This window comes from Massilia aerilata, assembly GCF_042656905.1.
In the GTDB taxonomy this organism is placed as follows: domain Bacteria; phylum Pseudomonadota; class Gammaproteobacteria; order Burkholderiales; family Burkholderiaceae_D; genus Telluria; species Telluria aerilata.
The window spans coordinates 279,207-673,823 of the sequence record NZ_JBHSMZ010000004.1 but is presented as its reverse complement, the minus strand read 5'-3'; the positions used below and the strand labels follow the sequence as shown (position 1 = coordinate 673,823).

Sequence of the window (394,617 nt, the reverse complement as noted above, 5' to 3'; positions counted from 1 at the left end):
TAAAATGACGACCAGGTAGTGTTACCCATGTCTCTAGACATGTGTTACCTATGTCTCTGTGCTATACAGAGAGCCCACCCTACGGCCGGCGTCGCAAGAGATGCCGGATCCGCGCGCTGAGCGCGTCCGGATGGTAGGGCTTCTGCAGCAAATTGACGTTCGCCTCCATCTTCCCCTCGTGCGCCAGCACGCCTTCCGCATAGCCCGAGGTGTACAGGATCTGCGCCCGCGGCAGTAGCGCGCGCACCGTTTCTCCCAGCTGCAGGCTGCTGACCGGTCCCGGCATGATGACATCGCTGAAGACCAGGTCGATCTGCTCGCCGCTTTCGACGATTCCCTTCGCCACCGCCGCATCCGGCGCTTCCAGCACGCGGTAGCCGAGCGCCGACAGGATGCCGCAGGTGGCGCCGCGCACGTCTTCCTCGTCCTCGACCACCAGGATGGTCTCCGGCCCGCCCAGCAGCGGCGCCGCGGCCACGTCCTCGGCCTGGGCCGGTTCGCCCTCGCTGCGCGGCAGATAGATGCGCACGCTGGTGCCCTTGCCCGCCTCGCTCTTCAGGACGATCTCGCCGCCCGACTGCTTCACGAAGCCATAGGCCATCGACAGGCCCAGGCCCGTCCCCTGCCCGGTCGGCTTGGTGGTGAAGAAGGGCTCAAAGGCGCGCTCGAGCACCTCGGGCGGCATGCCGTGGCCGGTGTCCGCGACCTCGATCATCACGTAGCGGCCGGCCGGCAGCGAGGGCGGCAGCAGCGCGCCGTCCGGCCCGACGTTGGCGGCGCGGATGTTCAGCGTGCCGCTGCCGGCCATGGCGTCGCGCGCATTGATGGCCAGGTTCAGCAGCACGTTGTTCAGCTGGTTCGGATCGACCAGGGTGCTGCCCAGGCGGTGTTCGATCTCGGTGACGACGCGGGCGCGCGGGCCGAGCACGCGGCGCATCATGTCGTCCATCTCGCGCAGCAGGTGGCCGGGATTGATCACCACCGCCTGCAGCGGCTGACGGCGGGCGAAGGCCAGCAGGTGCGAGGACAGCTTGGCGCCGCGCTCGACCCCGGACAGGGCGACGTCGACGCGGGCGCGGCCGGCATCGTTCAAGCCGCCGACCAGCTTCAGGAGCTGCAGGTTGCCGCCGATGATCTGCAGGACGTTGTTGAAGTCGTGGGCCACGCCGCCGGTCAGTTGGCCGATCGCTTCCATCTTCTGGGCCTGGAACAGGGCCGACTGGCTGGCCGCCAGCTGCTCCTGGCTGAGACGCAGCGAGACGAAGGCGTCGTCGCGCTGGCGCCGCGCGATGAAGGCGTCGCTGTGGTAGCGCACGCGCGCCACCAGCTCGCGCGGATCCGGCCACTTCACCAGGTAGTCGTTGGCGCCGACGGCGAAGGCCTTGGCCTTGATGTCGGGGTCGTCCTCGGACGACAGGACGATCACGGGGATGTGCTCGGTGTCCTTGTCGGCGCGCAGGCGGCGCGTCACTTCCAGGCCGTCGATTTCCGGCATGCGCATGTCCACCAGCACCACCGTGGCGCCGATGTCCTTCGCCAGTTCGACCGCCATCGCCGGATCGCTGGCATAGCGCAGCGTATGCGGGGCACAGGCTTTCAGGCCATGCGTGATGATGTCTTCGGCAAAGGACTCGTCGTCGATGAGGAGAACGGAACAGCGGCTGGAATAGTCTTGGGTCATTGCAAAGCGGTGAGATGGAGGGGGCGAACCGAATTGCAAAATTGGAAGACTTAATTTTACACCCAAGAATAATCGCCAGGCATCAATTCTTACAAGGAAGCGCTGATTTTTTGACGATTTTGCGTGATCGTCGGCGAAAAGATTGTAAATACCTCTCTTCAGCGCCGCTTCTTTTTGTTTGACGTGAAAGTACGAGTGTAAAATCCCGGCGCTTTGCCGGCGACCCAGGCAATGAAGGCGCGGATGTCTTCATGGCCCTGCAGGGCTTCCCAGGTATGATAGGCGCGCAGCAGCTCTTTTTCCGACAGGGTCGCGTGGATCTTCCGGTGGCAGACCTTGTGGATCGCGAACTGTTCCCTGCCCTTGAGCGATTGGGGGACCAGGTGGTGGCGGTCGATGTTTTCGAGGCCCAGCGGGCGGCCGCACAAGGGGCACGGCGCGTCTTCGGTGGAGGCCGTGGACGGCTCGGGAGGATCGGGGATGCGGGAGCGGCGCGCCATCCTCCGCATATCGAGGCGGGCGCCGCGGTTTAAAGATGGATTTCAGGCGCAGCCACCGCCAGCCGCGAAAAACTCGCAATGCTGGCCACCGCCGCAAACGCCGCCGCAATCGCGATCGCGTACCAGGTGCCGCGCAGGTGGAACATGGTCAGGCAGAAGGCCACCAGCGCCGCCCCGGTCGACTGCCCGATCAGGCGCGCGGTCGCCACCATGCCGCTGGCGCTGCCGCTGCGCGAGGCCGGCGCGCTGCCCATGATCGCCTTGACGTTGGGCGCCTGGAAGAAGCCGAAGCCGAGGCCGCACACCGCCATGCGCCAGCCGATATCGAAGGCCGAGGGATTGCCCGGCATGCCCAGCAGCAGGGCCAGCCCGGCCGCCAGGATCATCAGCCCCACGCCGCCCAGCAGGCCGGGCGAATAACGGTCGCTGAGGCGCCCCGCCACCGGCGCCATGACGCCGACCATGACCGGCCAGGGCGTCAGCAGGAAGCCGGTCTCCACCGCCGAGCGGCCCAGTTGGCTCTCGAAGTAGAACGGCAGCGCGACGAAGGCCAGCGCCTGCGCCGCGAAGGTGCAGATCGCGGTCAGCGTCGACAGGGTGAACAGCGGCAGCCGGAACAGGTCCACCGGCAGCAGCGGCGCCGGGTGGCCCTTCTGGCGGCGGATGAGCAGGAAAAAGAAGAACAGCGCAATCACGGCTTCCGGCAGCAGCGTGCGCATGCCGACGCGGTGCGCGGCGTCGCCCAGCGCCAGGATCGCCATGCCGAAGGCGGCCACGTTGTACAGCCCGGCCACGCCGTCGACCTTGTGGCTGGCGCGTCCCGTCTCCGGCAGCGCCTTGCGGGCCACGAAGAAGCCGAGGATGCCGGGGATGACGTTGATCCCGAACAGCCACTCCCACGACGAGACGCTCAGGATGATCGAGGCCAGGCTCGGTCCGAGCGCAAAGCCGATCGCCACCACCAGCGCGTTGTTGCCGAAGCCGCGCCCGTGCATCCGGGTCGGATACACGCTGCGGATCAGGGCCGAGTTCACGCCCATCAGCGCGCTCGCGCCCAGGCCCTGGAACAGGCGCCCGACGATCAGCACCGGCAGCGACCACGCCAGCGCACAGGCCAGCGAAGCCGCGGTGAAGATGGCCATCCCGGTGATGTACACGCGCTTGTAGCCGATGGTCTCGCCCAGCGCCGCGATCGGCAGCAGGGTCGCGACCATCGCGAGCTGGTAGGCGTTGACGATCCAGACCGAATCCGCCGGGCTGGCGTGCAGTTGCCGGGCCATGGCCGGCAGCGCGGTGTTGGCGATGGCGGTGTCGAGGGCGGACATGCCGACGCCAAGCGAAAGGGCGAGCACGGCCCAGATCAGCTGGCTGCCTGAGAGTCCATCCAGCAAGGTCGCAGGCTTCTCGTAAGTACTTGTATTGACTGGGGATTGCATGCTCGGCCTGCGACAAAAGACCGATTATAGGAGGCTTTGCCGAGGTCTGCCGGGCGAGCCCCGATTACTTAGGGCGCAGATGCTGCCGGCTGCCCGGACCGGTTTTGGCGGCGCCTGGCCGGCTCCTGGAAGATGCGTATTGCGAAATCGCGCGGAAGGGGCCGCTCGGCAAGCTCCTCTGCCGCGTGCGAGCGGACTTCAGCGGACGGGGAGTAGCACACGGCGTGGATCAGCAAGGCAGTCTTGTAGTCGCGGCGTCTGTTCATGATGTGCTCCCGAATGATTTTTCTTACTGCTGAGTATATGCATTCGCGCCTGGAGTGGCGCACTCATGGGTTAGCCGGATTCGGGTCATGCGGTATGGATGAAAAACAAAAAGGCCACTTCGATGAAGTGGCCTTTTCTGTATTCTGGCTCCCCGACCTGGACTCGAACCAGGGACCTGCGGATTAACAGTCGCCGGGATGGAAATTATTTATTAATCAATGACTTGCAACGCTTACCAAAGGCGATAACCAGTCATAGCCAAGTGGAGGAATTTTAACTTATCAGGAGTCACGTCACAAGTACGTCACATGCTGATTCTGGTGAACGCTGGCGTGACTACTCCTGGCCTGTAATGATGGCGTTACATATCGACTGCCGGCGGGGCAACTACTTGCCTGTTCGATCTTCACCTTCACTCTTACCGAGCGAAACGGCATGGTCCATCATTTGCCCGAACATAACAAGTCCTTCGTTCAAGGCTGTTGCCTCTTGTTCCAAAGGCACTCCTTCGGCCGCAATATTCTTCAGATTGCGCACGTACCTCGTCTTGAGTGCGGCAAACCCGGCTTCATCCAGCTGTCCTCCAGCGTTAATATGTCGAATGATCTGAGTGACCAAATCTTTCATGCTGAGGGCCGCACTTCCCAAGATCAAGGCATTCGTTTCGAGCCCGGTGACGTATTCTTTAACGGACATGGCATTACCTCTGCATGGCTTTCAACCGACCGTCGCCGGCAAGCTGCCGATCAGCTTGCAGCCACATTCCGTTGTGCATCCCTCGACCGCCACAGGCACGCCGTTGACAGTAAGTGAACTGTGGCCCGTAGTGATCTTATTTACTCCATGAGGTTTGCCGCCAGGATAGGACTGCGGGCAGTCGACCTGATCCCCGATTCGAGCGATGGCTTTCCCTCTAATGTCGTGACTGGGCGAGCCGCTGATGACGGTTCCACCGTGATCAGTTTTGTCTCCGACTGTAATGATTTTCAATGACATTTGGCTCTCCGTTGGAGTCGATGACGTCAGTAGGTCGGCGGGCCGTCTGGTTCGGGCTCGATTACGTCCTGCACTCCCTGCCATGCCGGCAGCTCCGCTGGAGGCAGCGGCAGCACTTGGTCGAGGCGAGTCAGTTTCAGATCGGGATTGAGGTCCAGTGCGTCCGAGATTTGGTCGTACCGGCTCTTGCGCTCAGGGTCAGGCAGGATATTTAGTTGTTTAAGCGCATTCTGGTCTTGCTTGTCGAGCGAACCCCAGGCTTTACGGTCGAAGAAAAACATCATCACTACTGCGGAGAGCTTGTGGCCAAATTTCACCCCTGCTTGGTAGTACTCTAGTGCTGCAGCGAAGTTCTTGCGAAGTTTGGCAGTCATTCCAAGATCGTAGGCCGCTGGACCGTGCCCCTGTCTATACGCGCACATCACCATTTCTTGCTCGGCATCGCGGCGCTCAACCTTCAGATAGGCGCTCGCCAAGGCCATCTGCGCGTCCGGACTGCCGAGCTCCGCCGCCTTCCGGTAATACGCCCATGCAATCTGTTCATCCTGCGCAGCGCCGCCATAGCCGTGCTCGTGGGCGACGCCGAGATCGTAGTAGCCCCAGGCCTGGCCAACGGCGACAGCTTCTCGCAGGATCGCGACCAATTTATCCGCGTCGGGATCGAGCACGTGGTTCTTGTCGAGCGGACCGAGGCCGTGCCGGTAGAAGTAGGCCATTAATGCGCGCGCACCCCAGTCTCCCTGGTTCGCTGCGGTCTGGACGTCGTGAAAAATACTGATGAGTTCTTCGCGCGTGAACTGCCATTCGATCTTGCTGCGCCACAGCTTGCGGGCATTGATGTAGAGCCGGTAGGCCGCCGGGTCGCGGGTTTTCGGCATCGTGTCCTTCCAGCGTCCGCAAGTCGGAACCGGCCCGTTGACGTCGAAGGCCTGCAAGCCAGGGGGCATTGTGTGCATCTTCACATACTCCAGATGTTGTTGTAAGAAGTAGGTGCCGGTCGCGATCGCGACCACCGCACCAGCTATCAAGATCCAGCGGGGTATTGGGCGCCGCATGTCAGATCACCGGCGAGCCGGGTTGCCTATCAACGTGGAACGTGGCGATCTGGCCTATCAGGGGTTCGCGATTCGCCATTGCTTTCGTGTTGTCTTGCATCAGCGTCAACCATTGATTAAATGTCTCTTTCATGTCGGCAAACTGCGCCGGCCCCTCATCATTGGTGCATTGCTTGAATAGCTTCCTGCGCAATTCAAATGCCACATCCTTGGCCTGGCTGAGCAGGTTCAGCTCGCTGTCCAAAGCCATGCTGCGCACGTTCAGGTTGGCGGACCCGACCGTGAACGCCGCATCGTCGACGATCGCCACCTTGGCGTGGATATACGTCTCTTCGTAGTCGTTCGCAGACTTCGGCTGCGGGGAGCCAGTCCACATCGACGCCATGAGCGCCCTGATGCCGCGCCTTTCCAGCTCCGACGCCGTGATCGGCATCTTCGCCTTGCCGCGCCTGGCCTTTGCTGCCGCTTCCTCATGCTCGACCTTCATGGTTTCGCTGTTGCCGAGCTGGATGGCAACGTCATAAGTCGCGAGGTCCATGCCATCGGTCTCGGGCGTCGAGGTCAGGATGAACACGTAGATGGGTTTCGTGAAGCCCGCGTCGCGCAGCTTCTCCGCGCACTTCATCAGGTGCTCGGCCCAGTCCTCGTACTGGATGTACTGGTTCTGGATGAAGATGTATTTCTGGGCGAGGCGCGTCAGGTTGGCATAGCATTCCTTGATCGATTTTTCCTTGTACGCCGGGTAGGTGCGCATCAGTTGCGCGCTGTGCTGGCCGTCGCGCAGGATGAAGTCGGCAGCTTTGAGGTGCTGCCTGCTTTGCACAAGAGCGGGCGCTTTCTCCGGCGTCTTGTCGATCGCTTTGGCCACGGCGAGTGCCGCCTTCACCACCAGGCCCGGCGGCGTCATCCAGAGCGCGTTGAACAAGGTCGAGGTAGCCTGCTCGGACTCGGCCCATCCATAACAGAAATTGTGGTTCATGTCGTACAGAACCGGGCCGCGCACGCGCAGCGAGACGTCTTGATAGGGTTTCGCAGTAAAGGCGTATTTCTTCACGAATTCAGCGATGCGCTGAGCCCTTCGTTGCGACGGCCGCTCGGGCAGGCCCGAGAACGCTTGTACTTGTCGGTCGTACAAGTCCGCCGCTTCGTCCCAAGCGGTATCTGCCTGGCTGACCGCATTGGCCGGATTTTTCTTGTAGAGCGTTTCACGGCGCGAGCACTGGAAGCGATGCCCGACTGTGTCCCAGAAGTCTGTCGTCGAATTGTGCCCCATCACGTAGCCGACAGCGCGGTCCGGCGTTTCGTAATCGATCAGGATCATCTTTTGATGATGGGTGGGGTAGATGGCCCCGACTTTTCCTTTGGCGCCAGTCTTGTAGTTCTCACCCGCGAGCGCCGGCAACACAAGCCCGAGCGCGACTTCACGCGTATGCAGCACGATATTCGGCACCTTCCCCGCCAGGACTTCATCGAACCATTCGCGGTTGTATTGGTCGTGCGTTTCGCCGAAATAGCCGGCGTACCCGCCAATCGTCGGAATACGGCAGCCATACAATCCCGGATTGTTTTTTTGCAGGGCATAGGACGCCGCATTGTCATGCCAAAGCAGCAGGCGGACAGTGACCGGGTTATCCTTCCGGGTTGCGATTTGCTTGAGCAGGTCGCCGTAACGAATGCCGTCGTCGGGCCTGCTGTTACGGACCAGCGCCATGCCTGGATCGAAGCCCCAGGTGATGATGTCCACGCTGTGCTGAGCCTTGACGAGATCGTCCTGGATGCTGCCGAATACCGCCTCGCCACAAACGAGGGGCTTGATCTCGCAGGCGTGACGCGGCGGGTAGGTGCCATGCTTGCTCGTCCTGACCCACCAGGGCTCGGACAGGCATTGGTAGGGGCCGACTTCCTTGTTGTAGCAGAGCTTCTGGTGGTAGAGCCCTGCATTCTCGTCCATACTCATGTGCGTCCTTTGCAGTCAGGTCCGGTCACTGGACCGTGGGTTGGCATCGATCCGGTCCTGGTCCAGGGATACCGCGTCCTCGGACAGGAATCCTCCCGGATTCTCGTAGCCGTGGTAGCCCACGCCCGCGTTGATCTCGTGCTGTTCGGCGTAGTTGCTCGGCGCGATGTCGAAAGACTGGCCGGTCGGGAATTCGACTTTGTAGCCCGCCGCAGCGTCGAGCTCGTGCGCGAACCGGATGTTTCCCTTGTCGTCGACTTGGCCTTGCTCGACCAACGCACCATCCTTGAACAGTTTGAAGGGCAAGCCGGCGCTGATCCGTCCAGCGGCCTCGGCGTGGCTGCCGATGTACAGCGCAGCGCGGCCCTTGCGCATTACCTCGGTCACAGGCGGCATGGCGATGGCCATCTCCATGTTCTTCGCGTCGACCAGGCTGTGGTGCGCGGCGTGCGAGACGAAGGTGCCATTGGTGCCGTGCTCGATGCCACCGGCAGTAAATTTGGCATAGCTGCCGCCGCCATTGATCACGACTTCCTCTTTGGCGCTGATCGTGATCCGGTTGGCGGTGTGCGTGATTTCCAGCTTCGCCAGCAGCTTGATGCTGTCGGACAGTGCTTGTACGTCGATGTCGCCGGCTGCGGCCACCATCTTCATGCCAGCCTTCTGGACGAACAGCCGGAAGGCCTGGCGGACGCTGGCAAAGAAATTCATGCCGGCGGCTAGGGAAAGGCTTTTTCCAGTTGTGACGGCCGTGTGGCGGTCGCTGGCAATGTGCGTGTCGCCTGCGGTCGTTGTCGCGATGCCGGCGGGACTTGCCATGACCAGATGCGGTTTCCCGAGCTCGGGGAAGCTGCCGGCTTTCGACGCTACGCCCCCGATCGCGTCGTTCTGTGCCTGCAAGACGGAAGCGACGTCATCCTGGTTGTCGCCTGCCTCCTGCGCACCATTCTTTTGCGCGATCTCCGCCAGCAGTTGATGCTGTTCCGTGGCGAGCGCCAGGCGACGCGCCGTCTCGTCCAGATCCTTGACCGGGCCGCGTGCTGCTTGTCTCGCCTCGGTCGTGATCAACATACCTTGGGCGGCGCGTGCAACTCCATGGCCATCAGTGCGCAGCTCCCATCCTTCGCCGCGCTCATCCCTACGCCCACTAGTGTCCTCAATGCGAGTGATGCGCCCAAGCGACAACTGGCTGCACTGATGATCGCTCTTCAGCTGCGCCTGGATCTTCCCCGGCGTATCGTCCAGTACCAGATGATTGCCGCGCCCGCTCGCTTCGCCCGCCTGCAGCTCCCGGCTGCGCAGACCGCTCAGGGCCTGCTGCTCCGGCAACTGCCACGGGGGCATGTGCGTGTAGTTGTACAGCACACCAAGAATCAGCGGATGGTCGATGTTCCCGTTGACGAAGACTACCCCCACTTCCTCGCCCACCCGTGGCAGGCGGATATTCCCGAACTCGACGCCGGCACCGGGCGACATCACGCGCACCCAGGCCGAGCTGTTCTCGTCGCGCTTGCCCAGCCGGTCCCAGTGGAACTGGATCTTGACCCGCCCATAGCCGTCGGTATGGATCTCGGCGCCGGCCGGCCCGACCACGATGGCGGTCTGGATGCCGTGACAGGTGCAGGGCTGGCTGTTGTAGTGCCGTCCCGGGCGCCACTGGATGTCCCGGCGCACGCAGCGGAAGCTGTTCTCGTAGTGCGATGGCGCGCCCGGCCCGGCCTGGTAGTTATTGCTGGCTTCGTGGTCGACGGAGAGGATCAAGTAGTCGCGGTTGCGGATGCTGGGCTTGGCCGGCTCGCCGCGCTTGGGTACGCGCAGCTCGGCGCTGAAGTGGTCGGCAAGCTTGAAGCACCGGCCCGGCTGGGCGGTGCGGTCGTTGCCGCGCGCTTCGAAAGTCTGCGTGTTCGCATCAAGCTCGCCCATGCGCTGCTGCGCGAGGCGTTCGCCGTTGTCGTGCGTGCGGAAACCGTAGGCGCCCGTGTCTTCGTAGATTTCGTAAGGGTAGACGTCGCCCTGCTTGTTGAGCGACTCGGCGGTCGAGCGCTGCGCGACCGGGTTCTTGTAGTCGAAGCTGACCAGGGTCGTCTGGCCGGAGCCGAGGCGGCGCATCGGAATCCATTCGCGGATGCCGTCGTCTTCGAGCGAGCCGGCCTTGTCGCGGAACGGGATCTCTCCGGAATCGTCAATGCCGGTCGAGTCGATGGGCTGGGCGAGCGTGCTCCTGTCCCTGAGAAAGAGCGTGTGCCCGTCGGCCCGGTGCTCGTAGTAATAGTGCAGCCCGAGCTCTTCCCAGCGCCGGTGCAAGTGGTTGTAGTCGGTCTCGTCGTACTGGTTGGCGCAGGTCAGCCGGGGATACTCTTCGACGATGACTGGATGCCAGTCGTTCTGGCGGTAATGGGCAAAGGTGAGCTCGGTGATGTCGATGACACTCTTGCCAAGGAACGAACGGTTGTCCTTGCGCAGCTTGGTGAAGGCTAGCCAGGGCTCAAGCACCATGTGGTAGAACGCGAAGCCGCCATCAGCGCGCAGGAAACGGAATTCGGTGACGTAGCCGTTGAAGTAGCGCAGCGAGCCGTCTTCGCGCACGAGCGAGATCGTGACCATCCTGGCCATCATCGCCTTCAGGGGAATCTGCGTGTCATCCGACAGCACTTCCAGCAGGATTTTGAAGCATCGAGACACTGCCTCGGTTACTTTCAGCTTGTTCGGCAAGAGGATGGCGTCCGGGCCATCCTTGCGTGGAAAGTCGAGCCGCATCAGGCGCTTGTGCTGCGATTCGCCGCTGAATGCGGACCGCGCGGCACCCGCCGCGATTGCCTGGCTTTCACCCATTAATGCCTCCGTCGGCCCTTGGCCTTAGCACATGTGGAAAAAATGTCCAGCGGACACGTTACCCGGAGGCTGCCATGCCGAATTTGAACAGAATCAATATGTTTCTCTGCGCTATCTCTAGAGTCGTCATGGAAGCAGGTTCATGAGAACAATTGAATGGGTAGAACAGCCAATGGCGAACAACCTGAAAAGGCGTGGGGAAACGACTGCCGACAGCACGGCGGCACGGATGCCGGGCTGGCAGCCGCTGTCGTCGGAAAAGAACGTTAACGACGTCACCGCGGCCGTGGACTGCAGCGATGTGACGGCGCTGTTCGGCAGGCCGTTTCCAGTCCAGTTTCGTCACCAGGGCGCAATCGCCGCCTGGACACGCGCGCTCGATGGCAGCGAGCTCTGGCGTCACTGGCAAGATCCGGGCACGCTCTGCCGGGATATCAGGCAAGCGGTTTCCCGGCAGGTGGAACTCATCTACCCCTCGTTTATGGTCCGGCAAGAAGAAAGCCAGAGGGCGGCGCAGACCCGGCGGATACTTGAGGCCGTCGTCAGCACGAACCTGAAATACCATTTGAACAAGGGAACGGTGATCGAGGCCACGCCGGCGCTGGAAACGCTGCTGACGAATTCGGACGTGGACCTTGGCCTGCCGATGAGCTTCGTGGCGCCGCCGTATCAGACCCAGTACCTGCGCTTCGGAGAAGCGGCGATGCGCTACCTGAAGGTGCCGGGCGTGGACGTCCCCGACTGTGTCTTCGACGGCGTCTTTTGCTTCTTCAGCCCGGACGCCGCATGTAGCACCGAGGGGCAACCACTCTGGATGCTGGAACTTTTCTTCATTGTCAAACGCCAGGACATCCATAAGGCTCACATCGAACTGGCAGGCGAGACCGACAGGGGAAACGTGACGCTCGGCGAATGGTTGGACAAGGGGCTGGCCGAGGGTGCTGGACCATCCTTCGCTGCCTACCGTCGAGAGGTGAACGCGGCCGTCAGCTATGTGGTGAAGGTGTTCCTGTACATGACGCTGAAGCAGGCGCGCGTGATGGAATATCCTGCATACGACGCAGCGCTGCGCCGCGCCGCCGGCCTGGGTGAACGCAAACGCGCCAAGCTGCTGCAGAGAGCCGCGACCCTGTACAACAGTATCGTTGTCGGCCCAGACACCTTGCCGCCGAGCCCCACGGTTGATGGCGCGGGAAGCGGCATGGCGCCACACTGGCGGCGCGGGCATTTCAGGATGCAGCCGTTTGGCACCGGCAATCAGCAGCGCAAACACATCTTCGTCGCGCCCGCCCTGATTCACGCGGAGCAGTTGCAAGGCGAGGTGCCGGCGCCGAAACCGTATCGGGCCGGTCCGCCTGCGGTAATTGAAGGTCAGCGTTAAGGATCTGACACACGCGCTGCGCCGAAAATGAAAAAGGAGCTCATATCGCTATGAGCTCCTCCTCGTATTCTGGCTCCCCGACCTGGACTCGAACCAGGGACCTGCGGATTAACAGTCCGTCGCTCTACCGACTGAGCTATCAGGGAATTGAGACTCGAATTATAACGGCTCAGTTGCAGTTTGACCAGAGCACGCGAATGGCAGCAGCAAGGCGTGCTGCGAGGCCGTGTGGAAGTCGCGCCAGACGCGGTTGACCGGACTGTCCTCGCGCGCCGCGTACAGGCCGCAGTAGGGGTACAACGCATCGACGGCGCGGCGTGATGCGTTCACCCATTCCATGGCCAGCGCCTGCATCTGCGCGGCGTCTTCCTCGCTGACCGCTGCGCCTTCGGCCACCTGCGCCCAGGTCGCATCCAGTCGCGCATAAAAGCGCTCGCGCACGCCGGCCAGCGCCGAACGTGCGCCGTCGAGCGCCGCACGCACGGCCGGCACCTCGATCAGCGGCTCACCCTGCCCGCCGAAGCGATTCCGCCGATGTCCGATGCATTCCTCCGCCAGCGCGACGAAGTGATGCGCCATCCCCGCCACGTTGGCCGCCAGCGTCACGAAGGCAAACGCCAGGAAAGGAAAGCGGTACAGCGGACCGTCCGAGCAAGCCCGCGCCGGATCGATCTCGAAACCATGGTCCGCGTGCACCCATTTCCCGGACACGCGGTAGGCATGCGAGGCCGTCGCGCGCAGGCCGATGCTGCGCCAGCGCGGCACGATCTCCACCAGCGCGGCCGGCACCACGAAGGCCTGGATGCGCGGCTCGCCCGCAGCATCCAGCAGGGGCTGGCCATTCTCGCGCAGCATCGCGTTGAAGGTGAAGTGCGTGGCCATCGGTGCGCCGCTGGCGTAGTCCCACAGGCCATCGATGCGCCAGCCCTCTCCTTCGCGGTCGGCGTAGCCGGTCGGTGCGCCGCTGCCGGCCAGGCAGACCTTCGGCGTCGCCAGGATCTCGCGCGCGAGCCGCGGCGCCAGGAAGCCGCCGAACCAGCCGGCGCCGGCGCACAGGGTCACGGTCCAGCCCATGCTGCCGTCGACGCGGGCGATGGACTCTTCGAGCCGCACGACTTCCGGCAGCGGCAGTTCGAAGCCGCCGACGGCGCGCGGGGCCAGCATGCGCAGCCAGCCGCGGTCAATGATCAGGGCTTGCTGCGCCGGATGCAGCCAGCCTTCCAGATCAGCGTCAAACGCATGGTCGGCGATCAGTGCGGCGTCATTCGAGGAGAGCATAGGCATGGTCTGGAATAGCAAAAGGCCGCTTCGATGAAGCGGCCTTTCTTGATTCTGGCTCCCCGACCTGGACTCGAACCAGGGACCTGCGGATTAACAGTCCGTCGCTCTACCGACTGAGCTATCAGGGAATTGAGGCTCGCATTATAACCGCTGGGAGCGATCCGGCAAGTTTTTTTTGGGTTTGCTATAGTCGCAAGTCTCCCAGCACGCTAATCAAGCTTCCCCCATGACCACTGCACCCATCCTCGGCACGCCCCTTTCCCCTTCCGCCACCAAAGTCATGCTGCTCGGCTCCGGTGAACTCGGCAAGGAAGTGATCATCTCGCTGCAGCGCCTCGGCATCGAAGTGATCGCCGTCGACCGCTACGCCAACGCGCCCGGCCACCAGGTCGCGCACCGCGCCCACGTGATCGACATGACCGATGGCGAGGCCCTGGCCGCGCTGATCGAGCGCGAGCAGCCGGACCTGGTCGTGCCCGAGATCGAGGCGATCGCCACCGACAAGCTGGCCGAGCTGGAAGCGGCCGGCAAGATCACCTGCATCCCGACCGCGCGCGCGGCCCAGCTGACGATGAACCGCGAGGGCATCCGCCGCCTGGCCGCCGAAGAGCTGGGCCTGGCGACGTCGCCCTACCGCTTCGCCAGCAGCCTCGAAGAACTGAAGCAGGCCTGCGCCGAGATCGGCTTTCCTAACGTTGTGAAGCCGGTGATGTCGTCTTCGGGCAAGGGCCAGTCGAAGCTGGACAGCCCGGATGACGTCGAAAACGCCTGGGATTACGCGGCCAGCGGCGCGCGCGCGAATGCCGGCCGCGTGATCGTCGAGGGCTTCATCGACTTCGATTACGAGATCACGCTGCTGACCGTGCGCGCAACGAATGGCGACGGCGAGATCGCGACCGGGTTCTGCGAGCCGATCGGCCACAAGCAGGTGCACGGCGACTACGTCGAGTCCTGGCAGCCGCAGGCCATGAGCCCGCGCGCGCTGGAGAGTGCACGCGAGATCGCCAGCAAGGTCACCGCCAGCCTGGGCGGCCGCGGCGTGTTCGGCGTCGAGCTGTTCGTGAAGGGCGACATGGTCTGGTTCTCGGAAGTCAGCCCGCGTCCGCACGACACCGGCATGGTGACCATGGCGACCCAGGTCCAGAGCGAATTCGAGCTGCACGCGAAAGCCATCCTCGGCCTGCCGGTGAACCCGGAGCTGCGCTCGCCGGGCGCTTCCGCCGTCATCTACGGCCAGCTGGAGCAAGGCGGCATCGCCTTCGAAGGCGTGCTCGATGCGCTGCGCGTGCCGGGATCGGACATCCGCCTGTTCGGCAAGCCGGAATCCTTCGCACGCCGCCGCATGGGCGTGGCGCTGGCGACGGCGCCGGATGTCGACACCGCGCGCCAGCGTGCGCTGGAGGCCGCGGGCAAGGTCAAGCCGGTGCCGGGCAAAGCCTGAGATGGACCACACCGCGATTGCGTCGAGCTACGATGAGATTGCCGAGCGCTGGCTGGACGCGCAGTTCAGCCAGAGCAACGGCATCCGCCAGCACGCGCAGGCGCTGCGCTTTCTCGAAGACGGCGCCGATGGCTGGGCGCTGAACGCCGGCTGCGGCTGCAATACCCGCTTCAACGACCTGCTGCGCGGCCGCGGCCTGCGCATCGAAGGCGTCGACATCTCCAGGCGCATGCTCGACCTGGCCGGCGACGCCGACCCGGCCGCCCTGCTCCACCACGCCGACATCTGCGAATGGCAGCCGCCGCGCCGCTACCGCTTCATCTCGGCCTGGGACAGCATCTGGCACGTCAGGCTGGAACAGCAGCGCGCCCTGATGCTGAAGCTGATGCATGCGCTTGACACCGGCGGCGTGTTCATCTTCACCGCCGGCGGCCTGGATGCCGCGGACAGCCACGTCGATGCGACGATGGGGCCGGAAGTTTATTACAGCACGCTCGGGATCCCGGGCCTGCTGGCGGTCATCGAGGAGGCCGGATGCATCTGCCGGCACCTCGAATTCGACCAGCTGCCGCACAAGCATCTGTTCATCATCGTCCAGCGCATCAGCGCATCAGCGCTTAGTTGAGCGCATCAGGCGCGGATCGTAGGTCCACTTCCTGCGCTTGTGCGCGACGATCCGCGCGCTGTCAGGATGCAGCGGGTTGATGAGCACATTCTTTTCTTCGCTCACGATTACGGATGGCACCACCAGCAGCGCACTGGTGCTGGCCTTGAGCCAGCGGTCGCCTTCATCGAGGCTGGTCTTGCCCGCCGGGATGGCGTCCCAGCCGACCGCGGGCGGCAGCAGCGCGTTCGCCCGCGCCCACACGTCGTCGGGAATCGCCAGCTCGACCAGGTAGCGGTTCAGCGGCAGGCCGCCGGCTTTCAGGTGGACGAAGGTTTCGAGCACGGCCAGCGAGATATTGCTGGCGCAGTAGAGCATGGCGTTGCCGGGCCGGTTCCAGCGGCCGCCGGAGAGCTTGGCGCCGGCGCCGCTCAGGTCGTCCGCGGTATAGCCCGGCGCATCGGTGGCGATACGCCAGACGCTGATCAAGCGTAGGCCCCGGTCTGCATCGTCGCGAGCAGGCGCGAGATCATTTCCTGGCCTTCGATGGTGTCCATGTAGTCGGCAGGAGAGGCGCCGCCGAGCGCCGGAATCGGCTCTTCCATCCAGTGGGTGAGCCAGCGCGCGGCGTCGAAGTCCTGCATGCGTTCGGGATCGCCGGATTCCTCGAGCATCGCTTCGACCTGGCCGATGAGCTTGGCCATGCCGACGATTTTTTCGCTGTCTTCGCGCGACAGCGATTCGTTGCGGCTGGCCTTGCGATTGACGGTGGCGGTGGCGATGTCCAGCATCGTGAACACTTTTTCTTGCTGGATATCGAGGCGGCTGACGAAAGTCTTGAAGTCGGCGGCGCTCACGCCGCTGCGGATGAGGTCAATGCGATCGACTGGGGTGGTGTGATAGAGCGCGCGGAAATTGAGCCAGCGGCTCTTGCCTTCATCATCGGATTCCGGAAGAACTTGCTGCGCAGCCGTCGTCATGATTTTTGCTCCTTTGAGCAGAAATTTTAGATCAAATGAGCAGAACGCACAAGCGGCGGCGGCAAACGAAAAAGGCCGCTTGCGGAACAAGCGGCCTTCTCTAAATTCTGGCTCCCCGACCTGGACTCGAACCAGGGACCTGCGGATTAACAGTCCGTCGCTCTACCGACTGAGCTATCAGGGAATGGATGTTGCTATTATAGCTTCCCCATCGCGACTTGCACAGGGCAGTTTCCAACCGTGCATGCCTCGCCGAGGCTTGAAACTTTGGCTCCCCGACCTGGACTCGAACCAGGGACCTGCGGATTAACAGTCCGTCGCTCTACCGACTGAGCTATCAGGGAATTGCCTACTTGCTCTTCCGATTCATGCAAGCCGAATCGGAAGAGCCAAGAGTTTAGAGAACTTTTGCGATGGCGTCAACGACCCGATCGATGTTCTTCGAATTCATCGCGGCAACACAGATGCGGCCGGTGTCCACGGCGTAGATCGATTCCTCGCGCAGCTTGCCGACCTGCTCCTTGGTAAGACCGGAGTACGAGAACATGCCGACCTGCTTGCGCACGAAGTCGAAATCGCGGCCCGGGGCTTTCTCGGCCAGCTTTTTCACCAGTTCCTCGCGCATCGCCTTGATGCGCACGCGCATGCCGGCCAGTTCCTCTTCCCACAGCTGGCGCAGTTCCGGGGTCGCCAGCACGGTGGCGACGACCTTGCCGCCGTGCACCGGCGGATTCGAGTAGTTGGTGCGCACCACGCGCTTCAGCTGCGACATGATGCGGGCCGCCTCTTCCGCGGACGACAGCACGACGGACAGCGCGCCGACGCGCTCGCCGTACAGCGAGAAGGACTTCGAGAACGAGTTCGAGACCAGCAGCGGGCCGCCGGCGTCGACGAAACGGCGCACCACGGCGCCATCTTCGGCGATGCCCGAGCCGAAGCCCTGGTAAGCCATGTCCAGGAAGGGGATCAGGCCGTTTTCGCGCACCGCAGCAATTACCTCGCCCCACTGGTCGGCCGTCAGGTCGGCGCCGGTCGGGTTATGGCAGCAGGCGTGCAGCACGACGATCGCGCCTTCCGGCATGTTGCGCAGGTCGGCCAGCATACCGTCGAAGTTCACGCCATGGGTGGCCGGATCGTAGTAGGTGTAGTTGTTGACATTGAAACCGGCGCTTTCGAACAGCGCGCGGTGGTTTTCCCAGCTCGGGTCGCTGATATAAACGTCCGAGCCCGGCGAGAAACGCTTCAGGAAATCGGCGCCGATCTTCAGCGCGCCGGTGCCGCCGATCGCTTGCACAGTCACTGCACGCTTCTCTTGAATTACGGCGCTGTCGGCCCCAAATACCAGTTCTTGTACAGCCTTGTCATACGTACCCAGGCCTTCGATCGGCAGGTAGGTACGTGGCGCCGGTTGTTCCATCAGCATCGCTTCCGCCTTGCGCACGCATTCCAGCAGAGGCACCTTTCCGTTGTCATCGTAGTAGACGCCCACGCCCAAGTTGATCTTGGCCGGATTGGTATCTGCATTGAAGGCTTCGGTAATGCCCAGGATAGGGTCGCGGGGGGCCATGGCAATGGCGCCGAAGATGCTGGCAGGAGCTGTGGAATTCATCGTGATAAACTCTGGTTTGTCGGCTGGGTTCGCAGCGGTTGTATAGACAGCGGCTTCAATGTTGCAGTGCCGCAGGCGGAGTCCCATTCTAGCAAAGGTCTGAATTCATGGCAGAACTATCGGTCGTAAACACCCCCGAGCCCACCGTCATCACTTACCCGAATTCGCCGTTCAAGCTGCACCAGCCCTTCCCTCCCGCCGGCGACCAGCCTACCGCGATCGAGGGGTTGATCGAAGGCATCGACGACGGCTTGATGTACCAGACGCTGCTGGGCGTAACGGGTTCCGGCAAGACCTACACGATGGCCAACGTGATTGCCCGCGCGGGCCGTCCGGCGATCATCTTCGCGCCGAACAAAACCCTGGCGGCCCAGCTGTACGCGGAGTTCCGCGAGTTCTTCCCGCAAAACGCGGTCGAGTACTTCGTCTCCTACTACGACTACTACCAGCCGGAAGCCTATGTGCCGCAGCGCGACCTGTTCATCGAAAAGGACTCGTCGATCAACGAGCACATCGAACAGATGCGCCTGTCGTGCACCAAGTCGCTGATGGAGCGCCGCGACGTCGTCATCGTCGCGACGGTCTCGGCCATCTACGGTATCGGTAATCCGAACGAATACCACAAGATGATCCTGACCCTGCGCGCCGGCGATAAAGTCGCGCAGCGCGACGTCATCGCGCGCCTGATCCAGATGCAGTACACGCGCAACGAGATGGACTTCTCGCGCGGCGCCTTCCGCGTGCGCGGCGACACCATCGACATCTTCCCGGCGGAGCACGCGGAACTCGCGATCCGTGTCGAGATGTTCGACGACGAGATCGAATCGCTGCAGCTGTTCGATCCCTTGACCGGCAAGGTGCGCCAGAAGATCCCGCGCTTCACGGTCTATCCCGGCTCGCACTACGTGACCCCGCGTTCGACCGTGCTGCGCGCCGTCGACTCGATCAAGGCCGAGCTGCGCGACCGCCTCGAACAGTTCCGTGAACAGGGCAAGCTGCTGGAAGAACAGCGCCTCGAACAGCGCACCCGCTTCGACCTCGAGATGCTGGCCGAAGTCGGCTTCACCAAGGGCATCGAGAACTACTCGCGCCACCTGTCCGGCGCCATGCCGGGCGAGCCGCCGCCGACGCTGATCGACTACCTGCCGAAAGACGCGCTGATGTTCATGGACGAGTCGCACGTGATGGTCGGCCAGCTCAACGCGATGTACAACGGCGACCGTTCGCGCAAGACCAACCTGGTCGACTATGGCTTCCGCCTGCCGTCGGCGCTGGACAACCGGCCGCTGAAGTTCCAGGAATTCGAGAGCAAGATGCGCCAGTGTATTTTCGTCTCGGCGACGCCCGCCGATTACGAAAAGGAAAAGGCCGACAACGTGGTCGAGCAGGTGGTGCGTCCGACCGGCCTGGTCGACCCGCAGGTGATCGTGCGCCCTGCCCGTTCGCAGGTCGACGACCTGATGGGCGAGATCAACGACCGCATCGCCAAGGACGAGCGGGTGCTGGTGACCACGCTGACCAAGCGCATGGCCGAGCAGCTGACCGAATACCTGAGCGACCACGGCATCAAGGTGCGCTACCTGCACAGCGACATCGACACGGTGGAACGCGTCGAGATCCTGCGCGATCTGCGCCTGGGCACCTTCGACGTCGTGGTCGGCATCAACCTGCTGCGCGAGGGCCTGGACTTGCCGGAGGTCTCGCTGGTGGCCGTGCTGGACGCCGACAAGGAAGGCTTCCTGCGCTCCGAACGCTCGCTGATCCAGACCATCGGCCGCGCGGCGCGTAACCTGAACGGCGTGGCGATCCTGTACGCCGACCAGATGACGGACTCGATGAAGAAAGCCATCGACGAGACCGAACGCCGCCGCGCCAAGCAGATCGCCTTCAACGAAGCCAACGGCATCGTGCCGAAGGGCGTGAACAAGAAGATCAAGGACATGATCGACGGCGTCTACAGCGCTGCCGCGGCAAAGAACATGTCCCAGGCCGAAGAGACCGCGAAGATCGAGGGTATGAGCGAGAAGCAGATTTCGAAAGAGATCAAGCGCCTCGAGAAACTCATGGTCGACCACGCCAAGAACCTCGAGTTCGAGAAGGCGGCCCAGGTGCGCGACCAGCTGCATGTGCTGAAGCAGCAGGCGTTCGGGGCGCCTGGGGCGGATAATGTGGTGTCGATTCTGGGTAAGTAAGAACAGACGTCGTTCCCGCGCAGGCGGGAACCCAAGTTGTACGCGCTAACAAAACGCACGCAAGCTTGGAGGGAATAATGCTGGGAGCATTATTCCCGCCTTCGCGGGAATGACGTGGATTGCTGCTTACTGCTTGCGACGGCGGCGCAGCCCGCCCAGCAAGCCACCGCCCAGTGCCAGCAGCGCCAGGCTGCCCGGTTCCGGCACGAAGGTGATGTTGCCGCCGGTGGCTTCGCGCAGGTAGTCGGTATAGCTGCCCAGCACGATGCCGCCGAAGTAGGTGCCGAAGGCGCCGTCGACGTCGCCGTCATTCCAGATGCCGCCGAAGGTGTTGTTCGCGACCAGCATCAGCTCGCCGTTGCGCATGATGAAGGACGGACCGCCGGAATCGCCGCCACCGATGTTGCCTTCCTTGTCATTCGCCAGCTGCGGGGTGCAGATGCCGAACTGCTCGCAGAACAGGTCCTTGCCGGCGCCGTCGAAGTCGGCGTAGTAGACCTCCTGATTGCCGGCAGCGAAGCCGTGCTCGTCGTCGAGGTCGAACAGGTCGACGTAGTTTTCGCCGGTGCGCTTGATGAAGAAGTTCGGGTCGATGTAATAACCTCTGGTGCCGTCGCCCGAGGTGCCGTAGCCGGCCATGATGATGTGCGTGCCTTCGCCAATCGGCGAGTTCGACACCTTGTAGATCTTGGCGCTGGCCGGCGCATCGCGGCCCAGGGTAATGACCGAGATGTCGTCGTTCACGCAGAACGAGGTGACGCCCGCAGGGCATACGCCGAAGCCCTGGTAGTCAGGATTCATCGAGACCTTGGTGGCGGTGATCAGCTCGTACTTGCTGCCGTTGTTGTTGAAGATGACGCGCACGTCGTTGCCCGGGCGGTTGATGTCGATCAGGGCGCCATTGCCGTTGGTATCGACACAGTGGCCCGCCGAAATCACCTGGCGCTTGCCCACCAGCGCACCCGAGCAGATATAGGACTCAGGCTCGCCGGCGGCGTTGTTGTAACGGATGTTAATGCTGACCACGCCAGAAAACGGCGACGACGCCACGTTCGGATCAATGCGGTTGTCCGGCGTGTCCGGCAGCGCGCCGGAAACGATCAGCGGCTTCACCGAGCCGGTCGTTCCGATGACGGCTGCCTGCGCCTGGGTGCCGGCGGCCATCGCGGTAAGGATGAAGGCGGCAGCGCCAAACAGTTTCTGGTAGATGGTTTTCCGTGTCGGCATTTCGTTTCCTTTTATAAGACCTCAGTTGTGTGCGGCAACGTACGCCGGAACTGATGAGCAGGAAGCGTGCCAGAAATAAAATTCCCCTAGGAATCAGTTAGTTATTGAAAATAGTAAAGTATTTACAGGATTAAATTGTAAAATTTCTCGACGTTTATTGTTTTCCAATAAGACATAATTGTTATGCAAAGAAAATACCGAAGTCAATTGCGCACGGTATGCTTCAGCGCTTTGATCAGGGCATCGGCCAAGGCGGCGATCGCGCAAGGCTTGCGCACGAACTGGACTTTCAAGCCCTGCAAACGTTCCGGTTCGAGCACGTAACCGCTGGTCAGGACCACCGGCAAACGCGGATGATGCGCCGACAGCCAGCGCGCCAGGCCGATACCATCCAGCTCTCCCGGCATCATGACATCCGACAGGACGGCATCGACTTCCGACAGATCGAGACGCACCGCGGCGTCCGCGCTGTCGGCCCTTGTCACGCTGGCGCCGAGCGATTCCAGCATGATGGCCGTGACTTCGGCCACGTCCGGATCGTCTTCGACATACAGCACATGCAGGCCGTCGATGCCGTGCGCAGTCCGTGCCGGTCGCGCTGCCGGCGCATGCAGCACTTCTTCGCTGCGTGGCAGGAGGATGCCGACCGTGGTACCGGAGTCCTCGCGCCGGATGAAAGCCAGGCCCTTGCTCTGGACGGCAAAGCCATACACCTGGGACAGCCCGAGTCCGGTTCCCTGGCCGAATGGCTTGGTCGTGAAAAAGGGCTCGAATGCGCTCTGCGCGGTCTCGGCCGACATGCCGTGACCGTTATCGGTCACGCAGATTTCGACGAACTCGCCGGCCAGATGCGCGCCTTCCGGCAGCGCCGCATCGGGCAGCACACGGTTGCGCGCTGCCAGCACCAGCCTGCCCGGATGCGGCATCGCATCGCGCGCGTTGCCGGCGAGATTCAACAGCGCCGCGTCGAGTTGGGAGGGGTCGGCCAGCACCGGCCACAGCCCGGGCGCGATGTGCAGATGCAGTTGCACCTCGGGCCCCAGCATGTGCCGCATCATGTCGGACACCGCGTGCAGTTGCCTGCGCAAGTCCAGCGCCACGTTCGCCAGCGGCTGGCGCCGCGCGTAGGCCAGCAGCTGCTGGGTCAGCGATGCGCCCTGGTCGGCGGCCCGGCGAATGCTTTGCAGCGCACGCAGCACGCGCTGGTCCGGCAAAGGGTTCAACAGCATGCGCAGCAGGGTCTCGCTGCCGGTCACGACCTGCAGGATATTGTTGAAGTCATGCGCTATTCCCCCGGTCAGCTGCCCCAGGGATTCCAGGCGCCTGGCTTCGGCCAGGCTCTGCTCCGCGCGGCGGCGCTCGGCCACCTCCGCCTGCAATTCGCGGGTGCGCTCGGCCACGGTCGACGCCAACTGCGCCGCATGATTGGCGAGCTCGGCCAATTGGTCGCGAACGGCAAACTGGAGCTGGCGCGCCCGGCGCGCAGAGCGCAGCGCCATGACGAGGCTCAGGCGCGCGACCGGCCGCGTCAACAGCGTGACGTTGCCGATCTCGGCCAGGTTGACGAAGCGGTTGTTGTCGATCCGCCGGTGATCGGCATCGGCCAGCACCAGCAGCGGCATGTCGGACCACGGCGGCTGCCTGCGCAGGATGCCGCTCAGATCTTCCAGCGAACAGCGCGCCACGCCCTCTTCCGTCATCACCGCGAACAGGGGCGTCCCGGCCAGCGCGTCGTAGAACGACGCCGCATCGGCGCAGGTTTCCGCGCGCAAGCCGTCCTCCCCGATCACCTGGCCAAGCGTGGCGGCATCGCGCTGTACCGGCGCGAACACGACGACGGCGGGCACGGTCTCAGGGCTCAAGTGTCGCTGCTCCCAGGTGCTCGTCGCAGTTCCTGACGCGGCCGCCGACGCGTATGCCCTCATCGGTGAGGGTCAGGACCCGGATGTCGTGCTCGTGCCGTCCCTGGCGCTTCTTCAGCACGCAAATGGCCTTGCACACCACATTGTCGTGTTCGTAGTAGCGCAAGGAGATGATGTTATCGGTAATCAGGCTCAGCGCATCGGGCTCTTTCGACGTATCCAGCCTTGCCGAATTCGCGCCGACGATGATCGACATGACGTTCATGTTGCTGAGGTAGGAAAACAGCTCATGCATTTGCCGCAGCAGCGACTTTTCCTCGCGGATGACGTCCAGGTAGGAATTGATGCTGTCGATAATCACAAGCCGGACATCGAGATCTTCGATCATGCGGCGGACGTTCCAGATGAATTCGCCAGGCGAGATACGCGACGGATTGACGCGGCGCAGGTGAAAGCGGCGCGTCGCATCGTTTTCGCCGGCGCCGGGTCCGGCATTGGCTTCGTCGCTGTCTTCGCCCATGCTGGCCACCAGGCGCGACCTGAGCGTGGTTTCGGATTCGTCGAAATTGAAGTAGGCGACATGGTGGCCATTCTTCACGGCCGACAAGGCATATTGCAGGGCCACCGTGGTCTTGCCGACGCCCGACGGGCCCAGCACCATGGTCGAGCTCCCTTCCGTCAGCGGTCCGCAGAACAGGGCGTCGAAGCTTTCGATGCCGCTGAACAGTTCGATGCCATCGGCGGCGCGATGGTGCTCCTGCGCGATCAGGCTTGGAAACACCAGGAATTCGCCGGTGCGGATACTGTAGTCGTGCCAACCGCTCTGGAAGTTCCCGCCGCGCAGCTTGACCACGCGCAGCCGCCGCCGCGCCGCGCCGAAAGCGTGTTCGATCTGCTCCAGCGTGATGACGCCATGCACGGCGCTTTGCAGCTCGAACTCCTGGCCGTCCGAGGTCAGGTCGTCCAGCAGCAGGACGGTCACGCCACGCCTGCTCAGGCGCTGGCGCAGGGCGATGATCTGGCGGCGGTAATGGCTGCTGTCGTGCGCCAGCAGCCTGATCTCGACCATCGAGTCGATCACGATGCGGGTTGCCGTGCTGCTCTCGACCCGTTCGGCAATCTGCTCGATCAGGCTCGACAGTTCCTTTTCCGTCGGCAGCAGGATCGTCTGGCTGGCGGCGCCGCCGTCCGGCACCGGAATCATCTCGACGATTTCGATGCCGTCCAGGGACCAGCCGTGATTGGCCGCTGACTCCTGCAACTCGTCCAGGGATTCGGACAGGCTCAAGTACAGGCACGACTGGCCCATCTTGAGTCCCTCGATCAGGTAGCGCAACCCGAGGGTGGTCTTGCCCGTTCCCGGCCGGCCTTCGATCAGGTGGATTCGGCTCGGCAGCAAGCCGCCATGCAGGACCGCATCGAGTTCAGGAATTCCGGTCGGAACCTTGATGGCCTTGGCGTTGTTCATCGATTCCGCGCTCCAGGAAAAAATTGAGTAAATACCAATTTAGCATGGGCGATGCCCGGCGCTTGGTACGTTCCCCAACAGAGCGCGGCCTGAATCAGCGGACCTCGAGCAACTCCACGTCGAAGATCAGGTTGGCGTTCGGCGGGATCGGACCGGCGCCCTGCGCGCCATAGCCCAGCGCGGCAGGAATGATCAGGGTGCGCTTGCCGCCCACCTTCATGCCCTGCACGCCCTGGTCCCAGCCCGGGATGACCTGGCCGGCGCCGAGATTGAAGCTGAAGGGTTCGCGTCCGACCGAGGAATCGAACTGGGCGCCATGCTGCTTCTCCGCGGTCGGCGTGTACAGCCAGCCGGTGTAGTGGACGGTGACGGTGGCGCCGGCCGTCGCTTCCTTGCCGGTGCCGGTCACGGTATCGATCTTTTTCAGTTCGGCCGACGAGGCCTCAGCCGGGCTGGCGGCCGGGGCCGCGCCCTGGCCCTGGGCTGGCGCTTCGCTGCGCTTGCAGGCGCTCAGGGTGAAGGAAAGGGCCAGGCCGAGGGTGCAGACGGACAGCAGTTTTTTCATGTTCTTCTTTCGTGGAGTTTGCGGTTTACTTCAAGGTCTGGACGAAGGAACGCACCCCGCCCAGCAGCATCTCGATCGACATCGCCGTCAGGATCAGACCCATCAGGCGCTCGAAGGCGGTCATGACCTGGGCGCCGAGCGCCTTCTGCAGGCGCTCCGCCGCCAGGAACACGGCCAGCCAGACCACGCCGACGGCCGCCAGCGCGGCCACATGCACCATCACCTCTTGCGTCGTCTGCGAACTGAACAGCAGCACGGTGGCCAGCGCCGACGGACCGGCCAGCGCGGGAATCGCCAGCGGCACGATGAAGGGCTCGCCGCCTTCGCTGCGGCCCAGCACGCCGTCCGGATGCGGGAAGATCATGCGGATCGCGATGATCAGGAGGATCACGCTGCCGCCGATGCGCAAGGAGATGTCGGTGAGCTGCAGCGCCGCCAGGAAGTGGCGGCCGAAGAACATGAAAAGCAGAAGCAGCAGGAACGCGATCGCGCACTCGCGCAGTACGATGCGCGGCCGGCGTTCCGGGGCGACGTCCTTGAGGGCGGTGACGAACAGGGGCACGTTGCCGAAGGGGTCGGTCACGAGCAGGAGCAGGATGAAGGTCTGGAAGAAGCTTTGGGTCATGGGGCGGCCAGGGTAATTCCTGCAATCTTAACCGATCGGCACGCCATGCCCTAATACGTCGTTCCCGCGCAGGCGGGAACCCAAGTTTGCCAGCATGCCTTCGGCTTCAAACCCTAGCGTTACACGACGAACTGGGATCCCCGCCTTCGCGGGGACGACAGGCTAATTGCGGGTCACGTGCACCAGACTCGTCATCGCATCCACATACAGGGTCTTGTCGTCCGCGTGGAGCGGCAGCAGCGGCGTCACCGACACCTGGTTCAGTTTGGTCTTGCGGATCTGCTGCGTCCGCGGGTCCTTGAACACGGCGTAGGGCACGTCCTGGATCACGTAGGGCTCGCCCTTCACCTGGCCGATGATCATCAGCACGTGGCCCGGCACCACGATCAAGTCGCCCACCTGGGCCTCGGCCAGCGCCTTCACACGGTCCGCGTGGCTGTCCTTGTCCGTGAAGGTCCGGTGCTGGAAAGCGGTACTGCTGCCTTGCAGGCCAGAGAACGGTGGCAGCAGCACACCCATGCTGCGATAGACCTCGCCGGTCAGGCCGCTGCAATCGCGCGCATTGAACTGGTGGCCCCAGCCATAGCGCTCGCCGAGCAGCTTGAAGGCCTGGCGGATGATGTTGGCGCGCGTGACGGGCAGGTAGCCGGGCGCGCTGTCCGCACTGCGGCGCAGCAGGGCCGGCTTGAAGGCGAGCTTGCCGCCCTCCCCGCGCACCGGCAGCAGCAGCGGCCAGGAGGCATAGGGGCTGGCGCCGTTCACCGGTTCGCCCGGCGGCACCTCGGCCAGCGGCAGGGCCGCGCCCATGTCCAGCAGCAGCTCCGAGACTTCGGGCGCTTCCGGCGTGAACGCGGTGCGCACCTGGTCGCCGGTGACGACGCGGCCCGGCGCGCGCGTGGCATACGCGAACACCTCGTCGCGCCCGCCTTCGGCGACGTCGCTGGCGCGCACCCAGGCCGGCCCTTGCGTCGACATCACCAGCAGCCACTTGCCATCCGCGCTGGCATGCGCGATGACGACCGGTTCGCCGGGGAACAGGATGCCGGCCTGCAAGCTCTCGTAGTCGCGCTGGTCGGCTGCCGCGTAGAAGCTGCGTTCGGTGGGCAGCGAGCGCAGTTGGGCGCGGCGTACGCTCAGGCCGTAGCGGGCCGGCGTGCTTGCCGCGATGCGCTCGGCGGCGGCGTTCTTGTTGATCGACGCGAGCAGCCCTGCGCCCACCGGCTTGCCGTTTTCGTCGACGCCGATGGCGACCGGCGTCTGCCTGGCCTGTTCGGTCCATGCCGTCACTTGCGCGCGGTCCAAGGTGGCGGGGAGGTGCTGCAGGTCGATGAAGCCGCCGTTCGGTGCGTAGACCTGGGTGCGCTTGGCGGCGGCCTGGCGCGGGTCGAGCAGCACGGCGTTCGGCTCCAGCAGGCGGCCGATCCAGAAGTCGGGGCTGAGCATCTCTTCGCTGAAGGCGGGGATGCCGGAGGGGGAGACGGCGGGGAGTGGCGGATCGGCGGCGAGTGCGGGATGAGCGGTGCAGGCGATTGCCAGGGCGAGGATCAGGGTGCGCAGCTGGGTGCTCTTCTTCATCGTTCGGCTCCGGATTGGGTTGCCGAAGTGTACATGAAGCAGGCATGAAAAAACCGGGGCGCGTGGCCCCGGTTTTAACTTGGGTCCCCGCCTTCGCGGGGACGACATGCTTGAGCGGACTTAGTTCTTCTCGAACTTCTTCATCCACGCCGACAGCTGGTGCGGACGCAGGCCATCGTAATCCTCGAACGGCTGGTGGATCCACGGATTGTGCGGCAGGTCTTCCAGGTGGTAGTCCGGCTTGTAGGCCGAGGTGCCCTTGACCCACAGGACCGCCGAGCGCACTTCGGTCACTTCCGGGTAGTGCGCCTTGAGGTGGTCGCTGACCTTCATCAGGGTCACGCCCGAATCGGCCAGGTCGTCGACCAGCAGGATCTTGCCGGCCAGCGGGCCCTTGGTCATCGTCATGTACTTGGCGATGTCCAGGTTGCCCTGCTTGGTACCGGCTTCTTCGCGGTAGGAGCTGGTCGACAGGATCGCCAGCGGCACGTCGAAGATGCGGGAGATGACGTCACCCGGGCGCACGCCGCCGCGCGCCAGGCACAGCACCATGTCGAACTTCCAGTTCGATTCGTAGACTTGCAGCGCCAGGCGCTCGACCAGGCGGTTGTACTCGTCCCAGGAGACCCACAGGTCCTTGTCAGTCGATGCAGGAGTATTCACTTTCAACTTTCCTTTTTGCCGGGCTCCGTAAACCTGCTGCGCGTTGCACTGTCGGCTTGCGATGCTCGCTGTACTACTCGTACAGCTGCGCTTCTCAGCCAACATTGCCGCCGCTCGCGACGGTTTCCGAAGCCCTTTCTTATTAAAATTAGGCGGCGAACGGGTGACGCAGCACGATGGTTTCCACGCGGTCCGGACCGGTCGACACCATGTCGACAGGCACACCGACCAGCTCTTCGATGCGCTTGATGTAAGCGCGGGCAGCGGCCGGCAGTTCGTCCATGGACTTGGCGCCGACGGTGCTTTCCTTCCAGCCTGGCATCTCTTCGTAGACCGGCACGCAGGCTGCCGCCTCTTCCGCGCCGACCGGGAAGATGTCGACCTCACGGCCGTCGATCCTGTAACCGGTGCAGAGTTTAAGCGACTCGATACCATCCAGGACGTCCAGCTTGGTCAGGCACATGCCCGACACGCCGTTGATCTGGACCGAGCGGCGCAGCAGCGCGGCGTCGAACCAGCCGCAGCGGCGCGCACGGCCGGTCACGGTGCCGAACTCGTGGCCCACGCGCGACAGGTGCTCGCCGACGCCGGCGTCGGTCGGCAGTTCGGACGGGAACGGGCCCGAACCCACGCGGGTCGTGTAGGCCTTGGTGATGCCCATGATGTAGTGCAACATGCCCGGGCCCACGCCCGAACCGGCGGCGGCGTTGCCGGCCACGCAGTTGGACGAGGTCACGAACGGATAGGTGCCGTGGTCGACGTCCAGCAGCGAGCCTTGCGCGCCTTCGAACAGCAGGCTGCCGCCGGCCTTGTGCGCGGCGTACAGCGCCGAGGAGACGTCGCCGACCATCGGGCGCAACCGGGCTACCTGTGCCATCGCGTCGTCGAAGGTCTTCTGGAAGTCGATCGCCTGGGCCTTCAGGTAACCGGTCAGCACGAAGTTGTGGTAGTCCAGGTTCTCGCGCAGCTTCTCGGCGAAGCGGGTCTCGTTCAGCATGTCGGCGATGCGGATCGCGCGGCGCGCCACCTTGTCTTCGTAGGCCGGGCCGATGCCCTTGCCGGTGGTGCCGATCTTGTTCACGCCGCGTGCAGCTTCGCGGGCGACGTCGATGGCGACGTGGTAAGGCAGGATGACCGGGCAGGCTTCCGAGATCTTCAGGCGCGATGCGACTTCGACACCGGCAGCTTCCAGCTTGTCGATCTCGCGCATCACGTCCGGCACCGAGACCACCACGCCGTTGCCGATGTAGCAGGCCACGCCTTCGCGCATGATGCCCGACGGGATCAGTTGGAGTGCCGTCTTCTGGCCCTTGATCACCAGCGTGTGGCCGGCGTTGTGGCCGCCCTGGAAACGCACTACGCCAGCGGCGTGGTCGGTCAGCCAGTCGACGATCTTACCTTTGCCTTCATCGCCCCATTGGGTGCCGATGACAACGACGTTCTTAGCAGTATTTGACATCACTTAACCTAAGTTTTTGAGAATCCAATTTCCTTGTTCGAGCACGAGCACGCGGTCGCACTCGAACTCGTCCTGTACATTCTCGTGACCCGGCATGGACTGGATCACGATTTCACCACTATTCCGCAGTTCGGCGATTTTTTCGCGCAGCTCGGGCGCGTTGCCCCACGGCGCACGGATGGCGTGCTTGCGGTCGGCCATCGGCAGCAGGCGCGCCAGCTCGCGCAGGTCGAGCGAGAAGCCGGTGGCCGGACGCGCGCGTCCGAAGGCTTCGCCCACATGGTCGTAGCGGCCGCCGCGCGCGACGGCGTTCGGCAGGCCCGGCACGTAGAGCGCGAACATGGCGCCGCTCTCGTACTGGTAGCCGCGCAGGTCGGCCAGGTCGATCGCCACTTGCGCGCGGCCGATGGCGCAGCCGGCCAGCGCGGCCAGTTCGCCCAGCGCGCGCGTGATGCCCGGCAGCGCCGGCAGCAGTTCTTTTGCGCGCGAAAGCACGTCGACGTCGCCATACAGGTTCGGCAGCGCCATCAGGGCCGCGCGGGTCGCGCTTGCGTAATGCTGGGTCGCTTCGTCCAGGCCCGGCATGTCCTTGGCTTTCAGCAGGCCGTGCAGCTGCTGCTCGTCGCGTTTCGCGGCCGGGTCTTCGGCCAGGATCGCGCGCAGCACGCCGGCGTGCGACAGGTCCAGGCGCGGCTGCTCGAAGCCGGCCAGCGCCAGCGAGGCCAGCGCCAGTTCCTGGATCTCGGCGTCGGCTTCGAGGCCGGCGTGGCCGTAGATCTCGGCGCCGATCTGCAGCTGCTCGCGGGTGGCGTGCAGGCCGGATGGGCGGGTGTGCAGCACGGTGCCGGCGTAGCACAGGCGGGTGACGGTATCGCGGTTCAGCAGGTGCGCGTCGATGCGGGCGACCTGGGTGGTCATGTCGGCGCGCAGGCCGAGCAGGCGGCCGCTCATCGAGTCGACCAGCTTGAAGGTCTTGGAGTCGGTGTCCTGCCCTGCACCGGCCAGCAGCGATTCGACGTACTCGAGCATCGGCGGCATCACCAGCTCGTATCCGTAGGTGCGGAAGGTGTCGAGCATCAGGCGGCGCAGCTCCTCGATCTTGCGTGCTTCGGACGGCAAGACGTCAGCTATATTCTCAGGCAATAGCCAGGTAGGCATGGGCAAAGCGATTGGGTTTGTTAAAGATTGGGCAACAGAACGCGCGGCTTTGCACGCGTATTCTGCGCCGAATCGACGATTTTAACCGAAAACCCGACTGGATAGGCGGGGAAGATGCCTGGATCGATTGCTAACGTTGCTTCGTGGGCACGGTGTGCCCACCCTACATTTACGACGACCGTAGGGTGGGGTCTTGAGGCTGGGGGCCTCAAGACGAATGTGCCCACGCGCTCATTTACCGCTACCCGGACCCCGGAAATACTTGAAAAACTCCGAATTCGCATCCAGCACCAGCACGTCGCTGCGGCTCTTGAAGGTCGCCCGGTAGGCTTCCAGGGAGCGGTAGAAACGGTAGAACTCCGGATTCTTGCCGAAGGACTGGGCGTAGATCTGCGAGGCTTTGGCATCGCCCTCGCCCTTGATGGTCTCGGCGTCGCGCACGGCTTCGGCCAGGATCACGCTGCGCTGGCGCTCGGCGTCGGCGCGGATCTCCTCGGCTTCGGCCTGGCCCGTCGAGCGGGTTTCGTTGGCGGCGCGGATGCGTTCGGCCTTCATGCGCTCGTACACGGCATTGTTCACCTGCGGCGTGAAGTCGACGCGCTTCAGGCGCACGTCGACGATCTCGACGCCCAGCTGGCTGCTGTTCGCGGCCACGCGTTCGCGCAGCGCGGCGCCCAGCTGCTCGCGCTGGCCGGAAACCACGTCGCCGACCTTGCGGGTCGCAAGTTCGGCGTTCAGCGCCACCTGCACAAGCTGGGCCACGCGCTCCGCGCCGCGCTCGGCACTGCTTTCGCTATTCCTGCCGCCGATCGCGGTCAGGTACTGGCGCGGGTCGACGATGCGCCATTTGACGAAGGCATCGACCAGCAGGTCCTTCTTCTCCGCGGTCAGGAAGCGTTCGCCGTCGGCGGTGTCGAGAGTCTGCAGGCGCTTGTCGAGGTAGACCACGTTCTGGAAAGGCGCAGGCAGCTTGACGTGCAGGCCCGGCGTCCCGATCACTTCACGCAGCTCGCCGAGGGCGTAGACCACGGCGTAGCGGTGCTGGTCGACCACGAACACGCTGGAGGCCAGCAGGGTCAGGACGATGGCGGCGCCGATGGCGATGGAAATCAGGCGGCTCATCAGCGGGTCTCCCTGTCACGCGATGCTTCTCGGCTGCGCGGATCGATCTTTTGGGCAGCATCGGCCGCCCGCACGCCCTGGGCCGGCGGCGTCGCCTGGGCCTGGGCTTGTGGCTGCGCCTGGGTTGGCGCCTGTGCCTGCGGCTGCGCCGAGCTGCCGTTCACGGTCACGGTGCCGCTGGCCGGCGGCGCCGGCTGGCTGGGCGCGCCCTGCTGGACGGGCGCCACCGGCGGCATCACCGGGCCGGAGCGGCTGCCCATCGACGCTTCGTTGGCGACCGAGCGGGTCAGCATCTGGTCGAGCGGCAGGTTGATCGTCGCCGCGGTCTTTGCGTCGATCATGACCTTGCTGGTGCTGGAGAAAATCTGCTGCATGGTGTCGAGGTACATGCGGTCGCGGGTGACGCCCGGCGCTTTCGCGTACTCGGCCACGACCTGGTTGAAGCGCGCGGCATTGCCTTCCGCGGTGTTCACCGTGGTGGCGCGTTCTGCTTCGGCGTCCTGCTTCATGCGCGCGGCCTTGCCTTTCGCTTGCGGGATGATGTCGTCGGCATAGGCCTGCGCTTCGCTGCGGGCGCGCGCACGGTCCTCCTGCGCCTTGACGGTTTCCTCGAAGGCGGCGGCCACCTGCTCCGGGACCGTCAGCGACTGCACGGTCACGCCGGTGACGTCGGCGCCCATCTTGTAACTCGCGAGCATCTGCTGGACCATGCGCTGGGCCTCGGCGGCCAGCTTGTCGCGGCCTTCGAACAGCAGCGCATCCATCTTGCGGCGTCCGACCAGTTCGCGCATGGCGGTTTCGGCGGCGTCGCGCACGGTCTCGACCTGGTCGCGGTTATTGAATACCCAGGCGACCGGGTCGGCGACCTTGTACTGCACCGAGAACTGGACGTCGACGATGCTCTCGTCCGCGGTCAGCATCAGCGCCTCGTTCGGCTGCTTGTTGCGCACGTTGGCGCGGTAGCCGAGTTCGACGGTCTGGACCTGGGCCACGTTGACGGTTTCATGGGCCTGGAACGGGGCCGGCCAGCGCCAGTTGAAGCCGGCGCCGGTCTTGTGCGAGAGTTCGCCGAAGGTGGTGACCAGGCCGACCTGCCCTTCCGGCACGATGAAGGCGCCGCTGGCGAGCCAGATCAGGAGCAGGATCGCACCGGCCACCGAAGCGGTGAGGCCGACGCCGCGGGCATCGGGGCGGTAACCGCCGCCGCCGTCACCGCCGCGCTTGGCGAACAGGCGGTTCAGGCGCTGGTTGAAGTCGCGCCAGAGCTGGTCGAGGTCGGGTGGGCCGTCGTTGCCCGGGCCCTTGCCCTGCTGGGCCTTTGGGTCGTTAGGTTTATGTCCCCAGCGGGGATCGTGCAATGACATAGGCTAGTGTGGACCCACTTGGGGTGTTCGGAATATGGTCGGCGTCGGCGAGCGCGATACCAGGGTCGGCAGCTTCGACAGGCTCGGTCCGGGCCGCTTCGACGATGGCGTCGCGGAGCAGATCGAGGCCCGCACCGCTGTGGGCGCTGATAAAAACGCGGCTGATTTTATCATATTCATCACGTTCCACCCCGGGCTCCAGCCCGGCCGCATCGATCTTGTTCCAGACCAGGATCTGCGGGATGTGGTCTGCGCCGATTTCGCGCAGCACTTCGTTGACCTGCTCGATCTGTTCCATGCGCACCGGCGAGGAACCGTCGACCACGTGCAGCAGCAGGTCGGCATGGATGGTTTCTTCCAGCGTGGCGCGGAAAGCGGCCACCAGTTGGTGCGGCAGTTCGCGCACGAAACCGACCGTGTCGGAGATCACCACGTTGCCGGTTTCCTCACCGAGGTAAAGCCGGCGGCTGGTGGTGTCCAGGGTCGCGAACAGCTGGTTCGCGACGTACACCCCGGCCTTGGTCAGGGTGTTGAACAGGGTCGACTTGCCGGCGTTGGTATAGCCGACCAGCGACACCGAGAATGTCTGGTTGCGGCCGCGCGAGCGGCGCTGGGTTTCATGCTGCTTGCGCAGCTTGGCCAGGCGGGTGCGCAGCATCTTGACGCGCTCGCCGATCAGGCGGCGGTCGGTCTCGAGCTGGGTTTCACCCGGACCGCGCAGGCCGATACCGCCCTTCTGGCGTTCCAGGTGGGTCCAGCCGCGGATCAGGCGCGTGGCCAGGTGCTGGAGCTGGGCCAGTTCCACCTGCAGCTTGCCCTCGTGGCTCTGGGCGCGCTGGGCGAAGATGTCGAGGATCAGGCTGGTACGGTCGAGCACCCTGACGTTCAGGCGCTTTTCCAGGTTGCGCTGCTGGGCGGGCGACAGCGCGTGGTTGAAGATGACGATCTCGATCCGCTCGGCCAGGCAGGCCTGGCCGATCTCGTCGGCCTTGCCGCTGCCGACGAAATACGCGGGATCGGGACTACTGCGTTTTGCGGTGATGGTCGTGATCGGCTCGGCTCCGGCGGAGCGCGCCAGCAGTGCCAGTTCTTCCAGGCTGGCCGTGAAATCGCCACGGCCAAAGTCGATGCCGACCAATGCTGCGCGCATGGTATTACCGGAAACGTCAGCCATCGACCTTACTCGGCGTCCTGTTCGAGGTTGAGGTTGACGGCGCGAGCGGGTACGACGGTGGAAATGGCGTGCTTGTAGACCATCTGGGTGACGGTATTACGGAGCAGAACCACGTACTGGTCGAAGGACTCGATGTGTCCCTGGAGCTTGATCCCGTTGACCAGATAGATCGAGACGGGGACGTGCTCCTTACGCAATGCGTTCAGGAATGGGTCTTGTAACAGTTGCCCTTTATTGCTCATAACAGCTCCGTATGTTGTTGTCGTATAAAAATTGAGGCGCAATGCCGGTTTTCAAGTGCTCGGGCCAACATTCTCAGTTTGTGAATGATGTCCCGAAGCTACTGTAACCTGTTTTAGCGTTTTTTGTCGTACCGCTAAGGTTAAATCCGGCTTAAAACGTCATCGTTGCGAACCCGCCGACGTCATCGTTGCGAACCCGTCGACGTCATCGTTGCGAACCCGTCGACGTCATCCCCGCGAAGGCGGGGATAGTGCCACTGGCACTATCCCCTCCAAGTTTCCATGCGTGTCGATTACTTGCGTAACTTGGGTTCCCGCCTTTGCGGGAAGTCGTTTCCGGCAGTGCCGGGAAGTCGTTTCCGGCACTGCCGGGAAGTCGTTTCCGGCAGTGCCGGGAAGTCGTTTCCGGCAGTGCCGGGAAGTCGTTTCCGGCAGTGCCGGGAAGTCGTTTCCGGCAGTGCCGGGAACGACGGCTTAGGACTCTTTTGCAAACGGGTTTTTACCGCTGCGCAGTTCGATCCGGAGCGGGGTGCCGATCAGGTCGAAGGTGTCGCGGAAATGCTTTTCCAGGTAACGCTTGTACGGTTCCGTGATGCCATCCAGCGCGTTGCCGTGGATGACGATGATCGGCGGGTTCTGGCCGCCCTGGTGCGCATAGCGCATCTTGGGACGGGTGCTGCCCTTGCGCTTCGGTTCCTGCTTCTCGACCGCTTCCTGCAGTGCGCGGGTCAGGCGCGGCGTCGACAGCTTGGCGGTGGCGGCGGCATAGGCGGTATCGATCGCCTTCATCAGGTGATTGATGCCGGTGCCCTTCAGCGCCGAGATGAACTTGGTCTCGGCGAAGGACAGGAAATCGAGCTTGCGGTCGATGTCGTTCTTGACCTGGTCGCGCTGGTCCGAGGTCAGGCCGTCCCACTTGTTGACGGCCACCACCAGTGCGCGCCCGGATTCCAGGATGAAGCCGGCGATGTGGGCGTCCGACTCGGCGATGTCCGCCTGGGCATCCAGCATCAGCACGACCACGTTGGCTTCCGAGATCGACTGCAGGGTCTTCACCACCGAGAACTTCTCGACGGCCTCGAACACCTTGCCGCGGCGGCGGATGCCGGCGGTATCGATCAGCGTGTAGTGCTTGCCGCCCTTCTCGAAGGGCACCTCGATCGAATCGCGGGTGGTGCCCGGCATGTCGAAGGCGATCACGCGCTGTTCGCCGACCAGGGTGTTGATCAGCGTGGACTTGCCGACGTTCGGACGGCCGATCAGGGCGATCTTGACGCCGTAGTCGGCCGGGTCGAATTCCGCCTCTTCCTGCGGACGCAGGGTCGAGGCTTCGTCGATCGCCTCGTTGACGAGGTCGAGCACGCCGTCGCCGTGGGCCGCCGAGATCACGTAGGGATCGCCCATGCCGAGCTCATAGAACTCGGCGGTGACACTGGTGTACTTCATGCCCTCGCTCTTGTTCACGACCAGCATGACCTTGCGGCCCGACTTGCGCAGGAAATCGGTGATGGTCTTGTCGTGCGGCGTCAGGCCCTGGCGGCCGTCGACGATGAACATCACGACGTCGGCTTCGGCCACGGCCTGCTTCGTCTGCAGCGCCATCTCGTGCATGATGCCTTCCTTGGCGACCGGCTCGAAACCGCCGGTATCGATCACCAGGAAGGGGCGTTCGCCCATGCGGCCCTCGCCGTAGTGACGGTCGCGCGTCAGGCCTGGCAGGTCCGCCACGAGCGCATCGCGCGAGCGCGTCATGCGGTTGAATAGGGTGGACTTCCCGACGTTGGGACGTCCTACGAGTGCAATTACCGGCTTCATGTAAGTATCTTATTCCACCGCGATCGCTGTCACGGTTCCGTTTTGTGTTTGAAAAATCAGGTTCGAGCCCGCAACCAGCGGAGTCGAGCTGATCGCACTGCCGTCGGTGGCGGCGCGGGCCAGGAAGGCGCCGTCCTCACGCGACAGGAAGTGCACATAGCCCTGGTAGTCGCCGACCGCGACCGTACGGCCATAGGAGACCGGGGTCGACAGGCGGCGGAAGGCCAATTTATCGTTCTTCCACGCGCTGGTGCCGCTTTCGCGGTTGTAGGCGTAGACGGCGCCCTTGTCGTCGCTGGCGAACAGGAAGCGCTGGTCGATCGCCACGCCGGCTTCCGACGAGAGGTCGCGGGTCCAGCGCGGGCTGCCGGTCATCACGTCCCAGCAGCCGGCGCGGCCCTGGTAGGAGATGGCGCAGACGTCGCCTTCGAAGACCACCGGGTAGCCGCCGATGTCGGTCACGCGTTCCAGCTCGGTGGCGCCGCGCGCCACACCCACTTCCACTTCCCAGCGCGGCGCGCCGGTCGCCAGGACCAGCGACAGCAGCTTGCCGCCCGGCTGGGCGATGATCACGTCCTTGTCATGCACGACCATGCCCGGCGCCACGCGCAGGGTCAAGGGCGGCGCGGCGCGCTGCACGGTCCATTTCTGCTGGCCGGTGGCGGCGTCGATGCCGACGATGCGGTTGTTCACGCTGCGCGCCACCACGATGCCCTGCCCCACCACCGGCGAGCTCAGGATTTCGCTCGACAGCTGGGTCTTCCACAGCTGCTTGCCGTCCATGTCGAAGGCCAGCAGCATGCCTTTGTCGCCGCCGACCACGATCAGGTTGCCGTCGGTGCCGACGCCCGCGGTCAGCTCCATGCCGGCCTTGACGCGCCACAGCTGGCGGCCGCTGGCGGCTTCCGCGCGCACCAGGGTGCCGTCGCCGCCGGCGGCGATGATGGTATTCCCGGCGACCGCGGGGGTGAACTGGTAGTTGCGGGACTTGCCGACTTCCAGCTTCCACGCGGTGCGCACGGCCATCGACCCTTTCAGGTCGACCAGCGGCGCCGGCAGGTTGCCCTTCGGCTTGGATGCGAACGGGTTCAGCGAACTAATCGTCGAGCAGCCCGTCATCAGGGCGAGGACACCGACACCAACGAGCTTCCGGGTAATACGCATATTCTTTTGCCTTGTTCTTTGAGAATACAGACGTCGTTCTATACAAACGTCGTTCCCGCGAAGGCGGGAATCCAGGTTCTGCGTGCGTTGTGGTCACGCGAACAAACCTGGGTTCCCGCCTGCGCGGAAACGACGGTTACGCAGCGGCCTTTTCTGCCGGCACCGTACCGCCAATCGCCTCCAGCTTGATCTGCACGATCTGGCGGCCCGGGTTGCGCTTGTCCATCTTGTCCAGCGCGGCCTGGTAGGCGGTGCGGGCTTCGGCCAGCTTGTTCTGCGCCACCAGCACGTCGCCCTTGCGGTCCTGGACTTCGGCGGCGAACTGCGGCAGGAAGTCGCCGTTCAGCAGCGCCAGCGCCTGGTCGTAGGCTTTCTCGTCGAGCAGCACGCCGGACAGGCGCAGGCGCGCGATCGACTTGTACTCGTCGTTGCCGTGATCAATTGCCCACTGCAGCTGGGCCTTGGTGGTTTTCAGGTCATTCGCGTCGAAGGCGGTCTTGGCGGCGGCCAGGGCAGCCATCGCGCCGTAGGCGGTGCCGTCGAACTTGCTTTCGACGTCGGCGGCCATGCGCTGCACCTTGGCGTTGTCGTTGGCGGCCGCGGCTTCGGTCAGCTGGTCGTACAGCGCGGCGGCTTCCGCGGACTTGGTGCGCTTGTGCGAGTTCCAGAAGTTATAGCCGGCGTAGCTGCCCAGCGCGATGATCAGCACCCAGCTGATCAGGTTGCCAAAGCGCGCCCAGAAAGCTTTGAAATTGGCTATCTGTTCCTGTTCTTCGAGATCGTATGCCATGGATTTTTTCTTCTAGCTGGTTAGTGATTAGTGATGATGGTGGTGCTCGTCGCAGTCCGGACCGCAGTCGCCGCCGCCGATGACCTGGTCGACGATGTAGTCGACCGCCTCGTCGAAGGCGACGCTGGCCTGCTGGGCCGCACCTTCGGCGCCGCGCAGCGACTTGACCGCGACCACCTCGTTCCTGACCTCGTCCTCGCCGATGATCACGGCGAAGGCGGCGCCCGAACCGTCGGCCTTCTTCATCTGGCTCTTGAAGCTGCCGGCGCCTTGCGGGGTCGCGCAGTGCAGGACCACGTCCAGGCCGGCGTCGCGGATGCGCTCGGCCAGGATGAAGGCTTTCATCTGCGCTTCCTCGCCCTGGTGGACCATGTAGACGTCGCACTGGCTCGGCGCGGCCGGCTCGCCCTGGCCCTTCATCAGCTCGATCAGGCGCTCGATGCCCATTGCAAAGCCGATGCCCGGGGTCGGCTTGCCGCCGAAGGTCTCGATCAGCGGGTCGTAGCGGCCGCCGGCGCACACGGTGCCCTGCGCGCCCAGTTCGTCGGTGACCCACTCGAACACGGTGCGGTTGTAGTAATCCAGGCCGCGCACCAGGCGCGGGTTGACGGTGTACTGGACGTTGTTGGCGTCGAGGATCTTCTTCAGGCCCTCGAAGTGGGCCAGCGATTCGCCGCCCAGGTAGCTCAGCAACTGCGGCGCCTGGTTGACCATGTCCTGCATCGCCGGGTTCTTGGTGTCCAGGATGCGCAGCGGATTCGCGTGCAGGCGGCGCTTGGCTTCGGCGTCGAGCACGGCTTCGTTGGCTTCGAAGTAAGCGATCAGGTCGGCGCGGTGGCGCTGGCGCTCCTCGGCGTTACCGATGGAATTGAGCTCGAGGCGGATGTTGTCCAGGCCCAGGTCGTCCCACAGGCGGCGGCACAGCATGATCAGCTCGGCGTCGATGTCCGGGCCGGCAAAGCCGATCGCTTCGGCGCCGAACTGGAAGAACTGGCGGTAGCGGCCGCGCTGCGGACGCTCGTGGCGGAACATCGGTCCCTTGTACCACAGGCGCTTCGGGCCGTCGTAGGCCATGTTGTGCTCGACCACGGCGCGCACCACGCCGGCCGTGCCTTCGGGGCGCAGGGTCAGCTGGTCGCCGTTCATCGAGTCCTCGAAGGAGTACATCTCCTTCTCGACGATGTCGGTGACGGCGCCGATGGCGCGCGCGAACAGGCCGGTTTCCTCGACGATCGGGGTGACGATCTTCTGGTAGCCGTAGCTCTTCAGCACGGACTCGGCGGTATTTTCGAACAGCTCCCACAGCGGCGCATCGGCCGGGAGGATGTCGTTCATGCCTTTGATGGCACTGAATTTCTCTTTTTTGTCGGACATTCTATTTCTCGCGTTACCGTCATTCCCGCAAAGGCGCAAATGATGCCCCCGGCATCATTTGCTCCAAGTTTGCATGAGTAGTCGAAACGCATACAAACTTGGGTTCCCGCCTTCGCGGGAACGACGTTAAATGGTTTCAGCCTGCTTCGAATAATTCTTCTGCACGTAATCCAGTACGATCGTCTTGAACTCATCCACGATCCGCTCGCCCCGCAGTGTAGCGACCTTTTGGCCATCCACAAAGACCGGCGCCGCCGGCGATTCGCCGGTGCCCGGCAGCGAGATGCCGATGTTCGCGTGCTTCGATTCGCCCGGGCCGTTGACGATGCAGCCCATCACGGCCACATTCATCGCTTCCACGCCCGGGTGGGTCTTCTTCCATTCCGGCATGGCCTCGCGCAGGAAGGTCTGGATGTTGTCGGCCAGTTCCTGGAACACGGTCGAGGTCGTGCGGCCGCAGCCCGGGCAGGCGATCACCATCGGGGTGAACTTGCGCAGGCCCATGGTCTGCAGGATTTCCTGGCCGACCACGACTTCCTTCGTGCGGTCGCCGCCCGGTTCCGGGGTCAGCGAGATGCGGATGGTGTCGCCGATGCCTTCCTGCAGCAGCACCGACAAGGCCGCGGTCGAGGCGACGATGCCCTTGCTGCCCATGCCGGCCTCGGTCAGGCCCAGGTGCAGCGGGTAGTCGCAGCGCTTGCCGAGTTCGCGGTAGACGGCGATCAGGTCCTGCACGCCCGACACCTTGCACGACAGGATGATCTTGTCGCGAGCCAGGCCGATTTCCTCGGCGCGCACGGCGTTCTCGATCGCCGAGGTGATCAGGGCTTCATACATCACGGCCTGGGCCGACCACGGCTGCGCGCGTCCGGCATTCTCGTCCATGATGCGGGCCAGCAGCGACTGGTCCAGGCTGCCCCAGTTGACGCCGATGCGCACCGGCTTGTCGTACTTGACGGCGATCTCGATCATCTGGGCGAACTGGGCGTCGCGCTTGGCGCCCTGCCCGACGTTGCCCGGGTTGATGCGGTACTTCGACAGCGCCTGCGCGCATTCCGGATAGTCGCGCAGCAGCAGGTGGCCGTTGTAGTGGAAGTCGCCGACCAGCGGCACGTCCACTTCCATCCGGTCCAGCTGCTCGCGGATGGCCGGCACGGCGGCCGCCGCTTCCGGCGTGTTGACCGTGATGCGCACGACTTCGGAACCGGCGCGCGCCAGCTCCTTGACCTGGATCGCGGTGCCGATCACGTCGGCGGTGTCGGTGTTGGTCATCGACTGCACGAGGACGGGGGCGTCGCCGCCCACCCAGACCTTGCGCTCGCCGTTCTGGATCAGCACGCGGCGGCTGGCGCGGCGCGCCAGGGGGCCGGTCGGGATCGGCGAGTTCATCGTATTCATGTCTGTCATCTTGCTGTTAGCTTCAGTATTTTTTGCACGCTTATTGCACGCTTATTGCACGTTTACCAGCGAGTAGGTCTTGCCCGGCGCCAGCGGCAGCGCCACCGGGGCGCCGCGCAGCCTGGCCGAGACGGCGCCCGGGTTGCCGACGACGATGCGCACCGGCTGGTCGATGTTCACGGTTTCGGTGCTGCCGGCGCGGACCAGGCGCTTGATCATCTCTTTACCGCCCTTGGCCGGCCTGACTTCGATCCAGGAATCCTCGCGCACGGTGAAGACCAGGGCGCCGGCCTGCGCCGCGGCGGGCGTGGCGGCGGCCTGCGCCGGCGATTGCGCCGTCACCGGATTCGCGGGCGCTGCCGGCGCCGTGGTCGGCGGCGCGCCGGTGGCGGTGGTGCCCGGCACGTTCACGACGGGGCCGGCGGCCGGCGCAGCCGGGGCACTCGCGGCGCCCGGCGCCTCGGCCTGCGCGCTGGCCGGGCCAGGCACGGAAATCAGCGGCACCGACGGATTCTGCAGGGTCTCGGTCGCGCTGCCGTGGGCGTCCGCCGCAGCGGGTGCGGTGGCTGCCGGCGCGGCGACAGTCGTCGATTCGGCGCGCTGGCCGAGCGGGACCAGGCCGAAATGCCAGGCGCCGGCGGCAACGGCCGCCACGGCCACGGCGGCGGCGATCCAGCCCAGCGGCAGCGCGGAACGCTTGCCGTGCGAGGGGAATTTCGCCTGCGAGAAGGAGGCCGGGCTCGGACGGCGGATCGCCGCCGGGTTGGCTTCCGCCTGGCCCGGCGATTCGATCGCGATCTTCGCCACCAGTGGCGCCGGGTCGACCCGCACCAGCTTGGCATAGGCGCGCACGAAACCGCGCGTCACGGCGGGGCTCGGCAGGGCCGCGTAATCGCCTGCTTCCAGCGCCACCACCTGGCGCACGGCCAGCTTCAGCTGGTCGGCCACCTGCTCCACCGTCCAGCCCATCGCTTCACGCTGGGCGGCCAGCACCTGGCCCGGATGTCCACCCTGGTTGTCGGGCGTCGTCGGCTCTTCTGCACGCTCGGAACTCATCGTCGTCGTCTCACTCGTTAAATGCACCGCGCTCGAACGCCGCGTATTCGGGCGAGCCGGGGAAGCGCTTGCGGAGCTGGGCCGCGAGGGTGGCCTCGAGCGCCCGGTCGCCCAGCATGCGCTTGACCCGCAGGGCCAGCCACAGCACGTCGGCCGACAACGACTCGAGTTTCGTTGTCTCCGTCAGGCGGTTGATGAAAAACCCGGCGCGGGTGTAGTCGCGCCGCTCGAAATAGACCCGCGCCAGGCTGGCCTGGATGGCCGGCAGCTCGGGTTCGTAACGCAGGGCGTCGAGCAGATAGCGCTCGGCCGCGTCGGTATTCTTCTGCTTCAGGCTGCAGTTGCCGGCATTCGTCAGGGCCTTGGCCGGCGACGCGTAAGTGCGGCTCTTCAGCGCGGACTCGAAGTACTTCATCGCCTCGGCAGGCTTGCCGCCGGCGTCGCACAGGAACATGCCGTAGTTGTTGGCGATGTCCGGGTTGCGCGGCGCCAGGCGCAGCGCGTGGCGGTAGTTCTCGTCGGCCAGCTCGTTCTCGCCCATCGCGGTGTAGATCAGGGCGCGGAAGCCGTAGGCCTCGGCATACTCGGGCGAAATCGCGATCGCCTGCTTGACCTCGTCGAGGGCGATCTCGTACTTGCGGTCCTGGTAGTAGCCCACCGCCAGCTGCAGGCGGATCTGGGCGCGCTTCTCGGAAGCGGTCTGGTCGGAAGCGGTCTTGAGTTCGCGCGGCGCATCGCCGCCGGCCGTACCGGCACAGCCGGACAACAGGCCCAGGGCAAACAGGCAGGCGGCGCTTGCGGCCAGGACCGGCTTCAAGAAGGGATCTCCACGATCTTGCCGAAGTTCGGGCCGAACTTCTGCTGGTACTCGGCCATCTTGCTCATCCGCTCATTCACGCGGGTGCGGTCCTGGACCTCGCCGGCCAGCTGGCCGCAGGCGGCGTCGATATCGTCGCCGCGGGTCTTGCGCACGGTGGTGACGATGCCGGCATCCATCAGGACCTGGGCGAAGGCCTTGATGCGCGGATTCTTCGAACGCAGCAGGCCAGATTCCGGGAACGGGTTGAACGGAATCAGGTTGAACTTGCAGTTCACGCCTACTTCCGGGTCGTTGACCAGGGCAATCAGTTCGCGCGCATGCTCGTCGCTGTCGTTGACGCCGTCCAGCATGCAGTATTCGAAGGTGATGAAATCGCGCGGCGCGAACGCCAGGTAACGCTTGCAGGCCGCCATCAGCTCGCGCAGCGGGTACTTCTTGTTCAGCGGGACCAGGCCGTCGCGCAGCGGATCGTTCGAGGCGTGCACCGACACGGCCAGCGCCACCGGGACTTCCTGGCTCAGCTTGTCCATCATCGGCACCACGCCCGAGGTCGACAGGGTCACGCGGCGGCGCGACAGGCCGTAGGCGTTATCGTCCAGCATCAGCTTGAGCGCGGTGACGGTCGGCTCGAAGTTCAGCAGCGGTTCGCCCATGCCCATCATGACCACGTTGGTAATCTGGCGCTCGCCTTTCGGCCCGCCTTCGATGCCCTTGGTCTTGCGCAGCTCGAACTCGGCCATCCACAGCTGGCCGATGATCTCGGCCACGGTGAGGTTGCGGTTGAAGCCCTGCTTGCCGGTCGAGCAGAAGCGGCAGTTGACGGCGCAGCCGGCCTGGGTCGAGATGCACAGCGTGCCGCGGTTTTCTTCCGGGATGAACACGGTTTCGACCGCGTTGCCGTTGCCGACGTCGACCAGCCATTTGCGGGTGCCGTCGCTGGACGTGTGGTCGCTGATGATGCCCGGCGCACGGACTTCGGCGCGGCCCTTCAGCTTTTCGCGCAGCGACTTGGCGAGGTCGGTCATGTCGTCGAAATTCGACACGCCGAACTGGTGGATCCAGCGCTGCAGCTGCTTGGCGCGGAATGGCTTCTCCCCCAACTCGGCGCAGTAAGCGACAAGCTGCGCGGGATCGAAGTCCAGCAGGTTGGTGAGAGTTGCCATCTTTAAAATCCTGTATCTTCTAAATGAATCCCGCCCGCCGGGCTCTCGAGCATGGGCGAGCGGGGTATTACGCCGGTATGCAGCTTAACGCAGCAGGCCGGCCAAGCGCGAAAAAATTTCGCGCTCTTACCATTAACGCGAGTAGACGTTCAGCGCCGGGAAGTAGTAGGCGATTTCGACGGCGGCGGTTTCGGCAGCGTCCGAACCGTGCACGGCGTTGGCGTCGATCGAATCGGCGAAGTCGGCGCGGATGGTGCCCTTCTCGGCCTTCTTCGGATCGGTTGCGCCCATCAGGTCGCGGTGCGCGGCAATCGCGTTTTCGCCTTCCAGCACCTGGATCATGACCGGGCCCGAGATCATGAAGTTGACCAGATCCTTGAAGAACGGACGTGCAGCGTGCACGGCGTAGAAGCCTTCGGCTTCGGCTTGCGACAGCTGGGTCATGCGCGCAGCGACGATCTTCAGGCCAGCGCCTTCGAAGCGGCTATAGATTTGGCCGATGACGTTTTTTGCAACTGCGTCGGGCTTGATGATCGACAGGGTGCGTTCGATTGCCATTTAAAAACTCCAATAAAAAGAAAGGTTTAAATCGAGAACTTCGGAACTCAATCAACCTTCGATTTTACCATATATCCGCCCGGTGGCCGAGATTGCGAGGGGGATGCCCCAAGTGTTACAGTGCTGGTAATACATGCCCGTGCCTGCCCGGCTGCTTAACACAGCCTTAAAGGGTCTTTGATGGACGGGCGCCGTCCCCATATTGGACTACGATGGAAGTTCACCACCCGGAGGAAACATGATCCCCAATCTGCAGAAAACCTACGACGTCCCGGCCAACCGCGCCGTCCGCCACCAAGTGCTGCGCAACACCTACTGGCTGCTCGCACTGTCGATGATCCCGACCGTGTTCGGCGCTTACGTCGGCCTGACGACCCACATGCCCTTCATGGGCGGCGGCCTCGGCGCCCTGCTCTTCCTGGCGGTCGCCTTCGGCTTCATCTTCGCGATCGAGAAGACCAAGAACTCGGCGGCCGGCGTGCCGGTGCTGCTGGGCTTCACCTTCTTCATGGGCCTGATGCTGACCCCGCTGCTGCGCTACACCCTGGGCTTCGGCAACGGCGGCGCGCTGATCATGGGCGCGGTCGGCGGCACCGCGGTCATCTTCGCGGCCATGGCGACCATCGCCACCGTCTCCAAGCGCGATTTCTCCGGCATGGGCAGCTGGCTGTTCGCCGGCACCATCGTGCTGATCCTGGCCTCCATCGCCAACATCTTCCTGCAGCTGAGCGCGCTGCAGCTGGTGACCCTGGTGATGGCCATGGGTATCTTCTCGGCCTGGATGATCTATGACGTGCAGCGCGTGGTGAACGGCGGCGAGACCAACTACATCTCGGCCACGCTGTCGATCTACCTGGATCTGTACAACGTATTTACCGCCCTGCTGCGTCTCCTCGGCATCGGCTTCGGCAGCCGGGACTGAGCCCGCACCGTGGGCACAGGGGTGCCCACCCCACCGCTTAGCGTGATCGGAAAGCCGGCCTTCGGGCCGGTTTTTTTATGTACAATAGCTGGATGTCACGTAGCCTGGTCCATGTACTCCTGTCGCTGCTGCTGCTCGTTTCGCAGCAGCTGTCGCTGGGCCACGCCTACTCGCACTGGACCGACGTCCGCGAATCGCTGGCCCAGCAGGCGGATGACAACGGCGGCAAGCCGTCCAAGCCGGTCCTGCACGAGCAGTGCGGCCAGTGCGCCGCCAGCGCCCAGGTCGCCTTCGCCCTGCCGGCCACGGTCCGGCAATTCATCCCCGCCGAGCTCGCGTACGCCGTCCCTACCCTGGCAGCGACGCCCGGCATCTGCCTGCTGGCGGCCTGCCCCTTCCAGCAGCGCGGCCCACCTCTGGCCTGATAACGACTTTCGCTTTACCCGCCGCGCCGGTATCCGCCTGGATCCGGCCGCGCGGACCGTTATCCATTCGCTCGAGGTTTTAAACAATGAAAAAGATTCAACCGACGCTGCTCGCCAGCGCGATCCTGCTCGCCTACGCCCCTGCTTTCGCCGCGCCTGCACCCGACCTTCCGCCTGACGCCGATCAAACCGTCAACAATGGCAAAATCCAGCAGGTGGTCGTCACCGCCAATCCGCTGAGGAGCAGCGAAGGCGACCAGATCCTGGCCCCGGCCAAGGTGCTGGCCGGCGACGAACTGCGCGACAAGGTCGGCAGCTCGCTGGGCGAGACCCTGCAGAATGAGCTCGGCGTGTCGGCCTCGGCCTTCGGCGCCGGCGCCTCGCGTCCCATCATCCGCGGCATGGAAGGCTCGCGCGTGAAGATGCTGGAAAACGGCATGGCGACCTCGGACGTGTCCGGCCTGTCGAACGACCACGCGGTCGCCTCCGAAGGCGCGGTGGCGCGCCAGATCGAGATCCTGCGCGGCCCCGCCGCCCTGCTCTACGGCTCCGGCGCGATCGGCGGCCTGGTCAACGTGGTCAACGAACGCATCCCGACCGCGCTCGAAGACAAGCCCACCGGCCAGGTCGAGACCCGCTACAGCACGGTCGACAACGGCCGCAACGTCTCCGGCTCGCTGGACGGCGCGGCCGGCCACGTCGCCATGCACATCGACGGCAACTGGCGCGACACCAACGACTACAAGATTCCCGGCAGCCGCCTGCTGAACGACCCGTCCTCGGGCGGCGGCCGCCTGCCGGACAGCGATACCAGCGAGCGCAGCATCGGCGCCGGCGCTTCCTACGTCCGCGACTGGGGTTATGTGGGCGTATCGGCGAATCACTTGTCGAACAATTACGGCATCCCCAGCGAAGAAGGCTCGCGCATCGACCAGCGCCAGAACCGCTACGACCTCGACAGCCTGGTGCACGCACCCCTGAATGGCTTCGAGACCGCGCGCTTCAAGGCCGGCTTCACCGACTATCGCCACGCCGAGCTGGGCGAGGACCTGCAGCCCGAAGTCATCTTCAGCAACCGCTCCTTCGAATCGCGCCTCGAGCTGACCCACAAGCCGCTGAGCGGTTTCCACGGCACCTTCGGCGTGCAGACCGAGAACACCCATTTCTCGGCGCTGTCGGCGGCGGGCGGGCCGGACACCGTGCCGGTCACCCACTCGACCTCCGGCGCCGCTTTCCTGGTCGAGGAAACGCATGTCGGCCCGGTGGCCGTGAACGCCGGCCTGCGCTACGAAAACGTGCGCCGCGAACCGGTCGGGAACGTCGAGCGCAGCTTCAACCTGGGCTCCGGCTCGGTCGGCGCCCTCTGGCCCTTCCTGCGCGGCTACAGCGCCGGCGCCACCCTGTCCTACGCCCAGCGCGCGCCGTCCACCGACGAGCTGTACTCGGGCGGCCCGCACGACGCCACCCTCACCTTCGACACCGGCGATGCGAACCTGAAGAAGGAAATCTCGCGCAACATCGAGCTGTCGGTGCAGAAGACCAGCGGCCTGCTACGCTGGAAGGCGAACCTGTTCCGCAATAACGTGTCCGACTTCATCTATGGCCACATCACCGGCGTCGAACTCGACGAGGACGGCAATCCGGCGGCCGGCAACGGCTTCCGCCAGCGCCTGTTCCAGCAGGCCCCGGCCCACATCCAGGGCGTGGAAGCCGAGCTGACCTGGAACCAGACGGGCATGGGCTGGAACGGCCGACTGTTCGCCGACGGTTCGCGCGGCAAGCTCGACATCGGCGAGAACCTGCCGCTGCAGCCGGCCGACCGCGTCGGCGCCAGCCTCGGCTACCGCCAGGCCGACTGGCGCGCCGGCCTGTCCTGGACCCACGCGCGCGGCCAGGACCGTCTTGCCGCCTTCGAAAGCACGCCCACGCCGGGCTATAACCTGGTCGATGCCAACCTCTCGTATACGCAAAAGCTCGAGAAGATGGACCTGACCTGGTTCCTGCTGGCGAAGAACCTGCTGAACAAGGATATTCGGCTGTCGACTTCGCTGCTGAAGGACATTTCGCCGCTGCCGGGACGCAATCTGGCCTTCGGCGTGCGTGCGCACTTCTAAGAGGAACTCTCTCCTTTTTAGGGAGAAATTTCTCTTTTCAGAGAGAAAATCTATTTTTTCTCAGCCGCGATCCAGCCTATGCATTTGCGCATAGAATGACCACTTTCGGACTCGAAGGCGATCAGTATGGAAGCGGCCACGCGCGACTTTCATCTCCTCGACACATCCGGCGCCGTGCGCGCCGGATACCATCTTCATAACTGGTCGGGTTCGCCCCTCGGTTCGCCCGACCAATGGGATCCTGCACTGCGCAACGCGGTCAGCGTGATCCTCGAATCCGAGTTCCCGATGTATATCGCCTGGGGTCCCAGGCTGATCATGCTGTACAACGCCGCCTACATCTCCCTGCTGGACGGACGGCATCCGTCCACGCTGGGCGCACCCATCACCGAGGTCTGGCCCGAGCAATGGCCGGGCATGAAGCCGCTGGTCGACCGCGCCCTGGGCGGCCATTCCACCTACGGCGAAGACGTGCCGCACACGATACGGCGCGCCGGCCAGCCCTACCACGGCTGGTTCACCCTGGCCTATTCGCCGGTGCGCGACGGCGCCGGCGCGGTGCGCGGCGTGCTGTGCGTGATCAGCGAAACCACCCCGCGCGTGCAGCTGGAACGCCGCCACGCGGTGCAGCTGCAGGTGGTCGACAGCCTGCGCCGCCTGCACCACCCCTCCGACATCGTCGAGTGCGCCTGCACGATGCTCGGCAGGCACCTCGAGCTCGACCACGCCTGCTACGTCGAAGGCGACGGCACCGGGGCCGGCTTCGAAGTGGTGCACGACTGGGCCCGCGACGGCGCCGCCGCGCTGGCCGGGCGCCGCGCCCGCATCAAGGATTTCGGCCCGGCCGCGCTGGCCCTGCTGCGCACCGGCGCGCCCCTGGCGATCCGCGACACCACTACCGACCCGCGCCTGCCCGAGCGCGGCGAACGCTACGCCGCCGCCGGCGCGCGCGCGATCCTGGCACTGCCGCGCCTGCGCCGCGGCCAGCTGCAGGCCGCCCTGGTCGGCTATGCCACCAGCGCGCGCGGCTGGGACGAGGAAGAATGCAAGCTGGCCGCCGACATCGCCGAGCGCAGCTGGGACGCGCTGGACCGGATGTCGGCCGAGCAGGCGCTGCGCAACGCGGTGGCGCGCCAGACCACGCTGCTGGACATGAACGAATTCCGGCTCGAGCTGGCCGACCTGCTGCGCCGCCTCGACGACCCGGCCCAGATCTTCGTCCAGACCAGCGCCATGCTGGGCCGCTTCCTGCAGGCCAGCCGCGTGCTGTACGGCGACTACGACGCCGACCGCCAGCTGCTCACCTTCCATTCGAACTACACCGACGGCATCGTCGCCGACCTGAACGGCACCTTCCCGGCCCACCTGTTCGGCGCCGCCAACTTCAGCGCGCTGACCCAGGGCACGACCTGGGTCGCCAGCGACGTCCAGCGCGATCCGCGCACCGGCGGGCCGGACACCTGGCCGACCTATGCTTCGCTGCAGATCCGCTCCTGCGTGGTGGTGCCGGTGCACCGCAACGGCGCCCTGACGACCTGCATGTTCATCCACGACAACCTGCCGCGCGTGTGGAGCGCCGACATCGTGCGCCTGATGGAAGACGTGGCCGAGCGCTCCTGGAGCGCGCTGGAGCGCGTGCGCGCCGAGGAAGCGCTGCGCCTGGCCGACCGCCGCAAGGACGAGTTCCTGGCGATGCTGGCGCACGAGCTGCGCAACCCGCTGGCGCCCATTTCCGCCGCCGCCCAGCTGCTCAACATGGGGCCGCCGGACAGCGCCCGCGTCGAGCGCACCAGCGCCATCATCGCGCGCCAGGTGGCGCATATGACCGGCCTGATCGACGACCTGCTGGACGTCTCGCGCGTGACCCGCGGCCTGGTGGTGCTGGCGCGCGACCAGGTCGACCTGCGCCATGTGATCGACGACGCGGTCGAGCAGGTGCGCCCGCTGATCGAAGCGCGCCGCCACCGGCTGACGCTGCAGCTGGCGCCGGAGATCGGCCCCGCCTTCGTCCAGGGCGACCCCAAGCGCCTGATCCAGGTGATCGCCAACCTGCTGAACAACGCCGCCAAGTACACGCACGAAGGCGGCAAGCTGGCCGTGTGGATGGGCGCCACGCCCGACCACGTGCTGGTCAGCGTGAAGGACGACGGCATCGGCATCGCCGCCGACCTGCTGCCGACCGTGTTCGACCTGTTCTCGCAAGCCGAGCGCACCCCCGACCGCTCGCAGGGCGGGCTGGGCCTGGGCCTGGCGCTGGTGAAGAGCCTGGTCGAGCTGCATGGCGGGATGGTGACGGCGTCCAGCGAGGGCCGCAACATGGGCACCGAATTCACGGTGCGCCTGCCGCGCCTGCAGGCCTCAGGCACCGCGGCGGGCGCCGCCCTGCCCCCGCCGGCCGCCGCATCCGGCGGCGCGCTGGGCCTGAAGCTGATGCTGGTGGACGACAACGAAGACGCCGCCATGACCCTGGGCCTGCTGCTGGAGTCCTGCGGCCACGCGGTGACGGTGGTGCACGATCCGCTCGAAGCCCTGGTCCGCGCCGGCGACGAGCATTTCGACGCGTTCCTGCTGGATATCGGACTACCGGGGATGAGCGGCGTGGAACTGGCGCGCCGCCTGCGCAAGCTGCCGGGCCAGGATGGCGCGGTGCTGATGGCGATTTCGGGCTACGGCCAGCGCTCCGACCGGGTGGATGCCGAGGAGGCGGGGTTTGACCGCTACTTCGTCAAGCCGGTGGATGCGGATGAGTTGATGCAGGCGCTGGGTGGCGTGACGGCGCGCGGCTGACTGCGATTGCTAACTCGTCGTTCCCGCCTGCGCGGGAACGACGGTCTTTATTCAGGCTTCCGGCGCCGCCGCCACTTCCTTCACCTCGAACTGCCGCGGCACGAAATCCTCCAGCAGATCGAACACCCCGATCGACTCCACGTGCGAGGTATGCGGGAACATGTTCGCAATGCCCGCCTTGCTCATCTTGTAGCCTGCGCGGTGGGTCAGGATGCCGGCGTCGCGGGCCAGGGTCGACGGGCTGCAGGACACGTAGACGATGCGCTTCGGCAGCAGTTCCGGATTCGTCAGGCGCAGCTCGGCCAGGGCCACCGCCAGCGCCACCGCGCCGTCGCGCGGCGGGTCGACCAGCATGCGGTCGAACTTGCCCAGCGCGATCAGGTCGTCCCTGGTGATCTCGAACAGGTTGCGCGTCGAGAAGCTGGTCTTGCCGGACAGGCCGTTGGCGCGCGCATTCTCCAGCGCGCGCGTGGTCAGCGCGGTGCTGCCCTCGATGCCCACCACCTCTTTCGCCTGGGTCGCCAGCGGCAGCGTGAAGTTGCCGAGGCCGCAGAACAGGTCGGCCACGCGGTCGTCCTTCTCGACCTGCAGCAGGCCCAGCGCCTTGTGCACCAGCAGGCGGTTGATCTGGTGGTTCACCTGGGTGAAATCGGTCGGCTTGAAGGGCATGCGGATGCCGAATTCCGGCAGCGTGTAGTACAGCTCTTTTTTGTTCGGGTAGTAGGGATAGGCGGTATCCGGGCCCTTCGGCTGCAGCCACCACTCGATGTTCCACTGGTCGGCGAAAGCCTTGACCAGCACTTCGTCGGCGGCGCTCAGCGGCGCCATGATGCGCAGCACCAGCACCGTGCTTTCCTCGCCGACCGCCATCTCGATCTGCGGCAACTGCTGGTAGATCGAGAGCGAGCTGATCAGCTCGCGCAGCGGCACCAGCATCCTGGCCACGTGCGGCGGCACGATGTGGCAGTTGGTCATGTCGGCCACGTAGCTGGAATGGCGTTCGTGGAAGCCGACCAGCATGCCGCCCTTCTTGGCCACGTGGCGCACCGACAGGCGCGCGCGGTAGCGGTAGCCCCAGGTCGGGCCGTACATCGGGCGCATGATGTGCTCGGCCCTGGTCTTGCCGATGTGCCAGAGGTTATCTTCCAGCACGCGCTGCTTCATCGCGACCTGGGCCGAGGGCTCCAGGTGCTGCATCGAGCAGCCGCCGCAATGCCAGAAGTGCTCGCATTTCGGCTCGACGCGCATGGACGAGGCCTTCTTCAGCGTGAGCATGCGGCCCGATTCCCAGTTCTTCTTCTTGCGCAGGGTTTCGAAGCTGACCGTCTCGCCCGGCAGCGCGCCTTCGACGAAAATCACCTTGCCCGGCGAGCCGTCCTCGTTCTCCAGGTGGCCGACGCCGCGCGCGTCCATGTCGAGGGATTTGATGTGGATGAAGGTTTCTTGCATGACTTGAAGAAGATGGGAATGAGGACACGTACTCAAGCACGTCGTCCCCCGCGAAGGCGGGGCCCCAAGTTGTGTTGGACAGTACGAAGGCTTGGCTTTGCGCCGAACTTGGGTTCCCGCCTGCGCGGGAACGACGCAGATTAGCCGAACATCATAGCAAGGAATCGCGCACGACGCCACGGGCCGCCATCGCCCGCTTCAGCTTGACCAGCGCTTCCTGCTGGATCTGGCGCACCCGTTCGCGGGTCACGCCCATCTCTTCGGCCAGGGTTTCGAGGGTGGCGGGGTCGTCGTTGTCGAGACCGAAGCGGCGCATCACCACCACGCGCTGCTTGTCCGGCAGCTTTTGCAGCCAGTCGCGCACCAGCAGGGTCATCTCGTGGTGCTCGGCGCGCGCGTCGGGGCTGACGTCGCCTTCGTCGGGCAGCATGTCCATCAGGCTGGTCTGCGGGTCGTTGTCGAGCGGGGCGTCGAGCGAGGCCGCGTGCTCGGACAGGGCCAGGATGTCCTGCACTTCTTCCACCGGGCGCCCGACCAGGCTGGCGATGTCCTCGGCGCTGGCTTCCTTGCCGTCGTGGTGCTGAGCCTCCAGGTGGTACTTGGCGCGCAGCACCTGGTTCAGCTCGCGCACCATGTGCACAGGCAGGCGCACGGTGCGGGCCTGGTTCATGATGGCGCGCTCGATGCTCTGGCGGATCCACCAGGTGGCGTAGGTCGAAAAACGGAAACCGCGCTCAGGCTCGAACTTGTCGATCGCGCGCATCAGGCCGATATTGCCCTCCTCGATCAGGTCGAGCAGGACCACGCCGCGGTTGATGTAGTGCTTGGCGATCGAGACGACCAGGCGCAGGTTGTGCTCGATCATTTTTTGCCGGGCGGCAAAATCTCCAGCCTTGGCCAGGGTCGCGTAATGCACTTCCTGCTCGGCCGTGAGCAGGGGCTTGGCGCCGATCCGGTTCAGGTAGTACTGGGTGGTGTCGGTGGAGAGCTCGGCCTGCAGCACGCTCTTGAGCTCGTCGACGCCCTCGGCCGGCGCCGCCGGCCCCTCAGGCAGCATTTCCGCGCGCTCGCTGCCGTCCGCGCCGAACTCGCCGTCGCCCAGCGCTTCATCCGGTACATCGTCCGGCGCGTCGTCCGGCATGTCCTGGTCCAACGGGTCGGGCGGCAGCGTCATTGGTCCTCGCTAACGACTGGGCAGGAACTTCGACGGGTCGACCGGCTTGCCCTGCTGGCGTATCTCGAAATGCAGTTTGACCGTGTCGGCATCGGAATCGCCCATCTCCGCGATCGCCTGGCCCTTGGCCACGCTATCGCCTTCCTTGACGAGGATCGCGCGGTTGTGCGCATATGCCGACAGCAGGCTGTTGCTGTGCTTAACAATCACGAGATTACCATATCCGCGGATGCCGCTCCCTGCGTACATCACCTTTCCGGGACCGGCGGCCATCACCTGCTGACCGAGCCTGCCTGCGATATCGATGCCCTTGTTCTTGCCTTCGTCAAAAGTGGCGAGGATTTTGCCGTTGGACGGCCACATCCAGCTCAGCTTTTCGTCGTCGTTGGCGGTCACGGTGCTACCGGCGGCAAGCGCGCCGGACGGGCGCTCGGCGGCTTTCGGGTTGACGGTCGGGTTGTCGTCTTTCTGGGAATCCGCCAGGTTGCCTTCCGAATAGGCCTTCTTGTCGCCGCGCGGCGCGGTTTTCTTCGGCGGGACGGCCGGTTTCTCGGCGCCGGGCATGGCGACCGGATTGGTGCCGGCCAGGCCGTTGTTGTTGCCGCGGTCGGGCGTCACGCGCAGCACCTGGCCGACCTTGATGTCGTCCGGGTCGGCGAGATTATTCCAGGCGACGATGTCGCGATAATTCTGGCCGAAGTCGAGCGCAATCTTCAGCAGGGTATCGCCCTTGCGCACGGTATAGCTGCCGCGCGCGTCGGCTTTCGGTTCGTCGTTGACCGGGGCCGGGGCCGGCGCCGGGTGCGGCACGCGCGCGCCCTTGTTGGCGGCCGGCGGGGCCGGACGGTCGATCACGGGCGCCTGGCGGGTTTCGGTGCTGCAGGCGCTCAGCACGATACTGATGGTCAGCAGGGCTAGGCGGGGTGTTGGTTTCATTCTCATCTAATTCTGTTACGACTTTCTGGCACTCTCAGACGGTGCCTGGCCGCAGCGGGACAAAATGGCAGGCTTCCAGCGTTTCGCTGGTCCATTCCGATTTGCCGGTGCGGGTGATGCGTTGCAGGTGCTGGACCTGTGCGCCGACGGGCGCCACCAGCCGGGCGCCGATGGCCAGCTGCTCGAGCAGTGCCCGCGGCACCTCGAGACCGGCCGCCGCAAGGATGATGCCGTCGAAGGGCGCCACTTGCGGCAGCCCAAGCATACCATCTCCGTATTGCAAGCGTAGATTTGCAATGCGCAAGGGTCTCAGGTTGGCCTTGGCCAGCTCGTGCAGCGGCTTGATCCGCTCGATCGAGTATACCTCCTGCGCCACGCAGGAGAGCACCGCGGCCTGGTAGCCGCAGCCGGTGCCGATCTCGAGCACGCGCATGAGCCGCCCTCCTTGCGGCTGGCCGCCTTCCCGGAGCAACTCGATCATCCGCGCCACGATATACGGCTGCGAAATCGTCTGGTTATGGCCGATCGGCAGCGAGACGTCGGCATAGGCCTGGCTCGACAGGGCCGGTTCGATGAACATATGGCGCGGCATGCTTTCCAGCGCGGCCAGCACCTGTCCGTCCTTGACGCCCTGGCGCGCAACATGGGCCGCCATGGCCCGGCGCGGCGCCTCGGTGGCGGCCAGGTCGGAGCGTTGCATGGTCTGCTGGGGCTGGGCTGGCTGCGGCGCGCCCGATGCGGCGGGACGCGGACCCGGGCCCGGCGGCGGAAGCTGCCGGGTCTGGGCCTGGCTGGTGCGCGCGTTCTGGGTCGCTGTCTGGGGTGTCGCCACCGGCGCCGGCGCAGCAGGTTTTCGGGTGCTCGCGCCGGTCACGGACGACAGCGGCAAGGGAAAGGTGCTGCGCTTTTCAGTCATTTCAACCAGCCTCGCAACGATTCCAGCTGTTCACGGTGGGTCAGGTCCACCTGCAGCGGCGTGATCGACACGCGTCCCTGGCTGGTGGCATGAAAATCGGTGCCCTCGCCGGCGTCGCGGCAGGCGCCCGGTGCGCCGATCCAGAAAATCTCCCTGCCGCGCGGGTCCTGGGCGCGGATCACCGGCTCGGCCTGGTGGCGGCGCCCCAGCCGGGTCGCGGTAAGCGGCCCCATCTGGTCATACGGCAGGTTCGGGATATTTACGTTCAGCAGGAAAGGCGATTCCAGGGTCTCGAAGTGGCGCAGCACGATGTCGCGGGCCACGCGCGCCGCCGATTCGACCTCGCTCCAGCCGCTGTGGACCTGCGAGAAGGCGATCGCCGGGATCCCAAACAGGTAAGCCTCGGTCGCCGCCGCCACCGTGCCCGAGTACAGGGTGTCGTCGCCCATGTTCTGGCCGTTGTTGACGCCGGAAACGACCAGGTCGGGCCGGACATCCAGCATCCCGGTCAGGGCGATGTGCACGCAGTCGGTCGGCGTGCCGTTGACGAAATAGAAACCGTTTGCAGCTTTCGACACCGACAGCGGCCGGTCCAGCGACAGCGAGTTGGAAGCGCCCGAACGATTGCTGTCGGGAGCCACCACCACGATGTCGGCGACCGCGGCAAGCGCGTCGGCCAGCGCCTGGATACCAGGCGCGAGATAGCCGTCGTCGTTACTGATAAGGATACGCATGCGTGCGATTTTACCTGAAGCAACGGCTGTATCGACGCTTAGGGCTGCACATTTATTGCTCATCGGGACGAAGCGCGCACTGCGCCGGCCCTTCCGCCCGCGCCCGTCGCCGCATGGCCGCGGCCAGCCGTCGCGCATGCGCCACACCTGCGCCCGGCCCAGTCGGGGCGCGGCCAGATCTCAGTTGCGGATCACGCGCCTGCCCTCTTCCATCGCGTGCAGCCCCTCTTCCAGCGCAATCACATGCCGTTCGAGGCGGCGTGCGGCCTCCAGCTCGTCGCCCTGCTGGCCCAGGTAGAGCTGCCCCAGCCGCGCCAGCTCGCGCGCCAGCGGCGCGTCGCCGGCGCGCTCGCGCAGCGCCGCCACGGCCTGCACCAGGCGCACCTCGGCCAGCGGCCGCCAAGGAAAATGGCCGGGTTCCATCCACTCGAGCAAGGTCTCGATGCTGCGCGCCGGGCCCAGCCGGTCGCGCTCGGCGCCGCGGGGCGCCGGCAGGACGGCCTCGGCGATGCCGGCCTGCAGCAACTGGACTTCGTCGAGATAACTGTCGAGCCCGACGCCGTCCAGGCCGTAGCATTCCCCCAACAGGGCTTCGAGCACCGGCTGGTAGCCCGGCTGGCCGCGGCCTTCGCGGCCGTGGCGCCAGCCGATCCGCCCTTCGGCGGCGCCGTCCGGCGGGCTGGGCAGCGGGTAGACCAGCAGCGGCCGCTGCTCGTCCTCGTGGCTGCAGCGGTAGTCGAGCGCGCGCCGCACCACGCCGCCGAGGCCGTCCAGGCTGCGCGGCTCGGGCGTGAACAATCCGACCATCTTGTCCGGCAATAAAGCCGTGCAGACGCTGGTGGCGGCCGAGCGGCCGCTGCGGCAATCGACCAGCACATGGGCGAAGCGCCGCGTCAGGTGGGCCGCAAAGCTGCGGAACAGGGCCGGGCAGGCGCAGAACAGCGCATCCCAGTCGAGCCGGTCGACCCGTTCGCCGTAGCTGTCGTCGAAGCGGCCGGCGCGCATCAGGTAGAGAGGACGGGTATCGTCGACCCGTTCGAGGTAGTCGTCCCAGGCGATGGTCTGCAGCACCTCGTCGGCCAGCTCGCGCACTTCGTCGGCGGGCGCACGCCCGAGCGCGTGCAGGCGCTCGCGGCAGGCTTCGAACAGCTCGAGGACGCCCGCACGTTCAGCTTGCGCGTGCTGGCCCGGAAAATAATGGTGGAGACCCGGCCCTTCGAGGTCCCAGTCGATCATCAGTACCGGCGTTTTCGCGTTTTTGCGTCCAGACAATAGCCATGCGGCATGAACAAGCGCGCGACTGCGCGCACCCGCGCCATCGTACGCGTAAAACGTCGTCACCTCGCCGGCAAGCGCCGGCGCGGAGGTGATGCGATTCGTATCCATATTGCTCCTCATTTTTTGGGAAAGGTGGTATCCGTTATTTCGCGCCACGGGGGTGGGACATCGGGGAGCTCGAATTGGTTGCAGTCGTGCCCCGGCGGCATGTATTTTTTCAGGCACTGGTAATGCGTGACGATGCGCCTGACCATCTTGTCGATGTCGGGCAGGAATTCGGGATTCGATTTCAGGTCGGCGGTCGCCATCGTGAAGCGGGAGAAGTCGACATAGAAGCTGGACTCGGTGATCTGCGGCGGCAGCTGCTCCGGATGCTGGGTCATGATCACGGGGATGATCAGGTGGCTGGGCAGCGCATACCATTTGCTGCGCTCGATTTCCAGCTGGCGCATGGCCGCGTACTCGCGCCGCGTGTAGGCGTGGGCTTCGTACTTGGGCGTGTAAATCAGGATCATGCAGACGCTCTCGCACATCGCGCGCGCGATCTTGTGATCGAGGTCGTCGCCGCCGCCGAGCTGTTCGACGTCGACGAACAATTCGTCTTCGTTGTCGAAGTAGGGCTCGAGGTAGCAGCGCAGGGCGTCGGCCAGGGTGGCCTTGAAGCGCTGCATGAGCTCATGCCGCCCATGGGCATAGCTGAAGAAACAGCCGTAACGGATCCCCATTGCGTTCCCCTAGTTCACTGCCCCTTGGCAGCCACTATCACTGCCACCGGCAGCGGACCAGCTGACTCTACCAACGCATGCATGATGCATGTTGTGACAGCACAAGCGACCCTGCCGGACTCGGCGGAGCTGCCATCGGGCATAATTCCATCTTTCAGAAGGAGAGCGATATGAAGGCGGTCGTTTGCAAGGCCTGGGGACCACCGGACAGCCTGGTGGTGGAAGACGTCGCGGATCTGGTTCCGGGCGCGGGCCAGGTGGTGGTCGACGTGAAGGCGGCCGGGGTCAATTTCCCGGACGTGCTGACCGTGCAGGGCAAGTACCAGGTGAAACCCGAACTGCCCTTCACGCCGGGCAACGAGTTCGCCGGCATCGTGCGCGCGGTGGGCGACGGCGTCACCGCTTACAAGACCGGCGACCGCGTGATCGGCTTCACCCGCACCGGCGCCTTCGCCGAGCAGGCCCTGGCCCCGGTCGAAGCCCTGGTACCCATGCCGCCCGGGATGGACTTCGAGGTCGCCGCCGCCATCACCCTCACCTACGGCACCTCGCACCACGCGATCGTCGACCGCGGCGCGCTGCAGCCCGGCGAGACCATGCTGGTGCTGGGCGCGGCCGGCGGCGTCGGCCTGGCGGCCATCGAGATCGGCAAGGCGCTCGGCGCGCGCGTGATCGCGGCCGCGTCGAGCCCGGAAAAGCTGACGGTGTGCAAGGCCCACGGCGCCGACGTGCTGATCGACTACACCAGGGAAGACCTGCGCGAGGCGCTCAAGGCGGCCACCGGCGGCCGCGGCCCGGATGTGATCTACGACCCGGTCGGCGGCGTCTACAGCGAGCCGGCGCTGCGGGCTATCGCCTGGCGCGGCCGGCACCTGGTGGTCGGCTTCGCCAACGGCGAGATCCCGAAGCTGCCGTGGAACCTGATGCTGCTGAAAGGCGCCTCGGTGGTGGGCGTGTTCTGGGGCGACTTCGTGCGCCGCGAGCCGCAGGCGAACCTGGCGGCGATGCGCCAGATGCTGGGCTGGATGGCGGAAGGCAGATTGCGGCCGCTGGTGTCGCGGCGCTATGCATTGAAGGATAGCGCGCAGGCGCTGAACGACATGGCCGAGCGCAAGGTAACGGGCAAGGTGGTGATCGTACCGGGAGCGACGGCATGAGCGAGGAACGACTGAACCAGGACAGCCTGGCCGCCCTGCGCGCCCGCTTCGAGCAGCAATCGCGCAAGGCCCAGGCCTATTACACCGTCATGCACGCGGTGCGCGCGGTGCTGGGCAGCGACGATGCCGCCAGCGCCTGGATGGAGACGCCGCTGGCGGCCTTCGGCAACCACGCGCCGGCGCAGCTGGTGGGCGAGGGCCGCGTGGACGAGGTGCTGGCCCATGCGCGCACCTTGAAAGGCAGCTGACACCATGTGCGTCAACTACCGCCCTCCCCTCCCCGAGCAGCTGGACATGGTCCTCGGCACCCTGGTCGACCTGTATAAAGACTGGGACTGGCCCACCGAGACCTGGAAGGACTACCTCGCGCCCATCGTGCGCACGGACGCCAACAACCAGCGCATGCTGAGCCTGGCCAGCTACGGCATGGTCCCGCGCCGCCACATCCCGGCCGGCGTGAAGGTCTTCGACACGATGAATGCGCGCGCCGAGTCGATCGCCGAGAAGCGTTCGTTTGCGCCGGCCTGGCACCGCACCCAGCTGTGCGCGGTGCCGATGACCTGCTTCTACGAACCGAATTACGAGAGCGGGAAGGCCGAGCGCTTCGGCATCGGCATGGAGGACGACGCGCCCTTCTTCGTCGCGGGCCTGTGGCGCGAGTGGCGCGAGGCGGACGGCAATCCGGGCACCTCCTTCACCCAGATCACCATCAACGCCGATGAGCATCCGCTGATGAAGCGCTTCCACAAGCCGGGCGACGAAAAGCGCGCGCTGGTGGTGCTGCCGCCGGAAGACGTGGATGCCTGGCTCAGCTGCCGCCATCCCGACCTCGCGCGCGAGTTCCTGCGGCATTACCCGGCCGAGCGGATGAAGGCGTGGGCAGCGCCGGCGGCGCCGCGGGCGAAAAAGGTGGCGGTGGTGCCGGAGACGGGTTCGTTGTTTTAATGGTGGCGTGGGCAAATGCCCACGCACCTTGGGTCCCCGCCAAGGCGGCCGGCTAGGTCGGGGACGACGTGGGTCATGCGTCCGTTTCCGGCTTCTGCTGATAAAAATCGATGACGTCCGCCTGCACCCGCGTACGCCGGAACGGCGGCAAACTCTGCCAGATGCGCCGCCCATACGGCTTGCTGATCACGCGCGGGTCGCACAGCATCAGCACGCCGCGGTCGTCGACGTCGCGGATCAGGCGGCCGGCGCCCTGTTTCAGGTTGATGATCGCTTCCGGCAGCGTGTGGTGGACGAAGCCGTTCATGCCCTTCTTTTCCATCACTTCGATGCGCGCCGCCAGCACCGGATCGTCCGGCGGGGCGAAAGGCAGCTTGTCGATGATGACCAGGGACAGCGCCTCGCCGCGCACGTCCACGCCTTCCCAGAAGCTCTGGCTGCCCACCAGCACGGCGTTGCCGGCGGTGCGGAAGGAATCCAGCAGCTCGGTGCGGCCGCGCTCGCCTTGAACGAACAAGGGGAACGCCAGCCCGCGCGCCGCGAACTCTTCGCGCAGGCGCTCGGCCACGCGGTTCACCGCGCGGATCGTCGTGCACAGGAAGAAGGTGCGCCCGCCCGCCGCTTCGATGACCGGCAGCGCCGCGTCCACCACGGCGTCGGTGTAGCCCATCGTGTTCGGTTCCGGCAGCCCAGTCGGCACGTAGAGGATGCCCTGCTCCTGGTAATCGAAGGGGCTGGGCCAGGTGCGCGCCGGCTCGCCGGTCATGCCCATCTGCGAGGTGAAGTGCTTGAAGTCGCTCTTCACCGCCAGCGTCGCCGAGGTGAAGATCCAGCTGCGCGGCGTGCCGGCGCGCTGGCCGGCGAAGATCGGCGCGATCGACAGCGGCGTCTTGTGCAGCTGCAGCGAGGACGAGAAAGCCTCGACCCACAGCACCGCCTCGGCGCCGGCGAACTGGCTGTAGTCCTTTTCCTTCGGGTCCTTCTTGACCGGCGCCTGCTTCCAGTCCTTGAAGCTCTCCAGCATTTCCACCGCGCGCACGCGGCACTGTTCCAGGGTCTCGGCGCGCTCGGCGTTTTCCTCGAGCACGTCGACCATGCCTTCCAGTTCTTCCTTCAGCTTTTCCAGCGCCGGGAAGAAGTCCGAGCTCGGCGGAATCTGCGGCAGCGACAGGCGGGTGCCACCTTCCGGGAATGTCAGGCGCAGGTCGCGCGCGGCCTTCTCGACCACCATCACGGTCTTGGCCCAGTCCGGGCCGCCGCGCGCATGCGCCAGGCCTTCGGCCAGCACGTCGCGGCACAATTCCAGCACTTGCGAGGTCGAGACCGTGGTGCCGAAGAACAGGGTCGCCACTTCCGGCAGCTGGTGCGCCTCGTCGAAGACGATGGTGTTGGCGGACGGCAGCAGCTCGGCCATGCCGCCCTCCTTCAGGGCGACGTCGGCGAAGAACAGGTGGTGGTTGACCACGACCACGTCGGCCTGCTGGGCCTCGCGGCGCGCCTTCATCACGAAGCAGTCCTGGTAGTACTGGCATTCCTGGCCCACGCAGTTTTCGCGGGTCGAGGTCACCAGGTTCCATACCGACGCGGTTTCGGGCACTTTCGCCAGCTCGGCCTTGTCGCCCGAGTTGCTCATCTTGATGAAGCGCGAGATTTCGCGCAGGTGGCCGACGTCGTCGCGCGAGGTCAGGCGCCCGTTCTGCAGCGTACGTTCCAGGTTGTAATGGCAGACGTAGTTGGCGCGGCCTTTCAGCAGCGCCACCGAGACCGGCGCGCGCAGCGCCTGGCGCACGTTCGGGATGTCGCGCGAGAACAGCTGGTCCTGCAGGTTCTTGGTGCCGGTCGAAATGATGGTCTTGCCGCCCCACAGCAGCGCCGGAACCAGATACGCGAAGGTCTTGCCCGTGCCCGTGCCGGCCTCGGCGATGAGCGTGCCCTGCTTGCCGATGGCGTCGGCGATCGCCTTGGCCATCTCGGTTTGCGACTGGCGCGGCTTGAAGCTGCCGACGGCGGGCGCGAGCGGGCCGTTTGGGCCGAAGATGCGGTCGACTTCGGCATCGTATTTACCCGGCGCAGCGGATTCGGCCGCGTCGGGCGCGGCGGCATCGGCATTGTCGGCAGTGTTCGCAGTGTCCGCAGGAACGGGCTCGCCGGCAAGGCCGGACAGGGGCAGGTGATCGGTCAAAATAGGAATCTGGCGGTGAAAGACTGACAGCTTACGCTGGCACGTCCGGCACCAACTGCATTTTCAGCAAAGTGATGTGGTCCTTCAGCTGCAGCTTGCGCTTCTTCAGACGGCGCAGCTGTAACTGGTCGGAATGGCCGTCCCGCGTCAGCATGTCGATGACAGCGTCGAGGTCGCGGTGTTCCACGTCGAGTTCAACAATACGGCGGTGGATCTCCTGGACGTCGATCATGTTGGCATTTCCGAACTTAAGAGCTGTTGCTGGGGTGGGAGGACGCGATTCTTCGTTACGGCTTGCAACTGTAGTACAAACCAGTGCATAGTTTAATCTACGCCGACGTTGCCGCCAACAAAGTTCGGCAAGCCGGTATCGGAAAGCCACGTTTATGAGTTCATACAAGTTAGAAGCGGGAACCGCGCAGCACATCGGCAACCGCCCGCAGCAGAACGACCGGGTCGCATTGATGACGGGGACGCGCGCGCCCGGCTACGTGCTGGCGGTGCTGTCCGACGGCATCGCCGGCGCGGCGGCCTCGGAGCAGGTCCTGCACACGGCCAAGCAGGTGTTCGACCTGTTCAAGCCCGGCGACCATCCGGCCCTCGAACGCCTGGAGCAACTGCTGCGCGACATCGTGCAGGAGACGCACATGGTCATCAAGATGAACGCGCTGGCCGCCCAGGCCGAGGCCCATGCCAGCTTCGTCGGCTTGCTGCTCTCGCCGCATGGCGAGGCCGTGTGGGCGCACGTGGGCGATTCGCGCCTCTACCACTTCCAGAACGGCGCCTGCCTGGCGCGCAGCGGCGACCTTGAATACGTCGAGCACCTGGTCGCGACCGACCGCCTGCCGCCCGAGGCCGCGAAGAACCACCGCAAGTCCAAGCTGCTGGTGAATGTGCTGGGCAATAGCCGGAAGGATCCCTACGTCACGATCGGCCACCACACCGGCCTGGGCGCCGGCGACGTGTTCCTGCTCGCCTCCGACGGGCTGTGGCACTTCTTCACCGACGCCGAACTGGGCGCCGCCACCTCGCGCGCGACGCCGCGCCAGGCATCGGAGATGCTGATCAGCAAGGCTGGCGAGCGTTCGCAGGGCAAGGGTGGGAATTGCACGATGGCGATCCTGAAGCTGGTGCGGCCGCCGCAGGATGCGGGGAATTACACGGTGCAGAAGTTAAGGCGCGCGGTGTGACGCGGGCGTGGGCACGTGATTGATGCCCCCGGCATCAATCACCCCACCCTGCATTTACTTGGCCGCTGGGCTTGCCGCCTTTGCCGCGCTGGCTGCTTCTTCCTCGGCCTTCTTCGCCAACTTCGCCGCCCGCTCCGCCTTCCTGCGCGCCACATCGCGCTGGCGCTCTTCCACTTCGGCCTTGCGGCGCTCGAAATCGCGCACGTTCTGGGCGCGCTTCGGCGCGTCGGCCGCTTCCCTGGCCTGGGCCGCCTTCAGTTTCGCATTGCGCCCGGCCACGCGGCCCGGCACGGTCGGGGCGCGCGGCGCCGGCGCTTCCTGGACTTCCCGGCTCGGCTGCGGCGGCTGGGCGGCCAGCGCCGCCTCTTCCTCGCGGTATTTCTTCTCGGCTTCGGCCAGTTTGCGGTCGCGCTCGTCGACCACGGCCTGGCGCTTGAAGCGCTCGGCCTGCACCTCGATCGCGCGCTGGGCCGCCAGCGCACTGCGGCGGCGCTCCTTGGCTTCGTCGAGGCAGCGGTTGACGAAGAACTTGTCGTAGCAGACCCGTTCGCGCTCGGCGAAGCGGGCTTCGATGCCGGCGCGTTCGCGCGCCACCGCGGCCAGTTGCTGGTCGGCTTGCGCCACGGAAGTCACCGGCGGCGGCGGCGCTTCGCGCGGGGCCGGACGGTTGGTGCCGCAGGCGGCCAGCAGCAGGGACAGCATGGCGGGCAGCAGGCGGCGCTTGAACGTTTCGGCTTTCATCGTGTTCTTGTTTTCCTTTTCGATGGGACGGTCACGCGAGCGCGTCGGCGGCGCCGCGGCGCTCGGCCAGCATGTACTCGCGCGATTGCATCTCAATGATACGCGACACCGTGCGATGGAACTCGTTCGACATCGCGCCCTGCGTGTACAGCTCCTCGGGCGCAACCTCGGCCGACATGATCAGCTTGACCTTGTGGTCGTAGAACACGTCGATCAGCCAGGTGAAGCGGCGCGCCTCCGAAGACATCGAGGCCGACATGCGCGGCACGGCGGACAGGATCACGGTGTGGAAGCGGCTCGCCAGCTCCAGGTAGTCGTTCTGCGAGCGCGGGCCGCCGCACAGGGTGGCGAAATCGAACCAGATCGCGCCGCCGGCATGGCGCAGGGCGCGGATCTCGCGCTGCTCGATGTGCACGATCGGATTCTCGTCGGCGGTGTCGGCGACCTTGCCCCAGGTGTCGCGCAGCATGTGGTCGCTGGCCGCGTTCAGCGGCGTGTAATAGGCCTGCACCTGCTCCAGCGCGCGGTGGCGGTAGTCGATGCCGGCGTCGACGTTCATCACGTCCAGCTTCGCCTTCAGCAGCGCGATGGTCGGCAGCATGCGGTCGCGGTGCAGGCCGTCCGGATACAGCTTGTCCGGATCGTAGTTCGAGGTCATCACGAAGGAGACGCCGAGCTCGAACAGGCTTGAGAGCAGGTTGTACATGATCATCGCGTCGGCGACGTCGCTGACGTGGAATTCGTCGAAGCAGATCAGGCGGTATTTTTTTGCGATGCGCCTGGCGACTTCCTTGAGCGGATCTTCGACGCCCTTCAGCTCGTCGAGCTGGCGGTGCACGGCGCGCATGAATTCGTGGAAGTGCAGGCGCGTCTTGCGCACCACCGGCACCACCGAATAGAAGCTGTCCATCAGGAAGGACTTGCCGCGCCCCACCCCGCCCCACATGTAGATGCCCTGCGGCACGTCGGGACGGTTGATGAGGCGCTTGAAAGCGGACGACCGCTGGGCCTTGTAACGGACCCAGTCGTCGTACGCCTGCTGGAGACGGTCCACCGCGCGCTGCTGGGCCGCATCGGACTTGAAGCCGCGCTCGGTGAGGGCGTGCTGGTAATACTCTTGGACGTTCATGGAATACCGGTGTTTTGAATGGGGCGTGGGCACGGGGTGCCCACCCTACGTATCGTGTATCCGGTATCCGTGGGCGACCCGGCGGACACCATGGATTCGATCCGTAGGGTGGGCACCCCGTGCCCACGTCACGTGTGTTACTTAGAAGTTCAGCGAACGCTTGTCGACGGCGAGCGCGGCTTCCTTGGTCGCTTCGGACAGGGTCGGATGCGCGTGGCAGATGCGTGCGATGTCTTCGCTTGATGCCTTGAATTCCATCGCCACCACGGCTTCCGAGATCAGCTCGGAAGCGACCGGGCCCACGATGTGCACGCCCAGGATCTCGTCGGTGGCCGCGTCGGCGATCACCTTGACCATGCCGGTGGTGTCGCCCAGCGCGCGCGCACGGCCGTTGGCCATGAACGGGAAGGTGCCGGCCTTGTACGCGACGCCGTCCTTCTTCAGCTGCTCTTCGGTGCGGCCGACCCACGCGATTTCCGGCGAGGTGTAGATCACCCACGGAATCGTGTTGAAGTTGACGTGGCCGTGCTGGCCGGCGATGCGCTCGGCAACCGCGACGCCCTCTTCTTCCGCCTTGTGCGCCAGCATCGGGCCGCGCACGACGTCGCCCACTGCCCAGATGCCCGGGACGGCGGTGCGGCACTCGTCGTCGACGGCGATGAAGCCGCGCTCGTCGAGCTGCAGGCCGACGGACTCGAAGCCCAGGCCGATGGTGTTCGGCACGCGGCCGATCGAGACGATCAGGCGGTCGAAGACGGCGGTCTGTGCGGCGCCGGTCGAATCCGCGTATTCCACGGTGACGCTGTTGTCGCCCTTGACGATGTTACCGATCTTCACGCCCAGGTGGATCTCCAGGCCCTGCTTGGTGAAGGCCTTCTGCGCTTCCTTGGCGATCTGCTGGTCGACCGCGCCCAGGAAGGCCGGCAGGCCTTCCAGCACGGTGACCTTGGCGCCCACGCGGCGCCAGACCGAGCCCATTTCCAGGCCGATCACGCCGGCGCCGATCACGCCGAGTTTACCCGGCACGGCATCGATGGCCAGCGCGCCAGTGTTCGACAGGACGATCTTCTCGTCGAACGGGGTGCCCGGCAGTTCGCGCGGGTTCGAGCCGGTGGCGACGATCACGTTCTTGGCCGTCAGGGTGTCCGTGGTCGGACCCGAGACGTTGACGGTGAAGCCCTCGCCAGCCTTGCCGGCGAGCGTGCCGCGGCCGTGGAAGAAGCTGACCTTGTTCTTCTTGAACAGGTAGACGATGCCGTCGTTGTTGGCCTTGACCACGCTGTCTTTACGCTTCAGCATCTGCGGCAGGTTCAGGGACAGGCCGGCGACGTCGATGCCGTGCTCCTTGAACGCATGGCCGGCGTGCTCGAAGTGTTCCGACGATTGCAGCAGCGCCTTCGACGGAATGCAGCCGACGTTGGTGCAGGTGCCGCCCAGGGCCGGACCGCCCTTGGCATTGGTCGCCTCGTCGATGCAGGCCACCTTGAAGCCCAGCTGGGCAGCGCGGATGGCGGCCACATAGCCGCCGGGACCGCCGCCGATCACGACGACGTCAAATTGTTGTTCGCTCATTATTCATTCCTTATTCGTTCCCGTTGCCGTCGTTCCCGCGGAGGCGGGAACCCAAGTTCTGCTGGCGCTGACGAAATGCCTGCAAACCTGGGTCCCCGCCTGCGCGGGGACGACGTTAACTATGTGCGGGTACGACGGTTAAATTATTCTTCCGGTACGAAGATCCACAGCAGCAAATAAATCACCGCCCCGAATCCGAACGTGAGGGTGAACAGTGTGAAGACCAGCCGCCACACCCACGAATCCACGCCCGAGACCTGGGCCAGGCCGCCGCACACGCCGCTGATCCAGCGGTCGGTGCGCGAGCGGCGCAGCGTGTTCAGCTCGGAGGCGAAGCTCCCATCCGAGGCCGTCGACCTTCCCTTGTTCAGGTTCACGGTCGACGAGGACAGGATCTTCGCCTTGGCCTGTTCGAATTCGGCGTCGGTCAGGGCGCCGGCCTGGTGCAGTTCGTGCAAACGCTTGAGTTCATCAGCAATCATGGCAGGCCCCCTTCCCGAGGAGAGATTTACAGGTCCAGCAGCAGGCGCGCCGGATCTTCCAGCGCGTCCTTCATGGCCACCAGGCCCAGCACGGCTTCGCGGCCGTCGATGATGCGGTGGTCGTAGGACATCGCCAGGTAGTTCATCGGGCGGATCACGATCTGGCCGTTTTCGACGACAGCGCGGTCCTTGGTCGCGTGCACGCCCAGGATGGCCGACTGCGGCGGGTTGATGATCGGGGTCGACAGCATCGAGCCGAAGGTGCCGCCGTTCGAGATCGAGAAGGTGCCGCCGGTCAGGTCTTCCAGGGTCAGCTTGCCTTCCTTGGCTTTCTGGCCGAATTCACCGATCTTCTTCTCGATGTCGGCGATCGACATCTGGTCGGCGTTGCGCAGGATCGGCACCACCAGGCCACGCGGCGAACCGACAGCGATACCGATGTCGAAGTAGCCGTGATAGATGATGTCGTTGCCGTCGACCGAAGCGTTCAGGATCGGGTACTTCTTCAGCGCGTGCACGGCGGCCTTGACGAAGAAGGACATGAAGCCCAGCTTGACGCCGTGCTGCTTCTCGAAGTTGTCCTTGTACTTGGCGCGCAGGTCCATGACCGGCTTCATGTTGACTTCGTTGAAGGTGGTCAGGATCGCGTTGGTCGACTGCGACTGCAGCAGGCGCTCGGCGATACGGGCGCGCAGGCGGCTCATCGGCACGCGCTCTTCCGGACGGTCGCCCAGGTTGGCCGGGGCCGGTGCGGCGACCTGCTGCAGGGCCGGTTTGGCGGCCGGTGCGGCCAGCGGGGCCGGTGCGGCCGGGGCAACGCTGCCTTTGTTGGCGACGGCGGCCAGGGCGTCGCCCTTGGTCACGCGGCCGTCACGGCCGGTGCCGGTGGCGTCGGCGGTGCTCAGGTTGTTGTCGGCCAGGATCTTGGCGGCCGCCGGCATGGCGACGTCGCCCTTGCTGCCGGTCGATGCCGAGGCTTGCGGCGCCGGCGCTGCTGCCGGTGCGTTGGCGACCGGGGCGGCGGTGATGCCGATCGGGCTGGTCTGCGCCGATGCTTCGGTATCGATGATGGCGATGACTTCGCCGGCGACGACGGTCGCGCCGTCGGCCTTGATCAGCTGCACGATCACGCCGGCGCTCGGGGCCGGCAGTTCCAGGACCACCTTGTCGGTCTCGATGTCGATCATGTTCTCGTCGCGCGAAACGGATTCGCCGACTTTCTTGTGCCACGACAGCAGGGTCGCTTCAGCAACCGATTCCGACAGTTGGGGAACCTTGACTTCGATTTGTGCCATTTAAAAACTCCAATAATTATTCTGTGCAAAAGCCCCGTGCCGCTTTGAGCATGAATGCTGCACGGGGCGCTCCTGGGCTATGTCTTTACTTCGTAAGGATGAAGCCCTTGAGCTTCGAGAATGCGGTTTCCAGCAGTTCCTTCTGCTGCGCCACGTGCTTGTCGGCGTAACCGACGGCCGGCGACGCGGAAGCCGGACGGCCGGCGTACGACAGGCGCTGGCCCGATTCCATGCTTTCGAACAGGTTGTGCTGGATCTGGAACCACGGACCCTGGTTCTGCGGCTCGTCCTGCACCCATACCACTTCGGTCGCGTTCGGGAACTTCTTCAGTTCGGCGACGAAAGCCTTGTGCGGGAACGGATACAGCTGCTCGATACGCACGATCGCGGTGTCGTTCGCATTGCGGGTCTTGCGGGTGTTGACCAGGTCATAGTAGACCTTGCCCGAGCAGACCAGCACGCGCTTGACCTTGTTGGCGTCGATCTTGTCGTCCAGTTCCGGGATCACGGTCTGGAAGCCGCCCTTGGCCAGGTCGGTCAGCGGCGAGCCGGCGTCCTTGTTACGCAGCAGCGACTTCGGCGTGAAGATCACCAGCGGCTTGCGGAACTGGCGCACCATCTGGCGGCGCAGCAGGTGGAAGATCTGGGCGGCGGTGGTCGGCTGCACGACTTGCATGTTGTGGTCTGCGCACAGCTGCAGGAAGCGCTCGATACGCGCCGACGAGTGCTCCGGACCCTGGCCTTCGTAACCGTGCGGCAGCATCAGCACCAGGCCCGAGGCGCGGCCCCACTTGACTTCGCCGGAGGCGATGAACTGGTCGATGACGACCTGGGCGCCGTTGACGAAGTCGCCGAACTGGCCTTCCCAGATGGTCAGCGTGTTCGGTTCGGCGGTCGAGTAGCCGTATTCGAAGCCCAGCACCGCTTCTTCCGACAGCACGGAGTCGATGACGGTGAAGTTGGCCTGGTTGTCCGACACGTTCGCCAGCGGCAGGTAGATGCCCTGGTCCCAGCGCTCGCGGTTCTGGTCGTGCAGCACGGCGTGGCGGTGCACGAAGGTGCCGCGGCCGGCGTCCTGGCCCGACAGGCGGACGGCGTAGCCGGACGACAGCAGCGAGGCGTAGGCCAGGTGTTCGCCCATGCCCCAGTCGAGGTTCAGCTCGCCCTTGCCCATGTTCGAGCGGTCGTTCAGGACCTTCTCGACCAGCGAGTGCAGCTTGAAGTTTTCCGGCACGGTGGTGATGCGCTGCGCCAGGCGTTTCAGCTCGGTCAGCGGCACCGCGGTGTCGGCGGCGTCGGTCCACTTCTTGTTCAGGAACGGCGCCCAGTCGACGGCGTACTTGTTCTTGAAGTCGGTCAGGACCGGGTCGATGGTGTGCTTGCCGGCGTCCATGGCGTTGCGGTACTCGGCCACCATCTGGTCGCCGCCGTCGGCGGCGATGGTGCCCTGCGCAGCCAGCTTGTCCGCGTACATCTTGCGGGTGCCCGGGTGCTTGGCGATCTTCTTGTACATCAGCGGCTGGGTCAGGGCCGGGGTGTCCTGCTCGTTGTGGCCCAGCTTGCGGTAGCAGACGATGTCGACGACCACGTCTTTATGGAACTCGGTGCGGTAGTCCATCGCGATCTGGGTCGCCAGCACGACGGCTTCCGGATCGTCGGCGTTCACGTGCAGCACCGGCGCTTCGATCATCTTCACCACGTCGGTGCAATAGATGGTCGAACGGGCGTCGCGCGGATCCGAAGTGGTGAAACCGATCTGGTTGTTGATGACGATGTGGACCGTACCGCCGGTGCCGTAGCCGCGGGTCTGGGCCAGGTTCAGGGTTTCCATGACCACGCCCTGGCCGGCGAAGGCGGCGTCGCCGTGCACCAGGATCGGCAGGACTTCCTTGCCCTGGCGGTCGCCGCGGCGTTCCATGCGCGCCTTGACCGAACCCTCGACCACCGGGTTCACGATTTCCAGGTGCGACGGATTGAACGCCAGCGACAGGTGGACCGCGCCGCCCGGGGTCGAGATATCGCTCGAGAAGCCCTGGTGGTATTTGACGTCGCCGGCCGGCAGGTCGTCGGCGTGCTTGCCTTCGAATTCCTCGAACAGCTCGGACGGGGCCTTGCCCAGGGTGTTGACCAGGACGTTCAGGCGGCCGCGGTGGGCCATGCCGATCACGATTTCCTGGACGCCCTGCTCACCGGCGCGCTGGATCACTTCGTCCATCGAGGCGATGAAGGACTCGCCGCCTTCCAGCGAGAAGCGCTTGGCGCCGACGTACTTGGTGTGGAGGTAGCGTTCCAGGCCTTCGGCCGCGGTCAGGCGCTCGAGGATGTGCTTTTTCTTTTCTGCGGTGAAGGCCGGGGTCGAGCGGATCGATTCCAGCTTTTCCTGCAGCCAGCGCTTTTCGGTCGGGTCGCTGACGTACATGAACTCGGCGCCCACCGAACGGCAGTAGGTATCGCGCAACATGTTCAGCAGGTCGCGCAGCGATGCGGTCTCCTGGCCGAAGTAGGTGTTGCTGATGTTGAATTTGGTGTCGAGGTCGGCTTCGGTGAAACCGTAGAAGGCCGGATCCAGTTCCGGGATCGGCGGGCGCTCCTGGCGCTGCAGCGGGTCCAGGTTGGCCCAGCGCGAGCCGAGGTAGCGGTAAGCGGCGATCAGCTGGGTGACGGAGACGCGCTTGCGGCCCAGTTCAGCATCCGGCGAGGCGGTGACGGTACGGATCGGACCCTGCTTGGCGCGCTCGGCGAAGGAGGCGATGACCGAGGAGTGGTCCACGTCCGGCTTGGCGGTGCCATCGACGGCAGGCATGTGCTGCATTGCGTCGAAATAGGCGCGCCAGTTGTCCGGCACCGAACCCGGGTTGTTCAGGTAGGCTTCATACAACTCTTCCACGTACGGCGCATTACCGCCGAACAGGTACGAGTTGGCTTCGTATTGTTGCATCATTCTTGCTCACCTTTCTTCGCGCTTCGCGATTTTAGGGCGGGTTAATCTAACCTTCCGCGACACGGCCTGACCGGTTAGCGGATCGCACTACTACTCAAGTTGTGGGGGAAGGACTCTACAGCGGACAAAGCGTGCTAGCCATTTAGCGCAGCCAGCGTGGCCCGCGGTATTGTAACGCAAGGCGTCGAGCACGACAGGCGACGGAGTTGTTTTTATTTGTTACCGTGTAGCATCTAAACTGCTGAGTTGACCGGCTAAATGATAATCGTTATCATTTGCTGTATGCAGCCGACCAGTTCAACATCCTCGACCCCACAAGCCGCCCTGCCCGGAGCCCGCCGCGCCGTCTGGCTGCGTCAATTGCATCAATGGCACTGGATCAGCTCCGCGATCTGCCTGATGGCGATGCTGCTATTCAGTATCACCGGCTTCACGCTGAACCACGCCTCGCAGATCGAGGCCAGGCCGGCCGTGACGCGCCAGAAGGCCCAGCTGCCCGCCCCGCTGCGCGACCGGCTGGCCGCCTTCGCCGGGAGCCACGCCGACGCCAGGCTGGCCTTGCCGGACGAGCTGGCGCGCTGGGCAAACAAGACCTTCCCGGTCGACGTGCTCGGCGTCAGCGCCGAGTGGAGCGAGGACGACGCCTACGTGGCCCTGCCCCGCCCCGGCGGCGACGCCTGGCTGCGCATCGGCGTCGACGGCCAGGCCGAGTACGAGAAGACCGACCGCGGCTGGATCTCCTGGCTCAACGACATGCACAAGGGCCGCAACGCCGGCGCCGTGTGGAGCTGGTTCATCGACATCTTCGCCGGCGCCTGCCTGGTGTTCTGCATCACCGGTTTCCTGATCCTGAAATACCACGCCGCCAACCGGCCCTCGACCTGGCCGGTGATCGGCTTCGGGATCGTGCTGCCCATCGTGCTGGCCTTGCTGTTCGTCCATTAATCCACCCTGAAAGCTTGCTCATGAAACTGTCCCACTCGCTCGCGCTGGCGCTCCCGCTGGTCGCCAATGGCGCCCTGGCCGCCGACCTGACCGTCAAGTTCGAACTGCCGCAGCTGAACGTGGCCGAGTACCACAAGCCCTATGTCGCGATCTGGATCGAGCGCGCCGACCAGAGCGTGGCCTCGACCCTGGCTGTGCTGTACGACGTCAAGAAGAAGGACAATGCCGGCGCCAAGTGGGTCAAGGACCTGCGCACCTGGTGGAGAAAAGCCGGCCGCGACGTCGAGCTGCCGATGGATGGCGTGAGCGGCGCAACCCGTCCGGCAGGCGTGCAGACCCTGAACTTCGCCGGCGCCAGGGCGGGCCTCGACAAGCTGCCGGCCGGCGACTACAAGCTGGTCATCGAAGCGGCGCGCGAAGCCGGCGGCCGCGAACTGGTGCGGGTGCCCTTCACCTGGCCGGCCAAGGGCAAGCTGGCCGCGTCAAGCGCCGGCAAGGAAGAGCTGGGCGCGGTGTCGATTTCGGTCCAATAACAGGAGCTCCCCCATGCAAACCAGATTCATGAAGCAGTTCGCCATCGCCCTCGCCCTGGCCGGCATCGCCTGCGCCGCCCAGGCCCACCGTCCATGGATGCTCCCGACCAGCACCTTCATCGAGACCGAGCGCGAAGCCTGGGTCACGATCGACGGCGCCGTCTCCGAAGGCCTGTTCGACGTCGACCACATGCCGCTGCGCATGGACGGCCTGACCGTCACCGACCCGGACGGCCAGACCACGCTGGCGCCGGCCGCCACGGTCGGCAAGTTCCGCTCCAGCGTCGACCTCAAGTTGCCCAAGGACGGCACCTACCGCGTGACCCTGGCCGCGACCAATGTCATGGGCAGCTACAAGCTGAACGGCGAGATGAAGCGCTTCCGCGCCACCGAGCAGACAGCGGACAAGGAAATCCCGGCCGGCGCCAGCGAAGTCAAGCGCACCACCATGGTCCAGCGCCAGGACACCTTCGTCACCCTGAACAAGCCGAGTAGCGGCGCCCTCAAGCCGCTGAACACCGGCCTCGAACTGGTGCCGGTCACCCACCCGACCGAACTGCGCGCCGGCGAAAAAGCCACCTTCCGCTTCCAGCTGGACGGCAAGCCGCTGGCCAACTTCCCGTTCAGCCTGATCCCCGGCGGCGTCAAGTACCGCGGCACCATCAACGAAGTGCGCCTCACCACCGATGCCAGGGGAGAAGCGACGTTCACCCTGCCGGCGCCGAACATGTACTGGCTGAGCGCCGCGTATCCGGCCAACGCACCGAAAGGTCCCAGCGCCGACGGTCCGGCCGACGCCAGGCGCTACAGCTACTCGGCCACGCTCGAGATCCTGCCGGAGTAAATGCTTGACGATGCGCGCCGTCCTGGTTCCACTCGAGATCGACCCTGCCCCGCCCGTCCCCGGCTGCCGTTTGCACAGCCTGGGTGGCGCCTCGATGGGCACCGACTGGTCGGCCCGCATGATGCTGCCGCCCGAGTGGCAGGGCGAGCTGCAGCCGGCGCTGCAGCAGGAACTGGACGAGATCGTCGCGCAGATGAGCCACTGGGACGGCAGCTCCCTGCTGTCGCGCTACAACCGCGCACCGGCCGGCAGCTGGCACAAGCTGCCGCCGCAGTTCTACGAAGTGATGGACTACGCGCTGGCAGTACGCGAAGACACGGGAGGCGCCTACGACCCGGCCGCCGGCAGCCTGGTGAACCTGTGGGGTTTCGGACCGACCGGCCGCTACGACCAGGCCGGCTTTTATGCGCCGGCCCCCGAAGTGGTGGCCGCCGTGCTGGCCGAGCGCCAGGGCCGCCGTCCGCGGCTCGACCGCGCACAGCGCTGCCTCTACCAGCCGGGCGGCGCCATCCTCGACCTGTCCTCGGTCGCGAAAGGCTATGCGGTCGACTGCCTGGCGCGGCGCCTGGAAGCGCTGGGCGTGCGGCACTACCTGGTCGAAGTCGGCGGCGAGCTGCGCGGCGCCGGCGTCAAGCCCGATGGCCAGCCCTGGTGGGTGGAACTGGAAGGCGTGCCCGATGCGGCCGCTGGAATGGCAACCGAGCCGGTCCCGCAATCGGTGGTCGCTCTTCACGGACTGGCGGTGGCCACCTCGGGCGACTACCGCCGCTTTTACCAGCTTTCGATGACTCACCAGGCCCGCCAGCGAGCCTCGCACACGCTGGATCCGCGCACCGGCTATCCCGTCGCCAACAAGGTCGCCTCGGTGACGGTGCTGGCCCCGACCTGCATGGCCGCCGACGCCCTCTCCACGGCCTTGACCGTGATGGGCGTGGAAGCCGGCCTGCCCTTTGCCACCCGGCGCGGCATCGCGGCGCGGTATCTGCTGCGGTCGGACGACGGCCTGCGGGAAGTCGATACCCCCGCCTGGCGCGAGCTGCTGCAATGATGATGACGATCGAACCGCTGCGCTGGGGCAGCGCCCTGCTGCTGTCCGGCGCCTGGCTGGCGATGTGCGCGAACTACCTGCGTGCGGCGCGTTCGAAGTCGGGCGCTTCGAGCGCGCCGGCCGACTGGCTGGTCGTCTACGCAAGCCAGACCGGCAGCGCCGAATACCTGGCCCAACGCAGCGCCGGTTTGCTCGCCACCGGCGGCCTGGCGGCGCGCGCGGCCTGCATCTCCAGCCTCGACGACGCCAGCCTGCGCGGTGCGTCGCGCATCCTGTTCATTGCCAGCACCTATGGCGAAGGCGACGCACCCGACACGGCCGCGCGCTTCGCCGAGCGCCTGATGGCGGACGGCGCCGGCATGGCCCACCTCCACTACGCCGTGCTGGCGCTGGGCGACCGCAGCTACGCCAACTTCTGCGGCTTCGGCCGCGCGCTGGACGCCTGGCTCTCGAGGGCCGGCGCCACGCCGCTGTTCGAACGCATCGACGTCGACCGCGGCGATGCCGCGGCCCTCGAACATTGGCAGCACCATCTTGCCCGCCTGGCCGGCACGATTGACGCGCCCGACTGGGAAGCGCCGGCCTATGCCGACTGGCGTATCGCCGAGCGCGAGCTGCTGAATCCAGGCAGCGCGGGCAGCCCCCTGTACCGCCTGGCGCTGGCGCCGGTCGATACCGTACTGCCCGAATGGGAAGCCGGCGACCTGGCCCAGGTCAGCGCGCCCGCGGACCCGGCGCACCCGCGCGAATATTCGATCGCTTCGATCCCCTCCGACGGGCGGCTGGAACTGCTGGTGCGTTTGCAGCGGCACGAGGACGGCAGCCCCGGCGCGGCCTCCGGCTGGCTGTGCGAAGGCGCTGCTTCCGCCGATGCCGTGCGCCTGCGCATCCGCGCACACCAGCGCTTCCGCCTCGGCGACAACGCGCACCGGCCCCTGCTCTTGATCGGCAACGGCAGCGGCCTGGCCGGCCTGCGCGGCCTGCTGCGCGCGCGCGTCCAGCTGGGCGTGCGCGAGAACTGGCTGCTGTTCGGCGAACGCAACGCCGCCCACGACTTCCTGCTGCGCGCGGAGCTGGAAGGCTGGCAGGCGGCCGGCTGGCTGGAAAAGCTGGACCTGGCGTTTTCGCGCGACCAGGACCAGAGACGGTATGTGCAGGATGTGCTGCGGGCGCAGGCCGTGCTGGTGAGGCAGTGGGTGGAGCACGGCGCCGCGATTTATGTGTGCGGCAGTTTGCAGGGCATGGCGGGCGGGGTGCACGCGGTGCTGCAGGAGATTCTTGGCGGCGGGGTGGTGGAGCGGCTGGCTGCCGAGGGGCGTTACCGGCGCGATGTGTACTGAGTAGCCCCGCCCGTCATCAGCCTGCCACGATCGAACGCTGGCCTGGCTTCAATCTCTTGTGCACCTCCGGCTCCGGAGGCGCATGCATCCGCCGCCGATCAGAACTTCATCTCGATATTCGCCGCCACCCGCCGGTACTGCGGATTGAAGCTCGTCTCGCGCGAAGTGCCCGCGGCATCCCGGTAGATGCGGTCCGAGTTCATGTCCTGTCCCAGCAGGTTGTAGGCGGACACGCGCAGCTGGTAGCGCGGGTTGAATTTATAAAGCAGGTAGACGTCGAGGTCGCGCCGGGACTGCTGGAACTGGCTCTCCGCTTCCGACACCTTCACCCAGCCGCCATGCTGCCAGTTCATGCTGCCGCCCAGGGTGAGATCGCCCTTGCGGTAGTCGATGCCGGCGGTGGCCGACATCGGCGTCTGGCCGTCGAGGCGGTTGCCGGGACCGGGCACGGACGACACCCGCGACCAGTTGCGGCTGAAGCTGGCGCGCAGGTCGAAGGCGCCGAGCGCGGGCGACAGCGCCTTGCCGGGCGCCTTGGCTTCCAGCTGCAGCGTGCGCACCAGCGCGTCGCCGTCGTTCAGCGGGCGGTAGACCCAGCGCCCGTTCTCGTCGACGTCGAGGGTGGTGCGGATGTAGTCCGAGATCGCGCGGCGCGACACGCTGGCCGAGACCATCGCGCCGCTTTTCAGGAACTGCTCGAAAGTGACGTCGATGCCGTTCGCCAGTTCCGGACGCAGGTTCGGATTGCCGCCGGAGTCGGCGGCGAAGCGCGTGTTGACCGCGGTTTCATAGCGGCGCGCCGTCAGCTGGTCGACGGTGGGCGCCTTGTAGGTGCGGGTGTAGGCCAGCCGCAGCTGGCGGCCGCTGCCGTCGGGGAATTTGTACAGGGTCTGGGCCACGGGGCTGAGCACGTGATTGCGCGAGCTGGTCGAGAAGTGTCCCACCGGTCCGCTGTCGGCCTCGCTGTCGGTCTGCACGCCTTCCCAGCGCGCGCCCAGGTACACCGAGAACTGCTTGTCGACGCTCCACTCGTCCTGCAGGTAGCCGGCCAGGCGCGAGATCTTCGGCGCGAAAGTCTCGATCAGGCGGGTTGGCGCGTCCTGGTTCAACTGGTCGTGGCGGTCGCGGGTCTGCTCGCTTTCCTGCACGCTGCCTTCCAGCCCGGTCGACAGGTTATGGCCGTCGAACAGCGAGCGCGTGTACTTGCCGCGCAGGGTGGCGCGGTGGCCGCGGTTGACGCTGTCCCAGTCGCGCAGCAGGCGCTGGCCGCGGCCCGCGGTGAACATCTCGTTGAACTGCTCGTCGCCATTGCGGTTGCGGTCCCCCGACAGCTTCAGATCGAGCTTGCCGCCCGCGAGCTTGGCGATCCAGCCGATTTCGCCGGCGGCCATCGTCATGCTGTTCGGCGAGCGATAGGTGTAATCGACGTAGTCGGGGCTGGCGAAGCTGCCGACCAGGTTGGCGTTGTGCGTCGTGCCGTCCCAGCCGTTGCGGCTGGACTGCAGCATGCTCGATGCGCTCAATTCATCGCCGTTGTCGAACTTCCATGACAGGCGCGGGAACAGCATGGCGCCGCGGTAGCTGCCGCTGCCCTCGGACCGCGTCGTGCGCAGCTGCGTCACCTCGCCGGACGGCAGGGTCAGGCTTGCGCCGCCGGTCGACACGTTGCTGTTGTCGCCGCCGTACAGGAAGGCGCTCACAAAATAGGACAGCTTGCCGGCCTTGTCGCCCCAGGTGCCGCTCACGCTGTAGTTATGGTTCGTGGGCGCGTTGGCGTAGGCCAGGCGCAGGTCGCGCTGCGGCTTCGCTATCACCTTCTTCAGCACGATGTTGATGGTGCCGGCGATCGCCTGCATCGAGTATTCGGCGCTGGCGGCGCGGATGATCTCGATGCGCTCGATCTGGTCGGGCGTCAGCGTGTCCATGTTGAAGCCTGGCGGCGGGCGGTCGCCGTTGACGAGGATCTGCGTGTAGCCATTGCCCAGGCCGTTCATGCGCAGGGTCTTGCCGGCCACGATGACGCCCGGCGCGCGCTTGAGGACGTCGTAGACGTTGGTGTCGCCAAACTTGCGGATCTCGTCCGCGTTCATGACGGTCTTGCTGGCGGTGTCGTCGCGGCGCGGGTCGTAGCTGCCGGCCGCGCCCTTCACTTCGACGGTGGCGATGGCGTCTTTTTTCGCCGGCTTGGCGGAAACGGCTTCGGCCGGGGCGGCCGGGGCGGCCGGGGCGGTCTGCGCCAGCGCGGCGGCTGGCAGCGTCAACAGGGCGAGCTGGACGGCGGCTGCGATACGGTGCTGCTTGAGGATCATGACGGACTGCTTGCGGGGTTGCTGAACAGGCCGTCACCATACCAAATGCATGAGCACCGAAATTGCGTCAATTGTCACATTGCAATATTTTTTTGCCTGGCCCGCTCAGCGCACGCAGCTGACGTAGGCATTCGCCGTGTCCGCGCGTTCGACGACCGTGCCGTCGGACAGATTCACTGCCAGATGGCTGGCATTGTCTGTCGTGGTGCCCATTGCCGACGACCAGGTGTTCCCCAGCGTCCAGTTCTGGCCGTCGAGTGCGCCGCTGGCCTGCAGCGCCTTCAGCTCGTCCACGCTGGGCTGGCGCCATTTGTCTCGTCCGTCGATCGTGATGCTGCTGCAGTAGGCGCTGGCCTTGGTCCAGTTGTCCGCAAAGCTCACGCCCGACCAGGCCAGGAAATTGGCCGTGACCAGGTTCGCATTGCTGGCCGGCGGCACGCACTGGTTATTGACCAGGGTCGCGGGCGCCACGCAAGCAGGTACCGCCACGCACTGGCCGTTGACGCGCACCCCGCCGTTATCGCAGGGCACGGCGGTGACGGTCAGCGTGGTCGAAGCCGAGGTCGGCCCCCAGCCGCCGGTGCCGGCCTGGGCGGCGGTGATGGTGCTGACGCCCGGGCCCTTGATGGTGACCAGGCTGCCGACGATGGTCGCCACCGCTGCATTGCTGCTGGTGTAGGTGAAGGGCGCCGGGCTCTTGGACGTAGGGCCATCGATGTTGAAGGGCTTGTCCGTTTCGGTCTTCGTGATGGCGGCGAACGGACCCAGCGGCGGTCCCTGGTCGGGATCGCTGCACGCAGCAAGCAAACACATCATCAATAGCCAGGCACCGATCTGCTTCATGAAAGTCCTCGTCAACGTCATATTTAACATTTGCAACAATATCAAAAAGCGGCGCAAGAAAATGCGTACTTTCTCACGCGTGCGCAGGCAGGCAGGACCTCAATGGCGTGCGGCCTGTGCCGCGTCAATCTCCCTTCCCCAAGGATCTTTCACCGCAACTGGCTCGCCGGTGGCGGCGAAATCCATGATGGCGTCGCTGGCGCGCGCGTAACGCGACCAGGCCGGCAGGCCCTTGCCGTTCGGGTCGCCGCGCATGGCGAAGTTGACGAGGTAGCTGCTCATCGCCTTGCCCATCGCCCGGTCGCGCGCCGTGGTCTTGCCGGCGTACTTGATGGCGGCGGTGTCCATGAAGAAGGGGATGTCGCTGGCGTGCTGGGCGCCCTGCTCGTTCAGCGATTCGGCCACGTAGGAGAAGCGGTAGGCGTAGACCGGCACGCCCTGCCCGGAAAGCAGGCCCGCCATGCTGCGCGCGCCGGCGACCATGAAGCCGGTCTTGCCGCCGATGTCGGCGCCGGTGGCGCCGATCATCACCGGCACCCTGGCGAAGCGGCCCTCGGCAAAGGCGGCGTTCGGATCGAGCGCCAGCTTGCCGTCTACGAACGGACCAAGGTAGGTGGACGGATTGGCGGGTGCGCGGTTGGCCAGGTTCATGCCATCGACGACATCTTCCGCGGACAGCGCGCGCAATTTGGCCAGCGCCTGCGGATCGTCCGCCGCGATGCCTTTCTCGAGCCCGAAGTTGACGCCGACCTGCTCGGCGTAAGCGATCGGCGCCTTCGCCGCGCCGCCATCGCCGCCGGACAGGATCACCGCCTTCGCGAACAGGCCCTGCGCCATCGGTGAGGCCAGCAGGGTGACGACCGACATGCCGCCCGCGGACTCGCCGAAGATCGTGACCTGGGACGGATCGCCGCCGAAGGCCGCCACGTTGCGCTTGACCCACTGCAGGGCCGCGACCTGGTCCATGAAGCCGTAGTTGCCGGCCGGGCCGTCGGCGCCTTCGCGGCGCAGGCCGGGATGGGCGAAGAAGCCGAAGCGCCCGAGACGGTAATTGAAGCTGACCACCACCACGCCCTGTTTCGCCAGATGCGCGCCCGTATAGGTCGGCGGCGAGCTGCCACCGTTGACGAAGCCGCCGCCGTAGATCCAGACGATGACCGGCAGCTTGCCGCCCGCTTTCGCGCCGATCGGCTTCCAGACGTTGGCGTACAGGCAGTCTTCCGCCGGCGGCGTGCCGAGCGGCGCGGCATCGCTGGCGAAGGGCAGCTGCATGCAATCGTGGCCGTATTCGGTGGCCTGGCGGATGCCGCTCCAGGAAGCGGCCGGCTGCGGCGCGCGCCAGCGCAGTGCGCCCACCGGCGGCGCGGCGAAGGGAATGCCCTTCCAGCTTGCCACCCCATCCTCGACTGCACCCGCCAGCTTGCCGGTGTCGATGGCGGCGACCGGCGCGGCTTTGGTGGCGGCGTGGGCCGGCGCGACGAGCGCGAGGGCGGCGGCGATGAGGATGCTGCGCGGCATGGGCGGATCTCCGATGGATGAACCCGGCTGATGCTAATCATGGCTTGTTGGACCGTCAATCGAAACTTGCCCTAGAATGGCTCGCCGCTCACTTTTTATACCGCCTTGAAAATCTCCATCGGTCACCGCCTGTTCATCTCGGTCCTGCTCGCGATCCTCGCGGTGGCGGCGGGCGCCGTCTATCTGCTGCGCCAGAACGTGCTGGCCGGTTTTGGCGACTATGCCGTCGGGATCGAGCTGGACCGCCTGGAAGAACTGTCGGTATCGCTGGCGCGCCAGTACCGCGGACACGGCGGCTGGGGCTTCCTGCCCGAGGGCGACGGCCGGCGGCGCTGGATCGCGCGCGAGCTGGAACGCCTGCAGCGCGAGCGCGAGGACGAAGCCCTGCCCGTGTCCGCAACCCCGCCTGCGCCTTCGGCGGCAGCCGTCAAGGCGTTGTCGCGCGCCGCCGCGGTGCCGGTTCCCGACCTGCCGCCCGCCCCGGCCACGAATACGCAGCTTACGCAGGCGGCCCCGGTGGCGCCCGCGCCGCCGGCCGCGCCGGTCCAGCCGCCGGCCCCGCCCCAGCCGCCCGCGCCGGCGCTGCCGCCGCTGCCCGAGCGGCGCGTCGATGCCCGCGCCGGCATCGGCAATGCTCCCGAAGCCGGCGCCGATGCCTCCCTGCCCCAGCGCATCACCCTGCTGGATCCGGCGGGCCGTTACCTGGCCGGGCGCAGGCCGGACGCGATCCCGCTGGCGCGCCGGCCGATCGAGGTAAATGGCCGCACCGTCGGCTACCTCGGCGTGGCGCGCAGCCCGCGGCCGAGCGACGCCATGGCGCTGGCCTTCCTCGAGCAGCTGCGCGCCAGCCTGTGGTGGATCCTGGCCTTTGCGGTGGCCTTCTCGGCGCTGGCCGCGACCCTGCTGGCGCGCCACTTCCGCCGGCCGATCCAGGCGCTGGCGGGCGGCGCCGGCATGCTGGCCGAGGGCCGCTTCGACGTGCGCCTGCCCGCCTCGCGCAGCGACGAACTGGGTGAGCTGGCGCGCCACTTCAACACCCTGGCCCAGCGCCTCGGCAGCGCGGAGAGCGCGCGCCGCCAGTGGGTGGCCGACACCTCGCACGAGCTGCGCACCCCGCTGGCCGTGCTGCGCGCCCAGCTCGAGGCGATCCAGGATGGCGTGCGCAGCGCCGGCCCGGACACGGTCGACGCCATGCTGCGCCAGGTGCTGGCCCTGAACAAGCTGATCGACGAGCTGTACGCGCTGGCGCGGGCCGACGTCGGCGCCCTCGACGTCAAGCCGGAACGCCTCGACCTGTGGCAGCTGGCCAGCAAGCAGGCCCGCGCCTTCGAAGCGCGCCTGCAGGCGGCGGGCCTCCAGCTCGACATCGGCCCCGCCCCGCCGCGTTCGACGGTCATGGCCGATCCGGACCGCATGCGCCAGGTGCTCGACAACCTGCTCGAGAACAGCCTGCGTTATACCTCGGCCGGCGGCCGGGTTGTTCTCGGTGCGGCGCTGGAAGGCGCTGCGCTGCATCTGCACCTGGACGACAGCGCGCCCGGCGTGCCGGACGACGCGCTCGAGCGCCTGGCGCAGCGTTTCTACCGCGTCGACACCTCGCGCAGCCGCGCGCATGGCGGCGCCGGCCTGGGGCTCGCCCTGTGCCGCCGCCTGCTCGAGGCGCAAGGCGCGTCGTTGAACTTCGCGCATTCGCCGCTCGGCGGCCTGCGCGCCACCATTTCGATCCCGTCAAGCGAACGCGCATGAGCACCGAGATCTTCATCGTCGAGGATGAACCCGAACTGGCCGCGCTGGTGGCCGACTATGCCCGCGCCGCCGGCTACCACGCCACCGTGTTCGGCGACGGCGCCCTGGCCCTGGACGCGATCCGGCGCCAGCCGCCGGCGCTGGTGGTGCTGGACCTGATGCTGCCCGGGCTGGACGGTTTGTCGGTATGCCGCGCAGCCCGCCAGTTTTCGCAAGTGCCGGTCGTGATGGTGACCGCCCGCGTCGAGGAGATCGACCGCCTGCTCGGCCTCGAAGCCGGGGCCGACGACTACCTGTGCAAGCCCTTCAGCCCGCGCGAGCTGATGGCGCGCATCAAGGCGATTCTGCGGCGCGCGGGACAGGGGTCCATGCCCGCCGCGCCGCGCATCGAGGTCGACGCCGCCGCGCGCCGGGTGCGCATCCACGGCCGTCCGCTGGAGCTGACGCCGACCGAATACGGCATCCTCGCGGCACTGGCGCGCCGGCCCGGCCAGGTGTTTTCGCGCGCCCAGCTGCTCGACGCCGCGCGCGAGGGCAACGCCAACCTCGAGGTGGCGGACCGCGCCATCGACAGCCACGTGAAGAACCTGCGGCGCAAGCTGGATGCGGTGCTGCCGGGCGTGGAGGCCATCCATTCGATCTACGGCCTGGGCTACAGATTCGACCTGTGATGCGCGATTTGTGACTGGCGCGCACAAATCTTCATTTTTTCTCCACATTCGGGCGACATCATGTGTCCATCCAACCCGAGGAGAACACGATGAAAACCAGCGCCGCCATCCTGATGTTTGCCCTGCTGTCGAGCGCCGCCGGCGCCAGCCTGGCCGACGTCCACGTCTACGTCGACTGCAGCGACAAGGACGCCAGGTGCCCGCCGCCGCCCAAGCCGCCGAAGCCGCCGCGTCCACCCGCACCGCCGGCCCCGCCCGCGCCGCCGGCACCGCCCGCACCCGACGGCGCGACGGCTTACTCGGCGGCCGAAGCCCCGATGCCCGCCATGCCCGCCATGCCTGCCATGCCGGACATCCCGGCGCCGCCGGCCCCGCCGCCGCCGCCGAAAGTGCCACCGGTGCCGGACAGCGCCCACGCCGACTGCGCCGCCAGGAAGCCGGGCACGCGCATGATGTTCACCCTGCGTCCGGGCGAAACCATGAGCGGCGTCTGCCGGAAACAGGGCGGCAAAATGGTGTTCGCGCTGCGCGAGTACCAGCTGACGGAGTGACATTCCAGGCGGGAGACGGTATGCTGCAACGCATGCCGCATCCCGCTTCTCCCCCCAAACCGACCCCGTCCGAACTGGAGCTGCTGCGCGTCCTGTGGCAGCTCGGCGCCGCCACCGCCAGGCAGGTGCACGAGGCGGTGGCAGGCGACCGTCCCGACCTGACGGCGGCCACCGTGCTGCGCCTGCTGCAGCTGATGCATGCCAAGGGCCTGCTGCTGCGCGACGAGTCCCAGCGCGCCCACGTCTACGCGCCGGCCCAGCCGCAGGACGCCCTGCAAACGAGCCTGGTCAGCGAACTGATTACCAAGGCTTTTTCCGGCTCCGGCAAGGCGCTGGTGCTGGCCGCCCTGCGCGGCCACGTCAGCAAGAAGGAGCGCGAGGAGATCCAGGCCATCCTGAATGACAGGAAAGACCCGTGAGCGAGCCGATCGCGCCCGCGGACCCCGATCCGCGTCCGCTGCCGCCCAGGGAACCGGAACTCGAGGACTGCTGCGGCACCGGCTGCGTGATGTGCGTGTTCGACGCCTACCAGATCGCGCGGGAGAACTACGAAACGGCGCTGGCCGCCTGGCTGGCGCGCCATCCCGGGGAAGAGGCTTGAGCATGGCCCCCCTGCTCGACAACATCTTCTGGAACACGCTGAACGGCACGCACGCGCACCTGGCGACCGGCACGGATGCCGCACGGCGCTACGCCCCCGGCTTCTCGCCCATCGTCGGCTTTCCCGACCCGCAGCGGCCCGACTTCGCGGCCCTGCTGCCCTTCTGCGAACCCGGCGAGCGCTTTTACTGCGACGCCTGGTCCGGCCCCGCGCCGGCCGGCTGGCGCATCGAAGCCGAATCGACCATGGTCCGGATGATCTGGGATGGCCTCATGCCCGAACGCGACGAAGCGCCCGACGCGATCCAGCTCGACGCAAGCCATGCCGGGCAGGCCCTGGCGCTGGCCCTGCTGACCAGGCCCGGACCCTTCGGGCCGCGCACCATCGAACTGGGCGAATACTTCGGCTATTTCGAGGGCGACCGGCTGGTCGCGATGGCCGGCGAGCGCATGGCCGCACCCGGGCTGCACGAGATCAGCGGCGTCTGCACGCATCCGGACCACCAGGGCCGCGGCTACGCGCGCCGCCTGATGCTGAAGCTGATCCGGCGCCAGCTGCTGCGCGGCGAGACGCCCTTCCTGCACGTGATGCGGGCGAACGAGGCGGCGCATGGACTTTATTTGCGCATGGGCTTCCGGGATTATTGCGAGACGGTGGTGCGGGTGGTGACGCCTGACGCCCGCTACGTTCCCTAGCGAACAATCAAACCCGCCCGCTGTCACTACAATCCTCTCATCCGTAAGCACTCCACGAGAGGCCATCATGTTCGATATGGATCTTCCCTGGTGGGAATTCATGGCCCGCGGCGCGATGATCTATCTTGCGCTGCTGGTCATGGTGCGCCTGTCGGGCCGGCGTACGATCAGCCAGCTGACGCCGTTCGACTTATTGGTCGTCATGCTGCTCTCGGAATCGGTATCGAACGGCCTATCCGGCGGCGACAATTCCGTCAGCGGCGGCCTGATCATCGCGGGGACGCTGATCGTGCTGAACGGCGGCATCGGCTTGCTGTCGGCGCGCAGCCGCAAGGTGGAAGCGATGGTCGAGGGCGAACCCGTGCTGATCGGACGCGACGGCGTCTTCTTCGACAAGGTCGTCCGCCGCAACCGCATCGGCCAGATCGACCTCGAGCAGGCCTTGCGCGAATCCGGCTGCGCGCGCCACGAAATGCAGTGCGCCTTCCTCGAAGCCGATGGCGGCATCACGATCATGAAGCGGCCCAGGGCGGGCGACTGAGCGAAGCCGCCAGGACGCGCTAGAAGGCGACGCCGGCGCCGAGCATGAACACGTCCGAATCGCGCTCGTAGCTGGTGATCACCCGGCTCCAGGTGAGCTGGGCGCGCAGGCTGTCGCTGATCCGGTAGCGCATGCCGATCGAGGCGATCGGCGCGACGTGGTTTTCGCGTTCGGCCTTGGGATCCTTGCGGTCGAGCTGGTCGCGCATGGCGTAGGCGCCGAAGCCCATTTCCAGCACGGTGCGTTCGGTGAAGGGGCGCAGCAGCCAGACCTGGCCGCTGACGCCCTTGCGCTCGGCCGCATCGACCTTCCCTTCGCTCATCAGGATCACGCTCCACTCGACGTTCGGATTCACCGTGCGGCGGTATTCGAGACCGTAGGAGGCCGCGGTCTCGGAGGCCAGGCTGTTCACGATCGAGCGGCCGGCCAGCAGCATGAGCAGCTTGTCGCCCCGCTCCGCGTTCTGCAGGCGGATCCCGCGCGGCAGATTGCGCAGCTCGTAGCCGGCGCCGAACAGCAGCATGGTGGTGTCGTGGCTGGTGATGCCGTGGGTGTGCGACAGGCGTGTCTCGAGGTAGGCGCTCGAGGCCAGGTGGTACTTGAGGCTCACGCTCATCAGCTGGCCCCAGCCGTGGTCGTTGCGGTAGTCGGCCAGGGTGCCGTTGCCGGTGTTGGTGTCGAAGTAATAGTAGGGGCCGAAACCGGCCGCGACCGACCAGCCGCGCGTGGGGAAGGCCGTGTGGAGCCAGAGCTGGGACCCGAGGCCGTCGCGGTGGTGCTGCCTTGGGTGGCCTTCGTTCAGGTAGTCGGCGCTGACCGAGACGTATTTGTTGATGTGGTGGGTATAGCCGAGCGCCACGGCGAACGAAGTGTCGTCCTTGTCCTGGTCGAGCCGCATGCCGCCCGCCAGCAGGGACGCATCCTGGGCCTGGGCCAGACATGATACGAAAACGAGCGGCAGGGCTAGAAATTTGTATCGTGTATTTACTGAATCACGGGTCATTTGGATATTATGCCAATCTTTCCAAAAGTTAGTCGCTCATAGGCACTATCTCAGCCGTACGGTGCGAGTCCGGCCTGGCTGCCGGTGCTAAGTTTTTGTCAGCACCCAGGACGGGTGCGTTGCAGAGACTCTGTTCAACAGGAGGTATTCCATGAAACAAGTTCTGTCCGTTCTAGCACTGGCAGCGGCGGCGGGCCTGGCCAGCCCGGCCTTCGCCCAGACCTACCGGGCCATCGCCAGCGGCCCGGCCGAAAGCCCGCCCAACGGCTCGCCGGGTTCCGGCATGGCGGCGATCGAGCTCAGGTTCGATCCCGGCACCAGCAACATGACGGTCGACATGCCCTTCACCGACCTGGTGGGCACCTCGCTTGAAGCCCACATCCACTGCTGCACCACCGACGCCTTCACCGGCACCTCGGGCGTCGCGATCCCCTTCGCCGACTTCCCGACCGGCGTGAAGTCCGGCACCTTCTCGGCGACCCTGCCGCTGTACGAGGAAGCCACCTATGACCCGGCCTTCCTGGCGGCCAACGGCGGCACGGTGAAGGGCGCGGCCTCGGCCTTCGTGAGCGGCCTCAATGCCAACGAGGCCTACGTCAACATCCATACCAGTGCTTATCCGGAAGGCGAGATCCGCGGCTTCATCGTGGCCGCGCCGATCCCGGAACCGTCCGAGTGGGCGATGCTGGCGGGCGGCCTGGGCGCGCTGTGGTGGGTAGGCCGGCGGCGGCGCTGGGAGGCCAGCTGGCAGCGCTAGTCCGGGAGCCTTAGCTGGGCGCCGCGTTCGGCGAGCAGGCTGGCCCAGGCCGGGACCGCCTCCTGCCAGAACGCGGCCAGCGAGCGGATGGACGGGGCCGGCGAGGCCAGCCGCAGTCCCAGGAAACCAGCCGCCTGTTGCAGGGCCGCGACGGCGGCCTCTTCATCGCGTCCTTGCGGACCGGGCGAGATGGCCAGCGCCCCGGTCTGCTTGGACAGCTTTTCGCCGTTGGCGTTGCGCACCACCGGCACGTGCAGGTAGCGCGGCGTCGGCACGCCGAGCAGGCGCTGCAGGTAGATCTGGCGCGGGGTCGAATCGAGCAGGTCGGCGCCGCGCACGACGTCGGTGACGCCCTGCTCCGCATCGTCGACGACCACCGCCAGCTGGTAGGCCCAGTAGCCGTCCGCCCGCTTGAGCACGAAATCGCCCGATTCCAGCGCCAGCCGCTGTTCCTGCCAACCCGCGAAACGGTCGGTGAAGCCGACCGCGTCGTCGCCCGATTCCGGCACCCGCAGGCGCAGGCTGCGCGCCTCGCGTCCCGGCGCCAGGCCATGGCGGCAGGTGCCCGGATAGATGGCCGCGCCGTCCGGCCCCACGCCCAGGCGCGAATCGGCGATCTCCCGGCGGTTGCAGCCGCATCCGTAGACCCAGTCGGCGATGCGCTCGCGCGCGGCCTGGTAAAGGTCCTTGCGCCGGCTCTGCCAGACGATCTCGCCGTCCGAATGCATGCCCAGCCAGTCCAGCTGCTCGAGGATGGTGCCGGCGGCGCCCGGCACGGCGCGGCCCTCGTCGATGTCTTCGATGCGGATCAGCCAGGCGCCGCCGTTGGCGCGCGCGTCCAGGTAGCTGGCCAGGGCCGCCACCAGCGAGCCGGCGTGCAGCGGGCCGGTCGGGGATGGGGCGAAGCGGCCGACATAGGAGGCGGCCGGGGTCGGTATGGGGGCGGAAAAGCTGCTCACTGCGCGCTGCGGAAACTCGGTTGATGGGGGAAGGCGCCACCTTAGCATACCGCGTCTCCCAAGGGCGACAGTCGAAACTTTGTCCAGGACAAATAAGCATTGTTTCCAAAAAGTAATATACAATCGCGCTTTGTCCTAGACAAAACTATGGTTCAATTGCATACAAAGATAAAAGGAGCACCATGCTGTCTACCCTCAACGTAATCGCCTTCGGCAAGGACGACATCGACAACAAGCTGTCACAGCTGTCGGGCAAGCAGATCGACGAACTGGCTTTCGGCGCCATCCAGCTCGATGGCCAGGGCAAGGTCCTGCGCTACAATCAGGCCGAAGCCGACATCACCGGCCGCCACGCCGGCGCCGTGATCGGCACCAACTTCTTCCGCGACGTCGCGCCCTGCACCAACACCGCGCGCTTCAAGGGCGTGTTCGACGCCGGCGTGCGCGCGAGTAACCTGAACACGATGTTCGAGTACGTGTTCGACTACAAAATGACCCCGACAAAAGTAAAAATCCACATGAAGAAGGCCATCAGCGACGGCACCTACTGGATTTTCGTGAAGCGCCTGTAAGCCCATGCAAGCACCGAGCGCACTTCTTGCCCCGTGGTGGGCCGACCGCAGCGCCCTGCTGCGCTTCGTCGCCGATCTGGTGGCGGGCGAGCTGGCGGCGCTGCGCCACGACCCGCTGCTGCTGCCGGACGGCTGGAAGCCCTCGCTGTCGCTGCAACAGGACCTGGGCGTCGATTCGCTCGAGCTGCTGCAGCTGGCGGGCGCGCTGGCCGAGGCCCTGCAGCTGCAGCACAGCGGCGTCGAAGACTACCTGCTGGCGCGCCGCACCCTCGGCGACTGGCTCGACATCGCCACCGCGGGCCTGCAGCACCGCGATGCCGAACTGACTTTCCGCACTTCCGGCAGCACCGGCGAACCGAAACGCTGCGCGCACGCCCTCGCCACGCTGGAGCAGGAAGCGGCCAGCCTGGCCACGCTGTTCAGCGGGCGCCGGCGCCTGCTGCTGGCGGTGCCGGCGCATCACATCTACGGTTTCCTGTTCGGCGTGCTGCTGCCGCGCCATCTCGGACTCGAAGCGGACCAGGTGCTGAGCGTGCGCGCGCGCCTGCCGTCGCAGCTGGCCCGCCACCTGCTGCCCGGCGACCTGGCGATCGGCCATCCGCAGTTCTGGCAGGCGGCGCTGGGCGCGGACCAGGACTTCCCCAATGACGTGACCGGCGTCAGTTCGACTGCGCCCTGCCCCGATGCGGTGGCCGAACGCGCCGAAGCCGCGGGCCTGGCGCTGGTCCAGGTGTATGGCGCTTCCGAGACCGGCGGCCTGGGTTGGCGCGCCTCGCACCGCGATCCTTACCGCCTGCTGCCGCACATCGAACGGGCCGGCGATGCGCTGCTGCGCCGCGGCCCCGATGGCGAAGCACAGGCCCTGCACCCGCAGGACAGCCTGGCCTGGTGCGGCGACGACCGGTTTACGCTCGGTCCGCGCCGCGACAGCGCGGTGCAGGTGGGCGGCGTCAACGTCTTCCCGGAGCGCGTGCGCCAGGTCCTGCTCGAGCACCCGCTGGTCGAGGACGCCGCCGTGCGCCTGATGCGCCCCGACGAAGGCCAGCGCCTGAAAGCCTTCATCGTGCCGCGCGCCGGCGCCGGCGAAGGCTTTATCCAGGAACTGCGCGCCTGGACCGACGCCAGACTGGCCGCGCCGGAGCGCCCGAAGGCGATCACGCTGGGCGAACGCATCCCGCGCGGCATGCTGGGCAAGCCCGCCGACTGGAGCATCGCCCCATGATCATGCAGATCGACCTCCCGGCCGGCGGCCTGCCCGCCGTGGTGTTTGGCGCCGGCCCGGTCACCGTGGACGAAATCGAGGCCCTGGCCGCGGGCCGCGCCCGGCCGGTACTGTCCGGCGACCCGGCCTTTGCCGACCGCATCGAGGCCGGCGCCGCGCGGCTCAAGCGCCTGGCCGGCGATGGCGATGCGCCGCAGCGGCTCTTCAGCTGGCACGGCGCCGGCCTGGACACGCCTTTCACGCCGGAGCAGACCCGCGCGATCCTCGCGGTGCGCCTGGCTTCGCTGTGCCAGGGCGGGTCCGGCGCCGGCATGGACGCGCTGCGGCGGCTGGCCGCCCTGCTCGAGGACGACGCGCCGCCGGCGCTGGCCGCCGAGGACCAGGCACTGATCGACCGCGACGCCGCCATGACCGGCCTGGCCTGCCTGGCGGCGGTGCGCGCGCGAAGCCTGTGCAGGCTGGCCGGCCGCATCGCGGCGCTGGCCGCCGTCGCCCTGGACGCCAACGCCGCCCACTTCGACCAGGCCCTGTTCGCGGCCCGGCCCTACCCCGGCACGCTGCGCGCGGCCGGCTGGATCCGCGACGACCTCGGCCAGGCGACGGGCGCCGTGCGGCCGCACGACCTGGCGCCGCTGCGCTGCGCGCCGCAGGTGATCGGGGTCCTGGCGGACGCCCTGCCCTGGATGATCGGCCACATCGAACTGGAACTGAACAGCGCCGGCGGCGATCCGCTTTTCCAGGACCACGCCGGCCACCTGAGGTTCGCGATGGAAGGCATGAAGAATGCGGTGACCAAGCTCGCCGACCTGTTCGAACAGCAGATGGCGCTGGTGGCCGACGCTTGCGCCGGCAAGGGCCTGCCGCCCGGCCTGCGCAGCGCGGCCGGCGGCCACGGCCTGAAGGCGCTGCAGGCCAGCGTTTCTGCCTGGACCGCGGAGGCGCTCAGGCTGACGCCGGACGCGGTGGTCCACAAGGCCGGCACCGGCATGATCGCGGCGCGCGATTGCCTGCGCGCGGTCGAACTGACGGAACAGGTGGCGGCGGCGCTGCTGGTGGCGGTGCGCCAGGCCTGCGCCCTGCGCCACCCGGACGGCCTGCCGCGCCGGCTCGGGGCCGGCCTGCTCGACTGCATGGCGCGCATCGCCGAACTGGTGCCCTTGGCCGGCGCCGAGCGGCGCCTCGACCAGGACCTGCGGCGCCTGCTGGCCGTGATCCGCTACGATGGCGCGGCCCTGCTCTGCCGCGCTAGAATGGCTGTTCCATGAACGCCACCATCACATCGCCCACTTTCAGCATCGCCGCCGTCGAGCGCGAGACGCGCCTGTCCAAGGACGTGCTGCGGGTCTGGGAACGCCGCTACGGCTTCCCGCAGCCGGTGCGCGACGCGAACGGCGAACGCTGCTACCCGGGCGAGCAGGTCGAACGCCTGCGCCTGATGAAGCGCTTGATGGACCAGGGCCACCGGCCCGGCGCGCTGGCCGCGCTGGAGCATGGCGAACTGGCCGCGCTGGCGGCGCCGCAGCGCGCCGCGGACGACGAGGGCCAGAACGGCGCCATCGCCCGCCTGCTGGAAACGATCCGCGCGCGCGACCCGGCCGTGTTCCGCCACGCGCTGCGCCAGTCGCTGGCGCGCCAGGGCCTGGAGCGCTTCGTCGAGCACACCATGGCGCCGCTGACCACGGCCGTCGGCGCGTGCTGGGAAGACGGCAGCTTCGACGTCTTCGACGAACATTTCTATACCGAGTCGGCCCAGCAGCAGCTGCGCCAGGCGATCGCCGACCTGCCCGCCGCGCGCCAGGGCCCGCGCATCCTGATGACCACCGTCCCCGGCGAAGGGCACGGCCTCGGCCTCCTGATGGCCGAGGCCCTGTTCTCGCTCGAAGGCGCCAACTGCATCTCGCTCGGCCTCGAAACGCCGCTGCTCGACATCGCGCGCGCGGCAAGCGCGTACGGCGCCGGCATCGTGGCCCTGTCCTTCTCGGCAGCTTATTCGCGGCGCCAGGTGGGGCCCGTGCTGGCCCAGCTGCGCCAGGCCTTGCCGCCGGAGGTCGAGCTGTGGGCCGGCGGCGCCGGCGTGGCGCGCCTCGAGGGCGTGGCCGGCGTGCGCCTGCTGCCGACGCTGGACGCCGGCCGCCAGGCCCTGGCCGCCGTCAGGACCTGAACGGCTACGCCGCCCTGGCGCGCCAGGAGCGCATCTGCGTCATGAACTCTTCCAGCGGCGCCGGGCGCGAGAACAGGAAGCCCTGCATGGCCGGCTTGCGGTTGGCGGCCAGGAAGCTGGCCTGCTGGTCGGTCTCGACGCCTTCCGCCACCACGCGCAGGCCCAGGTGGTCGGCCATCGCCAGGATCGACTGCACGATCGCGGTGCCGTTGACGTCGCCGGGGGTGTCGCGGATGAAGCTCTTGTCGATCTTCAGTTCGTACAGCGGCATCTTCTTCAGGTAGGCCAGGTTCGAATAGCCGGTGCCGAAATCGTCGATCGAGAAGCGGATGCCCATCTGCGCCAGTTCGTGCATGCGCGCGATGGTCTCGTTCAGGTCGCTCACCAGCAGGCCCTCGGTCACTTCGAAGATCAGCTGGCTGGCCGGGGCGCCGGTTTCGACCAGGACCGCGCAGACCTGCTCGACGAACTCCGGCTGGCGGAACTGCAGCGGGCTGACGTTGATCGACAGCGGCACCGCCAGGCCGGCGCGGTCCAGGCGCAGCCAGTATTCGCAGGCCTGGCGCAGCACCCACTGGCCGAGCGGATAAATCAGGCCGCTCGATTCGGCGGCCGGGATGAAGACGTCCGGCGGCACGAAGCTGCCGTCCGGGCGCTGCCAGCGCATCAGCAGCTCGGCGCCCACCGGCATGCGCAGGTGATCGATCTGCAGTTGCAGGTACATCGACAGTTCGCCGTTTTCCATCGCGGCGGCGAAGTCGCGTTCCAGCGTCAGCTTGCGCTCCGCCTCGGCCAGCATGCCGGCTTCGAACAGGGTCACGCCGTTGCGGCCCGCCACCTTGGCGTGGTACATCGCGGTATCGGCCTCGCGCAGCAGATCGTGGCCGGTCTGGCCACTGCGCAGCGGCAGCGCGATGCCGATGCTGGCCGAGGCGTGATACAGCTGGCCGCCGATCTCGACCTGCTCGGCCAGCGCGCCGCGGATCTTCTCCGCCACCACCTGCGCCGCGCAGGTCGCGCGCTGCGCGTCCGGGCCCAGGTTCTCGAGCACCACCACGAATTCGTCGCCGCCCAGGCGCGCCACCGTGTCGCCCTGGCGCAGCGCGGCCGCCACGCGCTGCGCCGCGTGCTTGAGCATGTTGTCGCCGATGGCGTGGCCGCGCGCATCGTTGATGGTCTTGAAGTTGTCGAGATCGATGAACAGCACCGCGCCCAGTCCGGCCGCCGCGTGCGCGCGCGCGACCATGGCGTCCAGGCGTTCGATCAGCAGGCGCCGGTTCGGCAGTCCGGTGAGGACGTCGTAGAACGCGAGGCGGTGGATGGCGTCGGCGGCGTTGCGGCGCTCGGTGATGTCGCGCCCGACCACCACCCAGTGCGTGTTGCGGCCGCCTTCGTCGGCGAAGGGCACCAGCTCCATCTCGACCCAGTATTTTTCGCCGCGCCGGGTGTAGTTCACCAGCTCGGCCTTGGCGGCTTCGCCGCGCGCCATGGCGCCGAAGATGCGGGCGACCTCGATCTGGTCGGTCTCGGGGCCGTGCAGCAGGCGCATGCTGCTGCCCACCACTTCGTCGCGCGTGTAGCCGGTGCGGCGCACGAAGGCGTCGTTGGCGAAGATGATCGGCTGCTCGGCGCCGGCGTCGTCGACCACCCTGGCGATCAGGACCATGTCGTTCAGGCGCGCGACCGCGGCCGAGGTCAGGCGCAGCTCGGCGTTCAGCTCGTGCAGCCTGGCGTGGCCTTCCTCGAGCGAGTCGGCGGTGCGGCCCAGCTCCGCCATCGAATTATCGAGGCGCTGCAGCAGGCTGCCGCAGGTCAGGGTAATCAGCGCGCCGACGAACAGGTAGTTCAGGGTGACGATCAGGCAGGGCAGCAGCGCATGCTCTTCCATGCCGGTGACGTACAGCCTGGCATAGCCGGTCAGGCCGAGCACGAAGATGGTGGCGCCGCTCAGGCCCAGCGCGGCCAGCGCCGACCGCATGCCCAGCAGGACCACGCCCAGCACGGGCAGCGCCATCAGGAAGATCTGGCTGACCGGACCGACCGTGAGCATCAGGCCGATGCCGATCAGGTAGAGGATCGCGAGGAAGTTGAGGACGCGGAAGGTGTAGTTCAGGCGCGGCATGCGCCACAGCACGGCCACCCAGGCCAGCGCCACGCTGTCCATCAGGGCGACCGGCCACAGGCCCTCGCTGATCGAGAGGCCGATACTCGGCACCGCGGCGAGCGTACCCAGCATGACCACGTACGACAGCAGGGACGCGAAGACCCTGGAGCGCCAGTGATCGATGTCGTAATAGGTTCCCATGGAGCGTTCTTCTCACTTACCCCACAGAGAATTTCTACTGAGGATTATTCATTGTTGCATAGCAACATTCTAATTCGGTTCGCATGCGCCTGTCATGCAATGAATGATGCGCTGTGGCGAATATAGGACAGGTGTTGCAATAGAAATATTGAATATCTCTATTTGACCGGTGCGGCCTCGGCCTTCGTCACCAGCGCCGTCACCTGCTTTGCGATCTCGTTCGGCACCGCCATCGACAGCTGGTAGTGCAGGATTTCGAAACCCTTATCGGTCTTGCGGATCACGCCGCTGGCCATGCAGTGGCCCATGTTCGGCGTGTCGAGCAGCTCGTCGAACCAGATCAGCTTGCCATCGCCCGCAGTATACACGTTACGGCGCGTGGCCTTGAACGACCAGGCAGACGTTTTCCCTTCGAAGTACTTGCGGGCCCAGGCCTTGAAGTCGTCGCGCTGCCAAAGCTCGCTGCGGTCGGTGCCGATATAGACCCCATCGGGCGCCATCTTGTCGAAATAGGCCATGCGCGCGTGGGCGGCATCGTCGTGCCAGGCATCGACGAAGGCGTTGACCTGCTTCGCCAGGGCGGGATCGGCGCCGGCGGCTTGGGCAAGATTCGCGAGGCATAGGCAGCAGGCCAGGAACAGGGATTTCAGGGTGGTGTGCATCATTTGAATCGGCCTCCGTCGCCGTTGCGCAAGAATTTGATCAGTGCGGTGAAACAGGTTTGTTGGTCGTCGTACATGGACATGTGGCTGCCCTTCTCGCACATCGGCAGGCGGCCATGCTGCAGCCTTTGCGCCACCATCTTCATGTGGGCCGGGACCGCTTGGTGGCGGCGGCGAAGGCTGGGATCGCCGGCAGGAGCACTGCCTTCAGGGCAAGGAAAGGTTTCATCGGAACCTCGTCGTTCATCGGTTATGCATTGTACGTTGGAAATGTAACCAATTGTGCAAGATCCGTGATTGTTCGATAAGTGGTGTAGAGTTGACTCACCAGCAACTTTTTTGGGTGGGCGATGAGAGCGTGGACCTGGATGGCGGCGATGGGCCTGTGCCTGGCGGGATGGCAGGCGATGGCGCAGGCGCCCGATGAACGCAAGGCCGAGGGCAAGCTCAGCCTGCGCCTGACCGACGAGGTGATCAGCAAGGCGGTGCGCGAAACACTGGCCGAACAGCCGGCCGGTCCCAGGCTGCGTTCGGACAAGGCGCTGAGCGGGGATGCTTACCGGAAGTTCGAGCGGGCATTTTCGGAAGCCGAAAAGCCGGGCTGCCTGCATCCGGATGCGATGAAATTCCAATCGCCGACCACGGTCGTGAAAGCCGGCGGACAGGATTACGTCGTCGGCGTTGCCGGCCTGTTCGCCCTGCCATTCTGGGCGGCGGCCGTGGTGCGCGGCAAGTGCAAATGAAAGACGAATCGTGGATAATATCGGCATGAACGATACTACCCAACTCCCTCCCCTGCCCGACCACCTGTCCATCGACCCGCGCAGCCCGCATCACGACGCGGAAGTCTTCAAGCACCCGGTCGGCATCCGTTTCAACGGCAAGGAACGCACCGACGTCGAGGAATACTGCATCAGCGAAGGCTGGATCAAGGTTGCCGCCGGCAAGGTTGTCGACCGCAAGGGCCGTCCGATGCTGATCAAGCTGAAGGGCACGGTCGAGGCCTACTACGCTGTCTGATCCTCTACTGACATCTTTTTGGAACAACGGCTGCCGGAGCGATCCCGCAGCCGTTTTCGTTTCTGGAACGCCAGCGGCAAGCCTGAGGGCGTGCGCAGTGGTATGCTTCCACCATGACTACCGATACTGATATTGAACTGTCCGGCCCCTTCCAGGCCAAGGACGGAACCGGCCGTACCCTCGACGTCAAGGCGATCCGCATCTTCGACGAGGGTTACGGGATCATCGATGTGTACGTGGAATTCAAGGCGAAGCTGGAGCCGGGCACGCACAAGGATAGCGTATTGCTGCGCCAGATCGTCGACCGCCTGCGCGCGGTCGGCTACAAGGGGCCGGACTTCGGGCTCAGCGACCCGGGCCTGCAGGAGAGCAAACTGATCGTGCTGGAGGCGCCGGAGGAGTTTTCGAGCTTTGCCAAGAGCAAGGGCTGGAAGAACCTGGCCGAAGATTTCGACGAGTAATTTTTATTTGACGCAGCCAACAAAAAAGCGAGCCTGGGCTCGCTTTTTTGTTGCCGACTAGCGCAAATTAACGCTTGTCGATCGAAGGCACGTCGCGGCGCGGCGAACCGACGAACAGCTGGCGCGGACGGCCGATCTTCTGTTCCGGGTCGGCGATCATCTCGTTCCACTGGGCGATCCAGCCGATGGTGCGGGCCATCGCGAAGATACCGGTGAACAGCGAGACCGGGATGCCCAGGGCCGACTGCACGATGCCCGAGTAGAAGTCGACGTTCGGGTACAGCTTGCGCGACACGAAGTATTCGTCGTTCAGGGCGATCTTTTCCAGTTCCATGGCCAGCTTGAACAGCGGGTCGTCGTGCAGGCCCAGTTCGTTCAGCACTTCATGGCAGGTTTCGCGCATCAGCTTGGCGCGCGGGTCGAAGTTCTTGTACACGCGGTGACCGAAGCCCATCAGCTTGACGCCCGAGTTCTTGTCCTTGACCTTCTCGATGAAGGCCGGGATGTTCTCGACGCTGCCGATTTCCTTCAGCATGTTCAGGGCGGCTTCGTTGGCGCCGCCGTGCGCCGGGCCCCACAGGCAGGCGATGCCGGCTGCGATACAGGCGAACGGGTTGGCGCCCGACGAACCGGCCAGGCGGACGGTCGAGGTCGATGCGTTCTGCTCGTGGTCCGCGTGCAGGATCAGGATGCGGTCCAGGGCGCGCACCAGCACGTCGTTGACCTTGTACTCTTCGCACGGGTTGGCGAACATCATGTGCATGAAGTTGGCGCTGTACGACAGGTCGTTGCGCGGGTACATGAACGGCTGGCCGATCGAGTACTTGTAGGCCATCGCGACCAGGGTCGGCAGCTTGGCGATCAGGCGGATTGCCGAGATCTCGCGCTGCTCCGGATCGTTGATGTCCAGCGAGTCGTGGTAGAACGAGGCCAGCGCGCCGACGGTACCCACCAGCACCGACATCGGATGCGCGTCGCGACGGAAACCACGGAAGAAGAAGTTCATCTGCTCGTGGATCATCGTGTGCTTGGTCACGGTGTCGGTGAACTTCTCCTTCTGCTCGGCGTTCGGCAGTTCGCCGTTCAGCAGCAGGTAGCAGGATTCCAGGAAGTCGCAGTTCTCGGCCAGCTGTTCGATCGGGTAGCCGCGGTACAGCAGCTCGCCCTTGTCACCGTCGATGTAGGTGATGGCGGACTGGCACGCAGCGGTCGACATGAAGCCCGGGTCGTAGGTGAACTTGCCGGTCTGGCCGTACAGCTTGCGGATATCGATGACGTCCGGGCCGATGGTGCCCTTGTAGATCGGCATGTCGACCGACGGGCTGCCGTCGGAGAACGACAAGGTGGCTTTGGTTTCAGAGGTATTCATGGCACTTCCTTCTTTGGGAGGTGGGTACAAAATAAAAAAGCGTCGATTCGCTCACGCTTGCCGCAGCCGCGCCACCAGGGCGCGCACGTGCGGCAGGTCGACCTCGCCCGCGGGCTCGGTGCGTCCCAGCAGCAGGTCCATCAGCGGGTTATCCGCCAGGTCCAGCAAACGGGTCAGCGCATCGACTTCCTCGTCCGTCAGTTCCTCTTCGTGCGCATCCAGGAAGCGCGTGAGGATCAGGTCGTTTTCTAGCAGCCCCCGGCGTGCGCGCCAGCGCAGGCGTGCACGGTTGGCTGGATCGGATTGATGCGTTTTCACACTAGAGTCCGTTGTTCGGTCAACACTATACCCCGGCTGCCGTTTCGCGGCAGTACGGTAGTTTTACTATATTTATCAGCGACGTTAGATCGCGCGGCGTACCAGCAATTCCTTGATCTTGCCGATCGCCTTGTTCGGATTCAGGCCCTTCGGGCACACGTCCGTGCAATTCATGATCGAGTGGCAGCGGAACAGGCGGTACGGGTCTTCCAGGTTGTCCAGGCGCTCGTTGGTCGCTTCGTCGCGCGAGTCGGCGATGAAGCGGTAGGCCTGCAGCAGGCCGGCCGGGCCGACGAACTTGTCCGGGTTCCACCAGAACGACGGGCAGGAGGTCGAGCAGCAGGCGCACAGGATGCACTCGTACACGCCGTCCAGCTCTTCGCGCTCTTCCGGCGACTGCAGACGCTCCTTCTCCGGCGGGATCGAGTCGTTGATCAGGAACGGCTTGATCGAGTGGTACTGCTTGAAGAAGTTGGTCATGTCGACGATCAGGTCGCGCACCACCGGCAAGCCCGGCAGAGGACGCAGCACGATCGGCTGGGTCAGCTCGTTCAGGTTGGTGGTGCAGGCCAGGCCGTTCTTGCCGTTGATGTTCATCGCGTCCGAACCGCACACGCCTTCACGGCAGGAGCGGCGCAGGGCCAGCGAGTCGTCGACGTCGGACTTGATGCGCTGCAGGGCGTCGAGCAGCATCTTGTCGGTGTCTTTCAGTTCGACGGTGACGTCTTGCATGTAGGGCTTCGAATCCTTGTCCGGATCGTAGCGGTAGATCTTCAGTTGGACAGTACGTGCCATTTTTTTACCTATCGGGTGGGACGGGCGCTGCCCGTCCTTTTAAAGTTCTGTTGTCTTCGAAGCTAGGAAGCGAAGCTTAGAAAGTACGTGGCTTCGGTTTGAAGGTATCGACCGTCAGCGGCTTGGTGATGACCGGCTTGTAATCCAGGCGGTTGCCTTCCGAGAAGTACAGGGTGTGCTTCATCCAGGTCTCGTCGTCGCGGTTCGGGAAATCGCTGTGGGCGTGGGCGCCGCGCGATTCCTTGCGCGCCGCGGCCGAGACGATGGTCGCCTTTGCCACTTCGATCAGGTTGTCCAGTTCGATCGCCTCGATACGGGCGGTGTTGAACACCTTCGACTTGTCCTTGAAGGAGACGTGCTTGCGGCGCTCGTCCAGCTTCATGATTTCCTTGACGCCTTCGTCCATCAGGGCCTGGGTACGGAACACGCCGCAGAACTTCTGCATGGTGGCGCGGATGTCGTTGGCCACGTTCTGGACCTTCTCGCCGCCGGTCGAGTTCTCGAGGGCGTTCAGGCGGCCCAGCGCGTAGTCGGCGAAGTCCTTCGGCAGCGCGCGGTTGCCTTGCGCCTTCAGGTTCTGGCCGACGATGTGGTTGCCGGCCGCGCGGCCGAACACCACCAGGTCGAGCAGCGAGTTGGTGCCCAGGCGGTTGGCGCCGTGGACCGAGACGCAGGAGCACTCGCCGATGGCGTACAGGCCGTTGACGATCTTCTGGCCGCCGGTGCCGTCCGGGGCGATGACCTGGCCGTGGATGTTGGTCGGGATGCCGCCCATCTGGTAGTGGATGGTCGGCACGACCGGGATCGGTTCCTTGGTTGCATCGACGTTGGCGAACTTGTGGCCGATTTCCAGGATCGACGGCAGGCGCTTGCGGATGGTGTCCGCGCCGATGTGGCGCAGGTCCAGCAGCACGTGGTCCTTGTTCGGGCCGACGCCGCGGCCTTCCTTGATCTCCTGGTCCATCGAGCGCGAGACGAAGTCGCGCGGCGCCAGGTCCTTCAGGGTCGGCGCATAGCGCTCCATGAAGCGTTCGCCGTTCGAGTTGATCAGGATACCGCCCTCGCCGCGCACGCCCTCGGTGATCAGCACGCCCGCGCCGGCCACGCCGGTCGGGTGGAACTGCCAGAATTCCATGTCTTCCAGCGGCAGGCCGGCGCGTGCCGCCATGCCCAGGCCGTCGCCGGTGTTGATGAAGGCGTTGGTCGACGCGGCGAAGATACGGCCTGCGCCGCCGGTGGCGAACACGGTGGTCTTCGCCTGCAGCATCATGACGTCGCCGGTTTCCATTTCCAGCGCCATCACGCCGAGCACGTCGCCGTCGGCATTGCGGACCAGGTCCAGCGCCTGCCATTCGACGAAGAAGTGGGTGCGCGAACGGACGTTGCGCTGGTACAGGGTGTGCAGCAGCGCGTGGCCGGTACGGTCGGCGGCGGCGCAGGCGCGCTGCACCGGCTTCTCGCCGAAGTTGGCGGTGTGGCCGCCGAACGGACGCTGGTAAATGGTGCCGTCCGGATTACGGTCGAAAGGCATGCCGAAGTGTTCGAGCTCGTACACGACCTTCGGTGCTTCGCGGCACATGAATTCGATCGCGTCCTGGTCGCCCAGGTAGTCCGAACCCTTGACGGTGTCGAACATGTGCCAGTACCAGTCGTCTTCGCTCATGTTGCCCAGCGAAGCGCCGATGCCGCCCTGCGCCGCCACGGTGTGCGAGCGGGTCGGGAAGACTTTCGACAGCACGGCGACGTTCAGGCCGGCTTCCGACAGTTGCAGTGCCGCGCGCAGGCCGGAGCCGCCGGCGCCGACGATCACCACGTCGAAGTGGCGGGTGGGAATGGAAGAATTGAATGCTGCCACGATTAAACGCTCCAGAGAATTTGCACAGTCCAGGCGGCGCAGGCAAGCAGCCAGAACACCGTGAGGGTCTGCAGGGTCAGGCGGATACCGACCGGTTTGACGTAGTCCATCCAGATGTCACGGATGCCGACCCAGGCGTGGTAGAACAGGCCGAACAGGGTCACCATCGTGAAGAGCTTGAACCACTGGCGCGCGAACAGCCCGGCCCAGCCTTCGTAGGTGAAATTCTGGCCGGTCAGGAAAGAGACCAGCAGGACGATGGTGAACACCGCCATCAAGATCGCGGTCAGGCGCTGGGCCAGCCAGTCGCGCATGCCGTAGTGGGCGCCGACGACCAGGCGGCGTTGCCCGATATTCTTTTTAGTATGGGATTGCATGATTAAAACACTCCGAACAGTTTGAGGGCAACCAGCAGGGTCAGGACCAGGCTGACGACCAGCACCCAGCGTGCGGTCTTCTGGGAAGCGTCCTTGTCCAGGGCCATGTGGTTGTCCATGAACAGGTGGCGCACGCCCGCGCAGAAGTGGTGCAGGTAAGCCCAGGACAGGCCGAGGATGATGATCTTGGCGAACGGGTGGCTGACGACACCGGCGAAGTGCGCGTACGAGATCTCCGAGCGCAGGCTTTCCTGGAGCAGCCAGAGCAGGAACGGCAGGAACAGGAACAGGCCGGCGCCGCTCACGCGGTGCAGGATCGACACGATCGCCGATGGCGGCTGTTTGTAGTAACCACGGTAAGTAATATCGCCAAAATCGACGTTACGAATTACCGGTCGGCCCTTCTTTTGAGCCTCTCTCACGGCTTCGGACATTGCAACACCTCCCTCAAATACTTAGTTATCCAACCCAGATTCATCGATTTTGCGACTTGCTTCAGATCCGTTTTCGGACCTGGGGGAACGTCGACCGGGCTTCGTTGACGCTTTCCCAAAACCAATCCATTTTACTCGCTCAATGCGATTCCTGCACCAGCATAGGGCCAGCACAAAAATTTATCAGGACAATTCATTTTGGTAATGGTGCGAGGCGGTCAGATACAAACCGCGGCGCAATTCCACTGCCTTGTCCCCATAGGTAAACGACACCCGGTCGGCGCACAGCAGCGGCGTGCCTTCCGGTACTTTCAGCAATTCCGCCGCGCCGGCATCGGCCGCCACCGCGCGGATCTTTTCCGTCGCGCGGATCATGCGGGTGCCGAACTCCGATTCGAACAGGCCGTACATCGGCCCCTTGTATTCCGCCAGGCGTTCCGCCGTCAGGCCCTTGAACAGCTGCCCCGGCAGCCACAGCTCTTCCAGGATCGTCGGCGCACCTTCGAAGGACATGGTGCGCTTGATGTAGACAACCGCGTCGCCCGATTTCAGGTCGAGCAGGCGCGCCACCTCGGCCGCCGCACGGATGCGCTTGACCTCCAGGTACTGGTGATCCAGGGGATGGGGCAGGCCTTCGTCGGGCACCAGCTTCAGGAAGCGGAAGTGGGCGCGCGCCTCGTTGTGGCTGGCCACGAAGGTGCCCTTGCCCTGGCGCCGCAACACCAGGTGCTCGGCCGCGAGCTCGTCGATCGCCTTGCGCACCGTGCCCTGGCTGACCTTGTAGCGGCCGGCCAGCTCGACTTCGCTGGGGATGAGTTCACCGGGCTTCCACTCGCCGGACTGCAGGCTCTGGGTGATCAGGGCCTTGATCTGCTGGTACAGCGGGGAGAATGTGGGGGAGCTGCTGGACTGCGCGGCCCCTGTCCCGGTGCTAGCGTTGCCGGCGCCGCCCGCGGTGTTGTTTGCGGCGCCATTGCTGTTCGGATTGGACGGGACCTGATTCATAGACTGCGATTTTTTCACAAATCCCCCTCTGCGTCCAGTGCGCAGCCGGAAAGATTATGTGTCTTATATAAGACATATGATATGAATTGACAGATGGAATATCGGAGGACTACACTCCCGGTCGATTCGGTGCCCGAACCACCGATTCGCTTTTGGTATCATAGTAGTTTTCCCGAACCCCTTTGGAGATTCATCATGGCTAAAACCCCAATGCGTGTCGCCGTTACCGGCGCGGCCGGCCAGATCGGCTATTCCCTGCTGTTCCGCATCGCCAACGGCGACATGCTGGGCAAGGATCAACCGGTCATCCTGCAGCTGCTCGAGATCGACAACGAGAAGGCACAGAAGGCGCTGAAGGGCGTCATGATGGAAATCGACGATTGCGCATTCCCGCTGCTGGCCGGCATGACCGCCCACAGCGACCCGATGACCGCCTTCAAGGATGTCGACGTCGCCCTGCTGGTCGGCGCCCGACCGCGCGGTCCGGGCATGGAGCGCAAGGACCTGCTGGAAGCCAACGCCCAGATCTTCACCGTGCAGGGCAAGGCGCTGGACGCGGTCGCGTCGCGCAACGTGAAAGTGCTGGTCGTCGGTAACCCGGCCAACACCAACGCCTACATCGCCATGAAGTCGGCCCCGAACCTGCCGGCCAAGAACTTCACCGCCATGCTGCGCCTGGACCACAACCGCGCCCTGTCGCAAGTCGCCGCCAAGACCGGCAAGCCGGTCGGCGCGATCGAGAAGATGGTGGTGTGGGGCAACCACTCGCCGACCATGTACGCCGATTACCGCTTCGCCACCGCCGACGGCCAGTCGGTCAAGGACATGATCAACGACCAGGAGTGGAACGCCAACACCTTCCTGCCGACCGTCGGCAAGCGCGGCGCAGCGATCATCGACGCCCGCGGCGCCTCGTCGGCCGCCTCGGCCGCCAACGCAGCGATCGACCACGTGCATGACTGGATGCTGGGCACCAACGGCAAGTGGACCACCATGGGCATCCCGTCGGACGGTTCGTACGGCATCCCGGAAGGTACCATGTTCGGCTTCCCGGTGACCACCGAAAACGGCGAGTACACCATCGTGCAGGGCCTGGACATCGACGCCTTCTCGCAGGAACGCATCGACCTGACGCTGAAAGAGCTGGAAGAAGAGAAGGCCGGCGTCGCTCACCTGCTGGGCCAGTAATCTGTTATCCCGTCGTCCCCGCGAAGGCGGGGACCCAAGTTCTGCATGCGTCTCGCCAGTGCATGCAAACTTGGGGGAAAAGCGCCGGTGGCGCTTTTCCGCCTTCGCGGGAACGACGTATTAATACCTTATCCAAAATGCACCCTTCCGAGGTTTTATTCCAGGGCCAACGCCAGCCACTGCTCCTCCCTGCCTGCGATCACTACGCCGGCAGCGAGAAGCTGATGCGCAAATCGATGGCCCTGCAACAAGAGCTTGGCCCGGTTTTCGACATCACCTTCGACTGCGAGGACGGCGCGGCCGCCGGCCAGGAGCGTGAGCACGCACTGCTGGTGGCGGACCTGCTGAACAGCGAGGACAACCGCTACAAGCGCATCGGCGCCCGCCTGCACGACGTCGGCAGCGAACACTTCGCGCACGATGTCGGCATCATCGTCGGCAACGCCGCCGCCAGGCTGGCCTATGTGGTGCTGCCCAAGCCGAACGGCGTGGCAGATGTGCTGCGCGCGCAACAAATTATCAATGCAATCGCGGAAAAATCGGGACGTCCGGCAGGCAGCAAGCCGATCCCGCTGCACGTGCTGATCGAAACCCACGGCGCGCTGCATGAAGTGTGGGAGATCGCCGCCCTGCCCCAGGTCGAATGTCTCTCGTTTGGCATCATGGATTTTGTGTCGGCCCACTATGGCGCGATTCCGGCAAGCGCCATGCGTACCCCGGGCCAATTTACCCATCCGCTGGTAGTACGGGCGAAGCTGGAGATGGTTGCGGCATGTCATGCGTATGACAAGGTCCCCTCCCATAATGTGACGACCGATATCAAGGACAGTGCGGTTGTCGCCAATGACGCCACCCGCGCCGCCGGCGAATTCGGGTTCACGCGCATGTGGAGCATCCACCCCAGCCAGATCAAGCCGGTGGTGAAGGCCTTCACGCCGCGCGTTTCGGAAGTGAACGAAGCAAGCAATATCCTGCTCGAAGCAATGGCAGCAGATTGGGGGCCGATCGCCCAGCATGGCCGCTTGCACGACCGCGCCAGCTACCGATATTATTGGGCGGTGTTGCAGCGCGCGAAGCTGGCTGGCCTTGCGCTGCCAGAGGCCGCGGCGGCACTCGTCAACCAACCGGAATCCATCTGATGGCCATCACCCTGAAACATCTCGCCGCCGCCTGCGCCCTTGCGCTCGCGGCCGCCGGCATTTGCGCGCCGGCATCCGCATCCACCACCGATCACGAATCGCACCCGAAGGCCGTCAAGGTCCTGAAGGCGCAAGCCAAGGCTGCCAAGTCAAAAAAGAACAAGAAGGAAGAACCCAGGCAGGAAGCCGCGGACGACGAACCGGAACCGGACATCACCGACACCGTCGTCGCCGACTACGCGTGCGAGTTGAACAACAAGGTCACCATCTATACCAACGAAAAGGATAGCGGCCACATCGCACTGCGCTGGAAGAACCGCCTGCACCGCCTCGAGCGCGTCGGAACCACCACCGGCGCGCTGCGTTTCGAGAACACCAAGTTCGGCCTGATCTGGATCGGCATCCCGTCGAAGGGCATCCTGCTCGACTCGAAGCTGAACCGCCAGCTGGCCAACGAATGCAAGAACGCCGAACAGGCGAAGTCGCTGGTGGCGACGGCGCCAGCGGAAAAGAAAAGCTGAATACGTCGCCCCCGCGCAGGCGGGGGCCCAAGTTTGCTTGCGCAGCCGGATCGCGTATAGAACTTGGGTTCCCGCCTACGCGGGAACGACGGGTGATTAAAAAGTTCCTAACCAAGGAGAATTCATGTCTCACAACACCTTCAACACCCTCAAGGAATTCCCGCTGAGCGCGGGCCAGACCGGCCAGTTCTACTCGCTGCCGGCACTGGGCGAAGCCCTGGGCGTGAACCTGTCGCGCCTGCCGGTGTCGATCCGTATCGTTCTGGAGTCCGTGCTGCGCAACTGCGACGGCAAGAAGGTCACCGAAGAACACATCCGCCAGCTGGCGAACTGGAGCCCGACCGCCGCCCGCACCGACGAGATCCCCTTCGTCGTCGCGCGCGTCGTGCTGCAGGACTTCACCGGCGTGCCGCTGCTGGCCGACCTGGCCGCCATGCGCAACGTCGCCTACAAGATGGGCGCGAACGCCAAGAAGATCGAGCCGCTGGTGCCGGTCGACCTGGTGGTCGACCACTCGGTCACGATCGACTACTTCCGCACCCCGGACGCGCTCGACCTGAACATGAAGCTCGAGTTCCAGCGCAATAACGAGCGCTACCAGTTCATGAAGTGGGGCATGCAGGCCTTCGACACCTTCGGCGTCGTGCCGCCGGGCTTCGGCATCGTCCACCAGGTCAACCTCGAGTACCTGGCGCGCGGCGTGATGAAGCAAGGCAGCATGTACTACCCGGACACCCTGGTCGGCACCGACTCGCACACCACCATGATCAACGGCGTCGGCGTGGTCGGCTGGGGCGTGGGCGGCATCGAAGCGGAAGCGGGCATGCTGGGCCAGCCGGTCTACTTCCTGACCCCGGACGTCATCGGCGTCAACCTGACCGGCGCGCTGCGCGAAGGCTGCACCGCGACCGACCTGGTGCTGACCGTCACCGAAATGCTGCGCAAAGAGAAGGTCGTCGGCAAGTTCGTCGAATTCTTCGGCGAGGGCACGCGCTCGCTGTCGACCACCGACCGCGCGACCATCGGCAACATGGCCCCGGAATACGGCGCGACCATGGGCTTCTTCCCGGTCGACGAAAAGACCGTCGACTACTTCCGCGGCACCGGCCGTACCGAAGAAGAACTGGCAGCCTTCGAGAACTACTTCAAGGCCCAGAACCTGTTCGGCGTGCCGAAAGAAGGCGAAATCGACTTCACCCGCGTGGTGTCGCTCGACCTGTCGACCGTGACCCCGTCGCTGGCCGGCCCGAAGCGTCCGCAGGACCGCATCGAACTGGGCGCGATGAAGTCGACCTTCACCGACCTGTTCTCGAAGCCGACCACCGCGAACGGCTTCAACAAGGCAGCCGACGACCTGAACAAGGTCTACGAGACCACCGACGGCCTGCGTGTGAAGAACGGCGACATCCTGATCGCCGCCATCACCTCCTGCACCAACACCTCGAACCCGAGCGTGCTGCTGGCCGCCGGCCTGCTGGCCAAGAAGGCCGTCGAAAAAGGCCTGACCGTCGCACCGCACATCAAGTCCTCGCTGGCGCCTGGCTCGCGCGTGGTCACCGAGTACCTGCAAGCCGCCGGCCTGCTGCCCTACCTCGAAAAGCTGGGCTTCGGCGTCACCGCTTACGGCTGCACCACCTGCATCGGCAACGCCGGCGACTTGACCCCGGAACTGAACGCCGTGATCACCTCGAACGACATCATCGCCGCCGCGGTCCTGTCGGGCAACCGTAACTTCGAAGCGCGTATCCACCCGAACATCCGTTCGAACTTCCTGGCCTCGCCGCCGCTGGTCGTCGCCTACGCGATCGCCGGCAACGTGACGCGCGACCTGATGAGCGAGCCGGTCGGCAAGGGTTCGGACGGCGTCGACGTCTACCTGGGCGACATCTGGCCGACTTCGCAGGAAGTCCAGGACCTGATGAAGTTCGCGATGAACTCCGAAGTCTTCAAGGCCAACTACGCGGACGTCAAGGGCAACCCTGGCCAGCTGTGGGAAGCCGTGTCGGCGGTCGAAGGCCAGGTGTACAACTGGCCGGAGTCGACCTACATCGCCGAGCCGCCGTTCTTCTCGGGCTTCGAGATGACCCCGACCGTCACCGCCGCCAACATCAGCAACGCACGCGCCCTGGGCGTGTTCGGCGACTCGATCACCACCGACCACATCTCCCCGGCCGGTTCGATCAAGGAAGACGGCCCGGCAGGCAAGTACCTGAAAGAGCACGGCGTGCTCAAGGCCGACTTCAACTCCTACGGCTCGCGCCGCGGCAACCACGAAGTCATGATGCGCGGCACCTTCGCGAACGTCCGCATCAAGAACAAGATGATCCCGGCCAAGGCCGACGGTTCCGCGGTCGAAGGCGGCATCACCATCCACCAGCCGAGCGGCGAACAGCTGTCGATCTATGACGCCGGCATGAAGTACATCGCCGAAGGCACGCCGACCATGATCTTCGCCGGCGAAGAGTACGGCACCGGCTCCTCGCGCGACTGGGCCGCCAAGGGCACCCAGCTGCTGGGCGTGAAGGCCGTGATCGCCCGTTCGTTCGAGCGCATCCACCGTTCCAACCTGGTTGGCATGGGCGTGCTGCCGCTGCAGTTCCTGGCTGACGACAGCGTCGAAACCCTGGGCATCACCGGCAACGAGACCTACGACCTGAAGGGCCTGGGAGGCGAGATCCGCCCGCAGATGCAGGCGACCCTGGTGATCCACCGCGCCGACGGCTCGGTCAAGGAAACCTCGGTCCTGCTGCGCATCGATACCCCGATCGAAGTGGACTACTACAAGCACGGTGGTATTCTGCCGTTCGTGCTGCGTCAGCTGCTGGCTGCATAGGGGTCAGAGCCCGGTTCATCCGGGTGGGCTCTGACCCCGGTGGTCAGTGGCAAGCCTCAGTAACCAAGGCCGGAACCTGCGAAGGTTCCGGCCTTTTTTCATTCTCGGGAAAATGCGAGCCTGGTGAGATTGTGAGGAATTCTGCGGCCACAATCCCGGTATCCTGCAGCTTCAATGACAGATGCAGGCATACCGACCATGAAATTCCGCCGTGCCGCCCTCGTTGGCGCAACACTCTTGTCCAGCCTTGCCGCCGCAGCCCCCGGCGTCGATCCCTTGAGCGCCGACATCGACGCCCGCGACGCGCTGCGCTTCGCGCGTCTCATGCAGAACGGTGCCGTGCCTGCGGCCGAGGTGCTGCAGCGCGACTATCTGGACGGCGCCGGGCCCGGGGTGAAAATCTTTACGCCCAACCGGATCGGCGACGCGCAACGCCTGGCGCGGGTGGTGGCGGCCAAGCCCGAGAACTACCGCTATGCCATCCGCGAATGCCTGCCGCAATTGCCTGCCCTGCGCGGCGACCTGCGGGCAATCTACCTGGCTTTTGCGGGCCTGCTGCCGGAACGCCCGCTGCCCGCCATCCACGTGGTCTTCGGCGCCAGCAGCTCGGGCGGCACCGCGAACGCAGAAGCACAGGTGATCGGCCTGGAAATCACTTGTCTGCCGGGCACCACGCGCGAACAGTTCCGCACCACGATGCGCAGTTTCTTTGCGCACGAAACGGTGCACACCTGGCAGGCCGACAGAACCCCGCAGGAGCTGGCCGACCCCCTGCTGAGCGAGACCTTGCGCGAGGGCGTGGCCGATTACCTGGCGAGTCTGGTGACCGGCGAAATACCGGACCTGGAGCGCGATGCGTGGGCCCGTCAAAGGGAAGCCTGGCTGTGGCAGGAATTCCAGCGCGATCGCCAGGCCATGCTGGAGGACAGCGCCAGCCTGCGCAAGCCGATGGCCAGCCCCCGCTTCCGCCGCTGGATAGCGAACTACAGCTCGCCGCCCGAAGGATGGCCTTCCGAAGCCGGCTACTGGGTCGGAATGCGCATCGCCGAAGCCTACGTGGCGCGCGCGAGCGACAAGCACGCCGCCATCCGCGAGCTGATCGCGCTGCGCGATCCGGACGCGATCCTGAAGGCCAGCGGCTACGGATTGTGAGTCAGGTCTCCGCCCACTGCCGCAGCAGGTTGTGATAATGCCCGGTGAGCCCCACCAGCTCCGGCCCATCGCCGTGCTTCGCGCGCAGCGCCTGGATGTTCGTATCCAGCTCGTACAGCATCGAGCGCTTCCAGTCATCCCGCACCATGCTTTGCACCCACAGGAAGGACGCCACGCGCTCCCCTAGCGTCACCGGCTGCACCTCGTGGATGCTGGTGGACGGATACACGATCGCGTCCCCGGCCGGCAGCTTCACTTCGTGCGTGCCGTAGGAATCGATCACGCTCAGCTCACCGCCTTCGTATTCCTCCGGATCGGACAGGAACACGGTGCAGGACACGTCGGTCCGCAGGGCCGGCCCGCCGCGTTGGGCGCGAATGGCGCCATCCACGTGCGGCCCGTAATGCTCGCCGCCGGCATAGCTGTTGAAGAAAGGCGGCAGGATCCGCAGCGGCAGCACGCTCGCGAAGAACAGCGGGTGCGCCATCAGCGCCGCGGACACGATCTGCCCTGATTCGACAGCGGCCGGCGACCCTTCCGCCAGCTGGCGGTTGCGTTTGACCTGCGCGCCCTGGCTGCCGACGCTGGCGCGGCCGTCGATCCAGTCGGTGGACGCCAGGCGCTCGCGCATCGCTTTCACCTGTTCCGGCGTCAGCACCCCAGGAATATGCAGCATCATGATCTAAGCACTCCGCAAATGAAAAGGCCCTCCCCGCAGGCCGCGGGAAGAGCCAATGATACCTATAAACAGGCTCAGAACCTGAAGTTGGCCGTCAGGGTGGCCGAACGGCCCGGCGCCACGCCCGCATAGTGCGGGGACGACACCTTGTCGAAGTACAGCTTGTCCGCCAGGTTCTGCAGGTTCAACTGCAGGCTGATGTCCTTGTTCAGGGTGTAGCTGGCCATCGCGTCGAAGCGCGCATAGCCCGGCACCCACTTGTTGTTGTTGACGTTGGCGTAGACCTTGGACATTGCGCTCATGCCGAAGCCGGCGGTGAAGTCCCTGGTGAAGGCATAGCTGGTCCACAGCGAGGCGCTGTTCTTCGGCGTGGTCGGGAAGCGGTTGCCGTTGAAGGGCGAGGGCACGAAGCTGCTGCCCGAGGCGATGAAGCCGTTGTCCGCGATTTCCGCGTCCAGATACGTGTAGCCGCCGAACACGGTCCAGGCGCTGGTCAGCTTGCCCGAGAAGCCGAGTTCCACGCCCTGGATTTCCTTGCGGCCGACGTTCTGGGTCGTGCCGTCCGGCGCCGTGACGCGGGCATTGTTCATGGTGCTCTTGAACAGCGCGCCGGTCACCGACAGGCGGCCGCCCGGCAGCAGGTCCCACTTGGTGCCCAGCTCGAGGTTGCGGCTGCGCTGGGGCTGCAGGTTCTGGATGACCGCGGTCAGCGCATCCAGGCCATCGCCGCCGTCGTTGCCGGGCGGGGTCGCCGAGCTGGCGAAGGACAGGTAGATGCTGCCGTTCTTCGTCGGCTTGAAGACCAGGCCGGCCTGGGTGCTGACGAAGTCGGTGTCGACCACGGCGTGGGCGGCGACCGTGGTGGCGGTCGGCAGCGTGTCCAGGGTGCTCTGGAAGTCGTCCCAGCGCAGGCCCAGGTTCAGCAGCCACTGCGGGTTGATCTCGATGGTGTCGAAGGCGTAGGCGGCGCGGGTCTTGGTCGACACATGGGTCAGCGCGCCCGACAGCGTGCGGGTGTAGACCCAGGGGTCGTAGGGGTTCGGGTTGACCAGGGTGGTGCAGTTGTACAGCGTGGCCGCGCCGGAAGTCGGGCAGGTGAAGGTGTTGGTCAGCGGGTTGTTGGTGCCCGGGGTGAAGATATAGCTGCTGCGCTCGGTGGTCTCGCGGTCGAATTCGACGCCGGTGTTGAAGCTGTGCTTCAGGCCGGCGGCCGTCAGTTCGCCGTTCAGGCTCGTCACGTTGGCGAAGGTGCGGGTCTCGGTGGCGCGGGTATTGGCGCGGCGCCAGACGGTGCCGTAGCGGACCGTGTTGCCCTTGGAATCGTCGGGCTGGGTCCAGACGTAGTCGTTGTTCGATTTGCCGTAGCGGGTCACGTTGCGCAGCGCCAGCGTCGGGCTGAACTCGTGGCGCAGGTCGATGGTGCCGACGTCGCTCTTGGTATCGCGGAAATCGCGGTTGGCCAGGCCGTAGAAGGTCTCGCGGTCGACCGCGAACGGGGTGCCGTTGCCGTTTTTCGACACGTCGGCGCCGGTGGTGACCGGGTTGTTGAAGGGGATGCCGGTGTCCGGGATTTCGTGGGAAGTCAGGTGGTACAGGCTGACGATGGCGCGGTCCGGGCCCTTCAGGCCGAAGGTGACGGTGGGCGCCACGCCCCAGCGGTTGCCGCCGACCACCTTGCGGCCGGGGACGTCGTTCTCGTGCGCCATCGCGTTCAGGCGGAAGGCGCTGTTATTGCCGAGCGCGCGGTTGACGTCGCCGGTGATGCGGCGGTACTTGTCGCTGCCGATGCCCACCGAGGCGTTGTTGAAGTCGTAGCCCTGGGCCGACTTGCTGACCAGGTTGACGCCGCCGCCGGCCGAGGAACGGCCGCCGTAGGCCGAGTTCGGGCCCTTCACCACTTCGACCTGTTCGAGGTTGAAGATCTCGCGCGACTGCGAACCGGCGTCGCGGATGCCGTCGATATAGGTATCGGTCTGGGCGTTGTAGCCGCGGATGAACATATTGTCGCCGACCGGGTTGCCGCCTTCGGCCGCGCCGATGGTGATGCCGGGCACGGTGCGCAGCGCGTCCGTCAGCGAGACGGCGCCGGTCTGGGCGATGGTGTCCGCGGTCACCACCGTCACGGATTTCGGCGTGTCCAGGAGCGGCGCGGTGAACTTGTCGTTGGCCGAGACCGGACCTGCCTTGGTATTGGCGCCCGTCACCTGCACAGTCGGAATGTTCTGGTCGATCGCGTTATCCGGCGCCGCCTGGGCGGCCGGCATGCCAAGGGTGGCCAGCAGGGCCATTGCCGGGGCCGGAAGGACGCGGGCGTGCTTGCGGCTCGTGATGAAGGATGCTTGCTTGTTATTCTTGGTCATGGGATGGATAACGCGAAAGGATAATGAGAACGATTCGCATTATGATTCCTGTTGAGTTTTTTGGCAAGCTTCGAACTTGCCTGTGTGTTACAGGCATGTGGCCGAATCAACTACAATACCGTGGATAAGGGTTTATCATGGCCCTCTGAGTCATCGTTCCACATTCAAACACCTACTATGCGTCGCTCCTCCAAAGACTCACCCAAACTATCGGCAGAAAGCCAGCGTCTAGTCAGCATCAGCCAAGCCATCGTGCAGGCCGCCAGCCGCGTTGAAGAACGGACCTGGGAGCGCAATCTCGACTCGCAGCTGCAAAAGCTGCTCAAGACCAACCACCAGGACAGCATCGACGCCGCCCTGAACGTCCTGTTCAAGGGCGACCTGGCCGTCTACGACGTGCTGATGGACGGCGTCGAAGCGGTCAGCGAATCCTCGACCATGACGGAACAGGCGGACGGCGCCGAAGTCACCTGGCAGGCCCTGCTGGTGGCCGCGCCCGTGCTGGCCTGGACCCGCTTCTCGATCGCTTCCGGCACCATCCCGAACGACATCGTCGGCACCCTGTCGGCCCACTTCTCGGCCCACCTGCTGGCCGATGGCGCCCGCATGGCGATGGCGCCGACCCTGTACTCGCTCGACCAGCTGCCGCGCACCCACGCCGAGACCTACGGCCTGACCCACAAGCTGGCCCAGGCCGCGCACAAGAAGGGCGCGAGCCTGAAGCCGGCCGCACCCGGCCCGGACGCTTCGCAATTCCTGGCCGATACCCGCTACCTGCTGGTGGCCGTGATCGCCCCGGTGGGCGCCCCGCTGTTCCGCTGGCAGGAGCCGCAGCACCACGTCAACTTCGAAGCCGTGCGCGACGCCGCGCTGGAGCAATGGCGCGCCCAGGCCGGTCCGAACATCGCGCGCCTGCTGCCCGGCTGCGGCACCGAGCTGCTGCTGCCGGAAGCTTATTACGTGGCCTGCCGCGAGGCGGACAAGCTGATTCGTCCGGTTTCGGTGCGCGCCGCCGTGCACTACCTGACCTACACGCTGGGCGTCGAACCGGGCGACCTGCGCGCCGTGATCGCCGGCTTCGGCGACGAAGTCAACGACAGCCAGGTCGACGAATACCGCGTCGGCTTCACCCTGCGCCAGTCGCCGGACGTCGTGTACGGCATCGTCTGGCCGCTGTACGGCCAGGAAGACGAGGAAGGCACGCCGATGGAAGGCCCGGTCCACAGCGACCGCCCGCTGGCGCCGATCGACGAGATCGCCAAGCACCTGAACGAGATGGGCGTCGCCCACGTCAAACGCATCGCCGAGCGTTATGTCGCCGAGTATTGCGACGACTGCGGCGCGCCGCTGTTCGCCGACCCGACCGGGGAGCTGGTGCATGCCGAGATGCCGGAGGATACGCCGGCGGGGAATGAGCACTTCCACTAAAGCTTGTAACGGCGTTCCCGCGCCTTAAGTCCGTCGTCCCCGCGAAGGCGGGGACCCAAGTTTTGCGTGCGCTTACGTATGCTTGAAACTTGGGTTCCCGCCTTCGCGGGGACGACGGGTTAGTTTGCCAAATAGGCGTGTATCTGCGCCACCACCGCAGCCCCCTCCCCCGCCGCAGCCGCCACCCTTTTGGTCGACCCCGACCGCAAATCCCCCACCGCAAACACCCCATCCACGCTGGTCTCCAGGCCGCGCCCGTGCAAATCGCGCCCGGCATCGGCCCCGGTCAGCACGAAGCCCTTGTCGTCCAGCCCCACCTGGCACTCGCGCAGCCAGTCGCTGTTCGGATCGGCGCCGACGAACAGGAACATGTGCCGGGTCTCGAAGGCCAGCTCGCGTCCATCGGCGATGCCGCGGCAATGCACCGTGCGCAAGCCGCCCTCGTCGCCGTCCAGCGCCGCCAGGTCGAGCCGGGTGTGCAGCTGGATGTTCGGCGCCGCGGCGATACGCTCGATCAGGTAGCTCGACATCGTCTCTTCGAGCCCGCCCCGGCGCACCATCAGGTGCACGGTCCTGGCATGCGCGGACAGGAACACGGCCGCCTGCCCGGCCGAATTGCCGCCGCCGACCAGCACCACTTCCTGCCCGCGGCACAGGCCCGCCTCCACCGGCGAAGCCCAGTAGTACACGCCGCGGCCTTCGTACTGCTCGAGGCCGGGCAGTTCCGGCCGGTGGTAGCGCGCGCCGGCCGCCAGCACCACGGTGTTCGCGCGCAGGCAGGCGCCGTCGTCGAGCTCCAACTTCAGCGGCCGCTCATGGCACAGCAGGCGCGTGGCCTGGGCCGGGATCGCGACCTCGGCGCCGAACTTGAGCGCCTGCACGTAGGAGCGGCCGGCCAGCGCGCGGCCCGATATCCCGGTCGGGAAGCCGAGGAAGTTCTCGATGCGTGCGCTGGCGCCGGCCTGGCCGCCGTAGGCGCGCTGGTCCAGCACCATCACCGATAAACCCTCGGAAGCCGCGTACACGGCGGTCGCCAGGCCGGAGGGACCGGCGCCCACCACCAGGACGTCGTAGACCTTGTCGCGGTCGATGCGCGGCAAGGTGCCGAGGCAGCGGCCCAGTTCGACCAGGGTCGGGTTGCGCATCACGAAGCCGTCGGGCAGCGCCACCAGCGGCCAGTCCGACTCGCTTTGCCAGTGCTCGCGCACCAGCTGCGCCGCTTCCGGATCGCGCGCCGGATCGCGCCGCGTGTACGGATAGGCGTTACGGGACAGGAAGTTCTCGAGCTCGAACAGGCCGGCGTGCGCGGGCGGGCCGATCAGGATCGGGCCGCCGGGGTGGTCGCCGATCAGCAGCACGCGGCGCAGGATGTAGGCCCGCATCACGCGCTCGCCCAGCTCGGCCTCGGCCATCATCAGCGCGCGGATCGCCGGCGCGTCCAGCTGCAGCGCCTCCAGTTCGCCCACCGCAATACCGTCGACCAGGGGCGGGCGGCCCGACAGTTGGGCGACTTCGCCGCTGAACTGGCCAGGTCCGTAGTCGACCACCTCGACCCGCTCGCCGAGCGCATTGCCGCGGCTGCACACGAGATGGCCCTGCAGCACCACCAGCATGCCGGGCGAAGCGCCGCAGGCGTGGAACACGCATGCGCCATCGGCCCAGCGCCGTGGCTGGCCGAAGCGGCGCACGCGCTGCAGCTCGTCGTCGCTCAAGGTGGGAAAGATCTGGTGGCCGCGCGTGGCGAGGTCGACGACGGCGCGGGATTCGGGGTCGGCGCCGAGGGCATCGGGACCGAAGGTCGGCAGCTGGTCTGGCATGGCGGGCACCTCATCGAGGATCGTGCCCGCCAATCTACCCTACTTTTGCCGGATGGCGGCGATCACCCGCTTGGCGAACTCGGCCGTGTTTCCCGCATGCCAGCGCCACACCACCACCAGCTCATGCTCGGGCGAGACCACGATGTCGTTGCTGCCCGCCCCCAGCGCCGCATAGGCGGTGGCCGGCAGGCCCGGCAGGTTCTTGCCTTTGGTGTTGAGCCACCACAGGTAGCCGTAGTCGGGACCGTGCTCGCTCGGCATCAACGCCGCCTTCACATAGTCCCGCGGCAGGATCTGCTTGCCGTTCCAGGCGCCGCCGCGCAGCCACAGGTAGCCGAAGCGCGCCATGTCCCAGGAATCGATCCACATGCCGCCGCCCCAGCGCGTGCCGCCGCTGACCGAGGGAACCAGCTTGCCGTTCAGCTCGACATAGCTGTTGGTATAGGGCACCCACTTCCAGGTGTTCGAGGCGCCGATCGGGTCCATGACTTCCTGCTGGAACACCTCCGGCACCGGTTTGCCGAACACGCGCAGCAGCGACAGCGCGAAGCGGTTGATGCGGGCGTCGTTGTATTCGTAATGCTGGCCGGGCGCTTCCAGTACGCGCGGCTTGCGCTCGCCGGCGCCGAAGGCGTCAATGCCGACGAAGTCCGCATTCTTGCCCCACATGCTGCCTTCCCACTCGGATTCCTGCTGCAGGTGGTGCTTCCAGGTGATGGCGGCGTTGTGCGGCGAGGCATAGCCGCCGTCCTGCACGGCCTGGCCGACCGGCTGGTTCAGGTCGGTGATCTTGCCGTCGCGCACGGCGATGCCGGTCACCGTCGACAGCATGCTCTTCGCCACCGAATAGGTCGGGTCGACGAAGTGCGTGTCGCCGAACTCGGCCACCACATAGCCCTTGTAGATCACCACGCCATTGGTGGCGGCGCGCCGGGTCGGCAGCGAACCGAGTGGCTGGCCGAAGGTCTGCTGCTGGTCCGAAAAGTCTTTCGCGCGCTCGGTCTCGTGGGCGCTGGCATAGGCAATCGCTTCGGCCAGTTTCGCCGGGTCCATGCCCAGCGAGGCCGGCGATTTGTGGGCCCAGGCACCGGCGGGCGGGAAGTACGAAGCGGACGGCGCGGAGACGGCGGCAGCGGCAAACAGAGCCAGGGACAGAAACATGACGGTAAGGCGCGCGGGAGCTCCAGGCATCATGTCGCGTCGTTCCACTTCGAGTAAGGCAGCCGGATCAGGCTGGAATTGTAGTAGCGCTTCTCGCCCGTCACTTCCCGGCCGATCCAGTCGGGCTTCTCGAAGGCCTCGTCTTCGCTGCCGAGCTCGATCTCGGCGACGACCAGGCCGGCGTTCTCGCCCTTGAATTCATCGACTTCCCAGGTATGCCCGGCATGCTCGATGCGGTGGCGCGTCTTCTCGACCAGCGGCTGCTCGCACAGGCCGTCCAGCAGTTCGGCGGCGTCCGCCACCGGAATCTCGTATTCCCATTCGCCGCGTGAGGCGCCGGTGCTCTTGCCCTTGATCGTGAGGACGGCGCGCTCACCCTCGATGCGCACGCGCACGGTGCGCACCGGGTCGGCCGCCAGGTAGCCCTGGCGCATCAGGGTCGGCTGGCCGAGCCCGCGCCAGCCGTCGTTCTTGAGGAGGAACTTGCGCTCGATTTCGATGCCCATGGTCCTCCCCTTCCCTCAGTCGTCCAGCGACAGCAGGATGGGCTGCAGCATCGCCGCGCCCAGCGCCGCGCTGCGGGCGCCGTTCCAGCCGACATAGCTGTCGGGCAGGTTGGCGTTGTCCTTGAACGGCATTTCGAGGGTCAGCGACAGGCACTTGTAAGTGTGGCCGATGTACTTCGAGGCCAGGGTCAGCAGTTCCTCGTTGTACTTCGAGGCCGCGTAGCCGTGGACGTTCTGGAAGTCCGGGCTGGACGCCATGTAGCGCTCGACGAAAGCGTTCTGCGCGGCCAGGCGCTGGGGCGTGAAGTCCTGCAGCATCTCGCTGCCGGCCACGAAGTTGTAGGGCAGCGCTTCGTCGCCGTGGATGTCGAAGAACATGTCGACGCCGGTTTCCTCGATCTTGCGCTTCACGCACAGGACTTCCGGGCTGCGCTCTGCCGACGGCGTCATCCACTCGCGGTTCAGGTTGGCGCCGGCCGCATTGGTGCGCAGGTTGCCGCGCACGGAGCCGTCCGGGTTCATGTTCGGCACGATGTAGAACACGGCGCGCTGCAGCAGCTTGCGCGAGACCGGGTTCGAATTGTCGAGCAGCGCATCCATCATGCCCTCGACGAACCACTCGGCCATGGTCTCGCCCGGGTGCTGGCGGGCGATGACCCAGATCTTCTTCTCGGCCTGCGGATTGCCGACCACCACCAGGTTCATGTCGCGGCCGTCGACCGTGGTGCCGATGTCGTGCACGCGGGCGACCGGGTTCTCGGCCACTTCGCCCAGCAGGCGCAGGTGGCGCTCCCAGGTGTAGGGCTCGAAATAGGCGTAATAGATGCTGTCGAGCTCAGGCGTGTGATCGATGGTCATCACCTGGCCGTCGAAGCTGGTCGGCACGCGGAACCAGTTCTCGGTGTCGTAGCTGGCGACCGCCTGGTAGCCCTCGAAACCCTTCGGATAAGTGGCCTGGCCGGCATTCAGGAAGCGGATCGTGCAGGCCTGGCCGCGCGCGCCCTGCAGGCGGAAATGGAACCACTGGTGGATGTCGGCGTGCGAATCCTTGCGCAGGTTCAGGTCGATCTTCGACGGGCTCTCGGCGCTGACGACGTCGATGGCGCCGGAGTCGAAATACTGGCTGATCTTGATGGGCATGGCCGCTCCTTTATTCGTCGAGGTCGATCAGGTCCTGGCTGTAGGCGTGCAGGATCTGGCGCATCAGTTCGACGTTGCCGCGATCCAGGACCAGGGTCAGGTCGGGCTTGATGTCGAGGTTGAAGGTCATGCTGATCTTGCCCGGCTGGACCTTGCAATTGACCGTCAGGGCGCGCGGGACGTTCGCATCCCAGTCCCATTGCGTGATCTGCGGCCCGGGCGGCGGCGGCTGCAGGCTGGGATCCTGGTTGGGTGGGAGGTTCTTCAGCAGGAAGAAAACGATCGAGGCCGGGATAACGAAACAGGTGTCATTCGCGCCCTGCGCGGAGAACTTCGCCAGCAACAAATTACCGACCCGGTCGCACGACATAGCCATGCTTTTGACTTGACGGATGACCGCAGATTTCACGACAACTCCTATGAGATTGGACAAAAAGGCGCAGCGATTCTACCTTATCCCATACGCGAATTGTGTGAAAGAAAAACAAAACGGGGAGCCCTGCTCCCCGATCTTGTGCCCGGAAGGGACGGCGCCGCCACCGCCCTGCAGCAGCAGCTTACTGTTTGTTGCCGCGCGAGCCGCTGCGCGACGATCCGCCCGCTGCCGACTGGCGGTTGCCATGGCTCATGCTGCCTGCGCGGCGAGCCTCTTCCGAGGTGAACTCGTGCGCCGTGCCCTTCTGGTGAGCGGCCTTGCCGCCCTGGCTGGCGATTTCGCGCTGACGTTCAGGATCCATCGACGCAAATCCGCGGTTTTTCGTACCGCCACTCTGTTTGTTGCCCTGGTTGTTCGATGCCATGGTGCTCTCTCCTCAATGCTCTAAAAACCGCCGCGTCCTGCGGCAGGCCGGTTCCGACGCTCTCAACAGATCTTGATGAGCGTCAGTCTGAATCATCTTAGGCATGCGGGATGGATGAGACTATAGGACGTTATCAGATGACTTTGTAGGACAATGTGAGACAGAAAATGCACAGCCGAAAGTTACTTCCAGTAGTAAATTGTTAAGAAAGGCAGTCGTCAGTACTAGTCCTACAATCACCCGCTGTTTCTTCCTATACTGAACTTGCCTCCCGGCGCGCATTATCTTTATAAGAATGCATCGTTCCAGTTGAAAGGAGACGGCCATGGATGCGAACCAACGCAGTGAAGTCAACAACCAGACGAACAACGTCGCCAACGAAAAATGGACGCCCGGCGCCAAGGGCAAGACCGCGGACGACGGACCGCTGGATCACACTTATCCCGCCGGCCTCGGCTCCGAGCAGATGGGCGGGCAGAATGTCGACACGATGGGTGGCCGGCAGGACAACCAGTCGCAGGAACCCGGCGGTTCCATGCAGAACCAGATCAGCGGCGGCTCGGGCACCGTGCAGGGCATCACCGACAGCCACCAGCGCCAGATGGAGCAGAAGTCCGGCGCCTACGGCATCCTCGAAGAGCCGCTTGGCCATCGTCCCGGCGGATCGGGCGCGAACGTGAGTCCGCACCACGGCGACTCGCAGGTCGCTAACCGGAGCGGCGGCAGCATGCGGTCGGGCAGTACGCAGTCAGGCAGCATGCAATCCGCCAGCCGCAGCGGCACCAGCGGCGGCGGCATGCACGGCCCGCAGAGCGCGCCGACCAGCCTGAACGCGGGATCCGGCACGGGCAACCGGCAACAGGGCAGCAGCCTGTACGTGTCCGACAATTCCACCCGCAACGGCGGCGGCATGCGCGGCCCGCTGAGTGGTTCCCAGGGCAATGGCCAGGAAGCCCAGCAGGGTAACACCCAGCTCGGTGTGTCCGGCTCGGGATCGATGGCGAACCAGGCCGCCAGCATCGGCGGCGTGCACGAATCGAACGACGCGGCCGGCGGACTGCCGCGCTCGCCTGGCAACAGCGGCGCCCGCAACGCGGCCGGCAGCACCGACCGCGCCGGCTCGCAAACCGGCGCCGGCGCCGCCGAGAGCGGACCGCCGGCGCACGACTCGAACGACGCCGCCGGCGGCTACCCGCGCAGCCCCGGCTATGCCAACAAGCTGTCCGGCGACCAGAACATGGACGACGACACCGGCTTCAAGCGCAAGCCCTAAAATCCTGAGCCCCTGAGCCCCTGAACGAACGCGCCGCCCACCGGCGCGTTTTCTTTTGCAGCCTGACGAACACGCTTGACGCAGATTCAGGCATTCCCGCTGCAAGGGAACCCTGCCGTTCCCGCCCCGGTCGAACCCGTCACATCATTCATACGGGGGAAGACCATGCGCGGCAAGACTGCTTTCATCACCGGCGCCGCCAGCGGCCTCGGCGCCGCCCTGGCCGATGCGCTGGCCGCCGAAGGCGCCGACATCGTCGCCGCCGACATCCATCCCGCCGCCCTGCGCGACCTGCTGCCGCGCCTGCGCGCCCACGGCGTGCGCACGGATGCCGTCGAACTCGACGCCGGCGACCCGGCCCAGGCCCACGAGGCCATCGAGCGCACCCTCGACCGCATGGGCCGCCTCGACATCCTGGTCAACAACGCCGGCGCCGACGTCACCCTGCCGATCGACGAACTGCGCGAGGAAGACTGGCTGCGCGTGATCGGCGCCAACCTGAACGGTCCATTCCTGCTATCGAAGTATGCCGCCCTGCACATGCGCCGCCAGGGCGCGGGCGACATCGTCAACATCGTTTCCACCGCCGCCAGGCGCGCCTGGCCCCAGGCCAGCGCCTGGCACGCCAGCAAGTGGGGCCTGCTCGGGATGTCGCACGCCCTGCACGCCGAGCTGCGCCCGCACGGCATCCGCGTCACCGCGGTGGTGGCCGGCGGCATGCGCACGCCGCCCCTGGGCGACGGCTTTCCCGAGCTCGATCCCAACGTGCTGCAAGATCCGGCCGACGTGGCCCAGGCCATCCTCGGCGCCCTGCTGCTGCCGCGCGCGAGCATGGTGCCGGAGCTGACCGTGCTGCCGGTGCGGGAGACGTCCTGGCCATGAAAGCAGTCTTCCTGGACAAGGACGGCGCCCTGGCCGACGACCTGCCGTACAAGGTCGAGCCGCAGCGCATCAGCCTGTGCAGCGGGGCCGGCCCGGCCCTGCGCCTGCTGTCGCGGCTCGACTACCGGCTGTTCGTGGTCAGCAACCAGGCCGGGATCGCCTTCGGCCGCTTCAATGAAGGCGACATGGAGACCGTCCACGACCGCCTGCAGGACCTGCTGTTCCGCGAGCATCTCACGCTGGACGGCTTTTATTACTGCCCGCACCATCCGGACGGCAGCGTCGGCGCCTATGCCTGCGACTGCCACTGCCGCAAGCCCATGCCCGGCATGCTGCTGCAGGCGGCGCGCGACCACGGCATCGACCTGCGCTCGTCCTGGATGGTCGGCGACATCCTGCACGACGTCGAAGCGGGTAACCGCGCCGGCTGCCGCACCATGCTGATCGATAACGGCAACGAGACCGAATGGCGGCTGGGACCGCGCCGCATCCCGACCCGCATGGCGCCCGACCTGTATGCCGCGGCGGTACTGATCGCCAGCCATGGGGATATGGCATGACGGCGGGCGCGAGGCCGGCATGGGAGGACGCGCGCCGCATCCTGTGCGTGCGCCTGGACGCCCTCGGCGATGTCCTGATGTGCACGCCGGCACTGCGGGCATTGCGCGATGCGGCGCCTGGCCGCAGCCTGACCCTGCTGAGTTCGCGCTCGGGCGCGGCGGCGGCGCCCTTCATCCCCGAAATCGACGATGCGATCGTGCATGCGGCGCCCTGGATGCAGGCGGCGCAGCCGTCCCGGCCCGACGAGCTGTTCGCGCTGGCGGCCAGCCTGGCCGCGCGCCGCTTCGACGCCGCCGTCGTGTTCACGAGCTATACGCAAAGCGCCCTGCCCGCGGCAACCCTGTGCTGGCTGGCCGGGATCCCGCTGCGGCTGGCATACTGCCGCGAGAATCCCTGCCACCTGCTCACCGACTGGGCCGAGGAGCCCGAGCCGCAACTGATGGTGCGCCACGAGGTCCAGCGCCAGCTGGCGCTGGTGCGGCGCGCCCGGGCGGCGCCGCCGGCCGGATCGAAGCAGCCGCTGTCCTTCGCGCTGCGCAATGCCGACCTGGCCGCGATGCGCGCGCGCCTGCTGCGCCTGGGCATCGATGCCGACCGGCCATGGCTGCTGCTGCATCCGGGCGCCGGCGCGGCTTCGCGCCGCTATCCCGCCGGCCACTGGGCGCGCGCGCTGGAGCTGCTGGCGCCGCGCAGCAGCCTGCCTGTCGTGATCGTGGGCGGCGCGCCAGACGCCGGCACGATCGCGGAGATCCGCGCCGGCTGCGGCGTTCCCGTTCATGCGCTGGCCGGCGAATTGAGCCTGGGCGAGCTGGGCGCCGCGCTGCGGCTGGCGGCCGTCGCCCTGACCAACAACAGCGGCCCGGCCCACGTGGCGGCCGCGGTGGGCACGCCGGTGGTCGACCTGTATGCGCTGACGCATCCCCAGCACACGCCCTGGCAGGTGCGCAGCCGGGTGCTGTTCCAGGACGTGCCCTGCCGCTTCTGCTTCAAGAGCGCCTGCCCCGCCGGCCACCACGGATGCCTGGCCGGGGTGGCGCCGGAGCGGGTGGCGGAGGCCGTGCTGGAACTGCTGCCGATGCCCGCCTCGATCAGTTAGCGGGCCTGCGGTAGCCGCGCGCCGCCTGGCGCGGCATTGCGAGCGCCGCCGATGCCGCGGTTGACGCTGCCGATCCGCGGCGTCGCTGGCGCCGCCGGTGTCGACGTCGATCTCGGCCAGCAGGGGCCAGGGCGGGATCCTGCGTTCGACCGGCAGCGTGGCGGCGCCGGCAAAATTGCCGGGCGCCGCCACGTAGCTCATCTGGTAGGCGGCCGCCTGCACCGTGCCCGCCTGCACGCTGTCCGGCAGATACAGGCTGACGGCCAGGTCGGCCAGCGCCGGTACCGCCAGCGCGACCGGTCCGACTCCACGCTCTTGCCGGCCGGGATGGTGAGTTCAAGCTTGCCGCCGAAACGCAGCTCGCGGTCGCTCGCGGCGGCGATGGCGGCGCCGTCCTGCCGCAGCGCGATGTGGGCGGAAGCGATGCGCAGCGCGGTGGCGGCGCGTCCGGGCAAGCGGCGGGTGGCGGCGTATCGTTCACGTCAGGCGGTCCGGTCGGGCCAAGAACTGCCGCGCATAACCGGCCTCGCCGCCGGCCGCAATCCGGCCTGACTCACAAGCTCTCGCGCACCTGGCGCACGGCCTCGGCGGCGTCGTGCGCGATCTCGGCGATGTCCTTGCTGCGGCGCCGCTCGAACCACAGCAGCACCGCGCCGACGATCCACCAGGCCGGCAAGCCCGCCAGCACCAGGAAGGGCGCGGCCACCATCAGCACGCCCAGTTCGGCCGGCCCGCCGGCCAGGATCGCGAACTGCCCGCTCGACGCGAACAGGGCCGGCCACCAGCAGTAGGCGGCGATGGCGAGGATCGGCCCCGCCACCGTGCAGGCCAGCAGCGTGCAGACGAAGCGCGCGGCCGCCTCGCGTCCCGACTTCGGCCACAGGAACAGGAAGCCGAGGCCGGTCGCCGCCAGGCCGGCGGCAAACGGGACGGCGGCGAGCTTGAGGAACAGGATCGCGATCATGGTGTGTCTCCAGCGTTGATTATTGGCTGATAAAGGTTTAGTATTCGATACGAGTATAGAACTCTAAACTGATCAAAGTCAAGAACACTACACCAATCGAGTTTAGGATGCTAAACATGAACTCCCTGGCCGAACGCCTGAATGTCATCCATCACGACCTGCCCCAGCTCGAAGGAGAGCGTGGCCAGACCGGTCTCGTCAAGGCGTCCGGCGCCTCGAAGAGCGTCGTCAACCAGTGGCTGACCGGGAAGATCAAGTCGATGGATATCCGCTACGCCCTGAACCTCGAGCGCGAGCTCGGGATCTCCCACATCTGGCTGATGACCGGCGAAGGCGACCGCCACCATGCGCCCCTGCACGGGGTTCCGGATGCGATGCCGGTGCGCGCCGCCGCCAACGACGACGCCGACTTCGTCCAGATCCAGATGGTCAAGCTGCGCCTGTCCGCCGGCATCACCGGCTTCCAGACCGAGCCGGAGCAGCGCGAAGGCGGCACCCTGGGCCTGCGCCGCTCGTGGATCGAACGCCACCAGTTGCGCGCCGAGCACCTGATCGCCATCCTGGTCAAGGGCGAGAGCATGGAACCTTCACTGTTCGAGGACGACATCGTGATCGTCAACACCCGCGACACCAAGCCGGTCGACGGCGCCGTCTATGCCTTCAACTACGAGGGCGAAGCGGTGGTCAAGCGCCTCGTGCGCGACGCCGGCCAGTGGTGGCTGACTTCGGACAACCCGGACCAGCGCCGCTACCACCGCAAGCTGTGCAAGGGCGCCGAATGCCTGGTGATCGGCCGCGTGGTGCGCAAGGAAAGCGACCGGATCTGAGATGAAGATCCGGGTCGCGCTGACGGTGCTGAAAGGCGTGCGGGTGGCGGTGGCTTTCCCGCCGCCGGCCTGGGTCGTGCCGGGCATGGGCGATGCGCTGCTGGCGCGGCTGCAGCCCTGGTTCCCCGCCCTGCCGGTGCTGCTGGCGGCGCCACAGCCGCACGGCGTGCGCGCGCATGCGGCCTTCCAGGCCCAGGCGCTGGTCGAAGGCGCCGGGCTCGCCGGACTGGAGACGATCGAGATCGACCTGGACCTTCAGCCGCCGGAAGCCTGGGAGGCGCCGCCTTTTTAAGGATGTTATTAAGGTAATATCCCTGTGGAACCTTTTACGCCGCAGGACCATGACACAACGAATTCGCGGCTTCGATGGCTTGCGCGCCATCGCGGTCTGCCTGGTATTCCTCCAGCATAACGCGCACATCACCGTGTTCGGCCGGGCCAGCTGGGCGTCTGGATCTGGGCCCGCTGCGCTACGCCGGCTCGGCCCTGGTGCTGGGCCTGAACCTGGCGGTGCGCCTGCGCGAGACCCGCCCGCTGGCCGCCTTCGGCAGGATCAGCTACGGCTTCCATCTGTACCACCTGGCCGTGCCGCTGCTGCTGGACAGCGCCTGGTACCGCCACGGACTCGCGCTGCTGCATGTGACCATGCCCGGGCCGGACGGGCGTGCAGTGCTGGTCTTCATGCTTACGCTGGGCCTCGCCAGACTGTCCTTCGTGCTGGTCGAGATGCCGATCATGCGGCTGGGCCGCGACGCCGGCATGCGAATCAAATCGCGTGCTTCTTTGCAACTTTGGTATGCTGCACGACCGATAAAATAAATACGAACCGGAGACAAGGTGCCCCCATTCGAGCGTCCCAGGATTTTGGTCGTCAACGACGACCATGCCAGCCTCCTGGCGCTGACCAGCCTGCTCGATCTCTGGGCAGAGGAACTGAACTACACGGTCGTCAGCGCCCGCTCCGGGCACGAGGCCTTGCGCCAGGTGCTGCTGCACGACTTCGCCGTGATCCTGCTCGACGTGAACATGCCGGGCATGAACGGCTTCGAGACCGCCGAGGCGATCCAGCAGCACCCGCGCGCGGCGGAGATTCCCATCATCTTCATCACGGCTTACCAGGCCGACGAAGTCGCGCGCCTGCAGGCCTACCAGCGCGGCGCGGCCGACTTCATCTTCACGCCGGTGATCCCGCAGATCATGCGCGCCAAGGTGTCGGTGTTCGTCACCATGGCGCAGAAGAACGAAGAGCTGCGCCGCCAGACCGCCGCGCTCGGCCAGCATACCCAGGAACTGGTCGACATCAACGAGCGGCTGACCCGGGAGATGGAAGAACGCCACGCCGTCGAGCGCGCCAGCCACGCCAAGGACGAGTTCCTGGCGATGCTGGGGCATGAGCTGCGCAATCCGCTGTCGGCAATCAGCAGCGCGGCCTCGCTGCTGGGCATGCCGGCCATCACCACCGAAATCGCGCTGCGCGCGCGCGGCATCGTCCAGCGCCAGACCAGGCAGCTGAGCGCCATCGTCGACGACCTGCTGGACCTGTCGCGCGCGATGTCGGGCAAGGTGGTGCTGGCGCGCCGCCCGCTCGACCTGGGCAAGCTGGTCGAGACCTGCCTCGCGACCTACCGCGCGACCGGACGCGCCGGCATGCACACGCTCACGGACGAACTGGACCCGGCCTGGGTGGACGGCGATCCCGCGCGCATCGAACAGGTGGTGTCGAACCTGGTCGAGAACGCCCTGAAGTACACGCCGCCGGGCGGCGTCATCGAGGTGTCGGTGCAGCGCATCGGCGACGAGGCGGTACTGGTGGTCAAGGACAACGGCATCGGCATCGCCGCCGATCTGCTGCCGCAGGTCTTCGACATCTTCATGCAGGTCTCCAGCGCGCTCGACCGCTCGCAGGGTGGCCTGGGCATCGGCCTGTCGCTGGTGCGGCGCATGGTGGAACTGCATGGCGGCGCCATCGCCGTCAGCAGCGAGGGCTGCGGCCGGGGCAGCGTCTTCACGGTGCGCCTGCCGGCGATCGCGCCGGCCGAGACGGTGCAGCCGGCGCGCCCGGCCAGGACGCCCGGCGCCAGGCCGAGCCTGCTGCTGATCGACGATAGCGACGACGGCCGCGAAATGATGGCGCTCGCACTGCGCGCCCAGGGCTACGAGGTGCGCCAGGCCGGCGACGGCATCCGCGGCATCGAAGCGGCGCTGGCCGATCCGCCGCAGGTCGCGCTGATCGACATCGGCCTGCCCGGCATGGACGGCTACGAAGTCGCGCGGCGCCTGCGCCAGGACCCGGCCACCAGCGGCATCAAGCTGATCGCGCTGACCGGCTATGGCCTGGTGAAAGACCAGAACCGGGCGCTGGAAGCCGGCTTCGACCTGCACCTGGTGAAGCCGGTGACGACCGACCGCCTGTGCGCGATCATCGACGAACTCAGTTAAACGCTGCTGACCTCTTCCAGCAGCGACTGCAGCGCGGCCAGCGTGAAAGGCTTGGGCAGGAACAGCGGCTTGACCTCGAGGCCGGTGGACTCCGGCGCGCCGTAGCCCGACGAGAAGATGATCTTCATCTGGCTGTCGCGTGCCGCCACGATGCGCGCCAGTTCCAGGCCCGACATGCCGGGCAGCGAATGGTCGGTCAGCAGCACGTCGAATTCCTTCTGCGCCAGCAGCTCGAGCGCCTGCTCGGCGCTGCCCACGCCTTCGACGCCGTGGCCGAGGATCAGCAGCAGTTCGGACAGCATGCTGCGGGCGTCCTGGTTGTCTTCCACCACCAGGATCGACAGCGGCACCTCGGGCACCGGCAGCGGCGCTTCCGCCTCGCCGGGCGCCTTCGCCTGCACCGCCTGCACCGCCGGCGGCGGCGCGGCGTGCGCTTCCTTGCGCGCCGTGAACAGCTGGCGGATCTTGCGCGCCAGTTCGTCGCGGCGGTAAGGCTTGCTGATCAGCTCCACGCCCGGATCGAGGCGGCCGCCGTGCACGATGGCGTTCTGGGTATAGCCAGAGGTGAACAGCACTTCGATGGCCGGCAGCATCTGCTTGGCCTGGCGCGCCACCTCGATGCTCCGCACCGGGCCCGGCATGACGACGTCGGTGAACAGCATGTCGACCGGGACCCCGCTTTGCAGGATGGTCAGCGCGCCCTGCCCGTCGCTGGCCTTCAGCACGCGGTAGCCGAGACCCTGCAGCATGTCGACCACGGTGGCCTGCACCGCCAGGTCGTCCTCGACCACCAGGATGGTCTCGCTGCCGCCCAGCACCGGCGCATTGCGCAGGTTGGGCAGTTCGACTTCCGGCTGCATCGAGCGCGGCAGGTAGATCTTGATGGTGGTGCCGCTGCCCACTTCGCTGTAGATGCGGATGTGGCCATTGCTCTGCTTGACGAAACCGTAGGCCATCGACAGGCCCAGGCCCGTGCCCTCGCCCTCGCGCTTGGTGGTGAAGAAGGGCTCGAAGGCGCGCGCGGCGACTTCCGGCGGCATGCCGCAGCCGGTGTCCGAAATCGCCAGCATCACGTACTGGCCGGCCGCGACTTCCGGCTCGTGCAGCACGTAGTGATCGTCCAGCATGGCGTTGTTCAGTTCGAGCGTGAGGCGGCCGTCGCCCTTCATCGCGTCGCGCGCGTTGATGGCCAGGTTGAGGATCACGTTCTCGAGCTGGTGCGGGTCGGCCATGGTGGTCCACAGGCCGCCGGCGACCACGGTCTCGATCTGCACCGATTCGCCCAGCGCCCGGCGCAGCAGGTCGTCCATGCCGCGCAGGACGCGGCCGATGTTGGTGGCCACCGGCTGCAGCGGATGGCGGCGCGCGAAGGCCAGTAACTGCGACGACAGCTTGGCGCCGCGGTCTGCCGCGAAGGCGGCGGATTCGAGGCGGCGCTGGGCTTCCGGATTGCCCGCCAGGGACATCTGCAGCAGCTGCAGGTTGCCGGCGATGACTTGCAGGACGTTGTTGAAGTCGTGCGCGACGCCGCCGGTCAGCTGGCCGATGGCTTCCAGCTTTTGCGACTGGCGCAGCTGGGCATGGGTCTTTTCCAGCTCGGCGGTGCGCTCGCGGATGCGCGCTTCCAGCGAATTGTTCAGCTCACGTACCGCTTCCTCGGCGGCGATGCGCTCCTCCATCTCGTGCTGCATCTGCGCGTGCGAGGCTTCCAGCGCCTTGGCGCGTTCGCCGACTTCGCCGAGCATGCCGTTGAAGGCGTCGACCAGCACCCCGACCTCGTCCTCGGTGGTCTTCGGTACGCGCATCGAAAAGTCGCGACGGCGGATCACCTGGTCGACGGCCTCGGTCAGGGCCAGCACCGGCTTGATGATGGCGGCCTGCAGCCAGCTGGACATCAGCATGGCGATCAGCAGGCTGCCCACCAGCACCGCAGCGAGGATGCCCAGGTAGCGCTTGACCTGGGCCATCAGCGGATATTCGGCCGCGATATAGGCGATGCCGGCGGTCTCGCCGTTGCGCAGCATCCTGACACTGACCGCGATCTCGCCGCCGGCGATGACGCGGCCTTCGCGCGGCAAGGCCTTCGGCAGCTTGCGCGCGTCCTCCGGCGTTTTCGAGTACCAGGCGAACAGCGAACCGTCCGGCCGGTAGATGGCCGCGGTGACGATCAGCGGCCTGGCGCGCAGCTGCAGCAGGTTTTCCTGGGCCACTTTGGTATCGTTGAATTCGAGCGCGGGCTGGGTGACCGTGGCCAGGATGTCGGCCTGGGCGCGCAGGTCGTCGGCCCAGCCGGTCTGGTAATTGCGGACGTCGAGCGCCAGCATCGTGGCGCAGGCCACCAGCAGCGCGCTCAGGGTGGTCATCAGCACGCCCAGCACCAGCTTGCGCGAGATCGATTGTTTAACGGCGCCAAACATGCTCAAGACTTCCCTTTCACCACGTTCGTGGCCACGCTGAACAGGCGCGAGTTCAGGCGCAATCCGCTCTGCTCGGCCATATCGACGGAGACTTCGAACCGGACCCGGTCGTCGACGGTCCGGAAATTGATGATGCTGCCCAGGTCGAGCGCGCCGTCCGCGGCGCTGACGGTCAGGATCGGCCGGCCCTTCGCCTGGCGCAGCCATTGGCCCAGGCGGGCGCGTTCGTTGCGGCCGACGTAGAGCATGTGCAGGTCGTTCACGGTATCGCCCGGCAGCAGGCGCTTGACGATGACGCCGCGGTTGTTGACGCTGCGCCCGGCGGCGATGCGCGCCAGTTCGTCCGCCACCGCATCGTCGCCGGCGACCCCGATCACATAGGGCGTATCGGGCTGCGGGAAGGCGCCTGGCGGCCAGTCGGCGTAGTTCAGGAACTTGTGCAGGTAAGCGGCCTGCACCCGCTCTTCACTGGCCGCGATCTGGGCGCCGGCCGCCGCTGCCGGCACGGCGGGCGCCAGCGCGGCGGCGCCGAGCAGGAAGGCCAGGAGCGCGGCGCCAAACCGCTGGCGATGGCCCGAGTCGGTCATCTTATAAAGTCCAGACCAGCTTGAGCAGCGCCGCGCGCTCGTAGGCATGGCGTCCTCCCGCGGCGCCGGCTTCGGCGTGCTTCGGATCGAGCAGGTTACGTCCGATCAGCGACAGCTCCAGGCCCTTGCGGATCCGCCAGCCGTAGCGCAGGTCGAGCGCCGTGTAGGAAGGCACGGCCGGGCTTTCCAGCGCGCCGACGTAGCGCAGCGTGAAGTCCAGCTCCTGCCCTTCCGCCAGGTCGTGCGAGGAGCGCAGCATCCAGTAGTGGCTCGGATCGCTGGTGGCGAGGCCGGTCGCGCCGGTGCTGTCGCGGCTGCCGGGGTTGGCCGCGGTGTCGATGCGCTGCACCACGCCGCCGCCCATCAGGCGCCAGTTCTTCGCCGCCTGCCAGGTGGCCCAGGCTTCGATGCCGCGCGTGTCGCCGTGGGCGAAATTGCGGAACACGGAACCGGTGCCGTTCGGGTTCGGCTCCAGGGTGCGCAGCTTGTCGTAGCGGCCGAAGAAGGCAGTGGCCGAATACGACAGCGTCGCCATCGGCTGCGCGCGGTAGCCCAGTTCGAACACGTTGGCGACTTCGGATTCGAAGTCCGGGCCGCCGGCGATGCCGTACTGCGGCACGCCGTTCACGACGGCCGGCACGGTGGGCGCATACAGGTCGCGGTCGATGCGCGAGGGTGCGCGCACGGAGCGCGACAGCGAGCCCCAGACCAGCGTCGACGGCTTCGGATTCCAGGCCAGGCGCAGGGTCGGCAGCACCTCGACGCCGGTGTAGTTGTTGTCCTCGAACTTCAGGCCCGCGGTCAGGCGCAGGTTCTCGCGCAGCGCGAATTCGTCCTGGGCGAACAGGTTGGCCCAGTGCAGGTTCAGGGTGCCGGGCAGGAAGCCGAAGCCCGGGCCGTTCTGCACGCGGTCGTGGCCCCAGCGGTAGCCGCCGCCCCATACCAGGCGATTGCTTTCGCCCAGGTCGACGGCATGCTGCAGCTGCAGGTCGAGCGTGTCGAGATGCTCGACGAAGGCCAGCGGCTGATCGCGCTCGGTATGGTCCCAGTACATCTGCAGGGTCGCGGTGGAGCCGCCCGCGAAGGTCTGGTTCAGGCGGCCGAGCAGGTTGGCGCCGCGCACCTGGATGTCGGCGGTGCCGGCCTGGTGCAGCTTGCCGTCGACGACGTCGCCCTGCACCGTCACGTTGCGGCCTTCATTGCCCCAGTCGGTGCGGAAGCCCGCCTGCTGGCGGCGCCAGCCGGTGAGCACGGTGGCGCCCTTCTCGTTGCGCAGGTCGTCGTTGTCCGCGTACTTGGCGTACACGCGGTAGTGGCCGTCCTTGCCCAGCGCGCCGCCGTAGCGCACCGCGCCGTTGCGTTCGTCCTTGCCGTAGCTGGCGCTGAGCAGCGCGCCCTGGGTCGCCGCCGCCGGCTTGGTGATGATGTTGATCACGCCGTTGACGGCGTTGGCGCCCCACATGGTGGCGCCCGGACCGCTGATCACTTCGATGCGGTCGATGTCTTCCATGACGACGTCCTGCACGTCCCAGTAGACGCCCGAGAACAGCGGCGAATACACGGTGCGGCCGTCGATCAGCACCAGCAGCTTGTTCTCGAAGGGGTTGCTGAAGCCGCGCGACGTGACCGAATAGTTACGCGCATCGACGCGCGCCACTTCCAGGTTCGGCGCCAGGCGCAGCGCCTCGGGCAGCGTGGTGACGCCGGAACGGTGGATGTCGGCGCCGCTGATCACGAAGATCGACGAGGCCGCATTCGACAGCGACTCGGGCCGCTTGGACACCGAGGTGACCTGCACGTTGGCCAGCTCTTCGAGGCTCAGGTCGGCGATATCCTGGATGCCTTGCGCGGGCTGCTCGGCGTGGGCGTGCATCGCGAACAAGGACAGGGTGAGGCTGCCGACTAGGGGGCGCAGGCGCATTGTTTGTGGACGGGCCATGAGATCGCAGGAAAACGTAGACCCGGAATTCTAATCGAAAACATTACGATTCGTTACACACATTTGCACTCAAATTCATCAGTTGAGGCCGATCGGCGACGGTTTGCCGATCCCGCAATTGCCGGTATCATGCCCCCATGCGCCGTTGGATCATCATCATGCTGTTGCTCGTCTACCCATTCCAGGTTGCCCTGGCCGTGGCGGACCAGTGCTGCGTGACGACGCCTGCCGGCGTGACCCACCACAGCGCCGCGCCAGGCGATGGCGCCACCGCGGCGCAGGCTGTCGCCGCCGCCGCCGATGGCCAGGGCGCCCTGGCCGACCCGCATTGCGCCGCCTGCGTGTTCGGCCACATCTTCTACCTTCCTTCCGGCAGCATCGACCTTCCTGCCGCAGCGCATCACATGGAGCGCACGGCCTTCACCTTGCCGGGTCCGACCGCGCCGCCAAGGCGCCGCCTGGAGCGCCCCAAATGGTCTTCCGCCGCTGAGTAGCGCGCGGATCCTTGCATGGCGGGCCAGCCGGCCCGCACCTCCCGCGCGCCTGAACAGACCATTTCAGGAGCAGACCATGAACACCCCCAAGAGGCGTCCAGCCATGCTGGCCGCCGTATTCCTGCTGGCGTGGGGCAGCTGCGCGGCCGAGCCCATCGACCTGACGGACGCGATCCGCCTGGCGCTCGCGCAACCCGCCCTGCGCGCCGCCGCCCATGAAGCAGCGGCGAGCGAGGCCGCCATCGGCCAGGCCGGCAGCTACCCCAATCCCGAACTCGCCTGGCTGCGCGAAGGCCAGCAGCGGGACACGCGCACCACCACCGTCCAGATCAACCAGACGATCGAGCTGGGCGGCAAACGCCAGGCCCGCGCCGCCCTGGCGCAAGAGGCCGCCGGCCTCGCGCACAGCGAACTCGCCGCGCGCCGCCAGGAAGTCCGCGCGGAAGTCATCGCCGGCTGGTATGCGGTGCTCATCGCGCAGCGGCGCCTGCAGCTGGCCCAGGCCATGGGCGAACTCGCGCGCAGGAGCGTCGAGGTGGCCGGCAAGCGCGTCCGGGCCGGCAAGATTTCGCCCATCGCCGAGACCCGCGCCCGCCTGGCGGCGGTGGACGCCGCCGCCGAATCGAACCAGGCCGGCGCCGAACTCGCCGTCGCCAGGCACCGGCTGGGCGCCCTGACCGGCATGCCGGCCGGGACCCTCGTCCTGGACGGGCAAGCGGACCGGCTCCCGGACCTCGAGCCTGCCGGCGTCCTGCTCGCCCGCGCCCGCGCGTCGGCCTCGGTCCGGCGCGCGCGCAGCCAGCTGGCGCTGCAGGAGGCGCAGGCCGGCGTCGAACGGGCCGCGCGGCTGCCCGACCTGACGCTGTCCGTCGGCAGCCAGCGCGAAGGCGACGCCGGCCGGCGCCAGGCGGTGGTCGGCCTGTCCCTGCCGCTGCCGCTGTTCAAGCGCAACGAGAGCAAGCTGCGTGCGGCGCTGCGGCGCACCGACAAGGCCCGCGACGAACTCGCCGCCGCCGAGACGAACACCGCGGCGGAGCTGGCCAGCGCCCGCACCCGCTACGACGCTGCACGCGAGGAAGCGCGCCTGCTGCAGCGGGACGTGCTGCCGGATGCGCAATCGGCCTACGAGCTGACGCTGAAGGGCTTCGAGTACGGCAAGTTCTCGATCCTGGACGTGCTCGACGCCCAGCGCACCTGGTTCCAGGCCCAGTCCCGGGCCTCGGACAGCATGCTCGCCGCGTATCGCGCCTATGCCGACATCGAACGCATCGCCGGCCCCACCGCATCCACCGACTGAGACAAGACATGACGAAGAAGCAGACATGGACGATCGCGCTGATGTGCGCGGTCGCCGCCCTCCTTGCCGCCCTGATCCTGTGGCGGCAACCCGCCGCACCCGGCGCGCAAACCGGCGAACACGCCGCGCACAAGGATTCCCACGGCCACGACGACCGCCATCCGGACGAGGCCGCGCCGGGCGGCCAGGAGGACGAGCGCGCCGTGCCGATGAGCGCGGCGCAGATCAAGGCCAACGGCATCGCCGTCGAACCGGCCGGGCCCGCGACGATCCAGGAGCGGCTGCACCTGCCGGCCGAGATCCGGGTCGACGCCGAGCGCTCGGTCGCGATCGGCGCGCCGGTGGAAGGCATCGCGCAGTCGGTGCTGGTGCAGGCCGGCGCCGCGGTCCGGCGCGGACAGGCGCTGGTGACGATCCAGAGCCCGGACGCCGCTGCTTGGCGCGCCGAACTGGCCAGCGCCCAGGCGCGCCTGGCCCTGGCGAAGACCGCGTACCAGCGCGAGAAGACCCTGTGGGAGGAGCGCATCTCGGCGCGCCAGGATCTCGAGGCCGCGCAGACCGCGCTGAAGGAAGCGGAGATCGCCGCGCAGGCGGCGCGCCAGCGCCTGGACGCGCTGGGCATCGCGGCGGACGGCAAGGTATCGAGCATCGTCACCGTGCGCGCGCCGCTGGACGGCGTGGTGATCGAGAAACCGGCCGTCGCCGGGCAGGCGGTCGATGCCGGCAAGCCGCTGCTGACGATCGCGGACCTGTCGCGGGTCTGGGTCGAGGCGGCTGTTCCCGCCGACAGCCTGGCGCAGGTCGGGCCCGGCATGCCGGCCCGGATCAGCGTCAACGCCCTGCCCGGCGCGCTCGACGGCACGGTGTCCTTCGTCGGCCCGGTGCTGGGCGAGGCCACGCGCATGGCCACCGCCCGGATCGCGCTGCCCAACCAGGCGCGCAAGCTGCGTCCAGGGATGCTGGCCACGGTCGACCTGCTGGGCCCACCGGCACAGGCGCCGGTGACGGTCGCCAGCGACGCCATCCAGACCATCCACGAGCACGACTTCGTGTTCGTGCGCACGCCCACCGGCTTCCAGGCGCGGGAAGTCAGCGTGGGACGCTCGGACGGCAAGCGCACCGAAATCGTGACGGGCATGGCGGCCGGCGCCTCCTACGCGGCCGCCGGCAGCTTCCTCCTCAAGGCCGAGCTCGGGAAATCCGAAGCCGGCCACGACGACTGAGGGGCGGCCATGTTCGAGAAACTGATTGCCTTCGCCATCGCGCGCCGCTGGCTGGTCCTGTTCGCCGTGGCCTGCCTGGCCGGCCTGGGGGTCTACAGCTACCAGCAGCTGCCGATCGACGCCGTGCCGGACATCACCAACGTCCAGGTGCAAATCAACACCGGCGCCGCCGGCTACTCGCCGCTCGAGGTCGAGCAGCGCATCACCTTCCCCATCGAGACCGCGATGAGCGGCCTGCCCCGGCTCGAGCAGACCCGCTCGCTGTCGAAGTACGGCCTGTCGCAAGTCACCGTGGTGTTCAGGGAGGGCACCGACCTGTACTTCGCGCGCCAGCTGGTGAGCGAGCGCCTGCAGCAGGCCAAGGCGGGCCTGCCGCCCGGCGTGGAACCGGCCATGGGCCCCACCGCCACCGGGCTGGGCGAGATCTTCTACTGGACCGTCGAAGCAAAGGAAGGCGCGCGCAAGCCGGACGGCAGCCCCTGGACGCCGGCCGACCTGCGCGAGATCCAGGACTGGATCGTGGCCCCGCAGCTGCGCGGCGTGGCCGGCGTCACCGAGGTCAACACCATCGGCGGCTACCTGAAGGAGTACCAGGTGGCGCCCGACATGGCGAAGCTGTCGGCCCACGGCCTGTCGCTGGCCGCGCTGGTGAACGCGATCGACCGCAACAACCTGAATGCCGGCGCCGGCTACATCGAGCGCGGCGGCGAACAGTTCGTGGTGCGCACGCCGGGCCAGGTCAAGTCGCAGGAGGAAATCCGCAACATCGTGCTGGACGTCGTGCAGGGCGCGCCGGTGCGGGTGCGCGACGTCGCCGAGGTCATGCCGGGCCGCGAGCTGCGCACCGGCGCCGCGACGGAGAATGGGCGCGAGGTCGTGCTCGGCGCGGTCTTCATGCTGGTCGGCGAAAACAGCCGCGCGGTGGCGGAGAGCGCGCGGCGCAAGCTGGAACAGGTGAGCCGTTCGCTGCCGGCCGGCGTGCAGGCCCTGCCCGTCTACGACCGCTCGGTACTGGTGAACAAGGCCATCGCCACCGTGCGCAAGAACCTGCTCGAAGGCGCGCTGCTGGTGGTCGCGATCCTGTTCCTCTTCCTCGGCAACCTGCGCGCCGCCCTGGTGACGGCGCTGGTGATTCCGCTGTCCATGCTGATGGTCTTCACCGGCATGGTGGAGGCCGGGGTCAGCGCCAACCTGATGAGCCTCGGCGCGCTCGACTTCGGCATCATCGTCGACGGCGCGGTGGTCATCGTCGAGAACTGCATCCGCCGCCTGGCGCTGGCCCAGGGCGCGGCCGGCCGGCCCTTGCGCCGCGAAGAGCGCTTCGCCGAAGTCGCCGCGGCGGCGGCCGAGGCGCGCCGTCCGCTGCTGTTCGGCCAGCTGATCATCATGACGGTCTACCTGCCCATCTTCGCGCTGTCCGGCATCGAGGGGAAGATGTTCCACCCGATGGCGATCACGGTGGTGATGGCGCTGGCCGCGGCGATGCTCCTGTCGGTCACCTTCGTGCCGGCCGCGGTCGCGAGCTTCGTGGGTAGCGTGGGAGGCCACGAAAACAAGCTGATGGACAAGGCCCGCGGCCTGTACGCGCCGCTGCTGGACTGGACCCTGCGCAACCGCCCCATCGCGTTGAGCTTCGCCGCGCTGGGCATCCTCCTGAGCGGACTGCTGGCGACCCGGCTGGGGGCCGAGTTCGCGCCCACGCTGGACGAGGGCGACCTGGCGGTACTGACGATGCGGGCGCCCGGCACCAGCCTGCAGCAGTCGGTGGCGATGCAGCAGCATCTCGAAGCGGCCTTGCTGAAGCAGTTCCCGGAAATCGAGCGCATGTTCGCGCGCATCGGCACCGCCGAGGTGGCGACCGACCCGATGCCGCCGAACGCCGCCGACAGCTACATCATCCTGCGCCCGGAAAGCCAGTGGCCGAAGCCGCGCAAGTCGCATGCGGCGCTGGTCGAGGCGATCGCCAGGGCCGCCAACGAGGTGCCGGGGAACAGCTACGAGTTCTCCCAGCCCATCCAGCTGCGCTTCAACGAACTGATCTCGGGCGTGCGCAGCGACATCGCCGTCAAGGTCTTCGGCGACGACACGGCGGCGATGACGACCGCCGCCCAGCAGGTCGCCCAGATGCTGGGCAAGGTGGGCGGCGCCGCGGAGATCAAGGTCGAGCAGACCGGCGGGCTGCCGGCGCTGACGCTGTCCGTGGACCGCATCAAGGCCGCGCGCTACGGCCTGAACGTGGCCGACGTCCAGGAAGCCTTCGGCACCCTGGTCGGCGGCCGCGAGGCCGGCATGGTGTTCGAAGGCGACCGCCGCTTCGCCATCGCCGTGCGGCTGCCGGAAGGCGTCCGCAACGACCTCGCCAGGCTGCGCCAGCTGCCGATCGCGCTGCCGGCGCGCGACGGCCGTTCGGCCAGCATTCCGCTGTCGGAGATCGCGACGCTGGACTTCGTGCCGGAAGCGAACCAGATCAGCCGCGAGAACGGCAAGCGCCGCATCGTCGTCACCGCCAACGTGCGCGGACGCGACCTGGGCTCCTTCGTCGGCGAGCTGCAGGCGAAGCTGGACAAGGTCAGACTGCCGGCGGGCGTCTGGCTCAGCCTGGGCGGCCAGTTCGAGAACCTGCAGGCGGCCTCGAAGCGTTTGACCCTCGTCATCCCGGCGGCGCTGGCGCTGGTGTTCGCCCTGCTCTACCTGATGTTCAACAGCGTGAAGGACGGGCTGCTGGTCTTCAGCGGCATCCCCTTCGCCATGAGCGGCGGCGTGCTGGCGCTGTGGCTGCGCGGCCTGCCGCTGTCGATCTCGGCGGCGGTCGGCTTCATCGCGCTGTCCGGGGTCGCGGTGCTGAACGGCCTGGTGATGATCGCCTTCGTGCGCTCCCTGCGCGAGCAGGGCCTCGGGCCCGAACAGGCGATGCGCGAGGGCGCGCAGGTGCGGCTGCGGGCGGTGCTGATGACGGCGCTGGTGGCCTCGCTGGGCTTCCTGCCGATGGCGCTGGCGACCAGCACCGGGGCCGAGGTGCAGCGGCCGCTGGCCACGGTGGTCATCGGCGGGATTTTGTCGTCGACGGCCCTGACCCTGCTGATTTTGCCAGCGCTGTACACCTGGGCGCACCGGGGCGCGCGCTAGGCCTTGCGGTCCTTCATCCAGCCGGTTACGCCCGGCAGGATGGAGACCAGCACGATGCCCAGGATGACCATCGTCAGGTGCTGGCTGACCCAGGCCAGGTGGCCGAACAGGTGGCCGGCGCCCAGCAGGAGGCCGACCCAGGCCAGGCCGCCGATGACGTTATAGGCGAGGAAGCCCGGATAAGGCATCTTGCCCAGCGCCGCGACGAAAGGCGCCAGCGTGCGCACGACCGGCACGAAACGCGCCAGCACGATGGTCTTGCGGCCGTGGCGGTCGAAATAGGCCTGGGTGCGCTCGAGGTATTCCTGCTTGACGAAGCGGATCCGGTGCGCGTCCAGCACGTGCTTGCGCATCCCGCTGCCGATCGCAAAATTCAGCGTGTCGCCGGCAATCGCGGCGACTATCAGGGTCGGCGCCAGCACCGGCATCGAGAACACACCCTTGGCGGCCAGCGCGCCGGCGACGAACAGCAGCGAGTCGCCGGGCAGGAAAGGCAGGACGACGACGCCGGTCTCGACGAAGATGAAGGCGAACAGCAGCGTGTACACCATCGCGCCATGACCGGCGGCGAGGGCTGCAAGGTGGGTGTCGAGGTGGAGGATCCAGTCGGTGAGCAGGTTTGGCATGTAGTCTCGAGCATAACGGATCTCAAGAGCGCACGAGAAACATTAGGAAACAGCAACTCCATCATCATCTGATACATTGGCGGGCATGAAAACCTCGCCTGAGCATCCGCTCGCCAAAGTCCCCGAAATCACCCTCGGCTTCTGGCTGATCAAGATCGCCGCCACCACGCTGGGCGAAACCGGTGGCGACGCCGTTTCGATGTCGATGAACCTCGGCTACCTGGTCGGTACCGCCATCTTTGGCGCGGTGTTCGCCGCCGCCGTGTTCCTGCAGATCAGGGCGCGCACATTCCACCCTTTGCTGTACTGGGCCACGATCGTCGCCACCACCACGGTGGGCACGACGCTGGCGGACTTTGCCGACCGTTCGCTGGGTATCGGCTATGCCGGCGGTTCGGCGCTGCTGCTGGCCTTGCTGCTGGCGTCCCTGTTCGTCTGGCATCGCAGCACGGGCTCGATTTCCGTCAGCACGGTCGACTCGCCGCGCGTGGAAGGCTTCTACTGGGTGACGATCATGTTTTCCCAGACGCTCGGCACCGCGCTCGGCGACTGGACCGCCGACACGGCCGGCCTGGGCTACACCGGCGCCGCCCTGGTGTTCGGCGGCCTGCTGGCCCTGGTCGCGGCAGCGTATTACTGGACCGCGATCTCGCGCACGGCCCTGTTCTGGGCCGCCTTCATCCTGACCCGCCCACTGGGCGCGGTGGTCGGCGATTTCCTGGACAAGCCGCACGACAAGGGCGGCCTCGAACTGAGCCGCTACGCGGCGTCGGCGGCGCTGTTCGGCTTCATGTTGACTTGTATTCTGCTATTCAGGCAGCGGGCGGCGCGCAGCGCGCACTAACCACCGGCGGTTCGAGGTCTATTCGACCCGCTTGTCCAGCCGCGCGTCGATCCAGGCGCGCGCCAACTGCAGGGCGGCTTCCCTGGCTTCGTCTTCGGTGCCGTACTTCTTGATCCGGTCGTGGGGATGTTCGTAGAGCGTGCGCGTGAACATCGGATTGGTGGTCGGCTCCAGGATCATGAAGGCATCCGTCAGGCTGTCTCCAGGCCGGCCGGACGGGTGGATGGCGATGTCGTGGTCGCGGTAGCTTGCGGTGGAGGCAGCACTGGTTCCCATGTCGGATCCTTTGTGGAAAGGGCAATCCTAGCATGCTGACGAAACATCCCACGCTCACTTGAGCGGCCAGAACCAGACAGCAAGCGTATCCCAATAGCAGGCGCCGGCATCGTCATTGTTGCCGCCCGCGTTCGCACAGGCCAGGCGCCGGGATTCGGAAAACCCACCCCAAGCAGAGCCACGCTGAGCCATGCTGAGCCGGATTGCGCAGCGGGCTCGGCCCGCCTGCTGAGGCATGGCAGTCATGGCGTCCGCCTGCCTTAAACGAAAAAGGCCAGCTAAAAAGCTGGCCCATCTCATCAATTCTATTGGTCGGGGCGAGAGGATTCGAACCTCCGACCCCGTGCACCCCATGCACGTACGCTACCAGGCTGCGCTACGCCCCGACTTAGTTTGCAATTATACCAGAGGCGAACAAAATGATAAGGCCTTTTGTTACTTCCATTCACCACGCAGCGCCAGCACCTCCTCGTACAGCCCCTCCGGCGTGACCTCCTGCGGCGGGACCGGCCGCCCCACCGCCAGCGCCAGCCGTGAGCGCCAGCCGCGCGCGAAGGAGCGCTCGAAGACGTTGGCCGGGTCGCGCGAGAACACGCTGCCCCACAGGCCGCGCAGGGCCATCGGGATCACCGGCACCTTGCTGCGCTCGACGATCTTGGCGATGCCGCCGCGGAATTCGCCCATCTCGCCGTCGCGCGTCAGTTTCCCCTCCGGGAAGATGCAGACCAGCTCGCCTTCGTGCAGGGCCTGGGCGATGTCGACGAAGGCCTTTTCCATCAGCCACGGGTCTTCCTTGGCTGGCGCGATCGGGATCGCCTTGGCGGTGCGGAAGATGAAGCCCAGCAGCGGCGTCCTGAAGATGCGGTGGTCCATCACGAAGCGGATCGGGCGCGGGCTGGCGGCCATGATCACGATCGCGTCGACGTAGCTCACGTGGTTGCAGACCAGGACCGCGGCGCCCTGCTCCGGAATCTGCTCGGCATTCACGGTCGAGACGCGGTGGATGGTGTGGATCAGCAGCCAGGCCAGGAAGCGCATCAGGAATTCCGGCACCAGCGAGAAGATGTAGATCGCGACCACCGCGTTCAGCAGCGCGGTGGTCAGGAACATCTCCGGGATCGTGAAGCCCTGCCCGATCAGGAACACGGCGACGCCGGCCGCGGCCACCATGAACAGGGCATTCAGGATGTTCATGCCGGCGATGGTGCGCGAGACGTGTTTGGGGTCGCAGCGGGTCTGGATCAGGGCGAACAGCGGGACGATGAAGAAGCCGCCGAATACGCCCAGCAGCAGCAGGTCGAGCAGGATGCGCCAGGTGCCCTGCTGGTGCAGCAGGCCGAGGAAATCCACGGCCGCCGTATTCACATACGCCTGGCTGGCGAAATACAGGTCGATGCCGAACAGCGACAGGCCGATCGCGCCGAAGGGCACCAGGCCGATCTCGACCTTGCGGCCCGAGAGCTTCTCGCACAGCAGCGAGCCGGTGCCGATACCGAGCGAGAAGATGGTCAGCAGCAGCACGAAGACGCTGTGGTCGCCGTGCAGGTACTCCTTGGCGTAGAGCGGGAACTGCGACAGCACCAGGGCGCCGTAGAACCAGAACCAGGAATTGCCGAGCATGGACAGGAACACGGTACGGTTCTGGCGCGAGTAGCCCAGGTTGCGCAGCGATTCCGCGACCGGATTGCGGCTGATGACGAGGTCCGGCGCCGGCGCCGGCGAGACCGGGATGCGCCAGCTGGTCGCCAGCCCCATCGCCGCCACGGCGATGGTGCCGCCGGCCACCATGTGTACGCCCCAGGCGCCCTGGCCGGCCAGCACCGCGCCCATCACCTCGCCCAGCAGGATGCCGACGAAGGTGCCCATCTCGATCACGCCATTCCCACCCACCAGCTCTTCCGGCTTCAGGTGCTGCGGCAGGTAGGCGTATTTGACGGGGCCGAACAGGGTCGAATGCACGCCCATGCCGGCCACCGCGGCGATCAGCAGCCACAGGGTGTGCGTGAACCAGCCGATGGCGGCCACCGACATGATGACGATTTCGAGCAGCTTGACCCAGCGCGCCAGCCTGCCCTTTTCGATCTTGTCCGCGATCTGGCCGGCGGTGGCCGAGAACACGACGTAGGGCAGGATGAACAGGCCCGGGATCAGGTTGTTGAGCAGGCTTGGGGCCAGCGTGGTCCAGGACAGCGCGTCATAAGTCAGCACGACCAGCAGCGCAGTCTTGAACAGGTTGTCGTTGAAGGCGCCGAGGAACTGGGTCCAGAAAAAGGGACCGAAGCGGCGCTGGGTCAGCAAGGAAAACTGGCTCGTGTGGCTCATGTGCTCGATGGTGGCAGGTGATTGGATGCCACAATCTACAACACAAGACCGGCCTTGAACATAGAATGTTGCTAGACGTTAAGCAAAGGCAGCAGATTCCGATACCTTTGGCCTCAGCTTCCGCAGTCTTGTCAATCAAAGTCGCCGATGAAGCGACTCAATGCAGACGCTTCCAACCCCGGTACAAGGGCCCGATCGCCAACACCACGACCACCATGCGCGACACGTGAAAGGCCGTCACGACCGGCACGCCCAGGTGCAGCACGCGCGCCGTCAGCGACATCTCGGCGATGCCGCCCGGCGAAGTCGCCAGCAGCATGGTGCCGGGATGCAGGTCCGTCAGAAGCGCGAGGCACAGGGCGAAGGCAGCGGCCAGCAGCATGGTCCCGGCCGTGCAGGCGGCCACACTGGCCAGGTAGCGCGGGGCGGTATGCACGAAGCGCGGCGTGAAGCGGGTGCCCAGCGAGATGCCGATGAAGAGCTGGCCGCATCGGATCATCCACTCGGGCAGGCGCGAGAGTTCGATGCCGGCCGCGGTCAGCGCCAGCGCCACCAGCAGCGGGCCGATCACCCAGGCGTTCGGCAGCTTCAGGCGTTTCAGGACCAGTGCGGCGATGGAAGTCACTGCGATCAGGACCAGCAAGCCACCCGGGTGCACGCTCGCGGCGAGTGGTACGAAAGGATCGATGCCGGCGCCCCAGCCATGGCTGCTCCACCAGCGTACGGCAAAGGGGATGGTGCCGACCACCATCATGATGCGCAGGCTGTGGGCGGCCGCGACGCGCTCGACCACGGCGCCATGGCGCTCGGCCTGCACCGCCATCTCGGAGGCGCCGCCGACCGCCATCGCGAAGAAGCCGGTGGCGTCGTCGCAGCCGGACAGGCGGCGCAGCATGGCGCCGGCGGCCATCCCCAGGCAGATCGCGAAGGCCACCGCCAGCGCGATCCACGGCAGGTTGCGCGCCAGCGCGGCCAGCACCGGCGCGCTGAAATAAAGGCCGAGCGCGGTGCCGATCGCCCACTGCCCCGCTTCCCGCGCCTGCACCGGCGCCCCCAGCCGCGCGCCCAGCATGCAGGCGATGGCGGTGGAGAACAGCGGCCCGATCATCCAGGGCAGCGGGGTGTCGAGCGCGATGCAGGCTTCGGCTGCGAGGAAGGCTAGCGCCAGCGCCGGCAGAAATGTCCGCAGCGGCCCATTTAAAACACCCACAGCTTCTCGGCAGGCATTTCGAGCCAGTACTGGCCCGGGTCCAGGCGGTGCTTGGAATAGGCGCGCAGGTGCGCATCGCCGCTCTTGAACAGGCATTCCCAGCGGTCGCCCAGGTACATCGACGTCAACAGCGGCAGCTCGATGCCGTTGGCGACCGGGCTGCGGCCGATTCTGACTTCCTCGACGCGGATCAGGGCCGACGCATCCTGCCCCTCGCCCAGGCCGCGCGCGGTCGCGTTCAGCTCGCGGCCGCCCACCTGCAGGCGCGCGCCGCCGCTGCCGTTCCGCTGCACGACCTGCGCCGGCAGGCGGTTGTTACTGCCCATGAACTCGGCCGTGAACAGGGTGTCCGGCGCCTCGTACATCGATTGCGGGGTGCCCTGCTGCTCGATCTTGCCGTTGTTGAGCAGGAGGATGCGGTCCGAGATCGCCATCGCCTCGGCCTGGTCGTGGGTCACCATCAGGGCCGACAGGCCCAGGCGCACGATCAGCTCGCGCAGGAAGGCGCGGGCTTCCTCGCGCAGCTTGGCGTCGAGGTTGGACAGCGGCTCGTCGAGCAAAATGACAGGCGGGTTGTACACCAGGGCGCGGGCGATCGCCACGCGCTGCTGCTGGCCGCCGGACAGCTGGTGCGGGAAGCGCTCGCCCAGGTGGCCGAGGCCGAGCTGGGCCAGCACTTCGTTGACCTTCTCCTTGATCTCGCGCGCGGCGATCTTGCGCAGCTTGAGGCCGTAGGCCACGTTGTCGAACACGGTCTTGTGCGGCCACAGCGCATAGGACTGGAACACCAGGCCGAGGTTGCGCTCTTCCGCCGGCAATTCCAGCGTGCGGCCGCCCTTGGCGCCTTCGAACACGCGGCGCTCGCCGATGTCGATGGTGCCGGCTTTCGGGCTTTCCAGCCCGGCCACGGCGCGCAGCAGCGTGGTCTTGCCGCTGCCCGAAGGGCCCAGCAGCGCCACCACTTCGCCGCGCTGCAGGTGCATCGACACGCCTTTCAGGATAGCGTTGGCGGAAGCGCCGCTGCCGTAGTCGAGGTGCAGGTCGTTGACGGTCAAAACGTTCATGGTCATGTCTCGCAAAAATTAGTTGTGCAGCTTGACGCCGAAGCGCAGCGCGATGCCCAGGCCGATGGCCACGAGCGTGATGTTGATGAAGGACAGCGCGGCCACCAGGTCGGTCGAACCGCCGGCCCACAGCGAGACCAGCATCGCGCCGATCACTTCGGTGCCGGGCGACAGCAGGTAGACGCCGGTCGAGTATTCGCGTTCGAAGATCAGGAAGACCATCAGCCAGCCGCCCAGCATGCCGAACTTGATCAGCGGGAGGGTGACGTCGCGGGTCACGCGGCCGCGGCTGGCGCCGGCGGCGCGCGCCGCCTCTTCCAGTTCCGGGCCGACCTGCAGCAGCGAAGTCGAAACCAGGCGCATGCCGTAGGCCAGCCACACCACCGAATAGGCCAGCCACAGCGCGAAGATGGTCGAGCGCACCTGGCGCAGCTGCGGAATGAAGTGCTCGGACAGCCAGGTGGCCCAGCCGGCGTCCATCCCCTTCAGCATCGTGTCCAGCCAGCTCGGCACGAACAGGAAGACCCACAGGAAGGACAGGCCAGCCAGCAGGCCCGGCACCGCGCGCGGCACCAGCACGCTGTAGTCCAGCAGGCGGGTCACGCCGTCCGGCTTGCGGTGCATGGCCAGCGCGATGGCGGTATAGCAGACCACGGCCAGGCCGCCGCCCACCACGCCGATCAGGATGGTGTTGACGATGCCGCGCACCAGCGAAGGCTGCTCGAAGATGTCGCGGAAGTGCTGCAGGGTCAGGACGTCGGCCAGCTTGACGCCCTCGCCCCAGTACTGGACGAAGGAGCGCAGCACGATGCCGGACAGCGGCAGCACGATGGTGACCATGATCCAGGCGCCGATCACGGCCATCGCCAGCCATTTCCACTTGCCCAGCGGGAGCGGCTTCTGGCGCGCGCCCTTGCCCTTGATCGAGACGTATTTGTTGGCCGACTTCAGCAGCCAGCGCTGCAGCATCACCAGCGGCATGGTCACCGCCACCAGGCACACGGCCACCGCCGCCATCAGGTGGTAGGACGGCGTGCCCAGCTTGTTCGTGAGTTTATATAAGTAGGTCGCCAGCACCAGGTGGCCTTCGGGGTCGCCCAGCACCAGCACCAGGCCGAACACCTCGAAGCCGAGGAAGAACACCAGCACGCCGGCATAGGCCAGGGCCGGCATGATCATCGGCAGCGACACGTTGAACATCACCTGCCACGGCGAGGCGCCGGTGGTGCGCGCCGCCTCTTCCACGTCCGAGCCCAGGCTCTTCAGCGCCGAGGAGGCGTACAGGTAGACGTGCGGCACGTGGGTCAGGCCGGCGATCACGACGATGCTGGTGAAGGAATACACGTTCCACGGGATGATGCCGAGCAGCTGGTGCACCCAGGTGGTATAGAAGCCCACCGGCCCCATGGACACCACGTAGCCGAAGCCCATCACCATCGGCGACACGAAGATCGGCACCAGCAGCAGCGGCGCGATCCAGCCGCGGCCCGGCAGGTCGGTGCGCACCATCAGGAAGGCCAGCATGCCGCCCAGCGGCACCGCGATCGCCGCCAGGCCGGAAGCCAGCAGCATGCCGTTCTTGAATGCCATCCAGAAATCGGGGTCGTCGAAGATGAAGCGGAAGGCGTCCAGCCCGAGCTGCTTGTCGGGCATGAAGAAAGGCGCCGTCAGCACGCTCTGGTAAAAAATCAGGAACAGCGGCAGGAAGATCGCCAGCAGGGCCAGCACGACCACGATGGTGCGCGGCCAGTTGAAGCGGAAGCGGCGCGCGGCAGGCGAGCCGTCCGCGCCCTGCGATTTCAGGCGGGCGCCGGGAAGTGAGAAGCTAGGCATGTGAGAGTCCGATCAGGCGGCGAAAACGGGGCGCGGCGGGCGGGCCTGCCCCGCCGCGGGTGCTTCAGGAAGCTTTACTTCTTGCCGGCGGTGGCTTTCCACTCTTTCAGGAAGGCCATGCGGATTGCCGGGTCCAGGTACTCCATCACGGCCGGGCTGACCGGCAGCGGCTTGATGTTCTTCTCGCCGATCTGCTTGATCAGTTCGCTCGAAGTGGTCTCGCCGGTGACGTCGGCACGGATCGCGTACAGCTTGGAGGCGTTGGAGATGACGGTCTGGCCGCGCTGCGACAGGATGTAGTCCATCCACAGCTTGGCGGCGTTCGGATGCTTGGCCGACTTGTTGATGAACTGGACGCGCGACATGACCAGCGTATAGTCCTTCGGCAGCACGACGCCCAGCGACGGGTCGGTCTTGGCGCGCACCAGCGCGTAGGAGCCGATGACGTTGTAGCCGATCAGGTTCTCGCCCGAGGAGATCCGCTCCAGCATGGTGCCGGTCGAGGATTGCACGCGTACCTTGGCCGTGCCGAAGGCCTGCTCGAGCTGCTTGAACTGCGCGAAGTCGCGCTCGTCCTGGCTCATGAACATGAAGCCGACGCCGGATTTCTCGATGTCGTAGGTGGTGACCTTGTCCTGGAACTTCGGCTGGCTGATGATGCGCACGAAGTCGGCGTGGGTCTGCGGGATGTCCGCGCCGGTCACCAGGCGCTTGTTGTATACGAAGACGGCCGGCTCGAAGGTGGTGCCGTAGGCCATGTCCTTCCACGAGGCCCAGGCGGGGATCTTCGCCGCTTCGACCGATTTGTAGGCCATCGCGTAGCCGCCGGCGGCCAGCTTGATCTGCAGGTCCATCGCCGAGGACCACAGGGCGTCGGCGGTGTCGCCGCCGGCCGCTGCTTCCGAGATGAAGCGGTTGTACACCTCGGTCGAATTCATGTCGTTGTACTCGACCGTGATGCCCGGGTACAGCGCATTGAAATCCTTGACCAGCGGCGCGACCGCCTTGCTGTCGGTGGCGCCGTAGATCACCAGCTTGGCTTCCTTCTTGGCGCCGTCGACGATCTGCTGGTAGGCGGCCGGGTAGCCGGCCGGCACCTGGGCCAGGGCCTGGCCGCCGCACAGCGCGGCAATGGCGGTGGCGACGGCTGCGCGCAGGATGAATTTGGTGGCTTGCATGTCTTGTCTCCTTGGGTGTGTACTTGATGGCGCAGGCTTCAGTGTTCGCGCACGAGCTTGAACTGCCTGGCCTTCTGTTTGTAATCGAGGACGGCCTGTTTGATATAACGGGTCAAGGGGTCGCCGGTGAGGGAAAAGGGAAACAGCCCGGCCTGGGCCCGCAGCTGGGCGAATTCCGGCGTGGCCTGCAGGCGGTCGAAGGCCGCGACCCAGCGCCGGTAGTCGGCATCCGGCACGCCCGGTCCCATCCAGACGCCGCGGATCACCGGCCAGACCACGTCATAGCCCTGCTCGCGCGCGGTCGGCACCGCGGCCAGCACGCCGCTCAGGCGGTGTTCGGACATGACCGCCAGCACCCGCACCTTGCCGGGGCCGGCGTACATGGCGGCTTCCGAGGTGTCGCCCGAGATCGCCTGCACGTAGCCGGCCTGCATCGCCGTGAATTCCTCGCCGCCGCCTTCGAGCGCGACGAAGCGCAGCTTGCGCGGATCGATGCCGGCGTGGCGCGCCAGCAGCGCCATCTTCATCCAGTCCTGGCTGCCGATGGTGCCGGACATGCCGATCAGGACCTTCTGCGGATCCTGCTTGAGCGCCTCGACCAGCTCGCCCAGGCTGCGATAGGGCGAATCGGCGCGCACCGCGATCATGCCGTAGTCGGCGCCGAGCGCGGCGACCCAGCGCACGTCGTCCTCGCTGGCCTTGCCAAACTTGCCCTGGGCCAGGTTCAGCAGCGAGCCGCCGGAGAACGCGACCAGGGTGTTCGGCTCGGCGCGGCGCTGCGACGATTCCATGGTGTGCCACGCCACCGCGCCGATCCCGCCCGGCATGTAGGTCAGCTTGAATGGCGGCGCGCCGGACTTGTCCTGCAAGGCTTTGCGGGCCAGTTTGCAGGTCACGTCCATGGCGCCGCCCGGTTTGGACGGCACCAGGCATTCGACGTCGCCGGGCTGGCTCGCGCCGGCTTGCAGGCAGGCCAGTGCGAGGAACGGGATCAGGAAGGTACGCAGGATGTTCATGGCGCCCATCATAGCGGTGCGTGGCCGGCGCCGGGTCAGAAGCGGTGCTGGATGCCGGCGGTGACGCCGGTCTGGTTCGAGGCGAAGCCCGGATCGTCGCGCGACAGGCCCACCAGCTGGCCGTGGTCGGCATTCGCATGCGCGGCAGCCACGTAGAGGTCGGTGCGCTTGGACAGCGCGTACATCGCGCGCGCCACCAGCATGGTCGGGTCGGCATCCTTGTCGGCAGCCAGGTTCTTGGTGTTCACGTGGTAGACCGCGCCGGTCAGGGTCCAGGCGTTCGGGTTGTAGCTGACGCCGGCCCAGTAGGTGTCGCCGCGCACGTCCGGGGTGGCGGCCTTGCCCGACGCCAGCTTGTAGCCGCGCATGGCGGCGTCGATGCGCCACGGGCCGGTCTTGTAGTCGGCGCCCACGTGGAAGGCGGTGGTTTCGTCGCGCCGGCCGGTAGCGGCCAGGTTATTGCCGTTGACCTGCTCGTAGGAGGCCATCACCAGCAGGCCGCCGCCGGTCCAGGAACCGCCGACCGCGTACTTGCGGCCGTCGGCGGAATTGCCCGCCTGCTCGCCCAGGCCGATGGTGGCGCCGTAGACGAAGCCGCCGGTCTTGCCGGTGTACTTGATCAGGTTGTCGAAGGCGGTGGTCATGCCGTACTTCGACGGGCCGGTGGCGTTGCCGCTGGTGGCCCAGGAATAGTTGGGCGCGAAGCCCATCGGGTCGACCTTGATCACCAGGTCATAGGTCGTGGTGAAGGAACGGCCGATCACGACGCGGCCGAAGCTGCCTTCCAGGCCGACGTTGGCCTGGCGCTTGAACAGGTTGCCATCCGAGGCGCCGGTGTCCATCAGGATGCCGCCTTCCAGGTTGAACACAGCCTTCAGGCCGCCGCCCAGGTCCTCGGTGCCGCGGAAGCCCCAGCGCGAGGTGTTCTTGCCGCCCGAGACCACGCGGGTCACGCTGCCGTCGTTGGCGGCGGCATGGTTCACGTGTTCGACGCCGGCGTCGATCAGGCCGTAGACCTGGACGTTGGTTTGTGCGTGGGCGGTGGTGTTCAGGGAAAGCGCTGCCAGGACGGCGAGCGCGAGGGCCGACTTCTTCATGGTGTCTCCGGTGGTTGTAATTCTTCGCAGTCTTTTCGCGACTGCTCTGTTTGCAACAACTATATGTGCACGAAGCTTTCAATCAGCTTTCAACGTCCGACTGTGGAAAACACGTAGCCGGCGGGCGCAGTTACGGCGCTTTTCGCTGCGGCGCCTTTGCGCTTACACTGGCGGGATGAGAATCCTGTTAGTCGAAGACCACGTCGAACTGTCGCACTGGGTGTCGAAGGCCCTGCGCGACGCCAAGCTCAGCGTCGAATGCGCGGCCACCGGCGCCGACGCCGACGCCCTGCTCCACACCCAGGACTATGCGCTGGTGATCCTGGACCTGACCCTGCCGAAGATGGATGGGCTGGACGTGCTGCGCCGCCTGCGCGCGCGCGGCGGCGCGCGCGGCCGCACGCCAGTCCTGATCCTGACCGCGCGCGGCGGCCTCGAAGAACGGGTGCAGGGCCTGAACCTGGGCGCCGACGACTACCTGGCCAAACCCTTCGAACTGGCCGAACTCGAAGCGCGCGTCAAAGCACTGCTGCGCCGCAGCGTCGGCAACGAGGCGGTCGTGCACCAGTGCGGGCAGCTCAGCTTCGATACCATCGGCCGCATGTTCAGCTATTGCGGCGAGCCGCTGGCGCTGACGCCGCGCGAACACGCGCTGCTGGAAGCGCTGATCTCGCGTCCGGGCAAGGCCATGTCCAAGGAAAAGCTGTTCGACGAAGTGTTCTCGCTCGACGACGACGCCAACCTCGACGCCATCGAGCTCTACATCCACCGCGTCCGCAAGAAGCTCGACCGCCGCCCCGACGGCGGCGCCGCCATCGCGACCCTGCGCGGCATCGGCTACCTGCTGCAGGAAAAGCCGGCGGCCTAGCGATGAAGACGCCCCGCTCCCCCGGCAGCCTGCGCGGCCAGTTGCTGCGCTGGCTGATCGTGCCGCTGGTGGTGCTGGTGGCATTGAACGCGGTGTCGCTGTACCGCGATGCGCTCGACGCGGCCGACATCGCCTACGACCGCTCGCTGCTGGCGTCCACGCGCGCGCTGGCCGAGCGGGTCTCGGTCCGCGACGGCAAGGTGGTGGCCGACGTGCCCTACGTGGCGCTGGACAGCTTCGAAACCGATACCCTGGGCCGCATCTACTACCGCGTCGGCGGCTTGAACGGCGAGACCGTGTCCGGCTACGACGACCTGCCGCCGGTGCCGAAGAACGTCAAACGCTCGGAACTCTACCCGGCCTTGGTGCGCTTCTATCACGCCGACTACAACGGCGAACCGGTGCGCATCGCCGCCCTGCTGCAGCCGGTGTACGACGATTCGATGCGCGGCATCGCCCTGATCCAGGTCGGCGAGACCCTGGATGCGCGGCGCGCGCTGTCGCGGCGGATCCTGCTGAACACCCTGCTGCGCCAGGCTTTGCTGGTGCTGGCGGTGGCGACCCTGGTGTGGTTCGCGGTACGCCTGGTGCTGCAGCCGCTGATGCGCCTGAAGCAAGTGGTCGAGACGCGGAAGGTGGACGACCTGTCGGACGTCGACGCCAGCATGGTGCACCGCGAAGTGCGGCCGCTGGTGGCGGCGATGAACGGCACCATGGCGCGCATGCAGACCCTGATCGGCAGCCAGCGCCGCTTCATCGCGGACGCCTCGCACCAGCTGCGCACCCCGCTCACGGTGCTCAAGACCCAGGCCGAGCTGGCGCTGCGCGAAAACGACCCGGCCGCGATGCAGGCCATCGTGCGCTCGATCGCGGCCACCACCGATGCGACCGTGCACCTGGCGAACCGGCTGCTGACCCTGGCGCGCATCGAGCACGGCAGCGGCAGCACGCCCTCGCATCCGGTCTCGCTGGCGGCGCTGGCCCAGCAGGTCGGCCTGGAGCTGGCCCTGCCGGCGGTGCAGAAAGACATCGACCTGGCGCTGGAAGCCGCGGACGGCGAGGACACGACGGTGCCGGGCCAGGAACTGCTGCTGCGCGAAATGCTGAGCAACCTGGCCGACAATGCCATCCAGTACACGCCGCGTGGCGGCAGCGTGCTGCTGCGCGTGCGCCGGGTGATGGATGCCGTGCTGCTGGAAGTGCAGGACAGCGGGCCGGGCATCGCCGAGGAGGAAGCCGAGAAAGTGTTCATGCCTTTCTACCGCGCCCAGGCGGCGCTGGAAACCAACCCTGGCGGGACCGGGCTGGGTCTGGCCATCGTGCGCGACATTGCCACCCTGCACGGTGCGACCCTGGCCATCGGCAGCGCCGACGACGGCCGCGGCCTGAAGGTGAGCGTGCGCTTCGCCGCCGCGGCGGTTGCGCGTCCGTACACAGACGACTTTGCGCTATCGCAAACCTGAGCCGGCGGCCTGCGCCGAGCATGGCAAGGACTGCCAGGCAGGCCCTTTAGTATCGGCAAATGCTGCTAAACAGGAGCTGTTTGGCAACCCATATTGCGCACCGACAAATATGCGCGACGGCAAAACTTTAGCCGTTTGACCGAGCACAAGTCCTATTCTGGACACAGGTTCTTGTGCGCTGCAGCGCGGTTAAAATTCGCCCATGAACACGACCCGTCACGCTTACAGCCTCCAGGACTACAGCGCCGCCGATGCGCTGTTCGACCAGATCGAGCAGGACCTGCTCGCCCTCACGACCGCACCGCTCGACATCCGCGCCGCGGCGCCGCCGCAGTACGTCGACGAATTCGCCGACGACTTTTTCAGTTGCTGGAGTCCGGCGCCCGGCGGCGCCGGGCAGGCCGGGCTGCCGAATTAGAGGCCTCGACAATCCGGCGCGCCAGGTCGATCGAGGCCTTTAGCCCAAGCTTTCCAGGCGAATGCGCACGACCTTGCCGACCACCGTCGACAAGGCTTCGATCTTGGCGATCGCCGCATTCACGTATTTTTCGCGCGTCTGGTGGGTGATGATGACGATGTCGGTGCGGGCCTTCTCGCCCGGTTCCTTCTGCAGCACGGCGTCGATCGAGATGCCGGCTTCGGCCAGGATGCGGGTCAGGTCGGCCATCACGCCCAGTTGGTCCTGCACGTACACGCGCAGGTAGTAGGCGGTGCGGATCTCTTCCATCGGCAGGATCGGCAAATCGGCCAGTTCGCCCGGATGGAAGGCCAGGTGCGGCACGCGCGAGGTCGGATCGACGGTCGCCAGGCGGGTCACGTCCACCAGGTCGGCGATCACCGCGGAGGCGGTCGGCTCGGCGCCGGCGCCCTTGCCGTAGTAGAGCGTGGTGCCGACCGCGTCGGCCTTCACCAGCACCGCGTTCATCGCGCCTTCGACGTTGGCGATCAGGCGCGCGGACGGGATCAGGGTCGGGTGCACGCGCAGTTCGATGCCTTCGGCGCCGTCGACCACGGTGCGGCGGGTGATGCCGAGCAGCTTGATGCGGTAGCCCAGCTGTTCGGCGTAGCGGATGTCGACCGCCTGCAGCTGGCTGATGCCCTCGATGTGGCTGCTGGCGAACTGCATCGGGATGCCGAAGGCGATCGCGGCCATGATGGTCAGCTTGTGGGCGGCGTCCACGCCTTCGATGTCGAAGGTCGGATCGGCTTCCGCATAGCCCAGTTCCTGGGCCTGCTTCAGCACGGTGCCGAAATCCAGGCCCTTGTCGCGCATCTCGGACAGGATGAAGTTGGTGGTGCCGTTGATGATGCCGGCCACCGATTCGATGCGGTTGGCGCTCAGGCCTTCGCGCAGCGCCTTGATGATCGGCACGCCGCCGGCCACGGCGGCCTCGAAGGCCACCATCACGCCCTTGGCCTGGGCCGCTTCGAAGATCTCGTTGCCGTGCAGAGCCAGCAAGGCCTTGTTGGCGGTGACCACGTGCTTGCCGTTGGCGATCGCCTGCAGCACCAGCTCGCGCGCCAGCTCGTAGCCGCCGATCAGTTCGACGACGATGTCGATGTCCGGGTTGTTGACGACCGCGAAGGGGTCGTCTACCACTTCGACGTCTTCGCCGACGATTCGGCGCGCCCGTTCGAGATTGCGGGCGGCGACCATCGCCACTTCGATGCCGCGGCCGGCGCGGCGGCGGATTTCTTCCTGGTTACGCTGGAGGACGTGCCAGGTGCCTGCACCGACGGTGCCGATGCCTAGCAAGCCTGCTTTGATGGGTTTCATAAATAAGTTTTACTCTGTTCTCAGCGCGAATGGCGGCGCCGGTAGCCGTCGAGGAAGCGTGCGATGCGGCCGCAGGCATCCGTCAGGTCGTCGGAATTGGGCAGGAACACCAGCCGGAAGTGGTCCGGGGCGATCCAGTTGAAGCCGGTGCCTTGCACCAGCAGGACTTTTTCCTCGGACAACAGCTCGCAGATAAATTGCTGGTCGTCAGCGATCGGGTAGATCTTGGGGTCGAGGCGGGGGAACATGTACAGCGCCGCTTTTGGCTTGACGCAGGACACACCCGGGATATCGGTGAGTAATTTGTGCGCGAGGTCGCGCTGGCGCGTCAGGCGGCCACCGGGCGCCACCAGGTCGGCGATGCTCTGGTAGCCGCCGAGCGCGGTCTGGATCGCAAACTGGCCCGGCGCATTCGCGCACAGGCGCATCGAGGCCAGCATGTTCAGGCCTTCGATATAGTCTTTCGCATGGCGTTTTTCGCCGGACACCACCATCCAGCCGGCACGGTAGCCGCAGGAACGGTAGTTCTTCGACAGGCCGTTCAGGGTCACGAACAGCACGTCGTCGGCCAGCGAGGCCATCGACACGTGTTCTGCGTCGTCGTAGAGGGTTTTGTCGTAGATTTCGTCGGCGTAGACGATCAGGCCGTGCTGGCGCGCCAGCTCGACGATCTCCAGCAGCACGTCGCGCGAATACAGCGCCCCGGTCGGGTTGTTCGGGTTAATGACGACGATCGCGCGCGTGTTCGGCGTGATCTTCTTGCGCATGTCGGCGATGTCCGGCGTCCAGCCGGCCTGCTCGTCGCACACGTAATGCACCGGATTGCCGCCGGCCAGGCTGACCGCCGCGGTCCACAGCGGGTAGTCGGGGGCCGGCACCAGCACCTCGTCGCCGTTGTTGAGCAGGCCCTGCATCGCCATCACGATCAGCTCGGAGGCGCCGTTGCCCAGGTAGATGTCGTCGATCTTGACCCCGGAAATGTTCTTTTCCTGGGTGTAGTGCATGACCGCCTTGCGCGGTGCAAACATGCCTTTCGAGTCCGTATAGCCGGCCGCGCCGTGGAGGTTGCGGATCATGTCCTGCACGATCTCGTCCGGCGGGTCGAAACCGAACACGGCCAGGTTGCCGATGTTCAGCTTGATGATCTTGTGGCCGTCATCCTCCATCTGGCGCGCCCTCTCGAGCGCGGGGCCGCGGATTTCGTAACACACCTCATCCAGCTTGTTCGATTTCAGGATCGGTCGCAAAATGTCACCCTGCCAAAATAAAATTGTTGCAATGCGAAAAATCCCATTCTGCCCAAAGCGCCGGGATTAAGCAACTGACGGCTGGCGTTGCAACTAAACCCAGTTACAATACGCGGCTTGCGATCCTTGCCATGGCTTTCCTATGAAGCTACATACCAGCAATACCGAAAAATACCAGACCGTCACCGGCTACGACCAGTCCGGCGTCGAGATCAACGCCAGGCGCTATGACTACAGCGTGCTGGTGATGCCCGAGACGCCGCCGCGTCCCTGGAACGTGACCCGCTTCGAAGACCTGACCGCCGAGCATTTCGAGCAGATCGCCCTGGATATGCCCGACGTCGTGGTGCTGGGCACCGGCGAACGCCAGCGCTTCGTGCACCCGCGCCTGATCGCCAGCCTCTCCGGCAAGCAGGTGGGCGTGGAAAGCATGGACAGCCATGCCGCTTGCCGTACCTATAACATCCTGATGGGCGAAGGCCGCAAGGTCACCCTGGCGCTGATCATCGAATGAGAGAACTCCACAAGAACAAGACGCTCGTCTGGACCCTGTTCCTCGCGTTTGCCGCCGTCCTGCTGGGCGTGCTGAAGGCGCGGACCCTGGTCCCTCCCGACGAAGGGCGCTACGCCGAAATGGCGCGCGAGATGTTCGCCAGCGGCGACTGGATCACCACCCGCCTGAACGGCATCAAGTACTTCGAGAAGCCGCCGCTGCAGACCTGGATGAACGCCCTGACCTTCGAGATTTTTGGACTGGGCGACTGGCAGGCGCGCCTGTGGACCGGCCTGTGCGGCCTGCTCGGCGTCGGCCTGACCGGCTACACCGGCATGCGCGTGTTCGGCAGCCGGGTCGGCTTCTACGCCGGCCTGGTGCTCGCGTCCTCGCTGTACTGGGTCATCTGCAGCCAGGTGAATTCGGTCGACATGAGCTTGTCGGGCATGATGACGATCGCCCTGTGCGCCCTGCTGATCGCGCAGCGCGACGAGGCCACGCCTGCGCAGCAGCGCAACTGGATGCTGCTGTGCTGGGCCGGGATGGCGCTGTCGGTGCTGGCCAAGGGCCTGATCGGCCTGGTGCTGCCGGGCGGCATCCTGGTCTTCTATACCCTGTTTTCGCGCGACTGGAAGATCTGGACCCGGCTGCACCTGGTCAAAGGCCTGCTGCTGTTCTTCCTGATCGCCGCGCCCTGGTTCGTGCTGGTCGGCCTGAAGAATCCGGAGCAGCCGCGGTTCTTCTTCATCCACGAACACTTCGACCGCTTCCTGAAGAAGGAACATCACCGCGAAGCCGCCTGGTACGTGTTCTTCGTGCTGCTGGCCGTCGGCAGCGTGCCCTGGGTCGGCGTGCTGGTGCAGAGCCTGGTGCTGGGCGCGAAGCGCGCCCTTGAACCGGGCCGCTTCAAGCCGCGCCTGATGCTGCTGGTCTGGACCGCCTTCATCATCCTGTTCTTCACCAAGTCGAATTCCAAGCTGCCCGGCTACATCGTGCCGGTATTCCCGGCCGTGGCCCTGCTCATCGGCAATTACCTGGAAGGCGGCACGCGCCGCGGCCGCATGCTGACCGCCGGCCTGACCGCGCTGCTGGGCGCGGGCCTGCTGGGCTTCGTGCCCTTCATGCTGAAGCTGGCCCGCCATCCGGGCGAGGACGTTTTGTACGCGGCCTACCAGCCCTGGGTGCTGGCGGCCGGCCTGGTGCTGCTGATCGGCGGCGCCCTGGCCATGCTGTACACGCGCCAGATGCAGCGCGACCTGACCGTGCTGGTCCTGGCCGTCGCCGGTTTCGCGGGCGTGCAGCTGCTGCTGGCCGGCTTCGAGCCGATCGGCCAGGTGCGTGCCGGCGCCGGGCTGCTGCCCGCCATGAAGGCGGCCGGCGCCGCCAATCCGGCCACCCGCGTGTACTCGGTCGGCATCTACGAGCAGTCGCTGACCTTCTACCTCGGCCGCCCGGTCACCCTGGTCGACTACACCGACGAATTCGCCTTCGGCCTGGAGCAGCAGCCGGAACTCGGCATCCCGACCATCCCGGCCTTCCTCGAACAGTGGCGCGCCGATGCCGCGGCGGGCAAGAAGAGCATCGCCATCGTGCGCCCGGAATTCGTGGCCGAGTTCCAGCGCCAGGGCGTGCCGCTGCGCGTGGTCGCGGGCGATGCGCGCCGTACCGTGATCGCCACGCGGTGATCCCTATTCTTAAAAAATGAACCTCACTACTTTCGCATTCATCATTTCCGGCGTGCTGCTGAACGCCGTTGCCCAGGTCCTGCTCAAGGCCGGCACCAATGCCCTCGGCGGCGCCATTCACCTGACGATGAGCAACGCCTTAGAGACCTTCATCCGGGTCGCCACCCAGTTGCCCATCCTTGCCGGCCTGGCCTGCTATGCCCTCTCGCTGGTGGTCTGGATCATGGGCCTGTCGCGCACCGACGTGAGCATCGCCTACCCGATGCTGTCGCTGGGCTACGTGGTGGCCGCGGTCGGCGCCTGGGTGTTCCTCGGCGAAACCATCCCGCCGCAGCGCCTGCTGGGCATCGCCGTGATCCTGGTCGGCGTGGTCGTGCTGGCGCGCTCCTGAGCGGCCTGCGGCCGAGCAGGCTGATAAAATGACATCCGCATTTCCATCAATAACATCTACGAACCGATAGCCTTCCCATGACTGCCGAGCTGCCCTTCCTGCCCTTTTCCCGGCCCACGATCGACGAAGAAACCATTGCCGCCGTCGGCGAGGTGCTGCGTTCGGGCTGGATCACCACCGGTCCGAAGAACCAGGCCTTCGAAGCCCTGCTCTCCGAGTACTGCGGCGGACGTCCGGTGCGCACCTTCAATTCCGGCACCTGCACCATGGAGATCGCCTTGCGCATCGCCGGCATCGGGCCGGGCGACGAAGTGATCACCACCCCGATCTCCTGGGTAGCGACCGCCAACGTCATCATCGAAGTGGGCGCCACGCCGGTGTTCGCGGACATCGACCCGCTCACCCGCAACATCGACCTCGACAAGCTGGAAGCGGCGATCACTCCGCGTACCCGCGCCATCATCCCGGTCTACCTGTCCGGCCTGCCGGTCGACATGGACCGCCTGTACGACATCGCGCGCAAGCACAATCTGCGCGTGGTCGAAGACGCGGCCCAGGCCCTGGGTTCGCAGTGGAAGGGCAAGCCGATCGGCGCCTTCGGCGACTTCGTCTCCTTCAGCTTCCAGGCCAACAAGAACATCACCACCGGCGAAGGCGGCGCCCTGGTCCTGAACAATGCGGACGAGGCGCGCCTGGCCGAGAAATACCGCCTGCAGGGCGTCACCCGCAGCGGCGTGGACGGCATCGACGTCGACGTGCTCGGCGGCAAGTACAACATGAGCGACATCAACGCCGCCATCGGCCTCGGCCAGATGAAGAACCTGGAAAAGCTGACCGCGCACCGCGCGTCGCTGGCCCAGCACTACTTCGACTGCTTCGGCGACGATTTCGAAGCGAAATACGGCGCCCAACTGCCGATGAAAGCCTTCGGCTCGAGCAACTGGCACCTGTTCCAGATCATCCTGCCGGACAATGGCCCGGGCACCCGCGCCGAGTTCATGACCCGCCTGCAGAAGGAACACAATGTCGGGACCGGCTACCACTACGCGCCGATCCACCTGTTCACCATGTACCGCGAGCGTGGCTTTACTGAAGGTATGTTCCCGGTGTCCGAGAAGATCGGCCGCCTGACCGTGACCCTGCCGATGTTCAATGCCATGAGCAAGGCCGACGTCGAGCGCGCCGTGGCGGCTGTCAAAGCGGTGCTGGCAAAATGACGGCCATGGGCATGAAGCCGGAGCTGTCGGTCGTCATTCCGGTCTATAACGAAGAAGCCGGCCTGGGCAATCTGTTCGCGCGCCTGTACCCGGCCATGGACAAGCTGGGCATCCCCTACGAGCTCGTGTTCATCAACGACGGCAGCCGCGACAACTCGGTGGCGATCCTCGCCGAGCAGTACCGCAAACGCCCGGACGTGACCCGCGTCGTGCTTTTCAACGGCAACTACGGCCAGCATATGGCGATCCTGGCCGGCTTCGAGCAGACCCGCGGCGAGATCGTGATCACCCTCGACGCCGACCTGCAGAACCCGCCGGAAGAGATCCACAAGCTGGTCGCCAAGATGCGCGAAGGCTACGACTACGTCGGCTCGATCCGCCGCAAGCGCCAGGATTCCGCGTGGCGCACCTATGCCTCGAAGGCCATGAACCGCCTGCGCGAGCGCATCACCAACATCCACATCACCGACCAGGGCAACATGCTGCGCGCCTATGGCCGCAACGTGATCGACCTGGTCAACCAGTGCGCCGAGGTGAACACCTTCGTGCCGGCGCTGGCCTATAAGTTCTCGCGCAAGCCGACCGAGATCGTGGTCGAGCACGAAGAGCGCGCGGCCGGCGAATCGAAGTATTCGCTGTACAGCCTGATCCGCCTGAACTTCGACCTGATGACCGGCTTCTCGCTGGTGCCGCTACAGATCTTCTCGCTGCTGGGCATCACGATGTCGCTGCTGTCGGCCCTGCTGGTGCTGTTCCTGCTGGTGCGCCGCTTCATCCTGGGCGCCGAGGCCGAGGGCGTGTTCACCCTGTTCGCGATCGCCTTCTTCTTCATGGGCGTGATCCTGTTCGGCATCGGCCTGGTGGGCGAGTACGTGGGCCGGATCTACCAGCAGGTGCGCGCACGGCCGCGCTATGTGGTGCAGACCGTGCTGCAGGGCATGCCGGCAGCCGAGGCTGGGGCTGACGAGGTCGAGAAGCGGCACGTGGTGCGCTGAACGCTCGCCGTAGCGCATGAGATACGTCGTCCCCGCGAAGGCGGGGATCCAAGTTGGTGGCCGAGCCGAGAAACTTGGGTTCCCGCCTGCGCGGGAACGACAGTTTTTATTCCGACGAATCCGCATCCTGACATGAACAACCCACAAAAACGCGCAGTCGTCTTCGCCTACCACAACGTCGGCGTCCGCTGCCTGAAAGTCCTGCTGGCCGGCGGCGTCGATGTCGCCCTGGTCGTCACCCACCAGGACAGCGCCACCGAGAACATCTGGTTCGAGTCCGTGCAGTCGTTGTGCGAAACCGAAGGCATTCCCTTCATCACGCCCGACGACCCCAAATCGCCCGAGTTGCTCGCACAAGTCCAGGCCGCCAAACCGGACCTGATGTTCAGCTTCTACTACCGCAACATGCTGCCGCAGGCCATCCTCGATGTCGCCCCGGCCTTCAACATGCATGGCTCGCTGCTGCCGGAATACCGCGGCCGCGCGCCGACCAACTGGGCGGTGCTGCATGGCGCAAGCGAAGCAGGCGCCTCGCTGCACGAGATGACGGCCAAGCCGGACGCCGGCGCCATCGTGGCCCAGCAGGCCGTGCCCATCCTGCCCGACGACACCGCCTTCGAAGTCTTCGGCAAGGTCACCGTGGCGGCCGAACTGGCGCTCTACAAGGTGCTGCCGCAGCTGCTGGCCGGCACCGCGCCGCGCACCCCGAACGACCTGAGCAAGGGCGGCTACTTCGGCGGCCGCAAGCCGGAAGACGGCCGCATCGACTGGACCCAGCCCGCCCAGCAGGTCTACAACCTGCACCGTGCGGTGGCCCCGCCCTATCCCGGCGCCTTTACGGATCTCGGCCCGCGCCGTTACGTGATCGAACGCGCCCGCCTCTACCGCGGCGAACTGGCCGGGCACATCGCCGGTTTGCCGCCCGGCCTGGCGGTGGTGGATAATGCGATCCTCGGCGTGTGCGGCGACGGCCGCGCCCTCCTCATCCACAGCCTGCTGGCCGATGGCTTGCGCATCTCGCCGGCCGAACTGAAAGCCTCGCTTTGAAGGTCACCCTATGAAAAAAGTCCTTATCCTCGGCGTCAACGGCTTCATCGGCCACCACCTGTCCAAGCGCATCCTCGAGACCACCGACTGGGAAGTCTACGGCATGGACATGCAGAACGAGCGGATCGTGGACCTGCTCGGCAACCCGCGCATGCACTTCTTCGAAGGCGACATCACGATCAACAAGGAGTGGGTCGAATACCACGTCAAGAAGTGCGACGTGATCCTGCCGCTGGTCGCCATCGCCACGCCGTCGACCTACGTGAAGGAGCCGCTGCGCGTATTCGAACTGGACTTCGAGGCGAATCTGCCGATCGTGCGCTCGGCCGCCAAGTACGGCAAGCACCTGATCTTCCCGTCGACCTCGGAAGTGTATGGCATGAGCCGGGACGCCGAATTCGACCCGGAGAATTCGGAACTGGTCTACGGCCCGATCAACAAGCCGCGCTGGATCTACGCCTGCGCCAAGCAGTTGATGGACCGCGTGATCTGGGGCTACGGCATGGAAGGCCTGAACTTCACCCTGTTCCGCCCGTTTAACTGGATCGGCGCCGGCCTGGATTCGATCCACACGCCCAAGGAAGGCAGCTCACGCGTGCTGACCCAGTTCTTCGGCCACATCGTGCGTGGTGAAGCGATCTCGCTGGTCGACGGCGGCGCCCAGAAGCGCGCCTTCACCTATGTCGACGACGGCGTCGACGCGCTCATGCGCATCATCGAAAACAAGGATGGCAAGGCGACCGGCCAGATCTACAACATCGGCAACCCGGTCAACAATTACTCGATCCGCGAACTGGCGGCGATGATGCTGAAACTCGCCGCCGAGTATCCGGAATACGCGGCCGGCGCGCAGAAAGTGCAGATCGTCGAGACCAGCTCGGGCGCCTACTACGGGGCCGGCTACCAGGACGTGCAGAACCGCGTGCCGAAGATCGAGAACACCAGGCAGGACCTCGGCTGGGCCCCGACCACCGGCATGGCCGACGCGCTGCGCCACATCTTCGACGCCTACCGCGGCCAGGTGGCCGCGGCCCAGGCGCTGATGGATTAAGGGCGCATCTTGGCTCAGTTGACCCCGCCCCTGCTCGTTCTCAAGATCGACGTTGACACCTACCGCGGCACGCTCGAAGGCGTGCCGAACCTGGTGCGCATGCTGACCCGCCACGCCGCCGGCGCGACCTTTTTGTTCTCGCTCGGCCCCGACCATACCGGCTGGGCGATGCGGCGCGCGCTGCGTCCCGGCTTCTTCCAGAAGGTCTCGCGCACTTCGGTGGTCGAGCACTACGGCTTCAAGACCCTGATGTACGGCGTGCTGCTGCCCGGTCCGGATATCGGCCTGAAAGGCGCGGCCGAGATGCGCGCCGCGCGCGACGCCGGCTTCGAATGCGGCATCCATACCTGGGACCACGTGCGCTGGCAGGACAATGTGCGCGCCCGCGATGCGCAGTGGACCGACGCCATGATGAAGAAGAGCGAGCAGCGCTACGCCCAGGTCTTCGGCGAAGCGCCGCATACCCATGGCGCGGCCGGCTGGCAAATGAACGGGCATGCCTTCCGGCGCCACGATGCGCAGGGCTATGCCTATGCCTCCGACGGCCGCGCGATGCTGGCCGAGAGCGGCGCGATGGCCGATCCGCAGGCCGGTCCCTACCGTTTCACGGGCATGCGCCACATCCAGATGCCGACCACCCTGCCCACGCTCGACGAGTTGCTGGGCCGCGAAGTCGACGGCGCCGAGCTGACGACGGCGAACATCGCCGCCCATCTTCTCAAGCTGACGGCGGAAAACCGCCGCGATCACGTCTATACCTTGCACGCGGAACTTGAAGGACAGAAACTTGCCCCCATCTTCGAGCAGCTGTTGTCAGGTTGGAAAGCCCAAGGCTACCGGCTTGCCTCGATGGCGGACTATTATGAGAAGATAAAGCATGACCCGCTGCCCGAATACCCGGTCCAGTGGGGAGAATTACCGGGACGGTCGGGAGAGCTGATCGTCCTTGATACCTGATCCTGACAGGAGAGACCCGTGGCCGACAGCCCCAGCGCAGCACCCACCGCGAACACCCAGCTTGCCAACTTCAGCGCTCCGATGACGGGCGAGCAGACCTTTGAACTGCAGGGCCGTCCGGCCAAGTACACGGTGCTGTATTTCTATCCGAAGGACAATACCCCCGGCTGCACCACGGAAGCCATGGCTTTCCGCGACCACCATGACGAGTTCACCGGGCTGGGCGCCGCCATCTACGGCCTCAGCCGCGACTCCCTGCGCTCGCACGAGAGCTTCAAGTCCAAGCTCGGCCTGCCCTTCGAACTGATCTCGGACCCCGAAGAGGCGGTCTGCACCCAGTTCGATGTCATGAAGATGAAAAACATGTACGGTAAGAAAGTACGAGGGGTCGAGCGCAGTACGTTTGTCATTGACGCTAACGGCAAAGTGGTGAAAGAATGGCGTGGCGTGAAAGTCAATGATCACGTCACGGAAGTGCTGGATTTTCTGAAGAGCCAGCCCCCAGGCGCTCAATAAGCTCCTACGCGTTGCATTGGCGGCCTGCGATGCTCGCTACGCTTCTTGAGCACCTGGTAACGATGGCTCGGGTATGATTAACTCGTTGCCATTACGTTTATCTATTTTGAGTCCGAGTTTTACCTCTACGCATCATTTCAATCTGGCCCCCGCTCTCCTTGAGGAGCGACTTTCCCGCATGAGCGGAAGTCGCGGGGCCGCGCAGTTCCCCCCACGGTTGCATCTGTCCTGCCCGGCGGCGCCGACGCCCGCACGTGCATTTTTCCGACTTCCATACGATTGAGAACCTGATGCCACTACCGAAAATACCAAGCAAGCCGGCGACCATTCTGCTGGCCAAAGATTACCCCAAGGCCGAACCCGGCAAATCGCCTGTCCGCGCAGCCGCGAAGGCGGAGAACGACCCCGTCGAAGATCTGATCAGCGGCGAAGCCGTGCCGGCCAAGCCCGCGCGCGCGCGCAAGTCCAAGGCCGCGCTGCTGGTCGAAGCGCCGTCGCGCGAAGCCGTTCCCGAAAATGGCGCCGCCAAGGTTGCGCCTTCGCTGCTTCCCGCCCCTGCCCGCCCGGACCGGAGCGGCAAGACCGGCGCCGAAGGAAACAAGACGGCGAAGCTGCGCGAGAGCGACATGAACGAGCCGCATCCGGTCAAGCACAAGCCGGTCGAGGTCAACGTCAAGTCCTCGGCCAGCCGCAAGGCCGACAGCGCCGGCGTGGCCAAGATGTTCGTGCTCGACACGAATGTGCTGATGCACGACCCGACCTCGCTGTTCCGCTTCGAGGAGCACGACGTCTACCTGCCGATGATGACGCTCGAGGAGCTCGACAACCACAAGAAGGGCATGTCGGAAGTCGCGCGCAATGCACGCCAGGTATCGCGCACGCTGGACGCCCTGATCGCCAACACCGACGACGACGCCATCGAGACCGGCATCCCGCTGGCCAAGCTGGGCAACAAGGATGCGCGCGGCCGCCTGTATTTCCAGACCCGCCTGAACGCCGCCAGCCTGCCTGAAGGCCTCCCCGCCGGCAAGGCCGACAACCAGATCCTGGGCGTGGTCCGTGCGCTCGAGGCGGACCAGTCGGGCCGCGCGATCGTGCTGGTGTCGAAGGACATCAACATGCGCATCAAGGCGCGCGCCCTGGGCCTGGCCGCCGAGGACTACTTCAACGACCACGTGCTGGAAGATACCGACCTGCTGTACTCGGGCATCGTCCAGCTGCCGGACGACTTCTGGACCAGGCATGGCAAGAACATGGAGTCCTGGCAGGAGATCAAGGGCGGCAACTCGTCGACCTTCTACCGCGTCACCGGCCCCTTCATTCCTTCGCTGCTGGTGAACCAGTTCGTGTTCTTCGAGCCGAACAACGGCGAGGCGCCCTTCCAGGCCCAGGTCAAGGAAATCAACGGCAAGACCGCCGTGCTGCAGACCCTGCGCGACTACAGCCACAACAAGAACAACGTGTGGGGCATCACCGCGCGCAACCGCGAGCAGAACTTCGCGCTGAACCTCTTGATGAATCCGGAAGTCGACTTCATCACCCTGCTCGGCCAGGCCGGTACCGGCAAGACCCTGCTGGCGCTGGCGGCGGGCCTGGCGCAGGTCCTGGAAACGAAGGTCTACAACGAGATCATCGTCACCCGCGTGACGGTGCCGGTCGGTGAAGACATCGGCTTCCTGCCGGGCACCGAGGAAGAGAAGATGTCGCCGTGGATGGGCGCCTTCGACGACAACCTCGAAGTGCTGATGAAAGGCGACGGCGACGCCGGCGACTGGGGCCGCGCCGCGACCCAGGACCTGATCCGCTCGCGCATCAAGATCAAGTCGCTCAACTTCATGCGCGGCCGCACCTTCGTCAACAAGTTCCTGATCATCGACGAAGCGCAGAACCTGACGCCCAAGCAGATGAAGACCCTGGTCACGCGCGCCGGTCCGGGCACCAAGATCCTTTGCCTCGGCAACATCGCCCAGATCGACACGCCTTACCTGACCGAAGGCTCGAGCGGCCTGACCTACGTGGTCGACCGCTTCAAGGGCTGGAGCCACGGCGGCCACGTGACCCTGGCGCGCGGCGAGCGTTCGCGTCTGGCGGATCACGCGAGCGACGTGCTGTAAGTTTTCGGGCAGCTGTCAAACGAAAGCCTGCGATCCCGGAAGGGACGCAGGCTTTTTTATTCTTCACGCACTTACCAACGTCGTTCCCGCGCAGGCGGGAACCCAAGTTTTCTGCGCTGACGTAAGGCCGGCAGAACTTGGGTCCCCGCCCGCGCGGGGACGACGGTTCAAGCGTTCCGTTCCGTCATCGGACGATGCAGTCCACGCCACCCTTGTCCGGCGAACTGCCGCTGTTCGACGCCTGCGGCCCCGACGCCCCGCCGTTGAAGCTCGGCGGCGGCGTAAACTGCAGGCCGGGATTCGGCGGCACGATCACCGGCGCCTGGTTCACGCCCGGCACGTAGCCGAACTGGCCGGCCTGGAAGCCGAGCGAGCCGCCGTTGTTCGTCACGACGATCGCGCCTTCCGTGACCGAGACGTGCAGGCCGGGCGGCAGCACCGGGACCGTCGGCGTTGACGGCCCGCCGGGCACTTCGGCCGGCGGCGGCACGTACTGCGCAAGGAAGGTGGTGCCGCGGATGCCGATGGTGGCGCTCGGCGTCTTCAGCGAGAACTTCTCCTTGTTGCGCTTGCCCAGCAGGCCCGTGATCGAGCGCAGGCCGCCCTTGACCAGGTCGAAGGCGGCGCTGTCGGCCTCCGGCTTGCCGGCGTCGTAGTTGAAGTTCTCGACGCGGAAGGTGGTGCCGGGCTTCAGCGTGATCTCGCTGTTGTCGACGAAGCGGATCTGGGCGTAGGTGTTTTTCTCGGACACCAGGGTATCGCCGTTCTCGATTTCCGACTTCGGACCCAGCACCTTGACGCTGCCGTCGGCCTTGCGGTCGAGCAGCGGGCCGCTCAGGTGCGCCACCACGCCGACCACTTGCGCGGCCCAGGCGCCGCCCCCGGCCAGCAGCAGCGCCGCGCACAGCAGGGATTTCAGCATGCTTGCCATCCCCTCAGTGACTAGCTTAGTTGCAGTACAGTTTGGTCGCTGGTTTTTCATTCTTCGCTCCGGTGTTTTCCGCTTGCGCCGGCCCATTCTTGCTGCCCGGCCCGGCCTCCTTGCTCTTGTCCTCGCCGGCGGGCTTGCCGCCCGGCGGCGCCACGTCCGTGGTCCCGCGATTGATCAGCTGGACGGCGCCCTGTACGGCCTGCGCCACCTGCCTGCCGTCGGACGACTGGCCGCCGCTGCCGGCGCCGCCGTTGAAGGCCACGCAAGCCGCATCGCCCGGGTGCGTGTTGCAGAAGGTCGGCGACGGCAGTACCACCTGGCAGCCGGGGGTTGCCGGCGAGGCCGCGCAGGCCTGCAGGGTAGGCAGGCGCGCTTCGCAGCCTGCCAGGGTCGGGTTGGCGATACACAGTGCCAGGGACGGCAGCACCGCTTCGCAGCCCTGCACCGAAGGCGAGGCCATGCAGGCCCCCAGGTTCGGCAGGCGCGCGCTGCAGCCCTGCAGGCTCGGACTGCCGATACATTGGGCAAGGGTCGGCAGCACGGCCTCGCAACCGCGCGCGGCGCTGTTGGCCACGCACTGCGACAGGGTCGGCAGCACGCCGCTGCAGCTGGCGTCGTTCGGCTTGCCGAGGCAGGCCTGGAAAGTGAGCTCGATCACCTGGGCGCAGCCCTCGAGCGACGGCGTCAGTTTGCACACCGCGAGTTTCGGCAGCACGTTCTCGAGGCAGCCGGCGGCGCCCGGATTGGCTACGCAGGATGCGAACCGGTCGTGCGCCAGTACCGGCGCGCAGCCGTAGATGCCGGCGTCGGCGCGGCACTCGGCCAGGGTCGGCAGCATCTGGGCGCAGCCCGGCGCCTGCGGATTGGCGATACAGGCGCTGACCGCGTCATGGCGCTGGATCACCGTGCCGCAGCCGTAGGAAGACGGCGTCGCCTTGCAGGCATCGTAGGTCGGCAGTGTGGCGCCGCAGCCCGGCAGCTTCGGATCGGCCAGGCAGACGTCGATCTCATGGCGGGACAGCACGACGCCGCAGCCCGGGGCCGCCGGGTTGGCCTGGCAGGTCTCGAGTCTCGGCAGCACCTGCGCGCAGTTGACGCCGCTCGGGTCGATGGTGCAGGCCTGCACCGCTTTCGAGAGGACGTCGGCGCAGCCGGCCGCGCCCGGGGTGGCGAGGCAGGTCTCCAGGGTCGGCGGCGTGTTCTGGCCAGGATCCGGCTTCGGGTCCGGCTTCGGATCCGGCTTAGGATCCGGCTCGGGCTCGGGCTCGGGCTGGCCGCCGGTCGAACCGCTGTTCACGTGCAGCTTGTCCGGGCTGGACACGCTGATCGCGTTCGCCGCGATCTGGGTGGTGCCGGCGGTGAGGCTCACGCTGCCGCTGGCGGACGCCACACGCGCGCCCTCGGCGATGATCAGGGCGCCGCCATTGTCGGCGACCAGGCGCACGTTGCCGCTGTCGGTGGTCACGCGGCCCAGGATACTCAGCGGGCTGTGCGTGGTCAGGCTGATGTCGCCGCTGCCGGTGCGCACCTCGCCGCTTGAATAGCCCGGCGCTTCGTTGGCCGCATAAGCCGGCACGGTCATGCCGCCCACGCTGTCGATCGCGATAGCGCCCGTGTTGGCGGGGCCGTCCTGCACTGCGCTGATCAGCACCAGCGCGCCCTGGTTGGCGATATTGATCGGACGGCTGCCCTCGCCCGCGTTGTAGGCCATCAGGGTCTTCGCCTCGGTATGCAGGGGCGCGGTGGCGCTGCCGATGCCGCCGGTGGTGCGCAGGGAGACCGTGTCCGCCTGCAGGGTGCCGTTGCCGCTCACGCTGACGGCGTCCAGCTGGGCCATCACGCCGCCGCGGACGTCGGCATCCAGGCGCAGGTTGCCGGCCACCTTGAACTGCAGGGCGCCGCCGTTCGCGCTGACGCCGCTCAGGCCGTCCACGCTGCCGACGGTCAGCGCGCCGTCGTTGGTGAGCTGGAAGACGTTGGCGCCGTCGCTGCTGCTGGCGAAGGTGCCGATGCGGTTGGCGCCGCTCAGCACCACCTGGCCGCCGCGCACGGCGACGGCGCTGGCCTCGATTGCGCCTTCCGAAGTTTCGTAGACGCCCAGGCCCGAGTTCAGGGCCACGGTGCCGGCGCTGAGCACCGGCGCGCGGATCGCCAGTTCGCCGCTGCCGGCGTCGAGGACCAGTTTGGGCAAGGCGCCCTCGCCGCTCAGGTTGACCATGCCCGCGACGTCGAGGCCGCCGGTGCTGCCGGCCAGGCCGCCGATCGTCAGGGTCGAGGCGTGGATGCTGGACAGCGCGTCCTGGCCGATCGAGAAGCCGACTTCGTTGCCCGAACCGCCGATCGTCATTTTGGTATTGGTGTTATTCGGCATCAGGCTCACGCTGCCGCCGGCGGCGGTGGCGTTGACGGCGGCATCGATCCAGACGCGGTCGCCCTGCAGCAGCACCGACTTCGATGCCGACACCGGGCTGCCGACCTGGATCAGGCCATTCGAACCGCCGTACAGGCTGGCGATGAAGCGGCTGTCCGGGTTCGCCGTCAGGTTGACCGGCGCCTTTACGTAGATCTCGCCGCTGCTTTCGAGGACCAGGTTGGAGGACGCATTCAGCGCCGCCTCGATGGACACCGCGCCGGTATGCTGGCTGTTGCCCAGGTTGATTTCGAACAGGCCGGTACTCAGGCGGCCCAGGGTCGCCGCATCCAGCCACAGGATGGCGGCATCGCTGCCTGCACCGACCGCGATCGTGCGGCCCGGGTCGTAGGAGGTAAAGGTCACGATCGGCAGCTGCGTGCCGGTACCCTTGCCGATCGTGCCGGCCAGCGTCACCTTGTTGGCGGCGATGTCGATGTAGTTGCCGGTTTCGAGCGAACCGCCGGCGCCGAGACTGAAGGCGTTCCCGGCGCGGAAATCGAGGTCGCCGTCGCGGCTGGCGACGCGGGCATCGACCTTGATGTCGTTGCCGGCCTGGGCGCGCACGCTGCCCGCTGCTTCGATGGTGTTACTGATGGTGAGGTCGTGCTGGGTCTGCAGCACCACGTCGGTGCCGGCGGCGGTCAGCGTGGACGGCGCGACGCGGGTGACGCCGGTTTGCGCGCCGCCGCTGCTCGAGGCCACGTCCCTGGCGCCGGCGGTGCCGCTCGCGACCACTTCGATGTCGTAGGGATCGAGCAGCCAGCTGCCGTTCTTCCCGGCCTTGCCGCCGGCCGCGCTGACGGCGATGCCGTCCACGTCCAGCACATGGCCCGAGGTCTCGACCAGGCCGCCGTTGCCGCTGCCGGCGCCGCGCGCGGAGATGCTGCCGGCGGCGCGGGTCTCGCCGTCCGACCACAGCACGACCTTGCCGCCCTTGCCGTCCACAGTGGCGTCGGCGCGGATGCTGGCGCCGGCGTCCACGCGGGTGGACTGCGCACGCTGGACGCTGCTCGGTGCGCCCAACCCGCCTTGATAATCGCCGCCCACCAGCACCGTGCCGCCGCCCTGCCTGCCGCTGGCGTCGATGCCGGCCTGGCCCTCGATGGCCACCTGCCGGCCGAGTACCTGGATCTCGCCGCCCTGCCCTGCGCCGCGCGCGCTGGTCGTGCTGCCGGCGCCAAGCGTGGTGCCGGCGCTGGCCTTGAGCACGATCTTGCCGTTCGCGCCGACCACGGCGCTGTCCGCGTTCACCGCGCCGCGCTGGTTCACCAGCGCGCCGAAGATGCCGATGCGGCCGCCCTGGGCGATGAGGGTGCCCAGGTTGAGCGCCTGGTCGCCGGGCGCCGACACCACCACCTGCAGGTTCGGATCGCTTGCGTCGACCAGTTGCACGCTGCGCCCTGCCGCCAGCACCACTTCGCCGTTCGGCGCGGTGACGATGCCGGTGTTCTCGACGTTCGGCGCGACCAGGAAGACCTTGCCGCCATTCGGCGTGGCGATCGCGCCCTCATTGCGCACCGCGCCCGGCGTCGTGCCTGCGCCGGCCTGGAAGTTCTTCTTCCCGGCCAGGAAGTCGGCGTCCGACAGGTTCAGGGTCGAGGCCACCAGGCCGTTCACGTCGACCCGCGCGCCCTGGCCGAACAGGATGCCGTTCGGGTTGATCAGGAAGACCTTGCCGTTCGATTGCAGGGCGCCGAGGATTTTCGTCGGGTCCTGGCCGAGGACGCGGTTCAGCACCGCGCTGTCGCTGTTTTGCTGGATGAAGCGGGTGATCTCGCCGGCCCCGATATTGAAGCTTTGCCAGTTGATGATGGTGCCGGGCGTGTTCGTGATCGAGAACACGTTGCCCTGCTGGTTGAAGCCGGCCTGGCCGGCCACCACCTGCGGCAGGGTCGGTGCGGCTTGCGCGGCCGGGCCGGCAAGATAGCAGGCGGCGAGCAGCAGCGCGCTCGCCTTGCGGCGGATGCTGCCGCCTTGGATAGTCGTCGTCATTGTCGTTTCCCGTTCCATCAATAGGCCAGGCCTACGCGGACATGAAGCCTGTTCTTGCTGGTGGCCTGGACCTGGCCGGTGTGGATGCCGTGTCCGTAGTCGAGCTGCACGCTGGCACGGCTGCCCGCCGCGAAGCGCAGGCCCAGTCCCACGCTGGAGATCGCGGTGCGGCGCAGTTCGCCCGGCAGGATGTGGTTGCGCTGGCCCCAGGCGCTGTCGTAGAAGCCCAGCAGGCGGCACTGCCAGAAAGCGCGCGTGCACAGGTTGGGCGTGTACAGCTCGACGTTGGTGACGAAGCCGGAATCGGTGGCCAGGTCGCGCTCGCCGAAGCCGCGCACCGTGGTCGAGCCGCCGGCGCCGAACTGCTCGCCCGGCACCAGCGCGTCGCCGGTGGCCTGGCCGTTCAGAAGCACGCGGGTCTGCCAGTCGCCGGCGATCAGGTTCGAGATCGCGGCCGAGAAGCGCAGCATGCTGTAGCTGGCCTTGGCGTTTGCGCGCACCGCGTTGAAATCGCGGGCGCCGCCGCGCGAGCCGCCGGCGATGTTCTGCAGCAGGGTCAGCGCCAGGTTCGCCTCGCCGTCGGCCATCACGGTATTGCCGGCCCAGCCGATGCTGAGCGGGTGCACCGTGACGTCGTTGCCGAAGTCCTGGCCGCCGAACACGACCTTGTTCTTGTAGGCCTTGTAGTCGACGCCGTAGACCAGGCGCGATTCGAGATCGCCGCGCTTGGCCAGCGCATGCGTGTAGCGCGCGCCGTAGACCGCGCCCTTGCCGCTCACGGCCAGGTCGAAGATGCCCGCATTGACCGTGCCCGAATCGACGTTCGAGTAGCTGGCGAACAGGTCGACGGCATCGCCCAGCGCATACAGCGGGATGTGGTAGCCGGCCGACCAGACGGCCACGCGGTCCGGACGCTCGGCGGTGGTGGTGTACTGCAGCGAGCCGACGTGGTCGCGGCCCCACAGGTTCGCATGCTGGAGCATGACGCCGGCGTGGGTTTCGCCGGTGGCTTCGGTGCCGGTATTGTCGGCGCTGAACATGACTTTCCACGGGCTCTCGTCCACGACCTCGACACGGGCTTCGACCTCGTCGTCCGCGTCGGCGCCGGCCAGGTTCAGCTTCACCTTCTTGGCGGGATTCTCGTTTACTAGGCGCAGGTTGGCCGAGACTTCCTGCAGGTTCGGCGTCCGGCCCGGCTGCAGCGTAGGCAGGCCGGCGCGGATGTTCGCGTCGCTGAAGTACTGGTTGCCGCTCACCGCCACGCGGGAGAGGCGGGTCTGGATCACGTTCAGGCGCACCACGCCGCCATTCAGCTCCTGCTCGGGCAACTGGACGGTGACCACCTTATAGCCGCGCGCGTGATACAAGGCCTCGAGCGCCTCGAGGGCGCGCTGGACGTCGCCGAAATCGCGTCCCTGCCCGGTCCAGGGCGCCACCGCGGCCTGCACCTCGGCGGGCGCCAGCAGGGTATTCCCGCTGACCTCGAAGCGGCTGATCGGGAAACGGACTTCGTCGTCCGCCCATGCCGCGCCGACGGCGGCTGCCAGCACCGATCCTGCGACCAGGCGGGCCAAGTGGTGAGTCATGTTCTTGTTCATTTTTTGTGGAAGAAACCCCAGTGAGGGCGAGTGTAAACAAGGATCACTTGCCTAGGAGAAAATTTCATGAAATTAGGGAATCTTCCCCGCGGCATGGGGGGATGGCGCTGGCGCCGGCGTTGCAAGGGCGAGACAGGCTTCGGCTGGACCGAAGGCTACTTGGTGTCGAAGGCGGTGACGCCGTCCCAGCCCTCGCCCGGGGGCTGTGCACGCCGGATGGCGATGCGCTCCAGGTAGAGCTGATAAAGACCGCACGCCGGATGTGCCGCGCGCAAAGCCTCGATGCGGTGTTCGGCATCGTCCCACTGCTGGGCGCGCACCAGCGCCAGGGCGGCGTCCCAGTCGCGCAGCTCCTCGAGCACGCCCGGCGCCAGATCGGCCGCTTTGCCCAGCGGTTCGAAGACCGCCACCGGCTCGTTCTTGCCCTTGACCCGCACCAGATCCAGCTCGCGGTAGACGAATTCCGGCGCCGCCAGGCGCGTGGCGGCGCCGACCGCGATGCCGACGCCGTAGACCTTGGTGATGCCCTCCAGGCGCGCGCCCAGGTTCACGGCGTCGCCCATCACGGTGTAGGCGCGGCGGATGCGCGAACCCATGTCGCCCACGTGCATGTGGCCGGTGTTGATGCCGATGCCGATCTTCAGCCCGGGCCAGCCGCGCTTCAGAAAATCGCGGTTCAAGCGCTCGGCCGACGCCTGCATCAGCAGCGAGGTCGCGACCGCGCGGCTGGCGTGATCGGCAAAGGCCACAGGCGCACCCCAGAAAGCCATCACGGCGTCGCCGATGTATTTGTCGAGCGTGCCCTGGTGGCTGGATCGGATGTCTTCCGACATCGCGGTGAGGTAGAGGTTGATGTACTCGCGCAGCGCCTTCGGGCTGAGCCCTTCGGAGATGGTGGTGAAGCCGCGCACGTCGACGAACATCACCGACAGCTCGCGGCTCTCGCCGTCCATGTTGTAGGCTTCCGGGTTCTCGGCCATCTTCGCCACCAGCTCCGGCGCCACGTATTCGCCGAAGCGCGAGACCAGCGCGCGGCCCTTGCGGAATTCGAAGAACCAGCTCCAGGCGAGGTTCAGCACGAACAGCAGGGCGATCAGGGTCAGCGACATCCCCAGGCGTAGCATCCAGTCGAGCGTGTGGTAGGCGTAGTAGTTGAAGCCGCAGACCGCGCCCGCCAGCCCCAGGCTGAGCAGCACGGCGGGCAGCGGCGACAGCAGCGGCAATGCCAGGGCCAGCGCGATGCCGCTTGCGAGCAGCACGATGGCGTCGACGGCATCGGCGTAATTCGGGCGAAACTTGATCGTGTCGTCGAGGATGGACTTGATCATGTTGGCGTGGACCTCGACCCCGGGATACGCCGGATTCACCGGCGTCGGCCGCAGGTCGTTCAGGCCCGGCACCGTGGTGCCGACCAGGACGATGTTGCCTTCCAGGAGAGACTTTTGCACCCTGCCTTCGATCACGTCGGTGGCCGACACATACGTGAAAGCCCCGCCCTTGCGGCCGCCGGGACCGCGGAATTCGATCGCGTCGCTCAGGTTCTCGCCGACCCTGACCTGCAGCTGCCGGCGCTCCTTGCCGCTGCCTGTCCACAGGCCGATCGCCTCCGGCGCCGCGGTCGCGAGCTCGCTCGCCGACATCTGGTCGGCGGTCTTGGCGAACACCGGCTTCGGCGGGCTGGCGCCGAGCGCCGCCGCCACCGTCGCCAGCGACAGGGTCGGGTAGTAGCCGTCGCCGATCCTGACCAGCAGGGCGGCGTTGCGCAGGATGCCGTCCGCGTCGAGGCTTGCGGTGAAGACCCCGCCGCCGGCAGCCGCGTCCTGCAAGCGCGGCAGGTTGGCGATATAGCCGTTGCTGCCGGAAGCGGGCACCACCCGTCCGTTCAGGTCCTCGACGCGGAAGGCCGGCGCCGGCAGCTTGCCCTTGCGCTCGGCGTCCGTGAAGGTATAACCCAGCACCACCGGCTTGTCCCGCAGCGCCTTGACCAGCAGGCCATCGTAGTCGAGGGCTTCCTTCAGCCCGCCGACCTTTTGCGCGAAGCCCGGCACGTCCTTCAGGTCCGTGTGCGCCAGCGCCGCGAGGACCCCGTAACCCGAGCTGTCGTCCGCTTCCGCGAACACGATGTCGTAGCCGACCGCCGCGGCGCCGTAATGCTCGGTCAGGCGCGCGGTCAGCTGCGCCATCACCTTGCGGTTCCAGGGGAAGTGGCCGATCCTGGCGATGCTTTTCTCGTCGATGTCGACGATCACGATGCGCGGGTCGTGCACGGCCGGCGCCAGGCGCATGCGCAGGCCGGCGATGAAGGTGTCGAGGCGCTCGATGGGGTCGAGGCGCAGGTCGCCAGAGACCTGCAGCAGGGCCGCCAGGGTCAGTGCCAGGCCAGCGGCCCAGCGCGCCCCGAATTTACGAAGCTTGTCGCTCACACCTCAGGCCCGATAGCCTGGAAGCCTGCTCTCGTCCACCGGGTCGACCTGGTGCGCATCCATGTGCTCCTGCGCGAACTTCAGGTAGACCTTCTCGCGTACGAAGATATCGAACAGGTCCGGGTCGATGTGCCCGTTCTCGGCGAACTTGCCGAGAATGGTCAGCGACTCCGACAGCGTCTTGCCCTTCTTGTAGGGGCGATCGGCGGCGGTGAGGGCCTCGAAGATGTCGGCGATCGCCATGATGCGCGCCTGCACCGACATCTGGTCGCGGGTCAGGCCGCGCGGATAGCCCTTGCCGTCCATGCGCTCGTGGTGGCCGCCCGCGTATTCCGGCACGTTCTTCAGGTGCTTGGGCCAGGGCAGCGATTCCAGCATCCGGATCGTGACCCAGATGTGGTTGTTGATGATCTTGCGCTCGTCCTCGGTCAGGGTGCCGAAGCGCACCGTGAGGTTGCGGACTTCCTCTTCGTCGAGCAGGTCGCGCTCTTGCCCGTCCGGGCCGGTCCAGCGCTGGTGCGCGATGCGGTACACGCGCTCCTGGTCGGCCGGCAGCATGCCCTCGCCGCCGACGTTGGCGCGGCGCAGGAACTCGCGGTCCTCGCGCAGGCGCTTCTGCTCCGAGGCCAGCAGGTCGTCGATGGCGGCATGATTGGCTCCCGGCTCCAGCCTGGCCTTCAGCGCGCGGATCTCGGCGTCGCGCAGCATCACTTCGATGCGGGTGTCGACCATGTGGATGCGGTCGAAGATGGTTTCCAGCTTGGTCGACTTGTCGACCACGTGAACCGGGGTCGTGATCTTGCCGCAGTCGTGCAGCAGGCCGGCCAGCCACAATTCCTTGCGGTCGGCGTCGTTCATGCGGAATCCGGCCAGCGGGCCCTGGTCCGTCCTGTGCACCGCCTCGGCCAGCATCATGGTCAGCTCGGGCACGAACTGGCAGTGGCGGCCGGTGTAGGGCGACTTTTCGTCGATGCCGATGTTGATCAGGTTGACCAGCGCTTCGAGCAGCTTCTCGAGCTGCTGGATCAGCTGCTCGCTGGTGAGCGCCACCGCGGCCTGCGAAGCCAGCGCCTCGATGAAGCGCTGGTCGGTGCCGGAGAAGCTGCGGATCGCGCCGGTCTCGGGGTCCATCGCGTTGATCAGCTGGAGCACGCCCACCAGCTCGCCCTCGTGGTCGCTCATCGGCACCGTCAGGAAGGATTGCGAGTGGTAGCCGAAAGTCTGGTCGAACAGGCGCATGCCGGAGAAGTTGAAGACGTCGGCCGTGTAGACGTCCTCGATGTTCACCGACTGGTTGAAGTTGGCCGCATAGGCCGCCACCGAGGCCAGGTTGCGGCTGCCATGGGCGTCCAACAGCGGGATCGGCGGCAGGTCGATCTTATTGCCGCTGACGCCGCCCTGGTGGATCTCCAGTGTATCGTTCAGCGAGATGTGGAAGCACAGGCTCTGCCCGTCCGCGCTGGGCCGGTACAGCGTGCCGCCGTCCGCATTGGTCATGCCTTTCGCCACCCGCAGGATGCGCTCGAGGAAGGCCTCGATGTCATGGTTCTCGCCGAGGGCGACGCTGACTTCGGTGAGCAGGTGCAGCCGCTCGGCGATGTGGGACGGGGTGAGCTCTTGCATGGCGGGCCGGATTCTTGTTGCCGATGTGTAATGACGAGCAGTGTAGCCCCCTTGCCGCTGCCTGTACATCGGGTGATGCGTAAACGCAAATTTTGGAAAATCCCCTCCCCGATGGGGCTATCATGCTCGCATGCACAGGCTGTAAAAAGAAAAACCATGACCAGGGACCGTCTATGAAATTCCGATTCTGGGGCGTGCGGGGATCGATCCCCTCCCCTGGGCCGCGCACCGTCCGCTACGGCGGCAACACCACCTGTATCGAAGTTTGCAGCCGGGCCGGCGCCACGATCGTGCTCGACGCCGGCACCGGCATCTCCGCGCTGGCGCAGGACCTGATGGCGCGCCGCGCCGCGGGCGGCGGCGACATCCGCGCCGACATCTTCATCACCCACAGCCACTGGGACCACATCCACGGCCTGCCCTTCTTCGCGCCGCTGTTCGTGAAGGGCACGCAGGTCTGCCTGCACGGCGCCCACGATCCCATCACCGGCAAGGGCATCGAGCACGTGATGGGTGTGCAGCTGCAGAACAGCTACTTCCCGGTCAGCGAAGAGCGGATGGACGCCACCATCGCCTACCGCACCCTCGAGATCGGCGAGCCGCATCACATCGGCGACGTCCGCGTCGACAACGTGGTGATGAACCACCCGGTCACCAACCTCGGCTACCGCATCGGCTGCGACGGCGCATCGCTGTTCTTCACCGGCGACCACGAGCCCTTCTACAACCCTTGCGCGCCGGACCATCCCGGGCACGCGGCGGCCGCGCGGGAGATCGCGCGCCGCCAGCAGGAGATCGACGCCGCCATGGCCGGCGTCGACGCCCTGATCGTCGACTGCTCGTACACGATCCAGGAATACCCGGCCAAGCAGGGCTGGGGCCACGGCACCTTCGACGGCGCGCTGGAGATGGCGCTGCGGGTCGGCGCCAGGGCGCTGTACTGCACCCACCACGAACCGACCCGCAGCGACGACGAGCTGGAAGCCGCGTTCGCCGAAGCCCTGGCCCGCTTCGAGGGCCGCCTCGGCGGCCTGCGCGTGGTGCTGGCCCGCGAAGGCCTGGAGGTCGCGCTGTGAGCAGCGAGGGCTTCTTCCGCAAGCTGCAGGAAGTCACCACCAAGATCCACGCCACCGCCAACCTCGACGAGATCATGCTCGACCTGGGCCTGGACTTCTGCGACCTGTTCGGCAGCGACCGCTTCACCCTGTACGCGGTCACACCGGAAAAGGACAGCATCGTCTCGCGCGTGAAGACCGGGCTTTCGTCCTTCCGCGACCTGAAGCTGCCGGTCGGTCCCGGTTCCGTGGCCGGCTTCGTCGCGCAATCGCGCCAGACCGTGAACATCGCCGACGTCTACGACGAGCTGGAACTGCGCCGGCTCTCGCCCGAGCTGCAGTTCCAGCGCGGCGTCGACCAGCGCACCGGCTACCGCACCCGTGAGATGCTGGTGGCGCCGCTGGTCTCGAAGCATGGCGAGCTGCTGGGCGTGGTCCAGTTCATCAACCACGAAAAAGGCGGCCCCTTCCCGGCCATCTGCGTGGAAGGCGTGAAGCAGCTGAGCGAAACCCTGTCGGTGGCGCTCGGCCAGCGCTTGCGTCCGCAGCGCCCGCGCGGCAAGTACGACGCGCTGGTGCAGGAAGCCGTGCTGTCCGGCGCTGAACTCGAGCAGGCCACGCGCGCCGCGCGCGACCGCGACAGCGAGGTCGAGACCGTGCTGGTCGAGGAATACCGGGTGCGCCCGGCCATCATCGGACAGGCCTTGTCGACGTATTTCGGCGTGCCCTACGAACCCTTCCGCGCGGACCGCATCAAGCCGGTCGAGCTGCTGCGCAACCTGAAGCAGCAGTACGTCGAGGAAAACGGCTGGCTGCCGCTGGAAGACGGCAAGGACGGCCTGGTGGTGATGGCGCTGGATCCCGAGCGCGTCGGCGCCAGCCGCATCGTCGGCCAGGTGTTCCAGCGCGCCCGCGTGTCCCTGCGCGTGACCACGCGCCACGATCTGCGGCTGTCGATCGAGCAGTGGTTCAGCAAGGGCAGCGCGACCGCAACGAGCGACAATGCCTCGGTCGGCGAGCTGCTGTCCAACCTGGACGAAGGCGACGAGGACCACGAGGAAGCCGGCTTCGAGGTCTCGGAAGCGGTCGAGAACGAGCTGGTCAAGCTGGTCAACAAGATCATCGTCGAGGCCTGGCGCCAGGGCGCCTCCGACATCCACATCGAGCCGCAGCCGGGCAAGGGCAAGACCGGGGTGCGCTTCCGCAAGGACGGCAGCCTGGTCCCCTACATCGAGATCCCCGCCAGCTACCGCAACGCCCTGGTGGCGCGCATCAAGATCATGTGCGACCTCGACATCTCGGAACGCCGCAAGCCGCAGGACGGCAAGATCAGGTTCAAGAAGTACGGCCCGCTCGACATCGAACTGCGCGTCGCCACGCTGCCCTCCGCCGGCGGGGTCGAAGACATCGTCATGCGCATCCTGCAGGCCGGCGAGCCGATCCCGATGTCCCAGTTGGGCATCCTGCCGCACAACCTGGAACGCCTGACCGGCGCGATCGAAAAACCGTACGGCCTGTTCTTCGTGTGCGGCCCGACCGGTTCGGGCAAGACCACCACCCTGCACTCGATCCTGTCGCACCTGAACACGCCGGAGACCAAGATCTGGACCGCCGAGGACCCGGTCGAGATCACCCAGAAGGGCCTGCGCCAGGTACAGGTGAACCGCAAGGCGGGCATGGATTTCGCCACCGTGATGCGAGCCTTCCTGCGCGCCGACCCGGACATCATCATGGTGGGCGAGATGCGCGACCGCGAGACCGTCAGCACCGGCATCGAAGCCTCGTTGACCGGCCACCTGGTGTTCGCCACCCTGCACACCAACAGCGCGCCGGAATCCATCGTGCGCCTGCTGGATATGGGCATGGACCCCTTCAACTTCGCGGATGCGCTGATCGGCATCCTGGCCCAGCGCCTGGCCAAGCGCCTGTGCACCCACTGCCGCGAGGCCTATGCGCCGGATGAAGACGAAGTGCGGGCGCTGCTGGCGGAATTCTGCGAGGAGCTGCAGGCCACCGAAGCGTTCAGGCGCGATCCCGAGGCGGCGCGCGCGCAGGTGCTGACCGGCTGGCGCGAGCGCTACGCCGGCGCGGACGGCCGCTTCACGTTCTACCGCGCGGTCGGCTGCGCCGAGTGCACCAAGGGTTACCGGGGCCGGGTCGGCCTGCACGAGCTGATGCTGGGCAGCGACAAGACCCGGCGCCTGCTGACCGAACACGCGCGCGTGGCCGCCCTGCTCGCCCAGGCGCTGGAAGACGGCATGCCGACCTTGAAGATGGACGGCATCGAGAAGGTGCTGGCCGGGATCACCGACATCAAGATGGTGCGCGCGGTCTGCGTCAAGTAGACCACGCGCACGCGCCTCAGTCGTTGGCGTTCTGCACGAACACCGCCGTCGTGCGGGCCGGGATGCTGAAGGTCCCGCCGTTGCGCTCGAAGGCGGATGCTTTCACCACCTCGTCGCTGCCGTTGCGCTGGATGCGGTGCAGTTGCAGCTTGCGGCCTTTCAGGGCCGGCACGGCGATGGACTTCGCGACCTTGTCGACGTTGAACACGACCACCACGCCTTTATATTGCGCGTCCTTGTACTTGCCTGGGTCGTTGCCGTCGATTTCCATCACGATCATCCCCGGCACCTGGTCGGGACCGACGTTATGGAACTTCAGGCGCTCGCTCACGTCCTGGGCCGTGCGCAGGCGGAACAGGGTCGAATCCTGGCGGATCGCCAGCAGTTCCTCGAACACCGCCTTCGCGGACAGGATGGCGCGCGTGTCCGGCTTGATCAGCGGGTTGCGCAGGATCGGCGCCATGACGCCCCAGTTGTCCTGGTTCGGTCCCGCCATCGGCAGGCCGACCCCGAAGTTGTTGGTCGCGTAGCTGTAGTCCAGGCGGTTGAACCAGTCGCCGGCGTTGTAGCTGTCGCGGTCCAGCGACTTCGAACGCAGGATTTCCTGGCCCGCGTGGATGAAAGGCACGCCCTGCGACAGCAGCACGATGGCCGCGCCCAGGTTCTGCACCCGCACCCGGTCGGCCAGCGAGGTCGATTGCGGCAGGCGGAAGGCGTTGATGTCGAACAGGGTCTGGTTGTCGTGCGCCTCGATGTAGTTGATGACCTCGGAGGGCTGGGCCGCGAAGCCCGCTTGCTGGCCGAAGTAGTCGATCTGGTCATTACGACGCAGGGAGCCGAAGCGGTCGGTGAAGCGGTAGTCGCGCAGGGTGCCCGACAGCGCCACACGCACCATGTCGGCCAGGCGCAAGGCATCGTCGCGGCTCTGGTTGGCCTGCCCGTTCGGGTCGTACCACACGCCGTTGATGAAGCCCTGCTGGCTGACGAGGGCATCGCCATTGTCGCAGCAACCGCCGCCGCGCACGGCGTCGCGCATGCGGTCGTTGAAGGAGCCGATGCCGGTGCCGGCCATGTTGGCCTGGCGCGCCTGCACGAAGCGGGCGTCGTTGGCGACGTTGCCGAAGTTCCAGGCTTCGCCGTACAGGTAGATGTCGCGGCCGGCGGCCTGGTTCACGGACGTTTGCAGGCGCTTCAGCAGATCCAGCGGCGTGAAGCCCATGATGTCGAAGCGGAAGCTGTCGACCTTGTACTGCTTCGCCCACAGCGACACCGAATCGATCATGAGTTTGCCCATCATGACGTTCTCCTGCGCGGTGTCGGCGCAGCAGCTGTCGTTCAGGATGTTGCCGTTCGCGCCCAGGCGGTAGTAATAGGCGGGCACGATGCGGTCCAGCACCGACAAGGGTCCCTGCTGCGACTGGCTGGTATGGTTGTAGACCACGTCCATGGTCACGCGCAGGCCGGCATTGTGCAGGGCCTGCACCATCGAGCGGAATTCGAGGATGCGCGCGGCGCCGTCGTTGGCGTTGCTGGCGTAGCTGCCTTCCGGCGCGCTGTAGTGGACCGGGTCGTAGCCCCAGTTGAAGCAGTCGCTGTCCTGTACCGCGGCGACGGCGGCCTGCTGGTCGGTCCAGTCGGCGCCGGCGTTCGAAATGGCCGGCGTCACGCAGCCGGCTTCGTTGACGCTGGCGAAGTCGAAGCTGGGCAGCAGGTGGACGTGGGTCATGCCCGCCTTCGCCAGCGACTTCAGGTGGCGCATCGGATTCGCGTTTTCGTCCGTGAAGGCCAGGTACTTGCCGCGGTGGGCTGCCGGCACCGTCGTGTCCATCGCCGAGAAGTCGCGGATGTGCAGTTCGTACAGCGCGATGTCGGTGGGCGCATCCAGCTTCGGGATATGCTGCCCTTCCCAGCCGGACGGCTTCAGTGCCGGGCTGTCCAGCTCCGCCGCGAAGCTGCGCGTGCTGTTGGCGTTCAGGCTGAGCGAGTACGGGTCGGTGACGGTATTCGTCACGATCGTGTTGTTCGCCCAGCGCGACAGCACCTGCACCGTGTAGGTGTACCAGATGCGGTTCGACTGGCGGAACTCGTTCGAGCTGTAGGTCCACACGCCGCTGGCGTCGTCGCGCTTCATCGGCACCGTGGTCGCCGTTTTCGCGTCGGCGCTGGCGTACATGTTCAGCGACACCGATTTCGCAGTCGGGGCCCAGACGCGGAAGGTCGGCATGCCCACCACGTTGAACGTCACGCCCAGGTCCATCTTCGAGGCTTTGGCGGCGAAGACCTCGTCCAGCATGCCGGCCATCTGCAGCGAAGTCGCCTGCACCAGATTGCCGTTGGCGTCGTACTGGGCGATGGCGAACTGGCCGCTGGCCTGCTGCGCGGCTTTGACCGCATCGGCGTTCGACAGCTGCAGGCCGGTGGCCCCAGCCAGGTGCGGGACCTTCCGGCGCAGCGCATCGGACAGCGGCGCCGGCGTCAGGGTGAAGCTGCCGCTGGCGCCGGCCAGGCCGGTGGCGGCGTCGGGGGTGGCGCTCAAGCCGCCATTGGTCGCGTAATACAGTTTGTAGCTGGCGCCGGCGGCGGGCGCGCCCGGCCAGGCCAGGGCCGTCGCGGACAGCCAGTGCGCGCTGGCGTTGCCGAGATTGCCGTAGCTGAGCGCCGGCTGGCTGGCGTAGACCGTGCAATCGCCTTCCAGCATCCAGACTTCCTGGCCTTTGGCATAGACCTCGGCGTTCAGGTCGGCGTGCTGGTCGTTGCCGCAGTTCTTGAAGCCGGTGCCGTCGGTGACCAGGAACCAGATCGCGCTTTTGGCGGCGGCAAGCGGGATGTCGACGTAGCCGCCGAAGGGATCCGTGTTCGCGAACATGAAGCGGTCGGTGATCCAGGCCGAACTGGGCTTTTGCGGGCCGTCCCAGGAATACACGCCCCATTGCGCGGTGTCGTTCTGGATGCGGTGGAAGTGCATGCGGATGCTGCCGGGCGCGACCGGCGCCGCGGACACACCGGGCGCCGCAGCCAGCAAGCGGGCGCCGGAGCCCGTGCCCTGCTGCACGCCGGCGCTGTCGCCGGCGCCACAGCCTGACAAAGCACCTGCAAGCAGCACGGATGTGCAAACGGCTGCGGCAAAGCGCAGCCGTGAAGTCAAACTACGTCTGGTTAGCATCATGTCCCCTCTCGTTGTTATCGGTGGCAAGAACCACCATGTAATATTACTACTTACGATAACAAAAAAGTAAAGGAACGCTGTTGCGTGGCGTGCACAATGGCCGGACGAAAAAAAAGGCAGGATTCGCATCCCGCCCTTCCCGTTTGAAGCCGGCTCTGCTTACAGCACGTGGGTACCGATCCACCACGCAATTGCCGACATGAAGGCCGAGGCCGGGATCGTGAAGACCCATGCCCAGACGATGTTGCCGGCCACGCCCCAGCGCACCGCCGACGCCTTCTGCGCCGAGCCGACGCCGACGATGGCGCCGGTGATGGTGTGGGTGGTCGAGACCGGCACGCCGATCGCGCTTGCAAGGAACAGGGTGATCGCGCCGCCCGATTCGGCGCAGAAGCCGCCCACCGGTTTCAGCTTGGTGATCTTCTGGCCCATGGTCTTGACGATGCGCCAGCCGCCGAACAGGGTGCCGAGCGAGATCGCCGTGTAGCAGGAGATGATGACCCACAGCGGCGGCGTGGCATCGCCGGCGTTCGACACGCCGGCGAAGATCAGCATCATCCAGATGATGCCGATGGTCTTCTGGGCGTCGTTGCCGCCGTGGCCCAGGCTGTACGATGCGGCCGAGACCAGCTGCAGGCGGCGGAACCAGGTGTCGACCTTGCGCGGCGGGGTCTTCACGAAGATCCAGGACACGGCCAGCATCACGATCGAACCGAGCAGGAAGCCCAGCAGCGGCGACAGGATGATCCAGGTGACGGTCTTCAGCAGGCCGCCGCCGACCAGGGCGCCGGTGCCCGACTTGGCCACGGCCGCACCCACCAGGCCGCCGATCAGGGCGTGCGAGGACGAGGACGGGATGCCGTAGTACCAGGTGATGATGTTCCAGACGATGGCGCCGACCAGCGCGCCGAAGATCACGTACTGGTCGACGATGGCGGGATCGACCGTGCCCTTGCCCACGGTGGACGCCACGTGCACGCCGACGGTGAAGATGGCGACGAAGTTGAACAGCGCGGACATGGCGACCGCGGTCTGGGGTTTCAGCACCCCGGTCGACACCACCGTCGCGATCGCGTTGGCGGCGTCGTGGAAGCCGTTCATGAAGTCGAAGACCAGCGCTAAAAGGACGAGCAGGCCCAGCACGTATATGCTGATATGAAGATGATCCATATTGTTTTTATTGTGATGGTCTTACGCGTTTTCGACGATGATGCCTTCGATGATGTTCGCGACATCCTCGCAGCGGTCGGTGACGGTCTCCAGGATCTCGTAGATGGCCTTCATCTTGATCAGGTTGCGCACGTCCGGTTCGTCGCGGAACAGCTTGGACATGGCGGCGCGCATGACATGGTCGGCGTCCGATTCCAGGCGGTCGATCTCTTCGCAGATCGCGACCATCTTCTGGGCGTTGTCCATGTTGTGCAGCATGCCGACGGCCTGCTGGACCTTTTCGCAGCAGGCCAGGCACAGCTCGGCCAGGCGCTTGGCTTCCGGGGTCACGGCGTGCAGGTCGTACAGCGAGATGGTCTGGGCGGCGTCTTCCATCATGTCGAGGATGTCATCCATGCGGGTGATCAGCTTGTGGATGTCGTCGCGGTCGAGCGGGGTGATGAAGGTCTTGTGCAGCAGGTCGACGCAGGCATAGGTGATCTTGTCCGCCTGTTTTTCGATGCTCTCCACGGCGTGGGTGCGGTTTTCCAGGTCGTCGAAGTTGGTCATCAAGCCGACCATTTCCTGTGCACCCTTCACGCACAGCGCCGCGTGCTGGTTGAACAGATCGAAAAATTTGCCCTCGGTGGGCATCAGGCGTCCAAACATATGGTTCTCCGTTGTAAATCTCTTGGAACTTGCTTAAATGAGGCCGAGGGGTCAGAGCCCGGTGTTGCTTTAAAAGGGGCTCTGACCCCGGTGTTCAGCCACGATAGTTTTATCGGCTTTAGTCGCCTTGATAGATCGACAGACTGCCGCTGTAATTCCCGAACTTGGTATACATGCCCATCCAGGTCAGTCGAATCGCCCCGATCGGGCCGTTACGCTGTTTGCCGATAATGATCTCGGCGGTACCTTTATCGGGCGAGTCCGGGTTATAGACTTCATCGCGGTACAGGAAGATGATGACGTCCGCGTCCTGCTCGATAGCGCCCGATTCGCGCAGGTCGGACATGACCGGGCGCTTGTTCGGGCGTTGTTCCAGCGATCGGTTCAGCTGGGACAGCGCGATCACCGGACAGCCCAGCTCCTTGGCCAGGCCCTTCAGGCTACGCGAAATCTCGGAAATCTCGGACGCACGGTTGTCGCCCGGTTTCGAACCCTGCATCAGCTGCAGGTAGTCGACAATGATCAGGCCGAGCTTGCCACATTGGCGCGCAAGGCGGCGCGCGCGGGCGCGCATCTCGATCGGGTTCAGCGCCGGCGTCTCGTCGATGAAGATCTGGGCGTCGTTCATCTTCTGGATCGCATGCGTCAGGCGCGGCCAGTCTTCGTCGATCAGCTTGCCGGTACGCAGGCGATGCTGGTCGAGCTGGCCGATCGAGCCCAGCATACGCATCGCCAGCTGGGTGCCGCCCATCTCCATCGAGAAGATCGCGACCGGCAGGCCGGCCTCGACGGCGACGGCTTCGCCGATGTTGACCGAGAACGCGGTCTTGCCCATCGACGGACGGCCGGCGACGATCACGAGGTCGCCCGGCTGCAGGCCGGAGGTCATCTTGTCGAGGTCGATGAAGCCGGTCGGGACGCCGGTGATCTCGCCCTGGTTTTCGCGGCTGTAGAGTTCGTCGATACGCTCGACCACCTGGGTCAGCAGCGGCTGCACCGGCAGCCAGCCCTGGGCGCCGCGGGCGCCCTGCTCCGCGATCGCGAAGATGCGCGATTCGGCCTCGTCGAGGATCTGCTTGACCTCGGCGCCCTGCGGATTGAAGGCCTTGGCCGAGACTTCGTCGGCCACGGTGATGAGCTGGCGCAGCACGCCGCGGTCGCGCACGATCTCGGCGTAACGGCGGATGTTGGCGGCGGACGGCGTATTCTGCGCCATCGCGTTGAGGTACTGCAGCCCGCCCACTTCCTCGGCCTTGCCGAGCTGGACGAGCGACTCGTACACGGTGATCACGTCGGCGGGCTTGCCGGCGTTGATCAGGCGGACCATCTGTTCGAAGATGATCCGGTGGTCATAGCGGTAGAAGTCCTCCGCATGCATGAAGTCGGCAATACGGTCCCACGCCGCGTTATCGCGCAGCAGGCCGCCGATGACGGACTGTTCTGCTTCGATGGAATGCGGGGGAATGCGGAGCGACTCGATCTGCGGGTCTGCTGGGGTGTTCATGGGCGACATTATACCTTTTCCGCATCACCGGCTGAAATGATTGGTGATTTTCCAAGCATAAAATTGCAACACAGAAAAGCTGCGTTTTTTTTGGCATTGCCAAAAAAAACTCCCCGCGGAGGCGGGGACCCAGTTCTGTTTGCGCTACGTTAGCGCCGGCAAAATTGGATCCCCGCCTGCGCGGGGACGACGGGTGTTACTTAAGCTTGCTTAATTAAGCAGCTTCGCCAACCACGGACACGGTCACGTCGACAACGACGTCGGTGTGCAGGGCGACGGCAACCGGGTGCTCGCCGGTGGTCTTCAGCGGGCCGGTCGGCATGCGGACGTTGGCCTTCTCGACGGCGAAACCTTGCTTGCTCAGGGCTTCAGCGATGTCGAAGTTGGTCACGGAACCGAACAGGCGGCCATCGACGCCGGCTTTCTGGGCGATGGTGATGGTCATGCCGTTCAGCTTCTCGCCCTGGCCTTGTGCGGCTGCCAGCTTCTCGGCGGCTGCCTTTTCCAGTTCGGCGCGCTTGACTTCGAATTCGGCCACGGCCGATTCGGTTGCACGGCGGGCTTTCTTTTGCGGGATCAGGAAGTTACGTGCGTAACCGTCCTTGACCTTGACCACGTCGCCCAGGTTACCGACGTTGACGACTTTTTCCAGCAGGATGATTTGCATATTATTCTCCAGTATACGTGTCGTGACCGACGATTAAGCGTTGTGCAGGTCGGTGTACGGCAGCAGGGCCAGGTAGCGGGCGCGCTTGATGGCGGTGTCCACTTGGCGCTGGTAGTGCGCCTTGGTACCGGTCAGGCGTGCCGGCATGATCTTGCCGTTTTCCTGGACGAAATCCTTCAGGGTGTCGACGTCTTTGTAGTCAACCTGTTCCACGCCTGCAGCGGTGAAGCGGCAGAATTTCTTGCGCTTGAACAGCGGGTTCTGCTGTTTGCGCTTCAGTTTTTCTTTGGCCTTGTTTTTGTCGAACTTTTTACCGAATGCCATTTTTGGCTCCTGTATCTAATCTAAATGAATTCAATGATGTGAAACACCAGGGCTTTGCTGTTGCGGTTCTTCCTCGCGAGGAAACCCTTGAACTGGTAGACGGCGCCCAGTTCGGCATCGGCAAACCGGCTTGAAATATCGCCCGCGGCCAGCGCGGAAATCTCAAACTCGACCTGCCTGGCAATCCCTGCCTCGGTCTGCTGCGATCCATGTTGCAGGATGCCGCTGACGATGGGGATGCCGGCCGGGGTATATCGCAAGGTATCGCGCTCGGCGATGCTTGCAACCAGCAACAACGCGTTCACTGCCCTCTGCGCTTCACTTTCCGAAGAAATTAAGCAGCAGCGGCCGGAGCAGCAGCCTGCTCGGCACGGTGGCTCTTGGCTGCGTCTTCGCGCTGGACCGATTTCATCATCGGCGACGGTGCGGTTTCAGCCTTCTTCATCTTGACGGTCAGATGACGCAGCACGGCATCATTGAATTTGAATGCGGTTTCCAGCTCGACCAGGGTCTCGTTGTCGCACTCGATGTTCATGCAGATGTAGTGTGCCTTCGGCAGCTTCTGGATCTGGTAAGCCATTTGACGGCGGCCCCAGTCTTCGACACGGTGGATGTTACCGCCACGCGAGGTGACCGTGGTCTTGTAGCGCTCGATCATCGCCGGGACCTGCTCGCTCTGGTCCGGGTGGACGATAAACACGATTTCATAATGACGCATGCAACACTCCTTAAGGACGTTTAAACAAATGCCCACCTCGGCGTCAAGACGAGTGTGGGAAGGGAAAGCCCGACATTATAACCGTAAAAACGTCAAGAGCTCAATCACCATCTTCAGCGTCGGCTGCCGTGCGCCTTGCCTGCAGGTTATCGGCTGTACCCGCCCAGCAAAAAAAAGCGGCGAAAGCGGCGGATTCCCCTTGCGCCCGGCGCAATACTGTACAAAAATACAGGGTGTCGGGTGTCGCTCAGACGCTCCTTTACTTACACTTACTCGAACATGCTCAAGCTCACCGCACGGCAAGAACAGATCCTCAACCTGATCAAGGAAGCCATCGACAACACCGGCTTCCCGCCCACCCGCGCCGAAATCGCGCAGGAGCTTGGCTTCCGCTCGGCCAACGCCGCCGAGGAACACCTGCAAGCCCTGGCGCGCAAGGGCGCGATCGAAATTTCTCCCGGCACCTCGCGCGGCATCCGCCTGGTGGGCAACAGCACCGGGGCCGAAGCGGCAACGGTGCCGGCCGTCCCGGCCGCCCTGCTGATGTCGCTGCCGCTGGTCGGCCGCGTGGCCGCCGGTTCGCCCATCCTGGCCCAGGAACACGTCGAGACCACCTACTCGGTGGACCCGGCCATGTTCTCGGCCAAGCCCGACTTCCTGCTGAAGGTGAAGGGCTGGTCGATGCGCGACGCCGGCATCTGCGACGGCGACTTCCTGGCGGTCAAGAAAGTGGATTCGGCCAAGAACGGCCAGATCGTGGTCGCCCGTATCGGCGATGAAGTCACCGTCAAGCGCTACCGCAAGACCGGCGGCACCATCGAACTGCTGCCGGAAAACCCGGACTTCTCCGTCATCACGGTCGATCCGCACAGCGACGAGTTCGCGCTGGAAGGCCTGGCTGTCGGCCTGCTGCGTTCGTGGCATTGAACTGAGAGCTGCGCCGGCACTGAAATTATTTTGCCAGATGGCAAAACGCCCCGCCCGGCTTACGCCGGCGGGGCGTTGTTCATTGTGCGCGGCCGTCCTTACTTGCCGGGAGGGGCATAGTTGCCCTTGCGCGCCTCCAGCTCCTTCTCTCGCTCGGGGGTCGGCGCATTCTTGACGATCTCGTTGTGCTGGGCGACGTAGGCGTCGGTGGCGTCGCGCCAGGCCGTGAAGTCGGCCACGACCATGCGCGCGCTGATCTTGACGTCTTCCGACAGGCCTTCCTGCACCGCGTTCATATGGGCGGTGGCCTTCTCCAGCTCGGCCTTGGTCAGCAGCCCCTTGATGTCCTCTGGGATGCGCTTGGTCAGCGGGGTCACGGCGTTCAGGTGCTCGGCGTAGCGGTTGTAGCAGGCCTGCCAGGCCTGCATCTTGGCGCTGTAGCGGTCGATCTCTTCGGTCTGGCGCGACACCGCCGGGAAGCGCGGCGCCGGGCAGCGGTACTCGTCGGTGCGGACGTCGGCGCCGTCGTATTTCTCTATCCAGTAATCGAGATCGGCGCGGCGCTTGTCGCGCTGCTTGATCATCTCGAGCGAGGCGATGGCGGTGGCATTGCCCTTGGCGGCCGCCTTGCGGAACCAGCCGGTCGCCTTGTCGATGTCGATTTCACCGGCTTCGCCGTAAAAATACATCTCGCCCAGGTGCTGCTGGGCCGTCACGTTGCCGGCGTTCGCCAGCCTGGTGTATTTCTGCAGGGCTTCGGGATAGGCTTTCTTGGCGAACAGGGCGTCCGCATCGGCCAGCTCGTCGGCGCAGGCGGCGCCGGCCGCCAGCAGGGCCACGCAAAACAGGAGAGTCTTCATGGAAACAAGGCTGTGATAAAGGAAATCCATCATACCCGCACAGCCCTGCCAGCTCAACCGGCTGTTACTTTTTGCCACCCATGTTGAAACTTGCACCTTTCTGGTTGTTCCTCTGGTAGGTCTCGTTTTCCTCGCGCAGGCGGCGCTGCTCCTCTTCAAGAAGCCGTTTGCCCGACTCGGCCTTGCCGTTGGCGTCCGCCACGAACTGCTGGGTCGATGTGAACCAGGCGTCGCGGTCGCCGGTAAAGGCCAGTGCCTCGGCCTGGCGGCGGCTGATCACATTGACGGTGGCGTCGTCGACGTGGGCGCCGGCCTGCTCCACTTCTTTCGGGCTCATCAGCTTGACCACATCGGCCGGGATCCGCTTGACGCCCGGCGGCACCTGGTTCACGCTGGCCACGAAATCGTTGTAGCAGGTCTCCCAGGTCGCGATCTCGGCCTGGATCCGGTTGATCTCGTCGTTGGTTTTCGAGACAGTCGGGATTTTCGGCGCCGGGCAGGCATATTTGCCCGAGACCAGGTCCTCACCCTTGTAGCCGCTGGTCCAGAAGGCGATGTCGGCGGCGCGCTGCTCGCGCTGCTTGAGGATGTCGAGGGTCTCCTTCGCGCCGCCATGGCCGCCCGCCGCGGCCTTCTGCAGCCAGGCCTGCGACTTGGCCATGTCGACCGCGGCGCCGTCGCCGTACCAGTACATCTCGCCCAGGCGGAACTGCGCTTCGGCATTGCCGGCATTCGCCAGCTTCGTATAGATCGGCAAGGCCTTGTCGTATTCCTTCGCACGCAAGGCTTTTTCGGCATCGCCCAGTTCGTTGGCCGAGGCCATCCCGGCCGCCAGCATCAGCACGGCAAATGCAAGTCGTTTCATCGTCTCCCCTTTCCCGAAAAGTTTGGTCAAACGAAACGATAATAGACCTGCATTACCATCATGACAATACTTCCGAACGATGCCTTAAGGACATTTTTGTCCTATTTTTGTATTGATCCCGTCGAGCCAATTCTCAGCTGCCAGATTACTTTTACGGCGTCGTCGGCTTTGCCGGCGTATTCGACGCCAGGACAAACGGCCCTGGCTGGTGGTCCATATAGCCCGACTGCGGCCGACGGACATAGTCGTACTCGTGATCCATGAACTCCTTGAGGACCGCGGGCCGGACCTGTCCCAGGTGCCTGTCGGTGGCGGCATACCAGTTCGCGCGCTCGGTGATGAAGGTCTCGGCGTCGTCCTCCTTGCCCCGGACGATGCGCGCGACGACGGTGTCGATGCGGCCGATCGCCTGCGCAAGCTCGGCCGGCGTCATCAGTTTCCGGATGCCGGCCGGAATGCGGTTGATCGACGGCCCGGCGGCCTCGAGGTCCTTGGCGAAGTCCTTGTAGCAGATGGCCCAGTTGCCGATGGCCTTGCCGACCGTACGGACCTCGTCCAACTGGGTCGAGACCGCAGGGATGCTCGGCAGCGGGCAGGCATATTTTCCTGTCGTCAGGTCTTCGCCCCGGTAGGCCGTGGTCCAGTAGGCGATGTCGCCGGCGCGGCGCTCGCGCTGCGCCAGCAGGTTCAAGGTCTCGCGCGCGCCGGCATGCCCCTTCGTTGCAGCCTTTTGCAGCCAGGCACGGGATTTGGCCATGTCGACCGCGGTGCCATCGCCATACCAGTACATTTCGCCCAGGCGGAACTGGGCTTCGGTATTGCCGGCCTCGGCCAGCCGCGCGTACAGCGGGAAAGCGCGGCCGTAGTCCTTCGCGCGCAGGGCCTGGTCGGCATTCCCCAGATCGTCCGCCATTGCCGCGCCGGCGGCCACCATCAACAAGCCAAACATCAGTCGTTTCATGCTCATCTCCCGGTTGGATTATTGAACACATACTAGACCTGGCTGCGGCGCCTGGCAATGCGGGATGGATGACGCGCACGCCGGTGGCCGGCTTTAATGTAGCAGTTTTGTATCAGCCAGCCAGCGCATTGCCGAAGTCGGCCAGCAGGTCGTCAGTGTCCTCGATGCCCACCGACACCCGGATCAGGGACTCGGCGATGCCCATGCTGGCGCGGCGCTCCGGGCCCATCTCGAAGAAGATCGTGTGCGCGACCGGGATCACCAGGGTGCGGGTATCCCCCAGGTTCGAAGCCGGAATCGCGATCTTGAGGCGGTTCAGGTAGTCGAAGCAGTCGATGCCCTCCTTCAGCTCGAAGCTGAACAGCGAGCCGTAGGCGCGGAACAGCTCGCTTGCCAGGGCATGCTGCGGGTGCGAGGCCAGGCCCGGGTAATGGACCGCGGCCACGCGCGGATCGGCTTCCAGCATGCGCGCCAGCGCCAGGGCGTTCGCGCTGGTGCGGTCCATGCGCAGCGCCAGGGTCTCGGCGCCGACGGCGATGTGGTGGGCGGCTTCCGGGGCCAGCGAGGCGCCGAAGTCGCGCAGCGATTTGGCCCGCAACTGGGCCATGCCCTGGGCGGCGGCCGGCTGCTTGCGGAAGTTCGGGGCGATGTTCGGGTAGGCGCTCCAGTCGAACAGGCCGGTGTCGGTCAGGGCCCCGCCCAGCGCCATGCCGTGGCCGCCGATCGACTTGGTCAGCGAATTCACCACCAGGCCGGCGCCGACCGCCTTCGGGCGGAACAGCCAGGGCGTGGTCATGGTGTTGTCGACCACGTAGAGGATGCCGCGCTCGCGGCACAGCTGGCCGATGCGCGCCAGATCCGCGATCTGGGTGCGCGGGTTGGCGATGGTCTCGACGAACACGATGCGGGTGTTGTCCTGCAGCGCATTCTCCACATTGGCGACGTCGGTGGCGTCGACGAAGGAGACCTCGGTGCCCTGCCCCGCCACCGTGTTCCACAGGCTGTTGGTGTTCCCGAACAGGAAGGCCGAGCTGACCACATGGTCGCCCTCCTTCAGCAGCGCCTGGGCCAGCGCGCCGATCGCCGCCATGCCGGTGCCGAAGCACAGGGTGGCCACGCCATCTTCCATCTTGCTGATCTTGTCTTCCAGCGCGGCGACGGTCGGGTTGCCCTGGCGGCCGTAGCGGAAGCCCGGCTCCTTGCCCTGGAAGACCGAGGCCAGCTGGCGCGCATCGCCGTAGCCGAAGGCCACCGAGGTGTGGATGGGCTTGTGCAGCGAGCCCTGCTCGATGGGTTTGCGGCGGTCGTTGTGGAGGATGGTGGTGGTGAAGCCGTAGGAAGTCTTGTCGCTCATGATGGGATTTATCGATCGATGTCCGAATGATGAACGTGGGCACGGGGTGCCCACCCTACGGGCGCATGACGTAGGGTGGGCACCCCGTGCCCACGCCCGCGTATTATTCCGCGGCTACCGGCGGATTCAGATTCAGCTGCGTCCGCACCAGGTCATCCGACGATTTGCCCGAGCTCTGGTGGCGGTGGTCTTCCAGCTTGTCCAGGTACTCCGGCGAGATGTCGCCGGTGATGTAGACGCCGTCGAAGCAGGACGCTTCCACGCTGGTCAGGGCCGGGTTCACGTCCATGATCGACTTCTTCAGCGCCTCGATGTCCTGGTAGACCAGGCGGTCGGCCGTGATCTCGCGGCAGACTTCCTCGACGGTGCGGCCGTGGGCGATCAGCTCGTCGCGGGTCGGCATGTCGATGCCGTACACGTTCGGGTACAGCACCGGCGGCGCGGCCGAGGCGAAGAAGACCTTGCGGGCGCCGGCTTCGCGCGCCATCTGCACGATCTCGCGGCTGGTGGTGCCGCGCACGATCGAGTCGTCGACCAGCAGCACGTTCTTGTCCTTGAATTCGGCGGCGATCGCGTTCAGCTTCTGGCGCACCGATTTCTTGCGCATGCCCTGGCCCGGCATGATGAAGGTGCGGCCGATGTAGCGGTTCTTGATGAAGCCTTCGCGGTACTCGACGCCGAGCTTGAGCGCGAGCTGGATCGCGGCCGGGCGCGAGGAATCCGGGATCGGCATCACGACGTCGATTTCCTCGACCGGGATCTCCTGGCGGATCTTGTCGGCCAGGTATTCGCCCATGCGCAGGCGGGTCGCGTAGACCGAAGCGCCGTCGATGACCGAGTCGGGACGGGCCAGGTACACGTATTCGAAGGCGCAGGGATTCAGCGACGGGTTCTCGGCGCACTGGCGCGCATGCAGTTGGCTGGCGTCGTCGATGAAGACCGCCTCGCCCGGCGCGATGTCGCGCACGAAGCGGAAGCCCAGGCCCTCGAGCGCCACCGATTCGCTGGCGACCAGGTATTCCGGGCCGGTTTCAAGCTCGTTCACGCCCAGGCACAGCGGACGGATGCCGAACGGATCGCGGAAGGCCAGCAGGCCGTGGCCGGAAATCTGGGCGATCACGGCATAGGCGCCGCGCACGCGCTTGTGGACCATGGCGACGGCCTTGAAGATCGCTTCCTGGTCGAGCGAGTAGCCGTTGGCGGCGCTCTGGATCTCGTGCGCCAGCACGTTCAGCAGCACTTCCGAATCGGAGCCGGTGTTGACGTGGCGGCGGTCGATGCGGAACAGCTCGTCCTTCAACTGCTCCTGGTTGGTCAGGTTGCCGTTGTGCGCCAGCGTGATGCCGAAAGGCGCGTTGACGTAGAAGGGCTGCGCTTCTTCTTCGCTGGACGAACCGGCGGTCGGGTAGCGGCAGTGGCCGATGCCGGAATTGCCCATCAGCGAGCGCATGTTACGGGTGCGGAACACGTCGCGCACGAGGCCGTTGGCCTTGTACATCGAGAACATGCTGCTGTGGTTGGTTGCGATACCGGCCGCATCCTGGCCGCGGTGCTGCAGCAGCAGCAATGCGTCATACAGCAACTGGTTGACGGGGGCTTGCGAGACGACGCCGACGATGCCACACATGGTGCGCTCCTAAACAGCTGAACAAAAGATTTTTAAAACTGCACATGCTGCGCAAAGGCAGCGGGCAAGAAAGGCTTGACTGTGCGCGCCCCGGTTTCCGCCATGGGAGAGAGCAGCGCGTTTTTCCAGAAATCTTGTTGAGGGATGGAAGTCATTCCACACAATATGACGCCGGCCAGCACGATTACAATGCCCCGGCCCAGTCCGAACAGGCCGCCGAGTCCGCGATCGGCCAGCGCCAGCCCGGTGGCCTCGATCAGGGCGCCGATCGCCAGCGCCAGCAGGCCCATCAAAATACGTACGCCGAGGAACAAGGCGATGAAGGCAACGATCAGCCTGAGCGCCTCGCCCGGAACCACCGATGGTAGCATGGGCGCCAGTTTCGCGCCGAAGGCGTTCGCCACCACGAAGGCCGCGACCCAGCCCACCAGGGACAGGATTTCCTTCACCAGCCCGCGCATGGTGCTGATGACGACCGACGAGATCAGGATGAACAGGACGATGTAGTCGAAAATCGTCACGGCTTCAGGCAGGGGTCTGGAAGCCCGACAGGCCGATCCGGCCCAGCTTGGCGCGCACTTTCTCGGCTTCTTCCTTGCTGAGCGGGCCGATCTTCACCTTGACCAGTTCGCCGGACTTTTGCGTGTACGAGTTGATGCCGGCGCCGTGCAGCCTGGCCTGCAGCTCGGCGGCCTTTTCCTGGCTCGACATGGCGGCCACCTGCAGCACGACCTTCTGCGAGCCGGTGTCGGCAGGCTTGTCGGGCTTGTCCGCCGCCTTCCCTTCCAGGATGGCCAGCGCGCGCGACTCGTCGTGCGGCCTGGCCGGCTTGTCTTCGCTCTTCGGCTTCACCGGCTTGTCGGCCTTGTCGGCTTTATCCGACTTGTCCGCCAGCTTGTGCTCGGCTTGGCTGGCCGGCTTGTGCTCGGGCTTGTGTTCCGGCTTCGGCTCGGGCTTCGGCTCCGCCTTCGCTTTCGGCGGTTCCGGCTTGCGTTCGGGTTTGGGCGCCGCCTTCACGGGAGGAACATCCTGCAGCACTTCCTCGCCCTTGTCGACGCTGTCCGCGGCCGCCACGGCCTTCACGCCGCGCGAGGCGTCGGCTGCCGACACCGGCGCCGGCGCAGTGGCCGGCGGCGACGAAGGTTCGGCCGGCACCGGCAGCGGCGCCGCCTTGTCCTTGGCGGGGATCTGGATCGCGATGTCGCCGGCCAGCGGCTTGGGCTGGGAATCGAGCAGCATCGGCAGGCCGACGGCGGCCGCCAGCGCCAGCGCGATCGCGCCGACCAGGCGGCGCCGGGCGCGCTTCTTTTCGGGCAGCAGCGGATCGTTGCCGGTGCCGCGGCCGCGCGTGCTGCCGGCGACGGCGCCCGCGCTCGAGGCACGCTTGGAACGGGCACGCTCGCCGAGTGCGGCGTCGTCGTCCTTGCTGTAGAAACGGCCGCTGTCCTCGGCAGCGCGGCCTTGCTTGTTTTTACCGAAGAACGAGAACAAGCCCATGCGTTATCAGGTCAATGAAGAGAGGATTTACGGGCCGCCATCACGCCAGCCACGGTATAGAAGGAGCCAAAGACCACTATTCTATCATCCTGTCCGGCCCGGCTCGTTGCGTCCTGGAAGGCCGCGCCCGGATCGGCGAAAGTCGTCACCGAAAATTCGTCCGGCTTGGCGCCGGCGGGCATCGATGCTTCGAGCTTCTTCGCGAGTTCGTCGGGGTTCGCCGAGCGCGGCGACGGCAGCGCCGCCACGCACCAGTGATCGACGTGAGGCGCCATGTGCTCGATGACGGCGTCGATGTCCTTGTCCTGCATGATGCCGAACACCGCATAGGTGAAACGGTGGAAGCCCATGTTGCCCAGGTTCTGGGCCAGGGCCGCCGCCGCATGCGGGTTGTGGGCCACGTCCAGCACCGTGGTCGGGCGGCCCGCCAGCACCTGGAAGCGGCCCGGCAGTTCGACCATCGCCAGGCCGGCGCGCACTTCCTGCGCGCCCACCGGCAGCAGCATGCGCAGCACTTCGAGCGCGGCCAGCGCGGCCGAGGCGTTCAGCAGCTGGTTCGCGCCGCGCAGGGCCGGATAGGCCAGCGAGTTGCGGCGCTGCGAACGGCCGCCGTAGGCCCACTGCTGCTTGTCGCCCTGGTAGTTGAAGTCGCGCCCGATCAGCCACAGGTCGGCGCCGATGTCCTCGGCATGCTTGATGAGGGACGCGGGCGGCTGCGGATCGCTGCAGATCGCCGGCTTGCCCGGCCTGAAGATGCCGGCTTTCTCGAAGCCGATCGCCTCGCGCGTGTCGCCCAGGTAGTCCTTGTGGTCGATGTCGATGCTGGTGACGATGGAGACGTCGGCGTCGATCACGTTGACGGCGTCCAGGCGACCGCCCAGGCCCACTTCGAGGATCGCGACGTCGATCTGCGCGGTCGACAGCAGCTGGCAGATCGCCAGCGTGGTGAACTCGAAATAGGTCAGGTCGATGTCGCCGCGCGCATTCTCGACCACGTCGAAGGCGGAGACCAGGGCTTCGTCGCTGGCCATCTCGCCGTTGATGCGGGCGCGCTCGTTGAAGTCGAGGAAGTGCGGCTTGATGTACAGGCCGGTGCGATAGCCCGACTGCAGCAGCATCGCTTCCAGCATCGCGCAAGTCGAGCCCTTGCCGTTGGTGCCCGCGACCATGATCACGGGGCAGGAGAAGGCCAGGTTCAGGCGCTCCTTGACGGCGCGGACGCGGTCCAGGCCCATGTCGATATGGGTCTCGGCATGGCGCGACTCGAGCAGCGCCAGCCAGTCGGGCAAGGTGGTGGGGGTAGTGGGCATGATGATCGATGCGTGACGCAAAAGGCGGATGAACGTCGTCCCCGCGGAGGCGGGGACCCAAGTTTGCATGCGAAGCGATGACGCTGGCACAACCTGGATCCCCGCCTTCGCGGGGACGACGTATTGAATCAAGCGATGACGTCGGCCGGCTGGCTTTGCAGCAGGGCCAGCAGGCGCGCGATTTCTTCGCGCATCTTGCGGCGGTCGACGATCATGTCGACGGCGCCCTTCTGGACCAGGAACTCGGCGCGCTGGAAGCCTTCCGGCAGCTTTTCGCGCACGGTGTTCTCGATCACGCGCGGACCGGCAAAGCCGATCAGGGCCTTCGGTTCGGCGATCACGACGTCGCCCATGAAGGCGAAGGAAGCCGACACGCCGCCCATGGTCGGGTCGGTCAGCACGCTAATGAAAGGCAGCTTCTTTTCCGACAGCTTGGTCAGCATCGCGGTGGTCTTGGCCATCTGCAGCAGCGACAGCAGGCCTTCCTGCATGCGTGCGCCGCCGGTTGCGGTGATGCAGATGAAGGGCACCTTCTGTTCCAGGGCCACCTGGGCGCCGCGCGCGAAACGCTCGCCGACCACGGAACCCATCGAGCCGCCCATGAATTCGAATTCGAAGCAGGCGACCACCACCGGCAGGCTCATGATCGAACCGCCCTGGACGATCAGCGCATCGGTCTCGCCGGTGGCTTCCATGGCTTGCTTGAGACGGTCGGGATACTTCTTGCTGTCCTTGAACTTCAGGGTGTCGACCGGCAGCGCGTCCTGGCCGATTTCATAGCGGCCACCTTCGTCCAGCAGCGCGTCGAGGCGCGCGCGGGCGCGGATGCGCATGTGATGGCTGCACTTCGGGCACACGTGCAGGTTGGACTCGAGGTCGGTCCGGTACAGCACCGCTTCGCAGGACGGGCACTTGACCCACAGGCCCTCGGGCATGGTCTGTTTTTTGGCGGCATCGGAGCGCTGGATCCGGGGGGGCAGCAGTTTTTCCAACCAACTCATGTGTTCTCCTTTGCGGCAAGTCTGAATTTGGCGGTAGTGTAGCCGGTCAAGTCCCGATTGTCGAATGCTTGCTCTAATTCTTTTGCCATTTGGACAAGCTTGAAAGCCAGGCCAGATGCGGCTTACAGGGGATCAGGGCAGGATCGTTTCGGCCAGCGCGAAATGCAGGGTGACGAATTCGAAGTCGGCATGCAAATCGTATTGCGGCAGGCAGGCGATATGGACTTCCTGGAACTCGCGCGCGCTGGCGAATCCCTCCCCGCGCCACACCTCTTCAGGGATATTGCCAAAGCGGATTTTTTCGACTTTCGTCGCGCGGATCAGGCAGCGCAGGCGCTGTTTCAGGTCGTAGACTTCGATCAGGTCGCCGGCTTCGTAGCTGCCGTCGCCGTACTCGCCGTAGGGTTTGTAATAGTCCTCGACGGTGTCGGCGGTGACGGTCTTGCGGCCTTCCATGACGGCGCGCGGCAGGCTGTCGTCGTCTTCGTCGGCGCCCCAGAAGCTCAGGCGTTTCAGGCGGCTCATTGTTCGAAGTGTTTCAGGTACTGGGCCAGCGGCTCCATGCCCATGGCCGCACGGCGCTCGTCGACGTGCTCGCGGTCGGCGATCGGGTACAGCGCCATCTTGCCGCCGATATCGCCGCGCAGCTGGCTGCCGTAGCGTTGCGGCTTGTCGTCGTTCATCAGGTCGCGGTCGATCGACAGGGCCAGCGAGCGCGGCGTCATCTCGCCCTTCTCCGCGGCAGCTTTCATGAGCGGCAGGCAGCGTTTCAGGAAGGCCGCGGAACCGTGCTGGGCGATCAGCCAGGCACTGTTCGCCGCCTCGTGCCCAACCATCGAGGCAGTGGGCCAGCCTTTGGCCGCGATGATCTCGCCCAGGCGCTTCTCGCGCTTGGGGTCGTCCTCCTGCATGCGCTTGGCCATGCCGGCGCCGATCGTGGCGCTGGGGCCGGAACGGATCGCCTGGTCCTGCTCGCCCATTTCGATCAGCTCGGCCGCCAGCGCCGGCTCCGGCACCTTGGCCGGATAAAGGAGGAAATCGAGCGCGCCGGCGGTCTTCGGATCGAAGACGATCTTGGGCGCGGCATCCCAGCCCGCAGCCTCCAGACGAATGCGGAACATGCCGCTGTCCGGCAACTCGATGCGGTAGCGGCCGTTCTCTACCTTGCCAGCGATGGCGGGCAGCTTGTCGGCGCGGTCGGCGAAGACGGCGATAGCGGCCGGCAGCGTGCCGGCCGAACTGCGGATGGCGCCGGACAGTTCCACCGCGAACGCGGGTGCTGCCAGCACCCAGGCAATGGCGGTGGCAGCCGCGAATCGGGCGAGCGTCGGCATCAGTCTTCGCCGCGCTCCGCGAGCGTGAATTCGATACCGCCGATCCAGCCGGCGATGCCGTTATAAATCCAGGCGCCGAGGAAGGTGAAGATGAAGCCGAAAATGGCGTACAGCAGCGGCATCCACCAGATCATGCTCCATTGCACCGGCTGATGCGTGAACAGCATCGGCAGGAAGGCCATCAGCATCAGGGGAAAGGAAATGACCAGGTACAGCACGGCCATCACTTTCGAGGTCTGCAGTTTCGAGATATGGACGATCTGGGTTTTCATGTTGACAGGAGTTAGTTGCACTGGCGACAATGTAGCCGATGTTTGCATTAAAAAAATAAAAAGTTGAGCGCCCCGCCTACCAGATGATACTTAAGCGTCGAGGTAGTCGGGAGCGAAGTGCACCTGTATGTCATGGGCCGCCATGCGGCGCGCATTCTCCACGGCAGTGGAACCGAGGCCTGTTCCCTGGATTGAAAAGAAAGTGATATTGGTGAGGCCGATCGTCCCCAGAACCGCTTTCAGATAAGGCGTCAGAAAGTCTGGTTGACGAGCGTGCGCTCCGGAAAAGCGGCCACCCGAAGCAATGGCGACAAAGACCGGTCTATCCCCGAGCCGGCCCTTTTTTCCTTCGGCACTCACGTCGAAAGTACGGCCCGCACGAACCACGTGATCGATCCACGCTTTCAGGACAGACGGCACGCCCAGGTTATGCATCGGTGTCGCGATCACGATTGCATCTGCGCGCTCGACTTCCCCGATCAGTGCCTCGGAAAGGCGTGCAAGGGCGTTGCCCTGGATCTCCTCGGCGGACAACTGAACAATGTTCGCGTAGTCAGCGCCAATATGCGGAATCGGATCGACACCGATCAGGCGCTCTACAAGCGTGACCGTCGAGCCGCCTCGTTCGAGCAGATAACGGACGATTGCGTCGGACAGCTTGTGGCTTTCTCCCTCCACGCCTTGAGGACTGCAACTGATACGCAAGATGTTCATGGTTCGATTCTTCCTGGTCTATTGGGTTTTCCCTGCATGGTATGCAAGGTGGTAACGAGTCTATAATTCCGCTGACCCAGCAAAAAGATCCATAATCTATCAATTCGACTAGGCCATAAGCCAGTCGCCCGAAAAGCTCGCATTCCTCGCCACAGTAGCCATGCCAACCGTAAAAGCAGACTTTTCGCCTATCGATCCCGCGGCGGAAAAGCCGATCTACAAGCAAATCTATGACCGGTTTATCGATGCGATCGCCGGCGGTGTACTCAAACCGGGAGATCGCATCCCCTCGGCAAGGGCTCTCACTAAAGAGCTTGGTTTAGCAAGAGGAACGATCGATGCCGCCTATTCCCTGCTGTCGGCGGAGGGATATATCGTGGCGCGTGGGCAGGCAGGCACAATCGTTACGCCGGACCTGAAGCTGCAACTGCAGTCCAGGCGCAGCGTGCCGCCGGCCACGACAGATCCGCGGCCGAGCTATCGCCCCGACACCATTCTTCCGTTTCAAATGGGCCTTCCCGCGCTGGATGCCTTCCCGCGAAAGATCTGGGCGCGTCTCGGCGCGCGCTGCGCGCGCACGATGCAGCCGGCGGACATGGCCCACCCGCCGATTTTCGGACTGCCCGGTCTGCGCAAGGAAATCGCCGCATATCTTCTTATGTCCCGAGGTATCGAGTGTTCGCCGTCGCAGATTTTCGTCACCTCGGGATATCGCCATACGATGCAGCTGATCTGCCAGGCATTGCTGAAAGCTGGCGACCGCGTCTGGGTGGAAGACCCCGGCTACCCGCCGACACGGGACCTGCTGGAACATCTGCATATGGAAGCAGTTCCGGTACCTGTCGATGAAGAAGGCATGTCGATTTCCTACGCGATGCGGCTGGCGCCTTCGGCCCAGGCCGCCGTAGTCACGCCTGCCCATCAAAGCCCTTTGTGCGTGACGCTATCCCTGCCGCGGCGCTTGGCCCTGCTCGAGTGGGCCGGGCAAAACGAGGCATGGATCGTCGAAGACGACTACGACGGCGAATACCGGTACGTCAGCCGCCCCTTGCCTGCCTTGAAAAGCCTCGATCGCGATGGCAGGGTGCTGTATGCCGGTACATTCAGCAAAGTGCTTTTCCCTGCATTGCGCCTCGGGTACCTGGTTGTTCCCGAAGCGCAGATCGAACGCTTCGAGCAGGCAAGCCCGACGTTTGCGAGCACACCGCAACTCACGCAAGCGATCGTGACCGCTTTCATCACCGAAGGGCATTTCGCCCGCCACATACAGCGGATGAGGAAACTGTATGCCGAGCGCCGGCGAGCAACGACGAACGGCTTGATGGCCGCGCTGGGAGAACACATACAGATCGATCCGAAACCTGGCGGGATGCATTTGATCCTCCGCCTGCGAGATCAGGTCGACGACCGGGCCCTGGTTGCCGGGATGATCCGGCATGGGCTGTACGGTGAGGCGCTCACGGCGTGGACCGCGACAGGACACGGGCCTTCGGCTTTGCTTCTGAACTTTACCAACATCCAGTCGCATGACGAAGCCGAAGGGCTGGGCCGGCGCATCCGCGCCCTGCTTTGAACATGGCCTAGAACCGAATACGATCTATGGACCTGTCCATGTAGGCCACGATCGCAGACCATCGAGTCTTCACTCACCCAGTAAGGACTCGAAATGATCGATCGCATCGACTACACCAAAGCATCGCCGGAGGGCTATAAGGCGTTCGGAAACGTGTACGTCACACTTCAAAAAACCAGCCTGCCGAAACAATTGGTCGATCTGGTACACCTGCGCGTTTCACAGCTCAATGGATGCGCGTTCTGCATCGATATGCATTCCCGCGACCTGCTGCAAAGTGGCCTGGCTGTCGACAAGCTTGCACTGGTGCCCGTATGGCGGGACGCCGGCAGCCTGTTCAGCGACCGGGAGCGCAGCGCACTGGCCTGGGCCGAAAGTGTGACCCGTGTTTCGGAAACCGGCATCCCCGACGATGAGTACCAGGCCGCGGCCGCCGAGTTCGAGGACAAGGAACTGGCCGATCTGACGTATGCAATCGGACTGATGAACGCGTTCAACCGGTTCGGTGTCGCCTTCCGCTCAACACCCCAAGCCGTAGCGAAGCGCTGATTGCTGCTGCGAGTGCTTGTTGCGCACGCATGGGCACTCGCTTCCCGACCTGATAACGAGACCGATCTTATGCCTTGGCTTCTTCTTACGATTGCCGGAATCCTGGAGATTTTCTTTGCGCTTGCGATGAAATCGTCGGACGGATTCACCCGGCTGTTCCCATCCATCCTGACCGTCGTGTGCGGCTTGTCCAGCGTGGTCCTGCTTTCGATTTCGCTCCGAACCTTGCCGGTAGGGACAGGCTATGCCGTCTGGACCGGCATAGGCGCCGCGGGTACCGCGATTCTCGGGATCGCGGTCCTGGGCGACTCGGCTGCGCCATTACGGATTCTGTGCATCGCCCTGATCCTGGCCGGTGTCCTGGGTCTGAAACTGGTCGCCGGCGGACAGTAATCCGGCTCTTTCATCTGAATACTGGAAAATCATGGCCACCCCACATTCCGGATCCAGTCCTGCTTTGGAATCGCTCACGGCATCCACATCGCCCTGGCCGATATTCTGGATCGCTTCGATTGCAGTGTTTTTAGTCTCGATCGACAGCACCGTCCTGTTTACCGCCTTTGGATCATTGCGGGCAGCCTTTCCGGCAGCAACGCCGGCCGACCTGTCATGGATTCTCAACGCCTATACGATCGTCTACGCCACAATGTTGATTCCCGCTGGCGGACTCGCTGACAAACACGGACGCAAGCATGTGTTCATGTTTGGGGTTTTACTGTTTCTCGCTGCTTCATGTGCTTGTGGCGCAGCGAATGGGGTTGCGGCACTGATTCTTGCCCGCATCGCGCAAGCGCTGGGTGCGGCGCTACTCACGCCAGCATCCTTGTCGATTATTCTTGACGCCTTCCCAAAAGAAAAGCGCGCAGTGGCAGTCAGCCTTTGGGGCGCAATCGGCGGGCTGGCCGCAGCGATAGGACCTAGCCTGGGGAGCTATATCGTGGATGCATTCGGATGGCCATGGGCTTTCTATATCAATCTGCCGCTTGGCGCCGTCTCCCTGTGGTTTGGCGCCGCACGCCTTCGGAATGTAAAAGGCAATGCGCATACTGCCCGGTTCGATATCGTGGGCATGCTCTTGCTCATCGCGGCGGTGGGAAGCGCCGCGATGGCGATCACACAAGTTCATGCGACTGCCGTGAGCCGCCTGGAACTGGCATTGCTCTGCGCGGTCAGCCTGACGGCTGCCGCCGCCTTCGTCCTGTGGGCGCGTCACACCCCGGCCCCGCTGATCGAACTCTCCCTGTTCGCACATCGCAGCTACAGCGCGGCGAACCTGGCAACGCTTTCGTTTGGCGTTGCGTTCGCGATGATGTTTTTCGCGTTCTTCGCTTATCTGACCGGTATCTGGCACTACAGCTTGCCGACCGCCGGGCTCGCGGTCACGCCCGGCCCTCTCATGGTGGTGCCGACCGCAATCCTGACCGGAAAAATCGCTGCCCAGACCGGACACCGTCCGGTTCTGATGCTCGGGTCCCTTCTGTTTGCCGCGGGCGGGATCTGGCTGCTTCTCGTTCCTGGCACCGAACCGCATTACCTGACGCATTGGCTGCCAGGCTTGCTACTCAATGGCATTGGCACCGGAATGGTATTGCCATCACTTTCCGGGGCCGCCGTATCGAACCTGCCCCCGGCCCATTATGCTGTCGGCAGTGCCGTCAATCAGGCGACGCGCCAGCTTGGCGCCGCTATCGGCGTTGCGATTACCGTACTGTATGCAGGCGGTCCGGTACTGACGCGACCGGATTTCCTGCCCCTGTACTGGATACAAATAGGGCTTGCACTGATCACTTGCGTATCGTCGATGCTGGTGCAAACCCGGGACTTACGGACGCGCTGACCGTCAGGCGTCCCGTGGAGCACCGCGCTTACCGGGCGTCCAGCGCCTCCCGGATCCCCGCCACGAAAGCCCGCACCGCTTCCGGCCCCTGCTCCTTCGGCGTGTTCTCCAGCTCCTGGATGATGCGGCTGCCGATCACCACGGCGTCCGCCACCGCCGCCACCGACTTCGCCGTCTCCGCATCGCGGATGCCGAAGCCGACGCCGATCGGCAGCTTGACGTGCTCGCGGATCGCGGCCACGCGGCGCGCCACGTCTGCCGTGTCGATGCCGCCGGCGCCGGTCACGCCCTTCAGGGACACGTAATACGAGAAACCGCTGCCGTGGCGCGCCACCTGCTGGATGCGCTTCGGCGTCGAGGTCGGGGCCAGCAGGAAGATGAGGTCGAGGTCGTTCGCCTTCATCTCGGCGGCGAAGGCTTCGCATTCTTCCGGCGGATAGTCGACCACGATGGCGCCGTCGGCGCCGGCGGCTCTGGCGCGGCGGATGAATTCGCTCTGCCCCATCCGCTCGATCGGATTCGCGTAGCCCATCAGGACCACCGGCGTGTGCGAATTGGTCTTGCGGAACTCGCTCACATAGTCGAAGACGTCGCCCATGCTGATGCCGAAGGCCAGCGCGCGTTCGCAGGCGCGCTGGATCACCGGTCCTTCCGCCATCGGGTCGGAGAACGGGACGCCGAGTTCCAGCACGTCGGCGCCGCCTTCCACCAGGGCGTGCATGATGGGGACGGTCACTTCGGGGCCGGGGTCGCCGGCGGTGACGAAGGTCACCAGCCCGGTCTTGCCCTGCTGTTTCAGAGCGCTGAAAGTGTGTTCGATTCTGGACATGTCTGCTCTCTTATTGTTATCAACCGAAGTTCAGGCCGGCGCGCTGCGCCACGGTGTGCATGTCCTTGTCGCCGCGGCCGGACAGGTTCACCAGGATGATCTGGTCTTCAGGAAGCGTCGGCGCCAGCTTGGCCGCGTAGGCGATCGCGTGCGAGGATTCCAGCGCCGGGATGATCCCTTCGATGCGGCAGCAGTCGTGGAAGGCCTGCAGCGCTTCCTCGTCCGTGATCGAGACGTACTGGGCGCGCTCGATGTCCTTCAGCCAGGCGTGCTCGGGGCCGACGCCCGGGTAATCCAGGCCGGCCGATACCGAGTGGGTCTCGATGATCTGGCCGTTCGCATCCTGCAGCAGGTAGGTGCGGTTGCCGTGCAGGACGCCGGGGAAGCCGGCCGTCAGCGAGGCCGAGTGCTTGCCGCTGTCCAGTCCCTCGCCCGCCGCCTCGACGCCGACCAGCTTGACGCCGGCTTCGTCGATGTAGGGGTAGAAGATGCCCATCGCATTCGAACCGCCGCCGATGCAGGCCACCACGTAGTCCGGCTGGCGGCCGGTCATCTGCGGCATCTGCACGCGGCATTCCTCGCCGATCACCGACTGGAAGTCGCGCACCATCATCGGATACGGGTGCGGACCGGCCACGGTGCCGATGATGTAGAAGGTGTTTTCGATGTTGGTGACCCAGTCGCGCATCGCTTCGTTGAGCGCGTCCTTCAGGGTCTTGGAGCCCGACTCCACCGGCACCACGGTCGCGCCCAGCAGCTTCATGCGGTAGACGTTCTGGGCCTGGCGCTTGACGTCCTCCGCGCCCATGTAGACGACGCATTCGAGGCCGAAGCGCGCGCAGATGGTGGCGGTGGCGACGCCGTGCTGGCCGGCACCGGTCTCGGCGATGATGCGCGGCTTGCCCATGCGCTTCGCGAGCAGGGCCTGGCCGATCACGTTGTTGATCTTGTGGGCGCCGGTGTGGTTCAGGTCTTCGCGCTTGAAGAAGATCTGCGCGCCAAGACCGTCATGCGCGCCCTGCTGCGACCAGCGCTTGGCATGGTAGACCGGCGACGGCCGGCCGACGAAGTGCGCCAGTTCGTAGCGGAACTCCTCCAGGAATTCCGGATCCTGGCTGTAGCGCGCATAGGCTTCGTTCAGCTCGGCCAGCGCGTGGCTGAGGGTTTCGGCAACAAAAGAGCCGCCGTAGGGGCCGAAGTGGCCGGAAGCGTCCGGCAACTGGTATTCGGGGGTCTTAAACAGACCTTTAGGGGTGTTCTCCATGGTGTGACTCGCTCATATCGGGTGATGCATCGGCAGCCCGCACCGCGTCCGTGAACGCGGCGATCTTGCGGGCATCCTTGATCCCCTTGCTTTCCTCGACACCACTGCTGATGTCGACCGCAAAGGGGCGTACGCGCATCACCGCGCTAGTCACGTTTTGCACGCTCAAGCCACCACTCAAAACGACCCGAGGCGCGAGCTCTTTTGGAATAAGAGACCAATCGAAAACCTTTCCTGCACCGCCGTAGGCATCGACCCAGGTGTCGAGCAACAGACCCGAGAACCAGGCGCTGGCGGCGCGGTATTGAGCTTCGGATTCTAGCAGGTCGAGCGCGCTTGTGTCGGGTTTGACGCGGAACGCCCGCAGGAAGGGGCGTTTCACCGCGTCGGCGATGGCGGCGCACTGCTCTGCCGTTTCGTCGCCGTGGAATTGCAGCAGCGCGATCGGACCGGCATTCACCGCCTCGCGCACGGCGTCCACGGCCGCGTTGACGAACAGGCCGACGCCGCTGACGAAGGGCGGCATGGCGGGCGCCAGCGCGGCGAACTGGGCGGGCGCGATGTAGCGCGGGCTCTTCGGATAGAACACGAAGCCGAGGGCGTCGGCGCCGGCGGCGACTGCCGCGCGCAGGTCTTGTTCGCGGGTGATGCCGCAGATTTTGATTCTGGTTCTTTGCATGGCCGCAGGGGATACCGCAGGGGACACCGCAGGGGTCAGAGCCCGGTGTTGGTTTTAAAAAGGGCTCTGACCCCGGAGTTGACCCCGGAGTTGACCCCGGAGTTGACCCCGGAGTTGCCGACGTTCGAGCAGCCGCAGTGAAGCTTGCCACTGACCACCGGGGTCAGAGCCCCTTTAAAAGCAACACCGGGCTCTGACCCCTATAGGCAGAACGGCTGAACAGGCTCCTGCGGCAATCCCCACTTCGGATCGTAGTCGATTGTAGCAAGATATAAACCGTCCGGCATGAAGGTCGGCGCCGCGGCGTCGCGCGAGCGGGCTTGCAGTACCTCGACCATCCAGCCCGGCTCGTTGCGTCCTGTGCCCACGTAGATCAGCGAGCCGACGATGTTGCGCACCATGTGATGCAGGAAGGCCGAGGCGCGCACCGTGAAGACGATCACGTCGCCATGGCGCACGATGTTCAGCTCGTGCATCTGCTTGATGGGCGTGTTGGCCTGGCAGCCGGAGGCGCGGAAGCTGCTGAAATCGTGGGTGCCGATCAGGTGCCTTGCCGCTTCCCGCATGCGCTCCACGTCCAGCGGACGGAACACCCAGCCGGCGCGGCCGGCCAGCAGGGCCGACGGGTTCGAGTGGTTGTACAGCACGTAGTGGTAGGTGCGGGACCGGGCCGAGAAACGCGCGTGGAAGTCCTGCCCCTCCGGGTCCGGCGCGACCACGTGCGCCCAGCGCACCACGATCGAATCCGGCAGGAAGGCGTTGGTGCCGCGTACCCAGGACTGCGGCGGACGATCGAGGTCCGTGTCGAAGTGGACGACCTGCTCGATCGCGTGCACGCCGGCGTCGGTGCGGCCGGCGCAGGCGGTGCCGATCGGCGTGCAGGCGAATTTTTCGAGCGCGATTTCAAGCCGGTCCTGGACCGTGTCGCGCGATGGTTGTTTCTGGTACCCGTTCCAGTCGGTGCCGATGTACTGGACACCCAATGCGATTCTTGTCACCCGGCCGGCCTCACGCAAGCTGTGCGCGCATCGCGGTGGCCTTGCTGACCTGTTCGCTGTTGCCGCCCTTGATGACTTCCTCGAGCAGCTCGCGCGCGCCCTCCTTGTCGCCGATTTCCTGGTACGCGATGGCCAGATCCAGCTTGGTCTCCATCTCCATGTGCCCGGCTGTCAGTTCGACCGGCGCATCGGCAGGCGCCGCCACCGTCTCGAAATCCGGCAGCGCATTGCTCTCGCCCGGCAGGTCGAGGTCGAAGCCGCCGAGAGCGAAGGCCGGCTCGACTTTTGCCGGCTCCAGCATGTCGTGCGGCGCGTAGTCCGCGGTTTCGACCGGGGCCGGGGTTGCCACCGGCAGCGCATTCGGCAGGTCCTGCAGGCCGAACAGCTCGTCTTCCAGCGAGAGCGCCGGAGCCGGGTCGGCGGCCGGGGCGAATGATTCGGCTTGCACCGGTTTGACCTCATCGGCCAGGCCGAAGTCCATGGTGTCGAGGTCGAACAGCGGGTCCTTCAGCTCGGTGGCCGGGCTGGTTTCTTCCGGCGCGGCCGGGATGGCCGGCAGGTCGAATTCCCTGGCCAGGTTGGCCATGTCGAAATCGCTGTTGGCGAATTCGGCGGCCGGCGCCGGCGCCGCGGCGATCTCCTGGGCCGCGCCCGCGCCCGGGATGGTGTCGCCGAGGTCGAAGTCGCCAAAGGTCAGGTCGTCCACGGTCTCGAACGGCCGGACGGCCGGTTGCGGGACCGGATTCGCAGCCGGGGCGCCGAAGTCCATGTCGAAGGAGAAGTCGAGCGGTTCCTCGGCGGCGGCCGGTGCGGCGGCCGTTTCGGCATGCGCCGCCACCGGCTCGGCCGGCGCGGCGTCGAAGCCGCCCATGTCGAAGTCGAGCAGGTTGTCGTCATGCGCGGCCTGGGCCGGCTTGCTCTCCTCGGCCTGCACAGGCTCGAAGGCCAGGCCGCCGAGGTCGAAGTCGAGGGTGTGTTCGTCCTCGGCCGGGACTGCGGCCGCTTCCGGCTGGATGGCCGGCTGCGCGGCGTTCATCGCGCCCGCGAAGTGCTGGTCGAAGCTCATCGCCTCGTGCGCGGCGACGGCGCCGGCAGCGGCGGCGGCAGCGGTCGGCACCGCGGTGCGGTCGGCATCGAAGGCGTCGTCGAAGTCCTGCGCGCTCAGCGTCGGCGCCGCCTCGCCGGGCGCCGGGACGGCGTCGGGCTGCGGGCTGCCGGCTGCATACAGCGGGTTCAGCGGATCGATGGACAGGCCCAGCGCCGCGGCCTGCGCCCATTCGTCGCCCTGGCCGCGGGTCATGCTGTACAGCTCACCGGCCTGGGTCTCGAAGGCGCGCTGGTCCTTGCGGGCGGCGTAGATCTCGAGCAGCTTCAGGCGCACCGGATAGCGTTCCGGATGGGTGCGCAGCGCTTCCTTCAGGATCTCTTCGGCCTGGGCGTCGCGGCCATAGGCAATGTAGACGTCGGCTTCGGCCACCGGGTCGACCTCGTTGGTGTCGAGCTGGCTGGCCGAGGGCGCGAAACTGGAGTTGAACACGCTGTTGTTGGTGTCGACGCTCTGGCCGCCGGTTTCGGCGAACAGCGAGTGCGCCGGTTCGGTCGGCACGCCCAGGATCGACGGTTCGGGGACGGCCTTGACTTCCTTCTTCTTGCGGCGCTGGGCAGCCAGCAGGCCGCCGAGCAGCAGCACGGCCGCGCCGCCGCCGACCAGCGGCAGGTTATCCATGAGGAAGTCGAGCAGGCCCGGTTCGGCCACCGGCGAGGCCGGCTTGGCGGCCGGCTTGATGGCCGCCAGCTTCTTCTGCGCCGGCTTGTCCTGCGTTGCCGCCGGGGCCGGCGCGGTGGTCGACGCCGCGTTCTGCTGGGCCTCGGCGCCGCCCTTGCTCTTCACGGTCGCGATCTTCTCGAGATCGTTGACGTTCTGCTCCAGCTCCTTCACGCGCTTCTGGGCTTCTTCCAGTTCGCGCTGCTTGGCGATGGTGTCCTCGGTGCTCATCGTCGAGCCCTTGCCGGCAGCGGCGCCTGCCGCCGGCGCCTTCGACAGGCGCAGCTGGTCCTGGGACTCGTTGGCGGCGGTCGGGCGTTCCTCGACCTTGGCGGTGATCTTGCCACCGGCGCTCTGGCCAGCCGACGGCGTCTTGACCGGTTCCGCAGCGCCGACCTGGCCGGCCAGCTTGTTGCGGTAGGCATTGAAGTCGGCCGCGTGGGCGACCACGACGCCGTGGGCTTCGCCCTCGTTCAGCGACTGCATGCCGCCGGCGTCCGGCACCGACAGGATGCGGCCCGACTTCAGGCGGTTCATGTTGTTGCCGATGAAGGCGTCCGGGTTGGCGCGGTACAGCGCCACCAGCATCATGTCGAGCGAGACGTCGACCGGTTTCAACTGGGCGGCGATGCGGCCCAGGCTGTCGCCCGGCTTGACGCGGTACTTCGACCCGGCGCCTGCCGACGCGCGGCCGGGCGCCGCGCCGTTGGCGGCTTGCGCGCCCTCCTCGGCACGTGCGCGATCGCCGCGGCGCGGACGCTCGGACGCCACCGGGGCTGCCGGCGCGGCCGCAGCCGCCGGGGCTTCCGCACGCGGACGCGCGGCCGGCGGCGCTTCGTTCGAGGCCACCTGCGCCGACTGGGTCGCGCGCAGCTCGGCCGGGTCGAGCAGGAAGGTGTATTCGCGCACCAGGCGGCCGTTATTCCAGCTCAGCTCCAGCAGCATGTCGACGAAGGGCTCGTTCAGCGGCTGGGTCGAGCTCACCCGGATGAACTGGCGGCCGTTGCGCTGCTCGACCGCGAAACGCAGCGACAGCAGGGCCGGGTTGAATTCGATGTTCGCGGTGCGGAAGGCGTCCGGCGAGGCCAGCTTGGCCACCAGGCCGCTGGCCTCGTCGCTGGACACCGCCGTCAACTCGATTTCGGCGCGCAGGGGCTGGCCGAGCGCAGACAGCACGGTGAGTTTGCCGAGGCCTGCCGCGTGGACGGCCGAGCTCAGGACCAACGCACTGGCAACCGCCGCGGTGAGCTTCTTCAGCGCGGACGACTTCATCGAGGGACGGTGAGTGGAATGCATAATTCGACTGGGTGAGTTGAACAGGACCTGCGGCAAGCCCGGTGGTCTCGGCAACATAGCATCATGCACTATGGCACGCAAGCTCTACGGGGAGAAACATTCACCGTCCGTGAGATATGTAGACGGTCTATTCAGCCAACTGATGTTTTTTGGCTCAAACCATAACATTTCATCAGCACCTATTGCCATGCCGACCACAATGAAAAAGGCGGCCCGCAGGCCGCCTTCATTGTACCTCGACACTTGCCAGATTTACTTGTCCAGTACGATGCGCAGCATGCGGCGCAGCGGCTCGGCGGCGCCCCACAGCAACTGGTCGCCGACGGTGAACGCCGAGATGTATTCCGGGCCCATGGACATCTTGCGCACGCGGCCGACCGGGATCGTCAGGCTGCCGGTGACGGCGGCCGGGGTCAGGTCGCGCATCGAGTCTTCGCGCGTGTTCGGCACGAACTTCACCCACTGGTTGTCCCTGGCGATGATGTCGTTGACCTCGTCCAGCGGCACGTCCTTCTTCAGCTTGATGGTCAGCGCCTGCGAATGGCAGCGCATCGCGCCGATGCGCACGCACAGGCCGTCGACCGGGATCACATTAGCCGTTGCCGCGCCGCGGCCGAGGATCTTGTTGGTCTCGGCGCCGCCCTTCCACTCTTCCTTCGACTGGCCGTTGCCCAGGTCCTTGTCGATCCAGGGAATCAGGTTGCCGCCCAGCGGCACGCCGAACTGCCTGGTTTCGTCGGCCGACATGCCATGCTGGGTCGCCAGCACGGTGCGGTCGATCTCGAGGATGGCCGATGCCGGGTCGTCCAGCAGCGGCTTGACGGCCGCGTTGATGGTGCCGAACTGGGTCAGCAGTTCGCGCATGTGCTGGGCGCCGCCGCCCGATGCCGCCTGGTAGGTCATGGAGCTCATCCAGTCGACCAGGTCGTGCTTGAACAGGCCGCCCAGGCCCATCAGCATGCAGGACACGGTGCAGTTACCGCCGACGAAGTTCTTCACGCCGCGGGTCATCGCATCCTTGATGACGTTCAGGTTGACCGGGTCCAGCACGATCACGGCGTCGTCGTTCATGCGCAGGGTCGAGGCGGCGTCGATCCAGTAGCCGTTCCAGCCGCTAGCCCTCAGCTGCGGGAACACTTCGGTGGTGTAGTCGCCGCCCTGGCAGGAGATGATGATCTCGCACTTCGACAGTTCGGCGATGTCGGTCGCGCTTTTCAGTTTGGTCTCGTTCTTCGCCATGGCCGGCGCAGCGCCGCCCGGGTTCGAGGTGGTGAAGAACACCGGCTCGATGTGGTCGAAATCGCCTTCGTCCTGCATGCGCTTCATGAGCACCGAGCCGACCATGCCGCGCCAACCAACCAGACCTACTAATTTCATTTTGAATCCCTCGTAATCTGTATGTTCTCATCGTGGGCACCCGTGCCCACGTTGAATTTCACCTAACGTTCAATCACGCCAACGCGTTGACCACCGCATCGCCCATCTGTTCGGTGCCGACGCGGGTGGTGCCTTCTTCGAAAATGTCCGGCGTGCGCAGGCCTTGCGCCAGCACGGCCTTGACGGCGTTCTCGATGCGGTCGGCCTGCTCCGCCTTGCCGAGCGAGAAGCGCAGCATCATCGCGGCCGACAGGATCGTCGCCAGCGGATTCGCCACGCCCTTGCCGGCGATGTCCGGCGCCGAGCCGTGCGAGGGCTCGTACAGGCCCTTGTTGCCGGCGTCCAGCGAGGCCGAAGGCAGCATGCCGATCGAGCCGGTCAGCATCGCCGCCGCGTCCGACAGGATGTCGCCGAACATGTTGCCGGTGACGATGACGTCGAACTTCTTCGGCGCGCGCACCAGCTGCATCGCGGCGTTATCGACGTACATGTGCTCGAGCTCGACGTCCTGGTAATCCTTGTGCACTTCGGTGACGATGTCGCGCCAGAACTGGAAAGTCTCCAGCACGTTCGCCTTGTCGACGCTGGTCACGCGCGAGCCGCGCTTGCGTGCGGCCTGGAAGGCGACGTGGGCGATGCGGCGGATCTCGCCTTCCGCATAGCGCATGGTGTCGAAGCCTTCGCGCTGGCCCGCGAACGGACCGTCCGGGCACTCGCGCACGCCGCGCGGCTTGCCGAAATAGATGTCGCCGGTGAGCTCGCGGATGATCAGGATGTCCAGGCCGGACACGACTTCCGGCTTGAGCGTCGAGGCACCCGCCAGTTCCGGATACAGGATGGCCGGACGCAGGTTGGCGAACAGGCCGAGCTCCTTGCGCAGGCCGAGGATGGCCTGCTCGGGGCGCAGCGCGCGGGCCAGGCTGTCGTACTGGTAGTCGCCGACGGCGCCGAACAGCACCGCGTCGGCGGCCTTGGCCAGCGCCAGGGTTTTTTCAGGTAACGGATGCCCGTGGGCCGCGTAGCCGGCGCCGCCGACTTCCGCGCTCTCCATCTCGAAGGACTCGCCCAGCGCCTTCAAGACCTTGACGGCTTGCGCCGTGATTTCCGGACCGATGCCGTCGCCCGGCAGGATGGCAATCTTCATGTGTTTCCTTGCTTAGATCGTGTTGGCGAGCCAGGGCTGGGCGCGCAGGTGGCGTTCCTCGAAAGCCCGGATCTCGTCGGCGTGGCGCAGGGTCAGGCCGATGTCGTCCAGGCCGTTCAGCAGGCAGTACTTGCGGAAGTCGTCGATCGCGAATTCGAAGCCCAGCTGGCCGTCCGGCGTGCGGATCACCTGCTGCTCGAGGTCGACCACCAGCTTGAAGCCGGGGAAGGCCTTCACTTCATTGAACAACTGGTCGACCTGCTGCTCGCTCAGCACGATGGGCAGCAGACCGCTCTTGTAGCAGTTGTTGAAGAAGATGTCGGCGAAGCTGGGCGCGACGATGGCGCGGAAGCCGTACTGCTGCAGGGCCCAGGGCGCGTGCTCGCGCGAGGAGCCGCAGCCGAAGTTCTTGCGCGCCAGCAGGATCGAGGCGCCGGCGTAGCGCGGCTGGTTCAGCACGAAGTCCGGATTCAGCGGACGGCGGCTGTTGTCCATGCCAGGTTCGCCATGGTCCAGATAGCGCCACTCGTCGAACAGGTTGGGGCCGAAGCCGGTACGGCGGATCGACTTGAGGAACTGCTTGGGGATGATGGCGTCGGTGTCGACGTTGGCGCGGTCGAGCGGCGCCACCAGTCCTTCTTGTACGATGAATTTTTCCATGGTCGCAGGGGTCAGAGCCCGGTGTTGCCGCAGGGGTCAGAGCCCGGTGTTGCCTTTAAAAGGGCTCTGACCCCGCAGTTCGCGGCGTGTGCCTATCAAAAAATTATTTGCCGCCCGCCCCAGTGATCACCTGGCCAACCTTCTGCACGTCCTTGCCGACGCCGGAGATGGTGTTGCAGCCTGCGGCGGCGATAGCGATGAGGGCGAGAGCGATTGCTTTTTTCATGATGTTCCTGTTTTTACTGGATGTTGATATACCAAACTTTGCGGCTGAGCACCGGGGTCAGAGCCCCTTGAACCCAACACCGGGCTCTGACCCCTCTACCTGCTGACGTCGACGAAGTGCCCCGCGACCCCCGCCGCAGCCGCCATCGCCGGCGACACCAGGTGGGTACGCCCGCCCTGCCCCTGCCGCCCTTCGAAGTTGCGGTTCGAGGTCGAGGCGCAGCGCTCGCCCGGATCGAGGCGGTCGGCGTTCATGGCCAGGCACATCGAGCAGCCCGGCTCGCGCCATTCGAAGCCGGCGGCCTTGAAGATCTTGTCGAGGCCCTCGCGCTCGGCCTGTTCCTTCACCAGGCCCGAACCCGGCACCACCATCGCCAGCTTCACGTTCGCGGCGCGCTGGCGGCCGCGCACGATGGCGGCGGCGGCGCGCAGGTCCTCGATGCGCGAGTTGGTGCAGGAGCCGATGAAGACCTTGTCGATGCGGATGTCCTCGATCCGGGTGTTCGGCTTGAGGTCCATGTAGACCAGCGCCTTTTCCATGGCGTCGCGCTTGACCGGGTCGCGTTCCTTGTCCGGATCCGGCACGCGGCCGTCCACGGTCGTCACCATCTCGGGCGAAGTGCCCCAGGTGACCTGCGGACGGATTTCAAGCGCGTTGAGGGTCACGACCATGTCGAACTTCGCGCCCGGGTCGGTGTGCAGGGTGCGCCAGTAGCCGACGGCCTGCTCCCACTGCGGGCCAACCGGCGCGAAGGGACGGCCCTTGACGTAGTCGATGGTGGTGTCGTCGACCGCCACCATGCCGGCGCGCGCGCCCGCCTCGATCGCCATGTTACAGACCGTCATCCGGCCTTCCATCGACAGCGAACGGATGGTCGAGCCGGCGAATTCGATCGCGTAGCCGGTGCCGCCGGCGGTGCCGATCCTGCCGATCACGGCCAGCACGATGTCCTTGGCGGTGACGCCGGCCGGCAGCGCGCCGTCGACCTGCACCAGCATCGATCTCGACTTCTTCGCCAGCAGGGTCTGGGTGGCCATCACGTGCTCGACTTCCGAGGTGCCGATGCCGTGCGCCAGGCAGCCGAAGGCGCCGTGGGTCGAGGTGTGCGAGTCGCCGCAGACCACGGTCATGCCGGGCAGCGTGGCGCCCTGCTCCGGGCCGATCACGTGGACGATGCCCTGGCGCTTGTCGTTCATGTTGAAGTAGGTGACGCCGAAGCTCTTCGCGTTCGCGTCCAGGGTCTCGACCTGCAGGCGCGAGGTCGGGTCCGCGATGCCGTGGCTGCGGTCGGTGGTCGGCACGTTGTGGTCGGCTACGGCAAGGTTGGCGGAGGTGCGCCATAGCGCGCGGTCCGCCACGCGCAAGCCTTCGAAGGCCTGCGGGCTGGTCACTTCGTGGACCAGGTGACGGTCGATATACAGCACGGTGGTGCCATCCGCGTCGGCACGCACGACATGCGAGTCCCAGAGTTTGTCGTAGAGCGTTTTTAACATGACCAATCCATTCAAACCCTCGCCTCATGCGAGTATGGTCTTTGATTATGCCATATTTGTGCAGTGCGTCACCCCGGGCCGCTTGCACGATTATTTCAATGGATTGCTGCACATGCAAATTTTATTTGCATGGAAAATCGAAAATGCAAATAAAAATAGCCTGCACCGTTTCCGGGCAGGCTATTCTTGGCTTTGTTGCGTGTTGCTTTTATGCAGCCAGGCGCACCGAGGAACGGCAGCCGTCCATCAGGAAGGACAGGCCCACCACCAGCACCAGCGAACCCTCGGCGGAGCGCGCGGTACCGGTGATGCCTTCGACGTGCAGCGCCGTCATCGGCTTGATCACCAGGTCGGCCGTGCCGTCCACCGCTTCCACCGCGATGATGTAGGGCTGCGGCGCGTTGATGACGATGCCGACGCGCTCCGAGCACTCTTCGTAGCCCAGCGAGGCCGCCAGCGAACGCACCGGCAGCGGGCGGCCCTGGTCTTTCAGCACCGGGGCGCCGCCGACCTGCATGAAGGTCTCCGGCAGCTCGACCACGCGCTCGACCACCGCCATCGGCAGGGCCAGCTGGGCGCCCGAGGTGGACACCAGCATGGTCGGCACGATCGACAGTTCGATCGGCAGGCGGATCGAGAACTTGGTGCCCGTGCCGAGGTTCGAGTCGATGCGGATCGCGCCGCGGTTCTTCTCGACGGCGGTCTTGACCACGTCCATGCCGACGCCGCGGCCCGACACCGAGGACGCCACTTCCTTGGTCGAGAAGCCCGGCAGGAACACCAGCTGGTAGGCTTCGTCGTCGGAGGTGGCCTGGTGCTCGGTGATCAAGCCCTTTTCCATCGCCTTCTTGCGCAGCTTGGACGGGTCCATGCCGCGGCCGTCGTCCTGCAGCACGATCATGACGCTGTTGGCTTCCTGCCAGGCTTTCAGCAGGATGTAGGCCTTGGCCGGCTTGCCGTTGGCGAGGCGGTCCTCAGGTCCTTCGACGCCGTGGTCGAGCGCGTTGCGCAGCATGTGCACCAGCGGGTCGTACAGGCTGTCCACCACCACGCGGTCGACTTCGGTCTCGGCGCCTTCGATGGTCAGCTCGACTTCCTTGCCCAGGTCCTTGGCCAGTTCGCGCACCAGGCGCGGGAATTTCTGGAACAGGCGGCCCACCGGCTGCATGCGGGTCGCCAGCGTGGCGCGCTGCAGCTCGGCCGAGTAGCGCGAGGCGCGCTCCAGGGTCTCGGTCAGGGTCGCCATCAGCGTGGCGGCCTGGCCTTCGAACTTGAACTGCGACAGGCGCTCCAGCAGCACGGCGGCCTGGTTCGCGGCCTGCACCGATTCGCCGGCCACTTCCAGCAGCGCGTCCAGCTTGACCGCGTCGATACGGATGCTCTCGTCGGCCTTGACGGCGGCGTTCTGCGCCGGCTTGTCGCCACGGCGCTCGATGCCGTCCCAGCCCGGTTTGGCCGCGACGACTTCGGTTGCGGCAGACACGTCGGCGGCAGCCGCCACTGCTGCAGCCGGTGCTTCCCCGGCCGCAGCCGGGGTGTAAGTGCCGGGCGGGACCACCGCCATGTACATCGCCTCCCAATCCAGGCCGTCGGCGCCGGCGGGTGCGGCGGCCGGCGCAGCCACCGGGGCCGGCGCGGCAGCCGCCTTTGCGGGAGCCGGAGCGGCCGCTGGTGCGGCAGCAGCCTTGGGCGCATCCTTGCCGTCGATCGCATCCTTCAGCATGCGCTCGAGGTCGGCCGGCATCGGCGCCAGCTGTTCCGGCGCGGTGCCGTTGTTCAGGTCGTTGAGCTGGTCGGCGACGAAGCCGGAAGCCACCAGCGAAGCCTCGATCGCCGATGGCGTGACCGGGGCCGCGCCGGTGCGCAGCGCGTCGAACAGGTTTTCCGTCAGGTGGCAGGCGGTCACCAGCGCGGGCAGTCCCATGAAGCCCGCGCCACCCTTGATGGTGTGGAACGAGCGGAACACCGCGTTCAGCGTTTCCTTGTTATCCGGATCGCGTTCGAGGCGGAGCAGATGCTCCTCGACGTTGGTCGCCAGATCCAACGCCTCGATGACGAAATCCTTGAGCATTTCATCCATTAGAATCCCAGATCGGCAAGAAGGTCATCGACGCTATCCTGGTCCAGCGCCGCGGTCGGCACCGAGGGGCCCTGCATCAGCTCGGCCGGCTTTTCCTGTTCCTGCACGGCCTGTTTCTGCGCCAGCTTTTCCTTGACCTCGGCCGGGGCGCTGTCGCGCAGCAGCTGGGCCAGTTCGTTCTCGACGGTCTGGGTGATCTTGACGACTTTCTTGATCAGCTGGCCGGTGATGTCCTGGAAGTCCTGCGCCATCATGATTTCGAGCAGGCGCGCCTTCTCGGCTTCGGTCGCTTCCGACACGGCCTGGGCGAAGCTGCGCGAATCGCCGGCCAGCGCCTTGAACTGATCGAGCGACAGCTTGCCGGCGAACAGGTCGGCCCAGCGGCCCTCCATGTCCTTGGCCTGCTTCGACAGCTTGTCCTGGGCCGGCATGCCGTCGTCCAGGGTGTTCAGGACCTTGTTGGCGGCCTGCTCGGTCAGGGTGGCGACGTATTCCAGGCGGTCCTGGGCGTCCACGATCTGCGACGAAGCTTCGGTGAGCGCCTTGTCGTAGCCGAGTTCGCGCAGCGAGTCGTGCATGATGCGCACGATGCTGCCCAGGCGGGCGTACATCACCTGGCCATCCGGATCTTCGGTGGCTTCGGCGGCAGCGGCCGGCGCCGGTGCAGGCGCGGCCGCAGCCGGTGCGGCGGCGGGCGCGGCGCTCGATGCTACCTGGTCGAACAGGGCTTCGAGGTCGTCCGTGTCGCTACCAGCGCCGCCGGCGGCGGGTTCGGGCGCCGGAGCCGGAGCCGGGGCCGGCGCGCTGGCTCGCTGCGCTGCCACTTCCTCGAATAATGCGTCGAAATCGTCAGCGGCGTCGGTCATAGTCCCTGCTTCTCCATAATGTGTAAGTGTCGCGATGATCTGTACTGTGCGGTGCTTGCTTCCGTCAATACGTTGACGGTAAGGGTATTGCAGGGAGTGTAGCAGCGTGGTTGCCGTAGGTAAATCTCGGAAAAGACACCGTTGCGCATTGGCGCAATAAACTTAGTCAATCGACCATCATTTCCAACTGTTTCTGAATATTTTCACAAAGCAAGTGTTGTATTTTTTTATCGCGAGCTTTATGCCAGTCAATGTTTCCGAGCCAGAAAGCAAACACATCACTGAGCAAGATCAAGCATTTACCATCGGCCAAGGGTGATCAGGAGGACTACAATAAGCAGGCAACGTGACCTGAGGGAGGGCTCACCATGTACCAGAAAATTCTGATCACCACCGACGGTTCCGCGGTGTCCCAGCACACCGCCTGCGCCGGCGTCCAGTTCGCGCAACAGATGGGGGCCGAAGTGCTCGCGCTGTTCGTCGCGCCCGACTACCAGTATCCCGTGTACGTCGAAATCATCCCGCCTTCCTACCCCAGCGAGGAGGAATACATGGGGCAGATGCGGCGCATGGGCGAGGAGTACATGGGGAAGATCATGCGCTCGGCGGACCAGGCCGGACTGAAGCACTCCTGCATGACGGCGTTTTCGGATTCGGCGGCGCTCAAGATCGTCGACGTGGCTGAACAACAACACTGCGACCTCATCTTCATGGGCTCGCACGGCCGCAGCGGATGGGGCCAGTTGCTGCTCGGTAGCGTCACGAACAAGGTGTTGTCGCAGACCAGCAAGCCGGTCCTGGTGCACCGCCTGATCCGCGAACCCGGCGCCTGAACCATCCATGCAGGCTATAGGGTCATTCCAAAAATAATACAATTTCTGTTCTGGCAATGTGCTAGCGTGTAATTTATGCTGCACATTGCACCCTGGGGAACTTCTATGATTCGCATAGTCATCGCTGACGACCACACCATCATGCGCGAAGGCCTCAAGCGCATCCTCGACGGCGCCCTCGACATCGAGATTGTCGGCGAAGCCATCAACGGTTTCGAAGTGCTGTCGCTGGTGCGCCAGGGCGGTTTCGACCTGCTGCTGCTGGACTTGTCGATGCCCGGCCGCAGCGGCGTCGACCTGATCCGCCAGGTGCGCAGCGAAGCGCCCAAGCTGGCCATCCTGATCCTCACCATGCACGAGGAAGAACAGTACGCGGTGCGCGCGATCCGCGCCGGCGCCCAGGGCTACCTGACCAAGGAGAGCGCCGGCACCCAGCTGGTCGGGGCGATCCGCAAGGTGGCCTCGGGCCGTCCTTATATCAGTACCGAAGTGGCCGAGCAGCTGGCGCTGAACATCATGGCGCCGAACGAGCAGCTGCTGCACAAGCAGCTCTCGGACCGCGAGTTCGAAGTCTTCTCTCTATTAGTAGGCGGCAAGTCGATCACCGAGATCGCCAACAACCTGCATCTTTCGGTGAAGACAGTGAGCACTCACAAGACGCGCATCATGCAGAAGATGGGCATGACCTCGCTGTCGGAAATGGTGCAATACGCCGTGGCGCACCGCCTGCTGGCGCCGATGAAAGCCTGAGCACCGCCTAATCTGTCTTAGACACCTTGGTCTGACTGTGGTTTCCACGCCCTGCGTGTGGTGCCCGGGAGACGGCCTCCTCACCGCAGCTATCCTACACGGGTATGCCCTTCTCTCCCTCGGAAGCGGCAGCAGTCAGTAAGAATATTCCTACATTCTGACTCCCCTTCCTACCTACACATTCAGCCGTTGCTGATATGAATGCCGAACTCGTGTTGGCATACTGACTTCAGCGTTTCGACTTGCTTGCGGTCCATTCTCCGCATTGAGCCGCCAGAAATTTCATGTTCCTAAACCTGGAGATGAGTATGCAGTCCCAGCCAATGTCAGAACAGCGTAACGCCTCCCCTTCGACTCTGCACTCGTCCCAGATGGAGGCCGGGCGCCAGCGCCAGGGTCGCCTGTGGTCCAACCTGAAAGAGGTCTGCGACCTGCTCCATATCCCGGCCGCCGTCTCGATGAATACCGAGGAACTCCTGTTCCAGCACGTGCAGTTCAAGACGGGCCAGCGCGTGCACACGATCGGCCAGGCCTTCGACACCCTGTACATCGTCAATTCCGGCTTCCTGAAAACGGTGCTGATCGACGAATTCGGCAACGAACAGGTGCTGAGCTTCCCGATGAAGGGGGACATGCTCGGCGTCGACGGCATCCACACCCGCCACTACGCCTCGGAAGCCGTCGCCCTGTCCGACTGCGACCTGATCCTCGTACCATTCAAGAAGCTCACTGCCCTGGGGAGGGTGCATGCCGAGCTGGAGAACCTGATGTACGGGGTGATGAGCCGCGAACTGGTGCGCGAACAGGCCATGATCGGCATGCTCGGCGCCCTGTCTGCGGAAGCGCGCGTGGCCCGTTTCCTGATTTCGCTGGCGGATCGCTTCGCCGCGATGGGCTACTCGAGCAAGCTGTTCAACCTGCGCATGACGCGCCACGAGATCGGCAGCTACCTCGGTCTGACCCTGGAAACCGTCAGCCGCACGCTGTCGGCCTTCAACGAGATCGGCCTGATCACCGTCGACCAGCGCACCATCGGCATCAAGGATCCGGAAGCCCTCAAGACCCTGCGCCGCCTGCCGCCCTCGCGTTCGCGCGCCAAGCAGAACGCCAAGCACAAGGCCGATGCCGAATCCTCGGGTGACGGCGCGGTGCTGGCAGCGGTCTGAGCGCCCATGAAGCGGATGTAAAAAAGCCGGCCCCTTGCGGAGCCGGCTTTGTCGTTTCTGGCTCGGAATCGGTCAGTCCCGGGTCAGAACGCCATCGGCGACCTTGACCTGCTCGCCTACGCGGAAGCCCGGGTCGTTGTCATAGCGGATAGCCTGGGTCGTGCCGTTTTCATAGCGCACCACCACTTCATAGCGCGGGGCGCGGGCGTTGCGCTCGATCGCGCGTCCGGCGATGGCGCCGCCGACCGCACCGGCCACGGTCGCCGCCGTGCGGCCGCTGCCGCTGCCCACCTGGTTGCCCAGCAGGCCGCCCACCGCGGCGCCGCCCAGCGTGCCGGCCGCACCGGCGTCGCCCTGGATCACGTTCACCGACTCCACGGTTGCGCAATTGGTGCAATAGCGGGCCACACGCTGGCTGTCGTCGGCACGGCGGTCGTCGCGCCGCGCGTCGCGGCGCTCATCCATGCGGTCGCCGCGTCCGCCTGCCAGCAGGGGCTGGCCCAGGGTCGCGGTCGAGTAACGGCCGTTGGACTTGATGGTCGCGGTCACCGAGGCGTCCGGGGCGATATTGTCGCCGCGGCGGATGGTGTACACGCCGTCGTATTCGCCCGGCCGCACTTCCGGCAGCGTGAAGATGCCGGAAGTGCCGGCGATCTGGACTTCGACCCGCGCGCCCGGCGTGCCTGCCACGGTGAAGCGCAGCTCATGGCCGGGGCCGAGGTCGTCGCTGCCGCGCACGTCGAAGCTCTGCACGCGCGGCGTGCCGGCCATGGCGCGGTCGGCGGGGCTCACGCGTTCCGGCACGCGCACGATGGTGGCGGCCAGGGCCTGGGTCTTGACCATGCCGTTGACGCGCAGGTTGGCGGTGACGGCGCTGTCCGGACGGATGCGGTCGTGACGGCCGATCGTGTAGGTGCCCGAGTAGGTGCCGGGGCGGGTTTCGTTCAGGTGCAGGTTGCGGGTGGCGCCGTCGATGCGCACCGATGCGTTGCCGCCCGGGGTGCCGAAGACTTCGAAGTTCAGCTCGGCGCCCGGCTCGATGCGGCGCAGCTCGTTGACGTTGAAGCCTTCGATGCGCGGCTCCATCTGGCGGGCGCGCGGATGTTCCTGGGCCTGCACAGGGGCCGGCACGGTGGCCGCGAAGAGCGGCAGCGCGGCCACCACGGCCGCGGCGAGTGTCTGTCGGGTTGTTGCCATGGTGTCCTCCTGCGAACGGAAATTATCAATATGGCCAGCTTACGCCGCACACGACAGTATCTCGGTGCGCTAACGTACGCTGTGCACCGCCTCGCCCGAGCTCACCCATACGCGCTCGCCCGGCTCGGGCCGCAATGCATGCCCGCCGGTAAAAGCGCCGAAAGACGGCAGGATCATGCGCTGAGGCCCGGCAATAAAGCACGGCAGGCGCAGCGCGTCGGAGCGAGTCGCCAGCACATAGACCGGATGCACGTGGCCGGCCAGCACATAAGCTGGCGCGGCGATGTCCGGGTGGTGGCAGAAGGAATACGGTCCCACCGTCCAGGGCTCGTCGACCAGATCGATGCCGAGCTCCCCGGCCGGGTCGCCCGCATGCTTGTCGTGGTTGCCGCGCACCAGGGTCAGGATCAAGTCGCAGCGTTTGCGGCGCCAGGCCAGCATCGCCGCCTGTGTCGATGCCGCGTGGGCCGCGCGCGCGTGCAGGAAGTCGCCGAGGAAGAGCACCTGCCTGGCGCCGGTCAGGGCGATCAGTTCGTCCAGGCCCTGCAGGTTTTCGCTGGTCGTCCCTTTCGGCACCGGAATGCCGAAGGAACGGAAGGCCGCCGCCTTGCCGAAGTGGATGTCGGCGATGATCAGCATGCGCTCGCGCGGCCAGAATGCGGCTTTCTGCGGCAGCAAGATCAACTGGTCTCCGCCCAGCTCGACCGTCAGCGCACCGGGGATCATGCGGCAGCCGCCTTTTCCAGTTCGCGCACCATGCGCGCCACGCGGTCGGACAGCTTCTCGGTCGAGACTTTTTCGCGGAAGCGCTCGACCATCAGCGGAAAGCCGAAGGGCGTCGCGCGCTTGACCTCGTGGAAGGCCACGCGGCGCGCGTGCAGCTCGTTCAAGGTGTCGCGCAGGCGCGTCAGTTCCAGCTCCTGTTCCAGCACCTCGCGTTCGGCCTGGCTCAGCAGCAGGTTGCCGCTGTCGTGCTTGCGGAAGACTTCATAGAACAGCGCCGACGAGGCCTGCACCTGGCGCATCGACTTGCGCTGGCCCGGAAAGCCCTGGTTCACCAGTCCGGCGATGCGCGCCACTTCGCGGAAGCGCCGCTGCGCCAGCTGGGTCGCGTTCAGGCTGTCCAGCACATCTTCCAGCAGGCGCCCGGTATCGAACAGGCCGACCTCCGCGCCGGTCTGCGCATCGAACATGCGAGCCCAGTCCACCGGCTCCGGCGACAGCAGCTCGAAACCATAATCGTTGACCGCCACCGAAAAGGTCGAGGGCATCAGCTTGCCGACGCGGAAAGCCACGAGCGAGGCCAGGCCGGTATGCACCGAGCGCCCGCCGAAGGGATAGACGAACAGGTGCCAGCCCTCGCGGCTCTTCATGCTCTCGATGACCAGCACTTCGCTTGTCGGCAGCGCCGACCAGCGCGCCTGCACTTCCAGCAGCGGCCGCACCGCCTGCATCTCCGGGCCCTCATAGACGCCGCGCGCGGCGCGCTCCAGCTCTTCCAGTCCGGCGCGCGCCATCTCGGCGCTGAGCGGAACCTTGGTGCCGCCCCAGCGGCTGATCGCGCCCTTGGTGCTGGCGCTGCGCTTCACGTAAGCCGTCATCTCGTGCACCCGCACCAGTTCCAGGATGCGCCCGCTGAACAGGAAGTGGTCGCCGGGCTTCAGGCGGCCGACGAAGGATTCCTCGACGCTGCCGATGCGCCCGCCGCTCACGTACTGCACCTGCATCTGCGCATCCGAGACGATGGTGCCGATGCTCATGCGGTGGCGGCGGCCGATGGTGGCGTCGGGCACGCGGTAGACGCCCTCCTCGTCCGGCAGCACGCGCCGGTACTCCGGATACACCGACAGGCTCTGCCCGCCGCGCGCGACGAAGTCCAGCGCCCACTGCCACTCTTCCTTCGTCAGGTGGCGATAGGACCAGGCGGTCGTCACCTCCTCATACAACTCTTCGGAGCGGAAACCGCCGCCCAGCGCGATCGTCACCAGGTGCTGCACCAGCACGTCGAAGGGCTTGTTCGGCACCTGCCGCGCCTCGATGCGGCGGGTGGCCACGGCGCGCCTGGCGCCGGCCGCTTCCAGCAGTTCCAGGCTGTTGGTCGGCACCAGTGTCACGCGCGAGATCCGTCCCGGTGCATGGCCGCTGCGCCCTGCCCGCTGCAGCAGGCGCGCAATGTTCTTGGCGCTGCCCACCTGCAGCACGCGCTCGACCGGCAGGAAGTCCACGCCCAGGTCCAGGCTGGCCGTGCAGACCACGGCCTTGAGCTCGCCATTCTTCAAACCTTTCTCGACCCAGTCGCGCACTTCGCGGTCGAGCGAACCATGGTGCAGGGCCACCGTGCCGGCCCAGTCGGGACGCGCCTCGATCAGGTTCTGGTACCAGACCTCGGAAGAGGAACGGGTGTTGGTGAACACCAGGGTCGCGCCGTTCTTCTCGATCTCGTCGATGACAGGCTGCAGCATCTGCAGGCCCAGGTGGCCGCCCCAGGGAAAGCGCGAGACGTTCTGCGGGATCAGGCAGTCGACCACGATCTGCTTTTTCAGATCGCCTTCGACCAGCACGCTGTTCGACTCGTCAGCGCCGGTCCCCAGCAGCACATTGCGCGCATCCTGCAGATTGCCCATGGTGGCCGACAGGCCCCACACGACCAGCGCCGGATTCCAGCGCCGCAAGCGTGCCAGCGCCAGCTGCACCTGCACGCCGCGCTTGCTGCCCATCAGCTCGTGCCACTCGTCGATGATGATCATGTCAAGGTGCTTGAACTGGTCGCGCGCGCCCGCATGCGAGAGCAGCAGGGACAGCGATTCCGGCGTCGTGATCAGCGCGCCCGGCAGGTTCTTGGCCTGGCGCGCGCGCTCGCTTGATCCGGTATCGCCGGTGCGCGCACCCAGCGTCCATTCGCCGATCGCGTCCGGGCTGGCGGCGCCCAGCTCTGCGCTCGATACTTCCAGCGAACGCTGGGTGTCGGCAGCCAGCGCGCGCATGGGCGTGATCCACAGCACGCGCAGGCCGGTGCGGTCGCGCCGCGAACGCTTGGCGCCGCGCAGCATGGCCGCGAACCAGACGGCATAGGTCTTGCCCGCGCCGGTATTCGCATGCAGCAGACCGGACTGCCCGGCCAGCGCGGCCTTCCACACGGCGCGCTGGAACGGGAAAACCTTCCAGCCGCGGCCCGCGAACCAGGCGTCGACCGCCTGCTCTGCCTGCGACTTGCTCATGGCTGTGCCGCTTCCAATAGACCCTTCAGGGTATCGAGTGTATCGGCTTCTTCGACCGGCTTGTCGTCGCGCCGCCGCAGGATGCGCGGGAAGCGCACCGCAATGCCCGCCTTGTGGCGCGGCGACAGCGCGATGCCCTCGAAGCCCAGCTCGAACACCATGCTCGGCTTCACGGACCGCACCGGCCCGAACTTCTCGACCGTGGTCTTGCGGATGACGGCGTCGACCTGGCGGATCTCGGCGTCGGTCAGGCCCGAGTAGGCTTTCGCGAACGGCACCAGGCGGCGCTGCTCGCCCGCGCCGTCCCACACGGCGAAGGTGTAGTCGGTGTAGAGCGAAGCACGGCGGCCGCTGCCCGGCTGGGCGTAGATCAGCACCGCGTCGACCGCGTAAGGGTCGATCTTCCACTTCCACCAGGTGCCGACGTCCTTGGTGCGGCCCACGCCGTACTGGGCATTCCGGGCCTTCAGCATCATGCCTTCGACGCCGCGCGCGCGCGACTCTTCGCGCAGCTTGCCCAGGTCTTCCCAGGTGTCGGCCGTGACCAGCGGCGAGATCCGCAGCTGCGGTTTCGCGACGCCCGTGACCAGGGTCTCCAGCAAGGCGCGCCGCTCGTGCTGGGGCAGTGCGCGCAGGTCGACGCCGTCGAGCTCCAGCAGGTCGTAGGCCAGCAGCACCGCCGGCAGCTCGGCCAGCAGTTTCGCGCTCAAGGTCTTGCGGCCGATGCGCTTCTGCAGGTCGGCAAAGGGCGCCGGCGAGTCGCCGCCGGTCCAGATCAGCACCTCGCCATCGACCACCGTCCCTTCCGGCAGGCCGAGTGCGGCGAGCTCCGGAAAGCGCTCGGTGATCAGGTCCTCGCCGCGCGACCACAAATAGTTCTGGGCGCCGCGCCGCACCAGCTGGGCACGGATGCCGTCGTACTTCCACTCGATCTGCCAGTCATGCAAATCGCCCAGGTCGGCCGGGTCGCCGTTCAGCTGGTGCGCCAGGAAGAATGGGTAAGGCTGGCCGCCGCGCAGCTTGTGCTCGTCCTCGGACTGGGCCGCTATCAGCTGCAGGAAACCGGCCGCGGTGGGGCGCACGCGGCCATCGGTCCAGCCCATCAGGCGCTGGGCGATCAGCTTGGCGTCCACCGCGGCGATGGCCGCCAGCGCGCGCGTCACCAGCAACTTGGACACGCCCACGCGGAAGCCGCCGCCGATCAGTTTGACGAACAGGAAGCGCTCGCGCCAGGTCAGCTCGTCCCAGTATTCGAACAGCTTTTCACGGATGGTGACCGGGTCGGCGCCGCGCAGGGGGCCGATGCGTTCTTCCATCCACACGGCCAGGCCGATGTCGCTGTGGCGCTTGGGCGCCGGCAGGATGTGGGCGATGGTCTCCGCCGTGTCGCCGACCGCGGCGTGGCTTTCTTCGTACAGCCACTCGTCCAGGCCGGCGTATTCGATGGCCGCTTCGCGCAGCAGCTTGGTCGGCACCGCCTGCCTCGGCTTGCCGCCGGCCAGGAAGTAGACGGCCCAGGCGGCGTTCTCGGGCGCCGTGTGCTCGAAGTAGTTCTGCAGCGCTTCCAGCTTGCGGTTGGTGGCGGTGGTTTCGTCGAGTTCGGCGTAGAGCTGGGCGAATTCACGCATTCTTCGCCTCCTTCTCCCCCTCTTCCGGCGCGGACGAGTCGGTGGCCTCATCGTCCCCGTATTCGGTATCGAAAGCCTTGGCATCCAGCCCGATCTGGCACAGCCAGCGCACCATCACCGGAATCGAGCCGTGCGTGACCACCACCTGGTGCGCGCCTGTAGCCTCGATCGCGCTCAGCAGCCCGGGCCAGTCGGCATGGTCGGACAGCACGAAGCCGCGGTCGACGCCACGCCGGCGGCGCGCGCCGCGCAGCAGCATCCAGCCGCTGGCGAAGGCGTCGGAGTAGTCGCCGAAGCGGCGGGTCCAGGTCGAGCCGGCGGCCGAGGGCGGCGCCAGCACCAGCGCGCGCTTCATCTCGTCCTTGCCGGTCTCGCTCACCAGTTGGGTGGGCGGCAGCTCGACCCCGCCCTCGCGGTAGACGCGGTTCAGCGGCTCGACCGCGCCGTGGCAGACGATGGGGCCGATCGACGTGTCCAGTCCGGACAGCACGCGCTGGGCCTTGCCGAAGGCATAGGCGTAGAGCACGCTGGTGCGGCCCTCGTCGGCGTTGCGGCGCCACCATGCGTTGATGCCGTCGAAGACTTCCTGCTGCGGGTCCCAGCGGTAGATCGGCAGGCCGAAGGTCGATTCGGTGATGAAGGTATGGCAGCGCACGGCCTCGAAGGGCACGCAGGTCGCATCCGGCTCGACCTTGTAGTCGCCCGAAGCGACCCAGATCTCGCCCTCGTACTCCATCCTTACCTGGGCCGAGCCCAGTACGTGGCCGGCCGGGTGCAAGGAGATGGCGACGCCGTTGTGCATGACGCGCTCGCCATACGCCACGCCGTCGATGTTGATGTCCGCGCCCAGGCGCGACTTCAGGATGTTGACGCTTTGATCGGACGCCAGGTAGTGCTTGTGCCCCCAGCGCGCATGGTCGCCGTGGGCATGGGTGATGACGGCCCGGTCCACCGGCCGCCAGGGGTCGATGTAGAAATCGCCAGGTACGCAGTACAGGCCCTCCTTCCTTACGACGACCATGTCACCCATGCACTCTCCTTATGCGATATGTTCGACAAAATCCTTCATGAACGAGCGCTGCTCGCCGTCCGGGAACGCGATGCAAACCTGGTCGCCGGCCACCGAGAACACCACGCCCTCGCCATACTTTGCCACTTTCACGCGCGCGCCGGGCTCGAAGGTGGATGCAGGATCGGCTTCCGGCCCAGGCTCGCGGTCGAACTCGTCGTCGCGGATCTCGATGTCTTCCAGCACGGCGGCCGGCGGATTCAGGCAGTTATCGCAGCGGCAGCACTTCTCGAAGCCCTCGACTTCGTCGCCGAAGTAATCGAGCAGCAGCTTCCAGCGGCAAAAACCGCTCACCGCATAGCCGACCATCTGCTCCAGCGCCTCCTTGTCGTGCTCCTGCTTGCGGCGGTAGACCTCGGCCATGGCTTCGAACAGGCTGTCCTTGGGCAGCTGGGCGGTCACGTTATACGCCAGCTTGCGCGACTGGCGCAGCAGCCTGGCGTCCTTCAGCAGCTTCAGGCAGACCTTCAGGTGCGGACCGGCCAGCTCACCGGCGACGTCGTCCACGCGCTCGGGCGTCGCGGTCTCGTTCTCCGCCAGCTCGCGCACAGCCTCGTAGACGCTGCGGATTTCCTCGGCCGTCGGATAGTGCTTCACCAGGAAGAACTGCTGCACGCGCTTGTCGTCCTGCAGGAACAGCAGCGTGCATTCGGCATCCTTGCCGTCGCGGCCGGCGCGCCCGGATTCCTGGTAATAGGCTTCCAGGTTGGCGGGAATCTGCATGTGGATCACGAAGCGGGTGTCCGGCTTGTCGATGCCCATGCCGAAGGCGTTGGTGGCGACCATCACGCGCCGCTCGTCGTTCATGAACAGGTCCTGGTTGGCCTTGCGCTCGGCGGCCGGCAGCTTGCCGTGGTAGAGGGTGACGGATTCGCCGGCTTCGGCCAGCTGGTGATAAACCTCTTCGGCCACCTTGACGGTGGCGGCGTAGACGATGCCCTTGCCCTCGGTCTCGCGGACCAGGCGCTTCGCTTCCTGCAGCTTTTCGTCCGGGTTGGTCACCTGCAGCACGCGGTAATGCAGGTTCGGGCGGTAGACGCCGGTGTTCACCACGTGCATGCGCGGCCGGTTGAGCTGGCGGCCGATGTCCTCGACCACTTCGTCGGTGGCGGTGGCGGTCAGCGCCAGCACCGGCGGACGGTCCAGGGCCTCGATCGCGCCGGCCATCTCGAGATAGGCCGGGCGGAAGTCGTGGCCCCATTGCGAGATGCAGTGGGCTTCGTCGACCACCACCAGGGCGATCTTCACCTGCTTCAGTATCTCCACGAATTCCGCCATCACCAGGCGCTCGGGCGTGCAGAACACGATCTCGCAGCGGCTTTCCCCGATGGCGGCGAGCGCATGCCGCTCCTCCTCGGCGGACAGGCTGCTGTTGACCTGCACGGCGCGGATCCCCATCTCTTCCAGCTTTTCGAGCTGGTCCTTCATCAGGGAGATGAGCGGGGAAACGACGATGGTCATCCCTTCCAGGATGCGGGCGGGGATCTGGTAGCACAGCGATTTACCGCTGCCGGTGGGCATGATCGCCAGGGTGTCCTTACCGTCGAGGACGCTGTCGATGACGCGTTGCTGGCCGTCGCGCAGTTGCTGGATGCCGAAAACGGTATCGAGCAGGCGGCGGATGGTGTTGCGGCGGACCGCAAGCAGGCCCTTGTGCAGGAGTTTGGGTTCGTGTCGGGTCATGATGGCCTCACTCTAAATAAGGCCGAACTGAACCGCTATAGGACGCAACCTACAGATACCGTAGGAGCGCCACTAGAGCATTCCGCCAGCGATCAGACAGGTCGACAAGGCGTTTTCCTACAATGCGGCGGAATCCCCGCCGATAGTTGCCATTTTGCAGTCGACCTATCATGGAACCATATTCTCCCGCAACCCGCACACAATTGGAGTTCGATCATGATTCGCATCTTCCCCGCTACCTGGACTGCCCTCCACGTCGGACTCATCAGCATTGCCACCTGGCTGGTGGTGGAAACGGATGCCTTGAGCGGCATGGCGCCGATGTTCTTCCACTGAGCGACGCGGCCTTGCGCTAAGGCTTGCTGCCCCTCATGCATAGGCGTCGGTCGAACCCGCATAGCGGTTCGGACGCGACTCCTGTACCCAGAACACGATCAGAACAATCCAGCCGATCACCGGAACCAGTAGCAGCAACTGCCACCAGCCGCTGCGATCCGTACTAACGCGACGCCGTTCCTTCGAACGTGGCGTATTGCCTGAAGCAGGTCTTGATCGAATCGAAAAACGTCATGATATCCCCGGTCGAGCGCCCGGCGGCCACCATGGCTCACCAGCGCAAGTCCATGCTACAGGAGATTTTTTTTCAGAAATCTCTCGAACTCTCACGACCTGCGGTCGGGCACTTACTTGTCGCCCCTTTGCGCGGGGCGGAACTTCACCGCTGGCGCCTTGCACTGCTTGACCGGTTCGGGTTTGCGCGACGCGGACGAGCGCACATAGCATTCATCGAACACAGAGCAATAGCAGGTCGACCATTCGATGTCGTCCATCTGGCGGTACAGCGCTTCAAGATCCTGATTCGGCGCCCTTGTCGCTCCATGTAAAAAGCTGCACTGCTGCGCCGGCGCGGACCAGGGCGCCGTCGATGTTGGCGCGCCGGACCGACGCCGTTGTTGTCGATCTGGTAGCCCATCAGGTGCTGGACACGCTCGGTAGCGGTCTCGCGCGTGGCCGACATGGTCCGCATCAGCTCCACATACGGAAAGCTGTTCGCCGCCACCAGCTTCTCCATCGAATGCGCCGAATGCAGCCCCAGCCACAACGACACCAGCGAGACGATCGTGGCGGCCACGCCCAGCGTGATGTCCAGCCAGCGCATGCCGGTGCCGTGAGGATGGCAAAAAAAAGCGTCCCTCATGCGAGGGACGCTTTGCCGGCAGGCCCGGACCGGGCTCAGGCAGCTTCGACCGCCACCGGCATGCGGATCAGGTAGTCGAAGGCCGACAGTGCGCACTTGGCGCCGTCGCCGGCCGCGATCACGATCTGCTTGAACGGCGTGGTGGTGGCGTCGCCGCCGGCGAACACACCCGGGATATTGGTGCGGCCGTGGGCGTCGACCACGATCTCGCCGAAGCGCGACAATTCCACGCTGCCCTTCAGCCATTCGGTGTTCGGCACCAGGCCGATCTGCACGAACACGCCTTCCAGCTCGACGTGGCGGTCTTCGCCCGACACCCGGTCCTTGAAGCTGATGCCGTTGACCTTCTTGCCGTCGCCCGTGATCTCGGTGGTCTGGGCGTTCACATGCACGGTCACGTTCGCCAGGCTGTTCAACTTGTTGACCAGCACCGCGTCCGCCTTCAGCTGGTTCGCGAACTCGATCAGGGTCACGTGCTGGACGATGCCGGCCAGGTCGATCGCCGCTTCCACGCCCGAGTTGCCGCCGCCGATGACGGCCACGCGCTTGCCTTTATAGAGCGGGCCGTCGCAGTGCGGGCAGTAGTTCACGCCGGCGTTCTTGTACTGCTCTTCGCCTGGTACGTTGACGTTCCTCCAGCGCGCGCCGGTCGACAGGATCACGGTGCTCGACTTCAGCGAGCCGCCGTTGGCGAATTTGACTTCGACCAGTTCGCCCGGCGCCGACGGCGCGATCAGCTGCGCCGCTTCCTGCTGGGTCATGATGTCGACGCCGTAGTGGCGCACCTGGGCTTCCAGGGCGCTTGAAAATTTCGGGCCGTCGGTTTCCAGCACCGAGATGTAGTTCTCGATCGACATGGTGTCGTTCACCTGCCCGCCCATGCGGCCGGTGGCGATACCGGTGCGGATGCCCTTGCGGGCCGCGTACACGGCAGCCGCCGAACCGGCAGGACCGCCGCCGACGATCAGCACGTCGTAGGGCTCCTTCGCGGTCAGCTTGGCGGCGTCGCGTTCGCCGGCGCCCTTGTCCAGCCTGGCGACGATCTCTTCGACCATCATGCGGCCGGACCCGAACATCTGGCCGTTCAGGAACACCATCGGCACCGACATCACCTGGCGCTCCTCGACTTCCTTCTGGAAGGCGCCGCCTTCGATCACGGTGGTCTTGATGCGCGGGTTCAGGATCGCCATCAGGCTCAGCGCCTGCACCACGTCCGGGCAGTTATGGCAGCTCAGCGACATGTAGACCTCGAACTCGTAGTCCTCGTCCAATGCCTTGATGGTGTCGATGACATCCTGCTCGACCTTGGGCGGGTGGCCGCCGGTCCACAGCAGGGCCAGCACCAGCGAGGTGAATTCGTGGCCGAGCGGCAGGCCGGCGAAGCGCAGGCTGTTGTCGCTGCCGGTTCGCTGCAGCGAGAACGAAGGTTTGCGGGCGTCGTTGCCATCCAGGCGCAGGCTGATCTTGTCGGCGCGCAGGCCCTGGATGGTCTGCAGCAGGTCGAGCATCTGCTTCGAGGTGTCGCTGTCGTCGAGCGAAGCCACCAGTTCGAAGGAGTGCTGGACGCGTTGGAGGTAGGCACCCAGCTGGGTCTTCAGGTCATTGTCGAGAGCGCTCATGGTCTTGTCCTTTTCGTTCAAACGTGTTCAAGCCGATGCGACGCACATGCGGACGCATCCATTCAAATCAAAGTGGTAAATCTAAGCCGGCAGATCGACCAGTTTGATCGCCTGTCTTTCAGGGCAGGCCCATCGCGTGCGGGCTGCTTTTTGGGAGGGGGGAGAGCACTTCCCGCCCCCCGGCGGTTGGTGCTCTGGTATTACGTGTACTTCGGGTGCTTCCCGTGGGCTCGGGGAGCCCACCCTGCATTTCTCTCTTAGATCTTGCCAACCAGGTCCAGCGACGGCTTCAGGGTAGCGGCGCCTTCGCTCCACTTGGCCGGGCAGACTTCGCCCGGGTGCGATGCGACGTACTGGGCAGCCTTGACCTTGCGCATCAGTTCCGATGCGTCGCGGCCGATGCCGTTGTCGTGCACTTCCATGACCTTGATCTGGCCTTCCGGATTGATCACGAAGGTACCGCGCAGGGCCATGCCTTCTTCTTCGATCATGACTTCGAAGTTACGCGACAGGACGCCGGTCGGGTCGCCGATCAGCGGGTAGTTCACTTTCTTGATGGCTTCCGAGGTGTCGTGCCATGCCTTGTGAGCAAAGTGGCTGTCGGTCGACACGCCATAGACTTTGACGCCCATCTTCGCGAATTCCGGCTGGAAAGCAGCCAGGTCTTCCAGTTCGGTCGGGCAGACGAAGGTGAAGTCGGCCGGGTAGAACATCAGAACCGACCAGGTGCCTTTGAAATCGGCTTCGGTCAGGTCGACGAACTTGCCATCGTGGAAAGCGGTTGCCTTGAACGGTTTGATTTCGGTGTTGATGATGGACATGAAAGCTCCTCTTTCGGGGTTAAAAAAAACGTCAGGTAGGCACTATACCGCGCACGCTGATTATTGTGAAATTGATTGAACAGATTTGAGCAATTGATTTTAGCTATCAGGCGATTCGTCGTTCCCGCGCAGGCGGGAAGTCAGGTCGGGCAATGCCCGGCATGACGGCTTCTAGGCCGAGACAGTGGCAGGCGCAGGCACCTCGGCCTCCGAGCAAGGCAACAGCAAACTGAAGGTCGCCCCCTGCCCCGGCACGCTCTGCACCGTCAGCTCCCCGCCGTGGGACGCGGCGAGCTGGCGCGAAATGTACAGGCCCAGCCCGAGCCCCTTCGGCTCGCCGCTCTTGGCGCCGCGCTCGTAGGGTTCGAAGATGCGGTCGATGTAGTCGGGCGCGATGCCCTTGCCGTGGTCGCGCACGTCGATGCGGACATTGCAGCCGATCTGGTGCACGCTGAGCTCGACCGTGCCGCCGCCGCCATAGCGCAGCGCATTGGTCAGCAGGTTGACGATCACCTGTTCGATGCGGAACTCGTCCCAGATGCCTTCGACCGGCTCGTGGGTGGCCAGCTGCAGGATCGAGCTGGCCGCGGCCGCCTGCAACGAAAGGTCATTGACGACCCGCTCCAGCAGCCCCATCAGTTCGACCCTGGCCGGACGGATCGACAGGGTGCCGCTCTTCATGCGCGAGACGTCCAGCATGTCGTCGATCAGGCGGATCATGGCCTTGATCTGGCGCTCGTCGCGCTTGATCATGCCGGACATCTGTTCGGGATTGAAGGCCGGCAAGTTGCCGCGCTTGAGCTGCAGGCTGCGCATCTGGGTTTCCAGGAACAGGGTATTCAGCGGCGTGCGCAGCTCGTGCGCGACCAGCGACATGAAGTCGTCGCGCATGCGCAGCGAGCGCTGCAGCTCTTCCTGGGTCTTGTTCAGCTCGTGCAGCAGGGTTTCCTGCTCGCGCCGGCTGCGTTCCAGCGCCTCCATCTGGCGCCGCATCTCGCGGCGCTGCTGGTCCAGCGTGACGAACACGTTGACCTTGCTGCGCACGGCATCCGGGTCGAGCGGCTTGTACAGGAAGTCGACGGCGCCCTGCTCGTAGCCCTTGAAGGCATAGTTCAGCTCGCGCCCGGCGGCCGACACGAACACGATCGGGACGTTGCGGGTGCGAGAGGTAGAGCGCATCAGCTCGGCCAGCTCGAAGCCGTCCATGCCGGGCATCTGCACGTCGAGAATGGCCAGCGCGAACTCGTGCTCGAGCATCAGGGTCAGCGCTTCCTCGCCGGAGCTCGCCTGGAACACCAGGCGCTTCTCGTCGCGGATCAGGGCGTCCAGCGCGCGCAGGTTTTCCGGCAGGTCGTCGACGATCAGCAGTTTGCTTGGGTCTTGTGCGCTCATGATTACGTGGTCTCCAGCATGGGCAGCAGCGCCCCGATGCGGGCCAAAGGCAGGATCAGGTGCGGGGAAAAACGGTCGATGGCGCTCTTTGGCATGGTGGCCACCTGGGCGTCAGCGGGGTCTTGCACGACGGTCAGGCCGCCGCTCGCGTGAATGCGCGCCATGCCCTCGGCGCCGTCATGGTTGGCGCCGGTCAGCAGGATGCCGACCAGGCCGGGACCGTAGGCGTCGGCGCTGGATTCCATCAGCAGGTCGATGGACGGGCGCGCATAGTGCACCGGCGGCTCGCAACTCAGCGAAAACGTAAAGTCCTTCTCCACCGACAGATGGTAGCCGGAACCGGCAAAATAAACGGTGCCGGGCGTGATGGCTTCCTTGTCCTCGGCTTCCTTGACCGGCAGCGGCAGGCGCTCGCCGAACAGCTCGGCCAGCCGGCTTTCGCGGTCGCCCGGCAGGTGCAGGATGCAGAACACCGGCAAGCCATAGCCGGCCGGCAGCGAAGGCAGCAGCGCGCCCAGGGCCTCGACCCCGCCGGCGGAAGCGCCGATCACCACCGCCTCGACGCGGCGGCCGGCGAGCGCGGCCTGGATATCCGTCGCATCAAGCGCTGAACTATTCACGGCCCCACCTTGCGAAACACCCGCTCGCGCCTGGCCAGCGGCTCGAAGCGCTGGGCGTAGCTGGAGAAGTCGATACTTTCCTTGCTGCCCAGGCCCAGGAAGCCGCGGTGCACCAGCGATTCGTGGAACAGGCCCAGCACCCGGTTCTGCAGGCGCCGGTTAAAGTAGATCATCACATTGCGGCAGCTGATGAAATGGGTCTCGGCGAACACGCTGTCGGTGGCCAGGCTGTGGTCGGCGAAGGTCACGTTCTCCACCAGCCCGCGCTCGAACAGGGCGCCGCCATAGGCCGCCGTGTAATAGTCCGAGAAGGCCTGCGTGCCGCCGGACTTCTGGTAATTCTCGGTGTACAGGCGCATGCGCTCGAGCGGCATCACGCCGCGTCGCGCCGCTTCGAGCGATTCCGGATTGATGTCGGTCGCGTAGATCAGGCTGCGCTCGAGCAGGCCCTCTTCCTTCAGCAGGATCGCCAGCGAATACACTTCCTCGCCGGTGCTGCAGCCGGCCACCCAGATCTTCAGCGACGGGTAGGTCTTCAAGAACGGAATCACATGCTGCCGCAAGGCCAGGTAGTACTCCGGATCGCGGAACATTTCCGTCACCGGGATGGTCAGGAATTGCAGCAGCTGCGCAAAGGCGGCCGGCTCGTGCATCACCCTGGCCTGCAGGGCGGACACGGTCTCGCATTCCATCACGCGCATGGCGGCCTGCACGCGGCGCTTTTGCGAAGCGCCGGTGTAGTCGCGGAAGTCGTAGTTGTACTTGAGGTAGACAGCTTCGACCAGCATCCGCAGTTCAATGTCGATGTCGCTCGGAGGATGCTTCATATGCGTCGTCAAATACGCTCCATGGTCGGCATCCATACCCGCAGCAGCGAGTACAGGCGCGTCAGGTCGATCGGCTTGGCCAGGTAATCGTTGGCGCCGGCGGCCAGGCACTGTTCCTGGTCATCCTTCATGGCCTTGGCCGTGATCGCGATGATGGGCAGGCGCGCGAATCGCGCATCCTGGCGGATCCTGCGCGTCGCTTCCAGGCCGTCCATGCCGGGCATCATGACGTCCATCAGCACCAGGTCGATGTTTTCCACTTCGTCGAGCTTGGCAAGGGCTTCGAAGCCGTTGCGGCCCACCTCCACATTGGCGCCCCGCTGCTCGAGCGCGCTGGTCAGTGCAAACACGTTGCGCACGTCGTCGTCCACCAGCAGGATGGTCCTGCCTTCGAACACCCGGTCGCGCCCGCGCACGCTCTTGAGCATGGTCTGGCGCTCGGACGAAAGCTTCGATTCCACCTTGTGCAGGAACAGCGTGACCTCGTCCAGCAGGCGTTCCGGCGAACGCGCCCCCTTGATGATAATCGAGCGCGAATATTTCAGCAGTTCCGCCTCTTCCTCGCGCGTCAGGTTGCGTCCCGTGTACACGATGACGGGCGGGAAGGAGCAGAGTTCTTCCATGGACATTGCCTTGAGTAATTCATTGCCCTGGATGTCGGGCAGCTTCAAGTCGATGATCATGCAGTCGAAAATCTGCGTGCGCAACAGGTTCAGCGCTTCCTCGCCCGAACCGACGGCGGCGATCTCGACGTCGTTGTCGGAGATCAGCTTGACCACGCTGTCGCGCTGGCGCTCGTCGTCCTCGACCAGCAGCACGCGCTTGACCTGCTGGGACGATTTTTCCTTGAGCTTCAGGAACACCGCTTCCAGCTGTTCGCGGCTGGTGGGCTTGAGCGCATAGCCGATCGCGCCCAGGTGCAAGGCTTCGCCGCCGTTCTCCTGGCTCGACACCACGTGCACCGGGATGTGGCGCGTGGCTGGATTTTCCTTCAGCTGCTGCAGCACCGACAGGCCGGAGCGGTCCGGCAGGCGCATGTCGAGCAGGATCGCATCCGGGTTCTCGGCGGCCGCCAGTTCCAGGCCTTCCTCCGCCGTCAGACCGACCAGGCAGCGGAAGTCCATGTCGTGCGCCAGGCCGTAGAGGATGCGCGCGAATTCCGGTTCGTCCTCGATCACCAGCGCGGTGCGCCGGCCCGACGCTGCCTCGAGGCGGTCGTCGTCGAAGCGCGGGCCGGCCGGCGCGGCTTCCTGGGTTTCAGGCGCGGCCGGCGCAGGCGCTGGCGTGCGCACCGGCGGCGCCGCATGCACCAGCTGCGGCGCCGGCGGGGTCGCGGCGACGGCGCCGTTGCGCGGCAGGCTGAGCGTAAAGGTGCTGCCCTCGCCCGGGGTGCTGGCCAGGGTCAGGGTGCCGCCCAGCAGGCTGGTCAGGTCGCGCGAGATCGACAGGCCCAGGCCGGTGCCGCCGTATTTGCGTGCGGTCGAGCCGTCGGCCTGGTGGAAGGCGTCGAAGATCTTGTCCTGCTGGTCGGGCGCGATGCCGATGCCGGAGTCCCGCACCGTGAACTGCACCCAGCCGTCGGCATTCGCGCTGACGGTCAGGCCGACGCGGCCGGAGTCGGTGAATTTCACCGCGTTCGACAGCAGGTTTTTCAGGATTTGCTCGAGGCGCTGGCGGTCGGTGTGGATGGACATCGGCACGTTCGGCTCGACGGTCAGCGAGAAGTCCAGTTCCTTCTGGCGCGCCAGCGGTTCGAAGGTGCGCGCCAGTCCCTCGATCACGCGGCGCAGCGGCAGCTCTTCCGGCACCAGCTCCAGCTTGCCGGCCTCGACCTTGGAGATGTCGAGGATGTCGTTGATCAGGTTCAGCAGGTCGTTGCCGGCGCCATAGATGGTCTGGGCGAAGCGCACCTGCTCTTCGTTGAGGTTGCCGGTGGTGTTATCGGACAGCAGCTTGGCCAGGATCAGCGAGCTGTTGAGCGGCGTCCTCAGCTCGTGCGACATGTTCGCCAGGAACTCGGATTTGTAGCGGCTGGCGCGCTCCAGCTCCAGGGCGCGGTCGCGCAACTGGTCCTGGGCGGTGGTCAGCGCCGTGTTCTTGAGGTCGAGGTTGGCGGCCTGCTCGGCCAGCTGCTCGTTGGTCTGTTCGAGTTCCGCCTGCTGGTTCTCCAGGGCCGTCTGCGATTCCTCGAGCGCGCGCGACTGTTCTTCCAGCTCTTCGTTGGCGGTGCGCAGCTCTTCCTGCTGGACCTGCAGCTCCTCGTTCATGGCCTGCTGCTCTTCCAGCGCTACCTGCAGGCGCTGGCGGTAGACCACCGAGGCCACCGAGGCGCCCACCGCCGGGCCGATCAGTTCCATGAATTCGGTATCGCGCTCGCGCACGCCGTGCAGGAAACCGACCTCGATCACGCCCTTGATCTTGCCGTGGTTCGAGATCGGCGCGATCAGCAGTTCGCGCGGCGCCGTTTCGCCCAGGCCCGAGCCGACCTTGATGTAGTCGGGCGGCAGTTCGCGCAGGGTCAGGATGCGGTTCTGGTCGGCGGCCTGGGCGGCCAGCGAATTTTTTGGCTGGATCACCTTGGCATGGCCGTCCTGGTTCGCAAAACCGTAGGCGCCGATGCGGGTCAGGGTGCCGTCGTCGCTGCGCGCGTACATCGCGGCCACGACACCGCCCAGGTAGGGCGTGACGAAGTCCAGCACGGCGTCGGCCAGCGGCTCGAGCTCGTGCAGGTTGGCGCTCTTGGTGGCCAGTTCCGTCTGGCCGCTGCGCAGCCAGTCCTGGTGGCGCAGCTGGGCGTTGTGCTCGGCCTCGTGCTCGAGGATCTCGCCATAGGAATTCGACAGCTTGACCAGTTCGCGGCGGCCGAACAGGGCCAGCAGGCCGGCCACGGTCAGGCTGAACAGCAGGAAAGCGCCGACCGACCAGGCGATCACGGTGCGCGAGGAGCTATTGCGCTCCTGCAGGATGCGCTCCTCGGTTTCGATGAACAGCCTGAACTGGCGCCGCACCTCGTCAGTGAGGACCTTGCCGCGGCCTGACTTGACCAGCGCCAGCACGTCGGCATCCTTGCTGCGCTGGGCGATGACTTCCTCGGCGTACAGCTGCCATTCGCGCTGGGCGGTACGAATCCGGCGCACACGGTCCAGCTGGGAATAATTATCGTCGACCATCCTGGCCAGGTCGTTCAGCTCGGCGTCGAGCTTGGGCTTGGCGTCGCTATAGGGCGAAAGAAATTCCTTGTCGCCGGACAGGAGGTAGCCACGCATGCCGGCTTCCATGTCGGCCGACATGCGGCTGACTTCATTGGCCTGCCCGATCACCTGCTCGGAATGCTCCACCCAGCTGAGCACATTGATCAGGTAGGCAATGATGCCCACGAAGACCAGCGCGCTCAGGACGCCCATGCCCAGCGGCATGGCGACGTTACGGGACAGGATACGGCGGAATTGGCCGCTGTCGATACTCGATCCGGTCATGCTTATTCGCTAACTCTTAGGAAAAAAATATCCTAAGTGTAACGCAATTGCAAATTCGAGCGCGTTCAGTTGAGCGCGAATTTTCAGCGTTTTAGCGTAAATACCGGGCCAGATACGGGGCGGTTCGGCTTGCCCGGCTGTTTGCCACCGTCTTCGGCGGCCCCGAAGCGACGATCGTGCCGCCGGCCTCGCCCGCGCCCGGACCGACGTCGATGACCCAGTCGCAGGCCGCCGCCACCCGCATCGTGTGCTCGACCATGATGACGGTGTTGCCGGCGTCGACCAGGCGGTTCAGCTGGGCCACCAGGCGGTCGGCGTCGAGCGGGTGTAGGCCCGTAGTCGGCTCGTCCAGCACGTACAAGGCGCCGCCGCGGGTGGCGCGCTGCAGTTCCGTCGCCAGCTTGATGCGCTGGGCCTCGCCGCCCGACAGCTCGGTCGCGCTCTGCCCCAGGCGCAGATAGCCCAGGCCGACCTCGCGCAGCACCTGCAGCGGCCGCGCCACCGGCTCCTGGTCTTCGAAGAAGGCGTGGGCTTCATCGACCGTCATGCCCAGCACGTCGGCGATGTTCTTCTCTTTATACGTGATCTTCAACGTATCGGCGTTGTAGCGCGCCCCTTCGCAGGTCGGGCAAGGCGCGTAGACGCTGGGCAGGAACAGCAGCTCGACCATCACGAAGCCCTCGCCGGCGCAATGCTCGCAGCGGCCTTTCGCCACGTTGAAGGAGAAGCGCCCGGCATCGTAGCGCTTCTTTTTCGCGGCCGGCGTCGCCGCGAACAGCTTGCGCACCTGGTCGAACAGGCCGGTGTAGGTGGCGAGATTCGAACGTGGCGTCCGCCCGATCGGCTTCTGGTCGACCCGCACCAGGCGTTTGATCCCTTCCATGCCCGCGACGATCCGGCCTTCGGTCTGGATCAGCGGCTCCTGCTCCAGGCCCGGCTCCTCTTCGACTTCCTCCTGCGGCGCGCCCTGCCCCAGCGCTTCGGTGACCAGGTCGACCAGCACCTGGCTCACCAGCGACGACTTGCCGGAACCGGAGACGCCGGTCACGCAGCTCATCACGCCGAGCGGGAACGCGGCCTTCAAGTCGTGCAGGTTGTTGCGGGTGACGCCTTCGAGTTTCAGCCAGCTGGTGGGCTCGCGCAGCGTGCGGGCCTCGGCCTCGATCTCGTCGAACAGGTAGCGCCGCGTGTGCGAGCGCTCGACCTGTTTCAGTCCCTCGGGCGGGCCGCTGTACAGGATCTCGCCGCCGCCCTCGCCGGCCTGCGGGCCGACGTCGACGATCCAGTCGGCGCAGCGGATCACGTCCAGCGCGTGCTCGACCACGAACAGGGAGTTGCCCGCGTCCTTCAGCTGGTCGAGCGCCGCCAGCAGCGCCTCGGTATCGGCCGGATGCAGGCCGGCCGAGGGCTCGTCGAGCACGTAGACCACGCCGAACAGGCTGGAACGCACCTGGGTCGCCAGCCGCAGGCGCTGCAGCTCGCCCGGCGACAGGGTCGGCGTGCTGCGCTCCAGCGCCAGGTAGCCCAGGCCCATGTCGAGCAGCACGCCCAGGCGCGCGCACAGGTCGGCGGCGATGCGCTTGGTGACGATCAGCTGTTCCGGGTGTTTGGCAGCTGCCGTCTCTTTACCGACCTCGCCTTTCGCGAAAGGCTTCATCAGTCTGGCGAGCCGCTCCAGCGGGAGGCGCGACAGCTCGGTGATGTCCAGGCCGGCGAAGGTCACCGATAGCGCTTCCTGGCGCAGGCGCTTGCCCCGGCACAGCGGGCACTCGGTACTGACCATGTAGCGCGCCACCCGCTTCTTCATCGATGCGCTTTCGGTGTTGGCGAAGGTCTGCAGCACGTAGCGGCGCGCGCCGGTGAAGGTGCCCTGGTAGCTGGGCGTCTCCTTGCGCTTCAGCGCGCGCTTCGTTTCGGCCGGGCTCAAGCCGGCGTAGACCGGCACGGTGGGCGTCTCGTCGGTGTACAGGATCCAGTCGCGGTCCTTTTTCGGCAAGTCGCGCCAGGGCGTGTCGACGTCGTAGCCCATGGTGACGAGGATGTCGCGCAGGTTCTGCCCATGCCAGGCCGGCGGCCAGGCGGCGACGGCCCGCTCGCGGATGGTGAGCGTGTCGTCCGGCACCATCGATGCCTCGGTGGCCTCGTAGACGCGGCCCAGGCCCGAACACTGCGGGCAGGCGCCCTCCGCGGTATTCGGCGAGAAGGACTCGGCATACAGGAGCGGCTGGCCGGGCGGATAGTCGCCGGCGCGCGAGTACAGCATGCGCAGGGAATTCGACAAGGTGCTGACGCTGCCGACCGAGGAACGCGCGGTGGGCGTGCCGCGCTGCTGCTGCAGGGCCACCGCCGGCGGCAGGCCGTCGATCTCGTCGACTTCCGGCACCGGCATCTGGTGGAACAGCCGGCGCGCGTAGGGCGACACCGATTCCAGGTAGCGCCGCTGCGCCTCCGCGTACAGGGTGCCGAAGGCCAGCGAGGACTTGCCGGAGCCGGAGACGCCGGTGAACACGACCAGCGCGTCGCGCGGCAGCTCGACGCTGACGTTCTTCAGGTTGTGCTCGCGCGCGCCGCGCACGCGGACGCGGCCGTGGTCGGCGTGGATCTTTGAGGTGTCGGGTGCCTTCATGACTTGATTGAAACGCACTCTGCCATCGCTGGCGGTGCGTTGCCGCACGCAGTAGCTTACGTCGTCCCCGCGAAGGCGGGGACCCAAGTTTGCCGGCGTTACGATAGCTCATGCAAAACTTGGATTCCCGCCTTCGCGGGAATGACGGCCCGTTTAATCAGGGAATCAGCCGCTGCGCCCGCAGCGCCGCAAATAAATCGAAGAAAGAATCCTCGGTAGCCTGCCAGCCGACAAAGCCAAGCCGGCGGCTGTTCGCCATATCCGTCATCACCTCGATCGGCCGGCCGAGGTCGAGGTCGGTGTGCCAGGGCGAGGCCAGGCGGCCCAGGTCGGCCTCCTGCAGGCCGTGGCGGCGCGCCATGTCGGCCCACAGCCCGGCGTCCTCCGCCATTGCGGCTTCCAGCGGCTGCACCGTGCCGTTGAAGCCTTCGGCCTGCACGCCGAACCAGGCCGCCAGCCGGCGCCACAGCCAGCTCCAGCGGAAATAGTCGCCGTTGGTGATGTTGAAGGCGTCGTTGCGCGCGGCGTCGCAGTCGGCGGCCCAGCGCAATTGTTTGGCAAGCATGCGCGCATCGGTCACGTCGCTCAAGCCGTTCCATTGCGCTTCCGAACCCGGGAACTGGAAGGGTCGCCCGGTCTCCTTGCAGATCGAGGCGTAGACGGCCAGGGTCGTGCCCAGGTTCATGGCGTTGCCGACCGCCATGCCGACGATGGTGTGCGGGCGGTGGATGGTCCAGGTGAAGCGGTCGCGCGCGGCGGCGGCGTAGACCTCGTCTTCCTGGGCATAGTAAAAATTGTCGAGCGGCAGGCGCGGTTGGGATTCGCGCAGCGGCGTGTCCGGCAAGGTGCCGGAACTCGCATAGGCTTCGAAGGGGCCGAGGTAATGCTTCAGGCCCGTCACCAGCGCCACGTGGCGCAGCGATTTCCTGGGCGACAGCGCATCGAGCAGGTTGCGCACAAGTAGCGCGTTGACGCGGATGTTCTCGGCCTCGCTGTCCTGCCGCATCCAGGTCGTGATGAAGACGTGGGTCGGCGCAACGTCGGCCAGCGCCGCCTGCAGGCCGACCTCGTCGAGCAGGTCGGCCGTCACCGGAATCAGGCCCGGCAGATCGCGCGGCGGACGACGCGCCAGGCCGAACACGGTCCAGCCATGGGCCAGCAGTTCGCGGGCGGTATAGCGGCCGCCGATGCCGCTCGCGCCGACGACCAGTGCGCTTCGTTGCATGAGTTCGCTCCAGGGGACAGGGAAGCGCCATTCTTGCGCGCTTTCGATCGGGGCCGGCGCGCCGTTGCCCCAGCTCATCGGTTAGCCGTCCAGCGCCAGCATTTCCAGGCGCTGGCGCAAGCCCTGCAGGCCCTGCCCGAACGCGAAGCGGCGGCTGATCCGGCGGCAGCGCGCAACCAGCTCGCGGTCGCCGAGCAGCTGCTGCAGTCCGCGCGCCAGGCGCACGCCGTTGAGCCGCGACGCCCGCGCGCGGAAGGCCACGCCCAGGGCCGCGACGCGCGCCGCGTTGTCGAACTGGTCGTGCGCCAACGGCACCACCAGCTGGGGCGTACCGGCGCGCAGGGCTTCGGCCGTGGTGCCGATGCCGCCGTGGTGGACCAGCACCATCGCGCGCGGCAGCAGGCGGCGCAGCGGCACGTAGTCCTGCCACAGGATGGATGGCGGCAAATCGGGCGGAAGCTGCTCGCGATGCGGCGTCAGGAAGACGGCGCGCAGGCCGATCAGCTCGACCGCCGCGCGCGCATGCTCGAAATAGGCGCGCGACTGCGTGTTGCCGGTGCCGTGGGTGAAGACCACCGGCCTGGCGCCCGGCTCCTCGTCCAGGAAGCGTTCGAGCTCCGGCGAGAGGACAGCGTCAGGGTTCGGGTCGAACAGGGGAAAGCCGGCGCGGACCATGGGCTTGGGCCAGTCCGGCTGGGTCGGCGCGAACCAGTCAGGAAACAGCGTCACCGACAGGTCCGGCACCGCGAACAAATGCGTGAGCATGCTGTCGACCTTTTCCATGCCGCGTGCCTGCCGCGCCGCGTTCACATCCTTCAGCGCCACCGGATCGATGACGCCGGCGGCCAGCCGCCGCAACAACCAGCTGCGCAGGCCCAGCGGCACCCAGGGCGGCACCGGCCAGGGACCGAGCATCAGCGGATCGTGGATGGTCGGCAGGTTTTGCGGCGCCAGGTAAGCCGCCGCCACTTTCAAACCGGGACGCCTGGCCCGGCACAGGTCGGCCTCCGGCAAGGCCAGCGGATGGACCAGCAGCACGAGCGCTTCGTCGGGCGGCAAGGCATCGACGAAAGGCACGATCTGCGCCATCGCCGGCCGCGTAGCGCGCCACACCACGCCGAAGCCGCGCGTCGGATGCCAGAGGTCGGGATCGGCCAGCACGGCGGCGTCGGCGGGCAGGCCGATGAACGCCAGGCCGCTGTCCTTGACGTAGGGTGCGTGCTGCTCGGGTGCGAGGAAGCTGACGCGGTGCCCGACATCGCGCAGGGTCAGCGCCATCGCCATGAAGGGGAACAGGTCGCCGGCCGAGCCGATGGTGACGACCGCGAAGTGCGTTTTGGCGCCTGGCTGCTTTGGCGGTTCGATGCCTATCCCCTGTTGAAAACAATACGGCTCCACTCTACGCGAAAACCATGGTCGGTGACTTCGGTAGCGAATCGCTGCTCAGCCTGACGGGATCGCCTTGAGGTACAATCTTCACTCGCAAACATTTTTAAAAGGCAGGATTCCACCCATGCGCATGTAATGCCCGCTGCGCGCACGTCGCGGCAGCTCTGAACCTCATCGCAGCTTTCGACAAGCGGCGCGGCTCCGACCGGCATTGACAAGGCAAACACATGGCGCATCCTTACCTCCTGGCCCTGCACGGGGTCGACATCGCCCTCCCCGACGGGCGCATCCTGTTCCACGATCTTCACGACAGCCTGGGCGCGGAACTCGCCGCCCTGATCGGCCCCAATGGCAGCGGCAAGTCTTCGCTCGGCCGCGTCATCGCCGGCTTGTCTCAACCGGCGCAGGGCCGTGTCGAGCATGCCGTCCCCGTTCATTACGTCGAACAGCAGACCGGTCTTCTTCACGCTACCAGCCTGGCGCAACTGGCCGGACTCGATGCGCCGCTCTCGGCCCTGCGGCGCCTGGCGGCGGGCGATGCGCGCGAAGACGACTTCGAGATCATCGGCGAACGCTGGGACCTCGAAGCACGCTGGCAGGCGATGCTGGATCAGGCCGGGCTGGCTGAATCCATGACGCCGGCATCGCTGTCCGGCGGCCAGCGCACCCTGCTCTCCCTGATCGGCGCCTTCTGCAGCGAAGCGGGTTTTCTTATCCTGGACGAACCCGGCAACCACCTCGACCGCGAGCGGCGGCGCTTCCTGATCGAACAGATGCAAGCCTGGCGCGCCGCCGGCCGCGGGCTGCTGGTGATCAGCCATGACCGCGAACTGCTGGAACACGCCGACCGCACGCTGGAAGTCCACGCGCGCGGCTTGCGGCGTTATGGCGGCGGCTGGTCGCTGGTGGAAGAACAGCGCGGCGCGGAACTGGCTTCGATGGAAGCGCGGCTCGAACGTGCGCGCGTCGAACGCCGCAACGCGGAAGCGACGATGCGCACCGAAGCCGAACGCGCCGCGCGCAAGAGCGCCCGCGGCGCCCGTGCGAAAGCGGCCGGCGGCCAGCCGAAGATCGTGCTCAACGCCCTGCCCCAGCGCGCCCAGCAAACCGACGGCGCGCGCGCCGAACGCCATGCGCAGCGGCGCCGGGACCTGCGGCAGGACCTGCTCGATGCCTTCGATGCGCTGGACGGCGCTTTGGCGCGGCCCAGCTTTCCGCTACTGGACCTGCAGATTCCCGATGGCCAGGCGGCCGTGGTGCTGGAAGAACTGGTGGCGCCGTGGGGCCCGCGCCAGCCGCTGGACTGGGGCGTGAATGGCGCGGCGCGGATCGCCATCCGCGGGCCGAATGGCTGCGGCAAGTCGACCCTGCTGCGGACGATCGCAGGCGAGATCGCGCCGCTGTCCGGCCGCTGCCGCACGCTGCCTGCGGTGCTGCTCGACCAGCACCTGGCCATGCTCGATCCTTCACGCAGCCTGCTCGACCAGCTGCGCGCGACTGCCATGCAGCACGATGAAGGCCGCTTGCGCCAATACCTGGCGCTGGCCGGCTTGAAGCCGGACCGGGTGCTGCGTCCGTCGGGAAGTCTGAGCGGCGGCGAGCGGATGCGCGGCGCCTTGTTGTGCGCGGTGCTGCGGGAGCCGGCGCCGCGTTTGCTGCTGCTGGACGAGCCGACCAATCATCTCGACCTGCATGGCGTCGAGGCGCTGGAGGCGATGCTGCAATCGTGGCCGGGCGCACTCTTGGTCGTGTCGCACGATGAGCGCTTCCTTGACCGCCTGGGGCTGACTCACCGGCTGGACTGGCGCGCCGGACAATGGGTCGCCAGCTGAGCACGCGGCGCCGAAGGCAAGTAAGATGGCCGGATCATCTTTCCGGACACTGCATATGGACCAGGACTATAGCTGCCACCTCGAAACGCCTTCCGTCGACGATTATCTTCGCCTGCGCCGTAACGCAGGCTTGACGCCACGTAGCGCCGCGGCTGCGGAAGCCGGCCTGCCGAACACGGTGGCCGGGGTCGTCATCAAGTCGGGGGATCTTGCCGTGGGAATGGGACGGGCGGTCGGCGACGGCTTGTTCTACCAGCTTGTCGACATCGCTGTCGAACCTGCGCACCAGGGGAAAGGTCTGGGAAAGACGATCGTGAGCCGCTTGCTGGAAGCGTTGCGCCGGATCGCGCCCGCCGAAGCCTATGTCAGCCTGATCGCGGATGGCCGCGCGAACGAACTCTATGCCCAGTATGGTTTCGAGCCGACTGCGCCTGCCTCGATCGGCATGGCACAGTGGCTCAAACCCTGACCTGGCAAGGCGCTACAGGAAGCGGTCGAGGATCTTCCGGCTCCCCTTATCGATCGCAAACATATCGCGAATCAGGAAGTGAATCCCATGGCTGTCGGCGATCAGCAAGGAATAAGCCCCCAGACGGCGGATATCCTCTTCCCCCTTCAGCACGAACTCGGTGTCGCCACGGTCCGTCTTGACCCGCCAGGTCGTAGGCGTCGCAAAGCTCGACACGCCCTTGATCGACTGGATCTCCGGCATGAACTCGCGGCCATCCAGTTCCTCGGTCACCAGCGCGCGCACTTCGGGGGACACGTCGGCCAGGTCATCGATCCAGGCCACTTCCTTGCCGCCTTCGCGCACCAGCGAGATGCCGCGGCTCGGCGCCTGGACCGGAAAGGAGCGCACCGGCGCGACGCCGACGAATTCTTCGCCCTCGGCATTGGTCAGCACCAGCTTGCCGAACGCATTGCGGCGTAAATCAAAAGTCATCATCAGTCTTCCTTGCCTTCGTCGTCCGGGCCTTCGTCGACGTTGCGCGCCTGCGCTTCGTACAGGCGGTAGTAGGCGCCTTCGGCGGCCATCAGTTGGTCGTGGTTGCCCTCTTCCACCACCACGCCGCGGTCCAGCACGACCAGGCGGTCGGCGCGGTGCAGCGTCGACAGGCGGTGCGCGATGGCGATCGTGGTGCGGCCCTGCACCAGGTTGTCGAGCGCCTTCTGGATTTCCTTCTCGGTTTCCGAGTCCACCGAGGACGTCGCCTCATCGAGGATCAGGATCGGCGGGTCGATCAGCAGGGCGCGCGCGATCGAGATGCGCTGGCGCTCGCCGCCGGACAGGCCCTGGCCGCGCTCGCCGACCATCGAGTCGTAGCCCTGCGGCAGGCGCAGGATGAATTCGTGGGCGTGGGCGGCGCGGGCGGCGGCGATGATGTCTTCGCGGGTCGCATCCGGCTTGCCGTAGGCGATGTTTTCGGCGATCGTGCCGAAGAACAGGAAGGGCTCCTGCAGCACCAGGCCGATGTGGCGGCGGTAATCGGCCACCGCGAACGAGCGGATGTCCTTGCCATCCAGGAGAATGGCGCCCTCGGCCACGTCGTAGAAGCGGCAGATCAGGTTCACCAGCGTCGACTTGCCGGAGCCGGAGTGGCCGACCAGGCCGACCATTTCGCCCGCCCTGATATTCAGCGAGACCCCGCGGTTGACCGCGCGGTTGCCGTAGCGGAAGCCGACTTCGCGCAGCTCGATGTTGCCCTGGACCTTGTCGAGTTTGATCGGATTGACCGGATCCGGCACGCTCGACACATGGTCGAGGATGTCGAAGATGCGCTTGGCGGCCGAGGCCGATTTTTGCGTGACCGAGACGATGCGGCTCATCGAATCCAGGCGCACGTAGAAGCGGCCGCTGTAGGCGATGAAGGCGGACAGGGTGCCGACCGTGAGTTCGCCCTTGCTCACCTGCCAGATGCCGAAGCACCAGATGACCAGCAGGCCCAGTTCGGTCAGGAAGGAGACGGTCGGCGAGAACAGCGACCACACCTTGTTCAATTTATCGTTGACGGCCAGGTTGTGCTTGTTCGCATCGCGGAAGCGGGCGGCTTCGCGCTTTTCCTGGGCAAAGGCTTTCACCACGCGGATGCCTGGAATGGTGTCGGCCAGCACGTTGGTGACCTCGCCCCACACGCGGTCGATCTTTTCGAAGCCGGTGCGCAGCTTGTCGCGCACGACGTGGATCATCCAGGCGATGAAAGGCAGCGGCGCCAGGGTGATCAGGGCCAGCTTGGGGTTCAGGCTGAACAGGATTGCGCCGGTCATGATGATCATCAGGACGTCGGACAGGAAGTCCAGCAGGTGCAGCGACAGGAACACGCAGATGCGGTCCGAGCCGCTGCCGATGCGGCTCATCAGGTCGCCGGTACGCTTGCCGCCGAAGAATTCCAGCGACAGGCGCAGCAGGTGCTCGTAGGTTTCCGAGCGCATGTCCGCGCCCATCCGTTCCGACACCAGCGCCAGCACGTAGGTGCGGCCCCAGCCCAGCGCCCAGGCCAGGACGGCCGAGGCCAGCAGGCCGCCCATGTACATGTACACCAGCGCGGTGTCGATCTTCTGGCCGTTCTGATACGGGATCAGGACGTTGTCCATCAGCGGCATGGTCAGGTAGGGCGGAATCATGTGTGCGCCGGTGCTGGCCAACATCAGCAAGAATCCGAGGAACAGCTGTCCTTGATAGGGCTTGGCGAAGCGCCACAAACGGAACAGGGTCCAGGTGGACGGCGGGGTGTGCAGTACCTTGGTGCAGATCGGGCAGTCTTCCTGGTCGGCTTCGAGCGGCGCCTTGCAGCTCGGGCAGGTGTGCTGCTCGGGCGGCTGGACGGCGACGCCGGTCAGGTAGCTCTGGACCTGGTCGTGGAACTGGTCGACCAGGCGGATCGCCTGGAGGTTCTGGCCGAGGGTGAAGCGCCAGGCTGCCAGCAGGCCGTTGGCGTCGACCAGTTCGATGTGGCCGACGCCGGCGTGGTCGTAATGGCGCATTGCCAGTCCGGCGCGGTAAGGCCAGTCGCGCCAGTGTTTTTCGCCGGGGCTGAGCGTGAGTAAACGGATGTTTGTTACAACCAGTATCCCTTTGGTGAAACGTAATTTCGCGTCGAGGTCAACCTCGAGGGCGCTTAAAACGTTTTCCCCTGGCGCAAGCTTTTTCTGGACGTCCGCCTGCCATTGCTCGGGCAGGAAACTGGCGGCAGCCAGCGGTGCGGAAGGAACTAGTTGTTGAGTCGTCATGTGCTATCAGGAATTCGAGTGCGCCAAAAGCATGGAACGCTGAGCAGGGCACGCCGGTTGACAGGCGTACGGTATTCTATCGGCGGGGGCGAGACTGGCAGAATTCGGTTCAGCACGGTAAGCTTCGTTTCGGCAAGTATACAACATGTGCGCTGCAGCAATTCGGCACAAACATAAGGCAACGCCGCGTGGTGAGAGAGCGGTCACCGCGGGGCAAGATATTTTTCATGACAAACAAGAAAGACATTAAGATTCTTCGTGTAACCCACCTGCGTGGACCGAACATCTGGACTTACCGCCCCGTCATCGAGACCTGGCTCGACATCGGCGAACTCGAAGAATGTCCTTCGAATACCCTCCCCGGCTTCAACGAGCGCTTGACCGCCTGGCTGCCGGGACTGATCGAACACCGCTGCGGCGTCGGCGAGCGCGGCGGCTTCCTGGAACGCCTGCGCGACGGCACCTGGGCCGGCCACATCCTCGAACACGTCGTCCTCGAACTGCAGAACATGGCCGGCATGAAGACCGGCTTCGGCAAGACCCGCTCGACCAGCGACCGCGGCATCTACAAGATGGCCTTCCGCACGCGCGACGAAGTCGTCGGCCGCGCGGCGCTGCAGGCCGGCCACGCGCTCTTGACGTCCGCCATCAACGACACCGCCTTCGACATGAAGGCCACGGTCGCGCAGCTGACCGAACTGGTCGACCGCTACTGCCTGGGCCCGTCCACCGCCAACATCGTCGATGCCGCCACCGAGCGCCGCATCCCCTCGATCCGCCTGACCGAAGGCAACCTGGTGCAGCTCGGCCACGGTGCGGCGCAGCGCCGCATCTGGACCGCCGAAACCGACCGCACCAGCGCGATCGGCGAAAGCATCGCCAGCGACAAGGACCTGACCAAGACCCTGCTGGCCTCCTGCGGCGTGCCGGTGCCGGAAGGCGCGGTGGTGCGCAGCGCGGACGCCGCCTGGGATGAGGCCGAGGACATCGGCCTGCCGGTGGTGATCAAGCCGGTCGACGGCAACCATGGCCGCGGCGTGACCCTGAACCTGATGAACGAAGCCGACGTGAAGGCCGCCTATGCGATCGCCGCCGAAGCCGGCGATTCCAGCGCCGTGCTGGTCGAACGCTACGTGCCGGGCAACGAGCACCGCCTGCTGGTGGTCGGCTCGAAAGTGGTCGCCGCCGCCAAGGGCGAATCGCTGTTCGTGACGGGCGACGGCAAGTCGACCGTGGTCCAGCTGTGCGACAGCCAGATCAATACCGACCCGCGCCGCGGCCTCAGCGAAGAACACCCGCTCGGCCTGGTCACCCCGGACGACGACGAGATCAAGCTCGATTTGCAGCGCCAGGGCCTCACTCCGGCTTCGATTCCGCAAGCCGGCCAGAAGGTGCTGATCCAGCCGAACGGCAACGTCGCCGACGACGTCACCGACGAGGTGCATCCGGACGTGGCCTACGTGGCGGCGCTGGCCGCGCGCGTGGTCGGCCTGGACATCGCCGGCATCGACCTGGTGTGCGAAGACATCTCGCGTCCGCTGGAAGAACAGCGCGGCGCCATCATCGAAGTCAATTCCAGCCCGGGCCTGCTGGCCCACATCAAGCCGGCCACCGGCCAGCCGCGCGAAGTCGGCAAGGCCATCGTCGAGCACCTGTTCTCGGACGGTGACACGTCCGGCCGCATCCCGATCGTCGGCGTGACCGGCCAGCGCGACGCCGCCCTGGTCTCGCGCCTGGTGTCCACCGTGCTGCGCCTGTCGGGCAAATCCACCGGCGTGGCCAACCGCCACGGCCTGTACCTGGATGGCCGCAAGGTGACGGCGGCCGACTGCACCCGCTTCGACGCCGCCCAGCGCCTGCTCATCAACCGCAACGTGCAGGCCGCCGTGTTCGAATCGCATGCGCGCGCGATCCTGACCGAGGGCCTGCCCTACGACCGCTGCCTGGTGGGCGTGGTGACCGGCATGGGTGCAGTCAGCGACGTGGAAGACCTGTACGTGCGCGACGAGGACGCCCTGTTCAACGTGGTCCGCAGCCAGGTCGACGTGGTCCTGTCCGAAGGCGCGGCGGTGCTGAACGCCGCCGACCTGCAGGTCGTGAAGCTGGCCGAACTGTCCGACGGCGCCGTGATCTTCTACGCGCTGGACGAGAACAATGCAGTCCTCAAGCAGCACCGCGCCGCCGGCGGCCGTGTGGCCTTCCTGCGCGACCAGCACATCGTGCTGGCCCAGGGCCTCGAGGAAGCGCCGCTGCTGGGCCTGGCCAAGCTGAAGCCGGCCACGGCGCGCGAACCGGAAGCGGTCCTTGCCGCCGCCGCCGCCAGCTGGGCGCTGGACGTGCCGACCGACCTTGTCTGCGCCGGCCTGCGCACCTTCGACGCGGCCGCCCAGAAGGCCGACATTTAAAAATACTAGGATCGATTCATATGGAAGTATCTCGCGTCCGGGCCCTGCGCGGTCCCAACCTCTGGAGCCACCACACCTCGGTCGAAGCGATCGTCTCCTGCTCGCCGGAAGAAGAGTCGATCCGGGAGCTGGCCGGTTTCGAAGCGCGCCTGCGCGCCCTGTTCCCGCAGATCGGCCAGTTGCAGCCGATGGGCCATGACGACACCATCCCGCTGGCCCAGGTGCTGGAAATGGCGGCCCTGGCCCTGCAGGCGCAAGCCGGCTGCCCGGTCACCTTCAGCCGCACCACCGCCACCATCGAACGCGGCATCTACCAGGTCGTGGTCGAGTACAGCGAAGAAGACGTCGGCCGCCTGGCCCTGACCCTGGCCGAGCAGCTGGTCCAGGCCGCGCGCGCCGACCAGCCGTTCGACCTCGATGGCGCCCTGCACCAGCTGCGCGAACTCGATGAAGACGTGCGCCTCGGCCCATCGACCGGCTCGATCGTGTACGCCGGCGTGGCGCGCGGCATTCCCTTCCGCCGCCTGACCGAGGGCAGCCTCGTGCAGTTCGGCTGGGGCAGCCGCCAGCGCCGCATCCAGGCCGCCGAGATCGACGCCACCGGCGCCATCGCCGAGACCATCGCCCAGGACAAGGAACTGACCAAGAAGCTGCTCGATGCCGCCGGCGTGCCGGTGCCGCTGGGCCGCGTCGCGGTGGACCCCGATGATGCCTGGGCCGCGGCCCAGGAGATCGGCCTGCCGGTCGTGATCAAGCCGAAGGACGGCAACCAGGGCAAGGGCGTGACCGTCAACGTCAACACCCGCGAACAGCTCACCGCCGGCTTCCATGCCGCGTCCGAATTCCGCGACGACATCCTGGTCGAAAAATACCTGCCGGGCCACGACTACCGCCTGCTGGTGATCGGCAACCGCCTGATCGCCGCGGCCCGCCGCGACCCGCCGCACGTGGTCGGCGACGGCGTGCACACGGTGCGCCAGCTGGTCGACACCGTCAACCAGGACCCGCGCCGCGGCAGCGGCCATGCTACCTCCCTCACCAAGATCCGTTTCGACGACATCGCCCTCGCCTCGCTGGCGAAGCAAGGCTACGACGCCGAATCCGTACCGCCCAAAGGCCAGCGCGTCACCCTGCGCAACAATGCCAACCTCTCGACCGGCGGCTCGGCCACCGACGTGACGGACGACGTGCATCCGGAAGTGGCCGCACGCGCCATCGCCGCCGCGCACATGGTCGGCCTCGACATCTGCGGCGTCGACCTGGTCTGCGACAGCGTGCTGAAACCCATCGAAGAACAGGGCGGCGGCATCGTCGAAGTCAATGCGGCGCCGGGCCTGCGCATGCACATTTCGCCGTCCTTCGGCAAGGGCCGCGCGGTCGGTGAAGCGATCATGGACACCCTGTACGCGCCCGGCGACGACGGCCGCATCCCGGTGGTGGCCGTGACCGGCACCAACGGCAAGACCACCACCGTGCGCGTGATCGCCCACCTGCTGGCGACCTCCGGCCTGCGCACCGGCATGACGAATACCGACGGCGTCTACATCCAGGGACGCCGCATCGACAGCGGCGACTGCAGCGGTCCGCGCAGCGCGCGCAACGTGCTGCTGCACCCGGACGTCGACGCCGCCGTGTTCGAGACCGCGCGCGGCGGCATGCTGCGCGAAGGCCTGGCCTTCGACCGCTGCCAGGTGGCGGTGGTGACCAACATCGGCGCCGGCGACCACCTCGGCCTGAACTACATCACCACGCTGGAAGACCTGGCCGTCCTCAAGCGCGTGATCGTGCAGAACGTGGCGCCGGGCGGCATGGCGGTGCTGAACGCGGCCGATCCGATCGTCGCCGCCATGGCCGAGAACACCCGCGGCGACGTCACCTACTTCGCGCTGGACTGCTCGCTGCCGATCATGCAGAAGCACCGCGCGCAGGGCCGCCGCATCGTCTACGTCGAGAACGGCCACATCGTCGCGGCGCTGGGCAAGCAGGAAGAGAGAATCGATTTGAAGGAAGTGCCGATCACCCGCGGCGGCGTGATCGGCTTCCAGGTCGAGAACGTGATGGCCTCGGTGGCCGCGGCCTGGGCCGTCGGCATAGCCTGGAGCACGATCCGCACCGGCCTGAAGACCTTCGTGGGCGAAAGCGACAATGCGCCGGGCCGCTTCAACGTGTTCGACTACAAGGGCGCGACCGTGATCGCCGACTACGGCCACAACCCGGACGCGATCCAGGCCCTGACGCAAGCCGTGGAAGCCATGCCGGCCAAGCGCCGCTCGGTGCTGATCAGCGGCGCCGGCGACCGCCGCGACGAAGACATCCGCGACCAGACGCGCATCCTGGGCAAGGCCTTCGACGACGTGCTGCTCTACGAAGACCAGTGCCAGCGCGGCCGCTCCGAAGGGGAAGTCGTGGCCCTGCTGCGCGAAGGCCTGAAGGACGCACCGCGCACCAGCCACGTCGAGGAGATCAAGGGCGAATTCGTCGCCATCGACCGCGCGCTGGCGCGTCTGCAGCCGGGCGACCTGTCGCTGATCCTGATCGACCAGGTCGATGAGGCGCTGGCGCATATTGCCAGGCGGGTGGCGGAGGCGAAGGCTTGATCGGCTTGAGGTGATCGCAAGACGGGCGCCAGGCGGCGCCCGTTTTCTTTTGTTGGCCCATGAACCGTCATTCCCGCGAAGGCGAGAATCCAAGTTGCACGAGCACCACCCACGCCTCTCAATTCAGTTAACCACCGCACAAGCCCCATCCATCACATGCCTTACCATGGAAGATCACGACATCGCCGGCGGTGAGATCATGAGCATTGACAAGCAAACAAGCGAAGAAGCCCCGGAACTCCCCTTCCGCTCCCTGCTCTACCGCTTCCTCTTCTTCGACTGGCTGTTCCGCGACGTCAGCGCCGCCAGAGACCGTATCGAGCGCCACGCCGCCTTCCAGCACAACCGCAAGATGAGCCGCTACCTGCCGGTCTACCTGCGCCGCTGGTCCTTCCTGACCGCCTTCGACTTCGCGCTCGGCGTGCTGTTCGAGAAGGTGCTGCAGGCCGGCCTGCTGTCGGCCTGGTTCTTTACCTGGACCTGCGTGACCCTGACCGGCATGGTGGTGATCACGGTGGCCTGGCTGGTGCTGACCCACGCCAGACTTTCATAACATTCTTGATGCCAACTAAAATTTCCTGATCGCAAATGCGGGATCATTGCCTCTACCCACACCACCTAGGAGGCAAACATGACTTACCTGCGCATCAGCATGCTGCAAGTCCCCCGTCTTACCCCCGGCAAGCGCAATTTCGAAAGGCGCATCGATGCGCGCACGGCCAGCGACATCGGCGACGCCCTGCGGGCCGACAGCGTCCAGGCGGCGGCGATGGCAATGGATCACCTGCAAGTCGACGTCGATGTGGCGCTGCGCGTGCTGGCTGGCAAAAACGACGACCGGGGCAAGAAGCGGCGACAAGCAGATGAAGACCTGCCGGCTGCCGCCTGAATCAAACTTCCCTCACTTCTCTTCCTCGGTCCTGCGCCGGCATTGCCGGCCAGGACTTTGTTGCTCACCATCCCCCCGCACTGTTGACGTTCGCTAAGTTGCCAAGCCGGCAAGGCGAGATCATGACATTTCAATAACGGAGGTTGACATGAGCTACCAATGGATCGACGACCACGGCCTTGACCGCAACCCGCGCACCGGCGCCCTCGGCGAGCGCCGCACCGACCACGACACCGCCGAAAAAATCCGCGATGCGCTGCGAGCGCGCAGCGTCCACGCGGCGGCGCAGGCGCTGGAGCATCAACACGTCGATCTGGCGACGGCCTTGCGGGTGCTGGCGAAGCAGGAGTGGCGGCGGGCTTGTCAAGGATGAAGCAAGGGACGCGAGCGGCAAGGACGAGCGGCGTTCGCTACGACTTGACGAGTGTCGCTCGCGGCAATCGTTGGACGTATTCGCGCAGCTCGATGAGCGGACGGATGCGGCTTCGCATGCTCGACCATGCGCCCAACAACAGGATGCCGAGCCCGAACGCGGGAAGCAGCAGAATGCCGAAGATGAGGGCCAAGCGTGGGGCGAGCGCGAGCATTGCGGGAAGCGGTGGGACGTCTTCAGCGAAAGTCACACCGTCCGCCTGCTCGAACGCGATGAGCGTTAGGATTGAACCCTCTACCGGCATGGCGACGTGCAATTTCAATGCTTGGCCGCTGCGCAGCGCGGGCTCGAGCACGTCGTTGAGCCTTTCGGTCGCGCGCATTTCACCGATCTTCTTGCCGCCCTCGAACTCGATCAGGGAATAGGCGACATGGGTGCCAAAGTGGGCGGCGTTCCAATTTTTCGCCACGCCGCTGTAAATTTTGATGTCGAGCGCCATGAGGTGTCTTTGAATTTGGTTAGGGGCGGCGTCCAGGACGGACGCCGGATTTTTTGCTTGGACGGCTTCGTTGGGGGGACTGGTCTATATCAGCGAATTGATCGTTTCGCTCATGTCTCAACCACCATTCCCGACAAACATCCAGCCGTCGCCCTCTTTCTTGAATCGGCCGGTGGATCGGCCTCCAACGGGGCTGTCGATTTCGCAATTAAACCCACCCAGCTCCGCCTTCACGCATCTGAGCACTTTAATTTTTGCGAGCTCCTCTTTCTGGCTCTCGATAGCCTCTTTTCCCATCAAGCGCTCCAACTGTCTCGCCATCGCATCCTGCACGTTCTTGTCGGTTGGCGCAGACTCGCCACAGCCTGACAATGCCACGCTGCCGATCATCGCGACCAACATGGCCACGCAATGTGCTCGATTCATATTCGTTCCTTGACGATTGGGCTAAATTAAGCAGCGGCGCCACCTTCATTGACTTCCTGCCGCAGCAACTCCATCCACCGCTCGCGAGTCGCTGAATCCTTCATTGCGACGCGCCACGTGGGAGAGTCGAGATCGCGAAACGTTAGAAAAAGGCCGGTATTGGCGCGCGCATCCCTTTCCATCCGCGCATTCGCCCCCGCCGCCATAACACCATTGGCGACGCCGAAGGCCGGTGTCACCCTTCCTGCCCGCTCGTCGCGGATCGCCCATTCCCGAAGCTTCTCGTAGCCATACGTGCGATAGGTTCCGCCCTTGAGCACACCGACGATTCGCTGATCGCGATTGATGGCGATGCCGGTGCTGTCTTCGCTGTGATCGAAGCCGCTACCCGGCGCGACGCCGACGTCGTCGAGCATCTTTTTATGCGCCTCCTGGCGCCGCTTCGATCGCTCCATCGCGAACCAGACCAAAGCTGAGGTGGGAGCCCACCCGATGGCAAAGACCGTCAGCTTTGCCAATCCACCGGGGGCAAACGGCGCGAACACTGAAACGATCAGTCCCCAAACCACAAAAACGCCTGCCAACAATCCCATTGATCTCTCCCATGATTGCGGCGATGACGCCGCCCTGTAGAACCGCGCAGCGCCTCAGGCACGAAGACGTCGCGGCATGGATGAGAAATTAGCGAAAGTTGACGAAAAAGAATTGAATCGGCGCGACATGGCGTGACCGGCGACGCGCCGGGACAACACCAATCTGGCGCTTACAGTTGGTCGAAGTTCGATGGCGGACGCATGCCCGCATGAGGGCGCCGATATGGCAGGCGAGGCGTAGCGCCATCCAACGCCGTGTCGTCCCGAGCGATCTCGACAAGCATTCGCGGGGTCATGCCGCAAGCTGCCCGGAACGAGCGGCTCATGTGCGCGGTATCGGAAAATCCGCAGTCGGCCGCGATGCTGGTGAGGCTATCTCCCGCGAACAGGCCCGCCGCGACCCGCATCATGCGGTCGGCCCGGCGCAGCGCCTGCGCCGTCAGGTCGACTTCCCGAAGACTGCGCTCCAGGGTGCGCTTGTGGCAGCCAAGCTTTTGCGGCAAAAGCGAAAGCGGCGCCAGCCAATCGTCTTCGATCGCTCTGGCGACGTCGGCGCCGACACCGTAGCCGCGCCCCAGGATTTCAGCCAGGTGCGACACCGAAGTTGGGCGGGACAGGCAAGCGCCACCGCTCTGAACATGTTCGAGCACCGTCGATATGACGGTCAGCGTTGCGGTCCTGCACGGGCCCGGATCGTCGGCGCGCGTGAGCAAATCGCGCTCCGCAGTGAATCGCTTCACGCCTCGCTTGCTTGAATCGCCAAGCGCCACATTCGTTCGCACAGCGATGTTCGCGCTCGCGTTGTAAACGTTGTAGCCGCGAAGCGCGCTTTCGACGCGATTCACGTTTGCCAAAAACACCATGGCCGGATTGATATCCGTCTCCAGAAAATCTCGCACCAGGCGCTTGATGCCCTCTTCGCCGATGCCCTCGCGCGCGCGCTCGCGTCCCGCAGCGTGATAGCGCTTGTATGCGATATGGCCGTCCACCGCATGCGCCACGGCCGCGGCGAAGCGGCGGTCGGCGCTCCACCCTGCTTTTGCTTCCAGGGCATGAACGACGGTATGGTAAGCGAGTGCTTCGCTCATCGCGCGCGCTCCAACATCGCTGGCTGCTGGCATCCTGCTCTTGGTGTCAAAAGTTTAATAAAATTATATTAATACTATATTTACCATCCGACAACGGCTTTGACGAAGCGACGGCTTTTTAGCGTAAAGCCAAGCCCGCGCCCGAGGCGCCCAGCACGTGGCGGGTTAGTCTGGCATGAATGCATTTCACTTGGCTTGAATCCGCGCGACAGACCCTGGGATGCGTTCGCGTATCGACAAAGCGCTGGCGATGCGCGTTTTATTGATGGCGGAGTGGCGTCGAAAACCGACGACCGGGCTTCCGGTGCATGCCGATGCATCGCCAAATTGCCCGTCCACTTCTGGGCCACAACGCTTGCTTCCTCAAACTACCGAACCCCAGCCCTAACGCGGTAAAATGGCAACCCAAGCCCGGCCCCCTGCCGGGCTTCGACTAAAAGCCATGAACGTCCCACACGAAATCAACGCCGCCGCGGCCAAGGCGCTTGCCTCCGCCGAAAAAGTCACGCCGATGATGCATGGGTATTTCCCGCTATAGGGAATGGCAAAGGAAAGCTGAAGTTACGCCAAAAGCTACGCTATCATTCGATCATCGAGGTACTACCAGCACCGACCATTCTTGGATGTACTCCGGCCCCTTTTCGCCTTCAGGCCGCTCGACACCCCATAGCATCATCTTCCCGTTCTGAAGACCCATCAGCCGGACGTCGCATAGGATCGGGATCAATGGCTCGCTGACGTGGTCGTTCGGGTTGCGCAGCGCTATGACGCGCTCCAGGTTCCACTGCTGGCCGGACATCACCAGGACGCCCTCGGCCGGGATAGCGTTGGCTATTTCCTGATCCGTCAGGCGCTGGCCGCGGTTCCGCAGCCGTTTCACTTTTGCATACATGCCGATCAGTATAGCGCTTGAGGTAGCGCAAGCTCTGCGTCAGCAGCGTAGGGAGAATAGCCGGATGACTACCGATCGCCCGAACTCTCGCTTGTCCGCCGACGTCGAACTGGCCCTGACGCTGGCCAAGAAGACGGGCGTACGCGCCGCGGCACGATTCCTGGAAAAGCGCGGCGCCGGGTTTGCGCTTATTTGCCGGGTACTGGCTAATCCGGAGCGGCGGCGAGTGCCAGCGAAGTGACAAATCGCCAGGCAGGTATATTTCGTTTAGGCAGCGCCCTTGACCTTCTCGACGGTTCGCAGAGCGCCGAGCCCAAGCATGCCCATCAGGATCGTGCTCATCTCGGTAAAGTCGAACACAGGAAGGGTAATCGGGCGGCCAGCCATCGCCATCAGCACCACTGCGGATGGCCCCAGAATGAACTTGAAGGCAAAGGCGGCGCCGCACACCCAGCCGATCGCCGGGCGCCAGCCTGCCACGAACAGCGAGGTGCTGGCGGCTTCGACCTTGTTGATTTCCATCTGGCCTTGAGCCATCTGCAGGTCGGCATTCAGTTGGGCCAGCTCACCGGTCTGTGCAAGGCGCATCACTTCCAGCTTGGCGTCGGCAGCAGCTTTGGGATCCGGGAACAGCTTGTCGAGCACGTTGCCGAGAATAGGAATAAGGGTCTGCCACATTATGCAATCTCCACGCGGTTGAGCAGCCAGCCAAAATAGAAGTCCTCGTTTTGCGGCCTGGCCTCGGTGATGTCCAGGTAGCGCACGCCCTGCTGGCAGTTGAGAGCGCGAAGAATTACGGTTTCGCCGTCGGCACCACGCTTGGCCAGGCAGGCGCGCAGGGCAGCGATTGTGGCCGCGCCAATCCGGCCATCTACGCCGATGTCCGCGTAGTCTTTCCCCTGACGGTTCAGCGCATTCAGGATGCGCTGCAGCCATGCGCCAGGCAGGCTGGCGCCTTGATTGACTCCTGTGTCGAACATCTCTTCGGCGATCCGCGGCGAAACGGCGTGCACCTGGTCGAATCCGGGCTTGACTAAGTACTCGTTGCGATAGATGGTTGCAGCGGTCGCACGGGGCATCATCGACATCGCGCCCGTGTAGCCATTCCGGCGGGCCGTCGCCGCAGTGATGCCCCACATGGTCTCGCCACCTGCATCGTTGATGTTGAAGGTGTAGCTCCCTTCCCTGCCGATCAGGTCGTCGATCATCTGGTCAACGCTTTTACGCTGGGCCATCATCGCATCACCGAGATCTGAAAGTATTTCCACGCCGCGAGCAGCAGCCAGCCGAGGGCTCCCAGCGTGCCGGTCTTGGCTACATTCACCAGCGTCTCGCGCAGCATCTTGTTGACCAGCTCACGCCGCTCGATCACCGACTGGTGATAGCGGCGATGCCCGTCGACATCGTCGGCAGGGAAGCCGGAAAGGAGACGCTCATTCGCCGCCTGCAGGCCGCCTACCTTCTGCGAAAGCTGCTCGACGTCGGCGCGCATCTCCAGCTGATTGTCGCGCAACTCAGTGAGTAGCGCCACGAGTGGCATCCCGCCCATTCGTTCCGCTTCGTGCTGCCATAATTGGTTCATATTTCCAAATTCCCTGTTGTGGTGGGTATGGCCACATCATGAGGATTTCCCTGTCTCAATTCTCGGAAAAGTGGGACAGATTTCCGACGTTAGACGGCGCCCGGCAACGCCGCACCAGGCGGGGCTGGCGGCTGCAGCCAGCGCTGAATCGGCCCCTTGCGATAATCGGCCATATGCAGGTCGATCGGGCGCGCGCGCTTCATCACGCCAGGGTCGAACAGGCGCACACCGCCGGCGAGAACGATGGCAAACGCCAGGTCAGAGCACCACCAGCAGCTGTCGTCTGACCAGTCTTCCGAATAGGTGAACGGAATGCCGACGGCGCCGGGCCAGTCGTACCCCTTTCCCACCTGGGCCTCGGCGAATGCGCGCGCTGCGTCGACATCCGGAACCCATACCGGCATGTCGCGGTAAATCGCCACGCCTTCCATCAGCTCTTCGATGGTGCCGGCGCGGCAGCCGTGCGTCATCGAAGCCTCATAAGCGCGGTCGCCAATGATGGCGATGGCGTGGCTAAACTGGCGCGAGCCGGCGGCGATCCCGATCGCGAGACTGAGCGGGTTGTAGGGCCAGCGGCTGGTGAGGCGGACTGTAACGAAGCCGCCGCGCATCACAGGCCCGCTGCAGTGATGAACAACTGGTCGAGTGCTTCTTCGTCCAGGCCAAGCTCCTGACCCAGCAAGACGACCAGGGGCCGGTCTCGCAGGACGGTGCTCGAATAGTCCCACTCGATGCGAGCCGTTTCCCTCTCTGGGCTGTCCAGCGAGTCAATCGCCGCGTCGACCAGCGAGAGTTTGCCGTCGCCGAGCAGTGCAAGCCGGGCCTGGCGCATGGTGACTTGCTGCGGGACTTTGGCGGGCGCCGGCGGTGCTGGCGGCGCCAATTCGATGCCGTCGCGCGCTTCGTTGGCGTGATAGGAGGCCCAGGTGACGGCCAGCTCCTCGGCAACGACGATCATGCAGCCGGCGTGTTCCTCGGGCGGCGCTTGCAGGTAGCAGCCGGTCAAGGCACCGGTGGTGTCAAACGTGACGTATCGAATAGCGTCCATCAGGCTACCTTTCTAAATGCGAGTTCAGAGTACAGCTCGTTTTGGCCAGCGTTGAGGGCGAAGCCGCCACTCGATGTCGTGCCGGCAGCCTGCACCAACGAAAACTGCTTGTTTCCGGATGCCCAGGTCAGCCGGAACCCTCGCACGAATGAGCGGCCACTAGTCGACTCGGTCGTGCCGACTGACACGATGGTGCCGTCGGTGATGTTGCGCACGTACACGCGGTGGGATGAAGCCCCCGACCACGCGTTTCCGTCGAAGTCGTAAGTGCCAGGCGGAAGCATGATGACGCCCCCGCTCAGCGATGCGCCGGCGATGGTGTTGACTGCGACAGTATTCAGCGCCCGAGCCTGCCCGCTCGTATAGGCCGGCGCGTTCACGCCACTCGCGTATTCTTCGCGCACGTAGATAGTCGGGGCGATCAGGTCGCCAGCAGTGCCCTTGTCGCCAGTACGCTGGAAGAACAGCATCACCGGCTCGTTGTTCGCAAACGGACTTGCCGATGTCGAGGCAATCGGCGACACAGAGATGTTTCGGTAGCCGCTCGGCGCCGCGCGCGCAGTTACGTTGAAGTCGAGGAACTTGGAGGGATCGGACTGCTTGGCAATCCGGATCTGCCCCTTGACCGCGCTGGTCGATGCGTCGAACGTGTCGATCAGCCCCGTGTAGTCGACCGTATCCATACCTGCGAGATCGAGTCGCAGAGTGGCGGCAGCGTTTTGGGTGGCGTTGTCCAGGCGCAGGAATCCGGCGCCCGGATCGCCGTCCGTGGTCGTCGTGCTGAACTTGTACGGCATTGCATAGACACCGCCGGCCTGCAGTGCATTGAGCGCCGCGAGCGTGGCGTTGATCTCACTGCCCCACTTTGGAAAGTTCTGCATGACGTAGGCCATGGCATTGTCAAACGTCTGCTGATCCTGCGAGCGCCCCGGAAGCTGCGAGGCGTCGAGGAATGTGGTGATGCCTGCCATTAAACAGCCCCTCCGATGGTGAGATTCATAAGTGACCTGGTTGCGTACTGGATGACGTTCTTGAAGCTTTCGTAGCGGCCGTAGACCGCAGTGCTACCGTACGGGCCGCCCACCCAGACAATTGGCTTTTGCCGCACTTCGAACAGACGCGCCTCCAGGTAGTCGATCTGGTCGTTGTCGACCATGACGTCGCAAGTCATGCGCTTGGCGTAGGGCCGGATAACCGTGCTGCTCGTACCGTCGAAGTTGAACGTAGTGCTCGAGTAGTCCTTGCCTTCGGTGGACAGCCCCATGAGTGTCGGGCCGAACTCATCGATCGGGCCAATCGCGCACATGCCGCACTTGGCTACGCCGCCGATTTTGCGCAGGCTGATGGTCACCAGGGCATTGGCGTAGACGGGCATCTTCAACGTCAAGAAATAGTCCCTGCGCTTGATGCGCTTGAAGCACCAATTGAAGAATGAGCTTCCGGAATTCGACTCGATCAAGGTCGTCGTTTCGCCGTACACCAGCCCTTCGACCTGGTCGACCACGCTGATTCGCGCCTCGTCGACGCTCAGGTTGCCGAGGTATAGCCCCTGGCTAATCGCTTGCGGCGACAGCACCATCAGGATCTCATCGGGATTTGTGGTCTGGGTGTTGTTGTACTGGTCCAGCATCTTCTTGCGGTTCACCACAGTGCCGAGCGGCAGCCACGAAGCTGTTTCGGTGAGCGCATGCCCTACGTTGCCTGCGATGACCGACTGATAGGTCAGGTAGGTCGCCGGGTCATAAACCAGCGCATCCTTCGCGTAGGCCGTGCCAGCGCTGTACGGCGCCTCGGTGATCGGAACGTTGGAATACACCAGGCCAGCACCAGGAGCGATGATGTCAGCAGCGCGAGTGGCGGCCGCTGCGGTTGTCGGAATGTAACTGGTGGCCTTGCGGCCTTGCTCAAGCTGCGCTCCCCAAAACAGATGACCCTCGCCGACAGCGTACGCAGGCGCAAGGATAAGCTGCCCTGTAGAGCTGCCCAGGCCGATCATGGTGACTGCGTTTCCTGCGGGGAGCGTGCCCGAAATTGCGATGCGAACGAGTCCGGCCGCTTCTTCGAGAAATTCACATGTAATTGTTCCGGCCGGTAAGGCAACGGCAAAATATTCACGGGTGTCGAGGTTGATGCACACCCTAAACCCGGTGGCGAGCTGCAAGAGCACGTAAGGCGATGCTGCAAGCTTGCCGACGAATACCGAGAGCGTCCAGTCGCCCGCAGTCAGCACTTGGGACTGGTATCGGTAGCCGCAAACCGTTGATACGCCATTCAGCTGTGCGGCGATCAGGTTTGCCGACATTTGCCCATCCGGCGCCAGGGCGAAATTTTCCGTTGCGACGCCGGCATTCGGGTCGGTCGACCACACGGTCGCAAACCGCTCGCTGTACTTGAGCGTGTTCGTCGCCACCCCCTCCACCAGCGCATACGGCGCCTTCGTCAAATCACCCGGGTCATACGTCACCGCCAGGGTATTAGCCGGCACCTGTAGCAGCGTGCCGGTTCGGTCATATACCCACTTGGGCGACGCGCGTGTGCAGGCCACGTCGCCCAGGGTTACGGGGTCAACAATAATCATGCGGTGACTTCCTCTTTGATGACCTTCGTTGCAAGGGGCTTTTCGCCGTTGATCGCGGCGTCAAGGTGGCCCTCGGTGTTGAGAGAGCTCTTGGCGATAGACTGCAAAGCCGCCTCTTGCCGCTCGATTACCACCTGCTGCTTCGCTACAGTTGCCGTCAGCCGATCTACTGCGGCAGCCAGCACTTCGTTATTGCCTTGAGGGTTGGCCGCGCGCGATAGCACCGAGAACAGCAACCGGTTATCCGCTGCCGGAATGACAGCCTCGCCTGCGTGCAAATACGCCGGCATGTCCCGCGGCACAAAGTTCGTGCCGACCGCGAACGGGTGCAGCGTCTTGTACTCATCCGACCCCATCATGGCGGCCTTGATGTTGCTGAGCGAGGCCCCCGTTGCCAGAATGTCCTGCCAGTACTTCAGGCCCGCCTGATCCGGGGCGCGGTCGAACAGCTCCTGGTAGTAGCCCGCGATGGTCGACGTGCCGGCAACGACCGGATTGGCTTGCGCGGCACCGATCGACGACTTGAAAGCGCTCATCGCCTGCGCCAGGGACAGCGTTGCAATTGACTGGCCGTTCAGCGCGTCGATCTGCGCTTGACCGTTGGCGACGATGTCGTCCAGGCGCTTGAGCTGGTCGTTCAGGGCATCGAGCGACTTCTGCTCGACCGACAGGGAATCGTCGGTGATATCCCCAAGCTTCGAGATATCGTTCTGCGTCTGGAGCAGGTCCCGCATGTAGTCGGCGTACGAGCTGAACTGCCCCGATGCATCCTGCGTGACCGATCCCAGTGCTTTCTTGAGCGATTCGACTTGCGCATCCGACAGCGAGCCGCCTGCCTTCGTGATAGCCAGGTCGGCGCGGATCTCGGCTTGCGCTGCCGCCCGTGCATACAGCTTCTGCTCTGGCGACTGGAGCGAATCGAGCGTGCCGTGCAGCGCCTGGGACAGCGACTGCAGCTTGTTGAAGGCTGCGGTATGCGTGTCGACCGAGGCTTGGATTGCCGTCTTCTCGCGCGCCGTTACCTTTTGAAGCACGGAGAATGCATCGTTGACGCCACCAAGCAGGGTCGCGGCGTTGGCTTTGACTGCATCGATGGCTGCTGCCTGAGCCTTGACGGCCTGCACCTGGTCGAACAACGAGCGGTTGCTCTCGTCGAGTGCATCACGCTGCTTGGCCAGAAGCTGGACCGACGACATGGTTGCTTCGTCGTACTGGTCTTGCAGACCCTTGCGCTCGTCCGCTGCGCGCTGCAGTGCCGTTGTTCTGGCATCCTCAGCATCTTTCGCTGCCTTCGTTGCTTGGATCTGATCGAACAGCGACCTGTTGCTAACCTCCAGTGCGTCACGCTGTTTGGCCAGCAGCTGGGCCGACGACATGGTCAGTTCGTCCAGTTGGTCTTGCAGGTCCTTTCGCTCGTCGTAGACCTTCTGCCCCGCGTCGGCGATCTGCTTGATTGCCGGCGCATACTGCATCAGGGTGGTGTACGCCTGCGCGCCAGCCTCGGTCGTCGTGTCCAGACCGACCACGAAGTCGCGCAGCGCACGCATCGCACCTTCGCCCGATGCTTGAAGACCGTACTGGTCCAGCACCGGCTGCACGCGCGCCTTCAGGGCGTTGGCCTGTTCCTGCTCGCTGAAGAAGTTCGTCAGGAAGTACTCACCCTGGCTGGTGAACTTGTCCAGCCCGCCGGCCAGCTGCACGAGGCGGTCGCGCGCGGCAACCGATGCAAGACCCACTTCGCCGAACGTCTTGCCGAAGGACTGGAATACCACGTCGATGGTCTGATATTCGGTCGCCACGCGCGACAAGGTTTCGAGGTAGCCTTCGCCGACCTGCTGGAGCTCCTGCAGGCCGCCGACGGCATACTGCGCCATGTCGTCGCCGAGCTTCGAGAAGACCGCTTCCACCGCCTTCTGCAACTCGTCGCCCTTGAGGTCCTTCAGGCTGACGTGCCCGATGTCGACCACGAAGCTGTTGAGCTTCGCCGTGAAATCGTCCCCAGACAGGCCCAGCAGGCTGCCGGCCGACTTCACGCTGTCAGCCAGCGAGGTGATGATCGCGGTGAACTGCGCGTTGGCGGCGTCGGCCAGCGGGTTGCTCTGCTCGCTGTGCTTGTCGCTGCTGAACCAGCCGCCAGACGTGGTGATATCCGCGTACTGGTACGCATGCGCACCGTTGCCCATGATGCTGGCCAAGCTCGCGGCGTCCATCCCGAAGCCGGAGTCGGAGACGCTTTGCTTGCCGCCGAAGACCGACGTCATCAGCTTTTGCACAGCCGGGATACGGCTCAACGCCAGTCCGGCCAGCGCGCCGATTGGCCCCATGACGCTGCCGATCAGCGAGACCATCGATCCGGCAGCGAAGCCCGCAGCGGTAAGCGCCACGGTGCCCATGTTGGCGCCGCTGACGCCACTCTTCAGCGCGATGTCCGGGTTGCTAATATCCGTGCTGCTTACCAGATGGCTGGAGAAGGCGCCGATATTGCTATCGATGCTTCGCAGGGTGGCGAGCATGCCGTTGCTGATCGCCAGGCCCTGGTACGTGTTCTTCTCCACCGCATCGAGCGCGCGCTTGATCGACTCGGACTTGGCGTCGCTGTCGCCGAGGATCGATCCGGCGCCCTGGGCCTTCTGGCGCTGCTGCGACAGGCTGACACCACTGCCGCCGACGCTGCCCATAATCTTCGCGCCAATGCCGACCACTGCAGCCAGGGTTGCGGCGCCGGCCGCGAGGTTCAGCGGGAACGGCATCGAGGCGATCGCTTTCACGACCGCCGTAATGCCCCAGGCGCTGGCTTCGGTAGCTGCCAAGCCAGTGGAGGCCGCGGAAGCTGCCGCCTCGCCGGTCAGCCTGGTCGCGTTCAACGTCGTGTTGGCGGCAACTTCGGTTTCCTTGAAAAGGATCTTCTTCGTCATCGACTCGAGGGCCATCACCATCTCAGCGGCGCGGTAGGCCTTCTCGACGCCCTGGAGGACTGCGTACCCTTTGGAGTTCTCGTTGAAGAACCCTTTCGCGGCACTGGCCATGTCGCCGTAGCTCTTGATTTGGGCTTGGGCCGACGCCTCGGTCGCCATCTGGTTCGCGCGCTGGATCTTCACCGGGTCGCCGTGGGCGTCCCTCAGCGAGTTCGCCAACTGGGCCGCGATGGCTGCCTGGGTGCGCTCGAAGCCGGTCAGCGCCGTGGTCATGCCGCCGATGGCCTGGCCCATGGTGCCGAACGACTGCGCCATGCCCTGCGCGGCCGACTGCGCTGCCTGGTCGAGCGACGACATGATGTCGACCATCGCGTTCAGGTCCTGCAACGGCTTTTCGTAGAGGTCCTGCTTTACGGCGCCGACGGTGACCGCTTGAGCGCGTTCACGCAGCGCGGCGGCCTCGTCACGGATGCGCTGGGCGCGTTCGCCTGTCAGGTCGAGGCCTTCTGCGATGATTGCCTCGGCGTCCTTACGTGCAGCCGCTTCCTGCAGGCGCATGGCCGTGAGCTCGGCAACTTGCCTGGTAGTCAGGCCGATCTGTTCGTTCTGGTCGATCTGTGCTTGGGTCTGCTGCCTGAGGCTGGCCAGCTCGGCTTGCTCTTTCTCGATCAGGTCGGACGAGTTTCCAACGGCCTGGCGATAGTTCTGCTGCTCGAGCAGGAAGAGATCCTCTGCCTCTTTCTTTCGAGCGTTATTGATCTTGGTGCCGATGACGGCGACCTTGCCGGCCAAGTCGGCCTGCTCCTTCTCGCTGTCGGTTTTTCGACTTGCCAGCGCAAGTTGCTGGGAGAGTGCCGCTTTCTCTATCCCCAGCGACTCAATCTGTGCTGCCGTCGTGCGCTTGATTGCCGTTTCGCCATCGATCTGACCAGTATTCCGCAGGAATTGGATATGCTCCTGCTTTCGCTGGTTCAGCAGGGTTTGCACCTCAGCCTGGTGGGTAATGGCAGCGCTAGTCAGGTCCAGGCTCTTCGCGTAATCCTTACCCGCCTGCGATCCGTTGAACGTGTCTGCGGCCAGCTTCTTTACCGCCTTGGCGTAGTCGTCTTGTGCGATTTGCCCGGCATCGAGCGCACTTTTCAGCGCAGCCAGATCAGCAACGTAGGACGCGCCTACGCCGGTCATTTTCTCTCGGAGATCGGTCGCGGACTTGCTGCTGGCGTCGAGGGTCGTCTTCAGATCTTTGCCGACCTCCACGACCTTTTTCAGCGCGTCATATTCACCTTGGTACGTGACCATCTCAACAGCGTCGGATGGCGATAGCGCGGCCCCCTGTGCCTTCAGGTCGTTGATTTTCTTGAGCAGTTCTGCCATGCGTTCGACTGCTTCTCCGCCCTGGGCAGCAACTGGACCCATGCCGGCCTGCCTGGACAGCTCGACTCGTTCGCGCAGCTTCTGATTCTGCTTTTCCAGGTCACCGACGATCTGCTCCGTCATCTCCCCGACGTTCTGCGAAGCATCGGCCGTCGCTTCGTCCTGCTTTTGCTTGTACCAGACCCATGCCGTTGCGGCGAGGCCGAGAACGGTAATAATCGCGCCGACCGGCCCGCCCAGGAGAGTTAAGGCGCGCGAGGCCAGACCAGCGGCAGCGCCGCCAGCTGCAGTCGCACCGGTCAGCGTGTTCTGGGCGGCGGTCTGGGCGGCCAGCGCCGCGGTTACCTTCGCGGAAACGGAAGCCTGCTGAGTCCCAAGAACCGCCAGTTCGGCCAGCATCGCCGTGCGCTGCGCTTCAGCAACCTGCAGTTCAGCTGTCGCCAGGCGAACCGTTCGTAGCGCGAAGCTTTGTGCTCCCGCAGCGGATGCTGCGGCAATGGACGCCTCGGCCGCGGCAATGCTCGTGTTCGCGCTGGCGAGTTTGGCCACAGCCTCCTCGCGCGCAACCACGATCATGGCTTGAGTCGCCGTGAGCTGGGTGGTCTTGGCAGTTGCGCTCGCAACATCAGCCTCTGCTGCTGCAATAGTCGCTGCCCTTGCCGTGGCTGTCTCGGTAATCTGCCGACGGGTCGCCGTCACCCATCCATCGATCGTGGTGGCGAGTTTTGCCGTAGCGACGGTCGCCACGGCGCCGGCTAGCAAGGTCAGGTTATCGGCCAGAACACCGACGCCGAATTTTGCCGCATCTCCGACTCCGGACTGCGAGAGCTGAAGCACAAAGGCGCTCCACTTGTCCGACAGGTTGCTGATCGCACCGTCCAGAGTCGCGGCGCGCAGCGCCATAGCTCCGGCGAAGTCTGTGTTCCCGAGCTTCTGGAGGAAACCCTGGATCTCGTCGGCATTTTTACCGACGGTGATCGTGGTGCCTTTGAACGTGAGGGCCACCTTGTCGCCAGCCTGGGACGCGGTAATGCCGAATTCCTTCAGCCGTTCGAACTCCCCGGTGGCAGCATCGGCGACGGCCTCGATCATCTGGTCGAGTCCTTTGCCCATCGCGGAAGCGGTGTTGCCGTAGGACCGTAATGCCCGCTCGGAGGGGTCCAGGCCAAGATTCTTCATCTTGATGAATGCTTCGGTGGCCTCCGCCACGCTGTACGGTGTGGAGGATGCAAAGGCCTGGAGGGACTTGAACGTTTGCGCCGCTTCCGCGGTCGAGCCGGTGGCGGTAATCAATGATGCGTTGAGCTTGTCAAAATCACGCTGGGCACCGAGCACTTGCTCAGCGATGGCCTTCATGCCCAGCCCGAAGCCGGCAAACGCCGCCAGCTCCTTGAGGGAGCCTTTTGCAGCCGTCGTAAGCTGCCCGAACGAACCACCAACGCCTTCGATCTGGCGCTGCGAAGCCTGCGCACCTTCGACAGAGAAGCTGATGACGGCGCCAGCGCCCGGTGTAAATGCCATTTTTCTCTCGATTATCGTTTTGCTGCCCACTCTTCCAGGGCGACTCTTTCCATCGCCTGAATCGAGCCAAACAGCTGCGAGCGCGTTTTCTTGCTGACCCCGTGCAGCCGCAGGCACGACTCAACGCCGGCGTAATTCAACCCAACCGCTCCGGCCATCCCGACCGTCCACTGCGTCTGAAGCGCGCACCACATTAAGAACGCTTCTTCGTTCTCCGGCCAAAGCCAGTACTCGTCTTCGTCAAGGACAACACCTTCTTCAAATTGAAGGCCGAAGGCGGCGAGTGCTTCGGCCATCGAGTTGGCGGGATCCGATTCATGAACCCCGCCAAACTCCAGCTGGCCACGCGCCATCAGGCGCGCAGCCTCGGTCAGTTTTTTACGACTGCACCGACTTCCTTCAGGTAGGACTGGTAGCAGACCACCGCCATGCCGGCCTGGGCGAGAACCGCATTCAGGTTGTCGGCTTCGAACGGCAGCGGCTGGCCGTTCTCGTCGAGCACCGCTTCCCAGCCATGGGTAACGCGCTGGACGAACTCACGGACCGGTTCGTCGCTGTTCTTGATTGCGCTCTCGATCTCTTCCTGGCTCAGGCGATCGCACAGCAGGGTGAAATCGAAATTGACGGGCTTGCCGTCTTCGTCCTTGAGGGTGCCCTTGACGGGGACGCGCAGCTTTTTGCGCACAACGAGCTTGAATGCCATTTTTGATATCGCTTTCGTGTCTGTGAATGGGTGGTGGGCTTACAGGCTGACGATGCGCCATTCGTCGTTGCCGTTGACCGGCATGAAGCGCAGGTCGAAACCGATCAGGCGCTTACCGTTCTTCTCGGCCTTCTTCGGGCTCAGCAGCTGGACGGCGGGCGCGAAGAACAGGATCTTGTTGCCGGTGGTAAGGCCGATGGTGATCGCGAGGCTCTGGGTGGTGTTCGCTTTCACGGCCGCCATCAGAGCGACTTCTTGGGCCGCGGTGAGATCCAACTCGAGCGAGCCGGTCGATTCGCGGTTGGTGATGTCCACGGTCTCGCTGCTGAGCATCGGCGTGAACGCGACCTGGTTGCCGGCCTTCATCTCCAGGCCGGTGCTCGGGTAGACCGTGCCACCGGTGATCGCGCCAGCGGCGTAGCTGCCGCCGAGGGTGATGTCGATCACGTTGGCGCGGGTCATGGCCACCGGCTTCTTCCACGGCGTGAAGGTGCCGGTATCGCTTGCCGCAGTCACGCCGCCGTCCAGGCCGGTCCAGTCGAACTTCAGCATCGGGCGATCGCCGACCTTGGCCGACAGCGTGAAGTCGCCCATCGTGCCCAGCAGCTTGTGCAGGACACCGTCGTCGTAGTAGTACTGGCTCGAAGACTTCAGGCCGCTCGAGACCGGCGTGTACTCGACCCGGGCCGGCGTGGCAAGGACGCCCTCGGCGCAGGCGCAGGCCTGCAGCAGCTTGCCCCAAGCAGGCGCGGTCCCGGCGGTGCCGGAGCCGGCCAGCTCGGTCGAATAGCTCAGCTTGACGCTGGCCGAGCCGACCAGTTGCTCGCTGGCACCGAAGGTGCCGCGGATCAGGTTGCGGTCGATGTTCTGGGCGTCCAGCGGCGTGAGGCTCATGTCGCTCACGAGGACGGCATTGGCCGCGCCAGTCGGGTTTGCGTCGGTGCCGTAGGCAGATTCGATCGCGGCGACGATCAAGGTATTCCGGATGATGCGGCTCATGCGCCTTGCTCCTGTTCGGTGGTGACCATGTCAACGGCCGCGGCCGCCGACGCTTCCTCGCTCGGGGCCGGATCGTTCGAGATCCACGCCCACTTCGATTCGTCGAAACTCCAGGAACCGCCGGCTGGCGGCACCGGAATGTGGCGCCCGGAGGCGCCTTGATTGTTGGTTTCGGTGTTCATGTTCAGTTGAGGATTCCGTTGTCGGTACGGTGGTCCGCGATATAGGTGAGCCGAACCCACCCCGTTTTTTTGCCTTCGACGCTGTTCTCGGCCTCGAGGCCAGCGATGCGCAAGTCGAACACCAGGCCGCCAAGAGTCGTGTCCTGCGCCAGGCGCTCGGCCACCGCGGCAACCAGGTCGTCCACGGCCAGGTCGCCGGATTGCTGCAGGCTGCGCGCCAGGCAGTCGACGGTGATGCGGGTCTTCCAGTCGATCGGCTGGCCGGCAATCGTTGCGAGATCTGGCAGTGCCGTTTCCCACTGCACGCTTACGGCCTGCTCGGCCTGCTCGGGCGCCGGCACGGCGCGCGCGCGGTCGATCCGGTCGCATACCGCCGGCTCGGCCTTGAGCGCATCGATCACGGCGCTGACGATCTGGGCGAATGCCGTTTTCACTGGACACGCTCGACGGTCAGCATGGTCAACCCTGTGCCGTCCGACGCCGCAGCGCCGATGACAAATGGCACGCCGGCGATCTCGATGGTCTGGTCGACCGGGCTTTCCATCACCGCGCTAGAGGCAACCGTCACCATCGGGCTGGTGTCGGTTGCGCCGGGCCCGAGGTGCACGACCGACGCAGGCTGCCGGAAGACTCCCGGCACCGTCGCGCCGCCGATCTTCACCAGCACGTTGGAGAGCTGGTTCAGGATGGCGGCGTTTGCGTACGCCTCGAGGTCGGCGAAGGGAAGCATGGCCGAATTAGCGGATCACGCCGTCCAGCAGCACGCTGGCGGTGCTGACGCTGCCGCTCTTGTCGGCCGTGACTGCACCTACCAGGGTGTTGTTGGTGGCGGTGGTGGTGATCTTGCGTGCGGTGTCGTCCCAGTACACCTTGGCGCCCTGGGCGGCGGTGTCGGCGGTGACAGCGGGGATGTCGAACACGCCTTTACGCTTGATTTCGACCTGCGCGCCTTGGGCTGCGCTGTTGGTGGCAATGCCGAACAGCGAGCCGACCTTTACGCCCTGGCCACTGGTGACGGCGTACGGTGCGGTCACGGGGACCACGTCGCCGGCTTGGGTAAAGTTCTTCATTTTTCTGCTTTCCTTGTTGGTGAACGATCAGTCGAAGCCCGAAGGCTTAGGCGCCGGCGCCCTTGTACAGACCGCGGTGATCGACGGACGAAGCTGCGAAATCGTGGCGGCATTTAACCGTGATGCCATCGATTTCAAAGCCGACCTGGCTTTCGACCACCGGGCCTTCGGCTCCGTCCAGGTAGCAGTATTCGACGGTGTCGACCTGGCTGTTGCTGCTGGCGAGATACCACTCCTTGTCGCTGACCCCATCGAGGATCGGCTCGACCACTGGCTCGACAGCCGTGCGGCCGCCCGTGCGGAACTCGTTCACATCGCCTTGCTTCGCCGGCGTGTAATTCGAGCTGGTCAGCTGGTAAGCATCCTGCTCGAGTGCAGCCGGGACGATCAGGAAGTTGGGAATCAGGTTCAGCTGTTCGCCGGCGAGGCCTTTTTGCACACGCATCGCGGTACGGCCAGCCTTCAGTGCAGCCAACTGCAGGGCGGAGCCAGCGCCGGTGCCGAGGTTGCCGTGGTCGGCGTGGAAGAGCTTGGTGCCGTCGCCCATCACCGGGTTGTCGGTGAGTTGGCTGTACACCAGGCGATTTTCCAGGCGGCTGGCACTTGCGCCAAACGCGGAAACCAGCCGCTCGAACGCGCGAAGGTCGTCGTTGACGATCGCTTGACGGGTCAGACCAATCATCCGACCGTAGGTCACAAGCGCATAGTTCATGCCGGCATCCTTCATCGTGCCGTACTTGAACTCGCCGTGTTCGTTCGTACGGAGCAGCTCCGGTGCGCCGGACAGCTGGACGATGTTGATGTTCTTGAAGTCCGGAGCATTCGGCGCCTTACGAGCCCACAGGGTGTAGGTGCCACTGTTCTCTTCGTAGGCCGAGCGCATGCGCTTGTTGGCGACGTTGGCGAAGATCGCGGCGAAGTCACTGGTGCCGTGCATGCCCGAGCGGTAGTGCAGGATTTCGGTGGCCAGACGCATGCGTTCCATGCCGCGAGTGCTGACCCCACGCGCTTCCAGAAAGTCGCGACCGATTTCCAGCAGGCTCATGCCGCGGTATTGGCGGCCGTTATCGGTCAGCTTGGTGCCGGCATGGATGCGGTGCATCATCGCTTCTTCGACGCCGGCCATGCGCACCTGGTGCTCGTCGGTGACCACCTGGATCTGCACGTTGCGGTGGCCGCCGGCGGCGGCGTCGCTGCGCGCCAGTTCCTCCAGCACGGCGGCGCGCGCCTGGTCGACCGAGTTGCCGCCGCGGATCAGGCCAGCGGCCAGCTGGCTGACGTCGTGGCGGGTGCACATTTCGGTGATTTCGGCTGCGCGGGCGGCGGCTTCGTTTGCGGCTCGCGTGGCGGAGTCGTCGTTCGCAGCAGGTGCCGCGGCGGTCGGCGCAGCAGTTGCAGCCGGGGCTGCTGCCGGGGAAGCCGAGCGGGTCGGATCTGCGGGCGCGGGGTTCAGTGCGCCCGCTTGGGTAGCTTGTGGCATAACGGTTTCCTGTTGAGTGGAAGGGATTTGGGCGGGCGCCCGGGTGGTGAATTCGCAGTGCACGCCGGTGGCAGGCTGGCTGCGGGTGCTCGCGTCCGCGTCCGCCGGGACGGTGACGAAGCTGATCTCGTACGGCTGCCAGCTGACGGCGCGGTACAGCGGCATGTTCACGCCGTCCGTGCGGTCAATCGCGCGGGTGATCTCGTATTTGGTGACGTTGTAGCCGAAGCTGATCGACCGAATAATGCCGGCCTTGATGTCGGCAACGATGCCGGCCATCTCAGCCCGTGTCGACAGCCGCAGCGTTGCCCTGCCTTCGCCGTTCTCGATGCTGCCGCGGATGGCGATGCCGATGATCGAGGCGACCCCGCCATAGACGCGGTGCCCGTCGAGCACCTGGACGGTGCCGGCTTCGAAGCGCGACATGTCCACAGCTTCAGGTGTGACGGCCAGCTCTTCCTCGTACGCAGTCTCGGTCCACCAGTCATACCGGCGTACGCGGGAGCCGGTGGTCCAAACGACTTCGACCGTGTTGTCGGCTTCGTTGAAGGTGGAAGGGACCAGCGTGGCCTCGCGCGTTACCGAGGGCATCGTGCGAGGGTCGCTGGCGGAGCGGCTGGCGTTTTGCGGAGTGGTCGGTGTGGTCATGTCCGCATCATGCGGATTTCCCTGTCTCAATTCTCGGAAAATTGAGACAGTTTTTACACGCCTCTATTTATCGCTCTCGGACGGAGTGTACTGCCCATTTTTCAGGACCAGTGCTTTCGATGGATATGGATGCACGACCGGCGCGACACCATCACCCTTCGCTTGCTGAGAACCTGCTTGCGGCTCTGCCTCACTCGGATCGCGGCGCAGCTGGAACTGCGCGGCTAGCAGTTCGGTTATCTTGATCATCAGGGGTCCACCTTGTTAAACCAGGTGGTCTTGTCGAAGCGTTCGCCATTCAGGCATGGCACACGTGCGACCCATCGCCAGTCAGTAGGCAGGTCTTCGTCGACGCCGCCGAGCTTCACCACCACGAAGGTGCGCGGGACTCCCTCGATCGTCTCCACCTGCAGGTCTGGGCCTTCGAGCAGACCCACTCCAAACAGCAACGGGGCGATCTTCGAAGGGTCCGCCGACGTGTTCCGGTCCAGCAGCTCCTGGGTGATATCGGCCGCGTAATAGCTGATCTCGTCGGGATCGCGATCGACCGTCCACTTGTCGCCGATCTTGACAGGTACTTTTGCGCTCACACTCATCTGGTTAAACCTCACTCTGGGTCCACTACTTTCAAAAATTACGATGCGACTCCCGCTTCCTTCGAACACGACAACCCGGCTACCGCTGCCGTCGAACACGACGATGCGTTCCGGCGAGATCCTCGACACGTCGACCACAATGCCGCCGCCTGGCAACGCGTCGGACAGCGAGCCTACGGCGACGGCCAGAGCCGAAGCGCCGCCGGCGAGGCGGATTGAGCTGGTGAGCGCAGCGCCCCCAGTTGCGACGGCCGACGTCGAACCCTGCAAGGAGATCGCCGTCGACAACGTGGCTGCGCCGGTCGCCTGTGATGTGGCCGTGCCGCTGAGCGCCGCAGCGCCGCCAGCCAGGTCGCCCGAGGCAGATGCGCGCGCCACTGCTGCGCCCTGCAGCGCGATCGAGGTCGAAAGCGAGCCAGTGCCAGAGGCCTGGCCGACTGCTGCGCCGGCCTGCTGGATCGCGGTGGTCAATGCGCCGGTACCGGATGCTTGGACCGATGCGGCACCCTGCACCGGAATGGACGTGGAGAGGCTGCCAGCAGCGGCCGCCAGCACCGCCGCGGCACCTATCAGACGCAATGACGTGGACAGCCCGCCAGCGCCAGATGCCGAAGCGGTTGCAGCACCATTGAGCGACATGTCGGCGACTGCCGCGTCGACGCCCTCATTTTCCTCGTCTGTTGCGGCCGCGAATAGTTGCCATGGTTGCGTGGACAGGCTCGCCACCTCGGCAGCTGTTACAACTCGGCCAAGGTGGTACTGACCGTATTGAATGGCGTTGCAATTACGCGAAGGGTTCTCGATCGACTCCGAGCCGACGGAGACGTATTCAGTGCCCGTCGGCGTCACATCTGTGCTGCCGTTGCCCGAATAAATACTGGACAGGTCGTACAGGAGGCCGCCGTCGGCAGCGACGCGCAGATATACCGTGCCGCTACCACTTGAACCGCGAGTCACTGAAGCTGCGATGATCAAGCGCCGCCCATATAGCGACGACGCGCCAATAGCGAAACTGCGAGATCCATTTGCGCCAGCAATACGGAAATTAACCTGCAGCGTATCCGCTGTATCGCGATCAATGCTCAGCCACGCATCGTCTTGGGTGGTCGATCGCCACATCCCGCCAAGCGAAGGGCGGGAGCCAGACGGAGCGCCGGCGATGACGATGTCGAAAATTGCCGTTTGATCGCTAACCAGAAGCGCAGCAGCGGTCCTGGCTGAGTAAAACGTGCCCGCGTTGACTGCTCGGAGGTCATACGCCAAGCCGCCGGCAAAGCCTTTGATTGCCTGCGCCGAGCCGCGGCCCGTCGCTGCGCCACCCGCAACCAATTCGCGCAAGCCGGCCCCGCCATGCACCGCAAAAGCCAGGCTCCGACCGATAGGATTCGACTGGTCGATTCGTTGACCGCCCTGCGGCTGGTAGCGCATACCGGCCATAGATCAACCTTTCGCGAAGAGTACGCCCCTGAACGTCACGGCGTTCGTCGTGTTGCCGTAGCAAAGCATGCGAACGTAGGAGGCGGTCGCCGGCAGATCGATGAGACCGGTCTGCTCGCTGCTCGCTACCGTATCGCCGCCGCCAGTCCACAGGTCGGTGATATTGTTCGCGCCATCGTCCGATACCTGGAAGGTGAACTGGCCCTGTACGGTCGGCGCGCTCGATCCGTTCTTGACGCTCCATGCGAGCTGGCCGCCATTGAGCGTGCGGACATCGACCCACCCGCCGGTGCCGCCCGCTGCCGGCGCTGCCTTGGTGCCGCCCGCGGCGATCGCAGCCGCGGCGAAAATCGTGACTGTGCTGCGTGTGGGTGCCGTCATTTCTCGGTTCCGTCCGGGTTGAAGAGTGCGTCGGCGACGTCCTGGGCCGTCAATGGGTCGGGCTCCACGCCGAGCGCGCACAGCGCATCCGCCTGCGACTGGGTGATGACGTTCGCCGTTGCAAACGCGCGGATAGCACCCTGGGCCACGGGTGAGCCAACCTTCAGTCTGCCCTGCTCGAGCAGCGGCTTCACGTGGCGCATCGACGGATCGCTGCCGATGTGGTCGAGCAAGCTATTGCCGGCATCGATGCCGATTGTTGCCAGGATCGTACCGTTGCCGACCTCGGTCGCCGACGGGTGAGTGCGCCCCACCGACAGCAGCGCGGCCAGCGCAGCGCAGTCTTTGCGCGCCAGCGCGTCCATGCCGGCCTGGGTGGCGCGCGCAGCTTGGCGGAGCCCCGCTTGTTGGTCAGTGGTCAGGCTCATGATCAGTTGTCGATCTGGTAGGTCAGCGCGCCCGCGGCGAAGGACGGGGCAGGGTCGCCGTTGTTGATGGTCTTGGAAGCACCCAGCGGCGCGCGGATGATCTCGGTACCGCCGGTCAGCGAATCGAAGATACCCCATTCAACCGCCTGGCCCCACGGGCCGCTCGGCACCGGGAACGTGATCGCGATGTTGTTCGACGTGGTACCGCTGTTGCCGCTAGATACTGTCGTCGAGCCTGCGCCCTGCGTCCCGGCCCAATTCGCGAGCGAGGCCGCGACAGCGACGCGCGCGTAGCCGCCGCCGGACAACTCGGTGCCGACGGAGGCATCGCTGCCAGCCGCGCCGATCAGGCCGACGTAGTGCGTCGACGGGCCTGTGCCGGCCGCTGCAGTTGTATTGGCCAGGCCCAGCGCTTGGCCGCGAAACAGGAAGTCGATCAGCTTGTTTTCGAATGCGTCGGTGTTTGCGCTCATAGGGCTCTCAAGTAGATGCGTCGGACATCCCGACTATTGGTTGGTAAGTTTTCGCCTTGCGAATCACTTTTGCGCGCCGGATGCACTGTCATTCGCACTGGCTGTTGGCAAGTTCCCCCGCTGCATGAAGAGCATGGTTTCAAGAATGCCAAGTGACTTGAGCTTGTCGTAGTCGGACTTCCATTCGTCGAAGACGACGTCCGGATCGTAGCCACGCTGGCGAAGCTTTTCGCTGATGGTCGACAGACCGGCGCCGATCTCGGCGAGGTCTGCTTTGACATCCTGCTCGGGGTTCACGTAATCCCATTTCGGCGGACTGAACTCCACTGCGGCATCGCGCGTACGAACTTTGCCGGCCAAGTAGGCTGCTTCGACGAAGGCCTCATGGATCGGCACAAGCAGCTTTGGAATCAGCACCAGCCACTGGTGCTGCTGGATTGCGCGGCGGAAGTCGAGCAGACGTACACGCGCGCTGCTGAAGTTCACTTCGGCCATGTCGCCGGTCAGCATTTCATACGGCACGCCCAGGCCGGCGGCGATCAGGTGCAGCTGGTACTTGACGTAATCGACGTAGCCGGGAGCGGCCTTCGGCTCGACAACGGTGAAATTCATCCCGCCGGGCATGCCGAAGATGTTCCCGCCGCCCAGCTCGCCCAGGTCGCGCACGCCCTGGCTCTGCGACGCGCCGCCATCACCGAGCGCCGCAGGGTTCTCCATCGAACTGGTGTCGCCGCTGGCCAGCACGCTCAGCCTGGTCTCCAGGTTCTTGCGCGCCAGCTCGGCGTCCTCATACAGCTGCAGGTCGCGAACGCGCGCGATCACCGGGGCAAAGCGGGTAAAGCCGCGGCCCTGTCCTGGACGGTCCGGGCTGAACAGATGGATGATGTTCTTCGCCGACACGCGCGAGCTCTGCGCCTTGCGGCCGCGGATCAGCGCCGTGTCCCCCGGGTGCTGGTCCCACAGGTAGTAGGCGGCGACGGCGCCGAGCACGTCGTATTCGATCCCGTTGACGATCTGATTTCCGCCATAGGTGCCCATGCGGTCGCTGTCCAACCAGTCGATTTCGAGCAGCTGCAGTTGCAGCGGCACCGGCAGTCCGTCCGTGGGGCGTCGTGGTCGCAGCCTCACCAGAACTTCGCCATCCTGCTCGAGCGCGGTCTCGGCTGCTTTTTGCAGGCCGTAGTAGTCATAGCGCCCGTCGGCGTCGCACACTTTCGACCACTGGAGGAACAACGCATTCAGCTTTGCCTCTTCCGCTCCCGTGGCGCGCGGGACGATGCCGGTGCCGACCGTCGCCGAGACGAGGCCGGTCAGGGCCGCGGTGCAATATGGAACATTCTGGACCAGGGCGCGTGCCTTGTTCCGCAGCGTTCTTGCATCCGCCTGGTGGTCGGCATTCGCGCTTGCGCCAGCGCGGCGTGGGCGCCATGGGTCGCGAGGGCTTGCCGCCTCGTAAGCGCGCTCAAGTCGCTTTCGGGCGAAGTGGCGCGAGATGCCGGCTTGAGGGCTGACCCACCCGACGATGCGATCCAGGAGGTTCGGCATCAGTCGCCCCTTGTGGTGGTGAAGCGAAAGCCGAAGACGCGAGGTCCGCGGTTCAATGCCCCGGCGTTGACGATGCGCGCCACGTGATCGCGCGCGGCGATCAGCTGGCTGGTTGTCTGGTAGGTGTGCTTGCGGCCATCGAACTCCACGGACAGGGTGCCGCGGGCAATCGCGAGGTCGAGTGCGTCAAGATCGGTTTGAGTGAGGGCCATGCCGCTGAGGGTAGCGACCCGGCCGTCTCATTTCTCGGAAAACTGAGACTATTTCTTCCCGGACTGTTTGATGATCCGGTACACGGTCGCGCGCCCGAGGTTGAGCTTGCGCGCGACCTCGCTGGCATTGCGGCCATTGAACAGGCTGAGGACTTCCCTTTCCAGTTGCTTGCGACGAGCGGCCGAGCGCCGCGGGATATAGATCTCGATCCCGCTGAAATCCTGACGCACCTCGTCCTGCAGCTCTGCCAGGCGCGGCGCCAGCTGGGGGAACTCTTCGCCCAGGTATTTGAAAATGGCGTCGACCAGGTCGGGATTGTCGAAGACCTCTGCGTTCACCACTGCCTCCCGGCTGGGCGGCGTGACGGTGCGGGGTGCGTCTGTGGTTTCGGTGTCGGCCATTGGTCAGGGCGTGATAGGGTTGAAGATGCGGCCGGCGGCTGCTCGGCCATATTGTTGTCAGCGGCCGCAGCGTCGGCCGATGCCGCTGGCGGTTCCTGGAAGAGGTCGCGGGTATCGGGGTCGACGAACTCGCGAACCTGCTTCCACTGCGCCGGCGTTTTCTTGTGGAGGCCGAGGTAGTGCGCGCAGGCCACCGAGTAGACCATCAGGTCGCCGGCCTCATTGCGGTCGTTCTTTTTCTTTTCCCAGACGCGCACCTTGCGGCCTCGCTTGTAGACCGTGATGCAGTACTCGGCTGTCAGCTGCTCGTAATACTCTGTCGGCAGATCGGCGGGGAAGTGAATTGCGCCGGGACCGGCTGCCAGGGCATACCGCGCCGAGAGGTAGTCCTTCGCGGTGTCGGTACCGATCAGCCACAGCTTGGCGCCGTGCGGCATGGTCTTGCCCTGCCAGTTGACATCGACGAGCGAGGGCTTCGCGCTCAGAATCGGCTTATTCAGCGTCGACGCGCCCTTGATCGCGTAGATGTGGCGGTGCTGGCGGGTGCGGGTGAAGTTGTACACGTCGTGCGTGTTGGCGCCGCCCGAGTCGATGAAGGCCGCGGAGATCGGGAGCATGCGGCCGCCTGCATGGCGATACTGGCCGAGCAGCACCTCGCTATCGAGCCGATCCCAGACGGCTTGCTCGGACGGCGAGCCGAACAGCACCTGGTAGTCGACGATCCATCCTTCCATGCCCTCGCCCCAGGCGGTGACCTTTGCCTCAAGGCGGTCCGGCTGGGTGTCGACGGTGCACACCAGGATCAGCCCCCCCTTTGGCACCGTGCCGAGCTTGTAGCTTTCCGCGCGCGCCGACAGCTCGCTGGCCTTGGTCTGCTCTTTCTTCCGTTCCCAGCACCGCGCCAGGCGCGTGTTGTAGAACGTGATCATCAGTTCCTGGTCGCCCTCCTCCAGCTTGGCTTTGGCGGCGCGGTACTCGCGTAGCAGCGCTATCCACGGCAGCCAGCCATACGGCGCGAACATCGCGTTGATGGTGAAGCTGACGGTTTCGCCATCGCCAGGCACGCCGTCCGACCACAGGCCGCGCGCGAACATGCGGTTCTTGTCGGTCTCGTAATGCATCGCGCCGCAGTCGATGCATGGGTAGATGGCCTGGCCGGCGTCGTCCTGCTGCAGGCGCTCGAACACCAGCGGCTGCGCGTGGCCGCAGTGCACGCACTCGGCCAGGGCTTCCTGCTGCGTTCCCTGCTTGAACAGGTGCTCGATGATGGACTGCCCCACCACCGTCGGCGAGCTGGGGAAGTAACTCTTGCGATTACGCTCGAAAGTGGTCTGACGCGCCTTGGCCAGCGCGACCGGGTCGCCCTCGCCGTTGACGTTGTTCTCGGCGCGGTCGACCTCGTCGAACAGCACGCGGCGCGCCGGGATCTCGGAAAGGTTCGCCGCGGCGCCGGCGGTGACGATGTGCAGCGAGCCACCGATGTATTCCTTGGTGTCCAGGGTGTTCACCGAATCCCGGGCACGCGGCGCGGCGACACGCTCGCGCACTTCCGGCACCGCGGCGATCGTCTTGCTCACGCGCGCGCTGGTGCGCTTGGCCAGTTTGCCAGTCGGGAGAATCCACAGGAAGTTTGCCGGCGACTGGTGGACGCTCGCGCAGAACCAGTTCAGGCCAACCTGGGTCTTGAGCATCTGCGATGCGCCCATCAGCGCGACGACCTTGCACCAGTGGGAGTCGGACAGCGCTTCCATCACGGCGCGGGCGTGCGGCGTGCGGCTGGTGCGGTACTTGCCCGACTCATTGGCGCCCGATTCCTTCGGGATGATCATGTAACGGTCTGCCCAGGCATCGACCGTCATGTTCGGATCCGGCGTCAAGCCCCGCGCGAACGATGGCCGCACCACGTTGACAGCTGGAGGCAGGCCGGTCATTGCGCAAGCTCCTCGAGCTGGACACCCAGCTTCTCACCGAACGCATGCGCCAGGCTTTCGAGCAGGATGCGGTGCTCGCGGTCGATAACGTCTTCGCATTCCTCTGCCGTCGTCAGCGGCGCGACGTCAGCGGCGATGCGACGCGCGCAGTTCATCAGCCCGTCCCGCATCGACCGCGCCACTTCGAATACGCACGAATCGACATCCTCCCGCAACAGGAACTTGCCGGCCTGCTCGGCCAGCTTGAGTTCGGCAAGCTCTGCCTCCGCTGCCTCCCGCCGCGCGCGGCTGCTGTCGTAGCCTGGTACCTTCGCCGACTTCGGCGGTTCCGTACCTCCTGCCCCTCCCGAACCCGCCGCGCCCGCTGGCTGCGCCGCCCCAGCCGGAAGGTCAGGGCGGTTGCCGTTCGCGCGCTGCCGGGTGTTGCTGCGGTAGCGGTGCGATGCGTACTCGGGATCGACCTTGCCGTCAGTCACTGGAATGTCGCAACGCTTCACCGCGTCGTATGCAGACTGGCGGGAGATCCCTTCTGTCTTGGCCCACTCGGCGATGGTTGTCAGGTTTGGCATGCGTTTTTTCTACTTGTCAGGATATCTGTCAGGAAATTCTTTTCGGTTCCGCTAGTGCGATGACGGGGCCTGAATTACCCTTGCCGACCGCCTCCCTGGAAGAACCTAACCCCGGGGAGGGGGGTCGGCAGGCCGGCGTCAGCGGCGCGGAGCGGCCCGGTCGCAGCCCGGCGTCGCGCCGTTGTCCAGCTCGACGACCGGCACGCACAGCACTTCATCCAGACGTTGCTGGTCGAACCACTGAGACTCGCGCATCGCACCGTCTTCGCTGCAGCGCGGTTGGATCAGTGCCTGGTTGCAGCCGCTGATGTACTGGACGAAGCCGGTAGCCACGCCAGCGAAGCCGGTGATCTTGTCCTTGTAGGTCGTACCGAGTTTGATCATTTACATTCCTTTGGTAGTTGCCGGCGTCCGGCCGGCTCGGTTTGATTCGTGGGTCAGCGGAGCCTTGCGCTTTGCACCGCCTTGGTCCACTCGGCATCGAAGTGGCGCGGGAACTGCGCATTGACCGTGGCCTGGCCGACCTCGAAGAACTTCAGGCGCGGCCGGTACTGCACCGAGCGCACGAAGATGAACACGGGCTTGAGTGCGCTGCCATGTGCGAAGGCTCGCTTCAGGTAGATCCCGGGCTGCAGGCCGCGGCGCACCTTCGGCAGCGCGAAGTAGGTCACGCCCTGGCGGGCGATGGTGCGGTTCGACCTGGCGCTGCCGGTAGCGCGCGACTCGTGGCCGGCACCACGCTGCACCTTCAGCTGTGACAGGATCTGGACGATCTGGCTGCGCTTGACGTTCCCGTTGCCGTCCAGCTGGGCGCCAGCACCTGGCACGACGAACCAGCCCGAAGGCATCAGGCCGTTCGCCTGCAGCAGGCGCTCGATGCCCTTCAGGCCACGACCACCGCCGTAGATCTGCGGCAGCAGGAAGCGATCGGCTGGTGTGCCCTTACCGAATGGGTTGTCCTTGACCCAAACGCGCGCCTCCAGGTTGTCCTTCTTCGCCGCCTTAAGGAACGTGCCGTTCAGGGCGTACGCGGTCGGGCGGTCGAAAGCGCGCTGCATCTCGCTCTTGATCGCGGCCTGGGCATCCTGCATCGAGCGCGTCAGCGATACGGCGGCCACGAATGGCGCCTGGCGGCCGAGCGCCTGGAGGCGGCTGGCTACGTCGGGGAAGTTGGTCTGGATGTTGATCCGCATGATCAGGCCTCTTTACATGGGTTAACAGGGTCAAGGACCAACCCTGTTACGTTGAAACCCGCATGGATACTGGCTTTGAACAGGGTTAACAGGGTTAACAATGTTTTTTCCATGCGCACGGAAGAATTATTAATGGCGTGGTGTGGCTGAATCAGTCCTGAGAAAATCGATGCGTGCGCACGCGCGGACCCTGTTAACCCTGTTAACCCTGTAGAAGCCGCATGGATGCTGGCTTTCCGGCTATCAGGCTTGTGCGCAACCGTGTTAACCCCTGTTAAGCGATAGGCGTGCATGGTTCAGTCCTTGATCTCGGCAACGTCGCGGAAGGTCTGGCATTGCTTGCTGAGGTTCGGAGCAGGCTCGCCCTCGGCGGCCGGCGGCACATGGAACACGGTCAGCAGCTTCTTCTGCCCTGTTGCGCCGAGGGTGACCCACTGGCGGTCTTTCCGGATACGTTGGGCTATCAGCTCGGCGAACTTTGTCATGCTCACCTGGCGATACCCGTATTTGTTGCAGTAGCGCGAATACACCGTGTACAGGTCGGAGGACAGGCACGAGCAGTACGGCGCGGTCAGTTCGCCGCTTTGCCAAGCCAAGTAGAACAGCTCCCAGTCGGGCCGGCCGAAGTTGATCATGCGTTCCTTCGACGATGTCATGATCGGCTTCGTGTGCGGCGAGAAGTCTTCCAGCGGATATTCGAGCAGGTATGCGTAGAAAGCCTCACTGAGCCCGTTTCCGAGCGTCTCCTGGATCTCTTTGAGCAGCAGGGGCTCGAGGGGATTGCGCGCCTCGGTGACCAGAAAGCGACGGTCATCCGGTTCAATCGGCACAGCCTGGAACTCGTTGGAGAGCATCACCACGTTCATGTGGTTGGCCTCGGTACGGTCGTCCTTGAACTTCTGGGTCACCATCTGGTCCCGGCCGGTGATCATGTGCTTGATCAGCCCGAAGTGGCTGTACTTATCCTGCCTGGACAGGATCTCCTCGAACAGCACGAACAGCTTCTGCGATCGCCAATGGGTGTACTGCGCGTCCAGCTGGTGCTGTCCACCGGTAGCGCCGTGCGCGCCATAGATTGGCTTGACGATGCCTTCGAAGAAGAGCGACTTGCCTGTGCCCTGCTTCTCGCCGAAGAACAGCATCGCGGTCTGCATCTTGGCGCCGGGGTGCTGCAGCGGGTAAGCCAGCCAGCACAACGCCCAGTGGAAGATTTCGTCGCAATTCGGCTCGCTGCTGCACAGGCTGTACAGCAAGCCTAAGGCAAGCTTCGCCTTGGCATCGTCCTTCTTCGGTGTGAGCGGGAAGCCTTCGAACATGTTGATGTGCGTCGCGAGGTCGACGCGCTGCGTCGGGTCGAACACTAGGCGATCCAGGTCGACCTCGCGCCGCATCGGATGTTCGAGCCAGCGGGTGGCGAGATCCGATCCGCGCGCCAGGGACATGGCGTCGTAGGCGATGACCGTACGCTTCTCGGCATCCCATACCGTCTTGGTCCCGTAGAGCAGCGTGTATCGACTCAACATGCTGACGATGTTGTCGACCCCCGCCTCCCCTGCTTCGACTGCGACGCCGCGGCGCGTGGCCGGAAGATTGCGAGGACTTACCGAACGGCGGTCTGCGTGATCGAGCCAGGCCTTGGCAACATCCTTGCCAACGGTGTCTTGGAAACCGGCGCGCTTCATGCGCAACTTGTTCAGCGAGTCCCACACGTCCGTAGTGCCCTGCACCAGGGCGCAGTGTGCGAGCGCCCAGTCGAGCGTGAGTGCGCCCTTGGTCACCGGCGGTGCATCACTTTCGGAAGGGCTCGGGGAACCGCCTTCGGTAACGGCAGGCACCTCGTCAAAGTGCGCGGGGACATCGCTGCCTTCTGGCCCTGCGCTATCGACATCGAGAGCGCGGGAACGTGCGGCCAGCACCTGGTCACGTACCACGTCCAGCGATTCGGCCAGGTACAGGTCATTGAAGTCGGAGTCCTTACTGTCGGCCGCGCGATTGGCGAAACCCGGAGCAATGACCGACGCATTACCGACAGCCTTCGCTGCGGCATGCGCACGCGAGATGCCGGCATTCTCGAACTTGCGGGTCTTGACGCTGCGGCCGGTCCGGATGTCGGCCTCGATGTAGTCGATGTCGTCGGTGCCCTTGCGCCAGGTAGCGCGCACTCGCACGATGTCGCCGCCCTTCGCTTCCAGCTGATAGTCCTTGCCATCGATGGCCGGCGTCCAGTCGACCTCATAGTCCTTCAGTAGCGCCTCGTGCAGGCGCGCCACCAAGCGCATGTCGTCGTCGGCCAGGAACAGCAGATGTGCATTGGGGAAGTCGCGGCGTAGCTGCTGCGCGACCGGCAGCAGGTTGCCAGCATTAAACGCGACCATGGCTGGCGTATCGAAGTCCGTCGCCATGCGTACGGTTGCGCATGTCGCATAGCCTTCGCCGATCTCGATCAGCGGTACGCTGGCGTCGACGGAGCCGAGCAGGCAACACGCGCCGACCATGTCGGCTTCAAAGCTGAAGCGCTTAGCGCCGTCAGCCTGGATCTTCTGTAGCGCAACCAGTACCGCACCGGCATGACTGTACTTACGCGCGGGGACAAGCAGATCGCCTTTCGGCGAAACGCGCGTGCCTTCGCTTCCAACTCGCTTGCGCTCCAAGTAGTCATGCGGACCTTCGACTGCGCCGGCCCAGTCCATCTTCGCCCGGTTCGCCGCCAGCTCGGCGGCGCGCTGCCTCCCTTCAGCTTCCGCTCGCTGGTACTCGGCCTGCTTGCGCTCGGCCTCGGCACGCTCTTCGGGCGTCACGCCTTCCCAGTCGACCGTGACCGGCACGGCGTTGTTGTCGTCGCCGCGCCAGATGCCGAAGCCGCCGGTGATGACGCGGCGGCCGCTCTTCAAGTCGAACTCGCGCAGGATGTACCAGGCTTTCTTACCCGGCCCGAAGCGCTTCTTCTTACCGTCTAGCACTGGATGCCCGTCAGGGAGGGCCGGGAGCCCTTCCGCGCGCATCTGCCCCACGACCTGGTCAAGCGTTGCCATTGGCGCGCCCTTCTTCATTGTTGAGTGCGACCAAGTTCAGGACGAGGTTCGCGAGGATGCGGGCCTTCTCGGCCGGCGTCCTGCGCTTTGGCGGCGGCTCAGGCGCGAATTGGTCGAGAGCGATCACTGGGCTATCGATGTGCTGTTGCTGCGGCATTTCAGCGATCATCCGCTGGACGCTCGGCCGGCTTGCGGCAGTACACATGAAACATCAGGCTCATCAGCTCCTGCAGGGCCTTGTGCATCTGCTGCGAGATGTCCTCCAGCTCGGCGCGCTCGCGCTTGTCGATCTCGCCGTCTTTCTTGGCCTCGCTGTAGGTCTTGAGCAAGTGGCCGAGCTCGGATACCAGTTCGTGTGACTTCGCCTCGAGGTCCAGGCCATGAATGCATTCGGCTTCCGGCAGCTCTACGAATACACCGCCGCTTTCGGCCGCGACGGCCTGGGCAAAGTGCTTGGTGCCGGCGTGGGCCTGGATGAGCAGCGCGGTTTCGACACGCATGCCCGAGCCCTTTACTTCATACACGCGAGCCTCCAACGCCGACCGGCTCATGCCCAGCATGGCGGCCGTGCCGACCCAGCTGTGGACCTTGATCATTTCCTGGTATGCGGTCAGCAGTTCCATAGTCATCCTTCGGGTTCTTGGGTTTTGCTTTTAAAACAACGTTGCTACGATGCGTTACATAAATCATTCAAAGGATAAATTTCCTATGTGCAATCTTTTTGCCAAACAAAGGCGTTCTCGCAGAGAGAAACCTTCGATTGTTAGAGGCAAAGGAAAAGGATCACCTGTGCCCGTTGCCGTAGTCTTGCGCTACGGTGCAGGGAACTCCTTGGTCATCACCTTGTCTATCTGTCTTCCGACGCTGAAAAGCCACTTGCGCCGTCAGAAAAATTTCCGGATGCGCAAGCTTCTCCTTCGGCGGAATGCCTCGATCCTTCCAGTTCTGGACTCGTTGAACGGTGTAACCCAGCATTTTTGCCACCTTGGCAGGGCCACCCAGGCGATCGATTTGGTCCCGGTCGTTAGACATTGTCAGATTTAGGTAATGGAAGACACACCCCTATTAAACACCATGTGTAACAACAAAGTCAAACACCACGTGTAACACAAGTTGTTTAGTTCAGAGGACAATCGAGGGTATGCACATCCAAATGAAACGCTTATACGAGGCGGCTGAGGTATTGGCGGGGCTAAAAACTCAGTCTGAAATCGCTCGAGCACTCAATACATCCTCACAGACGGTCAACAACTGGGAGTCGAGGGGCATGTCCAAAGTTGGGATGCTTAAGGCTCAAAGCGTATTCGGGTGCTCTGCTACATGGCTAGAGACTGGTGAGGGGGCAATGGCCGTTGGACCGCGCTCGATCTCCAACGATGATGAGGGTGGATTTTCCCCGCAGGCTACAAACCCATTCCTTCAAGGTGCCAAGCAGGTAAAAGTGGGGGAGGAACGGGACACAGTGCCGATCAGGAGAGTTTCGCTCAAGCTCCGGGCCGGAATAACTGGTTTCGAAACAGAACCTGAATTCGAAGATGGCGGAGTGCTGGAGATACCACGTACCGTCATCGATCAGCAACAGCTGATACCGCATCTCTTGTTAGCGATTCGAGTTCATGGACGCAGTATGGAGCCGATGTTGTTTGAGGACGATACCGTGGTGATCGACACAAACGATACCGAGCCGACGAGTAAGGAGCTTTATGCCCTCAACTTCAATGGTGAGGCGTGCGTCAAGCAGCTCCTGCTTAAAGGTTCTGAGTGGTTCTTGCATTCGCTGAATCCGGACTTTAGTCAGATTAACGTCCGAAGTGGTGTTTGCAGCATAGTCGGCCGGGTTATCTATCAACCTGGGCGCCTACTTACGGGAAGGCTCTAACTGTGGAGATTGAAGTAGCTGTAACTGTAATCGACCGTATGCGGCTCGCAATTGGATTTGTTGACCGGGCTTTGTTGAAGTCCGAGCAGGCGCCGGTTATTGCGAATAAAATCAAGGAGCACTTCCCGGAGCTTCCCGTAATGCTTGTTTCGGATGACGAACCATGGGAAGCATGGGCACTTTTTCAGACTCGAGGCGTACTCGAATCGTTCAAACCTGAGACGCTTGACCTCCAGTTGGTAGACCTCGACAACCCGCCTCTTCCATTCTAAAACCTAGCCTTGAGTATCGCCTCACGCATAAAATGCGTAACCAAACCGCAGAACCTCGCCCCTAGTCTTTCTCATAAGCCAACATGAACAGAATTCAAATCGGCGGGACCATTTTGGCAACGGCAGCTACGCTGGCAGCTGTCCTTTTCTATCTGAAATTCGACGCGTGGGTCGCTATCCCGTCAGCACGGACTCCGATGACGAGACTTCTAAAAGATCCCGCAAGCGCACAGTTCCGTGATGAACGCTTGACCCGGGCTGGCGTCCTCTGCGGCGAGGTTAATGCAAAAAATTCAATGGGCGGATACATCGGGTTTAGGAAATACATTTCGGTCAACGAACAATCGGTGTACATAGAACATGATGGGGTACTCGGTGAATGGAAGACCGCCGATATAATTGCGCAGTTAGAACGAAAAAACGAGTTGCTGAGACAATATATCCAGTGGAGGAAAGAGGGAGTCGATGTACCCGAGTACTCTGACCGTGAGATGGACGAAAAAGCAAACAAAAGACTGTTCGAGAGCAGATGGAAAGAGCTCTGCGAAGGCGTCATGGCTTAGACTCAACTTACCGTCCTCACCTACCAGCCCGCCGTGCTAGCGGGCTTTTTTACGCCAGTGCCCAGCGGCTTCCAAGGCACATGTCGGCAGATTAAACATAGTGTTTGACACTGTACTAAACACCGTGTTTAAATAGAGTCATTGATAGCGACCTGAGGGATCGAACAATGACGACTGAACATGCTGAAGTAGCAAGCGCAACGGCTTCTGACAAGGGCACAATTATCTACGGTCCTCAGGGATGCGGCAAAAGCGCGCATGCAGCTGCCCTTGCCCGCCACTACGGCAAAGACCGCATCGTCGACGATTGGACGCCAGGCTGCCCAGTGCGTGCCGACACGCTGGTCTTGACCAACATCCCGCACGAAAACGCGGTCAACTTCCTCGACGCTACTCGCGCTGCCGGCATTCGCTTGGCGCCGCCGCTGGCCCGCGCACTCGGCGCCCATCGGAGGATGGCATGAGGGTCTTCTTTGTCACCGCCCGCACTGCCAAGGGGCCCGAGTACTTCTCACTGCCCGCGGCCTCCAGCGCTGAGGCTGAAGAACAGATCCGCAACCTCTTCAATGAGCCCTGCGGCATCACCGTCGTTCCGGGGGTGCGCTGATGGATCAGTCTATTCGCCTGCGACGGCCGGAAGACGGCCCGAGCCCGTACTGCACGGAGTCGGCGCAGCCCTTTCATAGTGGTCCGGAGACCGCTTCCGACCCGCGCTATGCAGGTCGCAACCGCGAACCCCACAAGATCGTGCGCCGCGCCAGCAAATTGATCCGCGTGCCGGCATCGCAAGCCACTTTACCCGCTGACGGAGCCTGAGCATGGCAACCGCTAAGCAGCTGCGCGCCACGATCGTAGAGATTGCTGATTCGGTCTCTCAAGACCAAAACGCCCCTTCCGGCGTCCGGGCCATCGCGTTCGCCGCCCGCCTCGCTGGCTCGATGGTGTCGCTCGGATATGCCGATGCTGATGCCGCTCTGATGCGCATGCTCGGCATGACCGCGAGCGTGACCGGAAAACCAGTTGACGGAGCCTGACATGCGATTCCTCGCCATCTACCGCTACTTCCGCTCGTGCGGAAACTCGCGCAGGTATGCCCTGCGTCGCGCCTACACCATGTTGGTGCGCTGACATGAACCGCATTGCGCCGGACCGCGCTGCCCTCGAAGTCGCACACAGCTGGCTTCGGACGCCGTCGCCGCTCGACGAAATGCTCAAGACCCCGGCCCTCAAAATTGTTTTGGAGGCGGTGGCCCGCCGGCACATGCAGCGCCGCAGCCGGGTCGATGTGAAAAAGCTGCAGGCTAACGACAAAGAGTGATCGCCGAGGCGACACCCCAACAATAATGGCTTACGCAAACCATATGGCCTCGCTCAAGGCCGCTGCCGAAGACAAGAATAATCCGAACGTCTCCAAGGTGACTTCGTTTGCCGTGGACCCTCGCGTGCTGGAGGTCGAGGAAGGCTTCAATGCCCGCCCGCTGAATGCAGACCACGTCGCCGAGATGTCCCTTGCCTGGCGCAGCGGCGCGGTCTTCCCTCCCCTCGAGGTGCGCGTGGAGGATGGCCACATCTTCATCGTCGACGGCCACCACCGCCACGCCGCGGCGCTGGACGCAATCTCGAAGGGCGCCGACATCAAGTCGATCGACGTCCGTCAGTTCCGCGGCAACGACGCAGACCGTGTGGCGCACATGATCAGCAGTGCATCCGGTCTGCCGCTCACGCCACTGCAGCTGGGCGTCCAGTACCGCAAGCTGATCGGCTTCCGCTGGACCGAGAAGCAGATCGCCGACCGCGTCGGCAAGTCGGTCCAGCACGTGAAGGACATGATCGTCCTGGCCGAGGCGAACAGCGACGTACACCAGGCGATCAATGCCGGCGAGGTAACGGGCACCACTGCGGTCGCACTGGTGAAGAAGCACGGCAGCAAGGCCGGCAAGGTGATCCGGGAAGGCGTCGAGAAGGCCAAGGCCAGTGGCAAGACCAAGGCGACGCCGAAGATGTTCGCCGAGGCTGGATCCGACCAGGTGAGCAACAAGCTCACCGTCGAATGGATCGCAGTCGGCACGAAGCTGCCTGACGACGACATCACTGTCCTGGCCGCCCTTACCGATCGCGAAGTGTCGCTGATGTATCGCGACGGGCTCGGATGGCGTGCGCAGGAAGGCATCCCCATCGAGCCGGAGCGCATTACGCACTGGATGCATTTGCCCGAAGCACCTACCACCACTACTACCCAGGAGAAGACTCAAGCATGAGTACCCAAGCATTCGCCGTGTTTCTGCAGGACCTGCGCGACGGCCGCGCCCACTCCGAGCTGTCGACCGGCTTGGCCGACCTGCTTGCCGCCGTCAAGGATACCGGAAAAGGCGGCAGCCTGACCCTACAGATCAAGGTCAAGCCGGGCGCCCGCGGCAAGGACGTCGACAAGGTCGTCATCGTCGACAACGTCAAGGTCGACCTGCCCAAGCCGGAACGCGGCGAGGACTTCTTCTGGGTCACGGACGACAACGAGCTCTCCCGCAAGCATCCCCGCCAGCAATCGCTCGAACTGCGCGAAGTGTCGGCATCCCAACCACCTCAACTTAAGGAAGCGCAATGAACGAATCCCAGAACGCGTCGGCATCCGGCATCGTCGCCGGCCAGCTGGCCGCAGCCGTCCAAACCCAGGAACACCTGCAGATCAGCGATTCCGCCATCGCTCAACTGGGTGCCCTCACCGTCGCCGCCGCGAACGTGCGCGCCATCGGCGATGCGCACTTCCTGATCCTGCCGCCCGACTACAAGCACATCGACGTCACCAAGGCGATCGAAAACGCCCTGCCGGAGCCGTACCGCAAGAGCGGCGCGGTCGTGTTGTCCGACCTGCCGAGCTTCCTCCAATACGTGGCCGATCAGGCAGCGGAAGACAGCTGCTACATCTATGCTCACGCGGACACCCGCGCACTGGTGGCGGTGCTCAACGACCATGAGCAGGGCCACGGCGGCCTGCCGGCCTGGCGCGACTTCCGCGTGAGCTATACGGCCGAACTGAGCCGTGAATTCTCAGCCTGGTACAAGAACGACCGCAAGCCGATGGACCAGGAAGAGTTTGCGGTTTTCCTCGAGGATAACGTGGCCGACATCAGCGAGCCGAGCGGCGAAACCATGCTCCAGGTCGCGCTGACGCTGCAGGCCAAGACCGAAGTCGCCTTCAGCTCGCACCGCCGCCTCGACAACGGCCAGGTGCAGCTGACCTATACCGAGAACATCGATGCGCGCGCCGGCGCCGGCGACATCATGATCCCGCGCGAATTCGCTCTGGGCCTGCGCCTCTTCAAGAACGGCGACGGCTACAAGGTGCGCGCACGCCTCAAATACCGCCTGGGCGGCGGCAAGGTCAAGTTTTGGTACGAGCTGGACCGCGTCGAGAACGCGATCGAAGACGCGTTCAATGCCTACGTGGACAAGGCACGCGAAAGCGGCTTCACCGTCCTGATTGGTAAGCCGTAAGTCTGGAGCGCCCGCAATGCGGGCGCATCCCTACCTCAGCAGATCACAAAGAACCCGTACGATTATGGATATCGTTCCCAGCATACTAAGCGCGATCTATAGTGCCGCCGTGCACATCAAGGAGGTCGGCCCGTTGACCGTCGAAGCCTTGTTCGCCGCGGTCGATTTCGGCTCTGGTAGTGCGCCAAAAAGCAGGCTGAAGTACGCTTTCGAGATCAACTGGCTGCACCAGACACAGGACGGCAAGATCGATCTGACCGAAAGCACGAAACAACATTTCGCTCCCAAGCATCAGTCTGCGCCTTATGTCGGTCAGAAGGCCCCCGCCGCGTATCGCGGGAACATCTACGCCACCAACGGGCTGAGCGCAAAGTACCGCCTGAACAGCCGCGGTACGCGCGACGATATCCCGGCCTGGTCGATCCGCGAGAAGCCATCGTTCCATACGAAAGCATGATGAAAGCGATCGACCTTTTCTCTGGAGCGGGCGGATTCAGCACCGGTGCCCAGATGGCCGGCGTCGACGTCGTGTGGGCGGCGAACCACTGGCCTGCCGCCGTCACGATTCACGCACAGAATCACCCGAATGCCCAGCACGCATGCCAAGATCTGCAGCAGGCGAACTGGATGGAAGTACCTCGCCATGATTTGCTGATGGCGTCACCGTGCTGCCAGGGACATAGCAAGGCACGCGGCAAGGCCAATGGGAACCCCCAGCATGACGCCAGCCGCTCGACCGCCTGGGCAGTGGTGTCCGCCGCCGAACATCATCGCCCGGCGTTTGCAGTGATCGAGAACGTGCCAGAGTTCACGCGCTGGGCGCTCTACCCTGCCTGGTGCGCCGCGATGGACGCTTTGGGCTACGCCCTGACGCCGATGATCGTCGACGCGGCGGACCACGGCGCGCCTCAGCACCGTGAGCGCCTGTTCATCGTTGCCGTCCGAGCCAAGCACTCGATTATGCTCCGGCTGGAAAAGCGAGCACACGTGCCAGCGCGAAGCATCATCGACTTCAGCGCTGGCAATTGGCAGCCGATCGAGAAGCCCGGCCGCGCCGCGGCGACGTTGCGCAGGGTCCAAGCAGGCCGCCGCGCGCATGGCGACCGCTTCGTCATGCCGTATTACGGTGGCGGCTCCGGCCTGACAGGGCGCTGCTTGAGCAGGCCACTGGGCACCATCACCACGCGCGACCGCTGGGGCGTTGTTGACGGTAACCGTACACGCATGCTGACTGCGCAGGAGTGCCGCGCCGCCATGGGATTCCCCGATAACTACATCCTGCCGACTAAACACACCGAAGCCGTGCACATGTTGGGCAATGCTGTCTGCCCGCCGGCTGCGCGCGACGTAATTGCCGCGATGCTGGAGGCTGCATGACGGGCCCCGTACCGAACAGCCAGGACGAGCCGCTCGACCTGGATGCGTACGCGCACCAGCTGCGGCTGCTGAAGTCGGCGCACTGCTGCAGACCAGTGCTCTACCAAGGCAAGCACCAGTTCATCAATAGCTTAACGGTCCACCATGGCGGAAGTGGCATTGGGATGATCGTCTGGCTGAAAGGGATTACGGATGCGATCGACAGCGCCGACATCCAGATAAAACCCACCGCACCCAGCGAGGAAAACAGCAATGCATAAGAACGATTTCGGAATTCAACTCGACAGCGACAGTCAGGTGCGTCGGCCGCTGGTGCTCCGCATTGCGCAGGATCTGCGGTTGCAGCACCCATCGTGGCCAGACGATGAAATTTTGGCTGAGGCGAAAGCACAGACGTTAGCCCAGCTCCACGGCAAAGAAAGGATTGCGGCATGACCGACAAAACTCAAGCTACCGGCACCGATCTCGCCCTGGAAGAGTTAGCCGAGCGACTGCGCAGCGCCGCGCGCCAGCTTCGTCAATACCTAAAACTTGCGACTGGGACCGCGGACTGGAGTGACAGCCAGCAGTCGAGCGCGTGCGATGAGGCCGCCAAAGTAGTTGAGCAGATCGTTGCCCGCCGCGCTACTACGCAACCTGCAGCTCTGGCGGCGCAGGTTGCACAGGTGCTACCGCCTTGGCCCGAGCCGGTCAGCCCTGTCGATCACGAGAAGGCGACTGTCGCGCCGTGGCTGACGGATAAGCAAATCGTCGACGCGCTGCACTCGCTCGGCATCGACACGGAGATGAGCAAGTACGGCTTTCCAGAGATCCAGGTGCGCGGGACGAACGTGCCGAACATCCGGCGGCTGGTTGCGAAGCTGGCTCCGCAGCCCGTAGCTGTAGATGAGCAGGCGCATGCGGGGGACGTTGAACTGATCCGTGTCCCGGCGCATGAGGCGGACAGCTATTGCCGCATCCTGACCATTCTCGGCATGGAAGAAGAAGGCAATCCAGTGGCCGAAGTGCAGCGATTGTTTGATGCCGACGAAGCGCGCGCCACCCAGCGGGATGTTCTGGACCCGGTTGAGGGGGACAAGCTGCCGCCAGTCGGCTCGAAAGTACTGATCCATCTGGCTCGCCAAGATGCATGGGTCGAACACACCGTCACCGGATACTACGCATGGGGCGACTTAGGCGGCAATCCGCATCTCCATCGCGTCTTCGTCCGCGTAAAGGACGCCGATGGCTACGACAACGCTCGGCTGCTGAGCGACGCCCGCCCAGCTGCCGCCATTGGCGACAAGGATGATAAAAATGCTTAAGCTAGTCGCAAAACTGCTCGCGCGGCCAGCCGTTGTCGACTGGCTCATCTGCCGCGCGATGCGCACGCCCTATTCGCACATCACAAAGGATGGTGACGTGTACATGGAGCGCTATTGGCTGTTTAACCCGTACCCGGCTGACTCATCGGGCAAGGGCAATCTGCTGCCATCGATTCGACTCCACAAGATCATGCGGCCCGATCAGGATCGGCATTTGCATGATCACCCTTGGAACGCACGGACGTTCATTCTTCGTGGATGGTACCTGGAAGAGCGCGAGGGTGAATTTTGGGACATCGAGCGCAGCGAAGGCGAAACGGCCGCATTGAAATTCGGGGAGTTCCACGCCATTACGCGGGTGCCTGAGTGTGGGGTCTGGACGCTCTTCGTTACCTGGCGCTACCGCGGCACGTGGGGTTTTCTTGTCAATGGCAAAAAGGTGCCATGGCGTGAGTACCTCAACATTGAGTCCACGAACAATGCAAACTAATTTTGGAATTCGTTGTGAAGCCGATTTATCTTGAACTTGAAGCTGTTGCCGCTGCTGTCGCACTAGCAGCCACTACCGTACAGCGACTAGTCCGTGACGGTGAGTTTCCACGTCCGCGACAGCTTTCGGGTAGGCGTGTCGGATGGCTCGTCCGAGAGATTGAAGAATGGGCAGAAGCGCGGCCGGTTTCTGATTTACCACCGCCGCCAAACACAGCACTAAAGCGACCGCACTGAAATACAACTATCAAAGCTTTTTCGAAATATCTGCGTGAAGCTGGCTAATTGGGAATCTCTCGTCAGCGATAGCTTTCTTGAGAATATCTCTACACTGGCTCATCGTAATTCGCTTATCCTTTTTCTCAGCCAGGTGTCGTTGGATAATTTTCGCGACCGTATGTAGTGTATTCAGATCCAAATCCGCAATATCCCGATGCAGTAGCTTCATGCTTTCTGGACCAACCTTAGGAACCGACTCTACTAATTGCAAACCAGCTTCTTCAATTTCTTTAACTGGTATCTCGACTAACGACACTGTAGCCAGCTTGTTCATTGCAGCGAGCATAGCTAAACGCGCATCTTCCAGTTCAGCGTCGTCCGCAGCAAACCATACCGACAGTTCGCTAGCGTTTGGTTTAATGCAACTTGCTGCGACGTCCGCCATGATTCGACCACCAGCCTCGTCGGAGCCAGTCCAACGCGCTCTCTCGATTTTCCTTACAAGATAACTCATGCAGCACCGAGGTCCTCAATTACTTGCTTGCGATAATCGTCAAGCCAGGGCCAAGGACAATCAACCGTACTTAGCACATGAGCACCTTCAGGATGACCCCACGTTTCGTACGCACGAATTGCAGCTTCTTTTACCTCCACCGATTGGTTGGTAATTGCAGCAAGTGCCGTCGTCTGCCCATACGGCCGAATATCTTCGTAGCGCATCGAACCAATAGCATTCATAAGAGCAACCATTACTGTCGAGCTTTTAGACTCGGCAAGTAGAATCCCTTGAATTAAATCAGCCAATATCATCGGATGCTCTTTTGCAAATTCGTGGATGAAGCGTTCCGACGGGGGCGTGTAGCCATATTCAAAGTTCTCCTGCCGCGAAGTTTCTATGAACTCCTTAATAGCCTCATCGCAAATAGCCTGCCGAGCGAGTAGAGCTTTCGTTTGCTCGTTACCAGAAATATAATTCGAACGCTTTCCAGGTGAGCCGTTAGAAGTATTATTCGTTGTGTTCGCAGAACTGTTTGGAGGCGACCAAGAAAAACTGGTGATTAATGTTTTCCCAACACCCGTAGTAAAGTCGTTGGACGAAATACTACGTTGAAACGAATTTACACCGAACAAGCCGAATCCCGAACTCAAGTTCTCCACGATAAATCCTCTATTCAAAGTGAACTAACGATTTTTCTTGCTCGATCATTTCGATGATAGCATTAAAGCTGTCTTGAAGATTTCCTATATTAAATCTCGTGGAGATATGCGCTTGGGAAGTACTTATATCATGCATAATTTTTACGCCATTCACGGCAAGCATCTGGTTATTTACGACCAGGTGCAATCCCTGCGCAAGATTAGCTTCAAAGCAGACGTTATACGTTTCCGCCCCGCGAACTCGCGTCTCAACCCACCGTGCCACCCACTCCAGCAAAGGACCGGTACTCTGCGGCAGCAGACGAGAAGACAGATGCGAAATTTGCTCTGGATTTGCGCCCTCTAAAACATAATCCAATACCAATGCAATTCTGGTGAAATTCAACGTCCCACCTTCAAGCCTAGAAAGCAAGCTGACTGTTTCCGAAATGAAACTTGACAAATCGCTTTTATCATTTGGGTCGAGAGAAAAGATATCAATTCTGTCCGACCCAAAATGCATCTGAAAATAATTTTCCCGTACTAGGCTGAATTTCTGACTATTCATACCAGAGACCGGGTCGACCATATTAATCATTTGCGGCAGGAAGCCGGCTGAAGCAAAGATTTGCAGCAGTTTAAGCGTGGTATCGGGAGCAGGTGGAAAGTTAAAGCTGCCGAAGACAACAGCCTGCTTCTTAAGTGTTTTACGTTGCATGTCGATCTCTGATAGTTGTCAGAAGCCTCTGAATTTGGGGATCATACACTACTACTAGAACTCAGCCGCCAAAGTCGCTCAACAGCCTGAACGCCACTACCATGCATATGGTCATCGGAACAACTCAGCAAGAAGACCTAGCCGTCTAGGCGGCTTGACGATCCACGCACTTCCTCATTGACAACTCATCTAGTCTTGCTCAAAGCCTCGTAATGGTCACTTAGTCTCGTCAACCACTCACGTCGCTCCTTGTCATATCGGTGAAGGTTATAAACACCGACGATCCCACCAGGCATGTGCCCAAGCACCGCCTCAGCAATTTCATCGGGACAACTAAGGACCGCGAGCTGTGTCCGACCGGTGCGTCGAAGATCATGCACCGACCAGTGCGACACCGGTAAGCGAGCCCTTTCATATTCGGGTCGTACTTTTGCATAAGGCTGGTGCATCCACACCATCGCGCTGATCGTCTTCTGTTCAACATGGCCACTGCGTCCATCAGATGGGAACAGATACCCGTCCTTTACCAACTCAACCCGCCGCTTAACGATTGCTTCAGCACGGCCTACTAGAGGGACACGCAGGTCAGTAGCCCCATCCCGCCGCGAGTTCTTGGTTTTAGCTTTCGGTATCGTCCACCACAAAGTGTCGCCCTCGCGGGAGATGTCGCACCTCTCCATTGCAAGGATCTCGCTACCTCTCGTGCAGGTCCACATGTACAAAGTGACCACGTCTTCGACCAGTCGGGAGAAGTTCGGCAGCCATCGCAGTAACGTGCCGATTTCGTCAGGCTTGAGTACGCGCTTGGCAGTACCAATTGCAACACCCTCCCGAATATGGCCTTTGCTTCGTAGTTTGCCGCGCATGATTTGACGCCACCAGTTCGGCACTTCTTCGTCCAGCCTGCCGGCGTCGTGCCCGTAGTCCCAAACAGCTCCAAACTCCGCTCGGATCCTCCCGGCCTGCACAGGGATATCGAGGTAGTGCTCCAAGGTCGCAAATGCTTTTGCTCGGTTGACCATCGCTGGGTCGAGCTCAGCGAAGTCTGGGTGGTCATTCAATACTTTTTGAAGCGTGCGCCGCGTCTCCGCTGCGCTCTTCTCATTTCGATTTCGGTCAACATGCCCCTCAAGGTATAGATTGCAGAGTCGCCGTACAGTAAGCTGCCGGCTCGCTGCTTCGCGTGCTGCCATCCGCTCTTCCTTTTCTCTCAGCCGATTCGTGCGCCGCTCAACAGCAGGGTCGCGGCCGGCGGCGCGGATGTCTCGCAGCTTTTCCCACTCGACGGTTGCAGCCGAGATACTGGTTTTCGGCCACTCGCCGATTTTGACCTGGCGCATGCGCTGGTCCACTGGACTCTTGTACCGATAAATAAACGATCGAGCCGACGTCGAGACCTCGAAACGGAGCCCAGGACATTCGGAAATGGTAAAGTGTTGGCCTGGCTCCAGTAGCTTGGCCTCTCGGGCATCAAATGGCATAGTCCTCTCGCGGCGTAAGTCCGGCGTAGGTTTCAAAGCACCCCGCGCAGCAAACGAGAATTCTAGCGTAACTTACTCAACCGTACAGTGAAAAAGCTACGCTAATTTATGAAGTGTAGTGATGTGTTATGACGCGTCGTGACTAAAGTTAAAACCCCAGGCGGACGAACGAAAACCCATAAGAATCATGAAGTTAGATAACGAAATGCCGCTAGATCAAGCACTTGCGAACGCTGAGAAAAGTAAGTACACCCCAATGATGCAGCAATATTTGCGCATCAAGGGCGAGTACCCGACCATGCTGGTCTTCTATCGCATGGGCGACTTCTACGAGCTGTTCTTCGAGGATGCCGAGAAGGCTTCGCGCATCCTCGGCATCACGCTGACGGCGCGCGGGACTTCCAACGGCAATCCGATCAAGATGGCGGGCGTGCCCTTCCACGCGCTCGATCCCTACTTGGCCAAGCTGGTCAAGCTGGGCGAGTCCTGCGCGATCTGCGAACAGATCGGCGATCCGGCCCTGTCCAAGGGACCGGTCGAGCGCAAGGTAGTGCGCGTGGTCACGCCGGGCACCCTGACCGATTCGGACCTGCTGCCGGAGAAGGCCGAGCGCCCGCTGCTGGCGGTGTGCACGGTCCCGAACCGCAAGCATGTCACCACCGGCCTGGCCTGGCTGTCGCTGGCCAGCGGCGCGCTCAAGCTGATGGAGTTCAGCGCCGACTCGAAGAACGCCGCGCTGCGCCTGGTGCAGGAACTGGAGCGCATCGCGCCGGCCGAGGTCCTGCGCGCGGATGCCCACGGCGGCGACATGTTTGAGGAGACCAGCATCGGCCACCAGCAGCGCGTGCCGGAATGGCATTTCGAGGTCGTGCACGGCCACAAGGCGCTGCTCGACCAGCTGGGCGTGTCGACGCTGTCGGGCTTCGGCTGCGACGGCCTCGGCGCCGCTTTCGGCGCGGCCGGCGCGCTGCTGCGCTATGCCCAATCGACCCAGGGCCGCGGCCTGCAGCACGTGAAGAGCCTGGCCGTCGAATCGGAGAGCGAATTCATCGGCCTGGATGCCGCCACGCGCCGCAACCTGGAGCTGACCGAGACCATCCGCGGGACCGACGCTCCCACCCTGTTTTCTCTGCTGGACGGCTGCCGCACCGCGATGGGTTCGCGCCTGCTGCGCCACTGGATCCACCATGCGAAGCGCGACCAGTCGGTGGCGCGCGGCCGCCACGAGGCGATCGCCGCGCTGGCCGAGCACGATGCGATGGCGGCGATGTCGGGCACCCTGGCCCATGTGCCGGACGTCGAGCGCATCACCACCCGCATCGCCCTGCTCACCGCGCGTCCGCGCGACCTGGCCTGCCTGCGCGACGGCCTGAAACAGCTGCCGGTGCTGCGCGAGCTGGTGGCAAGCTGCTTCATCCCCGGTGAAGGATCGGCGAACTGCGGCCTGCTGCGCGACATCCATGAAGCCATCGCGATTCCCGAGCACTGCCTGGACCTGCTGGTGCGCGCCGTGGCCGAGGAACCGGCGGCCATGGTGCGCGACGGCGGCGTGTTCGCGCGCGGCTTCGATGCGGAGCTCGACGAGCTGCGCGCGCTGTCCGAAAACGCCGGCCAGTTCCTGGTCGAACTCGAGGCGCGCGAGCGCGCCCGCACCGGCATCGCCAACCTGCGCGTCGAGTACAACCGCGTGCACGGCTTCTACATCGAGGTCACCAACGGCCAGGCCGACAAGGTGCCCGAGGACTACCGCCGCCGCCAGACCCTGAAGAACTGCGAGCGCTACATCACGCCGGAACTGAAGGCCTTCGAGGACAAAGCCCTGTCCGCGCAGGACCGCGCACTGGCGCGCGAGAAGCTGCTGTACGACCTGCTGCTGGCCGACCTGGCGCCGCACATCGCCTGCCTGCAGACCATCGCTTCCGGCATCGCCCGGATCGACGCGCTGGTGGCGCTGGCCTCGCACGCGGTCCGCAACAACTGGTGCAGGCCGCAGCTGGTGGACGACCCTTGCCTCACCATCGTCGAGGGCCGCCATCCGGTGGTCGAGAACCAGATCGAGCGCTTCATCGCCAACGACTGCAAGCTGTCGAACGAGCGGCGCCTGCTCCTGATTACCGGTCCGAACATGGGCGGTAAGTCGACCTTCATGCGCCAGGTCGCGCTGATCACGCTGCTGGCCTACGTCGGCAGCTATGTGCCGGCGGCCAGCGCGGCCATCGGCCCGATCGACCGCATCTTCACCCGCATCGGCGCCTCCGACGACCTGGCCAACGGCCGCTCCACCTTCATGGTCGAGATGACGGAATCGGCGGCGATCCTGAATGGCGCCACCGAGCACTCGCTGGTGCTGATGGACGAAGTGGGCCGCGGCACCTCGACCTTCGACGGTCTCGCCCTGGCCTGGGCCATCGCGCGGCATCTGATCGACGCCAGCCGCAGTTTCACGCTGTTCGCGACCCACTACTTCGAACTGACGCAGCTGCCGGAATCGCATCCGAGCGCGGCCAATGTGCACCTGTCGGCGGTCGAGCACAAGGACAGCATCGTGTTCCTGCACGCGGTGCAGGACGGCCCGGCCTCGCAGAGCTACGGCCTGCAGGTGGCCCAGCTGGCGGGCGTGCCCGCAAGCGTGATCCGCGCCGCGCGCAAGCACCTGGCGCGCCTCGAATCGCAGGCGCTGGATGCGACCCCGCAGCTGGATCTGTTCGCCGCCGCGCCCTGCGACGACGAGGCCCCCGCGGACACGCCGCTTGATGCGCCGCAAGCCGCGGCCGCGGTCCAGGCGGCGGAAGAATCGCCGGCCCTGACCCTGCTGGATGCGATCGACCCGGATGCCCTGACCCCGCGCGAAGCGCTCGAGCGCCTGTATGAGCTCAAGCGTCTGGCCAGCGCATAATGCCAGTGACCCGCCGACGCCTGGGCGTTCTTCTCACCGCCATCCTGTTCGCCGGCGGCGCGCTGGCGGCAAAAAGCCCGAAGGACGCCAAGGCCGACGACGACACCCATCGCTTCGCCATCATCGGCCATAGCCTGGGCGACGGCGGCGAGGCACGCCTCAAGCAGGCGATCGATGAAGCCGACGACAAGTCGACCGCCTTCGTCGTCGTCACCGGCATCAAGGGCGCGAAGGAAGCCTGCAGCGACAAGCTGTACCAGCAGCGCCGCGAGCTGGTGGCCGATGCGCGCCGGCCCGCCATCGTCGTGCCCGCCGCCAGCGACTGGACCGAGTGCCGCAACAGCGCCGGCCGCACCAACGCCATCGAGCGCCTGAACCGGATCCGCGAGCTGTTCTACGCCGAGCCGCAATCGCTGGGCGCGCGCACGCTGCCGCTCACGCGCCAGTCGATGAGCCCGCGTTTCCGCAGCTATGCCGAGAATGCCCACTGGGCGGTCGGCAAGGTGCTGTATGCGGCACTGAATCTTCCGGCCAACAACAACCACTACCTCACGGAAGCGGGCCGCAACAGCGAATACGAAGACCGGCTGGTGGCCAACCGCTTCTGGCTGAACCGCCTGTTCGCGATCGCGAAGCGCGACAAGCTGGAAGCGATCGTGTTGTTTGCCGAGGGCGATTTGAAGGCGCTATCGCAGCCGACCGGCCTGCGCGCCCTGCTGCGCCGCGCGGTGCCGGACAACGACGGCTTTGCCGAGACGCGCCGCCAGGTGCTGGCGCTGGCGCAGAAATTCCCGGGCAAGGTGCTGCTGGTGGACAGCGCGCCGCTGGCGAAAGGCGCGAAGCCGGCGATCGAATGGCGCGGCAATCTCGGCCATCTGTCGGTCGGCAAGGAAGAGATCGAGGTGACGGTGGACCCGGCGCGCAAGACCCTGTTCAAGGTCGGGGAAACGGAGCCGGAAAAAGAGGAAGAACCACGCCATCCGAAGGCGATCAAATGAGCAGATAAAACTGCGCAAATGAGCAGACGCAAATGAGCACGGGCCGCAACCAGCGGCCCGTTTTCCCATTCGCCGAATCAGCTGTCGAGCTTAGTTCAGCGGCTGGCTGCGGAAGTGGTCGCCTTCGTCGCCTTCGTCGCCGTCGTCCATGTCCTCATGGCCGTGATGGTGGCCATGGGCACCGTGCACGTGACCGTGGGCGATTTCTTCTTCGGTGGCGGCGCGCACGTCGATCACCGACAGCTCGAAGCGCAGGGCCATGCCGGCCAGCGGGTGGTTACCGTCGAGCACGACCTTGTCGTCCGCGACTTCGGTCACGGTGAAGATGGTCGGTTCTTCTTCGCCGCCCTCGGCCATGCCTTCGAACTGCATGCCGACTTCCAGCGGTTCCGGCAGGCGCGAACGCTCTTCCACCTTCAGCAGGCTCGGGTCGTAGTCGCCGAAGGCGTCTTCCGGCTCGATCTGGATGGTCGACGAGTAGCCCACTTCCTTGCCGTCCAGTTCCTCTTCGATCTTCGGCAGCGTGTTTTCGTAACCGCCGTGCAGGTACACCATCGGCTGGGCACCGTCTTCGATCAGGTTGTTCTGGGCGTCGGACAGCTTGTAGTTGACCGATACCACCGTGTTCTGGGCAATCTTCATTGCGCTTCCTTTCGTGATTGAGGCGCCGATTATACCCCCCGTTGGCTCGGGCCTCGCAAAACCTACTGCGCGTCGCATTGGCGGCCTGCGATGCTCGCCGTACCGGATGTACGGCTGCGCTTCTCGGCCACCACTGCTTCCGCTCGCTACGGTTTTTCGAGGCCCCTTGAGGCTCCCGGCCTATCGGCACAGATTATAATGTGGCATGAAAAAATTACAGCTCCTCGGGAACATCACTCCCGCCCAGTTTCTCCGCGATTACTGGCACAAGAAGCCGCTGCTGATCCGGCAGGCGATCCCCGATTTCAAGCCGCTGCTCAAGTTCGACAAGCTGGCCGAACTGGCCAGACTGAACCACGTCGAATCGCGCCTGGTCACCCTTGCCGACGGTCACTGGGACATGCAGCACGGTCCGCTCCAGGAACTGCCGCCGCGCAGCCAGCGCGAGTGGACCATGCTGGTGCAAGGCATCAACCTGCACGACACCAGGGCTGACGAACTCCTGCGCGAATTCCGCTTCGTGCCGGACGCGCGCCTGGACGACCTGATGGTCAGCTTCGCCACCGACGGCGGCGGTGTCGGCCCCCACTTCGATTCCTATGATGTATTCCTGCTGCAGGCCCAGGGCCGGCGCCGCTGGCGCATCGGCGCCCAGCAGGACCTGAGCCTGGTCGAAGGCCTGCCGCTGAAGATCCTCGCCAACTTCGAGCCGGAACAGGAATTCGTGCTCGAGCCGGGCGACATGCTCTACCTGCCGCCCCACTACGCCCACGACGGCGTGGCCGAGGGCGAGTGCATGACTTATTCGATCGGCTTCCGCTCGCCGTCCTTCCAGGAAATGGGCGAAGCCTTCCTGCAGTTCATGGCCGACGCGATCGACCTGCCCGGCCGCTACGCCGACCCGGACCTGCAGCCGGCCAAGAACCCGGCCGAGATCCCGAAGGAAATGCTGAGCAGCATTACCGAAGAACTGAACAAGGTGCGCTGGGACGAGGAAGACGTCACCATCTTCATGGGCGAATACCTGTCCGAGCCCAAGCACAATGTGTTCTTCACCCCGGTCGCCAAGCCGCTCACCGTCGGCCGCTTCATGGAGCAGGCCGCCAGGCGCGGACTGAAACTGTCGCCGAAGACGCTGATGCTGTACCGCGGCAAGCACGTGTTCATCAACGGCGAATCCTTTGCCGTTGGCCGTGCGGACAAGACCTTGCTCGACGTACTGGCCAACCAGCGCGGCCTGGGCGGCGCGATGCTGGAGCAAGCGTCAAGCGACGTGCTGGAAGCGCTCTACACCTGGTATTCGGACGGCTGGCTCGAACTGGGCTGATCATGACGGAGATCCTGCGCTTCGATACCCGGGCCGAGTTCCAGCGCCAGCTGCGCGCGGTGCTGGAGCGCGCGCAGGTCTCGCTGGAGTTGTTCGATCCGGATTTTTCGCTGTTCGTGCTGGGCGAAGCGGACGTCGATGCAATCCTGCGCCACTTTCTCCGCGGTAGTGGTACTCTGCGCCTCGCAATGCACGATCCCAGGCACATCGAGCGCAACTGGCCGCGGTTTTTGCGCCTGCTGCGCGAACATGGGCACCGGATCGAATGCCGGGTCACGAATCGCGGGATCCGCCAGCTCACCGACTCCTTCTGCATTGCGGACGGCGTGCATCTGGTGCGGCGCTTTCACAGCGACCATTTGCGGGGCGAAGCGGCGTTTGATGCACCGCAAGAAACGGAAGTGCCGCGTGGGCGTTTTGCGGCAATCTGGGAGGAATCTCAGCCCGGCCTGCATGCCACCGTAACCGGCCTTTGATACTGAATTTTCCTGTGAAACTGATACATATGGTACTGTTACAAGTTGTAACAATATGAATGTTGTTGTTACCTACAATCGTTTCAGGATAGCATGTGTTTTCTATTGCGATTCAGTAAATTTGGCTATAATATCGGGTTAGGAAGATTCCGCTACGGTAATTCCTAACGAGCGATAATTACCGGTAATTATTCATCGCATTAGACGTACTTACCTTTTGAATTAACTAAGGAAAAACCATGAAAAAATCTCTGCTGATCGTCTCCCTGCTGGCCGTTGCTCTGGCTGCTTGCTCGAAGAAAGAAGAAACCACCGTGACCCCGGCTGCTCCGGCTGCTGAAGCCACCGCTCCGGCTGCTGCTCCGGCCGCTCCGGTTGACGCTACCGCCGCTCCGGCTGCTCCGGCTGCTGCTGACGCTGCTGCTTCGGCCGCTTCGGCTGCTGCTTCGGCCGCTTCGGCTGCTGCTGACGCTGCTGCCGCTGCTGCTGCTCCGGCTGCTTCGAAGTAATCTGTATTACTTCAAAAAGAACCGGCCTGCGGGCCGGTTTTTTTACGCCTGCAGATTTGGAAATCATTCCCGCTTTCGCGAATAGGCGTATTTACGCAGGGAATAAAAAAACCGGCCGCAAGGCCGGTTTTTCATCAGGAACCCATCCCGATCACTTCAGCTCGTCCGCCAGCAGCTTCAGGATCTTCGCGCCGGTGTCCGAGGTTTCCGGCTTGCCGTCATTGGTCTGCACGCTGATATCCGTCGTGACCGCGTTCGGCACTGCGGAGACCAGCACGCGGTAGCGCTGGGCTTCCTTGTTCTTGTCTTCGTTGCCGAACAGCTTGCTGAAGAAGCCGTCCTTTGCGACCTTGTCCGGATCGACGTAGCGCACGAAGTAGATGCCCTGCACGCGGTCGCGGTCTTCGACGGTGAAGCCGACGCGGTCGAGCGCCAGGCCGACACGGCGCCAGGCGCGGTCGAAGCCTTCGTCGACGACGACCTTGCCGTTTTCCAGCTTGGCGTGCTGGGCTTCCGGCGCGGCGTTGACGACGGCGGCGGTGGCCTGCTTCACGTCCGCCGGCTTGGTGCCGCCGGTTAGCTGGGCCATCAGGCGGCCCAGGAACTCGGCTTCGAGGCCCGGGTCGGTCGGACGCACGGTCCAGGTCGTGGTTTCCTTTTGCGGACCGACCAGGACTTCCTCTGCGCCGCGGTGGCTGATGTAGATCTCGGTCGAACCGTCGGGACGGCGCTCGAGGCGGGTGCGGAACTTGTCGCGCTCGCCGGTCGAGTAGGCCGAATCGAAGACCTTGCCGATGGTGCGGCGGATGATGTCCTGCGGGATCTTGGCGCGGTTCTCGGCCCAGTTGGTTTCCATGACGCCGGTCTGGGCATTCTCGGTTTCCACTGCGAAGCCGACGCTTGGCCAGAAGGCCTGGAGCTGCGGCCACAGCTGTTCCGGGGTCTGCTTGACCACCAGCCAGCGCTGGTTGCCGGCGCGCTCGATGTGCACGGCCTCGGTCGGGACCGGGCCCACTGCGCTGCCTGCCACGGCCGGCGCAGCCGGGGTGCCGCGCGCCTGCTGGAAGCCGGAGGCGGTGGCGACGCCGCGGCCATCCGGCACGGCGTAGCGGTTGTCTTTCTGGAGCTGGGTCAGGTCCGGCGGGATGTCGAGCGGCGCTGCTTTCTTGGCGGCGCGGTAGTCCACCTTGTCCGATTCGAACACGGTCGTGCACGCTGCCAGGCTGAATGCCAGGGCGGTCAGAGCGACGGTGCGGGTAGCGTGGTGAGTCTTGATCTTGCGATTCATCATGTGTTCTGAGTCTGAAGCTATCAAAGTACGCCCGATTCGCGCAACGCTGCGCGGACGGTGTCGTGGTATTGCGCGGACAGCGGCGCCAGCGGCAAGCGCAGGCCCGCCGGCATCTTGCCCATTTCAGCCAGCGCCCATTTGACCGGGACCGGATTCGGTTCTACGAACAGCTTCGCGTGCAGCGACAGCACGCGCTTATTGATTTCCACGGCACGGGCAACCTGCCCCGCCATCGCCGCCTCGCACAGTTCGTGCATGGCGCGCGGCGCGACGTTGGCCGTCACCGAGATATTGCCGGCGCCGCCCATGAACATCAGCGACATCGCGGTCGGATCGTCGCCCGAGTACACGCCGAACGAGGATTTACCGCCGGCAAAGGAACGGTCGATCTCGCGCAGCAGCTCGGCGCCGCGGCCGATGTTGCCGGTCGCATCCTTGATGCCGACGATGTTCTCGATCGGCGCCAGGCGCAGCACGGTCTCGTTACTCATGTCCGCCACGGTGCGGCCCGGCACGTTGTACAGGATCACCGGCAGGTCGACCGCTTCCGCGATCGCCTTGAAGTGCCGGTACATGCCTTCCTGGGTCGGACGGTTGTAGTACGGAACCACTTGCAGCGAGGCGTCGGCGCCGACATCCTTGGCATGGCGGGTCAGTGCGATCGCTTCCGCGGTCGAGTTGCCACCCGAGCCGGCGATCACCGGAATACGGCCAGCGACGTGCTCGACCGTCAGCCTGATCAGTTCGCAGTGCTCTTCCGGGCTGACGGTCGCCGATTCGCCGGTCGTACCGACGATGACGATGCCGTCCGTGCCTTCCGCAACATGCCAGTCGATCAGTTTTCGGAGGCTGTCCTTGTCCAGACTGCCATCTTCAAACATCGGAGTGACGATTGCTACTATGCTGCCCTTAATCATAATCAGTGGACCGTGCCGTTAATAAATAAAAATTCGATTGTACTGGATAGCCCGAGGTTATGGTTCATTCCACTTTAGATAAATGGATCGGTTACAGCTCGGTTACAAATTCACCCGATCGAGCCTGGCCGCCCCCAGGTCGAAGCCCTGCCCCACCGCGCACAGCCGCTGCACGCGCGCCGGCTTGGGCAGGTCGACGACGCCGTCTTCATAGGCCAGCACCCGCAAAGCGCCGCGCGCGGCCAGTTCCAGCAGCTCTCCCGGATTCAACAGGAAGTCCGGGTTCGACGGTTTGCCGAAGATTTCGTTCCCACGGGCGAAGGTCTCGTAGATCAGCACGCCATCCGGCGCCAGCGCCGCGGCGATCCGGCCGAACAGCGGCCGGTGCAGGTAATTGGTGACCACGATGCCGGCCAGGCTGCCCGGCGCGAAGGGCCAGCCGGCGCCCGGCGCTTCCAGGTCGTGCTGGACCGTGACGATGCCCTGCCCGGCGGCCCCAAGCAAGGCCTGGGCGTCGCGGTCGAGGGCGGTCACGGCGTGGCCGAGCGAGGCCAGCAGGCGCGCATGGCGGCCGCTGCCGCAGGCGAGGTCGAGCGCCTGTCCCGGGCGGATCAGCGGCGCCCAGCGGGCGACCCAGGGGGAAACCTCAGCCATACGAGGATCAGCCATAACTGAGGCCCATGGCCTCGCGCACGTCGCGCATGGTTTCCTGGGCCAGCCTTCTGGCCTTCTCGCAGCCGTCGGCGACGATCGCGCGCACCAGCGTGGGGTCGTCCAGGTATTGCTGGGCCCGTTCGCGCATGGGTTCCTGCTCGGCCAGCACGGCGTCGACCACCGGCTGCTTGCACTCGATGCAGCCGATGCCGGCGCTGGTGCAGCCCTGCATGACCCAGTCGCGGGTGGCGCCGCTCGAATAGACCTCGTGCAGCTGCCACACCGGGCACTTGAGCGGGTCGCCCGGGTCGCTGCGGCGCACGCGCGCGGGGTCGGTCGGCATGGTGCGGATCTTCTTCGCCACCGAGGCCGGATCCTCGCGCAGCGAGACCGAGTTGCCATAGCTCTTGCTCATCTTGCGGCCGTCCAGGCCCGGCAGGCGCGAGGCTTCGGTCAGCTTGACTTGCGGCTCGGCCAGGATGATCTTGCGGCTGCCCTCGAGGTAGCCGAACAGGCGTTCGCGGTCGATGTTCGACAGGCTGCCGGCATCGTCCAGCATCGCCCGCGCCTGCGCCAGGGCGGCGTCATCGCCTTCCTGGCGGTAGGCGGTCCGCAGCTCGGTGTACAGGCGCGCGCGCTTGCTGCCGAGTTTTTTCACCGCGTCGAGCGCCTTCCGCTCGAAGTCCGGCTCCTTGCCGTACAGGTGATTGAAGCGGCGTGCGATCTCGCGCATCATCTCGACGTGCGGCACCTGGTCTTCGCCCACCGGCACCTGGGTCGCGCGGTAGATCAGCACGTCGGCGGCCTGCAGCAGCGGATAGCCGAGGAAGCCGTAGGTGGCGAGGTCGCGGCTGGCCAGGTTCTCGATCTGGTCTTTATAGGTCGGCACCCGTTCCAGCCAGCCCAGCGGCGTGGCCATAGCCAGCAGCAGGTGCAGCTCGGCGTGCTCCGGCACCCGCGACTGGATGAAGATGGTCGCCTGCGAGGGGTCGATGCCGGCCGCAAGCCAGTCGATCACCATGTCCCAGGTGCTCTTTTCGATGATGCCGGGGTCGTCGTAGTGCGTGGTCAGCGCGTGCCAGTCTGCCACGAAGAACAGGCAGGGCAGCTCGGACTGCATGCGGATCCAGTTCTTCAGGGCCCCGTGGTAGTGGCCGAGGTGCATGAGCCCGGTGGGGCGCATGCCGGAAACGACGCGCTCAGGAAACATGGCTAGCCGCCTGGATCAGCTGAGAATGGCGCTGAGCGGGTAGACGATCACCTGCAGCAGCAGTTGCGCCACCGCGATCACCGGGATCACCCAGTAGGGCAGCAGCTTCAGCAGCATCAGGCCCAGCAGGATGAAGAAGCCGTAGGGCTCGATGCGCGCAAATTTATAGGCCAGCTTGTTCGGCAGCAGGCTGAACAGCACGCGGCCGCCATCCATCGGCGGGATCGGCAACAGGTTGAAAGCGAGCAGCACCAGGTTGGTGAGGACACCTGCCTGGGCAACACGGTTCGGGAATGGTTCGGTGACGCCGAAGTAGTCGAGGAACATCCCCAGCAGCAGCCACAGCAGCGCCATGCCGAAGTTGGCCGCGGTGCCGGCCAGCGCCACGAAGGCCATGTCGCGCTTCGGCTTGCGCAGGCGGCCATAGTCGATCGGCAGCGGCTTGGCATAGCCGAACGCGAAGCCGGTGGTCAGGTACAGCAGCGCCGGCAGGATCACGGTGCCGAAGGGGTCGATGTGGGCCAGCGGGTTGGTGGTGACACGGCCGGCCGCGAAGGCCGTCATGTCGCCGAAGTATTTTGCGGCATACGCCTGGGCGGCGTTGTGCATCGTGATCGCAAAAAGAACGGGCAGTGCATAGACTGCGAGGTTACGTATTTGTTCATCCATACAGGGATTCTAACAGACGAACCGAAGCCGACGGATCAGAGCCCGAACGCCGCCGGATCGCCGCGGCCTTCGCGCAGCAGCACCGGCTCGTCGCCGGTCAGGTCGACGATGGTGGTGGGTTCGAGCGTGCCGGCGCCGCCGTCGATCACCAGGTCGAGCTGCTTGCCGAGACGCTCCCTCACCTCTTCCGGATCGGACAGCATGTGGTCGTCGCCGGGCAGCTGCAGGGTGGTGCCGATCAGCGCTTCGCCCAGTTCCTCCAGCAGCGCCAGCAGGATCGCGTTCTCGGGCACGCGCAGGCCGATGGTCTTGCGCGAAGGGTGAGACAGGCGGCGCGGCACCTCGTGGGTGGCGTCGAGGATGACCGTGTACGGACCGGGCGTGACGGCCTTCAGCAGGCGGTAGCGGCGGTTGTCGACGCGCGCATAGGTCGAAATTTCCGACAGGTCGCGCACCAGCAGGGTCAGGTGGTGCTTCTCGTCCACGCCGCGGATCCGGCGCAGCTTTTCGACCGCGGCCTTGTCGTCGAGGCGGCAGACCAGCGCATAGGCCGAATCGGTGGGCGCGGCGACGATGCCGCCCGACTGGATGATCTGGGCGGCCTGGCGGATCAGGCGCGGTTGCGGGTTATCGTGGTGGATTTCGAAGTATTGGGTCATATGCGGCCCTTGCTTAAAACCAGTCGTGCCATACCGGGGTGACGCCCGCCGGGAGCGGCGGCAGCTTGTCGAACTCGATCCGGGACTCGCCCGGCGCATGGAAATCGGTGCCGCGCGAGGCCAGGAAGCCGTAGCGGCGCGCCGCTTCGGCATAGGTCTCGTACTGGTCGGGCGTATGGCTGCCGGTGACCACTTCGATGGCCTTGCCGCCCAGCTGCTTGAATTCGTCGAACATCGCCCCTTCCGCCACCGGCGAAAAGCGGTAGCGGCCCGGGTGGGCGATCACGGCCACGCCGCCGGCCTTGCGGATCCAGCCGACCGCCTCGGCCAGGCTGGCCCAGCGGTGCGGCACGTAGCCCGGCTTGCCTTCGGTCAGGTATTTGCGGAAGACGTCGGAAGTGGTGTTGCAGGCGCCGGTCTCGACCAGGTAGCGCGCGAAATGGGTGCGCGACAGCAGGTCCGGGTTGCCGACATATTTGAGGGCGCCCTCGTAGGCATCCGGGATGCCGGCCCGTTCCAGCTGGGCCGCGATCTCGCGCCCGCGCGCGTCGCGTCCGGCGCGCGTGGCCGCCAGGCCCTGCACCAGCGCCGGCTCGTCCTCGTTCACCTGCAGGCCGACCACGTGCACGGTCTCCCCGCCCCAGGTCACGGAGATCTCGACGCCCGGAACGAAGCGCATGCCCAGCGCCGACGCCGCCTCGCGCGCGGCCTTGGTGCCGCGGATCTCGTCATGGTCGGTCAGCGCCCACGCATCGACCCCGCCCTTGCGGGCATAGGCCGCCACGGCGGCGGGTGCGAGCACGCCGTCGGAGACGCTGGAATGGCAGTGGAGGTCGACTTTGAGCATGCCTTCATTGTAACCGGATCGGACCGATCACGACGGCATGGGTCCGCGTGGGCACAGGGTGCCCACCCTACCATCAAACCGCGAGGAATTCTTCGATCATCCCGGCAAGTAACGCCGGCTGGTCATGATGCAGCATATGCCCCGCCTCCGGCATCATGCGCGGCGTCACCTTCGCCAGGTGCCCCATGCGGCGCTCGACTTCGGCGCGCGCCTGCTCCTTCGGCCCCATCCACATCCACATGTTCGTGTGCTCGGCCTCGACCCACAGCACGGGCGCGGTGACGCGGCGCCAGCAAGCCAGGACCTCCTCGACGTGGTACAGCAGCGGGCCGCGCATCTTGTGCGCCGGGTCGCCCAGGATTTCCCACTGGCCCTCGTCGTTCTGCGCGGCCCAGTGCGGGGCCAGGAAGGCGGCGCGGTCGAGCGAAAGGCGCGGATTGGTTTTCTGCAGGCGCGAGGCCACCTCGTCCAGGCTGGCGTAGGGGCGCATGCCCGGCGGCGACTTCAGCTCGTCCAGCCAGCCGGCGTAGCGTCCCGGCGCCGATTCCGGTTTCGTTGCCGCCAGGCCGAAGCCTTCCAGGTTGACCAGGCGCGCGACGCGCTCCGGCCGCACGCCGGCATACACGCTGACGATATTGCCGCCCATGCTGTGGCCCAGCAGATTGACCGCCTCGCCCGGCGCGTAATGGTCGAGGATGGCGTCGAGGTCGGCAAAGTAGTCCGGGAACCAGTAGGTGTCCGTGCCCGCGCGCTCGGACAGGCCGAAGCCGCGCCAGTCGTGGGCGATCACATGCCAGTCGCCCTTCAGCGCATCGACCACGAACTGGAAGGAAGCCGACATGTCCATCCAGCCATGCGCCATGAAGAGCTTGGGCGCGCCTTCCCTGCCCCAGTGCCGGACGTGGGAGCGCAGACCGCGGATGCTGAGGAATTCGGAACGGGAAGGTGTCATGGCTTGGCTAAAGAGAAAATCGAACGGGCGTTCGCATTATAAGCACAAGCGGCTTGATTTGCCGAAGGGCGCCCCCATCTCAGCCCCTTGCCGGACGACAGCTGGCGCGAGGGCGTAAAATAGCGTGCATACCACCTCAACCTTACAATCTTCCGCGAGCACATCCATGGCAATTTACCAGCTGGGCGAACATGCGCCCGAGATCGACGCTTCCGCCTACGTCGCCGATTCGGCCAATCTGATCGGCAAGGTGACGATAGCAGCGAAGGCATCGGTCTGGGACGGGGTGACGATCCGCGGCGACAACGAGCGCATCACGGTCGGCGAAAACAGCAATGTGCAGGAAGGCACGGTGATGCACACCGACATGGGCTTCCCGCTGGTGATCGGCAAGGGCGTCACCATCGGCCACCAGGCCATGCTGCACGGCTGCACCGTCGGCGACGGTTCGCTGATCGGCATCCAGGCCGTGGTGCTGAACGGCGCCAGGATCGGCAAGGGATGCCTGGTCGGCGCCGGCGCCCTGGTGACCGAGGGGAAGGAATTCCCGGACCACTCGCTGATCCTCGGCACCCCGGCAAAGGTAGTGCGCACCCTCACGGAAGAAGACCTGCTCCGCCTGCAAGGCAATGCCGCCAGCTATGTCGAGCGCGGCCAGCGTTTCAAGGCGGAACTCAAGAAAATCGGATAAAGAATGACGACTGATACCAGCAAGGACATCCTGCAAAAATTCATCTTCGACAACGCCGCCGTGCGCGGCGAACTGGTCGAGATTTCAAACGCCTGGCGCGAGATCCAGTCGCGCCACGTCTACCCAAAGGCAGTGAAGGGCTTGTTGGGCGAGATGGTCGCCGCCGCCGCGCTGCTGTCGGCCAACCTGAAGTTCAACGGCTCGATCGTGATGCAGGTCTTCGGCGACGGCCCGGTCAAGCTGCTGGTGGTCGAGTGCGACGCCGAGCTGCACCTGCGCGCCACCGCCAAGCTGAGCCCGGGCGCCGTGGTGCCGGACGATGCGTCGGTGACCCAGCTGCTGAACGTGGGCGGCCAGGGCCGCTTCGTGATCACCCTCGACCCGAAGGACAAGGTCCCGGGCCAGCAGCCCTACCAGGGCGTGGTGCCGCTGCACGGCGAGGACATCGCCACCGTCATCGAGAACTACATGCTGCGCTCGGAGCAGATGGACACCAGGCTGTGGCTGGCGGCCGACGACAATGTCGCACGCGGCCTGCTGCTGCAAAAGCTGCCGCGCAACAGTGAAGTCGAAGGCCAGGTGGCCCAGGCGACCGAAGAGGAAGACGCCGAGACCTGGGACCGCGCGCTGGCGCTGGGCGGCACCCTGAAGCAGGACGAGCTGCTGAGCGTCGACGTGGAAACCCTGCTGAGGCGCCTGTTCTGGGAAGAGACGATCCGCGTGTTCGATCCGCTGCACCCGGAATTCCACTGCAGCTGCTCGCGCGAGAAGGTCGGCAACATGCTGAAGATGCTGGGCAAGGACGAAGTCGATTCGGCCCTGCACGACCTCGGCCAGCTGGCGATCAACTGCGACTTCTGCGGCAAGCACTACGAGTTCGACGCGGTCGACTGCGCCCAGCTGTTCGCCGCCGACCTGACCGCCGACGCGATTGCGCCGGCGTCCGATGTGAAGCACTGATCACCGGTCCGCATGCGCGACACGCCCCGCTCCGCCTTCCCGCATTTCTGCGAGATCGCCACCCGCTGGATGGACAACGACGTCTACGGCCACGTCAACAACGTCCATTACTACAGCTACTTCGACACGGCGGTGAACCGCCTCCTGATCGAACGGGGCGTGCTCGACATCCACGGCGGCAGGACGGTCGGCTTCGTGGTCGAGACCGGGTGTTCGTATTTTGCCCCGGTAGCGTTTCCGGACACGGTGCACGTGGGCGTGCGCGTGGCCAGGCTGGGTAATTCCAGCGTGCGCTACGAGATCGGGCTGTATCGCAATGAGGACGAGATGCCGGCCGCGGCCGGGCATTTCGTGCATGTGTATGTCGATCGCGAGACGAATCGGCCGGTGCCGATTCCGGGAGACGCGCGCGCGCTATTGGAAACGCTGCAAATGTAAGCGGTCGTTCCCGCGAAGGCGGGAACCCAAGTTAAACGTGCATATCCATTTGTTGTTGATCTGACATATACATTATCGGCATACTCGGCGGTATTCCTTTTCCGTCGAGGTCTTCATGCGCCGCATCCTTCTTCCCACCCTCCTCGCCTGCCTGTGCACTTCCGCCCAGGCCGCTGTCACCAGCATCGACGTCGGCGCCGCGCTGCCGCGCTTCAGCCTCGTCAAGCCCGGCACCCACCACTACCTGCGCTATTTCCGCACCGCCGACGGCGCCAGCATCCCGCTCGACATCTGGGCGCGTGAAGTGCGCTTCGAGCAGCGCGACGGCAAGCAGCAAATGCACATCGTGCAGCGCTGGGACGGGGCGATGGCCTCGCCGACCACCCCTGCCGCCGTCAAGCGCCTCGACTCCTGGTTCGAGACCGCCACCTTCCGCCCGCTGAGCCACGTGCGGATCACCGAGCGCGACGGCAAGAAGCTGGTCGAAGGCTTCACCTTCGCACCGGACCGCGTGAGCGGCATGCCCGACCTGGCGGACAATGCGCAGAAGGCGCTGTCGGTGGCGTCCCCCGAGCCGACCTTCAACTTCGAGACCGACATCGAATTCCTGCAGGCGCTGCCGCTGGCCGAGGGCTATGAAGCCAGCATCAACTTCTACCACCCGGGCGGACCGGCCCCCAAGCGCTACAGCTTCAAGGTGGCCGGTTCCGCGACCATCGCCGGCCCGGCCGGTCCGGTCGACTGCTGGATCGTGACCACCGACTACGGCACCCCGGGCGCGGACTCGACCTTCTGGTTCGCCAAGGGCAGCCAGCTGATGCTGCGCCAGGAAAGCGCGCCGCGCGACGGCAAGGTGCTGGTCAAGACCCTGATCGACTGAAAAAACCCGACAGCCGGACCGTCAAGCCGAACCGGAAGGATTGGTGTCGGAATTCCCTGAATCCCCGCCTCGCTTATTTCCGACTTGAGAAAAATCAATTGGCGTGAATCAACGTCGCGGTCCAATGGCGACCGGTGTACGAATCCGTACACACGGTGCCGGGACAATGTCGCTTTTGTACAAAAGGCGCATTGCCCCGGTCAGTCAAATCCGTCTGTTCCGCGTAAGGTGCTTGCCCGCTATCCGATTGCAAGCGTCGGCTCGCGCACCAGCCGCGGCGGCCAGGTTGTGCTGGCATCGAATGACCCGTTCGCGGACGATTTCCACGTCGCCTGCGTCGGCGACCGCGTTCGCTACCCGGACGGCAGCGAGAGCGTGATCGTCTCGGGCGCCGGCCACGCCTCGACCATCGCCAACCGTCCGATCGCGCTGGTCGGCAGCCACGTCGCCAACGGCGACCGCATCGTCATGCGCGCCCAAAGCATCGGCGAAATCGTCGTGCTGGAAGGCGAACCCGTGCCGGGCCTGCTCGAGCCGGGTTATGTGCCGCCGTCGGCGGGCAGCGCCGCCTGAGCATCGCCAGGCCTCCGCTGCCGGCGCCGCCCTTCGGCTGCCGGCGGCTCAGGCTGGATCCGCCTGCTGGCCGCTCTCGGCAAAGGTCACGATGTCGAGCGGTCCGGAAAATTCGATCACGTCGCCGCTCTTCATGCGCTCGGGATCGATCCGGAGGAGCTTGCAGTTGCCGATGCTGCCGTCGGCCACCGATTTTCCGTCGATGAGGATGTCGCCGCTGGCGTCGAGGAAGCAGGCCTTGATGGCATCGTGCTTGTCGCGCTTCAGGTGGCGCAGCTGCCGGTTGAAATAGGAAATCTTCCCGAGCAAGGTATCGATCTGCTCCGAGGCCTTGCCGAGGTCGGCATAGCGGATGCGCTGGCCGGCGCCCACCCGCAGGGAAAAATACAGGTAGAGCGGCCTGGTGGTCGGCTCCCTGAACAGAATGCTGCCCTTCTCCCGATAGGCGCCGTCCACGTCCGGCAGCACGAAATAGCCGCCGCGGCGCACCGGCACGTTCAGGTCCACGGAAGGGCTGACGATCGCGACACCCCAGCGCTGCGGCATATAGGCATCCTGCTCGGCATCCGACATGAACGGGTATTTTGCGCGCACCAGCACGTCCACCAGCCTCGGCTCGGCCGGCTGGTAGGACTGGAGCAGCCGGAAGCTCTCGATCACGGGACGGTAGGGCAGCTCGCCGAACTGCTTCGATTCGCTGACCTTGACGGTGAGCGGCGCGGCGGCCTGGGTGGCCGGCGCCTGGTTCTGCGCAGCCCCATGTGGCGTCCACATCCAGGCCAGTGCGCACGCGAGCGCGGGCAAGGCCCCGAACTGCTTCATGTCCTTGCCGGCAGGTAGGGCGCGGTCTCGACGATCGTCACGATGTCGAGCGGTCCGCTGAACTCGATCGTCGCCCCGCTCGCGGCCCTGGACGGGTCGAATTTCAGCACGGCGCAGTTGCCGACGGTGGCGTCGGCGGCCGGCTTGCCGTCGATGAGCAAGGCGCCGCCGGGTTCGAGGAAGCAGGCTTTGATGCCATCGTATTTGGCATATTTTTCGGTTTTCATGGAAAGGCGGTAGAAGGGCATGGCCTTCTGGACAGCACGTAGCTCGGTCATGGACTTGCTGAAATCCGCATACGAAAGGCGCTGTTCGGAGCCGATGCGCACGACCCAGCCGACGTCCAGGAAGTTGTGCCGGCTTTGTTCGCTGAACATCAGCGTGGCGTTCTCTTCGTAAGCCTTGGCGTTGGCCGGCAACTGGAAGTAGCCGCCGCGCCGGATCTCCAGGGTCTGGTCGACCGAATCGCTGACGATCGAAACGCCCCATTTCGCCGGCCGGTAGGCTTCGCGCTCGGGCATGGGCAATTCGGTGAATGAAATGCGAAACAGCGCGTCGAACATGCGCGGTTCGGGCGGGAGGTAGCCTTGCACGTGCTTCTGGATGTCGAAGAAGGCGCGGTAAGGCAGGTTCCCGGCGTTTTTACGCGCCTGCACCTGGATGGCTTTCGGCGCTGCGGCCTCTTCTTGCGCGTGGGCCGCCATCCCGCTTGAAAAGAGGCATACGGCAGCGAACGCAAAGGCGGGACGGGCTGCGGTCCCAACAGACAAGGAATACAAGAGGTCCCCCAAAGAGTTGGCTTATGGGAAACAATTGTATTCGAAAATTCCTTGAGGGTAACTTAATTCCAACTTAAACAAATGACAACCGGAGCCAGGCGCTTGTCAGGGCAGGTGCAGGTCGATGACCTTCATGATGGCCAGCGTGGTATCGAGGCTCATCTCGCCGGCCAGCATGGCTTCGGCAAGCTCGGCGCGCGGCAGGTTGGCGGCGGCGGCCAGCGCAGGCAGGCCGCTTGAACCCGCGACCATCGCCAGTGCGGCACGCATGGTTTCGGCGTTGCCGCTCTCGAAGGCCGCGGCCAGGCAGGCGGCGACGGCTTCCAGGGTGTTCAGTTGGTCGGTCATGGAGAAATACTCAGTCGTCGAGCGGCTTCTGGGGCTTGGCGCCCTTCGCGCCCTTCGGTTCGCGCGGCGGCGGCGGCGGCGTCATCATGACCGCCGGCTTTTCATCCTTGCGCAGCACCTGCACGAAGATCTCGTTCTGCTTGATCATGCCGAGTTCGTAGCGGGCGCGTTCCTCGACCGCTTCGGTGCCGTCCTTCAGGTCGCGCACTTCGGAGTCGAGCTTGGCGTTGCGCGCCTTCAGCTGGTCGGTGCGCGCGTGGCTGTCGGCGAGCTGGCGTTCCAGCTCGCCGACGTTCAGCCAGCCGCCCTTACCCAGCCACAGCGGGTACTGGATCAGCAGCAGTAAGGCGGCAAGAGCGAGGGTAATGAGGCGCATGAATGATGAGTATACGAAAAAATTCCCGCCAGCCGATGCCGACGGGAATCTTCTATTGCTGCGATCTTACATTACTTCAGGTTGTAGAAGGCGTCGCGGCCCGGGTAGCTGGCGATGTCGCCCAGGTCTTCCTCGATGCGCAGCAGCTGGTTGTACTTGGCCATGCGGTCCGAACGCGACAGCGAGCCGGTCTTGATCTGCAGGGCGTTGGTACCGACCGCGATATCGGCGATGGTCGAGTCTTCGGTCTCGCCCGAACGGTGCGAGATCACGGCCGTGTAGCCGGCGCGCTTGGCCATTTCGATGGCGGCGAAGGTCTCGGTCAGGGTGCCGATCTGGTTGATCTTGATGAGGATCGAGTTGGCGATGCCCTTCTGGATGCCCTCTTTCAGGATCTTGGTGTTGGTGACGTACAAATCGTCGCCCACCAGCTGCACGCGCTTGCCCAGGCGCTCGGTCAGGATCTTCCAGCCGTCCCAGTCGCCCTCATGCATCGCGTCCTCGATCGAAATGATCGGGTACTTGTCGCACCAGGTTTCCAGCATGTTGGTGAAGTCGGTGGCGCTCAGCTGGATGCCGCCTTCGCCTTCCAGCACGTACTTGCCGTCCTTGTAGAACTCGCTGGCGGCGCAGTCCAGGCCGATCGCGATCTGGGTGCCGGCTTCGTAGCCTGCCTGCTCGATCGCCTGCATGATCAGCTTGATGGCTTCTTCATGGTTGGCCACCGATGGCGCGAAACCGCCTTCGTCGCCCACTGCCGTGTTCAGACCCTTCGAGTGCAGGATCTTCTTCAGGGTGTGGAACACCTCGGCGCCGTAGCGGATCGCTTCCTTGAAGGACGGTGCGCCGACCGGGATGATCATGAATTCCTGGATGTCCAGGTTGTTGTCGGCGTGCGCGCCGCCGTTGATGACGTTCATCATCGGCACCGGCATCTGCATCGCGCCCGAACCGCCGAAGTAGCGGTACAGCGGCAGGCCGGCTTCTTCGGCGGCTGCCTTGGCGACGGCCATGGAGACGGCCAGCATCGCGTTCGCGCCCAGGCGGCTCTTGTTCTCGGTGCCGTCCAGGTCGATCAGGGTGCGGTCCAGGAAAGCCTGTTCGTTGGCGTCCAGGCCCATGATGGCTTCGCTGATCTCGGTGTTGATGTTCTCGCAGGCCTGCAGCACGCCCTTGCCGAAGTAACGCTTCGGATCGCCGTCACGCAGTTCGATCGCTTCGCGCGAACCGGTCGATGCGCCCGAAGGCACGGCGGCGCGGCCCATCACGCCGGATTCCAGCAGAACATCGCACTCGACGGTCGGATTGCCGCGCGAGTCAAGGATTTCGCGGCCGATGATATCAACGATAGCACTCATGGTTTTTCAGTCTCCTCAGGGGTCAGAGCCCGGTTTATCCGGGTGGGCTCTGACCCCGGTGTTCCAGGATGAGTCAGAGCCCGATGTTGGCAGGCGAGTAGTCAGTCGAGGTCAGAGCCCACCCGTGAAAACCGGGCTCTGACCCCGAATGTTATTGAAAGTTGGACTCGATGAACCCAGCCTTCTTGACGATGCGGTCGATATCGACCAGCGTGCTCAAGAGTTCCTTCATGCGTCCCAGCGGCACCGCATTCGGGCCGTCCGACAGCGCGCAGGCCGGGTTCGGGTGGGTTTCCATGAACAGGCCCGACACACCAGCCGCCACCGCGGCGCGCGCCAGCACCGGCACGTGTTCGCGCTGGCCGCCGGACGAGGTTCCCTGGCCGCCAGGCAGCTGCACCGAGTGGGTCGCGTCGAACACGATCGGGCAGTTCGATTCGCGCATGATGGCGAGCGAACGCATGTCCGACACCAGGTTGTTGTAGCCGAACGAGACGCCGCGTTCGCAGGCCATGAACTGGTCCGGCAGGCCGGCTTCAGCGGCGGCTGCGCGCGCCTTGTCGATCACGTTCTTCATGTCGCCCGGCGCCAGGAACTGGCCCTTCTTGATGTTGACCGGCTTGCCCGAACGCGCGACGGCGTTGATGAAGTCGGTCTGGCGGCACAGGAAGGCCGGGGTCTGCAGCACGTCGACGATGCTGGCCACGACCGGGATCTCTTCCTCGGTGTGGATGTCGGTCAGGACCGGCACGCCGATCTCCTTGCGCACGTCGGCAAGGATCTCCAGGCCCTTCTCCATGCCGGGACCGCGGAAGGTCTTGCCGGACGAGCGGTTGGCCTTGTCGAAGGACGATTTATAGATGAAGGGAATGCCCAGCGCGCTGGTGATTTCCTTCAGCGTGCCCGCCGTGTCCATCGCCATCTGGCGCGATTCGATCACGCAGGTGCCGGCGATCAGGAAAACAGGCTGGTCGAGGCCGACTTCGAATCCGCAAAGCTTCATGCTGCATCTCCTTGCACGGCCGGGGTATTCGCGGCCTGCTGGTTGCTGTTTTCGGCCTGGTGCTTCAGGGCCGCCTGGATGAACGACGTGAACAGCGGATGGCCGTTACGCGGGGTCGACTTGAACTCCGGGTGGAATTGCACGCCGATGTAGTACGGGTGCGCTTGTTCTCCACTGCGCGGCAGCTCCATGATCTCCAGCAGGTCTTCGTTCGGCGTACGGGCCGACACCACCAGGCCGGCCGCTTCGATCTTCGGCAGGTAGTAGTTGTTGCCTTCGTAGCGGTGGCGGTGACGCTCGGTCACGACGTTGCCGTAGATCTCGGCGGCCAGCGTGCCCGGGTTCACCGCGCAGGTCTGGGCGCCCAGGCGCATGGTGCCGCCCAGGTCGGAGTTCAGGTCGCGCTTCTCGACCTTGCCGTCGTGGTTCTGCCATTCGGTGATCAGGGCGACGACCGGCTGGTCGGTTTCCGGATCGAACTCGGTCGAGTTGGCGTTCGGCAGGCCGGCCACGTGGCGCGCGTATTCGATCAGCGCAACCTGCATGCCCAGGCAGATGCCCAGATACGGGATCTTGTTCTCGCGGGCATAGCGCGCGGCCATGATCTTGCCTTCCACGCCGCGCTTGCCGAAGCCGCCCGGCACCAGGATGGCGTCGTACTTGGCCAGGTGGGCGCAACCGGTGCTCTCGATCTCTTCCGAGTCGATGTACTCGATGTTGACGCGGCTTTCGGTGTGGATGCCGGCGTGGCGCAGCGCCTCGGTCAGCGACTTGTAGGACTCGATCAGGTCGACGTACTTGCCGACCATGCCGATGGTCACTTCGTGCTTCGGGTTTTCCAGCGTATGGATCAGCTTGGTCCACATCGACAGGTCGGCCGGCGGCGCCTCGAGGCCCAGGGCTTCCAGGATGATGTCGTCCAGGCCCTGGTCCTGCAGCACCTGCGGCACTTTATAGATGGTGTCGACGTCCCACACCGAGATCACGGCCTGCTCTTCGACGTTGGCGAACAGCGAAATCTTGGCGCGCTCGTCGTCCGGGATGCGGCGGTCGGCGCGGCACAGCAGCGCGTTCGGCGAAATGCCGATCTCGCGCAGCTTCTGCACCGAGTGCTGGGTCGGCTTGGTCTTCAGTTCGCCGGCGGACGAGATGTACGGAACCAGGGTCAGGTGCACGAAGGCGGCGCCCTTGCGGCCCTGGCGCAGCGACAGCTGGCGCGCGGCTTCCAGGAAAGGCAGCGATTCGATGTCGCCGACGGTGCCACCGATCTCGACCAGCGCCACGTCCACGCCTTCGGCGCCGCGGCGGATATAGTCCTGGATCTCGTTGGTGATGTGCGGGATCACCTGCACGGTCTTGCCGAGGTACTCGCCGCGGCGTTCCTTGCGGATCACCGATTCGTAGATCTGGCCGGTGGTGAAGTTGTTCACCTTGCGCATACGGGTGCTGATGAAGCGCTCGTAGTGGCCCAGGTCGAGGTCGGTCTCGGCGCCGTCGTCGGTGACGAAGACTTCACCGTGCTGGGTCGGGCTCATGGTGCCCGGATCCACGTTGATATATGGATCCAGCTTGAGCATGGTGACTTTGAGACCGCGCGATTCGAGGATCGCGGCGAGGGAGGCGGCCGCGATTCCCTTACCCAGGGAAGACACGACGCCGCCAGTGACGAATACGAATTTGGTCATTGTGCAGATGGTGCCGAACGGCACGCGCGGGAAATTGAAATTATACCTTAATCCTGCAAATACTTCTCCATTCTGGCAATTCACGCCCGTAGCGGGCAATGGCGTCGCTTTGCCGTCATGGCGTGGCGAATCCGACTCAGCCTGCATCAACAGCACTTGCAAAAATTGCCAATCCACCCAGGCTGTGGCTACACTGTGCATCTTTCCTTCATGTCAACATCGAGCCCACCCCATGATCGAGCATGACTACGCGTCGGACGCGACCCTGCCGGACGATGCCGTCCCCGACTACCCGCCGGCGCCGCTGGCCTTCGGCTTCAGCGGCAGCGGCGGCGAATACTTCCGCATCTGGGTCGTCAACCTGCTGCTGACCGTGGCCACGCTCGGCATCTACTCGGCCTGGGCCAAGACCCGGCGGCTGCAGTATTTTTACCGGAACACCCAGCTTGCCGGCGCCAGCTTCGACTTCCGCGGCAATCCCGTGGCGATCCTGCGCGGCCGTTTGCTGGCGGTCGTGCTGCTGGCCGCCTACCACTACGCCTTCGGTTTTTCCGCCGTGGCCGGCGCGGTCACGGTGGGCCTGCTGGTCTGCCTCCTGCCCTTCATGATGCGTTCGGCGCTGCGCTTCCGGCTGTCGAATACCTGGTACCGCGGCCTGCCCTTCGGCTTCGCCGGCGAGATCCAGGCCGCCTACCGCGTGTACGCGCTGCCGGTGGCCATGTTCATCCTGCCGGGCGCGCTGGTCGCCCTGCTGCCGGACCGGCCCATGGTCAGCGCCGTCTTCCTGCTTTATCTGCTCTGGCCGCTGATGCACGGCGCCATGAAGCGCTACCAGCACGGCAGCCTGACCTACGGCGACCAGCGCGCCGAGTTCGGGGCCAGCAGCGCCGAACTGGCCGCGCCTTATGTGGTGAGCTTCGTGATGGGCATCGTCGGCATCGTCGTCCTCGGCATGATGATTTATGCGGGCTCCCGGCTCCGCGCCGACACCGGCGCGGGCGGTATCGCCGCCGTGCTGATACCGCTCGGCGGCATCCTCCTGCTCTACCTGTTCATCATCCTCAGCGCCCTGTTCGTCATGGTAAGGATGAACAATATCGCGTGGTCGGACACCCGTTTCCCGGGCGTGCGCATCGAGTCCGCGATGCGGCTGCGCTCTTATTTCCGCCTGCAGGCCGTCAACGTCCTGCTCACCTTGCTGACCCTGGGCCTGTACCGTCCCTTCGCCGCCGTGCGGACCTGGCGTTACCGCCTGGCCCACGTGCATGTCGAGGCGCCCGACGGTTTCGAAGCCGCGACCGGACAGGCAAGCCGGCGCCCCGCCACCGCGGCCGGCGACGGCAGCGCGGAATTCCTCGGCCTCGACCTTTCCTGGTGACGGACATGACCAACGCTCTCTATTTCGACGGGCGCAACGCGCGCCCGCATCCGGTCCGCCTGAACGTGGACGCCGGCATGCTGCAGCTCAGTTCCCCGGCCTTCGAGCGCAGCTATCCGGTCGGCGCAATAAGGCTGTCCGAACCCTTTGCCGCCGCGCCCGCCGTGCTGCGCTTTGCCGACGGCGCCAGCTGCGAAGTCGCCGGCGACGGCCGCCAGCCGCTGCTCGACGCGCTCGGCTACCGCAAGAGCGCCGTGGTGCGCTGGCAGGAACGCTGGCCGGCCGCACTGCTGGCGCTGGTCCTGCTGGTGGCGCTGCTGGCCCTGCTCTACTTCCGCGGCTTGCCGGCCGCCGCCGAGCGCATCGCCGAGAAACTGCCGCCATCGGTCGACATCCGCCTCGGCCGCGCCGCCCTGTCCAGCCTGGAACGGCATGGGCTGCTGGAACCCTCGCGCCTGAGCGAGCAGCGTATCGCCGAGGTCCAGGCCCTGCTGCCTGGCGTGCTGCCGGCGCATCCGCGGGTGCCGATCCGGCTGCTGGTGCGCAATTCGCGCACGCTGGGCGCGAATGCGCTGGCCCTGCCGGACGGCACCATCGTCGTCACCGACTGGATGGTGCGGCTGGCGCAGGGCAAGGCCAATCAGCTCGACCAAGCCGGCAAGGAGCAACTGGCCGCCGTGCTGGCGCACGAGGTGGGGCATATCGAGCACCGCCATGCGGCGCGCGCGATGAGCGGCTCGTCCCTGATGGCGGCGCTGTCGGCCGCGCTGTTCGGCGATTTCAGCGCGGTGGCGGCCGGCGTGCCGGCGGTGCTGACGCAGATGCAATATTCGCGTGCGATGGAGCTGGATGCCGACAATTACGCGGTGGCCCTGCTGCGCCGCCAGGGCCGTTCGCCCGCCGCCTTCATCCAGGCGCTCGAGGCCCTGGAAAACCAGGCCCCGGACGAAGCCCATACCCCGCGCTGGTTGAAGACCACGATGAGTTATATGTCGACCCACCCGGACACCGCCGAGCGCATCCAGCGTCTGGAAGATCTGATGGAAGATGACAAAGAAGAAACGAAACGTGAGAATCCGTGATTATTTGGCAATGAACTGTTGCGTAAACATGGCAGTCACTATTTAAATATACTCAAAAGTAACAAAGGCTTACCCTTAAGAAAGTACAATTTTGGATGGTATTTCATCCGGATATGCTTTCAAAAGGACAGTCATGGGTTTTTTCAGTCGATTCAATATTGGTAAGCGGCTCGCCGCCGGCTTTACGCTGACGCTGGCAATGGCCGTGCTGATCGCGGGCGTCGGCATCTCTCGCCTGGGCCACGTCGCCAACGAAGCTGCCGGCGTGCTCGATGCGCCGCTGGCGAAGGAACGTCTCATCGGCGAGTGGTATGTGCAGATCTTCGCGGCCGTGCGCCGTACCGCCGCCATCGTCAAGAGCAGCGATGCCTCGCTGGGCGACTTCTTCAAGGAAGACGCGGCCGCCACCGGCAAGCGCTCGGCCGAACTGGTCAAGCAGATCGAACCGATGATCGCGCCGGGCGAGGAAAAGGCGCTGTGGGACCGCATCGGCGAGCTGCGCAAGAACTACTCGTCCGCGCGCGACGCCGCGATCAAGGCCAAGGCCGACGGTGACGCCGAACTCGCGGCCAGGATCCTCGACGAAAAATTCACCCCGACCGCGAAGGCCTATCAGGAAGCCGTGCAGCAGCTGGTCGCCATGGAGAATGGGCGCATCGACAGCGCCAAGGGCGACATACTGGCGGGCGCCCGGTCCAGCGAAACCCTGATCATCGTGCTGACCGTCTGCGCGGTCGCGCTGGGCGCGCTCAGCTCGATCCTGCTCACGCGCGGCATCGTGCGTCCGATCCGCGAAGCGGTGGCGGTGGCCGAAACCGTGGCCGCCGGCGACCTCACCCGCCACATCGAATCGGACTCGCAGGACGAAACCGGCGCCCTGCTGCGCGCGCTGCGCCACATGAACGACAGCCTGGCCGGCATCGTCAGCGACGTCCGCGGCGGCACCTCGTCCATCCACGGCGCGGCCGGCGAGATCTCGGCCGGCAACCTCGACCTGTCCGCGCGCACCGAGCAGCAGGCGGCGGCGCTGGAGCAGACCGCGGCCTCGATGGCCCACCTGACCGACACCGTGCGCCAGAACGCCGACAACGCGCGCCAGGCCAACCAGCTGGCCATCACCGCCTCCAGCGTCGCCACCAGAGGCGGCAACGTGGTCGGCGAAGTGATCCTGACCATGGGCTCGATCAACGAGTCGTCGAAGAAGATCGTCGACATCATCGGCGTCATCGACGGCATCGCCTTCCAGACCAATATCCTGGCGCTGAACGCGGCGGTGGAAGCCGCGCGCGCCGGCGAACAGGGCCGCGGCTTTGCCGTGGTGGCAAGCGAGGTCCGCACCCTGGCCCAGCGCTCGGCCGCGGCGGCCAAGGAAATCAAGGAACTGATCACGGCCTCGGTCAGCAAGGTCGACGCCGGCGCCAAGCTGGTCGACCAGGCCGGCGACACGATGGGCCAGGTGGTCGATTCGATCCAGCGCGTCACCGACATCATGGCTGAAATCGCATCCGCCAGCCAGGAACAGACCGGCGGCATCGAGCAGGTGAACCAGGCGATCGCCCAGATGGACGAGGCGACCCAGCAGAACGCGGCCCTGGTCGAGGAATCGGCGGCCGCCGCCGGCTCGCTGCAGGACCAGGCGGCCAAGCTGGCCCATGCCGTGGATGTGTTCAAGGTCGAGCACCAGGCGGTGCTGGCCGCAGCGCCGTCGCGGATCGAGCCGAAGGCCGGCGTGCCGGCAGTGCGCCCGCAGCCGGCGCGCGCTGCCGCCGTCAAACGCCCTGCTGCGACCGCCACCGTCGGCGACGGCTGGGAAGAGTTTTAATTCGTAGGGTGGGCTCTCCGAGCTCACGATGCATTTGTTGAACGTGGGCACGGGGTGCCCACCCTGCATCGTGCGTCTCCGAACCGGGTTTCGCCGGACTCGGGTTATGCTTGCGTCTCCAGAACAAGGAGACGCAGATGTCCTACGAGGAACGAGACGATTACGGTATGTACAGAAACAAGCACGGCAAGGGACCGGGCCCGGAACTGATGGGCGCGCACACCCTGCTCGGCGATCACGTCCACAACCTGCAGAACGAGCACCTGGGCGTCATCAAGGAATTCATGGTCGACATGCGCAGCGGCGCCATCGTCTATGCGGTGATGTCGTCGAGCCGCTTCCTCGGACTGGGCGAAAAGCTGTTCGCGGTGCCCTGGCAGGCCCTCACGCTGGACCCGCAGCACAAGCGCTTCACGATGGACATCCCGAAAGAGCGCATCGAGAACGCGCCGGGATTCGATACCGACCACTGGCCGGACATGGCCGACCTCGAATGGGCCGGCGCGATTCACGCGCATTACGGCACGCAGCCCGCATGAGCGGGCGGACAGCGACGGGGACAGGCTCTCGCCTGTGCAGCCGCCTCGGTCTTGCGTCCGTACTGTTCTTCGCGGCTGCGGCATCCGCGCTGGCCGAGGACAGCTGCTCGTTCATGGCGCCGGATCCGGTCTTGCGGCCGCACGCTTACCCCGGCCAGACCCTGAACCAGCCCAGCAGGCACAGCTCGACGGAAACCGTCCGCCCGCATGCCGGGCTGCGCATCGCCATCCGCCAGGACGGCTGCGCAGACTTCGTCACCACCCGCTTCACCCTGACCGTCGCGCGCGGACGCGAGCGCGAACGCAGCGAGGACGAATGGATCGATTTCGCGCGCGCCGAGGTCGCCGGACTGAAGATCCGCGAGCCGCAGCGGCTGAAGGAGCTGGACGCCTTCCTTGCCAGGGCGCATGGCATCGCGCGGCGCAAGAGCGAACGCGCCATCTGCCGCGATGGCTCGGCGCCGGACGCGGGCGACTGTTCCTGGGACAGCCTCGGCGGCTACACGGTCTCCGTCAAGCGCGGCCGCAAGGCCACGACGATTTCCGTGACCGAGTACGTCAGCGCCTGACGAAGGCCGAAAAAAAAACGCCGCCCCGCAAGCAGCGGGAGCGGCGTTTTCGTTCAGGGCCTGGCTTTACTTCTTCGGCGCCAGCAGATCCAGCAGGATCGCCGTTTCAGCCTTGATGGTGTTGACCACGGTCGGCTTGAAGTCCGGCGCCCATTGCGGCGAGTGGGTGCCCGGCAGCGGCTGGCCGGCCTTTTTGGCCGCTTCCAGGCGCGAGCCTTCGACCGCGCCGACGTGCAGCAGCACCGCCTTCACGCCAGGCTGCAGGCCGTACTGCGAGAAGTCTTCCGAGGTCATCTTGGCCGGCATCTCCTTCACGAATTCCGGACCCACCGCGCCCTGCACGGTCTTGACCATGCGGCCGATCAGCTCGGGATCGTTGTAGACCGAATCAGTGCCCGGCTGGACGTCGACCAGCGGCTCCTTCGGTGCGCCGGCGGCCATCGCCTCGCCCCTGGCTTCGCGCGCGATGCTGGCCAGGACGCGCTTGCGCACTTCCGGCTTGAAGGTGCGCACCGACAGCGACAGCTTGACCTGGTCCGGGATGATGTTGGCGACGGTGCCGCCGTGGATGCTGCCGACGGTGATGACCAGCGGGTCGATCGGGTTGTTCTCGCGTGCGACCAGGGTCTGCAGGGCCAGCACGATGCGCGAAGCGATCACGATCGGATCGCGTGCTTCGTGCGGCACGGCGCCGTGGCCGCCCTGGCCGAAGACGGTGATGTTGACGACGTCGGACGAGGCGCGGAACGGGCCGGCGTGGTACATGATCGTGCCCGAGGGCATGGTGGCGTCGTCGTGGAAGGACAGCGCGTAGTCAGGCTTCGGGAAGCGCTTGAACAGGCCGTCCTTCAGCATCGCTTCGGCGCCGTGCACGGTCTCTTCGGACGGCTGGCCGATCAGCATCAGGGTGCCGCTCCAGGCCTTGCGGTTTTCGGACATCAGCTTGGCGGTGCCGTACCAGGCCGCCATGTGCAGGTCGTGGCCGCAGGCGTGCATCACCGGGGTCGGTTCGCCGGCGGCATTCTTGCCGGTGGCCTTGCTGGCGAACGGCAGGCTGGTCTTTTCCTGGACCGGCAGCGCGTCCATTTCGGTGCGCAGCATCACGACCGGACCGGGGCCGTTCTTCATGATCGCGACCACGCCGGTACCGCCGACGCCGGTAGTGACTTCGAAGCCCAGCTTCCTGGCGAGATCGGCCAGCCTGGCCGACGTCTTGTGTTCGTCGAAGCCCAGTTCCGGGTTGCGGTGCAGGTCCTGGTACAGGGTTTCGATCGCCGGGTAGTTGGCGTTGAGCTGTTCAGCGAAGGGCGCCGGCAATGCCGCGGCGCCGGCTGCGCCGCCGATGAGTCCGGACAGGAGAAGGGTATTGCGGAGAATGCTGGAAGGCTTCATGAGAAAGGTTTTTTGAGGTTGATGACTAGCTTTTTTAGACTACCAGCCGAATCCATTTGTAACAATGAATATTTAACAATTCGCCTGCGTATTGTCGGATTAAGCCTACAAAATGTTGCATAAAAATTTCCATACCGTATTTTTTAATTCCTTTTGGAAACGTACCGACAGTACAATCCGCACATTCTCTGCACTGCTTCTTCAAAAGGAATATCGATGGGATTCGTTGCAAACATCAAGATCGGCAAGCGCCTCGGACTGGGCTTTGCGCTCATCCTGGCGATGACGGTCGTCATTTCGGCCGTCGGCGCCTGGCGCATGAACAAGATCGCCGACCGCACCAAGGCCATGATGGCCGTGCCGCTGGCCAAGGAACGCCTGATCACCGACTGGTACACCCTGAACTTCGCCTCGATCCGCCGCACGGCCGCGATCGCCAAGAGCGCCGATCCCTCGCTCGGCGCCTACTTCAAGGAAGACTCGGCCGCCTCGGTCAAGAAAGCCGCCGAACTGCTCAAGCAGATCGAGCCGCTGATCGCCGCCGACGGTCCTGAAAAGGAACTGTTCGCGAAGATCCTCCAGCAGCGCAAGGCCTATAGCGCCTCGCGCGACGGCACCGTCAAGGCCAAGGCCGACGGCAATGCGGAAGAAGCGGCGCGCATCCTCGAGAAAGAATTCACCCCGGCCGCCCAGAAGTACCAGGACCTGCTGCAGGAACTGGTCACCATGCAGCGCAACAGCATGAACGAAACCGCCGGCGCCATCGACAGCAATGCGGACAGCAGCACGAATCTGATCGTGATCCTGTGCGCCTGTGCGCTGGCGCTCGGCGGCGTCATGTCCTGGCTGCTCACCCGCGGCATCGTGCTGCCGATCCGCGACGCGGTGGCAGTGGCCGAAACCGTGGCCAGCGGCGACCTGACCCGCAACATCGAAGCCCGTACCAAGGACGAAACCGGTTCCCTGCTGCGCGCCCTGCGCCACATGAACGACAGCCTGGTGGGCATCGTCAGCCAGGTCCGCGGCGGCACCGACACCATCGCCACCGCCTCGCGCGAGATCAGCGCCGGCAACCTCGACCTGTCCGCCCGCACCGAGCAGCAGGCCGGCGCGCTGGAAGAGACCGCGGCGTCGATGGAAGAACTGACCACCACCGTGCGCCAGAACGCAGACAACGCGCGCCAGGCCAACCAGCTGGCCATCGCCGCATCCGCGGTGGCGACCCAGGGCGGCGCCGTGGTCGGCGAAGTCATCACCACCATGGGCGCGATCAACGACAGCTCGCAGCGCATCGCCGACATCATCGGCGTCATCGACGGCATCGCCTTCCAGACCAACATCCTGGCGCTGAACGCCGCTGTGGAAGCGGCGCGCGCCGGCGAACAGGGCCGCGGCTTCGCGGTCGTGGCCTCCGAAGTGCGCAACCTGGCGCAGCGCTCGGCCGCCGCGGCCAAGGAAATCAAGGAACTGATCAGCGCCTCGGTGGCCAATGTCGACGCCGGCACCAGGCTGGTCGACCAGGCCGGCGCCACGATGGAACAGGTGGTGGGCAGCATCCGCCGCGTGACCGACATCATGGCCGAGATCACCAGTGCCAGCCAGGAACAGACCGGCGGCATCGAGCAGGTCAACGGGGCCATCGCCCAGATGGACCAGGTGACCCAGCAGAACGCCGCACTGGTCGAAGAAGCGGCGGCCGCCGCCTCCTCGATGCAGGACCAGGCCGCAAAACTGGCCGAGGTGGTCAGCGTGTTCAAGCTGGACCGCGCGCATGACCTGGGCGCGGTGGCCGCGCCCGTGAAGGCTGCGCCGGTGCGCGCTGCGCTGCCGCGTGCCGCGGCGCCGGTGAGCCGCGTTGCTGCTGCCAAGCCGGTCAAGGCTGCCAAGCAGCCGGTGGAAGCGGACTGGGAAGAGTTCTGATTCCTCGTCATTCCCGCGCAGGCGGGAATGACGTTTTGAGGCTAACAAAAATCCCGGCTGCGCGTCGTCAAATCCCCCAGCAGGTGCGACATATCCACCAGCCGCTTGGCCACCAGGTGGCGCACCTCCCCTTCCCTCTGCCACACCCCGTACACACCCAGCAGGTGTGAATTCAGCACCTCGCGGCGCTGCTGTTCGACCAAACTCGCCCACACGATCACGTTGACGTTTCCGGTCTCGTCCTCGATGGTAAGGAAGAGCACGCCCTTGGCCGTGCCGGGGCGCTGGCGCACGGTGACGATGCCGCAGGCGCGCGCCAGCTGGCCGTTGGCGAAATCCATCAGCACATCGGCCGGCAGGAAGCGCCTGGCCAGCAACTGCGGCCGCAATAGCGCCAGCGGATGGCGGCCCAGCGTGAGGCCCTGCGCGCGGTAGTCGCCGACGATCTCCTGTCCTTCGCTGGGCGCGGCCAGCAGCGGCACATCTTCTTCCAGCGTGGCGGGGCGCAGCAGGTCCTTGTCCGGCACCGAACCCGCCGCCTGCCACAGGGCCTGGCGGCGGTGCCCGGCCAATGCTTCGAGCGCATTCGCGCCGGCCAGCACCTGCAGGTCGCCGCGGTCCAGGTTCGCGCGCCGGGCCAGTTCGGCGGTGTCCGCAAAAGGCCGGATCGCGCGCGCCAGTTCGATGCGTTCGGCGGCTTCCTGCTTCAAACCGCGCAGCATGTGCAGGCCGAGGCGCACCGCCGGCTGCATGCCGCGGGACGCGTCGAACTCCTCCAGCGCCGATTCCCAGCCGCTGACCGTCACGTCCACGGGACGCACTTCGATGCCATGGCGGCGCGCATCCTGCACCAGCTGCGAAGGGCTGTAGAAGCCCATCGGCTGGCTATTCAATAAAGCGCACAGAAAGGCCGCGGGCTCGTGGCACTTGAGCCAGGAACTGGCATAGGCCAGCAACGCGAAGCTGGCCGCGTGCGACTCCGGAAAGCCGTATTCTCCAAAGCCCTGGATCTGGCTGAAGATCTGCTCCGCAAAGCCGATGTCGTAGCCCTTCGCCAGCATGCCGCCGACGATGCGCTGGTAGTACTTCTCGAGGCCTCCCTTGCGCTTCCAGGCCGCCATCGCGCGGCGCAGCTGGTCGGCTTCGCCGGGCGTGAAACCGGCCGCCAGGATCGCCACCTGCATCACCTGCTCCTGGAAGATGGGCACGCCCAGCGTACGTTCCAAAGCCACCTTCATGTCCGGGCTCGGGTAGCTCACCAGGCGCGGATCCTCGCGCCGCTTCAGATAGGGATGGACCATGCCGCCCTGGATCGGCCCCGGGCGCACGATGGCCACCTGGATCACGAGGTCGTAGAACACGCGCGGCTTCATCCGCGGCAGCATGCTCATTTGCGCGCGCGACTCGATCTGGAAGACGCCGACGGTGTCGGCGGCGCGGATCATGCGGTAGGTGGCCGGGTCGTCGGGCGGAATGTCCTGCATCTCGAACACGGTGCCGTGGCGCTGGCCCACGAGTTCGAGCCCTCTGCGCAGCATCGACAGCATGCCCAGCGCCAGCACGTCGACTTTCATCAGGCCCAGCTCCTCGAGATCATCCTTGTCCCACTGGATCACGCTGCGTTCCGCCATGGTCGCGTTCTCGATCGGCACCAGGCGAGACAGCTTCCCGCGCGCCATCACGAAGCCGCCCGGATGCTGCGACAAGTGGCGCGGAAAGCCGAGCAGGCGCTGCGCCAGCGAGGCCCACTGCTGCGACAGCGGCGCTTCCGGATCGAGCCCGCTCTCGGCCAGGCGATTGAGCAGGTCGGCCTTGCTGTCGAACCAGTGGTGCTGCTTGCACACCTTCTCGACGATGGCGAGGTCGATGCCGAGCGCGCGCCCGCTGTCGCGCAGCGCGCTCTTGGGGCGGTAGCTGATCACCACCGCCGCCAGCGCGGCCCGGTCGCGGCCATACTTCCGGTAGATGTACTGGATGACCTCTTCGCGCCGCTGGTGCTCGAAGTCGACATCGATGTCGGGCGGCTCATTGCGTTCCTTCGAGATGAAGCGCTCGAACAGCAGGCTGGCCCGCGCCGGGTCGACCTCGGTGATGCCCAGGCAGTAGCACACCGCCGAATTGGCGGCCGAACCGCGGCCCTGGCAGAGGATTGCTTGCTGCCGGGCGAAGCGCACGATGTCGTAGACGGTCAGGAAGTAGTGCTCGTAGCGCATCTCGGCGATGAGGCCCAGCTCGTGCTCGATCTGGGCCTGCACCCTGGCCGGGATGCCGTCGCGGAAGCGCCGGTGCGCGCCGATATAGGTTTCGCTGCGCAGGTAGCTGGCCGCCGTGTGGCCGGGCGGGACCACTTCGTCCGGGTACTCGTAGCGCAGTTCGTCGAGCGAGAACGTGCACAGGCCGGCGATGCGCAAGGTTTCATTCAGCGCCGCCCGCGGATAGATGTTCGCCAGGCGCACGCGCGAGCGCAGGTGCTGCTCGGCGTTCTGGCCCAACTGGTAGCCGCATTCGGCGACCGGCTTGCCGATCCGCGTCGCGCTCAGCGTGTCCTGCAAGGGCTTGCGCGAACGGACGTGCATCACCACGTGGCCGAGCGCGACGATCTTCATGCCGTGCTGCCAGCCGACTTCCTCGACCGTGGCGCGGTGGGCGTCGTCGAAGGCGCGGTGCAGCAGGTTCAGGCCGATCCAGGCGCGGCCCGGGAAGGTCAGCGCCATCCACGCCGCCTGCGCGTGCAGGCGGTCGACGCCTTCCTGGTCGTGGCCCGGGTAGGCCGGCAGCAGGATCGCCAGGCAGTCCGGCATGCCGTTTTCCAGGTCGGCGGGGCGCAGCAGATAGGTCCCCTTCTCGCTGCGGGTGCGGCCGAGCGTGATCAGTTCGGACAGGTTGCCGTAGCCGTTGCGGTTCCGCGCCAGCAGAATCAAGGACAAGGCGTGGCCGCCGTCCGGATTCTGCAAGTGGAAATGCGCGCCGATAATCAAAGGCAGTTTCGCGCCCTTCGCTTCCGCATGCGCGCGCACCACGCCGGCCAGCGAGCACTCGTCGGTGATCGCCAGCGCCGCGTAACCCAATTGCACTGCCCGCGCTACCAGCTCCTCCGCATGCGAAGCGCCCTGCAGGAAGGAGAAGTTCGACAGGCAGAACAGCTCCGCATACTGGGGCAGGCCCAGATGTAAGCCGAACTGGGGGCCGAGTTGCGAGGATGGTGGGTCGGATGGCATCGTGCGAATAGGTCTACAATTGTCTTAACAAAAGACAATGCTGTATAAAAACACAGTATAACTGACGACTTCGACAATTGCGAAACATGCACGTGCAAACATTGAACTGCTTCGGGGCGCGGCCGGGTGAAGGGAACCCGGCGCTGGTGATCGAAAACGACGGCATGGACCAGGCGGCGCGCCAGGCCTTCACGGCCGCGCGCAACACGACCTGCGTCTTCCTCTCCGCGGACCGGGACGTCGACTACTTCTATCCGCACACGCGCAGCCCGCTCTGCCTGCATGCGACGCTGGCGGTGGCGGCCGTGCTGTTCGCCCGCGATCCGGGCGCCGGCACGATCGCCGTGCGCACCGCGATGAAGGGCCAGCTGTTGACGCTGTCGCGCGAGGGCGATGACTACTTCGTGAGGCTGGCGCCCCAGGCGGCGCAGCAGGTGGAGATCGGCGGCGAGCAGCTGCGCGAACTGCTGGGCGCACCAGGGCTGGTCCTGGCGTCGAAGCCGCAAGTGGCCTCGGTCGGCAGTCCCAAGCTGCTGGTCGAGGTGCGGGATGCGGACACGCTGTACACGTTAAAACCCGACCTGGCCGGCATCACGGCCTGGGGCAAGGAAAACGCCGTGAACGGCTTCTATGTGTACTGCCGGCTGGATGAGGAAACGGTCGAGGGACGCAACTTCAACCACCTCGACCCGGCGCTGGAAGACAGCGCCACCGGCGTCGCGGCAGGCGCGCTGGCCGTGGCGCTGAAGCGCAGCCTGACCGTGCGACAGGGCCGCGCGACCGGGCGCGATTGCCTGATCGCGGCGCGTGTCGAGGGTGAGGCGATCCTGGTCGGCGGCGCGGCGGAAATGGCCTGAGTTACCAAGCAATCGGACGCCATCGAAGCAGCACCCGCCCCAGGATCGCCAGTACCACACCAAGCACAAGATTGAAGAAGGGTGCGGCAACGATAACTTCGCCATGCCCGACATTCAGCCGATGGCCGGCCGCATCAAAGGACCACAAGACCGCGTGGAAAAGCAGGCATCCCGAAACCATTCCTGCCAGGATGGCGCCGAACATAAAGTAGTTCGTCCAGGTCTTCTCGTCGCCGCCACGACGGATTGCCGCACGCGCGACAGCGAGCAAGGCCAGGACCACCAGGGCCGTTACCAGGAAGGATGCGTAATAGATCAGGTCAAGCATGGCTCACGCGCCCGCGATATGCGCCTCGATGCGCGGCGCCAGCAGCTGCGGCAGATCCGCCCCCATCGAATGCCGGCCTCCGGGGATGCGCTGCAGTTCGGCCTTCGGTATCGCCGCCGCCAGGTGGCGACCGATCGCCACCGGGCTGATCGGATCGTCGTCGCCCCAGAGCAGCAGGGTCGGCGCCACGATCTGCGCAAACTGCGCGCCCAGGTCCGGCTTCTCGTTCAAGGCCCAGGCCGGGGTGTCCGGATAGGCCTGCACGAAGTCTGCACGCCAGTCGGCGGCGCCGAAGACCGACACGTCCATGCCGCCCGAGGTGGCCACCAGCACCAGCTGCGTCACCAGCCGCGGATGCTTCAGGGCCAGCTGGGTCGCGATGATGCCGCCCATCGACTGGGCCACGATGGCGGCCGGGCGATCCAGGGCCGCTTCCGCCAGCGCCAGCAGGTCGGCAAAGCCGTTCACGTCCGGCGAGGCCGGCTGCCTGCCCAGGCCCGGCCAGTCGAGGTAGCGCTTGTTCCAGGCCGCAGGCAGCAGCCCGCCGACGCCCTTCCAGAAGCCGCCATCGCCCGATACGCCGGGCAGGAAGATCACATTCCGCGATTCGCTCACGTCACCACCGTTTTGTTCATCATTTGTCGCCCGAACACAGTAGAATAATTCCAAAATGCATTCCACCCTCAAAACCATTTTGGTTCCGGCCCTTGCCGCATGCGCGCTGACCGGCTGCGCCTCGCGCACGGCAACCCGCATGGGCACGGCCGCCACGGCGCCGCTCAACGATCTCGGCATCCGGAAAACGGAAATCCCGGCCGTGCTCGAAAGGGCGCAGCAGAACCCCTACTTGATGCCGGCCGGGCAGAGCTGCGTGGCGATCGCGCGGGAACTGCATGAACTCGACGCGGCGCTCGGCCCCGACTACGACGTGCAGGCCTCGGCAGCCAAGCACGAGGAATCCTTCATGGACAAGGCCTCGGACGTGGCCGAAGACCAGGCCGTCGGCGCGGTGCAGCGCACCGCCGAGGGCCTGCTACCCTTCCGCAGCTGGATCCGCAAGCTGAGCGGCGCGGAGCGGCACTCGAAGCATGTGTCGGCTTGCGTCACGGCCGGCTCGGTGCGGCGTGCTTTCCTGAAAGGCCTGGCCGTCTCCCAGCATTGCACGCTGCCGGAAATCCCGGCGGCGCCGAAGAACAGCTAGCGTTTCTTCGGCCTGGCCTTGGCGGCGGCGTTCAACTCGGCCGCGGCCCGGATCAGGGCCTTGAAGGCTTCCGCATCGACGTGCTCCCCTTCGCGGATATCGATCGCGCGCCGCGCATTCCCCTCCATGCTGGCGTTGAACAGCCCGGCCGGATCGTCCAGCGAGGCGCCCTTCAGGAAGGTCAGCTTGATCCAGGATTTGTAGGATTCGCCGGTGCAGAGGATGCCGCCGTGCTCCCACACCGGCGTGCCCATCCACTTCCAGCTTTCGACCACCTCCGGGACCGCTTCCCGGATCAGCCCGCGCATCCGGGCCAGGGCCGCGCCGCGCCAGTCGCCGAGGTCGGCGATGCGCTGGTCGATCAGGACGGAGGCCTCGTTCATGCCGCTCCCTCCAGGCCGGCCAGTACCTGCTCGAGGCCGCCGAAGAACTTGTTCCAGCCGTACTGGGCGCCGTGGAAGGCCTGGTCCTGGTCCGGACGGAAGCCGCTATGCTCCATGCGCAACCGGGTGCCGGCGCCGGTGGGCGTGAGGGTCCATGTGACCACGCTGTCCAGGCCCATCGCGGCCCAGGTGTAGGAAAGGCTGCGCTGGGCCTCGATCTCGAGCACCTGGCAGTCGACCGAGCCCCAGTCACCGGTCAGCGTGAAGCGTTGGTTCATGGCCGGCACGAAATTGTTTTTCATCAGCCAGGCTTCGATCAGGTGCGGCTGGGTCAGCGCGCGCCAAATCTTTTCCGGCGGATGCGCGAACTCGCGTTCGACGGTAACGGTGCGAAGCTGTGATGCGCGCTGCTGCTGTGCGGGAGCGTTCATTGGTCTATCCTTTTCAAGAGGTCATCGAGATCGTCGAACCGGCTCTCCCAGAACCGGGCCATCTGCTGCGTCCAGCCGACCAGCGGGGCAAGCGCGCTCAGCTGTGCGGTGTAATGGGTCTGGCGTCCCGCGTGCCGGTCACTGACGAGGCCGGCCTGCTTGAGGATGCCGAGGTGCTTCGACACGGCCGGCTGCGAAATGCCGGCCTGTGCGGTCAAGGCGCCGACCGTCTGCTCCCCTTCGCGGCAGAGGCGTTCGAAGAGGGCGCGCCGGGTGGGATCGGCGAGCGTTCTGAAGATGAGGTCGGGTGTCTGTTCCATGGCGATTCATAACTATCGGGTTATGCGAAAAAGTATAACCACGCGGTTATGAGTTCGTCAAGCGGAACTAAAGCCCGGCGTGCCGACTCTGCTAGCAAGGGGCTGTCGATGGGAGGCATCGTCATGAGCGCAAGCGGAAAACTCGCCGGCAAGCGAATCGCCGTGCTGGCGGCGGATGGCGTCGAAGGGGTGGAACTGGACGCCGCGCTGGCGGCGCTGAAGGACGCGGGCGCACAGGCCGCACTCGTCGCCCTGCGCCCGGGCCGGCTGCGCAGCATGCACGGCCACCAGCCGAACGACCTGGTGAAGGTCGACAGCAGGGTCGACGATGTGCAGGCGGCCGACTACGATGGCTTGCTGATTCCCGGCGGCTATATCGCACCGAATCTACTGCGCCAGTCGGCCCCGGCGCGCGCCTTCGTGCGCGCCTTCGACGCCGCCGGCAAGCCGATCGCGGCGATGTCGCATGCGGCCCTGGTGCTGGTCTCGTGCGGGCTGGCGGCCGGGCGCACCCTGACGGGCTGGCCGGGCGTGCGCGACGACCTGGTCAACGCCGGCGCGGTCTGGTGCAACCAGGAAGCCGTGCGCGACGGCCGCTTCCTCACCAGCCGCACGCCGCAGGACGCCGCCGCCTTCGTGCGCGCCCTGCTGCCCTTGCTGGCCGGCGAGCCCGATGCCGGCGCCGCCACCCCTCAGGCCGATTCCGACCCGCCCCAGCAGGCGCCCTCCGAACTGCCCGACCAGTCGCTGCGCTGGCTGGCCGCGCCCTCGCTCGGCGCCATGCTGAGCCTGGCGATCGTGGGCGTGGGCGTGGTCGCCGCCAACCGCAGCCTGCGCAAGCGGGGCGGCAGGGACGGGCCGGCCGGGCCGTCGGAAGCGGTCCAGGACGCTTGAGCATGCCTTGCGCTCGCGTGCGCGCGTGCGCAAGGCCAGACCGTACACTGGGAGCTATCGTCACGATCGACCTGTCGGGAGGATTCGTCGGTGCAAGTCGTGCATATGCTGATGCCCGTCTTTCTGTGCGCTCCGCTCCTGGCGTGGGCGGCGCCGCTGCGCGTCGTCATGGACGAAAATTATCCGCCCTACGTCTACCGTAACCCGGACGGCAAGCTGGAGGGCTATACGGTCGACCTGTGGCGCTTGTGGGAAAAGAAAACCGGGCGCCAGGCCGAGCTCATCGCCGTCAACTGGTCCGAGGTCCAGACCATGCTGGCCAGCGGGCGGGCCGACGTGATCGACCCGATCTTCCGTACCCGGGAGCGCACCGCCACCCTCGATTTCTCCGAACCCTACGACACGGTGGCCACTGTGGTGTATGCCGACGCCTCGCTGCGCGGCATCCATGACCTCGCCAACCTGAAGGGCTTCGAAGTGGGGGTGCAGGCCGCCGATGCCTGCGCCGACGAGCTGCGGCGCGCGGGCATCGGCGGCGTGCGCATCTACCCGAGCTACCAGGCACTGGTCGACGCCGCGGCCAGGCAGTCGGTCAAGCTGCTGTGCATGGACCAGAACTCGGCCGAGTACCGCCTGTACCGGCTCGGCCTGCAGCGCCAGTACGTGAAGGCCTTCGAGGTCACCCGCAACGACCTGCGGCGCGCGGTGCGCAAGGGCGACGGCGCCACCCTGGCCATGGTCGAAGCAGGCATGGCGAGCATCACACCCGCCGAGCTCGGCGAGTTGCGCGACAAGTGGATGGGCCGGCCCCTGCCCTTCTTCCGCTACACCGAGCGGCTGCTGGAGGCCCTGCTGGTGCTGGGCACGCTGGTCCTGCTGCTGGCGGTCTGGCTGCGCTCGGTGCGCAAGGCGGTCCGCGTGCGCACCGCCGAACTCGAACGCGAAAAGGCCCAGCTGCGCACCCTGGTCGAAAGCAGCCCCGACGTGATCTGGCTGAAGGATCCAGACGGCGTCTACCTGGCCTGCAACACGCGCTTCGAGGAATTGCTGGGCCGTACGCGTGGCGCGATCGTCGGCCGGCGCGACGCCGATTTCTTCGGCCCCCTCGATGCCGAGCACATGCGCAAGACCGACCTCGAGGCGCTCAGGACCGGCCTGCCGCTGGCCCACGAACAACGCCTGACGGCGCCGGGCGCTGACAAGGCGCGCGTGTTCGAAGCGATCAAGACCCGCATTCCCGGACCGGACGGCAAGGCGCTGGGCGTGCTGGGCGTCGGGCGCGACCTGACCCAGCGGATCGAACACGAACGCACGATCCGCCAGCAGGCGCGGATGCTGGCGGACATGAGCGCCCTGGCCCAGATCGGCGCCTGGGAGCTGGACTGCGCCAGCGGCCGTCTCGAGTGGACCGACGAGGTGCTGCAGATCTATGGATTCCCGCCCACGCAAGCACCGAACCTGGACGCCTGCCTGGCCTGCTTCCTTGGCGACGACCGCGATGAGGCCGAGCACGCCATGCACGCCGCCATGGTCCATGGCGAATCCTTCGACCTCGAGGCCCAGATCCTGACCCCGGCCGGCGCGCGCAAATGGATACGGGTGCTGTGCAATGCGATCAAGGTCGAGGGCCGCACCGTGCTGAGCGGCACCGTGCAGGATGTGACCCATCGCCGCAACCTGGAAGAGTCGATGCGGATGGCGAACCTGATCTACCGCACCAGCTCGGAAGCCGTGATGGTGACCGACGAGGCCAACCGCATCGTCGACGCCAACCCGGCATTCACGGCGCAGACCGGCTATACGCTGGACGAGGTGAGCGGCCAGCCGCCCCAGCTGCTCGACTCCAGCATGCACGACCGCGGCTTTTATACGGCCCTGCAGCAGGCGCTGGCCGACCACGACCACTGGCAGGGCGAAATCCAGGACCGCAACAAGGACGGCCGCTTCACCGCCAAGTTCGTCAACATCCGCGTGATCCGCCATCCGGACGGCCGGGTCTTCCGCCACGTGATCCAGTTCCAGGACATCAGCGAGCAAAAGCAGAAGGACGAGGTGATCTGGCGCCAGACCAACTTCGACCCGCTGACCGGGCTGCCGAACCGCCGCCTGTTCCTCGACCGCCTGCAGCAGGACATGAAGAAGGCCCAGGGCGCCGGCCGCCGGCTGGGCGTGCTGCTGCTCGACATCGACCGCTTCAAGGACATCAACGACAGCTACGGCTACGCGCGCGGCGACGAAGCCCTGGTCGAGCTGACCCGGCGCATGGCGCGCTGCGTCCCGGCCGAGGCCACCGTCGCGCGCCTGGGCGGCGGCCTGTTCGGGATTGCCATCGGCGAAAGCGAACATGGCCTGCACCTGGAAACCATCGCCGGGGCCCTGATCGAGGCGCTGGGCGCGCCGCTGCGGCTGGCCGCCGACGAACTGGCCTACCCGTCCGCCAGCATCGGCATCAGCCTGTATCCCGAAGACGCGGCCGATGCCACCGCCCTCCTGGCCCACGCCGAGGACGCGATGTACCTGGCCAAGCGCGCCGGGCGCGGCCACTTCCAGTACTTCACGGCGGCCTTGCAGCAGCAGGCTTCCCTCAAGCTCAGATTGAGCCACGATCTGCGCACGGCGCTGTCGCACAGGCAGCTGCAGGTGTTCTACCAGCCCATCGTCGAGGCCGCCACTGGGCGCCTGCGCAAGGCCGAGGCCCTGCTGCGCTGGGACCATCCCGGGCTGGGCCCGATCAGCCCGGCCACCTTCATCCCGCTGGCCGAGGAAAGCGGCCTGATCGACGATATCGGCGAGTGGGTGCTGAGCGAAGCCATCGCCAGCATCGAGCGCTGGCGCCAGAAGTACGACTGCACGATCGAATTGAGCGTGAACATCTCGCCGATGCAGTTCGAGCGCCACGGCCGCCTGCCCTGGCTGGACCGCATCCTGCACACGAGCGCGCCCAGCAACTGCATTACCGTGGAGATCACCGAAGGCGTGCTGGTGAGCGACGCCGACCAGGTCTCGCGCTGCCTCGGCGCGCTGCACGGCGCCGGCGCCAAGGTCTCGATCGACGATTTCGGCACCGGCTTCTCTTCGCTGGCCTACCTGAAGCACTTCGACGTCGATTACCTGAAGATCGACAAATCCTTCATCAAGCACCTGGCCGAGGACGGCAGCGACAAGGCGCTGACGGAAGCGATCATCGGCCTGGCGCACCGCCTCGGCATCGAAGTGATCGCCGAGGGCGTCGAGCACGGCGCCCAGCGCGACGCGCTGGCGGCCTTCGGCTGCGACTACATCCAGGGCTGGTACTACTCGAAGGCGCTGTCGCGCGATGCGTTCGAGGACTACATCGAGCGGCAGTTGGCGTTATCATAAGCTCATGAACCCACCTGCCAGCCAATACACCCTCCAGCAAAAAGTCTTCCTCTTTCTCCTGACGATCGTCACGATCGGCTTCTTCTGGATCCTGACGCCCTATTCCGGCGCCGTGTTCTGGGGCATCGTGCTGGCGATCCTGTTCATTCCGCTGCACCGGCGCCTGCTGCGCGCCACCGGCCAGAAGCACAACGTCGCGGCTCTGCTGACCTTGCTGTCCATCGTGGTGATGGTGATCATCCCGGTGGCCCTGATCAGCGCCTCGCTGGTGCAGCAGGCGGTGGGGATCTACGACATGATCAAGTCCGGCCACATCGACTTCGGCCGCTACTTCAGCCAGATCATGAACTCGCTGCCGGGCTGGCTGCTCAGCCTGCTGGAACGCTTCGACCTCACCAGCATCGCCTCGCTGCAGGCCAAGCTGACCAGCATCGCCTCCCAGGTCAGCCAGGTCGCGGCCAAGTACGCGCTCAACTTTGCCAGCAACACCTTCGACTTCCTGGTGAGCCTGACCGTCATGCTCTACCTGCTGTTCTTCCTGCTGCGCGACGGCCATTCGCTGGCCGGCCGCATCAAGACCGCGGTGCCGCTGAGCATGAATTACAAGAAGCGCCTGTTCAGCAATTTCACCACCGTGATCCGCGCCACCGTGAAGGGCAATGTGCTGGTGGCGATCGCCCAGGGCGCGCTGGGCGGCCTGATCTTCTGGATCCTGCACGTGCAGGCGCCGCTGCTGTGGGCGGTGGTGATGGCCTTCCTGTCGCTGCTGCCGGCGGTGGGCGCGGCCATCGTGTGGGCGCCGGTGGCGGTGTATTTCCTGGTCACCGGCTCGGTGTGGCAGGGCGTGGTGCTGATCGCCTTCGGCGTGTTCGTGATCGGCCTGGTCGACAACCTGCTACGCCCTCTGCTGGTCGGCAAGGACACCAAGATGCCGGATTACGTGGTGCTGCTGTCGACCATCGGCGGCATGGCACTCTTCGGGCTGAATGGCTTTGTGATCGGGCCCGTGATTGCGGCTTTGTTTATTGCGGCCTGGGATTTGTTTGCTTCGGCAGAGGAATTCCATCAGGAATAGCTCACTCCATCTGGGTCGCCAGCTTGTGCGCCTTCTCCTGGTAGAACCGGGCCGATGAAGCGTTGCCATTGCGCTTAAGCTGCTGTGCGAAAGCGAGGGCGGCAGCTTCGCCGGCCCGAAAGGCCGAGATCACATCCTGCCGCTCCTCGTTATCGACCAGCTTTCCGTTCTTGAAACGCCCAGCGATGAAGCCCTCGGGATGGTCGATGACGCCAAAGCTGGGTTCGCCCTGGACGAAGCGTCCAAAGTAGATCTGCTGGACCTGGCCATCGCGGTAGGCACGCAGGACGCCCAAACCCTCTGCTTTGCCGTTCGCACAAGTGCCCGCCCAGCGCACGCTGTACTCGCCCCACTGGTCGGGCGCCTTGAAGTCGCAGGGCGCGACAGAAAACGGTGTGCCGGCCGCGGCCGCGAGATTGCAGGCTGCGGCAGCGGCGGCCATGGCCAGCGATCGGGCCGCCGCGCGGGCGAACGCCATCAAAGCGAATCGCGCCATGATTCCACAAGAGATCTGCTGGCCTCGAAGTGCATGGCATCCTCGGTGCGGAACGAGGCGCCCCAATACCAGCCATGCGTGTTGAATACGGGAGCAATCAGGCACAGCCCATGCTGCACCATGTCGTTGCCTCGTACGTCCAGCTTGCCATTGAGCGTGAGGTCGATGGCGGTGCCCCATGAATGGTTGGAGATGGAGGAATGCGAGCCGCGGACATAGCGGCAACACAGCATCCCCGCGCTACCGAGCGCCTGATACACATCGGGCAACAGCGACCTTACGTCTGCCAGGACCGTCGCCAGGCTCTCCACCGCGGGCCGCAGCCCGGTCACCGGGAACGGACCGACGTTCGCTCGCTGCATGCTGCGTTTCAGACGCGGCTCCGTGACGGGCTGACAGTCGCTGCTGAAGGTTTCGCGCGGCTTGCCGAGCAGGCTGGTCATCAGGGTGTTGTTGACCGGCGTTAGCCCCTTGTTGATGGTGGACTTGTCCGGCGTGGGAACCAGGCGCGTGAGGCTGGCGTCGACAGGTGGCATGGGTTCAGGCTCGTCGCTGAGGCGTCGCCAGGTGGCGCCGTTGGGGTCGATCCGGCCGTCCGGGGCTTGCATGAAGCCCCGCTGGAAGGTGTCGATGGCGGCCTGGGTCCGGCGTCCGCATTTCCCGTCCGCCGTGCCGATGCGAAAACCCCGGCGCAATAGAACCCGCTGTACCACGATGATGTCGTGAAGGCGGTTCGTGCCGCCTCGGCCCACCGGTGCGGTCAATGGTGTCGTCACTTGAAGACTCCTTCCATTCATCAGGCGGTCCTCCAGCATGGGAACGCAATATCAGCTTAGCGGCGGATCCAGGTTTTGCAAGCCCAGCTTTATTCGATGAGCTTGCGTTTCTGCTCCTGCAAACGGTGCGCATCCTTCGCCGCCAGCGCCATCCCATAAATCCGCTTCAAATCCTGGATACGCGCCAGGCTCTCCTCCCCGAACGCGCTTTTCCCTTCGAAGGCATGCAGGACGATCCCCTCGACCAGGTCGCCCAGGCTCATGTCGTGGTACTCAGCCAAGCCCTTCAGCACTTTCAGCATCCGCTTTTCGATGCGCAGGCCGGTCTGCACCCGCTCTACCGTCACCTTCTCAGCCATGGCGCTCTCCCATCAGGTCCGGCATCGCGAAGGTTTTGCGCGCGGCGCCGGAGGCCAGCAGCGCTTTCGAATACCAGCCGTCCAGCAGGCCGAGCCGGCACAGTTCCGGATGCTGCCCGATAAAGCCATCCCAGTCCCCTTCGGTTCCACGTTCGGCCACCAGCGCCATGAAGGCCACCGTCACCGTCTCGTGATAAAGGTCCGGTTTGCCCAGCTTGCCGGCCAGCGCCTGCAGGCCGTCGCGCATGGCGATGCAGGCTTCCAGGAAGGGGCGTGAACGCAGCAGCAGGAAGGCGGCGCGCAGGTGGGCGCGGTGGTCGAATCCTTCGGGTGCGAGACGCCCGGCAGCGAACGCGTCGATAAAGTCCTGGTCGGTCATGGTGGGCCTCCGAAAAATGGCCGATCATGCTACCAATGTACCAAGATAACGTCAATACGAAGCCGCATCTAAGTATGAATACTGATTATGGTTAGTAGTGTTGTAGTTATGAGACGTTTAACTTCTTGCCCAAGTTGCCAACTGGTAAATTCACATAAATGCAATATTTACCAAGGAGCCAGCACTTGAAACCCACCGCGATCCGCCAATCCCTTCTGCTCGCCCTGTACGGCAGCGCCGCCCTCGCCGCCTTCCCATCCGGCGTGATGGCGCAGACCACGGCGCCCGCCGCCGCCGACAGCAGCATGCAGAGTGTGAGCATCGTCGGCTCGCGCCGCGTCGGCAATACCTCGGCCACCGACACCCCGGTCCCGGTCGACACCATCCCGCTGACCAAGGCAGCCGAGCAAGGCGGCCAGTTCGACCTGGCGCAGACCCTGACCAACATCTCGCCCTCGTTCAACTCGACCCGCCAGACGGGCGCCGACGGCGCCGACCTGGTCGACTCGGCCGCCCTGCGCGGCCTGGGTTCGGACCAGACCCTGGTGCTGGTGAACGGCAAGCGCCGCCACACGACCGCCCTGGTGAACCTGTTCGGCGCGCGCAACCGCGGCAACACCGGCACCGACATGAACGCGCTGCCGCTGCTGGCCATCAAGGACGTGCAGGTGCTGCGCGATGGCGCCGCCGCGCAATACGGCTCCGACGCCATCGCCGGCGTGATCAACGTCGAGCTGAAAAAGAGCCTGGGCTGCGAATCGATCGCCGGCTTCGGCGAGTACTCGAAACACGACGGCAAGAACTGGCTGGCCTCGGCCTACTGCGGCGTCGCGGTGGCGGACGGCGTGCTCGGCATCACCGGCGAATACCAGGACCGCGGCCGCTCGAACCGCGCCGAACCCGACAACCCGCGCACCATCGGCGATACCAAGGTCAAGAACCAGACCGTCTACGTGAACGGCGAATTCCCGGCCGGTCCGGGCAAGCTGTACCTGACGGCCGGCGCGCAGACCCGTGACGCCTCCTCGGCGGCCTGGGCGCGCGGCGGCATCGGCTCCGACGACATCCCCTCGCGTAACTCGGCCGCCATGTACCCGGAGGGCTTCGTCCCCTACATCAACGGCGACATCGACGACCGCTATGCGACTGTCGGCTACCGCACCCGCATCGGCGAATGGGCCGGCGATTTCTCGCAGACCTACGGCTACAACCGCATGCGCTACACCATCGCGCACACGCTGAACGCCTCGATCGCGAATCTCGACGCCAAGGGCATCAGCCCCTCGCAATTCGACGCCGGCGGCTTCTCCTTCCGCCAGCTGACCACCAACGCCGACTTCAGCCGCTACTACCCCGAGGTCCTGGGCGGCCTGAACGCGGCCTTCGGCTTCGAATACCGCGCCGAGAACTACAAGATCTTCGCCGGCGAACCGGGTTCGTACATCGACGCCGACGGCGTGGGCGTGGGCGGCAATGCCGGCAGCCAGGGCTTCCCGGGCTTCCAGCCGGGCGACGCCGCCGACCGCAACCGCCACAGCAGCGCGGCCTACCTCGACTTCGAAGCCGACCTGAGCGAGCGCACCAAGCTGCAGGCCGCCCTGCGCCACGAGCGTTACTCCGACTTCGGCTCGACCACCACCGCCAAGCTGGCCGGTTCCTTCAAGGCCACCAACGACGTGCTGCTGCGCGCCTCCGCCAGCACCGGCTTCCGCGCGCCCTCGCTGCAGCAGGTCTACTTCTCCTCCACCTTCACCGACTTCATCAGCGGCGTGCCGATGGACGTGGTGCTGGCGCCGAACGGCGGCAAGGTCGCCAACGCGGCCGGCATCCCGCAGCTGAAGGAAGAGAAGTCGAAGAGCTATACCCTGGGCCTGACCTGGACCCCGAGCAAAGCTGTCTCCGTGACGGCCGACCTGTACCAGATCGACATCGACGGCCGCATCGTGCTGTCGGGCCGCTTCGACGCCGACAACTACCCGGCCCTCGGCAGCACCCTGGCGGCGCTGGGCGTGGGCCAGGCCCAGTTCTTCGTGAACTCGATCGACACCCGCACCCAGGGCCTGGACCTGACCGCCTCGCACCGCATGGACATCGGCGGCGGCAAGCTCGCTACCTACGTGGCGATGAACTTCGGCCGCACCGAAGTCACCGGCGTGCACGCCCCGGCCGCGCTGGCCGGCTTCGAAGACGTGCTGCTGTCCGAGCGCGAGCGCCTGTTCATCGAACAGGGCGGCCCGCGCCGCAAGGCCACGCTGGACTTCGACTACACCCTGGGCAAGCTGGAAACCGACTTCCGCATCGTGCATTACGGTCCGCAGACCCTCGGCACCTTCTCGGGTTCGCCGGTGCCGAACCAGCACTACGAAGCCAAGACCTCGGCCGACCTGTCCTTCACCTGGTCCTTCACGGATAAAACCAAGCTGACCGTGGGCGGCACGAACATCTTCAACGTGCATCCGACGGCCCAGAATCCGGACGAGACGGACAATGGCTTCAAGTATGAGAGCGTGCAGTTCGGCCTGAATGGCGCGGCGTATTTTGCGCGCGTGTCGCACAAGTTCTAAGCACGTCGCCCCCGCGCAGGCGGGGGCCCAAGTTCTACCAGCCCATATGCAACCAGCGAAACTCGTGCTTTGCGCCTGCCTGCTGGTTTTGCTGATCGTGCTGGGTCTGCGTTTGCGGCATGAGATGCGGATCGACAGCTGCCTGGACCGCGGAGGCAGGTGGAATGAAAGCCAGCAGACTTGCGAAGGCATGACAGGGGCAACGTGACCTGCGCGGCACAATGACAAAGTCAGCCGACGGCAGAAGCTACCTGGCGGTGATCGATGACAACGGTGGGAAGTGCGGCCCTCTCCTCGTCGATGGAAAGCCGTGGCCGCACAAGAAGGGTACCGCAGGCCCCATCGCTCCGGGACATCATGTTATCGAATGCGGGGCCGGAATCGGATTCGAGGTCCCGCGTGGCGTCATCTACGGATTCGACGATTGGGGACCATAAGCAGCGCAGCTGACGATACCTGACATGCCGTCACACAGCACCCGCCAGAAAGCGCTAACGCCCTCAAACAAGCCTGCCAATAATGGCCGCATTTCCAACGCCGGAGATGCGCCATGCACCCACTTCACTCCTCCCCGCTCGCCAACGACATCCACTCCGCGCTGAACGCGACACGGGTCGCGGCCATCCATCAGCCGCGCAGCCTGGCCGAGATCCGCGCCTTCATTGCCGATGCCGCCCAGCGCAAGCTGCCGGTGGCGATCTGCGGCGGGCGCCACGCGATGGGCGGCCAGCAGTTCGCGCTTGACTCGGTTCTGCTCGACATGCGCCACATGCGCCGCGTGCTGGCCTTCGATGCCGCCGCGGGCCTGATCGAAGCCGAAGCCGGCATCGAATGGCCGGAGCTGATCGACTATCTCGACACCGCGCCGACCCCGGACGGCGGCCAGCGCTGGAGCATTCGCCAGAAGCAGACCGGCGCGGACCGGCTGTCCCTGGGCGGCTGCCTGTCCGCCAACATCCACGGGCGCGGCCTGCAGATGCGTCCCTTCATCGATGACGTCGAAGCTTTTACTTTGGTCGATGCGCAAGGCCATGTGCAGGCCTGCAGCCGCACCAGCAATCCCGAGCTGTTCTCGCTGGCGATCGGCGGCTACGGCCTGTTCGGCGTGATCGCCAGCGTGACCCTGCGCCTGGCGCCGCGCCGGACCATGCGGCGCGACGTGACGCTGCTGTCACTGGACGAGCTGATGCCTGCCTTCGAAGCACGCATCGCGGCCGGTCATGCCTTCGGCGACTTCCAGTTCGCCATCGACCCGGACAGCGCCGACTTCATGCGGCGCGGCGTGTTCTCCTGCTACGTTCCGGTCGACGATGCGACGCCGCCGGATGCCGAAGCGCGCGAACTGTCCGAACAGGACTGGCGCGACCTCCTGCTGCTTGCGCACACCGACAAGACCAGGGCCTTCGAGTGCTACGCGCGCCACTACCTGGCGACGAACGGCCAGCACTACCGGAGCGACCGGCTGCAGCAGAGCACCTACCTGGACGGCTACCATGGCGAGATCGATGGCCGGCTGGGTCATTGCGGCTCGGAAGTGATCGGCGAACTTTACGTGCCGCGCGAACGCCTGCCCGATTTCATGCGCACGGCCGCCTCGGACTTCAGGCGGCATGGCGTCGACCTGATCTACGGGACCGTGCGCCTGATCGAGCGCGACACGGAAAGCTTCCTGCCGTGGGCGCGCCAACACTACGCCTGCGTGATCTTCAACCTGCACACGCCGCACACGCCGGACGGCATCGCGGCAACCCATCGCGCCTTCCGACGGCTGATCGACATGGCCATCGCGCGCGGCGGCAGTTTTTATCTCACCTATGCGCGCGCCGCCAGCGCGGCCCAGGTCAGCGCCTGCTACCCGCGCTTCGCCGGCTTCCTCGACGCGAAGCGCCGCTACGATCCGCAACAGCGCTTCCAGAGCAACTGGTACCGGCACTATGCAGCCCTGTTTGCGAGCCCACCGGCGGAGCTGGCGGCATGAAGACGCATAAGCCAAGCAACACCGCGCTGGTCGTGGCCGGCGGCTTGCAGCTGGCGGGGGCGCAGTTCGCCTTGCCCACGCATGCGCTGCCGCGTGAAGCCTTGCGCTGTGGCGAGCCGCTGCTGCGCCGCGCGCATCCGCGCCTGGCGAGCCTGCTGTGCAAGGCCTGGTTTCGCCGCCTCTGCCTTGTGCTCGAACGCGCCACCCTGCCCGGTATCTGCCTGCACTTCGCGCTGCGCAAGCAGATCCTGCGCCGCCATGCGCAGGCCGCGCTGGCTGCCGGCTGCACCCAGGTGATCGTGCTCGGCGCGGGATTCGACACCCTGTGCATGGAATTGAAGGCGGCCCGGCCGGACCTTTGCTGCATCGAGATCGATCACCCGGCCACGCAAGCCGTGCGGCGTGCCGCGGCCGGCGATGGCGGCGTCGGCTTCATCGCCGCCGACCTGGCGCAGCAGGCGCTTGGCCCACTGCTGGCGGCCCATCCGGACTTCCGTGCGGAGGCGCCTACGCTGTTCGTTGCGGAGGGACTGCTGATGTACATGCCGCTCGATGCGGTGCGCGCCCTGTTCGCGCAGATGGCCGCGGCCGCGCCGCGCAGCCAGGTGGCGTTCACGTGGTTCGAGCCGCTGGCGGATGGGCGTCCCGGATTCCGCCGGCGCAGCCGCCTGATCGACTGGTGGCTGCGCCGGCGCGGCGAGCCCTTCCTGTCGGGGATGGCGCGCGCGGGGCTGCCGGACTTCCTGGCCGGCGCCGGCTTCGTGCTGCGGCAGGTGAATGCCAGCGGCGATCTGCTGGATGCTTCGCAGGTGAAGACAAGGCCGATAGAAGGCGAGTACATTGCGCTGGCGTCGGCGCGGCAGGCCTGAGCGAAGGCCTCAGGCCGCCAGGGTCTCCACCCGCCGCATCCCCATCGCCTCATACAGCGCAATCGCGGCCTGGTTCCCCGCCTCCACTTTCAAGTCCACCGCATGGGCGCCCTGGCGCTCGAAGGTGCGGCAGATGTGCGCCATCAGCGCCGTGCCCAGGCCCTGGCGGCGGTAGGCCGGCGCCACTGCCAGGTCCTTGACGAAGCCGGAGTTCCAGGCGATGCCGGCGGCCGCCAGCGCGCCGGCCGGGGTCTCGGCCAGGAACACCATGCGCACGTCGAATTCCGCATCGGAGGACAGGATCTGCCACCACTCGTCGCAAGGGCCGAGGCTGGCGCCGCGCGCCGCATAGCTGTCCTGCAGCAGCGCGTGCAGGGCCGGCACGTCGGCGCGCGAGCGGAAGGTCCGCAGCACGTAGGGCTGGATGGCGATGTCGGCAAGGGGCTGCGCGAGTTCGCGGCGGTAGCGGTGGATGGTCATGGCTGTGCTGATCCGGTACGGGAAAGGCGCGATTCTACGGCCGCTTTTCCCTGCGCGGACGCCGCCGCCGGCCTTTCCCCCATCCGTGGTGTGGCGCCGATGCGATTCAGCCTGGGAAGCGCACTGTGGCGGACAAACCGCCGAGCCGCTCCGACGAACCCAGCACCAGCGTGGCGCCATGGCGTTCGGCGATCGCCTTGATGATGGCCAGGCCCAGGCCGCTGCCGGCGGCGTCGCTGCCGGGGACGCGGTAGAAGCGGTCGAACACGCGCTCGCGCTCCTCGGCCGGGATGCCGGGGCCGCTGTCCTCGACCGTCACCACCAGCGCGCCCTGCTCCGCCACGACCGACACGTCGACCGTGCCGCCGCCCGGCGTGTACTTGATCGCGTTGTCGACCAGGTTACGCAGCAGGATCATCAGCGCTTCCGGCTGGCCTTCGACCTCGCCGCCGTCGGCGCGCTGCAGGCCGAGGTCGATGTGCTTGTTCTGGGCCACGCCGATCAGGTCGGCCACCGCGCGCCTGGCCAGGTCGGCCAGCACCAGCGGCTGGTGCGGCGCGGCGCTGGCTTCCTGGCGCGCCAGCACCAGCAGCTGCTCGACCAGGCGGGTCGCGCGCTCGATGCCGGCCGACAGGCGGGAGATCGCCAGCTTGCGGGCCTCGAGGCTGTCGGCGCGCTGTTCGGAACGCTCCAGGCTCTGCACCTGCAGCTTGAGCGCGGCCAGCGGCGTGCGCAGTTCGTGGGCGGCGTCGGCGACGAAGTTCTGCTGGGTGTCGAAAGCGGTGCGCACGCGCCCGAACAGCAGGTTCAGTTCCTGCACCAGCGGCCGCACCTCGTCCGGCAGGCCGGCGTCCGACACCGGCGACAGGTCGTCGGCCTGGCGCGAAGCCAGCTGCTTGCGCACGCGTGCGACCGGCTCCAGCGAACCGCTGATGACCCACCACACGACCAGCATCAGGATCGGCATCATCACCGCGATCGGCCCCAGCGTGCGCAGGGCCAGGTTGCTGGCCATGCTCTTGCGCACGGCCAGGTCCTGCGCCACCTGCACGGTCTGGGCGCTGGTCTGGATCGAGAAGATGCGGTAGGTGGTGCCGTTCGCGCGCACGTTGGAAAAGCCGAGCACCGCGCGCTGCGGCAGGCGCGCGTGCGAGGCGCTGCGGAACACCTGCACGCCGTCCGGCGACCAGACCTGCACCACCAGGTCGTCGCTGCCGCTCAGCGGGGCCTCGACGCTGCCGGCTTCTTCGCTGTTGGCCAGCGGGACGCGCGAGCGCAGCGACAGCGCCATCTGCTGCATGTGGTAGTCGAAGATCTGGTCGGCGTCGGCCAGCGCGGTGCGATAGGCGATCGAGGCCTGGGCGACCGCGGCGATGGTGATGGCGGCCAGCACGTACCACAGCAGGCGCCCGCGCAGCGAGTGCGTGAGCCTTCTGCGGGCCTTCTTGGGGCTCATACCTTCGGCACCATGTAGCCGACGCCGCGCACGTTTTGAATCAGGTCGCTGCCCAGCTTCTTGCGCAGCCCGTGGATGTAGACTTCCACCGCATTGCTGCTGACTTCATCGCGCCAGCTGTACAGCTTCTCTTCCAGCTGGGCCCGCGACAGCACCGCGCCCGGTCGGGCAACCAGCGCTTCCAGCACCGCCCATTCGCGCGCCGACAGCACGACCGGCTGGCCGTCGACCAGGGTCTCGCGGGTGGCGGGATTGACGGAGATGTTCTTGTATTCGAAGACGGGTTCGGCGCGCCCGGCGGCACGCCGCAGCAGCGCACGGATGCGCGCCAGCATTTCGTCGAGGTCGTAGGGCTTGAGGACGTAGTCGTCGGCGCCGGCGTCGAGCCCGGCGATGCGCTGGGCGACGGCGTCGCGCGCGGTGGCGACCAGTACCGGGGTGCGGTCCTTGCGGGCCCGCATGGTGCGGAGGACTTCGAGCCCGTCCTTGCGCGGCAGCCCCAGGTCGAGCAGCACCAGGTCGTAGTTCTGGTTCTGCATCAGGGCCGTGTCGGCCATCTCGCCATCCTTGACCCAATCAACGGCGTAGTGCTCGGCCCTCAACAGGTCGAGCACCACTTCGCCGATCATCGTATCGTCTTCCACCAGCAACAGCCGCATCAAATCCCCCGATTCTCAGAAAACCATGCGGATAGAAGAATCTTTCGAGCCTTCAGTTTACTGAGGGGAGCTTAAACTCCCCTTAAACAAAACCTTAAGCAATCCTTAGCCTATCCGGACAGGAATGAAGATTTTCTCATCCCCACGCTGGATCAACAAGGCAACCGACTTGCTCGACTTGCCGACCACGTCGCGCACCTGCTCCACGGACGTCACCGGCTTGCCGTTCACCGACAGCAGCACGTCGCCCGGCTGCACGCCGGCCACTTGCGCCGGACCGCCCGCATCCTCGACCAGCAGGCCCGACATGATGCCGGACTGGCGGCGCTCCAGCGGGTCCAGCGCGCGCAGGGCCAGGCCCAGCTTGGCGCCCTTGTCAAGACCGGCCAGGTTATCGCGGTCGCTGGCTTCCGGCTTGTCGTTGGCGTTCGCCAGCGTCGCGTTCAGCTGGACCGCGCGGCCATCGCGCCAGACGTCGAGCTGCACCTTGTCGCCCGGCCTGGCCACCGACACGATGGCGCTCAGGTCGCCGCCGGAGATGATGGGCTGGCCGTTGACCTTGCGGATCACGTCGCCCGACTTGAGACCGGCCTTGTCGGCCGAGCTGCCACGCTCGACGTTCCTGACCAGCGCGCCGTCCGGCGAGTCCAGCTTGAACGAATCGGCGAAATCCTGGCCGACGTCCTGCAGGCCGATGCCCAGCTTGGCGTGCTGCACCTTGCCGGTGCTGACGATCTGGTCCTTGATGCGCACCGCGACGTCGATCGGGATCGCGAAGGACAGGCCCTGGTAGCCGCCGGTCTGGCTGTAGATCTGCGAGTTGATGCCGACCACTTCGCCGCGGGTGTTGAACAGCGGACCGCCCGAATTGCCGGGGTTGACGGCGACGTCGGTCTGGATGAACTGCACGCCGTTGGTGTCGATGTTGCGGCCTTTCGCGCTCACCACGCCGGCCGTCACGCTGCTTTCCAGGCCGTAGGGCGAGCCGATCGCCAGCACCCATTCGCCCACCTGCAGGTTGCGGGTGTTACCGATCGGGACCACCGGCAGGTTTTTCGCATCGATCTTCAGCACGGCGACGTCGGTCTTCGGGTCGCTGCCCAGGACCTTGGCGCGGTATTCGCGGCGGTCCTGCAGCTTGACGGTGACTTCGTCGGCGTCGCGCACCACGTGCGCGTTCGTCAGGATGACGCCGTCCGGGCTCACGATGAAGCCCGATCCGGCGCCGAAAACGAGTTCCCGGTTGCCGCCATTGCCGCCGCGTGGCTGCTGCGGCTGGAAGCGCCGGAAGAATTCAAAGAAAGGATCGTCCTCGTCGAACTGCGGCATCTGGCGCTGGGCCACCTTGTGGCTGCCGACGACGCGCACGTTCACCACGGCCGGGCCGTTGTGCGAGACGATCTTGGTGAAGTCGGGCAGATTCGTGCCGACCGGATTGCCCGCCACCGGGGCCGGCGCTGCTGCAACCGGTGCCGGGGCCTGGGCCGCCAGCGCGGCGGCTTCGGCGGCGGCAGTGGCGTTATTGTGATTGACTGCGACCGCGCCAACCGCTCCGCCAATGACGCCGGCCGCGCACAGGGCCAGGGTGAGACGTTTTGCGGTGATGGCGGTGACTGCACCTTCGTTAGCCATTACGTACTCCTAGATTGGGAAAGGGTTTTTGAAGACTGCTTTTTTGATGCAGCTAGTTTCTCGCAAGAGCCTTAAATCACTCTTAAGGCCGAGCTTATAACGCGCTTAAACGCTTGCGTGGGCACGGTGTGCCCACCCTACGGGACACGAATTTGTAGGGTGGGCTCCCCGAGCCCACGCAGGCAACGGACGTAAAAAGAGGCGCACGCGGCGCCTCGTTTTTGTTGGTGGACACAAAGTGCCCACCCGGATACCGATCAAGCAGCTTGCTGTTGCGGCTGCTCCAGCACTTGCACGTTATCGGTGTTGCCGTTCGCATCGGCGATCGCGATCTTGCGTGGCTTCAGGGCCTCGGGCACTTCGCGCACCAGTTCGATGGTGAGGATGCCGTTGTCGAAACCTGCGCTGACGACCTTCACGTGGTTGGCCAGCTGGAAGCGCTGCTCGAAATCGCGCTGGGCGATACCGCGGTGCAGGTAATGGCGCTGCACCTCATCTTTCTGCTTGCGGCCGGTCACGTGCAGGGTGTCGCGTTCGGCGACGATCTCGATTTCGCTGCGGCTGAAGCCGGCGAGCGCCATCACGATCCGGTATTTGTCTTCGCTGACCAGTTCGACGTTGTACGGCGGGTAGCTCGGCGCTGCTTCGGCGCGCTGCTCGAGCATATTCACCAGGCGGTCGAAGCCGATGGCGGAACGATACAGGGGAGTCAGGTCAAAAGTACGCATGATGAAATATCCTTTTCAAGTTTAAGCGATAAGTTTCCGGACCTCATCGTGAGCATCCGTTGGGACCAATCTAATGTCCGCCTCATCACTTTTCAAGACATACGAAATATCGTTTTAAAAGCTATTTTGCAAATTTTATTTGCATCGATGCGGCTCGGCATTTTCCATTCACACTGGGTGCTACACTCGCTTTTTGTTGCATTTCTGATTCACCTTCGACCGCTTCCTCAGCCATGACCGCACACCACCCGCATCGCCGCATCAAGACGCTGGCCACCCGTTCCGCCACTGCCCTCGCACTGGCCCTCACGCTCGCCTTCCCGGCCCATGCCGACGTTCCGGCGCCCGTCGAACCGACCTACCCCGGCACCATCGTCCTGAACGTCGATGCGACCAACCTGTCGCAGCAGATCTTCCAGATGCGCCTGCGCATCCCGGTCAAGCCGGGCCCGCTGACCCTGCTGTATCCGCAGTGGCTGCCGGCCAACCACGGCCCGAACGGACCGATCACCCAGCTGGCCGGCCTGAAGTTCACGGCCAACGGCAAGCCGGTCGAGTGGACCCGCGATCCGGTGCAGGTGTTCGCCTTCCACGTCAACGTGCCCGAAGGCGCGACCGTGCTCGAAGCCGAGTACCAGTACCTGTCGCCGCTGGACAGCTCGCAGGGCCGCATCACCATGACCGACGAGATCCTCGGCGTGCAGTGGGTGTCGACCACGCTCTACCCGGCCGGCTATGTGGCGCGCGGCATCACCGTGCAGCCGAACCTGAAGCTCCCGAAAGGCTGGGATTACGCCACCGCCCTGGAAACGGAAAACCGCCAGGGCGACGAGGTCCACTTCAAGCCGCATGACCTCGAGACGCTGATGGACTCGCCGCTGTTCGCCGGCCATTACTACAAGCAGTTCGACCTCGATCCGGGCGCCAAGGTGCCGGTGCGCCTGAACGTCTTCGCCGACACGCCGGAAAGCCTGGAAGCGAAGCCGGAGCAGATCGAAGCCCACCGCAAGCTGGTCCAGCAAGCGTATAAACTGTTTAACTCGCACCACTACAAGCACTACGACTTCCTGTTCGCGCTGTCGGACGAATTCGGCGGCATCGGCCGCGAGCACCACCAGTCGAGCGAGAACGGCGTCAAGCCGGGCTACTTCACCGAGTGGGCCAAGGGCGAGTCCGGCCGCGACCTGCTGCCGCACGAGTACACCCACTCCTGGGACGGCAAGTTCCGCCGCCCGGCCGGCCAGAACGTCCCCAACTTCAACACCCCGCTGCAGAACGAACTGCTGTGGGTCTACGAAGGCCAGACCCAGTACTGGGGCAGCGTGCTGGGCGCCCGTTCGACCCTGGTGTCGATGGCGGGCGCGCGCGATGCGCTGGCCGCCACCGCCGCGCGCTACGACAGCATCGCCGGCCGCAGCTGGCGCGCGATGCAGGACACGGTCAACGATCCGATCCTGAATGCCCGCCGTCCGCTCGGCTGGTCCAACTGGCAGCGCAGCGAAGACTATTATTCGGAAGGCCAGCTGATCTGGCTGGACGTGGATACCCTGATCCGCGAAAAATCGGGCGACAAGAAATCGCTGGACGATTTCGCCCGTGCCTTCTACAGCATCAATGACGGCAGCTTCCTGCCGGCCTTCTACACCTTCGAAGACGTGGTCGCGGCCCTGAACAAGGTCCTGCCCTACGACTGGGCGAGTTTCCTGCGTGCGCGCGTCGACGGCCATGGCCCGGGCGCGCCGCTGGATGGCCTGGCGCGCGCCGGCTGGAAGCTGGTCTACACCGACACCCCGACCGACTACATCAAGGGCGCCGACGACCGCAACAAGGCCGCGGACCTGAGCTACTCGGTCGGCTTCACCGTCACCGCCGAGGGCAACGTGCGCAACCTGATCTGGGACGGTCCGGGCTTCCGTGCCGGCCTGGCCGCCAACACCAGCATCGTCGCCGTCAACAACCGCGCCTTCAAGCCGGAGGTGCTGAAGAAGGCGATCAAGGAAGCCAAGGATTCGAAGGAGCCAATCCAGCTGCTGGTCAAGAAGGGCAATGTGCTGCGCACGATCGCCCTCGACTACCACGGCGGCCTGCGCTATCCGCGCCTGGAACGCATCCCGGGCACCAAGGATCGCCTCGAGGGTATCTACTCCGCGTTGAAGTAATGCAACAAACTGATCCATGTCATCGAACTGTCATATGGAAGCCGTAAGCTGATGCTGCCGACAAAACCATAACAAACAGGAGGCATCGATGAACTGGATCAGCAGGAGCATCAACGAAGCACGCGCCCGCCGCTTCATGCGGGCTTCGCTCTACCGCACTGCGCTCGAAGGCCTGCCGGAAGGCCTGGAGCGCAGCTGGCGGGACAGCGCACCGCGGGAATACCCAGGCATCCGCACGGATGCCTTTTTTTTCGTCCGCGCGGCCGACGGCCTGCTGCGCTTCTTCGACGCCGTCTCGCACAGCGAAGCGCCCTGCGCCCTGCCCTCGGAAGCGGCGGATTCGGTCTGGCACGCCTGGCTGCGGCACGATCCGATCGGCCTGGAACGCTACTGCCGCCGGCATTTCGGGCGTACGATCCCGCACGTGGAGCGCGCCGGGCTCGGATCGGGCGCGCTGGCGCACACACTGTTGAAAGGACGCAGGCTGGAGGGGATCACCCCGCTGGGCCCCCACCTGCCGCAGCTGTTCGGGCTGGACGCGCGCCTGCGCATGCCGGACGGGCACGGCTACTGGAATCGCGGCGACGAAATCGTCTACGCGCGCCTGAACAAGCGCGGCCTGTGCCTGCAGCGGGCGCAAGCCCATCCCGAACTGCTCACCTCTGCCCTGCTCGCGGCCGGCCTGGTCGATGCCGACATGGTGCTGGCCCACATGCAGCTGCGGCAGGCGGCGCTGGCAAACAGCGGCAGCAGCTGCGGTACGGACGGGGGTTTTGCCTTCGCCGGCGACGGCGACAGCGGCTGCGCCGATGGCGGCGGCAGCGACGGCGGCAGCAGCTGCGGCAGCTCGTGCGGCAGCTCGTGCGGCGGCGGCGGCGGCGGCGGCGACTAAGCGATCAGGCGCGCATGATCGCTTCGAGTTCGGCGGCGATCTGCTGCGCCAGCAGATGGATGTGGTAGCCGTCGACGAAGCCGTGGTGGGCCTGCACCGAGAACGGCAGCTGCAGGCCGCCATCCGGCTCGTTCGTGAATTTGCCCCAGGCCAGGGACGGAATGTCCGGCGTGGCCAGCGATGCCATCGGATGCTGGATCGAGGTGAAGTCGAGCCACGGCATGCAGGTGACGAAGACCTGGTCCTTGGCGTCGCGCGGCGACATCCGCAGGTAGTGTGCGTTCAGCGCCAGCATATTGCCCGCTTCCTCGCGCGCCGCCTGGCCCCTGGCGACGAACTCGCGCACGTCGTCGGACCAGTCGAACTGGGCGAGATTCAGGTCGAAGTGCTGGTTGACCACCGTGAAGGACGGGTGCAGGCGCTCGATGCGGATCACCTCTCCTTCATGCACGCGGTAGCGGAAGTTCTCGACCTTCAGGACGGCGCGCAGCACGGCGCACAGCAGCACGTGGAAAGGCGCCAGGTCCTGCTCCTTGCACCAGGGCCGGAAATCCGGCAGGTCCATGCGGAAGCACAGGTTGACCGCCGGGCTTTGCATGCGGTCGAAGAAGTCGAAGCGGTCGCGCCGGCGGTCGAAATTCGGCAGTTCAGACATAGCGCGCGCTCCATGCCGCGATCACGCCGGCCACATAGGCCGCATCTTCCTTGCCCGTCACCAGATGGTCGATCCCATCCAGCGACACGAAACTCTTCGGATGCTGGGCGATGCCGAAGATGCGGCCGGCGTTGTCGACGTCGACGGTGCCGTCCTGCGGCGCATGCATCACCATCAGCGCGCGTCCCAGGCTGGCGATGCATTCGTGCAGGCGGTGCTGGGCCGCGTCCTCGACGAAGTGCTGGCGGATGTCGAAATCGCGCCCGGCCAGCTTGACGCGCGCCTCGCCCAATTGCTCGATGGTGTCGACGTGTTCAAGCAGCAGCTTGTCGACCACGTAGTGCGGGTCGCTCGGCGAGGCGATCGTCACCACCGCCGTCGATTCAGGGATGCGGTGGGCCGCTGCCAATACCGCGGTGCCGCCCAGGCTATGGCCGATGAGGAGTTTCGGCGCCGCGAATTTATGGCGCAGGAAGTCGGCGGCGGCAATCAGGTCTTCCACGTTCGACGAAAAATTGGTGTCGGCGAATTTACCCTGGCTGTTGCCGAGACCCGCGAAATCGAAGCGCAGCACGGCCACGCCGAGGTCGGCCAGGCCCTGCGAGATGCGGGTCGCGGCCAGCACGTCCTTGCTGCAGGTGAAGCAGTGGGCGAACAGGCCGTAGGCGCGCGGCGTGCCGTCCGGCGCGTCGAGCTTGGCCGAGATCTTGCCGTGCGGCCCCTGGAAATCCATACGTTGGGTAATCATGGGCGCCACTTTGCACCGGATCGGCCGCCTGTGCAAGTCGGCGGCGCGCGCTATACTCATGAGCCCATCCCTTGTGAGGAAGCGCACCATGCAAGTCATCGGCCTGATCGGCGGCATGAGCTGGAAAAGCTCGGCCGAATACTACCGCCTGATCAACGAAGAGGTGCGCACGCGCCTCGGCGGCCTGCATTCGGCGCGCTGCCTGCTGTGGTCCTTCGACTTCGCCGACATCGAAATCCTGCAGCGCCTCGATCGCTGGGATGAAGCTGCCGCGCTGATGGTCGACGCCGCGCAGCGCCTGGAACGCGGCGGCGCCGACTTCCTCGTCATCGCCACCAACACCATGCACATCGCCGCGCCCCAGGTCCAGGCGGCGACCAGCCTGCCGCTGCTGCACATCGCCGATCCGACCGCGGAGCGCATCAAGGCGGCCGGCCTGCGCCGGGTCGGCCTGCTGGGCACCGCCTTCACGATGGAGCAGGATTTCTACAAGGGCCGCCTGGCGCGCGAGCACGGGCTCGAGGTGCTGGTGCCGGAATCGCGGGACCGCGCCACGGTCCACCGCATCATCTATTCGGAACTGGTGCAGGGACAGATCCACGAGACCTCGCGACTGGCCTACCGCGAGGCCATCGTCCGCCTGGTCGAACGCGGCGCCGAGGCCATCATCCTGGGCTGCACCGAGATCATGCTGCTCATCGGGCAGGAAGACAGCCCGGTGCCGCTGTACGACACCACCGGCCTGCACGCGGAGGCGGCGGTCGCGCGCGCGCTGGGCATCCACAAGGTCGAGGAAAAATGATGATCGAGACCCCACTGAACCGCGACTTCATCCACGGCGCGCTGGACATCGAACAGACCCCGGCCGGCCTGCTGCCGCACCGCCTGCCCGCCTGGGCGCGCGCGCAATGCCCGGACGCCCAGCTGCTGATGGCGGAATCGCAGCCCTCCGGCGTGCGCCTGGTGTTCCAGACCGCGGCCACCGCGCTGGAACTGGACGTGCTCGCGACCAAGCGCGTCTACAGCGGACTGGGGCCGCGTCCGGACGGCATCTACGACCTGTTCATCGGCGGCCAGCTGGCGCAGCAGAACAGTGTGCAGGGCGGCCGGATTTTAAATATCAACATGGCGAGCGGCGCCACCACCGTCACGGAAGGCGAAGCGCAGACCCTGCGCTTCAGCGGCCTGCCGCCCGAGCAGAAGACCGTCGAGATCTGGCTGCCGCACGACGAAGTGACGGAGCTCGTGTCCCTGCGCTCGGATGCGCCGCTGTCGCCGGTGCCCACTGCGGGAAGACGGCGCTGGGTGCATCACGGCAGCTCGATCAGCCAGGGTTCGAATACCACGCATCCTTCGGGCATCTGGCCGGCGGTGGCCGCCCTGCGCTCCGGCTTCGAGTTGCTGAACCTGGGCTATAGCGGCAATGCGCTGCTGGATCCCTTTGTGGCCCGCAGCATCCGCGCGCTGCCGGCGGAGCTCATCAGCATCAAGATCGGCATCAACCTGGTCAACAAGGACTTGATGCGCCTGCGCGCCTTCGGCCCTGCCCTGCACGGCTTTCTCGACACGATACGCGAAGGCCATCCCGACACGCCGCTGCTGGTGCTGTCGCCGGTCTTCTGTCCGATCCACGAAACCCTGCCCGGGCCATCCGTGTACGACATGGATGCACTGGCCGATGGGCGCCTGCTGTTCAAGGCCGGCGGCAGCGCGGACGAGGTCCGGCAGGGCAAGCTGACCTTGAGCGTGATCCGCGAACAGCTGCGCGCGATCGTCGAGCAGCGGCGTACCGGCGACGCCAATCTCCATTACGTCGATGGCCTCGAGCTGTACGGCCCGAACGACAATCTGCGGCTGCCGCTGCCGGACGAGCTGCATCCGGATGCGGCCAGCCACCGGCTCATCGGCGAGCGCTTTGCCGGGCTGCTGCAAGACCTGCGGCACGGTGCCGCTCCCGGCGCAGCATGAGGGTCTGCACGGCGTTGACGCCGGACGATGCGGCCCAATACAGGCCCAGGCCGGCCGACAGCTTCCAGACCATGAAGGCCATGATCGCGACCTGCATCGCCACCATCAGCATGGACGGATCCGCCGAGGCCGAAGGGTAGTACCAGGCGGCGAAGCCGGTGAGCAGCAGGATGAGCGCTGTCAGCGCGGCGTCGGGCGAGGCCAGGCTCTTCATCCACAGGAAAGCGCCCTTGCCGGCGCTGGCCTGGCTGATGGTCCGGTAGAGCAGCCCGAACACCGGCAGCTGGACCAGCGCGCCGATGAGCGTGGAACGGTCGACCAGCCGCACGCCGTTTTCCTTGTACAGCGCGGCGACGGCGGCGAAGGCTTCCTGCGGCTTGTCCTTCAGACGCGCCCGGATCGCTTCCACCTGCGGCTGCAGGGCCTTGATCTTCTGCTGGTTGGCGAGCGCCTTGCGCGCCATGTGCAGGGTCAGCGGCAGCAGGGCAAAGCGTACCGCCAAGGCCAGGCACAGGATCGCCCAGCCCATGCTGCCGTCGAATAGCGAAGCGAGAAAGGACATCGAGGTTTCAAGGTTCATATCGTTCCAGAGTTGATGAGGTCTGCCTGGAATTCTAATGACAAATTGCTCAGAATTTATCAGCTTTACACTGAGCCTTACTTCGGTTTTTCCTTATCCAAACAAGCCATGCAGATACCAGCGCGGCTCCTCTTCATCTGCGCCGATCCGCTCCCGATACACCCAGTACAGCGCATGGTCCTGCCCTTCGGCGATGAAATAGTCGCGCGTTTCAGGTCCATTCCACCAGCCGGCCTCGATCCGCTCCGGGTTCGAGGCCATGCGCAGCGGCGAGCCGTAGAAGGGCCGGTGCTCGCGCATCAAGAGCGCGATCGGCTTGGCCAGCAGCCAGGTCGGACGCGGCAGGCTCATCACGTCGGGCGGCATCTGCGCATTGCGTGCGCGGTCGCTGATCTTCTGCTGCAGCGGCACCCACATGTTCGCCTGCTCCGGCCGGTAGTCGGCCATCGGCAGGGCCTGCAGCACGTTCTCGGGGCCCAGGCGCGCCACCAGCAGCTCCAGCATGCGCATGCGGTCTTCCTCGGTGCCGCCCGGTTCCGGGAACAGCGATTCGTTCGGCGGCGCCATCGGCTGCAGCTGCTTCGCTTCCAGGCCCAGGCCGATCACCGGCGCTTCCAGCACCAGCTTGGCCAGGCGCTCCTTCAGCAGGCGCACCAGGTGCTCGTCGCGCCAGGCCGGTTCGGCCAGCGCCACCTCGACGCTGGTCGGCGGACGCGCTTCCCTGCCCCGCTCGTGTTCGAGCTTCAGCACGATGCGCTCGACCGCCAGCTGGCGCGCGCACAGCCAGCCGGTCAGCTGCAGCAGCAGGCGCCGGGCGCCGGCCAATAAGAGTTCGGCGTCGTCGATGCGGTCGAACAGCTCGAGGCGCGCGGCAAAGGTTTCGGGCGCGGCGATCCATTCGTACAGCTCCGGACTCAGGCCGTAGGCGGCGTCCACCAGGTCGAGCAGCGCGCGCCCGCAGCGCCGCTGCAGGCCGGGCCGCGGCAGGCGCCGCAGCTCGCCGAAGCTGGCGCAGCCGATGCCTTCGAACCAGGCCGCGTAGGGGCGCGCCGGCGGCGCCAGCAGCACCTCCAGCAGGTCGAGGCGGCGCACCAGGGTCGGCATCTTGACGGTGCGCCGGTAGCGCATGCTCCGGCCGTCCGTACTGCCGCTGCCGGCGCGCGCCAGCAGCCAGGCGCCGCGCGCGGTCGGGGCGCAGCCCAGCGAGGCGGAAAAGCCCAGCGCGCGCACGTTCTCGCGCACGCGCCGGCACAGCGCGCGCACGCCGCCGAACAGGCGCAGGCTGGCGCCGACGTCCATCAGCAGCGTGCCCTCCTCGGCCTCGGTCACCTGCGGCGTGTACTGCAGCATCGCCATCGCCACCGCGTACAGGGCCTCGGCCTCGCGCGGCGGCGAGCGCTCGTGGACCTGGGCCTCGGGCATCAGCATCAGCACGCCGCCGCGGCGCATGCCGGGCTGCACGCCGGCGGCGCGCGCCACCGGGGACGCCGCCAGCACCCGCTCCTGCTCGAGCACGACGCTGCCGGCGTCAGTGCACCAGCTGGGACTGAATACTTCCAGCGGGAGCCGGGGCAGTGACAGGCCGATCCACAGGCGCATGGCGGGGAATGTGCGTTTGAATGAGGTTGGAGGAAAGCGGCAGGAACAGCGGCGCATCGCGCTGCGGCCCCCGGCGCTTGACGAAGTCGATCTCGATGCCGCCGGCCTGGGGCCGCAGCGCCAGGCGCAGCGGCGCCGGCGAGGCATCCTGCCCAGCCGCCAGCGGACGCATCATGAAAAACAGGGTCTCGCCGCCCTGCGCGGCCAGGTGCAGGCGGCGCAGGCTGTCGCTGCGCACCTGGTTCTGCCAGAACAGGATGGCGCCGCAGCTGCCGCTGCGCAGCACCTGCTCGGCCGCCCACAGCGCATCCGCCGTGCGGCTGGTGCGCAGCCAGATCAGTTGCGAAGGCGGCACGCCCAGCGCGGCCAGGGCCAGCGCCTGCGGCGGATGGGGCGGCTGCAGCAGCACGATGCGGCGCGCCGCCACCGCCGCCAGCGCGGGGCGCAGCAGGCGCATTTCGCCGATGCCGGGCTGCTGCAGCAGCAGGTCGACCAGGGCGCCGGTCGGCCAGCCGCCGCCGGGTAATTGCGCCGACAGGGCCGCATGGCCGGTCTCGACGCAGCGTGTTGAAGAACGCGCCAGCTGCGAGGCGCGCCAGAGCGACGGATGCAACGATTCCGGCGCTGCTGGAATGGAATCTGAGCAGTTGATCATAGTGATGCTAAGAAATACTGTATGTTTATACAGTACTCTTCTCATCAGCTTTTGACAAGGTTTATCTTTTGTAACGAATCAAGGATGACTTGCTGGCGCTCGCCCTAAACCCCCATCCGTGGGGCTGCACGGCGCCGCAGCCGCGCCCTAGACTTGCGGCATCCCCTTCGTGCAACCTGGACCCATCCACCATGACCTCCCTGATCAATCTGCTGATTGCCTCCTACCTCGCCATGAACCCCTCGCCCGCGCAGGCCGCCACTGCCAGCCTGGCAGCGCCGCCGGCCGCCAAAAGCGCCGACAGCCAGCAAAAGGCGGCTTTCAAGGAAATGCTGGACGAGACCCGGAAGATCAACGAGCTTTGCACGCGCGACCACTTCGGCAAGGCCTGCATCGCGGCCCAGGAACAGTTCCAGCGCAAGTTCCTGAAGCAGGCGCCGAAGTACGATCCCGCCGTCCTGGGTGCCGGCGCCACCCTGCAGGCGAAACAGAGCCGGTAAGCAATTTAGGCAGGTCTGCCGCCCTGCCGGGTTATCATGACGGCATCAGTTCGTCATCACAGGCCCATGTTCAAGACTCTCGACAAGCAATTCCGGCAGTCCCCAGTTTTCGATCGCCCATCCCTTGCAGGCCGCCTCGGCTTCGGCCTGTCCCTGTTCGCCGTGCTCCTGCTGCTGTTCTGTCTCAGGCCGCAGAACAAGGTCGGCGATTATCTCGAATACGGGGCCATGACCATCGCCATCGCCTCGCACGGCACGCCGGCCATCAGGCTGTCGGATGTCCAGGAGGCCCAGCGCCTGAATCCGGAACCCCGCATTTCTGCGCAATATGCGGAACTGGAAAAAGGCATCCGCAAGAATGCCGACACGCCCTTCCCCGCCTTCTATCACGGACGCGACGGCAGCTATTACTCGATCCATTTCTTTGCCTATTCGGCACTCGCGGCGATACCTTTTGCCGCCTTCAAGGCGCTCGGCATCCCCCCTTTCAAGTGCTACCAGTTCGTCAACCTGGCCTTCATCTTCATCCTTGGCCTGGCCTGCTTCGAGTTTTTCAGGTCGAAGCAGCGCGCCGCGCTCGCGCTCGGACTATTCGCCTTTTGCGGCGGCCTGCTCTACTGGGACTGGAGCAGCCCTGAAGCCATGACGGCGGCCGCGCTGCTGACGGGACTGCTGCTGTATTTCAGCGGCGCGCCGATTGCGGGCGGCGTGCTGGCCGGCCTCGCCTCCATGCAGAATCCGCCGCTGGTTTTCTTTGCCGGCTTCGCCCCCTTCCTCGCCTACGCCTACAAGCGGACCATGCCCTCGGCAAGGGAAGCTGTGTCGCTCGCCATCGTGGCCCTGCTGTTTTCCCTGCCGGTCCTGTTCAACCTGGCCAAGTTCGGCGTGCCCAGCCTGCTGGCGGCGGCCACCACCGAAACGCGCCTGATCAGCGGGATCCGCCTGTACTCCCTGTTTTTCGACCTCAACCAGGGCATGGTCATCGGCGTTCCCGCGCTGTTCGCCGCGCTGGCGGCCATCCTGCTGTTCGGGAAGCCGATGCCGATACGGCTGCTGGCTTGCGGCGCCGTGCTGTTCTCGCTTGCGCTGGCGCTGCCCGCGCTGACGGCCCAGAACTGGAACTCCGGCGCGGCGGGCATGATGCGCTACGCCTTCTGGGCCGCCATGCCGATCCTGTTCGCCTGCCTGCTCTACGCGCGCGACCACAAGGTCCCCACGTCCCTGATCCTGGCACTGATCCTGGTGCAGGCGGGCGTCTCCTGGATGGAGCGGCGCTACAGCCACGTCGAATTCAGCCCGGCCGCCAGATACGTGCTCGCGCATTTTCCGGCGGCGTATAACCCGCCCATCGAAATCTTTTCGGAGCGCCTGCGCAACCAGGAAGCGTTCACGCCCCGGGACAGCGTTCTCACTTACACCGTGGGCGGCCAGGTCAAAAAAATCGCCATCAATCTGGAGAACAAGCAGACCGGCCTGACGCTCTGCGGCAAGAACAGGGAGCTGGCCCCCGATACGCGCTTCACAAGCGCCGACGATGGCTGGTCTTACCTGAATGGCGCCCCGGTCTGCAATCCGATGCTGACCGAAGATGCCGCCTATGGCGCCAGGGATTTCGCGGATGCCGCCGCCCTCAAATTCACCCAGGGCTGGGGCAGCGTGGAATTCGGCGGCGCCAACTGGGACGGCATCTGGACCGTGGCCCCCGTCGCGCGATTCGAGCTCACGCCGCCCTCGAACCTGCCGTATAAAACCCTGAGCATCCACGGCCAGTATGTCGCCCCCGGCATGGAAACGGAGGTGTCGGTGAACGGCGTCCACCTGGGACGTTTTGCGCTGGACCGCGGCCTTCCGATTCCCGTGAAAGGCGCCCTGCGAAACCATGAAGGACGATCCATCGTCGAGTTGCGCAATGTGCCAATAAAAAATCCTGCCCCGGCAAGCGGCGATCCAAGGCAGCTGGGGTTCTTCGTCACCAAGATCGTATTGCGCGGAGCCCAGCCATGACCACCACCATGCAAACCATCGGCCTGGTCCTGTTCGTCCTGGCCCTGCTGCACACCTTCTCGACCCATCTGTTCGAGGTGCTGGCGCACAAGCACCCGCGCCATGCCGGCCTGTTCCACCTGCTGGGCGAGGTCGAGGTCGTGTTCGGCTTCTGGGCCTTCGTGCTGATGGTCTTCATGGCCGTGGTCGAGGGCCGTACCGCGGCGGTCGATTATGCCGAGTCGCGCCACTACGCCGAGCCGCTGTTCGTGTTCGTGGTGATGGTGGTGGCCGCCTCGCGCCCCGTGCTGGAAGCGGCGCGCGCCCTGCTGCGCGTATTGGCCCGCCTCGCCCCCGTGCGTTCCGAAGTCGCCCAGGCCTGGCTGGCCCTGGCCCTGGTGCCGCTGGCCGGCTCCCTGATCACCGAGCCGGCCGCGATGACCCTGGCCGCGCTGATGCTGGCGCCCACCGTGTTCCGCCAGGGCATGCCCGAGTGGCTGAAGTACGGCGCGCTGGGCGTGCTGTTCGTGAACGTCTCGATCGGCGGCACCCTGACCTCCTACGCCGCGCCGCCGGTGCTGATGGTGGCCAAGACCTGGGACTGGGACAGCCTCTACATGCTGACCCATTTCGGCTGGCGCGCGCTGCTCGCGGTGCTCGTCAACGCCACCGCCATCACCTTCCTGCTGCGCGCCCACCTGCGCCAGCTCGATGCCTCCGTCGACGGCGAAACGGCGCCGGTGCCGCCGCTGGTGGCGCTGATCCACCTGGCCTTCCTGGCGTCCGTCGTGCTGCTGGCCCACCACCCGGTGCTGTTCATTGGCCTGTTCCTGCTGTTCCTCGGGTTTACGCAAGCCTACGAGCGCTACCAGTCGCCGCTGATCCTGAAGGAAGGCCTGCTGGTCGGCTTCTTCCTGGCCGGCCTGGTGGTGCTGGGCGGCATGCAGCAATGGTGGCTGCAACCGATCGTCTCCAGCCTCGGGCCGACCGCCCTGTTCTTCGGCGCCCTCGGCCTGACGGCGGTCACCGACAACGCCGCCCTGACCTACCTCGGCTCCCTGATCACAGGCCTGTCCGCGCACGAGAAATACATGCTGGTGGCGGGCGCGGTGGGCGGCGGCGGCCTGACGGTGATCGCCAACGCCCCGAACCCGGCCGGCGCGGCCCTCCTGCGCCACGGCTTCGCCAACGAATCGATCGGGGCTGTCTGGCTGTTGCTGGGTGCGCTCGGCCCCACTTGTGTGGCAGCTATCATGTTCCTGCTGTAAGGTAGCGCTGAACCGAGAGGAGAAGCGATGGACAAGGATCTGCTGGTCAGCAAGACGGGCGCCATCGAGCGCTGCATCAAGCGCGCCCGCGACGAGTACGAAAAGGACCCGACCACTTTCGTCGGCGACATCACGCGCCAGGACGCGGCCACGCTGAACGTGATCCGCGCCTGGGAAGCGGCGGTGGAGATGGGCGATTATGTGCTCGCCCACGCCGGCCTTGGCCCGGCCCACGACGAGCGCGAGGTGATCTCGCTGCTCGAAGAGAACGGCTGGCTGGACCCGGCGCTGGGCGAGGACCTGAAGCGCACCGGCGAATTCTGCCGCGCCGACTGGGATTACCAGGCCTCGCCGCTGCCGGCCCTGGTCACCATCATCAAGCGCGGCCTCGACGATTTCGACGCCTATGCGCGGGCATTGCTGGCCAGGGCGGCCGATACGCCGGCGGCGCCCGATGCCGAGACGCCGCTCACGGGCGATCCGGCCATCTGAACGCGGCGCATGCCGCGCATTTGCGCTTCTATCCGGTGCAATCGAGGATTTCGAGTTTGTAACCCGGGACTTTCCTGCACTTCAAGGGCAGGTTGAGCGCATCGGGATTTTCATCGAAAAACTGCGACACCGAAGCAATCCTGAACGTAGTACCGCAACGAAATTCGGGGCTGCCCGCAATTGGGCATCCGTAATCGATCGCTATGGACAAATCCGAAAGCGTCGTGTTGTAGGACGAAACGATCGTCAGGGTGTCGTTCTTTAGCACCCAGTTGGTCGTGCTGGCAATCACGTCTCCCGACTTGTTTTTGATGACGACATAGGTGTACAAGGGAACAAGCCAGGCTTCTCTCCCACGCAATTGACTGGGAAATTTCAGTTCGATCGAGGCATGGTCATTGTATCTGTCGATCTTGAACGTGAATCCCCGGCTCTTCATTTCAGCACTGGTGAGCTCCACATACTCGGGAGGTACGTTTGCAAACGCCTTCGACATACCGAAAACGGCAAATGCAAAAAGCAGGCGCAGAAAAACCGCATTGATCCGCTGACGACCGGTCACAGGCACAGGATCCTCCTTGAAGAAAGTGGACGAGCGTGAAGGCAGCAAGATACTACGGAATCTTGTCGAGAAATTACGCACTTTGTCACCGGTCACCGTGCCCTTCGGCCAGGCCGCTTGCTGCATCGCGCCATCGAAGTTTGCCTAACTGGTATCATGCCCGCTTTCATGGACCGGACAACACAAGAACATGAGCCAACCGACCAACCTGCCCTCCTTCTGGAGCCGGCTTTCCCTCGCCTTCGGCGCCTTCTTCAAGACCCTGGGCGACGCCGAATTCGCCGCGCGCGTGCGCGATGACCAGATCGGCCCGATCGCCGCGCCCGTAGCGGCGCCCGCACCCGCTCCGGCGCCGACGCCCGCACCGACGCCCGCGCCCACCGCGGCCCCGCTGCGCGTGGCAACGCCCGACGCCGCCCTGCAGCTGCTGTCCCTGCTGCAGCGCGAAGCCCGCCTGATCGACTTCGCCAACGAGAACATCACCGTCTACAGCGACGCCGACATCGGCGCCGCCGCCCGCGTCGTGCACGAAGGCTGCGCCCGCGTGCTGCGCGAGCACTTCACCATCGAACCCGTGCGCGCCGAACTCGAAGGCGCGCGCCTGACCCTGCCCGAAGGCTTCGACGCCGCCAGCGTGCGCCTGACCGGCAACGTGGTCGGCAAGGCGCCGTTCACCGGCACCCTGAGCCACCGCGGCTGGCGCGCATCGAAGGTGAGCCTGCCGCAGCTGGCCGACAAGCACGACGCCAGCATCATCGCGCCGGCGGAGGTGGAACTGTGAGCGCAAATATGGAAACGATGGAAACCGCGCGCTACGCGATCGGCATCGACCTCGGCACCACCCACAGCGCCCTCTCCTACGTCGACCTGCAGGCCAGCGACGGCGAAAAGGCCGACCAGGGCGTGCTGCCGATTCCGCAGCTGAGCGGCCCCGGCACCGTCGAGGCCCTGCCGCTGCTGCCCTCCTTCATGTACCTGCCGCACCCGGACGAACTGGCGCCGGGCGAACTGGCCCTGCCCTGGACCGATGGCCAGGCCGCGCCCGCTTCTTTATCGATCATCGGCGAGATGGCGCGTAGCCGCGGCGCCGGCACCCCGATCCGCCTGGTCTCGTCGGCCAAGAGCTGGCTCTCGCATCCGGGCGTGGACCGCCGCGCCGCGATCCTGCCGCCGGACGCGCCGGAAGAAGTCGACCGCGTCTCGCCGCTCGCCGCATCGACCCGCTACCTCGAGCACATCCGCAATGCCTGGAACGCCGCGCATCCGGAAGCGCCCTTCGACCAGCAGGCCGTCACCGTGACCATCCCGGCCTCCTTCGATCCGGTGGCGCGCGAGCTAACCGCCGAAGCGGCGCGCGACGCCGGCTACAACGCGCCGACCCTGCTCGAAGAACCGCAGGCGGCCCTGTACAGCTGGATCCAGGGCAGCGAAGGCCGCTGGCGCAAGCAGGTCAAGGCCGGCGACATCGTGCTGGTGGTCGACGTCGGCGGCGGCACCAGCGACTTCTCGCTGATCGCCATCCTCGAACGCGAGGGCAACCTGGAACCGCACCGCGTGGCCGTCGGCGACCATATCCTGCTGGGCGGCGACAACATGGACCTCGCACTGGCGCACCTGGTCGCGAGAAAACTGCAGGCCAACGGCACCCAGCTCGACGCCTGGCAGATGCGCGCCCTGACCTACGCCTGCCGCGGCGCCAAGGAGCATTTGCTGGCCGACGCCAACGCCACCACCTGGCCGATTGTGGTGCCGAGCCGCGGCTCGAAGCTGATCGGCGGTTCGATCCGCACCGAATTGACGCGCGACGAAGTCACCGCCTTCATCACCGACGGCTTCTTCCCACGCGTGGAAGCGAGCGCGCGCCCGGCCGTGCGCACGCGCGCCGGCCTGACGCAACTGGGCCTGCCCTACGCGCAGGATGCCGCGGTCACCCGCCACCTGGCCGCCTTCCTGGCGCGCCAGGCCGGCGCCACCGCGGAGCTGGAAGGTTTTAATGGCCAAGTAAACCCGGAGCACAGCTTCCTGCACCCGACCGCGGTGCTGTTCAACGGCGGCGTGTTCAAGTCCGGCATCCTGGCCCAGCGCGTGATGGACACCATCAACGACTGGCTGTACATGGAAGGCGCGGAACCGGCGCGCATGCTGGAAGGCGCAGACCTCGACCTGGCGGTGGCGCGCGGCGCGGCCTATTACGGCCATGCGCGGCGCGGCGGCGGCGTGCGCATCCGCGGCGGCACGGCGCGTTCCTACTACGTCGGCGTGGAATCGTCGATGCCGGCCATCCCCGGCATGGAGCCGCCGATCACCGCCCTGTGCGTGGCGCCCTTCGGCATGGAAGAAGGCAGCGAACTGGAACTGCCGGGTCAGGAATTCGGCCTGGTGGTCGGCGAGCCTGTGCACTTCCGCTTCTTCGGTTCGACCGTGCGCCGCCAGGACCGCATCGGCGAAGTGCTCGAGTTCTGGGGCCCGGACGAGCTGCAGGAACTGAACGAAATCCAGGCCGAGCTGCCCTTTGATGCCCGCACCCCGGGCGACGTGGTACAAGTCAAGCTGCACGCGCTGGCCACCGAGGCGGGCACGCTGGAGCTGATCGCGGTCTCGCGCGAAGGCCAGCGCTGGAAGGTCGAGTTCGACGTCCGCGCCAACGAGCAGCAGTAAAGCGCTCGTGGGCACATCGGCAGCAGCGCCGGCCTGGCTGGTCGGCATCGACCTCGGCACCACCAATACGGTGCTGGCCTACGCGGCGCCGGGCACGCAGCAGGTCGAGACCTTCGCCATCGAGCAGCTGGTGGCGCCCGGCGAAGTGGCGCCGGCGCCGCTGCTGGCATCAAGCCGCTACCACCCGGCCGCCGGCGAACTGCCTGCCGGTGCGCTGCAGCTGCCCTGGGCAGCCACCGACCCAGCCGGCGTTCCGGATGCCGTGGTCGGCCGGCTTGCCCGGCTGCTGGGCGCCTCCACGCCGGGTCGGTTAGTTGCATCTGCCAAGAGCTGGCTGTCCCATCACGGCGTCGACCGCACCGCCCCCATCCTGCCCTGGGGCGCGCCCGAGGAGGTGCCCAAGGTCTCGCCGCTGGCCGCCAGCGCCAGCTACCTCGCCTATCTGCGGGCGGCCTGGAATGCGCGCCACCCTTCACAAGCACTCGAAAACCAGGACCTGGTCCTGACCGTTCCCGCCTCCTTCGACGAAGGCGCGCGCGCCCTGACCCTGGAAGCGGCGCGCCTGGCCGGCCTGCCCTCTCTGCGCCTGCTGGAAGAGCCGCAGGCCGCGCTCTACGACTGGCTGCAGCGCCACCGCGATAGCCTGGCCGGGGAACTCGCGGCCTCGCGCCTGGTGCTGGTGGCCGACGTCGGCGGCGGCACCACCGACTTCAGCCTGGTCAAGGTGGAACTCGAAGACGGCGCCCCCAGGCTGACACGGATCGGCGTCGGCAACCACCTGATCCTCGGTGGCGACAACATGGACCTGGCGCTGGCCCACCTGGTCGAATCGCGCCTGGCCGCGCAGGATCAACAATCGGCGCCGGCACGCTTGTCCGCGGCCCGCCTGGCCCAGCTGACCGAACGCTGCCGCGCGGCCAAGGAACAGCTGCTGGCGCCCGACGCGCCTGACCAGGTCAACGTGACCCTGCTGGGCAGCGGCGCGCGCCTGATCGGCGCCAGCCGCACCATCCCGCTCACGCGCGAGGACATGGCACGCATCGTGCTGGACGGCTTCTTCCCGCTGAACGAAGCACAGGAAGGCGCGAAGCGCGCACGCGCCGGCATCGTCGAATTCGGCCTGCCCTACGCCAGCGATCCTGCCATCACGCGCCACCTGGCCGACTTCCTGCGGCAGCACGCGCAGGCGGCGCGCGAAGCGCTCGGCACCGATGCCGCCATGCCGGTGCCGGACATGCCGGTCCCGGACATGCCGGTCCCGGACATGCCGGTCCCGGACATGCCGGTCCCGGACATGCCGGTCCCGGACACGCTGCTGCTGAACGGCGGCGTCTTCCGCGGCGCCGCGCTGGCGCAGCGCCTGGCCGCCACCTTGTCCGCGTGGCGCGGCGAGCCGGTCCGCGTGCTGCGCAACCTCGACCCCGACGTCGCCGTGGCGCGCGGCGCGGTTGCCTATTCCCTCGCGCGCCAGGGCCTGGCCCCGGCCATCGAGAGCGGCTCCGCGCGCAGCTACTTCCTGCTGCTGGACGACGCCCTGCAGGACGGCCGGCTGAACGCCGTCTGCCTGCTGCCACGCGGCGAAAAGCCCGGCGTCGAAGTGCGCCTGGCGGAACGCAGCTTCGGCCTCAGGCTGGGACGGCCGGTGCGCTTCCACCTGGTCTCGACGACCGCCGATCCGCGGGGCGCGCCGCCGCGGCCGGGCGAGCTGCTCGCGCTGGACCCGGCCGAGGTCGTGCGCCTGCCGGCCATCGCCACCGTGCTGCGCGCGCAAACGGCGGGGACGAAGACCGAGCTGCCGGTGCGGCTGGCGGCCTCGCTGTCCGAGGTCGGCACGCTGGAAGTGCATTGCGTGGCAGAGGATGGCAGCGGCCAGCGCTGGAAACTCGAGTTTCAGTTACGCGGCGCGGAAGGCCAGGCGCACGACGAAGACGCAGGCGATAGCGCCCTGCCGGCCCGCCTCGATGAAGCCCTGCAGCGCATCGACCGCATCTTCGGCAGCCGCAACCAGCAGGTCGAGAGCCGCGAAGTGCGCCAGCTGCGCGGCACGCTCGAACACCTGCTCGGCTCGCGCGAACGCTGGGAGACGCCGCTGCTGCGCCGCCTGTTCGACGCCCTGATGGAGCGCGCCAGGGGCCGGCGCCGCAGCAGCGAACACGAACGGGTCTGGCTCAACCTGGCCGGCTGGTGCCTGCGCCCCGGCTTCGGCCATCCGCTCGACGAATGGCGCATCGAGCAGCTGTGGGCCCTGTTCGAGACCGGCATCCAGTACCACAAGGACAGCCAGGCGCGCGCCGAATGGTGGACCCTGTGGCGGCGCGTGGCCGGCGGCCTGTCGACCGAATCGCAACTGCGCCTGCTCGACGACTTCGCCTTCAACCTGCAGGCCGAACCCGCGGACCGCGCCAAACGCCCGGTCGCCCTGGTCGACGGCAGCGAGGACGACATGCTGCGCCTGGGCGCCTCGCTCGAACGCATCCCCTCCGCCTACAAGGTGGAGATCGGCGACTGGATGCTGCAGCAGATCATGGCGATTCCGCCCTCGCCCAAACCGGACCCGAAGACCGCCGCCACCTACGCCCGCTACCTCTGGGCCCTGGCCCGCGTCGGCGCGCGCCGGTCGCTGCACGCCAGCGCCCACGAAGTCGCGACCATCGCAGCGGCCGAGCGCTGGCTGGAGTGCCTGCTGCAGCTCGACTGGAAGCGCATCGAACCGGCCGGCTTTGCCGCCGCCCACATCGCGCGCAAGACCGGCGACCGCTCGCGCGATATTGGCGAAGCCTTGCGCCAGCAGGTGCTGAACAAGCTGGGCGCCAGCGGCGCGCCCGCCAGCTGGGCGGCCATGGTGCGCGAAGTGGTGGAGCTGGACCAGGCCAGCGCCACGCGCATGTTCGGGGATGCGCTGCCGCCGGGCTTGAAGCTCTTGCGCTGACAGCCGGCTGTCAGTGCTTGTCCGGCGCCGCCCTGGCCCCGCGGCGGCCTGCACGCACCCGCCGCCGCGCGTTCGTGCATGGCCACGGTCAGCAGCTCGGTATCCACCCGCCTGCGCAGCTGCGCCTGCGACGTGGCCGCCTTCTCGATCTGGCTCTGCACCTCGGCGAGCTCGCGGTGCAGCTTGATCAGGGCTTCCGCTTCGAGCACACAGGTACAGCCATCGGTGCATGGCTATCAGCCTGACACGACAGTGGGCAAGCGCCAGCATAGCTGCGCCAGACAATAACTTCTTGTCAATAGCAACTTATGATGCTAACTTGTGGCAATGTTGATAGCCTAATAATCCCAAAAAAAATGCCATGACACCTTTGAAACGCGCACTTACCCTTCCATCGATGCACATGAACGTCCTCGCCGCAGCCGTCGCGGCCACCTTGTCCCTGACGCTGGCCGCCGCTCCGGCGCATGCCCGGCAATCCGCGATCGGCAACAACGATGGCGCGACGAAGGACGGCAAGGAAGCACAGGACAACAAGACCCAGCAGGTGGAGGTGCGCGGCTCGCTCGAGGCCTACGATCCGCGCCGCGATGACACCGCCAGCAAGATCGTGGTCAACCGCGACGAGATCGCCAAGTACGGCGACACCAATCTGCTCGATGTGCTCAAGCGCGTGCCAGGTGTGACGGTGAGCGGCAACGGCGGGCGCGGCAGCGAGGTGCGCATGCGCGGCCTGGGCGCCGGCTACACGCAGATCCTGCTCAACGGCGACAAGACCCCGCCCGGCTTCACCATCGATTCGCTGGCCCCGGACCTGATCGAGCGCATCGAGGTGATGCGCGCCGCCAGCGCCGAGTACTCGACCCAGTCGATCGCCGGCACCATCAACATCGTGCTGAAGAAGACGGTCAAGGCCGGGCAGCGCGAGCTGAAGCTCGGTTATGCGCAGGCCCGCGACTTCATGGGGCCGAACGCCAACCTGCAACTGGCCGACAAGGCGGGCCGGCTGGCCTGGTCGGTCACGGCCAATGTCAGACATGAGCATTATTCGCGCACGGTGCACAACGTCGAGGAGCATGCCGATGCGTCCGGCATCGAAGACGGCCTGCGCCTGGGTCGCCTGCCCGAGAGCGGGCGCATCACCATGCTCAACCTGAGCCCGCGCCTGATCTGGACCCTCGAGAACGGCGACTCGCTGATCTTCCAGACCCTCGCCAACTTCAACCATTTCGAGAACGGCGTCCACACGCTGGTCGATACGGAACTGGGCCCGCCGCCGCCCTATCCGGACCTGGTCCAGACCACAAGCAGCATCCAGAAGCTGCTGCGCCAGGAATTCAACTGGACGCACAAGTACGCATCCGGCGCAAAGCTCGATGCCAAGGTGGTTGCGACCGCCGGCGCCAACCCTATCTCGACATATCGCACTGCCGCCGGTACGGGTGCGAATCCGCTGCGTGAGCTGGTCATGTCGCACAACAGCGTGCACGGCCTGAGCACGATGGGCAAGTTCACCAGCGCCAGCCGGGAAGGCCATGCGCTCGCCTTCGGCTGGGACGGCAGCGAGCTGACCTCACCCGACTCGCGCCGTGTCCGCGACTACGCCCAGTCCGACGTGGTGCCGCCGGGCGGCGACGAGTCCTATGCCGCCAATGTGACGCGACTGGCCGTGTATGGCCAGGATGAGTGGAACGTGACGCCGCAATGGTCGGTCTACCTGGGCGCGCGCTGGGAAGGCGTCCGGACCCGGATCGAGGGCAATACCTTCGCGACCGTGCACAATCGCTCGGCCGTACTGAGCCCCCTGTTCCAGACCCTGTACAAGCTTCCCGATACAAAAGGCGACCAGCTGCGTTTCGCGCTCACCCGCACCTATCGCGTGATCCCCGTGCAAAGGCTGATCCCGCACCGCTTCGACTCGGCCAACAACAGCCAGACCGATCCCGATTCGATCGGCAACCCGAACCTGAAGCCGGAGCTGGCGCTCGGCGTCGACGCCGCCTGGGAGCATTACTGGGCCGAGGGTGCGCTGGTATCGATCAGCGCGTCGGCCCGCGACATCGACAACAACATGCGCAACCAGACCGTGCTCGAAGGCAGCCGCTGGGTGTCGCGCCTCACGAATACGGGCCGTGCGCGCACACACGGGCTCGAGCTCGAGGCCAAGTTCCCGCTGAAGGCCGTGATCGCCACCGCTAGCTCCCTCGACCTGCGCGCCAGCCTGTCGCGCAACTGGTCGAGCGTCGACGGGATCCCCGGACCGAACAACCGCCTGATGGACCAGACACCGCTGTCGGCCACGCTGGGCGCCGACTACAAGCTCGGCGCATTCAGTACCGGCGGCAGCTTCGTCTTCAAGAACGGCGGCGAGGTGCGCCTGTCCGCCAACCAGGTCAGCTACGAGAGCGTGCGCCGCGATCTCGACCTGTACGCGCTGTGGAAGCTGAACCCCAGGAACCAGCTGCGCCTGGCGGCGTCCAACCTGCTCGGCCAGGACTACATCAATGAAACCAGCTACATCGCGGCCGGCGGCGCAACCCAGCGCAGCCGCACCATCTATCCGGGCTCGCCGGTGCTGCGTGCGACCCTCGAGATGAAGTTCTGAGCGGCGCAGATCCACTTGCAAAGCTGGTTGAAAATGCCATACTTATCTGGTCACGCAGCAGTCTTTCCTATATTCAACCAGCGAGAGCCGCATGACCTATCAAAGCCGATATCAGCCACGCAGGCAACAAACGACTGGTGGCAAAATCAAGAACTCCGAGCGGTACGACATTTTCTACGATATCGCCTTCGACGCCATGTTACGCGGCGACTTCCCTTGCATGACGGTGGACACGGGCACGCTGATGCTACGTGTCGTCAACGCCAGCCTGACCATCGAACAGGCGCGCTCGATCCCACCCGGCAGCTCGATGAACGGCAACAACCGTTTCAGCGGCCCGCGCCTCGATGGCCGTAACGGCCAGGGCGCCCTGTATATGGGCACCGTGGGCGGCGTCCTGCGCGAACATGCCCACTACTCGCTGCAATCCTATCCCAGCTCCAAACTCGGCACACCCACGCCAAGCCTGTTCAAGCCCGGCGCACCCGACACCACGCGCGCCTTCATGCAGCAGCAGAAAACCGGCGCCATGCCACACTCGCCGCAACGCTTCCATTTGTTCCGCCTCAAACACCCGCTGCAGTTTGCCGACCTGCGCATGACCGCCCTCGCCCCGCTGTTCCACCGGCTACGCACGAGTGGCGAAGCGCGCAGCCGTTATGGCATGGCCGACAACCTCCCCTTCGACATGCTGATTTCGGCCGCCAGCGACGCCCAGGATTACAGCGCCGCGCGCGGCATTGCCGATGCCGTCTTCGATCGGCGCCACAGCACTGGCCTGGTCGGCGTGTGCGCTGCCTCCTCGCGTGCAGACACCGACAGCGGCCTGGTGTTCGATACCCACGGCGACCCCACGGGCGGCCTCATTTTCGCCATCTTCGACAAGGACGGCGCGCCCATCACCGCGCTGGAGCCGGCAGCTCCGAAGGGCAAACCGAACGACGCCATCTTCGACACCTTCGAGTCCATTGCCGCGGCGGTAGGCTGAGCGCAAGAACGGCAGGGCGCACGCCGCCGCAGCGCTCCCTGCCGGTGGTGTGGTTTATTCGATTCAGCTCTGCAATTTGTAACGCCGCTGCTTACGCTACGGCAACTCTATCTGCAATCATCTGCTCCGTACGGCAACTCAGCCCTTGAATCCTGATCCGCAACCAACGATTACGATCAGAGCGACGCGTCATGCGCCAACGCCGCGGCCCAGGACGAGGAAAGCTGCGTGGTGCATGGCATGCCGAAGGAAGCCGTGAAGCGCGGCGGCGTCGAGAAGAGCGTGCCGCTTTCCGGTATTGGCCGCGAGATCCTGCAGCAGCTGGGACTGCGCTAGCGTCAGCGCATCCCGGCGCAGCCTTTCAATCGTGCGCTCACGCCCGCGGTGTAGCATGCACCGCAGGCGACGAACGAGAAAGGATCCACCGTGAACCAGCGCTATCGACCGATCACGCGCCTGGGCCTGGGCGGCACCGGGCTGGGCGACATGTACCACACCACCCTTGATGCTGCGGCCCACGCGACCGTCGATGCCGCCTGGGAAGCCGGCATCCGCTACTTCGACACCGCGCCGCACTACGGCGCCGGCCTGTCCGAGCATCGTTTCGGCCAGGCCCTGCGCCGCCGTCCGCGCCACGAATACACGCTGTCGACCAAGGTCGGGCGCCTGCTGGCGCCGCACATGCCGGGCGAGATCGAAGCGCCTTTCGTCGGCGCCCTGCCCTTCAAGCGCGTGATCGACTACACGGCCGACGGCGTGCGCCGCTCGGTCGAGGACAGCCTGCAGCGCCTGGCGCTCGGCCATATCGACATCGCCTACGTGCACGACCTTTCGCCCGACATGTTCGGCAAGGACTTCGAGCGCCACTACCGGGTCGCGGCCGGCAAGGGCGGCGCCTTCGAGGGGATGGTGAAGCTGCGCGAAGAAGGCATCATCAAGGCCTGGGGCCTGGGCGTGAACACGGTCGAACCCTGCCTGCGCGCGCTGCGCGACGCCGATCCCGACATTTTCCTGCTGGCCGGGCGCTACACGCTGATGGAAACCACGCCGCTGGCGGAACTGTTCCCGCTGTGCGCCCGGCGCGGCGCCCACGTGGTGCTGGGCGGCCCCTTCAATTCCGGCTTCCTGGCCGGCGGCGACCATTACGATTACCAGCCGGCCAGGCCGGAGCAGCACGCGCACCGCGAACGCCTGCGCCAGGTGGCGGCGCGCCACGGCGTGGACCTGCCGGCGGCGGCGCTGCAGTTCGGCACCGCCCATCCGGTGGTGGCCGCGACCATCCCCGGCGCCAGCAGCCCGGCGCATTTGCGGCGTAATGCGACCCTGATGCACATGGAGATTCCGGCGGCGTTCTGGGAGGAGCTGCGGGCCGAGGGCCTGGTGCCGCTCGATGCGCCGCTGCCGTCGCGGAAGGCTGTTGCCTAGGCGCACCGATCTGCTATTCTCCGGGAATCGATATCCTTGAGAGCAAGCATGGCAACCGAACCGAGCTTCGTCGACTACATCCTGGAAACCGCCCGCTTCGGCGGCCGCCTGACCTACCGAAAAATGTTCGGCGAATACGCGCTCTACCTGGACGAGAAAGTGGTCGCCTTCGCTTGCGACAACAGCCTCTTCATCAAACCGTCGGAAGCCGTGAGCAGGCTGGCGCCGGACCTGCCCAAGGGTCCGCCCTACCCCGGCGCCAAGGATTACCCCATCGCCGACGAACTGCTCGACGATCCGGATGCACTGCGCCGCCTGATCGAGGAAACCGCGGCGCTGATGCCGCTGCCGAAGCCGAAGAAGAAGCCGGCCAAGGCTGTCGCCGCCGCCAGCTGAGCGCACACCGGAGCCGCCTCCGGCAAGCCTGCCGGATTTGCGGCATCATCCTTGTTCTGGATATCACACCAACAAGGAGAAGCCGATGACCAGCAGCTCGAACCCCTTCTCGACCTACGTCCCGCCGCGGGTCTGGTCGCCCGCCACGCCGTCGGGCGGCGCCTTCGCCAACATCAACCGCCCGATCGCCGGCGCCACGCATGAGCAGGAACTGCCGGTCGGCAAGCATCCGCTGCAGCTGTACTCGCTGGGCACGCCCAACGGCCAGAAGGTCACGATCATGCTCGAGGAGCTGCTGGCCGCCGGCCACACGGGCGCGGAATACGATGCCTGGCTCATCAAGATCAACGAGGGGGCGCAGTTCGGCAGCGGCTTCGTCGGCATCAACCCGAACTCGAAGATCCCGGCCCTGGTCGACCATAGCGGCGAAAAACCGGTGCGCGTGTTCGAATCCGGCTCCATCCTGGTCTACTTGGCCGAGAAATTCGGCGCCTTCCTGCCGACCGAGCCGCCGGCCAGGACCGAGACCTTCAACTGGCTGATGTGGCAGATGGGCTCGGCGCCCTTCGTGGGCGGCGGCTTCGGCCACTTCTATGCGTATGCGCCGGAAAAGCTGGAGTACCCGATCAACCGCTACGCGATGGAGACCAAGCGCCAGCTCGACGTGCTGGACCGCCTGCTGGCCGAGCGCCGCTTCGTCGCCGGCGACGAGTACACCATCGCCGACATGGCGATCTGGCCCTGGTACGGCTTGATGGTGATGGGCGAGCTGTACGAGGCCGGCGAGTTCCTGGCGGTGCACAACTACCAGCAGGTGCGGCGCTGGGCCGACGAGGTGGCGCAGCGTCCGGCAGTGATGCGCGGCCGCAAGGTCAACCGCGTGCGCGGCAAGCCCGAGGAACAGGTGGCGGAGCGCCACGACGCGTCCGACCTCGACTGAGTCATTGCCGCCAGTCTAGCTGGCGCGCCCGGGCTGGGGGCGCGGCTAGACTCCGTGGATCGCGCCCAACCGGCGTGGGTATCGCGGGCAATCCCGGAGCAGGCTTAGCGGCGCAGCTGCAGTACTGCCGCGCGCAGGCGCGTGTACAGCGTGAAAGCGCGCGAGCGGGTCGGAATGCGTTGGGCGTGGGGGCCGGCGTAGTTGCAGCGCTGAGTGACGGGCATGTTGATTGTCTCCAATTTCTTATCAGAATAGTCACGCCGCATGGTTCTTTCTGTGCGGCACCTCGCATAAGGAGGGCAGCTTGGCACAATTGATCCTTCTCAAACCCACAAGCACCCTGACTTATACCCTGATCGGGTTATGCCCGATAACCAGCACACCAGGAGGACGGTCACCATGAGCTATTCGGAACGCGACAAATACGGCATGTACAAGGACACCGCCAGCCACGCCGGCCCCGGCCCCTCGCTGATGGGCGCCGATACCCTGCTCGGCGACGGCGTCGTCAATGCCGGCAACGAGGACCTGGGCGACATCAAGGAGATCATGCTCGACATGAACACCGGCCAGGTCGCCTATGTGGTGCTGGCCTTCGGCGGCTTCCTCGGCATGGGCGAAAAGTTGTTCGCCGTGCCCTGGCAGGCCCTGCACCTGGACACCGTCAACAAGCGCTTCGTGCTGGACGTCGAGAAGGCGCGCCTGAAAAACGCGCCCGGCTTCAACAAGGACGCCTGGCCCAACATGGCCGACGAGCAGTGGGCGCACGCGGTCCACAGCTTCTACGGCACCGACCCGAACCGCAGCGGCGGGCCCAGCATGGGTCCCGACGTGGCGGCGCGGGGCATGCCGGGCGGCGCCGGTTCGATGTCCGGGATGGGCGCGGGCATGGGCGGACTGGGCGCCGGCCATGCGGGCGGGACGGCTGCCACGGGCGCGGGCGTGGCCTCGGGCGTGGGCGGCGGCGCCGGCGCGGGGGATCTCGGTTCGGGCAGCGGCATCAGCACCGATCCGCGCGCCGGGAACCAGGGGGATGACAAGGACTTGAGCAAGATCCGCGGCAGTAATATCGGCTGACACGCCGCCGCGCGGTGATTACCTGGGACGTAATCGCCGCGCGGCGCGTGGCCCGGCACACTGGTCTCCATCGACTCACCACGCACCGGAGACCAGCATGAACCACGCAGCCAGCCACGCCACCATCATCGCCGACCGCTACCTCGCCGTCTGGAACGAACGCGACGACATCACCCGGCGCGCCCGCATCGCCCAGCTGTTCGCGGCCGGCGCCACCTATGCCGACCCGATGATGCGCGGCACCGGCATCGAAGGCATCGACAGCATGATCGCCGCCGCCCAGCGCCAGTTCCCAGGCCACCGCTTCGCCCTGCACGGCACGCCGGATGGACACAATGACGTGGTGCGCTTCGCATGGACGCTCGCGCCCGACGGACCCGGCGCGCCGGTCGCGAAGGGCAGCGACGTCGCCTACGTGGATGCTCACGGCCGCCTGCTCAAGGTCACCGGCTTCCTCGACGCGGCCTGAGCTATCATCATCGCCGGGAGGATGCGCATGGACGACATCGACGGCCGCGCCGGCGGCGGCGCCGGCTATTTCAAGGACTTCGCCTCCGCGCTGCGCTACTGGCGCACGCGGCGCGGCATCAGCCAGCTGCGGCTGTCGACCGACAGCGGGGTCTCGCAGCGCCACCTGAGCTTCCTGGAAAGCGGCCGCTCGCAACCGAGCCGCGACCTGATCCTGAAGCTCGGCATCGCGCTCGACGTGCCGCTTCGCCAGCGCAACGCGATGCTGCTGGCGGCCGGCTTCGCGCCAGCCTATCAGGAGCGCAAGCTGTCCGACCCGGAACTGGCGAGCGTGATGCAGGCCCTCGAATTCATGCTGCGCCAGCAGGCGCCCTTCCCGGCGCTGGTGGTGGACCGCCTGTGGAACCTGGTGATGTTCAACGAGCCGGCGGCCGGCATGATGAAGTGGCTGCTCGCGATGCCCAGCGAGGCCGCGATCCCGCGCGACGGCTCGATCAACGTGCTGCGCCTGATGCTCGGCCCCGACGGCCTGCGTCCGCGCCTCCTGAACTGGGAAGCCGTGTGCGCCGACAGCCTGCTGTGGATACAGCGCGAAGCCATGGCCGACGGCCCGGGCAGCGAGGCGACCGCGCTGCTGGCCGAGCTGTCCGCCCTGCCCGGCATGCCCGCCATCGGCCACCTGCCCGACCTGGAGCGGCGCGCACTGCCCTTCCTGCCGCTGCGGATCGCGCACGAAGGCGTGCGCCTGAACCTGTTCACCACCATCACCACGCTCGGCACGCCGCACGACGTGACGGTGCACGAGCTGCGGCTGGAGTCTTTCTTCCCGGCCGATGCGGCGTCGGCTGACTGGTTCCGTGAAAGGTTCGCACGATGAAGACGCCGCTGCGCATCTGGATCGCCGGGATGGCGGCCGCGCTGCTCCAGCCGCTGATCTACGCCGCGGCGCACGCCCACTATTTTCTATCCGTGCTGGAAGCGCCGACGGTGGCCACGGTTCTCGCGATGCAGTTCGCCTTTGCGGCCGTCTGCGTGTTCGTAGTCGGCGTGCCGCTTTTCCTGCTGCTGCGCCGCACCGGGCGCCTGGGCTGGGCCGTGGTCGCGATCGGCGGGCTTGCCATCGGCGCGCTACCGGCATGGATAGGCGCTGGGGAGGGTGTACTGGCTGCCGGCTTGAAGGGACTGGCTGGCGCCCTGGTATTCCACGCGGTCTGGCGCCGGCTCGGCCACGTGCGGCCCGGGTGACGGGCCATGCCACGGACATGGCGTGATATTGCCGAGATTCATGGAGCAAAAATAAAACCGGCGCTTTTCTACTATTGCGCCGAAAAGAGCGCATAGTAGCTTCTTTCAGCAGGATCTTCATCGATTCCCTGCCACTTCGGGCAAGCTCGGACGCCCACCTCCAGACCGCCGGATGCCATCCCAGGACGCGCATCGCCATTGCGGTCACACATCCCAGATTCACGTTTCCAAAGGTACCTAATGTATCCATTCCCGCAATCCATCAATCCCGCCTTGCGTACCCACTTCAACGCCCAGGTCGACTTTTTCAACGAACTTTCCCGCTCCATGTCGAAGTCCTTCCAGGACGTCTGCCAGCTCAACCTCCAGCTGGGCCAGACCCTGCTCGAGGAGTCCACCCTCGTCGGCCAGCGCATGATGACGACCGATCGTCCCAACGAAGCGCTGAACGAGGCGGTCACACGCGCCCAGCCCACCAGCGACAAGTTGCGCGCTTACCAGCAGCACCTCTCGCGCATTGCGGCAGCGACCCAGGTCGACTTGTCGCGCGTCACCGAGCAGCACGTGCAGGAGACTTCCCGCACCGCGCATGCCCTGGCGGAGGAGGTCGGCCGCATCGCATCGGAAGAGACCGACCGCAGCATGCGCCAGCAGGAGGAAACCCTGAAGAGCTTCCGCGACCCCTTCAAGCAGGAAAGCACACGCAGCGGCAAGACCGCCATGCCGGCGCCGGGTAACCTGCAGAGCGCCGAAGGCAAGACCGGCAGCGCGCCATTCCCCGGCAATGCCCAGGGCGGCTCGCAGGCCCAGCCAGCCAACGGCAAGAACCTTGGCAAACCTGGCTGATCGTTTGTAGTTCCCGGTTGCGACGCTTCGGCGATCGCAGCCGCTCCCGGCATGTCACGCATTATCGCCCTCGCTGCCCGGTGACGAGTCACCGCGGCAGCGTTTGCGTTGGACGCACCATAAAAACAGACAGGAGACGCCTATCAACGAGCCGACGGAGTCACAATAATGTTCATGAACGTATTTTCCACCTGGCCGCCATTTGCGTTCGGCTTCCAGGCTCCCGCCCCCACCATTCCGCATGCCGGCGCATTCATCCGGGGAAGCTTCGATGACAGCGAGCGCGTCGTTCACTACAAGCTGTTCGTGCCGAGCGCCTACTGCGGCGCGCCGATGCCGCTGGTCGTGATGCTGCACGGCTGCGGCCAGGATGCCGGCGATTTCGCGATCGGCACCGGCATGAACGCGCTGGCCGAAGAGCACCAGGTCCTGGTCCTGTACCCCGAACAGTCCGCCCATGCGCACTGGAACAAATGCTGGAACTGGTACGACCCGACACATCATCAACGAGGCAAAGGCGAACCGGCCATGATCGCGGCGCTCACCAGGCAAGTCGCCGCCGATTACGCCGTCGACAGCGCGCGCATCGCCGTGGCCGGCCTGTCGTCGGGTGCGGCGATGGCGCTCATCCTGGGGCGGACTTATCCCGACCTGTTCAATGCGGTGGGCAGCCATTCCGGTCTGGCCTATGGCAGCGCGACGGACGCCATTGGCGCAATGCTGGCCATGCGCGATGGCGCGTCCAAGGACATCCTTGCGCGCGCCACGCCTTCGCCAGGCGTCCCGGTCATCGTCTTCCACGGCGACGCCGATGCCACCGTACACCGGAAGAACAGCGCGCGCGTGGTCCGGCAATCGGTCGACAGCCGGGCGGTCAGCACCGTCGAAGAAAAAGGCGAGTCCGGCGGCCGCGGCTTTACGCGCAGCATCCATGCCGGCATCGACGGCGCCGTGCTGGTGGAGCAGTGGACCGTGCACGGCGCCGGCCATGCCTGGTCCGGCGGCAGCGTGCAGGGCAGCTACACCGATATGCGCGGTCCCGACGCCAGCAAGGAAATGCTGCGCTTCTTCCTGAAACAATGACAGCCCGTCTCCCATGGCCGCGCAATTCGCGCCGCCAGGCTGCGTTTCGCGCCGCCAGCCGGCAATTCGTCGCATGCCATCCCGCCGCGTCGATGGCGCGGGCAAAGTAGCGTCACGCAACGCACTTTACCAACGATTCCGAAGGAGACCGCCATGCTGCAGCAAATCCTGATCCACACCCCCGTCTACGTCTGGGCCATCCTCGCCGTGCTGGTCTGGCGCGGCACGGCCGCCCTGCGCGACCGCGAGATGCCGGTCCGCAGCCTGTTCATCGTCCCGGCCATCATGCTGGCGCTGTCGCTGCAGGATGTGGTCATGAAGTTCGGCTCGGACGCGATGCCGCTGGCCGCCTGGGCGCTTGCCGCCGCCGCGGCCGCTCTGCTGGTGTGGAAACTGGGCCGCAGCCGCACCGCGCCCGCCGCCACGCCCGGCCGCGTGATCGTGCGCGGCAGCTGGGCGCCGCTGGCGATGATGATGGCGATCTTCCTGACCAAGTACGCGGCCTCGGTGCTGCTGGCGGTGCTGCCGCATGCACGCCAGGACGCGCTGTTCGCGGCCGCCGTGTGCGCCCTGTTCGGCGTCTTCAACGGCTGCTTCCTGGGCCGCCTGGCGCGCGACGTGGCATCGCTCCAGGGCGGATCGCATGCCGGCCGCGCCGCTCAGGCCAGCTGACGCTCCAGGAACTCCACGCACACCCGCAGCCTGGCCGATCCCGCCAGGCGCTGCGGGTACACGGCCCAGACATTGGCCTCCTGCGTGTACTCGGGCAGCACCCGCAGCAGCCGGCCGGCGTTCAGGTGGGGCTGCACGTCCCACAGGGAGCGCAGCACGATGCCGGCCCCTTCGACGGCCCAGCGCAGCGCGATCTCGCCGTGGTTGGTGGACAGCGGCCCGGCTACCTTCACCGTCTCCTCGCCATTCCTGCCGCGCAGGCGCCACACGCCGAAGGGATGGTCGCGCTCCTTGATGGCGAGGCACTGGTGCCTGGCCAGCTCCTGCAGGTTCTTCGGCACGCCATGCCGCGCCAGGTAGTCCGGCGCCGCGCACAGGATGCGGTGGTTGTCCATCAGGCGCCGCGCGATCAGGTGGGGCGCGATCTCGTCACCGATCCGCAGGTCGAGGTCGAAGCCCTCGGCCACCGGATCGACCAGTCGGTCGAACACCTCGAAGCGGATCTGCAGCGCCGGATAAGCGGCCACCAGTCTGGCGATCGCCGGGGCGACGATATTGCGGCCGAAGCCGAAGCTGCTGCAGATGCGCACGCGCCCGGCCGGCTCGCGGCGGCGTTCCGACACTTCGTCGACCAGCTCGTCCAGGTTTTCCAGGATGGCCTGGGCGCGCACCAACACCCGCTCGCCGTCTTCGGTGATCACGACCCGCCGCGTGGTGCGCTGGAACAGGCGCACGCCGAGCAGGCCTTCGAGCACGCCGATGCGCTTGCTGACATAGGCGGCCGACATGCCGAGTTCGGACGCCGCGCCGGCAAAGCTCCCCATGCGCACCACGGTGACGAACACCCTGAGATCTTCATTCTCGAGCAGATTATTCACGATTCGTGATCTTTGAAGCCACATTAAGCATGATTATAAACGCATCGTTTTCCATTATGCTGGGCATATTCGTTCAATCGCCCAGGAAAGGAAGCACAATGAAACCGCACAAGATCGCCGTGATCGCCGGGGATGGCATCGGCAAGGAAGTCATGCCCGAGGGCCTGCGCGCGCTGGAAGCCGCGGCGCGCCGTTTCGGCATCCAGCTCGAACTCACCACCTTCGCCTGGGCCAGCTGCGACTACTACGCGCAGCACGGCCAGATGATGCCGGACGACTGGAAGCAGCAGCTCGACGGCTTCGAGGCCATCTTCTTCGGCGCCGCCGGCTGGCCGGCCACGGTGCCGGACCATATCTCGTTGTGGGGTTCGCTGCTCAAGTTCCGCCGCGAGTTCGACCAGTACGTGAACCTGCGCCCGGTGCGCCTGATGCCGGGCGTGCCCTGCCCGCTGGCCAACAAGCAGCCGGGCGACATCGACTTCTACGTGGTGCGTGAAAACACCGAGGGCGAGTATTCCTCGGTGGGCGGGCGCATGTTCGAAGGCACGGCGCGCGAGATCGTGCTGCAGGAAGCCATCTTCAGCCGCCACGGCACCGACCGCATCCTCAAGTACGCCTTCGAACTCGCGCAGAAGCGCCCGAAGAAGCACCTGACCGCCGCCACCAAGTCGAACGGCATCGCGATCTCGATGCCCTACTGGGACGAGCGCCTGGCCGCGATGGGCGAGTCCTATCCGGAGGTCGCCTGGGACAAATACCACGTCGACATCCTGGCGGCGCGCTTCGTGCTGTCGCCGGAACGCTTCGACGTGGTGGTCGCGTCCAACCTGTTCGGCGACATCCTGTCCGACCTCGGCCCGGCCTGCACCGGCACGATCGGCATCGCGCCTTCGGCCAACCTGGACCCGGAGCGCCGCTTCCCTTCGCTGTTCGAACCGGTGCACGGCTCGGCGCCCGACATCTACGGCCGGAACATCGCCAACCCGGTCGCGATGATCTGGTCGGGCGCGATGATGCTGGACTTCCTGGGCCAGGGCGACGAACGCTACACCGCCGCCCACGACGCCATCCTGCGCGCCATCGAATGGTGCCTGGTCGAGGGCCCGCGCACGCCGGACATGCAGGGCACGGCCAGCACCACCGAGGTCGGCGAAGCGATCGGACGCTACCTGCTCAGCGAGGCTTGAGCAAGGCCCGGAAGGCCTTCAATGCGGCCGGGTGGTAGATGGTGGCATGGGTCTCGCCCGGCCACGCCTCGTAGCTGAAGTCCAGGCCGGGCGCCTTGCCGAGACTGGCCTTCAGCGCCGGGGCGACGTCCGGCAGGCCGTCGGCGCTGAACGCGATGTGCAGCGCTTTCCTGCCCGCGATCCCGGGCGGCTGCGCAGCCAGGCGCTTCGCCAGCTGGCGGCCGTTCCACCACAGGCTGGGGTCGATGGCGATATAGGTATCGAACAGGTCCGGCTCCAGCGCCAGGGTCTCGACCACGAACAGGCCGGCCAGCGATTCGCCGACGATCGCGCGCTCGCGGGTGACGCGGTAGCGCTTTTCGATTTCCGGCATCAGCTCGGTGCGGATGAAGTTGCGGTAGGCCTGCGAGCCGCCGACCACGGGTGCGATCGTGCGGTCCTTCGCGACCTCGGTCGGGCCGGTCAGGTCGCGCCGGCGCTGGGTGTTCTCGATCCCCACCAGCAGGAAGGGCCGCACGGTGCCGTTCCCGGCGCCGACCTGCAGCAGGCCGGCCACGTGCAGGAAGTCCTCCAGCATGCCGCCGTCCGGCATATACATCACCGGCAGCGGCGTGCCGGCGGGGATGCCGGCCGGGACGTAGACATTGATGCGGCGGGTCTCGCCGAGCGCCGTGGAGGCGATGGTCCAGGTATCGCCGATGGCTAGCGGGGCCGCCGCGGAGGCCGTGGCCGGCGCGGCCTGGCTCATCAAGGGCAGGCACGCCGCCAACGCGGCGCACAGGACCA

At 65.5% G+C, this 394,617-nt stretch carries 372 protein-coding genes, 5 tRNA genes and 2 pseudogenes (1 of these 379 cut by a window edge); 149 read left to right on the top strand and 230 right to left on the bottom strand.

Annotation, left to right across the window (positions count from 1 at the left end; genetic code table 11):
• Positions 1 to 79: 79 nt before the first annotated feature.
• From ACFPO9_RS07915 to ACFPO9_RS07880, 8 genes are all read right to left on the bottom strand, one after another.
• Complete coding sequence (locus ACFPO9_RS07915; protein ID WP_379769194.1) at positions 80 to 1,681, bottom strand: response regulator; 1,602 nt, start codon at positions 1,679 to 1,681, stop codon at positions 80 to 82.
• A gap of 158 nt (positions 1,682 to 1,839) precedes the next feature.
• On the bottom strand, positions 1,840 to 2,181 hold the full coding sequence (locus tag ACFPO9_RS07910; protein ID WP_379769192.1) for a hypothetical protein: 342 nt from the start codon (positions 2,179 to 2,181) through the stop codon (positions 1,840 to 1,842).
• Between the two features lie 29 nt (positions 2,182 to 2,210).
• Positions 2,211 to 3,617: an MFS transporter gene (locus ACFPO9_RS07905; RefSeq protein WP_379769189.1), complete on the bottom strand. Its 1,407-nt coding sequence runs from the start codon at positions 3,615 to 3,617 to the stop codon at positions 2,211 to 2,213.
• Between the two features lie 654 nt (positions 3,618 to 4,271).
• Positions 4,272 to 4,580, bottom strand: coding sequence for a hypothetical protein (locus tag ACFPO9_RS07900; RefSeq protein WP_379769186.1), 309 nt, complete (start codon positions 4,578 to 4,580; stop codon positions 4,272 to 4,274).
• Positions 4,581 to 4,601: 21 nt separating this feature from the next.
• Positions 4,602 to 4,880, bottom strand: a complete 279-nt coding sequence (locus tag ACFPO9_RS07895) for a PAAR domain-containing protein (protein WP_379769184.1) — start codon at positions 4,878 to 4,880, stop codon at positions 4,602 to 4,604.
• Positions 4,881 to 4,906: 26 nt separating this feature from the next.
• Positions 4,907 to 5,935, bottom strand: a complete 1,029-nt coding sequence (locus ACFPO9_RS07890; protein WP_379769182.1) for an SEL1-like repeat protein — start codon at positions 5,933 to 5,935, stop codon at positions 4,907 to 4,909.
• Position 5,936: 1 nt separating this feature from the next.
• Positions 5,937 to 7,892, bottom strand: a complete 1,956-nt coding sequence (locus ACFPO9_RS07885; RefSeq protein WP_379769180.1) for a phospholipase D-like domain-containing protein — start codon at positions 7,890 to 7,892, stop codon at positions 5,937 to 5,939.
• A 15-nt stretch (positions 7,893 to 7,907) separates the two neighbouring features.
• Entirely contained in the window at positions 7,908 to 10,724 is a 2,817-nt protein-coding gene (locus ACFPO9_RS07880; protein WP_379769178.1) for a type VI secretion system Vgr family protein, read from the bottom strand.
• Positions 10,725 to 10,896: 172 nt separating this feature from the next.
• On the opposite strand from ACFPO9_RS07880, the gene ACFPO9_RS07875 reads away from it, so the two are divergent.
• The gene (locus ACFPO9_RS07875; protein ID WP_379769176.1) at positions 10,897 to 12,105 is read left to right on the top strand and encodes an AcrVA2 family anti-CRISPR protein; all 1,209 of its coding nucleotides are present in this window, start codon (positions 10,897 to 10,899) and stop codon (positions 12,103 to 12,105) included.
• 70 nt (positions 12,106 to 12,175) lie between these two features.
• Here ACFPO9_RS07875 and ACFPO9_RS07870 read toward each other — a convergent pair.
• The 3 genes from ACFPO9_RS07870 to ACFPO9_RS07860 form a co-directional block, all read right to left on the bottom strand.
• Positions 12,176 to 12,251 (bottom strand) — tRNA-Asn (locus ACFPO9_RS07870).
• A 13-nt stretch (positions 12,252 to 12,264) separates the two neighbouring features.
• A complete protein-coding gene (locus ACFPO9_RS07865; protein WP_379769173.1) occupies positions 12,265 to 13,383 on the bottom strand; it encodes an acyl-CoA dehydrogenase family protein in 1,119 nt (372 codons plus the stop codon).
• 55 nt (positions 13,384 to 13,438) lie between these two features.
• A tRNA-Asn gene (locus ACFPO9_RS07860) sits at positions 13,439 to 13,514 on the bottom strand.
• Positions 13,515 to 13,612: 98 nt separating this feature from the next.
• Between ACFPO9_RS07860 and purT the strand changes: the two genes are divergently transcribed.
• The gene (purT, locus tag ACFPO9_RS07855) at positions 13,613 to 14,827 is read left to right on the top strand and encodes a formate-dependent phosphoribosylglycinamide formyltransferase (RefSeq protein WP_379769171.1); all 1,215 of its coding nucleotides are present in this window, start codon (positions 13,613 to 13,615) and stop codon (positions 14,825 to 14,827) included.
• 1 nt (position 14,828) lies between these two features.
• Positions 14,829 to 15,452: a class I SAM-dependent DNA methyltransferase gene (locus ACFPO9_RS07850; RefSeq protein WP_379769169.1), complete on the top strand. Its 624-nt coding sequence runs from the start codon at positions 14,829 to 14,831 to the stop codon at positions 15,450 to 15,452.
• On the opposite strand, the gene ACFPO9_RS07845 is transcribed toward ACFPO9_RS07850, so the two are convergent.
• The 5 genes from ACFPO9_RS07845 to ACFPO9_RS07825 form a co-directional block, all read right to left on the bottom strand.
• Positions 15,438 to 15,920, bottom strand: coding sequence for an RES family NAD+ phosphorylase (locus ACFPO9_RS07845; RefSeq protein WP_379769165.1), 483 nt, complete (start codon positions 15,918 to 15,920; stop codon positions 15,438 to 15,440). The genes ACFPO9_RS07850 and ACFPO9_RS07845 overlap by 15 nt on opposite strands.
• The gene (locus tag ACFPO9_RS07840; protein ID WP_379769163.1) at positions 15,917 to 16,501 is read right to left on the bottom strand and encodes an antitoxin Xre/MbcA/ParS toxin-binding domain-containing protein; all 585 of its coding nucleotides are present in this window, start codon (positions 16,499 to 16,501) and stop codon (positions 15,917 to 15,919) included. The genes ACFPO9_RS07845 and ACFPO9_RS07840 overlap by 4 nt, the downstream gene beginning before the upstream one ends.
• Before the next feature lie 18 nt (positions 16,502 to 16,519).
• A tRNA-Asn gene (locus ACFPO9_RS07835) sits at positions 16,520 to 16,595 on the bottom strand.
• Between the two features lie 84 nt (positions 16,596 to 16,679).
• Positions 16,680 to 16,755, bottom strand: a tRNA-Asn gene (locus ACFPO9_RS07830).
• 53 nt (positions 16,756 to 16,808) lie between these two features.
• The gene (locus ACFPO9_RS07825; protein ID WP_379769161.1) at positions 16,809 to 18,020 is read right to left on the bottom strand and encodes an amino acid aminotransferase; all 1,212 of its coding nucleotides are present in this window, start codon (positions 18,018 to 18,020) and stop codon (positions 16,809 to 16,811) included.
• A gap of 107 nt (positions 18,021 to 18,127) precedes the next feature.
• Here ACFPO9_RS07825 and uvrB point away from each other — a divergent pair, with 107 nt between their 5' ends.
• Complete coding sequence (uvrB, locus tag ACFPO9_RS07820) at positions 18,128 to 20,212, top strand: excinuclease ABC subunit UvrB (RefSeq protein WP_379769159.1); 2,085 nt, start codon at positions 18,128 to 18,130, stop codon at positions 20,210 to 20,212.
• A gap of 126 nt (positions 20,213 to 20,338) precedes the next feature.
• Here uvrB and ACFPO9_RS07815 read toward each other — a convergent pair whose 3' ends face one another.
• The 22 genes from ACFPO9_RS07815 to ndk all read right to left on the bottom strand — a co-directional run bounded on the left by ACFPO9_RS07815 (position 20,339) and on the right by ndk (position 44,854).
• Positions 20,339 to 21,439: a trypsin-like serine protease gene (locus ACFPO9_RS07815; RefSeq protein WP_379769156.1), complete on the bottom strand. Its 1,101-nt coding sequence runs from the start codon at positions 21,437 to 21,439 to the stop codon at positions 20,339 to 20,341.
• A gap of 203 nt (positions 21,440 to 21,642) precedes the next feature.
• Positions 21,643 to 23,301, bottom strand: a complete 1,659-nt coding sequence (locus ACFPO9_RS07810) for a response regulator (protein ID WP_379769154.1) — start codon at positions 23,299 to 23,301, stop codon at positions 21,643 to 21,645.
• On the bottom strand, positions 23,291 to 24,769 hold the full coding sequence (locus ACFPO9_RS07805) for an ATPase domain-containing protein (RefSeq protein WP_379769151.1): 1,479 nt from the start codon (positions 24,767 to 24,769) through the stop codon (positions 23,291 to 23,293). Before ACFPO9_RS07805 ends, ACFPO9_RS07810 begins: the two co-directional genes overlap by 11 nt.
• Before the next feature lie 94 nt (positions 24,770 to 24,863).
• Positions 24,864 to 25,334, bottom strand: coding sequence for an FKBP-type peptidyl-prolyl cis-trans isomerase (locus ACFPO9_RS07800; RefSeq protein ID WP_379769149.1), 471 nt, complete (start codon positions 25,332 to 25,334; stop codon positions 24,864 to 24,866).
• A gap of 25 nt (positions 25,335 to 25,359) precedes the next feature.
• Positions 25,360 to 25,959 (bottom strand): MarC family protein, encoded by a 600-nt coding sequence (locus ACFPO9_RS07795; RefSeq protein WP_230029458.1) that lies wholly within the window; start codon positions 25,957 to 25,959, stop codon positions 25,360 to 25,362.
• Positions 25,960 to 26,121: 162 nt separating this feature from the next.
• Positions 26,122 to 27,534, bottom strand: coding sequence for an SH3 domain-containing protein (locus tag ACFPO9_RS07790; protein WP_379769147.1), 1,413 nt, complete (start codon positions 27,532 to 27,534; stop codon positions 26,122 to 26,124).
• Positions 27,535 to 27,654: 120 nt separating this feature from the next.
• On the bottom strand, positions 27,655 to 28,197 hold the full coding sequence (locus tag ACFPO9_RS07785) for a phosphoribosyltransferase (protein ID WP_379769144.1): 543 nt from the start codon (positions 28,195 to 28,197) through the stop codon (positions 27,655 to 27,657).
• Positions 28,198 to 28,345: 148 nt separating this feature from the next.
• A complete protein-coding gene (locus tag ACFPO9_RS07780; RefSeq protein WP_379769142.1) occupies positions 28,346 to 29,656 on the bottom strand; it encodes an adenylosuccinate synthase in 1,311 nt (436 codons plus the stop codon).
• 3 nt (positions 29,657 to 29,659) lie between these two features.
• Positions 29,660 to 30,814 carry an ATP phosphoribosyltransferase regulatory subunit gene (locus ACFPO9_RS07775; RefSeq protein ID WP_379769139.1) on the bottom strand — a complete coding sequence of 385 codons (1,155 nt, stop codon included), beginning with the start codon at positions 30,812 to 30,814 and terminating at the stop codon, positions 29,660 to 29,662.
• Between the two features lie 231 nt (positions 30,815 to 31,045).
• A complete protein-coding gene (hflC, locus tag ACFPO9_RS07770) occupies positions 31,046 to 31,936 on the bottom strand; it encodes a protease modulator HflC (RefSeq protein ID WP_379769137.1) in 891 nt (296 codons plus the stop codon).
• Positions 31,936 to 33,300 (bottom strand): FtsH protease activity modulator HflK, encoded by a 1,365-nt coding sequence (gene hflK / locus ACFPO9_RS07765; RefSeq protein WP_379769135.1) that lies wholly within the window; start codon positions 33,298 to 33,300, stop codon positions 31,936 to 31,938. Before hflK ends, hflC begins: the two co-directional genes overlap by 1 nt.
• The gene (hflX, locus tag ACFPO9_RS07760; protein ID WP_379769133.1) at positions 33,269 to 34,450 is read right to left on the bottom strand and encodes a GTPase HflX; all 1,182 of its coding nucleotides are present in this window, start codon (positions 34,448 to 34,450) and stop codon (positions 33,269 to 33,271) included. The genes hflK and hflX overlap by 32 nt, the downstream gene beginning before the upstream one ends.
• A 29-nt stretch (positions 34,451 to 34,479) precedes the next feature.
• Complete coding sequence (hfq, locus tag ACFPO9_RS07755) at positions 34,480 to 34,716, bottom strand: RNA chaperone Hfq (RefSeq protein WP_036168820.1); 237 nt, start codon at positions 34,714 to 34,716, stop codon at positions 34,480 to 34,482.
• 474 nt (positions 34,717 to 35,190) lie between these two features.
• Positions 35,191 to 36,531, bottom strand: a complete 1,341-nt coding sequence (der, locus tag ACFPO9_RS07750) for a ribosome biogenesis GTPase Der (RefSeq protein ID WP_379769129.1) — start codon at positions 36,529 to 36,531, stop codon at positions 35,191 to 35,193.
• A gap of 9 nt (positions 36,532 to 36,540) precedes the next feature.
• Positions 36,541 to 37,695, bottom strand: a complete 1,155-nt coding sequence (gene bamB / locus ACFPO9_RS07745) for an outer membrane protein assembly factor BamB (RefSeq protein WP_379769126.1) — start codon at positions 37,693 to 37,695, stop codon at positions 36,541 to 36,543.
• A gap of 136 nt (positions 37,696 to 37,831) precedes the next feature.
• Complete coding sequence (locus ACFPO9_RS07740; RefSeq protein ID WP_379769124.1) at positions 37,832 to 38,485, bottom strand: YfgM family protein; 654 nt, start codon at positions 38,483 to 38,485, stop codon at positions 37,832 to 37,834.
• A gap of 27 nt (positions 38,486 to 38,512) precedes the next feature.
• The gene (gene hisS / locus ACFPO9_RS07735; RefSeq protein ID WP_379769122.1) at positions 38,513 to 39,859 is read right to left on the bottom strand and encodes a histidine--tRNA ligase; all 1,347 of its coding nucleotides are present in this window, start codon (positions 39,857 to 39,859) and stop codon (positions 38,513 to 38,515) included.
• A gap of 126 nt (positions 39,860 to 39,985) precedes the next feature.
• Complete coding sequence (gene ispG / locus ACFPO9_RS07730; protein WP_379769120.1) at positions 39,986 to 41,257, bottom strand: flavodoxin-dependent (E)-4-hydroxy-3-methylbut-2-enyl-diphosphate synthase; 1,272 nt, start codon at positions 41,255 to 41,257, stop codon at positions 39,986 to 39,988.
• Positions 41,258 to 41,308: 51 nt separating this feature from the next.
• Positions 41,309 to 42,313, bottom strand: coding sequence for a helix-turn-helix domain-containing protein (locus ACFPO9_RS07725; RefSeq protein WP_379769118.1), 1,005 nt, complete (start codon positions 42,311 to 42,313; stop codon positions 41,309 to 41,311).
• Between the two features lie 10 nt (positions 42,314 to 42,323).
• Positions 42,324 to 43,130 carry a type IV pilus biogenesis/stability protein PilW gene (gene pilW, locus ACFPO9_RS07720; RefSeq protein WP_379769116.1) on the bottom strand — a complete coding sequence of 269 codons (807 nt, stop codon included), beginning with the start codon at positions 43,128 to 43,130 and terminating at the stop codon, positions 42,324 to 42,326.
• Positions 43,127 to 44,296, bottom strand: coding sequence for a dual-specificity RNA methyltransferase RlmN (gene rlmN / locus ACFPO9_RS07715; protein ID WP_379769113.1), 1,170 nt, complete (start codon positions 44,294 to 44,296; stop codon positions 43,127 to 43,129). The genes pilW and rlmN overlap by 4 nt, the downstream gene beginning before the upstream one ends.
• A gap of 132 nt (positions 44,297 to 44,428) precedes the next feature.
• Complete coding sequence (ndk, locus tag ACFPO9_RS07710; RefSeq protein WP_230029903.1) at positions 44,429 to 44,854, bottom strand: nucleoside-diphosphate kinase; 426 nt, start codon at positions 44,852 to 44,854, stop codon at positions 44,429 to 44,431.
• Between the two features lie 238 nt (positions 44,855 to 45,092).
• Here ndk and ACFPO9_RS07705 point away from each other — a divergent pair, with 238 nt between their 5' ends.
• The 4 genes from ACFPO9_RS07705 (at position 45,093) to ACFPO9_RS07690 (ending at position 51,102) form a co-directional block, all read left to right on the top strand.
• Positions 45,093 to 45,776, top strand: a complete 684-nt coding sequence (locus ACFPO9_RS07705; RefSeq protein WP_379769111.1) for a Bax inhibitor-1/YccA family protein — start codon at positions 45,093 to 45,095, stop codon at positions 45,774 to 45,776.
• Between the two features lie 92 nt (positions 45,777 to 45,868).
• Complete coding sequence (locus tag ACFPO9_RS07700) at positions 45,869 to 46,201, top strand: DUF2946 family protein (protein WP_379769109.1); 333 nt, start codon at positions 45,869 to 45,871, stop codon at positions 46,199 to 46,201.
• Positions 46,202 to 46,287: 86 nt separating this feature from the next.
• Complete coding sequence (locus ACFPO9_RS07695) at positions 46,288 to 48,315, top strand: TonB-dependent receptor (RefSeq protein ID WP_379769107.1); 2,028 nt, start codon at positions 46,288 to 46,290, stop codon at positions 48,313 to 48,315.
• A 126-nt stretch (positions 48,316 to 48,441) separates the two neighbouring features.
• Complete coding sequence (locus ACFPO9_RS07690) at positions 48,442 to 51,102, top strand: hybrid sensor histidine kinase/response regulator (protein WP_379769105.1); 2,661 nt, start codon at positions 48,442 to 48,444, stop codon at positions 51,100 to 51,102.
• A gap of 51 nt (positions 51,103 to 51,153) precedes the next feature.
• Here ACFPO9_RS07690 and rlmD read toward each other — a convergent pair whose 3' ends face one another.
• The 7 genes from rlmD to ACFPO9_RS07655 form a co-directional block, all read right to left on the bottom strand.
• Complete coding sequence (gene rlmD, locus ACFPO9_RS07685) at positions 51,154 to 52,551, bottom strand: 23S rRNA (uracil(1939)-C(5))-methyltransferase RlmD (RefSeq protein WP_379769103.1); 1,398 nt, start codon at positions 52,549 to 52,551, stop codon at positions 51,154 to 51,156.
• Between the two features lie 151 nt (positions 52,552 to 52,702).
• On the bottom strand, positions 52,703 to 53,725 hold the full coding sequence (gene rpoS, locus ACFPO9_RS07680) for an RNA polymerase sigma factor RpoS (protein ID WP_379769101.1): 1,023 nt from the start codon (positions 53,723 to 53,725) through the stop codon (positions 52,703 to 52,705).
• A gap of 9 nt (positions 53,726 to 53,734) precedes the next feature.
• Complete coding sequence (locus ACFPO9_RS07675; protein WP_379769097.1) at positions 53,735 to 54,661, bottom strand: peptidoglycan DD-metalloendopeptidase family protein; 927 nt, start codon at positions 54,659 to 54,661, stop codon at positions 53,735 to 53,737.
• A gap of 34 nt (positions 54,662 to 54,695) precedes the next feature.
• Positions 54,696 to 55,577 (bottom strand): protein-L-isoaspartate(D-aspartate) O-methyltransferase, encoded by an 882-nt coding sequence (locus ACFPO9_RS07670; protein WP_379769095.1) that lies wholly within the window; start codon positions 55,575 to 55,577, stop codon positions 54,696 to 54,698.
• Positions 55,574 to 56,311 (bottom strand): 5'/3'-nucleotidase SurE, encoded by a 738-nt coding sequence (surE, locus tag ACFPO9_RS07665; RefSeq protein WP_379769092.1) that lies wholly within the window; start codon positions 56,309 to 56,311, stop codon positions 55,574 to 55,576. Before surE ends, ACFPO9_RS07670 begins: the two co-directional genes overlap by 4 nt.
• Positions 56,312 to 56,491: 180 nt before the next feature.
• Positions 56,492 to 57,697, bottom strand: coding sequence for a hypothetical protein (locus ACFPO9_RS07660; protein ID WP_379769090.1), 1,206 nt, complete (start codon positions 57,695 to 57,697; stop codon positions 56,492 to 56,494).
• Between the two features lie 8 nt (positions 57,698 to 57,705).
• Positions 57,706 to 58,314: a toll/interleukin-1 receptor domain-containing protein gene (locus ACFPO9_RS07655; RefSeq protein WP_379769088.1), complete on the bottom strand. Its 609-nt coding sequence runs from the start codon at positions 58,312 to 58,314 to the stop codon at positions 57,706 to 57,708.
• A 170-nt stretch (positions 58,315 to 58,484) separates the two neighbouring features.
• Here ACFPO9_RS07655 and ACFPO9_RS07650 point away from each other — a divergent pair, with 170 nt between their 5' ends.
• Genes ACFPO9_RS07650 through ACFPO9_RS07640 form a run of 3 tightly spaced genes read left to right on the top strand, consistent with a single transcriptional unit; the run spans position 58,485 to position 60,416 of the window.
• Positions 58,485 to 59,471, top strand: a complete 987-nt coding sequence (locus ACFPO9_RS07650) for an NADPH:quinone oxidoreductase family protein (protein ID WP_379769086.1) — start codon at positions 58,485 to 58,487, stop codon at positions 59,469 to 59,471.
• On the top strand, positions 59,468 to 59,719 hold the full coding sequence (locus tag ACFPO9_RS07645) for an MbcA/ParS/Xre antitoxin family protein (RefSeq protein ID WP_379769083.1): 252 nt from the start codon (positions 59,468 to 59,470) through the stop codon (positions 59,717 to 59,719). The genes ACFPO9_RS07650 and ACFPO9_RS07645 overlap by 4 nt, the downstream gene beginning before the upstream one ends.
• A 4-nt stretch (positions 59,720 to 59,723) precedes the next feature.
• Entirely contained in the window at positions 59,724 to 60,416 is a 693-nt protein-coding gene (locus tag ACFPO9_RS07640) for an SOS response-associated peptidase (RefSeq protein ID WP_379769081.1), read from the top strand.
• Between the two features lie 73 nt (positions 60,417 to 60,489).
• On the opposite strand, the gene ACFPO9_RS07635 is transcribed toward ACFPO9_RS07640, so the two are convergent.
• Together ACFPO9_RS07635 and ACFPO9_RS07630 are read right to left on the bottom strand one after the other, a co-directional pair.
• Positions 60,490 to 62,598: an ATP-dependent DNA helicase gene (locus ACFPO9_RS07635; protein ID WP_379769079.1), complete on the bottom strand. Its 2,109-nt coding sequence runs from the start codon at positions 62,596 to 62,598 to the stop codon at positions 60,490 to 60,492.
• A 31-nt stretch (positions 62,599 to 62,629) separates the two neighbouring features.
• Positions 62,630 to 62,830 carry a YdcH family protein gene (locus ACFPO9_RS07630; RefSeq protein WP_230029886.1) on the bottom strand — a complete coding sequence of 67 codons (201 nt, stop codon included), beginning with the start codon at positions 62,828 to 62,830 and terminating at the stop codon, positions 62,630 to 62,632.
• A gap of 154 nt (positions 62,831 to 62,984) precedes the next feature.
• Here ACFPO9_RS07630 and ACFPO9_RS07625 point away from each other — a divergent pair, with 154 nt between their 5' ends.
• Positions 62,985 to 63,788 carry a PP2C family protein-serine/threonine phosphatase gene (locus ACFPO9_RS07625; protein WP_379769076.1) on the top strand — a complete coding sequence of 268 codons (804 nt, stop codon included), beginning with the start codon at positions 62,985 to 62,987 and terminating at the stop codon, positions 63,786 to 63,788.
• A gap of 54 nt (positions 63,789 to 63,842) precedes the next feature.
• Here ACFPO9_RS07625 and ACFPO9_RS07620 read toward each other — a convergent pair whose 3' ends face one another.
• The 6 genes from ACFPO9_RS07620 to ACFPO9_RS07595 all read right to left on the bottom strand — a co-directional run bounded on the left by ACFPO9_RS07620 (position 63,843) and on the right by ACFPO9_RS07595 (position 71,948).
• A complete protein-coding gene (locus ACFPO9_RS07620; RefSeq protein WP_379769074.1) occupies positions 63,843 to 64,529 on the bottom strand; it encodes a hypothetical protein in 687 nt (228 codons plus the stop codon).
• Between the two features lie 31 nt (positions 64,530 to 64,560).
• Positions 64,561 to 65,658 (bottom strand): cell division protein ZapE, encoded by a 1,098-nt coding sequence (zapE, locus tag ACFPO9_RS07615; RefSeq protein ID WP_379769072.1) that lies wholly within the window; start codon positions 65,656 to 65,658, stop codon positions 64,561 to 64,563.
• A 141-nt stretch (positions 65,659 to 65,799) separates the two neighbouring features.
• Positions 65,800 to 67,230, bottom strand: coding sequence for a dihydrolipoyl dehydrogenase (gene lpdA / locus ACFPO9_RS07610; RefSeq protein ID WP_379769070.1), 1,431 nt, complete (start codon positions 67,228 to 67,230; stop codon positions 65,800 to 65,802).
• A 143-nt stretch (positions 67,231 to 67,373) separates the two neighbouring features.
• A complete protein-coding gene (locus ACFPO9_RS07605; RefSeq protein WP_379769068.1) occupies positions 67,374 to 67,712 on the bottom strand; it encodes a PspC domain-containing protein in 339 nt (112 codons plus the stop codon).
• 26 nt (positions 67,713 to 67,738) lie between these two features.
• A complete protein-coding gene (gene odhB, locus ACFPO9_RS07600) occupies positions 67,739 to 69,007 on the bottom strand; it encodes a 2-oxoglutarate dehydrogenase complex dihydrolipoyllysine-residue succinyltransferase (protein WP_379769066.1) in 1,269 nt (422 codons plus the stop codon).
• An 85-nt stretch (positions 69,008 to 69,092) separates the two neighbouring features.
• Positions 69,093 to 71,948 carry a 2-oxoglutarate dehydrogenase E1 component gene (locus ACFPO9_RS07595; RefSeq protein WP_379769064.1) on the bottom strand — a complete coding sequence of 952 codons (2,856 nt, stop codon included), beginning with the start codon at positions 71,946 to 71,948 and terminating at the stop codon, positions 69,093 to 69,095.
• Between the two features lie 282 nt (positions 71,949 to 72,230).
• On the opposite strand from ACFPO9_RS07595, the gene ACFPO9_RS07590 reads away from it, so the two are divergent.
• Genes ACFPO9_RS07590 through ACFPO9_RS07570 form a run of 5 tightly spaced genes read left to right on the top strand, consistent with a single transcriptional unit; the run spans position 72,231 to position 76,658 of the window.
• On the top strand, positions 72,231 to 72,893 hold the full coding sequence (locus tag ACFPO9_RS07590) for a PepSY-associated TM helix domain-containing protein (RefSeq protein ID WP_379769062.1): 663 nt from the start codon (positions 72,231 to 72,233) through the stop codon (positions 72,891 to 72,893).
• Positions 72,894 to 72,913: 20 nt separating this feature from the next.
• Positions 72,914 to 73,426 (top strand): DUF2271 domain-containing protein, encoded by a 513-nt coding sequence (locus tag ACFPO9_RS07585; RefSeq protein ID WP_379769060.1) that lies wholly within the window; start codon positions 72,914 to 72,916, stop codon positions 73,424 to 73,426.
• 13 nt (positions 73,427 to 73,439) lie between these two features.
• Positions 73,440 to 74,270 (top strand): DUF4198 domain-containing protein, encoded by an 831-nt coding sequence (locus ACFPO9_RS07580; RefSeq protein ID WP_379769057.1) that lies wholly within the window; start codon positions 73,440 to 73,442, stop codon positions 74,268 to 74,270.
• Positions 74,271 to 74,280: 10 nt separating this feature from the next.
• Positions 74,281 to 75,318 carry an FAD:protein FMN transferase gene (locus ACFPO9_RS07575; protein WP_379769054.1) on the top strand — a complete coding sequence of 346 codons (1,038 nt, stop codon included), beginning with the start codon at positions 74,281 to 74,283 and terminating at the stop codon, positions 75,316 to 75,318.
• Positions 75,315 to 76,658 (top strand): sulfite reductase subunit alpha, encoded by a 1,344-nt coding sequence (locus tag ACFPO9_RS07570; protein WP_379769052.1) that lies wholly within the window; start codon positions 75,315 to 75,317, stop codon positions 76,656 to 76,658. Before ACFPO9_RS07575 ends, ACFPO9_RS07570 begins: the two co-directional genes overlap by 4 nt.
• A 98-nt stretch (positions 76,659 to 76,756) precedes the next feature.
• On the opposite strand, the gene ACFPO9_RS07565 is transcribed toward ACFPO9_RS07570, so the two are convergent.
• From ACFPO9_RS07565 to ACFPO9_RS07555, 3 genes are all read right to left on the bottom strand, one after another.
• The gene (locus tag ACFPO9_RS07565; RefSeq protein WP_379769050.1) at positions 76,757 to 78,967 is read right to left on the bottom strand and encodes a TonB-dependent receptor plug domain-containing protein; all 2,211 of its coding nucleotides are present in this window, start codon (positions 78,965 to 78,967) and stop codon (positions 76,757 to 76,759) included.
• Positions 78,968 to 79,072: 105 nt separating this feature from the next.
• Positions 79,073 to 79,810 (bottom strand): Lcl domain-containing protein, encoded by a 738-nt coding sequence (locus ACFPO9_RS07560; protein WP_379769048.1) that lies wholly within the window; start codon positions 79,808 to 79,810, stop codon positions 79,073 to 79,075.
• A gap of 99 nt (positions 79,811 to 79,909) precedes the next feature.
• Positions 79,910 to 81,328 carry a carboxylesterase/lipase family protein gene (locus ACFPO9_RS07555; RefSeq protein ID WP_379769045.1) on the bottom strand — a complete coding sequence of 473 codons (1,419 nt, stop codon included), beginning with the start codon at positions 81,326 to 81,328 and terminating at the stop codon, positions 79,910 to 79,912.
• A 105-nt stretch (positions 81,329 to 81,433) separates the two neighbouring features.
• Here ACFPO9_RS07555 and ACFPO9_RS07550 point away from each other — a divergent pair, with 105 nt between their 5' ends.
• From ACFPO9_RS07550 to ACFPO9_RS07520, 7 genes are all read left to right on the top strand, one after another.
• Positions 81,434 to 83,074 carry an ATP-binding protein gene (locus tag ACFPO9_RS07550; RefSeq protein ID WP_379769043.1) on the top strand — a complete coding sequence of 547 codons (1,641 nt, stop codon included), beginning with the start codon at positions 81,434 to 81,436 and terminating at the stop codon, positions 83,072 to 83,074.
• A complete protein-coding gene (locus ACFPO9_RS07545; protein WP_379769040.1) occupies positions 83,071 to 83,745 on the top strand; it encodes a response regulator in 675 nt (224 codons plus the stop codon). Before ACFPO9_RS07550 ends, ACFPO9_RS07545 begins: the two co-directional genes overlap by 4 nt.
• A gap of 89 nt (positions 83,746 to 83,834) precedes the next feature.
• Complete coding sequence (locus tag ACFPO9_RS07540; protein ID WP_379769038.1) at positions 83,835 to 84,296, top strand: hypothetical protein; 462 nt, start codon at positions 83,835 to 83,837, stop codon at positions 84,294 to 84,296.
• A 20-nt stretch (positions 84,297 to 84,316) separates the two neighbouring features.
• Positions 84,317 to 84,715 carry a BlaI/MecI/CopY family transcriptional regulator gene (locus ACFPO9_RS07535; RefSeq protein ID WP_379769036.1) on the top strand — a complete coding sequence of 133 codons (399 nt, stop codon included), beginning with the start codon at positions 84,317 to 84,319 and terminating at the stop codon, positions 84,713 to 84,715.
• Entirely contained in the window at positions 84,712 to 84,897 is a 186-nt protein-coding gene (locus ACFPO9_RS07530) for an oxidoreductase-like domain-containing protein (RefSeq protein WP_379769034.1), read from the top strand. Before ACFPO9_RS07535 ends, ACFPO9_RS07530 begins: the two co-directional genes overlap by 4 nt.
• A 2-nt stretch (positions 84,898 to 84,899) precedes the next feature.
• Positions 84,900 to 85,592 (top strand): GNAT family N-acetyltransferase, encoded by a 693-nt coding sequence (locus ACFPO9_RS07525; RefSeq protein WP_379769031.1) that lies wholly within the window; start codon positions 84,900 to 84,902, stop codon positions 85,590 to 85,592.
• Between the two features lie 67 nt (positions 85,593 to 85,659).
• The gene (locus tag ACFPO9_RS07520; protein WP_379769029.1) at positions 85,660 to 86,133 is read left to right on the top strand and encodes a DUF421 domain-containing protein; all 474 of its coding nucleotides are present in this window, start codon (positions 85,660 to 85,662) and stop codon (positions 86,131 to 86,133) included.
• 19 nt (positions 86,134 to 86,152) lie between these two features.
• Here ACFPO9_RS07520 and ACFPO9_RS07515 read toward each other — a convergent pair whose 3' ends face one another.
• Positions 86,153 to 87,136: a hypothetical protein gene (locus ACFPO9_RS07515; protein ID WP_379769027.1), complete on the bottom strand. Its 984-nt coding sequence runs from the start codon at positions 87,134 to 87,136 to the stop codon at positions 86,153 to 86,155.
• A 151-nt stretch (positions 87,137 to 87,287) separates the two neighbouring features.
• On the opposite strand from ACFPO9_RS07515, the gene ACFPO9_RS07510 reads away from it, so the two are divergent.
• The gene (locus ACFPO9_RS07510; RefSeq protein ID WP_379769025.1) at positions 87,288 to 87,893 is read left to right on the top strand and encodes a CHRD domain-containing protein; all 606 of its coding nucleotides are present in this window, start codon (positions 87,288 to 87,290) and stop codon (positions 87,891 to 87,893) included.
• Here ACFPO9_RS07510 and gluQRS read toward each other — a convergent pair.
• On the bottom strand, positions 87,890 to 88,900 hold the full coding sequence (gluQRS, locus tag ACFPO9_RS07505; RefSeq protein WP_379769022.1) for a tRNA glutamyl-Q(34) synthetase GluQRS: 1,011 nt from the start codon (positions 88,898 to 88,900) through the stop codon (positions 87,890 to 87,892). The two genes, ACFPO9_RS07510 and gluQRS, sit on opposite strands and share 4 nt — an antisense overlap.
• A 134-nt stretch (positions 88,901 to 89,034) precedes the next feature.
• On the opposite strand from gluQRS, the gene pyp reads away from it, so the two are divergent.
• Genes pyp through ACFPO9_RS07485 form a run of 4 tightly spaced genes read left to right on the top strand, consistent with a single transcriptional unit; the run spans position 89,035 to position 92,807 of the window.
• Positions 89,035 to 89,424 carry a photoactive yellow protein gene (pyp, locus tag ACFPO9_RS07500; RefSeq protein ID WP_379769020.1) on the top strand — a complete coding sequence of 130 codons (390 nt, stop codon included), beginning with the start codon at positions 89,035 to 89,037 and terminating at the stop codon, positions 89,422 to 89,424.
• Positions 89,425 to 89,428: 4 nt separating this feature from the next.
• Complete coding sequence (gene pcl, locus ACFPO9_RS07495) at positions 89,429 to 90,646, top strand: 4-coumarate--CoA ligase (protein ID WP_379769018.1); 1,218 nt, start codon at positions 89,429 to 89,431, stop codon at positions 90,644 to 90,646.
• Positions 90,643 to 91,911, top strand: coding sequence for an aromatic amino acid lyase (locus ACFPO9_RS07490; protein ID WP_379769015.1), 1,269 nt, complete (start codon positions 90,643 to 90,645; stop codon positions 91,909 to 91,911). Before pcl ends, ACFPO9_RS07490 begins: the two co-directional genes overlap by 4 nt.
• A complete protein-coding gene (locus tag ACFPO9_RS07485) occupies positions 91,908 to 92,807 on the top strand; it encodes a MerR family transcriptional regulator (RefSeq protein ID WP_379769012.1) in 900 nt (299 codons plus the stop codon). The genes ACFPO9_RS07490 and ACFPO9_RS07485 overlap by 4 nt, the downstream gene beginning before the upstream one ends.
• A 4-nt stretch (positions 92,808 to 92,811) precedes the next feature.
• Here the strand turns inward: ACFPO9_RS07485 and ACFPO9_RS07480 are convergent, their stop codons facing one another.
• Positions 92,812 to 95,112, bottom strand: coding sequence for a putative bifunctional diguanylate cyclase/phosphodiesterase (locus ACFPO9_RS07480; RefSeq protein WP_379769009.1), 2,301 nt, complete (start codon positions 95,110 to 95,112; stop codon positions 92,812 to 92,814).
• Positions 95,113 to 95,270: 158 nt separating this feature from the next.
• Complete coding sequence (locus ACFPO9_RS07475) at positions 95,271 to 95,777, bottom strand: nuclear transport factor 2 family protein (RefSeq protein WP_379769006.1); 507 nt, start codon at positions 95,775 to 95,777, stop codon at positions 95,271 to 95,273.
• 347 nt (positions 95,778 to 96,124) lie between these two features.
• On the opposite strand from ACFPO9_RS07475, the gene ACFPO9_RS07470 reads away from it, so the two are divergent.
• From ACFPO9_RS07470 to ACFPO9_RS07460, 3 genes are all read left to right on the top strand, one after another.
• Positions 96,125 to 96,517 carry a hypothetical protein gene (locus ACFPO9_RS07470; protein ID WP_379769004.1) on the top strand — a complete coding sequence of 131 codons (393 nt, stop codon included), beginning with the start codon at positions 96,125 to 96,127 and terminating at the stop codon, positions 96,515 to 96,517.
• Positions 96,518 to 96,542: 25 nt separating this feature from the next.
• Positions 96,543 to 96,794, top strand: a complete 252-nt coding sequence (locus ACFPO9_RS07465) for a DUF3297 family protein (RefSeq protein ID WP_379769002.1) — start codon at positions 96,543 to 96,545, stop codon at positions 96,792 to 96,794.
• A gap of 113 nt (positions 96,795 to 96,907) precedes the next feature.
• Positions 96,908 to 97,255, top strand: coding sequence for a hypothetical protein (locus ACFPO9_RS07460; protein ID WP_379768999.1), 348 nt, complete (start codon positions 96,908 to 96,910; stop codon positions 97,253 to 97,255).
• 67 nt (positions 97,256 to 97,322) lie between these two features.
• Here ACFPO9_RS07460 and gltA read toward each other — a convergent pair whose 3' ends face one another.
• From gltA to ACFPO9_RS07425, 7 genes are all read right to left on the bottom strand, one after another.
• Positions 97,323 to 98,624, bottom strand: coding sequence for a citrate synthase (gene gltA / locus ACFPO9_RS07455; RefSeq protein ID WP_379768996.1), 1,302 nt, complete (start codon positions 98,622 to 98,624; stop codon positions 97,323 to 97,325).
• A gap of 51 nt (positions 98,625 to 98,675) precedes the next feature.
• Complete coding sequence (locus ACFPO9_RS07450; RefSeq protein WP_379768994.1) at positions 98,676 to 98,942, bottom strand: FAD assembly factor SdhE; 267 nt, start codon at positions 98,940 to 98,942, stop codon at positions 98,676 to 98,678.
• Between the two features lie 84 nt (positions 98,943 to 99,026).
• Positions 99,027 to 99,737 carry a succinate dehydrogenase iron-sulfur subunit gene (locus ACFPO9_RS07445; protein ID WP_230026118.1) on the bottom strand — a complete coding sequence of 237 codons (711 nt, stop codon included), beginning with the start codon at positions 99,735 to 99,737 and terminating at the stop codon, positions 99,027 to 99,029.
• A 76-nt stretch (positions 99,738 to 99,813) separates the two neighbouring features.
• Positions 99,814 to 101,592, bottom strand: a complete 1,779-nt coding sequence (gene sdhA / locus ACFPO9_RS07440; protein ID WP_379768991.1) for a succinate dehydrogenase flavoprotein subunit — start codon at positions 101,590 to 101,592, stop codon at positions 99,814 to 99,816.
• 2 nt (positions 101,593 to 101,594) lie between these two features.
• Positions 101,595 to 101,969 (bottom strand): succinate dehydrogenase, hydrophobic membrane anchor protein, encoded by a 375-nt coding sequence (gene sdhD, locus ACFPO9_RS07435; RefSeq protein WP_379768989.1) that lies wholly within the window; start codon positions 101,967 to 101,969, stop codon positions 101,595 to 101,597.
• A gap of 2 nt (positions 101,970 to 101,971) precedes the next feature.
• The gene (sdhC, locus tag ACFPO9_RS07430; RefSeq protein ID WP_379768986.1) at positions 101,972 to 102,403 is read right to left on the bottom strand and encodes a succinate dehydrogenase, cytochrome b556 subunit; all 432 of its coding nucleotides are present in this window, start codon (positions 102,401 to 102,403) and stop codon (positions 101,972 to 101,974) included.
• Positions 102,404 to 102,586: 183 nt separating this feature from the next.
• Positions 102,587 to 103,408 (bottom strand): GntR family transcriptional regulator, encoded by an 822-nt coding sequence (locus tag ACFPO9_RS07425; RefSeq protein ID WP_379768984.1) that lies wholly within the window; start codon positions 103,406 to 103,408, stop codon positions 102,587 to 102,589.
• A gap of 195 nt (positions 103,409 to 103,603) precedes the next feature.
• Here ACFPO9_RS07425 and ACFPO9_RS07420 point away from each other — a divergent pair, with 195 nt between their 5' ends.
• The 5 genes from ACFPO9_RS07420 (at position 103,604) to ACFPO9_RS07400 (ending at position 110,241) form a co-directional block, all read left to right on the top strand.
• Entirely contained in the window at positions 103,604 to 104,596 is a 993-nt protein-coding gene (locus ACFPO9_RS07420; protein ID WP_379768981.1) for a malate dehydrogenase, read from the top strand.
• 137 nt (positions 104,597 to 104,733) lie between these two features.
• Positions 104,734 to 105,735 (top strand): HpcH/HpaI aldolase/citrate lyase family protein, encoded by a 1,002-nt coding sequence (locus ACFPO9_RS07415; protein ID WP_379768979.1) that lies wholly within the window; start codon positions 104,734 to 104,736, stop codon positions 105,733 to 105,735.
• The gene (locus tag ACFPO9_RS07410; protein ID WP_379768977.1) at positions 105,735 to 106,256 is read left to right on the top strand and encodes a hypothetical protein; all 522 of its coding nucleotides are present in this window, start codon (positions 105,735 to 105,737) and stop codon (positions 106,254 to 106,256) included. Before ACFPO9_RS07415 ends, ACFPO9_RS07410 begins: the two co-directional genes overlap by 1 nt.
• A gap of 124 nt (positions 106,257 to 106,380) precedes the next feature.
• Positions 106,381 to 109,089 (top strand): aconitate hydratase AcnA, encoded by a 2,709-nt coding sequence (acnA, locus tag ACFPO9_RS07405; RefSeq protein ID WP_379768975.1) that lies wholly within the window; start codon positions 106,381 to 106,383, stop codon positions 109,087 to 109,089.
• 198 nt (positions 109,090 to 109,287) lie between these two features.
• A complete protein-coding gene (locus ACFPO9_RS07400; RefSeq protein WP_379768973.1) occupies positions 109,288 to 110,241 on the top strand; it encodes a gliding motility protein GldB-related protein in 954 nt (317 codons plus the stop codon).
• A 1-nt stretch (position 110,242) separates the two neighbouring features.
• Here the strand turns inward: ACFPO9_RS07400 and ACFPO9_RS07395 are convergent, their stop codons facing one another.
• Positions 110,243 to 110,920, bottom strand: coding sequence for a Fe2+-dependent dioxygenase (locus tag ACFPO9_RS07395; RefSeq protein ID WP_379768971.1), 678 nt, complete (start codon positions 110,918 to 110,920; stop codon positions 110,243 to 110,245).
• Between the two features lie 74 nt (positions 110,921 to 110,994).
• Entirely contained in the window at positions 110,995 to 113,280 is a 2,286-nt protein-coding gene (locus ACFPO9_RS07390; RefSeq protein ID WP_379768969.1) for a TonB-dependent receptor, read from the bottom strand.
• A 177-nt stretch (positions 113,281 to 113,457) separates the two neighbouring features.
• On the opposite strand from ACFPO9_RS07390, the gene ACFPO9_RS07385 reads away from it, so the two are divergent.
• A complete protein-coding gene (locus tag ACFPO9_RS07385) occupies positions 113,458 to 114,708 on the top strand; it encodes a DUF2863 family protein (RefSeq protein ID WP_379768967.1) in 1,251 nt (416 codons plus the stop codon).
• A 119-nt stretch (positions 114,709 to 114,827) separates the two neighbouring features.
• On the opposite strand, the gene ACFPO9_RS07380 is transcribed toward ACFPO9_RS07385, so the two are convergent.
• The 6 genes from ACFPO9_RS07380 to ACFPO9_RS07355 all read right to left on the bottom strand — a co-directional run bounded on the left by ACFPO9_RS07380 (position 114,828) and on the right by ACFPO9_RS07355 (position 120,132).
• Positions 114,828 to 116,525, bottom strand: coding sequence for an FAD-dependent oxidoreductase (locus ACFPO9_RS07380; protein WP_379768965.1), 1,698 nt, complete (start codon positions 116,523 to 116,525; stop codon positions 114,828 to 114,830).
• Positions 116,526 to 116,564: 39 nt separating this feature from the next.
• The gene (locus ACFPO9_RS07375; RefSeq protein ID WP_379768963.1) at positions 116,565 to 117,686 is read right to left on the bottom strand and encodes a serine hydrolase domain-containing protein; all 1,122 of its coding nucleotides are present in this window, start codon (positions 117,684 to 117,686) and stop codon (positions 116,565 to 116,567) included.
• Between the two features lie 29 nt (positions 117,687 to 117,715).
• Positions 117,716 to 118,192, bottom strand: a complete 477-nt coding sequence (locus ACFPO9_RS07370) for a CYTH domain-containing protein (protein ID WP_379768961.1) — start codon at positions 118,190 to 118,192, stop codon at positions 117,716 to 117,718.
• A 15-nt stretch (positions 118,193 to 118,207) separates the two neighbouring features.
• Positions 118,208 to 119,332 carry a M14 family metallopeptidase gene (locus ACFPO9_RS07365; RefSeq protein WP_379768959.1) on the bottom strand — a complete coding sequence of 375 codons (1,125 nt, stop codon included), beginning with the start codon at positions 119,330 to 119,332 and terminating at the stop codon, positions 118,208 to 118,210.
• Between the two features lie 10 nt (positions 119,333 to 119,342).
• On the bottom strand, positions 119,343 to 119,708 hold the full coding sequence (locus ACFPO9_RS07360) for a hypothetical protein (RefSeq protein WP_379768957.1): 366 nt from the start codon (positions 119,706 to 119,708) through the stop codon (positions 119,343 to 119,345).
• A gap of 181 nt (positions 119,709 to 119,889) precedes the next feature.
• The gene (locus ACFPO9_RS07355) at positions 119,890 to 120,132 is read right to left on the bottom strand and encodes a KGG domain-containing protein (RefSeq protein WP_379768955.1); all 243 of its coding nucleotides are present in this window, start codon (positions 120,130 to 120,132) and stop codon (positions 119,890 to 119,892) included.
• Positions 120,133 to 120,457: 325 nt separating this feature from the next.
• On the opposite strand from ACFPO9_RS07355, the gene ACFPO9_RS07350 reads away from it, so the two are divergent.
• From ACFPO9_RS07350 to ACFPO9_RS07330, 5 genes are all read left to right on the top strand, one after another.
• Entirely contained in the window at positions 120,458 to 121,405 is a 948-nt protein-coding gene (locus ACFPO9_RS07350) for a hypothetical protein (protein ID WP_379768953.1), read from the top strand.
• A gap of 165 nt (positions 121,406 to 121,570) precedes the next feature.
• Entirely contained in the window at positions 121,571 to 122,287 is a 717-nt protein-coding gene (locus tag ACFPO9_RS07345; protein WP_379768951.1) for an SDR family oxidoreductase, read from the top strand.
• The gene (locus tag ACFPO9_RS07340) at positions 122,284 to 122,847 is read left to right on the top strand and encodes a D-glycero-alpha-D-manno-heptose-1,7-bisphosphate 7-phosphatase (RefSeq protein WP_379768948.1); all 564 of its coding nucleotides are present in this window, start codon (positions 122,284 to 122,286) and stop codon (positions 122,845 to 122,847) included. Before ACFPO9_RS07345 ends, ACFPO9_RS07340 begins: the two co-directional genes overlap by 4 nt.
• Positions 122,844 to 123,944, top strand: coding sequence for a glycosyltransferase family 9 protein (locus tag ACFPO9_RS07335; protein WP_379768946.1), 1,101 nt, complete (start codon positions 122,844 to 122,846; stop codon positions 123,942 to 123,944). Before ACFPO9_RS07340 ends, ACFPO9_RS07335 begins: the two co-directional genes overlap by 4 nt.
• Positions 123,945 to 124,004: 60 nt before the next feature.
• A complete protein-coding gene (locus ACFPO9_RS07330) occupies positions 124,005 to 124,496 on the top strand; it encodes a hypothetical protein (protein WP_379768943.1) in 492 nt (163 codons plus the stop codon).
• A 1-nt stretch (position 124,497) separates the two neighbouring features.
• Here the strand turns inward: ACFPO9_RS07330 and ACFPO9_RS07325 are convergent, their stop codons facing one another.
• Positions 124,498 to 124,908, bottom strand: coding sequence for a hypothetical protein (locus ACFPO9_RS07325; RefSeq protein ID WP_379768941.1), 411 nt, complete (start codon positions 124,906 to 124,908; stop codon positions 124,498 to 124,500).
• 116 nt (positions 124,909 to 125,024) lie between these two features.
• Between ACFPO9_RS07325 and ACFPO9_RS07320 the strand changes: the two genes are divergently transcribed.
• The 4 genes from ACFPO9_RS07320 (at position 125,025) to ACFPO9_RS07305 (ending at position 128,174) form a co-directional block, all read left to right on the top strand.
• Positions 125,025 to 125,735: a S24 family peptidase gene (locus ACFPO9_RS07320; RefSeq protein ID WP_379768939.1), complete on the top strand. Its 711-nt coding sequence runs from the start codon at positions 125,025 to 125,027 to the stop codon at positions 125,733 to 125,735.
• 1 nt (position 125,736) lies between these two features.
• A complete protein-coding gene (locus ACFPO9_RS07315; protein WP_379768937.1) occupies positions 125,737 to 126,027 on the top strand; it encodes a hypothetical protein in 291 nt (96 codons plus the stop codon).
• A gap of 197 nt (positions 126,028 to 126,224) precedes the next feature.
• A complete protein-coding gene (locus ACFPO9_RS07310; RefSeq protein ID WP_379768935.1) occupies positions 126,225 to 126,554 on the top strand; it encodes a hypothetical protein in 330 nt (109 codons plus the stop codon).
• Positions 126,555 to 126,572: 18 nt separating this feature from the next.
• Positions 126,573 to 128,174 (top strand): response regulator, encoded by a 1,602-nt coding sequence (locus ACFPO9_RS07305; RefSeq protein WP_379768932.1) that lies wholly within the window; start codon positions 126,573 to 126,575, stop codon positions 128,172 to 128,174.
• On the opposite strand, the gene ACFPO9_RS07300 is transcribed toward ACFPO9_RS07305, so the two are convergent.
• The 3 genes from ACFPO9_RS07300 to ACFPO9_RS07290 are packed head-to-tail and all read right to left on the bottom strand — an operon-like array spanning position 128,171 to position 133,117.
• Positions 128,171 to 130,591, bottom strand: coding sequence for a sensor histidine kinase, YfiR-like protein-associated (locus tag ACFPO9_RS07300; RefSeq protein ID WP_379768930.1), 2,421 nt, complete (start codon positions 130,589 to 130,591; stop codon positions 128,171 to 128,173). The two genes, ACFPO9_RS07305 and ACFPO9_RS07300, sit on opposite strands and share 4 nt — an antisense overlap.
• Before the next feature lie 2 nt (positions 130,592 to 130,593).
• Positions 130,594 to 131,178 (bottom strand): TOL_0243 family YfiR-like periplasmic protein, encoded by a 585-nt coding sequence (locus tag ACFPO9_RS07295; RefSeq protein ID WP_379768927.1) that lies wholly within the window; start codon positions 131,176 to 131,178, stop codon positions 130,594 to 130,596.
• Position 131,179: 1 nt separating this feature from the next.
• Positions 131,180 to 133,117, bottom strand: a complete 1,938-nt coding sequence (locus ACFPO9_RS07290) for a TOL_0244 family TonB-dependent receptor (RefSeq protein ID WP_379768924.1) — start codon at positions 133,115 to 133,117, stop codon at positions 131,180 to 131,182.
• Between the two features lie 137 nt (positions 133,118 to 133,254).
• Between ACFPO9_RS07290 and ACFPO9_RS07285 the strand changes: the two genes are divergently transcribed.
• From ACFPO9_RS07285 to ACFPO9_RS07270, 4 genes are all read left to right on the top strand, one after another.
• Positions 133,255 to 133,611 (top strand): hypothetical protein, encoded by a 357-nt coding sequence (locus ACFPO9_RS07285; RefSeq protein WP_379768922.1) that lies wholly within the window; start codon positions 133,255 to 133,257, stop codon positions 133,609 to 133,611.
• A 76-nt stretch (positions 133,612 to 133,687) separates the two neighbouring features.
• On the top strand, positions 133,688 to 134,908 hold the full coding sequence (locus tag ACFPO9_RS07280; protein ID WP_379768920.1) for a TolC family protein: 1,221 nt from the start codon (positions 133,688 to 133,690) through the stop codon (positions 134,906 to 134,908).
• Between the two features lie 8 nt (positions 134,909 to 134,916).
• Positions 134,917 to 136,131, top strand: a complete 1,215-nt coding sequence (locus ACFPO9_RS07275; protein ID WP_379768917.1) for an efflux RND transporter periplasmic adaptor subunit — start codon at positions 134,917 to 134,919, stop codon at positions 136,129 to 136,131.
• 9 nt (positions 136,132 to 136,140) lie between these two features.
• Complete coding sequence (locus tag ACFPO9_RS07270) at positions 136,141 to 139,257, top strand: efflux RND transporter permease subunit (protein WP_379768915.1); 3,117 nt, start codon at positions 136,141 to 136,143, stop codon at positions 139,255 to 139,257.
• Here ACFPO9_RS07270 and ACFPO9_RS07265 read toward each other — a convergent pair.
• Complete coding sequence (locus ACFPO9_RS07265; protein ID WP_379768913.1) at positions 139,254 to 139,883, bottom strand: VTT domain-containing protein; 630 nt, start codon at positions 139,881 to 139,883, stop codon at positions 139,254 to 139,256. The two genes, ACFPO9_RS07270 and ACFPO9_RS07265, sit on opposite strands and share 4 nt — an antisense overlap.
• An 85-nt stretch (positions 139,884 to 139,968) precedes the next feature.
• Between ACFPO9_RS07265 and ACFPO9_RS07260 the strand changes: the two genes are divergently transcribed.
• Positions 139,969 to 140,727 (top strand): COG4705 family protein, encoded by a 759-nt coding sequence (locus ACFPO9_RS07260; RefSeq protein WP_379768911.1) that lies wholly within the window; start codon positions 139,969 to 139,971, stop codon positions 140,725 to 140,727.
• Between the two features lie 18 nt (positions 140,728 to 140,745).
• Here the strand turns inward: ACFPO9_RS07260 and ACFPO9_RS07255 are convergent, their stop codons facing one another.
• The 9 genes from ACFPO9_RS07255 to ACFPO9_RS07215 form a co-directional block, all read right to left on the bottom strand.
• On the bottom strand, positions 140,746 to 141,003 hold the full coding sequence (locus tag ACFPO9_RS07255; protein WP_379768909.1) for a hypothetical protein: 258 nt from the start codon (positions 141,001 to 141,003) through the stop codon (positions 140,746 to 140,748).
• Between the two features lie 309 nt (positions 141,004 to 141,312).
• Positions 141,313 to 141,389, bottom strand: a tRNA-Pro gene (locus ACFPO9_RS07250).
• A 49-nt stretch (positions 141,390 to 141,438) separates the two neighbouring features.
• The gene (locus ACFPO9_RS07245) at positions 141,439 to 143,325 is read right to left on the bottom strand and encodes an MFS transporter (protein ID WP_379768907.1); all 1,887 of its coding nucleotides are present in this window, start codon (positions 143,323 to 143,325) and stop codon (positions 141,439 to 141,441) included.
• A 157-nt stretch (positions 143,326 to 143,482) separates the two neighbouring features.
• On the bottom strand, positions 143,483 to 144,535 hold the full coding sequence (locus tag ACFPO9_RS07240) for an AbrB family transcriptional regulator (protein ID WP_379768905.1): 1,053 nt from the start codon (positions 144,533 to 144,535) through the stop codon (positions 143,483 to 143,485).
• Positions 144,523 to 145,599, bottom strand: a complete 1,077-nt coding sequence (locus tag ACFPO9_RS07235) for an ABC transporter ATP-binding protein (protein ID WP_379768903.1) — start codon at positions 145,597 to 145,599, stop codon at positions 144,523 to 144,525. The genes ACFPO9_RS07240 and ACFPO9_RS07235 overlap by 13 nt, the downstream gene beginning before the upstream one ends.
• An 18-nt stretch (positions 145,600 to 145,617) precedes the next feature.
• Positions 145,618 to 147,432 carry an ABC transporter permease gene (locus ACFPO9_RS07230; protein WP_379768901.1) on the bottom strand — a complete coding sequence of 605 codons (1,815 nt, stop codon included), beginning with the start codon at positions 147,430 to 147,432 and terminating at the stop codon, positions 145,618 to 145,620.
• 74 nt (positions 147,433 to 147,506) lie between these two features.
• A complete protein-coding gene (locus tag ACFPO9_RS07225) occupies positions 147,507 to 148,610 on the bottom strand; it encodes an ABC transporter substrate-binding protein (RefSeq protein WP_379768899.1) in 1,104 nt (367 codons plus the stop codon).
• Positions 148,611 to 148,648: 38 nt separating this feature from the next.
• Positions 148,649 to 149,626 carry a Bug family tripartite tricarboxylate transporter substrate binding protein gene (locus ACFPO9_RS07220; RefSeq protein ID WP_379768897.1) on the bottom strand — a complete coding sequence of 326 codons (978 nt, stop codon included), beginning with the start codon at positions 149,624 to 149,626 and terminating at the stop codon, positions 148,649 to 148,651.
• 35 nt (positions 149,627 to 149,661) lie between these two features.
• Entirely contained in the window at positions 149,662 to 150,723 is a 1,062-nt protein-coding gene (locus ACFPO9_RS07215) for a porin (protein ID WP_379768895.1), read from the bottom strand.
• 175 nt (positions 150,724 to 150,898) lie between these two features.
• On the opposite strand from ACFPO9_RS07215, the gene ACFPO9_RS07210 reads away from it, so the two are divergent.
• The 3 genes from ACFPO9_RS07210 to ACFPO9_RS07200 all read left to right on the top strand — a co-directional run bounded on the left by ACFPO9_RS07210 (position 150,899) and on the right by ACFPO9_RS07200 (position 153,472).
• A complete protein-coding gene (locus tag ACFPO9_RS07210) occupies positions 150,899 to 151,591 on the top strand; it encodes a response regulator (protein ID WP_379768893.1) in 693 nt (230 codons plus the stop codon).
• 2 nt (positions 151,592 to 151,593) lie between these two features.
• Entirely contained in the window at positions 151,594 to 153,054 is a 1,461-nt protein-coding gene (locus tag ACFPO9_RS07205; RefSeq protein WP_379768891.1) for a sensor histidine kinase, read from the top strand.
• Positions 153,055 to 153,256: 202 nt separating this feature from the next.
• Positions 153,257 to 153,472, top strand: a complete 216-nt coding sequence (locus tag ACFPO9_RS07200; protein ID WP_379768889.1) for a hypothetical protein — start codon at positions 153,257 to 153,259, stop codon at positions 153,470 to 153,472.
• A 39-nt stretch (positions 153,473 to 153,511) separates the two neighbouring features.
• Here ACFPO9_RS07200 and ACFPO9_RS07195 read toward each other — a convergent pair whose 3' ends face one another.
• Both ACFPO9_RS07195 and ACFPO9_RS07190 read right to left on the bottom strand, forming a co-directional pair.
• Positions 153,512 to 154,831, bottom strand: a complete 1,320-nt coding sequence (locus ACFPO9_RS07195; RefSeq protein WP_379768887.1) for a homoserine dehydrogenase — start codon at positions 154,829 to 154,831, stop codon at positions 153,512 to 153,514.
• A 20-nt stretch (positions 154,832 to 154,851) separates the two neighbouring features.
• Positions 154,852 to 156,078 (bottom strand): pyridoxal phosphate-dependent aminotransferase, encoded by a 1,227-nt coding sequence (locus tag ACFPO9_RS07190; RefSeq protein ID WP_379768885.1) that lies wholly within the window; start codon positions 156,076 to 156,078, stop codon positions 154,852 to 154,854.
• 142 nt (positions 156,079 to 156,220) lie between these two features.
• On the opposite strand from ACFPO9_RS07190, the gene ACFPO9_RS07185 reads away from it, so the two are divergent.
• The 10 genes from ACFPO9_RS07185 to ACFPO9_RS07140 all read left to right on the top strand — a co-directional run bounded on the left by ACFPO9_RS07185 (position 156,221) and on the right by ACFPO9_RS07140 (position 166,544).
• Positions 156,221 to 156,592: an Mth938-like domain-containing protein gene (locus tag ACFPO9_RS07185; RefSeq protein ID WP_379768883.1), complete on the top strand. Its 372-nt coding sequence runs from the start codon at positions 156,221 to 156,223 to the stop codon at positions 156,590 to 156,592.
• Entirely contained in the window at positions 156,589 to 158,256 is a 1,668-nt protein-coding gene (locus tag ACFPO9_RS07180; RefSeq protein ID WP_379768881.1) for a glycosyltransferase family 39 protein, read from the top strand. The genes ACFPO9_RS07185 and ACFPO9_RS07180 overlap by 4 nt, the downstream gene beginning before the upstream one ends.
• 16 nt (positions 158,257 to 158,272) lie before the next feature.
• Positions 158,273 to 158,647: an EamA family transporter gene (locus tag ACFPO9_RS07175; RefSeq protein WP_379768879.1), complete on the top strand. Its 375-nt coding sequence runs from the start codon at positions 158,273 to 158,275 to the stop codon at positions 158,645 to 158,647.
• A gap of 77 nt (positions 158,648 to 158,724) precedes the next feature.
• The gene (locus ACFPO9_RS07170) at positions 158,725 to 159,864 is read left to right on the top strand and encodes a DegT/DnrJ/EryC1/StrS family aminotransferase (RefSeq protein WP_379768877.1); all 1,140 of its coding nucleotides are present in this window, start codon (positions 158,725 to 158,727) and stop codon (positions 159,862 to 159,864) included.
• An 11-nt stretch (positions 159,865 to 159,875) separates the two neighbouring features.
• Positions 159,876 to 160,859: a glycosyltransferase gene (locus ACFPO9_RS07165; RefSeq protein ID WP_379769210.1), complete on the top strand. Its 984-nt coding sequence runs from the start codon at positions 159,876 to 159,878 to the stop codon at positions 160,857 to 160,859.
• 132 nt (positions 160,860 to 160,991) lie between these two features.
• On the top strand, positions 160,992 to 161,906 hold the full coding sequence (locus tag ACFPO9_RS07160) for a formyltransferase (RefSeq protein ID WP_379768875.1): 915 nt from the start codon (positions 160,992 to 160,994) through the stop codon (positions 161,904 to 161,906).
• A 10-nt stretch (positions 161,907 to 161,916) separates the two neighbouring features.
• Positions 161,917 to 162,957, top strand: a complete 1,041-nt coding sequence (locus ACFPO9_RS07155) for a bifunctional UDP-4-keto-pentose/UDP-xylose synthase (RefSeq protein ID WP_379768873.1) — start codon at positions 161,917 to 161,919, stop codon at positions 162,955 to 162,957.
• A 9-nt stretch (positions 162,958 to 162,966) separates the two neighbouring features.
• Positions 162,967 to 163,914, top strand: coding sequence for a polysaccharide deacetylase family protein (locus ACFPO9_RS07150; RefSeq protein ID WP_379768871.1), 948 nt, complete (start codon positions 162,967 to 162,969; stop codon positions 163,912 to 163,914).
• An 18-nt stretch (positions 163,915 to 163,932) separates the two neighbouring features.
• The gene (locus ACFPO9_RS07145; protein ID WP_379768869.1) at positions 163,933 to 164,430 is read left to right on the top strand and encodes a peroxiredoxin; all 498 of its coding nucleotides are present in this window, start codon (positions 163,933 to 163,935) and stop codon (positions 164,428 to 164,430) included.
• A 290-nt stretch (positions 164,431 to 164,720) separates the two neighbouring features.
• On the top strand, positions 164,721 to 166,544 hold the full coding sequence (locus ACFPO9_RS07140) for a PhoH family protein (protein WP_379768867.1): 1,824 nt from the start codon (positions 164,721 to 164,723) through the stop codon (positions 166,542 to 166,544).
• Between the two features lie 184 nt (positions 166,545 to 166,728).
• Here the strand turns inward: ACFPO9_RS07140 and ACFPO9_RS07135 are convergent, their stop codons facing one another.
• The 5 genes from ACFPO9_RS07135 to ACFPO9_RS07115 form a co-directional block, all read right to left on the bottom strand.
• Complete coding sequence (locus ACFPO9_RS07135) at positions 166,729 to 167,466, bottom strand: FecR family protein (protein WP_379768865.1); 738 nt, start codon at positions 167,464 to 167,466, stop codon at positions 166,729 to 166,731.
• A gap of 25 nt (positions 167,467 to 167,491) precedes the next feature.
• Positions 167,492 to 171,880: a two-partner secretion domain-containing protein gene (locus ACFPO9_RS07130; RefSeq protein WP_379768863.1), complete on the bottom strand. Its 4,389-nt coding sequence runs from the start codon at positions 171,878 to 171,880 to the stop codon at positions 167,492 to 167,494.
• Between the two features lie 17 nt (positions 171,881 to 171,897).
• Positions 171,898 to 173,466 (bottom strand): ShlB/FhaC/HecB family hemolysin secretion/activation protein, encoded by a 1,569-nt coding sequence (locus tag ACFPO9_RS07125; RefSeq protein WP_379768861.1) that lies wholly within the window; start codon positions 173,464 to 173,466, stop codon positions 171,898 to 171,900.
• A 167-nt stretch (positions 173,467 to 173,633) separates the two neighbouring features.
• Positions 173,634 to 175,901: a CHASE2 domain-containing protein gene (locus ACFPO9_RS07120; RefSeq protein ID WP_379768859.1), complete on the bottom strand. Its 2,268-nt coding sequence runs from the start codon at positions 175,899 to 175,901 to the stop codon at positions 173,634 to 173,636.
• Between the two features lie 3 nt (positions 175,902 to 175,904).
• Positions 175,905 to 177,524 carry a GAF and HD-GYP domain-containing protein gene (locus ACFPO9_RS07115; protein ID WP_379768857.1) on the bottom strand — a complete coding sequence of 540 codons (1,620 nt, stop codon included), beginning with the start codon at positions 177,522 to 177,524 and terminating at the stop codon, positions 175,905 to 175,907.
• A 173-nt stretch (positions 177,525 to 177,697) separates the two neighbouring features.
• On the opposite strand from ACFPO9_RS07115, the gene ACFPO9_RS07110 reads away from it, so the two are divergent.
• Positions 177,698 to 178,600: an MBL fold metallo-hydrolase gene (locus ACFPO9_RS07110; RefSeq protein WP_379768855.1), complete on the top strand. Its 903-nt coding sequence runs from the start codon at positions 177,698 to 177,700 to the stop codon at positions 178,598 to 178,600.
• Entirely contained in the window at positions 178,597 to 180,924 is a 2,328-nt protein-coding gene (locus tag ACFPO9_RS07105) for a GspE/PulE family protein (protein WP_379768853.1), read from the top strand. Before ACFPO9_RS07110 ends, ACFPO9_RS07105 begins: the two co-directional genes overlap by 4 nt.
• Positions 180,925 to 180,940: 16 nt before the next feature.
• Here ACFPO9_RS07105 and pulA read toward each other — a convergent pair whose 3' ends face one another.
• The 8 genes from pulA to rpsF all read right to left on the bottom strand — a co-directional run bounded on the left by pulA (position 180,941) and on the right by rpsF (position 189,121).
• Positions 180,941 to 184,027 carry a pullulanase-type alpha-1,6-glucosidase gene (pulA, locus tag ACFPO9_RS07100; RefSeq protein WP_379768851.1) on the bottom strand — a complete coding sequence of 1,029 codons (3,087 nt, stop codon included), beginning with the start codon at positions 184,025 to 184,027 and terminating at the stop codon, positions 180,941 to 180,943.
• A gap of 222 nt (positions 184,028 to 184,249) precedes the next feature.
• Positions 184,250 to 185,260 (bottom strand): inorganic phosphate transporter, encoded by a 1,011-nt coding sequence (locus ACFPO9_RS07095; RefSeq protein ID WP_379768849.1) that lies wholly within the window; start codon positions 185,258 to 185,260, stop codon positions 184,250 to 184,252.
• Between the two features lie 21 nt (positions 185,261 to 185,281).
• Positions 185,282 to 185,908, bottom strand: a complete 627-nt coding sequence (locus ACFPO9_RS07090; RefSeq protein WP_047823888.1) for a DUF47 domain-containing protein — start codon at positions 185,906 to 185,908, stop codon at positions 185,282 to 185,284.
• Between the two features lie 118 nt (positions 185,909 to 186,026).
• Positions 186,027 to 187,412 (bottom strand): replicative DNA helicase, encoded by a 1,386-nt coding sequence (locus tag ACFPO9_RS07085; protein ID WP_379768846.1) that lies wholly within the window; start codon positions 187,410 to 187,412, stop codon positions 186,027 to 186,029.
• Between the two features lie 214 nt (positions 187,413 to 187,626).
• Complete coding sequence (rplI, locus tag ACFPO9_RS07080) at positions 187,627 to 188,079, bottom strand: 50S ribosomal protein L9 (protein WP_379768844.1); 453 nt, start codon at positions 188,077 to 188,079, stop codon at positions 187,627 to 187,629.
• 33 nt (positions 188,080 to 188,112) lie between these two features.
• Positions 188,113 to 188,403, bottom strand: coding sequence for a 30S ribosomal protein S18 (gene rpsR, locus ACFPO9_RS07075; protein ID WP_036249492.1), 291 nt, complete (start codon positions 188,401 to 188,403; stop codon positions 188,113 to 188,115).
• A 20-nt stretch (positions 188,404 to 188,423) separates the two neighbouring features.
• Complete coding sequence (priB, locus tag ACFPO9_RS07070; RefSeq protein WP_379768842.1) at positions 188,424 to 188,708, bottom strand: primosomal replication protein N; 285 nt, start codon at positions 188,706 to 188,708, stop codon at positions 188,424 to 188,426.
• Between the two features lie 29 nt (positions 188,709 to 188,737).
• Positions 188,738 to 189,121, bottom strand: coding sequence for a 30S ribosomal protein S6 (rpsF, locus tag ACFPO9_RS07065; protein WP_036232978.1), 384 nt, complete (start codon positions 189,119 to 189,121; stop codon positions 188,738 to 188,740).
• 279 nt (positions 189,122 to 189,400) lie between these two features.
• On the opposite strand from rpsF, the gene lexA reads away from it, so the two are divergent.
• Entirely contained in the window at positions 189,401 to 190,048 is a 648-nt protein-coding gene (lexA, locus tag ACFPO9_RS07060; protein WP_379768840.1) for a transcriptional repressor LexA, read from the top strand.
• A 98-nt stretch (positions 190,049 to 190,146) separates the two neighbouring features.
• Here lexA and ACFPO9_RS07055 read toward each other — a convergent pair whose 3' ends face one another.
• From ACFPO9_RS07055 to ACFPO9_RS06995, 13 genes are all read right to left on the bottom strand, one after another.
• Positions 190,147 to 190,908 carry a tetratricopeptide repeat protein gene (locus ACFPO9_RS07055; RefSeq protein WP_379768838.1) on the bottom strand — a complete coding sequence of 254 codons (762 nt, stop codon included), beginning with the start codon at positions 190,906 to 190,908 and terminating at the stop codon, positions 190,147 to 190,149.
• Positions 190,909 to 190,972: 64 nt separating this feature from the next.
• Positions 190,973 to 191,773 (bottom strand): SEL1-like repeat protein, encoded by an 801-nt coding sequence (locus ACFPO9_RS07050; RefSeq protein WP_379768836.1) that lies wholly within the window; start codon positions 191,771 to 191,773, stop codon positions 190,973 to 190,975.
• 151 nt (positions 191,774 to 191,924) lie between these two features.
• A complete protein-coding gene (locus tag ACFPO9_RS07045; protein WP_379768834.1) occupies positions 191,925 to 192,734 on the bottom strand; it encodes a tetratricopeptide repeat protein in 810 nt (269 codons plus the stop codon).
• 112 nt (positions 192,735 to 192,846) lie between these two features.
• The gene (locus ACFPO9_RS07040; protein ID WP_379768832.1) at positions 192,847 to 194,088 is read right to left on the bottom strand and encodes a cystathionine gamma-synthase family protein; all 1,242 of its coding nucleotides are present in this window, start codon (positions 194,086 to 194,088) and stop codon (positions 192,847 to 192,849) included.
• A gap of 103 nt (positions 194,089 to 194,191) precedes the next feature.
• Positions 194,192 to 195,715 (bottom strand): amidophosphoribosyltransferase, encoded by a 1,524-nt coding sequence (purF, locus tag ACFPO9_RS07035; protein ID WP_379768830.1) that lies wholly within the window; start codon positions 195,713 to 195,715, stop codon positions 194,192 to 194,194.
• 32 nt (positions 195,716 to 195,747) lie between these two features.
• On the bottom strand, positions 195,748 to 196,236 hold the full coding sequence (locus ACFPO9_RS07030) for a CvpA family protein (protein ID WP_379768828.1): 489 nt from the start codon (positions 196,234 to 196,236) through the stop codon (positions 195,748 to 195,750).
• Positions 196,237 to 196,240: 4 nt separating this feature from the next.
• On the bottom strand, positions 196,241 to 197,212 hold the full coding sequence (locus ACFPO9_RS07025) for an SPOR domain-containing protein (protein WP_379768826.1): 972 nt from the start codon (positions 197,210 to 197,212) through the stop codon (positions 196,241 to 196,243).
• Between the two features lie 11 nt (positions 197,213 to 197,223).
• Positions 197,224 to 198,522, bottom strand: a complete 1,299-nt coding sequence (gene folC, locus ACFPO9_RS07020) for a bifunctional tetrahydrofolate synthase/dihydrofolate synthase (protein WP_379768824.1) — start codon at positions 198,520 to 198,522, stop codon at positions 197,224 to 197,226.
• 128 nt (positions 198,523 to 198,650) lie between these two features.
• The gene (gene accD / locus ACFPO9_RS07015; protein ID WP_230025968.1) at positions 198,651 to 199,523 is read right to left on the bottom strand and encodes an acetyl-CoA carboxylase, carboxyltransferase subunit beta; all 873 of its coding nucleotides are present in this window, start codon (positions 199,521 to 199,523) and stop codon (positions 198,651 to 198,653) included.
• 132 nt (positions 199,524 to 199,655) lie between these two features.
• Positions 199,656 to 200,048, bottom strand: coding sequence for an ASCH domain-containing protein (locus tag ACFPO9_RS07010; protein WP_379768821.1), 393 nt, complete (start codon positions 200,046 to 200,048; stop codon positions 199,656 to 199,658).
• Positions 200,045 to 200,857: a DUF6624 domain-containing protein gene (locus ACFPO9_RS07005; RefSeq protein WP_379768819.1), complete on the bottom strand. Its 813-nt coding sequence runs from the start codon at positions 200,855 to 200,857 to the stop codon at positions 200,045 to 200,047. The genes ACFPO9_RS07010 and ACFPO9_RS07005 overlap by 4 nt, the downstream gene beginning before the upstream one ends.
• Positions 200,857 to 201,129 carry a hypothetical protein gene (locus tag ACFPO9_RS07000; protein ID WP_379768817.1) on the bottom strand — a complete coding sequence of 91 codons (273 nt, stop codon included), beginning with the start codon at positions 201,127 to 201,129 and terminating at the stop codon, positions 200,857 to 200,859. Before ACFPO9_RS07000 ends, ACFPO9_RS07005 begins: the two co-directional genes overlap by 1 nt.
• A gap of 90 nt (positions 201,130 to 201,219) precedes the next feature.
• Positions 201,220 to 201,843 carry an FMN-dependent NADH-azoreductase gene (locus ACFPO9_RS06995; RefSeq protein ID WP_379768815.1) on the bottom strand — a complete coding sequence of 208 codons (624 nt, stop codon included), beginning with the start codon at positions 201,841 to 201,843 and terminating at the stop codon, positions 201,220 to 201,222.
• 160 nt (positions 201,844 to 202,003) lie between these two features.
• Here ACFPO9_RS06995 and pdxR point away from each other — a divergent pair, with 160 nt between their 5' ends.
• From pdxR to ACFPO9_RS06975, 4 genes are all read left to right on the top strand, one after another.
• Positions 202,004 to 203,416: a MocR-like pyridoxine biosynthesis transcription factor PdxR gene (gene pdxR / locus ACFPO9_RS06990; protein WP_379768813.1), complete on the top strand. Its 1,413-nt coding sequence runs from the start codon at positions 202,004 to 202,006 to the stop codon at positions 203,414 to 203,416.
• Positions 203,417 to 203,509: 93 nt separating this feature from the next.
• Entirely contained in the window at positions 203,510 to 203,965 is a 456-nt protein-coding gene (locus ACFPO9_RS06985) for a carboxymuconolactone decarboxylase family protein (RefSeq protein WP_379768811.1), read from the top strand.
• 69 nt (positions 203,966 to 204,034) lie between these two features.
• A complete protein-coding gene (locus ACFPO9_RS06980; protein WP_379768809.1) occupies positions 204,035 to 204,358 on the top strand; it encodes a DMT family transporter in 324 nt (107 codons plus the stop codon).
• Positions 204,359 to 204,389: 31 nt separating this feature from the next.
• Positions 204,390 to 205,802, top strand: a complete 1,413-nt coding sequence (locus tag ACFPO9_RS06975; RefSeq protein ID WP_379768807.1) for an MFS transporter — start codon at positions 204,390 to 204,392, stop codon at positions 205,800 to 205,802.
• A gap of 28 nt (positions 205,803 to 205,830) precedes the next feature.
• Here the strand turns inward: ACFPO9_RS06975 and trpA are convergent, their stop codons facing one another.
• The 12 genes from trpA to ACFPO9_RS06915 form a co-directional block, all read right to left on the bottom strand.
• Complete coding sequence (gene trpA, locus ACFPO9_RS06970) at positions 205,831 to 206,631, bottom strand: tryptophan synthase subunit alpha (RefSeq protein WP_379768805.1); 801 nt, start codon at positions 206,629 to 206,631, stop codon at positions 205,831 to 205,833.
• A 19-nt stretch (positions 206,632 to 206,650) separates the two neighbouring features.
• Entirely contained in the window at positions 206,651 to 207,895 is a 1,245-nt protein-coding gene (gene trpB / locus ACFPO9_RS06965; protein WP_379768803.1) for a tryptophan synthase subunit beta, read from the bottom strand.
• Positions 207,879 to 208,574: a phosphoribosylanthranilate isomerase gene (locus tag ACFPO9_RS06960; protein WP_379768801.1), complete on the bottom strand. Its 696-nt coding sequence runs from the start codon at positions 208,572 to 208,574 to the stop codon at positions 207,879 to 207,881. The genes trpB and ACFPO9_RS06960 overlap by 17 nt, the downstream gene beginning before the upstream one ends.
• A gap of 200 nt (positions 208,575 to 208,774) precedes the next feature.
• On the bottom strand, positions 208,775 to 209,572 hold the full coding sequence (gene truA / locus ACFPO9_RS06955; protein WP_379768799.1) for a tRNA pseudouridine(38-40) synthase TruA: 798 nt from the start codon (positions 209,570 to 209,572) through the stop codon (positions 208,775 to 208,777).
• Positions 209,573 to 209,582: 10 nt separating this feature from the next.
• Positions 209,583 to 212,633 (bottom strand): motility hub landmark protein FimV, encoded by a 3,051-nt coding sequence (locus tag ACFPO9_RS06950; RefSeq protein WP_379768797.1) that lies wholly within the window; start codon positions 212,631 to 212,633, stop codon positions 209,583 to 209,585.
• Between the two features lie 252 nt (positions 212,634 to 212,885).
• Entirely contained in the window at positions 212,886 to 214,010 is a 1,125-nt protein-coding gene (gene asd, locus ACFPO9_RS06945) for an aspartate-semialdehyde dehydrogenase (RefSeq protein ID WP_379768795.1), read from the bottom strand.
• Positions 214,011 to 214,083: 73 nt separating this feature from the next.
• Positions 214,084 to 215,154: a 3-isopropylmalate dehydrogenase gene (gene leuB / locus ACFPO9_RS06940; protein WP_379768793.1), complete on the bottom strand. Its 1,071-nt coding sequence runs from the start codon at positions 215,152 to 215,154 to the stop codon at positions 214,084 to 214,086.
• Between the two features lie 12 nt (positions 215,155 to 215,166).
• Positions 215,167 to 215,814 carry a 3-isopropylmalate dehydratase small subunit gene (leuD, locus tag ACFPO9_RS06935; protein ID WP_379768791.1) on the bottom strand — a complete coding sequence of 216 codons (648 nt, stop codon included), beginning with the start codon at positions 215,812 to 215,814 and terminating at the stop codon, positions 215,167 to 215,169.
• Between the two features lie 103 nt (positions 215,815 to 215,917).
• Entirely contained in the window at positions 215,918 to 216,040 is a 123-nt protein-coding gene (locus ACFPO9_RS06930) for an entericidin A/B family lipoprotein (protein WP_379768789.1), read from the bottom strand.
• A gap of 95 nt (positions 216,041 to 216,135) precedes the next feature.
• On the bottom strand, positions 216,136 to 217,533 hold the full coding sequence (gene leuC, locus ACFPO9_RS06925; protein WP_379768787.1) for a 3-isopropylmalate dehydratase large subunit: 1,398 nt from the start codon (positions 217,531 to 217,533) through the stop codon (positions 216,136 to 216,138).
• 208 nt (positions 217,534 to 217,741) lie between these two features.
• The gene (locus ACFPO9_RS06920; protein WP_379768785.1) at positions 217,742 to 219,613 is read right to left on the bottom strand and encodes a chemotaxis protein CheA; all 1,872 of its coding nucleotides are present in this window, start codon (positions 219,611 to 219,613) and stop codon (positions 217,742 to 217,744) included.
• The gene (locus tag ACFPO9_RS06915) at positions 219,613 to 220,479 is read right to left on the bottom strand and encodes a protein phosphatase CheZ (protein WP_379768783.1); all 867 of its coding nucleotides are present in this window, start codon (positions 220,477 to 220,479) and stop codon (positions 219,613 to 219,615) included. Before ACFPO9_RS06915 ends, ACFPO9_RS06920 begins: the two co-directional genes overlap by 1 nt.
• A gap of 368 nt (positions 220,480 to 220,847) precedes the next feature.
• Between ACFPO9_RS06915 and ACFPO9_RS06910 the strand changes: the two genes are divergently transcribed.
• From ACFPO9_RS06910 to ACFPO9_RS06900, 3 genes are all read left to right on the top strand, one after another.
• Positions 220,848 to 221,312 (top strand): universal stress protein, encoded by a 465-nt coding sequence (locus tag ACFPO9_RS06910; RefSeq protein ID WP_379768781.1) that lies wholly within the window; start codon positions 220,848 to 220,850, stop codon positions 221,310 to 221,312.
• A gap of 105 nt (positions 221,313 to 221,417) precedes the next feature.
• On the top strand, positions 221,418 to 222,062 hold the full coding sequence (locus tag ACFPO9_RS06905; RefSeq protein ID WP_036232923.1) for a response regulator: 645 nt from the start codon (positions 221,418 to 221,420) through the stop codon (positions 222,060 to 222,062).
• Between the two features lie 371 nt (positions 222,063 to 222,433).
• A complete protein-coding gene (locus tag ACFPO9_RS06900; protein ID WP_230026176.1) occupies positions 222,434 to 223,228 on the top strand; it encodes a Crp/Fnr family transcriptional regulator in 795 nt (264 codons plus the stop codon).
• Between the two features lie 72 nt (positions 223,229 to 223,300).
• Here ACFPO9_RS06900 and ACFPO9_RS06895 read toward each other — a convergent pair whose 3' ends face one another.
• The 8 genes from ACFPO9_RS06895 to ACFPO9_RS06860 all read right to left on the bottom strand — a co-directional run bounded on the left by ACFPO9_RS06895 (position 223,301) and on the right by ACFPO9_RS06860 (position 232,853).
• The gene (locus tag ACFPO9_RS06895) at positions 223,301 to 224,425 is read right to left on the bottom strand and encodes a glycine zipper 2TM domain-containing protein (protein ID WP_379768778.1); all 1,125 of its coding nucleotides are present in this window, start codon (positions 224,423 to 224,425) and stop codon (positions 223,301 to 223,303) included.
• A 69-nt stretch (positions 224,426 to 224,494) separates the two neighbouring features.
• Positions 224,495 to 225,151 carry a ligase-associated DNA damage response endonuclease PdeM gene (pdeM, locus tag ACFPO9_RS06890; RefSeq protein WP_379768776.1) on the bottom strand — a complete coding sequence of 219 codons (657 nt, stop codon included), beginning with the start codon at positions 225,149 to 225,151 and terminating at the stop codon, positions 224,495 to 224,497.
• The gene (locus ACFPO9_RS06885) at positions 225,148 to 227,643 is read right to left on the bottom strand and encodes a ligase-associated DNA damage response DEXH box helicase (protein ID WP_379768774.1); all 2,496 of its coding nucleotides are present in this window, start codon (positions 227,641 to 227,643) and stop codon (positions 225,148 to 225,150) included. Before ACFPO9_RS06885 ends, pdeM begins: the two co-directional genes overlap by 4 nt.
• Positions 227,640 to 229,271 carry an ATP-dependent DNA ligase gene (locus ACFPO9_RS06880; RefSeq protein WP_379768772.1) on the bottom strand — a complete coding sequence of 544 codons (1,632 nt, stop codon included), beginning with the start codon at positions 229,269 to 229,271 and terminating at the stop codon, positions 227,640 to 227,642. The genes ACFPO9_RS06885 and ACFPO9_RS06880 overlap by 4 nt, the downstream gene beginning before the upstream one ends.
• Positions 229,264 to 230,301: a ligase-associated DNA damage response exonuclease gene (locus ACFPO9_RS06875; protein ID WP_379768770.1), complete on the bottom strand. Its 1,038-nt coding sequence runs from the start codon at positions 230,299 to 230,301 to the stop codon at positions 229,264 to 229,266. Before ACFPO9_RS06875 ends, ACFPO9_RS06880 begins: the two co-directional genes overlap by 8 nt.
• A 9-nt stretch (positions 230,302 to 230,310) precedes the next feature.
• Positions 230,311 to 232,023: a RecQ family ATP-dependent DNA helicase gene (locus tag ACFPO9_RS06870; RefSeq protein WP_379768768.1), complete on the bottom strand. Its 1,713-nt coding sequence runs from the start codon at positions 232,021 to 232,023 to the stop codon at positions 230,311 to 230,313.
• Between the two features lie 369 nt (positions 232,024 to 232,392).
• Positions 232,393 to 232,581 carry a DUF805 domain-containing protein gene (locus ACFPO9_RS06865; RefSeq protein WP_379769207.1) on the bottom strand — a complete coding sequence of 63 codons (189 nt, stop codon included), beginning with the start codon at positions 232,579 to 232,581 and terminating at the stop codon, positions 232,393 to 232,395.
• Between the two features lie 125 nt (positions 232,582 to 232,706).
• Positions 232,707 to 232,853, bottom strand: a complete 147-nt coding sequence (locus ACFPO9_RS06860; protein ID WP_379768766.1) for a hypothetical protein — start codon at positions 232,851 to 232,853, stop codon at positions 232,707 to 232,709.
• A gap of 177 nt (positions 232,854 to 233,030) precedes the next feature.
• Between ACFPO9_RS06860 and ACFPO9_RS06855 the strand changes: the two genes are divergently transcribed.
• Positions 233,031 to 233,195 (top strand): hypothetical protein, encoded by a 165-nt coding sequence (locus ACFPO9_RS06855; protein WP_379768764.1) that lies wholly within the window; start codon positions 233,031 to 233,033, stop codon positions 233,193 to 233,195.
• Positions 233,196 to 233,256: 61 nt separating this feature from the next.
• On the opposite strand, the gene ahpF is transcribed toward ACFPO9_RS06855, so the two are convergent.
• The 9 genes from ahpF to ACFPO9_RS06810 form a co-directional block, all read right to left on the bottom strand.
• A complete protein-coding gene (gene ahpF / locus ACFPO9_RS06850) occupies positions 233,257 to 234,840 on the bottom strand; it encodes an alkyl hydroperoxide reductase subunit F (RefSeq protein WP_379768762.1) in 1,584 nt (527 codons plus the stop codon).
• 257 nt (positions 234,841 to 235,097) lie between these two features.
• Positions 235,098 to 235,661 (bottom strand): alkyl hydroperoxide reductase subunit C, encoded by a 564-nt coding sequence (gene ahpC / locus ACFPO9_RS06845; RefSeq protein WP_379768760.1) that lies wholly within the window; start codon positions 235,659 to 235,661, stop codon positions 235,098 to 235,100.
• Between the two features lie 171 nt (positions 235,662 to 235,832).
• Positions 235,833 to 237,053, bottom strand: coding sequence for a hybrid sensor histidine kinase/response regulator (locus tag ACFPO9_RS06840; RefSeq protein ID WP_379768758.1), 1,221 nt, complete (start codon positions 237,051 to 237,053; stop codon positions 235,833 to 235,835).
• Between the two features lie 2 nt (positions 237,054 to 237,055).
• Positions 237,056 to 237,673, bottom strand: coding sequence for a chemotaxis protein CheB (locus ACFPO9_RS06835; RefSeq protein WP_379768756.1), 618 nt, complete (start codon positions 237,671 to 237,673; stop codon positions 237,056 to 237,058).
• Positions 237,670 to 238,500, bottom strand: coding sequence for a CheR family methyltransferase (locus ACFPO9_RS06830; protein WP_379768754.1), 831 nt, complete (start codon positions 238,498 to 238,500; stop codon positions 237,670 to 237,672). The genes ACFPO9_RS06835 and ACFPO9_RS06830 overlap by 4 nt, the downstream gene beginning before the upstream one ends.
• 8 nt (positions 238,501 to 238,508) lie before the next feature.
• The gene (locus ACFPO9_RS06825; RefSeq protein ID WP_379768752.1) at positions 238,509 to 241,976 is read right to left on the bottom strand and encodes a response regulator; all 3,468 of its coding nucleotides are present in this window, start codon (positions 241,974 to 241,976) and stop codon (positions 238,509 to 238,511) included.
• A gap of 91 nt (positions 241,977 to 242,067) precedes the next feature.
• Positions 242,068 to 244,602, bottom strand: coding sequence for an excinuclease ABC subunit UvrA (locus tag ACFPO9_RS06820; protein ID WP_379768750.1), 2,535 nt, complete (start codon positions 244,600 to 244,602; stop codon positions 242,068 to 242,070).
• A 157-nt stretch (positions 244,603 to 244,759) separates the two neighbouring features.
• Positions 244,760 to 245,827 (bottom strand): SDR family oxidoreductase, encoded by a 1,068-nt coding sequence (locus ACFPO9_RS06815; RefSeq protein ID WP_379768748.1) that lies wholly within the window; start codon positions 245,825 to 245,827, stop codon positions 244,760 to 244,762.
• 81 nt (positions 245,828 to 245,908) lie between these two features.
• Entirely contained in the window at positions 245,909 to 247,225 is a 1,317-nt protein-coding gene (locus ACFPO9_RS06810; RefSeq protein WP_379768746.1) for a glycosyltransferase, read from the bottom strand.
• Between the two features lie 218 nt (positions 247,226 to 247,443).
• On the opposite strand from ACFPO9_RS06810, the gene ACFPO9_RS06805 reads away from it, so the two are divergent.
• Positions 247,444 to 249,048: an ATP-binding cassette domain-containing protein gene (locus tag ACFPO9_RS06805; protein ID WP_379768744.1), complete on the top strand. Its 1,605-nt coding sequence runs from the start codon at positions 247,444 to 247,446 to the stop codon at positions 249,046 to 249,048.
• Between the two features lie 55 nt (positions 249,049 to 249,103).
• Positions 249,104 to 249,517: a GNAT family N-acetyltransferase gene (locus tag ACFPO9_RS06800; protein WP_379768742.1), complete on the top strand. Its 414-nt coding sequence runs from the start codon at positions 249,104 to 249,106 to the stop codon at positions 249,515 to 249,517.
• A 12-nt stretch (positions 249,518 to 249,529) separates the two neighbouring features.
• Here ACFPO9_RS06800 and ACFPO9_RS06795 read toward each other — a convergent pair whose 3' ends face one another.
• The gene (locus ACFPO9_RS06795) at positions 249,530 to 249,994 is read right to left on the bottom strand and encodes a cyanophycin metabolism-associated DUF1854 family protein (protein WP_379768740.1); all 465 of its coding nucleotides are present in this window, start codon (positions 249,992 to 249,994) and stop codon (positions 249,530 to 249,532) included.
• On the bottom strand, positions 249,994 to 252,276 hold the full coding sequence (locus ACFPO9_RS06790; protein WP_379768738.1) for a cyanophycin metabolism-associated ABC transporter: 2,283 nt from the start codon (positions 252,274 to 252,276) through the stop codon (positions 249,994 to 249,996). Before ACFPO9_RS06790 ends, ACFPO9_RS06795 begins: the two co-directional genes overlap by 1 nt.
• A gap of 227 nt (positions 252,277 to 252,503) precedes the next feature.
• Here ACFPO9_RS06790 and ACFPO9_RS06785 point away from each other — a divergent pair, with 227 nt between their 5' ends.
• The 5 genes from ACFPO9_RS06785 to ACFPO9_RS06765 all read left to right on the top strand — a co-directional run bounded on the left by ACFPO9_RS06785 (position 252,504) and on the right by ACFPO9_RS06765 (position 258,540).
• Positions 252,504 to 254,681 carry a cyanophycin synthetase gene (locus tag ACFPO9_RS06785; RefSeq protein ID WP_379768736.1) on the top strand — a complete coding sequence of 726 codons (2,178 nt, stop codon included), beginning with the start codon at positions 252,504 to 252,506 and terminating at the stop codon, positions 254,679 to 254,681.
• Positions 254,682 to 254,701: 20 nt separating this feature from the next.
• Positions 254,702 to 257,278, top strand: a complete 2,577-nt coding sequence (cphA, locus tag ACFPO9_RS06780; protein ID WP_379768734.1) for a cyanophycin synthetase — start codon at positions 254,702 to 254,704, stop codon at positions 257,276 to 257,278.
• Between the two features lie 199 nt (positions 257,279 to 257,477).
• Complete coding sequence (locus ACFPO9_RS06775) at positions 257,478 to 257,831, top strand: hypothetical protein (protein ID WP_379768732.1); 354 nt, start codon at positions 257,478 to 257,480, stop codon at positions 257,829 to 257,831.
• 78 nt (positions 257,832 to 257,909) lie between these two features.
• Positions 257,910 to 258,167, top strand: a complete 258-nt coding sequence (locus tag ACFPO9_RS06770; RefSeq protein WP_379768730.1) for a hypothetical protein — start codon at positions 257,910 to 257,912, stop codon at positions 258,165 to 258,167.
• Between the two features lie 148 nt (positions 258,168 to 258,315).
• Entirely contained in the window at positions 258,316 to 258,540 is a 225-nt protein-coding gene (locus ACFPO9_RS06765) for a hypothetical protein (RefSeq protein WP_379768728.1), read from the top strand.
• 37 nt (positions 258,541 to 258,577) lie between these two features.
• Here ACFPO9_RS06765 and ACFPO9_RS06760 read toward each other — a convergent pair whose 3' ends face one another.
• The 5 genes from ACFPO9_RS06760 to ACFPO9_RS06740 form a co-directional block, all read right to left on the bottom strand.
• Positions 258,578 to 259,039 (bottom strand): hypothetical protein, encoded by a 462-nt coding sequence (locus ACFPO9_RS06760; protein ID WP_379768726.1) that lies wholly within the window; start codon positions 259,037 to 259,039, stop codon positions 258,578 to 258,580.
• Between the two features lie 117 nt (positions 259,040 to 259,156).
• Positions 259,157 to 259,465, bottom strand: coding sequence for a hypothetical protein (locus tag ACFPO9_RS06755; protein ID WP_379768724.1), 309 nt, complete (start codon positions 259,463 to 259,465; stop codon positions 259,157 to 259,159).
• A gap of 26 nt (positions 259,466 to 259,491) precedes the next feature.
• Positions 259,492 to 260,058 carry a DUF4755 domain-containing protein gene (locus tag ACFPO9_RS06750; RefSeq protein WP_379768722.1) on the bottom strand — a complete coding sequence of 189 codons (567 nt, stop codon included), beginning with the start codon at positions 260,056 to 260,058 and terminating at the stop codon, positions 259,492 to 259,494.
• Between the two features lie 170 nt (positions 260,059 to 260,228).
• Positions 260,229 to 261,146, bottom strand: a complete 918-nt coding sequence (locus ACFPO9_RS06745; protein WP_379768720.1) for a helix-turn-helix domain-containing protein — start codon at positions 261,144 to 261,146, stop codon at positions 260,229 to 260,231.
• A gap of 589 nt (positions 261,147 to 261,735) precedes the next feature.
• On the bottom strand, positions 261,736 to 262,038 hold the full coding sequence (locus ACFPO9_RS06740; protein WP_379768718.1) for a hypothetical protein: 303 nt from the start codon (positions 262,036 to 262,038) through the stop codon (positions 261,736 to 261,738).
• A 64-nt stretch (positions 262,039 to 262,102) separates the two neighbouring features.
• Between ACFPO9_RS06740 and ACFPO9_RS06735 the strand changes: the two genes are divergently transcribed.
• Complete coding sequence (locus tag ACFPO9_RS06735; protein ID WP_379768716.1) at positions 262,103 to 262,279, top strand: hypothetical protein; 177 nt, start codon at positions 262,103 to 262,105, stop codon at positions 262,277 to 262,279.
• Between the two features lie 26 nt (positions 262,280 to 262,305).
• Here the strand turns inward: ACFPO9_RS06735 and ACFPO9_RS06730 are convergent, their stop codons facing one another.
• From ACFPO9_RS06730 to ACFPO9_RS06575, 32 genes are all read right to left on the bottom strand, one after another.
• Positions 262,306 to 262,716, bottom strand: a complete 411-nt coding sequence (locus ACFPO9_RS06730) for a holin family protein (protein WP_379768714.1) — start codon at positions 262,714 to 262,716, stop codon at positions 262,306 to 262,308.
• Positions 262,716 to 263,276, bottom strand: coding sequence for a glycoside hydrolase family 108 protein (locus ACFPO9_RS06725; protein ID WP_379768712.1), 561 nt, complete (start codon positions 263,274 to 263,276; stop codon positions 262,716 to 262,718). Before ACFPO9_RS06725 ends, ACFPO9_RS06730 begins: the two co-directional genes overlap by 1 nt.
• Positions 263,273 to 263,620, bottom strand: coding sequence for a hypothetical protein (locus ACFPO9_RS06720; protein WP_379768710.1), 348 nt, complete (start codon positions 263,618 to 263,620; stop codon positions 263,273 to 263,275). The genes ACFPO9_RS06725 and ACFPO9_RS06720 overlap by 4 nt, the downstream gene beginning before the upstream one ends.
• 89 nt (positions 263,621 to 263,709) lie before the next feature.
• Positions 263,710 to 264,231, bottom strand: a complete 522-nt coding sequence (locus ACFPO9_RS06715) for a hypothetical protein (RefSeq protein WP_379768708.1) — start codon at positions 264,229 to 264,231, stop codon at positions 263,710 to 263,712.
• Positions 264,231 to 264,668, bottom strand: coding sequence for a hypothetical protein (locus ACFPO9_RS06710; RefSeq protein ID WP_379768706.1), 438 nt, complete (start codon positions 264,666 to 264,668; stop codon positions 264,231 to 264,233). The genes ACFPO9_RS06715 and ACFPO9_RS06710 overlap by 1 nt, the downstream gene beginning before the upstream one ends.
• Positions 264,668 to 265,639 carry a hypothetical protein gene (locus ACFPO9_RS06705; RefSeq protein ID WP_379768704.1) on the bottom strand — a complete coding sequence of 324 codons (972 nt, stop codon included), beginning with the start codon at positions 265,637 to 265,639 and terminating at the stop codon, positions 264,668 to 264,670. The genes ACFPO9_RS06710 and ACFPO9_RS06705 overlap by 1 nt, the downstream gene beginning before the upstream one ends.
• Positions 265,639 to 267,246 carry a phage head spike fiber domain-containing protein gene (locus tag ACFPO9_RS06700; protein WP_379768702.1) on the bottom strand — a complete coding sequence of 536 codons (1,608 nt, stop codon included), beginning with the start codon at positions 267,244 to 267,246 and terminating at the stop codon, positions 265,639 to 265,641. Before ACFPO9_RS06700 ends, ACFPO9_RS06705 begins: the two co-directional genes overlap by 1 nt.
• Positions 267,243 to 273,056 carry a DUF4214 domain-containing protein gene (locus ACFPO9_RS06695; protein WP_379768700.1) on the bottom strand — a complete coding sequence of 1,938 codons (5,814 nt, stop codon included), beginning with the start codon at positions 273,054 to 273,056 and terminating at the stop codon, positions 267,243 to 267,245. Before ACFPO9_RS06695 ends, ACFPO9_RS06700 begins: the two co-directional genes overlap by 4 nt.
• 11 nt (positions 273,057 to 273,067) lie before the next feature.
• Positions 273,068 to 273,409, bottom strand: coding sequence for a DUF1799 domain-containing protein (locus tag ACFPO9_RS06690; RefSeq protein WP_379768698.1), 342 nt, complete (start codon positions 273,407 to 273,409; stop codon positions 273,068 to 273,070).
• A 17-nt stretch (positions 273,410 to 273,426) separates the two neighbouring features.
• Complete coding sequence (locus ACFPO9_RS06685) at positions 273,427 to 273,759, bottom strand: hypothetical protein (RefSeq protein ID WP_379768696.1); 333 nt, start codon at positions 273,757 to 273,759, stop codon at positions 273,427 to 273,429.
• Positions 273,760 to 273,798: 39 nt separating this feature from the next.
• Entirely contained in the window at positions 273,799 to 274,758 is a 960-nt protein-coding gene (locus ACFPO9_RS06680) for a phage tail tube protein (protein ID WP_379768694.1), read from the bottom strand.
• Positions 274,755 to 274,940, bottom strand: a complete 186-nt coding sequence (locus ACFPO9_RS06675; RefSeq protein ID WP_379768692.1) for a hypothetical protein — start codon at positions 274,938 to 274,940, stop codon at positions 274,755 to 274,757. The genes ACFPO9_RS06680 and ACFPO9_RS06675 overlap by 4 nt, the downstream gene beginning before the upstream one ends.
• Positions 274,941 to 274,942: 2 nt before the next feature.
• Entirely contained in the window at positions 274,943 to 275,374 is a 432-nt protein-coding gene (locus tag ACFPO9_RS06670) for a hypothetical protein (RefSeq protein ID WP_379768690.1), read from the bottom strand.
• A complete protein-coding gene (locus ACFPO9_RS06665) occupies positions 275,371 to 275,670 on the bottom strand; it encodes a head-tail joining protein (protein ID WP_379768688.1) in 300 nt (99 codons plus the stop codon). Before ACFPO9_RS06665 ends, ACFPO9_RS06670 begins: the two co-directional genes overlap by 4 nt.
• A 7-nt stretch (positions 275,671 to 275,677) precedes the next feature.
• Positions 275,678 to 276,010, bottom strand: a complete 333-nt coding sequence (locus ACFPO9_RS06660) for a DUF2190 family protein (RefSeq protein ID WP_379768686.1) — start codon at positions 276,008 to 276,010, stop codon at positions 275,678 to 275,680.
• A gap of 46 nt (positions 276,011 to 276,056) precedes the next feature.
• On the bottom strand, positions 276,057 to 278,081 hold the full coding sequence (locus ACFPO9_RS06655; protein WP_379768684.1) for a prohead protease/major capsid protein fusion protein: 2,025 nt from the start codon (positions 278,079 to 278,081) through the stop codon (positions 276,057 to 276,059).
• Positions 278,082 to 278,201: 120 nt separating this feature from the next.
• Positions 278,202 to 278,387, bottom strand: coding sequence for a hypothetical protein (locus tag ACFPO9_RS06650; RefSeq protein WP_379768682.1), 186 nt, complete (start codon positions 278,385 to 278,387; stop codon positions 278,202 to 278,204).
• Entirely contained in the window at positions 278,387 to 280,171 is a 1,785-nt protein-coding gene (locus ACFPO9_RS06645) for a hypothetical protein (RefSeq protein ID WP_379768680.1), read from the bottom strand. The genes ACFPO9_RS06650 and ACFPO9_RS06645 overlap by 1 nt, the downstream gene beginning before the upstream one ends.
• 3 nt (positions 280,172 to 280,174) lie before the next feature.
• The gene (locus tag ACFPO9_RS06640; RefSeq protein ID WP_379768678.1) at positions 280,175 to 280,552 is read right to left on the bottom strand and encodes a hypothetical protein; all 378 of its coding nucleotides are present in this window, start codon (positions 280,550 to 280,552) and stop codon (positions 280,175 to 280,177) included.
• Entirely contained in the window at positions 280,549 to 280,980 is a 432-nt protein-coding gene (locus tag ACFPO9_RS06635; RefSeq protein ID WP_379768676.1) for a hypothetical protein, read from the bottom strand. Before ACFPO9_RS06635 ends, ACFPO9_RS06640 begins: the two co-directional genes overlap by 4 nt.
• A gap of 2 nt (positions 280,981 to 280,982) precedes the next feature.
• On the bottom strand, positions 280,983 to 281,453 hold the full coding sequence (locus ACFPO9_RS06630; RefSeq protein ID WP_379768674.1) for a phage tail fiber protein: 471 nt from the start codon (positions 281,451 to 281,453) through the stop codon (positions 280,983 to 280,985).
• Between the two features lie 63 nt (positions 281,454 to 281,516).
• Complete coding sequence (locus ACFPO9_RS06625; RefSeq protein WP_379768671.1) at positions 281,517 to 282,998, bottom strand: phage portal protein; 1,482 nt, start codon at positions 282,996 to 282,998, stop codon at positions 281,517 to 281,519.
• A complete protein-coding gene (locus ACFPO9_RS06620) occupies positions 282,998 to 283,210 on the bottom strand; it encodes a phage head-tail joining protein (protein ID WP_379768669.1) in 213 nt (70 codons plus the stop codon). The genes ACFPO9_RS06625 and ACFPO9_RS06620 overlap by 1 nt, the downstream gene beginning before the upstream one ends.
• A 48-nt stretch (positions 283,211 to 283,258) precedes the next feature.
• On the bottom strand, positions 283,259 to 283,549 hold the full coding sequence (locus ACFPO9_RS06615) for a Mor transcription activator family protein (protein ID WP_379768667.1): 291 nt from the start codon (positions 283,547 to 283,549) through the stop codon (positions 283,259 to 283,261).
• The gene (locus ACFPO9_RS06610; protein WP_379768665.1) at positions 283,546 to 285,543 is read right to left on the bottom strand and encodes a phage terminase large subunit family protein; all 1,998 of its coding nucleotides are present in this window, start codon (positions 285,541 to 285,543) and stop codon (positions 283,546 to 283,548) included. The genes ACFPO9_RS06615 and ACFPO9_RS06610 overlap by 4 nt, the downstream gene beginning before the upstream one ends.
• Positions 285,540 to 286,112 carry a hypothetical protein gene (locus tag ACFPO9_RS06605; RefSeq protein WP_379768662.1) on the bottom strand — a complete coding sequence of 191 codons (573 nt, stop codon included), beginning with the start codon at positions 286,110 to 286,112 and terminating at the stop codon, positions 285,540 to 285,542. Before ACFPO9_RS06605 ends, ACFPO9_RS06610 begins: the two co-directional genes overlap by 4 nt.
• A 138-nt stretch (positions 286,113 to 286,250) precedes the next feature.
• Positions 286,251 to 286,496 carry a hypothetical protein gene (locus tag ACFPO9_RS06600; protein WP_379768660.1) on the bottom strand — a complete coding sequence of 82 codons (246 nt, stop codon included), beginning with the start codon at positions 286,494 to 286,496 and terminating at the stop codon, positions 286,251 to 286,253.
• A gap of 53 nt (positions 286,497 to 286,549) precedes the next feature.
• Positions 286,550 to 287,305 carry a hypothetical protein gene (locus ACFPO9_RS06595; RefSeq protein ID WP_379768658.1) on the bottom strand — a complete coding sequence of 252 codons (756 nt, stop codon included), beginning with the start codon at positions 287,303 to 287,305 and terminating at the stop codon, positions 286,550 to 286,552.
• A 2-nt stretch (positions 287,306 to 287,307) separates the two neighbouring features.
• A complete protein-coding gene (locus ACFPO9_RS06590) occupies positions 287,308 to 287,598 on the bottom strand; it encodes a hypothetical protein (protein WP_379768656.1) in 291 nt (96 codons plus the stop codon).
• Positions 287,599 to 287,601: 3 nt separating this feature from the next.
• Positions 287,602 to 290,337: a DUF5906 domain-containing protein gene (locus ACFPO9_RS06585; RefSeq protein WP_379768654.1), complete on the bottom strand. Its 2,736-nt coding sequence runs from the start codon at positions 290,335 to 290,337 to the stop codon at positions 287,602 to 287,604.
• Complete coding sequence (locus tag ACFPO9_RS06580) at positions 290,324 to 290,494, bottom strand: hypothetical protein (RefSeq protein ID WP_379768652.1); 171 nt, start codon at positions 290,492 to 290,494, stop codon at positions 290,324 to 290,326. The genes ACFPO9_RS06585 and ACFPO9_RS06580 overlap by 14 nt, the downstream gene beginning before the upstream one ends.
• Before the next feature lies 1 nt (position 290,495).
• Entirely contained in the window at positions 290,496 to 290,960 is a 465-nt protein-coding gene (locus ACFPO9_RS06575; protein WP_379768650.1) for a YmfL family putative regulatory protein, read from the bottom strand.
• Positions 290,961 to 291,478: 518 nt separating this feature from the next.
• Here ACFPO9_RS06575 and ACFPO9_RS06570 point away from each other — a divergent pair.
• From ACFPO9_RS06570 to ACFPO9_RS06495, 16 genes are all read left to right on the top strand, one after another.
• Positions 291,479 to 292,216, top strand: coding sequence for a S24 family peptidase (locus ACFPO9_RS06570; protein ID WP_379768648.1), 738 nt, complete (start codon positions 291,479 to 291,481; stop codon positions 292,214 to 292,216).
• A gap of 355 nt (positions 292,217 to 292,571) precedes the next feature.
• The gene (locus tag ACFPO9_RS06565) at positions 292,572 to 293,051 is read left to right on the top strand and encodes a hypothetical protein (RefSeq protein ID WP_379768646.1); all 480 of its coding nucleotides are present in this window, start codon (positions 292,572 to 292,574) and stop codon (positions 293,049 to 293,051) included.
• Between the two features lie 167 nt (positions 293,052 to 293,218).
• On the top strand, positions 293,219 to 293,515 hold the full coding sequence (locus ACFPO9_RS06560) for an ATP-binding protein (protein ID WP_379768644.1): 297 nt from the start codon (positions 293,219 to 293,221) through the stop codon (positions 293,513 to 293,515).
• Positions 293,512 to 293,658 (top strand): hypothetical protein, encoded by a 147-nt coding sequence (locus ACFPO9_RS06555; RefSeq protein WP_379768642.1) that lies wholly within the window; start codon positions 293,512 to 293,514, stop codon positions 293,656 to 293,658. Before ACFPO9_RS06560 ends, ACFPO9_RS06555 begins: the two co-directional genes overlap by 4 nt.
• A gap of 211 nt (positions 293,659 to 293,869) precedes the next feature.
• A complete protein-coding gene (locus ACFPO9_RS06550; RefSeq protein WP_379768640.1) occupies positions 293,870 to 294,085 on the top strand; it encodes a hypothetical protein in 216 nt (71 codons plus the stop codon).
• A gap of 95 nt (positions 294,086 to 294,180) precedes the next feature.
• Positions 294,181 to 294,369, top strand: a complete 189-nt coding sequence (locus ACFPO9_RS06545; RefSeq protein ID WP_379768638.1) for a hypothetical protein — start codon at positions 294,181 to 294,183, stop codon at positions 294,367 to 294,369.
• A 25-nt stretch (positions 294,370 to 294,394) separates the two neighbouring features.
• Positions 294,395 to 295,309: a DUF551 domain-containing protein gene (locus tag ACFPO9_RS06540; protein WP_379768636.1), complete on the top strand. Its 915-nt coding sequence runs from the start codon at positions 294,395 to 294,397 to the stop codon at positions 295,307 to 295,309.
• A complete protein-coding gene (locus ACFPO9_RS06535) occupies positions 295,306 to 295,653 on the top strand; it encodes a hypothetical protein (protein WP_379768634.1) in 348 nt (115 codons plus the stop codon). The genes ACFPO9_RS06540 and ACFPO9_RS06535 overlap by 4 nt, the downstream gene beginning before the upstream one ends.
• A complete protein-coding gene (locus ACFPO9_RS06530; protein WP_379768632.1) occupies positions 295,650 to 296,543 on the top strand; it encodes a DUF2303 family protein in 894 nt (297 codons plus the stop codon). Before ACFPO9_RS06535 ends, ACFPO9_RS06530 begins: the two co-directional genes overlap by 4 nt.
• Before the next feature lie 64 nt (positions 296,544 to 296,607).
• Positions 296,608 to 297,000 carry a hypothetical protein gene (locus ACFPO9_RS06525; protein WP_379768630.1) on the top strand — a complete coding sequence of 131 codons (393 nt, stop codon included), beginning with the start codon at positions 296,608 to 296,610 and terminating at the stop codon, positions 296,998 to 297,000.
• Complete coding sequence (locus ACFPO9_RS06520) at positions 296,997 to 297,920, top strand: DNA cytosine methyltransferase (protein ID WP_379768628.1); 924 nt, start codon at positions 296,997 to 296,999, stop codon at positions 297,918 to 297,920. The genes ACFPO9_RS06525 and ACFPO9_RS06520 overlap by 4 nt, the downstream gene beginning before the upstream one ends.
• The gene (locus ACFPO9_RS06515; protein ID WP_379768626.1) at positions 297,917 to 298,180 is read left to right on the top strand and encodes a hypothetical protein; all 264 of its coding nucleotides are present in this window, start codon (positions 297,917 to 297,919) and stop codon (positions 298,178 to 298,180) included. Before ACFPO9_RS06520 ends, ACFPO9_RS06515 begins: the two co-directional genes overlap by 4 nt.
• Positions 298,173 to 298,355, top strand: a complete 183-nt coding sequence (locus ACFPO9_RS06510; protein ID WP_379768624.1) for a hypothetical protein — start codon at positions 298,173 to 298,175, stop codon at positions 298,353 to 298,355. Before ACFPO9_RS06515 ends, ACFPO9_RS06510 begins: the two co-directional genes overlap by 8 nt.
• Entirely contained in the window at positions 298,352 to 299,224 is an 873-nt protein-coding gene (locus ACFPO9_RS06505; RefSeq protein ID WP_379768622.1) for a hypothetical protein, read from the top strand. The genes ACFPO9_RS06510 and ACFPO9_RS06505 overlap by 4 nt, the downstream gene beginning before the upstream one ends.
• Positions 299,217 to 299,714 (top strand): hypothetical protein, encoded by a 498-nt coding sequence (locus tag ACFPO9_RS06500; protein ID WP_379768620.1) that lies wholly within the window; start codon positions 299,217 to 299,219, stop codon positions 299,712 to 299,714. Before ACFPO9_RS06505 ends, ACFPO9_RS06500 begins: the two co-directional genes overlap by 8 nt.
• A 14-nt stretch (positions 299,715 to 299,728) precedes the next feature.
• Positions 299,729 to 299,950, top strand: coding sequence for a helix-turn-helix transcriptional regulator (locus ACFPO9_RS06495; RefSeq protein ID WP_379768618.1), 222 nt, complete (start codon positions 299,729 to 299,731; stop codon positions 299,948 to 299,950).
• Positions 299,951 to 299,960: 10 nt separating this feature from the next.
• On the opposite strand, the gene ACFPO9_RS06490 is transcribed toward ACFPO9_RS06495, so the two are convergent.
• The 4 genes from ACFPO9_RS06490 to ACFPO9_RS06475 form a co-directional block, all read right to left on the bottom strand.
• Complete coding sequence (locus tag ACFPO9_RS06490) at positions 299,961 to 300,377, bottom strand: hypothetical protein (RefSeq protein WP_379768616.1); 417 nt, start codon at positions 300,375 to 300,377, stop codon at positions 299,961 to 299,963.
• A 65-nt stretch (positions 300,378 to 300,442) separates the two neighbouring features.
• Positions 300,443 to 301,090, bottom strand: a complete 648-nt coding sequence (locus ACFPO9_RS06485) for a hypothetical protein (RefSeq protein WP_379768614.1) — start codon at positions 301,088 to 301,090, stop codon at positions 300,443 to 300,445.
• Between the two features lie 10 nt (positions 301,091 to 301,100).
• Entirely contained in the window at positions 301,101 to 301,787 is a 687-nt protein-coding gene (locus ACFPO9_RS06480; RefSeq protein WP_379768612.1) for a hypothetical protein, read from the bottom strand.
• A gap of 185 nt (positions 301,788 to 301,972) precedes the next feature.
• Positions 301,973 to 303,268: a tyrosine-type recombinase/integrase gene (locus ACFPO9_RS06475; RefSeq protein ID WP_379768610.1), complete on the bottom strand. Its 1,296-nt coding sequence runs from the start codon at positions 303,266 to 303,268 to the stop codon at positions 301,973 to 301,975.
• Positions 303,269 to 303,524: 256 nt separating this feature from the next.
• Between ACFPO9_RS06475 and mutS the strand changes: the two genes are divergently transcribed.
• On the top strand, positions 303,525 to 306,164 hold the full coding sequence (gene mutS, locus ACFPO9_RS06470) for a DNA mismatch repair protein MutS (protein ID WP_379768608.1): 2,640 nt from the start codon (positions 303,525 to 303,527) through the stop codon (positions 306,162 to 306,164).
• Complete coding sequence (locus ACFPO9_RS06465; RefSeq protein WP_379768606.1) at positions 306,164 to 307,162, top strand: hypothetical protein; 999 nt, start codon at positions 306,164 to 306,166, stop codon at positions 307,160 to 307,162. The genes mutS and ACFPO9_RS06465 overlap by 1 nt, the downstream gene beginning before the upstream one ends.
• 90 nt (positions 307,163 to 307,252) lie before the next feature.
• Here the strand turns inward: ACFPO9_RS06465 and ACFPO9_RS06460 are convergent, their stop codons facing one another.
• A complete protein-coding gene (locus ACFPO9_RS06460; RefSeq protein WP_379768604.1) occupies positions 307,253 to 307,804 on the bottom strand; it encodes an FKBP-type peptidyl-prolyl cis-trans isomerase in 552 nt (183 codons plus the stop codon).
• A gap of 205 nt (positions 307,805 to 308,009) precedes the next feature.
• Here ACFPO9_RS06460 and ACFPO9_RS06455 point away from each other — a divergent pair, with 205 nt between their 5' ends.
• From ACFPO9_RS06455 to ACFPO9_RS06445, 3 genes are all read left to right on the top strand, one after another.
• Positions 308,010 to 309,131, top strand: coding sequence for a JmjC domain-containing protein (locus ACFPO9_RS06455; RefSeq protein WP_379768602.1), 1,122 nt, complete (start codon positions 308,010 to 308,012; stop codon positions 309,129 to 309,131).
• A gap of 2 nt (positions 309,132 to 309,133) precedes the next feature.
• The gene (locus ACFPO9_RS06450; RefSeq protein WP_379768600.1) at positions 309,134 to 309,607 is read left to right on the top strand and encodes a DUF7931 domain-containing protein; all 474 of its coding nucleotides are present in this window, start codon (positions 309,134 to 309,136) and stop codon (positions 309,605 to 309,607) included.
• 239 nt (positions 309,608 to 309,846) lie between these two features.
• Complete coding sequence (locus ACFPO9_RS06445) at positions 309,847 to 310,116, top strand: hypothetical protein (protein ID WP_379768598.1); 270 nt, start codon at positions 309,847 to 309,849, stop codon at positions 310,114 to 310,116.
• Positions 310,117 to 310,267: 151 nt separating this feature from the next.
• Here ACFPO9_RS06445 and bamC read toward each other — a convergent pair whose 3' ends face one another.
• The 8 genes from bamC to ACFPO9_RS06405 all read right to left on the bottom strand — a co-directional run bounded on the left by bamC (position 310,268) and on the right by ACFPO9_RS06405 (position 317,315).
• A complete protein-coding gene (bamC, locus tag ACFPO9_RS06440; RefSeq protein WP_379768596.1) occupies positions 310,268 to 311,404 on the bottom strand; it encodes an outer membrane protein assembly factor BamC in 1,137 nt (378 codons plus the stop codon).
• 23 nt (positions 311,405 to 311,427) lie between these two features.
• The gene (dapA, locus tag ACFPO9_RS06435) at positions 311,428 to 312,324 is read right to left on the bottom strand and encodes a 4-hydroxy-tetrahydrodipicolinate synthase (RefSeq protein WP_379768594.1); all 897 of its coding nucleotides are present in this window, start codon (positions 312,322 to 312,324) and stop codon (positions 311,428 to 311,430) included.
• 102 nt (positions 312,325 to 312,426) lie between these two features.
• Positions 312,427 to 312,978, bottom strand: coding sequence for a class I SAM-dependent methyltransferase (locus ACFPO9_RS06430; protein WP_379768592.1), 552 nt, complete (start codon positions 312,976 to 312,978; stop codon positions 312,427 to 312,429).
• A gap of 7 nt (positions 312,979 to 312,985) precedes the next feature.
• Positions 312,986 to 314,188 carry a tryptophan--tRNA ligase gene (locus tag ACFPO9_RS06425; RefSeq protein WP_379768590.1) on the bottom strand — a complete coding sequence of 401 codons (1,203 nt, stop codon included), beginning with the start codon at positions 314,186 to 314,188 and terminating at the stop codon, positions 312,986 to 312,988.
• 15 nt (positions 314,189 to 314,203) lie between these two features.
• Positions 314,204 to 314,857, bottom strand: a complete 654-nt coding sequence (locus tag ACFPO9_RS06420; RefSeq protein ID WP_379768588.1) for a site-2 protease family protein — start codon at positions 314,855 to 314,857, stop codon at positions 314,204 to 314,206.
• 35 nt (positions 314,858 to 314,892) lie between these two features.
• Positions 314,893 to 315,516 (bottom strand): L-threonylcarbamoyladenylate synthase, encoded by a 624-nt coding sequence (locus ACFPO9_RS06415; protein WP_379768586.1) that lies wholly within the window; start codon positions 315,514 to 315,516, stop codon positions 314,893 to 314,895.
• 13 nt (positions 315,517 to 315,529) lie between these two features.
• The gene (locus ACFPO9_RS06410; protein ID WP_379768584.1) at positions 315,530 to 316,363 is read right to left on the bottom strand and encodes a 3',5'-nucleoside bisphosphate phosphatase; all 834 of its coding nucleotides are present in this window, start codon (positions 316,361 to 316,363) and stop codon (positions 315,530 to 315,532) included.
• Positions 316,364 to 316,436: 73 nt separating this feature from the next.
• Entirely contained in the window at positions 316,437 to 317,315 is an 879-nt protein-coding gene (locus ACFPO9_RS06405) for an alpha/beta fold hydrolase (protein WP_379768582.1), read from the bottom strand.
• 166 nt (positions 317,316 to 317,481) lie between these two features.
• On the opposite strand from ACFPO9_RS06405, the gene ACFPO9_RS06400 reads away from it, so the two are divergent.
• The 5 genes from ACFPO9_RS06400 (at position 317,482) to ACFPO9_RS06380 (ending at position 320,857) form a co-directional block, all read left to right on the top strand.
• Positions 317,482 to 318,006 carry a gamma carbonic anhydrase family protein gene (locus ACFPO9_RS06400; RefSeq protein WP_379768580.1) on the top strand — a complete coding sequence of 175 codons (525 nt, stop codon included), beginning with the start codon at positions 317,482 to 317,484 and terminating at the stop codon, positions 318,004 to 318,006.
• A gap of 3 nt (positions 318,007 to 318,009) precedes the next feature.
• The gene (gene hslO, locus ACFPO9_RS06395; RefSeq protein WP_379768578.1) at positions 318,010 to 318,966 is read left to right on the top strand and encodes an Hsp33 family molecular chaperone HslO; all 957 of its coding nucleotides are present in this window, start codon (positions 318,010 to 318,012) and stop codon (positions 318,964 to 318,966) included.
• Between the two features lie 12 nt (positions 318,967 to 318,978).
• Positions 318,979 to 319,404: an acyl-CoA thioesterase gene (locus tag ACFPO9_RS06390; RefSeq protein ID WP_379768576.1), complete on the top strand. Its 426-nt coding sequence runs from the start codon at positions 318,979 to 318,981 to the stop codon at positions 319,402 to 319,404.
• 115 nt (positions 319,405 to 319,519) lie between these two features.
• Positions 319,520 to 320,284, top strand: coding sequence for a DUF3108 domain-containing protein (locus tag ACFPO9_RS06385; protein ID WP_379768574.1), 765 nt, complete (start codon positions 319,520 to 319,522; stop codon positions 320,282 to 320,284).
• Between the two features lie 228 nt (positions 320,285 to 320,512).
• Positions 320,513 to 320,857: a PAAR domain-containing protein gene (locus ACFPO9_RS06380; RefSeq protein ID WP_379768572.1), complete on the top strand. Its 345-nt coding sequence runs from the start codon at positions 320,513 to 320,515 to the stop codon at positions 320,855 to 320,857.
• 48 nt (positions 320,858 to 320,905) lie between these two features.
• Here ACFPO9_RS06380 and ACFPO9_RS06375 read toward each other — a convergent pair whose 3' ends face one another.
• The 7 genes from ACFPO9_RS06375 to ACFPO9_RS06345 all read right to left on the bottom strand — a co-directional run bounded on the left by ACFPO9_RS06375 (position 320,906) and on the right by ACFPO9_RS06345 (position 327,228).
• Positions 320,906 to 321,679, bottom strand: coding sequence for a hypothetical protein (locus tag ACFPO9_RS06375; protein WP_379768570.1), 774 nt, complete (start codon positions 321,677 to 321,679; stop codon positions 320,906 to 320,908).
• Positions 321,676 to 322,383, bottom strand: a complete 708-nt coding sequence (locus ACFPO9_RS06370) for a hypothetical protein (protein ID WP_379768568.1) — start codon at positions 322,381 to 322,383, stop codon at positions 321,676 to 321,678. Before ACFPO9_RS06370 ends, ACFPO9_RS06375 begins: the two co-directional genes overlap by 4 nt.
• A gap of 180 nt (positions 322,384 to 322,563) precedes the next feature.
• Complete coding sequence (locus ACFPO9_RS06365) at positions 322,564 to 322,806, bottom strand: hypothetical protein (protein ID WP_379768566.1); 243 nt, start codon at positions 322,804 to 322,806, stop codon at positions 322,564 to 322,566.
• 10 nt (positions 322,807 to 322,816) lie between these two features.
• The gene (gene ftsB / locus ACFPO9_RS06360) at positions 322,817 to 323,182 is read right to left on the bottom strand and encodes a cell division protein FtsB (protein WP_379768564.1); all 366 of its coding nucleotides are present in this window, start codon (positions 323,180 to 323,182) and stop codon (positions 322,817 to 322,819) included.
• 71 nt (positions 323,183 to 323,253) lie between these two features.
• Positions 323,254 to 324,540, bottom strand: a complete 1,287-nt coding sequence (gene eno, locus ACFPO9_RS06355) for a phosphopyruvate hydratase (RefSeq protein WP_379768562.1) — start codon at positions 324,538 to 324,540, stop codon at positions 323,254 to 323,256.
• Between the two features lie 151 nt (positions 324,541 to 324,691).
• Complete coding sequence (kdsA, locus tag ACFPO9_RS06350; protein ID WP_379768560.1) at positions 324,692 to 325,543, bottom strand: 3-deoxy-8-phosphooctulonate synthase; 852 nt, start codon at positions 325,541 to 325,543, stop codon at positions 324,692 to 324,694.
• Complete coding sequence (locus ACFPO9_RS06345; protein ID WP_379768558.1) at positions 325,540 to 327,228, bottom strand: CTP synthase; 1,689 nt, start codon at positions 327,226 to 327,228, stop codon at positions 325,540 to 325,542. The genes kdsA and ACFPO9_RS06345 overlap by 4 nt, the downstream gene beginning before the upstream one ends.
• 232 nt (positions 327,229 to 327,460) lie before the next feature.
• Between ACFPO9_RS06345 and ACFPO9_RS06340 the strand changes: the two genes are divergently transcribed.
• The 5 genes from ACFPO9_RS06340 to ACFPO9_RS06320 all read left to right on the top strand — a co-directional run bounded on the left by ACFPO9_RS06340 (position 327,461) and on the right by ACFPO9_RS06320 (position 332,618).
• Positions 327,461 to 328,606, top strand: coding sequence for a YjgN family protein (locus ACFPO9_RS06340; protein WP_379768556.1), 1,146 nt, complete (start codon positions 327,461 to 327,463; stop codon positions 328,604 to 328,606).
• Between the two features lie 5 nt (positions 328,607 to 328,611).
• On the top strand, positions 328,612 to 329,688 hold the full coding sequence (locus tag ACFPO9_RS06335) for a M48 family metallopeptidase (RefSeq protein ID WP_379768554.1): 1,077 nt from the start codon (positions 328,612 to 328,614) through the stop codon (positions 329,686 to 329,688).
• Positions 329,689 to 329,821: 133 nt separating this feature from the next.
• On the top strand, positions 329,822 to 331,510 hold the full coding sequence (locus tag ACFPO9_RS06330) for a methyl-accepting chemotaxis protein (RefSeq protein ID WP_379768552.1): 1,689 nt from the start codon (positions 329,822 to 329,824) through the stop codon (positions 331,508 to 331,510).
• A 137-nt stretch (positions 331,511 to 331,647) separates the two neighbouring features.
• Positions 331,648 to 332,049, top strand: a complete 402-nt coding sequence (locus tag ACFPO9_RS06325) for a PRC-barrel domain-containing protein (RefSeq protein ID WP_379768550.1) — start codon at positions 331,648 to 331,650, stop codon at positions 332,047 to 332,049.
• Positions 332,046 to 332,618 (top strand): hypothetical protein, encoded by a 573-nt coding sequence (locus ACFPO9_RS06320; protein WP_379768548.1) that lies wholly within the window; start codon positions 332,046 to 332,048, stop codon positions 332,616 to 332,618. Before ACFPO9_RS06325 ends, ACFPO9_RS06320 begins: the two co-directional genes overlap by 4 nt.
• Positions 332,619 to 332,684: 66 nt before the next feature.
• Here the strand turns inward: ACFPO9_RS06320 and ACFPO9_RS06315 are convergent, their stop codons facing one another.
• A complete protein-coding gene (locus ACFPO9_RS06315) occupies positions 332,685 to 334,010 on the bottom strand; it encodes an amidohydrolase (RefSeq protein WP_379768546.1) in 1,326 nt (441 codons plus the stop codon).
• A 216-nt stretch (positions 334,011 to 334,226) separates the two neighbouring features.
• On the opposite strand from ACFPO9_RS06315, the gene ACFPO9_RS06310 reads away from it, so the two are divergent.
• On the top strand, positions 334,227 to 335,930 hold the full coding sequence (locus ACFPO9_RS06310; RefSeq protein ID WP_379768544.1) for a methyl-accepting chemotaxis protein: 1,704 nt from the start codon (positions 334,227 to 334,229) through the stop codon (positions 335,928 to 335,930).
• Between the two features lie 41 nt (positions 335,931 to 335,971).
• Here ACFPO9_RS06310 and ACFPO9_RS06305 read toward each other — a convergent pair whose 3' ends face one another.
• Positions 335,972 to 339,148 carry an error-prone DNA polymerase gene (locus ACFPO9_RS06305; RefSeq protein ID WP_379768542.1) on the bottom strand — a complete coding sequence of 1,059 codons (3,177 nt, stop codon included), beginning with the start codon at positions 339,146 to 339,148 and terminating at the stop codon, positions 335,972 to 335,974.
• Positions 339,149 to 339,234: 86 nt separating this feature from the next.
• Between ACFPO9_RS06305 and ACFPO9_RS06300 the strand changes: the two genes are divergently transcribed.
• Positions 339,235 to 340,005 carry a PhzF family phenazine biosynthesis protein gene (locus ACFPO9_RS06300; RefSeq protein ID WP_379768540.1) on the top strand — a complete coding sequence of 257 codons (771 nt, stop codon included), beginning with the start codon at positions 339,235 to 339,237 and terminating at the stop codon, positions 340,003 to 340,005.
• A 1-nt stretch (position 340,006) separates the two neighbouring features.
• Here the strand turns inward: ACFPO9_RS06300 and ACFPO9_RS06295 are convergent, their stop codons facing one another.
• A complete protein-coding gene (locus ACFPO9_RS06295) occupies positions 340,007 to 340,333 on the bottom strand; it encodes a hypothetical protein (RefSeq protein ID WP_379768538.1) in 327 nt (108 codons plus the stop codon).
• Between the two features lie 3 nt (positions 340,334 to 340,336).
• A complete protein-coding gene (locus tag ACFPO9_RS06290; protein ID WP_379768536.1) occupies positions 340,337 to 340,948 on the bottom strand; it encodes an alpha/beta fold hydrolase in 612 nt (203 codons plus the stop codon).
• Positions 340,949 to 341,003: 55 nt separating this feature from the next.
• Here ACFPO9_RS06290 and ACFPO9_RS06285 point away from each other — a divergent pair, with 55 nt between their 5' ends.
• Complete coding sequence (locus tag ACFPO9_RS06285; RefSeq protein WP_379768534.1) at positions 341,004 to 341,534, top strand: hypothetical protein; 531 nt, start codon at positions 341,004 to 341,006, stop codon at positions 341,532 to 341,534.
• On the opposite strand, the gene ACFPO9_RS06280 is transcribed toward ACFPO9_RS06285, so the two are convergent.
• The 3 genes from ACFPO9_RS06280 to ACFPO9_RS06270 are packed head-to-tail and all read right to left on the bottom strand — an operon-like array spanning position 341,531 to position 342,668.
• Positions 341,531 to 341,917, bottom strand: coding sequence for a DUF1801 domain-containing protein (locus ACFPO9_RS06280; RefSeq protein WP_379768532.1), 387 nt, complete (start codon positions 341,915 to 341,917; stop codon positions 341,531 to 341,533). The two genes, ACFPO9_RS06285 and ACFPO9_RS06280, sit on opposite strands and share 4 nt — an antisense overlap.
• Positions 341,914 to 342,348 carry an SRPBCC family protein gene (locus ACFPO9_RS06275; protein WP_379768530.1) on the bottom strand — a complete coding sequence of 145 codons (435 nt, stop codon included), beginning with the start codon at positions 342,346 to 342,348 and terminating at the stop codon, positions 341,914 to 341,916. Before ACFPO9_RS06275 ends, ACFPO9_RS06280 begins: the two co-directional genes overlap by 4 nt.
• Positions 342,345 to 342,668 (bottom strand): ArsR/SmtB family transcription factor, encoded by a 324-nt coding sequence (locus ACFPO9_RS06270; protein WP_379768528.1) that lies wholly within the window; start codon positions 342,666 to 342,668, stop codon positions 342,345 to 342,347. Before ACFPO9_RS06270 ends, ACFPO9_RS06275 begins: the two co-directional genes overlap by 4 nt.
• A 123-nt stretch (positions 342,669 to 342,791) precedes the next feature.
• On the opposite strand from ACFPO9_RS06270, the gene ACFPO9_RS06265 reads away from it, so the two are divergent.
• The 3 genes from ACFPO9_RS06265 (at position 342,792) to ACFPO9_RS06255 (ending at position 347,997) form a co-directional block, all read left to right on the top strand.
• Positions 342,792 to 343,562 carry a DJ-1/PfpI family protein gene (locus tag ACFPO9_RS06265; RefSeq protein WP_379768526.1) on the top strand — a complete coding sequence of 257 codons (771 nt, stop codon included), beginning with the start codon at positions 342,792 to 342,794 and terminating at the stop codon, positions 343,560 to 343,562.
• 111 nt (positions 343,563 to 343,673) lie between these two features.
• Entirely contained in the window at positions 343,674 to 346,922 is a 3,249-nt protein-coding gene (locus tag ACFPO9_RS06260; RefSeq protein ID WP_379768524.1) for an EAL domain-containing protein, read from the top strand.
• 4 nt (positions 346,923 to 346,926) lie between these two features.
• Positions 346,927 to 347,997: an AI-2E family transporter gene (locus ACFPO9_RS06255; RefSeq protein ID WP_379768522.1), complete on the top strand. Its 1,071-nt coding sequence runs from the start codon at positions 346,927 to 346,929 to the stop codon at positions 347,995 to 347,997.
• A 1-nt stretch (position 347,998) separates the two neighbouring features.
• Here ACFPO9_RS06255 and ACFPO9_RS06250 read toward each other — a convergent pair whose 3' ends face one another.
• The 4 genes from ACFPO9_RS06250 to ACFPO9_RS06235 form a co-directional block, all read right to left on the bottom strand.
• Positions 347,999 to 348,493 carry a hypothetical protein gene (locus ACFPO9_RS06250; RefSeq protein WP_379768520.1) on the bottom strand — a complete coding sequence of 165 codons (495 nt, stop codon included), beginning with the start codon at positions 348,491 to 348,493 and terminating at the stop codon, positions 347,999 to 348,001.
• On the bottom strand, positions 348,475 to 349,269 hold the full coding sequence (locus ACFPO9_RS06245) for a M15 family metallopeptidase (protein WP_379768518.1): 795 nt from the start codon (positions 349,267 to 349,269) through the stop codon (positions 348,475 to 348,477). Before ACFPO9_RS06245 ends, ACFPO9_RS06250 begins: the two co-directional genes overlap by 19 nt.
• An 89-nt stretch (positions 349,270 to 349,358) precedes the next feature.
• The gene (locus ACFPO9_RS06240) at positions 349,359 to 349,628 is read right to left on the bottom strand and encodes a hypothetical protein (RefSeq protein WP_379768516.1); all 270 of its coding nucleotides are present in this window, start codon (positions 349,626 to 349,628) and stop codon (positions 349,359 to 349,361) included.
• Complete coding sequence (locus ACFPO9_RS06235) at positions 349,621 to 350,007, bottom strand: hypothetical protein (RefSeq protein ID WP_379768514.1); 387 nt, start codon at positions 350,005 to 350,007, stop codon at positions 349,621 to 349,623. Before ACFPO9_RS06235 ends, ACFPO9_RS06240 begins: the two co-directional genes overlap by 8 nt.
• A gap of 185 nt (positions 350,008 to 350,192) precedes the next feature.
• Between ACFPO9_RS06235 and ACFPO9_RS06230 the strand changes: the two genes are divergently transcribed.
• The 3 genes from ACFPO9_RS06230 (at position 350,193) to ACFPO9_RS06220 (ending at position 355,418) form a co-directional block, all read left to right on the top strand.
• Positions 350,193 to 352,571, top strand: a complete 2,379-nt coding sequence (locus tag ACFPO9_RS06230; RefSeq protein ID WP_379768512.1) for a TonB-dependent receptor plug domain-containing protein — start codon at positions 350,193 to 350,195, stop codon at positions 352,569 to 352,571.
• A gap of 550 nt (positions 352,572 to 353,121) precedes the next feature.
• Entirely contained in the window at positions 353,122 to 354,549 is a 1,428-nt protein-coding gene (locus ACFPO9_RS06225; RefSeq protein ID WP_379768510.1) for an FAD-binding oxidoreductase, read from the top strand.
• Complete coding sequence (locus ACFPO9_RS06220; RefSeq protein WP_379768508.1) at positions 354,546 to 355,418, top strand: class I SAM-dependent methyltransferase; 873 nt, start codon at positions 354,546 to 354,548, stop codon at positions 355,416 to 355,418. Before ACFPO9_RS06225 ends, ACFPO9_RS06220 begins: the two co-directional genes overlap by 4 nt.
• 9 nt (positions 355,419 to 355,427) lie before the next feature.
• Here the strand turns inward: ACFPO9_RS06220 and ACFPO9_RS06215 are convergent, their stop codons facing one another.
• The 5 genes from ACFPO9_RS06215 to ACFPO9_RS06195 form a co-directional block, all read right to left on the bottom strand.
• Positions 355,428 to 355,898 (bottom strand): GNAT family N-acetyltransferase, encoded by a 471-nt coding sequence (locus ACFPO9_RS06215; RefSeq protein WP_379768503.1) that lies wholly within the window; start codon positions 355,896 to 355,898, stop codon positions 355,428 to 355,430.
• Positions 355,899 to 356,004: 106 nt separating this feature from the next.
• Positions 356,005 to 357,354 (bottom strand): ATP-binding protein, encoded by a 1,350-nt coding sequence (locus tag ACFPO9_RS06210; protein WP_379768501.1) that lies wholly within the window; start codon positions 357,352 to 357,354, stop codon positions 356,005 to 356,007.
• The gene (locus ACFPO9_RS06205; protein WP_379768499.1) at positions 357,351 to 358,013 is read right to left on the bottom strand and encodes a response regulator; all 663 of its coding nucleotides are present in this window, start codon (positions 358,011 to 358,013) and stop codon (positions 357,351 to 357,353) included. Before ACFPO9_RS06205 ends, ACFPO9_RS06210 begins: the two co-directional genes overlap by 4 nt.
• 105 nt (positions 358,014 to 358,118) lie before the next feature.
• Positions 358,119 to 359,645 (bottom strand): Do family serine endopeptidase, encoded by a 1,527-nt coding sequence (locus ACFPO9_RS06200; RefSeq protein ID WP_379768497.1) that lies wholly within the window; start codon positions 359,643 to 359,645, stop codon positions 358,119 to 358,121.
• 257 nt (positions 359,646 to 359,902) lie between these two features.
• Positions 359,903 to 360,373, bottom strand: coding sequence for an Hsp20 family protein (locus ACFPO9_RS06195; protein WP_379768495.1), 471 nt, complete (start codon positions 360,371 to 360,373; stop codon positions 359,903 to 359,905).
• Between the two features lie 233 nt (positions 360,374 to 360,606).
• Here ACFPO9_RS06195 and ACFPO9_RS06190 point away from each other — a divergent pair, with 233 nt between their 5' ends.
• Both ACFPO9_RS06190 and ACFPO9_RS06185 read left to right on the top strand, forming a co-directional pair.
• Positions 360,607 to 362,532: a M61 family metallopeptidase gene (locus ACFPO9_RS06190; RefSeq protein WP_379768493.1), complete on the top strand. Its 1,926-nt coding sequence runs from the start codon at positions 360,607 to 360,609 to the stop codon at positions 362,530 to 362,532.
• Between the two features lie 88 nt (positions 362,533 to 362,620).
• Positions 362,621 to 363,424 (top strand): glycine-rich domain-containing protein, encoded by an 804-nt coding sequence (locus tag ACFPO9_RS06185; protein WP_379768491.1) that lies wholly within the window; start codon positions 362,621 to 362,623, stop codon positions 363,422 to 363,424.
• Positions 363,425 to 363,428: 4 nt separating this feature from the next.
• Here the strand turns inward: ACFPO9_RS06185 and ACFPO9_RS06180 are convergent, their stop codons facing one another.
• Together ACFPO9_RS06180 and ACFPO9_RS06175 are read right to left on the bottom strand one after the other, a co-directional pair.
• The gene (locus ACFPO9_RS06180; RefSeq protein ID WP_379768489.1) at positions 363,429 to 364,079 is read right to left on the bottom strand and encodes a CatA-like O-acetyltransferase; all 651 of its coding nucleotides are present in this window, start codon (positions 364,077 to 364,079) and stop codon (positions 363,429 to 363,431) included.
• Positions 364,072 to 364,827 carry an alpha/beta hydrolase family protein gene (locus tag ACFPO9_RS06175; RefSeq protein WP_379768487.1) on the bottom strand — a complete coding sequence of 252 codons (756 nt, stop codon included), beginning with the start codon at positions 364,825 to 364,827 and terminating at the stop codon, positions 364,072 to 364,074. Before ACFPO9_RS06175 ends, ACFPO9_RS06180 begins: the two co-directional genes overlap by 8 nt.
• An 88-nt stretch (positions 364,828 to 364,915) precedes the next feature.
• Between ACFPO9_RS06175 and ACFPO9_RS06170 the strand changes: the two genes are divergently transcribed.
• On the top strand, positions 364,916 to 365,629 hold the full coding sequence (locus ACFPO9_RS06170) for an aspartate/glutamate racemase family protein (RefSeq protein WP_379768485.1): 714 nt from the start codon (positions 364,916 to 364,918) through the stop codon (positions 365,627 to 365,629).
• The gene (locus tag ACFPO9_RS06165) at positions 365,629 to 366,795 is read left to right on the top strand and encodes an SGNH/GDSL hydrolase family protein (RefSeq protein ID WP_379768483.1); all 1,167 of its coding nucleotides are present in this window, start codon (positions 365,629 to 365,631) and stop codon (positions 366,793 to 366,795) included. Before ACFPO9_RS06170 ends, ACFPO9_RS06165 begins: the two co-directional genes overlap by 1 nt.
• Here the strand turns inward: ACFPO9_RS06165 and ACFPO9_RS06160 are convergent.
• The 3 genes from ACFPO9_RS06160 to imuA all read right to left on the bottom strand — a co-directional run bounded on the left by ACFPO9_RS06160 (position 366,728) and on the right by imuA (position 369,629).
• Entirely contained in the window at positions 366,728 to 367,375 is a 648-nt protein-coding gene (locus tag ACFPO9_RS06160) for a YidC/Oxa1 family membrane protein insertase (protein WP_379768481.1), read from the bottom strand. The two genes, ACFPO9_RS06165 and ACFPO9_RS06160, sit on opposite strands and share 68 nt — an antisense overlap.
• A 93-nt stretch (positions 367,376 to 367,468) precedes the next feature.
• Positions 367,469 to 368,974: a Y-family DNA polymerase gene (locus ACFPO9_RS06155; protein ID WP_379768479.1), complete on the bottom strand. Its 1,506-nt coding sequence runs from the start codon at positions 368,972 to 368,974 to the stop codon at positions 367,469 to 367,471.
• Positions 368,904 to 369,629, bottom strand: a complete 726-nt coding sequence (gene imuA / locus ACFPO9_RS06150) for a translesion DNA synthesis-associated protein ImuA (protein WP_379768477.1) — start codon at positions 369,627 to 369,629, stop codon at positions 368,904 to 368,906. Before imuA ends, ACFPO9_RS06155 begins: the two co-directional genes overlap by 71 nt.
• 191 nt (positions 369,630 to 369,820) lie before the next feature.
• On the opposite strand from imuA, the gene ACFPO9_RS06145 reads away from it, so the two are divergent.
• The 4 genes from ACFPO9_RS06145 to hepT all read left to right on the top strand — a co-directional run bounded on the left by ACFPO9_RS06145 (position 369,821) and on the right by hepT (position 373,872).
• Positions 369,821 to 370,129, top strand: coding sequence for a hypothetical protein (locus ACFPO9_RS06145; RefSeq protein ID WP_379768475.1), 309 nt, complete (start codon positions 369,821 to 369,823; stop codon positions 370,127 to 370,129).
• A gap of 66 nt (positions 370,130 to 370,195) precedes the next feature.
• Entirely contained in the window at positions 370,196 to 372,133 is a 1,938-nt protein-coding gene (locus ACFPO9_RS06140) for a hypothetical protein (RefSeq protein ID WP_379768473.1), read from the top strand.
• Positions 372,130 to 373,380 carry a putative Na+/H+ antiporter gene (locus tag ACFPO9_RS06135; RefSeq protein ID WP_379768471.1) on the top strand — a complete coding sequence of 417 codons (1,251 nt, stop codon included), beginning with the start codon at positions 372,130 to 372,132 and terminating at the stop codon, positions 373,378 to 373,380. The genes ACFPO9_RS06140 and ACFPO9_RS06135 overlap by 4 nt, the downstream gene beginning before the upstream one ends.
• Before the next feature lie 27 nt (positions 373,381 to 373,407).
• Positions 373,408 to 373,872, top strand: coding sequence for a type VII toxin-antitoxin system HepT family RNase toxin (gene hepT / locus ACFPO9_RS06130; protein WP_379768469.1), 465 nt, complete (start codon positions 373,408 to 373,410; stop codon positions 373,870 to 373,872).
• A 28-nt stretch (positions 373,873 to 373,900) separates the two neighbouring features.
• On the opposite strand, the gene ACFPO9_RS06125 is transcribed toward hepT, so the two are convergent.
• Positions 373,901 to 374,560: a hypothetical protein gene (locus ACFPO9_RS06125; RefSeq protein WP_379768467.1), complete on the bottom strand. Its 660-nt coding sequence runs from the start codon at positions 374,558 to 374,560 to the stop codon at positions 373,901 to 373,903.
• Positions 374,561 to 374,624: 64 nt separating this feature from the next.
• Between ACFPO9_RS06125 and ACFPO9_RS06120 the strand changes: the two genes are divergently transcribed.
• From ACFPO9_RS06120 to ACFPO9_RS06110, 3 genes are read left to right on the top strand one after another with little or no spacing between them, the layout of a single operon-like run.
• Positions 374,625 to 375,215: a DUF2760 domain-containing protein gene (locus ACFPO9_RS06120; RefSeq protein ID WP_379768465.1), complete on the top strand. Its 591-nt coding sequence runs from the start codon at positions 374,625 to 374,627 to the stop codon at positions 375,213 to 375,215.
• A gap of 17 nt (positions 375,216 to 375,232) precedes the next feature.
• Positions 375,233 to 377,092, top strand: a complete 1,860-nt coding sequence (locus ACFPO9_RS06115; protein WP_379769205.1) for an Hsp70 family protein — start codon at positions 375,233 to 375,235, stop codon at positions 377,090 to 377,092.
• A gap of 7 nt (positions 377,093 to 377,099) precedes the next feature.
• On the top strand, positions 377,100 to 380,021 hold the full coding sequence (locus ACFPO9_RS06110; RefSeq protein WP_379768463.1) for an Hsp70 family protein: 2,922 nt from the start codon (positions 377,100 to 377,102) through the stop codon (positions 380,019 to 380,021).
• Between the two features lie 11 nt (positions 380,022 to 380,032).
• Here ACFPO9_RS06110 and ACFPO9_RS06105 read toward each other — a convergent pair.
• A pseudogene (locus ACFPO9_RS06105) lies at positions 380,033 to 380,230 on the bottom strand (DUF4349 domain-containing protein); the annotation flags it as partial.
• Positions 380,231 to 380,424: 194 nt separating this feature from the next.
• Between ACFPO9_RS06105 and ACFPO9_RS06100 the strand changes: the two are divergent.
• From ACFPO9_RS06100 to ACFPO9_RS06040, 13 genes and pseudogenes are all read left to right on the top strand, one after another.
• Positions 380,425 to 382,626, top strand: a complete 2,202-nt coding sequence (locus ACFPO9_RS06100) for a TonB-dependent receptor plug domain-containing protein (protein WP_379768461.1) — start codon at positions 380,425 to 380,427, stop codon at positions 382,624 to 382,626.
• 91 nt (positions 382,627 to 382,717) lie between these two features.
• Entirely contained in the window at positions 382,718 to 383,614 is an 897-nt protein-coding gene (locus ACFPO9_RS06095) for a hypothetical protein (RefSeq protein ID WP_379768459.1), read from the top strand.
• Positions 383,615 to 383,809: 195 nt separating this feature from the next.
• Positions 383,810 to 383,950, top strand: a pseudogene (locus ACFPO9_RS06090) (chemotaxis protein CheB); the annotation flags it as partial.
• A 90-nt stretch (positions 383,951 to 384,040) separates the two neighbouring features.
• Positions 384,041 to 385,039, top strand: a complete 999-nt coding sequence (locus tag ACFPO9_RS06085; RefSeq protein ID WP_379768457.1) for an aldo/keto reductase — start codon at positions 384,041 to 384,043, stop codon at positions 385,037 to 385,039.
• Positions 385,040 to 385,087: 48 nt separating this feature from the next.
• Positions 385,088 to 385,435 (top strand): TfoX/Sxy family protein, encoded by a 348-nt coding sequence (locus ACFPO9_RS06080; protein ID WP_379768455.1) that lies wholly within the window; start codon positions 385,088 to 385,090, stop codon positions 385,433 to 385,435.
• Between the two features lie 85 nt (positions 385,436 to 385,520).
• Complete coding sequence (yghU, locus tag ACFPO9_RS06075) at positions 385,521 to 386,375, top strand: glutathione-dependent disulfide-bond oxidoreductase (protein ID WP_379768453.1); 855 nt, start codon at positions 385,521 to 385,523, stop codon at positions 386,373 to 386,375.
• A gap of 399 nt (positions 386,376 to 386,774) precedes the next feature.
• Entirely contained in the window at positions 386,775 to 387,452 is a 678-nt protein-coding gene (locus ACFPO9_RS06070) for a PRC-barrel domain-containing protein (RefSeq protein WP_379768451.1), read from the top strand.
• A 97-nt stretch (positions 387,453 to 387,549) separates the two neighbouring features.
• Complete coding sequence (locus ACFPO9_RS06065; protein ID WP_379768449.1) at positions 387,550 to 387,921, top strand: nuclear transport factor 2 family protein; 372 nt, start codon at positions 387,550 to 387,552, stop codon at positions 387,919 to 387,921.
• A gap of 27 nt (positions 387,922 to 387,948) precedes the next feature.
• Positions 387,949 to 388,797 carry a helix-turn-helix domain-containing protein gene (locus tag ACFPO9_RS06060; RefSeq protein WP_379768447.1) on the top strand — a complete coding sequence of 283 codons (849 nt, stop codon included), beginning with the start codon at positions 387,949 to 387,951 and terminating at the stop codon, positions 388,795 to 388,797.
• The gene (locus tag ACFPO9_RS06055) at positions 388,794 to 389,165 is read left to right on the top strand and encodes a hypothetical protein (RefSeq protein ID WP_379768445.1); all 372 of its coding nucleotides are present in this window, start codon (positions 388,794 to 388,796) and stop codon (positions 389,163 to 389,165) included. Before ACFPO9_RS06060 ends, ACFPO9_RS06055 begins: the two co-directional genes overlap by 4 nt.
• A gap of 240 nt (positions 389,166 to 389,405) precedes the next feature.
• Positions 389,406 to 390,011 (top strand): TIGR01841 family phasin, encoded by a 606-nt coding sequence (gene phaP, locus ACFPO9_RS06050; RefSeq protein ID WP_379768443.1) that lies wholly within the window; start codon positions 389,406 to 389,408, stop codon positions 390,009 to 390,011.
• 174 nt (positions 390,012 to 390,185) lie between these two features.
• The gene (locus ACFPO9_RS06045) at positions 390,186 to 391,094 is read left to right on the top strand and encodes an extracellular catalytic domain type 1 short-chain-length polyhydroxyalkanoate depolymerase (protein WP_379768441.1); all 909 of its coding nucleotides are present in this window, start codon (positions 390,186 to 390,188) and stop codon (positions 391,092 to 391,094) included.
• Positions 391,095 to 391,247: 153 nt separating this feature from the next.
• Positions 391,248 to 391,766: a DUF6622 family protein gene (locus ACFPO9_RS06040; RefSeq protein ID WP_379768439.1), complete on the top strand. Its 519-nt coding sequence runs from the start codon at positions 391,248 to 391,250 to the stop codon at positions 391,764 to 391,766.
• Here ACFPO9_RS06040 and ACFPO9_RS06035 read toward each other — a convergent pair.
• The gene (locus ACFPO9_RS06035) at positions 391,754 to 392,644 is read right to left on the bottom strand and encodes a LysR substrate-binding domain-containing protein (RefSeq protein WP_379768437.1); all 891 of its coding nucleotides are present in this window, start codon (positions 392,642 to 392,644) and stop codon (positions 391,754 to 391,756) included. The two genes, ACFPO9_RS06040 and ACFPO9_RS06035, sit on opposite strands and share 13 nt — an antisense overlap.
• Positions 392,645 to 392,742: 98 nt before the next feature.
• Here ACFPO9_RS06035 and ACFPO9_RS06030 point away from each other — a divergent pair, with 98 nt between their 5' ends.
• Positions 392,743 to 393,831, top strand: coding sequence for a tartrate dehydrogenase (locus ACFPO9_RS06030; RefSeq protein WP_379768435.1), 1,089 nt, complete (start codon positions 392,743 to 392,745; stop codon positions 393,829 to 393,831).
• Here the strand turns inward: ACFPO9_RS06030 and ACFPO9_RS06025 are convergent.
• A protein-coding gene (locus tag ACFPO9_RS06025) for an alpha/beta hydrolase (protein WP_379768433.1) crosses the window boundary here: on the bottom strand, positions 393,818 to 394,617 show its 3' portion. Its footprint extends 10 nt past the window's final position; only the last 800 of its 810 coding nucleotides appear in the window; its start codon lies off the right edge, out of view; the stop codon is at positions 393,818 to 393,820. The two genes, ACFPO9_RS06030 and ACFPO9_RS06025, sit on opposite strands and share 14 nt — an antisense overlap.

Bases quoted from the DNA above. Each gene is read 5' to 3' on its own strand.
- ACFPO9_RS07915 (WP_379769194.1), bottom strand. From the start codon at position 1,681: ATGACCCAAGACTATTCCAGCCGCTGTTCCGTTCTCCTCATCGACGAC.
- ACFPO9_RS07910 (WP_379769192.1), bottom strand. From the start codon at position 2,181: ATGGCGCGCCGCTCCCGCATCCCCGATCCTCCCGAGCCGTCCACGGCC.
- ACFPO9_RS07905 (WP_379769189.1), bottom strand. From the start codon at position 3,617: ATGCAATCCCCAGTCAATACAAGTACTTACGAGAAGCCTGCGACCTTG.
- ACFPO9_RS07900 (WP_379769186.1), bottom strand. From the start codon at position 4,580: ATGTCCGTTAAAGAATACGTCACCGGGCTCGAAACGAATGCCTTGATC.
- ACFPO9_RS07895 (WP_379769184.1), bottom strand. From the start codon at position 4,880: ATGTCATTGAAAATCATTACAGTCGGAGACAAAACTGATCACGGTGGA.
- ACFPO9_RS07890 (WP_379769182.1), bottom strand. From the start codon at position 5,935: ATGCGGCGCCCAATACCCCGCTGGATCTTGATAGCTGGTGCGGTGGTC.
- ACFPO9_RS07885 (WP_379769180.1), bottom strand. From the start codon at position 7,892: ATGAGTATGGACGAGAATGCAGGGCTCTACCACCAGAAGCTCTGCTAC.
- ACFPO9_RS07880 (WP_379769178.1), bottom strand. From the start codon at position 10,724: ATGGGTGAAAGCCAGGCAATCGCGGCGGGTGCCGCGCGGTCCGCATTC.
- ACFPO9_RS07875 (WP_379769176.1), top strand. From the start codon at position 10,897: ATGGCGAACAACCTGAAAAGGCGTGGGGAAACGACTGCCGACAGCACG.
- ACFPO9_RS07865 (WP_379769173.1), bottom strand. From the start codon at position 13,383: ATGCTCTCCTCGAATGACGCCGCACTGATCGCCGACCATGCGTTTGAC.
- purT (WP_379769171.1), top strand. From the start codon at position 13,613: ATGACCACTGCACCCATCCTCGGCACGCCCCTTTCCCCTTCCGCCACC.
- ACFPO9_RS07850 (WP_379769169.1), top strand. From the start codon at position 14,829: ATGGACCACACCGCGATTGCGTCGAGCTACGATGAGATTGCCGAGCGC.
- ACFPO9_RS07825 (WP_379769161.1), bottom strand. From the start codon at position 18,020: ATGAATTCCACAGCTCCTGCCAGCATCTTCGGCGCCATTGCCATGGCC.
- uvrB (WP_379769159.1), top strand. From the start codon at position 18,128: ATGGCAGAACTATCGGTCGTAAACACCCCCGAGCCCACCGTCATCACT.
- ACFPO9_RS07815 (WP_379769156.1), bottom strand. From the start codon at position 21,439: ATGCCGACACGGAAAACCATCTACCAGAAACTGTTTGGCGCTGCCGCC.
- ACFPO9_RS07805 (WP_379769151.1), bottom strand. From the start codon at position 24,769: ATGAACAACGCCAAGGCCATCAAGGTTCCGACCGGAATTCCTGAACTC.
- ACFPO9_RS07800 (WP_379769149.1), bottom strand. From the start codon at position 25,334: ATGAAAAAACTGCTGTCCGTCTGCACCCTCGGCCTGGCCCTTTCCTTC.
- ACFPO9_RS07795 (WP_230029458.1), bottom strand. From the start codon at position 25,959: ATGACCCAAAGCTTCTTCCAGACCTTCATCCTGCTCCTGCTCGTGACC.
- ACFPO9_RS07790 (WP_379769147.1), bottom strand. From the start codon at position 27,534: ATGAAGAAGAGCACCCAGCTGCGCACCCTGATCCTCGCCCTGGCAATC.
- ACFPO9_RS07780 (WP_379769142.1), bottom strand. From the start codon at position 29,656: ATGTCAAATACTGCTAAGAACGTCGTTGTCATCGGCACCCAATGGGGC.
- ACFPO9_RS07775 (WP_379769139.1), bottom strand. From the start codon at position 30,814: ATGCCTACCTGGCTATTGCCTGAGAATATAGCTGACGTCTTGCCGTCC.
- hflC (WP_379769137.1), bottom strand. From the start codon at position 31,936: ATGAGCCGCCTGATTTCCATCGCCATCGGCGCCGCCATCGTCCTGACC.
- hflK (WP_379769135.1), bottom strand. From the start codon at position 33,300: ATGTCATTGCACGATCCCCGCTGGGGACATAAACCTAACGACCCAAAG.
- hflX (WP_379769133.1), bottom strand. From the start codon at position 34,450: ATGCGCGCAGCATTGGTCGGCATCGACTTTGGCCGTGGCGATTTCACG.
- hfq (WP_036168820.1), bottom strand. From the start codon at position 34,716: ATGAGCAATAAAGGGCAACTGTTACAAGACCCATTCCTGAACGCATTG.
- der (WP_379769129.1), bottom strand. From the start codon at position 36,531: ATGAAGCCGGTAATTGCACTCGTAGGACGTCCCAACGTCGGGAAGTCC.
- bamB (WP_379769126.1), bottom strand. From the start codon at position 37,695: ATGCGTATTACCCGGAAGCTCGTTGGTGTCGGTGTCCTCGCCCTGATG.
- ACFPO9_RS07740 (WP_379769124.1), bottom strand. From the start codon at position 38,485: ATGGCATACGATCTCGAAGAACAGGAACAGATAGCCAATTTCAAAGCT.
- hisS (WP_379769122.1), bottom strand. From the start codon at position 39,859: ATGTCCGACAAAAAAGAGAAATTCAGTGCCATCAAAGGCATGAACGAC.
- ispG (WP_379769120.1), bottom strand. From the start codon at position 41,257: ATGAATACGATGAACTCGCCGATCCCGACCGGCCCCCTGGCGCGCCGC.
- ACFPO9_RS07725 (WP_379769118.1), bottom strand. From the start codon at position 42,313: ATGAGTTCCGAGCGTGCAGAAGAGCCGACGACGCCCGACAACCAGGGT.
- rlmN (WP_379769113.1), bottom strand. From the start codon at position 44,296: ATGGCAACTCTCACCAACCTGCTGGACTTCGATCCCGCGCAGCTTGTC.
- ndk (WP_230029903.1), bottom strand. From the start codon at position 44,854: ATGGCAATCGAACGCACCCTGTCGATCATCAAGCCCGACGCAGTTGCA.
- ACFPO9_RS07705 (WP_379769111.1), top strand. From the start codon at position 45,093: ATGATCCCCAATCTGCAGAAAACCTACGACGTCCCGGCCAACCGCGCC.
- ACFPO9_RS07700 (WP_379769109.1), top strand. From the start codon at position 45,869: ATGTCACGTAGCCTGGTCCATGTACTCCTGTCGCTGCTGCTGCTCGTT.
- ACFPO9_RS07695 (WP_379769107.1), top strand. From the start codon at position 46,288: ATGAAAAAGATTCAACCGACGCTGCTCGCCAGCGCGATCCTGCTCGCC.
- ACFPO9_RS07690 (WP_379769105.1), top strand. From the start codon at position 48,442: ATGGAAGCGGCCACGCGCGACTTTCATCTCCTCGACACATCCGGCGCC.
- rlmD (WP_379769103.1), bottom strand. From the start codon at position 52,551: ATGCAAGAAACCTTCATCCACATCAAATCCCTCGACATGGACGCGCGC.
- rpoS (WP_379769101.1), bottom strand. From the start codon at position 53,725: ATGACGCTGCCGCCCGACCCGTTGGACCAGGACATGCCGGACGACGCG.
- ACFPO9_RS07675 (WP_379769097.1), bottom strand. From the start codon at position 54,661: ATGAAACCAACACCCCGCCTAGCCCTGCTGACCATCAGTATCGTGCTG.
- ACFPO9_RS07670 (WP_379769095.1), bottom strand. From the start codon at position 55,577: ATGACTGAAAAGCGCAGCACCTTTCCCTTGCCGCTGTCGTCCGTGACC.
- surE (WP_379769092.1), bottom strand. From the start codon at position 56,311: ATGCGTATCCTTATCAGTAACGACGACGGCTATCTCGCGCCTGGTATC.
- ACFPO9_RS07660 (WP_379769090.1), bottom strand. From the start codon at position 57,697: ATGGATACGAATCGCATCACCTCCGCGCCGGCGCTTGCCGGCGAGGTG.
- ACFPO9_RS07655 (WP_379769088.1), bottom strand. From the start codon at position 58,314: ATGGGGATCCGTTACGGCTGTTTCTTCAGCTATGCCCATGGGCGGCAT.
- ACFPO9_RS07650 (WP_379769086.1), top strand. From the start codon at position 58,485: ATGAAGGCGGTCGTTTGCAAGGCCTGGGGACCACCGGACAGCCTGGTG.
- ACFPO9_RS07645 (WP_379769083.1), top strand. From the start codon at position 59,468: ATGAGCGAGGAACGACTGAACCAGGACAGCCTGGCCGCCCTGCGCGCC.
- ACFPO9_RS07640 (WP_379769081.1), top strand. From the start codon at position 59,724: ATGTGCGTCAACTACCGCCCTCCCCTCCCCGAGCAGCTGGACATGGTC.
- ACFPO9_RS07630 (WP_230029886.1), bottom strand. From the start codon at position 62,830: ATGATCGACGTCCAGGAGATCCACCGCCGTATTGTTGAACTCGACGTG.
- ACFPO9_RS07625 (WP_379769076.1), top strand. From the start codon at position 62,985: ATGAGTTCATACAAGTTAGAAGCGGGAACCGCGCAGCACATCGGCAAC.
- ACFPO9_RS07620 (WP_379769074.1), bottom strand. From the start codon at position 64,529: ATGAAAGCCGAAACGTTCAAGCGCCGCCTGCTGCCCGCCATGCTGTCC.
- zapE (WP_379769072.1), bottom strand. From the start codon at position 65,658: ATGAACGTCCAAGAGTATTACCAGCACGCCCTCACCGAGCGCGGCTTC.
- lpdA (WP_379769070.1), bottom strand. From the start codon at position 67,230: ATGAGCGAACAACAATTTGACGTCGTCGTGATCGGCGGCGGTCCCGGC.
- ACFPO9_RS07605 (WP_379769068.1), bottom strand. From the start codon at position 67,712: ATGATTGCTGATGAACTCAAGCGTTTGCACGAACTGCACCAGGCCGGC.
- odhB (WP_379769066.1), bottom strand. From the start codon at position 69,007: ATGGCACAAATCGAAGTCAAGGTTCCCCAACTGTCGGAATCGGTTGCT.
- ACFPO9_RS07595 (WP_379769064.1), bottom strand. From the start codon at position 71,948: ATGATGCAACAATACGAAGCCAACTCGTACCTGTTCGGCGGTAATGCG.
- ACFPO9_RS07590 (WP_379769062.1), top strand. From the start codon at position 72,231: ATGCAGCCGACCAGTTCAACATCCTCGACCCCACAAGCCGCCCTGCCC.
- ACFPO9_RS07585 (WP_379769060.1), top strand. From the start codon at position 72,914: ATGAAACTGTCCCACTCGCTCGCGCTGGCGCTCCCGCTGGTCGCCAAT.
- ACFPO9_RS07580 (WP_379769057.1), top strand. From the start codon at position 73,440: ATGCAAACCAGATTCATGAAGCAGTTCGCCATCGCCCTCGCCCTGGCC.
- ACFPO9_RS07575 (WP_379769054.1), top strand. From the start codon at position 74,281: ATGCGCGCCGTCCTGGTTCCACTCGAGATCGACCCTGCCCCGCCCGTC.
- ACFPO9_RS07570 (WP_379769052.1), top strand. From the start codon at position 75,315: ATGATGATGACGATCGAACCGCTGCGCTGGGGCAGCGCCCTGCTGCTG.
- ACFPO9_RS07565 (WP_379769050.1), bottom strand. From the start codon at position 78,967: ATGATCCTCAAGCAGCACCGTATCGCAGCCGCCGTCCAGCTCGCCCTG.
- ACFPO9_RS07560 (WP_379769048.1), bottom strand. From the start codon at position 79,810: ATGAAGCAGATCGGTGCCTGGCTATTGATGATGTGTTTGCTTGCTGCG.
- ACFPO9_RS07555 (WP_379769045.1), bottom strand. From the start codon at position 81,328: ATGCCGCGCAGCATCCTCATCGCCGCCGCCCTCGCGCTCGTCGCGCCG.
- ACFPO9_RS07545 (WP_379769040.1), top strand. From the start codon at position 83,071: ATGAGCACCGAGATCTTCATCGTCGAGGATGAACCCGAACTGGCCGCG.
- ACFPO9_RS07540 (WP_379769038.1), top strand. From the start codon at position 83,835: ATGAAAACCAGCGCCGCCATCCTGATGTTTGCCCTGCTGTCGAGCGCC.
- ACFPO9_RS07535 (WP_379769036.1), top strand. From the start codon at position 84,317: ATGCTGCAACGCATGCCGCATCCCGCTTCTCCCCCCAAACCGACCCCG.
- ACFPO9_RS07525 (WP_379769031.1), top strand. From the start codon at position 84,900: ATGGCCCCCCTGCTCGACAACATCTTCTGGAACACGCTGAACGGCACG.
- ACFPO9_RS07520 (WP_379769029.1), top strand. From the start codon at position 85,660: ATGTTCGATATGGATCTTCCCTGGTGGGAATTCATGGCCCGCGGCGCG.
- ACFPO9_RS07515 (WP_379769027.1), bottom strand. From the start codon at position 87,136: ATGACCCGTGATTCAGTAAATACACGATACAAATTTCTAGCCCTGCCG.
- ACFPO9_RS07510 (WP_379769025.1), top strand. From the start codon at position 87,288: ATGAAACAAGTTCTGTCCGTTCTAGCACTGGCAGCGGCGGCGGGCCTG.
- gluQRS (WP_379769022.1), bottom strand. From the start codon at position 88,900: ATGCTAAGGTGGCGCCTTCCCCCATCAACCGAGTTTCCGCAGCGCGCA.
- pyp (WP_379769020.1), top strand. From the start codon at position 89,035: ATGCTGTCTACCCTCAACGTAATCGCCTTCGGCAAGGACGACATCGAC.
- pcl (WP_379769018.1), top strand. From the start codon at position 89,429: ATGCAAGCACCGAGCGCACTTCTTGCCCCGTGGTGGGCCGACCGCAGC.
- ACFPO9_RS07490 (WP_379769015.1), top strand. From the start codon at position 90,643: ATGATCATGCAGATCGACCTCCCGGCCGGCGGCCTGCCCGCCGTGGTG.
- ACFPO9_RS07485 (WP_379769012.1), top strand. From the start codon at position 91,908: ATGAACGCCACCATCACATCGCCCACTTTCAGCATCGCCGCCGTCGAG.
- ACFPO9_RS07480 (WP_379769009.1), bottom strand. From the start codon at position 95,112: ATGGGAACCTATTACGACATCGATCACTGGCGCTCCAGGGTCTTCGCG.
- ACFPO9_RS07475 (WP_379769006.1), bottom strand. From the start codon at position 95,777: ATGATGCACACCACCCTGAAATCCCTGTTCCTGGCCTGCTGCCTATGC.
- ACFPO9_RS07470 (WP_379769004.1), top strand. From the start codon at position 96,125: ATGAGAGCGTGGACCTGGATGGCGGCGATGGGCCTGTGCCTGGCGGGA.
- ACFPO9_RS07465 (WP_379769002.1), top strand. From the start codon at position 96,543: ATGAACGATACTACCCAACTCCCTCCCCTGCCCGACCACCTGTCCATC.
- ACFPO9_RS07460 (WP_379768999.1), top strand. From the start codon at position 96,908: ATGACTACCGATACTGATATTGAACTGTCCGGCCCCTTCCAGGCCAAG.
- gltA (WP_379768996.1), bottom strand. From the start codon at position 98,624: ATGAATACCTCTGAAACCAAAGCCACCTTGTCGTTCTCCGACGGCAGC.
- ACFPO9_RS07445 (WP_230026118.1), bottom strand. From the start codon at position 99,737: ATGGCACGTACTGTCCAACTGAAGATCTACCGCTACGATCCGGACAAG.
- sdhD (WP_379768989.1), bottom strand. From the start codon at position 101,969: ATGCAATCCCATACTAAAAAGAATATCGGGCAACGCCGCCTGGTCGTC.
- sdhC (WP_379768986.1), bottom strand. From the start codon at position 102,403: ATGTCCGAAGCCGTGAGAGAGGCTCAAAAGAAGGGCCGACCGGTAATT.
- ACFPO9_RS07425 (WP_379768984.1), bottom strand. From the start codon at position 103,408: ATGAATCAGGTCCCGTCCAATCCGAACAGCAATGGCGCCGCAAACAAC.
- ACFPO9_RS07420 (WP_379768981.1), top strand. From the start codon at position 103,604: ATGGCTAAAACCCCAATGCGTGTCGCCGTTACCGGCGCGGCCGGCCAG.
- ACFPO9_RS07415 (WP_379768979.1), top strand. From the start codon at position 104,734: ATGCACCCTTCCGAGGTTTTATTCCAGGGCCAACGCCAGCCACTGCTC.
- ACFPO9_RS07410 (WP_379768977.1), top strand. From the start codon at position 105,735: ATGGCCATCACCCTGAAACATCTCGCCGCCGCCTGCGCCCTTGCGCTC.
- acnA (WP_379768975.1), top strand. From the start codon at position 106,381: ATGTCTCACAACACCTTCAACACCCTCAAGGAATTCCCGCTGAGCGCG.
- ACFPO9_RS07400 (WP_379768973.1), top strand. From the start codon at position 109,288: ATGAAATTCCGCCGTGCCGCCCTCGTTGGCGCAACACTCTTGTCCAGC.
- ACFPO9_RS07395 (WP_379768971.1), bottom strand. From the start codon at position 110,920: ATGATGCTGCATATTCCTGGGGTGCTGACGCCGGAACAGGTGAAAGCG.
- ACFPO9_RS07390 (WP_379768969.1), bottom strand. From the start codon at position 113,280: ATGACCAAGAATAACAAGCAAGCATCCTTCATCACGAGCCGCAAGCAC.
- ACFPO9_RS07385 (WP_379768967.1), top strand. From the start codon at position 113,458: ATGCGTCGCTCCTCCAAAGACTCACCCAAACTATCGGCAGAAAGCCAG.
- ACFPO9_RS07380 (WP_379768965.1), bottom strand. From the start codon at position 116,525: ATGCCAGACCAGCTGCCGACCTTCGGTCCCGATGCCCTCGGCGCCGAC.
- ACFPO9_RS07375 (WP_379768963.1), bottom strand. From the start codon at position 117,686: ATGTTTCTGTCCCTGGCTCTGTTTGCCGCTGCCGCCGTCTCCGCGCCG.
- ACFPO9_RS07370 (WP_379768961.1), bottom strand. From the start codon at position 118,192: ATGGGCATCGAAATCGAGCGCAAGTTCCTCCTCAAGAACGACGGCTGG.
- ACFPO9_RS07365 (WP_379768959.1), bottom strand. From the start codon at position 119,332: ATGCCCATCAAGATCAGCCAGTATTTCGACTCCGGCGCCATCGACGTC.
- ACFPO9_RS07360 (WP_379768957.1), bottom strand. From the start codon at position 119,708: ATGGCTATGTCGTGCGACCGGGTCGGTAATTTGTTGCTGGCGAAGTTC.
- ACFPO9_RS07355 (WP_379768955.1), bottom strand. From the start codon at position 120,132: ATGGCATCGAACAACCAGGGCAACAAACAGAGTGGCGGTACGAAAAAC.
- ACFPO9_RS07350 (WP_379768953.1), top strand. From the start codon at position 120,458: ATGGATGCGAACCAACGCAGTGAAGTCAACAACCAGACGAACAACGTC.
- ACFPO9_RS07345 (WP_379768951.1), top strand. From the start codon at position 121,571: ATGCGCGGCAAGACTGCTTTCATCACCGGCGCCGCCAGCGGCCTCGGC.
- ACFPO9_RS07340 (WP_379768948.1), top strand. From the start codon at position 122,284: ATGAAAGCAGTCTTCCTGGACAAGGACGGCGCCCTGGCCGACGACCTG.
- ACFPO9_RS07335 (WP_379768946.1), top strand. From the start codon at position 122,844: ATGACGGCGGGCGCGAGGCCGGCATGGGAGGACGCGCGCCGCATCCTG.
- ACFPO9_RS07325 (WP_379768941.1), bottom strand. From the start codon at position 124,908: ATGATCGCGATCCTGTTCCTCAAGCTCGCCGCCGTCCCGTTTGCCGCC.
- ACFPO9_RS07320 (WP_379768939.1), top strand. From the start codon at position 125,025: ATGAACTCCCTGGCCGAACGCCTGAATGTCATCCATCACGACCTGCCC.
- ACFPO9_RS07315 (WP_379768937.1), top strand. From the start codon at position 125,737: ATGAAGATCCGGGTCGCGCTGACGGTGCTGAAAGGCGTGCGGGTGGCG.
- ACFPO9_RS07300 (WP_379768930.1), bottom strand. From the start codon at position 130,591: ATGTTTGGCGCCGTTAAACAATCGATCTCGCGCAAGCTGGTGCTGGGC.
- ACFPO9_RS07295 (WP_379768927.1), bottom strand. From the start codon at position 131,178: ATGACCGACTCGGGCCATCGCCAGCGGTTTGGCGCCGCGCTCCTGGCC.
- ACFPO9_RS07290 (WP_379768924.1), bottom strand. From the start codon at position 133,117: ATGGCCCGTCCACAAACAATGCGCCTGCGCCCCCTAGTCGGCAGCCTC.
- ACFPO9_RS07285 (WP_379768922.1), top strand. From the start codon at position 133,255: ATGCGCCGTTGGATCATCATCATGCTGTTGCTCGTCTACCCATTCCAG.
- ACFPO9_RS07280 (WP_379768920.1), top strand. From the start codon at position 133,688: ATGAACACCCCCAAGAGGCGTCCAGCCATGCTGGCCGCCGTATTCCTG.
- ACFPO9_RS07275 (WP_379768917.1), top strand. From the start codon at position 134,917: ATGACGAAGAAGCAGACATGGACGATCGCGCTGATGTGCGCGGTCGCC.
- ACFPO9_RS07270 (WP_379768915.1), top strand. From the start codon at position 136,141: ATGTTCGAGAAACTGATTGCCTTCGCCATCGCGCGCCGCTGGCTGGTC.
- ACFPO9_RS07265 (WP_379768913.1), bottom strand. From the start codon at position 139,883: ATGCCAAACCTGCTCACCGACTGGATCCTCCACCTCGACACCCACCTT.
- ACFPO9_RS07260 (WP_379768911.1), top strand. From the start codon at position 139,969: ATGAAAACCTCGCCTGAGCATCCGCTCGCCAAAGTCCCCGAAATCACC.
- ACFPO9_RS07255 (WP_379768909.1), bottom strand. From the start codon at position 141,003: ATGGGAACCAGTGCTGCCTCCACCGCAAGCTACCGCGACCACGACATC.
- ACFPO9_RS07245 (WP_379768907.1), bottom strand. From the start codon at position 143,325: ATGAGCCACACGAGCCAGTTTTCCTTGCTGACCCAGCGCCGCTTCGGT.
- ACFPO9_RS07235 (WP_379768903.1), bottom strand. From the start codon at position 145,599: ATGAACGTTTTGACCGTCAACGACCTGCACCTCGACTACGGCAGCGGC.
- ACFPO9_RS07230 (WP_379768901.1), bottom strand. From the start codon at position 147,432: ATGCCTAGCTTCTCACTTCCCGGCGCCCGCCTGAAATCGCAGGGCGCG.
- ACFPO9_RS07225 (WP_379768899.1), bottom strand. From the start codon at position 148,610: ATGCAAGCCACCAAATTCATCCTGCGCGCAGCCGTCGCCACCGCCATT.
- ACFPO9_RS07220 (WP_379768897.1), bottom strand. From the start codon at position 149,626: ATGAACATCCTGCGTACCTTCCTGATCCCGTTCCTCGCACTGGCCTGC.
- ACFPO9_RS07215 (WP_379768895.1), bottom strand. From the start codon at position 150,723: ATGAAGAAGTCGGCCCTCGCGCTCGCCGTCCTGGCAGCGCTTTCCCTG.
- ACFPO9_RS07210 (WP_379768893.1), top strand. From the start codon at position 150,899: ATGAGAATCCTGTTAGTCGAAGACCACGTCGAACTGTCGCACTGGGTG.
- ACFPO9_RS07205 (WP_379768891.1), top strand. From the start codon at position 151,594: ATGAAGACGCCCCGCTCCCCCGGCAGCCTGCGCGGCCAGTTGCTGCGC.
- ACFPO9_RS07200 (WP_379768889.1), top strand. From the start codon at position 153,257: ATGAACACGACCCGTCACGCTTACAGCCTCCAGGACTACAGCGCCGCC.
- ACFPO9_RS07195 (WP_379768887.1), bottom strand. From the start codon at position 154,831: ATGAAACCCATCAAAGCAGGCTTGCTAGGCATCGGCACCGTCGGTGCA.
- ACFPO9_RS07185 (WP_379768883.1), top strand. From the start codon at position 156,221: ATGAAGCTACATACCAGCAATACCGAAAAATACCAGACCGTCACCGGC.
- ACFPO9_RS07180 (WP_379768881.1), top strand. From the start codon at position 156,589: ATGAGAGAACTCCACAAGAACAAGACGCTCGTCTGGACCCTGTTCCTC.
- ACFPO9_RS07175 (WP_379768879.1), top strand. From the start codon at position 158,273: ATGAACCTCACTACTTTCGCATTCATCATTTCCGGCGTGCTGCTGAAC.
- ACFPO9_RS07170 (WP_379768877.1), top strand. From the start codon at position 158,725: ATGACTGCCGAGCTGCCCTTCCTGCCCTTTTCCCGGCCCACGATCGAC.
- ACFPO9_RS07165 (WP_379769210.1), top strand. From the start codon at position 159,876: ATGAAGCCGGAGCTGTCGGTCGTCATTCCGGTCTATAACGAAGAAGCC.
- ACFPO9_RS07160 (WP_379768875.1), top strand. From the start codon at position 160,992: ATGAACAACCCACAAAAACGCGCAGTCGTCTTCGCCTACCACAACGTC.
- ACFPO9_RS07155 (WP_379768873.1), top strand. From the start codon at position 161,917: ATGAAAAAAGTCCTTATCCTCGGCGTCAACGGCTTCATCGGCCACCAC.
- ACFPO9_RS07140 (WP_379768867.1), top strand. From the start codon at position 164,721: ATGCCACTACCGAAAATACCAAGCAAGCCGGCGACCATTCTGCTGGCC.
- ACFPO9_RS07135 (WP_379768865.1), bottom strand. From the start codon at position 167,466: ATGCTGAAATCCCTGCTGTGCGCGGCGCTGCTGCTGGCCGGGGGCGGC.
- ACFPO9_RS07130 (WP_379768863.1), bottom strand. From the start codon at position 171,880: ATGACGACGACTATCCAAGGCGGCAGCATCCGCCGCAAGGCGAGCGCG.
- ACFPO9_RS07125 (WP_379768861.1), bottom strand. From the start codon at position 173,466: ATGACTCACCACTTGGCCCGCCTGGTCGCAGGATCGGTGCTGGCAGCC.
- ACFPO9_RS07115 (WP_379768857.1), bottom strand. From the start codon at position 177,524: ATGCAAGAGCTCACCCCGTCCCACATCGCCGAGCGGCTGCACCTGCTC.
- ACFPO9_RS07110 (WP_379768855.1), top strand. From the start codon at position 177,698: ATGAAATTCCGATTCTGGGGCGTGCGGGGATCGATCCCCTCCCCTGGG.
- ACFPO9_RS07095 (WP_379768849.1), bottom strand. From the start codon at position 185,260: ATGGATCATCTTCATATCAGCATATACGTGCTGGGCCTGCTCGTCCTT.
- ACFPO9_RS07090 (WP_047823888.1), bottom strand. From the start codon at position 185,908: ATGTTTGGACGCCTGATGCCCACCGAGGGCAAATTTTTCGATCTGTTC.
- ACFPO9_RS07085 (WP_379768846.1), bottom strand. From the start codon at position 187,412: ATGAACACCCCAGCAGACCCGCAGATCGAGTCGCTCCGCATTCCCCCG.
- rplI (WP_379768844.1), bottom strand. From the start codon at position 188,079: ATGCAAATCATCCTGCTGGAAAAAGTCGTCAACGTCGGTAACCTGGGC.
- rpsR (WP_036249492.1), bottom strand. From the start codon at position 188,403: ATGGCATTCGGTAAAAAGTTCGACAAAAACAAGGCCAAAGAAAAACTG.
- rpsF (WP_036232978.1), bottom strand. From the start codon at position 189,121: ATGCGTCATTATGAAATCGTGTTTATCGTCCACCCGGACCAGAGCGAG.
- lexA (WP_379768840.1), top strand. From the start codon at position 189,401: ATGCTCAAGCTCACCGCACGGCAAGAACAGATCCTCAACCTGATCAAG.
- ACFPO9_RS07055 (WP_379768838.1), bottom strand. From the start codon at position 190,908: ATGAAGACTCTCCTGTTTTGCGTGGCCCTGCTGGCGGCCGGCGCCGCC.
- ACFPO9_RS07050 (WP_379768836.1), bottom strand. From the start codon at position 191,773: ATGAAACGACTTGCATTTGCCGTGCTGATGCTGGCGGCCGGGATGGCC.
- ACFPO9_RS07045 (WP_379768834.1), bottom strand. From the start codon at position 192,734: ATGAAACGACTGATGTTTGGCTTGTTGATGGTGGCCGCCGGCGCGGCA.
- ACFPO9_RS07040 (WP_379768832.1), bottom strand. From the start codon at position 194,088: ATGAGCGACAAGACTTCCTACGGCTTCACCACCACCATCCTCCACAAC.
- purF (WP_379768830.1), bottom strand. From the start codon at position 195,715: ATGTGTGGCATCGTCGGCGTCGTCTCGCAAGCCCCCGTCAACCAGTTG.
- ACFPO9_RS07025 (WP_379768826.1), bottom strand. From the start codon at position 197,212: ATGGGCTTGTTCTCGTTCTTCGGTAAAAACAAGCAAGGCCGCGCTGCC.
- folC (WP_379768824.1), bottom strand. From the start codon at position 198,522: ATGCCCACTACCCCCACCACCTTGCCCGACTGGCTGGCGCTGCTCGAG.
- accD (WP_230025968.1), bottom strand. From the start codon at position 199,523: ATGAGTTGGTTGGAAAAACTGCTGCCCCCCCGGATCCAGCGCTCCGAT.
- ACFPO9_RS07010 (WP_379768821.1), bottom strand. From the start codon at position 200,048: ATGAGCCGCCTGAAACGCCTGAGCTTCTGGGGCGCCGACGAAGACGAC.
- ACFPO9_RS07005 (WP_379768819.1), bottom strand. From the start codon at position 200,857: ATGCCGACGCTCGCCCGATTCGCGGCTGCCACCGCCATTGCCTGGGTG.
- ACFPO9_RS07000 (WP_379768817.1), bottom strand. From the start codon at position 201,129: ATGAAAACCCAGATCGTCCATATCTCGAAACTGCAGACCTCGAAAGTG.
- ACFPO9_RS06995 (WP_379768815.1), bottom strand. From the start codon at position 201,843: ATGAACATCTTGCGTATCAGTTGCAGTCCTCAAGGCGTGGAGGGAGAA.
- pdxR (WP_379768813.1), top strand. From the start codon at position 202,004: ATGCCAACCGTAAAAGCAGACTTTTCGCCTATCGATCCCGCGGCGGAA.
- ACFPO9_RS06985 (WP_379768811.1), top strand. From the start codon at position 203,510: ATGATCGATCGCATCGACTACACCAAAGCATCGCCGGAGGGCTATAAG.
- ACFPO9_RS06980 (WP_379768809.1), top strand. From the start codon at position 204,035: ATGCCTTGGCTTCTTCTTACGATTGCCGGAATCCTGGAGATTTTCTTT.
- ACFPO9_RS06975 (WP_379768807.1), top strand. From the start codon at position 204,390: ATGGCCACCCCACATTCCGGATCCAGTCCTGCTTTGGAATCGCTCACG.
- trpA (WP_379768805.1), bottom strand. From the start codon at position 206,631: ATGTCCAGAATCGAACACACTTTCAGCGCTCTGAAACAGCAGGGCAAG.
- trpB (WP_379768803.1), bottom strand. From the start codon at position 207,895: ATGGAGAACACCCCTAAAGGTCTGTTTAAGACCCCCGAATACCAGTTG.
- ACFPO9_RS06960 (WP_379768801.1), bottom strand. From the start codon at position 208,574: ATGCAAAGAACCAGAATCAAAATCTGCGGCATCACCCGCGAACAAGAC.
- ACFPO9_RS06950 (WP_379768797.1), bottom strand. From the start codon at position 212,633: ATGCATTCCACTCACCGTCCCTCGATGAAGTCGTCCGCGCTGAAGAAG.
- asd (WP_379768795.1), bottom strand. From the start codon at position 214,010: ATGAAATTAGTAGGTCTGGTTGGTTGGCGCGGCATGGTCGGCTCGGTG.
- leuB (WP_379768793.1), bottom strand. From the start codon at position 215,154: ATGAAGATTGCCATCCTGCCGGGCGACGGCATCGGTCCGGAAATCACG.
- leuD (WP_379768791.1), bottom strand. From the start codon at position 215,814: ATGGAAAAATTCATCGTACAAGAAGGACTGGTGGCGCCGCTCGACCGC.
- ACFPO9_RS06930 (WP_379768789.1), bottom strand. From the start codon at position 216,040: ATGAAAAAAGCAATCGCTCTCGCCCTCATCGCTATCGCCGCCGCAGGC.
- leuC (WP_379768787.1), bottom strand. From the start codon at position 217,533: ATGTTAAAAACGCTCTACGACAAACTCTGGGACTCGCATGTCGTGCGT.
- ACFPO9_RS06920 (WP_379768785.1), bottom strand. From the start codon at position 219,613: ATGGATGAAATGCTCAAGGATTTCGTCATCGAGGCGTTGGATCTGGCG.
- ACFPO9_RS06915 (WP_379768783.1), bottom strand. From the start codon at position 220,479: ATGACCGACGCCGCTGACGATTTCGACGCATTATTCGAGGAAGTGGCA.
- ACFPO9_RS06910 (WP_379768781.1), top strand. From the start codon at position 220,848: ATGTACCAGAAAATTCTGATCACCACCGACGGTTCCGCGGTGTCCCAG.
- ACFPO9_RS06905 (WP_036232923.1), top strand. From the start codon at position 221,418: ATGATTCGCATAGTCATCGCTGACGACCACACCATCATGCGCGAAGGC.
- ACFPO9_RS06900 (WP_230026176.1), top strand. From the start codon at position 222,434: ATGGAGGCCGGGCGCCAGCGCCAGGGTCGCCTGTGGTCCAACCTGAAA.
- ACFPO9_RS06895 (WP_379768778.1), bottom strand. From the start codon at position 224,425: ATGGCAACAACCCGACAGACACTCGCCGCGGCCGTGGTGGCCGCGCTG.
- pdeM (WP_379768776.1), bottom strand. From the start codon at position 225,151: ATGATCCCCGGTGCGCTGACGGTCGAGCTGGGCGGAGACCAGTTGATC.
- ACFPO9_RS06885 (WP_379768774.1), bottom strand. From the start codon at position 227,643: ATGAGCAAGTCGCAGGCAGAGCAGGCGGTCGACGCCTGGTTCGCGGGC.
- ACFPO9_RS06880 (WP_379768772.1), bottom strand. From the start codon at position 229,271: ATGCGTGAATTCGCCCAGCTCTACGCCGAACTCGACGAAACCACCGCC.
- ACFPO9_RS06875 (WP_379768770.1), bottom strand. From the start codon at position 230,301: ATGGGTGACATGGTCGTCGTAAGGAAGGAGGGCCTGTACTGCGTACCT.
- ACFPO9_RS06870 (WP_379768768.1), bottom strand. From the start codon at position 232,023: ATGACCCGACACGAACCCAAACTCCTGCACAAGGGCCTGCTTGCGGTC.
- ACFPO9_RS06860 (WP_379768766.1), bottom strand. From the start codon at position 232,853: ATGGACGACATCGAATGGTCGACCTGCTATTGCTCTGTGTTCGATGAA.
- ahpF (WP_379768762.1), bottom strand. From the start codon at position 234,840: ATGAGCGCTCTCGACAATGACCTGAAGACCCAGCTGGGTGCCTACCTC.
- ahpC (WP_379768760.1), bottom strand. From the start codon at position 235,661: ATGTCCATCATCAACACCGAAATCAAACCGTTCAAGGCAACCGCTTTC.
- ACFPO9_RS06840 (WP_379768758.1), bottom strand. From the start codon at position 237,053: ATGAGCGCACAAGACCCAAGCAAACTGCTGATCGTCGACGACCTGCCG.
- ACFPO9_RS06830 (WP_379768754.1), bottom strand. From the start codon at position 238,500: ATGAAGCATCCTCCGAGCGACATCGACATTGAACTGCGGATGCTGGTC.
- ACFPO9_RS06825 (WP_379768752.1), bottom strand. From the start codon at position 241,976: ATGACCGGATCGAGTATCGACAGCGGCCAATTCCGCCGTATCCTGTCC.
- ACFPO9_RS06820 (WP_379768750.1), bottom strand. From the start codon at position 244,602: ATGAAGGCACCCGACACCTCAAAGATCCACGCCGACCACGGCCGCGTC.
- ACFPO9_RS06815 (WP_379768748.1), bottom strand. From the start codon at position 245,827: ATGCAACGAAGCGCACTGGTCGTCGGCGCGAGCGGCATCGGCGGCCGC.
- ACFPO9_RS06805 (WP_379768744.1), top strand. From the start codon at position 247,444: ATGGCGCATCCTTACCTCCTGGCCCTGCACGGGGTCGACATCGCCCTC.
- ACFPO9_RS06800 (WP_379768742.1), top strand. From the start codon at position 249,104: ATGGACCAGGACTATAGCTGCCACCTCGAAACGCCTTCCGTCGACGAT.
- ACFPO9_RS06795 (WP_379768740.1), bottom strand. From the start codon at position 249,994: ATGATGACTTTTGATTTACGCCGCAATGCGTTCGGCAAGCTGGTGCTG.
- ACFPO9_RS06790 (WP_379768738.1), bottom strand. From the start codon at position 252,276: ATGACGACTCAACAACTAGTTCCTTCCGCACCGCTGGCTGCCGCCAGT.
- ACFPO9_RS06785 (WP_379768736.1), top strand. From the start codon at position 252,504: ATGACAAACAAGAAAGACATTAAGATTCTTCGTGTAACCCACCTGCGT.
- cphA (WP_379768734.1), top strand. From the start codon at position 254,702: ATGGAAGTATCTCGCGTCCGGGCCCTGCGCGGTCCCAACCTCTGGAGC.
- ACFPO9_RS06775 (WP_379768732.1), top strand. From the start codon at position 257,478: ATGAGCATTGACAAGCAAACAAGCGAAGAAGCCCCGGAACTCCCCTTC.
- ACFPO9_RS06770 (WP_379768730.1), top strand. From the start codon at position 257,910: ATGACTTACCTGCGCATCAGCATGCTGCAAGTCCCCCGTCTTACCCCC.
- ACFPO9_RS06765 (WP_379768728.1), top strand. From the start codon at position 258,316: ATGAGCTACCAATGGATCGACGACCACGGCCTTGACCGCAACCCGCGC.
- ACFPO9_RS06760 (WP_379768726.1), bottom strand. From the start codon at position 259,039: ATGGCGCTCGACATCAAAATTTACAGCGGCGTGGCGAAAAATTGGAAC.
- ACFPO9_RS06755 (WP_379768724.1), bottom strand. From the start codon at position 259,465: ATGAATCGAGCACATTGCGTGGCCATGTTGGTCGCGATGATCGGCAGC.
- ACFPO9_RS06750 (WP_379768722.1), bottom strand. From the start codon at position 260,058: ATGGGATTGTTGGCAGGCGTTTTTGTGGTTTGGGGACTGATCGTTTCA.
- ACFPO9_RS06745 (WP_379768720.1), bottom strand. From the start codon at position 261,146: ATGAGCGAAGCACTCGCTTACCATACCGTCGTTCATGCCCTGGAAGCA.
- ACFPO9_RS06740 (WP_379768718.1), bottom strand. From the start codon at position 262,038: ATGTATGCAAAAGTGAAACGGCTGCGGAACCGCGGCCAGCGCCTGACG.
- ACFPO9_RS06735 (WP_379768716.1), top strand. From the start codon at position 262,103: ATGACTACCGATCGCCCGAACTCTCGCTTGTCCGCCGACGTCGAACTG.
- ACFPO9_RS06730 (WP_379768714.1), bottom strand. From the start codon at position 262,716: ATGTGGCAGACCCTTATTCCTATTCTCGGCAACGTGCTCGACAAGCTG.
- ACFPO9_RS06725 (WP_379768712.1), bottom strand. From the start codon at position 263,276: ATGATGGCCCAGCGTAAAAGCGTTGACCAGATGATCGACGACCTGATC.
- ACFPO9_RS06720 (WP_379768710.1), bottom strand. From the start codon at position 263,620: ATGAACCAATTATGGCAGCACGAAGCGGAACGAATGGGCGGGATGCCA.
- ACFPO9_RS06715 (WP_379768708.1), bottom strand. From the start codon at position 264,231: ATGCGCGGCGGCTTCGTTACAGTCCGCCTCACCAGCCGCTGGCCCTAC.
- ACFPO9_RS06710 (WP_379768706.1), bottom strand. From the start codon at position 264,668: ATGGACGCTATTCGATACGTCACGTTTGACACCACCGGTGCCTTGACC.
- ACFPO9_RS06705 (WP_379768704.1), bottom strand. From the start codon at position 265,639: ATGGCAGGCATCACCACATTCCTCGACGCCTCGCAGCTTCCGGGGCGC.
- ACFPO9_RS06700 (WP_379768702.1), bottom strand. From the start codon at position 267,246: ATGATTATTGTTGACCCCGTAACCCTGGGCGACGTGGCCTGCACACGC.
- ACFPO9_RS06695 (WP_379768700.1), bottom strand. From the start codon at position 273,056: ATGGCATTTACACCGGGCGCTGGCGCCGTCATCAGCTTCTCTGTCGAA.
- ACFPO9_RS06690 (WP_379768698.1), bottom strand. From the start codon at position 273,409: ATGGCGCGTGGCCAGCTGGAGTTTGGCGGGGTTCATGAATCGGATCCC.
- ACFPO9_RS06685 (WP_379768696.1), bottom strand. From the start codon at position 273,759: ATGGCATTCAAGCTCGTTGTGCGCAAAAAGCTGCGCGTCCCCGTCAAG.
- ACFPO9_RS06680 (WP_379768694.1), bottom strand. From the start codon at position 274,758: ATGAGCCGCATCATCCGGAATACCTTGATCGTCGCCGCGATCGAATCT.
- ACFPO9_RS06675 (WP_379768692.1), bottom strand. From the start codon at position 274,940: ATGAACACCGAAACCAACAATCAAGGCGCCTCCGGGCGCCACATTCCG.
- ACFPO9_RS06665 (WP_379768688.1), bottom strand. From the start codon at position 275,670: ATGCTTCCCTTCGCCGACCTCGAGGCGTACGCAAACGCCGCCATCCTG.
- ACFPO9_RS06660 (WP_379768686.1), bottom strand. From the start codon at position 276,010: ATGAAGAACTTTACCCAAGCCGGCGACGTGGTCCCCGTGACCGCACCG.
- ACFPO9_RS06655 (WP_379768684.1), bottom strand. From the start codon at position 278,081: ATGCCCTCGGTAACGCGCGAGGCCACGCTGGTCCCTTCCACCTTCAAC.
- ACFPO9_RS06650 (WP_379768682.1), bottom strand. From the start codon at position 278,387: ATGATCAAGATAACCGAACTGCTAGCCGCGCAGTTCCAGCTGCGCCGC.
- ACFPO9_RS06645 (WP_379768680.1), bottom strand. From the start codon at position 280,171: ATGGCCGGTATGCGCTACCAGCCGCAGGGCGGTCAACGAATCGACCAG.
- ACFPO9_RS06640 (WP_379768678.1), bottom strand. From the start codon at position 280,552: ATGACGGCACCCACACGCAGCACAGTCACGATTTTCGCCGCGGCTGCG.
- ACFPO9_RS06635 (WP_379768676.1), bottom strand. From the start codon at position 280,980: ATGAGCCTGACCACTGACCAACAAGCGGGGCTCCGCCAAGCTGCGCGC.
- ACFPO9_RS06630 (WP_379768674.1), bottom strand. From the start codon at position 281,453: ATGAGCGCAAACACCGACGCATTCGAAAACAAGCTGATCGACTTCCTG.
- ACFPO9_RS06625 (WP_379768671.1), bottom strand. From the start codon at position 282,998: ATGCCGAACCTCCTGGATCGCATCGTCGGGTGGGTCAGCCCTCAAGCC.
- ACFPO9_RS06620 (WP_379768669.1), bottom strand. From the start codon at position 283,210: ATGGCCCTCACTCAAACCGATCTTGACGCACTCGACCTCGCGATTGCC.
- ACFPO9_RS06610 (WP_379768665.1), bottom strand. From the start codon at position 285,543: ATGACCGGCCTGCCTCCAGCTGTCAACGTGGTGCGGCCATCGTTCGCG.
- ACFPO9_RS06605 (WP_379768662.1), bottom strand. From the start codon at position 286,112: ATGCCAAACCTGACAACCATCGCCGAGTGGGCCAAGACAGAAGGGATC.
- ACFPO9_RS06600 (WP_379768660.1), bottom strand. From the start codon at position 286,496: ATGATCAAACTCGGTACGACCTACAAGGACAAGATCACCGGCTTCGCT.
- ACFPO9_RS06595 (WP_379768658.1), bottom strand. From the start codon at position 287,305: ATGCGGATCAACATCCAGACCAACTTCCCCGACGTAGCCAGCCGCCTC.
- ACFPO9_RS06590 (WP_379768656.1), bottom strand. From the start codon at position 287,598: ATGCACGCCTATCGCTTAACAGGGGTTAACACGGTTGCGCACAAGCCT.
- ACFPO9_RS06585 (WP_379768654.1), bottom strand. From the start codon at position 290,337: ATGGCAACGCTTGACCAGGTCGTGGGGCAGATGCGCGCGGAAGGGCTC.
- ACFPO9_RS06580 (WP_379768652.1), bottom strand. From the start codon at position 290,494: ATGCCGCAGCAACAGCACATCGATAGCCCAGTGATCGCTCTCGACCAA.
- ACFPO9_RS06575 (WP_379768650.1), bottom strand. From the start codon at position 290,960: ATGGAACTGCTGACCGCATACCAGGAAATGATCAAGGTCCACAGCTGG.
- ACFPO9_RS06570 (WP_379768648.1), top strand. From the start codon at position 291,479: ATGCACATCCAAATGAAACGCTTATACGAGGCGGCTGAGGTATTGGCG.
- ACFPO9_RS06565 (WP_379768646.1), top strand. From the start codon at position 292,572: ATGAACAGAATTCAAATCGGCGGGACCATTTTGGCAACGGCAGCTACG.
- ACFPO9_RS06560 (WP_379768644.1), top strand. From the start codon at position 293,219: ATGACGACTGAACATGCTGAAGTAGCAAGCGCAACGGCTTCTGACAAG.
- ACFPO9_RS06555 (WP_379768642.1), top strand. From the start codon at position 293,512: ATGAGGGTCTTCTTTGTCACCGCCCGCACTGCCAAGGGGCCCGAGTAC.
- ACFPO9_RS06550 (WP_379768640.1), top strand. From the start codon at position 293,870: ATGGCAACCGCTAAGCAGCTGCGCGCCACGATCGTAGAGATTGCTGAT.
- ACFPO9_RS06545 (WP_379768638.1), top strand. From the start codon at position 294,181: ATGAACCGCATTGCGCCGGACCGCGCTGCCCTCGAAGTCGCACACAGC.
- ACFPO9_RS06540 (WP_379768636.1), top strand. From the start codon at position 294,395: ATGGCTTACGCAAACCATATGGCCTCGCTCAAGGCCGCTGCCGAAGAC.
- ACFPO9_RS06535 (WP_379768634.1), top strand. From the start codon at position 295,306: ATGAGTACCCAAGCATTCGCCGTGTTTCTGCAGGACCTGCGCGACGGC.
- ACFPO9_RS06530 (WP_379768632.1), top strand. From the start codon at position 295,650: ATGAACGAATCCCAGAACGCGTCGGCATCCGGCATCGTCGCCGGCCAG.
- ACFPO9_RS06525 (WP_379768630.1), top strand. From the start codon at position 296,608: ATGGATATCGTTCCCAGCATACTAAGCGCGATCTATAGTGCCGCCGTG.
- ACFPO9_RS06520 (WP_379768628.1), top strand. From the start codon at position 296,997: ATGATGAAAGCGATCGACCTTTTCTCTGGAGCGGGCGGATTCAGCACC.
- ACFPO9_RS06515 (WP_379768626.1), top strand. From the start codon at position 297,917: ATGACGGGCCCCGTACCGAACAGCCAGGACGAGCCGCTCGACCTGGAT.
- ACFPO9_RS06510 (WP_379768624.1), top strand. From the start codon at position 298,173: ATGCATAAGAACGATTTCGGAATTCAACTCGACAGCGACAGTCAGGTG.
- ACFPO9_RS06505 (WP_379768622.1), top strand. From the start codon at position 298,352: ATGACCGACAAAACTCAAGCTACCGGCACCGATCTCGCCCTGGAAGAG.
- ACFPO9_RS06500 (WP_379768620.1), top strand. From the start codon at position 299,217: ATGCTTAAGCTAGTCGCAAAACTGCTCGCGCGGCCAGCCGTTGTCGAC.
- ACFPO9_RS06490 (WP_379768616.1), bottom strand. From the start codon at position 300,377: ATGGCGGACGTCGCAGCAAGTTGCATTAAACCAAACGCTAGCGAACTG.
- ACFPO9_RS06480 (WP_379768612.1), bottom strand. From the start codon at position 301,787: ATGCAACGTAAAACACTTAAGAAGCAGGCTGTTGTCTTCGGCAGCTTT.
- ACFPO9_RS06475 (WP_379768610.1), bottom strand. From the start codon at position 303,268: ATGCCATTTGATGCCCGAGAGGCCAAGCTACTGGAGCCAGGCCAACAC.
- mutS (WP_379768608.1), top strand. From the start codon at position 303,525: ATGATGCAGCAATATTTGCGCATCAAGGGCGAGTACCCGACCATGCTG.
- ACFPO9_RS06465 (WP_379768606.1), top strand. From the start codon at position 306,164: ATGCCAGTGACCCGCCGACGCCTGGGCGTTCTTCTCACCGCCATCCTG.
- ACFPO9_RS06460 (WP_379768604.1), bottom strand. From the start codon at position 307,804: ATGAAGATTGCCCAGAACACGGTGGTATCGGTCAACTACAAGCTGTCC.
- ACFPO9_RS06455 (WP_379768602.1), top strand. From the start codon at position 308,010: ATGAAAAAATTACAGCTCCTCGGGAACATCACTCCCGCCCAGTTTCTC.
- ACFPO9_RS06450 (WP_379768600.1), top strand. From the start codon at position 309,134: ATGACGGAGATCCTGCGCTTCGATACCCGGGCCGAGTTCCAGCGCCAG.
- ACFPO9_RS06445 (WP_379768598.1), top strand. From the start codon at position 309,847: ATGAAAAAATCTCTGCTGATCGTCTCCCTGCTGGCCGTTGCTCTGGCT.
- bamC (WP_379768596.1), bottom strand. From the start codon at position 311,404: ATGAATCGCAAGATCAAGACTCACCACGCTACCCGCACCGTCGCTCTG.
- dapA (WP_379768594.1), bottom strand. From the start codon at position 312,324: ATGATTAAGGGCAGCATAGTAGCAATCGTCACTCCGATGTTTGAAGAT.
- ACFPO9_RS06430 (WP_379768592.1), bottom strand. From the start codon at position 312,978: ATGGCTGAGGTTTCCCCCTGGGTCGCCCGCTGGGCGCCGCTGATCCGC.
- ACFPO9_RS06425 (WP_379768590.1), bottom strand. From the start codon at position 314,188: ATGTTTCCTGAGCGCGTCGTTTCCGGCATGCGCCCCACCGGGCTCATG.
- ACFPO9_RS06420 (WP_379768588.1), bottom strand. From the start codon at position 314,857: ATGGATGAACAAATACGTAACCTCGCAGTCTATGCACTGCCCGTTCTT.
- ACFPO9_RS06415 (WP_379768586.1), bottom strand. From the start codon at position 315,516: ATGACCCAATACTTCGAAATCCACCACGATAACCCGCAACCGCGCCTG.
- ACFPO9_RS06410 (WP_379768584.1), bottom strand. From the start codon at position 316,363: ATGCTCAAAGTCGACCTCCACTGCCATTCCAGCGTCTCCGACGGCGTG.
- ACFPO9_RS06405 (WP_379768582.1), bottom strand. From the start codon at position 317,315: ATGACACCTTCCCGTTCCGAATTCCTCAGCATCCGCGGTCTGCGCTCC.
- ACFPO9_RS06400 (WP_379768580.1), top strand. From the start codon at position 317,482: ATGGCAATTTACCAGCTGGGCGAACATGCGCCCGAGATCGACGCTTCC.
- hslO (WP_379768578.1), top strand. From the start codon at position 318,010: ATGACGACTGATACCAGCAAGGACATCCTGCAAAAATTCATCTTCGAC.
- ACFPO9_RS06390 (WP_379768576.1), top strand. From the start codon at position 318,979: ATGCGCGACACGCCCCGCTCCGCCTTCCCGCATTTCTGCGAGATCGCC.
- ACFPO9_RS06385 (WP_379768574.1), top strand. From the start codon at position 319,520: ATGCGCCGCATCCTTCTTCCCACCCTCCTCGCCTGCCTGTGCACTTCC.
- ACFPO9_RS06375 (WP_379768570.1), bottom strand. From the start codon at position 321,679: ATGAAGCAGTTCGGGGCCTTGCCCGCGCTCGCGTGCGCACTGGCCTGG.
- ACFPO9_RS06370 (WP_379768568.1), bottom strand. From the start codon at position 322,383: ATGGCGGCCCACGCGCAAGAAGAGGCCGCAGCGCCGAAAGCCATCCAG.
- ACFPO9_RS06365 (WP_379768566.1), bottom strand. From the start codon at position 322,806: ATGACCGACCAACTGAACACCCTGGAAGCCGTCGCCGCCTGCCTGGCC.
- ftsB (WP_379768564.1), bottom strand. From the start codon at position 323,182: ATGCGCCTCATTACCCTCGCTCTTGCCGCCTTACTGCTGCTGATCCAG.
- eno (WP_379768562.1), bottom strand. From the start codon at position 324,540: ATGAGTGCTATCGTTGATATCATCGGCCGCGAAATCCTTGACTCGCGC.
- kdsA (WP_379768560.1), bottom strand. From the start codon at position 325,543: ATGAAGCTTTGCGGATTCGAAGTCGGCCTCGACCAGCCTGTTTTCCTG.
- ACFPO9_RS06345 (WP_379768558.1), bottom strand. From the start codon at position 327,228: ATGACCAAATTCGTATTCGTCACTGGCGGCGTCGTGTCTTCCCTGGGT.
- ACFPO9_RS06340 (WP_379768556.1), top strand. From the start codon at position 327,461: ATGATCGAGCATGACTACGCGTCGGACGCGACCCTGCCGGACGATGCC.
- ACFPO9_RS06335 (WP_379768554.1), top strand. From the start codon at position 328,612: ATGACCAACGCTCTCTATTTCGACGGGCGCAACGCGCGCCCGCATCCG.
- ACFPO9_RS06330 (WP_379768552.1), top strand. From the start codon at position 329,822: ATGGGTTTTTTCAGTCGATTCAATATTGGTAAGCGGCTCGCCGCCGGC.
- ACFPO9_RS06325 (WP_379768550.1), top strand. From the start codon at position 331,648: ATGTCCTACGAGGAACGAGACGATTACGGTATGTACAGAAACAAGCAC.
- ACFPO9_RS06320 (WP_379768548.1), top strand. From the start codon at position 332,046: ATGAGCGGGCGGACAGCGACGGGGACAGGCTCTCGCCTGTGCAGCCGC.
- ACFPO9_RS06315 (WP_379768546.1), bottom strand. From the start codon at position 334,010: ATGAAGCCTTCCAGCATTCTCCGCAATACCCTTCTCCTGTCCGGACTC.
- ACFPO9_RS06310 (WP_379768544.1), top strand. From the start codon at position 334,227: ATGGGATTCGTTGCAAACATCAAGATCGGCAAGCGCCTCGGACTGGGC.
- ACFPO9_RS06305 (WP_379768542.1), bottom strand. From the start codon at position 339,148: ATGCCATCCGACCCACCATCCTCGCAACTCGGCCCCCAGTTCGGCTTA.
- ACFPO9_RS06300 (WP_379768540.1), top strand. From the start codon at position 339,235: ATGCACGTGCAAACATTGAACTGCTTCGGGGCGCGGCCGGGTGAAGGG.
- ACFPO9_RS06295 (WP_379768538.1), bottom strand. From the start codon at position 340,333: ATGCTTGACCTGATCTATTACGCATCCTTCCTGGTAACGGCCCTGGTG.
- ACFPO9_RS06285 (WP_379768534.1), top strand. From the start codon at position 341,004: ATGCATTCCACCCTCAAAACCATTTTGGTTCCGGCCCTTGCCGCATGC.
- ACFPO9_RS06280 (WP_379768532.1), bottom strand. From the start codon at position 341,917: ATGAACGAGGCCTCCGTCCTGATCGACCAGCGCATCGCCGACCTCGGC.
- ACFPO9_RS06275 (WP_379768530.1), bottom strand. From the start codon at position 342,348: ATGAACGCTCCCGCACAGCAGCAGCGCGCATCACAGCTTCGCACCGTT.
- ACFPO9_RS06270 (WP_379768528.1), bottom strand. From the start codon at position 342,668: ATGGAACAGACACCCGACCTCATCTTCAGAACGCTCGCCGATCCCACC.
- ACFPO9_RS06265 (WP_379768526.1), top strand. From the start codon at position 342,792: ATGAGCGCAAGCGGAAAACTCGCCGGCAAGCGAATCGCCGTGCTGGCG.
- ACFPO9_RS06260 (WP_379768524.1), top strand. From the start codon at position 343,674: ATGCCCGTCTTTCTGTGCGCTCCGCTCCTGGCGTGGGCGGCGCCGCTG.
- ACFPO9_RS06255 (WP_379768522.1), top strand. From the start codon at position 346,927: ATGAACCCACCTGCCAGCCAATACACCCTCCAGCAAAAAGTCTTCCTC.
- ACFPO9_RS06250 (WP_379768520.1), bottom strand. From the start codon at position 348,493: ATGGCGCGATTCGCTTTGATGGCGTTCGCCCGCGCGGCGGCCCGATCG.
- ACFPO9_RS06240 (WP_379768516.1), bottom strand. From the start codon at position 349,628: ATGGCTGAGAAGGTGACGGTAGAGCGGGTGCAGACCGGCCTGCGCATC.
- ACFPO9_RS06235 (WP_379768514.1), bottom strand. From the start codon at position 350,007: ATGACCGACCAGGACTTTATCGACGCGTTCGCTGCCGGGCGTCTCGCA.
- ACFPO9_RS06225 (WP_379768510.1), top strand. From the start codon at position 353,122: ATGCACCCACTTCACTCCTCCCCGCTCGCCAACGACATCCACTCCGCG.
- ACFPO9_RS06220 (WP_379768508.1), top strand. From the start codon at position 354,546: ATGAAGACGCATAAGCCAAGCAACACCGCGCTGGTCGTGGCCGGCGGC.
- ACFPO9_RS06215 (WP_379768503.1), bottom strand. From the start codon at position 355,898: ATGACCATCCACCGCTACCGCCGCGAACTCGCGCAGCCCCTTGCCGAC.
- ACFPO9_RS06210 (WP_379768501.1), bottom strand. From the start codon at position 357,354: ATGAGCCCCAAGAAGGCCCGCAGAAGGCTCACGCACTCGCTGCGCGGG.
- ACFPO9_RS06205 (WP_379768499.1), bottom strand. From the start codon at position 358,013: ATGCGGCTGTTGCTGGTGGAAGACGATACGATGATCGGCGAAGTGGTG.
- ACFPO9_RS06200 (WP_379768497.1), bottom strand. From the start codon at position 359,645: ATGGCTAACGAAGGTGCAGTCACCGCCATCACCGCAAAACGTCTCACC.
- ACFPO9_RS06195 (WP_379768495.1), bottom strand. From the start codon at position 360,373: ATGCGTACTTTTGACCTGACTCCCCTGTATCGTTCCGCCATCGGCTTC.
- ACFPO9_RS06190 (WP_379768493.1), top strand. From the start codon at position 360,607: ATGACCGCACACCACCCGCATCGCCGCATCAAGACGCTGGCCACCCGT.
- ACFPO9_RS06185 (WP_379768491.1), top strand. From the start codon at position 362,621: ATGAACTGGATCAGCAGGAGCATCAACGAAGCACGCGCCCGCCGCTTC.
- ACFPO9_RS06180 (WP_379768489.1), bottom strand. From the start codon at position 364,079: ATGTCTGAACTGCCGAATTTCGACCGCCGGCGCGACCGCTTCGACTTC.
- ACFPO9_RS06175 (WP_379768487.1), bottom strand. From the start codon at position 364,827: ATGATTACCCAACGTATGGATTTCCAGGGGCCGCACGGCAAGATCTCG.
- ACFPO9_RS06170 (WP_379768485.1), top strand. From the start codon at position 364,916: ATGCAAGTCATCGGCCTGATCGGCGGCATGAGCTGGAAAAGCTCGGCC.
- ACFPO9_RS06165 (WP_379768483.1), top strand. From the start codon at position 365,629: ATGATCGAGACCCCACTGAACCGCGACTTCATCCACGGCGCGCTGGAC.
- ACFPO9_RS06160 (WP_379768481.1), bottom strand. From the start codon at position 367,375: ATGAACCTTGAAACCTCGATGTCCTTTCTCGCTTCGCTATTCGACGGC.
- ACFPO9_RS06155 (WP_379768479.1), bottom strand. From the start codon at position 368,974: ATGCGCCTGTGGATCGGCCTGTCACTGCCCCGGCTCCCGCTGGAAGTA.
- imuA (WP_379768477.1), bottom strand. From the start codon at position 369,629: ATGATCAACTGCTCAGATTCCATTCCAGCAGCGCCGGAATCGTTGCAT.
- ACFPO9_RS06145 (WP_379768475.1), top strand. From the start codon at position 369,821: ATGACCTCCCTGATCAATCTGCTGATTGCCTCCTACCTCGCCATGAAC.
- ACFPO9_RS06140 (WP_379768473.1), top strand. From the start codon at position 370,196: ATGTTCAAGACTCTCGACAAGCAATTCCGGCAGTCCCCAGTTTTCGAT.
- ACFPO9_RS06135 (WP_379768471.1), top strand. From the start codon at position 372,130: ATGACCACCACCATGCAAACCATCGGCCTGGTCCTGTTCGTCCTGGCC.
- hepT (WP_379768469.1), top strand. From the start codon at position 373,408: ATGGACAAGGATCTGCTGGTCAGCAAGACGGGCGCCATCGAGCGCTGC.
- ACFPO9_RS06125 (WP_379768467.1), bottom strand. From the start codon at position 374,560: ATGCAGCAAGCGGCCTGGCCGAAGGGCACGGTGACCGGTGACAAAGTG.
- ACFPO9_RS06120 (WP_379768465.1), top strand. From the start codon at position 374,625: ATGAGCCAACCGACCAACCTGCCCTCCTTCTGGAGCCGGCTTTCCCTC.
- ACFPO9_RS06115 (WP_379769205.1), top strand. From the start codon at position 375,233: ATGGAAACCGCGCGCTACGCGATCGGCATCGACCTCGGCACCACCCAC.
- ACFPO9_RS06100 (WP_379768461.1), top strand. From the start codon at position 380,425: ATGAACGTCCTCGCCGCAGCCGTCGCGGCCACCTTGTCCCTGACGCTG.
- ACFPO9_RS06095 (WP_379768459.1), top strand. From the start codon at position 382,718: ATGACCTATCAAAGCCGATATCAGCCACGCAGGCAACAAACGACTGGT.
- ACFPO9_RS06080 (WP_379768455.1), top strand. From the start codon at position 385,088: ATGGCAACCGAACCGAGCTTCGTCGACTACATCCTGGAAACCGCCCGC.
- yghU (WP_379768453.1), top strand. From the start codon at position 385,521: ATGACCAGCAGCTCGAACCCCTTCTCGACCTACGTCCCGCCGCGGGTC.
- ACFPO9_RS06070 (WP_379768451.1), top strand. From the start codon at position 386,775: ATGAGCTATTCGGAACGCGACAAATACGGCATGTACAAGGACACCGCC.
- ACFPO9_RS06065 (WP_379768449.1), top strand. From the start codon at position 387,550: ATGAACCACGCAGCCAGCCACGCCACCATCATCGCCGACCGCTACCTC.
- ACFPO9_RS06060 (WP_379768447.1), top strand. From the start codon at position 387,949: ATGGACGACATCGACGGCCGCGCCGGCGGCGGCGCCGGCTATTTCAAG.
- ACFPO9_RS06055 (WP_379768445.1), top strand. From the start codon at position 388,794: ATGAAGACGCCGCTGCGCATCTGGATCGCCGGGATGGCGGCCGCGCTG.
- phaP (WP_379768443.1), top strand. From the start codon at position 389,406: ATGTATCCATTCCCGCAATCCATCAATCCCGCCTTGCGTACCCACTTC.
- ACFPO9_RS06045 (WP_379768441.1), top strand. From the start codon at position 390,186: ATGAACGTATTTTCCACCTGGCCGCCATTTGCGTTCGGCTTCCAGGCT.
- ACFPO9_RS06040 (WP_379768439.1), top strand. From the start codon at position 391,248: ATGCTGCAGCAAATCCTGATCCACACCCCCGTCTACGTCTGGGCCATC.
- ACFPO9_RS06030 (WP_379768435.1), top strand. From the start codon at position 392,743: ATGAAACCGCACAAGATCGCCGTGATCGCCGGGGATGGCATCGGCAAG.